Source organism: Enterobacter cloacae complex sp. HYC033_NIDB (assembly GCF_056673335.1).
The window spans coordinates 1,087,769-1,549,141 of record NZ_CP115123.1 but is presented as its reverse complement, the minus strand read 5'-3'; the positions used below and the strand labels follow the sequence as shown (position 1 = coordinate 1,549,141).

Below are 461,373 nucleotides of genomic sequence, written 5' to 3'. Positions count from 1 at the left end.
GGCCGGGCAAACGCAGTGCCGCCCGGCGTTTAACGGCTCACCACCTTCAACAGGATCTCACCGTACACCGGCATCAGCGGGTGGCGAATCAGCGCCACCAGCGCCACGACAGCCACTCCCAGCGTCAGCGGGGCCAGCCAGAGCAGGCGCGTGCGCGGAAGATAGCGCGTCAGGCGATCAACACTGGCTTTCGCGCTGCGCCACAGGCGCCAGCAGAGCCAGACCGCCAGCCACAGCAGGACCGCCGTTCCCAGCAGCAGCCACTTGAACTCGCCGCTTTGCATACCGTCAGGAATATCGATGGCCGCACCCGCCAGAATCCCCGGCAGAAAGTAGAACGGCGGCCAGAAGACGCAGCCGATGATGTTCGGCACCACAAACTTCGCGACGGGCAGATCCAGCATCCCGGCCACCATCGGCACCAGCGGGCGCGTTGGGCCAACGAAGCGCCCCACGAGGATGGTGAACATGCTGTGCTGGTGCAGCGCGTGCTCGGTTTTATCCAGCAGCGCTTTGTTTTTTTTCATGAACGACCAGCGGTGCAGCGGCTTCTTAAAGCGCCAGCCCAGCCAGAAGGAGATCCAGTCCCCCAGCAAACAACCGATGATACCGGCCATCCACGCCTGCCAGAAATTGACCTCGCCGCTGCCGATAAGCGCCCCAAGCCCCGCCATCATCACGGTGCCGGGCAGGATCAGCCCGACCAGCGCCAGCGACTCCAGAAACGCCACCAGCGCCACGGCGATGAGCGAATACATAACGGACTGGGTAATAAAATGTTCCAGCAATGCCTGCATAACTATTCCGGTCAGAAAACGAATCAGCGATTCTGCTTAGCGCCCTGCACCGCGTCAAGGCATCAATTGTCTGAATAGTTTACAAGATGCGCCTGAAGTTCACCTGAATGTTTACCGATTATTCACATCCCGCACGGAATTCGCTCGGGCTGGCACCGGTGCACTTCTTAAACACGCGAGAGAAATAGAGCTGATCTTCAAAGCCGACGTTACGCCCGACGGTGGCGATAGGCATTCGGGTGGTGCTGAGCAGCAGTTTCGCCTGGCTGATGCGCTGATCCTCACGCCAGCTGAGTACGCTCACGCCAAGCTGCTGGCGGAACAGATGAGAGAGCCGTGACGGCGACAGACACACATGCTGGGCGACGCTGGCAATATCAAACTGGCTGTCGGCAAGGTGGTCGCTGATGTACTGGCAGGCGTCGCGGACGCGGTTGTCCAGCGGCGGATTAAGCGACTCGTTGATGGCCTCCATGCGGCGCAGCAGCACCTGTTCAAGCAGGTTGATGGCCAGCAGTTCGGCGTAGCGCCCTCCCGCCTGCCCTGCCTCAATAATCTGTGCGAACAGCTCACGGAACTGCGCCAGATGCGCCTCATCCGGGCGATATAAACCGGTATGGGCGAAAATGGCCGGCCACGAGAGCCACTCCTGCCAGTAGGCACGCGGACGGAAATAGACCCACTGGTGATACCACTCTTTGGCATCCGGATGGCGCCCGTAGTGGTGGATCTCCCCCGGCGGGAACAGCAGCATATCACCGGGGCGGCAGATAAACTGCTGATCCCCGTTTTTGACGACCCCTTCTCCGCGTACGGTCAGGTTCAGGATATATCCCTTCATGCCAAGAGGGCGATCGACGTAAAAATCGAGATATCCCTCGGCCTCAATTGGCGTCAGCCCCGCCACCAGATGGGCGTTAAATGAGTAGCCCGGCAGTAAGGGATCGTTTTGCGGTTCGGCCATAGATTCAGTTCTCCCAAGGGTCCTGAAGGAAACCAATTGTCCATATCGATAAAAGCAGTATAAAAATGGCCCGCGAAAAGATCCAAAAAGCATCACGCCTCTTTTACGTCCGCCATGTTTCAGCCTTTCCCCCTGATTTCTCCGCCAGTACGGGCAGATAAGCAGTAACAAAAGTGTCTATAAGTGCGGCAGAAATGTCCACATAGAATATTTGCACGGCGTCACACTTTGCGTGGCTACAGCAATTTAGTCCATAAGATTAGCGGATCCTGCCTGACGATTTTTGTCCCCAGTCTCTAATGTTCTTCCATACCTGTTTTTTGGATGGAGCAACACCATGGCAATTGCAATTGGCCTCGATTTTGGCAGCGACTCAGTTCGCGCGCTGGCAGTGGACTGTACGACTGGCCTGGAGATAGCAACCAGCGTTGAGTGGTATCCGCGCTGGCAAGAGGGGCGCTACTGCGATGCGCCGAACAACCAGTTCCGCCACCACCCGCGTGATTACATTGAATCAATGGAAGCGGCGATCAAAACCGTGCTGGCGGAGTTGACGGACGCCCAGCGGGTCGATGTCGTGGGGATTGGCGTCGACAGCACCGGCTCAACGCCTGCCCCTGTCGATGCCGAAGGCCGCGTACTGGCGCTGCGACCGGAGTTTGCCGACAACCCGAACGCCATGTTTGTGCTGTGGAAAGACCATACCGCCGTGGAAGAGGCGGAAGCCATCACCCGCTTATGCCATCAGCCGGGCAAAACTGACTACTCCCGCTACATCGGCGGGATTTACTCCAGCGAGTGGTTCTGGGCCAAGATCCTGCACGTTACCCGCGCGGACGCGTCGGTCGCACAGGCAGCGGCGTCATGGATTGAGCTATGCGACTGGGTTCCCGCCCTGCTCTCCGGCACCACTCGCCCGCAGGATATCCGCCGCGGCCGTTGCAGCGCCGGGCATAAATCGCTGTGGCATGAAAGATGGGGGGGTCTGCCTCCGGCAGCGTTCTTCGATGAACTCGACCCGATCATCAACAAAAACCTGACATACCCGCTGTTTACCGACACCTTCACCGCCGATATTCCGGTCGGCACGCTCTGCGAAGAGTGGGCGAAACGCCTCGGTCTGCCGCAAAACGTGACCATTTCCGGCGGCGCGTTCGACTGCCATATGGGTGCGGTGGGCGCGGGTGCGCAGCCCAACACGCTGGTGAAAGTTATCGGCACCTCCACCTGTGACATTCTGACGGCAGATAAAGCCAGCGTCGGCGACCGCGCGGTGAAAGGCATCTGCGGTCAGGTTGACGGCAGCGTGGTACCCGATTTTATCGGCCTCGAAGCGGGTCAGTCCGCCTTCGGCGATATCTACGCCTGGTTTGGCCGCGTGCTCGGCTGGCCGCTGGATCAGCTGGCTGCCGCGCATCCTGAACTGAAAACGCAGATTACGGCGAGCAAAAAACAGCTCCTGCCGCAGCTCACCGAAGCCTGGGCAAAAAATCCGTCTCTCGACCACCTGCCGGTGGTGCTGGACTGGTTCAACGGCCGTCGTACGCCGTTTGCCAACCAGCGTCTGAAAGGAGTGATTACCGATCTCAACCTCGCGACCGACGCGCCCGCGCTGTTTGGCGGCCTGATCGCCGCCACCGCATTCGGCGCGCGCGCCATTATGGAGTGCTTCACCGGGCAGGGCATTGACGTAAACAACGTGATGGCGCTGGGGGGCATCGCCCGTAAAAACCCGGTGATTATGCAGGCCTGCTGCGACGTGCTGAACCGGCCGCTGCAAATTGTGGCCTCCGATCAGTGCTGTGCGCTGGGCGCCGCGATTTTCGCTGCCGTGGCCGCAGGCGTCCATGCGGATATCCCGACCGCGCAACAGCACATGGCGAGCGCCGTCGAAAGTACGCTCCAGCCGCAGACTCAGCAGGCACAACGCTTTGAACAGCTTTATCAGCGCTACCAGCAATGGGCAAAAAGCGCCGAACTTCACTATCTCCCTGTCGCCGCCCCGGCCAAAAGCACCGCGGATACTACGGCAACCCTGACACATTAAGGACACGATAATGACCATTTTTAATAATTATGAAGTGTGGTTTGTGATTGGCAGCCAGCATTTGTACGGACCGGAAGCGTTGCAGCAAGTGACGAAACACGCGGAGCACGTTGTGAACGCGCTGAACGCGGAAGCCAAACTGCCGTGCAAACTGGTGCTGAAGCCGCTGGGTACCACCCCGGACGAAATCACCAACATTTGCCGCGATGCCAATTACGATGACAAATGCGCTGGCCTGGTGGTGTGGCTGCACACCTTCTCGCCAGCCAAAATGTGGATCAACGGCCTGGCTATCCTCAACAAACCGCTGCTGCAATTCCACACGCAGTTCAACGCCTCCCTGCCGTGGGACAGCATCGACATGGACTTCATGAACCTGAACCAGACCGCGCACGGCGGCCGCGAGTTCGGCTTCATCGGCGCGCGCATGCGTCAACAGCATGCCGTGGTGACCGGGCACTGGCAGGACGGTCAGGCACAAAAACGTATTGGCTCCTGGATGCGTCAGGCGGTATCTAAGCAGGATACCCGCCACCTGAAAGTGGTGCGTTTCGGCGACAACATGCGCGAAGTGGCGGTCACCGACGGTGATAAAGTGGCCGCGCAGATTAAATTTGGCTTCTCCGTCAACACCTGGGCGGTGGGCGACCTGGTGCAGGTGGTGAATGACATCAGCGATGGCGACGTTAGCGCGCTGGTGGACGAGTACGAAAGCAGCTATCGCCTGACGCCTGCGGCACAGGTCAACGGTGACAAGCGCCAGAACGTGCTGGATGCCGCACGTATTGAGCTGGGTATGAAGCGTTTTCTGGAACAGGGCGGCTTCCATGCCTTCACCACCACCTTTGAAGATCTCCACGGCCTGAAACAGCTCCCGGGTCTGGCGGTACAACGTCTGATGCAGCAGGGCTACGGCTTTGCGGGCGAAGGCGACTGGAAAACTGCCGCTCTGCTTCGCATCATGAAGGTGATGTCGACCGGTCTACAGGGCGGCACCTCTTTTATGGAGGACTACACCTACCACTTCGAGAACGGCAACGATCTGGTGCTCGGCTCGCACATGCTGGAAGTGTGTCCATCCATCGCGGTTGAAGAGAAACCGATCCTCGACGTGCAGTACCTCGGCATTGGCGGCAAAGCGGATCCGGCCCGTCTGATCTTCGACACCCGTACCGGCCCGGCCATTAACGCCAGCCTGATTGACCTCGGCGATCGTTTCCGCCTGCTGGTGAACTGCGTCGATGCGGTTGAAACCCCGCATTCTCTGCCGAAGCTGCCGGTCGCCAACGCTTTGTGGAAAGCGCAGCCTGACCTGCCAACCGCCTCGGAAGCCTGGATCCTGGCCGGCGGCGCGCACCACACCGTATTCAGCCACGCGCTGGACCTGAACGATATGCGTCAGTTTGCCGAGCTGCACGACATCGAACTGACCGTAATTGATAACGACACCCGTCTGCCAGCCTTTAAAGACGCGCTGCGCTGGAACGAAGTCTATTACGGTTCAAAACGCTAAGTACGGAGTGCCCGGTGGCACTTCGTTTACCGGGCCTACGGTTCTGTAGGCCGGATAAGCGTAGCGCCATCCGGCAGGAGACGACAATGTTAGAAGATCTCAAACGTCAGGTACTCGAAGCCAACCTGGCGCTGCCAAAACATAACCTCGTAACCCTGACATGGGGCAACGTCAGCGCCGTTGACCGGGAAAAAGGGGTGTTCGTGATCAAGCCTTCCGGCGTGGATTACACGGTAATGACCGCAGAAGACATGGTGGTGGTCAGCATCGAAACGGGTGAAGTGGTTGAAGGCAATAAAAAGCCCTCCTCCGATACGCCCACTCATCGCCTGCTGTATCAGGCCTTCCCGACCATCGGCGGGATTGTGCATACCCATTCGCGTCACGCGACCATCTGGGCGCAGGCGGGCCAGCCTATTCCGGCCACCGGCACCACCCACGCGGACTACTTTTACGGCACCATTCCCTGCACGCGTCTGATGACCGATGCGGAGATCGGCGGTGAGTACGAATGGGAAACGGGGAACGTGATTGTCGAAACCTTCGAAAAACAGGGAATCGACGCGGCGCAAATGCCCGGCGTGCTGGTGCACTCCCACGGCCCGTTTGCCTGGGGTAAAAACGCGGAGGACGCAGTGCACAACGCGATCGTGCTGGAGGAAGTCGCCTATATGGGGATCTTCTGCCGCCAGTTGGCACCGCAGCTGCCGGATATGCAGCAAACCCTGCTGGATAAGCATTACCTGCGTAAGCACGGTGCGAAAGCCTACTACGGGCAGTAAACCCTTGCCCGGTGACGCTGCGCTTACCGGGCCTGCGGAACCTGTAGGCCAGATAAGCGCAGCGCCATCCGGCGGAACAGACACTGTATAAAACCCCAGAAAACACCCCTCAACCAGGCTATAATCAGGCCTGGTTTGTTTTATGGGATAACGCCGTGACGCAGGCGCAAGAAGGCTTTTTACTGACCAGACACTGGCGGGATACCCCTCAGGGTACTGAGGTTGAATTCTGGCTGGCAACGGACAACGGCCCACGAAACGTTACGCTCCCGCCGCAGGAGTCCGTGGCCTTTATTCCTGAAGCTCACGTCGAGAAAGTGAAACAACTGCTACGCGGCGAAAACAACTGGCGCCTTACGCCGCTTCAGCTGAAAGATTTCCACCGCCAGCCGGTTTACGGCCTCTACTGCCGCGCCCATCGCCAGTTGATGCGCTATGAAAAGCTGCTTCGTGAAGCAGGCGTGACGCTTTACGAGGCCGACATTCGCCCGCCTGAACGCTTTCTGATGGAGCGGTTTATCACCGCCCCCGTCTGGGTAGATGGCGCCGCGCAAAACGGCAGGATCGTTAACGCGCGCCTGAAGCCTAATCCGCACTATCGCCCGCCGCTAAAGTGGGTGTCGCTGGATATTGAAACCACCCGCCACGGCGAACTGTACTGCATTGGCCTGGAAGGCTGTGGGCAGCGGGTTGTCTATATGCTCGGGCCGCCGAACGGCGATGCGTCCGCGCTGGATTTTAATCTGGAGTACGTCAACAGCCGCCCGCAACTGCTGGAGAAGCTTAACCAGTGGTTTGCCGAGCACGATCCGGATGTTCTGATCGGCTGGAACGTAGTGCAGTTTGACCTGCGCGTGCTGCAAAAACATGCCGAGCGTTACCGTATCCCGCTGATTCTGGGGCGCGGCAACAGCGAGCTGGAGTGGCGTGAGCACGGTTTTAAGAACGGCGTATTCTTTGCACAGGCCAATGGTCGCCTGATTATCGACGGCATCGAGGCGCTGAAATCCGCCTTCTGGAACTTCTCTTCCTTCTCGCTGGAAGCGGTCGCCCAGGAACTGCTCGGCGAAGGTAAATCCATCGACAATCCCTGGGACCGAATGGACGAGATCGACCGGCGCTTTAACGAGGATAAACCGGCGCTCGCTACCTATAACCTGAAAGATTGCGAGCTGGTGACGCAGATCTTCCACAAAACCGAGATCATGCCGTTCCTGCTGGAACGCGCAACGGTGAACGGTCTCGCGGTCGACAGGCACGGCGGCTCGGTAGCGGCCTTCAGCCACCTCTATTTCCCGCGGATGCACCGGGCGGGCTATGTCGCCCCTAATCTCGGCGACGTGCCGCCGCAGGCCAGCCCCGGCGGTTACGTGATGGATTCACGGCCCGGACTGTATGACTCGGTGCTGGTGCTGGATTATAAAAGCCTGTACCCGTCAATTATCCGCACGTTTCTGATTGATCCGGTGGGGCTGGTGGAGGGGATGGCCCAGCCAGACGATGCGCACAGCACCGAAGGGTTTCTTGGAGCTCGCTTCTCGCGGAAAAAACACTGCCTGCCCGAAATTGTGGGAAACATCTGGCACGGCCGCGACGAGGCGAAACGCCACGGCAACAAGCCGCTCTCACAGGCGCTGAAAATCATTATGAACGCCTTTTACGGCGTGCTGGGTACCAGCGCCTGCCGCTTCTTTGATCCCCGGCTGGCGTCTTCCATCACCATGCGCGGGCACGACATTATGCGCCAGACCAAAGCGCTGATTGAATCCCGGGGCTATGACGTTATTTATGGCGATACCGACTCCACCTTTGTCTGGCTGAAAGCGGCCCATTCAGAAGACGACGCCGCGCGAATCGGCAAAGAACTGGTCGCCTGCGTGAACGACTGGTGGCGCGAAAATTTGCAAAAAGAGCGGTTAACCAGCGCGTTAGAGCTGGAGTTTGAAACCCATTTTGCCCGCTTTTTAATGCCGACCATTCGCGGAACCGACCAGGGCAGCAAGAAGCGCTACGCCGGGCTGATTCAGGAAGGTGACACGCAGCGGATGGTCTTTAAAGGGCTGGAGACGGTGCGCACCGACTGGACGCCACTGGCGCAGCAGTTCCAGCAGACGCTCTACCTGCGGGTGTTTCGCAACGAGCCCTATCAGGACTACGTGCGCGACACCATCGCCAGCCTGATGGCCGGTGAGCTGGATGACCAGCTGGTGTATCGCAAGCGCCTGCGCCGCCCGCTGGCCGAATATCAACGTAATGTTCCTCCCCACGTACGCGCCGCGAGGCTGGCGGACGAAGAGAACGTTCGCCGGGGCCGTGCGCCGCAGTATCAGAACCGGGGGACGATCAAATACGTCTGGACAACTAACGGCCCGGAACCCGTTGATTATCAGCAGTCTCCGCTTGATTACGATCACTACCTGACCCGCCAGCTTCAGCCGGTAGCGGAGGGAATTTTACCGTTCATCAATGACGACTTTGCTACACTAGTGACAGGACAACTTGGGCTATTTTGACGCGTGACGAAACCGTTGCCATCCAGTACCATAGCGCCCTTTCCATTCCCGGACCCATTTTTCGACGACCGTCTTTTTTGACGGGGTCGAACTATTGCCTGCAATTAAAGATTAGAGCCGAACAACTATGCCTTTTACACTTGGTCAACGCTGGATCAGCGATACAGAAAGCGAACTTGGATTAGGAACCGTCGTTGCCGTCGATGCGCGCATGGTTACCCTCCTTTTCCCTGCTACCGGTGAAAACCGCCTGTACGCTCGCAATGACTCCCCTGTTACCCGCGTAATGTTCAATCCGGGCGACACCGTGACCAGCCACGAAGGCTGGCAGCTGAAGGTTGAAGACGTAAAAGAAGAGAATGGACTGCTCGCCTACATCGGTACGCGTCTTGATACCGACGAGACGAATGTTATCCTGCGTGAAGTGCTGCTCGACAGCAAACTGGTTTTCAGCAAGCCGCAGGACCGTCTGTTTGCCGGGCAAATCGACCGAATGGATCGCTTCTCCCTGCGCTACCGCGCGCGTAAGTTCCAGAGTGAACAGTACCGCATGCCGTGGAGCGGCCTGCGCGGCCAGCGTACCAGCCTTATTCCCCATCAGCTGAATATCGCCCATGACGTGGGCCGTCGCCATGCGCCTCGCGTGCTGCTGGCTGACGAAGTGGGCCTGGGTAAAACCATCGAAGCAGGCATGATCCTGCACCAGCAGCTGCTCTCTGGCGCTGCCGAGCGCGTGCTGATTGTGGTGCCGGAAACGCTGCAACACCAGTGGCTGGTCGAGATGCTGCGCCGCTTTAACCTGCGCTTCTCCCTGTTCGACGACGAGCGCTATGCCGAAGCCCAGCACGACGCGGACAACCCGTTTGAAACCGAACAGCTGGTGATCTGCTCCCTGGACTTCGTACGCCGCAGCAAGCAGCGCCTGGAGCACCTGTGCGACGCAGAATGGGATCTGATGGTCGTCGACGAAGCGCACCACCTCGTCTGGAGCGAAGATGCGCCAAGCCGTGAATACATGGCGATTGAGCAGCTTGCCGAGCGCGTACCGGGCGTTCTGCTTCTGACCGCCACCCCGGAGCAGCTGGGTCTTGAGAGCCACTTCGCCCGTCTGCGCCTGCTCGATCCGAACCGATTCCACGATTTTGAGCAGTTTGTTGAAGAGCAGAAAAACTACCGTCCGGTGGCGGACGCCGTCGCGCTGCTGCTGGCCGGTAATCGTCTCTCTAATGATGAACTTAACACCCTCAGCGATCTGATCGGCGAGCAGGATATTGAGCCGCTGCTTCAGGCCGCGAACAGCGACAGCGATAATGCGGGATCTGCGCGTAAAGAGCTGATCGACATGCTGATGGACCGTCACGGCACCAGCCGCGTGCTGTTCCGCAACACCCGTAACGGCGTGAAAGGCTTCCCGAAACGCGAGCTGCACACCATCAAACTGCCGCTGCCGACCCAGTACCAGACGGCGATTAAAGTCTCCGGGATTATGGGCACCCGTAAATCAGCGGAAGATCGCGCGCGCGATATGCTCTACCCGGAGCAAATTTATCAGGAATTTGAAGGCGACACTGGCACTTGGTGGAACTTCGATCCGCGCGTGGAGTGGTTAATGGGTTATCTGACCGCGCACCGTTCCCGGAAGGTGCTGGTGATCTGCGCCAAGGCAGCCACCGCCCTGCAACTTGAACAAGTGCTGCGCGAGCGCGAAGGTATTCGCGCCGCCGTGTTCCATGAAGGCATGTCTATTATCGAGCGCGACCGCGCTGCGGCGTGGTTTAGTGAAGAGGACAGCGGCGCGCAGGTTCTGCTGTGCTCCGAAATCGGTTCTGAAGGACGTAACTTCCAGTTCGCCAGCAATCTGGTGATGTTCGATCTGCCGTTTAACCCGGATCTGCTGGAGCAGCGTATCGGCCGTCTGGATCGTATCGGTCAGGCGCACGATATTCAGATCCACGTTCCGTATCTGGAGAAAACCGCCCAGTCCGTTCTGGTTCGCTGGTACCACGAAGGCCTGGATGCGTTTGAACATACCTGCCCGACGGGCCGCACCATTTATGACCAGGTGCATAGCGATCTGATCGGTTACCTTGCGGCGCCGGAAAACACCGAGGGCTTTGATGAGCTGATCAAATCCTGTCGAGAGAAGCACGACGCGCTGAAAGCTCAGCTGGAGCAGGGGCGCGATCGCCTGCTGGAGATCCACTCCAACGGCGGTGAAAAAGCGCAGCAGCTGGCCGAAAGTATCGAAGAACAGGACGATGACACCAGCCTGATCAGCTTCTCCATGAACCTGTTCGACATCGTCGGCATTAACCAGGACGATCGCGGCGAGAACATGATCGTGCTGACCCCGTCCGATCATATGCTGGTGCCGGATTTCCCGGGCCTGCCGGAAGACGGCTGCACCATCACCTTTGAGCGTGATGTGGCGCTTTCCCGCGAAGATGCACAGTTCATCACCTGGGAGCACCCGCTGATCCGCAACGGTCTGGATCTGATCCTCTCCGGCGATACCGGCAGCAGCACCATCTCCCTGTTGAAGAACAAAGCCTTGCCTGTGGGCACGCTGCTGGTGGAGCTGATCTACGTTGTGGAAGCGCAGGCGCCGAAACAGCTTCAGCTTAACCGCTTCCTGCCGCCAACTCCGGTGCGTCTGCTGCTGGATAAAAACGGCACGAACCTGGCCGGCCAGGTGGAGTTTGAAAGCTTCAACCGTCAGCTGAGCGCGGTGAACCGCCATACCGGCAGTAAGCTGGTGAATGCGGTGCAGCAGGACGTGCATGCCATTCTGCAACTGGGTGAAGCCCAGGCCGAAAAAGCGGCCAGAGTGCTGATCGATGCGGCGCGTAGCGAAGCCGATGAGAAGCTTTCTGCCGAGCTGTCGCGTCTGGAAGCGTTGAAAGCAGTGAACCCTAACATTCGTGACGATGAGCTGGCCGCCATTGAGAGCAACCGCCAGCAGGTGCTGGAAAGCCTGAGTCAGGCGGGATGGCGTCTCGACGCCCTGCGTCTTATCGTTGTGACGCATCAGTAAGCGGAGCGCAAGATGGTAATGGAGCCCTACAATCCCCCGATGGATCCGTGGCTGGTCATTCTGTATCAGGACGAGCACATTATGGTGGTTAACAAGCCGAGCGGCTTGTTATCCGTGCCGGGGCGTCTGGAAGAGCATAAAGACAGCGTGATGACGCGTATCCAGCGTGATTATCCCCAGGCCGAGTCTGTCCATCGTCTGGATATGGCGACCAGCGGCGTGATTGTGGTGGCTCTGAATAAAGCGGCAGAACGCGAGCTGAAGCGTCAGTTCCGCGAGCGCGAGCCGAAGAAACAGTATGTCGCGCGCGTCTGGGGCCATCCGGCACAGGCGGAAGGGCTGGTGGATTTACCGCTGATTTGCGACTGGCCGAACCGGCCAAAGCAGAAGGTGTGTTACGAAACCGGCAAGGCCGCGCAAACCGAGTATGAAGTGCTGGAGTACGCGCCGGATAACACCGCGCGCGTCCTGCTGAAGCCGATTACCGGGCGCTCCCACCAGCTGCGTGTGCATATGCTTGCGATGGGTCACCCCATTCTGGGGGACAGATTCTATGCGCCGCCGGAAGCGCTGGCGTTAGCGCCGCGCCTGCAACTGCATGCGCAGACGCTCACCATCACCCACCCTGCTTTCGGCAACGCCATGACGTTCAAAGCCCCGGTGGACTTCTGAAAAAATGGCCCGGCACTGTCGGGCCATTTTTTTATTTAAAACCTTTCTGCTCTTTAATTAGCTCGTAGGCTTTCTGGATTTCCTGCGCTTTCTGTTTCGCCATCTCCATCATCTCTGGCGGCAGGCCTTTCGCCACCAGCTTATCCGGATGGTGCTCGCTCATCAGCTTACGATAGGCGCGTTTGATGGTCGTAACATCGTCAGACGGCTTCACGCCGAGGACGTTACAGGCATCTTCAAGCGTAGGGCCACGCTGCGCCTGCTGCCAGCCGCCGCCGGACGATTGCTGCTGATAACCGCCGCCAAAGTGCGCGCCGCCCTGCATCATGCGCAGGAACTGATCGAACTGCATGCGGGAAATGCCCAACTCTTCAGCAATCACATACAGGACGTCCCGTTCATTCGGATGCAGAGAGCCATCCGCGAAGGCGGCCTGGATTTGAATTTCCAGAAACATCCGAATTAAATCAAAACGCCCGAAACAGATGCTACGGAACTGCCGCATTTTTTCACGCAGCGGGTAGTGATCTGATTTACCAATCCGAAACGCATTCTGCGCCGCGATGCGGGATTCGCCGTGCAGATTCATGCGATCCATAAAGACGCTGGCCACCTGAATATCGGCTTCCGTTACGCGTCCTTTTGATTTGGTTAAGTGCCCCATCACCTCGAAGGTGGTGGAGAAAAAGAGTGACTGGCGCTCGCGCTGGTTGGCAAACCAGGCCATTTTGCGGCTGCGTGCTTTATCAAACATATGGCCGATAATGAGGCCAAGAACGACACCCCAGAATCCGGCACCCATAATAATTGCGAACGCAACGCCGATTATTTTACCCCAATACTGCATATACTCCCCGAATGGTCATGTTCCTGGCCGACGCAACGCCATCATTACAGTGGTCGCGCCACGGTCAATTGAGGGACATCGCCTATAATTTGCATTATCATACTCGTCATTCGATAGCGAGCCTAACACTCTGGCGCGCAAACGGGCAGGATTAACGCTGGTACTGCGCTGATGAGTAAGATAGTCTCTGAGCGTTTGTAAGCCGTAGCCACTGATGACGGAACAATAAAATACAACGTATGAAAAAACGTATCCCCACCCTTCTGGCCACAATGATTGGCACCGCCCTGTATAGCCAACAGGGGCTCGCAGCCGATCTCGCCTCGCAGTGTATGCTTGGCGTCCCAAGTTACAATCGCCCACTGGTGAAAGGCGATACGAATGACTTACCCGTCACCATTAATGCCGACAGCGCAAAAGGTAATTATCCTGACAATGCGACCTTTACGGGCAATGTCGATATTAACCAGGGAAACAGTCGCCTGCTTGCTGACGAAGTGCAATTGCACCAGAAGCAACCGGAAGGTGCTCAGGCGCCTGTCCGTACGGTGGATGCGCTGGGTAATGTGCACTATGACGACAATCAGGTCATCCTGAAAGGTCCGAAAGCCTGGTCGAATCTGAATACCAAAGACACCAACGTCTGGGAAGGTGATTACCAGATGGTCGGTCGTCAGGGGCGCGGTACCGCGGACCTGATGAAGCAGCGCGGCGAAAACCGCTACACCATTCTCGAAAACGGCACGTTTACCTCCTGTTTGCCAGGGTCAAATACCTGGAGCGTTGTGGGCAGTGAAGTGATCCACGACCGTGAAGAACAGGTTGCAGAGATCTGGAACGCCCGTTTTAAACTCGGCCCGGTGCCCATTTTCTATAGCCCTTACCTGCAACTGCCTGTGGGTGACAAACGTCGTTCAGGTTTCCTGATCCCGAACGCCAAGTACAGCACGTCGAACTACTTTGAGTTCTACCTGCCGTACTACTGGAACATTGCGCCCAACATGGACGCCACGATCACGCCGCACTATATCCATAAGCGCGGTAACATCATGTGGGAGAACGAATTCCGCTATCTGACCAAGGCGGGCGCGGGCCTGATGGAATTTGATTATCTGCCATCAGATAAGGTGTTCCAGGACGAGCATCCGAGCGAAGGTGATAAGCACCGCTGGATGTACTACTGGAAGCACGCCGGGGTATTGGATCAGGTGTGGCGCTTCAACATCGACTACACCAAAGTCAGCGATCCGTATTACTTCAACGACTTTGATTCTAAATACGGCTCCAGTACCGACGGTTACGCCACGCAGAAATTCAGCGTAGGCTACGCCATTGAGAACTTTGACGCGACGGTGTCGACCAAACAGTTCCAGGTATTTGATACACAATCGCGTAGTACCTATGGTGCCGAGCCGCAGCTGGACGTGAACTGGTACCAGAACGATGTGGGTCCTTTCGACACGCGCGTTTATGCTCAGGCGGTCCATTTCGTCAACACCAACTCGGATATGCCGGAATCAACGCGTCTGCATATCGAGCCGACGATCAATCTGCCGTGGTCAAACGACTGGGCGAGCCTGAATACCGAAGCTAAGCTGATGGCCACCCACTACCAGCAGAAAAATCTGGACTGGTATAACAAACGCTATGGCACCGATCTTGAAGAGTCGGTAAACCGTACGCTTCCGCAATTCAAAATGGACGGGAAGCTGATCTTCGAACGTGATATGGGCCTTCTCGCCGATGGATACACCCAGACGCTTGAGCCGCGTATGCAGTATCTGTATGTGCCTTATCGCGATCAGAGCAAAATTCAAAACTACGACTCTTCCTTCCTGCAATCAGACTACAGCGGCCTGTTCCGTGACCGTACCTACGGCGGGCTTGACCGTATTGCGTCTGCTAACCAGTTAACGACTGGCGTCACAACGCGCGTATATGATGATGCTGCCGTTGAACGTTTTAACGTTTCTGTTGGTCAAATCTACTATTTCACCGAGTCTCGTACCGGTGATGACGACATTAACTGGGAGAAAGACAACAAAACGGGCTCACTGGTATGGGCGGGCGACACCTACTGGCGCATGACGGATCGTTGGGGTCTGCGCGGTGGTGTTCAGTACGATACACGACTGGACAATATCGCGACGGGCAGCGCAGCCATCGAATACCGTCGTGATGAAGACCGCATGTTGCAGTTGACGTACCGTTACGCCAGCCCGGAGTATATCCAGGCGACGCTGCCAAACTATGCGAATACAGACCAATACAAAGACGGTATTTCACAGGTGGGTACCGCCGCGAGCTGGCCGATCGCCGATCGTTGGTCAGTCGTCGGGGCCTACTACTATGACACGAATGCCCAAAAACCTGCTGACCAGATGCTGGGTCTGCAATACAACTCCTGCTGTTACGCAATACGTGTCGGTTACGAACGCAAACTTAACGGCTGGGATACGCAAAACAGTCAGGGCAAATATGATAACGTGATCGGCTTTAATATCGAGTTGCGCGGCCTGAGTTCTAACTACGGTCTGGGCACGCAGCAGATGCTGCGCTCGAACATTCTGCCGTATCGTAGTTCATTGTAATGTGCTTGATTTACAACGTAATCCGCTTTGCGGTTAATTGAAATGGAAAAAGTATGAAGAACTGGAAAACGCTGCTACTCGGTGTCGCTATGGTTGCGAATACCAGCTTCGCGGCCCCACAGGTTGTCGATAAAGTCGCGGCTGTGGTTAACAACGGCGTCGTGCTTGAAAGTGACGTTGACGGTTTGATGAAATCTGTAAAGCTCAACTCGGGCGAAGCAGGTCAACAGCTTCCGGATGACGCTACGCTGCGCCACCAGATCCTGGAGCGTCTGATCATGGATCAGATTGTTCTTCAGATGGGCCAGAAAATGGGCGTGACGATCTCTGACGAGCAGCTCGATCAGGCGATCGCCAACATTGCAAAGCAGAACAACATTACCCCGGATCAGATGCGTAGCCGCCTGGCCTACGACGGCATCAGCTATGCCACCTACCGTAATCAGATCCGTAAAGAGATGCTGATTTCAGAAGTGCGTAACAATGAAGTCCGTCGCCGCGTCACCATCCTGCCTCAGGAAGTGGATGCCCTGGCAAAACAGGTAGGGAATCAGAATGATGCCAGCACTGAGCTTAACCTGAGCCACATCCTGATCCCACTGCCGGAAAACCCAACCTCCGATCAGGCGGCTGAGGCGGAAAGCCAGGCGCGCGCTATCGTTGAGCAGGCGCGTAATGGCGATGACTTCGGCAAGCTGGCGATCACCTATTCCGCTGACCAGCAGGCGCTGAAAGGCGGCCAGATGGGCTGGGGCCGTATTCAGGAGCTGCCATCCCTGTTTGCCCAGGCGCTGAGCACGGCGAAGAAAGGCGACATCGTCGGTCCAATCCGTTCCGGTGTGGGCTTCCACATTCTGAAAGTGAACGACCTGCGCGGCCAGAGCCAGAACATTTCGGTTACAGAAGTGCATGCGCGTCATATCCTGCTTAAGCCGTCTCCGATCATGACTGACGATCAGGCTCGTGCGAAGCTGGAACAGATCGCGGCAGACATCAAGAGCGGTAAAACCACCTTCGATAAAGCGGCAAAAGAGTTCTCTCAGGATCCTGGCTCTGCAAACCAGGGCGGTGACCTGGGTTGGGCGGCAGCGGATATTTACGATCCGGCTTTCCGCGATGCGTTAATGAAGCTGAATAAAGGCCAGATGAGCGCGCCGGTGCACTCCTCCTTCGGCTGGCATCTGATCCAGCTGATGGACACGCGCAACGTGGATAAAACCGACGCGGCGCAGAAAGACCGTGCGTATCGCATGCTGTTTAACCGTAAGTTCTCTGAAGAAGCCGCAACCTGGATGCAGGAACAACGCGCCAGCGCTTACGTGAAAGTGTTGAGCAACTGATGAAACCGCATCGTGTTGTGATCACCCCCGGCGAACCCGCCGGGATTGGGCCTGACCTTGTGGTTCAGCTCGCCCAGCGCAGCTGGCCGGTAGAGTTGGTTGTCTGCGCAGATGCAACACTGTTACAAGACCGGGCAGCTTTGCTCGGTCTGCCTTTAACGCTCCTCCCTTACGTTGAAGGCCAACAGCCCGCACCGCAGCAGGCGGGTACTCTCACCCTGCTTTCTGTTCCGCTCCGTGCGCCTGTTGTCCCCGGTGAGTTACACACCGAAAACGGCCACTACGTTGTCGAGACGCTGGCGCGCGCCTGTGACGGTTGCCTTCAGGGCGAATTTGCCGCCCTGATCACCGGTCCGGTGCATAAAGGCGTGATCAATGACGCGGGCATTCCTTTTACCGGGCATACCGAATTTTTCGAAGAGCGTTCGCACAGCCCGAAAGTGGTGATGATGCTGGCAACCGAAGCAATGCGCGTTGCGCTGGTAACAACGCACCTGCCGATCAAAGCCATTCCGGATGCCATTACGCCTGAACTCTTGCGTGAGATCATTGGCATTTTGCATCACGATCTGCAAACCAAATTCGGCATTCCGCAGCCGCATGTGCTGGTTTGCGGCCTGAATCCGCACGCGGGTGAGGGCGGACATATGGGCACCGAAGAGATCGACACCATCATTCCGGTGCTTGAGGAGATGCGGGCGAAGGGGATGAACCTCAGCGGGCCTCTGCCTGCCGACACCCTTTTCCAGCCCAAATACCTGGATAATGCCGACGCCGTACTCGCGATGTACCACGATCAGGGTCTGCCCGTGCTAAAATACCAGGGCTTTGGCCGCGGGGTGAATATCACCCTCGGTTTACCCTTTATTCGAACGTCCGTTGACCACGGTACTGCGCTGGATCTGGCAGGCCAGGGAAAAGCGGATGTCGGCAGTTTTATTACGGCGCTTAATCTCGCCATCAAAATGATTGTTAATACTCAATGACTAATCGAGTCCATCAGGGCCACTTAGCCCGTAAACGCTTCGGGCAAAACTTCCTCAACGATCAGTTTGTGATCGACAGTATCGTTTCTGCCATTAATCCGCAGAAAGGTCAGGCCATGGTCGAAATCGGCCCGGGTCTTGCCGCGCTGACCGAGCCGGTAGGCGAACGCCTCGACGAACTGACCGTTATCGAACTCGACCGCGATCTGGCCGCACGTCTGCAAACGCACCCGTTCCTCGGGCCGAAGCTGACGATTTATCAGCAGGATGCGATGACCATGAACTTCGGCGAACTGTCAGAAAAAATGGGACAGCCGCTGCGCGTGTTCGGTAACCTGCCGTACAACATCTCCACCCCGCTGATGTTCCATCTGTTTAGCTATACTGATGCCATTGCCGACATGCACTTCATGTTGCAAAAAGAGGTCGTTAACCGTCTGGTTGCAGGGCCGAACAGTAAAGCGTATGGTCGTTTAAGCGTGATGGCGCAATATTACTGCAACGTGATCCCGGTATTAGAAGTACCGCCTTCCGCGTTCACGCCACCGCCAAAAGTAGATTCTGCGGTTGTGCGCCTGGTGCCACATAAAACGATGCCGTACCCGGTCAAAGACCTGCGCGTGCTGAGCCGTATCACGACAGAAGCCTTTAACCAGCGCCGTAAAACGATTCGTAACAGCCTTGGCAATCTGTTTACCGTTGACGTATTAGCTGAGTTGGGTATCGACCCGGCAATGCGTGCGGAAAATATTTCCGTAGAGCAGTACTGCAAGCTGGCTAATTACATCAGCGACAATGCGCCGCCGAAGGAGAGCTAAGCCATGATTGATTCGCCCCGCGTCTGTGTTCAGGTTCAAAGCGTCTACATTGAGTCCCAATCCACACCGGATGAAGAACGTTTTGTCTTTGCTTATACCGTAACCATTCGCAATCTGGGGCGGATGCCTGTGCAACTGCTCGGGCGCTACTGGCTTATCACCAACGGCAATGGCCGTGAAATTGAAGTCCAGGGCGAAGGTGTGGTCGGTGAACAACCCCATATCGCCCCTGGCGAAGAGTATCAGTACACCAGCGGCGCGGTCATTGAAACGCCGCTGGGTACCATGCAGGGCCATTATGAAATGGTCGATGCCGACGGCAATGCTTTCCGCATTGCTATTCCCGTATTCCGTCTCGCCGTACCTACACTTATTCATTAATCTAATGTCTACATATCTGATTGGCGACGTTCACGGTTGCTACGATGAACTGATCGCATTATTAAAACAGGTCGACTTCACCCCCGGGCAGGACACGCTCTGGCTGACGGGCGACTTAGTGGCGCGCGGTCCCGGTTCCCTGGACGTCCTCCGCTATGTCAAATCGCTGGGTGACAACGTGCGTATGGTGCTGGGCAACCACGATCTGCATCTGCTGGCCGTATACGCCGGGATCAGCCGTAATAAGCCGAAAGATCGCATTACCCCCCTGCTGGAAGCACCGGATGCCGATGAGTTGCTCAACTGGCTGCGTCGCCAGCCGCTGCTCCAGATTGACGAAGAGAAAAAGCTGGTGATGGCGCATGCCGGCATCACGCCTCAGTGGGATCTTGAGACGGCAAAAACCTGCGCGCGCGACGCCGAAGCGGTGCTGGCGAGCGACTCCTACCCGTTCTTCCTTGATGCGATGTACGGCGACATGCCAAATAACTGGAGTGATGACCTCAGCGGCCTGGCACGACTGCGTTTTATCACCAATGCTTTTACGCGGATGCGCTACTGCTTCCCGAACGGGCAACTGGATATGTATTGCAAAGATACGCCGGAAAATGCGCCTGCGCCGCTTAAGCCATGGTTTGCCATTCCTGGGCCCGTGACTGACGAATACAGCGTGGTATTTGGGCACTGGGCATCGCTGGAAGGAAAAGGCACCCCGGAAAATATCTACGCGCTGGATACCGGATGCTGCTGGGGCGGGGATTTAACCTGCTTACGCTGGGAAGATAAGACCTACTTTGTGCAGCCATCCAACCGACAGCTGGACTTAGGCGAGGGTGAGGCGGTCGCCTCCTGAAGATGTTTATCCTCTCCTTTAAGGAGAGGATAAAACCGTTAACGACGTTCCAGAATTTCGAAGCAGTAGCTGTGCGAGTTCTGCGCATCCGCATCGTGAAACTCACTGAATACAGACTCCCACTCGTCCGGATCGTAATCCGGGAAATGGGTATCCCCTTCCACTTCCGCATCAATGTGCGTCAGATACAGTTTCTGCGCTTTTGGCAGGAACTGCTCATACACACGCCCGCCGCCGATCACCATGATCTCTTCGGCATCGCCGCAGGCGGCAATGGCTTCATCAACGGACTTAACCCACTGAACGCGATCGTCAGTGCCCGGCTGGCTACTGATCACAATATTCTTACGACCCGGCAATGGACGACCAATCGACTCCCAGGTCAGGCGGCCCATCACTACCGGCTTGTTTAACGTAGTACGTTTAAACCATGCGAGATCGGCAGGCAGGTTCCACGGCATGGCGTTTTCCATGCCGATAACGCGGTCTACCGCCAGCGCTGCAATCAGACTGATCATTGAAAATTTCCCGGATGCAAAAAATTGCCGCCACTATACGGAAAGCTTAATCTTTCGTCGACTGGCGGCAGGGTAAAGAATTAGAAATTTTTTAATATTGCTGGCAACTCCACTTCACGCAGAGGGTTTACTCTCCGGTTCATCCGCAGGATCACCGGTATGCTTGCCCTCTTCCGTCCCTTGCCAGCCGTGGCGCTGAACCAGCGACAGGTGATTTCGATCCTCGTTGATGATCTCCGTCAGCATGGTGCTGGTGCGTTTAAACACCGCAGCGCGTTCGGTTGCCGTACTGCTTGCCATCGCCACCATCTCTTCCACCATCTCATGATTAAAACGGCGGAACAGATCGGCACGCTCACGCGCTTCATACGCACCAAGTCCCAGGCTTTCCAGCGCCATGCGGCCAGATTTAAGCGCCCCTTCGAAGGTTTCACGTTCAGGGGCTGCCACACCCGCCTGACGCAGCTGGATGTAATGATCCACATCGCGCGCACGGGAGATAATGGTCAGATGCGGAAAATGCTCTTTAACCAGCTCAACCATCTGCATACTGGTCTCTGGATCGTCAATGGCATTAATCAACACCTCGGCTTTCGCCGCCCCGGCGGATTCCAACAGATCAACTCGGGTCGCATCACCGTAAAACACTTTCATATCGAATTTACGCAGCGTATCGACATGGTCAGGATCGTGATCGAGGATAACCATTTTGACTCCGCTGGAGAGCAGTAAACGGCCAGTAATCTGCCCGAATCGGCCAAATCCGGCGATGATCACCCGCGGCTGCTCCTCGTCGATCTCATCGGCTTCTCGCTCCTGTTCGCTTCCCGTTTTTTCCAGACGCGTCAGCAGCACCAGCAGGATCGGCGTTGCGGCCATCGACAGCGCAACCGCCAGCGTCAGCGCTTTTGCCCATTCCGGATCAAGTACATTTGCCATCTGCGCTGCGCCAAAGACAACGAAAGCAAACTCACTCCCCTGCCCCAGCAGCACGGCAAACCAGCGGCGTTGCGGTTTTGGCACATTTAACGGGCGGGCAATCAGCCACAGCATCGCCATTTTAATGACCAGGAAACCCACCAGCAGAATGATGATGCGCAGCGGATGGGTTACCAGCGTCCCGAAGTCGATAGACATCCCGACGCCGATGAAAAACAGCCCCAGCAGCAATCCTTTAAACGGCTCGATATCGCTTTCCAGCGCGTGACGGTATTCGGAGCTTGCCAGTAAGACCCCCGCGAGGAAGGCGCCCATTGCCATCGACAGCCCGGCCTCTTCCAGCAGCAATCCAAAACCAAACACCAGGAATAACGCAACGGCGCTGAATACTTCGCGCAGGCCAGAGCGAGCAACAAAGCGCAGCAGCGGACGCGTTACGTAGCGACCAAGCAGAACAACCAGCGCCAGCGCACCGGCAACCTTCAGCGCTGATAAGGCAAATGCTCCCAGCGTCGTTGATGCGCCGCTGGCTGCCAGCAGCGGGATCATCGCCACCAGCGGGATGGCGGCAATATCCTGGAACAACAGTACGGAGAAGGTGCTGCGCCCCATTTGCGACACCGTCAGGTTACGCTCGTTCATTGCCTGCATGGCAATCGCCGTCGAGGAGAGCGCCAGCGTCATGCCGATCAGCTCTGCGACTTTCCACTCCATCCCCAGCAGAATGCAGAACCCGCCCAACAGCAGACCGCAGGCCAGCATTTGCAGGGCGCCTCCGCCAAACACCGAGGCGCGCAGTTTCCACAGCCGCTGCGGATCCAGCTCCAGACCAATCACAAACAGCATCAGCACCACGCCGATCTCCGCAAAATGCAGGATCGACTCGGCATCCGTCACCAGCCGAAAGCCCCAGGGGCCAATCACACACCCGGCAATCAGATAGCCGAGCACCGAGCCCAGCCCCAGACGAACCGCCACGGGCACAATTAATGCCGCCGCGCCGAGGTAAATCAGCGCCTGTATCAGCGTATGGCTATCCATTGTGCGTCTCCTGCCACTCAAGTAAACGTTGTTTGTAGTGACGAGCCTGCGCCTGCAAGGTTTCATCGTCGCAGACAAAGGTACAGTGCATCGCAAAAGGCGGAAGCCAGTTCAGACCGCAGTAAAGGGCAGTAGCCTGGAGCGGCTGCGCCAGCACGTCAAATCCGGGGAAGGCGCCAATCTCAAAGTGGCTTTCCCCCCCGCCGGTGGTAACAGCCCACATCAGGCTTTTGCCCTGAAGCGCGTTGCCGTTGTGTCCATATGCCCAACCGTGGGAGAAAACTTTGTCGATCCACAATTTCAGCAGCGGAGGCGTGCTGTACCACTGCATCGGATGCTGCCAGACGATCAGATCGGCACGGGAGAGCGCCTCCTGTTCGGCGGCGACATCGATATTAAAATCTGGATAGAGTTGATAGAGGGAACGTATCTCTACGTTTTCAAGCGTCCTTGCCTGCTCAAGCATCCGCTTATTCGCATGCGAGTGCTGCGGATAGGGGTGCGCATAAATTATCAGAATCATGTATATGCTCGTCTTTTACTTTTCTTGTAGCAATGAGTGTAGACAGTTACCACCCCGACTTAAAGAGGCCATCTTACGCTTCAAAGTAAAACGCAAGTATTGGCAATCATCACCACCTTAACAGCGATTACGGCGCTAAAGAAAGAAAACGACGCGTACGACAAATTCATGCCGCAAAATAATAATAACAATTCATATTGCCAACACATATTTTTAGAGAACCTTAAGTCATTCTTTAATAAAACAGTCTGTACATAACCCATTGAAAAAATAATAATTTTACGCTCTTTGTTTTGAGCTCATTATTTAGGCGGTCGATATACGTTTCACACACGTGTCGAATATTCCTTCTCACTCAAATGGATGTGTACATGAGCAACAAACCCTCCCAATTAAATAATACAACCAAAACTCTGGGAAAGATATTTCCTGCCTTGTTGATATGCACCCCTGCGGTTGCGTTTTCTGCAACGATTGACCAATCAACTTCTGTTCCTCAAGATTTCTCAGCCGATGCTGAATATGTTATTAATAAAGACGTGACGATATCTTCCGCAGATAGTGAAGCGGCGGTATCTGTCACTGGGTTTACTACCACTAACGCCACTAATAATGGGAATATTTCTGGCACGGGAAATGGCCTGGATATTAATACTATTGAACAGCGTATAGTAATTAATAACAACTTCGGCGCAACCATTTCTTCCACCACCGCGAATGCTGTTAATATTCAGTCAATGCTCGGTGATTTCAATAACAGTGGAAATATTATCGGTGCGGAAAATGGCATGTTTGTCGGCGAAAATTCTTCCGCAGTAAACATTATTAATACCAGCACCGGAATGATAAAAGGAGAAACGGGTCTGAGGACTCAGTATGGTATTGGCATTAATAATAGTGGCGCAATTATCGGTACAAATGGTGATGCTATTACGGCAACTAATGGTAACACCAAACTTTTTAACAGTGCCTTTGTGCAGGGAACCGAGAACGGTATCAATGTAAAAGATACTGCAAAAATGGATATCAAGAATAGCGGAACGATTAGTGGTGAAACAAACGCTATTATGTTTGCCAGCAATAAAAATAACGCCCTGGTGCTTGATACGGGTTCCACTCTTATCGGTGACGTTATTTCCACCAATTCCACGGGAAACACTCTTACCCTGATCGGCACCGGTACGGAAGACAGTAACTTTGTGGGTCTGAACGAAGGCGACGGTTTTGCCAGTATAAAAATGATGGGCGAAAATTGGGCGCTGTCGGGCGATCTCGATATTATTGGCTCTGGCGATTCCTTGCTGATAGACACGGGCGCGTTAACCCTGTCAGGCGCGGTATCGAATACCGGTAATACTCGGGTGGCCAAAGATGCTTCGTTGCAACTGGGCGATGGCGAAAAAACCGCGACCCTCAGCGGTGGGCTCACCAACAACGGTACCGTCATTTTTAACCAGGGAAGCGATTTCACTTTCGCCACCGACATGACCGGTAGCGGTAACGTCGAAAAAGTTGATTCCAACACCCTGACCCTGACAGGCAAAAATAGCTATACAGGGGATACGGTTCTGCACGGCGGCACCACGCTGGTCTCCACCGGCGCAACGCTCGGCGTCAAGGGCAGTAACGCCACCGTTACCGTTGAAAATGGCGCGACCTTTGCCACCGCAGGCGAAGTGAACAACAACATCGCGGTTCTTAGCGGCGGTACGCTGGCGGCATGGAATGCAGTCCAGGGTAACTCCACGCTCAGCGCTTCCGGCGTCGATACCATCAACGGCAACGTGACTAATGGCGGCACGCTGTTACTCAGTGCGGCTAATAATAGCGTTGGCAATAATTTTACGATTAATGGCGACTACACCGGCTCTGACGGTAGCCAGATCGTGATGAACAGCACCCTGGGTGAAGATAATTCACCAACTGATCACCTCACTATTACGGGCAGCAGCTTCGGTCAGTCCGGCATCAGCATCACCAACATTGGCGGCGCAGGCGCGCAAACTATTAACGGTATGGAAATTGTCAGCATCGGCGGCAGTTCCGAAGCCCAACTGACGCTGGCAAAACCGGTCGTCGCAGGCGCCTGGGAATATAACCTCTACCAGCACAGTGACGGCAACTGGTATCTGGAATCAAAGGCGACGCCTTCTGATGAGCCTTCCGACGACACCGATGACGGTGGCAATACTGATGATGGCGATAACACCGACAACGGCGGCAACACCGACAACGGCGGCAACACCGATAACGGCGGCAACACCGACAATGGCGGCAACACCGATGATGGTGGCAACACCGACAACGGCGGCAACACTGACAACGGCGGTAACACCGATAACGGCGGCAACACTGACAACGGCGGTAATAATACGCCGGAAGTCATGGCACCTGAAGTGGGTGCTTACTTAGGTAACTACCTTGCCGCACAGGGCATGTTCCTGCATAAGCGTGACGATCGCGACCAGATCACCTTCCGCAATGAAGACGACCTGAACACCTGGATGTACGTTAAGGGTCGCTATCACGAGAACGATGCGGGTGGCGATAAAGTCAGCTACGACACCACCACCACCGTACTGCAAGTCGGCAGCGATTTCATGAGCAAGCCAATGGATAACGGTATCCTGCGTGCTGGCGGGATGTTCGGTGCAGGCCAGGCGAAGACCCACTCTGATGCGAAGCACAACGTACGTGACGCACAGGGTAAGGTTGATGGCTTCAATGTTGGGCTGTACGCCACCTGGCAGGAAGATCAGAAATTACGTCTGGGCAGCTACGTTGATACCTGGGCCGCTTACAGCTGGTACAACAACAACGTCACCAGCAATCGCAACGATGAAGACTACGATAGTGAAGGTTTCGCCGCGTCTGTTGAAGTCGGCCACGCGTGGATAATCCAGTCTGAAAATGAACGCACCTGGAAGATCGAGCCGCAGGCGCAGGTGATTTACAGCTATCTCGATCAGGAAAATCATACCGATCGCGACGGCGTACGCGTCACTACCCTGGACAATGACAGCGTCTTTGGTCGTCTCGGCGTTAAAGCAAGCTACTTCCAGCAGAAGGACGTCAAGGCCTGGCAGCCGTACGTTGCGGTTAACTGGTTGAAAGGTGCTGGTCAAAACGATCTGGCATTCAACGACGAGACCGTCAGCAACGATACGCCGGAAGATCGTGGTCAGTTAGAGTTGGGCTTAACCGGCAACCTGAACGAAACCACGACGATCTCCCTGCGTGCCAGCGGCGAGTGGGGTGAAAACAGCTATGCCGCCTACGGCGGTCATATTTTGTTAAACCATCGCTGGTAATCGATCATCCTGAAGCAAAAAAGCAGTGGCATGTGCCACTGCTTTTTTTTAGTTATCCAGCTCGCCCATTGATTTAACCTGGTCACGGTTAATCTGTTCAGTTTGACCGGTTTCGGCGTTTTTGTACGATACCAGACCGGTATCGTCATCCACCTGCGGTTTCCCGTCAGTAACAATCGTTTTGCCATCGGTGGTTTTTACGGCCTGATTGGACGAACAGCCCGCCACGGTGAACATTGCGGTGGCAGCCAGAACGGAAGCGATCAGTAGTTTATTTTGCATGGTGTATTCCCCTGCTCTCAGTTGAATTTTCGTTATCGACCTAACTATTTTAGGCTAACTGACTGAAAGCGGATGAAAAACCAGAAGGTTCTTAAGATGGGAAAATTGCCCGGTAACCGGATGGCACCGGGCAATGTGTGTTACTTGCTAATCTGAGCGTGCATTTCCTGCACCGAAATCACCTTCTCGGTGGCATCCGCATTCAGCGCCATGGCCGTCGCGAAACCGCCGTTCAGGGTGGTGTCGTAATGCACTTTGTACTGGAGCGCGCTGCGGCGAATCAGTTTGGAGTCTTCAATCGCCTGGCGACCTGCGGTGGTGTTAATGATGTAGGTGTACTCGCCATTCTTAATGCGGTCCTGAATGTGCGGACGACCTTCATGCACTTTGTTCACCAGACGCGGGTTGATACCCGCTTCACCCAACACAATCGCCGTACCGTGAGTGGCGTCCAGCTCGAAGCCCTGTTTCAGCAGCTTGGCAGCCAGGTCAACCACGCGCTCTTTATCGCCTTCGCGAACGGAGAGCAGCGCACGGCCAGATTTTCTCATGGTGGAGCTACTGCCCAGCTGCGCTTTCGCAAACGCTTCTGCGAAGGTACGGCCAACGCCCATCACTTCCCCGGTAGAGCGCATCTCTGGCCCTAACAGCGGGTCAACGCCCGGGAATTTGTTGAACGGCAGTACCACCTCTTTCACCGAGTAGTAAGGCGGGATAATTTCTTTCGTGACGCCCTGCTGAGCCAGCGTCTGGCCAGCCATCACGCGCGCCGCCACTTTCGCCAGCGGAATACCGGTCGCTTTGGAGACGAACGGTACGGTACGCGCCGCACGCGGGTTGACTTCAATCAGATAGACTTCGTTGTCTTTTACCGCGAACTGAACGTTCATCAGGCCGCGAACCTGAAGCTCGAAGGCCAGCTTCTGCACCTGCTGGCGCATTACGTCCTGAATCTCCTGGCTCAGGGTGTACGCTGGCAGAGAACAGGCGGAGTCACCGGAGTGCACGCCCGCCTGCTCGATGTGCTCCATGATGCCGCCAATCAGCACCCTTTCGCCGTCGCAGATGGCATCCACGTCGACTTCAACCGCGTCGTCGAGGAAGCGGTCGAGCAGCACTGGCGCATCGTTGGAAACGCTCACCGCCGTCTGGAAGTAGCGACGCAGGTCCGCTTCGTCGTAGACGATTTCCATCGCGCGGCCGCCCAGTACGTAGGATGGACGCACCACCAGCGGGTAGCCGATCTCTTTCGCTTTCTCAACGGCCATTTCAATTGCGGTCACGGTGGCGTTCGCCGGCTGTTTCAGTTTGAGACGGTCAACCGCCTGCTGGAAACGCTCGCGGTCTTCCGCACGGTCAATCGCATCCGGGCTGGTGCCGATAACCGGCACACCTGCTGCTTCCAGCGCGCGCGCCAGCTTCAGCGGAGTCTGGCCGCCGTACTGCACGATCACGCCTTTTGGCTTCTCGATGCGCACGATTTCCAGCACGTCTTCCAGGGTGACCGGCTCGAAGTAGAGGCGGTCGGAAGTGTCGTAGTCGGTCGAGACGGTTTCCGGGTTACAGTTGACCATAATGGTCTCGTAACCGTCTTCGCGCAGCGCCAGTGAGGCGTGTACGCAGCAGTAGTCAAACTCGATGCCCTGGCCGATACGGTTTGGACCGCCGCCCAGCACCATAATCTTGTCGCGGTCGACGGACGGGTTCGCTTCGCACTCCTCTTCATAGGTGGAGTACATGTATGCGGTATCGGTCGAGAATTCAGCCGCACAGGTGTCCACGCGCTTGTAGACCGGGTGCAGGTCGTACTGGTCGCGCAGCTTGCGGATTTCCGCTTCACGCACGCCCGCCAGCTTAGCCAGACGCGCATCGGCGAAGCCTTTACGCTTCAACATGCGCAGGAAGTCTGCGTCCAGGCCGTTGATGCCCAGCTCCGCCACTTTCTCTTCCAGGCGCACCAGCTCTTCAATTTGCACCAGGAACCAGCGGTCGATGTTAGTCAGGTTAAATACGCCGTCGACGGACAGGCCCGCGCGGAAGGCATCGGCGATGTACCAGATACGCTCTGCGCCCGCGTCTTTCAGCTCGCGGCGGATTTTGGTCAGCGCTTCCGGGTCGTCCAGGCTGACTTTCGGGTCAAAGCCGGTCGCGCCCACTTCCAGGCCGCGCAGTGCTTTTTGCAGGGATTCCTGCTGCGTGCGGCCAATCGCCATGACTTCACCAACGGATTTCATCTGGGTAGTCAGACGGTCGTTGGCACCGGCGAATTTCTCGAAGTTAAAGCGTGGAATTTTAGTCACAACGTAGTCGATGGACGGTTCGAAGGACGCTGGCGTGCGGCCACCGGTGATATCGTTCATCAGCTCGTCAAGGGTGTAACCCACCGCCAGTTTCGCCGCCACTTTCGCAATCGGGAAGCCGGTGGCTTTGGAGGCCAGTGCGGAGGAACGGGACACGCGCGGGTTCATTTCGATAACAATCAGACGGCCGGTTTTCGGGTTCACCGAGAACTGCACGTTAGAGCCGCCGGTTTCCACGCCGATTTCACGTAGTACCGCCATCGAGGCGTTACGCATGATTTGGTACTCTTTGTCGGTCAGCGTCTGAGCTGGCGCAACGGTGATGGAGTCGCCGGTGTGGATCCCCATCGCGTCGAAGTTTTCGATGGAGCAGACGATGATGCAGTTGTCGTTTTTATCACGCACCACTTCCATCTCGTACTCTTTCCAGCCAATCAGCGATTCATCAATCAGCAGCTCTTTGGTTGGGGAGAGATCCAGGCCGCGCTCGCAAATTTCTTCAAACTCTTCGCGGTTGTAGGCAATACCGCCGCCGGTGCCGCCCATGGTGAAGGAAGGACGGATGATGCACGGATAACCCACTTCAGCCGCAACGGCCAGCGCTTCTTCCATATTGTGCGCGATACCGGAACGTGCGGTATCAAGGCCAATTTTTTTCATTGCCACGTCGAAGCGGCGACGGTCTTCTGCTTTATCAATCGCGTCGGCGGTCGCACCGATCATGGTCACGCCGAACTCTTCCAGCACGCCCTGACGCTCCAGCTCCAGCGCACAGTTCAGCGCCGTCTGGCCGCCCATGGTCGGCAGCACCGCGTCCGGACGCTCTTTCTCGATAATTTTGCGTACCACTTCCCAGTGAATCGGCTCGATGTAGGTCGCATCCGCCATTTCCGGGTCGGTCATGATGGTGGCCGGGTTAGAGTTTACCAGGATGACACGGTAACCCTCTTCACGCAGGGCTTTACACGCCTGCGCACCGGAGTAGTCGAATTCGCAGGCCTGGCCGATGACAATCGGGCCAGCGCCAAGGATCAGGATGCTTTTTATGTCTGTACGTTTTGGCATGGTCTTCTCAGCTCCTGATTATTTAGCGGTCTTACGGTATTGCTCGATAAGTTCGATGAAGTGATCGAACAGCGGCGCGGCATCGTGAGGGCCCGGGCTGGCTTCAGGGTGGCCCTGGAAGCTGAACGCAGGCTTATCGGTGCGATGGATACCCTGCAAGGTACCATCGAACAGTGACTTATGCGTCACGCGCAGGTTAGACGGCATCGTCGCTTCATCCACAGCGAAGCCGTGGTTCTGCGCGGTGATCATCACCGTGTTGTTGTCGATATCTTTCACCGGGTGGTTACCACCGTGGTGGCCAAACTTCATCTTGACGGTGTTCGCTCCGCTCGCCAGCGCCAGCAGCTGATGGCCGAGACAGATGCCGAATACCGGGATGTCGGTTTCAAGGAAGGACTTGATGGCGTCGATAGCGTAGTCGCACGGCGCCGGGTCGCCAGGACCGTTTGAGAGGAAGATGCCGTCCGGGTTCATCTTCAGAACATCTTCCGCAGACGTTTGTGCCGGGACGACCGTTAGGCGGCAGCCACGGTCAACCAGCATACGCAGGATGTTGCGCTTGGCGCCAAAATCGTAGGCCACCACGTGGAACGGTAGCTCGCTTTCCGGTTTCGCTTCCGGCAGGTCGCCTTCCAGCGTCCAGCTTCCCTGCGTCCAGCTGTAGGCTTCAGCGGTGGTCACTTCTTTCGCCAGGTCCATACCGTTCAGTCCCGGGAAGGCTTTCGCTTTTTCCAGCGCCAGCGTCGCATCGAGGTTATCCCCTGCGATGATACAACCGTTTTGTGCACCCTTCTCGCGCAGCAGACGCGTCAGCTTACGGGTATCGATATCGGCAATCGCCACAATGTTGTGGCGCTTCAGGTAAGAAGAGAGGTCTTCGGTGTTGCGGAAGTTGCTGGCAATCAGCGGCAGGTCGCGAATGACTAGGCCTTGCGCATGTACCTGAGAGGATTCTTCGTCAGCCGCATTGGTGCCGACATTGCCGATATGAGGATAAGTAAGAGTAACGATTTGGCGAGAATAGGAAGGATCAGTGAGGATTTCTTGATAACCGGTCATTGAAGTATTGAAAACGACTTCCCCAACCGCCGAACCCGTTGCCCCTATGGCCCGACCGATAAACTGGGTTCCGTCTTCCAGAACCAATAGCGCTGACTTAATCAAAACACCCTCCAGAGAATATTCACTCACTTTATTTGCATATTAATTCATAACCATGTCATGAATCAATGCAAATGTGTTGCCAGCGGATTTTTGGCAAACGGCGGCATTCTGGGGATTTGCCATGTAAAAGTCAACTTAAAACGGGGGTTTTGTATATTCTTTTGCAAGCCTGGCGGTCTGAAATCAGATTAAGCGGCAAAAAGATCAACTAAATCACTGTGGAAACCGCTTGCGCATGCAGTTTAATAGAAAGGAACGTCTTGCAGGAATAAAAAGTGGACCAAATGGTCAAAATTTACAGTTCAGCAACAGAAATTATCGAGAAAACACTTACTTTAAATCAGTTAGACACAATAAATACCCCAAACAGACAAAATAAAAGGGCAATAAAATATTGCCCTATGCAATCAAGTAATTACGACTGCAATAACCACATCACGAAGGGTAATAATGCTTACAAATTGTTGAGTTCGAGGACATCTCGCATATCAAAAAGACCATTACGCTTACCTTTCAGCCACAATGCCGAACGTACCGCCCCGTTTGCAAATGTCATGCGGCTGGATGCTTTATGAGTGATTTCGATCCTTTCGCCAATATCGGCGAACATAGCGGTATGTTCACCGACGATATCACCCGCGCGAACGGTGGCAAACCCAATGGTGCCAGGCACGCGCTCGCCAGTGTGGCCTTCGCGAGAATAGACCGCGATGTCTTTCAAATCTTTATCCATTGCACACGCAATCGCTTCGCCCATCGCCAGCGCCGTGCCTGACGGAGCATCGACTTTGTGGCGATGGTGCGCTTCGACGATTTCAATGTCGGTGTAGTCGCCCATCACCTTCGCCGCCTTCTCCAGCAGTTTCAGCATGACGTTTACCCCCACGCTAAAGTTTGCCGCAAAGACAATCGCAATCTCAGTGGACGCATCCTGAATGGCTTGCTTACCGACCTCGTCAAAACCGGTGGTGCCAATCACCATCCCTTTACCGTGCTGACGGCAAAACGCCAGGTGAGCCAACGTGCCTTCAGGGCGGGTAAAATCGATAAACACGTCAAAGTCTTCTTTCACCGCCTCAAGGCTGCTCTGCACGGTAACGCCCGTCTGACCTGCGCCTGCCAGCTCGCCTGCATCGGCTCCCAAAAGCGATGAACCTTCACGCTCCAACGCCGCGCCAAGCGCCACGCCATCCATCTGTAGTGCCGCCTGAATCAGCTGACGGCCCATACGTCCACCCGCGCCCGCAATGGCGACGCGGATCTGTGCATCATGCATAGTTATTCTCTTACGTTAAAATGATGTAAATCGTTTTCAGATTAACCAGCCTTTGCACAGGCTGCCACAGAAAACGCCGATAATTAGAATTTAATGATAAACAGGGTGAGATATCAGTGAAAGACATGATCGTCAGCGAAAACCACATGATTCCCGCACCACCAGCGCAGGCGGCAGAATGATTCGTTTGGCGGGTTCGTCGTTGCCCTGTATGCGGCTGTAAAGTAACTCCCCTGCCTTACGACCAATCTCTTTCGCCGCCACCGATACGGTGGTCAATGCGGGCTGCACCAGAGCCGCTTCGGTAATATCATCGAAACCGACCAGCGCAAAATCACGTCCCGGCTCACGGCCCATCTTGCGTAAGCTTTGCATCACCCCCAGCGCCACAACATCCTGATAGCAAATCGCCGCACTGATGTGTGGATGCTCGAGAAGTAACGCCTCTGCCACGCGCGCGCCGTCGCTTTGGCTGGCGTGAGAGGTTCTGATCCAGGCAGGATTCGGCGTCACGCCGTACTCCAGCAGCTTGCTGGTAAAGCCCCCGATACGCTGCGCCCGAGAGCCCGAATTCTGGCTCCCTCCAATGAACGCAATGTGCCGATGGCCCATTCTGAGCAGATGCTCCGTCGCCATCTGCGTGCCTAAGAAGTTATCCGTTCCGACAAAATCAAAATCCGGATCGTTCAGCGGTCGCACAACCATGATAGCCGGAATATTGCGCCGCTTCAGACCCTCAAAAAAGGCCTGGGGCGTTTCCCGAGCCGCACACAGCACCATACCGCCGACGTTATTACGCATCAGTGAATCAACAAATTTTTGCTGTCGCTCTGCCGATTCCTCGCTATTCGCCAGAAAAAGCATCAGCTCGTGGCGCTCCATTTCATGACTTAGCCCTGCCGTCATCTCGCTGTAAAAAGGGTTGGTGATATCGTGCAAGAGCAGCCCGACCTGGTTACTGCTGCGGTTACGTAAATTGGCTGCCGTCTGGTTATAGACATAGCCGGATTCATCCAGCGCCTTAAGCACACGTTCGCGCGTGCTTTGCGAAATGCGGCCTTTGTTGCAGAGCACCATCGAGACCGTCGCCGTTGACACGCCGGCGCGTTTCGCGACATCGGCCAGTGTAATTCCCGTCATGTTGTCTCCTTCATCATCACTACAGGTTAATCGAATAACCTGTTTTTTGCATTTTTCCCTGTGAGACTCTTCACATTACCGCTGTTGTTCTGGATTCGATTCGCATTTATGGCGGGTTAATCGCGTTAACCACTCTTCTCAAATACGGTTAATCGAATAACCTTAAATAACGATTACGGAGGATACAATGACAACCTACGACAAATTCCCCACGGTGGCGATACAGGGTTTTGATGACAGCGCCTGGCAAGGCTGGGAAGCAATAACCCGCGTTCTTGAGTCACAAACCCAACAGCGCAGCCGCACGGTGCTGGTGATTGACTGCTATCCGGGCGTGCGCATGACCGAGCTTGAAGAGAACGTGCTGCCGCGTCTACGCCCGACGCTGGCGATCAATGCTGAACAGGCGCGACGGGATGAGTGTGCCATTCATGAGATGCTGACGCGCAACCTCACAGACGATCGCGTCTTTGGCGTTCTCTCCTGCCACCAGCTTGGAGAGTTTTTCGATCCCGCGCGTCTGGAGGCGTTGCAGGTTCAGGTGAACCAGTGTTCCGGGGGGCTGATTGTGATCTACGGACCCGGTGCGACGCTTGTCCATCCGGGTGATGTGCTGGTGTATGCCGATCTGCCGCGCTGGGAGATCCAGCAGCGTATGCGCCGGGGTGAGACTGGGAACTGGGGCGCAGATAATCAGCAGGAAGATATGCTTCGTCGCTACAAGCGCGCCTTTTTTGTCGAATGGCGCGTCTTCGATCGCCACAAAACGCCGCTGCTCAGGCGCACCGATTTTTTACTGGATACAACCCAGACGAACCAGCCCGCGATGGTCAGCGGCGAGGCCCTGCGAGCCGGGCTGAAGCAAACTACCACCCAGCCTTTCCGCGTGGCGCCCTTTTTCGATCCTGGCGTCTGGGGCGGCCAGTGGATGAAACAGCAATTCGATCTCGATCCCTCTGCACCCAATTACGCGTGGTGTTTTGACTGCGTGCCCGAGGAGAACAGCCTGTTACTGCGTTTTGGCGCAGTGCGGATCGAGATCCCCTCTCAGGATCTGGTTTTGCTTGAGCCCCGTGCTCTGCTGGGCGAGAAAGTTCACGCACGTTTCGGCGCGGAATTCCCGATCCGTTTTGACTTCCTCGACACCATGGGTGGCCAGAATCTGAGCTTCCAGGTCCACCCCATTACCGAGTACATCCAGCAGCAGTTTGGGATGCACTATACCCAGGATGAGAGTTATTACATTCTGGAAGCGGAGCCGGGTGCCGTCGTCTATCTGGGGACCAAAACCGGCACAGACCCTGAGGCCATGATGGACGATCTCAGGCGCGCGGGTCACGGTGAAAAACCGTTTGATGACGACCGCTTCGTTAATCAGATCCCGGCGAAAAAGCACGACCATTTCCTGATCCCGGCTGGGACGGTGCACTGCTCCGGCGCGGGAACCATGGTGCTGGAGATCAGCGCTACGCCGTATATTTTCACCTTCAAACTGTGGGACTGGGGCCGCCTGGGCCTGGACGGGCTGCCGCGCCCGGTACACCTGGAGCACGGTGAAAAGGTGATCGACTGGCAGCGCGACGCGCAGTGGGTTCATCAGCATCTGGTGAATCAGTTCGAACCTGTCGCGGAAGGAAACGGCTGGCGTGAAGAGCGTACTGGCCTGCACGAGCGTGAATTTATCGAAACCCGCCGCCACTGGTTTAGCGAACCCGTTTTGCACCACACCGGCGGCGGCGTGAACGTGCTGAATCTGGTAGAGGGCGACGAAGCAATTGTCGACAGCCCAACCGGTGCATTTGAGCCGTTTACCGTCCATTACGCCGAAACCTTCATCATTCCGGCAAGCGTAGGTGACTATCGCATTTCACCTTCAGCCCGTGCTTCCGGACACCCCCTCGCGACTATCAAAGCCTGGGTAAGGAGCTAACGATGATTCATTTTATTGTCGCCACTCATGGGCCGTTAGCCGCCGCGCTGCTGGAGAGCGGCCGGATGGTATACGGCGAGCTCCCCGGCATACACGCCATTTGTCTGACCGAACAGGCGGGAATAGAGGGCTTCCGGCAGGATTTCATCTCCACACTGGAAGCGGCAAGCGTCAACGCTGACGGCGTGCTGGTGCTGTGCGACATGCAAAGCGGCACGCCGTGGAACGTGGCCTGTGAGGCCGCGTTTAACCCATATACGCAGCCGCCGGTCGCCGTGGTGGCTGGAGTCAACTTCCCGATGCTGCTGCAAACCGATGAGGTGATGATGGCTCGCGATGTTCATCAGGCTGCCGGGCAGCTTATCGAAATTACTCTGCCGACGCTGGTACAGGCGAAACCGGCAGATACTGCACAGACAGACGATTTTTAAGGAGCCGCATATGAGTATTTCTTTTGTACGCATTGACGATCGCGTGATCCACGGGCAGCTCATTACACGCTGGGCCAGGGAGCTGCCCTGCGACGGCATCGTTGCCATTGACGATGCCGTTGCGGCCGATCCGCTGTTATCGTCGGTCATGAAAGGAGCCGTATCAGATACTAAAGTGTGGCTGTTCGATACGGCAACCGCGATCGAAAAACTGCCAAAAGTGATTGCCAGCGAAAAGCGCTATTTCGTGATTGGCAAATCTCCACTCACGCTACAGCGCATTGAGCAGGCGGGCATTAGCCTGAAAAACAGCAATGGAAAAATTAACGTGGGCCCGATGAGCGCCCGGGCTAACACGATCACCATCGGCCCGAATCAATCGGTAACCCAGGATGAAGCGGCGGCGTTCGAGTGGCTGACCGGGCAGGGACACGCGATTGAATTCCGCCTGGTTCCTGATGCCAGTTTTTATACCTGGCAGGATGCCAGACAAAAGCTGAAATAAGGAGCAGATCATGATTATCGAAGCGGCTTTAATTGGCCTGCTGTGTTATCTGGGCGCACTCAGTAGTCCGTGGCTTTTAGGGCTGACGGGCGGCTGGTATCTCATCTCCCGACCGCTCATTTCCGGGATGCTGGTTGGCCTGATCCTGGGCGATATCAAAACCGGGATTATGATTGGCGTAGCGGTGCAGGCGGTGTATATCGCAATGGTGACACCCGGCGGCTCGATGCCAGCAGATTTAAACTTTGTGGCTTATCCGGCCATTGCACTGGGAATACTTTCCGGCAAAGGACCTGAGGTTGCCGTCGCGCTGGCGGCGACTATTGGGATCGCCGGAACCATTCTCTTCAATGCGATGATGGTGCTGAACTCCTTCTGGAACCATCGTGCGGATGTGGCGCTGGAGAACGGCGACGAGCGCGGGATCTACCTCAACAGCGCCATCTGGCCGCAGGCGATGAATTTTGTGCTGCGCTTTGTGCCTACCTTTATCGCCGTCTTTTTTGGCGCACAGTACATTAGCGGGTTTATGGACAGCCTGCCGCACATCGTCCTCTCCACCATGAATGTGCTGGGCGGCATCTTGCCCGCCGTCGGTATTGCCATCCTGCTTAAGCAGATCATCAAAAGCTATACCATGCTCATCTACTTTCTGGTGGGCTTCGTTTGCATCGTTTTCCTGAAACTCAATATGGTCGCGCTGGTGATCGTGGGCGCCCTGCTGGCACTGATTCATTACAACTATAAACCCGAGGCACCGCAGGCCGTGGCTTCAGCACCTGTCCCTGACGACGAGGATGAATTCTGATGGAAGAACGTAAACTCAGCCGCAAGGATCTGCGCCGCTGCTGGCGAGCGTGGATGATGCACAACCTCTCCTCAATGAGCTTTGAACGCCTTGAATCCTTCGGCTTTTGCCTGAGCATGCTGCCGGTCGCAAAAAAGCTCTATCCCGACCCGGTACAACGTACCGAGATGCTGCGCCGTCACGCGTCGTTCTACAACACGGAGCCACAGATTGGCGCGATCGTTAACGGTATGGCGCTGGGGCTGGAGGAGAAAAAAGCCAACGGCGAGCCGATTGACGGTGAAACCATAAATACCCTGAAGGTAGGCCTGATGGGGCCAATTGCCGGGATCGGCGATTCGATGATCCCCGGCATGCTGATCCCGATCCTGCTTAGCATTGGGATGGCGCTGGCGGCAGGCGGAAATATCCTCGGTCCACTGTTTTATACCGTTGCCTGGCTGGCCATCATTATCCCTGGCTCCTGGTTCCTGTTTCTCAAAGGCTACCAGATGGGATCAGGCTCCGTGGAGATGCTGGTCAGCAGCAAATCTACCCGGCTACGGGAAGCGCTCTCGCTACTGGGCGTATTTGTCATGGGCGGCGTGGCGGCCAGCTACGTGAAGCTCGGCACCGGGCTGGAGTTCATCACCCGGGACGGGGTTAACATTCACGTTCAGCAGATGCTGGACGGTATTTTCCCGCAGCTGCTTCCGCTGGCGGTGGTGCTGGGGACCTGGTATCTGATGGCAAAACGCGGCGTGTCGCCGGTAAAAGCCATGATATTGCTGCTTATACTGGCAGCGCTTGGCGTGGCGTCCGGGTTGTTTGCAGGATAAGAAAACCGGGGCAATGCCCCGGCTTCTTTATGGATGGAAGTTATTCCACAGTTCTGCGACTTTATCCGGACGCGAAATAAACTGGAACCGTGCGGGGTCATCAATAAACTGCTGATAAACAGGCGCATCAGTAATGCCAAATTCCGGATAACTTCTCGGCGTAATCATCTGCAAGCGCCCTGGTCTGTAGTGACTGTTATGCTGCCAGACAATATGATTACCCTGAACTAAGGGATACCAGGCCAGACCTTTTCGTGCACGAACGGCCTCATACTCAAAGCCATATTCCCGATCGCACCACGCACCAAACGTCAGCGGCTCATTGGGCGAGGCCGAAATCGTCGCATGGCCCCATCCGGGAGGGACCAGTACCTTTTCACCCGGCCCCGCGAGTACCGCAAAACATCGTCCCGGATCGTCGTCCACATACTCCTGCATGTAGATAATCGCTTTACCCTGCCAGATTTCGTACAGCTCAGGGGGCGACCATCCGCTGTGCTGGCTAATACGGTGAACATGTCCCTGGCTGCGGACCGGCTCATCGCCAAGCGTGCCTGCCGCGTAGGTGACCACACCAAAAAGCAGCATGCGTTTTTCGAGCTCCGGCCTGTCCGCCAGACGCGCCACGTCCATCGCGATGGCATACACCTGTTCAGGCCCTTCGCAGTCCGGATTGCGCAGCGACGGGCGGATCTGATCCAGTGTTCTGATCTCCGGCATCGGCCCGGTAACATCCTCTCCGTAGCAAAAACCGAGCGGCTGACGAGTGATGGTCATATCAAGGCCATAGTTAGCCATGGCGCACCTCGTAACCTTCCCCGGAGGCAAAGATCCGCAGGGTGAAGCCCTCTGCCAGCGCCGCATAGTCGTGTCCCGCAATGCTCGGCCAGACGGCAAGGGAGGATAGCGTCTCGTTGCCAGTGTTAATCAAACGATGCGCTGTAAAAGGAGGAATAATATGCACGGAGCCAGCCGTCACCTGCTCAAGCCGCGCGTCGCCCGCCTCCGTTTGCAGCAGCAACAAGCCACATCCGCGCAGGCCAAAATAGACCTCGCCCTGTTCGCGGCGCTGATGAAAATGACCGCGAGTCATAAAGAACTCATCGCCCACGTTACCCGCACGCAGGTGAGTTACCCCAACGAAGAGTGCCCCTTCCCCTACGGGCGAGCCCAGTACGTCTACGTCATACACACTTTTTTGAGGATTGCCGCACTTCCACGCCTCGCCGTCTGCGAAGATCCCAGGAAGATCCGCAAGACGAGTCGTTTTGCGGATAAGCGGCCCGCCGGCTAGCGCGCCGGTAGCCCACGTCAACTGAGGTGGCAAAAAGATGTCTGAATTCATATCGCTCTCCGGCCCGAGGAGAACAGCAATATCATGATGGCAGATTAAACGATTAACCTAGTGATAAAAGCGTCAATATTGATGGTGAATCACAGTTAACCAGAAACAAAAATGCCGGAGGCTTTCGCCACCGGCATTTTGAAGATTGAGAGGACATTATTCCACTTCGCGGGCGTCGATTCGCAGCTCTTTCGGCACTTCGAAGACAATGTTCTCTTCACGGCCTTCCAGCGGCACCGCTTCGCCACCGCCCAGCTCTTGCAGGCGGGCAATGACGTTTTGAACCAGGATATCCGGCGCTGAAGCGCCTGCGGTAACACCGACGCAGGCCGCGTTTTTCACCCACGCTTCCTGAATGTCCGTTGCGTCGTCGATCAGGAACGCCGCTTTCCCCATACGCTGCGCCAGTTCGGCCAGACGGTTGGAGTTAGAGGAGTTTTTCGAGCCGACCACCAGCACCACGTCCGCCTGTTCAGCCAGCGCGCGCACGGCTTCCTGACGGTTGGTGGTTGCATAACAAATATCATCTTTGCGCGGCCCGACGATTTTCGGGAAGCGCTGGCGCAGGGCGTCAATCACGTCTGAGGTGTCGTCTACGGAAAGCGTCGTCTGGGTCATAAACGACAGACGGGCTTCGTTTTTCACGTCCAGGGTAAACACATCTTCCGGTGATTCGACCAGGTACATGCCCCCTTCCGGGTTGCTGTACTGGCCCATGGTGCCTTCAACTTCCGGGTGACCGGCGTGACCAATCAGAATTGACTCTTCACCACGACGGCTGGCGCGCGCCACTTCCATATGCACTTTTGTCACTAACGGACAGGTGGCATCGAATACGGTCAGATCGCGGCTTTTCGCCTCGTTGCGTACCGCCTGAGAGACGCCGTGCGCGGAGAAGATGAGGATTGCGCCGTCCGGCACTTCGCTGATCTGCTCGATAAAAATCGCACCGCGCTCGCGCAGGCTGTCGACCACGTAACGGTTGTGCACCACTTCGTGACGCACGTAAATCGGCGCGCCGTAAATCTCCAGCGCGTTTTCAACAATGCTGATAGCGCGGTCTACACCGGCGCAGAAGCCGCGCGGGTTAGCCAACAGGATCTGCATTTTACTCCTCCAGTGCCGGATCGATCTCCAGCACTTCGACATCAAAATGAACGGTACGCCCGGCAAGCGGATGGTTGAAATCGACGGTGATAGAATCGCCGTTGATTTCTCGGATCACGCCAGGCATTTCGCTGCCGTCCATAGCGGTAAAGAGCATAATCGCCCCGATTTCTGGTTCACCCGCATCCATAAACTCACGACGCGAGAAATACTGGATCAGGTCCGGGCTTGGCACGCCAAATGCCGCATCCGGCTCCAGCGAAAACGCTTTTTTCTCGCCCTCTTTCAGACCCAGAAGCTGCTGCTCAAGGCCTTCAGACAGGGAGGTGTCACCCAGACGAAACAGCGCCGGTTTGCCATTGTTGCGGGTGGATTCGGCCGTGGAGCCGTCATCCAGCTTCAGCGTGAAATGAACGAGAACCGCGCTGTTGCTCTGTACGGATTTAGACATGCAAATTGCTCGCTTGTTTTGGGTCACCTGTTGCCCGGTGGCGCTACGCTTACCGGGCCTACGGAGGCCACAAATTCTGTAGGCCGGGATCGCTACGCGTCACCCGGCTGGTTTTGTTACGCCTGCTCTTTCGCGGCCGATTTAGGCAAGAAGCCTTCCAGCACGATTAACGCCGCACCAACGCATATTGCGCTATCGGCGAGGTTAAAGGTCGCGAAGTGCCAGTCGCCGACGTAGAAATCGATCATATCGACCACAAAGCCGTGCCACAGGCGGTCAAACAGGTTACCCAGCGCGCCGCCAATGATCAGCGCGTAGGCGATGTTATTCAGCTTTTGCGTGGCCTTTGAGCGGTACATCAGCACCGCCAGCACGACGCAGATACCGATAGCGATACCCGCGAAGAACCAGCGCTGCCAGCCACCGCTGTCGGCAAGGAAACTAAACGCCGCACCATAGTTGCGGGCATAGTGCAGGTTAAGCGACGGAAACAGCGGGACCGTATCCCCCAGAGCGAAATTCTGGAGGATCAGGAACTTGCTGCCCAAATCAATAATCAGCACCACCACCACCAGCCACAGCCAGCGCAGTCCTGTTGAACAGAGAGTTTTACTCATCAGGCAAACTTACGTTTTTCGCCGTCACCGGCGACGTTGCTTACACAGCGTCCGCAGATGTCTGCGTGTTCCGCCACCTGACCGACATCAGTGGTGTAATGCCAGCAACGCGGGCATTTTTCACCGTCGGCTTTGCTCAGTGCGACCTTCAGTCCTTTGAGCAGTTCACTCTGCTGAGCATCAGCAGTAGCTTCGGCATAATCCGCAACTTTCGCACCGGAGGTCAACAGGACAAATCGTAATTCATCGCCCAGCGCGGTCAGCTTCGCGGCCAGCTCAGGCTCTGCGTACAGGGTCACCGTCGCTTCCAGAGAGCCACCGACTTTCTTGTCAGCGCGCGCCTGCTCGATAACCTTGTTCACTTCGCCACGCACTTTCAGCAGCTCGTCCCAGTAGGCATCGTTCATTGCTTCAGTGCTGGAGAGGTCGAACAGACCTTCGTACCACTCGCCGGTGAAGACATACTTCTCGCGGTCACCCGGCAGGTAACCCCAGATTTCATCCGCGGTGAAGGACATGATCGGCGCCATCCAGCGTACCAGCGCCTCTGCGATGTGGAACAGCGCAGTCTGGCAACTACGACGCGCCACGCTGTCCGCTTTCGCGGTGTACTGGCGGTCTTTGATGATGTCGAGGTAGAACGAGCCCATCTCGATGGAGCAGAAGCGCATCAGGCGCTGCACCACTTCGTGGAAGTCGTAAGACTCATAGGCTTTAAGAATATCTTCCTGCGCCGCTTTCGCGCAGCCTACCGCCCAGCGATCGAGCACAACCATCTCTTCCGGCTTCACCATGTCTTTCACCGGATCGAACCCGTTCAGGTTCGCCAGCAGGAAGCGCGCGGTGTTACGAATACGACGATAGCTGTCAGCAGCACGTTTCAGGATCTCATCAGAGACCGCCATTTCGCCGGTGTAGTCGGTAGAGGCCACCCACAGACGCAGAATGTCCGCGCCCAGTTTGTTCATCACGTCCTGCGGAGAAACGGTGTTACCGATAGATTTGGACATCTTACGGCCCTGACCATCCACGGTGAAGCCGTGGGTCAATACCTGGCGGTAAGGTGCTTTACCCTTCATGGCGGTGGAGATCATCAGCGATGACATGAACCAGCCGCGGTGTTGGTCAGACCCTTCCAGATACATATCGGCAGCGTGACCAGCAAACTCCGGACGCACGTCAACCACGGAGGAGTGGGTAGACCCGGAGTCGAACCACACGTCCAGGGTATCCGGCACTTTCTCGTAGCTGTCTGCGTCAGCGCCCAGGATGTCGTGGGCGTCGAGATCCCACCACGCCTGAATGCCGTCAACTTCGACGCGCTTCGCCACTTCTTCCATCAGTTCCAGAGTGTTCGGGTGCAGCTCCTGCGTCTCTTTATGTACGAACAGAGACATCGGCACGCCCCAGGTGCGCTGACGGGAGATACACCAGTCAGGACGGTTAGCCACCATGGATTCGATCCGCGCCTGGCCCCAGTCAGGGATCCACTGCACGCCTTTGATCTCTTTCAGAGACTGCGCACGCAGGCCTTTCTGGTCCATGCTGATAAACCACTGCGGGGTTGCACGGAAGATGATCGGGGTCTTGTGACGCCAGCAGCACGGATAGCTGTGCTGCATTTTCTCAACGTGCAGCAGCGCGCCGCTGGTGCGCAGCATGTCAACGATGATGTCGTTAGCTTTAAAGACGTTGATGCCGTCCAACGCCGGGTACGTGCCTGGCAGGTAAGAGCCGTCCGGACCAACCGGGTTAGCGATTTCCAGACCATATTTCAGGCTGATGTTGTAGTCGTCAGGACCGTGGCCACCGGCGGTATGCACCGCACCGGTACCCGCGTCCAGCGTGACGTGGTCGCCCAGGATCGCCGGAACGTCGAAGTCCAGGAACGGGTGTTTGAAGCGCATCAGTTCCAGCGCGTCACCTTTTACGGTGCCCAGCACGGTGTAATCGGTGATGTTCGCGCGTTTCAGCACGCTTTCGACCAGGTCTTTCGCCAGGATAACCGCACGGCCATCAATCTGCACCAGCGCATACTCAAACTCGCCAGAGAGGGAGATCGCGCGGTTAGCAGGCAGCGTCCACGGGGTGGTGGTCCAGATCACCAGAGAGATCGGGCCGCTTACGCCAGGCAGACCAAATTTAGCTTTGATCGCATCCTGATCGACCGCTTCGAAGGCCACGTCGATAGAAGGCGAGGTTTTGTCGTAATACTCCACTTCCGCTTCTGCCAGCGCAGAGCGGCAGTCGACGCACCAGTGCACCGGCTTCGCGCCTTTGTGCAGGTGACCGTTGCCGATGATTTTACCCAGCGCACGGATGATGTTGGCTTCGGTTTTGAAGTCCATGGTCAGGTACGGGTGCGACCAGTCGCCCAATACGCCCAGACGGATAAAGTCAGCGCGCTGACCGTCAACCTGGGTGGCAGCGTATTCGCGGCATTTCGCGCGGAATTCTGCGGCGGTGAACTTCTCACCCGGCTTACCGTACTCTTGCTCAACTTTCAGCTCGATTGGCAGACCATGGCAGTCCCAGCCCGGAACGTAAGGCGAGTCATACCCCGCGAGTCCTTTGGACTTCACGATAATGTCTTTAAGAATCTTGTTTACAGAGTGACCAATATGAATGCTGCCATTCGCATATGGAGGGCCATCATGCAGAATGAAGGTTTTTTTGCCTTTTTTGGCTGCACGAATGATGCCGTACAGGTCATCATCGGTCCAACGCGCCAGCATTCCCGGTTCACGCTTGGCGAGATCGCCGCGCATCGGGAACCCTGTTTCCGGCAAATTCAGGGTTGATTTATAGTCACTCATCAGATTCTCGGTTCCGTATTTATCACGTAGGCAGTTAAGCCGGTTCTAAAGCCCAAAAAACTCGCGGGCCGTTAATTCATCTCGCGCGATTTGCGCCTTAAGTTCATCCAGCGAAGCGAATCGCTGTTCATTGCGTATTTTTTTACGCAGTATCACATCTATATGGCGACCATACAGGTCCATTACAACGTCCAGCAGGTGTACTTCTAACTGTTGACGCACACCGGCAACCGTTGGACGTGTGCCAATGTTGGCGACGCCGTAGAAAGGCTTCTCGCCCAGTCCTGCCACTTCCACCGCATAGACCCCTTTAACCGGGGAGACCTGACGACGCAGCGGTATATTCGCCGTCGGGAAACCTATCGTGCGGCCCAGCGCATCGCCATGGACCACGCGACCTGAAATTGTGAACGGGTGACCCAGCAGCGTTTCTGCCGTGTCCAGTTCATCGTTCGCCAGCGCCTGACGTACCGCCGTGCTGCTGACGCGCACGCCGCCCTCACAGAAGGTCATCGTGCTGGTGACGTCAAACCCGTACTCCAGGCCAGCCTTCTGTAATAACAAGAAATCGCCCTGACGACCAGCGCCAAAGCGGAAATCATCGCCCACGGCGAGAAACTGCACGCCAAGCTGCCTGACCAACAGGTCGCTGACAAAATTTTGTGCGGTCAGCGCGGCAAAACGACGGTCGAACCGTACGCACAGGACGTAGTCCACCCCTGACTCCGCCAGGTAGCGTAACTTCTCACGCAGACGCGTCAGCCGCGCGGGGGATTTCTCGCCTGCAAACAGCTCCAGCGGCTGAGGCTCGAAAATCATCACCACGACGGGCAGGCCTCGCGCCTCGCCTTCTTTACGCAATCCCTGCAACAGCGCCTGATGCCCACGATGCACGCCGTCGAAATTACCAATGGTCAGCACGCACCCGTGCGGGGCTTGACTGAGATTATGTATGCCGCGTATCAGCTTCATGACTGGCTCAAAACAGTGAAAATCGCCAAAGTATACCTTGTACAGCGGTTAAGGTTAACCGGCGATTGTTCACGCTAAACAGAAAGCCGTATGATTTCATCACGCTGACCTTTCGCAGCAAAAAAATCTGTCCGCGAACTGCGATTTTTACGCCGAAAAGCTGTATTCACGAACGACAAGCTGGTAGAATCCTGCGCCATCACTACGTAACGTAGCGTCGCCACATTAACGGCGCTTATTTGCACAAATCCATTGACAAAAGAAGGTATAGAGGGCATATTCCTCGGCCTTTGAATTGTCCACATAGATCATATTTGGGAGTTGGACCTTGGCTAATATCAAATCAGCTAAGAAACGTGCCGTTCAGTCTGAAAAGGCTCGTAAGCACAATGCAAGCCGTCGCTCTATGATGCGTACTTTCATCAAGAAAGTATACGCAGCTATCGAAGCTGGCGACAAAGCTGCAGCGCAGAACGCATTTAACGAAATGCAACCAATCGTGGATCGTCAGGCTGCTAAAGGTCTGATCCACAAAAACAAAGCAGCGCGTCATAAAGCAAACCTGACCGCGCAGATCAACAAACTGGCTTAATCGCCACTTGTTGTTGCTTGTTTGAAAGAACCCGCTTAACGCGGGTTTTTTTATGTCTTCAGATTACCGGCGGCGTAAACAGCGCCGAATAGTCGCGATTGCAGATTCGCTGCACCGCCGGGTGCTGAATCATCCTTTCGGCGAATATGGCGTGATACTCTTCCATCACGTTATCCACCCTGCCGATCTCGGTTATTTTGTCGTCTGAATAGAGATCGTGCGCGTACAGCGTCGGAGCAACGAAGATAGCGTTATGCGCTTCGCCAAAGGCTTTCATCAGCGCCGCATCGTCGAACTCACCGAGAATTTCTACGTTCAGCCCCTGCGAGTTAAACCAGTTCAGCAGCTTCCGTCCGAGCATGGACCTCCGACCCGGCACCAGCAAGCGGCGCTCTTCCAGGCAGGCAGGAAACGGTTTTTCCGGTGGCGGATTGATGCACCAGAAACTGACGCCGCATTCGCCAATTTTCACCGAGAACAAGCCTTCCTGCTGCGTGGAATCGATAGGGCAATCCGAAATAATCATATCCAGCTTATGCTGGCTCAGCTGTTCCAGCAGCATCTCGTGAGTGGACTCAAAGCAGCGTAAATGGATCTGTTCATCTTCCACCACCGCCGCATCCAGCACGCCACTCACCAGCCGTTTGGACAGCGCATCCGCCACCCCCACGTCAAAAAGCAGGTTAGACTCTTTGCGGTAATTGACGATATCCAGCATCTCCTGGCTCAGGGTGAACATTTTATCCGCATAGCGGAACACCAGCTCGCCCAACTCACTGGGCTCAATCCCACGGCCCTTGCGCTTGAACAACTTGCCCTGTAACCGCTCTTCCAGGGCTTTGATTTGCCCGGTAATGGTTTGTGGCGTCAGGTAAAGCGCTTCTGCCGCCCCCACGACCGAGCCCTGTTTATAAACGTGCCAGAAGTAATAAAGATGGTTGTAATTCAAATGAGACATCGCGTGTTCTCTCCCTGAGTGTGTATCGGGAGAAGGAGCCCCCTCCTCCCGGTTTTCCGTTATGCCTGGACAGCCTGTCCGGACAATTTCACCTTCAACAAGGTATAACCAATGACTGCGGCCAGTAATGACCCGATGAGAATGCCGAGTTTTGCCCAGACGATAAGCTCAGGCGCGTTTGCGCCAAACGCCAGCGTCGAGATAAAGATCGACATGGTGAATCCAATACCGCACAGCACGCCGACGGCCATAATCTGGCTAAAGGTGGTTCCGTTTGGCAATGACGCCAGCTTCAGCTTCAGCGCCAGCCAGCAGAACAGGCTGATACCCAGCGGCTTACCGATAAACAGACCGGCGATGATACCCAGCGGCAGCACGGAGGTGAGTCCGTCCAGGGTAACCCCGGCCAGGGAAACACCCGCGTTGGCAAACGCAAACAGCGGCAGGATCATAAAGCCCACCCACGGATGAAGCACATGCTCCAGCTGTCTGGCAGGCGATTTGCCGTCCTGCTCCTTCAGCGGAACAAAGAAGCCAACGATGACGCCCGCCAGCGTGGCATGCACGCCAGACTTCAGCACCGCCGTCCACAGCACCATGCCCACCAGAATATAAATACCCGTACGTCGGACGTTGAAGACGTTCAGCAACGCCAGCACCGCAATAGCCACGGCCGCCACGCTCAGCGACAGAACCGACAGATCGCTGGTGTAGAACAGCGCGATAATCACGATAGCGCCCAGATCATCGATAATCGCCAGCGCCATCAGGAAAATTTTCAGTGCTACCGGGACGCGGCTACCGAGCAAGGCTAAGACCCCGAGCGCAAACGCGATATCCGTTGCGGCCGGGATCGCCCAGCCGTCACGCGCAACCGGATCCTGCCACGCAAACGCGAGAAAGAGCAACGCCGGAACGATCATCCCGCCAAACGCCGCGATCACCGGAAACGCCGCGCGCTGACGGCTGGCAAGCGAACCGATCACCAGCTCACGTTTAACCTCCAGACCCACCAGCAGGAAGAACACCGCCATCAGCGCATCGTTGATCCACAGCAGCATGTTCTTGTTAATTTCCAGCGCCCCGACTTTCAGCTCGACGGGCGTTTCCAGAAATGCGTGATAGAAATCGCGCGTCATGCCCATATTGGCGAGCAGCATAGCGGCCGCAGCAGCAATAATCAGGATGACGCCGCCGGATGCCTCACTGCTAAAGAAACGGTGTAGTAATTTCACGTTTAAACTCTCTTTTACAACAATACCTCGGTAAAACCATAATATCAGCGCAAACAGATCGGTAAAAACAGATTAATATTGGGTATATATTCAGTTTAACCGAGGAATAACGCTATAAACAAAAAGCCCGGAATTGCTTCCGGGCTTTAAAGGATAGTAACCAGCTGGCGGGTTAGCGGGTTAAATCGTCGAAGAATTTTTTGACGCCATCGAAGAAGCTTTTGGAGCGCGGGCTGTTTTTCTCACCCGTCGGGCCGCCAAAACTCTCCTGAAGCTCTTTCAGCAGCTGTTTCTGCTTATCGTTCAGGCCGACCGGCGTTTCCACGACCACGCGGCATAACAGGTCACCCTGCGCGCCACCGCGAACGGATTTAACGCCTTTGCCGCGCATGCGGAACAGCTTCCCGGTCTGGGTTTCGCCGGGGATTTTCAGGTTAACGCGACCGTCCAGCGTCGGCACTTCGATTTCGCCACCCAGCGCCGCCATCGCAAAGTTGATCGGCACTTCACAGTACAGGTTGTTACCTTCACGCTCGAAGATGGCGTGCTGCTTCACCTGAACCTGAACGTACAGATCGCCTGCCGGTGCGCCGTGCTCGCCGGCTTCACCCTCACCTGCCAGACGGATGCGGTCGCCCGTATCCACGCCTGCCGGGATCTTAACGGACAGCGTTTTGGTTTTCTCCACGCGACCGTGACCGTGGCATTTGGTGCACGGATCTTTAATCAGCGTACCGCGACCATGACAGTGCGGACAGGCCTGCTGCACCGCGAAGAAGCCCTGGCGCATCTGCACCTGACCGGAACCGTGACAGGTTGGGCAGGTCTGTGGCTGAGTCCCCGCTTTCGCGCCGCTGCCGTGGCAAACGTCACACTCTTCCAGCGTCGGAATACGGATCTCTTTGGTGACGCCGCGAACCGCTTCTTCAAGCGTCAGCTCCATGTTGTAGCGCAGGTCTGCGCCGCGCGCCGCGCGCTGACGACCACGTCCGCCGCCGAAGATATCGCCAAATACATCACCAAAGATATCGCTGAAATCAGCGCCGCCGCCGAAGCCGCCGCCACCAAATCCACCGCCGCCCATGCCGCCCTGTTCAAAGGCCGCGTGACCGTACTGATCATAGGCCGCACGTTTTTGTGCATCGGTCAGGACTTCGTAGGCTTCTTTAATCTCTTTAAATTTGGCTTCAGCCTCTTTGTCACCCTGATTACGGTCAGGGTGGAATTTCATGGCCAGGCGCTTATACGCCTTTTTGATTTCACGCTCTTCCGCAGTTTTCGGAACGCCTAAAATCTCGTAATAGTCTTGCTTTGCCATTGGTTTTTTTAAGCCCCTTAACATGCGAGCACGGGCGTGGAGAATTCTCCTACGCCCGTGCCGATTACTTACCCTGCATCAGGGCGATTATTTTTTGTCTTTCACTTCTTCGAACTCAGCGTCGACAACATCGTCGTCTTTCGCGTTGTTCTGGGAAGCATCAGCGCCCGCCTGCTGCTGTGCGTGCTGCTGCTGAGCGATTTCCATCAGCTTCTGAGAAACCTGTGCCAGCTCCTGCATCTTCGCTTCGATGTCCGCTTTGTCTTCGCCTTTCAGAGACGTTTCCAGCGCGCTCAGTGCAGTTTCGATCGCAGTTTTGTCTTCCGCTGGCAGTTTATCGCCCGCTTCTTCAACCTGCTTACGGGTGCTGTGCAGCAGATGGTCACCCTGGTTACGGGTCTGAACCAGCTCTTCGAACTTACGGTCGGATTCCGCGTTAGCTTCGGCATCACGAACCATTTTTTCGATTTCCGCTTCGTTCAGGCCAGAAGATGCCTTGATGGTAATCTTCTGCTCTTTACCGCTATTTTTGTCTTTCGCAGACACATGCAGGATACCGTCAGCATCGATGTCGAAGGTGACTTCGATCTGTGGCATGCCGCGTGGTGCCGGGTTAATACCGTCCAGGTTGAACTGACCCAGAGATTTGTTATCCGCCGCGCGCTTACGCTCACCCTGAATCACATGGATGGTTACCGCAGACTGGTTGTCTTCAGCGGTAGAGAACACCTGGCTGTGTTTCGTCGGGATAGTGGTGTTTTTGTTGATGAGCGGAGTCATCACGCCACCCATGGTTTCGATACCCAGAGACAGCGGGGTAACGTCCAGCAGCAGTACGTCTTTTACTTCACCCGTCAGAACACCACCCTGAACCGCAGCACCGATAGCAACCGCTTCGTCCGGGTTCACGTCTTTACGTGGCTCTTTACCAAAGAACTCAGCCACTTTCTTCTGAACCATTGGCATACGAGTCTGACCACCTACCAGGATAACGTCCTGAATGTCAGACACGGACAGGCCAGCGTCCTGCAATGCAACTTTCAGTGGCTCGATAGAACGGTTCACCAGGTCTTCTACCAGGCTTTCCAGTTTCGCACGGGTCACTTTGATGTTCATGTGTTTTGGACCGGTCGCGTCTGCGGTGATGTACGGCAGGTTCACGTCGGTCTGCTGAGCGGAAGACAGCTCGATCTTCGCTTTCTCAGCGGCTTCTTTCAGTCGCTGCATGGCCAGCGGGTCGTTACGCAGGTCAATGCCCTGATCTTTCTTGAACTCGTCAACGAGGTAGTTGATCAGACGGGTATCGAAGTCTTCACCACCCAGGTGGGTATCACCATTGGTTGCCAGAACTTCGAAGGTTTTTTCGCCGTCAACGTCGTCGATTTCGATAATAGAGATATCGAAGGTACCACCACCCAGGTCGTAAACCGCGATAGTACGGTTGCCAACTTCTTTATCCAGACCGTAAGCCAGTGCTGCTGCGGTTGGTTCGTTGATGATACGTTTTACTTCCAGACCTGCGATACGGCCAGCATCTTTGGTTGCCTGACGCTGAGCATCGTTGAAGTAAGCAGGTACGGTGATAACAGCTTCAGTTACCGGTTCACCCAGGTAATCTTCCGCGGTTTTCTTCATTTTCTTCAGCACTTCAGCAGAGATCTGCGGAGGTGCCGTTTTGGTGCCTTTCACATCAAGCCATGCATCGCCGTTATCGGCTGCGATGATTTTGTAAGGCATGATGGAAACGTCACGCTGAACTTCTTCGTCCTGGAAGCGGCGGCCAATCAGGCGTTTGATCGCAAACAGGGTGTTTTGCGGGTTTGTCACGGCCTGACGTTTAGCCGGCTGACCAACCAGAGTTTCACCATCCTGGGTATAAGCAATGATAGAAGGCGTGGTGCGATCGCCCTCGGCGTTCTCCAGCACACGTGCAGTAGTGCCATCCATAATCGCTACACAAGAGTTGGTAGTACCCAGGTCGATACCAATAATTTTACCCATCTAAACGTCTCCACTAAAAATTCAGTCAACATGTGGTTGTGTACCTGTAATAAGGGCAGAACGTGCTTTTTCAACTGCCCAGATTTGATTTTTTTCAGGTCCACACACTGCGGTTGCTTACAAGATGGGGTCACAACAGCATCCATCAAGGGGGAAGGATAAAAAATTTTTTAATTTCACCCCGGTGAGATCATAGACGGCGTCGATGCCGCCCATTATGATGCCGCGCCCCGTCAGGTAGAACTGGCGCGGGTTTAACCATTTCACCATATTAATGATGATTTTTTTGAGGACTTATGGGCAACACTAAGTTGGCTAATCCGGCTCCGCTGGGCCTGATGGGTTTTGGCATGACCACCATTCTGCTGAACCTGCACAATATCGGGATGTTCCCGATGGACGGCATTATCCTGGCGATGGGCATTTTTTACGGCGGTATCGCACAGATCTTTGCGGGCCTGCTGGAATATAAGAAAGGCAACACCTTCGGCTTAACCGCATTTACCTCTTACGGTTCCTTCTGGCTGACTCTGGTCGCAATTCTGTTGATGCCTAAAATGGGCCTGGCAGAGGCGGCAAACGCCCATTTCCTGGGCGTGTACCTGGGACTGTGGGGCGTGTTCACCCTGTTCATGTTCTTCGGTACCCTTAAGGCGAACCGCGCACTGCAATTCGTCTTCCTGAGCCTGACCGTACTGTTCGCTCTGCTGGCCATCGGTCACCTGGCGGATAACGAAGGCATCGTTCACGTTGCCGGCTGGGTAGGTCTGGTTTGCGGCGCAAGCGCAATCTACCTGGCCATGGGTGAAGTGCTGAACGAGCAGTTCGACCGCACCATTCTACCTATTGGTGAAAAACACTGATCCCTCTGTCGTGCCCGCGTCGCGGGCACGACGTCCCTCTGACTGGCGAAGCCACACCCCCAAAACCAGTCCCATCAGCGATAACGCCAGCACGTACCACGCAGGTGCAAGGGGTGACACCCCCATCAACACCGTCACCACAATCGGGGTCAGCCCACCGAAAATGGCATACGAGACATTATAAGAGAAAGAGATCCCAGTGAAGCGTACCTCCGGCGGGAAGGCGCGGACCATTACGTACGGTACGGCGCCAACGACGCCCACGCACAGCCCGACGACACCGTACAGCAGGAACAGCTGTTCAGGATGGGTGCCCGCAAGATGATAAAATGCCCAGCTCGACGCGGCGAGAAGCAAACTGCCGACAATAAAGGTCGCGCTTGCGCCGAAACGATCCGCCGCCAGCCCGGCGGCCAGACAACCAAAGCAGAGCATAATTGTCGCGATACTGTTCGCCTGTAACGTCACGGCAGGCGCAAAACCGTACTGTTTTTGCAGCCAGACCGGCGACATCAAAATGACCACCACGATCCCCGCAGACAGCAGCCAGGTCAGAAGCATCGACACCACTACCGCTTTTTTATGCCGCACTACTACGGTTTTCACCGGCAGTTCTTGCGCCAGCGCCTTCCGCTGCTGCATTTCCAGAAATATTGGCGTCTCCTGCAACCAGCGTCGCAGGTACATTGCCACCAGCCCAAACGCCCCGCCCAGCAGGAACGGTATACGCCAGCCCCAATCGTGAACGGCCTGTTGCGTCATGCTGGTATTGATGATGGTTGCAACCACGGAGCCAAGCAGGATCCCGATCGTCAGCCCTGCGGTCAGCGTTCCGCACGCAATGCCGATGCGGCGCACCGGGACGTGTTCAGCGACAAACACCCAGGCGCCCGGTACTTCCCCGCCGATGGCCGCGCCCTGGAGAATACGCATCAGCAGCAGCAATAACGGGGCGATAATGCCCATCGACTCATAGGTAGGCAAAAGCCCAATCGCCAGCGTCGGCACGGCCATAAGCAGGATGCTGAGGGTAAACATCTTCTTGCGCCCAACCAGATCGCCAAAGTGCGCCATGACAATGCCGCCCAGCGGGCGCGCCAGATAGCCGGCAGCGAAAATGCCGAAGGTTTGTACCTGACGCAGCCATTCCGGAATATCCGCCGGGAAAAACAGCGCCCCCACAACGGCGGCGAAGAAGACAAAGATGATGAAGTCGTAAAACTCCAGCGCTCCGCCCAGAGCAGCGAGCGTGAGGGTTTTGTAGTCCTGTCGATTCAGAGGTCGGGTGTTATGTGACATAGCGAACCATTGTGCATGTATTGTGGATTATTTTTTACAGTAATCGTAAAGAAAAAATTACTATATCGTAAATCCATTTACACGCTACAGCGGCTGGCGCTAATGTCACATTTTAAAGAATTTCAGGAGATTGTTTCGCGGCGAGCGCTTTTAGGGCGAAATGCTGCTACCACATTGCCGTCAGTTTCCACGTACGGACCGTCAAGCAGTTGTATACAATACGGTACACTTGCAAAGATACCGTGGACGATAACGCTGCCGTCCTCGGCTTTCACCCCTTCCAGCGTTTCTTTTATCGACTTCGGCTGCCCCGGCAGGTTCAGGATCAGCGCCTGTTTGCGGATCACCCCGACCTGACGGGAAAGAATGGCCGTCGGGACAAAGTGTAGACTGATCTGGCGCATCTGCTCACCGAAGCCCGGCATTTCACGATCGGCGATAGCCAGCGTCGCGTCCGGCGTTACATCGCGGCGCGCGGGGCCGGTTCCGCCCGTCGTCAGCACCAGGTGGCAGCTCATCTCATCCACCAGTTCACACAGGGTTTGCTCGATGATCGGCTGCTCGTCCGGGATCAGGCGAGTCTGGATCTCAAACGGGGTAGTGAGCGCGCTGCCCAGCCACTCTTCCAGAGCAGGGATGCCTTTATCCTGATAAACACCGCTGGAGGCGCGGTCAGAAATCGACACTAAGCCGATGCGTAAGGTATTCATATCCATTCCATTCAAAAAGTACTGATTAAAGGGAATGATACACGCAGAGAGAAAATTCAGACAGAGGCGGGGGAAAGAGGCGTGACCGGGAACCCGGTCACGCAGAATGATTACAGCAGGTCGCCGATCATTTTTTCCAGTTTTTCCTGGTCGATAGCAAACTTACGGATACCGTCCGCCAGTTTATCTACGGCCATTGGATCCTGGTTGTGCTGCCACAGGAACTCGGACTCGGTGATGCGCTCAGGGCGTGCTTTCACTTCGCCGGTGTAGGACAGTTTACGCTCGATAGCACCTTCGCTTTCTGCCAGCTCTTTAAGCAGCGCAGGAGCGATGGTCAGGCGGTCACAGCCAGCCAGCTCGATGATTTCGCCGACGTTACGGAAGCTTGCGCCCATAACAACGGTCTCATAGCCGTGCTGTTTGTAGTATTCGTAGATTTCAGTCACTGAAATCACGCCTGGATCTTCAGACGCCGCGTACTCTTTCTTGTCGGTGTTGGCTTTGTACCAGTCCAGAATACGGCCCACGAACGGAGAAATCAGGTATACGCCAGCTTCGGCACATGCACGCGCCTGCGCGAAGGAGAACAGCAGAGTCAGGTTACAGTTGATGCCTTCTTTTTCCAGCTGCTCAGCAGCGCGGATGCCCTGCCAGGTAGACGCCAGTTTGATCAGGATACGGTCATTGCTGATGCCCGCATCGTTGTACAGTTTGATCAGGCGTTTTGCTTTTGCGATAGACGCTTCGGTGTCGTAGGACAGGCGAGCATCAACTTCGGTAGAGATACGGCCAGGAACGAGCTTCAGGATTTCCAGACCGATGTTCACTGCCAGTTTGTCAGTAGCATCCACAACCTGCTGCGCGCGGTCATTGCTCTGTGCTTTTGCCCAGGTCACCGCCTCGTCGATCAGTTTGCGATACTCAGGGATCTGCGCGGCGTTAAGGATCAGAGAAGGGTTGGTTGTGGCATCCTGCGGCTGGTACAGCTTCATTGCCGCGATATCTCCGGTGTCAGCGACGACAGTGGTGAACTGACGAAGGGAGGTCAATTTATCCGTCATGATAGTGTTTCTCTTTTAACGTGCCCTGGATAATTCACACTACCGACAGCTTGCCAGCAGCGGAAAAATGACAGGTTTACTTGTTAGGGGGATGTAACCGGTCTGCCCTGATGATAACACGAGTGAGAGGCAGCGCAACCGCAGACAGTGCGCTTAGGCAGAGTATGATAAACTCAGAATATTAACAGGCTGCTAAGTAACAGCATGCACAATCAGTGGTAGCGCTTACATATTCACTTTGGCATCAACAAGAGGGACGTTAGTGCCTGATTTCTTTTTCTTTATCAACGAAGTCCTCTGGGGTTCGATCATGATATACCTGCTTTCAGGAGCAGGTATCTGGTTTACGTGGCGCAGCGGTCTGATTCAGTTTCGCTATATCCGCAAATTTGGCAGAAGTCTGAAAAACAGCGTCACCCCACAGCCGGGCGGCCTGACCTCGTTTCAGGCGCTCTGTACCAGCCTGGCCGCGCGCGTCGGCAGCGGTAACCTGGCCGGTGTCGCGCTGGCGATCGGCGCGGGCGGTCCGGGCGCGGTATTCTGGATGTGGGTGACGGCGATTATCGGTATGGCCACCTCCTTTGCTGAATGCTCGCTTGCGCAACTCTACAAAGAAAAAGACGGCAAAGGTCAGTTTCGCGGCGGTCCCGCCTGGTATATGGCTCGCGGGCTGGGAATGCGCTGGATGGGCGTTCTGTTCTCGATCTTTTTGCTGATTGCCTATGGCCTTATTTTCAATACCGTTCAGGCAAATTCCGTCGCCCACGCGCTGCGCTTTGCCTTCAATTGTCCGGAGTGGCTGACGGGCGGCGCGCTTGCCCTTCTCACCCTGCTGACCATTGTGACCGGGCTCAAAGGGGTTGCCCGCCTGATGCAGTGGCTGGTTCCGCTGATGGCGCTGCTGTGGGTGTCCACCAGCCTGATGGTATGCGCGATACATATCGACGAGGTGCCGAACGTCATCGTCACCATTTTCCAAAGCGCGTTCGGCTGGCGCGAAGCGGCTTCCGGCGCGCTGGGTTACACCCTTAGCCAGGCACTCACTGCGGGTTTTCAGCGGGGGATGTTCTCCAACGAAGCGGGAATGGGCTCCACGCCGAATGCCGCCGCAGCGGCCGCATCCTGGCCCCCACATCCCGCCGCGCAGGGCATTGTACAGATGATTGGCGTCTTCACAGACACCATTGTTATCTGCTCCGCCAGCGCGATGATAATGCTGCTGGCCGGTGCCGCTGAACAACCGTCCGGTAGTACGGCAGGCATTCATTGGGTACAACAGGCGCTGGTCTCCCTCGTCGGCAGCTGGGGCGCGGGCCTTGTCGCACTTGTCGTGGGACTTTTTGCCTTTAGTTCCATTGCGGTGAACTATATCTATGCCGAAAACAACCTTATCTTCCTGAAAGTTGACTCGCGTCTGGCCCGCAACATCCTTCGCGCGGGCGTGCTGGCGATGGTGTTTGTAGGTTGCCTGCTCAGCATGCCGATGATCTGGCAAATAGCGGACGTCATTATGGCGCTGATGGCCATCACGAACCTGACGGCCATTTTGCTGCTTTCACCGGTTGTGGCGCTGATCGCGCGCGATTATCTGCGTCAGCGCAAGCTCGGCGTACAGCCCGTCTTTGACGCTTCACGCTATCCCGAAATCGAGTCACAAATTGCCCCTGGCACCTGGGATGATTTGCCGCGGCAATAACAGCTATCGATCAATTCAGGGCGATTTTTTGTTAAAGTCGCTCTAAATTTCCTGCAAGGACTGGATATGCTGATTCTGATTTCACCTGCCAAAACGCTCGACTACCAGAGCCCGCTCGCCACTGAGCGTTATACCCAGCCGGAATTGCTGGACTACTCGCAACAGCTGATCCACGAGGCGCGTAAGCTTTCGGCTCCGCAAATCGCTTCGCTGATGAGCATCAGCGATAAACTCGCCGACCTGAACGCCACCCGGTTTCATGAGTGGCAGCCTGACTTCACGCCCGCCAACGCCCGCCAGGCGCTGTTGGCCTTCAAAGGTGACGTCTACACTGGCCTGCAAGCAGAAACGTTTAGCGAAGCCGATTTCGATTTTGCCCAGCAGCATCTGCGCATGTTATCCGGCCTGTACGGGGTGCTGCGACCGCTGGATCTGATGCAGCCGTATCGTCTGGAGATGGGTATCCGCCTGGAAAACACCAAAGGTAAAGATCTGTACCAGTTCTGGGGCGATGTCATTACCGACAAGCTTAACGCGGCGCTGCAAGCCCAGGGGGACAACGTGGTGATCAACCTGGCCTCCGATGAGTACTTCAAATCGGTGAAGCCGAAAAAGCTGGATGCGGACATTATCAAGCCGGTATTCCTCGACGAGAAAAACGGCAAATTTAAAGTGATCAGCTTCTACGCCAAAAAAGCGCGCGGTCTGATGAGCCGCTTCATCATTCAAAACCGTCTGACGAAGCCAGAGCAGCTCACTGGCTTTAACAGTGAAGGGTATTTTTTCGACGAGGCATCGTCAGGAAAAAACGAGCTGGTGTTTAAGCGTCACGAGCAATAAAAAGACAACCCCGCCAGCTGGCGGGGTTTGTGTTAATGGTGCTTCCGGTCCGGGCCCGGGCGACGATCGTCATGACGGTGGTGATCGTCACGATCGCGATGTTCATCGTGCGGACGCCAGTGGTTATCGCGCCAGTCATAGTGCGCTTTCCACCAGTCATGGTCGCGCCAGCGGCCGCCATCCCAGTAGTGCCCGTTATTATCCCGATCGCCAATTTGCAGTTTTACCGCTGGCACGAGGGTGATCTCAGCTGCCTGCACCGCCATGGGAGCGACCAGCATCAGTGAAAGCGCGATAAGTGCAGGTTTCAGTGTAGACATAGGTGACTCCTTATTCTTCTTGCCCAACGTGGGCCGATGTAAGGAGAGTACGTGATGGGGACGGGGGATGTTATTCTCTGCAATCCTAAACGCTAAGTGACCGCATTTATTGGGAATTTCTGCTTTTTTCCTGCTGTTTTTCTCCTTAATTTCTTCACAAAAAAGCCGGGTGGCGCTGCGCTTACCCGGCCTACGATGAGTTCGCCGTTGTAGGCCCGGTAAGGCGAAGCCGCCACCGGGCAGCACAATCACGCTCGGGTCATCATCAGCTTACGCAGCGCGGCAAAGTCTGCGGGCAGCTCATGAGACAGCAGCGGCAGGTCGGCGCGATCGGCCAGCTCTTTTGGCAGCGGCAGCGTTTCCCCCAGGATCGCTTCCACGCTCTCTTTGAACTTGGCCGGATGGGCGGTGCCGAGGAACAGGCCATACTCACCCGGTTGAAGCTGATCGCGCAGGGCACGATAGGCAATCGCCGCGTGCGGCTCAGAGGTATAGCCCACCGCTTTCAGCTCGCGCATGGTGGCTTTAGTGGTTTCGTCCGTCACCGCTGCGTAACCCAGATCGCCCAGACGCCAGACCTTACGGCGGAACAGCTCTTCCACACGCGGCCAGTTGTTAGGCTGTGACACATCCATCGCATTGGAGAGCGTGGCCTGAGTCGCGTTCGGCGCCCATTTTCCGTCCTTCAGGAAACGCGGCACGGTGTCGTTGGCGTTGGTGGCGGCGATAAAGCGCTTCACCGGCAGGCCGAGTGATTTCGCCAGCAGGCCTGCCGTCAGGTCGCCGAAGTTCCCACTTGGCACGGAAACCACCAGCTGATTGCGCGCGTCCTGCGGCAGCTGCGCCACCGCTTCGAAGTAGTAGCAGATCTGCGCCAGCAGACGGCTGATGTTGATGGAGTTGGCAGAGTTCAGCCCCAGCGCCGCCTTCAGCTCTTCGTCATCGAAGGCCTGCTTCACTAGCGCCTGACAGGCATCGAAATCGCCGTCGATCGCCACGGTTTCAATGTTGCCCCCAAGGGTGCAGAATAGTTTTTCCTGAAGCGGGCTGATTTTGCCTTTCGGATAGAGGATCACCACGCGGACGTTTTTCAGGCCGTAGAACGCATGGGCCACCGCCGCTCCGGTATCGCCTGAAGTCGCGGTAAGAATGGTCACCGGTTTGTCGCCGCTAATGTGGGTCAGCATCTGCGCCATAAAGCGACCGCCGAAATCTTTGAACGCCAGCGTCGGGCCGTGGAACAGCTCCAGACAACCAACGTCAGGCTCCACCTGCTTCACCGGCGCCGGGAAAGCAAACGCCGCACGCACGCGCTCTTCGAGCAGCTCCTGCGGGATTTCGTCGCCGATAAAGGCAGACAGAATTTTGGTGCTGCGGGTGACAAAGTCCTGCTTCAGCAGCTCATCGATTTCGGTCAGCTGAAATTCCGGCAGGTCGTGGGGGAAGAACAGCCCCTGATTTTTGCCAAGCCCCTGCGTTACCGCCTGCGCGAAGCTGACCTGCTCGTTATGATCTTTAAGGTTGTAGAGTTTCATTCGTTATCCCAGTACTCGTGCGCCAGCCGTGTCCAGACGGCAAATATGAACAAAGCCTTCCTGATTTTGCAGGTAGTGTTTAGAGAGCCAGTCCGCCACGCGCTGCGCGGTGTCTGGCTTGTCGCATAAGGCGAACAGCGTCGGGCCGGAGCCGGAGATGCCGCACGCCTGTGCGCCGATATCCATGGATGCCTGTCGCGCTTCGTTAAAGCCCGGCAGCAGCTTCGTGCGATACGGCTCGGCAATGACGTCTTTCATCAGTTTCGCCGCCAGCTGCGGCTGACGGGTGTAGCAGGCGTGAATAAAGCCCGCCAGATGACGCCCGTGGGCGATACAGTCCTGACGACGATACTGCGCCGGCAGGATCGCACGCGCTTCGGCGGTAGACACTTTAATGCCCGGATAGGCCAGCACCCACAGCCACTCATCAAACCCTGGCACCTGCTGGCTGATGATGCCATTTTCTTCAATCATCAGCTGCATGCCGCCAAGGAAGCACGGCGCCACGTTATCATAATGAATGCTGCCGGAGATGCGCCCTTCCAGCTCGCCCATCAGCGCCAGCAGACGGCTGTTGTTCAGCGGCTTGCCGCAATGCTCATTCATCGCCACCAGCGCGGCGACCACCGAGCAGGCGCTCGAGCCCAGCCCCGAACCAATCGGCATGCTCTTTTCCAGCGTCATGGCGACCGGCACGTTTTTGCCGATCTCCTGACAGAAGCGTTCCCAGCACTGATAAACGATATTCTCGCGCGGTTCAGACGGCAGCTTACTGGCGAAGCGGCCGATGTTATTCAGGCTGAAGCGCTCTGCCGCCTCAACCGTAACCGTATCGCCCAGCAGCGAACCGTCCACCGGCGTGACCGCCGCGCCCAGCACGTCAAATCCGACGCTCATATTGGCGCTGGAAGCCGGGGCATATACTTTAACCATCTTAAACTCCTAACTTCCATGACAGGGTACGCAGCAGATCGGCAAACACGCCCGCCGCCGTCACATCATTCCCTGCGCCATAGCCGCGAAGCACCAGCGGCAGTGGCTGATAATAATGGCTGTAGAACGCCAGGGCGTTCTCGCCGTTTTTCACCTTGTACAGCGGATCGTTGCCATCCACTTCGGCAATCTTCACCCGGCAGACGCCGTCTTCTTCAATGTTGCCAACATAGCGCAATACCTTACCTTCATCACGGGCTTTCGCAACGCGTGCGGCAAAGGCGTCGTCAAGCTGCGGCAACCTGGCCATAAAGGCGCTGACGTCACCGCTGTCATCAAATTCTGCTGGCAGCACCGGCTCAATCACGATATCCGAAAGCTCCAGCTCGCGGCCAGTTTCGCGCGCCAGGATCAGCAGCTTACGCGCCACGTCCATGCCGGAGAGGTCGTCGCGCGGATCCGGCTCGGTGTAGCCCAGCTCGCGCGCGGCGCGGGTGGCTTCCGACAAGCTCATCCCTTCGTCCAGCTTGCCGAAGATAAACGACAGGGAGCCGGAGAGGATGCCGGAGAAACGCTGTAGTTCGTCGCCCGCGTTGAGCAGGTTTTGCAGGTTCTCGATGACCGGCAGGCCCGCGCCCACGTTGGTGTCATACAGAAACTTACGGCGCGACTTACTCGCCGCCAGCCGCAGCTGGTGATAGTAATCCATCGACGAGGTGTTGGCCTTTTTGTTTGGCGTCACCACGTGGAACCCTTCGCGCAGGAAGTCGGCGTACTGATCGGCCACCGCCTGGCTGGAGGTACAGTCAACAATCACCGGGTTAAGCAGGTGATATTCTTTCACCAGGCGGATCAGGCGGCCCAGGTTAAATGGCTCTTTCGCCTCTTCCAGCTCCGCCTGCCAGTTTTCCAGATTCAGACCGTGGACGTTAGTCAGCAACGCTTTCGAGTTCGCAATGCCGCAAACGCGCAAATCGATATGTTTCTTCTTAAGCCACTCCTGCTGGCGCTTCACCTGCTCCAGCAGCGCGCCACCGACACCACCGACGCCCACCAGGAACAGCTCAATCACCTGGTCGGTGTTGAACAGCATCTGATGCACCACGCGCACGCCGGTAGTGGCGTCATCGTTATCCACGACAACGGAAATGGAACGCTCTGATGAGCCCTGGGCAATCGCCACGATATTGATATTAGCCCGCGCCAGCGCGGCAAAGAATTTGGCGGAGATACCGCGCAGGGTGCGCATGCCGTCGCCGACCACCGAGATAATCGCCAGACGCTCTTGAATCGAGAGCGGCTCCAGCAGCTCTTCTTTCAGCTCCAGATAGAACTCTTCTTCCAGCGCGCGACGGGCACGCAGGCAATCACCCTGCGGAACGCAGAAGCTGATGCTGTATTCGGAAGAAGACTGCGTGATCAGCACCACGGAGATCCCGTTGCGGGACATAGCGGCAAAGACGCGTGCCGCCATGCCGACCATGCCCTTCATCCCCGGGCCGGAGACGCTGAACATCGCCATGTTATTGAGGTTAGAAATGCCTTTCACCGGCAGTTCATCTTCATCCGCGCTGGCGCCAATCAGCGTGCCCGGCGCCTGAGGGTTACCGGTATTCTTAATCAGGCAAGGGATTTGGAACTGGGCAATCGGGGAGATGGTACGCGGGTGAAGAACTTTAGCGCCGAAGTAGGAAAGCTCCATCGCTTCCTGGTACGACATCGACTTCAGCAGCCTGGCGTCCGGTACCTGGCGCGGATCGCAGGTATAAACGCCGTCGACGTCAGTCCAGATCTCACAACAGTCTGCGCGTAAACAGGCGGCCAGCACGGCGGCGGAGTAGTCAGAGCCGTTACGCCCCAGCACCACCAGTTCGCCCTTCTCGTTACCGGCGGTAAAGCCTGCCATCAGGATCATATGGTCAGACGGGATTTTGCTCGCCGCAATACGACGTGTCGACTCGGCAATGTCGACGGTGGATTCAAGGTAGTGGCCCACAGCCAGCAGTTTTTCAACCGGATCGATGACCGTCACGTGGTGACCGCGCGCTTCCAGCACGCCTGCCATGATGGCGATAGAGAGTTTTTCACCCCGGCAAATCAGCGCCGCGTTGATGCTGTCCGGGCACTGACCAAGCAGGCTGATACCGTGAAGAACGTGTTTAATCTGGGCAAATTCAAGTTCAACGGTGCTTTTCAGCTGCGCCAGCGGGAAACCAGGCTGGGCGTCGGCCAGCCCCTGAAGCAGATCGGCAAAGATACGCTCGGCGTCGCTGATGTTCGGTAGTGCATCCTGACCACCGATGGTTTTTTCAATCATCGCCACCAGGTGGTTCGTGATTTTGGCCGGGGCAGAGAGCACGGTGGCAACCTGCCCCTGCCTGGCGTTGCTTTCCAGGATATCGGCAACACGCAGAAAACGTTCTGCATTTGCCACTGACGTACCGCCGAACTTCAACACTCGCATGGTTCTACCTCATTTCCTTTAGCCGAAAAAAAAGCCCGCACTGTTCAGGTGCGGGCTTTTTTCTGTTTTTCCTGTACGCGTCAGCCCGCATCGTTACCTGTGGTAATGATGATGGTTGTAGTAATGGTGGTGATGCTGATGCGTTTCATGGATGTTGTGTACTCTGTCATTATTATCTGTCTGTGCTCTATTCTTTTAGGGTTAAAGGATCGAGCCCCTTAAGTCAATGAATTTTTAATTCGATCACAATTCGGGACGTTCTCACGTCCCGCTGCGGGCAGATTTATTTTCATCGGAATAACCCAGATGCAACCCCAGACATCAGCAGGATCGGCCATAATAAAAACCTATGACACTATTTTACTCGGCTAATTTTTTTTCAATATCATGAAGCAATCGGTGCAGCATTGCCGTGTCGCGCTGCTCAAGACGCCCCAGGCGCTGCTGTAACCAGTCCACCATTTTTTGATCGTCAGCGACGCCCAACTGCTCAAGAAGCTTATCTGCACGAACACGCAGTGCCGCCAGCTGGTTTTCATCCGAAACTGTCACCGGTGGCTGAGAAATTTGTATTAAGGATGCTAATTGATAGCAATAGACCATCACCGCCTGCCCCAGATTGAGTGACGGATAATCCGCCACCATCGGCGCGCCCGTCAGCACGTCAGCCAGCTCCAGCTCTTCGTTAGTCAGCCCGGAATCTTCTCGCCCAAACACCAGCGCGGCTTTCTCCAGCCACTGGCTTTTCTCTTCCAGCATCGGCACCAGTTCAGCAGGCGTGGCGTAATAGTGAAACTTCGCCCGGCTGCGCGCGGTCGTCGCGACGGTAAACGAAATATCGTGGAGTGCGTCGGCGAGCGTAGCGTAAGTGGTTATATTATCGAGAATATCACCCGAACCGTGCGCCACCCAGCGCGCAGCAGGCTCCAGATGCGCCGTGCTGTCCACAATACGCAAATCGGTAAACCCCATAGTCTTCATGGCACGCGCCGCAGCGCCAATATTTTCAGCTCTTGCTGGTGACACCAGCACAATCGACAGATGCATTTACGCTCTCTTTTTAATCAGTTAGCAGGTAAAAATGTGATTCAGTTCAACATATTACGCAGCACGAATTTACAATTTTGCAACACAAATCACCGAAATAGCGTTTCATAACAATTAAAAAAAGCTAAACTATTTTGTGGCTGAACAATCAGTTAGAATGTTAACAGAAGTCCATTATCCTTATGTTTTGTAATGATAATGACCATATGAATACTCTTTTCTGATTGGATTCGTACCGTTTATCAATCAATGTCCGCAACTAGTTGGTTTATTGAAAAATTGTGACAAAGGCTAGCATTCAGCTACGATGATTTCATCAAACTGTTAACGTGCTACAATTGAACTTGATATATGTCAACGAAGCGTAGTTTTATTGGGTGTCCGGTGTCACTTAGCCTGTTATGTTGCTGTTAAAATGGTTAGGATGACAGCCGTTTTTGACACTGTCGGGTCCAAAGGGAAAGTACCCACGACCAAGCTAATGATGTTGTTGACGTTGATGGAAAGTGCATCAAGAACGCAATTACGTACTTTAGTCACGTTAAGCCGATCATGTTAATTTGCGACATGCATCAGGCAGGTCAGGGACTTTTGTACTTCCTGTTTCGATTTAGTTGGCAATTTAGGTAGCAAACATGCAGACCCCGCACATTCTTATCGTTGAAGACGAGTTGGTAACACGCAACACGTTAAAGAGCATTTTCGAAGCAGAAGGCTACGATGTCTTTGAAGCGACCGATGGCGCAGAGATGCATCAGATCCTTTCTGAAAATGATATCAACCTGGTGATTATGGATATCAACCTGCCGGGCAAAAACGGGCTTCTTCTGGCGCGCGAACTGCGTGAACAGGCGAACGTCGCGTTGATGTTCCTGACGGGCCGTGACAACGAGGTTGATAAAATTCTTGGTCTGGAAATCGGCGCGGATGACTACATCACCAAGCCGTTCAACCCTCGCGAGTTAACCATTCGTGCACGCAACCTGCTGTCCCGCACCATGAATCTGGGTACGGTAAGTGAAGAGCGTCGTAGCGTCGACAGCTACAAATTCAACGGCTGGGAACTTGATATCAATAGCCGTTCGCTGATTAGCCCGAACGGTGAGCAGTACAAACTGCCGCGCAGTGAATTCCGCGCGATGCTGCACTTCTGCGAGAACCCGGGCAAGATCCAGTCCCGTGCAGAACTGCTGAAGAAAATGACCGGTCGTGAGTTGAAGCCACACGATCGTACCGTTGACGTAACCATCCGTCGTATTCGTAAGCACTTCGAATCTACGCCGGATACGCCGGAAATCATCGCCACGATCCATGGTGAAGGCTATCGTTTCTGCGGTGACCTCCAGGAGTAATTCTCCCGTCACGCAGTAAAAAACGGCGCATTTGCGCCGTTTTTTTTATCAATGCCACGGCATAATCGGTACCGCGCTTATTGCGTTTTTCGGTGAGCCGTCCACGACTTTGTCGGAATAAGCCAGATAAGCCAGGGTGTTACGCTTCGCGTCATAAAAACGGACCACCTGTAGCTTTTTGAACACCAGCGAGGTCCGTTTCTGGAATACGACGTCGCCCTGCGCTTTGCCGTTTTTGATTTTGTCACTCAATTCCACCGGGCCAACCTGCTGGCAGGAGATGGCCGCGTCAGACGTGTCTTCAGCCAGCCCCAGGCCGCCTTTAATCCCGCCGGTCTTTGCCCGGCTGACATAGCAGGTGACGTTTTTAACGTCCGGATCGTCAAAGGCTTCCACCACAATTTTGTGGTCCGGCCCAAACATTTTAAACACAGTATCCACGGAGCCAATTTGCTCCGCCTGTGCCACGCGCCCTGCCATCAGCGCCAGTGCTGCAAAGACTAAAACCTTGTATTTCATATTGTTACCATTCATAAAAATTACGCTGAGCGATTATTCAACAGGTTAGATAAAAATGTAGCAAGATCACAGGATTAGAATATATCCGCACATAAATCACTACAAAAAGCATTTATGCGCAAAAAAAACACTGAATGCTAAAACGTCAAAAAATGCTATTATCCGCTAACCTGTAAACAGGCACCTGCGGCAGTTTTAAGGATGAGGATAGTATATGGATCAGGCTGGAATTATTCGCGACCTGCTCACCTGGCTGGAAGGTCATCTCGACCAGCCTTTGTCACTGGATAATGTGGCGGCAAAAGCAGGCTATTCCAAGTGGCATCTGCAAAGGATGTTCAAGGATGTCACCGGTCATGCTATCGGTGCCTATATTCGCGCACGTCGTTTATCAAAGTCTGCTGTCGCGTTGCGCCTGACCGCGCGACCAATCCTGGATATTGCCCTGCAATATCGCTTCGATTCACAGCAAACCTTCACCCGCGCCTTTAAAAAACAGTTCTCGTTAACGCCAGCGCTTTATCGCCGCTCGCCGGACTGGAGCTCCTTTGGTATGCGTCCGCCGCTGCGTCTGGGCGAGTTTGCGATGCCAAAATATGAAATCATCACCCTGCCGGAAACGCACCTGGTCGGCACCACGCAGAGCTACTCCTGTTCCCTGGAGCAGATCTCCGAGTTCCGCCATCAGATGCGCGTTCAGTTCTGGCGCGAATTTTTAAGCCATGCTCCGGCGCTCCCGCCGATTCTGTATGGCCTGAACGAAACGCATCCCAGCCAGGAAAAAGACGACGAGCAGGAGGTGTTCTATACCACGGCGCTGACGCCTGACATGGCGAACGGTTACATTCATGGCTCGAAGCCTGTCGTGCTGGAAGGCGGCGAGTATGTGATGTTCTCATACGAAGGTTTAGGAACGGGCGTTCAGGAGTTCATCCTGACCGTTTACGGGACCTGCATGCCGATGCTGAATCTGAATCGCCGTAAAGGTCAGGACATTGAGCGCTACTATCCGGCGCAAGATGCTAAACCGGAAGAAGGCCCTATCAATCTGCGTATGGAATTCCTGATTCCGGTACGTCGTTAACGCTGCAATTCGTCCAGAGCAGGGGCATCAAGATGCGAAATGTCCCCTGCCATCTCAACTACCCACCCCGATGCCAGCCAGGCACTTTCCTGATAGTCGATACGGGAAATGGAACAGTTGCGCAGCCGCAAACGGCGTTCGGCGTAAGCCGGCAGTCCCAGAATGGTGCTCACCAGGCAACCCAGCGCGATACCGTGGCTCACCAGCAGCGGTCGGCTACCTGCCGGGAGTTTCAGGCACTCGGCCAGCGCGGCATGCATGCGCACGCTCAGCTCCTGCATGGATTCCCCTTCAGGGATGCGACCATCTTCAGTGCCGTTCACCAGCGTGCGGCGCCAGCCTTCTTCGGTTTCCGTCAGCGTATCGATAGGACGTTTTTCCAGCACGCCCATATCCAGCTCGCGCAGACGCGGTTCGAGGGTCACGTCGCAGCCACAGGCATCGGCGATGATGCGTGCCGTCTGCTGCGTGCGGCCTAAATCACTGGAGATGACGTGAGTGATACCCAGCGTTCTGGCGCGCTCCGCCACCTGCCATGCTTGCTGCACACCTTTGTCGGTGAGAGGACTGTCTGACTGGCCTTGAATACGTCGCTCGGCGTTCCACTGCGTTTCACCGTGGCGAACAAGGTATACCTGTAACATGCTTTTTTTCCGTTATACTGCGATGAATTTTTTAAATCGAGCTTAATTATGCACCATGTTGTCTCTGCTACCACCAATCCTGCCAAAATTCAGGCAATTCTAAGGGCATTTGAAGAGATCTTCGGCGAAGGATCCTGCCATATTGACGCCGTCGGCGTCGAGAGCGGTGTGCCGGAACAGCCGTTTGGCAGCGAGGAAACACGCGCTGGCGCACGAAATCGCGTGGCGAATGCAAAAGCCGCCGCGCCAGACGCTGACTTCTGGGTCGCGATTGAAGCAGGCATCGACGAAGGGGCGACCTTCAGCTGGGTTGTCATCGAAAGCCGTGAGCAGCGCGGCGAAGCGCGTTCTGCCACGCTGCCGCTGCCGGAAGTCATACTGGAGAAAGTCCGCGCGGGTGAGGCGCTGGGGCCGGTAATGTCGCACTACACCGGCATTGATGAAATTGGTCGTAAAGAGGGGGCGATTGGCGTCTTTACGGGTGGCAAGCTTACGCGTTCAGGCGTTTACCACCAGGCCGTTATTCTGGCGTTAAGTCCGTTCCATAACGCGATTTATCGTTAAATTTGCAGGCCGGATAAGGCGAAGCCGTCATCCGGCGTTTTTCAGCAATACCGCTTCCAGCCACTGACGCAGTTCAACCGGCGCCGACTTCAGGCTGTTTGAACCACGGGTGATGGTCGCAATACCCGCGCCCAGCTCGTTTTTCAGCTCGCGCTGGCTCATTTCGCCGCGCAGCAGTTCCTCAATAATGCGTACCCGCGTGCCCAGCGCTTCGCGTTCATCGGGCGTCAGCATCAGCTGTAGCAACGGTAAATGCAGATCTTTGTCGTAAGACTGGCGGAGCAACTCCACAAAACGAAGCCACTCCTGATGACGCTGTTCGGCCATGGCCGAGGAATACGGGGAATGCTGGGTCATGTTATGCTGCCTCTTGTACTCATTAGCGAGTACAGCATAACACAACCCGCGCCGATCAGTAACGTCTCTGCCACTCGGCATCGCTCATCAGGGTATCTTTCTGCCCCATGAAGTAGCGATAGTAGGCGTCATAAGCCAGCACATTCTTCACATAGCCGCGCGTTTCCGAGAACGGAATGCTCTCGACAAACGCCACGGCGTCGATGCGCCCTGCGCTGTTGCCAAGCCATGTCCGCACGCGGCCAGGCCCGGCGTTGTACGCCGCTGACGCGAAGATACGGTTATTACCGAACTGCTGATAGACGTACTGCAAGTAGCTGGTACCGATGTTGATGTTAGTCTCCGGATCCAGCAGCTGGGACGGGCTGCTGTAGCCTGGAATATTAAACATCTTCACCGTGTGCGTCGCGGTACCCGGCATAATCTGCATCAGGCCGCTGGCACCCACCGGAGAACGCACTTTCGGGTTCCAGGCGCTCTCCTGACGGGCAATGGCCATCGCGTAGCTTTGCGGAATATCTTTGCCGCTGGTGTAGCGATCGAACAGATCCTTATAAGCCAGCGGGAAACGCTCTTCGAGATGATCCCACAGTTTGCCGGCGATCGTCGCCTGCACGCTCAGATCCCACCAGCGATTATCAAATGCATAGCGGGCAAGCTGCGCTTTCTCATCGGTGGTACGGCTGGTGACCAGATTCGCCCATTCGCTGCGCGCGGTATTATCCAGATTCCAGTACATCAGCTCGCGCACGCGCGCCATTTCCGGCCCCTGCGTCAGCGCCGGGTTCGCGTTGGCTGGCGCTTTGTCGATCTTCAGGGTGTACTCCTCGCCCAGACGCTGCGCCGCCGCCATCGGGTAGAATCCACGCTGCTGCATCAGGGAGTGGAGGATCTCTTTGGCTTCATCTTCACGACCACGTTCCAGCAGCATGTCCGCCTGCCAGTAACGCCATTCATCTTTCTCTTTGGCATCCATCGGCAGACGCGCCAGCCAGGTATTGAGGCCACGACGATCGCCCGTTCCCAGCGCCATGCGCACGCGACGCTCCACCAGCGAGACAGAGTTTGAACGCATCACCGCATCATCACGCCAGCGCGCCTGTTCGTCGGTGACATCTGTTCCCATCAGTCGCCATGCCACAATATCGCGCAGCTCCTGGGTTTGATCGTCATTAAGCTGCTGGGCCTGCACCAGCTGCGGGATCATCAGCCGGGCGTTTTCCACATCATCGCGCGCCACGCTGGCAAAGGCCACCGCCGCCATCTGGCGGGTAAAATCGGTCGCGCCGGTGGTACGCGCAAACGTCAGCACGGTATTGGGATCGTTTGCCAGACTGATAACGGCCGACGCAATAGTCTGATAATCTGCGGGCATCTGGCCCGCCAGCACAGTGACCAGCCGGGTGTTTCCGGCCTTCATCGCCAGGCGAATACGTTCCAGGTAAGAGAGCGGATCCTGCTTGCCCGAGGCGCGCCAGGCGCTGAACAGCGGGTCACAGGCGTTTGGCTGGCTTTTGCCCGTCAGCCACAGCTCTTTCGCGCCGGTCCAGGCTTCCTCCTGCTGACCGGTCGCCCATTTCGCATAATAGTAATTACACTGCGCTTCCGTCGCGCCCGGTTTATCCGGGCTGAAGGCCAGCAGGCCGCGCCAGTCTTCGCGACGGGCCAGCTCGTTCACAAACCGGGACTTCAGGGTGCGCGCAGGCGGCAGGGTCGGGTTCGCCTGAATGAAGTTATTCACGGTGACGGTCGGTTGATTCATGAGATCGTCCGTGATCTGACGATACTCAAGATACGGATACAGCGGATAATCCTTCAGCGTCGGCATCAGCGCCTGCACGGTATCCATCTGCTTGTTGTCCCATGCCTGTTTAATCTGGGCATAGCGGTTACGTTGTTCATCCAGTGAATCGGCATGCACCGCCTGGCTTACCGCCATTACGCATACGCTGGCAGCCAGCAGACGCCAGACCACCCGTTTGGCTTTTTCCACAAGCTCTTCCTCATTGTTTTTCGTCAGTTGCAGCGTCTTGCCACGTCAAAGTTACATCAACTTATGCTAACCAGGCATCCCACAACGCGCCACGTCATGGACACTTTTTTACCTTTCTTGCGCGTTTTAACACTCCCGACGTTCCTGGCTGGGATTAGGGCGTGAAAAAGGCTACACTTCGAGGCTGAAATTCATTCTCATCACGATAAAAGAGGCGAAGTCCAACGTGGCTCAATTCGTTTATACCATGCATCGTGTCGGCAAAGTTGTCCCGCCGAAACGTCATATTCTTAAAAATATCTCGCTGAGCTTCTTCCCGGGCGCAAAAATCGGTGTTCTGGGTCTCAACGGTGCCGGTAAGTCCACCCTGCTGCGCATCATGGCCGGCATCGATACAGACATCGAAGGTGAAGCCCGTCCGCAGCCTGGCATTAAGATCGGCTACCTGCCGCAGGAACCCCAGCTGAACCCGGAACACACCGTGCGTGAATCCGTTGAAGAAGCGGTATCCGAGGTGGTTAACGCCCTGAAAGGTCTGGATGAAGTGTATGCCAAATACGCCGAGCCGGATGCGGACTTCGACAAGCTTGCTGCACAACAGGGCAAGTATGAAGAGATTATCCAGGCGCACGACGGTCACAACCTGAACGTGCAGCTGGAGCGCGCGGCTGATGCCCTGCGTCTGCCAGACTGGGATGCGAAAATCGCTAACCTGTCCGGTGGTGAACGCCGCCGCGTGGCGCTGTGCCGCCTGCTGCTGGAAAAACCAGACATGCTGCTGCTCGACGAACCTACCAACCACCTGGATGCGGAATCCGTGGCGTGGCTGGAGCGCTTCCTGCACGACTTCGAAGGCACCGTGGTGGCGATTACCCACGACCGTTACTTCCTCGACAACGTTGCGGGCTGGATCCTGGAGCTGGACCGCGGCGAAGGTATTCCGTGGGAAGGCAACTACTCCTCCTGGCTGGAGCAGAAAGATCAGCGTCTGGCGCAGGAAGCATCTCAGGAAGCGGCGCGTCGTAAGTCTATCGAGAAAGAGCTGGAGTGGGTGCGTCAGGGCGCGAAAGGCCGTCAGTCCAAGGGCAAAGCCCGTCTGGCACGCTTCGAAGAGCTGAATAACACTGAATACCAGAAACGTAACGAAACCAACGAACTGTTTATTCCACCTGGCGCACGTCTGGGGGATAAAGTGGTTGAAGTGACCAACCTGCGTAAGTCCTACGGCGACCGTCTGCTGATCGACGACCTGACCTTCTCCGTGCCGAAAGGCGCTATCGTTGGCATCATCGGTCCGAACGGCGCAGGTAAATCGACCCTGTTCCGCATGATGTCCGGTCAGGAACAGCCTGACAGCGGCTCTATCACCCTGGGTGAAACCGTGAAGCTGGCTTCCGTGGACCAGTTCCGCGACGCAATGGATAACAGCAAAACCGTGTGGGAAGAGGTTTCCGGCGGTCTGGATATCATGCGTATCGGCAACACCGAGATGCCAAGCCGCGCTTACGTTGGCCGCTTTAACTTTAAGGGCACTGACCAGGGCAAACGCGTGGGCGAGCTGTCCGGCGGTGAGCGCGGTCGTCTGCACCTGGCAAAACTGCTCCAGGTTGGCGGCAACGTTCTGCTGCTTGATGAACCTACCAACGACCTGGACATCGAAACCCTGCGCGCGCTGGAAAACGCCCTGCTGGAGTTCCCGGGCTGCGCGATGGTTATCTCGCACGACCGCTGGTTCCTGGACCGCATCGCAACCCACATCCTGGACTACCAGGACGAAGGTAAAGTGGAGTTCTTCGAAGGTAACTTCACCGAATACGAAGAGTACAAGAAACGCACGCTGGGCGCAGACGCGCTGGAGCCGAAGCGTATTAAGTACAAGCGTATTGCGAAATAAAAGCAAAACGGCAACTTCGGTTGCCGTTTTTTATGTTTGTACCCTCTCCCCGTGGGAGAGGGCCAGGGTGAGGGCATCAGGCCGCACAGTGTGTAGGCCGGGTAAGGCGAAGCCGCCACCCGGCTTTTTTATTTGCCCACGTAATACCGCTTCACCTCATCAAACTGCATCGCAAAGTCGATATAGCTCATCAGCGCAGGCGAATTGAGCTTACGGCTCGGGTAGGCCAGCCAGAGATCGTTTCCCTCAACGCTCCACGCCGGCAGCACCTTCACCAGCGCGCCCTTTTCGATCTTATCTTCCAGCAGGAATGCGGGTAACAGCGTGATCCCCGCCCCGGCAATGGCGCATTCCCGGGCGTACACCAGGTTATCCGTCATGTGGGCGTTATCCGGCAGGTAGCGGTAATCCTCACTCTCGCTTCGCAGAAGCCACTCCGACCATGCCCGGTGCGTAATGCAGCGGTGCTCCACCAGCTGTCGGGGATGGATTAACGGCGCCCGACGCGCCAGGTAGTCGGGCGAGGCCAGCATGTAGCGAGGACAGTGCCCAATCATGCGGCCAATCAGGGAAGAATCCTGCGGTTTGCCGGTGCGCAGCGCCACGTCAAAGCCAGACTCGACCAGATCCACCACGTCGTCTGAGATCGACACATCCAGCGACACGTCCGGATAGCGAAGCTGGAACTCGGCATTCATATGCGCCAGCAGCGTCGCGCCAATTCCCGCCGGACAGGTGATCCGCAGCCGCCCGCTGGGGTTTTCGCGCAGCCGCTGAATGGCATACTCCGCGCGCTCGCTGGCCGCCAGCATTTCACGACAGTGCACCAGATAGTGTTCGCCCGCAAACGTCAGGCTTATTCTGCGCGTGGTGCGATTCAACAGACGGATCCCCACCTGTTGCTCCAGCTGGCTAATCCGCTGGCTGACGCTGGATTTCGGCAGTTCCGCCTTCTGCGCCGCCGCGGTAAAGCTGCCCATCTCGGCCACCAGCGCAAACAGCGCCATATCCTGAAGCTGTTTAAACATGATTGTTCACCCTGTACGAACGCTGAGTTCTGGATTGTCCATCTTATCATGCAGCTGACCACTTAATAGACTAGCCTCAACAAAACGCATGCCATTGAGGAGCACACCATGTCAGTGAAAGCCATTGCCGTTAACCCGGAAAATCCGTCCACCTTCGTTGAAATCACTCCGCCGATGCCGCAGCCCGGTGAACACGATCTGCTGGTGGAGGTAAAAGCCGTCTCCGTAAACCCGGTGGACACCAAGGTACATGCAGGCATTGCCAAAAGCGGACTGAAGGAGCCGCGCATTCTCGGGTGGGATGCCAGCGGTATCGTACAAGCCGTTGGGGCTGGCGTCACCGGATTCAAACCGGGTGACGAAGTGTGGTACGCGGGGGATATCACCCGTCCGGGCAGTAATACCACGCACCAGCTGATCGATGCGCGCATTGTCGGGCACAAGCCTGCAAGCCTTGACTGGGCCGCCGCGGCTGCATTGCCGCTGACGGCGCTCACCGCGTGGGAAGGCCTGTTTGAACGGCTGAAGATTCAGGATGCCGACGCAGATAAAACGCTGCTGATAATTGGCGGCGCGGGTGGAGTCGGATCGCTGGCGATCCCGTTTGCGAAGCACAACAGCAAGGTGAAGATCGTCGCAACCGCTTCACGAGAAGATTCCGCCCGGTGGTGTCGCGATCGCGGGGCTGACATTGTCGTAAATTACCGCGACCTGAAGGGTGAACTGGCGAAACAGGGGCTCACCTTTGTGGATTACATTTTTATCCTCAACGATACCGACGGGCACTGGGATGCGGTCAGCGATCTGATTGCCCCTCAGGGACACATTTGTTCCATCGTTGAAAACGCGCATCCGCTGAACCAGGACAAGCTGAAGTCCAAATCTGCCGCCCTGCACTGGGAATTTATGTACACCCGTAGCATGTACCAGACCACGGATATGGCGCGTCAGGGTGAGATTTTAGATGAGGTGGCGAAGCTGGTGGATAACGGCGTGGTGGAAAGCTCGCTCAGCGAAACGCTGCACGGGCTAAGCGTGGAAAGCATTACCGAAGCGCACCGCAGGGTGCTGGAGGGGCATATGCGTGGGAAGGTGGTGGTTGAGTATTGAGTGGACTGATTCCCTCACCCCGGCCCTCTCCCAAAGGGAGAGGGCGATTAAAGCCCCCTCTCCTGGTGGGAGAGGGGAAGTTATTAACCCTGCTCCCCCATCATCTCCTTCACCAGCTCGACGCAGCGCAGGAAGCGGGAGTCGTAGTCCGACTCTTCCACATGTACAAACGCAACGTTGTTCTCGTTAAGCATCTCTACCAGCATGGTCTGGAACTCCCGCCTGTCCACCGAGCTGCCCAGGCTGCGCATGCCGTCGGCCACCCACGGGGTGTTGTTTTCCAGCAGGATCACCAGGTCAAAGCGGTATTCGTCAATCAGCGCCTGCACAAACGGGTGCTCGCGCCCTTCGTACTTTTTGCAGAACGCCTGCGTGGTGACGAAATCGGTATCAATAAAGGCAACTTTATTGGCGTATTTCACCGCGAAATCAATGTACTGGGCATGACCGAGCGCGATTTTATCGTAGTCGGAATACTGCAACGCCATCTCGTCGCCGCCAAGGTGTGAGAAGACGTAATCGCGGCCATACTCCCACGCACTGGTGGTATTGAAGATGTTAGCCAGCTTATTTACCAGCGTCGATTTCCCGCTCGACTCGCCGCCGAGGATCGCCACCGTACGCACGAAGAACGGCTTCACCTCGGTCGGGATGTAGTCCCAGTAACGGAACGGGTTCTCGCGGATCTGCGCCCCACTGATGTTCATGAAGGTGCGTTTAGGATCGATCAGCACCGTCTCGATGCCCAGATGCTCGCGGAACTGCGGCGCGTCGGACTCTTCAGAGGTGTAGATCCAGTTAGGCGCAATGCCCTTCTCTTCCATAAACGCTTTGATGCCGTTGCTCCACACGTCCCAGCCGTGCGGATAGGGCTCCATGCCCTCTTCGTTAAAGGCATGAATACGAATATTTTTCTGATATTTAAAGGTCTGAAGTAGCCAGCGCAGGCGGTCCGGCACGGTGGGCTGCTGCGACATGGCGCTGTCTTCAAACAGCTGGCGATCGCGGGTTTCATCATAACCCATGATGATATGCAGCTCGTCGACCTGGCTACAGGCGCGCTGGATCAGATAGATATGCCCGGTATGCAGCGGGTAGAACTTACCGAACACCACGCCAATGTTCTTTTGCATCCGCGGAAATTCAAGCCCCAGAAAACGGTGCAGCGCTTCCAGCTTCTGCGCGCTGGGGCTTTTGATTTTGGCGTTCAGCAGTTGGCTCAGGTAGCCCTTGGTCATGCCGCTGGCGTCCGCCACCTGCTGCAACGTGCAGCCCTTCTGGCGGATAGCGGTCTTGATGTAGTCAAATGATGACATAAATTACGGTGCCTCCTGCAAAATCGAATACGTAATTATAAGTCGTCAAAGACATTTAACGCATCTGCAAGTTTTTTAACGCCAAAAACCTGCATCCCTTCCGGAATTTTTTTCGGCACGTTGGCGGCCGGAACAATCGCGCGGCGGAAGCCATGTTTTGCCGCTTCGGAGATACGCTCCTGACCGCTCGGCACCGGGCGGATCTCGCCGGCCAGCCCTACCTCACCAAATACCACCAGATCCTGCGGCAACGGTCTGTCGCGCAGGCTGGAGACCATTGCCAGCAGCAGCGCCAGGTCCGCGCTGGTTTCCGTAACCTTCACCCCACCAACCACGTTGACGAACACATCCTGATCCGCCATTTGCAGACCGCCGTGACGGTGCAGCACCGCCAGCAGGATCGCCAGGCGGTTCTGTTCCAGACCGACCGCCACGCGCCGCGGGTTGCCCATCATCGATTGATCCACCAGCGCCTGAATTTCAACCAGCAGCGGACGCGTCCCCTCCCACAGCACCATCACCGAACTACCGGACGTGATCTCGTCGCCACGGCTCAGGAAGATGGCCGACGGGTTGCTGACTTCGCGCAGCCCCTGCTCAGTCATGGCAAACACGCCCAGCTCATTCACCGCGCCGAAGCGGTTTTTGTGGCTGCGCAGGGTACGGAAGCGGGAGTCCGCATCGCCGTCGAGCATCACCGAGCAGTCGATACAGTGCTCAAGCACCTTCGGCCCCGCCAGCGAGCCGTCTTTGGTGACGTGGCCGACCATCACAATCGCCACGCCGCGCGTTTTGGCAAAGCGCGTTAAATACGCAGCCGTTTCACGCACCTGCGCCACGCTCCCCGGTGACGACTGAATGTCAGCCATATGCATCACCTGAATGGAGTCGATCACCATCAGCTTCGGCTGCTCTTCTTCGGCGATCATGCAGATCTGCTCGATGCTGGTTTCCGACAGCATATTCAGATTGCCGGTCGGCAGGCCGAGGCGGTGCGCGCGCATCGCCACCTGCTGGAGTGACTCTTCCCCCGTGACGTACAGGGTTTTCATCTGTTCGGCGAGCTTGCAGAGCGTTTGCAGCAGCAGGGTCGATTTACCCGCGCCCGGGTTACCGCCGATCAGAATGGCGCTGCCCGGCACTACGCCACCACCGAGCACGCGGTCAAATTCTTTGAATCCGGTTGAGAAGCGCGGCAGCGCCTCAAGGCTGATATCTGAAAGTTTTTGTACCTTCGACACGCCTGCATTGCCCGCATAGCCGCTCAGCCGTTCATTGCGGGCCACGCTCGGCGAAGCCGCCACACCACGCACTTCGGTGATGGTGTTCCAGGCATGACAGGCGCTGCATTGCCCCTGCCAGCGCGGATAATCCGCACCACATTCATTACAGACAAATGCGCGTTTTGGAGCTTTCGCCACGGTTTACCTCGTTATTTCTGTGCGGTCTGCGCGCCGGGTGGCGCTGACGCTTACCCGGCCAACAAAAGCAGGCCGCTATTTTTGATTAATGCTGCCGGAGAGAATGCAGAACACCCCCATCAGATCAGCATGACGGATAGTAACTTCCGTCTTTTCATTCACTTTCGGCTTGGCATGGTAGGCAATACCCAGCCCGGCAACTTTGATCATCGGCAGATCGTTCGCGCCATCGCCGATGGCGACGGTCTGCTCGACCGGAATGTCATATTTCTCCGCCAGACGCGTCAGCGTATTGGCTTTGTACTGCGCATCCACGATGTCGCCGATGACCTGTCCGGTGAGTTTGCCGTCCATGATCTCCAGCTCGTTTGCCACCACGGTGGTCAGACGCAGCTTGTCACGCAGGTAGTCGGCAAAGAAGGTGAACCCGCCGGAGGCAATCGCCACTTTCCAGCCGAGCGTCTCCAGCTTGAGCACCAGCTGCGTCAGCCCCGGCATCAGGGGCAGTTCATCGCGCACCTGACGCAAAATGTTAGCATCGGCCCCCTTCAGGGTCGCCACGCGCTGTCTCAGGCTGGCGGTGAAATCCAGCTCGCCGCGCATCGCGCGCTCGGTAACTTCCGCCACCAGCTCGCCGCTACCCGCCAGTTTAGCGATCTCGTCAATACATTCGATCTGAATGGCGGTGGAGTCCATGTCCATTACCAGCAGGCCGGGCGTTTTCAGGTGCGGAATTTTGCCGAGCGGGGCAACGTCCAGCCCGGCGTCGTGCGCCAGACGCGTGGCGCGCTGCGTCAGGGAACCCGCCAGGCGAATGACCTGATAATCTTCCACGCACCAGGCCGCAACGATGACCATCGCTGCGCCCAGTTTGGTTTGATACTGAGTGAGGCGTTGCTTATCCAGGCCGCGTCCGTACAGCAGCCAGCCGCTACGGCCAGCGTGGTAATCGAGAGGCATCACCTCATCGCCACTTAAAGAGAGCGGCAATCCTGGCCATAAAGAGACATCCGTTGGCAGGTCGCACCAGGTAATGTTCGGCATTGAAGCTCCTGTAATTTCGTTCGCGCCGGAAGGTTCCAGAGGGAAAATAACGCATGAGGCTACCCTGTAACCATCACTTCTGGCAACATTAAGCCGTAAATTTTAAGCAGGTGGAATATGGCTCGCGCAAAACTGAAATTCCGGCTTCATCGCGCCGTGATTGTCCTGATCTGTCTCGCACTATTAGTGGCGCTGATGCAGGGGGCATCCTGGTTTAGCCAGAATCACCAACGACAGCGTAACCCGCAGTTTGAGGAACTGGCCCGGACGCTGGCGCGCCAGGTGACGCTCAACGTTGCGCCGTCTATGCGCACCGAAACGCCGGATGATAAGCGAATAGCCCAGGTATTGCGCCAGCTTACGGAAAACAGCCGCATTCTGGATGCAGGCGTGTACGATGAACAGGGCGACCTGATTGCCCGCGCGGGTGAGCATGTCGACGTGCGCGACAGGCTGGCGCTGGATGGCAAAAAAGCCGGTGGTTATTTCAACCAACAAATCGTCGAACCCATTCAGGGCAAGAATGGTCCGCTCGGCTATTTACGTCTGACACTCGACACCCACACCCTGCCAACCGAAGCCAAACAGGTGGATAACACCACCAATATTTTGCGCCTGATGCTGCTGCTCTCGCTGGCGATTGGCGTGGTACTGGCACGTACGTTGCTCCAGGGCAAGCGCACCCGCTGGCAGCAGTCGCCGTTCCTGTTAACCGCCAGCAAGTCGGTTCCCGAAGAGGAAGAGAGCGAGAAGAAAGAATAGTGATAAAGTAGGCGGATGATTCGGAAAAGGAACTCTGCCATGTCGACGTTACGCCTGCTAATCTCTGACTCTTACGATCCCTGGTTTAACCTGGCGGTGGAAGAGTGCATCTTCCGCCAGATGCCTGCCACCCAGCGCGTCCTGTTTCTCTGGCGCAACGCCGATACGGTCGTTATTGGTCGCGCGCAAAATCCGTGGAAAGAGTGTAACACCCGCCGTATGGAAGAGGACAACGTCCGCCTGGCGCGCCGCAGCAGCGGCGGCGGTGCGGTGTTTCACGATCTGGGCAACACCTGCTTTACCTTTATGGCGGGCAAGCCGGAATACGACAAAACCATCTCGACCTCCATTGTGCTTAACGCGCTCAATTCACTCGGCGTGACGGCTGAAGCCTCGGGACGTAACGATCTGGTCGTGAAAACGCCTGAAGGCGACCGGAAAGTGTCAGGCTCAGCCTACCGCGAAACGATGGATCGCGGATTCCACCACGGCACACTATTGCTGAATGCCGATCTGAGCCGTCTGGCAAACTATCTGAACCCGGACAAGAAAAAGCTCCAGGCCAAAGGCATTACCTCCGTGCGCGGTCGCGTGGCGAATCTGGTGGAGCTCCTGCCGGGGATTACCCATGAGCGCATTTGCGATGCGATCCGCGAGGCCTTTTTCAGGCATTACGGTGAACGCGTAGAAGCCGAGGTGATTTCTCCGGATAAAACCCCGGATCTGCCAAACTTCGCGGAAACCTTCGCCCGCCAGAGCAGCTGGGAGTGGAATTTCGGTCAGGCACCGGCGTTTTCACACCTGCTGGATGAGCGATTTACCTGGGGCGGCGTTGAGCTGCACTTTGACGTCGAGAAAGGCCATATCTCTCGTACCCAGGTATTTACGGATAGTCTTAATCCGGCACCGTTAGAAGCGCTGGCTGCACGTTTGCAGGGCTGTCTCTATCGGGCAGATATGCTGCAACAGGAGTGTGACGCGTTACGTGTTGATTTTCCGGAACAGGAACAAGAGTTGCGGGAGTTATCGGCGTGGATTGCGCAGGCAGTACGCTAATAAAAAAGCCCGCTGGCGCTCTGCTTAGCGGGCCTGGAAAACCGCTGGCCGGGTCAGGCGAAGCCGCCACCCGGCACAACAGGTATTACTCTTTATCGCCGAGCAGAACGGATTCCAGCGCGATTTTGATCATGTCGTTGAAGGTGGTCTGACGCTCGGCAGCGGTAGTCTGCTCGTGGGTACGGATGTGGTCAGATACGGTGCAGATGGTCAGCGCTTTCGCACCGAATTCAGCCGCCACGCCGTAGATACCGGCCGCTTCCATTTCCACGCCCAGAATGCCGTATTTTTCCATCACGTCGAACATGTCGCCTTCTGGCGAGTAGAACAGATCGGCAGAGAACAGGTTGCCCACGCGCGCGTCAACGCCCAGCGCTTTTGCCGCGTCAACCGCGTTACGCACCATGTCAAAGTCAGCGATGGCCGCAAAGTCATGATCTTTAAAGCGAATGCGGTTGACTTTAGAGTCGGTGCACGCGCCCATGCCGATCACCACGTCACGCAGCTTAACGTCCATGCGCACTGCGCCGCAGGAGCCGACACGGATGATTTTCTTCACGCCGAAATCGGTGATCAGCTCTTTGGTGTAGATGGAGCAAGATGGGATACCCATGCCGTGACCCATCACGGAGATTTTGCGGCCTTTATAGGTGCCAGTGAAGCCCAGCATGCCGCGCACGTTGTTCACTTCACGCACGTCTTCGAGGAAGGTTTCTGCAATGTGCTTCGCGCGCAGCGGGTCGCCCGGCATCAATACGACGTCAGCGAAATCACCCATTTCTGCATTAATGTGAGGAGTTGCCATCTTCAGTTCCTTTTACATTGTTGTTTTTGCCGGGTGGCGGCTACGCCTTACCCGGCCTACATTCTGTTCTCCCTCTCCCTTTGGGAGAGGGCCGGGGTGAGGGCATCAGGCCGCACCCAATCCGTTTAGAACATAGCCTTGCCATATTCCATGTCAGACGTACCAAAGTATTTCGCAATCGTCTGGCCGATGTCCGCGAAGGTCTCACGGTGACCCAGCGAGCCCGGTTTGACTTTCGGGCCGTACACCAGCACCGGAATGTGCTCACGGGTGTGGTCGGTACCGGTCCAGGTCGGGTCACAGCCATGGTCAGCGGTCAGGATCAGAATGTCATCTTCCCCCACCAGCTCCATCAGCTCTGGCAGACGGCGGTCAAACAGCTCCAGACCCGCAGCATACCCGGCGACGTCGCGACGGTGGCCCCAGGAGGAGTCGAAGTCCACGAAGTTGGTGAAGACAATGGTCTTATCGCCCGCTTCTTTCATCTCTTTGATGGTGGCGTCGAACAGCGCATCCAGACCGGTCGCTTTGACCTTTTTGGTAATGCCGCAGTTGGCGTAAATGTCCGCGATTTTACCCACGGAAACCACGTGGCCGTCTTTCTCGTCGACGAGTTTTTGCAGCACGGTCGGCGCCGGTGGCTCCACGGCCAGATCGTGACGGTTGCCGGTACGCTGGAAGTTACCCGCTTTGTCGCCGATAAACGGACGCGCGATAACGCGGCCAATGTTGTAGCCGCCTTCGGTCAGCTCTTCACGGGCGATCTCGCACAGCTCGTACAGTTTATCCAGGCCAAACGTCTCTTCATGGCAGGCGATCTGGAACACGGAGTCAGCAGAGGTATAGAAAATCGGCTTGCCGGTTTTCATATGCTCTTCGCCGAGCTGATCCAGAATCACGGTACCGGAAGAGTGGCAGTTGCCGAGGTAGCCCGGCAGGTTGGCGCGCTTCACCAGCTTATCGAGCAGCTCCTGCGGGAAGCTGTTCTCGTGATCGGAGAAGTAGCCCCAGTCAAACAGCACCGGCACGCCGGCGATTTCCCAGTGGCCGGACGGAGTATCTTTCCCGGAAGAGAGCTCGTGCGCCCACGCGTAGGCGCCCACCACTTCCGCGTTACCGTCCATACCGGCTGCGATCTTACCGGTAGAGCCTTCATGCGCTTTTACCAGCCCCAGACGGGTCAGGTTTGGCAGGTTCAGAGGGCCTTTACGACCGTTGTCCGCTTCGCCTTTTGCACAGGCTTCCGCGATGTGACCCAGGGTATCGGAACCCACGTCACCAAATCGTTCTGCATCTTCGGTTGCGCCGATGCCGAATGAGTCCAGCACCATAATAAATGCACGTTTCATAATTGTTCTCCGTACTTAGTGCTTCATAAAAATGCGATCAGATCAGTATACCGCTATTCAGTGATACGACGATAGACCGTCGGTGTGGTTTCCGGTGCTTTATCGTCAAGAGATATTGCCGCCTTCACCGCTTTCGCCGCGTCCTGCCAGCTGGCTTCATCTTTAGCGTGGATCACCGCCAGCGGACGTTGGCCGTCAACGCTGTCGCCCAGACGGGCCATATCGGTAAAGCCGACGCTGTAATCAATGGTGTCCGATGCCTGACGACGACCGCCGCCCATAGACACAACAGCCATGCCGAGCGCGCGGGTATCCATAGCCGAGACAAAGCCTTCGCTGTCCGCATAGACCGCTTTGCTGAGCATCGCGGTGGGCAGGTATTTCGCGTAGTTTTCCACGAAGTCGGTCGGGCCTTTCTGCGCCGCCACCATCCGACCAAAGATCTCCGCCGCTTTGCCGTTGTCCAGCACCGCCTGAAGCTTCGCGCGGGCTTCCGCGTCGTCTTTGGCCAGCTTGCCGGAGATTAACATCTCAACGCACAGCGCCATGGTGACATCGAACAGGCGCGGGTTACGGTATTCGCCTGTGAGGAACTGCACGGCCTCACGGACTTCAACCGCGTTACCGGCGCTGGAGGCCAGCACCTGGTTCATGTCCGTCAGCAGTGCAGTGGTGCGCACGCCCGCGCCGTTGGAGACGCCAACGATCGCTTCGGCCAGCGCCTCAGAGAGTTCATAGGTTGGCATAAACGCGCCGCTGCCCACTTTCACATCCATCACCAGCGCATCCAGACCTTCCGCCAGTTTTTTGGCAAGGATAGAGGCGGTGATCAGCGGGATGGAGTCTACGGTCGCGGTAATGTCACGCGTCGCGTAGAAACGCTTGTCAGCCGGAGCAAGAGAGCTGGTCTGGCCGATAATCGCCACGCCAACGTCTTTAATAATGTCGCGGAAGCGGTTGTCATCCGGGAAGATATCGAAGCCCGGAATGGCTTCCAGTTTGTCGAGCGTACCGCCGGTATGACCCAGGCCGCGCCCGGAAATCATCGGGATGTAACCGCCACAGGCCGCCACCATTGGGCCGAGCATCAGAGACGTCACGTCGCCCACGCCGCCGGTGGAGTGTTTGTCCACAATCGGGCCGTTAAGGTTGAGGCTTTTCCAGTCCAGAACGGTTCCTGAATCTCGCATCGCCATGGTCAGCGACACGCGCTCAGGCATCGACATATCGTGGAAGAAAATGGTCATCGCCAGAGCCGCAATCTGCCCTTCAGAGATGGCGTTATCACGAATGCCATTGATAAAAAAGCGGATTTCTTCGTCGCTTAATGCATGACCATCACGTTTTTTACGAATAATTTCTTGTGCGAGAAACACGGTAACCTCCATGCGGAATCGGGTGAATGGCGGCGGATATGTTGACCCGCCCTACGATCCTGTAGGCCGGGTTAGCGTAGCGTCACCCGGCAATTCAACTTAGTAGCTGCTTGCGCTCTTACCGTCACCGTGACCCAGCGCTTTCAGCAAGCTGGCCAGCAGGCTGGACGCGCCGAAGCGGTAGTGGCGGGAATCAGCCCAGTCGGCGCCGAACAGCTCGTCGGCAATCGCCAGGAACTGCTGCGCGTCTTCCGCGGTACGCACGCCGCCCGCCGGTTTGAAGCCAACGGTTTTGGACACGCCCATATCACGGATGACTTCCATCATGATGCGTGCGCTTTCCGGAGTAGCGTTGACCGGCACTTTACCGGTAGAGGTTTTAATGAAATCCGCGCCCGCTTTGATGGAGATTTCAGACGCCTTACGAATCAGCGCCTCTTCTTTCAGCTCGCCGGTTTCGATGATCACTTTAAGCAGCACGTTTGCCGCCGCACACGCGTCTTTACAGGCTTTCACCAAGTCAAAACCGACCTGCTCGTTGCCGGCGATCAGCGCGCGGTACGGGAATACCACGTCAACTTCGTCTGCGCCGTACGCAATCGCCGCGCGGGTTTCTGCCAGCGCGATCTCGATATCGTCATTGCCGTGCGGGAAGTTAGTTACGGTGGCAATGCGCACGTCCGGCGTGCCCTGCTCTTTCAGCGTTTTACGGGCAATCGGGATGAAGCGCGGATAGATACAGACGGCGGCGGTGTTACCCACTGGCGTTTTCGCCTGATGGCACAGGGCGATGACTTTTTCATTGGTGTCGTCATCGTTCAGGGTGGTCAGGTCCATCAGTTTCAACGCGCGCAGGCTGCTTGCAGTTAAATCGGTCATAACATTCTCCAACGGCAGTGCCGTATAAATTTTACCTTGCGGGTCTGTGAGTATTCTAACATTCACCCGCATCCACACTTCGACATTCATCACAGTTAATGAAAACTGTGTGCAAATTTGCATTACTGTAATGAGATCTTCTTCAAATTTTAGTGCGTTAATTGCTGACTAAATCGGCGATATCCCCGTTCTGATCAAAAGCGCCACCAGGCTGGCTTCCTACAATTCGTTCACCATCCGCAGAACAACCAAGGAAGTGAACATGCCCGACGCCCTGCAACAACGTTGCCAGCACATTGTGACCAGCCCGGTGTTAACCCCGGAACAAAAACGTCATTTTCTGGCGCTGGAAGCGGAGAACAATCTGCCCTATCCCGCTCTGCCAGAGGCGGCCCGCGCCGCGCTGGACGAGGGATTCATCTGCGACATGTTCGAAGGCCATGCGCCTTACAAACCGCGCTACGTGCTGCCGGACTACGCTAAATTTCTGGCTAACGGATCAGAATGGCTGGAGCTGGAAGGGGCGAAAGATCTGGATGATGCCCTCTCGCTGCTCACTATCCTTTATCACCATGTTCCGTCCGTCACATCGATGCCGGTCTATCTGGGCCAGCTCGATGAAATACTCAGCCCCTATGTTAAAATTCTAACACAGGATGAAATCGATAGCCGAATAAAACGTTTCTGGCGTTACCTGGACAGAACCCTGCCCGATGCGTTTATGCATGCCAATATCGGCCCGGCGGATACGCCTGTCACCCGAGCCATCCTTCGCGCGGATGCCGAACTGAAGCAGGTTGCGCCGAACCTGACCTTTATCTACGACCCGGATGTAACCCCCAGCGATCTGCTGCTGAGCGTGGCGGAAAACATTTGTGAATGTAGTAAACCGCATATTTCTAATGGCCCGGTGAATGATAAAATTTTCACAAAAGGTCGCTATGGCGTGGTGAGCTGTTACAACTCCCTGCCGCTGGCGGGCGGCGGCAGCACGCTGGTGCGCCTTAACCTGAAAGCGATCGCGGAACACAGCCGCTCACCGGAAGACTTTTTCACCCGTACCCTTCCCCACTACTGCCAGCAACAAATCGCGATCATCAATGCGCGCTGCGATTTTCTATATGAACAATCCGGTTTCTTTGAGAATAGCTTCCTGGTGAAAGAGGGGCTGATTGATGCCGATCGCTTTGTGCCGATGTTTGGCATGTACGGTCTGGCCGAAGCGGTGAATGTGCTGTGCGAGAAAGCAGGCATTACGGGACGTTACGGTAAGAACGAACAGGCCAATGCGCTGGGCTACCGCATCAGTGAACAGCTTGCGGCGTTTGTTGAAAACACGCCGGTGAAACACGGCTGGCAGCACCGCGCGATGCTGCATGCCCAGTCTGGGATCAGTTCCGATTCTGGCACCACGCCGGGCGCACGTCTGCCGTACGGCGACGAACCGGACCCTGTCAGCCACCTGCTGGCCGTGGCGCCGCATCATAAACACTATCATTCGGGGATCAGCGATATTCTCACCCTGGAGGAAACGGTTAAACGCAATCCTCAGGCTGTGGTGCAGCTGTGCCTGGGGGCGTTCAACGCCGGTATGCGTGAGTTCACCGCGAATGTAGCCGGAAACGACCTGGTGCGCGTCACCGGGTATATGGTGCGGCTCTCCGATCTGGAGAAATACCGGGAGGCCGGCTCGCGCACCAACACCACCTGGCTCGGCGAGGAGGCCGCGCGCAATACCCGTATTCTGGAACGTCAGCCGCGCGTGATAAGCCATGAACAGCAGATGCGCTTTAGTTAGTCAGGTCATACCCTTCTCCTGCGTGGACGGGCCGGGCAGCCGCCTGGCGTTGTTCCTCCAGGGCTGTAACCTGCGCTGCAAAACCTGCCACAACCCGTGGACGATAGGGCGCTGCAACGACTGCGGCGACTGTGTTCCCCACTGTCCTCATGATGCGCTGGCAATTCAGGCCGGGCGCGTCTGGTGGCAGGAGAGTCACTGTCAGCAGTGCGACACCTGTCTGCACCTGTGTCAGCAGCAGGCGACGCCGATGGCGCAGCGCTATAGCGTCGAGGAGATCCTCTCCCGGGTTCGCACGTCCGCGCCGTTTATTGAGGGCGTGACCGTCAGCGGGGGTGAGGCCACCACGCAGCTGCCGTTTTTGGTTGCGCTGTTCACCGCGATCAAAGCCGATCCGTCCCTGCGCCATCTGACGTGCCTGGTGGACAGCAACGGCCTGTTAAGCGAAACCGGCTGGCAAAAGCTGTTACCGGTGTTTGACGGCGCGATGGTGGATCTGAAAGCCTGGGGCAATGAACATCACCGTTTTCTGACCGGGCGCGAAAACACGCAGATCAAGCAGAGCATCCGCTGGCTGGCCGATCGTCATCGCCTGACGGAGCTGCGCCTGCTGGTGATCCCCGCTCGGTGTGATTATCTGCACCATCTGCCATCGCTGACCGCTTTTATCCACGCGTTGGGGAACGTTCCTGTGCGGATCAACGCGTTTCATGCTCATGGGGTTTACGGGGAGGCGGCGCGATGGCGGAGCGCCACGCCGGAGGACATCGAGCCGCTGGCGCAGGCCCTGGAACGGCAGCAGATCACGGTGATCCGCCCGGCCCTTTATTTATAGCGTGATGCCGAAGACCGCGCGGGTGTTTTCCAGCAGCGCTCTGGCAATCACATCTTCAGGCTCCTGACGCAGCTCACACAGCACATCAAAAACGCGCGCCGCCTGCTCCGGGCGGTTGGGCTGGCCCTGAAAACCATTCAGCGGCATGTCAGGCGCATCCGTTTCCAGCAGGAGCGAGGTCAGCGGGAGCTGCGCCATCACATCACGGGTTTTGCTGGCACGCGGATAGGTAATGGTGCCACCGACGCCAATCTTATAGCCCAGCTCAATAAAACGCTGCGCCTGCTGAAGGCTTCCAGCGAAACCATGGACCACGCCCCTGCGCGGCACGTCGATACGCTTCAGGTGCATCGCCAGTTTGTCATGGGTACGTCTGGAGTGGAGGATCACCGGCAGATCGTGGCGCTTTGCCAGCCGGAGCTGCGCATCCAGGATCGTCTGCTGGCGCTCAAACTGCGGATCTTCACGATAGAGATCGAGGCCGATCTCACCGATGGCAACCAGCTTCGTATCCGCATTTTGCAGCGTGGCATCCAGCCTGTCGAGATGGTCATCAAAATGGTGCTCAATAACGATCGGATGCAGACCCAGCGCGGCATACAGCGCATCGTGCTCCCGGGCAAGCGCCAGAACTTTGTCGAATCTCGCCGCTTCAATAGCGGGCACAATAATGGCTCTCACACCGGCCTCAGCCGCGCGCGCAATACTTGATGTTTCCTCCCCGCTAAACGGCGGGAAATCAAAGTGGCAATGGGTATCGATAAAGCAGTGCGTCACGCCAGATCCTCGTTATCGAGTAAGCCATCGTTGGCCTGCGGCGCGTCCACCAGCGGCATCGCCACCGCGTCATTGGCCACAACGGCAGGCGGCAAAATGATGCTTTTATGCCGATGAAGAGGCGGTTGCTCCGCCAGCATTTTCCCGACGGTCGCCAGGAAGTAACGCCCGCACAGCCGCCCCGTTTTGTAATCCATACGCAACGCAGGCAGCCGACTGCCCAGCGCCATGCTCAACAGCGGCTTAGGCGGATAAATTTCAAAGATGCGCAGCTTGCCCGGTGGTTTTTCAATAAAACGCTGCATCGCGCCGTAGGTGGTTTCATGCTGCTTCGCGATATTCACCAGCGGTTGCAGGCTGCTGTCGCCCAGCCAGCGTTCCATCCGCTTAAACCACTGTGGGGTGTAATACATCTGCGAAGGCACCGTGCGGATCACCACAATGGTTTTTGCCCCGCGCCGCGCCGCCTCCTGTACCGGCACCGCGTCGCTGATACCGCCGTCAAGATAGCTTATCCCCTCCAGCAGGGCGCCGGTGCGGTAGAATCCCGGGATCGCGCTGGACGCGCGGATGATATCCAGCCAGTTCTCTTTCTGCGGCGAAAAGTAACCCGGCGAATAGTCATCGCCACGGCTGGCGCACATCCAGAACTCTTTGCCGGTATCGAACAGACGTGACGCGGTATCCATGGCCAGCGGCATCTGGCTGGAGGTAGCATCCAGTAACCAGTCGAGATCGATCAGGTTCCCGCCGCGTACGAAGCGTACCGGATTGAAGAATTCTTTGGAGGTGGTGTAGCGCATAATCACTTTGCGCGCATAGCCGGGCTGGTTGCAGACATAGGCGGAGAGGTTCTGCGCCCCGGCAGAGGTACCGAAATAGAGATCGAACGGGTTGAATTGTGCGCGCATAAATTCGTCAAGCACGCCAGCAGTGAAAATACCGCGCTGCCCTCCCCCTTCACAGACCAGCGCAAGCTGGCCTGCATGAAACGGTTTTAACGTCAGCGGCGCAATATTGCCGAGCGTAACGGGAATTCGTTGCCCCACCTCTGCCTTCCTGTTTTCATTATTTTGATGAGACACAGTAACGCACTTCCCCGGTGGTTCTCAAACGAGAAAAAGCCAGTCACGAGGACTGGCTTGAGTTTGTTTAATAAATATTGCGTTTGCTACGGGCGACGTCGACCCGTAAACAGGCTGACCAGGAACAGAATAATACCGACGACGAAGACAATTTTCGCTGCCCATGCCGCGGTACCCGCCAGTCCACCAAAGCCCAATGCGGCGGCAATTAACGCGATAACCAGAAATATAATGCCCCAACGAAACATAAGCCTCTCCTTTACCATAGTTAATGTCGGCCGCTAAACGTGAGCGCTCAGGTCACTCACCGGCTTTTCCAGAATCGTTTTTATTTCGCCCGCGGTTTTAAGCCTGACGGGCGAATGGTACTGCTTTACTTCGTTTTCAGATCGTTTTTGACGCTTTTCACACCATCAATAGCTTTCGCAATTGACTCGGCACGATCGCTTTGTGCCTGATTCTCAACCGTACCGGACAGCTGGACCACACCATCGGTGGTTTCAACTTTCACCATACGGGATGGCACGATGTCGTCAGCTAACAGTTTAGCTTTGATTTCGCTGGTAGTTGCTGCATCTCCGGCATAGCCCTTCACCGACGATTCTTTGCTGTCACGTACGTGCAGTTTGTCGCTGACGGAGCTTACGCCCTCAACGCCTTTCGCCACTTTAACGGCCTCTTCAGCCTGGGTCTGGCTTTCAACGAAACCGCTCAGGGTGACAACCTTGTTGTCGGTTTTAACAGAAATATCGGTGCTCTTGATGGATTCGTGATCCACCAGTGCGGCTTTCACTTTTGCTGTGATTGAGCTGTCATCCATGAAATTACCGACTTTATTCATAGAGCTATCGATTTTTTCCCCTGCGGTATTGGCGGAATTTTGCGCTTTATCCATGGTGCTGGTTTCCGCCAGAGCAGAACCGCTTACCAGGACACTACCCAACGTTACGGCCAGCAGAGTTTTAGAAATCTTCAGTCTTGTCATATTCATCGATTTATTCCTGTGTTTTGCCCATTATTTGGGCGACATACTTCCCTAATCTTGGTTTTATATATTGCGAATTAACACCGGGGCAAAATGGAGAACCAATGGACATGCATTGAACAGTTAATTCATCCACGCCCGGTGCTAAACACTGAGTTAAATATAGATCACAATCAGAGGGGTGCATTCAGAATTGGGGAAAAAACGAACGAATAGCGAAAAATTGCGGTGAATTAAGAACATTCCGCAAGGGTTTAATAACACAGGAATTAAAGAAGAGCACGGCGGCTGCCGTGCTCTGAAAGGAAATTAATGCTCGCGCGTTTTGCGGAACTGAACATCAGGATAACGTTCCTGCGTCAGGTTCAGGTTTACCATGGTTGGGGCGATATAGGTCAGGTTATCGCCACCGTCCAGCGCCAGCTGAACTTCGTTCTTACGTTTAAATTCTTCGAATTTCTTCACGTCAGAACACTCAACCCAGCGCGCCGTCGCCACGTTCACCGATTCGTAAATCGCTTCCACGTTGTACTCGCTCTTAAGACGGGCAACCACCACGTCGAACTGGAGCACACCCACCGCGCCCACGATCAGATCGTTGTTGGCGATTGGGCGGAACACCTGTACCGCGCCCTCTTCGGAAAGCTGGACCAGGCCTTTCAGCAGCTGCTTCTGCTTCAGCGGATCGCGCAGGCGAATGCGGCGGAACAGTTCTGGCGCGAAGTTAGGGATACCGGTGAACTTCATCATTTCGCCTTGCGTGAAGGTATCGCCAATCTGAATGGTACCGTGGTTGTGTAAACCAATGATGTCACCCGGATAGGCTTCTTCTACATGCGAACGGTCGCCCGCCATGAAGGTCAGCGCGTCGGAGATCACTACGTCTTTACCGATACGGACCTGACGCAGCTTCATGCCCTTTTCGTACTTACCGGAAACCACGCGCATAAAGGCGACGCGGTCGCGGTGTTTCGGGTCCATGTTGGCCTGAATTTTAAAGACGAAGCCGGAGAACTTCTCTTCCTTCGCTTCTACTTCGCGGGTGTCGGTTTTACGCGGCATCGGCTGCGGGGCCCACTCAACCAGACCGTCGAGCATATGGTCAACGCCGAAGTTGCCGAGTGCGGTACCGAAGAAGACCGGGGTAATTTCACCGCTCAGGAACAGCTCTCTGTCGAACTCATGCGACGCGCCTTTAACCAGCTCCAGCTCATCGCGCAGCTGGGCGGCCAGCTCTTCACCGACAGCGGCGTCCAGCTCCGGGTTGTCCAGACCTTTCACAATGCGGACTTCCTGAATGGTGTGGCCCTTACCGGTCTGGTACAGGTAGGTTTCGTCTTTATAGAGGTGGTAAACCCCTTTGAACAGCTTGCCGCAGCCAATCGGCCAGGTGATTGGCGCGCAGGCAATCTTCAGCTCGTTTTCCACTTCATCCATCAGTTCCATCGGATCACGGATGTCACGGTCGAGTTTGTTCATAAAGGTGAGGATCGGCGTATCGCGCAGACGGGTGACTTCCATCAGCTTGCGGGTACGATCTTCAACACCTTTCGCGGCGTCGATTACCATCAGGCAGCAGTCCACCGCCGTCAGCGTACGGTAGGTATCTTCGGAGAAGTCTTCGTGCCCCGGGGTGTCCAGCAGGTTCACCAGGCAGTCGTGATACGGGAACTGCATCACGGAGGTGGTAATCGAAATACCACGCTGCTTTTCCATCTCCATCCAGTCGGATTTAGCATGCTGGCTGGAGCCACGGCCTTTAACGGTACCCGCGGTCTGGATCGCCTGTCCGAACAGCAACACCTTCTCGGTGATGGTCGTTTTACCGGCATCCGGGTGCGAGATAATGGCAAAAGTGCGGCGTTTGGCCACCTCTTGCAGATAAGGAGACAACGTCATAATCAATTCTTCTTAGGTAAGCGCGGCAGCAGGCCGCGCATCATGGAATACGAAAAATGCGGCTATTTTACCCATCAACAGGGGGCAGGCAATCATTGTTTACACAGGAGCTGCTCCAGTTCGTTCAATGATGTAACGGTCCAGGTCGGTTCGATGCCTTCCGGCAGCGTGCGGCCATGCGCATTCAGCCAGACGGTCGACAGGCCCGATCTCATACCTCCCAGAATATCAGATTCTGCCGTATCCCCCACCATCAGCACGCGATCGCGGTCAGGATTGCCCGCTTGCGCCAGCGCATAATCGAAAATACGCGGATCCGGCTTCGGTACGCCCACCTCTTCGGAGATCACCAGCGCGTCGAAATGATCGCGCAGGCCGGTGCGTTCAAGGCGGATCTGCTGAAGCGCGGTAAAGCCGTTGGTAATGATCCCAAGCTTCACCTTCCCTTTCAGCGAATCCAGCAGAGAAACGGCGCCGGGCAGCGGCGCGCAGATATCCGCCATCGCATTCAGGAAGGCCTCGTTCAGCGCCCCAGGACTGACGTTTAACCGTTCAGCCCACACGTCAAAACGCTGATGCTGAAGCTGTAACGCGGTGATGGCTCCGTTCTGGTAATCCACCCACAGCGGTTTGTTCACCGCCTGATAGTCCTGAAAATCTTCCGCGGTGAACGTCACGCTATAGTCGAGAAACATCCGCTGTAGGCCGCCGAACGAGTCAAACGTAAACAGCGTTTCGTCGGCATCAAAGAAAATCCAGTCCCATTTCATCGTTACAACCTTATTTTCGTTATCCAATCGGCAGAGCCATGATAATGGCGTCTTCACGTCCCTCTGCGGTGGGGTAGTAGTTACGGCGGATAGTCGCCTCGTTGAAGCCTAAGCTTTCATAGAGCGCGATGGCGGCGACATTGGACGCGCGCACCTCCAGCCACAGGGTGAAAACGTCACGGGTTTCCAGCTCACGAATGAGGTGCTCAAGCAGTTCCCTGCCCAGCCCGCGGCGCTGGTAAGCGGGATCGACCGCAATATTAAACAGCGTCGCCTCGTCCAGAACGACCTGCGTGATGGCGAACGCAGCCATCGCACCGTCAACGTCCAGGCGGAGATTTAAATAGCGTTCGCCCTGATTGCTGGCAAACGTCTTTTCGCTCCACGGAAAGGCATGGGCGCGGGTTTCAATCGCGAACGCGGTGGTCAGGTCAGCCGTCGTGAGGGAAGAAATCGTGTTCATATTCGCAAATTTGTTGCCATAGCGCGCTACGCGCTTTTGGGTTGGCTTTCAGTTCGTCCAGCGCTGGCGAACTGATCTGGCTTCCTTCAAGAGGTAGCTCGTCCACCGCCCCGATTCGCCAGCTGTTACAGCGGCTGTCAGGGGGAAGCATCGCGACGCTTTCAGGCGCCAGCTGTAATACCTGATCGCGGGTCACCTTCAGGGTGCGAAGGACATCCTCAATCAGGGGCTCGTTCAGGGCAGGCGGCGCTTCTGCCACCATCACCAGGCGGACATGCGCAGGGATGGAGATGGCTATTTCGCCCCGCAACGCCGTCGGGCGACGCAAAGCCCACTGGGTAATGCCCAGCTGCTGCAACTGCCAGTCTCGTCGGGATGTCATAGCGAAAACTCCTGTCTCTCAGGCGCGCAAATATAGCAAATGTGTCGAAACTGCGCCATCTACCTACTATAATCCCCGCCTGAGTTTATTGAGGAACAATTCATGTCTGCATTTACCCCGGCAAGTGAAGTCTTGCTGCGTCACAGTGATGATTTCGAAGAAAGCCGTATTCTGTTTGCCGGAGATATGCAGGATGACCTGCCCGCACGTTTCGACTGTGCTGAAAGCCGTGCCCACACCCAGTACTATCACCACTGGCAGGTGCTGAGCCGCCAGATGGGCGAGCGCGCGCGCTTTAGCCTGGCGGCGGAGCAGAGCGATATTGCTGACTGCGATACGCTCATTTACTACTGGCCGAAAAACAAGCCGGAAGCCCAGTTCCAGCTGATGAACCTGCTTTCTCTGCTGCCGGTCGGCTGCGATATTTTTGTTGTCGGTGAGAACCGCAGCGGGGTGCGTAGCGCAGAGCAGATGCTCGAAGCCTGGGCGCCGCTGACGAAAATCGACAGCGCCCGTCGCTGCGGACTGTACCATGGTCGTCTGGAAAAACAGACCACCTTCGATGCCGACGCCTTCTGGGACGAGTACCAGCTTGACGGCCTGACCATTAAAACCCTGCCGGGCGTGTTCAGTCGTGATGCGCTCGATACGGGCAGCAAGCTGCTGCTGTCCACCCTGACGCCTCACACCAAGGGCAAGGTGCTGGACGTCGGCTGTGGCGCGGGCGTGCTGTCAACGGTTCTCGCCAGCCACTCACCAAAAGTGCGTTTAACCCTGTGTGACGTGAGCGCCCCGGCAGTAGAAGCCAGCCGCGCCACGCTTGCTGCGAATGGCATAGAAGGTGACGTGTTTGCCAGCAACGTCTTCTCCGACGTGACCGGTCGCTTTGACATGATCATCTCTAACCCGCCGTTCCACGACGGAATGGAGACCAGCCTTGAAGCGGCGCAAACGCTGATCCGTGGCGCAACCCGTCACCTCAACAGCGGCGGTGAGCTGCGTATCGTAGCGAACGCCTTCCTCGCGTACCCGAAAGTGCTGGATGAAACCTTTGGCTTCCACGAAGTGATCGCCCAGACGGGCCGCTTTAAGGTCTATCGCACCGTGATGACGCGCCAGGCGAAAAAGTAACCCCCCGGTCCGGCGATGGCTGACGCTGCCATCGCCCATTTTTGCAGCAATCAAAACAACGTGCGCAATTTTCTGTTGACGTAAAGCTGAAAACATCTAGAATGCGCCTCCGTGGTTACGATACTTTTACAGTGTCGATGGTATGCGAAGGTGGCGGAATTGGTAGACGCGCTAGCTTCAGGTGTTAGTGTCCTTACGGACGTGGGGGTTCAAGTCCCCCCCCTCGCACCATAAATCACGTTGATATTGCTCGCACTGGGCGAAGGTGGCGGAATTGGTAGACGCGCTAGCTTCAGGTGTTAGTGTCCTTAGGATGTGGGGGTTCGAGTCCCCCCCCTCGCACCAACGAGGCGATATCAAACCAGTAAGATGACTGTGCGAAGGTGGCGGAATTGGTAGACGCGCTAGCTTCAGGTGTTAGTGTCCTTACGGACGTGGGGGTTCAAGTCCCCCCCCTCGCACCAATTATCTTACATCCCCTCAGCAGTGCCTCCTGTTTTTCCCTTTTATTTCAAACTCATCAGAATCACCAGCAGTCCACTGATTAGCGCAACGCATGATGGCAGCAGCACGTAATGCCGTAACTGTTTGTGCCAGATCATTGCGGATGTCACCAGCAAGCCTGAAACAATCATCGCTTTCCAGACATCAATGGGGAGATCGGCAAACATTAGCCCACCGATAATGGAACCAGGCAGTAATATTCCCCACCCACTTCCCAGCGCTTTGCTCAACATGGTTTCACCTCTCGCACTGATAATGATAACCAGTATCATATGATAGTAATTATCACTTGTCAGCATGCGACGTAAGAAATTGCGCCAGCAATTGCTTTCCCATAATGACAGAGAATGTGTAAGGTGATAAATTGCCCACCTGTTAACTTCCGATAAAGTTTTTCTGATAATAAAAATTCAATTTTGTAGCGCCCAATATTACACAACAACACCTTGCTCATTGTTTTAATTGAGTTTTAATAAAAACGCACGCATATGACATCACAATCCTGGCTGTCTTTAGTCAACAAGAAATATCAGCTATCTTTACGTTTGTTTTTATTTCTGAACGCCGCATCAGCATTGTTCTCGGTAACAAACCCTCTCTATTCCGTGCGTGTGTTATCAGTCCCGCTCTTTGCCGTACTGACTATCAGCACAGGCTTACTTATCTGGCACTGGAAAAACAGCACGCGAAAAATAAATATCCCTGTTGTTTCAGCTATTTTTGGTCTTTTATGGGCCTGGCAGATCGTCTCTAAATTTCTGTTAATCACGCACGATCACGCGACCTATTTAATGATGGCGCTATTAACAGTGCTTTTTATAGGGTCTCTGGCGTTCGCAAGTAATATTAAAGCCTTTACGTTACATTCATTTCCCGCTTTTATATCCTGCCTGTGGCTTAGTCCGTCCGAAAACTGGCTGAGAATGGCCTATTTTTTCGCGCTGCCGGTGGTCGCCATTGGTATCCATCATGTTCTTCAGCGGCGCAATGACCGTTTCGCCCAGGAGCTGCTTTCCGAACTGCTGGAGGAGCGCGAAACCCTGACCGATCTCAGCATGATGGACCCGCTCACCGGCCTATATAACCGTCGCGGGCTGCAAAGCCGGCTGGAGAATCTTCCCAGGCCTGACGCTGGCGAGCACTTCGTGCTGCTGATGGATATCGACCACTTCAAAGCCTACAACGACCATTATGGCCATATGATGGGCGATCAGGCCTTGATCAGGGTCTCGGCTGCGATACGCGACGCCGTGCGCTCACGCGATGTTGTCGCCCGGTTTGGCGGGGAAGAATTTATGGTGCTGTTGAGTAACATCCCGCTGGAGCAAGCGCGACAGACTGCTGAACGCATACGTCAGAAGGTTTACGATCTTAAAATCCCCCATATGTTTAACGAAAGCGTCGCCACTAACGTGACCATCAGCATCGGCATCGCCATGTTCGAAGGTGACGACGTTGAGGGCGCGCTGGCGAAAGCCGATAAAGCCCTCTATGAAGCCAAGCATATGGGACGTAACAGCATTCTGCTGAGCGAAGAGCTTCATACCGCCTGAAACCGCCTTCACAGCGCCAGGATAAAACGCTTGCGCTCGGTTTTATCTATAGTTAGGATTGGCAATCATTATCATTTAGATTTGTAATCCACACTATGGCGACTCGTACCGCACACATCGTTGAGCCCCTGCTCTGGCGAGCTCCACTCTCCGCCGGGGAAACGACGCTTGCGGATGCCATTCGGGAAAAAATTGCCGTAACGCGCGCCCATCTGCTGGATTTCATCAAACTGGATGAAGCACCGCCGCATCATGCTCTGACGCTGACTGAGTGGCAACGTCCTGCGGAGCTGCGGTCACTGCTGGCAACCTATTCCGACCATATTTATCGTAACCAACCTACCCTGACGCGGGAAAACAAACCGCTGTTATCCCTCTGGGCACAGTGGTATATCGGGCTGATGGTGCCGCCTGTCATGCTGGCCCTGTTGACCCAGGAAACGATGCTCGATCTCTCGTCAGAACATTTCCATGTTGAGTTTCATGAAACCGGGCGTGCTGCCTGTTTCTGGATTGATGTACATGAAGATCCGAGCGCGAGACACCTGTCAGCGCAGGCGCGTATGGAACGGCTGATTACAAGAGCGCTGGTTCCGGTCATTGATGCGCTGGAAGCGACGGGAGAGATTAACGGCAAACTGATCTGGAGTAATACCGGGTATCTTATCCACTGGTATTTAACGGAGATGAAGCCGCTGCTCGGCGACGAGAAAGTGGATGCACTGCGTCAGAGCTGTTTCTTTGCCAGACAGCTGTCGGATGGACGGGACAACCCTCTTTACCGCACCGTGGTTCCGCGTGAGGGACTTCTGGTACGTCGTACCTGCTGTCAGCGCTACCGTCTGCCGGACGTGCAGCAGTGTGGCGATTGCACGCTTAAGTAGTCTGGCCCGGCCTGAAACCCGCAGAGAGAGGGAACAAACATTAAAAACGGCAACCTGCGTTGCCGTTTTGCTTTTACCTAAGCGACCTGCTGATTTTCCTCTTCTCCATTACGCTGTGCTTCTTCCGCTTCCTGCTGAAGCAACTGTTTCTCGTACACCTTGAAGAACGGGAAATAGATAATGGCGGAAACGCAGGCCAAAACCAGCACCAGAATGGCTGCACGGAAATCCCAGCCCAGCGCCCAGGCGGCACCAACCGGAGCCGGTGCCGTCCACGGCACAACGGAAATCACGCGGCCAATCAGATCAAACTTCATCGCTGCCCATGCCAGCACGGCATTAACCATCGGCGCCAGCAGGAAAGGAATAAAGAACACCGGGTTCATCACAATCGGCGTACCGAAAATCACCGGTTCATTGATATTGAAAATGCTTGGTACCACGCTCAGACGTCCAATGGAGCGCAGGTGCGCGGAGCGGCTACGCAGATAGCAGAACACCAGCCCCATCGTCGCCCCCGATCCGCCGATAACGATAAAGAACGTCCAGAAGGCTTCCATAAAGATATGTGGCAAAGGCTGGCTCGCCGCCAGCGCGGTCTGGTTCGCCCCCAGGTTTGTCAGCCAGAACATTTGCAGCATCCCGGAGACAATCGCCGCGCCGTGGATCCCGGCAAACCACAGCAGGTGGCCAATCAGCACCGCCAGCAGGATCGCAGGGAGCGAGTCAGCCGCAGAGACCAGCGGTTTGAATATCGACATGATGGCCTGTGGGATCAGCATACCGAACTGCGACTGGATCAGCAGGCTCAGCGGGTATAGCGTGAGCACCACCACCAGCACCGGGATCAGCAGGTCAAACGAGTTTTTGATCATCGGTGGAACCTGGTCTGGCAGGCGGATCCCGATATTGTGTGCTTTCAGGAAACGCATCATCTCAACGCAATAGATCGCCACCAGAATCGCGGTGAAAATACCGGTCCCTCCCAGGCTATCCACCGGTAAAGCGCCTTTGGTTTTAGGGGCGGCGACCAGCAGGAACGCCATCAGCGACAGCATCGCGCACATGAACGGATCCAGCTGATGCGTTTTAACGTAATGTTTGCCCAGGTTGTAGGCAATAGCCGCACAGATATAAAGGGACATCACCCCCATTGTCATATCAAACGGCGTCAGAATTTGACCTTCAAACTGCTTCGCCATATCCAGCCAGGCGCGAGCAAAACCCCAGGTGGTATCAGGCGAAAAAGGCGGGTAAGCGAACACTAATAAAAACGAGCCTACAATCATAAACGGCATCGCTGAGATAAACCCGTCACGAATAGCCATAACGTGACGCTGGGAAGAGATGCGCCCGGCAATAGGGCTGACATAATTTTCAACGAAGCGGAAAATCAGATTAAATGCAGCGTGGTTGGCAGACATAGCAGATCTCCTGTCAGACGTTCGTTTTGGACGCTCTCACGTCACACGTTGTTCCATACATCAGCGTCACAACCTTGCCGGATCGTGTACCTGCGGTACTGCTCAAACGGAATGGTTTCATAATTAGCTCTTATTATTAGATACAGGGGAAGTTACACACTTAGTATTAATCTCTGCATCACGCTCTGCAACCGGTTACTGTAACCGGTTTCCGTGAATGTGAAGGCGATCCAGAAATCGCCCCTGACGGATATTTGTTACTTAAGGGATATTTACAGCGACTAAATTCTTATGACAGATTACGCAGGATATTTGTCAGGAGGAATCAATGAGTTTGCAGTCTGTACAACAGTTTTTTGCCGAACACGCTCCGGATATAGAGATCATTGAGCTTAACCAAAGCACAGCGACTGTTGCCCTTGCTGCTGCCGCGCACAACGTTGAACCCGGCCAAATTGCCAAAACGCTGTCACTGAAAATTAAAAATGACGTGATTCTGGTGGTTGCAAAAGGCGATGCGCGTCTGGATAACAAAAAGCTTAAAGAGACATTCGGCGCAAAAGCCCGCATGCTCAGCAGCGATGAGGTAGTCACCCTGACGGGTCATCCTGTTGGCGGCGTCTGCCCTTTCGGACTGGAAAATCCGCTCTCTGTTTACTGTGACATCACATTAAAACAGTACGCGGAAGTGTTACCCGCAGCGGGTGCCATCCACAGTGCGGTGCGTATATCGCCCGACAGAATGGCGGAGCTGACCGCAGCAAAATGGGTCGATGTCTGCATTTAAACGTTGCGCCAGAAGAACTCTGGCGCACCACTTAACGCTGAGAGAATGAAGGAACGGTGAGAGCTGAACGACGCACTTCCCGGGCAGGGAGATGCGCCAGGATATCCGCCGCATCCAGTAATCCCACGTCAGAATTGACGCCCAGCTTTACCATTGCGTTAAACTTATGCGCCCGGATGGTTTTAATATTGCGTTCAAGCTGCGCCGCAATTTCAGGGATTGAAAATCCCGATGACATATAACGCAGTATTGCCCTTTCGGTTGGGCTTAACATACGATTCTGGCTAACACACCAGTGATTGTACATGTTGTCATTCACCTGATGCGTTTCGCTGAGTAATGTCTCCAGCCCCTCCATTAACTGCTTTAGCGGAACCGATTTACTGATTATCCCATGCAAGCGAGAAGGCGAAAGATGGCTGACCAGCCTCGCCTCCATTTCGTCAGAGGCCAGCACGATACGCTGGACGTCGCTGTGGGTGAAGGTGAGATCCCGTAAACAGGCCAGACAGTTTCTCCGCTCTTCACGCTCATCAGACAGTGAATAGATAGCCGCATAGAATGAGATATCCGAGAGCGCCGCTTTAAAGCTGGCGAATCTGCTAAACAGGTGCACCTGGTAATGGCTCAGGGCGGGCATCGCAAAGAGATGCTTCAGCCCTACAGCGCTCATTGAGCAGCTTTCGATGACGGCGATATGTCTTGTTGCAGTGGTCTTTTCCATTCCTCAAACTCTCCATAAGCCGACATTAAACTGAGTTCTCGCATTCCCTGGGTACTGCTTATCCACGCGTACATATCGGCATTACTGCGAAGTGATAAGCGGCGCATTGCACTGTTTTTCTGTGCACTGATCGTTTTATTACTTTTATTCAGCAGCGTGGCTATTTGGTTGATTCCCCAACCTTTACCTAATAAACGCAACACCTTGCGTTCAGAGTGGGTGAGCGCAATCATTTGCTCACTCTCTTCTTCAATATCGGACGTTTCCGGTATTAATAACGTCTGGCTTATTCGCTCGGCACGTTCACTGCCCGCGCGAATAGCGTTAATAACGCCTTCAAGCGGTTCCATATCCGAAAGCAGCGTGCTTTCCGGACGCATAAGAAGCTCTACTGCAAGTGGATAAAGGGGACGCGAGACAAGGAATATCCAGTGAATGTCCCGATACTGATTCATTAATCCATAATACTGCTCAAGCGTGCCGCGAGGATTACGATACTCACCTGAAATATCGGCAATAACGACCCCAGCGCGACGCAATTGTAGTAGCGTCAACTCCTGCATCGAACGGCAGTACGTTATTTCAAAATCAGGAAAATGACGCGTCATGACGCCACCTAGCCCATTTTGCATAACCGGCACTCTACTAATCACCACTCCGTGTTTACCATTCAATGGCAACATAGACCCTCCCTGTCATAAATTCATTATTTAAGAACGAACTAACCCTACGAGTTTAAACACGCTTGCATCCCTCAGTACAAAACGGCTTAATACTCGCAAATCAGAAGAAATGTCACATGGGTTAAGAAACGCCCAATACTGGCTTAATATCGCATAAAGACCACAAAACTTTAATTAAGATTGCGTGAAAAGATTGAAAATATGAAATTAGAAATACTTAATATATTGTCTTTATAAATCTCTATTTTTATATTCATTAAATAAATAGAAAGTGCGGTTTTCTCCCCCTACTCACGCGACTGATTGCACAAATGTTGATCTGGCCCAGCGCAAAGGGCCCGGCCCTTTGTGTTAAAAGTAAGCAATCTCTCTTCTCTTCAGGGCGTTTCATGCAGGCAGATCGGTCTACGCAACGTGCTACCACGCGGCTATGTATTCAGTGCGGGCTTTTTCTCTTACAACACGGGGCAGAAAGCGCCCTCGTGGAAGAACTTTCCACACGCCTTGGGCTGGCGCTGGGGATGGACAGCGTTGAGAGCTCCATCTCGTCAAATGCCATTGTGCTGACCACCATTAAAGACGGACAGTGCCTGACCTCCACCCGTAAAAATCATGACCGCGGCATTAACATGCACGTCGTGACGGAAGTGCAGCACATCGTGATCCTTGCTGAACACAAGCTGCTCGATCTGAGGGAGATAGAGAAACGCTTCAACCAGATCAAACCTCTCCGGTATCCACGCTGGCTGGTTGTGCTGATGGTGGGACTCTCCTGCGCCTGCTTCTGCAAGCTCAACGCGGGCGGCTGGGACGGCGCTGTCGTGACCTTCTTTGCCAGCAGCATCGCGATGTATGTCCGCCAGTTGTTGACGCACAGGCAACTGCATCCGCAAATTAACTTCTGCATCACGGCGTTCGTGGCGACAACCGTATCCGGCCTGCTTTTGCGCCAGCCTTACTTCGCCAGCACGCCTACTGTTGCGATGGCCGCCAGCGTATTGCTGCTGGTGCCGGGTTTTCCCTTAATCAACGCCGTCGCTGATATGTTCAAAGGCCACATCAACACCGGTCTGGCGCGCTGGGCGATAGCCAGCCTGCTGACGCTGGCGACCTGTATCGGGGTGGTAATGGCCATGACACTCTGGGGGTTACGCGGATGGGCGTGATGGATTTTCTACTCGCACTGGCGCAGGACATGCTCCTGGCAGCCCTTCCCGCCGTTGGCTTTGCGATGGTGTTTAACGTCCCACAGCGTGCATTACCCTGGTGTGCGCTGCTGGGTGCCATTGGCCACGGCTCACGTATGATCATGATGACCTCGGGCTTTAATATCGAATGGTCGACGTTTATCGCCTCCATGCTGGTCGGCAGCATCGGTATTCAGTGGTCCCGCTGGTATCTGGCGCACCCGAAAGTGTTCACCGTGGCGGCAGTCATTCCTATGTTCCCGGGCATTTCAGCCTATACGGCGATGATCTCCGCCGTCAAAATCAGCCACTTTGGCTACAGCGAACCGCAGATGATCCTGCTTCTGAGCAATTTCCTTAAAGCCTCGTCGATTGTGGGCGCGCTCTCCATCGGCCTGTCGATCCCCGGATTATGGCTTTACCGCAAACGTCCACGCGTATAATAAAATCGCTTGCAATTGTATCGTGCGCTATCTATATTCATTTCATGGACGCAAAAACGAACGACACTACCAACGCGCTTCTGCTGGATAACCAGCTCTGTTTTGCCCTCTATTCGGCAAATCTGGCGCTTAACAAGCTGTACCGGCAACTGCTGGCGCCGCTTAACCTGACCTACCCGCAATACCTTGTGATGCTGGTGCTGTGGGAGCAGGATGATATCACGGTGTCAGACATTGGCGAGCGGCTGTTCCTGGATTCCGCCACGCTGACTCCCCTGCTGAAACGCCTGGAAAGCGCAGGATTAATCTTCCGCCAGCGTTCCCGTCAGGATGAGCGTCAGGTCGCCGTCACCCTGAGCGACGCGGGTCGGGCGCTGCAACAGCAGGCCGTGACGATACCCCACGCCGTGGGCTGTGCAGCGCAGTGTGATACCGACACCATGCTGGCGCTCAAGCAACAGCTCGAACTTTTGCGCCAACAGCTTCATCGCGCGTAAGGCTATACTTTACGCGTCTGATTCTAACTTAATACATCGCGCGCTATTTAATAGTGCATATAAACGTAAGATGAGGAACCTGCCATGTCTTTAGAAAAAGTTGTCTACACTGCCAAAGCCAAAGCAACCGGAGGCCGTGATGGCCGCGCAACGTCTTCCGATGGCGTTCTGGATGTCAAACTGGGTGTGCCAAAAGAGATGGGCGGCATGGGGGGTGAAGTAACCAACCCTGAACAGCTGTTCGCTGCGGGCTACTCCGCCTGCTTCCTGGGCGCAATGAAGTTCGTTGCGGCACGCGACAAATTCGCTCTGCCAAAAGACGCCTTTATTGAAGGCGAAGTGGGGATTGGCCCGCTGCCAACCGGTTTTGGTATCGAAGCGAAGCTGAACATCCACGTTGAAGGGATGGACGCAGCGGAAGCCAAAAAACTGGTGGATGCAGCGCATATCGTCTGTCCGTACTCTAACGCGACGCGCGGCAATATCGACGTGACGCTGAACATCATCGCGTAAACTGCCGCCTGTGATTTTAGCCCCGGTAAGCGTAACGCCGCCGGGGAAATCCTCTCCTTTCCTCCCCCTCTCTCTGTGCTACCATAACCCTCAATCACGTCCGTAGTAATCAGTTGAGAAAGTGTTATGTCCTCCAGAATCCTGACTACCAGCATTGCTGGCATTGATGCCTTTATGCGCGATCCTCGCGGTGTGTTGACGCACGCCGAAGGCGGCACGCTCGCGGTATTTGCCGACAACGCCCCGGCGTTTTATGCGGTCACGCCGGAACGTCTGGCGCAGCTTCTGGAAATTGAAGCGAAGCTGTCGCGTCCGGCGAGCGATGTCATGCTGGATAATCAGTTTTTTGACGAACCCGCCAGCGCCCCGGTGGCCGTTCCAATGGGGAAATTTCCCATGTACGCCGGTTGGCAGCCGGACGCCGATTTTCAGCGGCAGGCGGCCTTATGGGGAATAGCCCTCGCGCAGCCCGCGACGCCAGAAGAGCTGGCGGCCTTTACCGCTTACTGGCAGGCTGAAGGAAAAGTCTTCCACCATGTTCAGTGGCAGCAAAAGTTCGCGCGCAGTCTGCAAATCAACCGCGCCAGCAACAATGGCCAGCCAAAACGTGATATCAATGCCTTTTCAGAACCGGACAAAAAAATCCCTGATGGATTCCGAGGTGCGAAATGAAAAACGTCGGCGACCTGATGAAACGTTTGCAGAAGATGATGCCCGCCAACGTGAAGCCCGCCTTCACCACCGGTGAAGAGCTGCTGGCATGGCAAAAAGAGCAAGGTAAAATTCGCGCGGCTGCCCTCGCCCGCGAAAACCGCGCGATGAAAATGCAGCGCACCTTTAACCGCTCGGGCATTCGCCCTCTGCACCAGAACTGTTCCTTCGAGAATTATAAGGTCGAGTCACAGGGGCAGATGAACGCCCTCAACCAGGCGCGCCAGTACGTGGATGAATTTGACGGCAACATTGCCAGCTTCATCTTTAGCGGAAAACCCGGCACGGGGAAAAATCACCTTGCGGCCGCTATCTGCAACGAGCTGCTGCTGCGCGGGAAGTCAGTGCTGATTATCACCGTGGCCGATATTATGTCCGCCATGAAGGACACCTTCAGTAACCGCGAAACCAGCGAAGAACAGCTGCTGAATGATTTGAGTAACGTGGATTTGCTGGTCATCGACGAGATCGGCGTCCAGACGGAGTCCCGCTACGAAAAAGTGATCATCAATCAGATTGTCGATCGCCGTTCGTCGTCAAAACGCCCGACCGGTATGCTGACGAACCACAATATCGACGAGATGACCCGACTTCTTGGCGAGCGGGTGATGGATCGCATGAAGCTGGGTAACAGCCTGTACGTCATCTTCGACTGGGACAGCTATCGCAGCCGCGTCACCGGCAAAGAGTATTAAGATATTTCCAGGGAGCACCGGAAGAGCAGAGGTATATACTGAACCCACTTTTGGCCCAAAACGGACCTTGTTGAGTAAATCATTATGAAAAAACAGTTTCTTATCAGCATCCTTACTGGCGCCCTGCTGGTGACTGGCGCAGCGCAGGCCGCATCATGGCAGGAGTCGCTCTCCAGCGCAGCAAGTGAGTTAACCAAAGAGAGCGGCACTTCCCAGGGCGGGCTGTCAGCCTCGTCCCTCACCGGCCTGCTGAGTAACAGCTCCCAAAGCCTGAGCGCCGGAACGATGAACAACGCGGCGGGCATTCTGGAATACTGCGCGAAGCAGAAACTGGCTTCCGTTACCGATACCGAAAACATCAAAAACCAGGTGCTTGGTAAACTGGGTCTGGACACCCAGGAGCAGAAAGCGGACACCAACTATATGGACGGTATTCAGGGTCTGCTGAACGCGCAAAATGGCCAGCAGCTGAACCTCAGCACCCTTGGAAATTCATCTCTGGCGAAACAGGTGAAAACGAAAGCCTGCGATCTGGTGCTGAAACAAGGCGTTAATTTCCTCTCCTGATCGCCTCCCATTTTCTGCCACAACACGCCGGGTTTATTACGTTAGTCTTACACCGCGGCGTGAAGTGCGTTTTTTTACCCCCTGCCACCACCTCAGCCTCCGTGTGCCACGATGCGACTGTATTCAAAAATCCGATTTTATAAACCAAATCCTAACAACAGCACACTTTCGTGACACTAAAATTGCAGCTAAGCGACATCGCAATTACATTGTATTACCCAAAAAATAAGCAATTAGCCGGCTAATCGTCCGGCATGATGAGGATCTGCTGTTGTCAGAGTTAATGTCCCTTGTCCTTTTCCTGGCTTCCATCGGCGTTTATGCCTGGAAAGCCGGTCGTCACACCTGGTGGTTTGTGGCCACCCTGGTGGTGCTCGGCATTTTTATTGTTTTAAACATTACGTTATATGCCAGCGATTACTTTACCGGCGACGGTATTAACGACGCGGTGCTCTACACGTTGACCAACAGCCTGACCGGCGCTGGTGTGGGTAAGTACATCCTTCCGGGTCTGGGGCTGGTGGTCGCCCTGGTGGGCATCTTCGCCGCGCTGGCCTGGGTTCTGCGCCGTCGCCGTCACCGTCCGCATCATCATGGCTACAGCCTGCTGGCGCTGTGCCTGGCGCTGGCCTCCGTGGATGCCAGCCCGGCATTCCATCAAATTACCGAGCTGGTAAAATCCCAGTCGCGCGATGGCGATCCGGACTTTGCGGCCTATTACAAAGAACCCTCGAAGAAGATCGACAATCCCAGACTCAACCTGGTCTATATCTACGGCGAAAGTCTGGAACGCACCTATTTTGATAACGATGCTTTCCCGAACCTGACGCCAGAGCTTGGCGCACTGAAAAACCAGGGCCTCGACTTCAGCCACACCATGCAGCTCCCTGGCACGGATTACACCATCGCAGGGATGGTGGCCTCCCAGTGCGGCATTCCGCTGTTTGCCCCGTTTGAAGGCAACGCCTCCGCCTCGATGTCGAGCTTCTTCCCGCAGAACATTTGCCTCGGCGATATCCTGAAAAACTCGGGCTATGAAAACTACTTTATGCAGGGCGCTAACCTGCGCTTTGCCGGGAAAGATGTGTTCCTGAAATCCCACGGTTTCGATCACTTGTATGGTTCCGAAGAGCTGAAAACCACGGTGGCCGATCCGGCCTACCGCAACGACTGGGGCTTTTACGACGATACCGTTCTTGATGAAACCTGGAAGAAATTCGAGGAGCTTTCCCGCGCCGGTAAACGCTTCTCGCTGTTTGCGTTGACCGTTGACACGCATCATCCGGATGGTTTCGTCTCACGCACCTGTAAACGTCAGGGCTATGACATTGACGGTAAAAACAACAAGTCGTTCAGCGCCGTGACCTGTAGCCAGGAGCATATCGCGGCGTTAATCGAGAAAATCAAAGCGTCGCCGTATTTCAAAAATACGGTCATCGTCGTCTCATCTGACCATCTGGCGATGAAAAACAGCGCCTGGGATGAACTGAATAAGCTGGATCGCAGCAACCTGTTCTTTGTGCTGCGCGGCGATAAACCGCAGCCGGAGATCATTGCCGCTAAACGTAACTCGATGGATAACGGCGCTACCGTGCTGGATATTCTGGGTGGCGATAACTTCATTGGCCTGGGCCGCAGTACGCTGTCGGGCCAGTCCCTGTCGGAAATCTTCCTCAACATGAAGGAAAAAATCCTCGCCTGGAAGCCGGATATCATTCGTCTGTGGAACTTCCCGAAAGAGATGAAAGACTTCACCATCGATCAGGATAAAAAAATGATCGCGTTCTCCGGCAGCCATTTCCGCCTGCCGCTGCTGCTGCGCGTGTCGGATAACCGCGTCGAGCCGCTGCCGGAAAGCGAATACTCCGCGCCACTGCGCTTCCAGCTGGCGGAATTTGCCCCGCGCGATAATTTCGTCTGGGTCGACAAATGCTACAAAATGGGCCAGCTCTGGTCGCAACAGCTGTCGCTGTCCACCGACTGGTGCGTCTCTCAGGGGCAACTCGGCGGCGAGCAGACCGTGCAACACGTTGACAAACCGCAGTGGCAGGGAAAAACCGCGTTTAAAGATACGGTTATTGATACCGCACGCTATCAGCGCAACGTAGACCTGCTGAAAATCGTCGACAACGACATTCGTTATAAAGCAGACAGCTTCATCTTTAATGTTGCCGGCGCGCCGGAAGAGGTGAAGCAGTTCAGCGGTATTTCACGGCCGGAATCCTGGGGGCGCTGGTCTAACGCGCAGTTGGGCGATGAGGTGAAAATTGAGTATACCCATCCTCTACCGGAGAAATTCGATCTGGTGATCACCGCCAGGGCATTTGGTCCCAACGCAAACCGTCCTATACCGGTGCGCGTCGGTGATGAAGAACAGACGCTGACGCTGAGCAATGACGTCACCACCAGCACGCTGCACTTCGATAACCCAACGCGCAGCAATACGCTGGTCATTGTGCCACCCGATCCGCAGTCCACTAACGAAGGGAATATTCTCGGTCACGCTCCGCGCAAGCTGGGGATCGGCATGGTGGAGATTAAAATTGTGAGCAGCGCTGGCTGATGACGGCGTTCACTCTTCGCCCGACGCGCCTCGACAACGTCGCTGCCCTGCCCGCCATTGAACGCGCGGCGGGGCAGCGGTTTCGCGACGTTCCTGAGCTGGCCTGGCTGGCAGACAATGAGGTTATTTCTGTTGAAGATCACCTCGGTTACGCCGGACGCGGATTAAGCTGGCTGGCGCTGGCTGACGACAGGCCCGTGGGTTTTATTCTCGCCGAAGCTCATCCATCGTCGCTGTTTATTGTGGAACTGTCGGTTCACCTGGACTGGCAGGGACGAGGTCTTGGACGCCAGTTAATCGCCCGTGCCGCCGCGCATGCCCGCAGTCTGGGGCTGAACTCGCTGACGTTAACGACGTTTCGTGATGTCCCGTGGAATGCGCCCTTCTACAGGCGATTAGGGTTTGAAATGATGACGACGCTGACGCCAGAACTGCGCCAGAAACGCGAGGAAGAGACGGCGCACGGTTTAGCGTATGGTTCCCGCTGCGCCATGCGCCTGCCTCTGTAAGATCGCCCGGTGGCGCTGCGCTTACCGGGCCTACAAAACCCAATTCCGCAGCCGCCACCCGGCGAAACGCACAATCCGTAGGCCGGGTCAGGCGTAGCCGCCACCCGGCGAAACGCACATCCCGCAGGCCGGGTCAGACGCAGCCGCCACCCGGCAAAACGCACATCCCGCAGGCCGGGTCAGACGCAGCCGCCACCCGGCGAAACGCACAACCCGTAGGCCGGGTCAGGCGCAGTCGCCACCCGGCAAAACGCACAGCGTCAGAACGTTTCCCAGTTATCGCCCGCGTCTGCGGTCGCCGGTTTACGCGCCACTACCGGTGCGGCAACGCTTTTCGCCGAGGCGAACTCGCGCGCCTTCATCTGTTCCTGCTGAATACGGAACACCGCAACGGCCTGCGTCAGACGGCTCGCCTGCTCTTCCAGTGCCGCGGCCGCCGCCGCAGACTCTTCCACCAGCGAGGCGTTCTGCTGGGTCACGCGATCCATCTCAGCCACCGCCAGCCCAACCTGGTCAATACCGCGGCTCTGCTCGTCAGACGCAGACGCGATTTCGCCCATGATATCCGTCACGCGCGTTACCGCATTCACGATCTCACCCATGGTTTCACCCGCGCTTTCAACAAGCGTTGAACCAATTTCCACGCGCCCCACGGAGTCTTCAATCAGGCTCTTGATCTCGCGAGCCGCCTGGGCGCTGCGCTGCGCCAGGTTTCGGACTTCACCTGCAACCACCGCAAAACCACGCCCCTGCTCGCCCGCACGCGCCGCTTCTACCGCCGCGTTCAGCGCCAGAATATTGGTCTGGAAGGCAATCCCGTCGATCACGCTGATGATATCGGCGATTTTCTGCGAACTGCCGGCGATGTCACGCATGGTCTGCACCACGTTATCCACCACCTTGCCGCCTTTCTGCGCGGTTTCAGACGCGCTCAGCGCCAGGTTGCTCGCCTGACGGGCGTTCTCGGCGTTCTGCTTCACGGTGGCAGTCAGCTGTTCCATGCTGGCGGCGGTCTCTTCCAGAGAGGCAGCCTGCTGTTCGGTACGGGATGAGAGATCGTTATTGCCCATCGAGATTTCGCTCGCACCGCTGTAAATGGCGTTGGCGCCGTTACGCACGTCACCCACGGTACGCACCAGCTCGCCCTGCATATGGCGCAGGGAGTCAGCCAGTACCCCCATCTCGTTGGAGCCTTCCACGTCGATGCGCTTCACCAGGTCGCCGCTGGCGATATGACGAATGCTGTCAATCAGACGGTTCAGCGGCGAAATTAGCGCCTGACGAATACCCAGCCAGACGGCAACAATCACCACCAGCACCGCAGCCAGCACGCTAATCAGCACCCAGATAGCCTGGCGGTAAGAGCTGTTGCTGTCTTCAACCGCGGTCTGATACAGCGCGTCGTTCTGTTGCAGGTAGTTGACGTACTGCTTCTCAAAGCCATCCTGATAGCTCTGGGTCGGCTGGTCGAAGAACTCATTGATTTTGCCCGCCCCCAGCAGCTGGATCAGCTCAGCCAGCGCGCCATGGTAAATATCGTAATTACGTTTGATTTCCAGTGCCGCAGCGTCGCTCTGACGCGGGTCGCGCGGCAGCGCTTCGTAATCCGCCCAGTTTTTTTCCGCCTGTTTCAGAGACGCAGAGGCAATCTGCATCAGCTCGGCGACGGTTGAGCCGCTGCCGATATTGTTCTGATCCATCATATAGCGGATACCCGCGCGGTTCAGGGTGTTACGGGTTTGCAGCAGCGCCACCCAGCTACCGTTCAGGGTGGATTGTTGCTGGCGAATGGTTTGCAGGATGGTGAAATTCTCTTTGTCATGCTTCAGGGCATTGAAGAAAAGACCACCAGACGTGAGTTGTAAAAGGCCAAATATCGCTAAAACCAGCAGTAAGCTGGTGACAATCTTGATTCGGTTTAACATGTTTTCTCTTTCCTCAGGCAGATACAGAATATTCGGCCTGGCATGAGAAAACTTTACGAAAATCATCCTGGAATTTAGGGTTTTTACGCTTCGTCCCTCGCGGCGATATGTCGGTTTCCAAGTTCAATAAACTCTTCCAGCAGCGCCGTGAGCTGCTTCATCTTCTCAGGCGTATATTCCGCCTCAATCTGCTGGTACGCCTCTTCCACCTGAGCCTGAGCACGCTGGTACAGCGCGTTGCCTTCCTTCGTCAGCGACACGTACAGCTTGCGCTGGTCAGTTACCGGTTTTAAGCGCAGCACCAGACCGTCGCGCTCCATCCGCGTCAGAATGCCGGTCAGGCTGGGGCGCAAAATGCAGGTGCGGAACGCCAGATCGTGAAAATCCATGGAGGGATGCTCGGCCAGCACGCGGACGATACGCCACTGCTGCTCGGTCAGATTATGCCGCTTCACTATCGGGCGGAAGTAGCCCATCGCCGCTTCACGCGCCTGCAACAGCGCGATGGTTAATGAGTCATGCATCATCTACCCCTTACATCATTAACAAATAAACAATTAAAAACAGATGCTTTTATAGACAACACGTTTTAACCCAAAAAGTCTAACAGAAACAAAGCTATTTTTTTAACTTATTGATTTAAATATCAATTAACCCTTTTATGTAAATTTATTGTTATTTGCATCACAAATTATTCACTTCTGATTGCGAAACGAACAGCAAAAGCATAAAACCAGATCATTAACATATTAATGAAATCAAAACCGGACAGCCGGTTTGAGGAGTATGGGAATGAAAGGTACTGTTTTTGCCGTAGCGCTAAACCACCAAAGCCAGCGTGTGGCCTGGGCTGAGGCGTTTGAAAAAGCCCCCTATAACGCGCCGCCAAAAACGGCGGTGTGGTTTATCAAGCCACATAACACTGTTATCCGCGCAGGCGAACCGATCCCCTTCCCGCAGGGAGAAACCGTGTTAAGCGGCGCGACGGTGGCGCTGGTGGTGGGCAAAACCGCCAGCAAAGTACGCGTTGAAGAGGCGGCGGCGTACATCGCCGGCTACGCGCTGGCTAACGAAATCAGCCTGCCGGAAGAGAGCTTCTACCGTCCGGCGATCAAGGCCAAATGCCGGGATGGATTTTGCCCGCTCGGCGAACCTGTCGCCGTTGATAACGTGGATAATCTGACCATCATCACCGAGATCAACGGCCGCGAAGCGGACCACTGGAACACGGCCGATCTGCACCGCAACGCCGCCGAACTGCTGAGCGCCCTGAGCGAATTTGCCACCCTGAACCCCGGCGATGCGATATTGCTCGGCACTCCGCAAAGCCGCGTCGAAGTTCGCCCGGGCGATCGGGTACGTATTCTGGCAGAAGGATTTCCGCCGCTGGAAAACCCGGTGGTGGAGGAACGCGACGTTGCCATCGCTTCGCGCACGCCGCCGCACGCCACGCTGTTTGCCCTCGGTCTGAACTATGCCGACCACGCCAGCGAGCTGGACTTCAAGCCACCCACCGAGCCGCTGGTGTTTATCAAAGCGCCAAACACCTTTAACGGCGACAACCAGACGTCGGTGCGCCCGAACAATATCGAGTACATGCATTACGAAGCGGAGCTGGTGGTGGTCATCGGCAAAACCGCGCGCAAGGTCAGCGAAGCCGAGGCGATGGACTACGTGGCGGGCTATACGGTGTGCAACGATTACGCCATCCGCGATTATCTCGAAAACTACTATCGCCCGAACCTGCGGGTGAAAAGCCGCGACGGGCTGACCCCCATCAGCCCGAACGTAGTGCCAAAAGAAGCCATTCCTGACCCGCACAACCTTCGTCTTCGCACCTACGTCAACGGTGAACTGCGTCAAGAAGGCACCACAGCAGACCTGATCTTCAGCATCCCCTACTTAATTGCGTATCTGAGCGATTTTATGACCCTGCAACCGGGCGACATGATTGCCACCGGCACGCCGAAGGGGCTGTCCGACGTGGTGCCGGGCGATGAGGTGGTGGTGGAAGTGGAAGGCGTAGGCCGTCTGGTAAACCGAATTGTCAGTGAGGAGACTGCAAAATGAAAAAGATTAACCACTGGATCAACGGTAAAAACGTCGCCGGAAGTGAGTACTTCCACACCACCAACCCGGCCTCCGGCGAGGTGCTGGCAGAAGTGGCCTCCGGCGGCGAAGCCGAAATCCATCAGGCCGTTGCCGCCGCCAAAGAGGCGTTTCCGAAATGGGCCAACCTGCCGATGAAGGAGCGCGCGCGCCTGATGCGTCGCCTGGGGGATCTGATTGACCAGAACGTGCCGGACATTGCCGCGATGGAAACCGCCGACACCGGCCTGCCGATCCACCAGACCAAAAACGTGCTCATTCCGCGCGCCTCGCACAACTTCGAGTTCTTCGCCGAGGTGTGCCAGCAGATGAACGGCAAAACCTACCCGGTCGACGACAAGATGCTCAACTACACCCTGGTGCAGCCGGTGGGTGTCTGCGCGCTGGTGTCGCCGTGGAACGTGCCGTTTATGACCGCCACCTGGAAGGTCGCGCCGTGCCTGGCCTTAGGGAATACCGCGGTGCTGAAGATGTCTGAACTCTCCCCGCTGACCGCCGACCGTCTGGGCGAGCTGGCCCTCGAAGCGGGCATTCCGGCGGGCGTGCTCAACGTGGTGCAGGGCTATGGCGCCACGGCGGGCGACGCGCTGGTGCGTCATCATGACGTGCGCGCCGTCTCCTTCACCGGCGGTACCGCCACCGGGCGCAACATCATGAAAAACGCCGGGCTGAAGAAGTATTCCATGGAGCTGGGCGGCAAATCGCCGGTGCTGATTTTTGAAGACGCGGACATTGAGCGCGCGCTGGACGCCGCCCTGTTTACCATCTTCTCCATCAACGGCGAACGCTGCACCGCCGGCTCGCGCATCTTCATCCAGCAGAGCATCTACCCGGAGTTCGTCAAACGCTTTGCCGAGCGCGCCAACCGCCTGCGCGTGGGCGACCCGACCGATCCGAACACCCAGATTGGCGCGCTCATCAGCCAGCAGCACTGGGAAAAAGTCTCCGGCTACATCCGCCTCGGCATTGAAGAGGGGGCAACCCTGCTGGCGGGCGGCCCGGACAAACCGACCGATCTGCCTGCGCACCTGAAAGGCGGCAACTTCCTGCGCCCGACCGTGCTGGCGGATGTCGATAACCGCATGCGCGTGGCGCAGGAAGAGATCTTCGGGCCAGTGGCCTGCCTGCTGCCGTTTAAGGATGAAGCGGAAGGCCTGCGCCTGGCGAACGACGTGGAGTACGGCCTGGCATCTTACATCTGGACCCAGGACGTCAGCAAAGTGCTGCGTCTGGCGCGCAGCATCGAAGCGGGCATGGTGTTCGTCAACACCCAGAACGTGCGCGACCTGCGCCAGCCGTTTGGCGGCGTGAAGGCCTCCGGCACCGGGCGTGAGGGCGGCGAGTACAGCTTCGAGGTCTTCGCGGAGATGAAAAACGTCTGCATCTCCATGGGCGACCATCCGATTCCAAAGTGGGGGATCTGATCATGGGAAAATTAGCGTTAGCGGCAAAAATCACACACGTTCCGTCAATGTATCTCTCTGAACTGCCGGGCAAAAACCACGGCTGCCGCCAGTCGGCCATCGACGGGCATAAAGAGATCAGCAAGCGCTGCCGCGAGCTGGGCGTGGACACCATTATCGTCTTCGACACCCACTGGCTGGTGAACAGCGCGTATCACATCAACTGCGCGGACCATTTTTCGGGCGTCTACACCAGCAACGAGCTGCCGCATTTTATTCGCGATATGACCTACGACTACAACGGCAACCCGGAACTCGGCCAGCTGATTGCCGACGAAGCGGTGAAGCTTGGCGTGCGCGCCAAGGCGCACAACATCCCGAGCCTGAAGCTGGAGTACGGCACGCTGGTGCCGATGCGCTACATGAACGCGGATAAGCACTTCAAAGTGGTCTCCATCTCGGCGTTCTGCACGGTTCACGACTTCGCCGACAGCCGCAGGCTGGGCGAGGCCATCGTCAGCGCCATCGAAAAATATGACGGCACCGTGGCAGTGCTCGCCAGCGGCTCGCTGTCGCACCGCTTTATCGACGACCAGCGCGCGGAGGAAGGGATGAACAGCTACACCCGCGAGTTTGACCGTCAGATGGACGAGCGCGTGGTGAAGCTGTGGCGCGAGGGTCAGTTCAAGGAGTTTTGCAGCATGCTGCCGGAGTACGCCGACTACTGCTACGGCGAGGGCAATATGCACGACACGGTGATGCTGCTGGGGATGCTCGGCTGGGACAAATACGACGGTAAGGTGGAGTTTCTCACCGAGCTGTTCGCCAGCTCCGGCACCGGCCAGGTCAACGCCGTTTTCCCGCTGCCCGCGTAAGGAGCCACCATGCCGCATTTTATTGCTGAATGTACCGACAACATCCGCGAGCAAGCCGACCTGCCAGGGCTGTTCGCCAAAGTGAACGAGGCGCTCGCCGCCACGGGCATCTTCCCCATCGGCGGCATCCGCAGCCGCGCCCACTGGCTGGACACCTGGCAGATGGCAGACGGTAAGCACGATTACGCCTTTGTGCATATGACGCTGAAGATCGGCGCGGGGCGCAGCCTGGAAAGCCGGGAAGAGGTCGGTGAAATGCTGTTTGCGCTGATTAAAGATCATTTCGCAGCGCTGATGAACAGCCGGTATCTGGCGCTGTCGTTCGAGCTCGACGAGCTGCACCCGACGCTTAATTACAAGCAGAACAACGTGCACGCGTTGTTTAAGTAGCCGTTTGCTCGCCCGGTGGCGCTGCGCTTACCGGGCCTACAACGGCCCCAAACCGTAGGCCGGGTAAGCGCAGCGCCACCCGGCAACAGCAGCACCGAACCGTAGGCCGGGTAAGCGAAGCGCCACCCGGCAACAGCCGCACAAAGGATACGCCATGCTCGACAAACACACCCATACCCTGATCGCCCACCGCCTGCATCAGGCGGAACAATCCCGGGAGCAGATCCGCGCGATCTCGCTGGAGTACCCGGAGATCACCATTGAAGACGCCTACGCCGTCCAGCGCGAATGGGTGAGCCTGAAAATCGCCGAAGGCCGCGTGCTGAAAGGCCACAAGATCGGCCTCACCTCCAAAGCGATGCAGGCCAGCTCGCAGATCAGCGAGCCGGACTACGGCGCGCTGCTGGACGATATGTTCTTCCACGACGGCAGCGACATCCCCGTGGATCGCTTTATCGTCCCGCGCATCGAAGTGGAGCTGGCCTTCGTGCTGGCAAAACCGCTGCGCGGCCCGAACTGCACGATCTTCGACGTCTACAACGCCACGGATTACGTCATCCCCGCCCTGGAGCTGATCGACGCCCGCTGCCATAACGTTGACCCGGAAACCCAGCGCCCGCGCAAGGTGTTCGACACCATCTCCGATAACGCCGCCAACGCGGGCGTGATCCTCGGCGGCCGCCCGATTAAACCCGACGAGCTGGATCTGCGCTGGATCTCCGCCCTGCTCTACCGCAACGGTGTGATCGAAGAGACCGGGGTCGCCGCAGGCGTGCTTAACCACCCGGCAAACGGCGTGGCGTGGCTGGCGAACAAACTCGCGCCATACGACGTGCAGCTTGAGCCAGGCCAGATCATCCTCGGCGGCTCGTTTACCCGCCCGGTTGCCGCCAGCAGAGGCGACACCTTCCACGTCGACTACGGCAACATGGGCTCCATCAGTTGCCGCTTTGTGTAGGAGTGCACCATGGAAAACGCATTTAAGACCGCGCTGAAAGCCGGAAAGCCGCAAATCGGCCTGTGGCTGGGGCTGACCAGCAGCTACAGCGCTGAGCTACTGGCCGGGGCCGGTTTTGACTGGCTGCTGATCGACGGGGAGCACGCGCCGAACAGCGTGCAGACCGTCCTGACTCAGCTCCAGGCCATCGCCCCTTATCCCAGCCAGCCGGTGGTGCGCCCATCGTGGAACGATCCGGTGCAGATCAAGCAGCTGCTGGACGTGGGGGCGCAAACCCTGCTGGTGCCGATGGTGCAAAACGCCGACGAAGCCCGTCTGGCGGTCAGCGCCACCCGCTATCCGCCTGCCGGCATTCGCGGCGTCGGCAGCGCGCTGGCGCGGGCGTCGCGCTGGAACCGCATCCCGGAGTATCTGCATCAGGCTAACGACGCCATGTGCGTGCTGGTGCAAATCGAAACTCGCGAGGCGCTGAAAAACCTGCCGCAGATCCTGGACGTGGAAGGGGTGGACGGCGTGTTTATCGGCCCGGCGGATCTGAGCGCCGACATGGGCTTCGCCGGTAATCCGCAGCACCCGGAGGTGCAGGCCGCCATTGAACAGGCGATCGCGCAGATCCTCAGCGCGGGCAAAGCGCCCGGCATCCTGATGGCGAATGAACAGCTGGCAAAACGCTATCTCAGCCTCGGCGCGTTGTTTGTCGCGGTCGGCGTGGATACCACCCTGCTCGCCCGCAGCGCCGAAGCGCTGGCGGCCCGCTTTACCGACGTCACCACAGCAGTTGATAACAATAAATCCGTCTACTAAACGTACGATGTGGAGCGCAACATGACGACCTCAACCCTGCATAATAAAGCTGTTGAACATCGCGTTATTAATAAGCTGTTCCGTCGTTTGATCGTGTTTCTTTTTATCCTGTTTGTTTTCTCGTTTCTCGATCGCATCAACATCGGCTTTGCCGGGCTGACGATGGGCAAAGATCTGGGCCTCACGTCAACCATGTTTGGCCTGGCCGCGACGCTGTTTTACGTGACCTACGTGCTGTGCGGTATCCCCAGCAACATCATGCTGGCGAAGGTCGGCGCCCGCCGCTGGATCGCCGGGATCATGGTGGTGTGGGGCATCGCCTCTACCTGCACCATGTTCGCCACCAGCCCCGAAACGCTTTATGTCCTGCGCATGCTGGTGGGCATTGCCGAAGCCGGTTTCCTGCCAGGCATTCTGGTCTATCTCACCTGGTGGTTCCCGGCGTATCACCGCGCCCGCGCCAACGCGCTGTTTATGATCGCCATGCCGGTGACCATGATGCTCGGCTCGATCCTCTCCGGGTACATTCTGGCGATGGACGGGCTGTGGAACCTGAAGGGCTGGCAGTGGCTGTTCCTGCTGGAGGGGCTGCCATCGGTGGTGCTCGGCGTGGTGACCTGGTTCTACCTTAACGACACCCCGGATCAGGCCACCTGGCTGGATGATGACGAAAAGCAGGCACTCAAAACGATGATCGCCCGCGAACAGGAGCTGGCCATTGCGCACGCCGCCACGCCGCGCTCGACGCTGCGCGAGGTGCTGACGCCCGCCGTGCTGCTCTACACGCTGGCCTACTTCTGCCTGACGAATACGCTGAGCGCGATCAACATCTGGACGCCGCAGATCCTGCAAAGCTTCAACACCGGCAGCAGCAATATCGTGATTGGCCTGCTGGCGGCGATTCCGCAGTTTTGCACCATCCTCGGGATGATCTGGTGGAGCCGCCGCTCCGACAGGCTGAAAGAGCGAAAAAAGCACACCATCCTGCCGTATCTGTTTGCAGCGGCGGGATGGATGCTGGCCTCGGCGACCGATCACAGCCTGATCCAGCTGCTTGGCATCATCATGGCCTCAACCGGATCGTTTACCGCCATGGCGATATTCTGGACCACGCCGGATCAGGTTATTAGCCTGCAATCCCGCGCGGTGGCGCTGGCGGTGATCAACGCCATCGGCAACGTCGGGTCTGCCGTCAGCCCATTGCTGATAGGTATTCTGCGCGACGCGACCGGCAGCTTCAGCTCGGGACTGTGGTTCGTGGCGGGTCTGCTGGTGGTGGGCGCGCTGGTGCTGACGCGCATTCCGATGACGCAGCGGGATCAACAGAGGAAAGATCATGTGCCAGAGCCCCATCGCCAACATTGATATCAGCAAGGATTACGACGAAAGTCTGGGCACCGACGATGTGCACTACCAGTCGTTCGCCCGCATGGCGGCCTTTTTTGGCCGCGACATGCAGGCGCACCGCCACGACCAGTATTTTCAGATGCATTTTCTCGACACCGGGCAGATTGAGCTCCAGCTCGACGACCACCGTTACTCGGTGCAGGCGCCGCTGTTCGTGCTAACGCCACCGTCGGTGCCGCACGCGTTTATTACCGAATCCGACAGCGACGGCCACGTGCTGACGGTGCGCGAGGATCTCATCTGGCCGCTGTTAGAAGTGCTCTACCCCGGTACGCGGGAAGCGTTCGGCCTGCCGGGGATCTGCCTGTCGCTTGCCGACAGGCCTGACGAGCTGGCGGCGCTGAAGCACTACTGGCAGCTGATTGCCCGGGAATCCACGGAACAACTGCCCGGTCGCGAGCATACGCTGGTCCTGCTGGCCCAGGCCGTTTTTACCCTGCTGCTGCGCAACGCGAAGCTCGACGACCACGCGTCAGGCGGCATGCGCGGTGAGCTGAAGCTTTTTCAGCGCTTTAACCAGCTGACAGATGCTCATTACCACGAGCACTGGACGGTTCCGGAGTATGCCAGCGAATTGCATCTCACCGAATCTCGCCTGACCGATATCTGTCGCCGCTTCGCCAACCGCTCGCCGAAACGGCTGATCTTCGACCGCCAGCTGCGGGAAGCCAGGCGTTTGCTGCTGTTTTCCGACAGCACAGTGAGCGAAATTGCCTGGCAGCTGGGGTTTAAAGATCCGGCCTATTTCGCCCGTTTTTTTAACCGACTGACGGGGTGTTCACCCAGTGCATACCGGGCGCAGAAAGTACCGGTTTCCTGAACGCATAACGGTTCGTAGGGCGGGTAAGCGCAGCGCCACCCGCCGAAAAGCCGCACAGATCACAAAACCACCTCTCACCCGAAAAGTACCTGCCGTTGTCCCAATCGTCCCTTCACGTTCCGCCCCTCTCACGCTTCAATTAAACAACAAAAACAAAACATAAATTTAACAACCATCTTCCGATACGAGGTCCCTATGAAGCCTGAAGATTTCCGCGCTGATGCCAAACGTCCGTTAACCGGTGAAGAGTATTTAAAAAGCCTGCAAGATGGCCGTGAGATTTATATCTACGGCGAGCGCGTTAAGGACGTCACTACCCACCCGGCATTTCGCAATGCGGCGGCGTCCATCGCCCAGATGTACGATGCCCTGCACAAGCCAGACATGCAGGATACCCTCTGCTGGGGTACCGATACCGGCAGCGGCGGCTATACCCATAAATTCTTCCGCGTGGCGAAAAGTGCCGACGATCTGCGCCAGCAGCGTGACGCCATCGCCGAGTGGTCGCGCCTGAGCTACGGCTGGATGGGGCGTACGCCGGACTACAAAGCCGCGTTCGGCTGCGCGCTCGGCGCTAACCCTGCCTTCTACGGTCAGTTCGAGCAGAACGCCCGCAACTGGTACACCCGTATTCAGGAAACCGGCCTGTACTTTAACCACGCCATCGTCAACCCGCCGATCGATCGCCATAAACCGGCGGACGAGGTGAAAGACGTTTACATCAAGCTGGAGAAAGAGACCGACGCCGGGATCATCGTCAGCGGCGCGAAAGTGGTGGCCACCAACTCGGCATTGACCCACTACAACATGATCGGCTTCGGCTCCGCGCAGGTGATGGGGGAAAATCCGGACTTCGCGCTGATGTTCGTCGCGCCGATGGATGCCGAAGGGGTGAAGCTGATCTCCCGCGCCTCATACGAGATGGTGGCAGGGGCGACAGGCTCTCCGTACGACTACCCGCTCTCCAGCCGCTTTGACGAGAACGACGCCATTCTGGTAATGGATCATGTGCTGATCCCGTGGGAAAACGTGCTGATCTACCGTGATTTCGACCGCTGCCGTCGCTGGACGATGGAAGGTGGCTTCGCCCGCATGTACCCGCTTCAGGCCTGCGTGCGTCTGGCAGTGAAGCTCGACTTCATCACCGCTCTGCTGAAGAAGTCGCTGGAGTGTACCGGCACCCTCGAGTTCCGCGGCGTGCAGGCGGATCTCGGCGAAGTGGTGGCGTGGCGCAACATGTTCTGGGCGCTGAGCGACTCCATGTGCTCCGAAGCCACTCCGTGGGTAAACGGCGCGTATCTGCCTGACCACGCGGCGTTACAGACTTACCGCGTGATGGCACCCATGGCCTATGCGAAGATCAAGAACATCATCGAACGTAACGTGACCTCCGGGCTGATCTACCTGCCGTCCAGCGCGCGGGACCTGAACAACCCGCAGATCGACCAGTACCTGGCGAAGTACGTGCGCGGCTCCAACGGGATGGATCATGTCGAACGCATCAAGATTCTGAAACTGATGTGGGATGCCATCGGCAGCGAGTTTGGTGGACGTCACGAGCTGTACGAAATCAACTACTCCGGTAGCCAGGATGAGATCCGCCTGCAATGCCTGCGTCAGGCGCAAAGCTCCGGCAACATGGACAAGATGATGGCGATGGTTGACCGCTGCATGTCCGAGTACGACCAGCACGGCTGGACCGTACCGCACCTGCACAACAACACTGATATCAACATGCTGGATAAGCTGCTGAAATAACGCAGCGGGAGGTTTCAATGCAATCTGAAGAACGCCTGCGTTTTCGAGACGCGATGGCCAGCCTGTCGGCGGCGGTGAATGTGGTCACTACCGAGGGCGATGCGGGTCGCTGCGGCATTACCGCCACCGCCGTCTGTTCGGTCACGGACACCCCGCCCTCGGTCATGGTCTGCATCAACGCCAACAGCGCCATGAACCCGGTCTTCCAGGGCAACGGCAGACTGTGCGTCAACGTGCTGAACCACGAGCAGGAGATCATGGCCCGCCACTTTGCCGGGATGACCGGCATGGCAATGGAGGAGCGCTTTGCTCTCTCCTGCTGGCAGAAAGGACCGCTGGCGCAGCCGGTGCTGAAAGGCGCTCTGGCAAGCCTGGAAGGTGAGATATCCCAGGTGCAAACCATCGGCACCCATCTGGTCTACCTTGTAGAGATTAAGAACATCATCCTCAGCAGCGAGGGGCACGGCCTGATCTACTTCAAACGCCGTTTCCACCCGGTGATGATGGAGATGGAAGCCGCGATTTGATCCCGTTGCACAAAAAAACGCTAAGGTTTCCGCAAAGGTGCGCCGTTAACTATCCATAAGATAAATTTTCCGGGGCGGCTGGCAACGTCGTCAGCCGCCCCCTTAACGCTGGAAAGTCTTATGGCCCCTTCACCCCGAAGCCGCTCGGCTGAACGTCTGGTTGAAATCATTATTGCCCTGCACCGCAACGGAAGCGTTAATCGCCGCGATCTGATGCAAAAATTTGGCATTACCGAACGCACGGTGTACCGCGATTTACAGGCGCTTTCCCCGATTATTGAACACGACGGCAAAGGGCGCTATCAGCTGCTGCCCGCGTATCAGCCCTGCCGCTGCGTACACTACCCTGAAGCGAACGACAAAAGTCCACAGGGCTAGATTATTCTCAGTGATCTCAATCACATATTTTCTCCCACCGGGGGTGAGCCTTAACCACTCACCCTCGCTTTTGACCGCTCACGCATCGCTTTCAACCACTCACCCATTTACCGTGCTTTACACGCGCGAGGATCTGGCACGATCGCTCCAGCATTAATCAATACCTCCTCACAACGAACCCTGACCCTTTTTTCTTTACATAAAAAACCAGGTCTTATTATGGATACTAAAAAACTACTTAAGCACGTGCCCTGGGCCATCCTCGGGATCATCGGTGCTTTCTGTCTGGCGGTTGTCGCATTACGCCGGGGCGAGCACGTCAGCGCCCTGTGGATCGTGGTCGCGTCGGTTTCCGTCTACCTTGTGGCTTATCGCTACTACAGCTTGTACATCGCGCAGAAGGTTATGAAGCTCGACCCGACGCGCGCCACGCCGGCGGTTATTAACAACGACGGCCTGAACTACGTGCCAACCAACCGTTACGTGCTGTTTGGTCACCACTTCGCCGCCATTGCAGGCGCGGGTCCGCTGGTCGGTCCGGTGCTGGCTGCGCAGATGGGCTACCTGCCGGGTACGCTCTGGCTGCTGGCGGGCGTGGTGCTGGCGGGAGCGGTGCAGGACTTTATGGTGCTGTTTATCTCCTCGCGCCGTAACGGTTCGTCGCTGGGCGAAATGATCAAAGAGGAGATGGGCCGCGTGCCAGGCACGATCGCCCTGTTCGGCTGCTTCCTGATCATGATCATCATCCTGGCGGTGCTGGCCCTGATCGTGGTGAAAGCGCTGGCCGAAAGTCCGTGGGGCGTCTTCACCGTCTGCTCTACCGTACCGATTGCGCTGTTCATGGGCATCTACATGCGCTTCCTGCGCCCTGGCCGCGTTGGCGAGGTGTCGATCATCGGTATCGTGCTGCTGGTCGCCTCCATCTACTTCGGCGGCGTGATTGCGCACGACCCGTACTGGGGTCCGGCGCTGACCTTTAAAGACACCACCATCACCTTCGCGCTGATCGGCTACGCATTCATCTCAGCGCTGCTGCCGGTGTGGCTGATTCTGGCTCCGCGTGACTACCTGGCAACCTTCCTGAAAATCGGCGTTATCGTCGGGCTGGCCATTGGTATTGTGATCATCAACCCGGAGCTGAAAATGCCGGCGGTGACGCAGTACATTGACGGTACCGGTCCGCTGTGGAAAGGCGCCCTGTTCCCGTTCCTGTTTATCACCATTGCCTGCGGTGCCGTGTCTGGCTTCCACGCGCTGATCGCCTCCGGCACCACGCCGAAGCTGATGGCCAACGAAACCGACGCGCGCTTCATCGGTTACGGCGCGATGCTGATGGAATCCTTCGTGGCGATCATGGCGCTGGTTGCGGCGTCGATTATCGAGCCTGGCCTGTACTTTGCGATGAACACCCCGCCGGCGGGTCTCGGCATTACCATGCCAAACCTGCATGAGATGGGCGGCGAAAATACCGCGCTGATCCTGGCACAGCTGAAAGACGCCAGCGCGCACGCGGCGGCGACCGTCAGCTCCTGGGGCTTCGTGATTTCGCCCGAGCAGATCATGCAGACAGCGAAAGACATCGGCGAACCGTCCGTGCTGAACCGCGCAGGTGGCGCGCCAACGCTGGCGGTGGGTATCGCACACGTGTTCCACAAAGTGCTGCCGTGGGCGGACATGGGCTTCTGGTACCACTTCGGCATTCTGTTTGAAGCGCTGTTCATCCTCACCGCGCTGGATGCCGGTACGCGTGCAGGCCGCTTCATGTTGCAGGATCTGCTGGGTAACTTCGTGCCATTCCTGAAGAAAACCGACTCTCTGGTGGCCGGCGTTCTGGGCACTGCGGGCTGCGTAGGCCTGTGGGGTTATCTGCTGTATCAGGGCGTTGTTGACCCGCTGGGCGGCGTGAAGAGCCTGTGGCCGCTGTTCGGTATCTCTAACCAGATGCTGGCGGCTGTGGCCCTAGTGCTGGGTACCGTTGTCCTCGTGAAGATGAAACGCACCAAATACATCTGGGTCACCGTGGTGCCTGCGCTGTGGCTGCTGCTCTGCACTACCTGGGCGCTGGGTCTGAAACTGTTCAGCACCAACCCGCAGCTGGAAGGCTTCTTCTTCATGGCTAACCAGTACAAAGAGAAGATTGCCGCAGGCGGCGCGGATCTGACCGCGCAGCAGATTGCCAACATGAACCATATCGTGGTGAACAACTACACCAACGCGGGTCTGAGCATTCTGTTCCTGGTGGTGGTGTACAGCATTATCTTCTACGGCATCAAAACCTGGATGAAAGTGCGTAACGTTGAGGGCCGTACGGACAAAGAGACCCCGTACGTACCGGTGCCGGAAGGCGGCGTGAAGACCTCCTCACACCATTAATTAAGCATGTTACTGTAGGCCCGGTAAGCGTAGCGTCACCGGGCTTCTTCTATCTGGAACCCTCAATGTTTGGTAACTTAGGCGAAGCAAAAAAATACCTCGGTCAGGCGGCGAAAATGCTGATTGGCATTCCGGACTATGACAACTACGTTGAGCATATGAAGACCAACCATCCGGATAAGCCGTACATGACCTACACTGAATTCTTCCGCGAGCGTCAGGAAGCGCGCTACGGCGGAAGTGGAGAAGGCGGCGTCCGCTGCTGCTAAAGGAGAAACCATGACCCCGATTGCCGTTACCCTGCTGACCGGTTTCCTCGGCGCCGGTAAAACCACCCTGCTGCGCCACATTCTGAACGAGCAGCACGGCTTCAAAATCGCCGTCATCGAAAACGAATTTGGCGAAGTCTCCGTTGACGATCAGCTGATTGGCGACCGCGCCACCCAGATCAAAACCCTGACCAACGGCTGCATCTGCTGCACCCGCTCTAACGAATTAGAAGACGCCCTGCTGGACCTGCTCGACAGCCGCGATCGCGGTGACATCGACTTCGACCGACTGGTGATCGAGTGCACCGGCATGGCCGACCCCGGCCCGATTATTCAGACTTTTTTCTCTCATGAGATCATTTGCCAGCGCTATCTGCTGGACGGCGTCATCGCTCTGGTGGATGCGGTCCATGCCGACGAGCAGATGAACCAGTTCACCATCGCCCAGTCCCAGGTTGGCTACGCCGACCGCATCCTGCTGACCAAAACCGACGTGGCGGGTGAAAGCAAAAAACTGCGCGAGCGCCTGACGCGCATCAACTCGCGTGCGCCCATTTACACGGTGACGCATGGCGATATCGATCTCGCTCAGCTGTTCAACACCAACGGCTTTATGCTGGAAGAGAACGTCACCGCGAAACCGCGCTTCCACTTTATGTCCGACAAGCAAAACGACGTGACGTCGATTGTGGTGGAGCTGGACTACCCGGTGGACATCAGCGAGGTCTCCCGCGTGATGGAGAACCTGCTGCTGTCATTTGCCGACAAGCTGCTGCGCTATAAAGGGATGCTGTGGATCGACGGCGAGCCGAACCGCCTGCTGTTCCAGGGCGTGCAGCGCCTGTACAGCGCCGACTGGGATCGCCCGTGGGACGATGAAGCGCCGCACAGCGTGATGGTGTTTATTGGAATACAGCTGCCGGAAGAAGAAATTCGGGCAGCGTTTGCGGGGCTGAAGAAATAACCTCACCGATCATCCCCTCCCCCTCGCGGGGAGGGGGTTAGGGTGAGGGGGAAACTTATTTCAACGCCTCCGTCAGCGTCACAATCCACAGCTCGCTGTCGGACTCCGGTTTCTTCAACGGCTTCACGCTGAGGGTGGTTTCAACCGGTTTGTCATCCAGCGTCAGCGCCCCCTGCGCGTTCACCCGATAATCCTTGAGCTTCTTGCCTTCGACTGGCTTCTGCATCGCCACCTTCACGCCAAAGTCATTATCGTTCGCCACTGCCAGCGTTTTGCTGTCAATCAGCGCCAGCCCTTCGGCCTTTTCCTGCTGCCAGCCCAGCGCACGCAGATCGACCACCTGCGTTTTTTCCGCAAGCGTGATGCCGCGCTGCGCCAGCGTTTTCTCATCATCAAACTCCGGGTATTCGCCCGGCTTGTCGAAGGCCGCCAGATCGCTCGCCTTGCTCAGATCAACCCTGTAGATGAGGTTACGCATTGCGTCATTTTTATCCTCGCCCTGTTCAATCAGCAGGATGGTGTGGTTATCCAGCGCCACTATGTCGCCGATTTTGGCGTCGCTGTTTTTGCTGTAGGCCGCGCTGTCGACAGGGTAGCCATACATCGCGGTTTTCCCGGTCGCCGGATCGAAGCTCACCAGACGCGTAAACAGCGCCTGTTTTTTGCTCTTCCCGTCGATATCCAGCGTGCTTTGCACGGCGGCGATAATGCGTCCGTCCGGCATGCGGGTCAGCCCTTCAAAGCCCCGGTTTGCCTGACGCCATTTGATAACGTTTGGCAGACCGCCCGCGATGGATTTCTCCCCTTCCGTCGCCTGCGGACCGTGGATCGCGAGGATTTTACCTTTACTGTCGACGTTAATCAGGAACGGGCCATACTCATCGCACAGCCAGTAACCGCCCTTCCCGTCCGGCGTGATGCCTTCCGTATCCAGCCCGCGGTTATCGCCTTTCAGCACTTTTAAGGTGTCGCTTAGCGCGACTTCATTGGTAGATCCAATCACGCCGCTTTGCAGCGGCAGGCCGTTGATCTCGCCTTTATCATCATGCAGCGGTCGCGCGTCCACGGCCTCCGCTTTGCCGTTTAGCACACGGATCGTCATCAGCAGCGGGGCGAAATCCGGGGTAACAAAGATTTTGGCATCGTTTTTCCCCATTTTTGGCGAATCCGCGTTAGGACCACGATCGGTCACGGTCGCAAACGTCAGCGCATCGCCCTGCTTGCCCGTGAATAACAAACCCGAACCCATCCCCACCGGGAGCCCGTTCGGGAATGCGCTGGCAAACGCACCGCTGTATTTGACATGCGCGCCTTCGGGAAAGCTGACGACGTAGCGCTCCGCGGTTGGCTGTGCCGCCAGGCCAGAGAAAGAGAGCGCACAACCGATTAGCACAGGAATAATTTTTCTTTTCATATTGTTAGCATCCAGTAAGTGAAGCCAACAACGTAATGAAGAAACGTGTCAGAAAAATGACATGTAATGGCAACGAAGCGGCGCGTACGGACGTATATCAATCACCAGAAATGTAAACCTCTGTCTTTATCTGTGTCAGCTGAAATACTTTTGGAAATTATTAGAAACCCAATTAATTCATGGCGAAGGACTATTTTCGCCTCGTTCATTTTACGTTTAGCCAGGAATGTAAACTGTCCCTAAACGCGAATGTATTGGACATTGACGATTTGCCATATAAACAATTCATCAACATTTACCATTCAAAAACCCAACACGAACAGCATATAAATGCGAGACCTATCACATTTGCAGTCATAAGCATCGCTTGTTAAGGTGCCCTCAGATTAATTTAATGACGAGGAAACACTCATGAAAAAACTTAACATCCTGATCCTTTCTGCTCTGACCGCCGTATCGGGCTCCGCACTGGCCATGGGTGGCAGCATTGAGCAGGGTAAAAACTTTACTAACCTCAATCTGGAAATGGGGAAATCCTCATCCGGCCTGTATGCGGAGAGCAACTGGCTGAAAAACACCGATGACGGCACCCAGACCGGCGGCGTTGGGGCAGGCTACAACCTGGAAGTGGGTCCGGTGATGCTGAACGCTGGCGCGAAAGCCATCTACATCGGCCCGAAAAAAGGCGATAACGGCGTAGCATTCCCGATTGGCGGCGGCGTTAACGTTGCGCTTACGGACAGCATTCACGTGTTTGGTGAAGGTTATGTAGCGCCAGACGGCCTGAACAACAGCGTGAAGAACTATGTTGAAGCTAACGGCGGCGTAAGCTGGACGCCAGTCAAACCTGTCACGCTGAAAGTGGGCTATCGCCACGTGAGCGTAGACGGTAAAGACGGTCGTCCAAACCACACGCTGATCGACGGTGCATATGTAGGCGGTGGAGTGTCCTTCTAAGCCTGTTTGCGCGTTTCGCCCGGCGGCGCTACGCTTGCACGGGCCTACAATGAAGGGTGCAATGTATTAAAATTATTGCACATTGTAGGCCGGGTAAGCGCAGCGCCACCCTGCAAGAAAGGCGATGCGACCGTTAATAAAAAACCTGCCGGATGGCAGGTTTTTTTTATTACCGCATTACTTGCGAACGACCACCAGCTTCTGGTTCACAAACTCTTTGATCCCCAGGTCCGACAGCTCGCGTCCGTAACCCGAACGTTTTACGCCGCCGAACGGCAGCTCTGCCGCAGTGTCGGTGAGCCAGTTGATGTACACCATCCCGGTCTCAATGCGCGACGCCATTTTCTTCGCGCGCTCGATGTTCTGGCTGAACACCGCGCCGCCCAGACCGTAGTGGGAATCGTTAGCCAGTGCGACCGCTTCGTCGTCGCTTTTCACCACGTAAACCTGCGCTACCGGACCGAAGAACTCCTCGAAGTACGCCGGGTTATCACGCGAGATATGCGTCAGGATGGTCGGCTCAAAGAAGCTTCCGTCACGCTGAACCGGCTTGCCGCCATGGTGCAGCTTCGCGCCATTTTTCACCGCCTCGTTAACCTGTTTAGTTAGCGTCTCCAGCGCGTCTTTGGATGACAAAGGCCCCAGCGTGGTGCTTTCGTCCAGCGGATCGCCAATTTTCACCTGCTTAAACGCCTCGGTGAATTTGCTCAGGAAGGCGTCTGCAATCTTTTCATGCAGGATAAAGCGCTTCGCCGCGGTACAGACCTGCCCGGCATTGTTCAGCCGCGCGTTAACGCCGATCTTCACGGCTTTATCCAGGTCGGCATCGTCCAGCACCACGAACACGTCGTTCCCGCCCAGTTCCAGGGTCGATTTTTTGATGTGCTTCGCAGCCTGTGCCGCAACCACGCTACCCGCTTTTTCTGAACCGGTCAGCGCCGCCCCCTGTACGCGATCGTCGGCGATGATGTTCGCCACCTGTTCGGACGAGATAAACAGGTTGGTCCACGCCCCTTCCGGCGCGCCCGCTTCACGTACCAGCTGTGCAAAGGTCTCTGCACAGTGCGGCACGATGCTGGCGTGCTTGGCGATCACCGGGTTGCCCGCTGCCAGGTTTGGCGCCAGAACGCGCATCAGCTGATAGTACGGGAAGTTCCATGGCTCGACGGCCATCAGCACGCCGATGGGGTGATGTTCAACCCATGCTTCCCCGAGTTCAGAGTCATACTTCACCGGGGCCAGGAACTGCTTCGCGTTGTCCGCATAGTAGCGGGCGATTTGCGCGCACAGCTTCACTTCGCCACGGCTTTGTTCGATGAGCTTACCCATCTCCTGACTGGCGATTTTCGCCAGATCCTCCACGCGTTCGTCGATCAGGTCCGCCAGCTTATGCAGCACCGGCAGGCGCTGGCTTATGTCGCCTTTCGCCCAGTCGGAGTGATAGAGCGCATCGGCTGCCTTCAGCGCCGCTTCAACGTCTGCGTCAGTGTGAGAGGGATATTCTTTGATGAGCTGGTTCGTGGCAGGATTTACTGTCTGGTAAGCCATATCGAATCTCCTTGTTTTACCGCTTAGGGTATTAAGGGTAGTCAATCTGACTGGCTTTGAAGGTAAAGTTGGGTATATACGGAGGGTTCTTAACAAGACGCTGCCAGGCGATGCGCAGACATGGTATAAAAAATGCTCATCAATGGAGTTCCTATGACCGATACCCGCCACATCCGCCAGACCTTTAACCGCGCAGCAGGCCTTGAGCTGCGCAGTACGTGGCAAAGCACCCGGGCATATAAACGTCATTGCCATCCACAGCTCTCCATCGGCGCGATTGTGGAAGGCCAGACCTGCTGCGTAAGTCATGGCAATGCGTACGTTCTTGATCCCGGTGATCTTATCGTGATCCCGGCTTATGCCCCGCACAGCTGCAACCCCGTTGTCGGGAAGCCGCGCAGTTACCATATGCTCTATATCGACACCGATCTTCCCCTGGCGCTACAGGTTATTCGCGATCCCACGCTCTTTAAGCACTTTCTTGCCGTTGTCGGGACGATGTCCTCCGCATCCGTGGAGACCCTGCTTTCTGCCCTTCCCCGTTGCGCGGGTGAGATGAATGCACCTCGCTCAACCAGCCAGCAGGTTCAGCAGGCGTTACTCTCCGACCTTGCCGCACCGCCTTCCCTTGACGAACTCGCCCAACGATTCTCACTGCGCAAGGAGACGCTGATCCGCACTTTCAGGCAGGATACCGGCCTGACGCCGGGCAGTTTCCTCAACATTTCGCGCGTGGAGTACGCCAAAGCGCGGCTGCGCGCGGGGGATGATATCGCCGACGTGGGCTACCAGAGCGGGTTTGCCGACCAGAGTCATTTTCATAAGACCTTCGTGAATTATACCGCTGCCACGCCGCGCCAGTACGCCACGGGCCGATCAATATCAGACAATAATCAGGATACGTAACGTCGTAAGGTGACCTCAGATTTGTCACTGAGGTCGCTATGGAACTGTTATTTCCCTCCGCCTTTCTTGCCCTGGCGCTGGCGCATTTTGTTGCCCTGTTAAGCCCGGGCCCGGATTTCTTCCTGCTGGTAGGCTACGCCGCCCGCTACCGGCTGCGCGGCAGCGCCGGATTGTGTCTCGGCATCGCAGCAGGTAACGGGTTGTATATCTTACTGGTGATTATCGGCTGGAGCGCGCTGCGCCAGTTTGGGTGGCTGTTTACGCTTATCGAACTGTCCGGCGCGCTGTACCTGCTGTGGATTGGCTCGCATCTTGTGCGCAGCCGCCCGCAGCCGCTGGCGCTGGAAGAACCCCGCCAGCGCTGCCCTTCTCTGCGTAAGCAGATCCTGCTGGGGCTGGGTTCGGCGCTGTTAAATCCCAAAAACGCGTTGTTCTACCTGGCGCTAATGACAGCGTTACTCGGGCCGGACGTCACACTGCTTCAGCAGGCGACCTGCGGCGTCTGGATGGTGATGGTGGTGCTGGTATGGGATCTGGCGCTGATATCGCTGATGGGGTTACCGGCGGTTCAGCGAAAGCTCAGCCGTTCGCTCTGGCTGATAGAGCGCACGGCAGGGGTGGTGTTGATGGGGTTTGGTGGGTGGGTGCTGTGGCGGGTAGTGGCAAATATCCTCTGAGAGAAAAGGCAGCCTGACGCTGCCTGTGTTATTTTTTGTTCTGATCGCGCAGCATCGCCTCGCGCAAAATGGCATTAAGCCGCGTCTGGTAACCTTTCCCTGGCCGTTTAAGCCACTCCATCACGTCGGCGTCAATGCGTACTGATGCCTGAGTTTTGAGCGGTCGATAGAATTTTCCCCGCACGGCACCGGCCCAGCGATCATCCTCCGTGGCCGGTATATCGCTGTAATCAATTTCCCTGTCGGGTTTATCCGCCAGCGCTTTGAGTTCAGCCTCCCGGCGGGCACTCACTTCCGGTGCACTACCGCGTTTATGTTTAACGATGCTCATAACGCCTCCTCTCTTTACGATCCGCTTTACGCGCACTGATGATACGTATGATTTCATCCCCGCTTTCAAAACGTACCGTGTGCGCGACCAGAATGACAATAACACCCTGTACAAGACCAATGGTTTGCCAGCGAAACTCCCCGTTTTCATAACGATCCTGAACAGACAAATGGCAGGGATCGTCAAAAACCAGAACTGCATCTTCAAAACGAATGGCGTGTTTTTGCAGATTGCTTTTCGCCTTATTGCTATCCCATTCATACTCTATAGGCATAGTGTACCCTTCCCTGATTGTATATACAAAAAAGCATATACAAACAGAGCAGTATTTGAACGAAAAAGACAATGTTTGATTTGATTTCTGAAGGAGCATTCCAGAAAGTGAGATGACTGGCCTCGTGCAGCTTTGCACTTTTCCCCCGTATCCCTCTATCCTTAACCCATGGAAAAACATACCGAACTCAAACGCGCCAAGCTTCTCGCGCTGTCGCTGCTGCTGATTGCCATCGCAGCGTTTATCACCACTCTGTTCCTGCCGCAAACCTTCTGGGTGCGCGGCGTAAAGGCCATTGCCGAAGCGGCGATGGTCGGCGCGCTGGCGGACTGGTTTGCCGTTGTCGCGCTGTTCCGCCGGGTGCCCATTCCGTTTATCTCGCGCCATACGGCGATTATCCCGCGCAATAAAGACCGCATCGGCGACAATCTCGGCCAGTTCGTGCAGGAAAAGTTTCTCGATACGCAATCCCTTGTCGATCTTATCCGTCGCTACGAGCCCGCACAGATGATTGGGACCTGGTTCAGCCAGCCCGATAACGCCCGGCGCGTGGGGCAGCATCTGGTGCAGGTGATGAGCGGTTTTCTGGAACTTACCGACGATGGACGCATTCAGCGCCTGCTCAAACGCGCCGTCCACAAGGCTATCGACAAGGTCGATCTAACCGAGACCAGCGCCGTCATGCTGGAAAGCATGACCAAAAACAACCGTCACCAGGTGCTGCTGGACGCCATCATCAACCGCCTGATTACCCTGATTCAGCGGGAAAGCACGCGGGAATTTATTGCCGACCAGATCGTCCACTGGCTTAAGACCGAGCATCCGCGCAAGGCGATGGTGCTGCCCACCGAGTGGCTGGGCGATCAAAGCGCGGAGATGGTGTCGAACGCGGTGAACACGCTGCTGGACGATATCAGCCACGACCGCACGCACCAGATCCGTCAGGCGTTTGACCGCGCCACGATCAAGTTCATCGACAATCTGAAAAACGATCCGGAGATGACGGCGAAAGCCGAGAATATCAAACACTACCTGAAGAATGACGAAGCCTTTAACCGCTATCTGGGGGAAATGTGGGCTGACCTGCGCCAGTGGCTGAAAAATGACATGCAGAGCGATGATTCCCGCGTGAAGCAGCGTATCGCCAACGCCGGGCTGTGGTTTGGCGAAACGCTGACCAACGACGCCAGCCTGCGGGCGTCGCTGAATGAGCATCTGGAGCAGGCCGCGCACCGCGTGGCGCCGGATTTCGCCGCGTTCCTGACGCGCCATATCAGCGACACGGTGAAAAGCTGGGATGCCAAAGACATGTCACGCCAGATAGAACTCAATATCGGTAAAGATCTTCAGTTCATTCGCGTTAACGGTACCCTGGTGGGCGGAACAATTGGCCTGATCCTGTTTCTGCTCTCGCAGTTGCCCGCCGTGCTGGGGCATTAATCTGCTTTTGGCGGCGCGATAACGTAGCGCGTCGCCTCGAAGCGGTTCAGGATCAGGTGCACCAGAAAGACCATCGTCAGCGTGACCACCAGCGCGAAGGTGACGGAGGTGATGCGGTACAGATCGCTGAACACCAGGTCGCTGTCCGGATGCATGTTCTGCCCGAACATAATGCCGATGGTGGTGATACTGGCGAAGCCTACCCCGGCGCCGACCTTCTCCATTACGTGCAGACGCGCGCCAAACGCCAGCCCAAGGCCAATCAGCGGCATCATCAGCAGCATATGGCTGCTGTGATCGTAGAGGATAAGCTGGACGACAAGGATATAGAGACACCCCAGCACCACGCCGACTACGCGCCAGATGGAGCTGATAACCGAGCCGCGATAGTGCATCGGGAACAGGATCAGAATGCCCGCCATCAGCGCCGAAAGAGAATCGCTTAAGTCGCTCATCTGGAACACCACGAAAATCAGCGTCGCCACGGTGCCCGAGAGCAGAGACTCGTGGCGCACGCGGGCGTCATCTTTCTCGATCAGCGGCGGCGGCTTACGCGGCTCCACGTCCGGCAGCAGGTAGTTCATCAGCGCGCTCAGGCACACCGCCATCACGCTCGCTTCGATGTTAGAGAATAAAAGCGTGTGCCAGTTGGTGGTGGGGTAGCTCATAAAGTTGAGCATCACGCTCTGGCAAACCACGCCCATCGAGCCGAACAGGAACAGCGGCCCCTTACTCATAAAGCGAAAACGCATCACGTACAGGGCAAACACCACCAGCGTCATAATGACCGGCCACTGGGACAGATAGCCGATGATAAACACCATTTCGATGCAGTTCAGCGAGGCGCTGAAGATAAACTGCTTCGCCACGTGGCGGTTAAACACCGGCACCAGCGAGAGCAGCATGATCGGATAGACCACAAAAAACACGCCGTAGCTGGTGTTGTAGAAACTCGAAATACTGAGCGCAATCATCCCGGCAAAGACGATACGCAGGGTCTGGCGAAAGTCGTTTGCCGTATAGACGATGTTGCCGTGCGGGGTAAATACCCGCGCCAGGGTGCTAATAGACATAGTGAAGCAGGCTCACCAGATGGATTTGCATCCCGGAGAAGAATCGCGCAAACGGCCCTTCGCTATTGTAGAGCTGCACGGTGGCGCGCGCGCCGGTCGGCAGCGACTTCGGTAAGGCTTCGTCCAGCGCCACGTGAATGCGCATACGCTGGGCATCACGCACCCAGCGGTTGGAGGTTTCCGGTTCAGAAAGTTGACCGTTTACGGCCTCCTGTCCGGCGAGGATCCCCGCGTCGCTGCTGGTGACGTGGGCACGGAAAACTTGCCCCGGGAAGGCGTCGAACACCACGGCGGCGTCGGTCCCCTGGTGAGTATGCCGCAGGCTCTTCTCGCGGAAATCCGCCACGATATCGATCCGGGTGTTCACCAGCGCCAGCGCAGCCGAACCGGACGAGGCGTAAAAACCGGGGCTTAATTGCAGGTTACTGACCGTGCCGTCCGCCTCGGCGTAGACCTTCGTCCAGCCAAGATTCAACTCCGCTTCGTCCAGCGCGTTACGGTATTTTTGCAGCGTCACGTTGCGGTGCTCATCCCGCTCGCCGCGCTGAATGCGCAGGTTATGAATATTCGCCTGAATCGAGCTGACGGACTGCTCGCTGCTCTGCCAGGTGGTACGGACCTTATCCAGATCCGCCTGCGACACGTTCTGCAAGGTACTCAGTTTCTGGTAGCGGTCGAAGGTAACTTTGTCATTACGCGCCGTCAGCACCGCGGTTTTCAGGCTGGCCTGCGCCGCGGCAATCTGCGCGTCCAGCTGATCGTTAGACAGACGCGCCTGTTCCAGCGCAATCTGCGCCGCTTCGACCTTATTGCGAAACGGCGTGGCGTCGAGCTCAAACAGCAGATCGCCTCTCTTAACCTGGCTATTGTTGTGGACATGTACCGCCGCCACATACCCGGAGACGCGGGCAGACACCGGGGTCACCACGCGCATCACGGTGGAGTCCGGCGTCAGCGGGATCCAGATATCCGCGACGATAAAGTAGACAAACATCAGCAGGAAAGAGGCAATACTCACCCTTACCCAGCGGGCAAACTTTTGTTCAGGAGTCATTATTTTTCGGTCTTATTATCTTCTTCGCGGATTGTCCGCAAATTGCAGGCGATTTGATTGAGTGTGGCGCTGAAAATATCGAGATGTTCCGGCGCGATGTTTTGCGATACGCGCGCCTGATACGTCTCAATCACCTGAGAGAGCCTTTCAAGAATGGCTTTTCCCTCAGGCGTCAGCGTCAGCAGCCGGATACGCTTGTCATACGGCGAGACGGTGCGCAGCAGGTAGCCCTGCTTTTCCAGCTGTGTCAGCGTACGCATTAGCGGAGGCAGTTCAATCCCCTGCACTTCCGCCAGCTCGCTGACCGAGACGTTATCCCCGAGTTGATGAAGCTGCATCATCACCGTCCAGCTCGACTGGGTTAACCCGGTGTCGAGAATGGCGTCGTCGATGACTGCGCGCCACTGACGCACGATCATCGCCATCCGCATGCCCATCGGCCTGCGGTTAAACAGATCTTCTTCACTCATGGGGAATCCTCTCGTAGTACGCCATTACGATAATAGTTATCATGGTAAGTATCAAGAAACGAGAAGTTAAAGCGCAGGAATTGCGAAACGATGTTCTCCCTCTCCCTGTGGGAGAGGGTCGGGGTGAGGGCATCAGCCCGCAACGGCGTTTAGCGGCTAAAATGCTTCCTGACGGCACTTTTCCCCGAAGCCGTCACCACCACCTCCCTGTACCCCGCCACCCGCTGGATCCAGCCTTTGCTTTCCAGATAAATCAACAGCGCAGCGCCCGCCTCACCGCCAAGATGAAACCGCCGCTCGCTCCAGTCCAGGCAGGCGCAGCACGCCTTGCGACGGGTATTGGGATTTAACGGAATACCAAGCTTCAGAAACTGCTCGCGGCCATGTAGCGTGAGCGCTGAACCGTCTGCCTCAAGCCAGCCTTCCGCCTGCATGAATTCATAGATATGCACCGCCACCGTTCCGGCAAGATGGTCGTAGCAGGTTCGTGCTTCGCGCAGGGCTTTTGGCGCGGAGGTTTCCGGCGGCGTGATGCGGCTCCAGGAGAGTCCCATCATCTGCTCGACAAGCGCCGCCACGTCGTGTCCCGCCAGGCGATAGTAGCGATGCCGCCCCTGAGACAGGCAGGTAATCAGCTTTCCCTCCACCAGCCGCGCGAGATGCCCACTGGCGGTCGACGGCGCAACGTCTGCCGCCACGCTCAGCTCTGTAGCCGTCCACGCCCGCCCGTCCATCAGAGCACAGAGCATCTTCACGCGCGACGGATCGGCCATTGCAGCCGCTACAGCGGCAATGGCCTGTTCCAGCATCGCGCTGTTATCAGAGGGTAAGCTCGTCTTTAACATTCGTCGCCCAGGATTCGGTGATCTCTGCGGCCAGCTTATCATCATCCGTCAGCAGAATAAGGTGATTCGCATGGTCGCTGTACTGAGTCAGGATAGACACGCCGCGTGCCGCCAGCGCCGCCGCAATTTCACCCAGCTCGCCAGGACGCTCCTGCTTAAGCTTTCTGATCACCGGCTTTCGCAGCGCCTGCACGTCGAACCCGCCATCGGTCAGCACACGACGGGCTTTTTCCCCGTCCTCCACCAGGAAATGGGCATCCGTACCGAAAACGCCGCCCCCCTCCAGCCCCACGCCGTTGCGGCCTAACAGTTGTCCAAAGCTCGCCAGCTCGCCGGGCCTGTCGCTAAAAATCACATGAACGTCATACATCCGCGTGCCCTCCGGTTTCGGAACTGTATTCCCGCATCAGCTGCGCCACGCGAATACGGTAGAAAGAAAAAATCGACGCCCGTCCTTCGGCCTGCGCCGCCTGATGAAAGACGTTCTGCTTCCAGCAGCGGACGGCCTCTTCATCCCGCCACCAGGAAAGGGACAGGATTTTGCCCTCGGTCGTCAGGCTCTGGAACCGTTCGATATCAATAAATCCGTCGATGTCGGCCAGTAAAGGCTTAAGCTCTGCGGCCAGTTGCAGATAGCGCGCCTGATAAGCGGGTTCGGCTTTGGCTTCGAAAAGGACTGCGATCATGAAGGTCTCTCCGTTGTGATGATATGGAGAGAATGCGGGACTAATGGTATGGATGCTTCGGTATGGAGCGAAGTGTTTGCCGGATGGCGCTGCGCTTATCCGGCCTACGGTGTTTTGTAGGCCCGGTAAGCGCAGCGCCACCGGGCTGGTTTTAGCCCACCATCGACCTCGGCTCCATAAACGCCTGAATCCCCTACTCGCCATCGTCACGTCCCGCCAGGCTTACGGGCGCTGGTGGCGATAATCCGCGAGCGCGGGATTACTCCAGGTTAGCCTTGTTCAGCCCATATGCCGCATCCAGCGAGCCCGGCTCCATGCGGGAGGTAATGCCCAGGCGGTTCCAGGCGTTGATCGCTACGATGGCGAAGTTCAGCTCTGAAATTTCCACGTCCGAGAAATGCTCCGCCACGCTGCGGTACAGCGCGTCGCTCACGCCGTGAACGCCAATCTGGGTCAGCGCTTCGGTGAAGGCCAGCGCGGCTTTCTCGCGGGCGCTGAACAGCGGGGACTCGCGCCATGCCGCCAGATGGTACAGGCGCAGCTCGCGCTCGCCGGCAATTTTGGCCTCTTTCGAATGCATATCCAGGCAGAAGGTACAGCCGTTCAGCTGCGAGACGCGAATGTCGATCAGGTGCTTTAGCGCCGGATCAATGGAGGTTTTCGCCACTTCCATGCTCAGGGCGGAAAGCGCGTTGGCGAGTGCAGGTGTGGCTTTGTGGTGGTTTACGCGGGTGCTCATTGTCTTTCCTCTTTTTTGTGCGGTTTTTATCATGCGATGAGGCAAATCTACGTCGTTAATGACATAGTAAAAAGACACAAAAAACCTGAAATGAGGTAGGACATGAAGCCGGGCTATCACGACATTTATACCCGCTATCGCGATAACATCACGCGCGGCGTACTGAAGCCCGGCGACAAAGTGCCTGCCATCCGCGTGCTGGCTGAAGAGCTTAAGGTCGCGCGAAAAACCGTTGAAACAGCCTATGCCATTCTGACGGGGGAAGGATATCTGGTAAGCCAGGGCGCGCGCGGCACGCGGGTGAATCCGGATCTTCTGCTGCCCGCGCAAAACGCTCCGGCAGAACAAGCGACCGGCACGCTGCCGGCGTCGTTGATTAGCCAGCGCGAACGGGCCGGTTTTCTGCGCCCCGGCATTCCTGCGCTCGACAGCTTCCCCTATAAAAAATGGCTGCTGCTGGCAGGCCAGGCGACGCGCGCCATGCGTCAGGATGAAATGCTCAACCCGCCGGTGCTGGGCTGGTATCCGCTGCGCGAGGCAATTGCCCGCTATCTCAATATCTCGCGCGGGTTGTCCTGCACCGCAGAACAGGTGCTGATCACCAGCGGCTACAGCGGCAGCCTGCGCCTGATCCTCGACACGCTCGCCAGCCGCAGCGATAAGGTGGTATTTGAGGATCCGGGCTACTTTATGGGCCAGCAGTTGCTCAAGCGCATTGTGCCCCGCCTGCACACCGTGCCGGTCGATCGCGCAGGGATGGATACGGACTACCTGCTGCGTAATCACCACGATGCCCGCTTCGCCATCGTTACCCCGTCGCACCAGAGCCCGCTGGCGGTGACGCTCTCCCTGCCGCGCAAGCAGCAGCTGCTCGACTGGGCGTCACAAAACGAGGCGTGGATTATCGAAGATGACTATGACGGCGAATTTCACTACACCCGCAAAGTGCTGCCGTCGTTGAAAAGCCTCGACCAGCATGACAGGGTGATCTTTATGGGCACCTTCAGCAAAACCATCATGCCTTCACTGCGCATGGGCTACGTGGTGATGCCCGCCAGCACCGTCGGCGCGTTTACCGACAGCGCGGACATCCTCACCAGCGGCCAGCCGGTGCTGACGCAAAAGATCCTCACAGCCTTTCTCAACGAGGGGCATTTTTTCCGTCATCTGAAAAAGATGCGCGCGCTCTATCAAACCCGCCGCGACTGGATGATTGCCGCCCTGCGTGAGGTCTATGGTGATCTGTTCTTCACCGAGCAAAACGACGGTGGAATGCATATTGTCGCGTTCCTCGCAAAGGGAAGCGCTGACCGGGAGATCGCCCGCTGCTGGCAGGAACAGCAATTGCAGGTCAATGCGCTTTCGGCGTGGTATCGCGGGTCGGGCAAACGCTACGGGCTGGTGATGGGCTATAACAACGTGCGGTCATATCAGGAGGCGGTTGAGCTGCTGGAAAGGCCGAAACGGCAGACGCTTGCGCTGTTGAGCTGAAAACCGCCGGGTGGCGGCTGCGCCTTACCCGGCCAACGGTCTCCTGCAGGCCCGGTAAGCGTAGCGCCACCGGGCAACCCTATGCTCACACATCATATCGCGATAACCCGACGTCCTTGAGCTGCTCGTCGCTCATCTGGCTCAGAATACGGCGGGTACGGTTGATGCGATACCAGTTACGCAGCGTTTTCGCTACCCAGACAAACGCGATAAACGGACGTTTTGAACGATTCTCGTAGAATTCCATGATGCTCTCCTCGCTGTGCCAGTGGAGTTATCATCATGGAAAACGGCCAGTACAATACAGATTCAAAAACTGCTTTTGTTTACCATACAGATCCGCTAAAACGGTATCTGCATGGTGGTTTACCCATCAATCTGTACTGGTTTAATGCTCTGTATGGTGAAAAAAAAGGATACAGCATGACGCGCTATCAACATCTGGCCAACCTCCTGGCGGAACGTATCGAACAAGGGCTGTATCGCAGCGGTGAACGTCTGCCGTCGGTACGCACGCTGAGCCAGGAGCACGGCGTGAGCATCAGCACCATACAGCAGGCCTACCAGATCCTCGAAAACCGCCAGCTGATTACGCCTCAGCCGCGCTCCGGCTATTTTGTCTCGAAACGCAAAGCCCAGCCGCCCGTCCCGGCGATGACGCGCCCGGTACAGCGCCCCGTGGACGTCACCCAGTGGGACGAAGTGATGATGCTGCTGGACGCCCGCGCCGACAAAGAGATGATCTCCTTTGGCGGCGGCTCACCGGACATTAACCAACCGAGCCTGAAGCCGCTGTGGCGTGAGATGAGCCGCATTGCGCAGCATAATCCGGGCGAAATGCTGAGCTATGACGTGCTCGACGGGCGCCTGGAGCTACGCGAGCAAATCGCCCGTCTGATGCTGGATGGCGGCTCCACCGTGGCGGCAAACGAGATTGTCATCACCAACGGCTGCCACGGCGCGCTGTCGATCGCTCTGCTCTCGGTGTGCAAGCCGGGTGACATCGTGGCAGTCGAGTCACCATCGTTTCACGGCACCATGCAGATGCTGCGCGGCTTTGACATCAAGGCCATTGAAATTCCCACCGATCCCGAGACCGGGATCAGCATCGAGGCGTTAGAGCTGGCGCTGGAGCAATGGCCGATCAAGGCGGTGATCCTGGTGCCGAACTGCAATAACCCGCTCGGGTTTATCATGCCGGAGTCTCGCAAGAAGCAGGTCTTAGCCCTGGCACAGCGGCACGATATCGTGATTGTTGAGGATGACATTTACGGCGAGCTGGCGGCGGAGTACCCGCGTCCGCGCACCATTCATTCTATGGACATAGATGGCCGCGTACTCTTATGCAGCTCGTTTACCAAAACCGTGGCGCCGGGCCTGCGCGTCGGCTGGATCGTGCCGGGGCGCTATTACGACCGGGTGATGCACATGAAGTACGCCGCGGGCGGGTTTAACGTGCCGGGCACGCAGATGGCGGTGGCGGCGTTTATTCGCGACGGCCATTACCATCGCCACGTGCGCCGTATGCGTCAGATTTATCAGCAGAATATGGAAACCTATACCTGCTGGGTGCGGCAGTATTTTCCGGCAGAGATATGCGTCACCCGCCCGCAAGGAAGCTTCCTGCTGTGGGTTGAGCTGCCGGAGACGGTCGATATGGTGTGCGTCAGCAAGCAGCTGTGCCGTCTGAAGATCCAGGCTGCGGCCGGGTCGCTGTTTTCTGCCTCCGGGAAGTACCGCAACTGCCTGCGGATCAACGTGGCGTTGCCGCCGACGGAGAAGAACCGCGAAGCGCTGAGGAAGATGGGCGAGGCAATTGTGATTGCGATGGAGGAGTAGTGCGGCCTGTTGCCCTCACCCCAACCCTCTCCCAAAGGGAGAGGGTGGAAACCGCCACCGGGCAATGGTCAACGACTCAGAACTTCCACGAAACGCTGCCAACAATGCTGCGTTCTGCACCGAAGTAGCAGTAAGAGAGCGAGTTACACGCCGCGACGTAGCTTCTGTCCGTCAGGTTATTGACGTTCAACTGCGCGCTCACGCCCGTGAGCCCCACTTTCGACAGGTCATACCCCACGGTCATATCCACCAGCGTGTACGACGGAAGCGTATGGGTGTTCTGGCGATCGCTGGCGATCCCGTTGACATAGCGCACGCCGGAGCCGACGGTCAGGCCGTCCAGAGGGCCGGTTTTGACGTCGTAGCTCAGCCAGGCGCTGGCCATGTTACGCGGGGCATAAACGGCGCGCTTGCCCTCCTCTTCCGGGCTGCTCTTCTTGTAGCGAATATCCGTGTAGGTGTACGCCGCCTGCATACGCAGGCTGTCGGTCAGCTGACCAATCGCCTCCAGCTCAACACCCTCGGATTCGATTTCACCGATGGAACGGTACGGATCGGTCGGCTCCTCTTTAGTGGCAATGTTCTTCTGGTTAATGCGGAACACCGAGGCGCTGAACTGGCTGTTCATCCCCTCCGGCTCATACTTCACACCCGCTTCCCACTGCTTGCCCTTCATCGGATCCAAAATGTTGCCCTGCTCGTCGGCAAAGCTGGTCGGCGTAAAGGCGGTAGAGTAACTGACGTACGGCGCGACGCCGTTATCAAACAGATACAGCAGCGCCGCACGGCTGCTGAAGTTGTTTTTATCCAGATCGCTGCGGGTGTGGTTGAAGTTGTCGACGTTCGACACGCTCACCTGGTCGTAACGCCCGCCCAGCGTGAGGCGCCAGCGGTCAATGGACATCTGATCCTGTAGGTAGTAGCCGGTCTGGCGCAGCTTGTGTTTTTCCCTGCTGTACTGGGTGATGTAGTCCGGCTTCGCGCCGTAAACAGGATGGAAAGCGTCAATCGGCGGGAAGCCGCCGTAGTAGCCAGTGACGTTGTTGGTGCGGTCCTGGTAGTCCATGCCGATCAGCACGCGGTGGTTTACCGCCCCGGTATCGAAGCTGCCGTCGACCTGGTTATCCAGGGTGATGGCGTTCATCTTCTCGTCGGAGCCGGAATAGCCGCGGTTCAGCTCGGTGTCATTCAGCCAGCCTGCGGCATACACCTGGTTCAGCTCGACTTTGGTGTGCAGGTAGCGCAGCTTCTGGCGCACGGACCAGCCGCTGTCAAACAGGTGCTCGATGTTATAGCCGACCATGTTTTCCCGACGATCGTACTTGTCGTAATCGTCCTCGCCCTCGAAGAAGGTGTTGGAGATTTTCTTACCGCTGTGCGGTACAACGGTGCCCTCATATGGCAGGCCGGAGTGGCTGCCGCCTTCCGGATCGCGGTGCAGGTAGGCCATTAGATCCAGACGGGTGTTGTCGGTGATACGCCAGGTCAGGCTCGGCATCAGGGCGTAACGCTCTTCCTTCAGCGGATCGAACTGGGAATCGGCATAGCGGGTCATCCCGCTGAGGCGCACCGCCACGCGGTCGTTATCATCAACCGGGCCAGTGACGTCGAACATCGCCCCACGCTGGTTATTGTTACCGGCGAAGAGCTTGATCTCCCCGCCAGGATCGAACGATGGCTTACGGGAGGTGAGCGCCACAATCCCGCCCGGCGATGAGCGGCCATAGAGCACGGAGGCCGGACCGCGCACGACTTCGATACTGTCCAGGAACCACGGGTCAACCACCAGCGAGCTGTGGGAGTTGGTGTCGCCCATCATCTTCAGGCCGTCGAGGTAGACGTTGTCCAGGCTGCCGTCCGAGAAACCGCGCAGCACCATGTAGTCAAAGCGGTTTGACGCCCCGATCTGGTTGCTGTAGACCCCCGGCGTGTAGCTCACGGCCTGACGCACGCTGGTTGCGCCCTGCTCTTCGAACTGCTCGCGAGTGACGATAGAGACCGACTGCGGGGTTTCAATATCCGGTGTTTCAAGCTTGGTGGCCGCAGACTGCATCTGCGAGGTCACCACCACGGTGTCAGTTTTTTGGGCATCCTGCGCCAGTAAAGGAAAAGCAACGCTACCGGTAACCCATCCCACCAGCAGTGCCAGACGCGATTTAACAAACATAACCCTCTCCAGAGATATTTCTTATTGTTAATAAGAATTATTACCTTTTTGAGAGTGCAAACGGCTATGCGTGCCGCCAGGTTACGTATGCGCGATGCTAAACCACACGAAATGCATTCGCGCGACAGGAGAAATTACGTTAGCGGAGTTTGCGCACGTCCCCCGGTGAAATCCCGTAATGACGACGAAACGCGGTGGCAAAGTTGGTGGCATGCTGATACCCGCACATCCACGCCGCCTGCTGCACGCTGTGGCCTTCCAGCAGATAGCGGCGCGCCAGCGCAAGGCGACAGTCGCGAAGGTAATCGAAGAGCGTGCAGCCGTAGCGCTGACGGAACTTGCTGCGCAGGCTGCTTGGGCTCATTGCGGCAAGGGCCGCCAGCTGCGCGAGAGTATGATCCCGTTCAGGAGACTGTTCCAGCAGGCTCCGCACGCGTTCAAGACGCGCATGCTCAGGCCGGCGCGGGCAAGGCTGCTGGCGCTGGTTGAGGCCATGGCCGAGCAGCTGATACATCAGCCCCTCCAGCAACAGCTTGCGTGAGAGCACGCTTCCCCCCTGCCGCTGCGCATGCAGAATACCTGACATCACAAACTCGGGAACCTGCCAGACAAACGCGGGTGCATTCAGGCTTTGCCATTCCAGAAGCAATGATTCAAGCAGGGCTTCACGTCCGGCATCGTGCGGGTAGACGCCAAACGAGAGCGTTTTCAGCGTGCTGTCGGCATCGTGACGCGCGCTCATCACCTGATCTTCACTCAGACGTGAGCTGAACGCCATGCCCGGGCGGACGGGATAATTGATACCATTGAGCGTGAGCGTCACGCACCCTTCCAGCACCACCAGCATATAGAGCGGGCTGCTGTGGCGAGAGGTGGTTTCATAGGGCTGTAATACACGTACGTCGGAGTGGGTCAGCGAAATGCCGGACGAGAGCATCATCTCTTCAACATTCCCCTGCAACACGGGGCTACCGCTGACCTGCGCCTCTTTTAACTGGGGGAAACGGTAGTCGATGCCGTAGCGCTCGCCGAATACCTGAAAATCTTCAACAAAAAATATGCGTTTCGCTGATCTATTTTCACTCTGGAGCATCATTTGGGGCCTGCATCGGGGAAAGGACAGGCAAAACAGTACCATCCATTTGTAATGGCAGCAATCACCGGGCGCAGACACTATTACGCTCCGGACGAAGCCGGAGCGAAGGCATATATTTCCTTGCGAGAAATATATTTATGCTTCCTGCCACTCAGCAAAAACCTCTTTATGGTTTTTGGTCAGGACAACTTTATTATCTTCGACCTTATCAACCCAGCCGAGAGGAATAAAGTGGTGCTTGCCGCCCGATTCCGGATCGCTCTTCGCAAGCTTGATACGCTCACCATCAAGATGGTCCACAACCCCGACGTGCGTTCCGCAGCTGGCGACAACCTGAGTGTGATCCTTAATTGCGCTTTTATCTACCATAATTATTCTCCTGTTTCGGTTATTTGCCTGTTGCACAAAATTAACTGTAGCGCATAAATTCAGGCTTAAACGTCTTATTAGCATTTTGAAACATCATTGACAGAACCGAATATTAAGTCTACTTAACGCCGAAATGAAAAAATAAGAATGAGATGAATTATTACCGACTGATTATTTCCCGTTCATAATTAAATTATCGCAACCAACGAGGAGGTATTTATGACGATTCGCAATAATCGGGCAGAAATTTCACTGGCTCTTGGTGAAGCGGTTTTAGACATCGTGCAAAAAGGCCATGAAGTATCGCGAGAAAATCTCGCCCAGGCGATGAAAATCAAAGCGGAGAAAGAGCGCGACGATGAGCGGCTTCTTAACTACTGGAAGGCCTGTAATATGCTGGTTTGAACCTGGCGGCGTTTAGCCTGACTAAACGCCGCCTGCTGTTACTCGTCGAAGAACCAGTAGCCCTGGTTAATCAAACCGGTCAGCTCTTCCACAAACGCCGGATTATTCAGCGCATCGCCCAGCTCAGCCTGGCCGAGCTCGGTGAAGCGGCACAGCGCGTCCGCCCCGTTCACATCCGCCGTTTCCAGCTGTTCGCTGTTGATAAAGACGCTGCCGTTGACGTTCAGCACGCGCAGCCCGCTCAGGCGGGAGAGCGTTTCGCCCCCTTGCAGCGCGTCGAGCACCTCTTCTACGGAATACGGCGGCTCGGCGGCGGCAATATCCAGCTCGTGACGCGGCGTGGAGACGAAGCTGCCAAACCATTTCGTAAAATCATCTGGCTTGCTAATCATGTCGATCATCATCTGGCGAATGCGATCGAGCTCGTACTGCTCCACGCGGCCAGGGTGTTCGCGGCAGGTCAGATCCGGATCGCTGTAATGTTCGCCGCCCAGATCGTTCTCCAGCGCGTAGTCGGCAAAGCTGCTGATCAGATCGCGACCGTTCGGCCCGCGGAAACCGACAGAGTAGTTGAGCGCGGTTTCATGGGTGAAGCCGTCATGCGGGAATCCAGGCGGAATGTAAAGGATATCGCCCGGCGCCAGATCTTCGTCGATGATCGGCTCAAACGGATCGACATGCAGCAGGGCCGGATGCGGACAGAACTGACGCATCGGCAGCTTGTCCCCCACGCGCCAGCGGCGGCTGCCCATCCCCTGGATAATAAACACATCGTACTGATCGATATGCGGCCCAACGCCGCCACCCGGGACGGAGAAGGAGATCATCAGGTCATCGAGACGCCAGTCCGGCAGGACGCGGAACGGACGCACCAGCTCTGCCGCGGGCATATGCCAGTGGTTCACCGCCTGCGCCAGCAGGGACCAGCCGGTTTCACCGAGGTTATCGAAATGCTCAAACGGGCCATTGCTCGCCTGCCACTTGCCGTTAGCATGGCTTACCAGGCGGCTATCAACTTCCGGCTCCATCGCCAGACCCGCCAGTTCATCAGGGGTAATGGGGTCGACAAAATTCGGGAAGGCATTTTTCAGCACAACGGGTTGTTTTTGCCAGTATTTTTCAAGAAATTCCGGCCAGTTCAGGTTCAGTTGATACGCCATGGATAGCACCAGTGAGAGGGGAGACAGGCGCGATTATAGAAGAGACAGCGAGGGGGGAACTTGTCATGGGTCAATCGAGCGCGCGTAGGTCGGGTAAGGCGAAGCCGTCACCCGACGCACACGCGGGCTTAAACTTAATCCAGGTTCAGCTCGTCATAATGGGTGATCAGTTTACCCACGATGCCGTAGTCCAGCGCTTCCGCCGGGGACATCCAGAAGTTACGGTCGGTGTCTTTCTTCACTTTCTCCAGCGGCTGGCCGGTGGCGTCAGCAATCAGCTTGTTCACGCGCTCCAGCATGCGGATGATCTCGCGCGCTTCGATTTCGATATCCGTTGCCTGACCGCGCACGCCGCCCAGCGGCTGGTGGATCATAAAGCGGGTATTCGGCAGAGCGTAGCGGTGCTCTTTTTTCGCCGCCAGGAAGATGGTGATCCCGGCGCTCGCCACCCAGCCGGTGCCGATCACATGCACTTCCGGACGGATAAACTTAATGAAGTCGTGGATGGTGTCGCCCGCTTCTACGTGGCCGCCCTGACTGTTGATGTACAGCTTGATCGGATCGTTGCTGACGCTTTGCAGCAGGATCATCTGAGTGATGACCTTCTGGGCCAGCTCCTGGTTAATCTCTCCGGAGATGACAATCGAACGGGATTCCAGCAGTTTTTGCTGTAGAGCGCCCGCGCCGTTTGTTCCTTCCGCTTTTTCCTTGTCGCTTTCTTTCAGTGTGTAGTGCATTGTTGTTTCCTCAGCTTGTCGCGCTCAAAACCAGAGTGTAGCCTGTTTTACCGGTGAAAGTCCTCACAGACAAATAACGAGGGATCTTATGAATATTGCACATGTCGCACTCTGGACCCGCAGCCTGGACGCGCAGGTTCAGTTCTGGGAAACGGTGTTTGGCGGCCGCAGTAATGACCGCTACGTCAGCAAAAATCGTCCGGGGTTTAAATCTCACTTTATTACCCTGGATGACGGGCCGACCATCGAGCTGATGACGCTGCCGGGCCTGCCCAGTGCACCTTCGCACCCGGAATTTGTCGGCTGGGCGCATATCGCCATCAACACCTGCAGCAAAGCGCAGGTGGACAGTATGGCAGCGCAGGCGCAGGCAAGCGGCTCCCTGCTCAGCGCCCCGCGTATGACCGGGGACGGTTTCTATGAAGCGGTGATTGCGGACCCGGACGGCAACCGTATTGAGCTTGTCGGTGCATAAAAACAGCGTTTCGTTCCTTCATCGCCTCCGCTCCAGCTCGCTATACTTCATATGGTTATCATATTGCTAAATGATAATGATATTTAATGTGTTAAGATGAAAGTCAGCATAAACAGTCTCTTACGTAGCCATAGTGACTGTTTACATCCTCGACATTTAAATCAACACCGGGGCGGTGAATGGAACACATTGTTTATGTGGTTGATGACGATGACACAGTCAGGCAGTCCGTTGTCAGGCTGTTGGAATCTGCGGATATACATGCCCTTGGCTTTTCCTCAGCAGAGGCCTTTCTCAGCCATCCCTTTGAAGATCTGCCCTCCTGCGTGATCCTCGATATGCAAATGCCCACGATAACCGGGTTTGATGTCGCAGATGCGCTGAAAGACAGCGGGCGGGAAATACCGATCATCTTTCTCACCGGCCACGGCACCATCCCTATGTCCGTCCGGGCGATCAAAGGCGGGGCCTACGAATTTCTCACTAAGCCCGTTGAATCCAGCGCGCTCATCGGCTCTATCGAATCCGCGCTCAGGCTGGCACAGCACAACGCCGCCCGCGTCAAAGAGCACTACGCCCTGAAACAGCGCCATCTGTCCCTCACGCCGCGCGAGCATGAGGTGCTTGAGCTGGCCGTCAGCGGCAAGCTCAACAAGCAGATCGCCGCCGAGCTGGGCGTCAGTGAGATTACGGTGAAAGTGCACCGCCGCCGGGTGATGGAGAAAATGCAGGTCCGCTCCGTGGCTGAACTGGTCAGGGCCGTCGAGCGCCTGACCAAACATCAGCCAGCGGAATAACCGTTACATCTCCTGTCCGGCAAGCGGCAACGCGAAGGTAAACACCGTGCCGTACGGCTCTCTGCGGCGCGCGCTCAGTTTCCCCCGGTGCCGTTCAATAATGCTGGCGCTGATGGTCAGCCCCATGCCCATTCCCTGCGCTTTGGTCGAATAGAACGAGTCAAAGATCCGCTCGGTGAGCTCCGGCTCAATGCCGCTGCCGGTATCGGCGATCTCAAAGATCACCTTCCCTTCAGCGCAGTTCGCGGTGGCGATCGTGATGCTGCACGGGCGATCCGTCACTTCCGCCATCGCTTCCATCGCATTCATCACCAGGTTAAGCAACACCTGCTGGATCTGCACGCTGTCGCCGATGATAAAGCTGTCGTCAGCGTTCAGAAGATAATCAACGCTTATGTGTCGCAGCTCAAGTTCGCTGCGGGAAAGCATAATGATGTGGTGGATCAGGAAGTGCAGATCGATTCGCGTAAACGTGGGGTCCTGTTTGCGCGTCAGAGACTGAATGCTGCGGATGATCTCCCCTGCCCGCTCGCCCTCGGCGGCGATCTCCTCCAGCCCCTCGCGCACTTTTTCCAGCCGCGCCGGATCGCGGTTGAGCCAGCGCAGGCTCGCGCCGGCGTTCGAGACAATCGACATCAGCGGCTGGTTGATCTCGTGCGCGATCGAGGAGGTCAGTTGCCCGACGGTAGTGGCTCGTGAGACCCGCGCCAGATCCGCCTGCGCCACCCGCATCGCATCCTCCGCCGCCCGCTGGCTGGTGATGTCGGTAATGATGCCGTAATACTCATTCACCTCGCTGCCCACCCCCACCGGATCGCCAATCCCGAGGATGTAACGAACGGAGCCGTCGGTGCGGATGATGCGAAACTCCGCGCGCATCGACAGCCCGTCACGCACGCTCTGATTAACGAGGGTGCTGATCCGGCCATAATCATCCTCATGCACGAAGGTCAAAAACTCCGCCATTGAGATCATCTTTTGCTGCTCCGGCAGGCCAAGGATACGGGCATATTCTTCGGACATAAACATCAGATCCTGCACCAGTTCCCAGCGCCAGCTGCCGGTATGGCTGATCTGCTCGCCCAGCATCAGTGAGGTCTGGCTGGCGCGCAGCTCTTTCTCCACCCGTCGGCGCTGGATGTTTTCCGCCAGCAGCTCGGCGTAGAGCCGCGCCGTCTCCAGCGAAACCGCCGCCTGCGCACCCAGCAGGCTGACCACGCGCGAATGTTCGGCGGTAAACACCTCCGGCATCAGGCGGTTTTCCAGATACAGCATCCCCACCAGCCGCGCCTGTTTGAACATCGGCACGCACATCACGGCGGCGCCGGACGTCACCAGATACGGATCCTGGCTGAACGGGTGGAACTCCTCCGGTTTGCCGGTGCGGATCTCCTGCCCGGTGCGGATCACCGCGGCCAGCACCGACAGCGGCATGTCCGTCGCCATCGGTGACGCTTTCAGGATGCGCACCCGCACGCCGTCGGTACTGGTCCAGGCGCTGGCTTCAATCTCCGGGATGTGATTATCGCTGACACGCAGCAGCAGGCCACGCTGCGCCCCGGCCCGTTCAAGCAGCAGCGTCATCAGGTTTTCGATTAAACGTTCAAGGTTGATCTCTTCGGATAAGGCGCGTGAGGCTTTGATGACGCTCTGTAAATCGCGGATCACCTCGTTCTGGGCAAACGCCGCCGTGTCATACGCGCGGCTCTGCCCGGAGGCCAGCAGATGGGGGAAATCCTGCTCCAGCTGGCGCACCTTGGCCTGCGCCCCGACGCGCCCCCAGGCGGCAATCGCGCCGCGGAAATGGGCGTCGGAGGCGGTCGGGTAGCCGCAGGCCAGCGAGAAACGCCCGGCCAGCTCGTGCGCCAGGGCATTGATCGGGTTAAACCCGCCCTCCCGCGAGAGTCGCACCGCTTTTTCATACTGCTCCAGCGCGATGCTGTTCATGCCGTCCAGACGGACGATTTCGGCATAAATCAGCGCCTCTTTATCGGCAAATGTGCCCGGATTGATCCGCGCCCAGAGGGCAATTTTGTCGTAATGGTGATGAATACTGCGGCGATAATCCGCCGAAAAGGTTTCCGGCGTGAGCTGGCGGGAGAGCGCCAGCGCGCTGTAAAAATGGTAATCCAGCAGATGAATATGACCCGGCGCGGACCACGCATACCAGCCCGCCATTTCTAAATCCGCCTGTGCGTCGGCGTATTCGCCGCAGGAAAAGTGCGCCATCCCGCGATAGAGCCAGTACCAGAAGAGCATGGTCGAGGTCTGCTCGGGCGCCTGCTCCGGCGGCGCGGGCAGCAGATCGTCAGGCAGCGCCTGGGCGGCGCTCCATGGGCCCGTCACCGGCGTGCGTAAAAACTCCACGTAGCGGCGCTGAATGTGCAGAACGGTTTCAATGTCCTGGTAATCCGTTTTGCGCACAAAGGCCAGACCGCGATCGATGCTGGTCAGCACGCCATCCAGATGATCGCCCCGGGAGAGGAAGTTAATGATCTGATGACAGGCCGCGAAGCAGGCCATCGTCATGTCGCCGTGGGTCACCGCTGAGGTAAAGCAGGCCTTGGCGCACTCGATAGTGTACGACAGCGGCTGGGTCCAGACGCTGAGCTGGTCGAGCGGCAGCAGAGTTTTGGCTTCATAGGCATCATAGCCGTGGCGGTTCACCAGCTCACGAGCCAGCGTGCCGTACTCAAACCCGAGACGGTATTCGGCGTAGCGGTGGCCAATCAGCACGCCAAACCAGGCCATCGCCGTGGTGGAAGCACCGGTTATGCCGTGATCGAGCGTGAGGTGCATCATCCGGCACAGGAGTAAAAAGTGCAGGCGCGGGCAGGTAAAGCTGGCGAAAATACTGGCGCTGTAAAGCAGGTTCATCACCGCTTCGGTCTCTGCGTTCTCCATCAGCTTAAGCTGAGAAAACGGATTCTGCGGCGCGTCGGCGGTGCGTTGACAGAACTGCTGCCAGGCCTCGTCACATTCGGCATTTTCCGGGTAGCGGCTGATCTGGATCCCGAACACGCCCAGCCAGCATAACGACGCCTCCAGCGCCAGGCGGATCTCCGACTGGCGCATATAAACTTCCGCCAGCAGGTTGGCGGCCAGCGCTTTCTCCGTCAGCCCGCCCGGTGAACCGAGGATCGCATCGCACAGCGCACGCGTGCGCTCCAGGTGTCCGAGCGCAAACTCACAGCCCGCCTCTTCGATATCCAGCATAAAGTCCGAGACCGGGCCCGCATTCCCCAGCGCTCTGGCGGTCTGGATATAGCTTAAGGCGGAAAGATAATCGCCGGTACGCTTCGCACGCCGCGCGGCCTGAAGGCTCAGCTCCCGGAATCGCTGCCGCTGGGGTGCAGGCTGGATGCAGTCCAGCGCGGCGCTGACGTGGTGAACCGCGCGGAACAGCAGTTCGTTGCCCGCCGTCTGCCGCGCGGCATCCGCCAGCAGGCTGGCGGTGGTCAGGTGCAGATGGCTTTTCTCGCCCTCATCCAGCAGGGCAAAGGCGGCTTCCTGCACCCGATCGTGGGTAAAAGCGTACTCTTTCTCCGTCAGCACAATCAGCTGAGCGGTCACCGCCGGATGAAGCGCGTAGCGGATTTCCGCCGCCGACCGCCCCACCACGCGGCACAGCATCTCCAGCTCGCCCGTGCAGCCGAGGCAGGCGATGCTGCCCAGCAGGCGGCGCGTCTCGTCGGGCATCTCCTTGAGCTGTTCAAGCACCAGCGTCACCACGTTCTCGGTGTAGTGCCGGGCGCGGATGGCCTGGAGATCGTAATGCCATTTCCCCTGATATTTGTTGTGCACCACCAGTCCGTCATCGACGATGCGACGGAAAAATTCCTGCACGAACAGCGGGTTGCCGCCGGTTTTTTCATGGATCAGCGTGGCAAGATCGGCGGTACCGGTACTGCGGGCATGAAAAATCCCCCCGAGCCAGCGCGCCACGGCCTTCACCGACAGCGGCTGCGGCACGATCGTCGTGGCGTGCTGCGCCGCCTCCGGCAGGCTCGCCAGCGCGGTCTGCAAGGTGGGCTCAGAAAGCGAACTGAGATCGCGGTGCGCCACCACCACCAGCAGCGGGATGGCGCCGCAGGCGCGCAGCAGGTGATCGAGCGTTTGCAGGCTGGCGGCGTCGATCCACTGCACATTATCCAGCAGCAGCACCAGCGGCGCGCCCTGGGTGGCGAAGGTTTTCACCAGCGCCAGCACCATATGGCTGAAGCGCGCCCGCGCGTCAGGTATCCGCAGAGAAACGCGGTTTGTTCTCAAGGAGTAAATTCAGCTCCGGCACCAGGCTAACGGCCAGCTCCTCGAAGCCTTCCAGCGCGCGCGACAGACGGATTTTCCACGTCGCTACCTCCCCGGCTGGCAGCCCGAGCAGGTGCAGCGTGAGCGTCCGAAACGCCGAACTCAGCACGCCGTAGGGCAGCGTGGGAGAATATTGATCGACCTTGCCCACCGCCAGCAGCACCTTGCGCTGTTGCAGCGATTTCAGCGTGGTGGCGATCACGGAAGATTTGCCGATCCCCGACGGACCGCCAATCGTCACCAGTTCCGGCGCACCGCTCTGGCTGACCCGCTCAAACGCGGCGATGACGTCGCTGGCCTGCGGATGCGCAGAGAAAAGCGAATCGGCAAGATGGATCGCCGGAGAGCGATCCTGCTGGCCGGGAATAAAGTCGACGATCTCACCTTCGGCGGTCAGCGTCGCCTGGCAGCGCCTGAGGTCGGCAATCAGCCCGTCGACGGTCTGATAGCGATTCTCCGGATTCTTCTCCAGCAGCTTAAGGATAATGGTCGACAGCATGCCGGGTACGTCCGGGCGCACCCGCCCCGGCGCAAGCGGCTCAGAGGCAATGTGGTAATGCGCCCAGTTGGTCTGGTCATCAGCGCTCAGTTCAAACGGCAATCGCCCGGTCAGAAGTTCATAAAGCACGATACCCAGACTGTAGAGATCGCTCCGGCTGTCGACGGCGCGCCGGGTACGCGTGGTGTGTTCCGGTGACATGTAGGCGGGCGTGCCGCCAGACGCGGCAAGCCGGGACTGGGAGAACGCGTCGGAGGTGCCGCAGGAAAGACCGAAGCTGCACAGACGGCAGGTGGCGTCGTGATGAACGAAGAACGCCCCGGGTTTGATATCGCCGTGGATCAGGTTGTGCAGATGCATCTGGCGCAGGGGACCGCAGATGCGGATCGCCATTTCGATAAAGCGGGCGATCCCGGAAATCGCCTTACCTGCCCGGCACGCCAGCAGTTCAAAGCAGAACGGCGCGTAGACCAGCGCAAAACGTCCGCGGTACTGGGTTGAAGCGACGGGCCGGATAGCCCAGCCGTCATGAAGCCGGTCGCGCAGGGCAAACTCGTTTTTCAGCAGCCGCGTTGCCCGCTCCTCTTCTTCATCGCTGACCGCGGTGGCAATAATAAACGAACCGCCGGACTGGGGATGTCGCCCGTTCATCCAGGAGATGCCGCCCTCCTGCGCCAGCACGGTAAAAATGACATCCTCTTTCAGAACAAAAGCCCGCCCTTCATGGAGACTTCCCCGGGCGGGCCAAAATGCAGGCGACGTATGTTCGTTCATCCGCGATCCTTATTGTCGGCGGGTCAACTCCCGCTGAATATGATCCAGCAGAATATCGATGTTAATCGGCTTACGCAAAAATGCAGCGGCGCCCAGACTGAGTGCATACCGCTGCATATTTTCATCAGCATGACCGGAGATAAACAGTATTGGCGGTGGCGGCGTGGTCAGCAACCGCAGCTTCTCAAACAGCTCGATGCCGTTCATGCCGCGTAGCTTGATGTCGGTGATCACCAGCGACGCGCCGGACAGGGCGAGAGGGTGGCTCAAAAACACCTCTGCCGAATCGAAGGTATCGGTAGCATACCCTTCCGATTGCAGCAGGTTACTGAGCCCGCTGCGAACAGAGCGTTCGTCATCAATGATGGCAATGCGCCACGGCAGCGTCATGCTGTCTTTCCTCAAACAAATCTTTACGCGTCGCGGCTTTCCTTCGCGGGCGCTGGGGGCGCGGTACCGCTGATCTTCGGTACGCATTCATGACGAAACCAGGCCAGGGTCAACGGTTCGCGGCTCACCAGACGCCGTCCGATGGGGATCAGCTGTTCACCCACCAGCATGCCGAACAGGCCAAGCAGCGCGACGACCGGCGGCGCCGGGGAATGCACGTCGAGCAGGGCGTAAAGTACCCCAGCCGCGACCCCGCACACCAGCGAAATAATCCAGGCCTTCATGATGACGCTCCGGACAGGTGCTGAACGTGGGGAACCGTCACCTGCACGCCCGCGGGATTGTCGCGGGATAAAAGATGACGCATCGCCTGTTCCCCCGCCAGCATCCCCAGCAGGCCAATCAGCGCCAGCGCGGGCGGCGCGGGGGAACGCACCTTCAGCACGGCATACATCAGGCCAATCAACACGCCTGCCGCGAGGGATATCAACCCTGTACTCATTGTGAACTCCAGAGAAAAAGGCAGCGGCGAGCCGGATGAGGGACCAGCCCGCCAGCGGGACTTAGCGTGCCGGAACCGGCGCTAAGGTGCGGTGCTCGCTCTTCTGACGAGACGGCGCTTTGTGCACCATGGTGTAGGCGTAATCCACACCCATTCCGTAGGCGCCGGAGTGCTCGCGCACGATATCCATCACCGCGGTGTAGGTCTCTTTGCGCGCCCAGTCACGCTGCCACTCCAGCATCACCTGCTGCCAGGTCACCGGGATCACGCCCGCCTGGATCATGCGCTGCATCGCGAAGTCGTGGGCTTCTTTGGAGGTGCCGCCGGAGGCGTCTGCCACCATATAAATTTCGTAGTCGCCTTCCAGCATCGCGCACAGGGCAAAGCTGTTATTGCACACTTCGGTCCACAGGCCAGCGACAACCACCTTCTTCTTGCCGTTGGCCTTCAGCGCGTCGCGCACCTTCTGGTCGTCCCAGGAGTTCATGGAGGTACGCTCCAGGATATCCTGGCCCGGGAACACGTCCAGCAGCTCCGGATAGGTATTGCCGGAGAAGCTTTCGGTCTCAACGGTGGTGATGATGGTTGGGATGTTGAACACCTTAGCCGCTTTCGCCAGCGCCACGGTGTTGTTTTTCAGCACCTGGCGGTCAATAGACTGCACGCCGAACGCCATCTGTGGCTGGTGATCGATGAAGATGATCTGACAGTTGGCAGGGGTTAAGACTTCGAGCTTAGAAGTGGTCATAAGATTATCCAGTGAGGTTAAAGGTTAAAATCGCCGCGAACAGCACGCCGATAAAATCGCGTTCATCCTATGACCCACAGCGCTGTGGTGTAATTATCTCTTCGTATAGTTAACCTTAGGTATAGTTATACTTTGGTATACCTATCCTATTGTATAACTGGATCTTTGCCGAAACCGGTTCCCATAATCCTGACCATTCCCCTCTGAGTCTGGAGCTATTATGGTTACCCTCGGTAAAGCCGATCTCATTCTGGTTAACGGCCAGTTTCACACCGTCGATCGCGAGAATCCTGTCGCGGAAGCCGTTGCCGTGCGTGACGGAAAATTTCTGGAAGTGGGTACCGTCGCCGAGGTGATGCAACACCACTGCGACGGCACTAAGGTGGTCGACTTAAAAGGCCACACCGCCATCCCCGGTCTGAACGACTCGCACCTGCACCTGATCCGCGGCGGCCTGAACTACAACCTCGAGCTGCGCTGGGAAGGCGTGCCGTCCCTGGCCGACGCCCTGCGGATGCTAAAAGAGCAGGCCCTGCGCACGCCGTCGCCCCAGTGGGTGCGCGTGGTGGGCGGCTGGAGCGAGTTCCAGTTCGCCGAGCGCCGCATGCCGACCCTCGACGAAATTAACGACGCCGCGCCTGACACCCCGGTGTTTATCCTCCACCTGTACGACCGCGCCCTGCTCAACCGCGCCGCGCTTAAGGTGGTCGGCTACACCAAAGACACGCCGAACCCGCCGGGCGGGGAGATCCAGCGCGACGCCAACGGCAACCCGACCGGGATGCTGATCGCCCGTCCGAACGCCATGATTTTGTACGCCACGCTGGCGAAAGGGCCGAAGCTGCCGCTGGAGCAGCAGGTCAACTCCACGCGCCAGTTCATGCGCGAGCTGAACCGTCTGGGGCTGACCAGCGCCATCGACGCGGGCGGCGGCTTCCAGAACTACCCGGAAGATTACGAGGTGATTGCCGAGCTGCACGAGAAAAAGCAGATGACCATCCGCATCGCCTACAACCTGTTTACCCAGCGTCCGGGCCACGAGCTGGAAGACTTTGAAAAATGGACCGATATGCTTACGCCGGGCCAGGGCAGCGATTTCTTCCGCCACAACGGCGCGGGCGAGATGCTGGTCTTCTCCGCCGCCGATTTTGAAGACTTCCTCGAGCCGCGCCCGGATCTCGCACCGGGCATGGAGGACGAGCTGGAGCGCGTGGTGCGCCATCTGGTGGAGCACCGCTGGCCGTTCCGCCTGCACGCCACCTATAACGAATCCATCAGCCGCATGCTGGACGTCTTCGAGAAGGTGAACCGCGACATTCCGTTTAACGGCCTGCACTGGTTCTTCGACCACGCCGAAACCGTGTCGCAGGCCAACATCGACCGCATCAAAGCACTCGGCGGCGGCATTGCCGTCCAGCACCGCATGGCCTTCCAGGGCGAGTACTTTGCCGAGCGCTACGGCATCGAAGCCACCCGCCACACGCCGCCGGTGGCAAAAATGCTCGAGACCGGCGTGCCGGTGGGCCTGGGAACGGACGCCACCCGCGTGGCGAGCTATAACCCATGGACCGCGCTCTACTGGCTGGTCTCCGGCCGCACCGTTGGCGGGATGCAGATGTACGATCACAGCGCCCGTCTGGATCGCGATACCGCCCTGATGCTCTGGACCCAGGGCAGCGCGTGGTTCTCCAGCGAGCAGAACCAGAAGGGGCAGATCAAAGCTGGCCAGCTCGCGGATCTGGCGGTGCTCAGCAAAGATTACTTCCGCGTGCCGGAGGAGGAGATCAAGGGCATCGAGTCCGTCCTCACCGTGGTGAACGGCGATATCGTCTATGCCGCAGGCGCTTTTGGCCCGCTCGCGCCGCCCGCCATTCCGGTCCTGCCCGAGTGGTCCCCGGTGGTGAAGGTGCCGGGCCACTACCGCAGCGCGCCGCCGCAGGCCGCACGCGTGGGTATGCGTGTGGCTCACCACTGTAGCGGCCCATGCGGGGTTCACAGCCACCAGCATGACTTTGCCCGCACGTCAGCGATGCCGGTATCCGACGATAACGCTTTCTGGGGGGCGCTGGGTTGCAGCTGCTTTGCATTCTGATGAAACAAAATGACGTTTCGCCCCGGATCGATCCGGGGCTGTTCTTTCTGCGCCTGACCGGCAGTCTGCTGCTGCTTTACGTGCACGGCCTGCCGAAGGTGCTGCACTTCAGCGAAGAGCTGACGCGCATCGAAGATCCGTTCGGCTTCGGGCCTTACGCCAGCCTGATCCCGGCGATCGTCGCCGAGGTGATCTGCCCGCTGTTTATCATTGTGGGGATTTACACCCGCCTGGCGTGCCTGCCGATTATCGCCGTGCTGCTGGTGGCGATGCTGGCGGTCCACCCGAACTGGTCGATTGCCGAGGGGCAGTTTGGCTGGCTGCTGCTGATTATCTTCACCACCCTCGCCCTTACCGGGCCGGGCCAGTGGCGAATGCAGCGTAAAACAACGGAGAGGTTCGCATGACCCAGGTAAACGACGTTCGCGACGCACACGTCGAGACGACGCCCGCGGTTTCACCCTGGCAGCCGCTGAGCCAACCGGTGTTCCGCATGCTGTGGATCGCCACGGTGGTCTCTAACGTCGGCTCATGGATGAGCGACGTCGGTATCAACTGGAGCATGCTGACGCTCAGCGCCGATCCTTTAGATATCGCGCTGGTGCAGGCGGCGAGCAGCCTGCCGATGTTCCTTTTCGCCCTGCCGTCCGGGGTGATGGCGGACATCGTTGATCGACGTAAATACCTGCTCTTCTCCCAGCTGTGGGTGTTCATTGCCGCCGCCGGGCTGACGCTGCTCTCTTTTACCGGACACGTCACCCCCACCGTTCTGCTGGCGGCGACGTTTCTGCTGAGCGTGGGTGCGGCCATGAGTTCGCCGCCGTTTCAGGCGATTGTCCCTGACCTGGTGAGCAAGCCCGAGCTGGGTTCCGCCGTGGCGCTTAACTCGCTCGGGGTCAATATCAGCCGGGCAATTGGCCCTGCGCTGGGCGGTTTTCTACTGTCGCTTGCCGGGCCGTGGATGGTGTTTGCCCTGAACGCGCTGTCCGTGATGGGCGTGGCGTGGGTGCTGTGGCGCTGGCGTCCGGCACCGTCCGTGCAGCGTTTGCCACCGGAGCACTTCTTCTCTGCGGTGCGCTCCGGGATTCGCTACGTGCACGCCGCGCCGGTGCTGCGCAACGTGCTGGTGCGCACCGTGGCCTTTTTTGTTTTCGGCAGCGCGGGCTGGGCATTGCTGCCGCTGGTGGCGCGCCGCGAGCTGGGCTTAGGCCCGGCGGGCTACGGCGTGATGCTGGCGTGTATCGGCCTTGGCGCCATTGCCGGGGCCATCCTGCTGCCGCGTCTGCGCCAGCGGCTGAACGCCGATCGGCTGATGGTGGCCGCCAGCCTGACGTTTGCGATCACCATGCTGGCGCTGGCATTTGTACGTCACTTTTGGCTGCTAAACTTGTTTGAGTTCTTTACCGGCTTCGCGTGGATTGCGGTGCTCTCCACCCTCAACCTTGGCGCGCAGCGCAGCGCCGCACGCTGGGTAAAAGCCCGGGCGCTGGCGGTGTATCTGACGGTCTTTTTCGGTTCGATGACCGCAGGCAGCGCCGTCTGGGGCCAGATCGCCTCGCAGTTCGGCACTCCGGCTTCGCTGGTTGTCGCCACGCTGGGGATGGTGCTGGCGAGCATGACGGTGTTCCGCTGGAAGCTGGAGAAAGATCCGGATTTAAATCTCGACCTGAGCGGGCAGCCGCTGGACGGGGTGGAGATTGAACTCCCGAACGAGCGTGGCCCGGTGCTGGTCTCGCATGAGTACATCATCGACCCGCAGAACGCGAAAGCGTTTTTGCAGGCCGTGCACGAGCTACGCCGGGTGCGCCGCCGCGCCGGGGCGATGAGCTGGGCGGTGTACGAAGATATTGAACGTCCGGGTCTGTTTATCGAAACCTTCCTGATGGGTTCCTGGATTGAGCATCTGCGCCAGCAGGAGCGCCACACCATGAATGACCTCCTGTTGCAGAGCCGCGTTCTGGCTTTTCATCAGGGCACAACATCACCGGCAATTCGTTATCTGGTCGCGCCGGTCTGAACATAACAATCACCTGTAGAGGAACACACTATGGCAACGTTTAAGGCAAAAGATGGTACGCAGATTTATTACAAAGACTGCGGCGCGGGAAAACCGGTTCTTTTCAGCCACGGCTGGCCGCTGGACGGGGACATGTGGGACAGCCAGCTGAACTTCCTGGCCGAGCGCGGCTACCGCACCATCGCCTTTGACCGTCGCGGGTTTGGGCGTTCGGATCAGCCGTGGAACGGCTATGACTACGATACCTTTGCGTCCGACATTAACGACCTGATCACCACGCTGGATCTGCGCGACGTGACGCTGGTGGGCTTCTCCATGGGCGGCGGCGACGTGACGCGTTACATCAACAACTACGGCAGCGAACGCGTGGCCGGTCTTGCCCTGCTGGGCGCGGTAACGCCCATTTTCGGCAAATCCGATAGCTACCCGGAAGGGGTCGATCAGAGCGTTTTCAGCGGGATTCGCGACGGATTGCGTAAAGATCGCGCCCAGTTCATCAGCGACTTCGCTACCCCGTTCTACGGCACCAACGCCGGGCAGACCGTTTCTGCCGGTGCCCTGACGCAGACGCTGAACATCGCCCTGCTGGCGTCCCTGAAGGGCACCATCGACTGCGTAACCGCCTTCGCCGAAACCGACTTCCGCCCGGATATGGCGAAAATCGACGTGCCGACGCTGGTGATCCACGGCAGCAACGACCAGGTCGTGCCGTTTGAAACGACCGGCAAGCTGGCGGCAGAGATGATCCAAAACGCCACGCTGAAAGTGTACGACAACGCGCCGCACGGCTTCGCGCTGACCCACCAGGACCAGCTCAACGAAGATCTGCTGGCGTTTGTGCAGTCGCTGTAAGTCATTACGCGAAGCCTGATGGCGCTTCGCTTATCAGGCCTACAAGGGCTGGTCCTGTAGGCCGGGTAAGGCGCAGCCGCCACCCGGCGCTTTCGCAGACGCATTCCGCTCCGCCAGCAGCCGACAAATCTCCGCATGCTTCTCTTCGGTAAAGGTAAAGCGCGACATAAACCCCATTCGGATCAGCGAGCCTATCGCCGGTAACAAACAAATCCCGAAGAACAGCCCCGCCAGCACGCTGTCGCTCTGGCTTTGCGCCTGCGGCACATAGTCGATCATCGTCAGAAACACGCCGATGAGCCCGCCGCCCACCGCCACCGACATCTTGCCGGTGAAGGTCTGCCCGGAGAAGGTGATCGCCGCGCAGCGCTTGTGGGTGTGGTATTCCGCGTACTCGATGGTGTCGGCAATCATCGACGAGGTGAGGATGTTGGTCATCATCACGAACAGGGTGCTCAGGCCGAGCAGGACAAACAGCAACGCCGTGTGCTGATAGCCCGTGAACCACATCACCACGCGCACCGCCACGTCCAGCCCGCAGAGGATCATAAACAGCTTCCGCTTCTGCATCCGGCGGGTCAGCAGCGGGGCGACCAGGCACAGCACCGCCGCCACTATCCCCATCACGCCAATTGCCATTTGCAGGCTGCCGTCGCCCATATTGTTGATAAAGAAGTAGATATAGAGACCGCCCGCCACGTTATGGAACACGCAGAAAAAGAACGACAGCAGGACAATAAACAGCGGCTTGTTCTGGCGCAGGTTGTGGAAGGTGTCGCGCATCGTCACCTTTTCCGGGCTCGGCGGCACGCGCTCTTTGATCTGCATAAAGCCGTTGAGCATCAGCGGCAGGCCCACCAGCATCATCACCAGCGCCGCCATAAAGTAGCCTTTATCGTTGCTGTACTGGGCAAAGAACGCCGCCAGCTTCGGGAAGAAGATGTTGGCGCAGGCGATCCCGGCGTTCACTCCAAGCATCGCCGCCGTCACCGCGCGGGTGCGCTGGCCGGAGTCGTTGGTCATCACCGATGACATCGACCAGAACGGGATATCGGAGATGGCGTACAGCGTCCCCCACAGGATATACGTCACCCCGGCGTAGAGGATTTTGGTGGTCATGTCCGCTTCGATTTTATAGAACGCCAGCAGGGTGACCCCGGTGATCAGCAGCGGGGCGATCAGTAAAAAGTGGCGAAACTTTCCGAACCGGCTGTTAATGGTGTCCATAATGCTGGCAAACAGCGGATCGTGAACCGCATCCCACGCACGGGCAATCAGGAAGATGGTGCTTGCCGCCAGCGCCGAGATCCCCAGCACGTCGGTGTAAAAATAGTTAATAAACGAACCCACTAAACCAAAGCTAAAACACTGACCTAAACCATAGCCAAAGTAAGACCACAACTCGCGAGACGGTATTTTCATTGTCATTGCCATAGTGCGTACCTGGTTGCCCGGCGACAGCGCGCCGGGTCATTATTATTAGCCCTGCGGATTCGGGGCGATTTTGCGCAGCTTCTTCATCAGCGCGATTTCAGCGCGTGAGAACGGGATACCGTTCTCCTCAAACACGTCGTGGAACCACAGGCGGCAGTAGTCCGTGGACTCCTTCATCACTACCGGCCACGGCAGCCAGGTCTGGGTTTTACCGCGCACCAGCCCCCACTGATACGGCGCGACCTTCGCCATGTACATCAGCGGGAGCTGCTCTTCGATGGTGCCGCCCACGTGACGCGCCAGCCATTCGGTGCAGAAGATTGGGCGGCCCAGCGCCTGAAGCTGCTGGATAATCGCCGTCATGCGCCCGGTATTGGTATAGGCGTGGTAGCTCACCACATCTGACAGCGCCAGCGCGGTCTGGTCCAGCGGGTGCTGGTAAAACGTCTCGCCCTCTTCTTCCGCCGGCAGACGCCACGCGCAGATGGTGAGCGGCTGGGTCGGGTCTTCCTCACGCACCCAGCGGAACGCCTGCTTCATCAACTCGTGCGCGCAGGTTTCCAGCTTCTCGTCGTACAACACCTCCTCCGTGCCGGTCGCGAAAATGCCGCGGTTGCCCGGCTCGTTATACAGATCCCAGAGCAATACGCGCTTATCCTCGCGGAACTGGCGCACAACGTCGCGGATATAGCACTCAATCTGTGGCCAGCAGTCGCGATCGCACACCTTATCGCGTCCCGGGCTCGCCGCCGCCTGGCTGTTGTGCTTGCCCGGTACGGGCGGCTTTTGCGGGCCGAGGTACGGCTCGTCGCCGGAGAACCCGCAGTCGTCCATCAGGGTCAGCATGGTGCTGAACCCATGACCGTCGGCAATCGTCAAAAAGCGGTCGATGCGCGCCATCAGCCCGTCGCGGTCGTGCTCCCAGACGATGAACGGCAGGTTGATGCGCAGGGTGTTATAGCCCGCGTCCGCCGCCCAGCCCAGCTCGCGGTCGATGGTGTCGGCATCGAAGGTCTCTTCCTGCCAGATATCGGTCCAGTTCACCGCCGTCGACGGCAGATAGTTAAACCCGCACAGCCAGCCTTTCTGCTGATACCACGCCTGTGCCTGCTCCCTGCTCCACTGCTCTTTCATTACGCATCCTCTTGCTGATAATATTTAGCTAATAAATATTAGTTGCAGAATAAATGCGCAAATCGTGGCGCTCAGAAAAGCGACGCCTCTCACAAAGTTCACGCTTCGATGGATGAGAAACGTGATCGACGGCGCTAAAGCGTGCGGTTAGGGTATGATGCGAAATCGCGAAAGGGAGAGGACGGATGAAGCGAAAAACAAAAGTGACGATGAACGATATTGCGCGGGCGGCAGGGGTGTCGCAGGCGACGGTATCGCTGGTGCTTAACCAGTCCCGCAACATCAAGCTCAGCGACGACACCCGTCAGCGGGTGATCAACGTCGCCACCGAACTCGGCTATGACCGCCTCCCCGCCGTTCACGCTCCGCGCAACCAGGAGGAGATCGCCCTGCTGGTCAGCTCGTTGCAGAGCTTCGACCCGTTTATCGACGCCATCAGCCAGGCGCGGGAAGCAGCGTGGCGCAACGAGACCCTGCTCACCGTCTACGACTACGGCGACGACGTGAAGCTGGCCCTGAACATCATCTGCCAGCTGGACAAGCGCAACTGCATCGGGATTATCCTTGCCTCTCCGGTCACGAACGTCGTCGATATGACGGCATTCCAGGACTGCACCCGCATCCCGCTGGTGCTGCTCAACCAGCGCGACCCCGGCTCGCCGCTGCTGCCGTCGTTTATTCCAGACGACTACGCCAACGCTTTCCAGGTTACCAGACACCTCATCGCCTGCGGCGCCACGCGCATCGCCCACATCACCGGCGAGAGCTGGATGGAGGCCTCGCGCCAGCGTCTGGCGGGCTACCAGGCAGCATTACAGCAGGCCGGGCTGGCGTGCGACGACGGTCTGGTGCGCCAGACCAACTGGCAGTTCAGCGAGTCCTTTACCGCGACAGCTTCGCTGCTGGAACTGGCCGAGCGCCCGGACGCCATCTTCTGCGCCAGCGACTGGCTGGCGATCGGCTGCTACCAGGCGCTGGCGGTGAACGGCGTGCGCATCCCGCAGGACATGCTGCTGGCGGGCTACGACGACCAGAAGATTTCCGAGCAGCTCACCCCGCCGCTGACCAGCATCCAGTTGCCTTACAGCGAGCTGGGACGGCTGGCGGTGGAGTACCTGTGCAATCAGGAAGATGCCGCCACGCACGTGACGCTGGCGGGCAGGCTGAAGGTGCGCGCCTCAAGCCTCGTCTGAGGTAAACACCATGCCCGCGTAGGGCTTCTCGCGACACGCCGCCAGCCGCGCGGCGAGGCTGCCCACTTGAAGTTCAAGCTTATGCCCGTCAGGGTCGAGAAAATAGAACGATGCTCCCTCGCTTTTGTTCTGCTTCCAGACGGTGACGCCCGCCTGCTCCAGTCTTTGCGAGAACGGTTCAAAATCCTCCTCCGCCACGGTAAACGCGTAGTGGGTGTAGTCGCTCTCCTGCGGCGGCACGTACTGGCGCGCCTCGTCGTACGACAGGCAGACCCACAGGTCGCCGCAGGTGAGATAGGCCCCGGTATTCCAGCGGGCGTGCAGCGCAAGCCCCAGCAGCTCGTGCCAGAAGGTGACGCTTTTTTGCAGGTCGCTGACCGCGAGGGTCAGGTGGTTGAGTGATTGCAGCATGACGTGCCCTTTTGTTTTTCGCGCCGGACATGGTACGGTAAAGAGATGAACATAAACCACGCCGTGCTCACCGTAAACCGCTGGTGGCTGCCTTCTTAAAGGCGGCACGGAGTAGTTTTCCCCATTTTCAGATAGCCGCCGAAAGGCGGCTTTCTCACATCTAAGACCCCTTTCGGCATTACAACGTTAAGGAGTCTTTATGAACCCGCAAACCATCCTCACCGGCGACCGCCCAACCGGCCCGCTGCACCTTGGCCACTTCGTCGGATCGCTGCGCCAGCGCGTGGCGCTTCAGCAGACGCACAACCAGTTTGTGCTGATTGCTGACCTTCAGGGGCTAACCGACAACGGCAGCAACCCGCAAAAAATTTCGCGACAACATCCCCGAAGTGCTGGCCGACTACCTCGCCGCGGGCATCGACCCGAACCAGACCACGATCTGCCTGCAATCCGCCCTGCCCGCCCTTGCAGAGCTGACGATGCTGTATATGAACATCGTCACCGTCGCCCGCGTGGAGCGTAACCCGACGGTGAAAAACGAGATTGTGCAGAAAGGCTTCGCCCGCTCGCTGCCGGTCGGGTTTATGGCCTACCCCATCAGCCAGGCGGCGGACATCACCGCGTTCAAGGCCGAGTGCGTGCCCGTCGGCGACGACCAGCTGCCGATGATTGAGCAGACCAACGAGATTGTGCACAAGATGAATAGCCTGCTGCCCGCCCCGGTACTGCGCCACTGCAAGGCGATGCTGAGCGACACCAGCCGCCTGCCCGGCATCGACGGCGGTGCCAAGATGTCGAAATCGCTGGGCAACACGCTGCACCTTTCGGCCAGTGAAGAGACCATTCACCGTGCGGTCAGCGCCATGTACACCGACCCGAACCATCTGAAGGTGAGCGACCCGGGGCAGATTGAGGGGAATGTGGTGTTTACGTACCTCGACGCGTTTCATCCGGACAAGGAGAAAGTGGCGGCGATGAAGGCGCACTATCAGGCAGGCGGGCTGGGTGACCGGGTATGTAAGAACGAGCTGGAGGCGTGTTTGCAGGAGCTGATTGCGCCAATGCGGGAGCGGCGGGCGATGTATATGCAGGACAAGGGGGAGATGATGGCGATGCTGAAGCGCGGGACCGAACGGGCGCAGGGGGTGACGCAGGCGACGTTGAGGGAGGTGAAGGTTGGGCTGGGGGTGCCGGTGTTTTGAATAGGTGAGTTGATTGAGGTTGGGCGGTGGAGTGCGTGCTGTTAGCACAAAGCCGCTTATTATCTCATTTAATATAATATTAATTCCTCCAATAATTCTTAATTCGTCGTTTAGATATAATTAATTGCTTTATCTACATTAATATCACATTGATATTACCCTTTATAATACATTTGAAGGGATACTATGGCTGATGTAGAAGATATAGCCCGGAGATTATGCAACATAATCGCTTCTCCTGATACAGTTACTGGGCTTATAAATGGAGGACTATCTGTACCGTTAGATTATGGATATCTGGTTTACGGAATCTTTGACACAGATACCAGGTATGCTCGTGAAACTCAACGCATAAGAATGATGACTGCCATAAAAAACGACATTTTGAATTACGAGAACATTGTCAACGCAGTTAAAATTATTTTTAAAGTGTTCAATAGATATTTAACCGAGGATGAGCAGGATAAAATATACAGATCTGTAATGACTTCAATTGCAGGTAGAATATCAACCAATATTATTGCATCAACTATCGCAAAGCATGTTATTGAAAGGACGTCCTTCACGTTTGTTGTTTTCAAAGGGAAAAGTAACCCAATCACGGCACTGAGCACACTCCTTTTGTTTGGGGGAATGGCTGAGCGATCAATTAGAACATCTGACAGACTCGAAGCAGAAGCCCCAGAAGTATATCAACTTCTGAGACCAAGAGACTATGACTTACTTTATTTTCTGTTCGCTGATGCCGTCCAGCCTTTCGTAGATGCTATCCATGCAGGTTATTCAGAAGGAAAACCTGTATTTAATCAAATCATAAAGAAAGTTAATGAAAAACTAACTGCACACACTACGGCAGGCGCGTATGAGTAAGTTTATCACCCCAATTATAAACCTGCTTCTTTGCTCATATTTAGTTTTAGCCTATATCCTTAGCTGGGTTGAATTCGAAACCTGGCATGATAAAACAATCGCCTTTTGCATCATTACCCTAAGTGCCTACCTTATTTCATTAGTAATGAATAAATTCCTGCCAGGAAAGATACGTATTTTTAGCGGGATCCTGGATGTGTTATCAGGCCCCTTACTGATCATCGGTGCATTTGCTTGTATAGCTGTCCTTGAACCATGGCCGCTGAAAATTATTGGCTTATTCATATGGGTCGTGGCGATGTTACACCTACCTTCTTTTGTAAATATAGATGAGGAATAATCATGTCAAATCCAGCATATCTTTGGTTAACCGATGCTAATGGCTCACCAGTCGTAGGAGGTTCCATGGTATCCGGTCGGCTAGGCGCTATTGAATTAAAAGCAGTTGCTCATCACCTCACCATACCTGTGAGTGGAAATACAGGCCGACTAACAGGTACTCGTGTACATACACCAATTGCCGTTCAGAAGGAGTTTGATAAAACAACACCCGTTCTCTTCAGGGCACTGTGTGAAACTCAAACACTAAAATCGGCTACGATAAAAATGTATCAAATTGATGATGCAGGAATCGAGAGAGAATATTTCAACATTATCCTGGAGAATGTAAAAATCACGGGTATCACGCCAAATCTGTTCCCGGGTTCTGGAACAGGAACGCATACAGAGACGATCGAGTTAAGATATGAGGCAATAACCTGGAAACACTGTGACGGGAATATAGTTTACAGAGATGCCTGGAATCATATGGCGATAGCTTAAATCGACTCATAATTTCGTGGGCCGATATAACTTTGTTCTTGTTGGTCCGCACAAGCGGAGCGCTGCCGGAAAGAGCTAGCGATTATTTCCATCGCTTTAAAGGAGAACATCTTTATGGAACCCACTCTCTCACAAGTCATTGAGGTTGTTCGAAACTCCTCAGGTGAGCATCGTAAACCTATTGATAGCAATACGTTGATTGAGGCCGATTTGCATATTTGCGGTATCGACGGCGAAGAACTACTGGAAGACTGCGAAGAAGCGTTTGGCGTTCAGCTTGCCACGGAAGAAGATGGTTATATGAAAACGTTCGCTCTTGCTGAGAACGAGTATCTGTTTACGGATGAAGGCATAGATTTTTTTGGCATCTGTCGGTTTATACGCTGGGTACGTGGCATACCCGAACCTGTGATACGCGATTTAACCGTCGGTGAACTTCACGCTGTGCTGGTTACGGCTGTAAAAGAGCAGGTAAAGCACGAGTGATTTCATAAGATTACGGGCATGGGATAACATGCCCGTATCGTTTTATTGCTTCAAGAATTACATGAGATGGGAAACACGGTTACTCCGACATCGCCTGCCCTGTTCCACGCTTAACAGCCGGTATATCGCCTGTATCATTCAGCGCTCCCGGAAACGTCTTCAACCAATGTGCGACTTTCTGTTTATTTATATTCACCACACTCATCCCTTCCAGGCATCCCCATAATTCTCTTGTATGCTGTGGCGTAATCACAATGCAGTCTTTCATGGCGCGGATTTTTACGGGCATACCGTTGATAAAGCCTGCGCGGGTTAACCACTCGCCGCCCAGGAGAAGATATTTCATGTCTATGCGTGCATACAGTTCGCAGCAGGCGGCGCTGTCCTGCGGTGTTTCCGCGCGGGGATGAACGGGTGCCGCGTTGGGCTGGTTGCCGTGCAGACGGCGGGCGCTGTTTTTGCGTACCAGCTCGCGGTTTTCAATCATGCCGGTGAAAGCGTCTGATTCTGTTTTGCAAACAGTAAACTCTGGCTTAAAATTCGTCGCAGCCATTTTCAACTCCGTTATAGTTGGTTGTGGTTAGCGGTATGGGGGTGTTGCAGCACCTTCATATCGCGTATTCTCTCATTAAATATTCTTCGATACTTCCTTTCGCCGTTTGGCGTAATTTCTGGTGACCATTATACAGGGCTGAATATAAACACAGCGGTTTGGTGTGGGGGAAATTTGGTATTTGCGAGGGGGATTCAGGAAATTACGGTAGGTATTTTTTAATTCGCGAAACAACAACACTTTTGCCTGAAAATCACTTCAACTCGCCTCCTCCCGATATCTGTTCATTTGCAAACCTGGCGCTAATGCCGCATCGGTTGCCTCAACACCTTTCTCTCTGACCTCTCAAAAATTCATCAAACCTATAGATTAACGATTTACATCACCCTGATTTTGTTATGTGATCCTGTTACAGGCTTTAGTAACGCCCTGCCCAGCCAACCGTAACAGGACTTCATCGATGGAATTTTATCAGGCCGATCCGACGCTTGAGAACTACTGGCGTGGTGTGATCCTCTTTGGAAGGAACGTCGCATCTTACAAGTTCGCGCTGGCGTCTGCGTTGTATGAAGTGGATAAGACGGGCAGCGATTTGATTACGCTCGACCAGCTTGCCGTGCCGTTCAGCCGCTATCTTTGCGAGCACCTGAAGCATGCGCCAAAACAGATCACCTCCCGCAGCAGTCAGTTTTTGGAAACCTGTCTGAAGTTCAACCGAGGTGAAATCACCCACGCCCAGCTCATTGAAGCGACGGTGCGCCTTGGCTTTAACAACGTGATCGATGCCTTTCATTACGTGAACCAGGGCGAGATCGATAAACGTTTTTTCCTTGATGAGCGCAAAACCAACAACGGGATCCGCCTGACGGATAACTTCTATTTACTGGGCGAACGCCGGCAGTATAAAAACCTCGCCTTTGAAACCAATGCTCGCTGGAACCTGGTGGAACAGGCCTGGTCTATGGGGATTTCACGTAACCTTGTAGGCGTGGAGTTCGACGAAGATAATCAGCTGTTGTTCACGAGGGTGAACGCGCGTCGCGTAGACATCACCAGCTGTCGCGACAGCCTGAATGGATACCAGAAAGGACGATGTTTTTACTGCTTTAAACCCATCAGTCTGGTACCGGGAGATGCAGAACTGGCGGACGTCGACCACTTTATTCCCTGGGCTGCCCGCCATGAAGTGAGCAATATTAACGGCGTATGGAACTTAGTGCTGGCCTGCCGGTGTTGTAACCGTGGCGTTGAAGGCAAATCTGCACGCATTCCCGACCTCAGGCTCCTGCAGCGGTTACACACACGCAATGAGTATTTTATTCAGAGCAAACTGCCGTTACATGAGACGATTGTTCTACAGACAGGGCAGCGTCCTGAAGCACGGAGAAGCTTTCTTCAGCGTAACTGGCAGGCCGCGCTGGACAAACTTATCCATACCTGGAAACCCAATGCGGAAGGCGAGGCAACGTTTTAATGACACTTCACTACTATCAGAACCACGCACAGGATTTCTTTGATGGCACGGTCAATGTCGATATGACTCCGCTATATGAGGCCTTCACCCAACATCTGCCTCACGGAGCCCGGGTTCTGGATGCGGGCTGCGGTTCAGGCCGGGACGCAAAAGCCTTTCATGAGATGGGTTATCAGGTGGATGCTTTTGATGCCTCTTCCGCGATGGTGGAGCTGGCAAGGCAACATACCGGGTTACCCGTGCAGCTAATGACCTTTTCAGAGATCGACGGTAAAGCGCAGTACGATGGGATCTGGTGCTGTGCATCTTTGCTGCATGTCCCCTCTTCTGAGTTACCTGCCGTGATGCAGAAGCTTGCGGATGCGCTTAAGCCTGGCGGCGTCTGGTATGTGTCCTTTAAGTATGGCAACGGTGAACGCGTGCAGGGGGAAAGACGGTTTACGGATCTGGATGAAGAGGGGTTGCGGGAGTTGTTGAGGGTGGTTCCGGGGATGGAGATAGCTTCGCTGTGGGCGACTCAGGATAACCGCCCGGACAGGGATGAGACATGGCTGAATGGGATATTACGAAAAAACGGCTCTGTATGATGATGACATTCTTTATATTAGGTTGTACTAATCGCGGAATGTCAGGAGAGGTTATCAGCGCCCATCACATGGCAACATTCAGAAGCTCGACAGAACTGCCGTGAACAGAATGGATTTCGACAGTAGTACGAGTAGTGCATGGCAAATTACCAGCCAAATATCTGGCGTGAGCCCCCGTCAACGTATCCGGGTGCTCACGCAATTAACAAGCGTTTTATAACTGCCGTTGCTCAAGACTGGAATAAATCGTTTTGATCTCAGCTTTTAAGCTATCGCCGCGGTAGACCATCGATGTGTCATATCGCTGGTACCTTTCCTCTCGTGTGGCGCTAAACCAGTTAAAGGAACCAATACACAGCAGACCCTCATCACCAATCACAATTTTACTGTGGACACGATTAACCAGTTTCGTCGTGATGCCCATCTCAGCTAATTTTTCTACAGCTTCATTTAAGCGCTGATGTTTCTCTTTACGCTTTTCATAATCTGCATGGTCGATATTCGACTTTTTGTCCGTTACTACAGTGATATCTATACCCCGAGCGCGTGCCTGCGCCATTGACGCAAGAAAACCGGTCTGCTCCAGCTTTTGCCAGGTGAGCCACGGGGAAACGATCGTAATGCTCTGATTAATAGCGTCAAAAGTTTGGTTCAGAAACGCATCATGTTGCTCCACTCCGTGTAGAGTTGAAATCTGCGTTTGCGAGGTACCTAAATCCTGGCGCTCCTGAAACTCAAACTGCAATGCATTTTCAGTGGACGCAAACAGATATTTTGCCAGCAGTCCCCGTGGTGACGATCCGGGTTGGATCTCAAACAGGTCCATATCGCCAAAGACCAGGAAGCTATCTTTCGCACGCGAAACGGCAACGTTCAGCATGCTGCTGTCGCTGTCGATAAATCCGCCATCTTCATGTTTCGAATATACAGGAGAGAACAGCACAATTGCCCGTTCCGCTCCCTGCAATGAGTGGACCGTACCTACTGTCAGTGAGCTTTCATCACCGTTGCAATTGATATCCAGCTTACGCAATGACGATTTAATCGCGCTGACCTGCGCCGAAAATGGAGTCACAACGCCGACTAATTCATGTAACGGTTTTTTGTAGTGCCGCTCAATCTCTTCTTTATGCGCTGCAAGCCATGCCGCTATCGTCTTCGCTTCAAAGTCGTTATAGCGACTTCCACCGCTTGCCTGCATACCTTTACCATCTATATGCAGATAGCCCATTGCAGGGAATAGGGCCCCTTTTTCTTCCCCTCGTTTGGGCTGCAACTTGCCGTGATAGCAGAGGGTGTTACAGTAGCCAATGATGTTATCGAAGCAACGACGGTGTTCATAAAGGTACATCCCCCTCGCCAAATCCGGATCGTACTGGTAGCGCGAGTTAAATTGTGCAACCTTCATAACGCTGCCAGAGGCAGCACTTTTTCCAGAGTCACACACCAGGGCATACGCTTCAGTAAGTTCTTCCTGCGTACCTCCCGGAAGAATGTTCTCCTCGACCATGTTGCCGATATCAATACCAGGCAGACTATTCCAGATAGGCGCAATCTGTTCTGTGTCACCAATTACCAGGGCTTTCTTCGCCAGTGCAAAGGACGCTGCGGCAACCTCAGGGAGTACCTGCCCCGCTTCATCGACAATTAGCAAATCGGCGAAGTTATATAAGTAGCCATCATCAAACTTCTTGCCGCCAACATGTTCCCTGATGAGCATATGGTGAGGAAGCATAAAGCAGGTCATCACGACACAAGGGGTAAGCTTCATTCTACACAGCCAGCGGGCTTTAATGGCCTTCGCCCCTTTGAGACCTTTTTCTTTTTGAAGGTTATCGATAGCAGCCATATCCATCAGCCACCGACCTTCCCAGTAATGCGTCGCCAGCAAAAACGCCGGGAAACGGAGCCGTGTATCGGCAAGCTCATCGGCTTCGTGCAGACTTAACTCTGTTTCGCCCGGATTCCCCAGTGAGTGAGTAATCTCGCGCCAGCGCATAGCTGCTTCGCTTTCACGTCGGGAAATGTCCTCAGCAAGATCCATTTGCTGCTGATACCCGGCCTGCTCTTTATGAGCTTGTTCAATCAATCCATCGATAAAGGCATCAATTCCATCAGGCTGAGCTCCCTGGAATGCTGTCATTCTTTCGCCAAACGTAGCCTCCAAAAACAGCTTCATTTGATAGTGACGCTTAGTACGAACGGCGGGAAGCCAGGAGAAGAGAGCGAACATGATCGACTCACCGGCTCGATATTGTTCCCACTGTTTTTTGCCCTGCGTTAATAGCGAGATTTCATTTGTGCTATTAAGCAGTGACGTTCTTTTATCCTCAATATACTGTTCGAGATCGTCGCTGACGGCGCTCCGCTCCTCGCGGATGGCGTTCAGGGCGTCCCACGCAGGCTCGATTTGCTCAAGCTCTGCAGAGAGTTCAACTAAACGCTGATGCAAGAGATCCACAACCTGTTCAGGTGAATGGCATTCCACAGTCGGAAATGCTGCACTTGCCTTTTCAAGGAAAAAGAACCGGGCATCTTCTAAATATTCAAGGGATTCAACGCGGTTAAAAAAGTCTTCCGTCTGGTATTTTTTTGCTGCCTCGGCTTTTCGGCTTGAAGAAGGGAAGTAAGCGCCAAAGCTTTTTACATCAGGTAACCAACGCCCGGCCATAGGCCCAGTGCCGGTAGCAAAATCTTTTCCGAACGCCTCAATAATGTTTGTAACAGCCTGATTGTTGGTTGAAGTCGCAATCACCACTGGTGGTTCAGTTTTGTTAAGCGCCGCCCTCGCCCACTCCGTGGCAATAATAGAGAGCACCAGGGTGGTTTTTCCGGTTCCCGGAGGACCGTTGACGGCAAGAATATCGCCCGGCTGCTGAGTGAGATAATGGCTAAGCGCATCGCGCTGTGCGACAGCCAGCGGAAATTGATCGCCGGAATGCCCCAGACGCTCACTGAACATGGCATTACTGGCAAGAAGCGGCTCAACAGAAGATTTATCTTTTGAAGCAAAGCGCGCCAGTAATGGCACCTCTTTTTTGCACGACAGCAAATGATCGTACATGGGCAGAATATGAATGCTGGCGCCGCCAGACTGGTTGGCTTTAATCACATAGCCATATCCAGCCAGCTCATATTGCTCTGGTGAATCGAGCCATTTCCCGGCCACACTTTTTAAAAGTTCATTTGTCTCTTTAAGGTACGTTTGCCACAACTGCTTATAGCGAGCATATCGTTCCGCCCGCTGTTCGTCTGTTTCCTCGCGCTGTTCATCCTCATCCCCGGGACCAAAAGTGACCGAATCATGTGTGGTTTTGTATCTGTCATATTCCCTCATCTCACCAATAGAAAAGGTACCTTTAGGGAGAGGTTCAAGCAGATCGCGGGGAATGGTTGCAGGAGATGCGGGGAACAAAAAACCCTCTCGGTTCAATAGTGCGGAAGTCACCAGAGGCGTAACTATACCGGGTGCACCTGCCGTACGTTCCTTGCCATGCTTTAACAGGCGGATCCATACCTGCGGCCGTAACATTACCTCGACGGTCTTAACCTGCTCGTCTTCGCCCTCGAAGAACGACTGCACGATCTCTTCATCCAACCTGCCCCGATCGACGTTCATCCACTGAGTAAATGACTCTTCATCTTTACGCTCAAATGCCCCTTTTCCAGACTCGGCATCAGCTAAGGTATTACGCCAGTATGAAGTGAATCCCTGAGTGTTACTGTCCATTCCCCATCCCGTGACTTAAATGAAATTATTGATTTAGTTGATATAAATTCTTCATATGATTAAGTATTGTCCACGTTGCGAGCGGGATCGCAATAATTATTTGGCATGCACGAAGGAACTGATTTCAAAGACAGAATATATTCACTGAAGAGTTCGAACTGTTACGATTAACAGTAGCGATTCGTCCTGGTGGGCGTCATAATGCACGACAGGCTTCGCGTCAGGAGTAGAAATGCTATCAGTTCAATCATGGCTTGAAAAATTTGTTGAACAGGCCGATCAGAAAATTTCACAATCAACTAAAGACTACCCAGATACACTTCATGGACTTAAGGTGAAGGTTAGTTTCGGCTTTGGTAATTACAGTTCTGTTCCCTGGATTGCATTTCTTGCTGAGGGTCAGGAAGTGTCTCATGGTATCTATCCTGTCATACTTTATTATAAAGATTATGACGAACTTATACTTGCTTATGGGATAAGTGATACAACGATACCTCAACTTCAATGGCACTTTAACTCTGATATACCAGTGACAATTAGAGAGTATTTACATACTAACCTTGGGATATACCCAAAGAAATATGGTCAGTCTTACTATGCGTTCTCACAAAAAGTTTCCAATGGAATTGATTACGCAAAATTTGATGAAGAGATTGAAAAAACAATCAATGTCTATAAAAAAATATTTTCCAACTCCAAAATATTGCCCCACCCAGATACTCACTCCATTACTATGGTTAAAAAACCTTACGATATAAACGATGCATTGAACGATCTCTTTATTCCTCAATCAACAATAGAAACGATTATTAAACGTTTGATGGTAAAGAAAAATGTCATTCTGCAAGGTCCACCCGGAGTAGGCAAGACCTTCGTAGCACGCCGCCTGGCTTATCTGCTTATGGAAGAAAGGGACTCACAAAGAGTTGGCATGGTCCAATTTCACCCATCTTATAGTTACGAAGATTTCGTACAAGGTTTTCGCCCAAATGGTGATGGCTTCCAACGGAAAGATGGGATTTTTTATAGCTTCTGTCAGCAGGCTCTGAAAGAGCCAGATAAAAAACATATTTTTATCATTGATGAAATTAATCGGGCGAATTTAAGCAAGGTTTTTGGCGAAGTCATGATGCTTATTGAACATGATAAGCGTGGTGCTAACTGGGCAGTACCTCTTACCTACTCAGAAAATTACAGTGAACGGTTTTATATACCTGCTAATGTCTATATCATTGGTTTAATGAATACAGCAGACCGTTCTCTGGCAGTCGTCGACTACGCTCTCCGCAGACGCTTTTCATTTATTGATATTGAACCCGGATTTGAAACAGAGCAATTTCGTACTTTCTTACTGGATAACAAAGCCGAGCCTGAATTCGTCGAATCATTATGTTTTAAAATGATGCAATTGAATAATGAAATCAGTAAAGATCCTGAAATACTCGGAAAGGGTTATAGGATCGGGCACAGCTATTTTTGCAATGGTTTAGATGATGGCAACCAACCAGATGTGGAATGGTTCAGAACAATCGTTTTTTCAGATATAGCGCCGTTGCTTGAAGAGTATTGGTTTGATAATCCTGGTAAAAAACAAAACTGGCTCGACCTGTTACTTGAGGACATATAATGAATCAGCCAGCGATCCCAATACGTAACATCTATTATATGCTGACTTATGCATGGAATCATTTACAGGATGCTAAAATAGTAAATCTTGATGCGATACCGGCCAATAACTTACTAGATATACTCGGACATGCTTTAAATAAATATGTTCTTTATCTTTTTCGTCGGGGGTTTGAGCTGGATTACCAGCCAAATACGGAACTAATCTCAGGAGTAAAAGGAAGGGTGAATCTCACTCAAACACTCCGCGGTTTACATATGACACAAGGAAAAACAGTCAGTACTTTTGATGATCTAAATCCGGATACGCTTGCAAACGAAATTATTAAAAGTTCTCTGACTGTATTAATCAAAAATGAAAATTTAAATAAAACCATCCGAGAAGAATCTCGCTCTATTAGAGCAAGAATGCCAGAAGTGAAAGAAATTAATCTATCTCCCCTTCACTTCAATAAAGTGAAAGTTAGGGCTAGTAATCGTCACTATAGATTCGCAATTAGTTTATGCAAGTTTATTGCAGAAAATTCTATAAGCAATCAAAAAAATGGTAGTTATCGTTTTTATGATTTTGAACGTGATGAACGTAGAATGTCGCTTCTTTATCAGGAATTTTTATATCATTTTTGCATGCGAGAATTAAAAAATGCTGAAGTTAAACGCTCATATTTGAAATGGGATGCATATAGCGATACTGATAAAAATTTAACTTTCTTACCACGAATGGAAACAGACATAACAATAACCAGCAATAACAGAACCTTAATCGTTGATGCAAAATATTATAAGAATATCTTTTCTAGCCGTAACGAAACGCAAAAGTTTCACTCATCTAATCTCTATCAGCTGATAAATTATTTATTGGCCTATAAACCTACGCAAGGTCATAAAATTAGCGGGTTGCTAATTTATCCTCATGTTAAGGGAGCAGTAAAACATCGATATAATGTTAGCGGTTTCGATGTGGGGCTATGTACTATAAATCTTGATCAAGAATGGACGCAGATTCATAAAGATCTATTATCTATCTTTACCGAAAATTTAGAATAATTAATTAGATAATGGACTATAAGATCAAGGGGTAACCGAAGATTTTTTATAATTCAGCCACTCGTCACTCCGGCGCCCCTTGAATCGAATAATTGCTAAGCCCCTTTCAACATATCAAACACCACGCGGGCAAAGCCCTTCGCCAGTTCAGGATTAGAGAGATATTGCACCATCATCTCCTGCTGGGCTTCATTGCTGTCCATAACAGCGTCATCAATCGCCTTCGGGAAATCCCCCAACATCGCCTGTTCGCGCGTATTGTTCGCGATCTGGGTCATCACCGCCTGGTTTTCTGACAGCTTGTCGCGCACCGCAAAGGCATAATTGATCATGTCTTTATCGGTCAGATTATCGGTGACAAAAAGCTCGTTCAGACGAGCCAGGATATTTGAAAGAAACTCCTCTTTCTTGTCCTTTGGTTTCTCCGTTCCGACATCATTACCCGGTTTGATTTTGTATTCTTCAGCATCCTCTTGCAGCTTCAGGTGCTGTTCGTGGAGTTTGGACAGGCGGTAATGGCTCATCTCCACGTTGCTTAAATCAATTTCATCTTCTTCAATACGCTGTTCATGCAGTAACGGACGCAAATGGCGAGCAAAGAGACTCAGCTTTTCAAGGTTCTTGTCGTCATAATCGACGATTTGCGACATAAACTCGTAAAAGCGGACAAAGCTGCCGAGATCTTTCTTGAAGATATCCAGCTTACTTTTTTCTTTCTCGCAGTCCTTAAAGGTGTTTTCCGCATTGGTGATCAGCACAACATCGCCGGTTTTCTTAGTGCGTTCAAACATCTCTTTGGCCAGCACATAGGCATCAATCGCTGAGGTGTAACGATGCTTCCAGCGCTCTACCGCAGGTTTGCAGATATTGCTAATGGCCGCGTTGGATTTGTTTTTACTGAAGAACGCCTCACAGAACTGCTCCACTTCGTTCCACAGGAAAATACCGCTGGTACGCAGCTTTTCATAAAGCTCAAAGACTAACTGCGGATCGCTGACATCCATCAGCTCTGCTGTCTGGTAGTACGGCTGGAAAGCCCCCAAAATCTCGTCAGGTTCGTTGTAGAAATCGAGCACAAACGTGCCGGACTGTGCCTTCCCAGGATAGGTACGGTTCAGGCGCGAAAGCGTCTGTACGCATTCCACGCCGCCCAGCTTTTTATCCACATACATGGCACAGAGCTTAGGCTGATCAAAACCGGTCTGGAATTTGTTGGCCACCAGCATCACCTGGTAGTCGTCAGTATCAAACGCTTTACGCATATCCCGGCCTTTCAGCCCTGGGTTCATATTGATCTCAGTGAATTTCTGGTTAAGCAGCGCAAGGCTGTTGTGGTCATCTTCATGGAATTCCACTTCCCCGGAGAACGCCACCATCGCGCTGATCTTGTCGTACTTTTGCTCGGCGATGTATTTATCGAACGCCAGCTTGTAGCGCACCGCCGCTTTACGCGAACTGGTCACTACCATCGCTTTTGCCTGGCCGGCCAGTAAGTGCATAACATGCTTGCGGAAGTGCTCAACAATCACCTTCACTTTCTGCGACACATTATGATCGTGTAGCGAAACCCACTGGTTGAGTTTGATCTTCGCTTTATTGCTGTCCACTTCCCGATCAGGATCGTCCAGCTTTTGCAGCAGCTTGTACGCCACCTTGTAGTTGGTGTAGTTCTTCAGCACATCAAGAATAAAGCCCTCTTCGATGGCCTGGCGCATAGAGTAAACGTGGAACGCTTCCGGTTTGTTCGTTTTCGATGCCGGTTCCTGCGGGTTAGGACGACGGCCAAACAGCTCCAGCGTTTTGGCTTTTGGCGTGGCGGTGAAGGCGTAATAGTTGAGGTTGTTACTGCCTTTACGCGCCGCGACGGTGGCATCCAGAATATCTTCAGAAGACATTTCCACATCGTCATCCACTTCTTCGGTCATCAGCACTTCTTTCAGCTGACGCGCCGTAGAACCGCTCTGCGAGGAGTGCGCTTCATCGGCAATCACCGCGTATCTTCGCTGCTTCAGGCTGACGCTATTTTCAATCGCCTTCAGGACAAACGGGAAGGTCTGGATGGTGACGATAATGATCGGCTGCGAGTTTTCCAGCGCGCTGGCCAGCTTTTCTGATTTAGAACCGTCGCCTTCTTTGTTATTGATACGCCCGACCACGCCGTCCTGATGTTCAAACTGATAGATGGTGTCCTGCAGCTGATCGTCAAGCACGGTGCGGTCCGTCACCACAATCACCGAGTGGAACTGCTTCTCGCCATTTTCATCGTACAGGCGGGAAAGCTGATGGGCCGTCCAGGCGATAGAGTTGGATTTGCCCGACCCCGCGCTGTGCTGAATCAGGTATTTATTGCCGGTGCCTTCCACCGTGGCGGCGGTGATCAGCTTGTTCACCACATCCCACTGATGATAGCGCGGGAAAATCAGGCTCTCACTTTTGTACTTCAGGCCAATGGCATTTTCTTTTTCGACGATTTGCAGATGCACAAAACTGGCGAGAATTTTCAGCAGATTATCCGGCAGCAGCACCTCGTTCCACAGATAGCTGGTGGCGTAGTCGTTGGCATCTTCCGGGATATCATTCCCCGCACCGCCATCATGGGTGCCTTTGTTAAACGGCAGGAAGAAGGTTTTATCGCCATCGAGTTTGGTCGCCATAGACACTTCGTACTGGCTGACGGCAAAGTGCACCAGCGCGCCGCGCTTAAAGGTCAGCAGCGGCTCGGGTTTGTTGGTGCCTGGGTCCTTTGGCAAACGCGTTTTCTTATATTGCGTAATGGCGTTTTGCACCGTCTGCTTAAATTCAGACTTTAGTTCTAGGGTAGCTATCGGCAGGCCATTGACGAATAGCACCAGGTCGATACGCCATTTCTTCGCCTTAACACCCGTTTCTTCAAATGCGGCCTTCGACGCATGCGGGCTGTAAACCAGTTCCGGTACAATGCGGCAGATATTCTGTTTGTAGCGCGTCAGAGTTTCCGGATTGAGATTATGTTCCGGCTTAAACTGACACAGGGAAAAACGCGCATTATGGCTTTTGATACCATGACGCAGCACGCCTAGGGTGCCGTAAGTGCGCGAAAGCATATCGGTGGCGTTGATATCCGCTTTTTTCAGCTGCGCCACCAGCACATCAAGAAAATGACGTTCGGTATCCGAAGGATAAATTTTGGCAAACTTCTCCCATTCCTGCGGCTGTGTGATCTGCACAAAGGCCAGTGCATCCTGCGAGTACAGTGCACGTTCGCGATCGTAGCCGTCGGTTTTTCCACGAATCCAACCTCGATCTTCCATCTGAGCGATCATTTCATCCTGGAAAATCAGCTCTTTGGTGCTGTCCATGCTCATGCGGTGGCCTCCTGTGGCTCCTCAACATTCTGTGTGTCTGGGGCAACCCAATCACGGACGTCGATTTTTCCGGTGACGGCGGCGGAGATCAGGGCGGTGCGGCGCTCTTGTAGCAACTCTATCTGTTTGAAAGCTTTCTGAGTTAAATCATCAAATTTGTTCAACGTTTTTTGGACGAAATCAGCTATATCATTCTGCTCATTTATCGGAGGTACAGGAAATACAAATTCAATAGCGTCCGATACGTTAAACTGCTTTTGTGCTGCACCATAAGAAGCAAGATCAACTTGTTGTCTTCCAACCCAGACATTCATTGCAGCACATAGCCAGTCAGAGTTGTAACTGCCTCTTCTGATGATGATAATTGACGCGCAATTAGAGCCCTCTAAATCATCGGTAACCACTGACGTGATTCCAGGATATCCAACACGTACTGAGACTAAATCTCTACTATTTAATCTTGAAGGAAGTAGTTTATTGCTATCTTGACGTGAAATTCGTCTTGTTTTAGTTAAGTCAAATCCAAACTCTTTAACATCACCACCAAATATAAAATAGACACCTTCATCTTTAGTATATGTAGAAGGATTAATAACGAGCCCAACACCAACTTTAGGAGAGATATGTTTTAACCGTTTTAAAATCCAATGCTCCGGCATTTTCCCCAACCACTCAACACCAGAATCTTTCATCGGCACATCAGGGTTTAGCCCTTTGGTGACGGCATGGCTGATAACTGCCTGACGTTTTTCTTTCAGCAGTTCAATCAGTTGCTGTTGCTTCGCGATCAGATTATCAATTTTTGCGGTTTCGTGATCGAGGAAAGCAGCAATTTTCGCTTGCTCATCTTTTGATGGAAGCCATATTGAAATATTTCGTAATATTGCTTGAGTGATACTAAATACTTTGACCCCTTTGACTGCATGCCGCACTTGCGATCTTAACTCTTTGCAATCCAAGAGATAAGCATAAAATCTACTATTCTCTCTTTCAAAAGGTCGCGCAATAATTGTGTGGTACCCAGCAAACGTCACTGTATCACTCACTAATTGCGTAAAATTCCCGGATCCATTTATATCTTCTGACGTATCAGCAAAAACAATATCACCTTTGGTCAATAACGAGTTGGAGTTATCTTTGAGATATTTATCACTCACACACTTTAAAGTGTGAATTTCTGGGTCAACTTCGAAACCATATTTCGAGTGTACTTCGCCATAATTCACACACGGAATACCTTCATCCTGAAGATGCTCTTTCGTGATGGTAAGCCCTTTACCAAAAACAAATTGGTAACGAAGTTTACTAAGTTTCCAGTGCTCAGGAATCGCCCCCAACCACTCAACCCCAGAATCCTTATACTCCGGATACGCCTTATACTTAGCCATCAGGAATGTACCTCCTGCAGCAGTTTCATAATCTCGGCGCTGACCGCGTCCAGGTCGGCATCAATCTCTTCCAGCGGGCGCGGCGGCTGATAGACGTAGAAATGGCGGTTAAACGGAATTTCATAACCGACAATCCCCACTTCACCATCTTTAGCATCGCGCTTATCGGCGTTGATCCACGCGTCATTCACATGCGGCAGAACTTCTGCTTTGAAGTAGTTTTCAATCAGGTCACTAGTGGACACTGCCGGATTTAGCGGCACGTTTTCGTTATCGCGCAGCTCACCGTCTTGTTCAAACTCGACCACTTTTCCCTTGTATTCAAACGCACCGTACAGCGGCTGAGCGGCTTCTTTCAGCGCCTTCTTCACCACTGGCTCGGCATCCGGGTTTTTGGTGGTGATGGCATCGATAAACTGCTTGTTCTCTTTCGCATCCAGCTTCACGCCAGCCGCTTTGATGGCCCCTTTCAGGGTTAGCTGGAACTGGTTGAAGTCATTGCTCACCAGCATTTTTCCACCCGCCTGCGTACCCAGAGCCGTCTGAGTCTGCTGCGCTTTTTCCATCAAGGTGCGCTGCGCCAGCCACAGCTTGTTGTCGAGCAGGTCTTTGATCTGCTTTTCTTTAAGCTCGGAAAATTCAGCTTTGATGATGGCACGCGCTTCGGCTTCCAGCTCGGAGAAATCACCGTAGGTGTCATCCTGCCACTGGGATGCGAACTCTTCATACAGGCGTTCCATCGGTACGTTAAACGGCTTCGGCGCAAAGCGCAGAGTCGCAATCGCCTCGTCCGTGACCTGAGCGGATAACCGCAGCGGGCGTTCAATGGTGAGGCGGCGATAGCCAAAGTCGGTGCTGTTAAAGATTTTGCTGGCGAAGGTTTTCGGCGCTTCGGTTTTGGCAGTGGCAGGCTGACGGCCACGACTGGATTTTTGCTCGGCGGCTTTCTCCAGACCCAGTTCGTCCAGTGTGGTGGCATCCACCACCTTAAAATCACCGAAGGTCTGGGTGATCAGTTTGATATCGTCCTCGCCCATCAGGTTACGCTTGGAACCCAGCGATTTGCGCATCTTGACGCACAGGTTGGTGCCATCAATCAGCTGCACTTTGCCTTTACGCTCAGGCGCTTTTTTGTTGGAGAGGATCCAGACGTAGGTGGCAATGCCGGTGTTATAGAACATGTCCGTTGGCAACGCGACGATGCCTTCCAGCAAATCGGCTTCCAGAATGTAGCGACGGATTTCACTTTCACCGCTGCCCGCACCGCCGGTAAACAGTGGCGAACCATTAAGGATAATCCCGATACGCCCGCCGTTGCTCACGGTGCCATCCACATTGTGGTTGTCGCGCATTTTGCTGATCAGGTGCATCAGGAACAGCAGCGAGCCGTCGGAAACACGCGGCAGGCCCGGTCCAAATCGACCGTTAAAGCCTTTCTGCGTATGTTCGTCGTTAATCTCTCCCTCAATCTTCTTCCAGTCCACGCCAAACGGTGGGTTAGAGAGCATATAGTCGAACTGGTCCTGTGGCAGCTGGTCGTTAGAGAGGGTGTTACCCAGCTTAATACGGCTGACGTCCTGACCTTTGATCAGCATGTCGGCTTTACAGATAGCGTAGGATTCCGGGTTCAGCTCCTGGCCAAAAGCACGCATCACCGCGTTAGGGTTCAGTTCGTGCACATACTCCATGCCTGAAGAGAGGAAACCGCCGGTTCCGGCCGTCGGGTCGTAAATGGTGCGGATGATACCGGGCTGCGTCAGGGCTTCATCATCTTCCATAAACACCAGCGAGGTGGTCAGACGCACGATATCGCGCGGGGTGAAGTGCTCACCAGCGGTCTCGTTAGAACTCTCCGCGAAACGCCGAATAAGCTCTTCAAACACCAGACCCATCTCATAGTTGGAAATCGCTTTCGGGCTCAAATCGGTGGTGGCGAATTTCTTCACCACCTTGAACAGCAGATTGGCGTCTTCCAGCAGTCCGACAAACTCACTGAATTTGAAGTGTTCGAAGATCTCACGCGCGTCCGGGGAGAACGCCTGTACGTAGCTTTCCAGGTTGGCTTTGATGTCGTTCTGCCCCATCTTGCCCAGATCCATCTTCGAGGTATTGAAGAAGGAAAACCCGCTGGCGCGCAGCAGAAACTTCTCTTTGGCATCTTCCGGCAGCGGGCTCATTTTTAATTCATCATATTTCGCCACCACCGCGTCTTTGGTCTCCGCTAACACACACTCAAGGCGGCGCAGCAGCGTAAAGGGAAGGATCACGCGCCCGTACTGGGACTGTTTAAAATCACCGCGCAGCAGATCAGCCACCGACCAGATAAACGCAGCCGTTTGAGAAAAGTTAGTGTTAGTCATGAAGCCCTCGGAAGAGATCGCAGCCCTGGAGCAAAATGCTCAGGCAAAAATTCAGTTTTGGAATGCAGTGCGCAAAATAATACCTGCTACAGGGACTATCGCAACCGATATGGGACAAAGAAATGAATACTGCTATTGAGAAACAGTTGAGGAGAGCGGTAGCTGTGCTAGGTTAATGTCCTTCTACATTCAATGAGACTCATAAACGCCAAATGCCAGACAAAAAAGCCGCCCTGAAGCGACTTAATTGCCGTAGAAGCTAATTTTTGGCAGGAATATAGGTTTTCTTGAGAGGCACCAGCAGCTTAGTATCAATATCGACCTGCTCATAGTTTTCGATAAGCGCTCTGACAAGGTCATCCAGCGTCCAGAGCGTCAGCGGTATCGTCGAACGATCGGCTTCATATCGAGCATCCTTTGTAAAGCCGCCAGTACTAACATAAAGCCCACGATCGTCTTTATGACGGCCGCCAATAAAACTGCGGATTTGCTGACTTCCCATCTGTTCTCTGCGGTGCTTTACCTCAACGATAATACGCGGATTTTCAAAACCAAATCCATCAGGTGAAGCGATGATGTCTTTACCACGATCAGCTCCTGCGGGTGACACCTGAGTTTTATACCCCATACTGCGTAAGACTCCGGCGACAAGGTCCTGCATCTCATCCCAGTCGAGTGAGTTGATTCGATCTTTAATCCCCTCAAATGCAAGCATTTCCATATCACGAAGCGGGTCTGAAACAACTTCATCCTCATCCATTGGAACTGAATTCTGAGTAATAACGTCAACTGTGGGTTTCTTATCCTGTAACAGCTCTACTAACGCATACTCTGGTAGCTGGAAAACCGTCAGCGTAGAGCCCAGTGTATTTTTAGTAGCGACAGACAATCGATCGCGGTCGATTTCTTCATTATTCCATTTAACCTGGCGAACGATTCCCATACCTTCTTCCACCCATTCAGGATGGTATTGAAAGTCGGAAGTAACTTTGCCTAACAGATAAGTACGATTGGCTGGCGAATAGGTAATAACCCAATCACCCTTTTGAATTTCATTCACAAAACGCCAGACCTGCGATGCGCCAGAACGGGCGGTACCCAGTTTCGTTAGTGGATCAGCTTTCTGGTATAAAGCGAGCAACTGGACGCGTGTTAGGCCAGGTTTGACTAAAGGAGCCAGTTGGGACCAACCAATACCTACAATTTTTTTATCGCGAAAATCATCATAGAGTTTGCCGCCGTCGCCACGAATCATCCACATTCTGTTGCCCATATCAGTCCCTTCAATGATGAAAATTAATTAGTGGATAATAAACTTGTTAACCACAAACGTCAAAATTATCAATAACAACTGCCTAATATCCTTGCTAGTATTTCACAATCATGTCTTTCATTCAAATGACTAAGAAAGATGCTTGAAGGTAATATGTAATGCCCCTTCAGAAAATATTCCATGCTATTTTATCTGCTAGCTACATTCGTAGTACTCATAGGAATGGACCTTTAGAATCAACTAGTAAACGGCAACTCTTTCCCATTCATGAACCAAATCCATGTTATGTAATCAAACTAAAGGATTGGCTCTTCATTTTTATGCGTGTCTTGAATATGTTCGAAATTCAACAGCAATTTGTGTTATTTCATAAAGGAATATCGCTACCTAGAAGGCTAGAGCATACTCAAAGAGTTAGTAAGATAGTAAATTCATAGTTTGAAAAAGGAAGGTTATTGACAACTTTTGAAAGTCGACGATTAATATGTTGTCGCGTTGGGATGCGAAGTACCTGAGTTCATCCTGTTCTCTGCAAGGTGGATCAGCAATGCAATGAATATTTTGTATCTATAGGATGTTGGCTACTATCTATCGGCCTGATATTATGTCAGTCCTCGATTGTATTAGTATAAGACCAGGTACAGGGAGAAAAGTAAGGTGAAGATCAGCGATTTTATATTTCAGTTTACGCCAACTAACTTGTCACGAACGGATAGCCTATGCAGAGTACGTATTTTCTTGAAAGACAACATTATGCATGCACTACTTACAAACATTGATGGAAAATACAGTCCCGCAAGTGTTACAAATTCCGTTGAACATATTAGAAAGCAGCTTATAGAAAAAGGATTTATCTCAGATAACACTCTTATTATAGAACATTACGAAGACCGGTTATCTGGCTATGGTTCATTTGATAGGGTAACATTTGGTCCTGGTGGCTCGCCCAGATGGGAGAGCATTTCTATTAATAAAATTAGCGAACGGTTTGGTTGCAATCATCAGGAACTAGTCGATAAGACACTAGAAAACAAAAGGTTATTCAATGAACTTGAACGACTGCATGAGACAATTCGTCCGTTTACCACTAACACCTGGATTGAGGACTATGCTGTTCTGTCCCGACGGTACAAAATAATGGATAAAGCTATTACTAAGAGTGAATTAGCAGAATTTTTATCTGATAACCCGATAGAAAGAGAGCTGGCCAAATTTTTTAAACGTGATCTCGCTTTTTTTGCCGATATGTATGCTTTTCCTTCAGAAGAATATATCGTAGTTCCAGAACTTAAAATTGAAGAAGGTTTTGTGGATTACGCCATATTTTCTGGCCGTTCACGAATGGACGTTACTCTTATTGAAATCAAAGGTGCCAATTTCGATTTAATGGGTTCAACGGGTTACCATAATTTCTCTTATAAAACTAATGAAGCGCTACAACAAGTCAGAGGAAGACAAGGCACCATTATCAGGAATTACCAAAAATTTCGGGAAAATTTTCATGGTATTCGAGAAATGATAGAAACGGACAAGCATAAATTTGAGGCTTTTTGCGGACCAAAAGGAAAATTACTGGTTGATCCCAATAAAGATGTAAATATCAGAACGGTGGTTATCGCAGGCCGATCTAAAAACGATCTGGAGGAAAGCATTGAGCGGCACAACCTTGAAAGAAATTCCTCGCTTCCCCTAAGGTTAGAGAGCTGGGACAGCTTGCTCAATAAGCTGTCCGGGCAGAGAGCAGCGTAGTGTTAGAACTATTATCCATATCCGCGTACAGGAGACTGAAGTTAATCGCACCGGAGCGTACCAGCCATCCTGAGAAGAGTATGTCTGGGGAATAAAGACGTCTGGCTCACCGCCGTAAAGAACTCACGCAGGTCGAACAGGCATACCGCGAACAGCTTGCAGGCAGCGGGCACAGCGGCCGAAGCCTGCAAACGCTGCGCGAAATTATCGACGTGAAAAAATGGGAAATTAATCAGGCTGCCGGGCGTTTTATCCGCTCGCATGAGGAGGTGCAGCGAATCAGCATCCGTAACCGTCTGAATGATTTTATGCAGGCGCACGGCGCGGAGCTGGCCGCCGCCCTCTCCCCGGAGCTGATGAATTATCCCAGGCAACATCCCGCCGTTCAGCGCTGCGCCATGCAGCACTCACTCGACTGTCTGCGTGAGGCGCTACAGGTCTGGCTGGCCGCCGGTGAGAAAATTAATTATTCGGCACAGGATAATGACATTTTAACGGCCATCGGATTCAGACCTGACGCGGCTTCGCGCGATGATAATCGTGAAAAATTCACGCCTGCACAGAACCTGAATTGCACCCGCCGCCGTACAGAACTGGCCGTGCAGTAGCCCGCTAAAAAAAATCCCCGAAAATCCCTCCATTTTTACGTACAAAAGCCATGCATGCATAGGTGCATGGTTTTGCATGCGTTTTAACGACACTGAATACCCCGCCAGCGCCAGCACTGGTGCACCCTGAGGCCGATCATGCACCTGCATTAAAAGCGCCCCCTTAAGCGGGCAGGCGTGGCGGGGAGAGCATTGCGCGCCAAACATTCAAGTGATTTATTTAGTAATAAAAACAAACATATGTTATAAGCTCGAAAAGCCAACAAAAAAGCACAAATGGCGAATCCATCTCTTCTCATCGAAAACAACCAAATAGAAATTATTTAGCATTAGAAAGGAACCAATATGATAAATTCTTTTGAAAAATCCAACCTTTGGCAATTAACTTTGGGCTTGGCCGACAATGAAGATATTGAAAGATTGAGGAATAGTTATTTTGACTTTAGAAGAAAAATTGAACCTTTAGTAAAAAACATTGAATTTGAAATTCCTGGGCTGACCATCCATGATATATCTCACATAGATTCACTTTGGGAAGTAGCCGATCAAATAATTGGTGAAAATTATTATTTAAACCCCATTGAAGCATATGTTTTAGGAGGCTCGTTTCTGTTACACGATGCAGCTCATGTAAGTGCAGCATACAATGGTGGTTTCACTGCTTTAAAAGAGAGAGATGAATGGAAAGATCTTATCTCACTAAAATACAACAATATTGAGCCAGAAAAAAACTCTGAATTAGAAAAAAGAGCTTTATTTGAAATTGTTAGGCAATTACATGCAAAACAAGCAAGAAATTTAATTCAACAATCTTGGAAGTCTGAAACAAATCAGAACTATTACTTTCTTATAGCTGATGAAGAGATTAGAGACTATTACTCAGAAATAATTGGGGAAATAGCTGAAAGTCACCATTGGTCAGCAAAAAAAGTTAATGATAGTTTCTCAAATAGAGTAATTAATCCCCCTGCATTTTTCAAAAGTACAAATTGGGAAGTCGACCCTCTCAAAATTGCATTTATTTTGCGTACAACTGATGCATCGCATATAGATTCGAGAAGAGCGCCTACTTATGCTTTCAATATTCTTACCCCGCAAGGTCTTTCCAAGGACCATTGGCATTTCCAAAATAAACTTGGTAGAGCTAAACTGGTTGATGGAGAAAACCTGAGAGTATCATCGGGATCCTCATTTAACGAGAATGAACGTAATGCATGGTGGTTAGCATTCGATACAGCACGAATGATAAATAGAGAACTTAAAGATGCTAATAGTTTTTTAATCGAATCAGGCCGCCCTCCTTTAGCAGCTAAATCAGTATTAGGTGCAGAATCACCAAAGTCTTTTTCAAAATATGTACTAGCAAATAATTGGGAACCTGAAGATATTTCAGTTCATGTGAGCAATCTTCCAAGACTAATTTCAACATTAGGAGGAAAAGCACTATATGGGGAAAATAAATACGTAGCTCTCAGAGAATTAATCCAGAATGGATTTGACGCTATCATTGCAGCTCGAAATCTCGGCTATCTTGAAAGCTTTGAAGGTCACATAACCATCCAACTAAATAAAATTGATAACGAAAGTTGGATGTTAAATATATCTGATAATGGTTTGGGAATGAGTAGATATGTGTTATCTGATGTCCTCCTCGATTTTGGTAAATCATTATGGAACCATGATACTGTCAGGTATGAACACCCAAAACTTGCGCAGACTGGTTTTAGTTCAATTGGTCAATTTGGAATTGGTTTTTACTCAGCTTTCATGATATCTAACCATGTGAAAATCATAACACATCGATATAAGCTGAAATCTGATGAATCCAATTCCCATTGGAAATTAACTTTCCCTAACGGCCTTGAAGAAAGACCATTTATTTCAAAACCAAATGAACAAGAAGAATTAAAAAAACATGGCACTACCATATCACTTCGTATTGAAAATGAAACTCTAAATGATTTATTGATACCAGAGGAAGAGGAAGAGGAAAAGGAAATAATTAGTGAAGAGAAAATGCAGGGTAAACTTAAAAAAATCATCAAATGGATATTTCCTGCATGTGAAATAGACATTTATTTGATCACAAAAGAAAAAACTGAAAAAATAATAAGCGCAAACGATTGGTTGGAAATATCTGACATAGATCTACTTAGAAGAATACACAATAAAAGTAAAGAAAAAAAACTTTATCCATTAAAAGTTAATGGGCGTACTGTTGGACGTTTAAGAATCACTAGCCACTATTATTTTCTAATTAATGAGTACCCACCTTTAATTGTATCCTACAAAGGGGCTCGTGCAGGGCAAATTTATGGCCTTGATGGTTTATGCTTATCATTCGAAAATAATGAAAAAGCAGAGAGAAATGATGCTTTACCAAACTATCCTCTTGAAAGCTGGATTGATTGGGCTAGGGAAATTGTCAGTTCAGAATCAATGCTCTCGATTGATCTTTTACTTAAACTTCACATTCTCTTGCCAAATGACGATCTAAATGTTTGGTTTATAAGCAATAAAAGATGTTCATTATCCGATATTAAAAATCTTCTGATTTCCTCAGATGAAATTCTCTTTCATATCGGCGATCTGGAATACGATGACGATGATAGTGTAAGAAAAACAGATTTCGAACGTGATTTAATGCTCGAGAATAATGTCATAGTTAGCCATTCAAATAGTGTTTATCATTTCCACGAAGCATTCACATTTGATAAGGTAATTGAAAAATACAATCTCCCTAGAGTCAGTTATGCAGAAAAACTTGAAGATCTAATTAAAGAGATTTGGGGAGATTTTGAAGAGAAAGAGGAATACGAAGTCATTGGGTTAGTAAACAACACCGAAATAATGAGAAGGGTGACAAAATACTCTAAAGTTACTTTTAAGTAAAAAAACGCATTGCAGCGATAAGTTAGGAAATCGTTGCAATGCTTTTGGCTATCATAATTTAGCAAAATCAAAGGGCGTTACTGGCATAAGTTTATTTATATCAAGGTAATCAGCCCACCATTGAACCATTAATCGACGTTCATCCAAATGCTCAGACGTATGAATATAAGCCGCACGCACATTATTACGCTCTGAATGGCTCAACTGTCGTTCTATCGCGTCGTCACTCCATAACCCTGACTCACCCAACGCACCACGCGCCATCGTTCTAAATCCATGTCCGCACACTTCAGTTTTAGTGTCATATCCCATTGCACGTAATGCGCTGTTTACTGTGTTTTCACTCATAACCTTTGTTGCGTCATGATCTCCCGGAAAAAGCAGCTCTCTTTCACCACTAATCTGCTTTAACTGGTGTAATAAATTCATCGCCTGACGACTAAGCGGAACGATATGCTCCTCTTTCATTTTCATTCCACGATACGAGTAACGAACGCCTTTAATTTCTTCCCGTTTTGAAGGAACGCGCCACAAAGATTTATCAAAATCAAACTCATTCCAACGCGCGAAACGTAACTCACTAGAACGCACAAAAGTTAGTAAGGAGAGCTCGACCGCGATCCGAGTCATTACACGGCCACGATATGCAGCAAGACGAGTAAGAAACTCAGGGAACCGGCTTGAGGGTAAAGCGGGGTAATGTCGCGATTTGGTTGTCGATAGCGCACCGGCCATATCACTGGCTGGATTTGAGTCGATGTAATCGTTCTGAACTGCATAACGCATAATAGCCGTGACACGCTGCTGAAGACGCTGCGCGACGTCATGCTTACCACTGGCATCAACTTTTTTAATCGGGGCTAACAGGTGGCTAGTTTTAAGCTGGCGAATGTCGGACGAACCGATGTGAGGGAAGATATAAAGCTCAAGATAGCGAAGAACGCGTGATCGACGGTCTTCACTCCAGCGCTTGTTACTGGCATGCCATTCACGGGCAATGGTTTCGAAAGTATATGCCCCCGCATTCTCGGCCTGAGCTTCTTTCTGTTCGGCTTTTGGGTCAATCCCCTGCACTAACAGCTTTTTAGCTTCGTCGCGCTTTGCTCTTGCTTGAGCTAGCGTCACCGTAGGCCAAACACCAAAAGCGAGGCGATCCTCTTTTTTGTCAGAGGGGCGTCGGTATTTCATGCGCCAGTATTTAGAACCCTTGGCCGAAACCTCGAGATACAAACCGCCGCCATCGGCCATTTTGTAGGTTTTGTTTTTTGGCTTTGCGGTCTCGACCTGTCTGGCGTTGAGCTTCATTTGGGGGCACATTTCTAATCGAAGTTAAGATGCCCCCAATTATGCCCCCAATGACATCCGGATTTCAACGGACAACCTCGGACGACTCAGGACGTAAAAATCGCTGAAAGCATTGATTTTTAAGGGATAATTGGACTTTCTCGGATGGTCTTGGAAGTACTAATGGTGCCGAAGGCCGGACTCGAACCGGCACGTATTTCTACGGTTGATTTTGAATCAACTGCGTCTACCGATTTCGCCACTTCGGCACTGAAGGGGATGCGGAAACGTTGTGGATTATACCTGTCGCGCGCCGCCATGCAAGCGACGACGCGCGAAACCCACTCTAAGTGCCCAAAAAACCAGCGCCCTTCGTCACTCCAGCTCAGACACCGCCAGACGAATCACCCCCGCCGCCTTCTGCTCCGGCAGCGCCAGCACCTTCGCCCACATCGCCTGCACCATATCGCAGGAGAGCTTTTCCTTGCCTTCTGCCTTCTCTGGCATCTGCAACAGCTGGATGTCCTCGCCGTACTTATCGGCAAGTGCCTTCATAATCGGTCGGACATCCTCGACAGCCGCCTCGCGCTCGGCCTGGGTCACGGTGTGGCGGTTTTTGCCGTAGGCGGCGCGCATCATGTCGGCATCGGCCTGCATGCGCCGGGTCATCAGGTCTTTATCCAGCATGCGCATCGGATTCACGCCGCCCTTCACCATCGGGTAGAGGAAGCGGAAGCAGGCGTCGTCGCTCACCTTCTGGATGGCGGCGGTCTGCTCCATGTTGATGGTCATGTAGTTCACCACGTTGGCGTCCGGGGCGTTTTGCAGGCGCGACATCTGCAAATGCAGGATCTGCGGCTGGATGGTGTCGATAATCTGCTGCTCCGGCTCGCCCGCTTTTTGCAGGGCTGCCATCTGGTCGAGGATGCGCTGATGCAGCGCGGGCTCCTGCTCCTTAATCACCTGCCAGGCAGGCATCGCGTTGAGGGTGGTATCAATCTGCGCTTCCGGAGCGCGTTGCCTGTCAAAGAACACCCAGAACGCCACGGCGGCGGCCGCGACAATAACAACGACCGTACTGATCCACGTTTTTTTCATCTCGCATCCTTATCCTTGAGTTGTGCCGGTTTACACCGGCACGCCGCTGTGGAAGCGAAACTCGTGGTCCGGTGTCGAGATAAGTGTGGCTTCAATTTCGCCAAAAAGCTGTATGCGCGGTGAGATATCGTCGTCGCTCACCTGCTGGGCCAGCGTCAGGTAGTCCTGATAATGGCGCGCTTCCGAGCGCAGCAGCGAGAGATAGAACTTCTGTAAGTCATCGTCGAGGAACGGGGCCAGCGCGGCGAAGCGTTCGCAGGAGCGGGCTTCGATGTAGGCGCCGCAGATGAGCTTGTCGATTAGCGTCAGCGGTTCGTGGGTGCGCACTTCCTTCAGCATCCCTTTGGCGTAGCGGCTGGCGGTGATTTTGACGTACGGAATGTCGCGGGCTAGCATCGCCTCGCGCACCTGCCAGAAGTGGTGCAGCTCCTCTTTAATCAGCAGCACCATGCTGTCGATGAGCGCCTGGCCCCACGGGTCGTCGGTTTTGGGCATCACGCTTTTGCCAATCTGCTTGTGCAGGGCGATGAAGTCCGGCTCCGGGCCGTCGCGAAAGGTGAACTGTTCGTAAGGTTTGAGCCAGTCGAGCAGCGCGTCGGCACCGCTTTCGTCGGCGACGTATTTACGCACCAGCAGCAGCGCGGTCTGGGCGGCCTTGAGCTCGCACACCATGTGGTCGGTGAGCAGCAGCGGCAGGTTCGCCGGGTCGCGGGCTTTATCAATCCATGCTTGCGGGGTCGGGCACTGGAGGAAGTTGAGTACGGGGGCGAGTATCTGCGGGTAATCCATGGTTCTGCCTTGAAAAAGCGGTGGCGCGGGCCACCGCCTGGAACGCTTAGTGACGCACGCCGTCGTCGTCTTCGTCGACGTAATCTTCGTCGTCGCCTTCTTCGCCGTCTTCACCGTTCGGATCTTCGAAGTAGGTTCCCCAGCCGTCGTATTCCACGTCAAACTTCTCGGCCAGGTTCATCAGCTGTTCTACCTGCGCGTCGATCAGCTCCGCCTTCAGCGCGCCTTCGCTCAGGATGTCGCAGCAGATGACGGTGTCGCCCTCTTCCACTTCCAGCTCTTCCGGCTCGGTCACTTCGTAACCCAGCTTGAAGGCTTCCACGGCCATTTTTTCCAGCGCGTCGAAATCATCCGCAGAGAAATGGTGTTCGATGGTGTACAGCGCGTCCGGATCGCTACCGTCTTCCAGCAGTTCTTCAATAATCAGACGCGTCTCTTCGCGTTGCTCTTCCAGTAATTCCGGGTTTGCCATGGCTCAATCCTCTTTAAAGTGCGGCAGATACTTCTATTTTCACACACGGACGGGTTTGCCTCCACCTTTGTTGGAAAGATTTGTGAAACGGGGTTGCAAATGAATAATTACACATATAAAGTGAATTTTAATTCAATAAGTGGCGTTCGCCATGCGAGGATAAAATGTCTGATCTGTACAAGAAACACTTTCTGAAATTGCTCGACTTTACCCCTGCACAGTTCACTTCTCTGCTGACCCTTGCCGCACAGCTCAAAGCCGATAAAAAAAATGGCAAGGAAGTACAAAAGCTTACTGGCAAAAACATCGCGCTCATCTTCGAAAAAGACTCGACCCGTACACGTTGCTCTTTCGAAGTTGCCGCATTTGACCAGGGCGCGCGCGTTACCTATTTAGGGCCGAGCGGCAGCCAGATTGGGCATAAAGAGTCAATTAAGGATACCGCACGGGTGCTCGGGCGGATGTACGACGGCATTCAGTATCGCGGGCACGGCCAGGAAGTCGTCGAAACGCTGGCGCAGTATGCGGGCGTGCCAGTATGGAACGGGCTGACTAACGAGTTCCACCCGACGCAGCTGCTGGCGGACCTGCTGACCATGCAGGAGCACCTGCCGGGCAAGGCGTTTAACAAGATGACGCTGGTCTACGCGGGCGACGCACGCAACAACATGGGCAACTCGATGCTGGAAGCGGCGGCGCTGACCGGGCTGGATCTGCGCCTGGTGGCCCCGAAAGCCTGCTGGCCGGAAGAGAGCCTGGTGGCGGAGTGCAGCGCGCTAGCGGAAAAGCACGGCGGGAAAATCACCCTGACGGAAGACGTGGCGGCGGGCGTGAAGGGCGCGGACTTTATCTATACCGACGTGTGGGTGTCGATGGGCGAAGCCAAAGAGAAGTGGGCGGAGCGGATTGCGCTGCTGCGCGGGTATCAGGTGAACGCGCAGATGATGGCGCTCACCGGCAACCCGAACGTGAAGTTCCTGCACTGTCTGCCGGCGTTCCATGACGACCAGACCACGCTCGGCAAGCAAATGGCGAAAGAGTTCGATCTGCACGGCGGGATGGAAGTGACGGACGAGGTGTTTGAGTCGCCGGCGAGCATCGTGTTCGACCAGGCGGAAAACCGGATGCATACGATTAAGGCGGTGATGGTGGCGACGCTTGGGGAGTGATTGGGTCCTCTGAGCGCTGGTGCCCTCACCCCGGCCCTCTCCCACAGGGAGAGGGAGAAAAACCTAAAAACGACAACAGCGTTATCGTCAGGCAGAAAAATTCATTTTACTGACGCTTTCTCAGATACGCATTAACCATAATAGGTATTTATTTTTTTATTAACCATTATTTACTGAGTAGATAATGGTTAATATCAGGTCATTATCAATTACAAAACACCGTATATTATCGGCGTAATATTTCCTTATTGCTGCATTTCATTAATAAGGATTTTTTATGTCATGGAATAAACATGAAGCTGTGTCATACGCCCGTAGCCACGCACTAACCCATACTGGACACTATTGCGCTCGAGCAATCGCCGCCGCCATTCGAGCCGGAGGGCTTAAAATCGAAGGGGCCAACCTATCGCCAACTCCAGCCAGCAATAACCTTATACAGGCATTATTAATATGAATAAGCTCATCTTAATTGCGTTATTCAGCACAGCCGCATTGGGGGCCGAAGATTTTCAGATACCGATGCAGCGCGCCCTTGAATTCAATCGCTGGTACGTCAAACAAGTGAACAACGATCGTTATCCCATCCAACAGGGAAATGAAATCGATAAGTTCGTTACGGCCAGCACCATGAAAAAATTACGTCATGCAGACGATCCCCGTTATGCCGACGCTGAATTTTACGAGGCGGATTTTTTTATGAAATCGCAGTATATCGGCGAGGACTGGGCTGAGAATGTGGCTATTGATTCGTATGATTCAGACCCGGTCTGTGTAAACGTGAATATCACGTTTGGCAAAAAGACCCAGCACACCGTCATTGATTGCATGGTGAAAGAAGATGGGATCTGGAAAATCCAGTCTGTCGCCGCTCGGGATAATAATTGATGTCCCCCGCTAACAATAATGTAGCCGCCTTTGTTGCCGGGTGGCGCTGCGCTTACCCGGCCTACAAGTCCCGTAGGCCCGTGCAAGCGAAGCGCCGCCGGGCAAACCGGCTCCATTTCATTGATTTTTCACCCCGAAAAAGGTACGTTTTCGCCTTAATTCCAGCGTGGACATACCAGCATTATGCCGATTATTCAGTCTGTTGAACGTGCGTTGCAGATCCTCGACCTGTTCAACGAGCAGGCCACCGAGCTTAAGATCACCGACATCAGCAAACTGATGGGGCTGAGCAAGAGTACCCTCCACTCGCTGCTGAAAACCCTCCAGCTTCACGGCTATATCGATCAGAACCCGGAGAATGGTAAGTATCGCCTCGGCATGAAGCTGGTCGAGCGCGGCCATTTCGTCGTGGGCTCGATGGATATTCGGCAGAAGGCGAAAGGCTGGCTGACGGAGCTGTCCCGGCGAACCGGGCAGACCACCCATCTGGGGATCCTGGACGGGCGTGAAGGGGTCTATATCGAGAAGATTGAAGGCAAGCTGGCCGCCATCGCCTATTCGCGCATCGGCCGCCGCCTGCCGGTTCACGCCACCGCCATCGGCAAGGTGTTGATTGCCTGGCTGGGCGAGCCCGAGCTGAACGCCCTGCTGGAGGGCTATCAGTACACTACCTTTACGCCTTCCACCCTCGCCTCTCGTGAAGCACTAATGAGTGCCCTGGCGCAGACCCGCGAGCAGGGCTATGCCCTGGATAGCGAAGAGAACGAGCAGGGCGTGCGCTGCGTGGCGGTGCCGGTGTGGAATCACGAATCCCGCGTGATTGCCGCCCTGAGCCTGTCGACCTTGACCTCGCGCGTGGACGACGCCGAGCTGGCTGATTTCCGCGAGCAGCTTCAGCAGGCCGGGCTCCAGCTCTCACGCGCGCTGGGCTACCCGGCCTGAGCCGTCAGACCGGCTCGTAGGTGAAGTAGTCGAAGTCAGCGTGGCAGCCGTCGCCGCTGATGTCCTCGCAGTGCAGTCCCACAAACGCGCCGGTGAAGAAGCCGCGCCCGCCGATATAGTCGTCCGACAGCTTCCACGCCTCATACGTCACCGGCACGGTGTGCCACGTCTCGCCGTCGAACGAGTAGCTGTAGCGGTAGACCAGCGCATCCACATCCACCCTTAGCCAGACGCTCTCCGCACTCTCCGGCACGGGAATGGGCTGCTCGTGCAGCGGCCACGACGGCACGTTGTGGTCGAGCTGAATAACCTTAATCGTTCTCCCCTGCCCCTCCTCGTAATCCACAAAGCAGTAGCTCCAGTTTTTGCTGTTGTAGTAGCAGGTCAGCCCCGCGCTCTGCTGGAAGTGAACCGGCGAGAACTGCATCCGCGTCTCCGCCCGGAAGGTGAAGTGCTGCCAGCGGCGCGCCACGGTCGACTGGGTAAAGGTCGAGTTGAGCGAGTCGTTGCCGTACAACCGTAAATAGCCGGGGCGCGCGGTGAGCGAGCCGAGGGTGTCGTCGAACGGAATGCGCAGAGTCTGCAATTCAGGGTCAAGCGTGCTGCCGTCGAAATCATCCCGCCAGCTACCCTGAACGGCGGCGGGCTGCTCCGCCACCTGCGGGCCTTTCACGGTCAGCTGCGCGTGCTTACCGCCCTCCACGTACGGCCAGCCATCGCGCCATTCAATGCGGGCGATGCCGGTCTCGCGCCCCAGCGGACAGTAACCGCGTCCGCCTGAGGCCAGCAGCGGCACGCCGGGCAGGCGCAGCGGGCGGCTGGTAAGGTAGGCCATATACCACTCCCCGGTGTGGGTTTGCAGCAGCGAGCCGTGGCCGCTCTTTTGCAGCGGGTTCTCCGGCAGGTGCCAGCTGGTCATCATCGTCACGTCCGGGTGAAGCTCGTACGGCCCGTCGATGGTTTTTGCACGCAGCACCACGACGGCGTGCTCGTAGCTGGTGCCGCCTTCGGCAACCATCAGGTAGTACCATCCCGCGTGCCGATAAAGATGCGCCCCTTCGGTGTAGCAGAGCGGCGTGCCGGTAAACAGCGTTTTGCGCTCGGGCGAGAGGGTGCCGGTCTGCGGGTCAAACTCCTGCATCACGATGGTGTTGTGCGGGTTGCTGTGATGGCGCGGCCCCCACGGGCGGTAGAGGTAGTATTTGCGGCCATCGTCGTCGTGGAACAGGGACGGATCGAACCCGCCGTTGCCCATCGGGATCGGCTCGCTCCATGGCCCCTCAATGGACGGCGCGGTGACAAGGAAGTTGCGGCCATTTTTCCACGGCGAATCGACAATCTTCACGTCGGTATAGAGCAGCCAGAATTTGCCGTCAGCGTAGCTCAGGCACGGCGCCCAGATACCACCGGAGTCCGGGTTGCCCTTCATGTCCAGCATCGACACGCGGTCCAGCGGCGTGCTAACCAGCGTCCAGTTTTTCAGGTCGCGGGAGTGATAGATGCGCACGCCCGGGAACCACTCGAAGGTCGAGGTGGCGATGTAGTAGTCCTCGCCCTGGCGGCACAGGGACGGGTCCGGGTTGAAGCCGGTGAGTATTGGGTTAGTGATTTCCATGTTGCCTCCGGTTAATGGGATGCGGCTGTCGCGGCGTCGGGAACGGCCTCGCCCTGCGCCGCGCGGTGCTTGATCAACTGCTGGCTGATGGCCTCCACGCGGGCGTCGGTGAGCTTGTAGAACGACAGCATGATGAACATGCCCGCGTAGAGCACCACCGGCACCACGCAGAACAGAATTTTGATGGTGGTCAGCACCTCGACCGGCTGCACGCTGCTGCTGGCGGAGTAGTTCACCCAGGCCAGGATCCAGCCCACCACCGCCCCGCCAATCGCCAGGCCAATCTTCAGGCTGAACAGGTAGGTGGAGAACACCAGCCCGTCGAGGCGACGTCCGCTGCGGCTCTCCTCGTAATCCACCACGTCAGAGGCCATCAGCCATTGCAGCGGCGTGGTGGTGTTAAAGACGAACAGGAACAGGATGTTGAGGGCGAAAATCAGGGCAATATGCTCCGCCGGCGTGAAGAAGATCAGCAGGCTAATCAGAGAGTAAGCGACAATGATCCACTTAAAGGCGGTAACGCGGTCGAAGCGGCCCAGCAGACGAGACGAGCAGAGCGAGCCGAACATGGTGGCGAGGCTGCCGTAAAGTAAAAACTGGGTCGCCATCTCCGGGTGATCCATCACGTATTTCACGAAGTAGAGCGTCGCCCCGCCGCGCACCACGTTAGAGCAGGTCGCCATCATCTTGAAGGCGCACATGATCCGCCACTGGCCGTTGCCCAGCAGCAGCTTAAGATCTTTCGCCACCGACGAACCCGGCTGCACCTCAAAGGTGTAGCGCTCTTTGGTGGTGAAGAAGCAGACATAAAGCAGGACTACGCCGCTCAGCCCCAGCACGCACATGGCGCCGAAATAGCCCACCTGCTCGTTCCCTTTGCCGATGATGCTGACCAGCGGCAACGCGATGCCGCTGATGGCGAGCGACCCCGCGGCGGCGAGGAAGAAACGCCAGGACTGAAGGGCATGACGCTCTTTCGGGTCGGCGGTGATCACCCCCGGCATGGCACAGTACGGGACGTTAACGAAGGTGTAGACCAGAGTCAGCAGAATGTAGGTCACGCAGGCGTAGATGATTTTGCCCTGCGCGGAGAAGTCCGGCGTGTAGAAGGTCAGCATGCAGACGATGCCAAACGGGATGGCGCCCCACAGCAGGAACGGGCGGAACTGGCCGTAGCGGGTGCGGGTGCGGTCTACCAGCAGTCCCATCAGCGGATCGGTCACGGCGTCGAGCACGCGGGAAACTAAAAACAGCGTCCCCATTATGCCCGCGGAGAGACCGAACACGTCGGTGTAGAAATAGGCCAGCAGGAACATCGTGGCCTGCCAGACGAAGCCGCAGGCGGTATCACCCAGCCCGTAGCCAATTTTGTCTTTCATGGTTAATTGCGTCATCAGAATTACACCCTTATGTAGTGTGCTGAATTACAACATCGTGTTAATGGAGTGTAATGAGATGCTCAATTAACCAGCAATGGTCATATCTTATTTCTGAATTACGTTATTTCGCTTTTGTGACGCCAACGATATATCACAAGTCATTGTTTAAATTAGAAAATTAAAGACAAGCAAAAACCGTCCGCGGAATATTTTCCGCAGACGACTTTCTCTCAAAAAATAATTAAAGGCCGAGTGCTTTTTTACCGGCGTTAATTACCTCAATGATTTTATCGGTGTCATAAATACAGCCTTTCCAGGCGCCGCCGCTCACGGACTGTAATGCCGCCCACAGCCGGGTATCGTCCGGCAAAAAGTCGTGAGCGTGCAGGTCCGGGTGCGTCTGCCGCCGCGCCAGCTCGCGCGCCCCCTCTTCCGGCGTCAGCGGGTTGTCCGCGGTACCGATGAAGTTCACGCTACCGGTCAGAGTCAGGCGGTCCACGGCAATCTCAATGATGTCGTTATCGCGCAGCTTACCAATCGGCCCTCCCGCCAGCGCCTCCGGCGATACGTGGCCGAAGCAGGCCCCCGTCGACACGCCCGAGAAGCGCGCATCGGTGATGAGCGACACCGTTTTGCCCCACGAGATATGCTTCAGCGCGGAGGTAAGCTGGTAGGTCTCTTCCATGCCGGTGCCGGACGGGCCACCGCCGATCACCACCATGATATCGCCCTGCGCAATCTCTTCTCGCTTGATGGCCTTAATCGCCTGCGCCTCCGAGACAAACACCCGTACCCGGCCAGTGTGGCGGTAAACGCCATCTTCACCCACCACCGACGGGTCGATCGCCGTGGCCTTGATCACCGATCCTTCCGGCGCGATGTTGCCCGTCGGGAAGCAGACCGTCGAGGTCAGCCCTTTCGCTTTTGCCTTCTCCGGCGGCAGGATCACGTCATCCGGCTCCACGCCGTCCTGCTCGCGCAGGCACTGGCGGAAGCGCTTACGGCGCTCGGACGTCTGCCACCAGTCGAGGTTCTCGCCCACCGTCTGGCCGGTGACGGTCATGGCGTCCAGATGCAGCAGGCCGAGATCGCGCAGGTGGAGCATCACCTCCGGCACGCCGCCCGCGAGGAAGGCGCGCACGGTCGGGTGATAGTCCGGGCCGTTGGGCAGCACGCTTACCAGGCGAGGCACCCTGCGGTTGACGCGCGTCCAGTGTTCAACGTCCGGGATCGTGCAGCCCGCCGCGTGGGCGATGGCTGGAATGTGCAGCAGTAAATTAGTGGAGCCGCCGAACGCCGCGTGGATCACCATCGCGTTTTCGATGGCTTTGTCGGTGAGGATATCGCGCGTGGTGATGCCACGGTTATCCAGTTCACTGACCGCGCGTGCCGACTGGCGGGCGATCTCCAGCCACACCGCCTGCCCGGACGGCGCCAGTGCAGAGTGCGGCAGCGCCAGACCCAGCGCCTCCGCCACTACCTGCGAGGTGCCCGCCGTACCGAGGAACTGACACCCGCCGCCCGGCGACGCGCAGGCGCGACAGCCCAGCTCGGCGGCCTCCTGCAAGGAGAGCTCATGGTTGGCGAAGCGCGCGCCGATGGTCTGCACTTTGCCCGCATCTTCCCCCACGGTGGGCGGCAGCGTCGCCCCGCCCGGCACCAGAATGGTCGGCAGATCGTGCATGGAAGCCAGCGCAATCATGGTGGCGGGCAGCCCTTTATCGCAGGTTGCCACGCCGATCACCGCCCGGCGCGTCGGCAGGGAGCGGATCAGGCGGCGAAACACGATCGCCGCGTCGTTGCGGTACGGCAGGGAATCGAACATGCCGTGCGTGCCCTGCGAGCGACCGTCGCACGGATCGCTGACGAAGGCGGCGAACGGGATCCCGCCGTTGCGGGTGATCTCCTTCGCCGCCGCCTGCATCTGCATGCCGATCTCCCAGTGCCCGGTGTGGTAGCCCAGCGCGACCGGGCGTCCGTCTCCGGCGCGGATGCCGCCCTGGGTGCCGATGATCAGCACCTCTTTGCCGGTGAGCTTGTTGGCATCCCAGCCCATCCCGGCGTTCTGCGTCATACCGAACAGGTTGCCGCTGGGGGATTCCATCAGCATCTGCGGGGTCAGCGGCAGCGTGCCCTGCGGCCCCGCCGCGTGGGTGATCACCGCATAAAACGCATCGTCCTGTGGGGTGAAAATTTTCTCAATGGTCATCGTTATCGTCCGGCTCAGCAGAGTTTGAGCTGTTGTAACAGGGTTTTCAGCTGCGCCTTGCGCGGCTCGTCCAGCGGCGAGGCTGGCGGCAGGACGTGCGTAGAAATCGGACGACCGCAGAGCACGATCGCCTCTTTAATGACGTTCACAAACGGCGTATCCAGCTGATACATCTGCGGGATTTGCAGCAGGGTCTGATGATACTCAGCCGCTTTCGCCACGTCGTTATCCCGCCAGGCTTTCAGAAGATTTACCGACACCTGTGGGGCAAAGTTGCCGCTGGCCGAGATCGCCCCGTCGCCGCCGAGCAGCAGGGTATTAAACAGATGATCGTCGTAGCCGCACAGCACCGTGAAATGAGGATGGGCGCCTTTAACGGTGTGGATCATGCTGCGCAGGTGAGCGACGGAGTCGATGGTGTCTTTAATGCCGACGATGTTACTGCGCGAGTCGGCGAGGGTTTTCACCAGCGCCGGGGTCAGATCCTGCCCGGTCAGCGCCGGGAAGTTATAGAGCATCACCGGCAGCGTGACGCTGTCGGCCACCTGCTCGAAATAGCGGATCAGGTTCGCTTCCGATACTTTCCAGTAGTAGGGGTTGATCACCACGATGCCGTCCGCGCCCGCCTGCTGCGCGTGCTGGCTCAGCTCAATGGTTTCCCGGGCGTTGGTGCCGCCGGTGCCGATCAGAACCGGCACGCGACGATCGACATGATCGATCGCAAACCGGGCAATGGTTTTACGCTCTTCGGCGCTGAGCTGGGAGAACTCGCCGCCGCTGCCCAGGAAAAACAGGCCGTCGACGCCTGCTTTAATCAGATCGTCGATCAGCGCGGCGGTACCCGGTTTATCGAGCTGGCCATCGGCGGTAAAAATGGTGGAGACAGGGGGAATGATACCCGTGAACAACGCGGACTGCGGCATGAGATCTCCTTGTTGAAACATTTTGTTCTACATTATAGAACGGCGTTCATTAATTTAACGATCATACTATGACGCAGAAAAAGCGCAGGTAAATGGGAAGGGGTGAGGGAGTGCGGGAAGTTTAAGCTGGATCACATTATGCGTGGGTGCGGTCTGGTGCCCTCACCCTAACCCTCTCCCAAGGGGAGAGGGAACTTTTACACCCTCTCCCCTTGGGAGAGGGCCGGGGTGAGGGGTTACTCTACCAGCATCTTCACCACAACCTTACGCACCTGCGCCGGTGCTCCCACCGCGCACAGCGGCTTATGCACTTCGCCCGGCCAGAACACCACAAAATCCCCTTCGCTCAGCACCACGGTTTTCTCCTGCTCGCCTTCCGGCAGGAACGCGATGTCTTTGTCCGCCAGCCAGTCGGTGTCCGGGGTGCCGTGAGGCAGGGTGCTGAAGGTCATCCCTTCCTGACCCTTCAGCACAATCTGAATATCCAGATAGCGTGCATGGTATTCAGCGCGCCGCTCGGCGAACGGCTGGGTCATGTCCTCCGAAACCAGATAAAACAGGCTGTTGCCATTGATGTCGTGCTTACCGGTCGGCGTTGCGTCGGTGACGTGGGCCTTAACGTGCTCAATGGCCTGGCGCAGCTCTTCTGGCAACCAGGACTGGAGATGATGAATATTGCCAATAATCATGATACAACCCTCAGATTAAAACATTGTTTCATTTTTATGTTTTATACGAGAATTGCCTCTTCCATACCAGCCCTTTTTTGACAAGATTTGCGTCAGCGCATGTTTATCGGGAAATGTGTTAATCCACTGTTAATTGCACACAGGCATTTATGCAGTGGTTATGCATAACCTCATTTCATGCACTTTGCACACAGGATCTAACTCACTGAATTTAAAACATAACTCACAAAACCTGTTGGTGTATCACACTTTATCACTTTGGTTATTTCCTTTAAAAATCCATAATTATTTATTGATTTCTCTTAAGTGAAAAATAGTTAACTGTCATTATTGCATAGCTATTCCCGTGACAACATTTTATCCATTAAAATCAACAACATAACCAAATATTTCAAAGCGTGTGATTCTACAAAATAATAACAACTTCAAATATTGCCACCCGTTCCTGCTTAGCTATTCATCCCTTAATAATATGAAATTAATCATTATCTGATACGAATCATGCAATTGAAAATAAACTGTTCAATATCGGTTTTCGCGTGAGCAATGTCACAATAACCATTATTTAAGCGCCTACTATAAATCACGAAATCAATTGAGCTTAGCCGCCATGAAATTAAACACATCACATGGCGCATGCCCTTTTTATTCTGAAAAAAAGTTAAAGGAATAATTATGGAAAAGCATTACGTCGGTTCTGAAATTGGTCAATTGCGTAGCGTTATGCTGCACCGTCCTAATTTAAGTCTGAAACGGTTAACCCCCTCAAACTGTCAGGAGCTGCTATTTGATGACGTGCTCTCGGTTGAACGGGCGGGTGAAGAGCATGACATCTTCGCAAACACGCTGCGCGAGCAGGGTGTGGAAGTCCTGCTGTTGACCGACCTTCTTACGCAAACGCTTGATATTGCTGAAGCAAAAGCCTGGCTTCTTGAAACACAAATCTCCGACTATCGCCTGGGACCAACCTTTGCCGCCGACGTGCGCGGCTGGCTGGCGGATATGCCGCACCGGGAACTGGCGCGCAGATTAAGCGGCGGATTAACCTACGGTGAAATTCCGGCAGCCATTAAAAATATGGTGGTCGATACCCACACGGCGAATGATTTTATTATGAAGCCGCTGCCGAACCACTTATTTACCCGCGATACCTCCTGCTGGATTTATAACGGCGTCTCCATTAATCCGATGGCGAAACCCGCCCGCCAGCGTGAAACCAATAACCTGCGGGCAATATATCGCTGGCACCCCGCATTTGCCGACGGCGAGTTTATTAAGTATTTCGGCGACGAGAATATTAATTACGACCACGCCACCTTAGAAGGCGGCGACGTATTAGTGATTGGTCGCGGGGCGGTACTGATCGGCATGTCCGAGCGCACGACGCCGCAGGGCGTGGAGTTCCTCGCCAACAGCCTGTTTAAACATCGCCAGGCCGAGCGCGTGATTGCCGTTGAGCTGCCGAAACACCGCTCCTGCATGCACCTCGACACCGTGATGACCCACATCGACGTGGACACCTTCTCCGTTTACCCGGAAGTGGTGCGCAAGGACGCCCAGTGCTGGACGCTCACCCCGGACGGACGCGGCGGCCTGCTGCGCACCCAGGAAACCGACCTGCTGCACGCCATCGAGAAAGCCCTCGGCATTAACCACGTCCGCCTGATCACCACCGGCGGCGACGCCTTTGAAGCCGAACGCGAGCAGTGGAACGACGCTAACAACGTCCTGACCCTCCGCCCGGGCGTGGTGATCGGCTACGAGCGCAACGTCTGGACCAACGAGAAGTACGACAAAGCAGGCATCACCGTGCTGCCGATCCCGGGCGACGAGCTGGGACGTGGTCGCGGCGGCGCGCGCTGCATGAGCTGCCCACTGGAACGCGACGGAATTTAAAGGAGCCATCATGGAACGAAAACCCACTCTGGTTGTGGCCCTTGGCGGCAACGCGCTGCTCAAGCGCGGCGAGCCGCTGGAAGCGGAGATCCAGCGCCAGAACATCGAGCAGGCCGCCCGCACCATCGCCGGCTTAACGGAACAGTGGCGCGTGGTGCTGGTGCACGGCAACGGCCCGCAGGTCGGACTGCTGGCGCTGCAAAACAGCGCCTACGACAAAGTCACTCCCTACCCGCTGGACGTTCTTGGCGCCGAAAGCCAGGGAATGATCGGCTACATGCTCCAGCAGGCGCTGAAAAACAATCTGCCCCAGCGCGAGGTCAGCGTCCTGCTCACGCAGGTGGAAGTGGACGCCGCCGACCCGGCGTTCAGCAACCCGACCAAGTACATCGGCCCGGTCTACAGCGAAGCCCAGGCTAAAGCGCTGGCCGCAGAGAAAGGCTGGGTGTTTAAGGCCGACGGCAGCTACTTCCGCCGCGTGGTGCCGTCGCCGCAGCCGAAGCGCATCGTTGAGAGCGACGCCATCACGGCGCTGATCCAGCGCGACCACCTGGTGATCTGCAACGGCGGCGGTGGCGTGCCGGTGGTGGAAAACGCCAACGGCTATCGCGGGATTGAGGCGGTGATTGACAAAGACCTCTCCGCCGCCCTGCTGGCGCGCCAGATCGAAGCCGACGCCCTGCTGATTTTGACCGATGCCGACGCGGTGTACCTCGACTGGGGCAAGCCGACCCAGCGCCCGCTGGCGCAGGTGACGCCGGAACTGCTCAGGGGCATGCAGTTTGACGCCGGATCGATGGGGCCGAAAGTGGCCGCCTGCCGCGAGTTTGTTGAAGCCTGCAACGGCATTGCCGGGATCGGCGCGCTGAATGATGGCGCGGAGATCCTGGCGGGCGAGAAAGGCACGTTGATTCGTAACTGAGTCGTTTTCCCCTCACCCTAACCCTCTCCCAAAGGGAGAGGGAATGTACGCCCCCTCTCCCTGTGGGAGAGGGCCGGGGTGAGGGCATCAGACAGCTAAATTTTAAAAAGGATTTCCCCATGACCATCAACCTGAAAAACCGCAACTTCCTCAAACTGCTCGACTACACCCCGGCGGAGATCCAGTACCTGATCGACCTCGCCATTGAACTGAAGGCCGCTAAAAAAGCCGGACGCGAAAAACAAACGCTGGTCGGGAAAAACATCGCCCTGATCTTTGAAAAAACCTCCACCCGCACCCGCTGCGCCTTTGAAGTGGGCGCGTTCGACCAGGGCGCGCAGGTCACCTATCTCGGCCCAAGCGGCTCACAGATCGGCCATAAAGAGTCGATGAAGGACACCGCCCGCGTGCTGGGCCGCATGTATGACGGCATCGAATACCGCGGCTACGGCCAGGCCATCGTCGAGGAGCTGGGCGAGTATGCGGGCGTGCCGGTGTGGAACGGCCTGACCGACGAGTTCCACCCGACCCAAATCCTTGCCGACCTGATGACCATGCTGGAGCACGCGCCGGGCAAAACCCTGCCGGAGCTGAGCTTTGCCTACCTGGGCGATGCGCGCAACAACATGGGCAACTCCCTGATGGTCGGCGCGGCCAAAATGGGGATGGATATCCGCCTTGTGGCGCCGAAATCCTTCTGGCCGGAGGCGGGCCTGGTTGAGCAGTGCCGTGCCATCGCCAAAGAGACCGGCGCGCGCATCACCCTCACCGACGACGTGGAGGAAGGCGTGCAGGGCACCGATTTCCTCTACACCGACGTGTGGGTTTCCATGGGCGAGCCGAAGGAAGCCTGGGCCGAGCGCGTCAGCCTGATGAAGCCATATCAGATTAACGCGGACGTGATGAAGGCCACCGGTAACCCGAACGTCAAGTTCATGCACTGCCTGCCAGCGTTCCACAACGAGCACACCAAAGTGGGCCGCGAAATCGAAATGGCGTACGGCCTGAAGGGGCTGGAAGTGACGGAAGAGGTCTTCGAATCACCGAACTCCATTGTCTTCGACGAAGCAGAGAACCGCATGCACACCATTAAAGCGGTCATGGTGGCGACACTCGGCGACTAATCACCGCCCGGCGCGCCGCGGGGTGCGCCGGGTTCAGGAGAACATCATGGGCAAGTTCAAGTTTCCCTCCGCTTACACCATTCTCTTTTTTCTGATTGCCGTGGTTGCCGTGCTGACGTGGATTGTTCCGGCCGGGCAGTACCATATGGCGATGAACGAGGCGCTCGGCAAAGAAGTGCCGGTTGCTGGCACCTACGCGCACGTGGCAGCGCACCCGCAGGGGCTGGTTTCGGTGCTGATGGCGCCGATTGCCGGGCTGTACGATCCGGAGTCCGGCCAGGCCGGGGCCATCGACGTGGCGCTGTTTATTCTGATCATCGGGGGATTCCTCGGGATCGTCACTAAAACCGGGGCGATAGACGCCGGGATCGAGCGCGTCACCACCCGGCTGCGCGGACGCGAAGAGTGGATGATCCCGATCCTGATGGCGCTGTTTGCCGCAGGCGGCACGATTTACGGCATGGCAGAAGAGTCGCTGCCCTTCTATACCTTACTGGTGCCGGTGATGCTGGCGGCGCGGTTCGATCCGGTGGTTGCTGCGTCCACCGTGCTGCTCGGCGCGGGGATCGGCACCCTCGGCTCCACCATCAACCCGTTCGCCACGGTGATCGCCGCCAACGCCGCCGGGATCCCCTTCACCAACGGCATCATGTTGCGCATCGCGCTGCTGGTGATCGGCTGGATCATCTGCGTGGCGTGGGTAATGCGCTATGCCCGCAAGGTGCGCAAGGATCCGTCGCTGTCGATCGTGGCGGATAAGCAGGAAGAGAATCTCGCCCACTTCCTCGGCAATAAGGGCGAGCAGTCGCTGGAGTTTACCCCGGTGCGCAAACTCATCCTGGTGATCTTCGCCCTCGCCTTCGCGGTGATGATCTACGGCGTGGCGGTGCTGGGCTGGTGGATGGCGGAGATCTCGGCGGTGTTCCTCGCCAGCGCGATTATCGTCGGGCTGATCGCCCGCATGAGCGAAGAGGAGCTGACCTCAACCTTTATCAACGGCGCGCGAGATTTGCTGGGCGTCGCGCTGATTATCGGCATCGCGCGCGGTATCGTAGTGATCATGGATAAGGGCATGATTACCCACACCATTTTGCACAGCGCCGAGGGAATGGTCACCGGATTGTCGACGGTGGCGTTCATCAACGTGATGTACTGGCTGGAAGTGGTGCTGTCGTTTCTTGTGCCTTCTTCGTCCGGCCTGGCCGTTCTGACGATGCCGATCATGGCGCCCCTTGCCGATTTCGCTAACGTCAACCGCGACCTGGTGGTTACGGCTTACCAGTCGGCGTCCGGCATCGTTAACCTGATCACTCCCACCTCTGCCGTCGTGATGGGCGGGCTGGCTATCGCCCGCGTGCCCTACGTGCGCTATCTGAAATGGGTCGCGCCGCTGCTGGGGATTTTAACGGTGGTGATTATGGTGGCGTTAAGCCTGGGCGCCCTGTTGTAATTTGCCGGATGGCGCTGCGCTTATCCGGCCTACGGATCGGTGCGGTGCCACCGGTTATTTCGGGAACTGATATGGGAACTATGATGGATTACGAAGAGTACTCTCCCAAAGAGCAACTACAGCTAACGGTCTGCCAGCGTCTGATCGCGGAAAAGAGCTATCTCTCCCAGGAGGAGATCCGCCGCGACTTACAGGAGCGGGGTTTTGAGACCATCAGCCAGTCCACCGTTTCACGTCTGCTCAAGTTGCTCGGTGTCATAAAAATTCGCAATGCCAAAGGGCTAAAGATTTATTCGCTGAATCCCCAACTGCGCCCGGCCCCCGACGCGGCGCGTACCGTCTCTGAAATGGTGGTGAGCGTGGAGCACAACAGCGAATTTATCCTTATCCATACCGTCGCCGGATATGGCCGAGCGGTGGCGCGTATTCTGGATTATCACCAGTTACCGGAAATTTTAGGCGTGGTGGCCGGAAGCAGTATTGTCTGGGTCGCGCCCCGCGTGGTGAAGCGCACCGCGCTGGTGCATAAGCAAATTAATTATTTACTCAGAACGCATTAATATTCATAAAGAACCGTTTGCATTGAGTAAAGCGTGCATTAAATCGCTTGATCCCAAAAGCGAGCTGCGTATAATGCCCGACAATTTGCCGGGAGGAAGCATGGTCAAGCGTGTACGACATATCGTCTTACCGCGTCTGAAATCAGACGCTGGCCTGCCGTTTTTCTTCCCGTTGCTAAACCTATTCCCAGAGCCCCTCATTTGAGGGGCTTTTTTTTGCCCGGCGTCAGGAGATAAACATGAATCCGCTTTATCAAAAACACATCATTTCCATAAACGACCTCAGCCGCGAAGAGCTGGAACTGGTTCTGGAAACCGCGGCAAAACTGAAGGCCAATCCGCAACCGGAGCTGCTGAAGCACAAGGTGATTGCGAGCTGCTTCTTCGAGGCCTCCACCCGCACCCGCCTCTCCTTTGAAACCTCCATGCACCGCCTCGGGGCGAGCGTGGTGGGCTTCTCGGACAGCAGCAACACGTCGCTGGGTAAAAAAGGCGAGACCCTGGCGGATACCATTTCGGTTATCAGTACCTACGTGGACGCGATTGTGATGCGCCACCCGCAGGAGGGCGCAGCGCGTCTGGCGACCGAGTTTTCCGGCGGCATTCCGGTGCTGAACGCCGGTGACGGTGCCAACCAGCACCCGACGCAGACCCTGCTGGATCTGTTCACCATTCAGGAGACGCAGGGCACGCTTGAGAACCTGAACATCGCCATGGTCGGCGACCTGAAATATGGCCGCACCGTCCATTCCCTGACCCAGGCGCTGGCGAAATTTAACGGCAACCGCTTCTTCTTCATCGCGCCGGACGCGCTGGCGATGCCGCAGTACATTCTCGATATGCTGGACGAAAAAGGCATCGCGTGGAGCCTGCACGCCAGCATAGAAGAAGTGATGGGCAACGTGGATATTCTCTACATGACCCGCGTGCAGAAAGAGCGTCTTGACCCATCCGAGTACGCCAACGTGAAGGCGCAGTTCGTACTGCGCGCCAGCGACCTCGAGGGCGCGCGCGACAACATGAAGGTGCTGCACCCGTTGCCGCGCATCGATGAGATCACCACAGACGTGGATAAAACGCCGCACGCCTGGTACTTCCAGCAGGCCGGAAACGGCATCTTCGCCCGCCAGGCGTTACTGGCACTGGTTCTGAATCGCGAATTAGCTCTGTAAGGGGAGACGACCATGACACACGATAACAAACTCCAGGTTGAAGCCATCAAGCGTGGCACCGTGATTGACCACATCCCTGCGCAGGTGGGCTTTAAGCTGCTGACGCTGTTCAAACTGACTGAAACCGACCAGCGCATCACCATCGGCCTGAACCTGCCGTCGGGCGAAATGGGCCGTAAAGACCTGATCAAGATCGAGAACACTTTCCTGACCGACGAGCAGGTCAACCAGCTGTCTCTGTACGCGCCGGACGCCACGGTTAACCGCATCGACGATTACGACGTGGTGGGCAAATCCCGCCCAAGCCTGCCAGATCGCATCGAAAGCGTGCTGGTCTGCCCGAACAGCAACTGCATCAGTCATGCTGAGCCGGTTTCCTCCAGTTTCGCAGTGAAAAAGCGCGCCAATGACATCGCACTCAAATGCAAATACTGCGAAAAAGAGTTTTCTCATTATGTGGTGCTGGCCAACTAATTGAGGTTGGTAATGAAATCCCGGCTGTTATAATGGCCGGGAACATTCTTAACGCTGTAATTCTGGAGAAAAAATGAGCAAAGTACTCGCGACGGAAAATGCACCAGCGGCTATCGGCCCATACGTTCAGGGCGTTGATCTGGGCAGCATGATCATCACTTCTGGTCAGATCCCGGTGAACCCAAAAACCGGTGAAGTGCCAGCCGACGTAGCGGCGCAGGCGCGTCAGTCGCTGGAAAACGTGCAGGCGATCGTCGAATCTGCCGGTCTGAAAGTGGGCGATATCGTCAAAACCACCGTGTTCGTGAAAGATCTGAACGATTTCGCCACCGTTAACGCCACTTATGAAGCGTTCTTCACCGAGCACAACGCCACCTTCCCGGCGCGCTCCTGTGTGGAAGTGGCGCGTCTGCCAAAAGACGTAAAAATTGAAATTGAAGCGATTGCCGTACGTCGCTAATTTATTTCAATAAAGAGAAGGCAGCTCAGGCTGCCTTCTCTTTATTGCGACCATTTTTACTCTCTCCAGGCAATGACGCATCCCCCACTCCATTAATAGACTGACGCTGCCTTGTTATATTCTAATTAATGGATGAAGAATGAAACTCTCTAAGATCGCGCTGGCCGTTGCCACATTAGCGGTTGCGTCTTCCGCACTTGCACACGGATATATAGAATCCCCCGCCAGCCGTGCTTATATGTGTAAGCTCGGCCAGAATATTGACTGTGGCTCTGTACAATATGAACCGCAGAGCGTAGAAAGGACCTCCGGCTTCCCGACGGGCGCAATGCCGCCTGACGGCCAGCTTGCCAGCGCCGGTATTGCCAGCTACTCCCAGCTTGATAAGCAGAGCCTGAACGCCTGGACCAAAAGCCCCATGACGGCAGGCCCGCATGAATTTGTCTGGCACCATACCGCGCCGCATAAAACCACCAACTGGCGTTATTACATTACCAAACAAAACTGGGACCCCAATAAACCGCTGACCCGTGACCAGTTCGAATTAACGCCGTTCTGTACTATTAACGGGAATGGTCAGGCACCGTCCATGACAAAATCCATGACCTGTAATGTCCCGGAACGTACGGGCTACCAGGTTATTTATGGCGTGTGGGAAATTGCGGATACCACAAACAGTTTCTATCAGGCCATTGACGTTGATTTCGGTAACGGCGGCAACGTCACGCCGGACGATACCCCAGCGGTAATATCCCAGTGGAGTAAAACCCTGAGCGGACAGATTGCCGGGAATAACCTGAACGTGGGCGATAAAGTGATTGCACGCTTCTTCGACGCCAACGGGGAAGTTGCCGCCCTGCGTACTGAAATGACCATCGGCTCTTCAGAACAAGGCGACGCTAACCAGTGGTCCTACGATCTGGCGCAGAAGATCAACACCGCTCATAGCGATGTCCGCGTCGGTGTGAAAGATGAAGCCGGTGAAATTAGTCCGGTTCACGGCGCCAACAGCGTATTCGTGAAAGACGGCAGCACGCTGAAATCCGTTGCCATCTCTTATGAAGAGCAAAAAGCGCAGGTGAGCGAGACCATCGCCGTTTCCGATCTGCAATACAGCAAAATCGAACATGGCAATGTGATTGTAACCTTCCATGTGAACACGCAGGGTGACGTTAATTTTGAAGCGCACGTGATGAACCACCACGGTGCCGAAAAAGGTTACCTGAAGCAGGATATGAATAACGTCAATCAAAACGTGACCATGACGCTGACTGACGTCACGGCGGGCCACCATATGCTGAAATACTACGCCACCAACAAAGACGGCACCCTGTTCGCGCAGGACGTGCTAAACCTGATGCTGGAAAGCGACGCGGCGGACAGCAGCGGCCCGCATGACTTTATCTTCCCGGACAGCATTGCCTCTTACAAAGCGGGCACCGTGGTGTTACAACCTAAAGACGGTAAGACCTACGAGTGTAAACCGTTCCCGTATAGCGGCTACTGCGTGCAGTACAGCCCAACCGCAAACCAGTTTGAGCCAGGCGTGGGCGCGCACTGGAGAGAGGCGTGGGTGCTGAAGAACTGAGTGGTCTGATTCCCTCACCCTAACCCTCTCCCACAGGGAGAGGGAACCGATCGAGCCCCTCGCCCCTATGGGGAGAGGGGTTGGGGTGAGGGGATATTTGTTACTGATTCCGCGTCGCCCTAAGCAGCGTCTCCAGCGGATATACCGCCGCAATCACCACCTCGTCCTGAACCTTCGCCGCGTTATCCAGTTCGCTCTGGATCGACGCGATCTCGTTGTCGTCCAGCGTGCCCTGACGCGCCACCAGATCCGTCAGCCTCAGGCCAATCGAGGCCAGTTTATCCACCTCCTGGATCACCGGCTTAATGGCCTTCAGCTGATAGCTGTTTTCACTCAAGGCCAGCGCATCGCTGGTGTTGTTCTGCCAGCGGTTAAAGACGTGGCGCAGCGCGTCGGCGCTTTCCGTGTCTTCCGCGTCGCTCACCAGACGGTCCGCCCATTTATTCATCTGACGCACGGTCGCACTTTCCGCGTTTAGCGCGTCAGCGAGCCGGTTGAGCGGCTCAAACTGATGATAGTTTCCGGCCTGGAACTTAAGATGCTGGCGGGTGTAATACTGCGCCGGTTCAAGCGCCTGGGCGAGAATTTGCAGCGGCAGGGTATCCGCATTGTTGGCGAGGCGCGTGAACTGCACCTGCTGCTGGGTATGCTGCTGTAGTCCAGCCGACACCGTGGACCAACTGTCCATCGCCTGGAGCCGGGTATACATGTTGTCGATGTCGTTGACGTCCTTTGCCGACCATAGCCGCTCCGCCACCGCAAAGGCGCGCGGCCACAGACGGATATCCAGCACCGGCGCGACCACGTTTTCCGCCCACAGCGCGGCTTCACCGCCGAGCAGATTGGCCTCGTCCGCCGGGTCCGGCACCACCGGCGGTATGCCTTTTGGCACCGCGTCCAGACGCGTGCCGTCGATCGGGTAGCGGGCGTTACCCACCAGGAAATAGCCGCTGAGCTTATCGTTCTCAACAGAAACGACCGGACGCGTTTCACCCATCCAGGTATCAACGGTAAACGTTACCTGGTTGTCGTCCCGCCACTGAATGTTATCCACCGCCCGACGCGATTTTCCAGCAAAATCAATAAATCCACGCCACCCGGCATCGCCTTTCACCAGCGTAAAGCTGCCTTCCACCGGCTTGCCTTTCAGACGCGGCATGGAGAAAGCCCAGCTCTGGACGCTGTCGGTGTCCGCTATCACATCCACGCCGTTCAGCCCCTGCGGCACAATTTCATTGCGGTAGTGGTAGGCGGTGGATTGCGGCTGATCGAGGTAGAAACCGGTTGAGAGAATGCCCTTATAGCCGTTCTGCGCCACCTGCCCCAGCGCGTCCTGTCCCTGCCAGGACTGGATCAGAATGCTTTTCGGCAGATCGGGATGGTAGATCTCATCCCAGCCAACCATCTGCCGGTGGTGCTTCTCAAGGATCGTCTCCAGCTTGCGGTTGAAATACGCCTGCAACGCGTGGCTGTCCGCCAGTTTGTTGTCGCGCATAAACGTCTGGATCGTAGCGTTCGCTTTCCACTGGCTGTCGTCAACCTCATCGCCGCCAATATGCAGATACGGATCCGGGAAGATCGCCGCCAGTTCGCTGACCATCGCGTCGGCAAAGGTATAAGTTGCCGCTTTGGTTGGATCCAGCACCGGCTTCAGCACGCCCCAGTGGCGCTCCATGGCGTACGGCCCCGGCGCGCTCATCAGCTCCGGGTAGGCGACGGCAATCGCCGAGGCGTGGCCCGGCATATCAATTTCCGGCACCACGCGTATGCCGCGCTCGGCAGCGTAACGCACAATCTCGCGCATCTGCTCCGGGGTGTAGAACAGCCCATCGCTGGCAAGCTGGGTTAATTTTGGATAACGTTTCGAGGTAAAGCGCCAGCCCTGATCGTCCGTCAAATGCCAGTGCAGGACGTTGAGTTTGGCCGCGGCCATGCCGTCGATCTGGCGTTTAATATCCGGAATCGGGAGGAAGTGGCGCGCCGAATCGAGCAGCAGCCCGCGCCACGGGAAGCGCGGCGAATCTTCAATGGTCACCCACGGGATCGAGGTGTTTTCGGCGCCGTTCTGCATCAGCTGAAGCAAGGTTTCCATGGCGCGCAGCGCGCCAAAGCGGGTGTTGGCAGAGATATTTACGCCGTTGGCGTCCACCGTGAGTTTATAGCTCTCATCGCTGTCCGGCAGCGGCTGCGGCTTCACCTTTTTGGCGATGGCGATGCGGATGGTCGGCTTGTCAGGTTTTTCGGCCTGCGGCTGTAGCGTCCAGCCGGTTTGCAGCGCAATACGCTGGCGCAGGCGGTTGACCGCATCCCCCAGATCGTCGCCGCTGACGCTCACAGAGAGTTGATTGTTAAGCACCAGCGCGCCCTGAGTGGTCGGACGTTCAACCTTCGCAGGCCAGGGCATTAAGGGAAGGTCACCTGCCGGGGCGGCAAAGGCGGAGGCGCCGAGCATGAGCCCGGCGGTTAAGAGGCTGTACCGTAACATGAATGTTCCTTATCTGACGGGCCAAATACAGGCAAAACATTCTGTTAACATGCGCTCAAATTGTCGTCAAGCGAATGCGCCGACGGAGATCACAGGTTGTTGAATTTGGGAGGAAAGCTATTGCCCGGTGGCGCTGCGCTTACCGGGCCTACGTTTCGGGAGTAGGCCGGGTAAGGCGAAGCCGCCACCCGGCAAACATAATTTACTGCCACCCATACCGACGGCTATAGAACCCTTTCACCATCTGCGTCAGCACCATGTAGCCCGCGAGGATCGCCACCAGCCACGGGAAGTAGCTCAGCGGCAGCGCCTGAAGTTGCAGGTAGCTTGCCAGCGGCGAGAACGGCAGCGCGATCCCGAGCGCCATCACAATCCCCGTCATCACAATCAGCGGCCACGCGGCACGGCTCTGGATGAACGGAATACGACGGGTGCGGATCATGTGCACAATCAGCGTCTGAGACAGCAGTCCCACCACGAACCAGCCGGACTGGAACAGCGTCTGGTGTTCTGGCGTATTCGCATGGAACACAAACCACATCAGGCAGAAGGTCAGAATGTCGAAGATAGAGCTGATCGGCCCAAAGAACAGCATAAAGCGCCCCAGATCGGTGGGGTTCCAGTGCTGCGGCTTCTGGATCTGCTCGTCGTCCACGTTATCAAACGGGATCGCCACCTGAGAGACATCGTACATCAGGTTCTGGATCAGCAGATGCAGCGGCAGCATCGGCAGGAACGGCAGAAACGCGCTCGCCACCAGCACGCTGAAGACGTTGCCGAAGTTGGAGCTGGCGGTCATTTTGATGTATTTGAGCATATTGGCGAAGGTGCGACGCCCTTCGATGACGCCCTCTTCCAGCACCATCAGGCTCTTTTCCAGCAGAATGATATCCGCCGCTTCGCGGGCAATATCCACCGCGCCGTCCACGGAGATACCGATATCCGCCGCACGCAGGGCTGGCGCATCATTGATGCCGTCGCCCATAAAGCCCACTACGTGCCCTTCGCGACGCAGCAGAGTGACGATGCGCTCTTTATGCATCGGCGTCAGGCGGGCAAACAGCGTGGTGCGTTGGGCAAGCTCGGCCAGCTCATCGTCGGACAGGTGCTCAATGTCGCTCCCCACGACGACGTCGCCCGCGTCCAGGCCGACTTCGTGGCACACTTTGGCCGCCACCAGCTCGCTGTCGCCGGTGAGGATTTTGACGGTGATACCGCTCGCTTTCAGCGCTTTTAGCGCCGGCGCGGTGGTCTCTTTCGGCGGATCGAGGAATGCGATGTAACCTTCGAGGATCAAATCGGATTCATCGATACGCTGGTAGTCACCTTCCCGCGCAGGCAGGAACTTGCTGGCTACTGCCACCACGCGCAGCCCCTGACGGTTCAGGTTATCGGTGACGCGTTTGATGCGGCGCAGCATGGTCTCATCCAGCGGCACGATCTCGCCGTTATGGCGCACCTGCGTGGAAACATTCAGGATCTCCTGCAATGCCCCTTTGCAGATCAGCTGATGTACGTCCGCCTGCTCGCTGACCACCACCGACATGCGGCGGCGCTCGAAGTCGAACGGGATTTCATCCACCTTCTGCCAGCGACCGGAGAGCGTGCGGGCAGACTCCTCGTCCACCCCTTCCAGCACCGCCACGTCGAGCAGATTTTTCAGCCCGGTCTGATAGTGGCTGTTCAGCCAGGCGCTGTGAAGCACGCGCTCGCTGGTTTTTCCGGCGATGTCGGTATGGTTCTCCAGCACGATTTTGTCCTGCGTCAGGGTGCCGGTTTTATCGGTGCAAAGGATGTCCATCGCGCCAAAGTTCTGGATGGCGTCGAGGTGTTTAACGATCACCTTTTGTTTAGAGAGTTTGACCGCCCCGCGCGCCAGCGTGGACGTGACAATCATCGGCAGCATTTCCGGCGTTAAGCCAACGGCCACGGAGAGCGCGAACAGCGCCGCTTCCCACCAGTCGCCTTTGGTGTAGCCGTTGATCAGCAGGACAATCGGCGTCATGACCATCATAAAGCGGATCAGCAGCATGCTGACGCGGCCAATGCCTTTCTGGAACGCATTCGGCTCGCTCTCCTGCTCGCTGACGCGTCCCGCAAGCTGTCCAAACCAGGTATTGCCGCCGGTGGCGGTGACAATCGCCTGCGCCGTGCCGCTGACCACCGTGGTGCCCATAAAGCACAGGGTGTCGCACTCCAGCGGATTCATCTGCTGCGAATCGCGGGTCCGCGCTACCTTCTCTACGGGAAGGGATTCACCGGTGAGTGACGCCTGCGCGACGAACAGATCCCGCGCCTGGATGATACGTAAATCCGCCGGGATCATGTCCCCCGCCGCCAGCTTCACCAGATCGCCCGGCACCAGCTGGTCAATGGGAAGCTCAATCCAGGCGTTTTCGCCGAGGTCGTTAATCACGCGCGACACGGTGGCGGTGTTGCTGACCATCGCTTTCAGGGCGTCCGCCGCTTTGGTGGAGCGCGATTCCTGAATAAAGTTCAGCAGCGTGGAGATCCCCACCATCAGGGCAATCACGCCTGCGGCAAACAGATCTTCAGTGGCGTAAGAGATGATCCCGAGCACCGTCAGCAGCAGGTTGAACGGGTTGCGGTAGCAGAGCCACAGGTGGACCCACCAGGGAGAGGGTTTCTGCGCCGGGATCTGGTTATCGCCATGTTCCGCGCGGATTTTTGACACTTCTTGCGCGTTCAGCCCTTCCGGGTGGCCGCCAAAGGCGCGCCAGACTTCGTTTTCATCCATCGCCGCCACGTTCAGGCAGCGCTCGGTCAGGGAAGCGGGGATTGCCGCTCCCGCCATGGTGTTGGCATTTGGCAGCGGATCGCGCGCAATCAGGCGATGTGGCAGGTGACGGCTCAGCAGCGCTTGCAGCTGCCGGGTGATATTCTTCAGCATAGTCATTCCCCCGCATCCGCAAAGGCGGACGCAGTTTTCCCGCAGGCGTGGCAAAGCCGTACCTGTCAGGCACTTAATTTATCAAGCAGGAACGTATGAACGTTGCTGCCTCACGCCGGTGAGACAGCAAAAGGCTGGCTTACCGGAAAGAAGGTTTTCTCCTGGTCAGGAGAGGTGTGGGATCGGGATCCATGTGGCCTCCGGTAAGTAAAAAGTTGGGTATCGGCACGCAGTATAGTGATTTATCCATACCGTTTGTGACTAATCGGGCGGTATTATAACGCCCTGCAAATAAACCGAACGTAAACCAGACTTTGCCCATAGCGAATTCGCAGGATAGCATTAGGCTCAATTGATTATTTTATCGTTGTTACAGGGAATACAGCATGCAGAACCGCCTTACGATTAAAGATATCGCGCGTTTAAGCGGCGTGGGGAAATCGACTGTCTCACGCGTGCTGAACAACGAAAGCGGTGTCAGCGAGCGCACACGCGAGCGCGTCGAGGCGGTGATGAATCAGCACGGTTTTTCCCCTTCCCGCTCCGCGCGCGCCATGCGCGGGCAGAGCGATAAAGTGGTCGCCATTATTGTCTCGCGTCTGGATTCCCTCTCCGAAAACCTCGCCGTACAGACGATGCTGCCCGCGTTCTACGAGCAGGGCTACGATCCGATCATGATGGAGAGCAAGTTCTCCGCGCAAATGGTGGAGGAGCATCTCGGCATGCTTCAGCGCCGTAATATTGATGGGGTGGTGCTGTTCGGATTTACCGGCCTAAAAGAGGACGTGCTTAAACCCTGGCAGCCGTCACTGGTGCTGCTGGCGCGCGACGCCAGCGGGTTTGCCTCTGTCTGTTACGATGACGAAGGGGCGATCGTGATCCTGATGCAGCGCCTGTATGAACAGGGCCATCGGCATATTAGCTATCTCGGCGTGCCGCATGCCGACATCACCACCGGCAAGCGTCGCCACGAAGCGTACCTGGCGTTTTGTAAAAAACACAATCTTCCCGCCGTGGCCGCGCTGCCCGGTCTGGGTATGAAACAGGGATATGAACAGGTCGCCAGCGTGCTGACGTCACAAACCACCGCCCTGGTATGCGCCACGGATACCCTTGCATTGGGTGCGAGCAAATATTTGCAGGAGCAGCGCATCGGGGAACTGCAATTAGCGAGCGTGGGAAGCACGCCACTGATGAAGTTCTTACACCCGGAGATTATAAGCGTTGATCCGGGTTACGCCGAGTCTGGCCGGCAGGCTGCCGCGCAGCTGATCGAGCAGATTACCGGGCGAACCGAGCCCCGTCAGATCGTTATTCCAGCCCATCTCTCATAATTCTTTTGAATAGATTATTGTGATCTTCGCCCGATTTCGGGAACGTTCCCATTTTCGCCGTCACGTTGAAGGAGTAGGCTTGCGCACAGGTCATAACCCCTATCACCATCTGTCATGAGGTTTCATGATGAGTAAAGTCAAACAAACAGATATCGATCAGCTGATCGTCCTGGTCGGCGGACGCGATAACATCGCCACCGTCAGCCATTGCATTACCCGCCTGCGCTTCGTGCTGAACGATCCGGCCAAAGCCAACCCGAAGGCCATTGAAGAGCTTTCTATGGTTAAAGGCTGCTTCACCAACGCCGGGCAGTTTCAGGTGGTGATTGGTACCGAAGTGGGCGATTACTATCAGGCTCTGCTGGCGACTACCGGGCACTCTTCCGCCGATAAAGAGCAGGCGAAGAAGGCCGCGCGCCAGAATATGAAATGGCATGAGCAGCTTATTTCCCATTTTGCGGAGATCTTCTTCCCGCTGCTGCCAGCGCTGATCAGCGGGGGCTTAATTCTGGGCTTCCGTAACGTCATCGGCGATGTGCCAATGAGCGACGGCAAAACCCTGGCGCAGATGTACCCGGCGCTGCAAAGCATCTATGACTTTCTGTGGCTGATTGGCGAAGCGATCTTCTTCTATCTGCCAGTCGGGATCTGCTGGTCCGCGGTGCGTAAGATGGGCGGAACGCCAATTCTCGGTATCGTGCTCGGCGTGACGCTGGTCTCTCCGCAGTTAATGAACGCTTACTTACTTGGTCAGCAAACGCCAGAGGTGTGGAACTTCGGCCTGTTTACCATCGCCAAAGTCGGCTATCAGGCGCAGGTGATCCCGGCATTGCTGGCGGGCCTGGCGCTGGGCTTTATTGAGACGCGCCTGAAGCGCATCGTGCCGGATTACCTCTATCTGGTGGTGGTCCCGGTCTGCTCGCTGATCCTGGCGGTGTTCCTGGCGCACGCCTTTATCGGTCCGTTTGGCCGCATGATTGGCGACGGCGTGGCCTTCGCGGTCCGTCACCTGATGACCGGCAGCTTCGCGCCAATCGGTGCCGCGCTGTTTGGCTTCCTCTACGCTCCGCTGGTGATCACCGGCGTGCACCAGACCACGCTGGCGATTGATATGCAGATGATCCAGAGCCTCGGCGGTACGCCTGTCTGGCCGATCATCGCCCTGTCTAACATTGCGCAGGCCTCGGCGGTAACCGGCATCATCATCGTCAGCCGTAAGCACAACGAGCGAGAGATCTCCGTTCCGGCTGCCATCTCCGCTTACCTCGGCGTCACTGAACCGGCGATGTACGGTATCAACCTGAAATACCGCTTCCCGATGCTCTGCGCGATGATCGGCTCCGGTCTGGCGGGCTTGCTGTGCGGCCTGAACAGCGTGATGGCGAACGGGATTGGCGTCGGCGGCCTGCCGGGTATCCTCTCCATTCAGCCCGCGTTCTGGCAGGTATTTGCGCTGGCGATGGCGGTGGCGATTATCATCCCAATGGCGCTGACTACTGTGGTTTACCAGCGTAAGTTCCGTCAGGGCACGTTGCAGATTGTTTAATTCTCTCTTTCGGGGCGCAGTTGCGCCCCTTCGCATTTGCAGGAACGTACTATGAATACCCTTCCTCACTGGTGGCAGAACGGCGTCATCTATCAGATTTACCCAAAGAGTTTCCAGGACACCACCGGCAGCGGCACGGGCGATCTGCGCGGCGTGACGCAGCGCCTGGACTACCTGAAAACCCTCGGCATTGACGCCATCTGGCTGACGCCGTTTTATATCTCCCCGCAGGTGGATAACGGTTACGACGTGGCGAACTACACTGCCATCGATCCGACCTACGGCACGCTGGACGACTTTGACGAGCTGGTTGCCCGGGCGCATGAACGCGGCATCCGCATCGTGCTGGATATGGTCTTTAACCACACGTCCACGCAGCACGCCTGGTTCCGTGAGTCGCTGGATAAAGCGAGTCCGTACCGCCAGTTCTATATCTGGCGCGACGGTACGCCGGATACGCTTCCCAACAACTGGCGCTCCAAATTTGGCGGCAACGCCTGGCGCTGGCACGCCGAAAGCGAGCAGTATTATCTGCACCTGTTCGCACCGGAGCAGGCGGATCTCAACTGGGAAAACCCGGCGGTGCGCGCCGAGCTGAAAAAAGTGTGCGAGTTCTGGGCCGATCGCGGCGTGGACGGCTTGCGTCTGGACGTGATTAACCTGATTTCAAAAGATCAGGATTTCCCGGACGATACCCTCGGCGACGGTCGCCGCTTCTACACTGACGGGCCGCGCATCCACGAATATCTCCAGGAGATGAGCCGCGACGTCTTTACGCCGCGTAATCTGATGACGGTGGGCGAGATGTCCTCCACCTCGCTGGAGAACTGCCAACAGTACGCGTCTCTTGACGGCCGCGAGCTGTCGATGACCTTCAACTTCCACCACCTCAAGGTAGACTACCCCGGGGGCGAAAAATGGACGAAGGCGAAGCCGGACTTCGTGGCGCTAAAAACCCTTTTCCGCCACTGGCAGCAAGGGATGCACAACAAAGCCTGGAACGCGCTGTTCTGGTGTAACCATGACCAGCCGCGCATCGTGTCGCGCTTTGGTGACGAAGGGGAACACCGCGTGGCGGCGGCGAAAATGCTCGGCATGGTGCTGCACGGGATGCAGGGCACGCCGTATATCTACCAGGGTGAAGAACTGGGTATGACCAACCCGCATTTCAGCCGTATCACCGACTACCGCGACGTGGAAAGCCTGAACATGTTCGCCGAACAGCGGGCTAACGGTCGCGATACGGATGAACTACTGGCGATTCTGGCGAGTAAGTCACGCGATAATGGCCGCACGCCGATGCAGTGGGACGCCTCGCATAATGCGGGCTTTACCGAGGCCGAGCCGTGGATTGGCGTCTGCAACAACTACGAAACCGTGAACACCCGCGCGGCGCTGGACGACCCCGATTCGGTGTTTTACACCTATCAGTCGCTGATTCGCCTGCGCAAAACCTTGTCGGTACTGACGTGGGGAGACTATGAAGATTTGCTTCCGGATCACCCTTCCCTGTGGTGCTACCGCCGCCAGTGGCAGGGACAAACGCTGATGGTGGTGGCGAACCTGAGCCACGCGCGCCAGCAGTGGCAGCCCGTCCCCGTAGAGGGAGCATGGCGGGTGGCACTCAGTAACTATGACGAGGTTCCCTCCCGACCCGATACGTTGCTATTGCGCCCGTTTGAAGCTATCTGGTGGGTGCAGGAATAAACCTCAGGAGATACAGCATGCTGTATCTCTTTTTTTATGTTTAGCGATACGCTAAATGTACGACGATAACTTTTACAATATGGCGCACTCAAAATAAAAATAGCCTGCCAATTAAATAACCTCGGCAGGATATTATGAAAAAGATAATTATTAAAGCAACGTGTATTAGCGCATTATTATTGAGCACACAGGGATGGTGCGGGAATACGTCCGTCGACCTTCGCTTTGGTCATAATACGCGCTCAGACGTAAATGATTCACGCATTAAGGTCATGCATCAGGCGAATAACGGTTTTTACTTCTCCGTTGAAGCCGCACAGAACCATAATAATACGTTTTTTGGTGATACCGACAGATATAATCCCGACGACAAGGGGTTAACGGAAGCGGCACAGGAAATCGAAACGCGCTGGCGTTTTGATCTGGGAAATGGTTTCGCCGTTGCGCCTGGCATGGTGACGGTTTTCACCGCCAGCAATACGCATTACCGCCCCTTCATTCAGGGCTGGAAAGCCTTCGATAACGGTCTGAATCTCTCCGCCCGTTACCGCTATAACACCGTCAATGACGCGCACAGCGATAAAGAACTCGACGGCAGCGGTTATACTCGCCGCCAGTCACACCAGTTCGACATTTGGTTCGCGTATAACATCGGCAAATTCGGTATGTCCTATAACCCGCGCTTCCGCTGGCAGGATAACGTCGATCAGGGAACCGGGGATGACACCTACTGGGAGCATACCGTCGCGTTCAACTACAAGCTCGACGATGGCTGGACGCCATACGTCGAACTGGTTTCACTGGATAAAACGTACATCAATAATGACGGCAACCATGAAAATGATTATGCCGTACGTCTGGGAATAGTGAAGCAGCTCTGACGGCCTGACTACACCGTATCGTGCTGTAGCAGCCTACAGCCGATACGGTCCACGGCGCTCAACAGTTCAAGCTGCCCTTCCCGCTGATACAGCGAAACCGCGTTAATGTCGATTGGTAACGGCCAGCATAGCGTTGAGATCGACGCCAGTGTCGACCCCTGACGGGTAATCGCAATAATCTTCAACCCTTTGCGCAGCGCGTTACGCGCCATTTCAATCAGCGACTGCGTCTCCCCGGATTTACTGATCAACACCAGCGTCCCCTTCGATACGCGTGTCAACTGGTGCATGTCATTCAAAATAAGGTGCGGCAGGCTCGCCAGCGACAAAAAGCGCGACAGGTAGTTGAGGCTGGTGAGCGAGGCTCCCCGTGCGTAAAGATAGATATGGCTGGAATGCGTAAGCAACCTGGACACGTCTGTCACAATATCATCCGGCTGCGGCCCCACGTCGGGTGTAGCAGGTGCAGGTGTAAAATGGTCGCGTAAAAAACGGTACCGAAGCTCGGTATAGCTTTTATAGCCCATTTTTTTACATACACGATTAACGGATGTTGTCGTGGTAAAGGTATCACGGGCAATCTCTTTTGCCGATATATTAGAAATATTACACGCATGATGCTGAATGTATTCAAATATCAAACGTTCACTTCCCTGGAATGAATTCATCTATTACGCCCCGTTTAATCCCGAGATGATATTAACACAACAGAGAAATAGTCTCTGGAAGGCGCTTCACACATTGCATTTACGCGTATCACGATACGTAATTAGTATTAGCAAACATTAAAAACTGTTTTAGGTTCTCTTTATACTTCCCCTGTTTTCACATCCAGGGAATTATGACAATGACGAAACAAAAAGTTGTCGCGGTAACGGCCTGCCCGACAGGTATCGCACACACCTTTATGGCGGCGAATAAAATTATTGCATGGGCTAACGAGCACAATATCGAGGTAAAGGTCGAAACGCAGGGCAGCGACGGCGTTAAAAACCGCTTAACAAAACAGGATATCGCCTCCGCCACGGCCATTATTCTGGCAACCGACGTTCCCATTCAGGATGCCGAGCGTTTTGAAAACATTCCTCACCTTCAAACCCGCACACAAGAGCTGATCAAACATACCGATCGCTATCTGCGTCAGGCGCTGGCAAAGGAAAAAAACGTCACCACTGTCGCACAAGAAGACGATCTTCAGCGTTCGGCTTACCAGATTTTTATTGGCCATATTATGGCGGCCATCAGCTATATGCTGCCGGTGGTGGTGATGGGCGGGCTGATGATGGCGACGGCCAAAATAACCGGGCAGTTTATTAACATCGAACATTCGCCGTTCAGCGTGCTGGATAAAGTGGGCTTTATGACCATTAAGTTCATGTATCCCGTTTTTGCGATGTATCTGGCGTTTTCCATTGCCGGTAAACCGGCACTCATCCCCGGTCTTATTGGCGGCATCATGTCAGACGAAGTCTATAAGCGCTTCTTTGATATCGAAGGCTTTATGCCATCCGGCTTTTTCGGCGCCATTGGTATCGGCTTTTTTGTGGGCTATCTGGTGCGCTGGCTCAATGATTCGATTCACGTCCGCCAGCAGCTCACCACCATTAAAACCATGCTGCTCGTCCCGCTGATCACCGGCATTACGCTGGTGATGGTCATGGAATATTTGATTAACCCGATTTTTGGCTCGCTTAACCAGCTGATGGTGGTCTTTTTTACCTCGGCAGGTGACACCGGGCGCGGGTTCTATTCCGCGATGATCGCCGCGGGCACCGCGTTCGACCTGGGCGGTCCGGTCAACAAGGCGGCAGGCTCGGTCGCGCTCGGCCTGAACGGCATGAGCGAGACGTTTGATTTAACCGCCCGCGAACTCTCCATCGTGATCCCCTCCATTGGCGTCGGCTTTGCTGCGTTCCTCAACGGCCGCTTTGGATTACCGGATGTCTTTAGCCAGGAAGAGAAAACCGTTGGTAGCACCTCGTTGTTGCTGGGCGTGATTGGGATCTCCGAAGGCGCGATCCCGTTCATCCTGAAAAACCCACGTCTGATCCCGGTATTCATGACCGGTGCCGTCGCCGGCGCGCTGGTCGCCATTACCCTTGGCGTGAAGCAGACGCTGCCTCTGCCAGCCGTCTGGGGCTGGCCGCTGGCGACTAATGTAGCGGGCTACCTGGCGAGCGTCTTTATTGGCGCACTGATTTGCGCCCTGGGCGTGCTCTATGTCAGCCCAAAGAACGCCAGATAAGGGGAACGTCATGAATCAGATCCACGTCATTGCCCATACGCACTGGGATCAGGAGTGGTATTTCACCCGTCAGGACAGCATGGTGCTGGCGTCATATAATTTTGCGGACGTCATCAACACGCTGGAGCAGGACTCCGCTTACACCTGCTATCACCTTGACGGACAGATGGCGGTAGTGGAGGACTTTCTCGCCATCAATCCTGATTATCGCGCCAGGCTGGAAAAGCTGGTCAGAGAAAAAAGGATCTTCGTAGGGCCATGGTATACCCAGACGGACACCTACAACGTGCATGGCGAATCGATTATCCGCAACCTGAAGTACGGCATTTTTTCTGCCCGGACGCTGGGGCATGCGATGCAGGTTGGGTATCTTCCGGATACCTTTGGCCACAATGCGCAAATGCCCACGATCTTGCAGGGCTGCAATATCGACAATATCGTCTTCTGGCGCGGTATCGATCACGACAGGCACGCCAAAAGCAGCCAGTTCCTCTGGCGCGCACCCTCAGGTGCGACCGTCATCGCCTGTGCGATGGCGCTCGGTTATGGCGCGGCTAAAAACATGCGTTCGGAAGCCTCCCATCTCCGGGGAAAAATCTACCCGATGACCACACTTTTGCGTTCACGGGCCGGTCTAAACGACCTGCTCCTGCCCTGCGGCGGCGATCAGGTCAGCATCGACCCGGCGCTGCCGAAAATCCTGGAGGTCGCCAGCGCACAGTCCCCGGATCAGGACCGTTACTTCATCAGCTCTCTGGAGCGTTATGTAGAAACCCTTCGCGCGCAGCGTGAACAGTTTGAGCTCCTGGAAGGAGAGCTGAAATCGCCGCGCTACACCCGCATCCATAAAACGATCGGCTCCGTGCGCTACGACATCAAAAAGAAAAACGATGAGGTTGAACAGTTCATCCTGCGACAGCTGGAGCCGACAATCGCAATGGCGCGTCACCAGGGGGTTCCGGTCAACCTCGCGGTAGTCGACACCCTCTGGAAAAAGCTGTTGCGAAACCATGCCCACGATTCCATTGGCGGCTGTAATAGCGATGCCACCAACCGCGACATTCTGCATCGACTGGAACAAACCGAACAGCTGTGCCATAGCCTGTGGAATCTGGTGGTGAAAACCCTGGCCGCCGCCTGCGTTCAGGATGGCGACCTGCTGATCTTTAACCCGCTAGCTACCCCAACGCAGCGCGTGGTGATAACCACCCTGTATAGCCGGGCGGATAATATCGCCATGACGCATCAGGGGCAGCCCATCCCTTTCGGCGTCCTGGAAAGAGACATTCTGCCCGGCGGAACGGCGATCTCCCTTACCGCCGAGGGCGAGTGCGAGACGCCCCTTCTCCCTTATTACCGCTGGCACGTTGCGGTAAAGACACCGGTTCTGCCGCCGATCGGCTATCTCACCGTTAACGTTGAAGAAGACCCTGCACCTTTCCTGGCGTCTGAAAAGATAAAGGGCAGCGAGATTGAGAATGCGCATTATCGACTGTCGCTGGATGCCGGAACGCTTACCCTGCATGACAAACGCAGCGGCAGACGTATCCCCTCTTTCTTTACCTTTGAAGACTGCGCGGACGCGGGCGACAGCTACGATTTCTCACCGCTTGCGGGCGACGCGCCGACGCGCTGTTCGCATTTTACGCTCGTCGACGGCGTAAAAACGCCGCTTGTCGAAAAGCTGACCGTCGAGGCCACAATGCGTCTTCCGCAGGATCTCGCCAGCCGTCAGGATACGGCCCGAACGCCGTTATCCATTCGTCTGGTCTGCGAATTACGCCACGACGATCCGAATCTGTATGTCGAGGCTTCGCTGGAAAACAGCCACTGCGATCACCGGCTACGTTTACTGATCGGCAGCGATGTTCACACCCGTCACGCTATCGCCTCACAGCCCTTCGCAATCATCCAGCGCGAAACGGGATATGACGGTGAACACTGGCAAGAACGCTATCGCGAGAAGCCCGTGGATATCGAAACCAGCGAGGGCATTATCGCTGTCACGGAACCGGGTAAAGCGCTGGTTGTGACTAGCCGTGGCATGAAAGAATTTCAGATTATCGGCAGCGAACCCGCTGCTATTGCCCTGACGATGTTTAAATCGACGGGCGTGCTCGGACGCAGCGATCTCGAATGGCGACCGGGTCGGGCCTCCGGCATCAATAATACGGTGGTTGAGACTCCTGATGCCCAGTTGCTGAAACCGTTGCGCTTTTCATTCACCGTCGCGCTGGCCGACAACGCCGACCACCTCACGCTGCGCCAGCTGGAAAATCAGGCGGCTGGACAGCCCTTCACCTACCAACGGCAAACGCTACACACGCTCGATCACCGTCTTGAGCGCTTTTCGTTGCGTCTGCCCGAGCGCAGGCTTCCGGCAGAGTTCTCGCTACTGACCGTGCCGGAGCCGCTCATCCTTTCCGCTCTGCCCCATGCGCAGCTGCTGCATGGCACCGTCTTACGCGTATTTAACGCCGGGACACAACCGGCTCCCGTCCCGGAAAGTCTGGCAGTGTTACGGCAGATCAACTATCTGGAAGAGCCGATGCAACCGGTAACGGCGATCCTCCCCTCCGCAACCTGCGATTTTTTGATTGAGGCTTAATATGAACTTGCTGGCATTGACGCATCCCGATCTGGTGTTTATCAACCCGCCCCAACGTACGCCGGAAGCAGTGATCCGTTGGCTCACCGAGCCGCTCGCCAGGCGGAATGTCATCAACGATCGAGAGGCATTTATCGAAAGCGTTTTACAACGCGAAAGTGAAGGCCCTACCGCGCTGGGTGAAGCGCTCGCCGTCCCGCACGGTAAAACCGAGGCGGTGCAACAGGCGGCATTTTGTCTGGCGCTCTTTGACGATCCGATATGCTGGCCGGGGCTGGAGGGTGATGAAGAGGTGAGGATGGTTTTCCTGCTCGCCATTCCGCCAGCGGAAGCAGGCAGTACGCATATGCACCTGCTGACGACGCTGACCAGCAGACTCACGGATGAGCGGGTGCGTGAGCAATTGCTGGCGGCGCGTACGCGGGAAGAGGCGATGTCTGCCCTGAGTAATGAAGGTTCTCAAAAACAGGACGATGCCCCCGAAAGCTCTCTTCTCATCCCGTTGGTACTGGGCAGCATCGTTACCGTAGCCTTTTTGCAGGCAGGGTTGAGCTGGGTCTGCGGGGTGAGTTAATCGAGCAGCGCTCAGCACAGGCTCTGCTGAGCGCTTGTTTTTGTTGAATAATTAATCAGATTTTTCCTTCGAGTCTTTACAATTGCCCCAGCGCCCGCCGTTTGTACTCTCGTCTTTTTACTTTGTTCTGCATCAAAAAAATCGCAAACTTGTTTGATGCAAATCACTATATGTAGCACTTAAAATGCACGCCGACCCAACATCTTGTATTTATCGTCTACTATTCCAACAACAAGACGGCGCGAACGCTGGCCGGAATTGTGGATAACACGAGCTGGGCACGCGGGAAGTCTTTGCCGCGGCGAGGAATACGTCCGGTGAATACTTCTCCACCTTTGTGGATAACCTGTTTTTAAAATGGAGTGATCATGACACCGCATGTGATGAAACGTGATGGCTGTAAAGTGCCGTTTAAATCAGAGCGCATCAAAGAAGCCATTCTGCGTGCAGCTAAAGCAGCGGGAGTCGATGACGCAGATTACTGCGCCACCGTCGCAGAAGTCGTTAGCAGCCAGATGCATGAACGCAGCCAGGTGGATATCAACGAGATCCAGACCGCGGTTGAAAACCAGCTGATGTCTGGTCCGTACAAGCAGCTGGCGCGCGCCTACATTGAGTATCGTCACGACCGTGACGTCCAGCGTGAGAAACGCGGTCGCCTGAACCAGGAGATCCGCGGCCTGGTAGAGCAAACCAACTCGTCGCTGCTCAATGAAAATGCCAACAAAGACAGCAAAGTGATCCCAACCCAGCGCGACCTGCTGGCCGGTATCGTCGCCAAGCACTATGCCCGCCAGCACCTGCTGCCGCGCGACGTGGTGTCTGCGCACGAGCGCGGTGAGATCCACTATCACGATCTCGACTACTCGCCGTTCTTCCCGATGTTTAACTGCATGCTGATCGACCTGAAAGGCATGCTGACCCACGGTTTTAAAATGGGTAACGCCGAGATTGAGCCGCCGAAATCCATCTCCACCGCGACGGCGGTCACGGCGCAGATCATCGCCCAGGTGGCGAGCCACATCTATGGCGGCACCACCATTAACCGCATCGATGAAGTACTGGCCCCGTTCGTGGCCGAGAGCTTCAACAAACACCGTAAAACGGCGGAAGAGTGGCAGATCCCGGATGCCGACGGTTACGCCCGTTCCCGCACCGAGAAAGAGTGCTACGACGCGTTCCAGTCGCTGGAATATGAGGTAAACACGCTGCACACCGCCAACGGCCAGACGCCGTTTGTGACCTTCGGGTTTGGCCTCGGCACCAGCTGGGAATCACGCCTGATCCAGCAGTCTATTCTGCGCAACCGCATCTCCGGCCTCGGTAAAAACCGTAAAACGGCGGTGTTCCCGAAACTGGTGTTCGCCATTCGCGACGGCCTGAACCACAAGTTTGGCGATCCGAACTATGACATCAAGCAGCTGGCGCTGGAGTGCGCGAGCAAGCGTATGTACCCGGACATCCTCAACTACGACCAGGTGGTGAAAGTCACCGGTTCGTTTAAAACGCCAATGGGCTGCCGCAGCTTCCTCGGCGTGTACGAAGATGAGAACGGCGAGCAGATCCACGACGGGCGCAACAACCTGGGCGTCATCAGCCTGAACCTGCCGCGCATCGCGCTGGAAGCTAAAGGGAATGAAGCGGCCTTCTGGACGCTGCTGGATGAACGTTTACAGCTGGCACGTAAGGCGCTGATGACCCGCATCGCCCGTCTTGAAGGGGTGAAAGCCCGCGTCGCGCCAATTCTCTATATGGAAGGAGCCTGCGGCGTGCGCCTGAAGGCGGACGATGATGTGTCGGAGATCTTCAAAAACGGTCGCGCATCGATCTCTCTTGGCTATATCGGCATTCACGAAACGATTAACGCGCTGTTTGGCGACAAGCACATCTATGACAACGACGCCCTGCGTGAGAAAGGTATCGCGATTGTGCAGCGCCTGCGCGATGCGGTAGACCAGTGGAAAGAGGAAACTGGCTACGGTTTCAGCCTGTACAGCACGCCGAGCGAAAACCTCTGCGATCGCTTCTGCCGTCTGGACACCGCCGAGTTCGGCATCGTGGAAGGCGTGACCGACAAAGGTTACTACACCAACAGCTTCCACCTCGATGTGGAGAAGAAGGTGAACCCGTACGACAAGATCGACTTTGAAGCGGCCTATCCGCCCATTGCGAACGGCGGTTTTATCTGCTACGGCGAGTACCCGAACATTCAGCACAACCTGAAGGCGCTGGAAGACGTGTGGGATTACAGCTATCAGCACGTGCCGTACTACGGAACCAACACGCCAATTGACGAGTGCTACGAGTGCGGCTTTACCGGTGAGTTCGAATGCACCAGCAAAGGCTTCACCTGCCCGAAATGCGGTAACCACGACGCAGCCCGCGTCTCCGTGACCCGCCGCGTGTGCGGCTACCTCGGCAGCCCGGATGCCCGTCCGTTTAACGCCGGTAAGCAGGAAGAGGTGAAGCGCAGGGTGAAACATCTGGGGAATGGGCAGATCGGGTAAGTTCTGCGCAGGGTTTCCCCCTCACCCTACCCCTCTCCCTCAAGGGAGAGGGAACTCTTCCCCCTCTCCCTGTGGGAGAGGGCCGGGGTGAGGGCATCAGCGCGCACACATTCTCTGGACATTTTCTATGCGATACCATCAATACTACCCCGTTGACATCGTCAACGGCCCCGGCACCCGCTGCACCCTGTTTGTTTCAGGCTGCGTCCACGAATGCCCCGGCTGCTACAACAAAAGCACCTGGCGACTCAATTCCGGCATGCCGTTCACCGCGGAGATGGAAGATAAAATCATCAACGACCTGAACGACACGCGCATCAAACGCCAGGGGATCTCGCTCTCCGGCGGCGACCCGCTCCATCCGCAAAACGTGCCGGCGATCCTGAAGCTGGTAAAACGCATCCGCCGCGAGTGCGCGGGAAAAGACGTCTGGGTCTGGACGGGCTATAAGCTGGATGAACTGAATGCGCAGCAGATGGAAGTGGTGGATCTGATTAACGTCCTGGTCGACGGCAAGTTCGTGCAGGATCTAAAAGATCCTATGCTTATCTGGCGCGGCAGCAGCAACCAGGTTGTGCATCATCTGCGTTGAATGAAGGCGGATATCCTCTGTCCGCCTGAACGTCAAAACCGACTCAAACTCTCCATCGCCTCAGCCTTAAACGCCGCAAAATTCTCGCACTGGCACAGGCGCGCCATCGCGCGTTCACGCAGGAAGGTGACAAAGATGTCGTAAATCGCCATTGCCTCTTCGTACTCGCTTTTGCTGATGGCGAGCAGGAAGATGACATGGGCGGTTTCATCTCCCCACTGAATGCCCTGCGGCGCCAGCACGGTGTAGACCACCGTTTTTTGCGCCAGCAGCCCGAGGGAGTGCGGCAGCGCGATGCCGTCGCCGAGCATGGTGCTGACGATGGCTTCACGCTCGATAACCGATTCCAGAAACTCCGCGCCGACAAAACCTTCCCCTTCAAGCTGCCCGCACAGTTCGCGGAACAGCGTTTGCTGGTCGACAGGCTTGTCGAGAATGCGGAAATGGGCCGCGTCGAAGTATTTTTCCAGCATCCACGGGCGGGTGCGATCCACCAGCACCAGCTTGCCGATCTGCTCCAACTGATAATCGGTCGGGAACGGGGCGATCATCACCACCGGTTTGGATTTTTCGCTCACGCGGGCGGTGGAGATCACGAAGTCTTCGCCAATGGCATCGGCAAGCTCGTACTCACGAAGGGTGAGCGTGCGCGTCACCTCAATCTGCGGATATTTACGCTGAAGTACCGCCTCGATCATGCGCACCATCGCGTTACCGGCGTCGCACACCAGCAGCACCCGCGGCTGGCGCTGGTAGCCGATATTGTAATGGCGCTCCAGCCCGACGCCGATATGCAGCACCAGAAAACCAATTTCGTTTTCGCTGATCACATACGGGGTGTATTTGCCCCAGCTCGACACCGCCGCGAGGGTCATATCCCACGCCATCGGGTAGTGCTGCTTGATGTTATCCAGCAGCGGATTGGGGATCATGATTTGATACCGCACGCGGGTAATCATGGTTTTGATGTGCGTGAGCAGATCTGCATGCAGTTGCTCATCGCTCAGCAGGTTGTAGTTATAGTGGGTGTTGATGTAGCGCAGAATGTAGTTGACCAGGGCTTCGTCGTCGTCGGCGTTAATGGCACTGGGGGCGATCTCCTGGATCTGCCGCGCCGCAATGTGCACGCACAGCCAGCTCTCTTCTGACGGCGACAGCGCTTTGCCCGCCAGTTGCTGAATGGTGACGGCGATATCTTTCGCCGCCTCACGCACGTTCTCTTCCACGTCTTCCGCGTGGAATTCCGGCAGCGGATACCCCTCGCTGATGCGCCGCACCGACACCGCGCAGTACAGGCGCAGGAACAGCTCGCCTTCATCGGTCAGGCGAATGTGATGGCGCGTCAGCGCATCGTGCAGCACCGGCACCATCTTTTCCGCCACCCCCGCATTCAGCGCCACGTCGGTCACCAGCGGGTTCAGGCTGTCCTGCTGCGCCAGCTCCCACAGGAGGTCGGTCAGGCAGGCGCGGATCGCCATCTCGCTGCCAAACAGCTTCATCCCGTGGCGCGGGCGGGTTTCCAGCGTCAGGTTGTAACGGTGAAACCACTCACGCACTTCCACCATGTCGCTCTGCAACGTGGCCCGGCTGACGAACCACTCATCGGCCAGATCCTCCAGCTTGAGGGAAAAGGCTGACGTCAGAAAACGCACCACCAGATAGTGTACGCGCTCCGGTCCGGTTCGCGGAATACGCAGCGCGCGCGGGTGGGACGCCTGCAATTGTTGATAGCGCACCACATCATTAATTTTGAGCTGATAGCCGTTGCCCCGGCTCAAAATGAACTGCGCGCCGTGGCTGGCCAGCAGCGCGTTCAGGGCGGTGATATCCGCCCGGACGGTTCGCGTGGAGACCGACAGCCGCTGCGCCAGCTCGTCCTGCGGCAGCGTCTCGTTTTGCAACAGATCGAAAAGTTGCGCTAAACGTTGGTTCGGAAATCGCACGTCGTTGTCCTCTTACTGCTCAGGGTGAAATGACCATCTGGGATGGGCTGCCGACCGGGGTATAGTCTGGCTCGGCGCTCAGCTTGCCGTCCGGCGCCACGCGGAAACGGGTAATGTTGTCGCTGCGCTGGTTCATGACGTACAGCCAGCGACCCTGCTTATCGAGCGTCAGGGTGCGCGGATAGTCGCCGCGCGTCCAGACATCATCCTGATGCGTCAGCGTACCCTCTGCCGTTACGGTAAAGTGCCCGATGCTATTATGCAAACGGTTAGCGACATACAGCTGTTTCCCGTCGGCGCTTAGCGCCAGCCCGGCAGCAAAACTGGTGCCTTTATAACCGTCCGGCAAGGCTGAAACCGTTTTACCCTCTTTCAGCCTGCCATTACTGTCCAGCGCATAATGGGTGAGCGTAGACGCCTCTTCGTTAATCAGCCACAGGGCATCGCCTTTCGGCGTAAAAACGAAGTGGCGCGGCCCGGCCCCTTTTGAGGAGGCGCTGATAAATGGCGGATCGTTCGGAGTCAGCTTCCCGGTTTGATCGTCAAAACGGTACTGATAGATGCGATCCAGCCCCAGATCGGTGGAAAAAACGTATTTCCCGCCCGGATCGGCGGCGATCATGTGCGCATGTGGGCCGTTATGATCGCTGATGGCGAAACTGCCTTCGACGGCAGCTTCCGGCTTCGCCGCACCCGGTTCGCCTTTGTCCTGATGGGTGTCCGTAGCATCGCCCAGGCTGCCGTCTGCGTTAACGGGCAGCACCGCGACAGTTCCGCTGACGTAGTTTGCCACCAGCAGATGTTTGCCGTTCGGCGTCAGGGAAAGATACACCGGCCCCGCGCCGCCGGAGGACACCTGATTCAGCTCGCTCAGCGCGCCGTTATCACCGATGCGCAGCGCCTGCACCACGCCCTGCTCCACTTCGCTTGCCAGATACAGCGTTTTGCCGTCGTGTGAGACGGTTAACTGCGCGGCGTTCGGCAGTTTGCTCACCAGTGTTTTATCGTTCAGCGCACCGGTTTGCGGATCGACGGTAAAGCGGTACAGCCCTTCACCGTTCGGATTATAGGTACCCACCCAGGCGTACTGGGTTTGAGCGATTGCAGAGGTAGCAAGTAAAGAGAGTGAAGCGACAAGCAGGGTACGGGTGTGCATGGTGGCTCCTTCGGGTGTGTGCGGTTTGTTTCCCCTCACCCCAGCCCTCTCCCAAAGGGAGAGGGGGTAAAGGTTCCCTCTCCCGGTGGGAGAGGGTTAGGGTGAGGGGCAGGTTCTACTTAACCAGCTTCTTCGTCATCGCCAGCAGCGTACGCACATCTTCCGGACGCGTATCACCGCTGGCTTTATCGATAATCGAGCTGTAGATATGCGGGATGATTTTGCTCACGCCCGCGTCCAGGGCGATCTGCAAGATCGCCTCGAAGTTCTCCAGATCGATTCCCCCGGTCGGCTCCAGCCAGAAGTCGTGACGGGCGCAGGCTTCCGCCACCGCCTGGTATTCGTCACGGCATTTCAGGCCGCCCATCGGGAAGTACTTGATGGAGCTGCCGCCGAAATCTTTCAGCAGGGCGATAGCGGTTTCAACCGGCACTATGCCGTCCATAGCTGCGCTGCTCAGCGGGCCGGTGGAGATTTTCACCATGCCGACGGTGCCGGTCGGGGAGACCAGACCGTTGACCACGGACTCATTCTGCCCCAGCAGCGCGCGGCTGGTGGCCACGCCGGTAAAGACCTGGTTAACATGCTGCGGCTGCACCTGGCGGGAGATTTCACTCACCATCGCTGACTGGTTCGGGTCGCCCGCGCCCAGCCCCACGGAGAGCGCATTATCAATCAGGGCTGCGTATTCGCGCATGTCCGCAACCGCGCTCGCCACGTCCGGGTAATTTTTGGACAGCACGCCCACCAGCACATGACCTTCCGCCGCCTCGTAAATGGCGCTGGCGTTGGCCTTTGAGCCTGCCAGCACGTTCAGGCAGACGCGGTCACGGTAAAAGTTGGGGGTCAGTTTCATGCTTTTTTCTCCTGTCCTAATACTTCGCTAATGCGGCGGTACACGATGTTCAGCTGGTCAGCATTCACGCTGCGCACGTCCGCCTCGATAATCCCTTCGTTGGCCTTATAGCCACGGAAGTAAATGGCGTATTCGCCCTGTTTCAGCTTCGCCACCAGATCGCCCGTGCCGACGCCCGTAGCGGCTTCGTCGAACTTAATCTCGGTACGGGCGATATCGCGACCGGCGCTGTCCCAGACCACGCGCGCGGTCACGCCGTTCAGGGTGTTCAACGCGTCGATAAACGGCGTCATCTTCGCCACCATCTCGGCCCCGCTCTCTTTGGTCGCCGTCAGGTAGTGTTCGATGGCGCAGGTCAGGCCCAGGATACCCTCTTTGCCCACTTTCATCGCGCGACCAATGCCCGCCGTCTGGCGCTTCACCCACTCAACGTACTGGGTTTTGCCGATCACCAGCCCGCTGGTTGGCCCTTCGATCGCCTTCGCGCCGCTGTAGATCACCAGATCGGCACCGGAGCGGTAGTAGGCGTGCAGATCTTCTTCCGCCGCCGCATCGACGATCAGCGGGAGATCGTGCTTGCGCGCCACGACCGCCGCCTGCTCGACGCTGAGCATGCTTTTCTGCACGCAGTGGTGCGATTTGATGTAGAGGATCGCCGCCGTGCGCGGAGTGATCGCCGCCGCCAGCTGATCGGCAGAGCATTCGTTGGCGTAGCCCGCCTCCACCAGCTTGCCGCCGCCCAGCGCCACCATGGTGCCCACCGGCGCGCCAAAGTTCACGTTGTGGCCTTTCGGCAGGACGATTTCGTTGTTTTCAATCGGTGTGACGTGCAGGTTTTCCAGCAGCCAGTCGCTGTCTTTCACCAGCACCGCCGCCACGGACTGGGCAATGCCCGCCGACGCGCAGGAGACCACCGTCGCCCCTTCCACCTCCAGCAGCTTCGCGATGTATTCCCCGGTTTTATTGACCAGATCCTTCATCTCGAAATAGTGATTCATGCCGTCCATCGCCGCCTGCACCACTTCCGGGCGCGGCGTGGAGACACCCAGCGCCGTCATGCGGCCAGAGGTGTTGATAACCTGCTTTAAGTTGTACTTCTCATAAATCGAAGGCATGTTCCGTGCTCCCTTGTTCGGTCATGTAGCCCTTGCCCGCGCGGATCGCGGCAAGCGGCATCAGAATGTGTTCAGCCTGTAGGCTGTCGTTTTCGGCATCCGTCAGCACCGTCGGCTGGCGCTTGAGCGTAAACAGCGTCAGATCGGCGTCGAGGCCAGGCTGAATGCGGCCTTTGCGCGTCAGGCGCAGGCCGTCGGCGGCGTTGGCCGTGACACAGTCAATCACCTGCGGCAATGACATGCCGATGGCGAGGAATTTCGACATCACGCTCGCCAGCGAGCCGACCGGGCCGTTGATGCGGTTGCGGCAGTAAATATCCGAGCTGATGGTATGCGGCAGAATGCCCATCGCAATGGCGCGCTTCGCCACTTCAAAGCTGAAGCTCGCCGTGCCGTGGCCGACGTCCAGGCGCACGCCGCACTTCAGCGCAGACGTAATGGAGGCGCGTAGCTCGCCGGAGGGCGTCAGAATGCGGTTAGGCTTGCCGTTGTAGCAGTGGGTGATGATGTCGCCGGAGCTCAGCAGTTCGGCAATCTCATCGAGGTTCGGCGGGTTGTTGCCGATGTGCACCATCAGCGGCAGGTCGCCGTTCTCTTTCTGAATCGCTTTCGCGCGCTCCAGCGGGGTGATGCCGTTTTCACCGACCACGCTGCTGCTCATGCGCGCCTTCAGGCCAACGATAAAATCCGGGTGGCGCGTCACCGCCTGCTTCACCGCATCGGCGTCAATATTCGCCATATTGGCCAGCTCATTCTGGGCGATCAGCCCCACGCGGGAGATGTTCAGCAGGGCAAACACCTCGGTGGAGGCTTTGCGGGTGATGGCGTAAAAATCGTCCACGTCGTCGGCGCCGGTGCTGCCCGCGTCCACCACGGTGGTGACGCCGGTGGCAATGCCCACGCTGTCCGGCTCGTCGTGGTAAATCGGGGAGTTCGGGTAGCAGTGGACGTGGGAGTCAATCCAGCCCGCGCTGACGAACACGTCGCCGTTCAGCTCAACCGTTTTGCGGGCGGGAGCGTCAATGTCGCCTGTCGCGGCAATCTTCCCGTCCTGGATGGCGATATCGGTCAGGGTATCGTCGGCGAGGCGCGCACGGCGCAGGAGTAAATCAAACATGAGGATCTCCTGATAAAGCGGGCACCGAAGCGCCCGCGGGTATTAAAGGGCGACCGGGAACAGCCAGCCCAAAATCATTGCGCCGAGGATGGCGCCACCGGTAATCGGCTTCTGCCAGATGTAGAACAGCAGCGCGCCTACCAGGGAACCGACGCCGATTGGAATGGAGGCGGTCATGGCGCTGAGGATAATCAACGGCCCGAGGAAGCGGCCGGAGGCGTTACCCGCGCCCATCATCACGTCTGCGCCGTAGGTGGAGTTGCTCTGATTGATGGTGAACTTACGCGCCAGGATGATGACGTAGCCAATCGCCAGGCCAATCACCAGGCCGGTAATCAGCGCGGCAATGAAGTTGGTCACCGGGAACATGATCCCCGCGCCCAGCAGCAGCGCCGGAACGCCGAGGCCCACGCCGGTCTGGATCGCACCGCCGATATCGAGAATACCCACCAGCGAGCCTTCGATAATACGGGCGAACAGGAAGCTAGCACCGAACGCCGCCACCGCGCCGTAGACGCCGGTATCGATTCCCGCTTTCAGCATCGCCACGAAGGCAACTTCGTTAAACGCGCCGATGCCGTAGAGGTAGTACATGTGCGTCCCGGCGAAGACGCCGGAGGAGAGCAGGCCAACGAAGATCGGGAACGACCAGTCGGCATACCAAAAACCTTTATTCTGTTCCATTTAGAGGCTCCTGTTATTTACCGCTGAGCGAGTTGTGGATCATGTCGAGCCAGTTCGGCACGGTCAGATGGAAGGATTCGATCATCTTCATGTCGAAGCCGCGGAAGAAGCCGCTCAGCACGAAGAGCAGAACGATCGCCGCCATCATCACTTTGGTGACGTGGTTCCAGCCACTCTCTTCAACACCTTTACCAATCAGAATACCCAGTACCAGACCCGGTACGGCGTTACCCATGATCAGCTGTGCCGCGCCGCCAAAGATGGTGGCCCAGAAGCCCGATTTTTTACCCGCGTCGATGGCCGCCAGCCAGAAGATCACCGGCATCACGGTGTTGACCAGCAGGTTCGCCGCCGGTACCAGCACCTTCACGGCGGTCACCTGAAGCGCTGCCGGAACGGAGGAGGCGGTCAGGTTAAGGAAGGTCACAACAATCATGCCGATGATGCCGCAGGCAATCGCCATTTTGCGCGGGTCATGCAGCGTTTCACCGACGTTACGGTTTTTAATCATCAGTGCAGCAGCACCCCAGTTCGGGATGATGCGGTGGTCAACGTCCTGTGTGAAGGCACCTGCGGCCACGGAAGAGGCCCAGGCGTTAAAGAAGAAACCTAACCCAAAGGAGAAGTGGGACGCCGGATCCCCTTCGCAGGAGTTCAGTTCCCCCAACGTACGAAACGCGCCCATACCCTGAGTGGTAGGCGCATGAAACATGCGTGCAGCCCCGGCGCCAACACCGACGCCAACCAGGCCGCCAATGATGAGCGATTTTATTAATATAATTAAGAACATCAGTCTGCCCTTTTATGAATAATCAGCGTTGCGTGACGAAATCCACCTGGTCGAGATTGATGGCGGTCACGTTGACGGTCACATCCAGCTCCACGCTGTAGGTGCGTCTTTCCCGGCGCAAAAAGAAGAACAGAAACGCTTCTTTTCGCACCGCTTCTTGCGCCTGAACAACCTGCACATCCTGTGGCTCAATACGCAGTAAGATATGCGGTGAGGCTTTCATCACCGCAGCCTGAACGTGGTTGAGGGCGTCGGCAAAGGCGCGCGCTTTGGCGTCGCCTTTCCCCTTCACTCTCACCGTGGTTGTGAACTGTTCTTTCATGCTTACGCGCCGTATTTCTTCTGCCACGCCTGTACCAGACGCTCGCCCAGCTCTTCTTTATCCATAAAGCCAAAGCCCAGCACGTTGCAGCCTTCGTTGATGGCGGTCACCCCCTCATCCACGGAGCGCATGCCGTATTTGGCCTTGTAGCCATATTTGGTCTGAGCGGTGATGGCGCCCGCGCCGCCGCTGCCGCAGAAGGAGATCCCGAAGGTGGCGTTTTCTGCTTTCATCACGTCACCGAGCTTCATATCCGCTGCCATGCCCGGTACGACAACCGCGCGTCCGCCGGCTTTTTCCACACCCGCAGCCACTTTCTGACCTTTACCCAGGCGATCGCCAATCACGACTGTAATCTGTTCCATGTGTTGCTCCTTAAAGGTTGTCTTTCGCGACTTCGAAGTGAACGGAGAGCAGCCAGGCCTCTTCATCAGGAAGGTTGCCGAACTGCGCTACCACTTCACGGGCGAGTTGCATTGAATCTGGTGAAATTTCGTCAAACAGCTCTGCTTCAACCTCTGGCAGCGGCTCGCCGGTCACGGACCGGTGCGCCATTGCGCGAACGTGGGAGGTCAGCATCTGCTCCTGTACCGCGTTGGGAATGATGTTGTGCCGGGCCAGCAGGGCGTAGACCTGCTGAAGCATGGTGTTCGCGAGCTGTTCTGTTTGCACCGCCTGTTCCCCAACGTCGTTCATTACCGCTCCGTTAATCACTCGTCTTACCCCGTTAATGGCTCTGGAATAAAACTAACGTCGAGGGGGAATTGTTTGTAGCGAGTTGTTTTCCACTTCGAAGTGGAAAGGCGAGCAGCGGCAGTGATCTGTGCCACATAAATGCGGTGAATCTGTATAAATCGCTGGATTTACGTGATGAATATCACGCTATTACGCGGCATTAGACTGGTAAGCGGAGTGGAAAAGATTACGAGCAGGCTCGTAGAAATGTGACGTGGATAAGGTTTTCTTATGGGGATCCGCTAGAGTGGCGGCGGGTGCTTGAGACTGACCGTCTCAGGCATGGGACGGAAAGTGGAAAGCCCCGCCTGATAAAAAATCAGGGCGGGGGCTCGAAACGACACGTCACACCGTGGAGTTCGCTACCTCGCCCGCTTAAAAGCAAGGAGGCATCCATGAAACGCAGAAACCCAAGTATCGGGGTTTTGATGATTATTTCTTTGACAATAATCATCTTAACGCTGGTGACGAGGAAAACACTGTGCGAGATCCGTTTTCGTAACGGCTCGCTTGAAGTGACAGCGCGGATGGATTGTCGCTCCGGCAAGTAGGGAGCAACGATGCGGGGGCGCATCATGCGCCTCCGCATACGGGGAGAGGACGTACAGCTCAGGCACCCAATTAACGATACTTTTTGTGGTACGTGTTGCGGGTCGCGACAAACTGATCGGCTGCCGCCTGGGCTTCTTTCACTTTGCCTTCGTTCGCCAGCTTCAGCGCGCCGTCAATCTGGCCGACCAGCACGTCAAAACCGTGGCGGTAGTCTTTCATCTCGGCGCTGTCTGCCGCTTTGCTTTCCAGCTTCGGCGGCGTCGCTTTTTGCGCATCCAGCGCGGCTTCACGCATTTTAGTCAATGCGTCTTTCATGTCCGCCGCATTGTCCGTTTTCTGCACCACCTTCAGGTTTTCACTGAGGATGTCCATGTTGTCTTCGAGATCGGCAGCAAACGCAGACGAGCCAAGAACCAGCGTTGAAGCCGCGACGATCGCTAACAGGTGTTTACGCATTGCTCACTTCCTTTTTTTATTATTAATCAGCTTTTACGGGGATTATTGCCCGGCGATTTTCATCTCCGGCAGTAATACAGAACCACACTGAATATTGCTGCGTGTTTCAATATCGTTACCGACCGTAACAATATTGCGCCACATGTCCTTCAGGTTGCCGGCGATGGTGATTTCGCTCACCGGATACTGAATTTCACCGTTTTCGACCCAGAAGCCCGCTGCACCGCGAGAGTAGTCGCCGGTGATACCGCTCACGCCCTGCCCCATCAGCTCGGTGACCACCAGGCCGGTGCCCATCTCTTTCAGCATCTGTTCAAAATTCAGGCCCTGTCCGGCAATGCGCCAGTTATGAATGCCGCCCGCGTGCCCGGTGCTTTTCAGCCCCAGCTTACGCGCGGAGTAGTTGGTCAGCAGCCACTGGGTCAGAATGCCGTCTTTCACGATATCACGACGTTCCGTGCGCACGCCTTCGCTGTCGAACGGCGAAGAGGCCAGCCCTTTCAGCAGGTGTGGGTGCTCTTCGATGGTCAGCCATTCCGGCAGGATCTGCTTGCCCAGCGAGTCGAGCAGGAAGGTCGATTTACGGTACACCGAACCGCCCGCAATCGCTCCCACCAGATGACCAAACAGGCCGGTTGCCACTTCGTTGGCAAAAATGACCGGCGCTTTCATGGTGGAGAGTTTACGCGGCGAAAGGCGTGACAGCGTGCGTTCGGCGCACGCTTTTCCCACCCACTCCGGAGACTGCAAATCTCCCAGCGCGCGGCCAATGGTATACGCGTAATCACGCTCCATATCGCCGTTTTCTTCGGCGATGACGCAGCTGGAAAGCGAGTGGCGGGTTGAGCAGTACCCCTGCAACATGCCATGGGAGTTACCAAACACTTTAATGCCGTAGTGGCTGTTAAAGCTGCCGCCTTCGGTATTGGTGATGCGTTTGTCAGCCTGCAAAGAGGCCTGCTCGGCTCGCGCGGCCAGCTCAATGGCTTCATCCGGCGTCACTTCCGCGGGATGGAACAGATCGAGATCCGGCGCGTCAAACGCCAGCAGCTCTTTATCGGCCACGCCAGCGTAAGGGTCCGGGGAGGTGTAACGCGCGATATCCAGCGCCGCCTGCACCGTACGGGCGATGGCATCCGGGCTCAGATCGGTAGACGACGCGCTGCCTTTACGATTCTGGTGATACACCGTGATCCCCAGCGCGCCATCGCTGTTAAATTCTACATTCTCCACTTCGCCATAGCGGGTGCTCACGCTAATGCCGGTGGTTTTGCTGACCGCCACTTCGGCGCCATCTGATTTACCTGAAGCGAGCGTCAGCGCGGTGGAGACGGCTTCTTCCAGGATCTTACGCTGCGCTTCAACTTGTGAGGTTACTTTCATCGCAAATGCCATACTGTAAGAGAGAGTTAAGTGAAGTCTAACAGAGAACCGTTTTTCAGTGCGCGTCTTAACTGGTAACATTAGCCTCTTTTTTTAAGGAGCCTGACATGACTAAGCAGCCCGAAGACTGGCTCGACGACGTTCCCGGTGATGACATCGAAGACGAAGATGATGAGATCATCTGGGTCAGTAAAAGTGAAATTAAACGTGACGCCGAAGAGTTAAAACAGCTTGGCGCAGAAATGGTAGAACTGGGTAAAAACGCGCTGGATAAGATCCCGCTCGACCAGGATCTGCGTGATGCCATTGAACTGGCACAGAAAATCAAGAAAGAAGGGCGTCGCCGCCAGCTTCAGCTTATCGGTAAACTGCTGCGTCAGCGCGACGTGGAGCCGATCCGTCAGGCGCTGGACAAACTGAAAAACCGCCACAATCAGCAGGTTGCGCTGTTCCATAAGCTGGAGCAGATCCGCGATCGTTTGATCGACCAAGGTGATGACGCAGTACCTGAAGTGCTGAATCTGTGGCCGAATGCCGACCGCCAGCAGCTGCGATCGCTTATCCGCAACGCGAAGAAAGAGAAAGAAGGGAATAAGCCGCCGAAGTCTGCGCGCCTGATTTTCCAGTATCTGCGCGAGCTGTCTGAGAACGAAGAGTAATCTGTGCGGGTTTGCGCCGGATGGCGGCGTAAACGCCTTATCCGGCCTACAAGGTCGTGCGAAAAAATGTAGGCCCGGTAAGCGCTAGCGCCACCGGGCTTTTTTTTACTCTGCGGCCGCGGCTTTCTTCGCCAGACCGTCCAGCAGCTTCTGATGGATACCACCAAACCCACCGTTGCTCATCACCAGAATGTGATCGCCAGGCTGTGCGGCTTTCACCACCATATCCGCTAAGACATCCACGTCCGCACTCCAGTGCGCCGGCTGAATGCAGGCGTCTGCCACTTCCGCCACCTGCCACGGAATATGCTGCGGTTGCAGCAGGAAGACTTCGTCGGCACGTCCTAAGGACGGCGCAAGATCGTCTTTGCAGATGCCCATTTTCATGGTGTTCGAACGCGGTTCCAGCACGGCCAGAATGCGCGCGGTGCCGCCAACTTTGCCACGCAATGCGGCAAGCGTCGCCAGAATGGCCGTTGGGTGGTGCGCGAAATCGTCATACACGGTCACGCCGTGGGCTTCACCGCGCAGCTCCAGACGGCGACGGGCGTTGATAAACGAGCCCAGCGCATTGGCGGCATCCGCAGGCAGTACGCCCACGTGACGCGCCGCGGCGATCGCCATCAGGCCGTTGTGCATGTTGTGCTCGCCCACCAGGCCCCACTTCACCTCGCCCACTTTCTCACCGTCGAGCAGCACTTCCCATTCGGAGGCATCCGCGTTGAGCTTTTTCGCCTGCCAGTGCCCCTGCTCGCCAACCAGCTCCTGCTCGCTCCAGCACCCCATCGCCATAGTCTGCTTCAGGTTGATGTCGTTCTCCGGCAGGATAATGCGGCCCTGACCCGGAACAATGCGCACCAGATGGTGGAACTGTTTCTGAATCGCTTTCAGGTCGTCAAAGATATCCGCGTGATCGAACTCAAGGTTGTTGAGGATCAGCGTGCGTGGGCAGTAATGCACGAACTTGGAGCGCTTGTCGAAGAACGCGCAGTCGTATTCATCCGCTTCAATCACAAAGAACGGGCTGTCGCCCAGACGCGCGGAGACGTCGAAATTCCCCGGTACGCCGCCGATCACGAAGCCCGGCTTGTAGTCGCAGGCTTCGAGGATCCAGGTCGCCATACCGGCGGTGGTGGTTTTGCCGTGCGTCCCGGCAACGGCGACAACCCAGCGGTCGCGCAGGACAAAATCATGCAGCCACTGCGGGCCAGACATGTACGGGATATTGCGTTCCAGCACCGCTTCAACGCATGGATTCCCACGGGTCATGGCGTTACCCACGATCACCAGATCCGGCTGCGGCTCCAGCTGGCTGGCGTCATATCCCTGAATCAGAGAAATTCCCTGCTTCTCGAGCAGCGTGCTCATCGGCGGATACACATTGGCGTCCGAACCTGTCACTTCATGGCCCAGCGAGCGCGCCAGCATTGCCAGTCCGCCCATGAAAGTGCCACAAATCCCCAATATATGAATGCGCATACGTCACTATCCTTCTTCAATGTGGCGCACATTTTACTCACATGTCAGCGGCTGTGAAACGCATTTCAGGTAAATCCGTATTTTGCTGGCGCGATTCACCTCTGCGCTAATATTTGAATGTTTGTTAAGATTGTTGGACATCAACCGCTTTACTCAACATAAGATGCAGGGAAAGTGTTATGAAAACGTTAGGTGAATTTATTGTCGAGAAGCAGCACGAGTTCTCTCATGCTACGGGTGAGCTCACTGCTTTGCTGTCGGCAATAAAGCTGGGCGCTAAGATCATCCACCGCGATATCAACAAGGCCGGTCTGGTCGATATCCTGGGTGCCAGCGGTGCCGAGAACGTTCAGGGTGAGGTTCAGCAGAAACTCGACCTGTTCGCCAATGAAAAACTGAAAGCTGCACTGCGCGCGCGCGACATCGTTGCGGGTATCGCCTCTGAAGAAGAAGATGAGATCGTCGTATTCGAAGGGTGTGAACACGCGAAATACGTTGTTCTGATGGATCCGCTGGACGGCTCCTCCAACATCGACGTTAACGTTTCTGTCGGTACCATTTTCTCCATCTACCGTCGCGTCACGCCGGTTGGCACACCGGTGACGGAAGAAGACTTCCTGCAACCGGGCAGTAAACAGGTTGCTGCCGGTTATGTGGTGTATGGCTCGTCCACCATGCTGGTGTACACCACCGGCTGCGGCGTACACGCCTTTACCTACGATCCGTCCCTGGGCGTGTTCTGCCTGTGCCAGGAGCGTATGCGCTTCCCGGAGAAGGGCAACACCTACTCCATCAACGAAGGCAACTACATCAAATTCCCGAACGGCGTGAAGAAGTACATCAAATTTTGCCAGGAAGAGGATAAAGCCACCCAGCGCCCATACACCTCGCGCTACATCGGCTCGCTGGTGGCGGATTTCCACCGTAACCTGCTGAAGGGCGGTATTTACCTCTATCCAAGCACCGCCAGCCACCCGGACGGAAAACTGCGTCTGCTGTACGAGTGCAACCCGATGGCATTCCTGGCCGAACAGGCAGGCGGCAAGGCGAGCGACGGTAAAGAGCGTATTCTGGATATCGTGCCGGAAAGCCTGCACCAGCGCCGTTCATTCTTTGTCGGCAACCGCCATATGGTGGATGACGTTGAACGCATGATCCGCGAATTCCCGGACGCGTAACGCACGAAAAGGGGAGCCAGGCAGGCTCCCTTTTTTTCAGGCCGTTTGCATCGTCAGCTTGAAGGAGGCCATCGCTTCCATCAGCTCGCGCGACTGTTCCTCCAGGGAACGAGTTGCCGCAGATGATTGCTGGACCAGCGCCGCATTTTGCTGCGCCGTTTCATCCATCTGATTGACGGCGATATTCACCTGCTCAATACCGCGGCTCTGCTCCTGGGAAGCCGTCGCAATTTCACGCATCAGTTTGGTCATACGCAGTACTTCGGTGGCGATCTCGTCCATCGTCTCACCGGCCTGCTGCGCCAGCTCGCTGCCCTCGTTCACGTGGGTTTGCGAATCGCTGATAAGCGAGCGGATCTCTTTCGCCGCATCAGCACTGCGGCTGGCGAGATTACGCACCTCACCCGCCACGACCGCAAAACCTCGCCCCTGCTCACCCGCACGCGCCGCTTCAACGGAGGCGTTCAGCGCCAGAATATTGGTCTGGAAGGCAATGCCGTCGATGACGCTCAGGATATCGGCGATGCGCGCCGAACTGCCGGAGATGTCGCGCATCTTCTCAATGACATAGCAGACCATTTCACTGCCGTGATCGGCGGTATCGGAGACCGACTTCGCCAGCTGGTGCGCCTGCTCGGCGTTATCGGCGTTAAGTTTCACCGTGGCGGTGATCTCTTCCATGCTGGCGGCCGTCTGCTCCAGCGAGGTGGCGGTGGATTCCGTGCGCTGGGCCAGGTTCATATTCCCGGCCGTCAGCTCGCGGCTGCCGGTATCAATCTGCGAGCTGGCGTCACGCACCCGCAGAACCGAGTCCATCAGCGACTGGCGCATCCCTTCGATCGCCGCGTTAAGGCGATTAAATTCCTGGCTCGCCGGCGCGTTCAGGGTATGGGTTAAATCCCCGGCCGCCACATGTTCCAGCTGGGCAATCGAGGCTGAAAGCGGCTTGAGCAGCATATGGCGCAGCACCAGCCAGGCCAGCACGATAATGCCAGCCGTCAGCAGCGCCGCGACGATAATCAGGATCAGCACGCGGGTTTTACTCGCCTGCACAGCGCTCACCTCCGCTTTACCGCGCGCCTCGCTCCATGCCTGGAACGCCTGCATATCGTTATCAAACTGCTTCGCCACCGGGACCAGCTTGTTTTCCAGCAGATCGTAATAGCTGTCCGCGCTTTGCTCGTTCAGGGCTTTCAGCATCGGGCTGATACCCTGCTGGTTGTACACCGCCAGACTCGCGGCAACGTTATCCAGCAGCTTTTGCCCCTGCTCATCCGCCACGCCGCTGCCGATCACGTCCTTCAGCGTTTTCTGTGCCAGCGCCACTTCCTGGTTAATGGTTTTGACCGCCCTGGCCGCATCGTCCAGCAGGCCGACCTCCATCATGCGAACGGCCTGCCCCGCTTCGTTACGCGCGCGCAGGATCAGCGTATAGCCGGCATTCAGCTGCACCATCTGTTCACCCTGAAGATGATTGATGCGCTGGAGAGAAGCGGAACTTTGTGTAAGGGCATAAATGCCGATGCCGCTGACAATCAGCAGCAGAAGGGTCATAACGGCCAGTAAAGAGAGCAAGCCGGTACGAATCGATAGCGTTTTAAGCATGATGTTATTTCCGGTAGCGAGATATTTCTGGGCATAAAAAAAGAATATCGGCCGCTACCGGAAAATGTTTAGAGTTTAAGCAATTTCAGCATGTTATCGCTCTGTTAAAGATGTATTCACCCGGGTAACAGGCGAGCTCTGGCGGTTCTCCCACAGCACCGTCAGGCCGCGCTGGAGCGCGATAAAAATAAACAGCAGAATGCCGATAGCGATTTTGGTCCACCAGGAGCTGAGCGTGCCGTCGAAGTTGATATAGGTCTGAATCAGCCCCTGGATCGCCACGCCAAACAGCGTGCCGAGGACTGTCCCCACTCCGCCGCTGAGCAGCGTACCGCCAATCACTACCGAGGCAATGGCGTCCAGCTCAACGCCCACCCCCGCCAGGGCATAGCCTGCCTGGGTATAAACCGAGAATACAATCCCCGCGAGGGTGGCCAGCCCGGTCGAAAGCATGTAGATGCGAATAGTCGTGCTGCGCGTGGAAATTCCCATCAGGTTCGCGGACGTGGCGCTGCCACCAATGGCATAAACCTGGTTACCAAATCGGGTACGGTGGGCGAGGAAGATCCCGATCACCACCACGCCCAGCATCAGCAGCCCCATTGCGCTCAGGCGCCCCCCGCCGGGAATTTTCCACGCCAGACTGGAGAGCGTGTCGTAGATCGGATGGTTAATTGGAATTGACTCCTCCGACACCAGATAGCTCACGCCGCGCAGGAAGAACATCCCGGCGAGGGTGATGATAAAGGCCGGGATTTTCAGCGCATCGATCAAAAGCCCCATAAAGGCGCCGAACGCGCAGCCCATGACCAGCACCAGCGGAAAAGCCAGCAGCGGCGAAATCCCCCAAAAGCCAATCGCCTTGGCAAGGAACACGCCGGTAAAGGCGATCACCGACCCAACGGAGAGGTCGATCCCGCCGGAGAGGATCACAAACGTCATGCCGACGGCGATAATGCCTAAAAAGGCATTGTCGGTCAGGATGTTGCAAATCACCCGCGTGGAGGCGAAGCCCGGGAACTGGGTCAGGCAATAGAGGTACCCCAGCACGAACACGCCCAGCGTGATCATTAACGGCAAATTACGTTTTATCATGACCGCGGTTCCCCTTAATGAGAGTGATAAAGCGCGGCGACTGCACGATAAGTACGATAAGCACCACGACCGCTTTGACGACCTGATTCAGCTCCGGCTGGAACCCGGAGAGCAAAATACCGGTATTCATACCCTGAATAATCAACGCCCCCACCACCGAGAGCAGCAGATTAAAACGTCCGCCCATCAGCGATCCACCGCCGATAACCACCGCGAGGATCGCATCCAGCTCGAGCCAGAGTCCGGCGTTATTGGCATCCGCTCCGCGAATATCGGCGGCCACGATCACCCCGGCAATCGCAGCACAGACGCCGCTCAGCACGTAAGTCAGCATCACCATCAGCCGCGTATTTACCCCGGCGTTTTTCGCGGCCCGAATGTTAATCCCCACCGCTTCGATGAACATCCCGAGCGCCGTTTTGCGGGTGAAAAGCCAGAACACCACCAGCGTCACCAGCGCGACGATCACCGGCGTCGGGAAGAACAGAAAATTACCGCTGCCGATCCACGCCAGGCTCGGGGAGTTAAAGGTGACGATTTGACCGGAGGTGATAAGCTGCGCCACACCGCGCCCGGCCACCATCAAAATCAACGTCGCGACAAACGGCTGGATCTTGAGCACTGCGACCAGAATGCCGTTCCATAGCCCGGCTAATACACCGGAGCCCAGCGCGGCCAGCAGAACCACCGGCAGGCTGTGCCCGGCGACGGTCATCGAGGCGGCGGTGGCGCCCGCAATCGCCATTACCGCACCGACGGAGAGGTCGATCCCGCCGGTGGCAATGACCAGCGTCATACCAATCGCCAGCAGCGCCACGGGCGCGGCACGGTTTAAGATGTCGATTGGGCTACCAAACAGGCGGCCATCCTGCACGACAATCTGAAAGAAATGCGGAGCCACCAGGCTATCCACCAGCAGCACCAGCAGCAGCGCCACGATTTGCGGCGTGCCGGTCGGCCAGGTGAAGCGGCGCTTCGCTTCGCCAGTTTGCGAAAGAGAACGGGACATCACATTTGACTCCTTACGCCGCGATGGCATTCATGATCGCCGGAACCGACAGTTTATCCAGCGGGATCTCTGCCACCTGCCTGCGATCGCGCATGATGATGACGCGATCGGCATAGCCGACCAGCTCCTCCAGCTCAGACGAGATCACCAGCAGCGCCAGACCGTCGGCGCAAAGCGTTTCGATAAGCCGGATGATTTCGGCGTGCGCGCCCACGTCGATACCGCGCGTGGGCTCGTCGAGGATCAGGAACTGCGGTTTGGTGAGCAGCCAGCGAGAGAGGAGAACCTTCTGCTGATTACCGCCCGAGAGGAACTCGATGGGCTGTTCCGCGCTCGGGGTACGGATACCGAGCTGGCGGATGAAGCGCTCGGCAATCGCGTTCTGCTCGCGCTTAGGGATCGGACGCAGCCAGCCGCGCTGGGCCTGTAGCGCCAGAATGATGTTTTCCCGCACCGAGGCGGCGGCAATAATCCCGTCCGTTTTCCTGTCCTCCGGACAGAAGCCCACGCCGAGGCACGACGCCTGATGCGGTGAACGTAGCGTTTGCGGTTTGCCTTTGATCAGCGCCGTTCCGCTGTCGGCAGGTTTGATCCCGAAGATGACTTCGGCGGTTTCGGTGCGCCCGGAGCCTAACAGCCCCGCCAGACCCACAATTTCACCGGGGCGTACCTCGAGGTTAAACGGCGCGATGGTCCCTTTTCTGCCGTAATCGTGAAACGCGGCGATCGGTTTTTCGCTCAGCAGCGTACGGCCCGCGCGCTGAAGCGCGTTGGTCTCCAGCTCGCGGCCCAGCATCATTTTGACCAGCTCTATCTGCGGCAGCTCGCGGGTTTCCCGGCAGCCGACAAAGCTGCCGTTGCGCAGCACCGTTATACGGTCGCTCACCTCGTAAACCTGATCGAGGAAATGCGTCACGAAAATCAGGCTGACGCCCTGATTACGCAGCTGGCGCATCAGGGTAAAAAGCATCTCCACTTCCTGGGTATCGAGGCTGGCGGTGGGTTCATCGAGGATCAGCACTTTCGCCGAGAGATCGATAGCGCGACAGATCGCGACGATTTGCTGCATCGCTACGGAAAAACGGTTCAGCGGTTCGCGCACGTCGAGAGAGAAGCCATACGATTCCATCAGCTTCGCGGCGCGCGCTTCCATCTCTTTGCGGCGCAGCAGGCCAAAACGTCTGGGTTCGCGGCCAATAAACAGGTTATCCGCTACCGACATGTTTGGCAGCAGGTTCACTTCCTGGTAGACCGTGCCGATCCCCAGTTGCTGGGCATGCGCGGTGTTTTTGGGCGAAATGGCGTTACCTTCCAGCCAGATAGCGCCGCGATCGGCGTGATAGACCCCGGTCAGGGTTTTAATCAGCGTCGACTTCCCCGCCCCGTTTTCGCCGAGCAACGCCATGATCTCCCCACGCCGCAGGCTGAAATCAACGTTATCCAGCGCCTTAACGCCAGGGAAAAATTTACTCAGGCCCTCTGTGCGGAGGATTTCCTGGTGTTGTTCGGTGGTCATGGTTTCCCCCTGCATCAGGCCGGATGACGCTACGCTTATCCGGCCTACAAAAGAGCGTATCGTAGGCCGGGTAAGCGCAGCGCCACCCGGCAATTTCACTGGATCAGTAGCCCATATTTTTCTTCTTCTCTAACTCTTCTTTCGCCGTGTCCGGCAGGTAGAGCGTGGATTTGGTGATGGTCAACTTCTCAGGCTGGGTGCCGTCTTTCTTGAATTTCTCCAGCGCATCGAATGCCGGGCCCGCCATATTTGGCGTCAGCTCCACGCTGGCGTTCGCTTCGCCGTCAAGCATCGCTTTGTAGATGTCCGGTACGCCGTCGATCGAGCCGGTGAGGATATCTTTGCCCGGCTTCAGGCCCGCTTCTTTGATGGCCTGGATGGCGCCGATCACCATGTCGTCGTTGTGGGCGTAAACCATGCAGATATTTTTGCCGTTATTTTCTGCCTTGATGAAGCTTTCCATGACCTCTTTACCCTTGCTGCGGGTGAAGTCGCCGGACTGAGAACGGATGATCTTAATGTTTGGTGCTTTGGCGATGGCCTCCGCGAAACCTTTCTTACGGTCGATAGCCACGCTCGCCCCGACGGTGCCCTGCAACTCAACCACGTTACACGGCTTGCCATCCACCTGCTTCACCAGCCAGTCACCAATCAGTTTGCCTTCCAGCACGTTATCGGCGGTGACGGTGGTCATATAGAGAGATTTGTCTTTTACGTCGATGGAACGGTCGAGCAGAAAGACCGGAATTTCAGCATCTTTGGCTTCCTTCAGCACCGGCTCCCAGCCCGTGGCGACAACCGGGGCAATAAAGATGGCATCCACGCCCTGAGCGATAAACGAGCGCACCGCTTTAATCTGGTTCTCTTGCTTTTGCTGACCATCGGCGATTTTCAGCGTAATACCGCGCTTTTCGGCCTCACTTTTCGCCACATTCGTTTCAGCGGCGCGCCAGCCAGATTCAGATCCGACCTGCGAAAATCCAACGGTTAAGGGTGCGGCCATCGCCATAGACGACATGGCTGCCGAAACTGCTGTAACAAGAAGTAAGCGCTTCCACATATGAACGTCCTCGTAGGGTAGGTTATTGTTGGTTAAAAGATGTTCCGCGGATGAACTATAGCCAATGGAATATGTTACGGATTGCGTTACATCACACTTCAGAAAAGTGAATAAAACGTTAATCACAAGTTTGTAATCGCTTTCATTTCAACATTTAAAATGCGGCTGAGTTTATGGATTATCCTGTCATGGAAACGGTCTGAAAAGTGAAGGCGCGAGGGAGAGAAGACGAAAACAGGCGGAGACTTTCAGCGCCAGTTGGCTATAATACCTGCCACTTGTTTACCATCCATTTTAAAGGACACCGACATGAGCTTACTCAACGTCCCTGCGGGTAAAGAACTGCCAGAAGACATCTACGTTGTGATCGAAATCCCGGCCAACGCAGATCCAATCAAATACGAAATCGACAAAGACACCGGTGCGCTGTTCGTTGACCGTTTCATGTCTACCGCCATGTTCTATCCGTGCAACTACGGCTACATCAACCACACTCTGTCTCTGGACGGTGACCCGGTTGACGTCCTGGTCCCAACGCCATATCCATTGCAGCCAGGCTCCGTCATTCGCTGCCGTCCTGTTGGCGTGCTGAAAATGACTGACGAAGCGGGTGAAGATGCGAAACTGGTTGCCGTACCGCACACCAAGCTGAGCAAAGAGTACGATCACATTAAAGATGTGAACGACCTGCCAGAGCTGCTGAAAGCGCAGATCGCCCACTTCTTCGAGCACTACAAAGATCTCGAAAAAGGCAAATGGGTTAAAGTTGAAGGCTGGGATAACGCAGAAGCGGCGAAAGCAGAAATCATCGCCTCTTTCGAACGTGCTGCTAAGAAGTAATTCTTACTGCTGAGACTAAGCCCCGCGCGTCGGGGCTTTTTTGTGCCTGTCGCTCCTGGTAACCCGTGCGATTGAGGAGTATCGCCCGGCGGCGCTACGCTTGCACGGGCCTACGGCGCAAAACGACAACGCCACCTTACGGTGGCGTTGTCGTTTTTCAGAACTGGTCTCTGTCTAACCAGTTACCGCTTTCAATCAACGTTAACCCGTCGACCGAACGTTGGTACACGTACATCCATGCACTGCCGTAAGGCGTCTGGATCAACTGGCGAGCGTATTCACCGCCCCTGGTGCGCAAGGCATCAAGTTCGGCCAGCGTGGCATTATCAATACGATAAACCTCACCCTGTACCGTTCCGTTCCCCGGAACCGCGCCTGGATAGTGGCCCAGACTGTACAACTGGTAGTTTTCGATTGTGTAATTTCCCAGCAACTGGGCGTTGGTCATCCAGTGGCTGTTGCCTTGCCTGGTTCGTAAACTGCCGTAAACAAATATTCGCATTGCTAAAACTCAAACTGATAGAGCAGATCAAGTGCCTGGTCTACGCCGGACACTGCTTCCAGATATAGCTTAGGCATCAGGCGATAACGTAACGTGAGTGTAGCCAGTGAGTCAAAGATCCCCACGCCATATTTTACCTGTAGACCCGGCAGTACATAGCCGCTGACCACTACCTGCGAAGAGTCACCCACGCCCTGAGTGTCCAGCGCCAGATTGCTTACGCCAAACGTCTCGCCGATTTTACCCACAACCTGACCACTTTGTGCAACCCCCAGACCGACTAACATTGATGTCATTGCCGCACCATCGCCCTGTTGGCTATCCAGACCCTGGCCGCGAAGGAGGTAAGAGAGCGCTTCCTGTTGCGACATGGCCGGGTCAGAGAAGATCTCTGCCTTAGGTTCATCGGCGGAGCCCGTCACGCGCACGCCTGCAATCACATCATCTTCGGTGGCTTCCGGGTTACGGATCGCTTCGATATTGAGTACCGGCTGATCCGGTGGACCGGAGAACAGCAGCTCGCCTTTACGCACAATCAAATCCTGCCCGTAGGCATGGAAGCGCCCTTCAGGAATATTGATTTGTCCATTGAGGCCAAGTCCCTGTTGATCCTGCGCCACTTTCAGGTCACCCGTGAGTCTCGCCTTCAGCCCAAACGCGTCCAAACGCACGTTATTCCCCACGTGCACGATAAGATTACTATTGATCGGTATGCCAGCGCTCTTCTGTTCAACAGGTTTCAGATTTTCATTGAGCATAACTTCGTCACTGGAGACGCCAACCGCGCTTTCCGGCACCTCGTGAACTACGATGCGCGCCCACGGTACGTCAACACGGCCGTCCAGGGTGAAGAGACTCGGCGTTGCCTCAAAGACCACGTCTGGCGACACGTCCAGGCGCACCATCGGCGGTACCGTGATACGCACCCTGCTGCCCTTGGCCGCAATACGGGCGCGCCAGTTGTCGAGCTGGCTCCAGTCTGCGTCACCGCTCAGGTTGATTTGTCCCTGCTGCGTCAACACTGAGCCACTGAGGGTTGAGCTTTGGCCGTTAAAGTTCATCGTCAGCTGGCTTGGCTGCATATCGAACGGCATAAAGTTACCGTCAATGTCCACACCGTTTAACCGCATCTGGCCAAACAGCTGTGGGCTTTGCGCATCCCCCGCCAGACGCAGGTTGGCGCTGAGCATCCCCGCCGCCTTTTCTCCCCGCGAGAAGATCGGATTCACCATCGCCAGGTTGAAGTTACGAATATTGACGTTGCCGCCGAGATTGCGCCGCCCTTGCGGATCGGTAATTTGCACCTGTCCGTCAAACTGACCGTTGTTGGTCAGGCGGATCAGCCATCCCAGTTCCGCACGATTGTTACGCAGGTCAGCGTTCACATTCAGGGTGTCGAACGCCACCGGCAGTGGCGCGTCATTGACCTCCTGCGTCACCTTCACGTTACGTCCGGAGAGGGTAACGCTGCCCTGCGGCAGTCCCTCTTTGGTGGTGTCCCACGCGACGTCCGCTTTGCCGCTGAAGACCCCGCTGGCCTGGGTGGTTTCCGGCATAAACGGTTTCAGCATCGCCAGGTCGAAACGGTTGAGGTTGATCTGCGCGCGTCCTTCCGCGCCCGCATCAATGGTCTGCGGCACGCACAGCTCAGCATTCGGGTTGGTCCAGCAGTGTGGCCCAATGCTGATCTTTTGCTCCGCGTTGCGGTAATCCAGCGCGACAGACCGCGACAGCACCAGCGGGCCGACCGGCGTGCTGAAGCGGGTGTTATCCAGCACGCCTTTCCAGCGCGTCGCCTGGCGGTCAAAACTGCCCGTCAGGTGCAGCTGCCCGGAGACCGGCTCGCCCTGCACGCGTAGCTGGAGATCGTGCTGCTTTTCGTTACCTTTTGCCGCCAGCGTGACCAGACTGATGTTCACGTCCGGCTGAGAGATACGCTCCACGCGCAGATCCAGGTTTCCGCCGATCTGATCGGTGGATTTCACGTCCCCCTCGACGCGTACGCGGGCAATAGAAAGTTCCTGCCAGCGCAGGTTATTGGCGGTGATGTCCGCCAGCAGCTGCGGCGCCTCCACCGTACCGCGAACCTTCACTAACCCCTTCGCCGTGCCGCCAAGACCCGGCAGGGCGTTATCGAGATTTGGCGCGTCGATGGTGGCATCCAGATTGAGGTCTTTCACGCCCAGCTCGCCTTTGATATCCGCCGTGTTGCGACCCAGCGCCACGTGCAGGCCCGGGATCACCCACTGGAGATAGCTGTTGCCCTTAAGCGAGCCCTCTACGTTGACTTTGTTCTGCTTCACGTTGCCGGTGAGCTTGAGTTCCGGCACGTCCATCTGCCAGGTGCCACCGTACAGGCTACCGCGGGTTTTGATCAGGCCATCCAGTTTTGACGGCCAGTCCGGGACCTCTTTAGCGGTGTTGATCCCGGTCAGCTTCAGCTCGCCGCGCCAGCTGATCGCCTGCTGCCAGTCGAGCAGCGCGGTCAGCTCGGTTTTTCCTTCCAGCGCCGCCACGGTCAGCTTGTCGAGGTTAACCTGCAACTCGTTACCCTTCGCATCCAGGGTGATATCGGCGGGCGGTACCCCCTGCCCCTTCACTGCCGTGCGGAACGACAGCGTGTAGTCGGTCATTTTGCCACTTAGCTTCAGCTTCAGATCGTCAGCCTGGAACTGTTTTTCGCCGGTGAACGGCCAGTAAAGCTGCTTGCTGACCACCTCAAGGTTGAGCGGTAAACCGGCCTCTGCCAGCTGGGTTTGTCCGCGCAGCACCATATCCACCGGGCCGGAAAGGTTCACGCCGAACTCCAGCTTCTCGCGCAGCGCGCCGCCGACTTTCACCTTCACCTTTTCGCCTTTCAGCGGATCGATGTTCAGGGCGCTATTCAACGTAATATCTACCGGCCAGTTGTCGCGCAGCAGCGCATTGCCTGAGGCGTTGACCGACCCCTGGTTAGTATCAATATCCAGCGCGTCGAGCTTCATGTTGCCGTCGATACTGCTGACTTTAAGCAGCATGTTGAAGACCGTCAGATCGGTATCGCCGGTCAGACGCAACTGCTCGCCCTTAAACTCTTCGATATTGAGGTTCAGCGGCAGATGCACGTCGGTCATCTCCGGCAGAACCGGTTTCGAGAAGAGATCTTTCAGCGTTTCGCCCAGCGGTTTTTCTTCCGGCTGCGGGTTCTGGATCTTCGGCTCGACGATCTCTTCCTGCGCCACGTCGGCCACCTTCGGTAGCGCAATCAGCAGCCCTTGCAGGGAGGTTGGGGTCAGGGTGAGGTTTTTCTCCTGCCAGCGCAGACCGGAAGTGAAATCCATCACGGATACCGTCGTGTCGTCGATTTTGATATTCACGTTATCCAGTGCGACCCGGTAAAGCGCAATCGGGTACGGCGTGGAGAGGTTCAGCGGGCCGCTGTCCTCTTCTTCGACAGGCTCGGACTTCGGCATTTTTTTGGAATCTATCGCCACGTTAACGTCTTTTAGCGACAGATCGTTTACGCACAGCTGGCTGTCCCGCAGGCAGCCGAGCTTGACCGCCAGATGAAACTCGCCCGCATTCACCGCCACACCGGGCTGTTCATAACGGATATTTTTCAGGCGCAGATCGCGCCAGCCGCCCGTTACCTGGCCGATTTCCAGCCCTGGCACCCAGCGGTTCGCGGCATTAAACAGCAGATGCAGGCCCGTGGTGGTGCCCACCAGAAACGCCACCGTACCGAGCAGTAATACGATAAAAATCAGCACCCCGAGGCTTATCTTCTTCCATAAACTCATAATTCAGGCCCCAGACCGATGTAAAACTGTAAACCGTGTTCGTCTTTGTCGCCCACCGGAACGGCGAAATCGAGCTTGATGGGCCCGACCGGTGACTGCCAGCGCACGCCTACGCCCGCGCCGGTTTTGAAATCGCTGCGGCGGATATCGTTCACCGCTTCACCGCCGTCAACGAACATCGCTCCCCACCACTTGCCGCTGACGTTGTACTGGTACTCCAGCGAGCCAGTCGCCAGTTTTGACGCCCCGGTCAACTGGCCTTTGTCGTTTTCAGGTGAGATCGATTTGTACTTATACCCGCGAATGCTGCGGTCGCCCCCGGCGAAGAAGCGCAGATCCGGCGGGACGCGTTCGAAATCACCGGTTTCGATCCAGCCGAGATTACCGCGCATCACAAAGCGGTGTTTGTCGTACAGCGTGCGGATCCAGACGTTTTGCGCCTGAAAGACGGAGAAGTCTACGTCGGAGCCCCAGGCGGTGTTGGAGTAATCGATGGAGTAGCGCTGAGAATCGCCCCAGGTCGGCATCAGGCCACCGCGCGAGCGGGTACGGCTGATCATCACGCCCGGATAAAGCAGCATGGTGGTGTTGGTGACGTTTGCCTGGGTAAAGTGGTCGAGGCTCCAGCGCAGGTTAATGGCGCGCTGCCAGCCGCTGGAGAGATCCCAGAAGCGTGATACCGCAAGCGTCGTCGAGTCCTGCTCGGTATCGTTCAAATCGGTACGCTTAAAGCCGCCCTGCACGAGGTAGTATTGCTCAAGCGGATTTTTCAGCAGCGGCATTTTATAGCTGAAGTCCAGCTGCTGTTCAGGCGCAGACAGGCTGACGCTGGTGGTCAGGCTGTGGCCGTAGGAGTTCATCCACGGTTTTTTCCATGAGGCTTTCACGCGCGGGCCGACGTCCGTGGAGTAGCCGACACCGGTCTCAATGGTGTTCTCGGTGCGCGGAGAGACCACGCCATGCAGCGGTAACACTTTCGTTTTACGGGATTTATCAAATTCCGGCGCTACCACCACGGAGTTAAACCAGCCCGTCGCGGACAAACGACGGTTCAGCTCGCCCAGGTCGCTGGACTGGTAGTAGTCGCCCTTTTTAAACGGCACCAGATTTTGCAGATACTCGTCACGGATTTGCGATCCTTCGAAGGTCACATCGCCAAACCGGTAGCGCTCGCCGCTGTCGTAATCGATATCCCAGAATGCCTGACGTCGCTCAAGCGCAACGCCCAGCTGGCTTTTGTTGAACCGGCTGTCGAAGTAGCCTTTGCGCAGCGAAACGCTGGTTAAGGATTTTTTAAAACGATCGTAATCCCCGTGATTGAGCACGGTGCCCACTTTCGGACGGGTGCTGAGCAGATCCAGGTAGTCCCGATCGGTGCGCGCACCGCCGCGCAGCACCACGTTCGTGCCGCCAATCAGGACGGGTTCGCCCGGCGAGACGCGGGCAATCAACACCTGGCGTCCTTTCGCCGGCGGCGGGCGTAAATCGAAATCGATGGTGGGTTCGTAGTACCCCAACGCCTTTAAGCCTTCGCGGATGGCGTCATCCACGCGCGCGCGAAAACGCCGATCCGGCGTGACCTCATCGCTCTGGATAGTAGAAAGCTGCGCACGCACGTTTTTTTCCAGCGCCCCGGATAACCCCTCAACCTGCAAACGGACATTCGCCGCGCTGGCAATCCCGCTGGTCAGCAGTAAGCTGACTAAACATAACTGGCGGATCTTTGTCACGTTTTCTCCTGAATATCCCTGTTTCCACCCTGGAAGCAAATGCAGTGCCGCTCCGCGGCAAAATACGGCCTGAAAGCCAAAAACCCAAATTACGGGTTGAAAAAGGGTGTAACACCCAAATATTTCTTATGATTAAATCTAGACTCATTCATCGCATTTATTGTGTTCAATTAAACGCTTCGTGACAACCTTAACCGAAACAACGCTACCCGGGAGGCCCCACCGTGAGTTTATTCGATAAAAAGCATCTGGTATCACAAGCCGATGCGTTACCGGGACGCAACACCCCTATGCCAGTGGCAACATTACACGCCGTAAACAACCATTCAATGACAAACGTTCCTGATGGAATGGAGATCGCCCTGTTTGCCATGGGCTGCTTCTGGGGCGTAGAACGCCTGTTCTGGCAACTGCCGGGCGTGTACAGCACCGCTGCGGGCTACACCGGAGGATATACGCCTAACCCAACCTACCGCGAAGTCTGTTCCGGTGAGACCGGTCATGCTGAAGCGGTGCGTGTGGTGTATGACCCGAGCGTCATTAGCTATGAACAGCTGCTCCAGGTGTTCTGGGAAAACCATGACCCGGCACAGGGCATGCGTCAGGGTAACGATCACGGCACCCAATACCGTTCGGCCATCTACCCGCTCACCCCAGAGCAGGAGGCCGCCGCCCACGCCAGCCTGACGCGTTTCCAGGAAGCGATGCAGGCGGCCGGTGATAAACGTCAGGTCACGACGGAAATCGCTACCGCGAAACCGTTCTACTATGCCGAAGACGACCACCAGCAGTACCTGCATAAAAATCCGTACGGCTACTGCGGTATCGGCGGCATTGGCGTTTGCCTGCCTCCCCAGCAGGCCTGATTACTGCATCAGCGCCACGCGAGCCGCGTGGCGCGTGGCATTACTCACCGAACCGTAATCAATGACTTTCCCCTGCAACAACAGGTTAAACACTGGCGCCTGTGGTCGGTTGAGCCGCGTTTGCAGCAAATGCACCGCTTCTATACCCAAATCCCGACAGGGCACCGTGATCCCCGTAATGGGCTTTTCAAGCCGGTTTGCTAAATTCCACGCAAAATCGGTGGTGATGATGGAGATGTCTTCCGGCACGCGCAGCCCATGCCGCTGTAACGCCTTCAGCACACCCTCGGTCATGCTGGTGCTGTTGGGAAAAATGACCTCAGGCCACTGCGCTCTGTCGTGACGTAACAGCCACGCATCCAGCTCGCGCTCAGCCTCTTCAGCGGTAAACCACTCCGTGACCAGTAAATCCCGCTGCGGCTCAAACGCCACATGAAAATGCCGGTACGCTTCTTTAATTCCATCCAGCCGGGCATAGAGCGTGTCCCGGCGTAAACAGGTGATGGTCAGCACCCGGCGATGCCCCTGCTCGAAAAGATATTGCATCGTGGTAAAGCCGATTGCGCGATGATCGGGCGAAACCGAATCCAGCACCCGGTCCCGGTCGACGGAATTAATTAATACACAGGGTTTATTCAGCGTGCTGGCCAGCTTAAATATGGTGGAATCATCCGTACCAATGATAATTATTGCGTTAATATTTTTATGGCTTGCCTTTTCCATAAATAATTTCACGTCCGCATTCTGTTCCTCTAATCCGCAATAACTGATCCAGACATTATGTGGCGCGCTGGCTTCCGCAATGCCTTTGGTCACTTCCAGATAAAAAATATCCCCACGACCCTGAAACGTTCTTTCAGGCGCAAATACAGCGATTCCGTTAATTAAAAGCCGTCCGCTCGCCATCGACTCCAGCACGCCAAGCTCCCGTGCGATGCGGACAATGGCTTCCCGGGCCTTATCGCTGGTATAAGACTTGCCGCTCAACACCCTGGAAACCGTGCTCACGGAATATCCCGTCAGGGATGCGATCTCCTCCATTTTTAACTTGCCCGGCATAGTGTGACCTCGCTCTCAATCAGTTTTTGCAAATATTTGCAGAAACAGCGCTTTGATTTTAAAACCAAATTTCAAAATGGTTGGAGTTTACTTATTCACCTTGCGAGTATTCTCACAAAAACACATTGTCGCTACGTCTCGCCTTTCCTATTTTTCGGTCATCACGCTTTTTGGCTGAAATTAAGGTGAGACATGGAGAAGGTACGTTTTGGCATTATTGGTATAGGTAATATCGGTACGGTCCACGCACGCTATTTACTGGCCGGAACCGTCAGCGACGCCTGCCTTACGGCGGTGTGCGATAACGCGCCGGAAAAGCATCCGGCCATTCGGCAGCTGGTTGGTGGCATTCCGCTGTTCAGTGATGCGCAGGAGATGCTCCAGAGCGGGCTTATCGATGCGGTCATTGTCGCCACGCCGCATTACGATCACCCGCACCTGTCGATGCTGGCGATGCGCCACGGCATTCATACCCTGTGTGAGAAGCCAGCAGGCGTCTACACCGCGCAGGTCCAGGAGATGAACGCCTGCGCCCGGGAGTGCGACGTGGTGTTCGGCATCATGTATAACCAGCGGCCCAACCCGCTGTATCAGAAAGTGAAAGATCTGATCGACAGCGGCGAGCTGGGCGAGATCCGCCGCTCCAACTGGATCATCACCAACTGGTATCGCTCGCAGAGTTACTACAACTCCGGCGGCTGGCGCGCCACCTGGAAAGGGGAAGGCGGCGGCGTGCTGCTCAACCAGGACCCGCACCAGCTCGATCTCTGGCAGTGGCTGGTGGGCATGCCGGTTCGTCTGCGCGCGTTTTGCCAGTTCGGTAAGCATCGCGATATCGAAGTGGAAGACGAGGTGACAGCCTACGCCGAATATGCCAGTGGCGCGACCGGCGTGTTCATCACCACCGTCGCGGAAACACCAGGTACCAACCGCCTGGAGATTGTCGGCGATCGCGGCAAAGTGGTCGTCGACGAGGGCAAACTGCGCTACTGGCGGCTGCGCGAATCGGAAACCGAGTTTAACGCTCGCTGGCAAAATGGCTTCGGTGAGCCGGAATGCTGGGAGGTTTCTGTCCCTGTTGCCCCGGAATACAGCGAGCACCACGTCATCACCGCCAACTTCTGCGCCGCCGTGCTGCGCGGCGAGCCGTTGATTGCACCGGGTCTGGACGGCATTCGCGGTTTAACCCTCTCTAACGCCATGCACCTCTCCACCTGGACGGACGACTGGGTTGAGCTACCGCTGAACGAAAAGCAATACCTGCGCCTGCTTCAGCAGCGCATCAGCACCTCTGTAGATAAAGGGGCCACCAGCATCACGCTGGATGCCGCGGGTACCTGGTAACACCGGAGAAAATCGATGTTAAATGTCGCCATTGTGGGAACAGGAAATATCTCCCATAACCATATTCAGGGTTATTTGCAGTTTGGACAGCGCTGCCGGATCGTTGCGCTGGTTGATATCTATCCGGAGAAAGCGGAAGAGAAAAAAGCGCGTTACGGCCTGACGGACGCCCGCGTGTACGCCAGCCACCGGCAGCTGCTGGAGGATGCGCTTCCCATCGATATCGTTGACGTCTGCACCCCGCCCTATGTCCATGCGGAGATCAGCATTGATGCGCTTCATGCCGGCTGCCATGTGCTGTGTGAAAAACCGATGGCCGCCTCGCTGGAGGAGTGTGATGCGATGATCGCCGCCCAGCAGGCCAGCGGAAAAACGCTCTCCATTATTGCCCAGAACCGCTTTACCGATGCCTTCTGGCGCTTAAAAGCGGCGCTGGATTCCGGCCTCGCCGGAAAAATATGCCATGCGCAGGTGGATTCCTTCTGGTGGCGCGGACATTGCTACTACGACCTGTGGTGGCGCGGCACGTGGGAAAAGGAAGGGGGCGGCTGCACGCTGAACCACGCGGTGCACCATATTGACGCCATTCAGTGGATGCTCGGCTTCCCGTCTGAGGTGGTGGCGATGATGACCAACGTGGCCCATGACAACGCCGAAGTGGAAGACCTTAGCGCCGCGATATTCAAATACCCCAGCGGCGCACTCACCCAGCTTACCGCCTCGGTAGTACACCACGGGGAAGATCAGAAGATCATTATCCAGGGTGATAAAGCGCGCATCTCCGCCCCATGGCAGGCTTATGCCAGCGTGAGTGCTGACAACGGCTTCCCGCAGGAGACCAACGATATTGAGCGAGAAGCCCTGCTTGATGCCGTTTTCCAGGCGACGCCCAGGCTCGAATGGACTCTGCACACCGGGCAGATTAACGACCTGCTTCAGAGCATTGAGCGCGGTACGGCCCCGCTGGTGGACGGCGTGCAGGGTAAGCGCTCGCTGGAGCTGATTACTGCGATGTATAAATCAGCCATTACCCGCAGTGTCGTTTCCCTGCCTGTTGGTCGCGATGATCCGTTTTACCGTACCGGCGGGACGAACGCTCTCGCCCCCCGTTTTTATGAAAAATCCGCAAGCGTCGCCAACTTCAACGAAGTGGGCGCTATCCCTCTGGGTAAAGATCTGGATCGAGGACTGTAACCATGAACAAGAATGACGGAATGAACTACGCGCCAGTGGGCAAACCGCAGCCGGTGGTGCAGGCGAGTGAATTTGTATTTGCCGCCGCCGCGCTCGACCACGGCCATATCTACGGAATGTGTAATGGCCTGATTGAAGCAGGTGCCACGCTGAAGTGGGTTTACGATCCCGATCCGGCGAAAGTGGACACGTTTGTTCAGCAGTACCCGCAGGTGAAGGTGGCTGATTCCCTGGACGTTATTCTCGCCGATGGCGACGTGCGCCTGGTGGCCGGGGCGGCCATCCCCTCCGAACGCTGTGCGCTGGGGCTGAAGGCGATGACGGCTGGCAAAGACTACTTCACGGACAAAGCGCCGCTCACCACCCTTGAACAGCTGGCAGACGCCAAAGCGATGGTGGAGAAAACCGGGAAAAAATACGCGGTCTACTACAGCGAGCGTCTGCACGTGGAAAGCGCGGTCTTTGCCGGGCAGTTGGTACAGCAAGGCGCCATTGGTCGCGTGGTGCAAACCCTGGGCATGGGGCCGCACCGGGAAGGGACTGGCCGCCCGGACTGGTTCTACGATCGTCGCTATTTCGGCGGCATCCTGTGCGACATCGGCAGCCACCAGATCGAGCAGTTCCTGTTTTATACCGGCAACCGCGACGCCACCGTGGTCGCCAGCCAGGTGCGCAATGTTAACCACCCGCAGTATCCCGCATTCGAAGATTTTGGCGACGCCATGCTCAAAGGAGAAAACGGCGCCAGCGGCTATTTCCGTTGTGACTGGTTCACTCCTGACGGGCTCTCCACCTGGGGCGATGGTCGCCTGACGCTGCTCGGTACCGACGGGTATATCGAGATCCGTAAATATGTCGATCTCACCCGGGGTGAGCAGGATGTCGTCTACCTCGTCAATAACGAGGGCGAGTTCCGCTATCCTGTGGCCGGGCAGGTTGGGTTCCCGTACTTTGGCGAACTGATCCTCGACTGCCTGCACCGCACCGAAAATGCCATGACTCAGGCGCATGCTTTCAAAGCTGCCGAACTGTGCGTGAAAGCACAAATGCTCGCAAACGCAGCTGACTAAGGGGACGACATGAACATCCTGAACACGGCGATTATCGGTGCCGGGGCTATTCACAGTTGCCATGTGAATGCCCTGAGGCAAATCCCCAATGTCGCGCTGCGCGCGCTGGTCGATATCGACAGCGTCAAAGGACTGAAGCTGGCGATGAACTATCAGTGCCGCTTTTATCAGGATTACCGGGAAATGCTGCTGGATGACAGCATCGACGTGGTGCATATCTGCACGCCCCACTTCGAGCACAAAAACATGATTCTGGCGGCGCTGGCCGCCGGGAAACATGTCTTTTGCGAAAAACCGGTGGGCATGAACAGCAGCGAGCTTGCCGACATTGCCTCTGCCGCCGCGCAGGCACCCGGCAGGCTCGGCGTCTGCTACCAGAACCGGCTCAATCCGACCAGCCTGCGCATTCGCAAGGAGCTGGCGGAAGGCGTACTGGGAAAGATGTTAAGTATCAAAGCTGTGCTGACCTGGTCCCGCTCGGGGGCGTATTACACGGAAAGCCCGTGGCGCGGGCAGCTGGCAACGGAAGGCGGAAGCCTGCTAATCAACCAGGCGATCCATACCCTCGATCTGATGCAGTGGTTCGCGGGTGGCGTCACGCGGCTGAAGGGGGTAGTCGACAGCGGGGAACTGGCTGACGTCACGCAAGGGGAAGACAGCGCGATGGCCACGCTTCACTTTACCAACGGTGCGCGCGGTCTGTTTTATGCCAGCAACTGCCACACCACGGATTCCCCCCTCTGTCTGGAGATCCACTGCGAGCGCGGCTCACTGCTGCTCAACGACAACACGCTCTGGCGCATAACGCCCGGCGAACGATTTCGCCTGGAAAGCGATGCCTCTCCTGATGGCACCGCAAAAAGTTACTGGGGATTAGGACACCAGCAGGCGATCCGCCGTTTTTATCACGCTATTCATCACCCGGAGAGTACGGATTTTACCAATATTTGTACCGCCGGAAAATCACTCAAGATTGTGGAGGCTTTTTATCGGTCATCTCAGTTAAGACAATGGATAGATATTAATAATTAGAACGTCACGTGTAGTCCAGCAGTGCAATAAAAATACAACCTCTACATCTACCCTACACTGGATATTATTATGGTTAAACCAACTGAACGCAGAGTGGGTTATGGCGTGGCGCTTGGCTACGGCATAACCGACCTCTTTGGCGGAGGCGCTTTCGCCATTATCGGCACCTGGCTGTTATTTTTTTACACCACCTATTGCGGATTATCCGTCGTGGAAGCCGGCTCTATATTTGCTATTGCCCGCGTCATTGACGCGGTATTAAGCCCGATAATGGGTTACATCACCGACAATTTCGGCGACACCTGGCTTGGGCGTAAATTTGGCCGTCGTCGTTTCTTCTTATTACTCAGCTCTCCCTTAATGTTCCTCTATGCTCTGCTGTGGCTGACGGACATGGGTTACTGGTATTACCTGGGCACCTATCTTTCCATCGAACTGCTTTCAGCGATGGTGCTGGTGCCGTGGGAAACCCTCGCCGCGGAGATGACCAACCGCTATGAAGAGCGCAGCCGCCTGTCGGGCGTACGGATGATCTGCTCGCAATTGGGCGGTTTTCTTGCGGTGTCGGTTCCGGGCGTGATTATGCAATTTACCGGCAAAGATAATTCCTTTACCTACACGCTAACCGGACTGATATTTTCCTGCGTCTTTTGCATCGCGGTATTTATTACCTGGTACAGCACCTGGGAAGCAAAAGATGTGCATCAGGAGTATGACTTCAAAGTTGATACCCAGCGCAGCAGCGGAGTAATTAATCACCTCAAATATCTGGTGCTGGATCTCTTCTCTTCTTTTCGTATTCGCGCTTTCCGCCTGCATATTCTTATTTATATTTTCTCCTTCACCGCGATGGAGGTATTTGGTTCAGTCTTTACCTATTACGTGGTGTATTGCCTGAGTCAGGATGCGGCAGCAGTGTCCGGCTGGCTAAGTATTGCGGCTTTTGCCTCCGTGCCCGGCACGTACGGATTTATGCTGTTACTCAACAGGCTGAACATGACCCCTTCCGCCGCACTGCGCCTTTCGTATAGCTGCATTTTCCTGGTGCTGGCATTCCTGTTTACGGTTTATCTCACCAAAACAGAGGTGCCAACGCTGCTGTTCTCCGCCGTCTTCATCCTGCTGGGTGCAGCCCGTTCCGGCCTCTATTACATTCCGTGGAATATTTATAGCTTTATTCCGGATATCGACGAGATCGTCACGCAGCAGCGCCGGGAAGGCATTTTCGCTGGCGTAATGGTGTTGACCCGCAAAAGTACCGTCGCCATTGCGATTATGATTATCGGCCTGGTGTTGCAGGAGTCCGGTTTTGTGAAAGGCAGTGGCGCACAGCCTGAAAGCGCGCTGGGAGCAATAATTGGCCTGATGATTTTTGCCACCGCCGCGCTGCTGGCAGTGAGCTTCTTCGCGACCTACAAATTTAAGCTGACCCGCGAGACGCATAAGGTGCTGCTCAAGGAGATCGCGCGTCGGAAGCTCGGTGGCGACTATCGCGACTGCGACGCCAGCACCCGCGTGGTCATCAAACAGCTGACAGGCTATGAGTACGATCAGGTCTGGGGCGGCGATGCCACACGCCTGGCTGTAGGCGAAAACTTATCCACCGTGAAATAGCCCCTCTCGCCGGATCGGCCCCATGCCGGCCCGGCTTTTTTTGCCGAAAACGTGACCTCTGGCAGGTTTACACGTCTTTACGCTATACTACCGCTGAAATAATCGGCTCAACGCTACGAGCTGAGTTCAATGTGTCTTCACACGAATGGTATCAACTCCCCTTCTGAGGATCTGGCGAGAAGCCGGATAAACTATGTTAAACAGTATTTTAGTAATACTTTGTCTTATTGCCGTCAGTGCATTTTTCTCGATATCGGAGATCTCGCTGGCTGCCTCCCGTAAAATCAAACTGAAGCTGCTTGCCGACGAGGGCAACATCAACGCATCACGCATTCTGAAAATGCAGGAAAACCCCGGCATGTTCTTTACCGTGGTGCAGATTGGCCTGAACGCGGTCGCCATTCTTGGCGGTATCGTGGGCGATGCAGCGTTTTCTCCGGCGTTTTATAGCCTCTTTGTTAAGTACATGTCCGTAGAGCTGGCCGAGCAGCTGAGCTTCATCCTTTCCTTCTCCCTGGTCACCGGCTTGTTCATTTTATTCGCGGACCTGACCCCGAAACGCATCGGTATGATTGCGCCAGAAGCTGTGGCTTTGCGTATCATCAACCCGATGCGCTTCTGCCTGTACGTCTTCCGTCCGCTGGTGTGGTTCTTTAACGGCCTGGCGAACGTCATTTTCCGCATCTTCAAGCTGCCGATGGTGCGTAAAGACGACATCACCTCCGATGACATTTATGCCGTGGTGGAAGCCGGGGCGCTGGCAGGCGTGCTGCGCAAGCAGGAGCACGAGCTGATTGAGAACGTTTTCGAACTGGAATCCCGTACCGTGCCGTCCTCCATGACCGGCCGTGAAAACATCATCTGGTTCGATCTGCATGAAGACGAGCAGAGCCTGAAGACCAAAGTGGCGCAGCATCCGCACTCCAAGTTCCTGGTCTGTAACGAAGATATCGACCATATCATCGGCTATGTGGACTCCAAAGACCTGCTGAACCGCGTGCTGGCAAACCAGAGCCTGGCGCTGAACAGCGGCGTGCAGATCCGCAACACCCTGATAGTGCCGGACACCCTGACGCTCTCCGAAGCGCTGGAAAGTTTCAAAACCGCCGGGGAAGACTTCGCGGTGATCATGAACGAATACGCGCTGGTGGTGGGCATTATCACCCTCAACGACGTTATGACGACCCTGATGGGCGACCTGGTCGGCCAGGGGCTGGAAGAGCAGATTGTTCAGCGTGACGAAAATTCATGGCTCATCGATGGCGGTACGCCGATTGAAGACGTCATGCGCGTACTCGACATTGACGAGTTCCCGCAGTCCGGCAACTACGAGACCATCGGCGGCTTTATGATGTTTATGCTGCGTAAAATCCCGAAACGTACCGACTCGGTGAAGTTCTCCGGCTTCAAGTTTGAAGTGGTGGATATTGATAACTACCGCATCGACCAGCTGCTGGTAACGCGTATTGATAGCAAACCGACCGTGCTGGTGCCGAAACTGCCGGATGCCGAAGAGAAGGTGTCGGCGTAATCCTTTGTGTGCCCCACAAACATCAACGGCTCCCATCGGGAGCCGTCTTTTTAACTACTACTGCATAGCACGTTGGTTAAGCCATCTCAGTTTGCAGACGCATAACCTGACGGTTGACTTCGGACATCACAGACAAGTGCTGTTTGTCCTTCACTTTTGGGATAAGGATTTTGCCCTTATCGAACTCAAAAGCGCCAACATCCTTGATGTACAACCGTCCACGGAACAGGATCTTCACGTACTTCGCCACCTGAAGCGGGTTGTAGCGTTGGAAAATTTTCATTCTTGTATCTCCTGCGAATCATACGCTCTTGCGGTGCCACAATCGGCCCGACTGTCCTGAGCGCAAATTTTGATGCCCAATGACTATAGACCAGAACCTCGTACTTACCCAGTGTGCATAAGTTTATTTACCGTTTGATTACAATTATTCAGAATAATCTTTGCAAAGCGTGATACAGCGCAGTATATGCCGTCGTTTTTGCATGGATATGTGCGTTCGCCCGCAAACTGGCATCGGGATTGCGGGAAAAGCCTATTGATCGCACTTATGATTAAAAGCGCATGACCAAGTGGTCGGATCACCTGCTAACAATAAGGAAACACCATGACCCTACGTAACCTCCTGGCAGCAGCTTGCCTGTTGCTGCCGCTGATGGCTTCCGCACACAACATTGAAAAAGGACAACGTGTCCCGCCGGTCGGCATTGCTGACCGGGGAGAATTGATTCTCGACAATGATAAGTTTAGCTATAAAGCCTGGAATAGCGCGCAGCTTGCGGGCAAAGTGAGAGTTGTACAACATATTGCCGGACGTACATCCGCTAAAGAGAAAAATGCCACCCTCGTGGAAGCGATCAAAGCCGCAAAACTCCCGCACGATCGCTACCAGACCACCACCATCGTGAACACCGACGACGCGATTCCCGGCTCCGGGATGTTTGTGCGCTCAAGCCTTGAGAGCAATAAGAAGCTCTATCCCTGGTCGCAGTTTATTGTCGACAGCAACGGCGTGACGCGTAAGGCGTGGCAGCTGGAAGAAGAGAGTTCAGCGATTGTCGTGCTGGACAAAAACGGTCGCGTACAGTGGGTTAAAGACGGCGCGCTGACGCAGGATGAGGTGCAGCAGGTGGTTGCCCTGCTGCATAAGCTACTGACTCAGTAAAGTGATACCCGGAAGCCCGGATTCAGGAATGACTCGCGCGGGGTGTAGTCCAGTGGCTTACCCTGCCAGTCATGCACATGCGCGCCAGCGGCCGCCGCCACCGCATGCCCTGCCGCCGTATCCCAGACGTTCGTCGGCCCGAAACGGGGGTACAGCTGCGCCTGCCCTTCCGCCACCAGACAGAACTTCAGCGACGAGCCAATCGACGTCGTCTGGTGTTCACCCAGCTGTTGCAGATACTCCTCCAGCTCGCTGTCACTGTGCGAGCGGCTGATCACCACCAGCGGAGGACGGGCATCACGCACCTGGATCTGCTTACGCACGCCGCACTCTTCCTTCCAGGCTTTACCTTCCGCCGCGCTGTACATTACTTTCATCACCGGGGCGTAAACCACGCCAAGCACCGCTTTTCCTTTTTCAATCAGGGCGATGTTGACGGTGAATTCACCGTTACGCTTGATAAACTCTTTCGTGCCATCCAGCGGGTCGACAAGCCAGTAACGCTGCCAGTGCTGACGTTCATCCCAGCTCTGGGGCGCTTCTTCAGAAAGGACCGGAATATCCGGCGTCAGGGCCTGCAAACCTTTCAGGATCACCGCATGCGCCGCGATATCCGCCGCCGTCACCGGGGAGTCATCCGCTTTGCTGACAACATCCATCGGTTTCGCACCGTCGTACACCTGCATAATGGCATCACCCGCATCCCGTGCGAGCTGACAAATTTTATCTAACATTCTCCACCTCTTCGTTAACGCAGTGGGCATAACTTATTGTTTTAGTTATATCGTAATGTGAACAATTCCGCTATCTGTGAAGCAATTCTGGTTTCAGCGCCCTTTTTTCTGGCAGCATTCACACTTCTGTAAGCAACAAATACTACATACATATTCTTTTGTGGCTTGGATCGAAAAAAGGACTCCTCAGATGATTAAGTTTAGCGCAACGCTCCTGGCAACGCTGATTGCGGCAAGCGTTCAGGCAGCGACGGTGGATCTCCGTATTCTGGAAACCACCGATCTGCACAGCAATATGATGGACTTCGATTACTACAAAGATACCCCTACGGAAAAATTCGGACTGGTACGCACGGCAAGTTTGATCAACGCCGCCCGCGGTGAAGTGAAAAACAGCGTGCTGGTCGATAACGGGGACTTAATTCAGGGCAGCCCGCTCGGAGACTACATGGCGGCGAAGGGGCTGAAAAAAGGCGAGATCCATCCTGTTTATAAGGCAATGAATACGCTGGACTATACCGTCGGCAACCTGGGCAACCACGAATTTAACTACGGCCTGAAATACCTGCACGACGCGCTGGCAGGTGCAAAATTCCCGTACGTTAACGCCAATATCATCGACGTTAAGACGAAGAAGCCGCTCTTCACCCCTTATCTGATTAAAGAGACCGAGGTTGTCGACCAGGACGGTAAAAAACAGACGCTGAAAATCGGCTATATCGGTTTTGTGCCGCCGCAGATCATGACGTGGGATAAAGCCAACCTCGACGGGAAAGTGACCGTCAACGACATTACCGAAACCGCGCGCAAATACGTGCCGGAGATGCGGGCGAAAGGCGCGGATGTGGTCGTCGTCGTGGCGCACTCTGGCCTCTCGGCCGACCCGTATCAGGTGATGGCTGAGAACTCCGTGTACTATCTCAGCCAGGTGCCGGGCGTGGATGCGATCCTGTTCGGCCACGCCCACGCCGTCTTCCCGGGCAAAGATTTCGCTGATATCAAAGGCGCGGACATCGAAAAAGGGACGCTCAACGGTGTGCCATCGGTGATGCCGGGCATGTGGGGCGACCACCTTGGCGTGGTGGATCTGGTGCTGAATAACGACAGCGGAAGCTGGAAAGTCACGCAGTCGAAAGCGGAAGCGCGTCCGATCTACGACGCAGCGGCCAAAAAATCTCTGGCAGGGGAAGATAAAAAGCTGGTCGACATCCTGAAGCATGACCACGACGCGACGCGTGAATTTGTCAGCAAGCCGATCGGTAAATCGGCTGATAACATGTACAGCTTCCTCGCGCTGGTACAGGATGACCCGACCGTGCAGGTAGTCAACATGGCGCAGAAAGCCTATGCGGAGCACTATATTCAGGGCGATCCGGATCTGGCAAATCTGCCGGTACTGTCTGCCGCGGCGCCATTCAAAGTGGGCGGGCGGAAGAACGATCCGGCCAGCTACGTTGAGGTGGAGAAAGGCCAGCTGACCTTCCGTAATGCCGCCGATCTCTACCTCTATCCCAACACCCTCGTAGTGGTGAAAGCTACCGGGAAAGAGGTGAAGGAGTGGCTGGAGTGCTCTGCCGGGCAGTTCAACCAGATCGATCCGCACAGCAGCAAACCGCAGTCGCTGATTAACTGGGACGGTTTCCGCACCTACAACTTCGACGTGATCGACGGCGTGGAATATCAGATTGACGTTACCCAGCCCGCGAAATATGACGGCGAATGTCAGGCCATTAATCCGCAGGCAGAACGTATCAAAAACCTGACCTTCAACGGCAAAGCGATTGATCCGAATTCCACTTTCCTGGTGGTGACCAACAACTACCGCGCCTATGGCGGCAAGTTTGCCGGTACGGGTGACAGCCACATCGCCTTTGCCTCGCCGGATGAGAACCGTTCGGTGCTGGCGGCGTGGATCAGCGCGGAGTCGAAAAAGACGGGTGAAATTCATCCGGCGGTGGATAACAACTGGCGACTTGCGCCGATCCACAGCGACACTAAGCTGGATATTCGCTTTGAGACATCTCCGTCCGATAAAGCAGCCGCGTTTATCAAGGATAAGGCGCAGTATTCGATGCAAAAGGTCGCGACGGATGATATTGGGTTCGCGATTTATCAGGTGGATTTGAGCAGGTAAAAGCAAAACGGCAACGCTCGTTGCCGTTTTTGGTGTTTGTTCCCTCTCCCCGTGGGCTGAAGGTTCCCCAGTAATTTGAAAGCAAAAGCGATAACGTTGCCTCAGAATAACTGAGGGCTTTCAGCGATGCCTCGGTCCGGCTGTAAATCGCTGAGGCGTTTCCTGTAGGCCGGGGCGAGGCGCAGGGATGCGCCGAGAGGGCGGGCTTTACAGGGATGTTACCTCCGCCCGTCCCCGATAAGCCGGAAGGAATGAGCCGAAGGCACCGCGAAGCGGCGATTTACCGCCGGAAGCCCGGGTCGCCAGGGTGGTGGCGACTGAGCCACCCTGGCACGTTCACCGGTCATGTCGTGACAGAGTAGCAAGGAACATAAAGTGAACGGAATGACCACCAGAGCCGTATGTTCCCCCTCACCCCAGCCCTCTCCCTCAAGGGAGAGGGGGCCGTCTGTGCAGGCATTATTTTGTGGGGAACCCTCAGCCCCGTGGGAGAGGGTCAGGGTGAGGGCATCAGGCCGCACATACCCGGCGTTTACGCCGCACGCTCGTCCCTATTCGCCATCACCTGCGGCGTATTGACCTCAATCCAGTCGGCCAGCGCGGCCACCTTCTCGCTTACCTCCTGCCCCAGCGGCGTCAGGCTATACTCCACATGCGGCGGCACGACCGGATACGACACGCGATCGACAAACCCGTCATGCTCCAGCGCCTGTAAAGACTGAGCCAGCATCTTCTCGCTGACGCCGCCCATCTTGCGGCGCAGATCGCTGAAGCGATGCGTCCCCTGACGTAACGCCACCAGGATCAGCACGCCCCAGCGGCTGGTTACGTGTTTGAGCACCTCCCGTGACGGGCACTGTTCCGCAAAGAGGTTGCCATCGCGCATTTGCTCGCTGAGCGTTGGTATTGTTGTTTTCATACTTACCTTTTTGTACGTACTTACTAAAAGTTAGTTATGGTGATAGTGTGCCACAACACCAGACAAACACGAAGGAGATTCATCATGATCGCGATTACCGGCGCAACCGGCCAGCTTGGCCAACACGTTATTGAAGAACTGCTGAAAACCGTTCCGGCCAGCCAGATCGTGGCTATTGTGCGTAACCCGGCGAAAGCCGAAGCGTTGCGTCAGCAAGGGGTCGTTGTGCGTCAGGCGGATTACACCGATGAAGCCGCATTTACCACCGCGCTGAACGGCGTGGATAAACTGCTGCTCATCTCCTCCAGCGAAGTGGGCCAGCGCGCCGTACAGCACCAGAACGTGATAAACGCCGCCAAAGCCGCCGGGGTGAAATTCATCGCCTATACCAGCCTGCTGCATGCTGACAAATCTCCGCTGGGTCTGCACGTTGAGCACGTCGAAACCGAAAATGCCCTGGCGGCCTCCGGCGTGCCTTACGCCCTGCTGCGCAACGGCTGGTACACCGAAAACTACCTGGCAAGCGCGCCGCCAGCGCTGGAACACGGCGTATTTATGGGTGCCGCAGGCGAAGGCAAAATTGCCTCTGCGATGCGTGCGGATTACGCGGCGGCGGCAGCGAAAGTGATTTCTGAAGAGGGTCATGCCGGCAAGGTGTATGAACTGGCGGGTGATAATGCCTGGACGCTGAGCGAACTGGCTGCGGAACTGAGCAAGCAGAGCGGTAAGCCGGTCACGTATCAGAACCTCAGCGAAGCCGATTTCGCCGCTGCGCTGAAGGGCGTTGGTCTGCCTGCCGGGCTGGCGGAGATGCTGGCGGACTCCGACACCGGCGCGTCCAAAGGCGGCCTGTTCGACGACAGCCGTACCCTGAGCAAGCTCATTGGCCGCCCGACGACGCCGCTGGCGGAAAGCGTCAAAGCCATCCTGTAGTTGTTAAAAATTGGTTATTTTTTGTGGCATCCCCTCGGGTCATCTCTGATAATGAAGCGATGACCCACAAGGAGGCTCACCGTGCAAGGCGTACCGGAACAGTTCACTGATGAGAGAGACAGCGCGCGCTTTCGCCATCTGGCGCAGCTGCCGGGCCTGGAGCTTTATCACGCCCATATCTCTGACTACGCCTTTGAGCCTCACACTCATGAAGCCTTCGGTATCGGCACCATCGAAACCGGTGCCGAACGCTTCCGCTATCGCGGTACCCAGCATCTTGCCGCGGAAAAATCCGTCGTGACCATGAACCCGGACGAGATCCACACCGGGGAATCCGCCACCGAAGGCGGCTGGCGCTACCGGATGGTCTACATCGAACCCGACCTGCTGGAAGAGGTCACCGGCCTGCGTCACTGGTGGTTTAATGACGTCACGCGCCACGACCCTTTGCGCTCGCAGCAGATTGGCCGGTTAATTTACGGCCTGTGGCACACCAACGATCCGCTGGCGCAGAAGGGGCTGCTACTGGATTTGATTCAGACTTTTCAGCCGCTGGCCCACCATGTGCCGGTGGTGCAGGAGGCCGCGCACCGCTTCGAACGCGTTCGCGACTATCTGCACGACAACTATATGCGCTCGCTGACCCTGGACGAGCTGGCTAACGTTGTCTCGCTCAGCCCGTACCATTTTCAGCGCCAGTTCAAAGCCCATTTCCACGTTACGCCCCACCAGATGCTGATGGCCATCCGCCTGTGGCGCGCAAAAGCATTCCTCACCCACGGCATGCCTGCCGCCGAGGTGGCCGCCGCGACCGGGCTGACCGATCAGTCGCATTTAACCCGCGCCTTCACCCGTCGCTACGGCATCACGCCCGTGCGCTACCAGAAACAGGTTATGCCGCGCTAATGCGCAACCTCATACAATACGCGCGCGTTTTGCCCTCCTACACTGATCGCAAAGTGAATCAAGATGGATGGAAAAATGATTAGCGGCGTGTTGTATGCCCTGCTTGCGGGTTTGATGTGGGGGCTGATTTTTGTCGGCCCGCTGATTGTGCCGGAGTACCCGGCAATTTTGCAGTCGACCGGACGTTACCTGGCGCTGGGGCTGATTGCCGTGCCGCTGGCGTGGCTGGGGCGCGCGCGTCTGCGTCAGCTGGGCCGCAAGGACTGGCTCACCGCGCTGGCGCTGACCATGATGGGTAATCTGATCTACTACGTCTGTCTGGCGAGCGCCATTCAGCGCACCGGTGCGCCGGTGTCCACCATGATTATCGGCACGCTGCCGGTGGTCATCCCGGTTTTCGCGAACCTGCTTTACAGCCAGCGTGACGGCAAACTGGCGTGGTCAAAAATGGCGCCCGCTCTGGTCTGCATCGCCGTGGGGCTGGTGTGCGTGAATATTGCCGAGCTTCGCCACGGCCTCGAAAACTTCAGCTTGTGGCGTTACGGTTCAGGGATCTTTCTGGCGTTTATCTCGGTTGTCTGTTGGGCCTGGTATGCCCTGCGCAACGCACGCTGGCTGCGGGAAAACCCGGATAAACATCCGATGATGTGGGCGACGGCGCAGGCGCTGGTCACCCTCCCTGTCTCGTTGCTGGGCTATGTGGGCGCGTGTGTCTGGCTGGGTAGCCAGCAACCGGCATTTACCCTGCCCTTCGGACCGCGCCCGTGGGTATTCGTTGGGCTAATGGTCGCCATTGCCGTGCTCTGTTCGTGGGTGGGCGCGCTGTGCTGGAACATTGCCAGCCAGAAGCTGCCGACGGTGATACTGGGGCCGCTGATTGTCTTTGAGACACTGGCCGGGCTGCTCTATACCTTCCTGATGCGTCAGAGCGTGCCGCCGCTGCTAACGGCCTGCGGGATCGCGCTGCTGGTCGTTGGGGTGGTGATTGCGGTGAGAGCGAAGCCGGAAAAACCGATGGTCGTTCCGGCGTCGGAGGGGTGAGCTTTTCGCCCAGCGGCGCTTCGCTTGCAGGGCCTACAAACCGTAGGCCGGGTAAGCGTCAGCGCCACCCGGCACAGTATCAGAACGTTTCCCAGTTCGCTTCAGACGCCGCCGCGACGGGCTGCGCTTTAGGTGCATAGGTCTTAACCGGCGCGGCTTTCACCGCCTGGTTGCGGGTGATCTTAAACACCGCCACCGCGTCGTTCAGGCGTGCAGCCTGATCCTCCAGCGCCGCCGCTGCCGCCGCAGACTCTTCCACCAGCGAGGCGTTCTGCTGGGTGACGCGATCCATCTCCGCCACCGCCTGACCCACCTGGTCGATACCGCGGCTCTGTTCGTCGGAGGCCGACGCAATCTCACCCATGATGTCCGTCACGCGCGTAACCGCATCGACGATCTCCGCCATCGTCGCGCCCGCTTCATTTACCAGCTGAGAACCCGCGTTGACGCGTTCGCCGGAATCATCGATCAGCGCTTTGATCTCTTTCGCCGCCTGTGCGCTGCGCTGGGCAAGGGTACGCACCTCGCCCGCGACAACCGCGAAGCCACGTCCCTGCTCGCCCGCGCGCGCCGCTTCTACCGCCGCGTTCAGCGCCAGAATATTGGTCTGGAAAGCAATGCCGTCGATCACGTTAGTAATTTGCGCGATTTTGCTGGAACTGGTGGCGATTTCGTCCATGGTGCGCACAACGCCCTCGACCACGTTACCGCCCTTCTTCGCGGTGGAGGAGGCGTCCAGCGCCAGACGCGACGCCTGACGCGCGTTATCGGCGTTTTGCTTCACGGTGGCGGTTAACTGTTCCATGCTGGCTGCCGTCTCTTCCAGAGAAGCGGCCTGTTGCTCGGTACGAGAGGAGAGATCGTTGCTGCCCGCCGAGATTTCACCCGCGCCGGTGTAGATGGTATCTGCGCCTTCACGCACCACGCCCACCGTGTTGGCCAGCGCAGTCTGCATCTCCTGAACGTTGCGCGCCAGGATCGCCATTTCATTTTTACCCTCAGCCTGAATCGGCTGGGTTAAATCCCCTGCGGCAATGGCGCGGATATGGTTGATCACCTCTTCCAGCGGCAGCAGCAGCACGCGGCGCATCGCAATCCAGCTGGAAATAATCACCGCGATCACCAGCAGCATCACCGCAGAAAGGATCCACAGAATGCGTTTGTAGTCGCTTTCATTGTCCTGGATACCTTTGACGGTCAGCGCGGCCTGCGCCTCACGCCACTCGCGATAAACCTTTTGCATCGCGGTCTGCTTCTGTTCGGCATTTTGTTTGAACATATCTTCCAGATTGCCCTGCCCCAGCAGAACGTTCATTTGCGTCAGCGTGGCGGAGTAGACGCGGTACTGCTCTTCCAGGCGATCGGCCAGGTGCTCGTCCATACCCGGCGTTTCCGGCAGCGCGTAGTATTTATCGTAATGGGTCTGGGCATCGGCCAGCAGGTTTTTCGCGGTATTGACCAGCTCGTTCAGCTGCCCGCCGTTAATCTGCGACGCCATGCTGCTTTGCAGGCGCAACATGCCGCGGTTGAGAGTGACGCGCGCCTGGTTCAGGCTGATCCAGGCGTCGGTAAACTCCGCGACGTTCTGGCTGGAAAGCTGAGAAACGGTGAAGTTCTCTTTATCGTTATTGAGTGCGTTAATGAAAATGCCAGCGGAGATCAGCTGCATGATGCCGAGCACAAGCAGCACCGAAATCAAAAGAGTAATGACTTTTATACGTTTAAACATGCGTTGCCTTTTTTATATACAGGTATTGTCTGACCTGTATCTATCGGCACGTTCGGCAGGTTGTTTACTGTTTCTCCACCTTTAAAAACTTTCGAAAGCCCTTTTCTGCATTCAATCAGCAAGTTAAAAGCACGCTTTTTTTGTGATCCCCTTCTCATTTTCACCCTTGCCTCTAAAGGGTTATAGTATCCACCTAAAGATGTATTTAAAATGCATCTTATATTCCTGATGATGAGGTAACTGTTATGGCCTTCCGCGACCAACCCTTAGGCGAGCTGGCGCTCTCCATCCCTCGCGCTTCTGCGCTGTTCCGTAAATACGATATGGATTACTGCTGCGGTGGTAAGCAAACGCTGGCGCGTGCAGCGTCGCGTAAAGAGCTGGATGTGGAGGCTATCGAAGCGGAGCTGGCTCAGCTGGCTGAACAGCCTGTCGACAAAGACTGGCGCACCGCGCCGCTGGCTGAAATCATCGACCATATCATTGTGCGTTACCACGATCGTCACCGCGAGCAGCTGCCGGAGCTGATTTTACAGGCGACCAAAGTTGAACGCGTTCATGCCGATAAACCTTCCGTACCGCGCGGCCTGGCGAAATATCTGACCATGCTGCACGAAGAACTTTCCAGCCACATGATGAAAGAGGAGCAGATCCTCTTCCCGATGATCAAACAGGGCATGGGCAGCCAGGCCATGGGGCCCATCAGCGTGATGGAAAGCGAACATGATGACGCCGGCGAACTGCTGGAAGTGATCAAACACACCACCAACAACGTCACACCGCCGCCAGAAGCGTGCACCACCTGGAAAGCCATGTACAACGGCATTAACGAGATGATCGACGATCTGATGGAACACATTAGTCTTGAGAATAACGTTCTGTTCCCGCGTGCATTATCGGGTAAATAAAAAAGCCCGGTGGCGCTAGCGCTTACCGGGCCTACAACATCCGCGAACCTAGGCCGGGTAAGCGTCAGCGCCACCCGGCAACATGCTTAGCGCATGCCCGCCATACGTTTCTTACCGATAAATAGCCAGCCCAGCCCCAGCGCGATAAACCACAGCGGCGTGACCATCAGCGCCTGTCGGGTATCTTCTTCCAGCGTCAGCAGCACCAGCACGAAGACGAAGAACGCCATGCACACCCAGCACATCAGCTTGCCCAGCGGCATCTTGTAGATCGACTTCTCGTGCAGGTGTGGACGCTGCTTGCGGTACACCAGGTACGAGCAGAGGATGATGGTCCAGACGAACATAAACAGGATCGCCGACACCGTGGTGATCATGGTGAACGCGCCGATTACGCTCGGGTTGACGTAGAGCATCACCACACCGCCCAGCAGACAGATGCAGGAGAAGGTCAGCCCTTTCGCCGGTACCGCGCGTTTAGACAGTTTGGCAAACGCGCTCGGAGCAACGCCCTCCTGCGCCAGGCCGAACAGCATACGGCTGGTGGAGAAGACGCCGCTGTTCGCGGAAGAGGCCGCAGAGGTCAGCACCACAAAGTTAATCAGGCTCGCGGCAGCAGGCAGCCCCACCAGCACGAACAGCTCGACGAACGGGCTCTTGGTTGGCACCACCGAGCTCCATGGCGTCACGGACATAATGACGATCAGCGCGAACACGTAGAACATGATGATACGCAGCGGAATGGAATTGATCGCACGCGGCAGGGATTTCTCCGGATCTTTGGTTTCCGCCGCCGTGGTACCGACCAGCTCAATCCCGACAAACGCAAACACCGCAATCTGGAAGCCGGCAAAGAAGCCGCTGATACCTTTCGGGAACCAGCCGCCGTCATTCCACAGATGGGCAAACGAGGCCTGTACGCCGGTTGGCGACTGGAAGTGCGTCAGCACCATCACCAGCCCGACGACAATCAGCGCGATGATGGCGACGATTTTGATCATCGCGAACCAGAACTCCATCTCACCGAACATTTTAACGGTGGCGAGGTTCAGGCTCAGCAGCAGAACAATCACCGCCAGCGAAGCCACCCAGTCCGACAGGCCGGGGAACCAGAATTGGGCGTAGGCCGTAATAGCGACAACATCCGCCATGCCGGTAACCACCCAGCAGAACCAGTAGGTCCAGCCGGTAAAATAGCCCGCCCACGGGCCGAGCAGGTCTGACGCGAAGTCGCTGAAGGATTTGTATTCGAGATTCGACAGCAGCAATTCACCCATTGCACGCATCACGAAAAAGAGCATAAAACCGATGATCATATAAACGAAGATGATCGACGGGCCGGCAAGACTGATGGTTTTGCCCGAGCCCATAAACAGCCCGGTGCCGATGGCTCCACCAATGGCAATAAGCTGAATGTGACGGTTCGTGAGATTTCGCCGTAGCGACTGTTCAGACGTCGCCTCTTCTGCGGCGGCGACTTTGACCTGATCTACCATGTGATATTTTCCTGTTTATGCCTGTCTGTGTTGTTAAGGCTCTTCTGGCCTTTATATACGCCAAATAAATGACGGACCCTGTGTAAGGACTAATCGATAGTAGGTAAGAATCGGCGGGATGAATACTATGATTTGAATATTATGTTAATAATATGTTGAAAGTGAGTGTCATATCACTCATACAGCGCGAAACAGCTCACAAAAATACACGTAACAGTTTCGTTTGCAATACAAAATGTTGATTTCGTCGTAACTCCGGGTTTTATCGCTATTTTCCTCTCCCCGATCGGAGAGAGGAAAATAAGAAAAACCGATTACAGGATTTCCAGCAGCTCGACTTCAAACACCAGGGTGCTGAATGGCGGAATGGACGCGCCAGCGCCACGCTCGCCGTAAGCCAGGTTGTGCGGGATAGTGAGTTCCCATTTGGAACCTACTGGCATCAGGGTCAGGGCTTCGATCCAGCCTGCGATAACGCCGTTGACCGGGAATTCAGCCGGTTCGCCACGCGCGACGGAGCTGTCGAACACGGTACCGTCGATCAGCTTACCGGTGTAGTGTACGCGAACGTGGTCGGTACGCGCCGGGATTGCGCCATCACCCTGATTGATTACGCGGAACTGCAAGCCGGACTCGGTGCTGTTCACGCCTTCACGCTCACGGTTCTCTTCCAGATATTTCACGCCTTCTGCCGCCATCTCTTCGAAACGCGCGCGACGTACGGCGTCAGCACGTTCGTGGATTTCACGCAGCGCACGGTGCACAACGTCAACCGGCACAGCGGGCTGCTTGCCTTCCAGCGCGTCAGCGATACCCGCCACCAGCGCTTCCGGTAACAGACCTTCCAGGCCGGATTCGCTCAGCTGCTGTCCTACCTGCAAGCCGATGCCGTAGCTTGCCTGCGCTTCGATAGTGTCAAAAGTCGGGGTGGTCATGGGTTTTCCTTCCATCACATTTAAAGTAGCGGGCAGCATATCAGCCATGCCCTTATGGGTAAAACTTTGTCTTAAGTAAAGGTGACAAACTGCGACGAAACGGAAACAATAGTAGCCGTCAGGATTTTCCCTAATATATGTCACGAAAGCTGGCTTTGTTACGCCCATCAGGCAGTTAGCAAACTACACTTCTCAGGACAGGATAAAAAGACGCGGAGCAGGAGGAGAGCCATGCCCGGGCGATTTGAACTGAAACCTACCCTGGCGAAAATCTGGCATGCGCCGGATAACTTTCGCATCATGGACCCGCTGCCGCCTTTGCACCGCAGAGGCATTATTATCGGCGCGTTGCTGATCGTCATCGGCTTCCTGCTTCCTTCCGGCAGTGACAACGTTGATACCGCGCCGGTCAGCCGGAATGCTGAGCTGGATATCCAGTCGCAAAGCCAGCCGCAGCCTGATTCACAGCCGATGCAGACGCAGCTGGTCACACCGTCTAACGATCCGGGCCAGGTTGCGCCGGTTGAACCTGAACCGGTTCAGGAAGATCAGGAGCAGGCCGCCGCCCCTTCAGAGCCACAGGCGCAACAGCCCACCGGCATTGAGCAGCAGTGGCGTTCGTATCGCGTAGAGCCTGGGAAAACTCTTGCCCAGCTGTTCCGCGACCACAATCTGCCAGCAACGGATGTGTATGCCATGGCGCAAGTCGAGGGGGCAGGCAAACCGCTCAGCAACCTGCAAAATGGTCAGATGGTGCAGATCCGCCAGAATGCCAGCGGGGTGGTGACCGGGTTAACGATCGATACCGGAAACGGGCAGCAGGTACTGTTTACCCGCCAGCCGGACGGCAGTTTCATCAGAGCACGTTAATGGCCCAGGCCGGGTAAGGCGATGCCGCCACCCGGCACTTTTGTTCTCAGGCACGCCGTTTATTCACCCACCAGATCCCCGAGCAGACCAGCACCAGCGCAATCGCGTATTTGATGTCCAGAATGTTTTCGCCGAGGAAGATGGCGGAGAGCACCGTCCCTGCTACAGGTATGACAAAGTTGAACGGGGCAATCATACTCACGCGGTTTACTTTCAGCAGCGCGCTCCACAGGGCGAACGCCACGGATGAGAGCAGCGTCAGATACCCCAGTACGGCGACGGCTTTCATGCTGTGCACCTCCAGCGTCCCGCCCGTGGCATAGCCTCCCGCAACCAGTGCCGCCCCGCCTATCCCCAGCTGCCAGCCAGTCATCACCGTCGGGTCAACGGTCTGGGAAATGCGTTTCCCGTAAAGCGTGGCCGCAGAGAGAATAAAGGCGGCCAGCACCACAAATCCGTCACCTTTCCAGACAAACTGGAACTCACTTAACCCGCTGTGGAAGTTCACCAGCATAACCCCGGCAAAGCCCAGAACACATCCCAGCGTTTTGTTATAGCTGAGTTTGTCGTTGTGGTAGATAAAGTGCGCCAGCAGCACGCTGAAGAAGGTCCCGGTGGCATTCATGATGGAGCCGTTCACCCCGGTCGTGTAGGCCAGGCCGATATAAAAGAAGGTGTACTGGAGGGAGGTCTGCGTCAGTCCGAGGATCGTGAGCTGGCCAAACTGCGTGGGCGTGAGCCTGCCAATCGGCTTTCGCTGGGCCATGGCAAAAAGCAGCAGCAACGCACCGGCAAACAGAAAACGGTATCCGGCAAAGACGACTTTGGAGGGGATATCATCGGTCGCGATCTGAAAGAGTTCGTAGCCACTTTTAATGGCCGGGTACGAGCTTCCCCAAAGCAGACAGCAGAGCGTGGCGCAGGCATAGGCCACATTGCGACGGGCAAAGACGGGCGTGGGCAGAGCAGTATCCATGACAAATCTCATAAATAAAATTGCGTTTCAATTTATTATCAGAGAATGCGTCAGGAATAGCGACCTTACAAGAGCAAAAGATGACGCAGGGTCACGCTAAAAAGCAAAACGCCGGCACAAGGCCGGCGCTTCGACGCGAGCAGAGTAAAAAATTACTCAGCTACTACGTTAACAACCAGTTTAGCGAACACTTCGCTGTGAACCTGGAAGTCAACTTCGTGCTCACCAGTGGTACGCAGAACGCCGTTCGGCATACGAACTTCGCTCTTAGCCACTTTAACGCCTGCCGCAGTTACTGCATCAGCGATATCGCGGGTACCGATGGAACCGAACAGTTTACCTTCGTCGCCAGCTTTAGACGCGATAGTAACGGTGCCCAGTGCGTTGATTGCTTCAGCGCGAGCGTTAGCAGCCGCCAGAACGTCAGCCAGTTTGGCTTCCAGTTCAGCACGACGTGCTTCGAAAAACTCTACGTTTTTCTTAGTAGCTGGAACAGCTTTACCCTGTGGAACCAGGAAGTTACGAGCGTAACCCGCTTTAACGTTTACCTGATCACCCAGGCTGCCCAGGTTTGCTACTTTATCAAGCAGAATAACTTGCATTACCTTATCCTCTTAAAGTCGTATTAATGGACCGTGCCCGATTACTGATGACGATCAGTGTACGGCAGCAGAGACAGGTAGCGAGCGCGTTTGATAGCGCGAGCCAGCTGACGCTGATATTTTGCACGAGTACCGGTGATACGGCTTGGGACAATCTTACCGCTTTCGGTGATGTAGTTTTTCAGCGTTGCGATATCTTTATAGTCGATCTCTTGAACGCCTTCCGCGGTGAAACGGCAGAACTTGCGACGACGGAAATAACGTGCCATATGGCTAGTCTCCAGAATCTATCAAATCAATCTGCTCGGCATGCAGAACCATTTTGCTCAGGCCGTTCTTTGCCTTGTGGCAAGAAATGAACCCCTGAACGATTACTGCGCTACCGACCGTTAAACTGTGAGTAATGGCCTGGTTTTCGTGTCCGCTAATTATTACGGGCATTTGGCACCACGCCTGCCGGTGAAACCCGGCTTCCTCTTGCACAGAACGATGCTCAAGCACGAACTGGCAATGCGGAATTCCTGATGGGCTGACCTTTCGAAGGGGGGTCCTGCACACGGTGCCGGACAACACCAGACGGTTGGTCATCAGAAATTACTCTTCAGAATCCCCAGCATCAGAATCATCTGCGGTTTCGTTTGCGAAATCATCGCGACGCTCACGGCGCTCGTCTTTCGCTTTAACCATCGGAGATGCTTCGGTCACTGCGTGTTTGGTACGCATAACCATGCTGCGGATAACGGCATCGTTGAAGCGGAAGGTAGTTTCCAGCTCATCGATCACTTCCTGCGGAGCTTCAACGTTCATCAGAACGTAGTGTGCTTTGTGCAGTTTGTTGATCGGGTAAGCCAGCTGACGGCGGCCCCAGTCTTCCAGACGGTGGATCGTGCCTTCTGCACCAGTGATGGCAGCAGAGTAACGCTCGATCATGCCCGGAACCTGTTCGCTCTGGTCAGGGTGGACCATAAAAACGATTTCGTAATGACGCATCGAATTGCTCCTTACGGATTATTCAGCCTCCTGTCTGGGTCAGCCGAGGCCCGGGGAGGCAAGGAACGTGTTAAAGGTCGGCTGAAAAATTGACGCGTCATAATACTTGCGCCCCCCAGGAAACTCAAGCTGATTGCACAAATAATTCGCACAAAGGGTAAAGCTGTTCTAAGTGGGTGATTTAAAATCGCACTCATCAGAAGCGCTGTTTTTTTGAACAACACCATCAGAAATGGTCACCCATCGCAATCCGGGTAGCGATTACACTTTAATCAGAGACACGGAACAGAGAAGGAGAACATTACCCCGTATCACAGCACGCAGTCGTGGAGCGCATATCATGAAAAGAATCGCAATCGCCATTTTGGCTGCGCTTTTGCTCAGTGCAAACGCGATGGCAGCCATCAGAATAGACAGCCAACAGGCCAGAAACATGGATGATGTGCAGAGCTTAGGCGTTATTTACATCAATCATAACTTCGCCACTGAAAGTGAAGCAGATCAGGCGCTTAATGAAGAAACCGATGCGCAGGGCGCAAAATACTATCACGTCATGCTGACACGTGAGCCCGGCAGCAACGGTAATATGCACGCCAGTGCAGATATTTACCAGTAACGCTTTATCGCTAGCACCAGGAAAGCCAACGAAAATCAAAGCCATATATAATTTGCCCCCTGCCCGGGGGCTTTTTTATGAATGGCTCCGGAATACCACCGGTTACAACTGTTTCGGTATTCCAGAGCACTTATTCACTTCTGCCCGTAATAAGCATTCGGGCCATGCTTACGCATGAAATGCTTGTTCATCAGGTAATCATCAATGCCCTGAAGCTGTGGGTTAATGCCGCGCGCAATCCACGCCATTCTGGCCACCTCTTCCATCACCACCGCGTTATGCACGGCGTCATGCGCATCTTTACCCCAGGAGAACGGACCATGCTGGTACACCACAATACCCGGCGTATGCAGTGGTTCCGTCTCACCCAGCGTTTCGATAATGACCCTGCCGGTGTTAAGTTCGTACTCGCCTTCGACCTCAGCCTGCGTTAACGCTCGCGTGCAGGGAATATCGCCGAAGAAGTAATCTGCGTGCGTCGTACCCAAAGCAGGGATCGCCAGCCCGGCCTGTGCCCAGGCGGTGGCGTGCGTGGAATGGGTATGCACAACGCCCCCCAGAGACGGGTAACGCTGATACAGCGCCAGGTGGGTTGCCGTATCAGAAGAAGGGCGCCATTTGCCTTCAACGACGTGTCCTTCCAGGTCAACCACCACCATATCGTCCGCTTTCATGGCGTCATAGGCCACGCCGCTCGGCTTAATCACCACTAGCCCCTGCTCGCGATCGATGGCGCTTACGTTGCCCCAGGTAAACGTCACCAGTCCATAGCGCGGGAGATCCATATTGGCTTCAAAGACCTGCTGTTTCAGCTTAAGCATGTTCCGCCTCCATCAGCCCTGCCCGCGCCATGCGCTCGCGCACCCAGTCCCGGGCTTTCGCCACTTCTGCCGCCGGGTCGTCCGCGGTTTCGCTCCACATCTCAATCAGGTAAGGCCCGCAATAACCTGTCTGTTTGAGCGTCTGGAAGCACCGTTCGAAATCCACCACCCCGGTGCCGAACGGTACGTTTTTAAACACGCCAGGACGGGTATCTTTAACGTGCACCGCCACGATATGCCCGATGCCCGCCTGAAGCTCCATCTGTACATCGTTATCCCATGCCGACAGGTTTCCGATATCCGGATAAAGCTGGAACCATGGGTTGTTCAGATAGTGCGCATAGCCCAGCGCCTTGCTGATGGAGTTCATCAACGGATAATCCATGATCTCCATCGCCAGCGTCACCTGCGCACGGCTTGCCATCTCAACGCTCTCTTTCAGGCCCTCCCGGAAACGACGGCGCGTTTCATCGTTGGCTTCCTGATAGTAAACATCGTAACCCGCCAGTTGGATCACGCGGATGCCGACATCCTGTGCAAAGCGAATGGCTTTACGCATGATCTCCAGCCCTTCGGCGCGTACAGCATCATCTTCGCTGCCAAGCGGAAAACGACGATGAGCGCTCAGGCACATGGATGGCACGCGCACGCCGGTTTCGGCAATGGCGCTCACCAGCGCCAGACGCTGGTCGCGGCGCCAGTCCAGGCGAGAAAGACGCTCGTCCGTCTCATCCACAGACATTTCGACAAAATCGAAACCCAGCTGCTTCGCCAGCTGTAACCGCTCCAGCCAGCACTCCCCCGCAGGGAGTGCCTTTTCATAGATGCCAAGCGGGACCTGTTTTGACAACATACCCGCTCCTTAACCCCAAAGCTGAGCGATTGAGCGTTTGAACTGACGCGCCGCTTCCACCGGAGACGCAGCATCACGAATGCTACGACCGGCAATAAAGACGTGAATCGGGATACCCTGGAACAGCGGCAGATCCTCCAGCGCCAGGCCACCGGTGACGGTCACTTTGAAGCCCATATCGGCCAGACGTTTGATCGCGCTAATATCGGCTTCGCCCCACGCCACGCCTGCGGCCTGCGCATCACGGCTACGGTGATAAACCACCTGCTGGATACCCGCTTCGCGCCACTCCTGCGCCTGCTCCCAGGTCCAGAAACCAGTCAGTTCAATCTGCACGTCGCCGTTGAACTCTTTCGCCACGTCCAGCGCGCCTTTCGCGGTGTTGATATCCGCACAGCAGATCACGGTGACCCAGTCGGCGTTGGCTTCAAAGCACATGCGAGAGAGGATTTTGCCCGCGTCGGCGATTTTGGCATCCGCCAGCACGATTTTATGCGGATAGAGCGCCTTCAGGTCACGAACCGCACGAACGCCTTCGCCCACGCACAGAATGGTGCCGACTTCGATGATGTCCACTTCTTCCGCAATCAGACGGGTGGTTTCGTAAGCGTGAGACAGAGTCTGGTTATCCAGCGCGACCTGCAACATTGGTAATGACATTTTCAATTCCTCTTAAACGGCCGCCGCAGTGGCGTTATCAATTAAATCCAGCACGTCCTGCGCGGTACGACAGGCGCGTAAACGGTCAAAATTAGCTTCATCATCAAACAGATTGACGATCTGCATGATCCCCACCTCCTGGTGAGTGTTGGCATCGACAGCCGCCATGGTGATCAGAATGTCGACCGGGTCGTTATCTTCGTGGTTGAACACCAGTGGTTTTTTCAACGTCACCAGCGCAAAACCGGTTTTCTTGACGCCCTCTTCGGGACGGCCATGCGGCATTGCCAGCCCCGGGGCAATCACAAAATAGGGTCCAAACTGCGCCACGCCATCCAGAATGGCCTGGTAATAATGCGGCTCGACAACGTCCGCCTTAACCAGCAGGTCCACGCCCAGCTTCACCGCTTCCTGCCAGGTGCTGGCTTCGGCCTGTAAAAGGATGGAGTTATTCTCTGCCAGCGAATCACGTAGTTTCATGTGGCATCCTTACTTCACGTCTTGTGGGAAGTGTTCTTTGATCACTTCCAGCAGCTTTGGCCCGAAATCCGCAGGCGACAGCATGTTGCGTACGCCTACCACGTATTTGTTGCCCGACACGCTAATCTCGCCGGCAATGTGCGTTGAGGCGATGATGATGTCCGCGCCGTTCAGTTCACTTTTGTATTCACCCACTGCGCAGCTGTTCACCGTGTGGTCAATGTTTGATTGGGTTAAAAACTGGTCCACTTTCATCTTCATGATCATGGAGCTACCTTGCCCATTGCCACACACAGCCAGGATACGTACGGTCATAATCGAAACTCCTTAATGAGCAGACACTTCTGCTGTTTGTTTTTCTGCATCTTCTTCAGCCCGCAGCGAACGGCCAGCGAAGAACATATAAGCCAGGGCAATCAGGATGATGACGGCCATAAAGACCAGCCCGACGGACGCAAAGCCCTGCATCATCGGCGGCGCCAGAATTGACCAGTCCGCCATGCCCATCCAGGCGCTCATGCCGGTGAGCTTGACCGCCCACACGCACCCGAAGATTTCAATCATGCCCATCACCAGGCAAATCTTGAGCGCTGCGCGCCATCCGCCGAAGTGGTTAGCAAATACGCCAATAGTGGCGTTGGAGAAGAACATCGGGATAAAGCCAGGAATAATCAGGATTGAGGAGCCACAGCCCACCAGGATGCCGACCGCAATCAGCTGGCCGATGGTGCCCCACATAAAGCCCCAGACGACGGCGTTTGGCGCAAAGCTATAGATAGCCGCACAGTCAATCGCCAGCACCGCGCCAGGGATCAGGCGCTGGGAGATGCCGTTAAACGCTTCCGACAGTTCGGCGACGAACATACGCACGCCCTGGGTGATGATGAAAATGGCCACCGCGAAGGAGAAACCGGTTTGCAGGATATAGACCGTCCAGTGGGTTTTACCCGCCATCGCCTGCACCACGTCAATGCCAAAGGAGAGCAGGATGGCACCGAAGAAGATGGTCATCACAATTGCCGTGGAGACGATGTTGTCGTGGAAGATATTCAGCCAGCCAGGCAATTTGAGGTCTTCAACACTCTCCTCTTTTTTGCCCAGGTACGGCGCAACTTTGTAAGCAATCCAGGAAGCGAACTGCTGCTGGTGACCGATGGAGAAGCCGCAGCCGTCCGTAACGTCCTGCGTTGGCTTATACATCATGTTGGAGGTGATGCCCCAATAAAGCGAGACCAGTATTGCCGTGCAGATGACGGTGGTCCACATTGGGTAGCCGAAGATATAGAGAGAAACGGCAATCAGCCCCGCCTGCTGGAACATAATGTGCCCGGTGAGCATGATGGTGCGAATACCGGTGATGCGGCGCAGGAGCACGTAAATGATGTTCAGCGCCAGCGCGAGCAGTACCGCATACCCAACCCAGCTGTACGCATCCCCCATACGATCGATGGTGGCCATCATGGACGCGTAAGTGTCAGAGATGGCGCCGTTAATGCCGTACACCTCTGACATTTTGGCAACAACCGGCTTAAACGTGCTGGTCAGAATGCCAGACCCCGCCTGCAACAGCATAAAACCAATGATGGTTTTGATGGTGCCTTTGATGATCACGCTGACGCTTTTGCGCAGCAGGATGTACCCCAGGCACGTCACGATACCCAGCAACAGCGGGGCGTTGGTCATTACCTGATTAAAGAAAACGGTAAAGACGTTGTAGAGGATCTCCATAACTCTCTCCAGAAAATGAGAACACGAGGGGCAATCCCTGTGTGGTTGGTGTCATCACTCTATTAATCACAAATAATCATCACAAGATTGCATTTGATTATTTGTGACGGATCACGCAATTTATTTCCATGGTATTAGTAATGATTTTCACTACCAATCCAACCAAATAAATAAATTCTTAAATTTCAATACATTAATCATTTATAATGGTTATCTTAACAACGTCATGAAGTTTTTTCTGTGAGGTGGCGAGGGGAGTTTTCCGCAAATCAGCCATTGCAAATCGATTAAAACAGTGCCAGCATTAATCACAACAAGTCACATAGTGATTACTTTTGATTAAAACCAGGAGTCAAACGATGAGTAAAGTGAAAACCATCACCCGTGAATCATGGATTCTGAGTACCTTTCCGGAGTGGGGTAGCTGGCTGAACGAAGAGATCGAGCAGGAACAGGTTGCTCCTGGCACATTTGCGATGTGGTGGCTGGGCTGCACCGGGATCTGGCTGAAATCAGAAGGCGGCGCCAACATTTGTGTTGATTTCTGGTGCGGCACCGGCAAACAGAGCCACGGCAATCCACTGATGAAAAAAGGCCACCAGATGCAGCGTATGGCCGGCGTTGAAAAGCTCCAGCCGAACCTGCGCACCACGCCTTTCGTGCTGGATCCTTTTGCCATTCGTCAGATCGACGCCGTACTCTCTACCCACGATCACAACGATCATATCGACGTGAACGTGGCGGCAGCGGTAATGCAAAACTGCGCGGACGACGTACCGTTTATTGGGCCGCAGACCTGCGTGGATTTGTGGATTGGCTGGGGCGTGCCAAAAGAGCGCTGCATCGTGATGAAGCCGGGCGACGTAGTGAAAATCAAAGACATTGAAATTCACGCGCTGGATGCCTTTGACCGTACCGCGCTGATCACCCTGCCTGCCGACCAGAAAGCCGCAGGCGTACTGCCAGACGGGATGGATGAGCGCGCGGTGAACTACCTGTTCAAAACGCCTGGCGGTTCCCTGTATCACAGCGGTGACTCCCACTACTCCAACTATTACGCGAAGCACGGTAACGAGCATCAGATTGACGTGGCGCTTGGCTCTTACGGTGAAAACCCGCGCGGGATCACCGACAAAATGACCAGCGCAGACATGCTGCGTATGGCCGAAGCGCTGAACACCAAAGTGGTGATCCCGTTCCACCACGATATCTGGTCAAACTTCCAGGCCGATCCGCAAGAGATCCGCGTCCTGTGGGAGATGAAAAAAGACCGCCTCAAGTATGGCTTCAAGCCGTTCATCTGGCAGGTTGGCGGCAAGTTCACCTGGCCGCTGGATAAAGACAATCTTGAGTACCACTACCCGCGTGGTTTCGATGATTGCTTTACGATTGAACCCGATCTGCCGTTCAAATCCTTCCTCTGATTCTGAGGCCCAATCGCCAGACCTTGCGTCTGGCGATGTCATATTTATCTTAGTAATTTCACGCTATTTCAAATATCATCTTTTCAAATCAATTCTTATCGGAATAGCTCATGACGGAAGCGCAACGGCATCAAATTTTACTGGAACTCCTGGCGCAAACAGGGTTTATCACCGTCGAGAAAGTGATCGAACGTTTAGGGATCTCCCCCGCTACCGCGCGGCGGGACATTAACAAGCTGGATGAGAGCGGCAAGCTGAAAAAAGTCCGCAACGGCGCAGAGGCCATCAGCCAGCAGCGTCCACGCTGGACGCCGATGAACATCCACCAGGCGCAGAATCACGATGAAAAGGTGCGGATTGCCAGAGCGGCATCACAGCTGGTAAATCCTGGAGAAAGCGTGGTGATCAACTGCGGTTCGACGGCGTTTCTGCTGGGCCGTGAGATGTGCGGCAAGCCGGTGCAAATCATCACCAACTATTTGCCGCTGGCCAACTATCTCATTGACCAGGAACATGAAAGCGTGGTGATCATGGGCGGCCAGTATAACAAGAGCCAGTCCATCACCCTTAGCCCGCAGGACAGTGAAAACAGCCTCTACGCCGGGCACTGGATGTTTACCAGCGGCAAAGGTCTGACGGCGGATGGCCTGTATAAAACCGATATGCTCACCGCAATGGCAGAACAGAACATGCTTAACGTAGTGGGCAAACTGGTGGTGCTGGTCGACAGCAGCAAGGTCGGTGAACGCGCCGGCATGCTTTTCAGCCGCGCCGAGCAAATCAGCATGGTGATCACCGGCAAAAACGCCAACCCCGAGATCCTCAGCAAGCTGGAGGATCAGGGTGTCACAGTGCTGCGCGTTTAAAGGTGCTGACGGAAGAATTCCACGGTTGACTCCAGCGCGGCCGGGGTAATACGGTGCCGAACACCCGCTCCCCACAGGCAGGTCAGATTGCTGTCCAGCCCTTCACGCTGTAGCGCCTGTTGCAGGCGGAACGTTTCACCGGGCGGTACGACGTCATCGGCGTCCCCATGCCACAGAAGCAGCGGACGATCGGCCAGCTGCGAAAGCGCATGGCTGACGTCCCATTCTGACAACAGGGCCTCAATCTCCTGAGGGGCCTGCGGCGGGAACAGCGTCTTTGCCAGTGACGTAAAGTAGCCCGATCCCATCAGGCAAGCCACGGACGTCACCTCCGGATGCCTGGCCATGATCCCCAGCGCCGTCATTCCGCCCATTGATGCGCCTGCGACCGCCAGCCGTTTCCCCTCCACCAGCCCGGCCTGCAAGAGCGCGTCACGCAGCCCGGCGAACTCGGTCAGATTGCCGTGCAGCGTTTGCCAGAACAGCCCCAGCCGCGCCTGCTCATCGCCCGTAAAGCGTGCCCCATGATTCGGCGCATCAGGCATGACCACCCGGAAACCGGCCTGCGCCAGCGCGACGGCAAAATAGCTGTAGACCAGCTTCGAGGAGAGAAAGCCATGATAGAAAACTACCGTCGGCAGCGGCTGTTCACCTTTACCAGCCGAAAAAGCATGGATGATTTCATGCCCACTCAGCTGGCGAGTTTCAATTTCAATCATTGTCGATCCTGTGCTGATGAATGATTCATAATGTTGAGAGCTGGATTACGGTTTCACGATATTTTCATTCGAAATCTACGTCCCAGATAACACTTCGGGAACATTCCCCCAAAACTAAATTCGCAGACAACTACACTATGGCTATCAGGAAAAGAGACAGGTTTATGCGCAGGCTTACGGCTTTATTGCTGGTCTCACTGCTCAGCGGATGTTCCATATTGCAGGGTACGCCAGAACCGGCGCCGCCGGTTACCGATCATCCTCAGGAAATTCGTCGTAATCAGACGGAAGGATTACAACGCCTGGGTACCGTATCCGCGATGGTTCGTGGTTCCCCGGATGATGCAGAAGACGCAATTGAAGCACAGGCAGTTGCCGCAAAAGCAGATTATTACGTCATCACGATGATTGATGAAACCATTATTACGGGACAGTGGTACGCCCAGGGAATTTTGTACCGTAAGTAAGCATCATCATTTGAACGACTTTTACACTGCTTTGCGTCCGTAGACATTTTCCTGTCCACAATAAACTCCATGCCAGCAACAATGGAAATGAGTTTATTCGCGAAGGATTGCCCGGCGGATACCGGAGACACGTGAAAAGGAGCTGACGATGAAACGAACCCTTGCTTTAACGACGCTATTGCTTTCAGCGGGCCTGCTGAGCACCACGGCGCAGTCGGCCGAATTTGCCAGCGCGGATTGCGTCACGGGCCTGAACGAGATTGGTCAGATCTCCGTCAATAATATCACGGGAAGTCCGCAAGACGTTGAACGTGTCGTCGCCCTGAAGGCCGATGAACAGGGCGCATCCTGGTATCGCATCGTCCAGATGCAGGAAGATAACCATGTTAATCACTGGCGCGTGCAGGCCATTCTTTATGCATAATCCCTTCCGATAAAAGCCACTTAATTTTAGTGGCTTTTCAATTTTGCAAATTTTTTACCTCTCCCGAAACTTAATAAAAACAAAAATGTAACATTCAGTTACATTAAACAGATAAACGTTCTCTTCGCTCTGCCGTTGAACAGCCATCACTTTTCAATAATGAGCAATTTATGATCACCTTTTTCCGCCGGGCAGGTCTGGGCACGAAGCTATCGCTGCTAACAGGTGCAAGTGTCGCCACGCTTTTTTTGCTGTTCACTTTTCTGTTGAGCCACAACGCCAGCCAGCAGCTTGAAGATCTTGCGGTTGAAGACCTGCATAACCAGTCCACCGGCATGGTGGATATGGTAGAGATGTTCAACACCAGCCTGAGCGAAGAGGTTGAAAGCTATACCCGTCTGTTCACCACCTTTTTGCCACAGCCGCTGAACAGCGACAGCAGCCAGAGCCGGACCATAAACGGGCTTACCGTTCCTCTGCTGAAAGGCGGCGAAACGGAGTTGCATGAAAACAATACGCTTTCTGATGACTTCCTGAGCCGAACGGGCGCCATCTCGACGCTGTTTGTCCGCAGCGGTAACGATTTTATCCGCGTGGCCACGTCGCTGCGCAAAGAGAATGGCGACCGCGCCATCGGAACCGTTCTTGATACCACCAGCCCGGCATTTGCGGCTGTCACCAAAGGGGAGGTCTATCGTGGCCTCGCGCTTCTGTTCGGCAAGCGCTATATCACGCAGTACCAGCCTGTTAAAAATGCGGAAGGCCAGGTTATCGGGATTATCTTTGTCGGCGTGGACATCACCCATTCGTGGAACGTCATGCGCGAGAAAATCCTTAACCGTCGTCTGGGCGAGAGCGGCCACTTCTTTGTACTGGATCGCAGCAGCGGCAAAACGCGCGGACAGTATCTGTTCCATGCCAGCGATGAGGGCAAACTGCCCAACTGGGACACGGCGACACAGCAGCAGCTTCTGAGTGATAAAGCCGGCACGCTGGAGCGCGTGAGCGCAGATGGCCGTACGCTCAAAGTTGCCTACACGCCGCTGCCGGGCTGGAACTGGACCATCGTGGGTGAAGTGGATAAAGCCGTACTGCTTTCAAGCGTCACCACGCTGCGCGATCGCTTCCTGATGGCGGGCGTGGTGCTATCCGCGCTCTTCGCGGGCCTGTTCGTTATCCTCATTCGCCGGATGCTAACCCGCCCACTACGCGCAGTGATCGCGCTTGCCCGGCAGTATGCCGCAGGCGATCTGCGCGCCAGCCTGCCGGTTACCCGCCAGGATGAGGTCGGCCAGCTGATTGATGCCATCAACGGGATCGGGGGCGGCCTGCAAAAAATTGTGTTGCAGGTCCGCGAGGCCGCAAGCGAAATCCATCTGGGGACTAACGCGCTGGCTTCAGACACCGGCGAGATCTCTGAACAGATCAACAAACAGGCCAGCAGCGTTGAGGAGACCTCCGCCAGCATGGAGCAATTAGCCGCCACCGTGCAGCAAAATGCCGCCAACATGGAGCAAACTCAGCAGCTGGTGGGGGAAACCTCACGCGCGGTGCATCAGGGTGGAGAGACGGTGACCCACGCAGTTTCCACCATGGATGATATTCGTGATGCATCGAAACGCATTGAAGACATTACCCGCGTGATTGAGTCCATCGCTTTCCAGACCAATATCCTGGCGCTCAATGCGGCGGTTGAGGCGGCGCGGGCGGGCGAACACGGGAAAGGTTTCGCAGTGGTGGCGCAAGAGGTGCGCGCCCTGGCCGCACGCAGCGCCAACGCGGTAAAAGAGATTGAACAGCTGATTGGCGACACGCTGAACAAGGTGAGCGAAGGCCATGCGCTGTCTGAGCAGACGCGTCTGGCGATGGATGCCATCATTGTTCATATCGATAACATCAGCCAGCTTGTCACCGAGATCAACCACGCCTCCCGCGAGCAGTCTGCGGGGATTGGTCAGGTGAATCTGGCGATGACGCACATCGGTGAGGCATCGCACATCAATGCCGATCGCATCTCACGCAGCGAGCAGACGGCGCAGACGCTGCGCGAGAAGGGTTCACATCTCACCCGGCTGGTGAGCCTGTTCCAGCTAAAGGCTTAACCGACCCGGCCCGTGGCGCGCAGCAGCAGGTCGGTTTGCACCTGTTCGCTCATCAGCGTGCCGCCTCGGGTATCCAGCATCATGCGGCACCACGCCTGCGCCACGGGCGGCGATGCGTGCCGCAGCATCTGGCTTCCGGCCCCGAGTAAAAAGAGCTGCCGCGCGATCTCCCTGCCCTGCGCTTCCTGCGGTTTACGCAGCTTCTGCTGTAGCTGCCGCCAGCTGCGATCGAAGTGCCTGTCTTGACCTTTGACCTGCGCGAAATCATCGGCGAGCAGGTCGAGAATGCCCGACTGCTTCGCCAGCACGCGCAGTACATCCAGGCACATAATATTGCCAGAGCCTTCCCAGATGCTGTTGACGGGCATTTCACGGTACAACCGCGGAAGTTCACTCTCTTCGCAATAGCCTGCACCGCCCAGCACCTCCATTGCCTCTGCCACAAACGGTATGCCCGCTTTGCAGACGCTGTATTTTGCCGCCGGAGTGAAAAGCCGCGCCCATGCGGCCTCCTGCGGGTCGGTGCGGTTGTCCCACGCCCGGGCGAGTCGGAACAGCAGTGCCGTGTGTCCCTCCAGCACCAGCGCCATATGGCTTAGCACGTCGCGCATTAACGGCTGGTCGATCAGATTTTTGCCGAAGGTCTGCCGCTGATGGGCATGATAAAGCGCCACCGAGAGCGCACGGCGCATCAATCCGTGGCTGCCAAGCGCACAGTCAAAGCGCGTCAGCCCGCCCATCTTCAGAATTTGCCGGACACCTTCACCCTCTTCGCCCAGCAGCCAGCCGTAAGCATCAAGGAACTCAGCCTCACTGCTGGCATTTGAACGGTTACCGAGCTTGTCCTTCAGACGCTCAAGGCGCACGGCATTACGTTGCCCGTCGGGTAAAAAACGCGGAACAAAAAAGCAGGAAAGCCCGCCCTTCGCCTGCGCCAGCACCAGATGCGCATCGCTCTGCGGCACGGAGAAAAACCATTTGTGCCCCACCAGCCGGTAACTGCCATCACTGAATTTCTCTGCTTTGGTGGTATTACTGAGTACGTCCGAACCGCCCTGCTTTTCCGTCATCCCCATGCCGATCAGCAGGCCGCGCTTTTGCGCCCCCGGTGCGAGATGGGGATCGTAGCGATCGCTCATCAGCGGCGTTAACCAGTCGTGAAACGGTTTGGGCAGCGACTGTAGCAACAGCGGCGTGGCGGCGAAGGTCATGGTCACCGGGCATAGCGTTCCCGCCTCCACCTGTGCATGAAGCACAAAACGCGCGGCCCGGGCGACGAACGATCCTTTCCGCGCCTCCTCCTCCCACGCCAGGTTGTGCACCCGGTTGGCGCAAAGCCCCTGCATCAGAAGATGCCATGCCGGATGAAAGCGGACGTCATCCAGCCTCGCTCCCGTGGCGTCATAACGCAGCAGTTCCGGCGGATTAACGTTCGCCAGCCTGCCCAGCTCCAGCGACTCCGCCGTACCCAACTGCTGTCCGATGCTGGCAAGAAGATCCACATCCCACTCAGCCCCTTCGCGCGCTACCGCATCGCGCAGGGCGCAATCAGAGAGAAAAAGGTTGCTGTTCGATAGCGGTGCAGGTTGATTAAAAACGGTATGTGTCTGCCAGTGCATGCTGTCTCCCTCCTTTCATTGGCAATAAAGGTAAGTATGGACAGAGGGCATGCACGCTGCATGGGAGGGGGGTCACACGATGACGATCGTGTTGATATCATTCGTGAAATAGCTCACAGAACATAAGAATAAACTATTTCATTACTTCACTAATGCTGAATAATTTATTCTTACCCCGTTTTTGTGAGGATCGTTATGCAACAGGATGCGCACAAGCGTGCATTAATTGCAGGCTCCATCGGTAATTTCATCGAGTGGTATGAATTTGCGGTCTACGGTTTTCTGGCAACGGTGATTGCCAGAAACTTCTTCCAGCTTGAGGGGGAAGCGGAGCTCACCAGCCTGATCCTCACCTGGGCCTCGTTCGCCATCGCTTTCTTCTTCCGTCCGCTGGGTGCGGTGGTCTTTGGCCGCATTGGCGACAGGATTGGCCGCAAACCGACGCTGATTATAGTGCTGGTATTGATGACGCTCGCCACCGCTGCCATCGGTATTGTGCCGGTCTACGCCAGTATCGGGATTGCCGCGCCGCTGATCGTTACGCTCCTGCGTATTCTGCAAGGACTGTTCGCGGGCGGTGAGTATGGCGGTGCGGTCTCATTGATGACGGAGTTCGCCCCGCGCGGCAAGCGCGGTCTTTACGGGGCATGGCAGTCCTTTACCGTGGCGCTCGGGCTGTTAGCGGGCGCAGGCATTGTCGCGTTGCTCTCTGCCCTGCTCTCCCCTGAAGCCTTGCACGACTGGGGCTGGCGCATTCCGTTCTTCCTGGCGCTGCCGATGGGTGCGGTCGCGCTATGGCTGCGGGTGAGCATGGAAGAGACGCCGAGCTTTGTGCAGCAACGGGAAAAACCGGTTGTTACTCAGGCCAGCACCGCCGCCACGTTCAAAACCATCCTGATGGGCATTGGCCGCGTGATGGTCTGGTCTGCGGCGGGTTATACCTATCTGGTGATTATGCCGACCTATCTGCAATCTGCGCTGCACACCGGTTTTAACCAGGCGTTACTGATTGCGGTGATTTCTAACATTGGGTTTGCGCTCACGATCATTCCGTCGGGCATGCTGAGCGACAGGATCGGGCGGCGCACGGTGATGATTATCGCCACCGTGCTCCTGCTGATCCTCGCCCTGCCGCTGCTGAAAATTTTGCAGGCGGAATCCAGCACGCTGGCGGTCAAAGCGATTGTGGTGCTGATTGCGGGAGGTCTGGTTGGGATGCTGGCAGGGCCGGGGCCGGCAATGCTGTCTGAGATGTTCCCGACGCGCGTGCGTTATACCGGGCTGGGGCTGGCCTATTCTCTGTCGAATGCGATCTTCTCGGGCTGTGCGGGGCTGATCATTACCGGGCTGATTAAAGAGACGGGCAATCTGGATATTCCGGCGTACTACGTGATGGCAACGGCGGTGGTGAGTATTTTCGCGCTGATGACGCTGAGAAAGGATGACCATTTACGGTCGTTAGAGGAGTGAGATTGTTGCCCGGTGGCGCTGCGCTTACCGGGCCTACGGTACCATGCTTTTGTAGGCCGGGTAAGGCGAAGCCGCCACCCGGCACAACAGGCTACCCGCGCTGACGCACCGCTTCAAACAGGCAGATACCCGTCGCAACAGAAACGTTCAGGGACGATACGCTGCCCGCCATTGGGATGCTGATCAGCTCATCGCAGTGCTCGCGCGTCAGACGACGCATACCTTCGCCTTCCGCTCCCATCACCAGCGCCATACGGCCGGTCATTTTGCTCTGGTACAGGGTGTGATCCGCTTCACCGGCTGTTCCTACGATCCAGATATTTTCTTCCTGCAACAGACGCATGGTGCGCGCCAGGTTAGTCACGCGGATTAACGGGACATTTTCCGCCGCGCCGCAGGCGACTTTTTTAGCGGTAGCGTTAAGCTGCGCGGAGCGATCTTTTGGCACAATCACCGCATGCACGCCTGCTGCATCGGCGCTACGCAGGCACGCGCCCAGGTTATGTGGGTCGGTTACGCCATCGAGGATCAGGAAGAACGGGTTCTCCAGCCCGGCGATCAGATCCGGCAGATCGTTCTCCTGATACTGACGGCCTGGCTTCACGCGCGCGATAATGCCCTGGTGTACAGCACCTTCGCTTTTTTCATCCAGATACTGGCGGTTCGCCAGCTGGATCACTACGCCCTGCGCTTCCAGCGCGTGGATCAGCGGCATCAGACGTTTGTCTTCACGCCCTTTCAGAATAAAAACTTCCTGAAAACGCTCCGGCGCGCGCTCCAGCAGGGCCTGCACCGCGTGGATGCCGTAAATCATTTCACTCATTGATGGTTCTCGTAATAAATATTTTCCCTCTCCCGTTGGGGAGAGGGTCAGGGTGAGGGGAAATTACTCCGCCTGCTGTTTCTTCGCCGCGCGCTTCGCTTTGGTCGCGGCCGCTATTTTTTGGGTCTTGGTCGACGGTTTTTTCGCTTTACGAGCGTCTTTTTTCGCCGCCTTGGGCTTCTGTTTCTTCTCGCCACGGAAAGCACTGTCTGGCTCAAAGTTTACTCTTTTACCTGCCTGACGTCGCTTACCGCCCGCTTTACCGTTACCGCCTTTTTTCGCTTTCTCACGCTCGGTTTTGCCGACGTTACGCGGAGCACGCTCGCTGGAGATGAGGCTGAAGTCGATTTTACGGTCGTCCATATTCACGGCTTCAACCTTCACTTCCACCCGATCGCCCAGACGGTAGGTCTGACCACCGGATTCGCCGATCAGACGTTGTCCGACCTGGTCGAAGCGGTAGTAATCGTTATCGAGGCTGGAAACGTGCACCAGACCGTCGATAAACAGCTCATCCAGACGCACGAAGAAGCCAAAGCCGGTGACGCTGGCAATCACGCCTTTAAAGACGTTACCCACCTGATCCAGCATAAAGTCACACTTCAGCCAGTCCGCCACGTCGCGCGTCGCTTCATCCGCACGACGCTCAGTCATGGAACAATGCTGGCCCAGTTGCAGCATCTCTTCCATGGAGTAGTGATACCCTCCGGTTTCGGTCGTGTTGCCTTTATGACCCTGCTCGTGCGCCAGCAGATACTTGATCGCACGGTGCAGGGACAGATCCGGATAACGGCGGATCGGCGAGGTAAAGTGCGCGTAAGACTGTAACGCCAGACCAAAGTGGCCCCGGTTTTCAGGATCGTAAATCGCCTGCTTCATGGAGCGCAGCAGCATGGTTTGCAGCATTTCCGCGTCAGGACGATCGCTGATGGATTCCAGCAGCTCGGCGTAATCGCGTGGCTCAGGCTTATTACCGCCAGGCAGCTCCAGACCGAGTTCAGCCAGCACGGAGCGGAACGAGGTTACGGCCTCCGTGGTTGGCTTGTCGTGAATACGGAACAACGCAGGCTCTTTGGCTTTCTCAACGAAACGTGCCGCCGAGATGTTCGCCAGGATCATACACTCTTCAATCAGCTTGTGCGCATCGTTACGCTGAGTCTGTTCGATACGCTCGATACGACGCTCAGCGTTAAAGATAAACTTCGCCTCTTCACTCTCAAACGAGATCCCACCGCGCTCTTCGCGCGCCTGATCCAGCGTTTTGTAGAGGTTGTGCAGCTCTTCGATGTGTTTGACCAGCGGCGCGTACTGTTCGCGAAGATCCTGATCGCCCTGCAACATATGCCAGACCTTGGTATAGGTCAGGCGCGCATGAGAACTCATCACCGCTTCGTAGAACTTATAGCCCGTCAGACGTCCCTTGCTGGAGATGGTCATTTCGCAGACCATACACAGGCGGTCCACCTGCGGGTTGAGGGAACACAGGCCGTTGGAGAGCACTTCTGGCAGCATCGGTACAACCTGCGACGGGAAGTAGACCGACGTACCGCGGCTGCGCGCTTCGTTATCCAGCGGCGTGTGCGGACGCACGTAATAGCTCACATCCGCGATAGCCACCCACAGACGCCAGCCGCCACCGCGTTTTTTCTCGCAATATACGGCATCATCGAAGTCACGGGCGTCTTCACCATCAATGGTGACCAGCGGCAGATCGCGCAGATCCACGCGGCCTGCTTTGGACTCTTCCGGCACTTCTTCACGCAGGTTTTCAATCTGATCTTCAACCGCTTTCGGCCAGACATACGGAATTTCATGGGTACGCAGCGCCATATCGACGGCCATGCCGGTGCCCATGTTATCGCCCAGCACTTCGACGATTTTACCCACCGCTTTGGTGCGACGGGTTGGGCGCTGGGTGAGTTCCACCACCACCACAAAGCCCATGCGTGCGCCCATCACCTCTTCAGGCGGGATGAGAATGTCGAAGCTCAGACGGCTGTCGTCCGGCACCACAAAGCCTACGCCCGCATCGGTAAAGTAACGGCCTACAATCTGGCTGGTTTTCGGCACCAGCACGCGGACCACGCGCGCTTCGCGGCGGCCTTTACGGTCTGCACCCAGCGGCTGCGCCAGGATCTGGTCGCCGTGAATACACATCTTCATCTGTTCGGATGAGAGGTACAGGTCGTCTTTACGGCCTTCCACGCGCAGGAAGCCGAAGCCATCGCGATGACCAATAACGGTGCCTTTCAGCAGGTCGAGGCGTTCTGGCAGCGCGTAGCACTGGCGACGAGTAAAGACAAGTTGCCCGTCACGTTCCATGGCGCGCAGGCGGCGGCGAAGGGCTTCAATTTGCTCTTCACCTTCAATGTTCAGTTCAACGGCAAGTTCTTCACGATTGGCGGGTTTTTCGCGTTTTGTTAAGTGTTCAATGATGAACTCGCGGCTGGGGATAGGATTCGCGTATTTTTCGGCTTCGCGTTCCTGGAAAGGATCTTGTGACATGTCGGTTCCTCCGTTGTCAGCTCCGGTGGAAATTTTCTTCATTCCACCAGCAATAATTTATAAAGCGGTTGATTCTCTTCAACCAAATCGGCCAGCGTGTAGTTATCCAGTTCCTTGAGAAAACTTTGCACGGCCTTTGAAAGCGCCTGTTTCAGGCGGCAAGCGGGCGTAATGTGGCAGAACGCGCTGCTACAGTTCACCAGAGAGAGCGGCTCCAGTTCACGTACCACATCGCCAATACGGATACTCTGCGCCGGTTTACCGAGACGGATCCCTCCATTCTTCCCGCGGACGGCAGCAACGTATCCGGCACGACTAAGTTGATTGATTATTTTGACCATATGATTACGGGACACACCATACACCTCTGTGACTTCAGAGATGCTGGTCATCTTCCCATCGGGTAACGACGCCATGTAAATCAGCGCGCGTAAGCCGTAATCGGTGAAACTTGTTAACTGCACATCAACCTCAGGAAAAAGGGAAAACGCGGTCAAACCGCAGAGATATTCATTAATGATGATAAACCAGCCAGATAGTTAGCGGCTAATTTATTTGACAGACGGGGCGAAAAAGCGGAGATCCAGGAGCGGTCGCCGGATGGCGCTGCGCTTATCCGGCCTACGGGTTTCCCCGCAGGCCAGCAGTCACGAAGATTATGCGTCGAACGGGTCGCGCAGGATCATCGTTTCAGTACGATCCGGGCCGGTAGAAATAATATCGATCGGCACTTCGGTCAGTTCTTCAATGCGCTTGATGTAGTCCAGCGCGGCTTTTGGCAGGCCACTACGCTCTTTCACACCAAATGTGGTCTCAGACCAGCCCGGCATGGTTTCGTAGATTGGCTCAATGCCTTCCCAGTCGTCAGCAGCCAGCGGAGTGGTGGTCACTTCGCGGCCATCAGGCATACGGTAGCCTACGCAGATTTTCACTTCTTTCAGGCCGTCCAGTACGTCCAGCTTGGTCAGGCAGAAGCCAGACAGGGAGTTGATCTGCACTGCGCGACGTACGGCAACGGCGTCCAGCCAGCCGGTACGACGACGACGACCGGTGGTCGCGCCAAACTCGTTACCCTGCTTGCAGAGGAACTCGCCGGTCTCATCAAACAGTTCGGTCGGGAATGGACCTGCACCCACGCGAGTGGAGTACGCTTTGATGATGCCCAGAACGTAATCGACATAACGCGGGCCCAGACCGGAGCCGGTTGCCACGCCACCCGCGGTGGTGTTAGAGGACGTTACGTACGGATAGGTACCGTGGTCGATGTCCAGCAGCGTACCCTGCGCACCTTCAAACATGACGAAATCGCCACGCTTGCGCGCCTGGTCCAGCAGATCGGACACATCAACAACCATACCGGTCAGAATATCAGCAATCGCCATGACGTCATCCAGCACTTTCTGGTAGTCAACGGCTTCGGCTTTGTAGAAGTTCACCAGCTGGAAGTTGTGATATTCCATCACTTCTTTCAGTTTTTCAGCGAAGGTCGCTTTGTCAAAGAGGTCGCCCACGCGCAGACCGCGACGAGCCACTTTATCTTCGTAAGCCGGGCCGATACCACGACCGGTGGTGCCGATCGCTTTCGCGCCACGCGCTTTTTCACGCGCCACGTCCAGCGCCACATGATAATCCAGGATCAGCGGGCAGGCTTCGGAGAGCAGCAGACGCTCACGAACAGGGATACCACGGTCTTCCAGACCTTTCATCTCTTTCATCAGCGCAGCGGGAGACAGCACAACGCCGTTACCGATGATGCTGGTGACGTTTTCGCGAAGAATGCCTGATGGAATAAGATGGAGGACGGTTTTTTCACCGTTGATTACGAGAGTATGGCCTGCGTTGTGACCGCCCTGGTAGCGTACAACATATTTAGCCCGTTCAGTCAGAAGATCAACAATCTTCCCTTTACCTTCGTCACCCCATTGGGTGCCCAGTACGACGACGTTGTTACCCATTTTTTCAAAATCACCGTTTGCTTAAAAATGGATTCTACCATCGCTTTTTCAGATATACAGCACTTTTTGACCCTAAAATATGCCAATTGCGGTTAGTTTTTGATCAGCCAATCGTTTTCCTCAACATGTAGTAGATAACGATACCGGCAACCACAAGACCACCGCCAAAACGACGCAAAATATTGTCCGGGAGTTGGCTCATTGTCGCGATCATCCGGCGCCATGCGCGCGGATAGAGCATCGGGCCGAGGCCTTCCAGCACCAAAACCAGGGCCAGTGCGAGCCAGATCGTGGAGTTCATTTTTCATCCTTATAAAAGAAAACCACCGCTCCGTGAAGAGCGGTGGTTTGAATACTCAAACGAGCCTGAGTTTATCGCGTTGCGTTGGTCGGCGTCTTCATATAACGGAAGAAATCGCTGTCCGGGCTGAGCACCATCACATCCTGGTTGCTCTTGAAGCTATTCTCGTAAGCGCGAAGGCTACGGATGAAGGCGTAGAAGTCTGGATCCTGGCTGAATGCATCAGCAAACAGTTTAGCCGCTTCGGCATCACCTTCACCGCGCAGGATACGACCCTGGCGCTCAGATTCCGCCAGCGTCTTGGTGACTTCATAGTCCGCTGCCGCGCGCAGTTTTTCCGCTTCTTCCTGACCCTGTGAACGGTGACGACGGGCTACCGCTTCACGCTCGGCGCGCATACGGTTGTAGATCGCCTCGGACACTTCCGCTGGCAGGTTGATCTGCTTGATGCGCACATCAACCACTTCGATGCCCAGCGCCGCCATACTGTTCGGGTTGATCACCGGCACTTTACCGTTGGTTTCAGCCTGAACACGTTCAGCCGCTTTGGCAATCGCATCGTCTGCCGCCGGGGTTTCAACTTCATCCTCGGTGCCCGCAGAGCCGGAGTTCAGCGCATCACGCACTTCCAGCGTCAGACGACCACGGGAGTCGGTCACAATGTCTTTCACATCCAGACGACCAATTTCAGAACGCAGACGGTCAGAGAACTTACGTTTCAGCAGCACTTCTGCCTGAGAAACGTCGCCACCCCCGGTTGCCAGGAAGTAGCGGCTGAAATCGCTGATGCGCCATTTGATATAGGAATCAACGATCAGGTCTTTCTTCTCTTTGGTCACGAAACGATCGGCCTGGTTATCCATGGTCTGGATACGCGCATCAAGCGTTTTCACAGACTGAATGAACGGGATCTTGAAGTGCAGACCCGGCTCATAAATCACCGGACGCTTGTCGCCATCACGCACGACGCTGCTGAACTGGAACTTGATCCCACGCTCGCCCTCTTTCACCACAAAGATGGAGGTGTAGAGCACGACCAGTACGATGATGATGATCGCAATAACTGACTTACGCATCCTTATTCCCCCTGACGCTGGTAGTCGTTACGCTGCGCGTTAGCACGGCGTTGGTCCATAATGTCACCATCGTTCGAAGAAGGCGTTGTGTTCGCGCTGGCGCTGCCAGACGAGGCCGGTGGCAGACGCAGCAGGTTGTTCGCACCGCTGTTGTCTTTTGCTGCCGGTGCAGAACCGCCTTTCAGCATCTGATCCAGCGGCAGGACCATCAGGTTTCCGCCTTTGTTGTCGTTAACCAGCACTTTACGCGTATGGCTCAGCACTTTTTCCATGGTCTCGATATAGAGACGCTCACGGGTAATTTCCGGCGCGGCTTTATATTCCGGCAGGATCTTCGCGAAGCGAGCCACTTCACCCTGTGCTTCCAGGATGGTCTGGGTCTTATACGCACGCGCTTCTTCCAGAATACGCTGCGCCTGACCGTTTGCACGCGGCTGAACTTCGTTGGTGTACGCTTCCGCTTCACGGATGTACTGCTGTTCGTTTTCACGCGCGGCAATCGCATCGTCAAACGCGGCTTTCACCTCTTCCGGCGGACGTGCAGCCTGGAAGTTGACGTCCAGCAGGGTGATACCCATGTTGTACGGACGGATGGTCTCTTCCAGCTCACGCTGGGTATCGCTACGAATAACGGTACGACCTTCGGTCAGGATACGGTCCATGGTGTATTTACCGATCACGCCACGCAGGGCGCTGTCGGTCGCCTGACGCAGGCTGTCATCGGCGCTGGTCACGCTAAACAGATAACGTTCAGGATCGGTCACGCGGTACTGCACGTTCATCTCAACGCGCACCACGTTCTCGTCAGAGGTCAGCATCACGCCAGAGGCGGCCAGTTCACGGACGGACTCTACGTTAACCGCGGTCACATCATCGATGAAGGTTGGCTTCCAGTTCAGGCCCGGTTCAACCAGATGGCTGAACTTACCGAAACGGGTGACCACGCCGCGTTCTGCTTCTTTAATGGTGTAGAACCCGCTGGCTGCCCAGATGATTACCACCGCAGCGGCGACAATGCCCACCACGCGGCCACCCATTGGCGGGCGCGGACTCTGAGTGGAATTGCCACCCGAGCCAGAACCTTTTCCTCCGCCAAGGCCACCAAGCTTTTTGCTCAGTTTGCGGAAGATATCATCCAGATCCGGCGGCCCCTGCTCGCGACCACCTTTGTTGCCATTTCCCCCAGAGTTGCCGCCTTGATTATTGCTGCTTCCCCACGGGTCGCGGTCTTGTCCGTTATTACCGGGCTGATTCCACGCCATGTATATGCTCCATATTTGTTATGCAAGGGCGAATTTTTCAGGCTTCCCCTTTCTGATCAGACGATATAGTCCGCCAGCGCAGGTTCTTGTTTACAGAGGCGACGCCAGTCAACGATCGGCATACGCACCTGCATCCCCACGCTGCCGTCATCCTCCATCCACTCTTTTTCTATCGCCTGAAGCTGATAAAACCGGCTGCGCAGCCTGCCTTCCTGTGGCGGCAGTCGCAGCGTGTGCTGAGCTACCTCACCGGAAAGACGTTCTGTCAAAGCCTGGAAAAGCAGTGGCACACCAATCCCGGCCTGAGCAGACAGCCAGACCCGAATCGGTTTGTTCTCTTCGTCTCGGTCAATACGCGGTTCGAAATCGTCCAGCATATCGATCTTGTTCATCACCAACAGGGTGGGAATTTCGTGAGCGTCGATCTCTTCGAGCACCACGTTCACCGCGTCGATGTTCTCCTGCACGCGTACGTCCGCCGCATCAATGACGTGCAGCAGCAGGGTCGCCTGACGCGTCTCCTGCAACGTCGCTTTAAACGCCGCGACCAGATCGTGCGGCAGATGGCGGATAAACCCTACGGTATCCGCCAGCACCGTTTCACCCACGTCTGCGACGTCAATACGGCGCAGGGTTGGGTCCAGGGTCGCAAACAGCTGGTCTGCGGCATACACCTGGGCCTCGGTTATCTGGTTAAACAGGGTGGATTTACCGGCGTTGGTATAGCCCACCAGCGACACCGTTGGGATATCGGCTTTCGTTCGCGCCCGACGCCCCTGTTCGCGCTGTTTCTCTACACGTTCCAGACGTGAAAGGATCTGGGTTATACGCCCACGCAGCAAACGGCGGTCGGTTTCGAGCTGGGTTTCACCCGGGCCGCGCAAACCAATCCCGCCTTTTTGTCTTTCAAGGTGTGTCCAGCCACGCACCAGACGCGTCGCCAGATGGCGCAACTGCGCCAGCTCAACCTGCAACTTACCCTCGTGGGTACGCGCACGCTGAGCAAAAATATCTAAGATCAACCCCGTGCGATCGATAACACGGCATTCGCAGAGAGCTTCCAGGTTACGTTCCTGAGCCGGAGACAGCGCATGATCAAACAGCACAACGGATGCGCCGGTTGCTTTTACGGCATCCGCAATTTCAACTGCTTTACCTTCACCAACAAAGTACTTCGGGTGCGGCGCTTTACGGCTACCGGTAATCACCTGCATTGCTTCGACACCGGCGGAAGAGACCAGAGATTCAAACTCCTGGAGGTCTTCCATATCTTTGTCTTGCGAAAAATAGATGTGTACCAGCACCGCCTGCTCACCGGCGTCATAACGGTCAAACAAGCGTAAACCTCTCTAAAAAGATCAGCGGGGAACGCAGGATCCCTGGCTCCCCGTGTGGATAACAGCCCAAAACCTTATTCGGTTTCTTCGCTGTCCTGCGCTGGTGTTGAAGAACCCTGCGCGTTGCTGCCGTGATGGTAGTTACTGCCAGTGCCGCCGCCAGCGTTATTGCTGTGATGAGATACCGGACGGGACGGAACAACAGTAGAAATCGCGTGCTTATAGACCATCTGGCTGACCGTGTTTTTCAACAGGATCACGAACTGATCAAAAGACTCAATCTGACCTTGCAGCTTAATACCATTCACCAAATAAATAGAAACTGGAACACGCTCCCGACGCAATGCGTTCAGGAACGGATCTTGTAAAGATTGCCCCTTAGCCATTCTATCTTTTCCTTATATGCTTGTTTTGTACTTAGAACCTTGCGATTCTGAAAAATTGCGCACGATACGGCTTAATTGTACACATTCAGTCAGCGATATCACCAATAACCTCAATCACTTCGTTTAACGCCTGTTGTGGTTTTTCACTGTCTAACCAGTGAACCCCCTCCCAACCGCGTAACCAGGTGATCTGGCGCTTCGCTAACTGTCTCGTGGCGCAAACACCTCGATAAACCATTTCATCGTATGAAATCTCACCTTCAAGATACGACCACATCTGGCGGTATCCCACACAACGAATGGAAGGCATGTCCGTATGCAAATCTCCACGGGCAAAAAGCGCCCGCACTTCTGCTTCAAAATCTGAAGCCAACATCTGATGAAAACGCTGCTCAATTCGTTGATGGAGCAGTTCACGGCTCGCCGGGGCGATGGCGAACTGATGCACCTGATACGGCAGAGCGTCTCCTGACGTTTGCGTCAGTTCCGTTAAAGTTTTACCCGAAATGAAAAAAACTTCCAGTGCCCGGGAAAGCCTTTGCGGATCGTTTGGGTGGATCCGCGCTGCCGCAACCGGGTCAATCTCTTCCAGTTGCCTGTGCAAAGCGTCCCACCCCTGCTCTGCCGCCTGCCGCTCAATCTTCGCTCTCACTTCCGGATCGGCCGATGGCAGAGGCGATAACCCCTCCAGCAGCGCCTTAAAGTAGAGCATCGTGCCGCCAACTAACAGCGGTATGCGTCCCGCGGCGTTAATCTCGGCCATCTCGGCTAAGGCGTCGCGGCGAAAATCTGCCGCGGAGTAAGCCTGTGCCGGGTCGAGAATATCCAGTAAACGGTGCGGTGCCGCACGCAGTTCGTCTGCGTTGGGCTTCGCCGTGCCGATGTCCATCCCTCGGTAGATGAGGGCTGAATCAACGCTAATCAACTCTACTGGCAAAACTTTACGTAACTCAATGGCTAACGCCGTTTTACCGGAGGCCGTTGGTCCCATTAAAAAAATCGCCTTTGGCAGGCTCGCCTTACTTACATCAGTCATGTTTCAGGGCGGTCATCGCCGTTTGTAAATCAACAGGTTGTAACAAACCACCTGGAGGCGCTTTCACCAGCTGTGGACAGAGGCGCTCCACCTCCGCCAGAACGGTAATCGCCTGCGCCATACTCCACGGTGCATGCTCGCTGGCCAGATGGCGGGCGATCCACTGCGCGGTATCGGCGGCATCAAACGTCGTTTGCTGCGCCAGGTAGCCTATCAGTTCAGGAATCAAGTTTTGTAAATTTTGTTGGCGTAAGGGTAAAGGCACTGCGCGAATTGTCACATGCTGCGCGTCAAGTACGATTTCAATCCCCATTTCGGCCAGTTGCGTCTGCACGCGCCGCAAAACCCCTGTTTCTTCAGGGGATATTTTCAGGCGAACGGGGATCAACAGCGGCTGCGCGCAGGCGGCATTCACCCCCGGGGTTAACTGCGCCTGTTTGAGCCAGCGCTCCGCCACGGAAAGCGCCAGCAACAGCAGTTTACCTTCGCGTTCAAGCAACGCCATGTCGGGAGCAATAATGGTCAATACCCGACCAAAACTCTGGCTATGCCCATCCAGAGAGGGGGTTGAAACCGTGATGTGCTCTTTATGCTCCACCGCCGGCGTATCCAGCAGTTTGCGGTACAGCGCCCCCTGCTGTTTGTGGTAGCCCGGCTGAGCGTTGGGATAGTTGGCACCGGTTGGTCGCGGCGCGTTGCCCGCCGGGGATAAACGTGGAGCAGCCGGCTCGCGCGCGACCGCCGGTTCGGCAAAATGGTTACGCCCGGCCGCCACGCGGTTTTCCGGCAGTGGGCGCGGCGCGGGCTCTTCTTTTGCCAGCGGCAACTCTGGCTCTGCCTGCTGCTGCAATACAGCGGCAACGCCCTGGTAGATGAAATCATGCACCAGGCGCGACTGGTGGAAACGCACCTCGTGCTTGGCGGGGTGCACGTTAACGTCAACCTGGTGCGGGTCGATCTCCAGATAAAGCACAAAGGCGGGCTGTTGATCGGCGCCGAGCTTATCTTCGCAGGCCTGTCGAATAGCGTGGTTAATCAGGCGGTCGCGCATCATGCGGCCGTTGACGTAGCAATACTGGATTTCTGCGAACGCGGCGCTGCTGGCGTTCGGATCGGCAACCCAGCCGCGCAGGGCCAGATCGCCATGCTGCCACTCAATGGCCAGCGCTTTTTCCAGAAACGGTGTGCCGCAGATGGCGCCCAACCGACGCTCCTTTTGTCCACCCTCCGCCACTGCGCGGTACTGGCGCATCACCTTACCGTTATGGCTGAGGTTGAGGGTGACATCAAAGCGCGCCAGCGCGATGCGGCGGATGATCTCGTCGATATGTCCGAATTCGGTCTTCTCGGTTCGCATAAACTTGCGCCGGGCGGGCGTGTTATAGAAGAGATCCAGCACTTCAAGCGTGGTGCCTACCGGGTGCGCCGCAGGTTTAACCGTGACGTCCATATCACGCCCTTCGGCGTAGGCCTGCCAGGCTTCCTGCTGGTCGGCCGTGCGGGAGGTCAACGTTAAGCGGGAAACGGAGCTGATACTGGCCAGCGCTTCGCCGCGAAAACCCAGGCTGATAATCGCTTCCAGATCGTCAAGTGAGGCAATTTTACTGGTGGCATGACGCGCCAGCGCCAGCGCCAGCTCGTCCTTTTTGATGCCACAGCCGTTATCACGAATGCGGATAAGCTTTGCGCCCCCGCGTTCGATATCAATATCAATGCGGGTCGCCCCTGCATCGAGGCTGTTTTCCACCAGTTCCTTCACCACCGACGCAGGGCGTTCCACCACCTCACCGGCGGCGATTTGGTTCGCGAGCTGCGGCGGTAGAACCTGAATCGGCATGAACTCTCCTTAATTAGTCGCGGTCATCTCACCCGGCAGCGCGGCGCTTGCCGTCTGGGCGGCCCCGCCCTGCGGCGCAGACTGAAGCGGATGCGCGTCAAAGTATTTACGCAGACCGTTATAAATCGCTTCGGCAATTTGCTGCTGGTAGCTGTCGCTGCCCAACAGGCGCTCTTCGCCGTTGTTACTGATAAAGCCCGTCTCTACCAGAATCGACGGAATATCCGGCGAACGCAGGACACCGAGGCTTGCATGCTCAGGGCGACGCTTATGCAGCGATCCAATGCTTTGCAGCTGGCTCAGTACGTTAGTGGCGACATCATACCCGACGCGCTGAGAATGACCGAACTGTAAATCCAGCACCGCCTGGCTGAGATACGGATCGGCCTGGCTGTTTGCCAGCACATCGCCTGCCCCGCCTAACAGTTCAGACTGCTTCTCGTGCTCTTCAAGCCAGTTCGCCATTTCACTGTTGGCGCGACGGTTCGACAGCACCCATACCGACGCGCCGGTGGCGTTACGGTTCGGCGCAGCATCCGCGTGAATCGACACCAGGAAGTTGGCGTTTTGCTTACGCGCCACATCCGAGCGTCCCATCACTGAAATAAAGTAATCTCCGTCGCGGGTCATGACCCCTTTAAACATCGGATCGTCATTCAGAAGCGCACGCAGCTTACGGGCAATGGCGATAGTGACGTTTTTCTCCCGCGTGCCGCCCGGGCCAATCGCGCCAGGATCTTGCCCGCCGTGTCCGGCGTCGATGGCGATAATCACTTTGTCGCCACTGACCGGCGTACGCCGCGCGCTGACCGCCGGACGCGTCACCGTGTTGCTGCTGGTCACGGCGGTAAGTCGGTCATTTTGTGATTTAAACGGATTACGGGCTGGCTCAGACGGCCTTGGGGTATAAACCGGCGCCTCCACGCGTTTTGCTACAACAGGTGCAGGCGGTGGCGGGGGCGGAACATCAGCATTAATGGTAAAGACCACCGTATAATTGGCGCCGTTTTGCTGCTTAACCGCCTTCGTCTTGCCCTTTTCGGTGAGATCGACCACCAGACGCAGAGACTGCGCATCCTTCGGCGTCCCCGAACGGATGCTTTTCACCAGATTGTTGCCGCTGAACTGGAGCGGCAGCCCCTGGATCACCCCGGTCTGTTTAATATCGAGCGCCACGCTGCGGCTGTCGATTTGTGAGAAAGCATATTCAGGATCGCCCATAAAGCTGAACGTAATACGGGCCTGGCTATCGCCATTCGACACCTGAATATCCGAGAGGCTGGCCGCCCCGGCCTGCGCGCACAGCAGGACCGTGGCAGCCAGCACCCAACCTTTAACGCGATTAATCATCCCGTTATCCCTACGCTCAACTGGCTAAACGCGCCAGTAAGGAACAGCCTGATGAGGAAACCGCACTGATGCGCGCCTCACGCCCTTGTGCCTGGTAATCTAAGTGAATTTCGACATCCGGGTCAGGCAGCACACCCGCACCTTGTTGCGGCCACTCCACCAGGCAGATGGCGTCGTTGGCAAAGTAATCGCGGATCCCCATAAATTCCAGCTCCTCAGGATCCGCAAGACGATATAAATCAAAGTGGTACACCATGATATTTTCAAGCGTGTACGGTTCTACCAGCGTATAGGTCGGGCTTTTTACGTTCCCGTTATGGCCTAACGCCTGCAAAAAGCCACGGCTGAAGGTTGTTTTACCCGCGCCTAAATCACCATACAGATAAATGACGGTCGCCCCCTGACAGGCCTGCGCCACGCGCTTGCCGAGATCTAAAGTGGCTTGTTCATCAGGTAAAGGAATCGCTCGATTAGTCATTTTCTACGTCAATCACATCCGGGTTAACAACACGCCGCAGCGTGCAAAAAAGATCGGTGGCCAGCATACCGCGCGTTCCGTAACAAGCAGCCAGCCTGTCAGCCGCCACACCGTGGGCCACGCAGCCCGCACAGGCTGCATCATAAAGGGGAAGTTTCTGTCCGAGCAATGCGCCAATGATGCCAGAGAGCACATCGCCCATGCCGCCGCTCGCCATGCCTGCATTACCGGCATCAACGATGCCCATCGCACCATCGCTGGCGATAACGGTCCCCGCCCCTTTCAAAACGGCAACACCTCCGTAACGTTTTACCAGACGTTGGGCTGAAAGTAAGCGATCGCTTTCAATTTCTGCCACGCTACAGTTAAGCAGCCGTGCGGCTTCGCCGGGGTGCGGCGTTAGAATGCGATTGTGACGCTTATCCGGGTTTATTGCCAGAAGGTTAAGCGCGTCGGCATCCCAGAGCATCGGTTTACGAAAATTCTCGGCCTTTTGCAGGGCCTGTTTACCCCACTCCTGCTGACCCAGGCCCGGACCAATGACCACCACGTCCGCCCACTCAAGACCCTCTTCAATCGCCTGCGGGGTAAGCTCGTGGACCATCAGCTCCGGCCGCGCGGTAATAATGGGCGGGATGTTTTCGCTGCGGGTCAGCACGCGTATTAATCCGGCGCCGCTGCGCAACGCGGCCTCTCCGGTCATACGAATCGCACCTGCCGTGCCGCGATCGCCGCCGATAATCAGCAGTCGGCCATGGTCGCCCTTATGGGACGTGGGACGGCGCGGCGGCAGCCACTGTGCAAGCAGGGAGGCATCAAAGCGGGTGATGTGGGTATCCTGTCCGGCCAGCCAGTTTTCCAGCCCCAGGGCGTTGTGGTGTAACGTGCCCACGACATCCCGCGCTTTACCGGTAAGCAAACCCGGCTTCAGGGCGATAAAGGTCACGGTGCGCGCCGCCTCAATCGACACGCCCGGCGTCACGCCGGTTTGCGCCATCAGGCCGGAGGGAATATCCAGCGCTACCACCGGGGCGGGGTGCGCATTAGCGCGCGTAATCAGCGCGGCGACGTCATCGCGAGGCGCGCGCATCAGTCCCGTCCCCAGCAGACCGTCAACAATCACGTCGACATCCTCGGGCCAGACGATATCAGGCGCATGAATAATGCCCCCCGCATTCAGCCAGGCCTCTCTCGCCATGCCCGCTTCTTCCGGTAACGGCTTGTCGCTCTCCAGCGCCAGCAGGGTGACGCGCAGCCCCGCCGCCACCGCAAGACGAGCCACCACATAACCATCGCCACCGTTATTGCCGTGCCCGCACAGGATCAGATAGTGCGAAGCCTCCGGATAAGCCGTACGCGCCACGTTAAACGCCGCCTCGCCCGCGCGCTGCATCAGTTCGTAAAGGGTAATGCCCAGGCTATCTGCGGCCTCTTTCTCGGCCCGACGGAGGTCATCCGCATGCCAGATGGAATGTGGTATACTTGCGGGGTTTTTCTTCACAGTATGGTCCGTCATGTCACAGCCCCTCGATCTCAATGAATTAGCGCAAAAAATAAAACAGTGGGGTGCTGAACTGGGCTTCCAGAAGGTCGGTATTACTGACACCGACCTCTCTGCCAGCGAGCCTAAGCTCCAGGCATGGCTGGATAAACAATACCACGGCGAGATGGAGTGGATGGCGCGTCACGGTATGATGCGTGCCCGCCCCCACGAGCTGTTGCCGGGTACGCTGCGCGTTATTAGCGTACGCATGAACTATCTGCCTGCTAACGCGGCCTTTGCGCGCACGCTAAAAAATCCTTCGCTGGGTTACGTCAGCCGATACGCTCTGGGACGTGACTACCATAAACTTCTGCGCAACCGTCTAAAAAAGCTCGGGGAAACCATTCAGCAGCACTGTGTTTCGCTGAATTTTAGACCCTTTGTCGATTCTGCGCCTATTCTTGAGCGCCCGATCGCCGAAAAAGCCGGGCTCGGCTGGACAGGTAAGCACTCACTTATCTTAAGCCGCGACGCGGGCTCATTCTTTTTCCTGGGTGAACTGCTGATTGATTTACCCCTGCCGGTAGACGGTCCGGTGGAAGAAGGCTGTGGTCGCTGTGTGGCCTGTATGACCATCTGCCCAACGGGCGCTATTGTCGAACCGTATACCGTTGATGCGCGCCGCTGTATCTCTTATCTCACTATCGAGCTGGAAGGCGCCATTCCAGAGGAATTTCGTCCGCTTATCGGCAACCGCATCTACGGCTGTGATGACTGTCAGCTGATTTGTCCGTGGAACCGTTATTCACAGTTGACGGACGAAGAAGACTTCAGTCCGCGCAAGGCGTTACATGCCCCGCAGTTGATCGAACTGTTCGCCTGGAGCGAAGCCTGGTTCCTGAAGGTGACGGAGGGTTCCGCCATACGTCGTATCGGCCACCTGCGCTGGCTGCGTAATGTGGCCGTTGCGCTGGGGAATGCCCCGTGGGATGAGGCAAATCTTCAGGCGCTCGAAAGCCGTAGAGGTGAGCACCCACTTCTTGATGAGCACATAGAATGGGCGATTGCGCAGCAAATTGAGAAGCGAAATGCCGGCGTGGTTGAAGTGCAGTTACCGAAGAAACAGCGCCTGGTCAGGGTGATTGAAAAAGGGCTGCCGCGGGATGTGTGATATATTCACAGGCTGTGAATAAAAATAAGAATTCAGGCGCCATCAGCTCTGGCAAACAGGTCAAGTGATCTCAATAACATTTTGAAATCAAATTTTCTTCATAAATTACAATGAATTACGAAGATATTATTCACCCTGCTAACATTTCGTACAGACTGGTTTTATCACGGTTTCTGTGGATAACTCTGTTCACAAGAGTATTTCAGACATAATAGAAAACGTCCCCAACGAAGCACTTCGCTGTGGATAATATGGAGATGAAGAAGAATTTGGAGCGGGAAACGAGACTCGAACTCGCGACCCCGACCTTGGCAAGGTCGTGCTCTACCAACTGAGCTATTCCCGCTTGGGTGTTCTGGTGCTATGCGTATCTTGCGATACTTTCAAATTTTGGAGCGGGAAACGAGACTCGAACTCGCGACCCCGACCTTGGCAAGGTCGTGCTCTACCAACTGAGCTATTCCCGCTTGGGTGTTCTGGTGCTGGCGTATCTTGCGATACTTTTCAAATTTTGGAGCGGGAAACGAGACTCGAACTCGCGACCCCGACCTTGGCAAGGTCGTGCTCTACCAACTGAGCTATTCCCGCAAATCTGTACTGCTTTTGTTGCTGTCGTAACGTGTAATTCTCTGTCGTTACGGGAGGCGCATTATACGAGAAATCCGTTTAGCTGCAACCCCCCTCAAAGCGATTTTTTTGAAATTCAGTTCAAGTGCTTATTTAATCGGCAAGCTGAACAATTTAGCGACAAAAACCCGGCCACGCAAGGCGCCGGATCGCAAAATCAGAGCTTAATAAAGTTTTCGCGATAGTACGCCAGCTCCGCAACAGACTCACGGATGTCGTCCATCGCCTGGTGCGTCCCCTGCTTTGTAAAGCCGTCGAGAATTTCCGGTTTCCAGCGGCGGGCCAGCTCTTTCAGGGTGCTCACATCCAGATAGCGGTAGTGGAAGTAGGACTCCAGCTCCGGCATGTACTTAAACAGGAAACGACGATCCTGACCAATGCTGTTGCCACAGATAGGCGATTTTCCTGCCGGCACCCACTGCTTCAGAAATTCAAGCGTCGCCAGCTCCGCTTCGCGGTCGCCCAGGGTGCTGGCCTTCACGCGTTCCACCAGCCCGCTGCCGGTATGGGTACGCACGTTCCACTCATCCATCAGCGCAAGCTGGTCATCGGACTGGTGCACGGCAATCGTTGGGCCTTCCGCCAGAATATTGAGATTGGCATCGGTGACCAGTGTGGCGATCTCAATAATGCGATCGCGCTCGGGATCCAGGCCGGTCATCTCCAGATCGATCCAAATCAGGTTGTTTTCGTCCGCGCTCATGTTATTTTCCACCCTTCTCGCATAACCGGCAGTAGCAGGTTAACTAGTATTAATTAGAGTGTATCATAGAGGTTTTGCCCGCTACGGGCGACCAGGAGCCAGCGCGATTGAGTAAAAATAAACTCTCCAAAGGGCAGCAGCGCCGCGTGAATGCAAATCACCAGCGCCGTCTTAAAACCACTACGGAGAAGCCCGATTACGACGACAACCTGTTTGGCGAAGCGACAGAAGGCGTTGTGATTAGCCGCTTCGGCATGCACGCCGATGTCGAATCCGCCGACGGGGATATCCACCGTTGCAATATCCGTCGCACCATCCGTTCCCTGGTGACCGGTGACCGCGTGGTCTGGCGTCCAGGCAAAGAGGCGGCGGAAGGGGTAACGGTTAAAGGTATCGTTGAAGCCGTGCATGAACGCACGTCGGTTTTGACCCGTCCAGATTTCTACGACGGCGTGAAGCCCATTGCCGCCAACATCAACCAGATAGTGATCGTTTCAGCGATTTTGCCTGAGCTTTCGCTCAATATTATTGACCGTTATCTGGTGGCCTGCGAAACGCTACAGGTTGAGCCGCTCATCGTGCTGAATAAAATCGATCTGCTGGATGACGAGGCCATGGCCTTTGTAAATGAGCAGATGGATATTTACCGCAACATTGGCTATCGCGTGTTGATGGTTTCCAGCCGCACCAAAGATGGCCTGAAGCCGTTAGAAGATGCGCTGACCGACCGCATCAGCATCTTTGCGGGGCAGTCCGGCGTAGGTAAATCGAGCCTGCTTAACAACCTGCTCGGCCTTCAGCAGGAGATCCTGACCAACGATGTGTCTGACGTCTCGGGCCTGGGCCAGCACACCACCACTGCCTCACGTCTCTATCACTTCCCGCACGGTGGCGATGTGATTGACTCCCCGGGCGTGCGTGAGTTTGGTCTCTGGCACCTCGAGCCGGAACAAATCTTTAACGGATTTGTCGAATTCCATGACTATTTAGGCGCTTGCAAATACCGCGACTGTAAACATGACAACGATCCGGGCTGCGCTATCCGCGAAGCGGTAGAGAACGGAGAAATTGCGGAAACCCGTTTCGAAAATTACCACCGTATTCTCGAAAGCATGGACCAGGTAAAAACGCGTAAAAACTTTTCTGATTCTGATAACTGACAACTAAGCTAAGCGTCGCTAAAATCGTCCCCTTTTTTCAGGTTCCGGCAGCGTAATGCCGGATCAGGAACGACAAAACAATGGCCTGGAGGCTACCTTGTTAAACTCATTTAAACTTTCGCTTCAATACATTCTGCCGAAACTGTGGCTCACTCGCCTGGCGGGCTGGGGCGCGAGCAAACGAGCGGGCTGGCTGACCAAACTGGTCATCGACCTGTTCGTGAAATACTACAAGGTCGACATGAAAGAAGCGCAGAAGCCGGATACGGCAAGCTACCGCACCTTCAACGAATTTTTTGTGCGTCCGCTGCGCGACGAAGTGCGCCCGCTGAATACCGACCCGAACGTGCTGGTGATGCCAGCGGACGGCGTGATCAGCCAGCTGGGTAAAATTGAAGACGACAAAATTTTGCAGGCGAAAGGCCATAACTACAGCCTGGAAGCGCTGCTGGCCGGTAACTACATAATGGCCGATCTGTTCCGTAACGGGACTTTCGCGACCACCTATCTCTCCCCACGCGACTACCACCGCGTGCATATGCCGTGTAACGGTATTCTGCGCGAGATGATCTACGTGCCGGGGGATCTGTTCTCCGTAAACCACCTGACGGCGCAAAACGTTCCTAACCTGTTTGCCCGTAACGAGCGCGTCATCTGCCTGTTTGATACTGAATTTGGCCCAATGGCGCAGATTCTGGTGGGTGCTACCATTGTAGGCAGCATCGAAACCGTCTGGGCGGGCACCATTACGCCGCCGCGCGAAGGCGTGATCAAGCGCTGGACCTGGCCTGCCGGCGAAGAAGAAGGTTCTGTGGCCCTGCTGAAAGGTCAGGAAATGGGTCGCTTCAAGCTGGGCTCAACGGTCATCAACCTGTTCGCACCGGGCAAAGTTAACCTGGTCGACGAGCTGGAAAGCCTGTCCGTGACCAAACTCGGCCAGCCTCTGGCAGTATCGACGGAGGTCTTTGTGACGCCAGAGGTTGCGCCTGCCCCGTTGCCGGAAGAAGAGATCAAAGCCGAGCACGACGCCAGCCCGCTGGTTGACGACAAAAAAGACGAAGGCTAACAACAGAAGGATCGCTGACGTGCGCCCGATTATCGTATTACTGATGGCCTGGTGCCTCAGCATGGGGGCGTACGCAGCGACGGCCCCCGACGCCAAACAGATAACCCAGGAGCTGGAGCAGGCAAAAGCGGCGAAACCCGCTCAGCCGGAGACCGTTGAGTCACTCCAGTCTGCACTGAACGCGCTTGAGGAACGAAAGGGTTCCCTTGAGCGCGCGCAGCAGTATCAGCAGGTTATCGACAACTTCCCCAAACTCTCTCAGACCCTGCGCTCGCAGCTAAACAACCTGCGCGATGAACCACGCCAGGTCCCCGCGGGGATGACGTCCGAGGCGCTTAATCAGGAGATCCTGCAAGTCAGCAGCCAGCTGCTGGAAAAAAGCCGTCTGGCGCAGCAGGAGCAGGAACGGGCGCGTGAAATTGCCGATTCCCTCAGCCAGCTTCCACAGCAGCAAACCGATGCCCGCCGTCAGTTAAATGAGGTGGAACGTCGCATCGGGACGCAGACAGGCAGCACACCGCAGAATCAGGCGCAAAATCTTGGGTTACAGGCGGAATCCGCCAGACTAAAAGCGCTGGTTGATGAACTGGAGCTGGCGCAGCTTTCCGCTAACAACCGCCAGGAACTGTCGCGGATGCGTTCCGAGCTGGCGCAGAAGCAGAGCCAGCAGCTGGATGCATATCTCCAGGCGCTGAGAAATCAACTCAACAGCCAGCGTCAGCGTGAAGCTGAACGTGCGCTGGAAAGCACCGAGTTACTGGCCGAAAACAGTGCTAACCTGCCCGACAGCATCGTCGCCCAGTTTAAGGTTAACCGCGAGCTTTCTGCCGCGCTGAATCAGCAGGCGCAGCGCATGGATTTGGTGGCCTCGCAGCAGCGTCAGGCCACCAATCAAACCCTCCAGGTTCGTCAGGCGCTCAACACGCTGCGTGAACAGTCCCAGTGGCTTGGCTCGTCTAACCTGTTGGGCGAAGCGTTACGCGCCCAGGTGGCTCGTCTGCCAGAGATGCCAAAACCGCAGCAGCTTGATACGGAGATGGCGCAGTTGCGCGTTCAGCGTCTTCATTATGAAGATCTCCTCAACAAGCAGCCGCAAATCCGCCAGATCCGTCAGGCTGACGGACAGCCGCTCACCGGCGAGCAAAGTCGTATTCTGGAAGCGCAACTGCGCACCCAACGCGAACTGCTCAATTCCCTGTTGCAGGGAGGCGATACGCTGATCCTTGAGCTGACCAAGCTGAAAGTCTCGAATAGCCAGCTGGAGGATGCGCTGAAAGAGGTCAACGAAGCCACGCACCGTTACCTTTTCTGGACGTCCGACGTGCGGCCGATGACCTTCGCCTGGCCGATTGAGATTGTGCAGGATCTGCGCCGCCTCATTTCATTGGACACCTTCAGCCAGCTGGGCCTCGCCAGCGTAATGATGATAACCAGCAAGGAGACCATCTTCCCGCTGCTGGGGGCGCTGATTCTGGTGGGCTTCAGTATTTATTCCCGTCGTCACTTTACCCGTTTCCTTGAGCGCTCCAGCGCCCGAGTGGGAAAAGTAACCCAGGATCACTTCTGGCTGACGTTGCGTACTGTGTTCTGGTCAATTCTGGTCGCGTCTCCGCTGCCGGTGCTGTGGATGACGCTCGGATACGGCCTGCGTGAAGCCTGGCCCTACCCGCTTGCCGTCGCGATTGGCGATGGCGTGACCGCCACCGTTCCGCTGCTGTGGGTGGTGATGATTTGCGCCACGTTTGCGCGGCCAAATGGTCTGTTCATCGCTCACTTTGGCTGGCCGCGTAATCGCGTTGCGCGGGCGATGCGTTACTACCTGATGAGTATCGGGCTGATTGTGCCGCTGATTATGGCGTTGATCATGTTCGATAATCTCAATGACCGGGAGTTCTCCGGCTCGCTGGGACGGCTGTGCTTTATGCTGATCTGCGGGGCGTTAGCGGTAGTGACGCTCAGCCTGAAACGCGCCGGAATCCCGCTCTATCTCGACAAGACCGGCAGCGGCGATAACATGTTTAACCGTCTGCTGTGGAACCTGCTGCTCAGCGCGCCGCTGGCGGCGATGCTGGCGGCAGCGGTCGGTTATCTCGCCACGGCGCAGGCGCTGCTCGCCCGACTGGAAACGTCGGTGGCTATCTGGTTTCTGCTGCTGGTGGTCTACCATGTTATTCGCCGCGGCATGCTGATCCAGCGTCGTCGTCTGGCGTTTGACCGTGCCAAACACCGTCGCGCAGAAATTCTGGCCCAGCGCGCGCGGGGTGAAGAAGAGCCGAACCACGTCAACAGCACCGAAGGGACCACAGACGCCGATGACGTCGAACTGGATCTGGATGCGATCAGTACCCAGTCCCTGCGGCTGGTACGCTCAATTCTGATGCTGGTTGCCCTGCTGTCGGTGATCTTCCTGTGGTCGGAAATCCACTCCGCGTTTGGCTTCCTGGAGAACATCTCTTTATGGGATGTGACGTCCACGGTGCAGGGGGTCGAAAGTCTGGAGCCCATAACCTTAGGGGCCGTGCTGATTGCAATTCTGGTGCTGATCATCACCACGCAGCTGATCCGTAACTTCCCTGCCCTGCTGGAGCTGGCGCTGTTGCAGCATCTGGATTTAACCCCCGGCACAGGCTATGCGATCACCACCATCACCAAGTATTTAATCATGCTGTTTGGTGGGCTGGTTGGCTTCTCGATGATTGGTATCGAATGGTCAAAACTGCAATGGCTGGTTGCCGCCCTGACCGTAGGCCTGGGTTTTGGTTTACAGGAGATTTTTGCCAACTTCGTCTCTGGTCTGATCATTCTGTTTGAAAAGCCGATTCGAATTGGCGATACGGTGACCATCCGCGATCTCACCGGCAGCGTCACCAGGATCAACACCCGCGCCACCACCATCAGCGACTGGGACCGTAAAGAGATCATCGTCCCGAACAAGGCGTTTATCACCGAGCAGTTTATCAACTGGTCGCTGTCCGACTCCGTCACGCGTGTGGTGCTGACCGTACCCGCTCCGTCGGATGCCAACAGCGAAGAGGTGACGCAGATCCTCTATACGGCTGCTGAACGCTGTTCGCTGGTAATCGACAACCCGCCGCCGGAAGTGTTCCTGGTTGATTTGCAGCAGGGGATCCAGATTTTCGAGCTGCGTATCTACGCCGCCGAGATGGGACACCGTATGCCGCTGCGCCATGAGATCCACCAGTTGATTCTGGCTGGCTTCCGCGAGCACGGAATTGATATGCCGTTCCCACCGTTCCAGATGCGTCTGGAAACGCTGGACGGACGTAAGACGGGAAGAACGTTGACGTCAGCGGCGCGTACGCGCCCGGCGGGAAGTTTGTAATCCTTTTCCCCTCCCCGTCGGGAGGGGGTCAATCCTTTACGCCACTTCTGCTACACAGGCCGTCGAGCGACGACGGTAATGCTCATAAATCCCCATTGCCAGCAGCGAGAAGAAGATCGGTCCGCCAACCATCCACAGCGTGCTGTTCCAGTCATTTGCCTCAACCACGGGCTGAATGACGGTAAAGATGTTGGCGAACGCGACGACCAGCACCACAACAGTGGTCGCCAGCAGCGTCGCCGCGCGGGTTTTGAAGATCACAAACGGCCGCTCCAGATCCCGCTTCGCCTTAAAGAACGGGAACGCCAGGGTCAGGAACAGATACGGAAGCGTCATCGATACGTTCGCCATCAGGGTCAGCTTGTTATAGAACGCCGACGCGGTATCACCGCCGAAGGACACCAGCAGAATGAACACGCACACCAGCAGGCACTGCATCCACATCGCGTTGGCAGGCATACCGGCAGCGTTCAGCTGCGTCATACGTGCGGGCCACAGCGCCTTTGGCGTCCCCTGAATAATCGCTTTCAGCGGCGAGTAGATCAGCGTGAAGAATGCGCCAGTATAGGCGAGGAACATCGACAAGCCAGTAATCCGCGCAAACCAGATCCCCAGGGTGGCCGACGTTTCCGGCGCGAGATCCATGGCGTTGCCCAGCGTCACCCCCAGGCTTTTCATCAGCACGTAGGTAATGTTGCCGAGGTTGGTGGTGTTATTGCTCAACACCTGCTGCCAGTTGGTGCTGACGCCCCAGAGGAAAATCGCCAGTGAGTAGCCAATAGAAATGACGATGGCGGCAAAGATAATACCTTTGGCGAAGTTCTTTTCCGGATTTTCGGTTTTGTCGACCAGCCCGCCCACGGCTTCAATTCCACCGTAAGCAAAGATGGCAAACACCACAAAGGAGAGCATGGCCAGCCCGGACTGGTAACCCGGATTAGGCGATGAAACGAAGTTGACTTCCTGTGCGAAATGCCCGCCGTTAAGGCACAGAATGGCGATGCTGACCAGCAGCAGCACCAGGTTCAGGCACATCACGGAAATGCCGCCAACGGCAGTGATACGGGCAATTTTGTTGATGCCTTTCGAGGCCACCAGCGTGACCACCACCATCCAGCACACCGCCAGAATACCGACCACCTGCGTGGAGCTCAGCCCCGCCAGAGACCAGACCTGCGTTTTATCCGCACCGAAGAGAAACGTTGAGAACGGCACCCAGACCTTGGCCGCCGTGCTGACCATCCAGACGACGTAGGATGAAAACCACATGAACGTACCGATAAACGCGTAACGCGGACCGACGCTGTTGTTCATCCACGAATAGATGCCGCCCTCTTCTTTCCTGTACGCCGAGCCCATCTCCGCCATCATCAGCGCAAACGGGATAAAGAAGAACAGAGCGGAAACGATATAAAACGGCGTCGCGCTGTAGCCCATCAGATAAAACGCGGACGGGCTATTGGCAAAGCCAAAGACTGACGTAAAAATCATCAGAATGAGCCCGGTAAGGGTCATTTTTTTGAGTGAGTGAGACATATAACCATCCGAAACGGAATTAAACTGCGCGGATGGTAGCAGATGACCAGACAAACAATGTGGCTATCCGAGTCAAATTAAGGAAAAGACCCGTATAGAGAGAAATGAGCAGTTTTTAATGTGGCAGAGTTAAATGACCGAGCAGGCCGGGTAAGCGCAGCGCCACCCGGCATTTTTTCAGGCGCGATCGACCGTAAAGGCAATCACATCGCCCAGGTGCTCGGCACCCAGCGCCAGCATGACCAGGCGATCCACACCCAGCGCCACGCCGGAGCAGTCCGGCAGACCGGCTTTAAGCGCTTCCAGCAGATGAGTATCAATCGGCTGCTGCGGCAGACCGCGCGCGTTGCGCTTGCGGTTATCCTGCTCGAAACGCTGCTGCTGTTCGCGCGCGTCGGTCAGCTCGTGGAAACCGTTCGCCAGCTCGATGCCTTTGAAATACACCTCAAAACGCTCCGCCACGCGGTGATCTTCGGTGCTGATCTGCGCCAGTGAGGCCTGGCTGGCCGGGAAGTGATAGACAAACGTCGGACGATCTTTGCCAATCTGCGGTTCAACACCAAAGGTGAACAGCAGTTGCAGCAGCGTGTCGCGATCCTCTTCGTTATCCGCCACGTTACTCAGATCCAGTTTTGCCGCCACTTCACGCAGCTGTGTTTTATCAGCCGACAGTGGATCGATTTCCAGATGGCGCTGGAAGGCCTGCTGATAGGAGAGCGTTTCAGCTTCCGCGCAATCCAGCACCTGTTGCAGCAGATCGTCAACTTCGTTCATCAGACGATACATGTCGTAGTGCGGGCGGTACCACTCCAGCATGGTGAATTCCGGATTATGGTGTCGGCCCATCTCTTCATTACGGAAGCTACGGCACAGCTGATAGACCGGACCACACCCGGCCGCCAGCAGACGCTTCATATGGTATTCCGGGCTGGTCATCAGATACAGATTCATGCCCTGAGAGTGACCTGGGCCAACAAAACGGGTTTCAAACGGGACCAGATGAATATCCGTGACCGTCGCCTGACTCATGCACGGCGTTTCCACCTCCAGGACGCCGCGGTCGGCAAAGAAACGGCGGATCTCCGCCATAATTGCTGCGCGCTTTAGCAGGTTTGGAATGGATGCGCTCGGCTGCCAGGTGGCCGTTTCGCTCATGAGTTATTTCTCCGTTTTCAGACAAGGGCACGAAGTCTACTCGTAAGCCGGGGCAGAGACAAATTTTGCACAGTAAAAGTCCCTTTTCATTGCACAGAGAAATACTGTGACGCCATTCATTAATCACGATGATAAATCACCGCACAGAACAGCAAAAAAATCGAACACGTCAAATTTCCCTCACTTCTACGCGGTTATACTGTTTTACCCATAAAGGAGCAGTGGAATCGCTTCCGCAATCGCCCGTTCGGGCAGGTGAACGTCCTTTAGTTCATCCCGTTGCGGGAAAACAAAAATCTGGAGGAATGTCGTGCAAACTTTTCAAGCCGATCTTGCCGTAATAGGCGCTGGCGGGGCTGGATTACGCGCTGCAATTGCTGCGGCACAAGCCAATCCGAACGCTAAAATCGCATTGATTTCAAAAGTCTATCCGATGCGCAGCCACACGGTAGCCGCAGAAGGAGGATCCGCCGCCGTCGCGCAGGATCATGACAGCTTCGAATACCATTTCCACGACACGGTTGCAGGGGGCGACTGGCTTTGCGAACAGGATGTCGTTGATTACTTCGTGCACCATTGCCCAACGGAAATGACCCAGCTGGAACAGTGGGGATGCCCGTGGAGCCGCCGTCCGGACGGGAGCGTCAACGTCCGCCGCTTCGGTGGCATGAAGATCGAACGCACCTGGTTTGCCGCCGATAAGACCGGCTTCCACATGCTGCACACCCTGTTCCAGACCTCCCTCCAGTTCCCACAAATCCAGCGCTTTGACGAACATTTCGTTCTCGACATTCTGGTCGACGACGGTCATGCGCGCGGACTGGTGGCAATGAACATGATGGAAGGCACGCTTGTCCAGATCCGCGCGAATGCGGTGGTGATGGCAACGGGCGGTGCGGGTCGCGTATACCGCTACAACACCAACGGCGGCATCGTCACCGGTGACGGTATGGGCATGGCACTCAGCCACGGCGTCCCGCTGCGTGATATGGAGTTCGTCCAGTATCACCCAACCGGCCTGCCGGGCTCCGGTATACTGATGACGGAAGGCTGCCGCGGTGAAGGCGGTATTCTGGTCAACAAAAACGGCTATCGCTATTTGCAGGATTACGGCATGGGTCCGGAAACCCCGCTTGGCGAGCCGAAAAACAAATACATGGAACTCGGCCCACGCGACAAAGTTTCTCAGGCTTTCTGGCACGAGTGGCGCAAAGGCAACACCATCTCAACGCCGCGCGGCGACGTGGTGCATCTCGACCTGCGTCATCTCGGCGAGAAGAAACTGCTGGAGCGTCTACCGTTTATCTGCGAGCTGGCGAAAGCCTATGTGGGCGTCGATCCGGTGAAAGAGCCGATCCCGGTGCGTCCAACCGCGCACTACACCATGGGCGGTATCGAAACCGACCAGCAGTGCGAAACCCGCATCGAAGGGCTGTTTGCGGTGGGCGAGTGTTCCTCCGTCGGTCTGCACGGCGCAAACCGTCTGGGCTCGAACTCGCTGGCTGAGCTGGTGGTCTTTGGTCGCATGGCGGGCGAACGTGCGATGGAGCGTGCCGCAACGGCAGGTGAAGCTAACAGCGCGGCGCTGGATGCGCAGGTTGCAGACGTCGAAAAACGCCTGAAAGACCTGGTGAACCAGGAAGGTAACGAAAACTGGTCGAAGATCCGCGACGAAATGGGGCTGTCGATGGAAGAAGGCTGCGGGATCTACCGTACGCCAGAGCTGATGCAGAAAACCGTCGACAAGCTGGCGGAGTTGCAGGAGCGCTTCAAGCGTGTGCGCATCACCGACACTTCCAGCGTCTTCAATACCGATCTGCTTTATACCATTGAACTGGGCCATGGCCTGAACGTCGCAGAATGTATGGCCCATTCCGCCCTGGCGCGTAAAGAGTCCCGCGGCGCGCACCAGCGCCTGGATGAGGGCTGCACCGAACGTGACGACGTCAATTTCCTTAAACACACTCTCGCCTGGCGCGATGCGGATGGCACTACGCGACTGGACTACAGCGACGTGAAAATCACCAAGCTGCCACCGGCGAAACGCGTGTACGGTGCAGAAGCAGAAGCCGCCGATAAGAAGGAGAAGGCGAATGGCTGAGATGCAAAAACTGAAAATTGAAGTGGTGCGCTACAATCCGGAAGTGGACGCCGCGCCGCACAGCGCTTTCTATGAAGTCCCTTACGACGAGCAAACCTCCCTGCTGGATGCGCTCGGCTATATCAAAGATAACCTGGCCCCAGACCTGAGCTACCGCTGGTCCTGCCGCATGGCAATTTGCGGCTCCTGCGGCATGATGGTCAACAAGGTGCCAAAGCTGGCGTGTAAAACCTTCCTGCGTGATTACACCAAAGGTATCAAGGTTGAAGCGCTGGGCAACTTCCCGATTGAGCGCGATCTGGTGGTCGACATGACCCACTTTATCGAAAGCCTCGAAGCGATTAAGCCGTACATCATCGGCAACCCGCGCACGCCGGATCAGGGGCCAAACACCCAGACGCCCGCGCAGATGGCGAAATACCATCAGTTCTCCGGCTGCATCAACTGCGGCCTGTGCTATGCCGCCTGTCCACAGTTTGGCCTGAACCCTGAGTTTATCGGCCCGGCCGCCATTACCCTGGCGCACCGCTATAACGAAGACAGCCGCGACCACGGCAAAAAAGAACGTATGGCCCAGCTGAACAGCCAGAACGGGGTCTGGACCTGCACGTTTGTCGGTTACTGCTCCGAAGTCTGTCCGAAGCATGTCGACCCGGCTGCCGCCATTCAGCAGGGTAAGGTGGAAAGCTCGAAAGACTTTCTTATCGCTACCCTGAAACCACGCTAAGGAGTGCATGATGACGACTAAACGCAAAGCCTACGTGCGACCAATGCCGTCCACCTGGTGGAAAAAACTGCCGTTTTATCGCTTCTATATGCTGCGTGAAGGCACGGCTGTTCCCGCGGTCTGGTTCAGCCTCGAACTGCTGTACGGGGTTTATGCCCTCAAGCACGGCCCGGAAGCCTGGTCCAGTTTTGTGGGCTTCCTGCAAAACCCAATCATCGTTGTGCTGAACCTGATTGTGCTCGCCGCCGCGCTGCTTCATACCAAAACCTGGTTTGAACTGGCGCCAAAAGCAGCGAACATCATTGTAAAAGGCGAAAAAATGGGGCCAGAGCCGGTCATTAAAGGGCTCTGGGCAGTGACGGCAGTTGTCTCTGTGGTCATTCTGTTTGTCGCACTGTTCTGGTAAGGAGACTACTGTGATCAATCCAAATCCAAAACGTTCAGACGAGCCGGTCTTCTGGGGGCTGTTTGGCGCAGGCGGCATGTGGAGCGCCATTATTGCCCCGGTCATTATCCTGCTGGTCGGGATCATGCTGCCGCTGGGGCTGTTCCCGGGCGATGCGCTGAGCTATGAGCGCGTACTGGCCTTTGCGAGCAGCTTTATTGGCCGCGTGTTCATCTTCCTGATGATCGTCCTGCCGCTGTGGTGTGGTCTGCATCGTATCCACCATGCGATGCACGATCTGAAAATCCATGTGCCAAGCGGTAAATGGGTCTTCTACGGTCTGGCGACCATTCTGACGGTCGTCACGTTGATTGCCGTGGTCACCATCTGACTGAACAGGCCCGCCATCCGGCGGGCTTTTTACTTTTTCATCTTCTCCACCAGCCACCGGGAAAATTCGCGCATGGCTGGCGTTTCTGCCCGGGACTGCAATCGGGTCAGCCAGTAACTGCCGAGCTCAATCTGCGTCGCAAAGGGCTGCACAATGCGCTCGCTGGCTAACAGATGGGTAAACATATCGACAGGCGCAATAGCAATGCCCACCCCTGCCTGAGCGGCCTCCAGCATGGTCACGGACGAATCAAATACCATCACGCGGTGCGTTGGCGAAGGGGGATGCTCGCCGGCCGCCTGCATCCACGCGGTCCACTCGTCGCGTCGGTAGGAGCGCAGCAGCGTAAACCTGAGGATGTCGGCCGGACTGTGCAGACTGGCGGCGATATCAGGTGTACATAGCGGCGCGAGCGGCGCATGACAAAGAAATTCAGCCTCGGTACCGTGCCACGCCCCGCTACCGTAGCGGATCGTATAGTCAAGCCCTTCGGCAGCCGGATCAACGCGGTTGTTATGGGTGGAAAGCTGAAGATCGATGTGCGGATAGCCACGGCGAAAATCCTCCAGCTGCGAGAATAAGACCCCGGTGGCAAACGTACCCACCACGCCGATTTTCAGCTTCTCCTGCGCACGATGGTTAGCGAAGCGATCCAGCATTCCGGCTATACGATCGAACGAATCATTCAGCACCGGCAGTAAATTTTCGCCCTCGGTAGTCAACATCAGCCCGCGCGACACGCGAACGAACAGCTGACAGTTCAGGTGCTGCTCCAGCGTTTTCACATGCTGGCTAATAGCCGAATGCGTCACGTTCAGTTCAATGGCCGCATGCGTAAAGCTGAGATGTCTTGCGGCGGCCTCAAAAGCCCGAAGCGAATTGAGGGGTAGATAGCTTCGCGTCATGGTCGCTTCCGTTAGAAAAATTAACAGCTAATGCTAAATTTAACCGTTTGTCAGGCACTGTCAAATCCAACAGACTACGCCTGTCTGACGGGCCCGGACATCCCCTTGACTCGCTATTACGGAAGATTACTGATGATGAAAAAATCCCTTTGCTGCGCCCTGCTGCTCGGCATCTCTTGCTCTGCTCTCGCCACGCCAGTGTCAGAAAAACAGCTGGCGGAGGTGGTCGCGAATACGGTTACCCCGCTGATGAAAGCCCAGTCTGTTCCAGGCATGGCGGTGGCCGTTATTTATCAGGGAAAACCGCACTATTACACGTTTGGCAAGGCCGATATCGCGGCGAATAAACCCGTTACGCCTCAGACCCTGTTCGAGCTGGGTTCTATAAGTAAAACCTTCACCGGCGTTTTAGGTGGGGATGCCATTGCTCGCGGTGAAATTTCGCTGGACGATCCGGTGACCAGATACTGGCCACAGCTGACGGGCAAGCAGTGGCAGGGTATTCGTATGCTGGATCTCGCCACCTACACCGCTGGCGGCCTGCCGCTACAGGTACCGGATGAGGTCACGGATAACGCCTCCCTGCTGCGCTTTTATCAAAACTGGCAGCCGCAGTGGAAGCCTGGCACAACGCGTCTTTACGCCAACGCCAGCATCGGTCTTTTTGGTGCGCTGGCGGTCAAACCTTCTGGCATGCCCTATGAGCAGGCCATGACGACGCGGGTCCTTAAGCCGCTCAAGCTGGACCATACCTGGATTAACGTGCCGAAAGCGGAAGAGGCGCATTACGCCTGGGGCTATCGTGATGGTAAAGCGGTGCGTGTTTCGCCGGGTATGCTGGATGCACAAGCCTATGGCGTGAAAACCAACGTGCAGGATATGGCGAACTGGGTCATGGCAAACATGGCGCCGGAGAACGTTGCTGATGCCTCACTTAAGCAGGGCATCGCGCTGGCGCAGTCGCGCTACTGGCGTATCGGGTCAATGTATCAGGGTCTGGGCTGGGAGATGCTCAACTGGCCCGTGGAGGCCAACACGGTGGTCGAGGGCAGCGACAGTAAGGTAGCGCTGGCGCCGTTGCCCGTGGCAGAAGTGAATCCACCGGCTCCCCCGGTCAAAGCGTCCTGGGTCCATAAAACGGGCTCTACTGGCGGGTTTGGCAGCTACGTGGCCTTTATTCCTGAAAAGCAGATCGGTATTGTGATGCTCGCGAATACAAGCTATCCGAACCCGGCACGCGTTGAGGCGGCATACCATATCCTCGAGGCGCTACAGTAAAACATTGCCGGGTGGCGCTGCGCTTACCCGGCCTACACAATGCGTGAACTTTGTAGGCCGGGTAAGGCGAAGCCGTCACCCGGCAAAACACCCTGCACAATCTCCCGCATTTTCCTTGCTGTCATCTACACTTAACAAAAAACAGTAAGGAAACTCCTATGCGCATTCTGCCTGTTATTGCCGCAGTAACAGCCGCGTTTTTAGTGGTTGCTTGCAGTTCCCCTACTCCTCCGCCTGGCGTCACGGTAGTCAGTAATTTCGACGCACAGCGCTTCCTCGGCACCTGGTATGAAATCGCCCGAATGGACCATCAGTTCGAACGGGGCTTAGAAAAAGTCACGGTCAGCTACAGCGCGATGGATGACGGCGGGATCCGGGTCATTAACCGCGGCTATAACCCGGATCGCCAGATGTGGCAGCAGTCAGTTGGTCAGGCCTATTTCACCGGCGCGTCTAACCGCGCGGCCATGAAAGTCTCTTTCATCGGCCCATTCTATGGCGGGTATAACGTCATTGCGCTGGACAGAGAGTACCGCCATGCGCTGGTGTGTGGGCCGGATCGCAACTATCTATGGCTCCTCTCCCGCACGCCAACGATCTCGACGGAAATGAAACAGCAGATGCTGGACATAGCGACCCGGCAAGGGTTTGACGTGACGAAATTAATCTGGGTAAAACAGCTGCATTAGTGCGTACTGAGTTTTAACCCGATGATACCCGCGACGATTAACGCGAGGCTGGCGATGCGCGCCAGACTCGCAGACTCCCCCAGCAGCAGAATGCCGGTAATGGCAGCTCCTACCGCGCCAATTCCAGTCCAGACAGCGTAAGCCGTTCCGACTGGCAAGGTTCGCATCGCCCATGACAGCATGACGATACTGACAATCATTGCGGCGATAGTGATGACGCTGGGCGTCAGGCGGGTAAAACCGTGGGTATATTTCAGGCCAATTGCCCATACCACTTCGAGCAAACCGGCAATAACAAGAACGATCCAGGACATATCAGGCTCCTTAACTTAACGACAAGTTGGGGCCGTCCCCGATGAATGAAGCGCTTACGGGTCGTCCCGCAAGGCTGAGGTTGCGCCTTATATTTTGGTTAGCATGGAATTTTTTTTCAAACTTTTTCTGCTGAACACGTTAAGGCAAGAAATAGCCTCAGTAAGGCACGGAGTTCAGGCATTTATGACTCATCCGACTTCTCTATGATGATAGGCTTTCTGATGGCAGGAAGCCAAACCACTAGCCGACTGCGAAAATTATATGTTCAAAATTCTTTTGATTGACCGTTGTCACTTCACCCGCACGGGATTTGAAGCCTGGCTCAATCATTCAGACCTGTTTTCGGGTCATTTCGTCGTAACCGGGGTAAATAATCTTTTCCTCGCCAGAGAGCATATTCTGCAATGGAAACCTGCGCTGGTCATCGCTGATTTATCGGGCTTCCGGCAGGATTTACACCATTTTCAGCAGCTATCTTCCCTGCTTATTGCCAGCGAAACATTGCCTTTTATTATGCTGCAATCGGGGCAGGAGCAGGAGATGACAGATTATCTGGCGCAGTTCCCGATATGGTCTTCACTTTCCAAAAATACCGATCTGGAAAAACTGGCGGCGGTGATAAACGACGCGCTAACGACATGCGTAAGCGCGGAGCTTCCGGAAATGGCGGCACCGTTACTGACGCGTCAGGAAGAGAGAGTATTGACCCTGTGGATGGATGGTGCGAGCAACCAGAAAATTGCCAGCAATCTGCGCATTAACGGAAAAACGGTGTATACGTACAAACGCAATATCCGCATGAAGCTGCATATGGATACGCGTTACTCCCCGTTTTTATCGCTACAGGAAGTGGAAAATTGACGGTACGGTGAAGTTTGCTGCCGTACCGTCGCTTTCATTAGTTCTGAGCTTTAGTTGCTGCGCCAGAAATCGCGTTACCACCGTCGGAGATATCTTCCCCTACGCCACGGGTGGTGTTACATGCAGTCAGTACCGAAGAAAGCACCAGAACAGAAAAGATCGCTGCAATTGTTTTCTTAACCATAATATCTTCCTTTTATAGCCAAAGTTATTTTGTGTATAGCAACTTAAGAATAGACAAGATCTTGTCGTTTGACGGAAAAGGAAGAATTTTTAGGAAAATTAGACGGAATTAGCTGGCCGCATGGGAAATGATATGGCCGAGATCCTGAATATCTTCGCCCACGCCACGCGCGGTGTTGCAACCGGAGAGAATTGCGCTGGAGAACGCTAACAGAAGCAGAATTTTAACGGTACGTTTCATCTTCCCTGCCTGCAAAATCAGGCGCAGCGGGCGCTGCGCCTTTAATCATGACGTAAATTACTTCACGCGGGATACATATTCGCCGGAGCGGGTATCCACTTTGATCACTTCACCGATCTGTACGAACAGTGGCACTTTAACCACCGCGCCGGTAGACAGGGTGGCAGGCTTGCCGCCAGTACCTGCGGTATCACCTTTCAGACCTGGATCGGTTTCAACGATTTCCAGCTCAACGAAGTTCGGAGGCGTAACCGCGATAGGCTGACCGTTCCACAGGGTAACGATGCACTCAGCCTGATCCAGCAGCCACTTGGCGTTGTCGCCAATCGCTTTCGCGTCCGCAGACAGCTGCTCGAAGGTTTCGTTGTTCATGAAGTGCCAGAACTCACCGTCGTTGTACAGGTAAGTCAGGTTCATATCGACAACATCAGCGCCTTCAGCGGAGTCAGTAGATTTGAAGGTTTTCTCAACACGGGTACCGGTCAGCAGGCGGCGCAGCTTAACGCGTGCGAATGCCTGGCCTTTACCTGGTTTAACGAATTCGCTGGCTTCAACCGCGTACGGTTCGCCGTCCATCATGATTTTAAGACCAGCACGAAAATCGTTGCTATAGTACGTTGCCATAAGGCCCTCTAAATTTGTTAACTGGTAGCTAAGCCACAAAATGGCGCATATTGTAACCCTAAACACCCCGTCCAGAGAAGATTGGTTATCGCAACTTGCCGATGTAATCACCAGTCCTGATGAATTGCTGCGTCTTTTAGACCTCGAACAGCACGAAGCGTTGCGTGCAGGTCGTGAGGCGAAGCGCCTTTTCGCCCTGCGCGTTCCCCGCGCGTTTGTTGCCCGAATGGAAAAGGGTAACCCTGATGATCCATTATTAAAACAGACGCTTACCTCTCAGGATGAGTTTATTACCGCCCCCGGATACAGCACCGATCCGCTGGAAGAGCAAAACAGTGTCGTACCGGGTTTGCTGCATAAATACCGTAATCGCGCCCTGCTGCTGGTTAAGGGTGGTTGCGCGGTAAATTGCCGCTATTGCTTCCGTCGCCACTTCCCGTACGCCGAAAATCAGGGCAATAAACGCAACTGGCAGGTGGCACTGGACTACATCGCGGCGCACCCGGAGCTGGATGAAATCATCTTTTCCGGCGGCGACCCGCTGATGGCAAAAGATCATGAGCTGGACTGGCTGCTGACTCAGCTTGAGACCATCCCGCACATCAAGCGTCTGCGCATTCACAGCCGTTTACCGATCGTCATCCCGGCGCGTATCACCGACGCCCTGGTCACGCGCCTGGAGCAGTCCCGTTTGCAGGTGCTGCTGGTGAACCATATCAACCACGCGAATGAAATTGACGCGGACTTTCGTGCGGCGATGGCGCGTATGCGAAAGGCAGGCGTGACGCTGCTCAACCAGAGCGTATTACTGCGCGGCGTGAACGACAGCGCCCGCGTGCTGGCCGATCTCAGCAATGCCTTATTTGATGCGGGCGTAATGCCCTATTACCTGCATGTTCTGGATCGCGTCCAGGGCGCGGCGCACTTCATGGTGACAGATGAAGAGGCCCGGAAGATTATGCGCGAGCTGTTAACGCTGGTTTCGGGTTATATGGTGCCGAAGCTGGCACGTGAGATTGGCGGAGAGCCGAGTAAGACGCCGCTGGATTTGCAGCTGCGGCAGCAGTAAAAAGTCAGGTGGCGCTACGCTTACCTGCCCTGGAGATAAAGCGGCAGCGCCATCAAAAAGTTATATCAGTTCGGGCACTTATAGACCTGGCCGTTCATCTGGCTGGCGGTTGGCACAAAGCTGGACAGCATCCCCTGCGTCGGGCTGCTCACCCCGTAAATCACATTGCCGCCCATTGCCGCAGCCTGATTACGCAGGGCATTGGCCGCACCGCGCATAGAGCCGCCCTCTTCGCCGTGCTGCCCCGACATCCAGTTGCTTTGCTCGCCAGTGGCGGTGCCTAACAGCTGGCATTCGCTGCCCGGCTTATCTTCCACAAAGCGAACGCTCTGGCCCGCTGCCGTCAGCTCATTGCTGGTGCTACAACCCGCCAGCAGCAATGCTGCACCTACAATCCCTGCACAGACTTTTATGCGCATGTTATTCCTCGTTTTCAATAAGCTGGACAGTAGTTGTCCGCGTGTAAACCTTATACTAAAAAGATGACCAAAAGAAAAATGCTGAGCATTTCTGCGAGCCAGATTCCGCTCGCACTCCTCCGACATCTTAAATGAATTCTGATAATAACCTTTGGGATATCGTGTTTTAGCCCCCGATCGTTTTTAGTGATGCGACGTACAACTTTTGTACGAGACTCAAAAAAGGGGGTTTCATGAGTGCATCATCCTCAGGAGAGGAAAAAGTAACCTGGGTGGGCTATCTGGCGTTCGTGCTCACCATCGTATTTTTCTCAGGTTTTTTCGCCAAAAGTACTGAATGGTGGCGCGTGCTGGATTTTACCGTGCTGAACGGCAGCTTTGGAGCGGTGAACGGCGCGCTGACGTTTCGCGGTGAGGGCGGCACAGGAGCGAAAGACGGTTTTTTATTTGCCCTTGAACTGGCGCCCTCGGTCATTTTATCGCTCGGGATCATTGCCGTTACCGAGGGGCTGGGCGGGCTGCGCGCCGCACAACAGCTCATGACGCCCATTCTGCGCCCGCTGCTCGGCGTGCCGGGCATCTGCTCTCTGGCGCTTATCGCCAACCTGCAAAATACCGATGCAGCCGCAGGGATGACCAAAGAGTTGACTGACGAAGGGGCGATTACTGACCATGAACGCGCCATTTTCGCCACCTTCCAGACCAGCGGTAGCGCCATTATTACCAACTATTTTTCTTCTGGTGCCGCACTCTTTACCTTTATTACCGTCCCGGTGATCACGCCGCTTGCCGTCATTCTGGTGTTCAAATTTGTTGGAGCGAACTTCCTGCGACTGTGGATCGCCCACATGGAAGTTCGCCGCGTTCAGGAGGAAAGATGATCGCCCAGCCGCGTAAAAATATCATGGACCTGTTTATCGATGGCGCCCGCCGCGGCTTTACCATCGCCACCACCAGCCTGCTGCCGAACGTGGTCATGGCGTTTGTCATCATTCAGGCGCTCAAGGTAACCGGCCTGCTGGATATTGTCGGCAGGGTATGCGAGCCCATCATGGCCCTGTGGGGGCTGCCGGGTGCGGCGGCAACGGTTCTTCTGGCCTCGGTAATGAGCATGGGCGGCGGTGTGGGGGTCTGCGCCAGTCTGGTCGCTGCCGGCACGCTCAACGGTCACGATGCTACCATCCTGCTGCCCGCCATCTATCTGATGGGTAATCCGGTGCAAAACACGGGCCGTTGCCTTGGCACCGCAGGCGTCAACCCGAAGTATTATCCGCACATTATCACTATCTGCGTCATTAACGCCCTGCTCTCAATGTGGGTGATGCAGCTACTCTTCTGAGGAGATAAAAATGGATTTTTCAGTGCTGGAACCGCACCTTTTCCGCAATGCGCAGCTTTACGCTCCCGAGGATCTTGGGCATTGCGATCTGCTGATTGCCGGAGGAAAAATCGTCGCAGTCGAAAAAGCGGGCCACGCCACAACGAGGCCAGACTGTCCTGAAAGCGATCTCGCCGGAGCGGTGGTTTGTCCGGGGTTTATCGATCAGCATGTACACCTGATTGGCGGCGGCGGTGAAGCCGGTCCCCACACCCGGACGCCAGAGGTGCGATTGTCTGCGCTGGTGGCGGCTGGCATCACCTCCGTTGTTGGCCTGCTGGGCACCGACGGCGTGACCCGCCATCCCGAGCCGCTGCTGGCGAAAACGCGGGCGCTTGAGCATGAAGGGATCAGCACGTGGATGCTGACAGGCGCGTATGGCCTGCCTTCTCCGACGATTACCGGCAGTATCGAAAAGGATGTGGCGCTGATTGATAAAATCATTGGCGTGAAATGCGCGATTTCCGACCATCGCTCTTCCGCGCCGGCAGATGACCAGCTCGCGAATATAGCCGCCCAGTCGCGAGTCGGCGGGCTGCTGGGCGCCAAAGCGGGGATATCCGTGTTTCACCTCGGCAACAGCCCGAAACTGCTGGAGCCGCTGCTTAACATCCTGAATAACGCCGACGTGCCCCGCACGAAGCTGCTGCCAACTCACGTCAACCGCGCCCAGGCACTGTTCCACGCCGCACTGGACTATGCCCGCGAAGGGGGGTACATCGACATCACCACCAGCATCAGCGAGCCTGTTGATGCCGCCACCGCTATTGCGACGGCCCGTGAAGCGCAGGTGCCGTTTAACCGCCTCACGCTCAGCTCGGATGGCAACGGCAGCCAGCCGAATTTTGATGCAAACGGTAATCTTGTTGGCATTGGGGTGGCGGGATTTGAGTCCCTGCTTGAGACGCTACAGCAGCTGGTCGGCCGGTATCACCTGCCGCTGGAGGAGGCGCTTCTGCCGTTTACGCGTAACGTGGCGGAGTTTCTCGGCCTGGAGCATAAAGGGTGGATCGCGCCCGGATGCGATGCCGACGTCCTTGTGCTGACCGATGATCTTAAGATCCGTGAGGTCTGGGCGAAAGGCCGCCAGATGGTGCGTGGAGGCGTTGTGTGCGTGAAAGGCACCTTCGAGTAGAAGACAATAAAAAACCCCGGGCATTGCTGCCCGGGGTTCGTTCTGAGAGGTTCAGAACAACATGATTACATCATGCCGCCCATGCCACCCATGCCGCCCATACCACCAGCAGCACCTAAGTCAGGCGCGTCGCCTTTAGGCAGGTCGGTCACCATGCACTCGGTCGTGATCATCAGACCCGCTACAGATGCCGCGTATTGCAGAGCAGAACGGGTCACTTTAGTTGGATCCAGGATACCGAAGTCGATCATGTTGCCGTATTCTTCAGTTGCCGCGTTGTAACCGTAGTTACCTTCACCCGCTTTCACGTTGTTCGCAACCACAGACGGCTCTTCACCGGCGTTGGACACGATCTGACGCAGAGGAGCTTCCATCGCGCGCAGCGCAACTTTGATACCCACGTTCTGGTCTTCGTTCTGAGCAGTCAGGCCAGCCAGTTTAGCGGCTACACGCACCAGCGCGACACCACCACCAGCAACCACGCCTTCTTCTACCGCAGCACGGGTCGCGTGCAGGGCGTCGTCAACGCGTGCTTTCTTCTCTTTCATTTCAACTTCGGTAGCCGCACCGACTTTGATTACCGCTACGCCGCCTGCCAGTTTCGCTACGCGCTCCTGGAGTTTTTCACGGTCATAATCGGAAGTTGCTTCTTCGATCTGCTTACGGATCTGACCAACACGGCCCTGAATAGCAGCTTCTTCACCCACACCGTCGATGATGGTGGTGGTGTCTTTGTTGATTACAACGCGTTTCGCCTGGCCCAGGTCTTCCAGGGTCGCTTTTTCCAGCTCCATACCGATCTCTTCGGAGATCACGGTACCGCCAGTCAGGGTAGCGATATCCTGAAGCATCGCTTTACGACGATCGCCGAAGCCAGGTGCTTTAACCGCAGCCACTTTCACGATGCCGCGCATGGTGTTAACCACCAGAGTCGCCAGCGCTTCGCCTTCAACGTCTTCAGCAATGATTACCAGCGGCTTGCCTGCTTTCGCAACGGCTTCCAGCACTGGCAGCATTTCGCGGATGTTGGAGATTTTCTTGTCAGCCAGCAGGATGAACGGGCTTTCCAGCTCAACAGCGCCAGTTTCTGGCTTGTTGATGAAGTATGGAGACAGGTAACCGCGATCGAACTGCATACCTTCAACCACGTCCAGTTCATCTTCCAGACCAGTACCGTCTTCAACGGTGATCACGCCTTCTTTACCGACTTTATCCATCGCTTCGGCGATCAGTTTACCTACGGTTTCGTCGGAGTTAGCGGAGATAGTACCAACCTGAGCAATGGCTTTAGAGTCAGAGCACGGTACGGACAGCGCTTTCAGTTCTTCAACAGCGGAAGCGACAGCTTTGTCGATACCACGTTTCAGATCCATTGGGTTCATGCCCGCAGCAACGGCTTTCAGGCCTTCGGTGATGATCGCCTGCGCCAGTACGGTCGCGGTGGTGGTACCGTCACCGGCAGCGTCGTTCGCTTTAGAGGCAACTTCTTTCACCATCTGTGCGCCCATGTTTTCGAACTTGTCTTCCAGCTCGATTTCACGTGCAACAGAAACACCATCTTTGGTGATGGTTGGCGCGCCGAAGGATTTGTCCAGTACTACGTTACGGCCTTTCGGGCCCAGAGTGACTTTCACTGCGTCTGCCAGTACGTTTACGCCGCGGAGCATTTTTACACGAGCGTCGTTACCGAATTTTACGTCTTTAGCTGCCATGTTCTTATTTCCTCAAATTCGTACAGTTTTCGTGCGTTAATTACGCTTCAACAATTGCCAGAATGTCGCTCTCGGACATGATCAACACTTCTTCATTGTCGATCTTCTCGGATTTCACGCCGTAGCCATCGTTGAAAATGACGATGTCACCAACTTTAACGTCCAGTGGCTGCACAGTTCCGTTTTCCAGGATGCGGCCCTTACCGACAGCGATGATTTCGCCACGCGTTGATTTTGCTGCTGCTGAACCGGTCAGAACGATGCCGCCCGCAGACTTGGTTTCAACTTCTTTACGTTTGACGATCACACGATCATGTAACGGACGAATACTCATTGATAGCTCTCCTTTGAGAAAGTCATTATCAGTTATGGATGACGCCGGTCCGCATGCGGTTTTCCGGCTAGTGCCCTGAGAGATGGGGATAGCTTTTTACCCCTTCAAGGGGTAATCGAAAAAAAATTTGCGAAAGTGTTACCATCCACTCTCTTTTGATGGTGGCGGGACGAGGTAAATGAGTGGACTCAGGCAGGAGTTGGGGCTGGCGCAGGGCATTGGCTTACTCTCAACGTCTTTATTAGGCACGGGAGTATTTGCGGTTCCCGCGCTGGCGGCGCTGGTTGCCGGCAATAACAGTCTTTGGGCATGGCCGGTGCTGATCGTGCTGGTGTTTCCGGTGGCGATTGTCTTTGCCATACTCGGGCGGCACTTCCCGAGCGCGGGCGGCGTAGCGCATTTTGTCGGCATGGCGTTTGGGCCGCGGATGGAGCGCGTCACCGGCTGGCTATTTTTGTCGGTAATACCCGTTGGCCTTCCGGCAGCCCTGCATATCGCAACCGGCTTCGGACAGGCGCTGTTTGGCTGGCACGATGAACAGCTGCTGCTGGCTGAACTCGGTACGCTGGCGATTGTCTGGTGGGTAGGCTCGCGCGGGGCCAGTTCCAGCGCCAATCTGCAAACGCTGGTCGCCGTGTTAATTGTCGCGCTGATCGTCGCCATCTGGTTTGCGGGTGACATTACCGTGGCGGATATTCCTTTCCCCGCGATTAACGACATCGACCACGCACAGCTTTTCGCTGCACTATCCGTCATGTTCTGGTGTTTCGTCGGTCTGGAGGCGTTCGCTCATCTGGCATCCGAGTTTAAACAGCCCGAGCGTGATTTTCCCCGCGCCCTGATGATTGGCCTGCTGCTGGCGGGTACCGTGTACTGGGCCTGTACCGTACTGGTGCTGCACTTTAACGCATTCGGTGAAGAGAAAGCCGCCGCCGCGTCACTGCCGGGCATCGTGGTGCAGCTGTTTGGCGTTAAAGCCCTGTGGGTAGCCTGCGTGATTGGCTATCTCGCCTGCTTTGCCAGCCTCAACATCTATATTCAGAGCTTCGCCCGGCTGGTGTGGTCTCAGGCACTTTATAAACCGGATAGCCCCCTCTCACGCCTGTCAAAGCGTCAGCTTCCGGTGAATGCGCTGAATACCGTACTGGGCTGCTGCGTGGTGAGTTCCCTGGCCATTTATCTCCTCGACATCAACCTTGACGCGCTGATTGTCTACGCCAACGGTATTTTCATCATGATCTACCTGCTGTGCATGCTGGCGGGCTGTCGGCTGCTGAAAGGTCGCTTTAAGGCGCTGGCGGCTGTCGGGTGTGTCCTGTGCCTGATGCTGCTGGCGATGGTGGGATGGAAGAGTGTGTACGCCATCGTCATGCTGGCGGGGCTGTGGGTGTTTTTACCGAAGCGGCAAGATCCGCAGGCCCGGTGAGCGAGCGCCACCGGGCCACAAACTCACCGATCGTCTTTATGATCTAACCTGTCGCGCTGCTCATCCTTACGCTGGTATTCCCCTTCAAAGGTATCCCCCGGGCCGGTGCTGAAACCACCGCCTGGCATACGGCTAAAACGTAGATGCGGCAGCAGCTTCATGGTCAGGTGCTTCTGCACCGGCGGCAACAGCAACAGCAGGCCGAGGAAGTCGGTAAAGAAGCCCGGCAGGATCAGCAGCAAACCAGCGATAATCAGCGACACGCTTTTGATCATCTCGGCGGCCGGGCTTTCGCCTGCGGCCATCTTCTGCTGCATTAACAGGAAATTTTTGAAACCCTGATTGCGCACCAGCGACATGCCGATGACGGAGGTGAAGATCACCAGAATCAGCGTCAGCAGGACGCCCAGCACATGGGCAACCTGGATGAAAATCGAAATTTCAATGTAAACATAAAGAAAGAAAGCAATAAATGGTATCCAGCGCACTGGCATCTCCTGTATGGCAGGTGCCTTCTGGCCCCTGACTGAATGTGTTCGCGAAGCGCGTAGATAAGAGATGGTGACGGTTAGCCAAATTTCAATCGGTTTGCACGGATATTTTTTCTGGAAATATTAAAGCGGTGACATATTTCACAGATTAATAATTATCATGAAATCGGGTCGATAATAAGTGATCCAGCTTACGGCAATTCGCTATCATCAGCATATGATCTCGAACATCTGGCCGATTGAGGGAATAATCGTCGGTCATAAAATATTCAAAACCACATATATACTGTGTGTTTAGTACAATCCATCGGCAGCTTGAAAAGAAGGTTCACATGTTAAACAACATTCGTATCGAAGAAGATTTGTTGGGTACCAGGGAAGTTCCAGCGGATGCCTACTATGGTGTTCACACTCTGAGAGCGATTGAAAACTTCTACATCAGCAACAGCAAAATCAGCGACATCCCTGAATTTGTGCGTGGTATGGTGATGGTAAAAAAAGCCGCGGCTCTGGCGAACAAAGAGCTGCAAACCATTCCTAAAAGCGCTGCAAATGCGATTATCGCCGCGTGCGATGAGGTGCTGAACAACGGCAAATGCATGGATCAGTTCCCGGTTGACGTCTATCAGGGCGGCGCGGGCACCTCCGTCAACATGAACACCAACGAAGTGCTGGCAAACATCGGCCTGGAGCTGATGGGTCATCAGAAAGGTGAATACCAGTACCTGAACCCGAACGACCACGTTAACAAATGTCAGTCCACCAACGACGCCTACCCAACCGGCTTCCGCATCGCGGTGTATGCCTCTATCGTCAAACTGGTCGACGCGATTAATCAGCTGGGCGATGGCTTCCAGCGTAAAGCCGTTGAGTTCCAGGACATCCTGAAAATGGGCCGTACCCAGTTGCAGGACGCGGTGCCAATGACCCTCGGACAGGAATTCCACGCGTTTAACGTGCTGCTGAATGAAGAGACCAAAAACCTGCTGCGCACGTCCGAACTGCTGCTGGAAGTGAACCTGGGCGCAACCGCCATCGGTACACGCCTGAACACGCCAGATGGCTATCAGCAGCTGGCGGTACAGAAGCTGGCTGAAGTGTCCAACTTGCCGGTTGTGCCTGCGGAAGACCTGATTGAAGCTACCTCAGACTGCGGCGCCTACGTGATGGTGCACAGCGCACTGAAACGTCTGGCGGTGAAACTGTCCAAAATCTGTAACGACCTGCGCCTGCTCTCCTCCGGTCCGCGCGCTGGCCTGAATGAAATCAACCTGCCAGAGTTGCAGGCGGGTTCATCCATCATGCCAGCTAAAGTGAACCCGGTGGTGCCAGAGGTGGTGAACCAGGTTTGCTTCAAGGTTATTGGTAACGATACGACCGTCACCATGGCATCCGAAGCCGGTCAGCTCCAGTTGAACGTGATGGAGCCGGTGATTGGCCAGGCGATGTTTGAATCTATCCATATTCTGACCAACGCCTGCTACAACCTGCTGGAAAAATGCATCAACGGCATCACCGCGAATAAAGAAGTGTGTGAAGGCTACGTCTATAACTCCATCGGCATCGTCACCTACCTCAACCCGTTCATCGGCCACCACAACGGCGATATCGTCGGGAAGATTTGTGCCGAAACCGGTAAGAGCGTGCGTGAGGTGGTTCTCGAGCGAGGATTGTTGACCGAAGCCGAACTGGACGATATCTTCTCCGCCCAGAACCTGATGCACCCGGCATATAAAGCGAAACGATATACCGATGAAAGCGAACAGTAACCGTTCAGGCTAAGCTTCCGAAAGGCACGTCACTTGTGACGTGCCTTTTTTCTTTATGGGCGTTACCAAAACACAACAATTCAATATCAACTTGTTAATGAGCAAGGCAGGTCTTTATGTTTGGAGCAGAACTCGTCATCGTCCTGTTGGCGATTTATTTGGGCGCACGACTCGGGGGTATCGGCATCGGTTTTGCCGGCGGTCTCGGGGTGCTTGTACTTACCCTGATCTTTCAGATTAAACCCGGCGCAATCCCTTTTGACGTTATCGAAATCATCATGGCGGTTATTGCTGCTATCGCGGCTATGCAGGTCGCAGGCGGTATGGACTACCTGGTGAGCCTGGCGGAGCGAATGCTGCGTCGCCATCCGAAATACATCACCTTCCTTGCCCCACTGGTGACCTGGTTTATGACCATTCTCGCCGGTACCGGCCATACCGCTTTCTCCACGCTGCCGGTAATCACCGAAGTGGCGAAAGAGCAGGGTATTCGCCCGTCTCGCCCTCTTTCTATTGCCGTGGTCGCCTCCCAGATTGCGATTACCGCCTCGCCTATTTCCGCGGCGGTGGTCTTCTTCGCGGGTATCCTTGAGCCGATGGGCGTAAGTTACCTGACGCTGCTGGCAATCTGTATTCCGGTCACGCTGATCGCGGTAATGATCACTGCCGTACTGTGTAACTTCCTCGGTGCCGAGCTGAAAGACGATCCGGTTTACCAGGAGCGTCTGGCAAAAGGTGAAGTGAGCCTGCGCGGTAGCCAGGTCTTCGAGCTGAAGCCGCATGCAAAACGCTCCGTGCTGCTGTTCCTGATTGGTATCGTCGCCGTGATGTTCTACGCGACCGCCATCAGCGATACGGTAGGTCTGATCCAGAACCCGGTTCTGCCGCGTAACGAAGCCATTGTGGTATTTATGCTGACCATCGCGACGCTGATCAGCATCACCTGTAAAATCGACACCAGCGAAGTGCTGAACGCCAGCACCTTCAAATCCGGCATGAGCGCCTGCGTGTGCGTGCTGGGCGTGGCGTGGCTCGGTGATACCTTTGTGAAAGCGCACATCAGCGATATCCAGACCGTTGCAGGCGACCTGCTGCACAACTATCCGTGGCTGCTGGCGGTAGTGCTGTTCTTTGCCGCGACGTTGCTGTACTCCCAGGCTGCGACCACCAAAGCGCTGATGCCTGCGGCACTAATGCTGGGCGTGACGCCGCTGACGGCGATTGCCTCTTTTGCAGCGGTTTCCGCCCTGTTCGTTCTGCCCACCTACCCAACCCTGCTGGCCGCGGTTGAGATGGATGACACCGGCTCAACCCGTATTGGTAAATACGTGTTTAACCACGCGTTCCTGATCCCGGGCGTGGTGGCGATTACGCTCTGCGTGATCCTCGGCTTTATCATCGGCGGCATTGTGCTGTAAACGATTAGCCGTTGTAAAAATAGTTAAAATCGGGCCGCTCTGCGGCCCGTTTCATTAATGACCAACCGCCTTGCGTGATATAGTGAAGACTTTCGTGATGAGGAGGTCGACTTGTGAACACGCCTGATGCTGTTGTTGTACTGTGCACCGCCCCTGATGAAGCTTCTGCCCAGGATCTGGCCGCCAAAGTGTTGGCCGAAAAACTGGCTGCCTGTGTCACACTTCTTCCCGGCGCCACCTCCCTTTATTACTGGGAAGGTAAGCTGGAGCAAGAGTACGAAGTCCAGATGTTGCTCAAAACCAACCTGACAAACCAGCAGGCGCTCCTCGACTGCCTCAAGTCTCATCATCCATACCAAACCCCGGAGCTGCTGGTTCTGCCAGTGGTCCACGGCGATAACGATTATCTCTCATGGCTCAACGCTTCATTACGCTGATCCTGCTGCTGTGCAGCACGTCAGCTTTTGCCGGATTGTTTGACGCACCCGGCCGTTCGAACTTTATTCCTGCCGACCAGGCGTTCGTTTTCGACTTTCAGCAAAACCAGCACGATCTCAGTCTCACCTGGCAGGTGAAAGAGGGTTACTACCTCTATCGCAAGCAGGTCAGCATCACGCCGGCAAAGGCGAACGTCGGCGCATTGCAGATGCCCGCTGGCGAGTGGCACGAGGACGAGTTCTACGGTAAGAGTGAAATTTATCGTCAGCGCTTAAGCGTGCCCGTCACGGTGAATCAGGCGGATAAAGGCGCTACCCTGACGGTGACGTATCAGGGCTGCGCCGATGCGGGCTTCTGCTATCCCCCTGAAACAAAGGTCGTTCCGCTTAGCGAAGTGAAAGCGGCGGCCTCCCCTCTCCCCTCAGGGGAGAGGGGTGAAGGCAAAGCCGCTTCAGACCTTCCGTTCTCAGCGCTTTGGGCGTTATTGATTGGTATCGGCATCGCCTTTACGCCCTGCGTACTGCCCATGTACCCGCTTATCTCTGGCATCGTGCTGGGCGGTAAACAACGCCTTTCCACTACCCGCGCGCTGTTGCTGGCCTTTATCTATGTGCAGGGCATGGCGTTAACCTATACGGCGCTCGGCCTCGTGGTCGCTGCTGCCGGATTGCAGTTCCAGGCCGCCCTTCAGCACCCTTATGTGCTTATCGGTCTGTCAGCGGTGTTTATTCTGCTGGCGCTGTCGATGTTTGGCCTGTTCACCCTGCAACTGCCCTCTTCCCTGCAAACCCGTCTGACGCTAATGAGCAACCGTCAGCAGGGTGGCTCTGCGGGCGGCGTGTTCGCCATGGGTGCCATCGCCGGGCTGATTTGCTCCCCCTGCACCACCGCGCCGTTGAGCGCCATCCTGTTATACATTGCTCAGAGCGGCAACCTGTGGCTCGGCGGCGGCACGCTGTACCTCTACGCGCTCGGCATGGGCCTGCCGCTGATCCTGGTGACGGTGTTTGGCAATCGTCTGCTGCCGAAGAGCGGACCGTGGATGGAGACGGTGAAAACCGCGTTTGGTTTTGTCATTCTGGCGCTACCGGTATTCCTGCTGGAGCGCATCATTGGTGATGTGTGGGGTACACGTCTGTGGGCGATGCTCGGCGTGGCCTTCTTCAGTTGGGCGTTTATCGTGAGTCTGGGGGCGAAGAAACCGTGGATGCGCCTGCTACAGATCCTTCTGCTGGCGGCCGCGCTGGTGAGCGTCCGTCCACTACAGGACTGGGCGTTTGGCACCCCGGCAGGTCAAACGCAGGCTCATCTGAATTTTATACAGATTAAGAACGTGGATGACCTTAACCGCGCCCTGGCGCAGGCGAAAGGCAAACCGGTCATGCTCGATCTCTACGCCGACTGGTGCGTGGCCTGCAAAGAGTTTGAAAAATACACCTTCAGCGATCCGCTGGTACAACATGCGCTGAGCGATACCGTTCTGCTCCAGGCGAACGTTACCGCCAACAGCGCGCAGGATAAGGCTCTACTGAAGCAACTTAATGTGCTCGGGCTGCCTACCATCCTGTTCTTCAATGAACAGGGGGAAGAACAGCCGACGCAGCGTGTAACCGGGTTTATGGACGCGACGACATTCAACGCGCATTTGCGCAATCGCCAACCGTAAACAACACTTTAGACGGGACAAACCGTTGGGAATAGCGGAGGAGATAACCGTGCAACGCGAAGACGTACTGGGACAAGCCCTGCAATTGCTTGAGATTCAAGGGATCGCCAGCACCACGCTTGAGATGGTCGCCGACCGTATCGATTACCCTCTGGATGAACTTAAGCGCTTCTGGCCGGATAAAGAGGCGCTGCTGTACGATGCCCTGCGCTATCTCAGCCAGCAGGTGGATATCTGGCGCAGGCAGCTGATGCTGAATGAAGAGCTGACCACCGAGCAAAAGCTGCTGGCGCGCTATACCGCACTGACGGAGTGTGTAACCAACAACCGTTACCCAGGCTGTCTGTTTATCGCCGCCTGCACCTACTATCCGGATCCCGGACACCCCATCCATCAACTGGCAGATCAGCAAAAACGTGCCGCGCACGAGTTCACACACGAGCTGCTGACCACACTTGAAGTGGATGATCCGGCAATGGTCGCGAAGCAGATGGAGCTGGTGCTGGAAGGTTGCCTGAGCCGCATGTTGGTGAACCGTAGCCAGGCGGATGTGGATACGGCGCACCGTCTGGCGGAAGATATTTTGCGGTTCGCGCAGTGTCGTATGGGTGGTGCTCTGACCTAAGCCAGCATTCCCGTCCAGGCGGAAATAAACAAACACAGCGCCATCGCGCGCTGAAATCGCACCATCGCCACGGTGGTGCGGAAAATCCGGTTCACCGCCTTCCCCAGCCACGCCCAGCACAACAAACAGACCACGGAGATCGCCAGAAACCATAGCGCCATCAGCGCAATATCCCGAAATGCATGGTCGCTTGCCGGAGCAAACAGGCTGACAACTGCCAGCGCCATCATCCACGTTTTTGGGTTTACAACCTGTAATAACGCCGCCGCCCGCGCGGTAAAGCGGACATGGAGTCTGGAGGAGAGATTCGCGGCCGGGGCGCTAAACAGCTGCCAGCTCATCCAGGAAAGCCACAGCACGCCCGCCCAGCTCATTAACTGACGTATCAGCGGATATTGACGTAACACTTCTCCTGCCCCTGCGCCTGAAACCAGAACAATAGCGCTGGCGGCAATACACCCGCCCAGGATCGCAGGAACCGTATTTTTTACGCCAAAGTGCTGACTGTTAGCCAGTACCAGAATATTGGTTGGCCCCGGTGTAATCGAGGCGACAAATGCAAACAGCAGGAAGGGTAATAAATTCACAGGTGACTCCTTTTTTATTAGAGCCACGAATGTGCCGTTATTTTCTGGAAACGTCTGGAAGGTTTGTGCACAACCGACGGTAGTGTGCCGGAGAAATACGGTATGCCCGCTGGAACCAGCGACCAAGATGGCTTTGATCGGCAAAACCCACTGCCGCCGCAACATCAACAGGCAGTTCCCCACACGCCAGCATCTGTCGGGCCTTTGCCAGGCGCAGCTGGATAAGCCAGGCGTGCGGTGCCAGGTGAAATTCGCGCTTAAAACAGCGGGTGAGCGTAAAGCGATCTGTACCCGTCTCACGGGCAAGGTCTGACAGCCCCACGTTCTCGCCGATATGCGCATAGAGATAGTCGCGGGCACGATGCGCCACGGCGGAGCTTTGTAACTGCAACGGGAGTTTCTTACGCCAGTGGCAGTGGGCAGTGATCTGAGAGAGCAGGTTATCCATTGTGCTCTGTTGGACGATCTTCATCTCATCGTTATGCAACGAGGCAAATGTATCACCGATAGCGCGCACCAACTGAGGCTCTCGCGTCAGCGTTTGGGCAAAGTGGAGGGTGTAGCTCCCGGGAGTAGAGTCGTACAGCCCTTGAAGCGTACGGGTGAGCCAGTGTTCATCCAGATAAAAGGTCAGATAAGTAAAGCCCCCCTCTATCGGCGCATCACCGTCATGGATCTCCCCGGGCTCAAGTAAAAAAGCATCGCCCGGCTGGCTACGGTGGCGTTCACGGCGACAGTGGAACTGCTGGGTGCCGGAAAGGGTTATTCCGACCAGATAGCTATCATGCCAGTGGGGATCAAAGGCATGTCCTTCGAAATGCGCCTTAATTGTCTCAATACCTGTTTCTGCATGCTGACGCAGCTCAAGCCAGTCGTTTGCCATACTGCCCTCCTCTTACCGTCAGCATTGTCACATCTTGCCTGAACTGTCTGGAAGATTTGTGCAATTCCAGGGCACAAACGGACAGATTGCCGCAAACTTAAGCAGTTGAACAGCTTTTCCCGAAATAATGTTGACGATCGCGCGCGATTGCGGTTTAATGCGCTCCGTTGCCCGGATAGCTCAGTCGGTAGAGCAGGGGATTGAAAATCCCCGTGTCCTTGGTTCGATTCCGAGTCCGGGCACCACTATTTAAAGAACCCAGCCTACGGCTGGGTTTTTGCTTTTCTGTATCCGCTACGCATTGAATTTTCCCTTCTGTCAGGTAATAGTGATTTTTTCCCCTGACAATGAAAATGATATGACCTTATCTGCTTTAAAAGTCGGGTCACTGCTCCTGCTGTTGATCCTGTTTTATACCGGCCTGTTCACGAGCGATCGCATCACCTGGCTGATGGAGGTGACGCCCGTCATTATCATCATCCCACTTCTGCTTGCCACGCACCGGCGATACCCCCTGACTCCCCTTCTCTATACCTTGATTTTCTTCCACGCCATCATTCTGATGGTTGGTGGTATGTACACCTATGCAAAGGTTCCGGTTGGTTTTGAGGTTCAGGAGATGCTCGGGCTTAGCCGAAATCCGTATGACAAGCTCGGTCACTTCTTCCAGGGGCTGGTTCCCGCACTGGCAGCGCGAGAAATTCTGCTGCGCGGTGGGTATGTTCGTGGACATAAGATGACGGGATTTCTGGTGTGCTGTGTTGCTCTGGCCATTAGCGCCACCTATGAACTCATTGAGTGGTGGGCAGCTTTGGCAATGGGACAGGGTGCGGATGATTTTCTGGGGACGCAGGGCGATCCATGGGATACCCAGTCAGATATGTTTTGCGCGCTGCTTGGTGCGTTAACGACGGTGCTGATCCTTGGGCGTTTCCATCAGCGGCAATTGCTTCGTTTGAATGTTTGTCAGGGATAGTACGCTCTGAGTTGCCGGGTGACGGCTTCGCCTTACCCGGCCTGCCGTTTTTCAACAAACAAACGCAAAAAGGCCATCCTTCCGGATGGCCTCTTCACTTGTTTGATGCCTGGCAGTTCCCTACTCTCACATGGGGAGACCCCACACTACCATCGGCGCTACGGCGTTTCACTTCTGAGTTCGGCATGGGGTCAGGTGGGACCACCGCGCTAAAGCCGCCAGGCAAATTCTGTTAATCTGTATCAGGCTGAAAATCTTCTGTCTCTTCGCCAAAACAGCTTCGGCGTTGTAAGGTTAAGCCTCACGGTTCATTAGTATCGGTTAGCTCAACGCATCGCTGCGCTTACACACCCGACCTATCAACGTCGTCGTCTTCAACGTTCCTTCAGGAGACTTAAAGTCTCAGGGAGAACTCATCTCGGGGCAAGTTTCGTGCTTAGATGCTTTCAGCACTTATCTCTTCCGCATTTAGCTACCGGGCAGTGCCATTGGCATGACAACCCGAACACCAGTGATGCGTCCACTCCGGTCCTCTCGTACTAGGAGCAGCCCCCCTCAATTCTCCAGCGCCCACGGCAGATAGGGACCGAACTGTCTCACGACGTTCTAAACCCAGCTCGCGTACCACTTTAAATGGCGAACAGCCATACCCTTGGGACCTACTTCAGCCCCAGGATGTGATGAGCCGACATCGAGGTGCCAAACACCGCCGTCGATATGAACTCTTGGGCGGTATCAGCCTGTTATCCCCGGAGTACCTTTTATCCGTTGAGCGATGGCCCTTCCATTCAGAACCACCGGATCACTATGACCTGCTTTCGCACCTGCTCGCGCCGTCACGCTCGCAGTCAAGCTGGCTTATGCCATTGCACTAACCTCCTGATGTCCGACCAGGATTAGCCAACCTTCGTGCTCCTCCGTTACTCTTTGGGAGGAGACCGCCCCAGTCAAACTACCCACCAGACACTGTCCGCAACCCGGATTACGGGTCCACGTTAGAACACCAGCCATTAAAGGGTGGTATTTCAAGGTTGGCTCCACGCAGACTGGCGTCCACGCTTCAAAGCCTCCCACCTATCCTACACATCAAGGACCAGTGTTCAGTGTCAAGCTATAGTAAAGGTTCACGGGGTCTTTCCGTCTTGCCGCGGGTACACTGCATCTTCACAGCGAGTTCAATTTCACTGAGTCTCGGGTGGAGACAGCCTGGCCATCATTACGCCATTCGTGCAGGTCGGAACTTACCCGACAAGGAATTTCGCTACCTTAGGACCGTTATAGTTACGGCCGCCGTTTACCGGGGCTTCGATCAAGAGCTTCGCGTTGCCGCTAACCCCATCAATTAACCTTCCGGCACCGGGCAGGCGTCACACCGTATACGTCCACTTTCGTGTTTGCACAGTGCTGTGTTTTTAATAAACAGTTGCAGCCAGCTGGTATCTTCGACTGATTTCAGCTCCGTCCGCAGGGACTTCACCTACACATCAGCGTGCCTTCTCCCGAAGTTACGGCACCATTTTGCCTAGTTCCTTCACCCGAGTTCTCTCAAGCGCCTTGGTATTCTCTACCTGACCACCTGTGTCGGTTTGGGGTACGATTTCGTGTTACCTGATGCTTAGAGGCTTTTCCTGGAAGCAGGGCATTTATCACTTCAGCACCGTAGTGCCTCGTCATCACACCTCAGCGTTAATAAGGTACCGGATTTACCTGGAACCTCCGCCTACATGCTTAAACCGGGACAACCGTCGCCCGGCTGACATAGCCTTCTCCGTCCCCCCTTCGCAGTAACACCAAGTACAGGAATATTAACCTGTTTCCCATCGACTACGCCTTTCGGCCTCGCCTTAGGGGTCGACTCACCCTGCCCCGATTAACGTTGGACAGGAACCCTTGGTCTTCCGGCGAGCGGGCTTTTCACCCGCTTTATCGTTACTTATGTCAGCATTCGCACTTCTGATACCTCCAGCATGCCTCACAGCACACCTTCAACGGCTTACAGAACGCTCCCCTACCCAACAACGCATAAGCGTCGCTGCCGCAGCTTCGGTGCATGGTTTAGCCCCGTTACATCTTCCGCGCAGGCCGACTCGACCAGTGAGCTATTACGCTTTCTTTAAATGATGGCTGCTTCTAAGCCAACATCCTGGCTGTCTGTGCCTTCCCACATCGTTTCCCACTTAACCATGACTTTGGGACCTTAGCTGGCGGTCTGGGTTGTTTCCCTCTTCACGACGGACGTTAGCACCCGCCGTGTGTCTCCCGTGATAACATTCTTCGGTATTCGTAGTTTGCATCGGGTTGGTAAGCCGGGATGGCCCCCTAGCCGAAACAGTGCTCTACCCCCGAAGATGAGTTCACGAGGCGCTACCTAAATAGCTTTCGGGGAGAACCAGCTATCTCCCGGTTTGATTGGCCTTTCACCCCCAGCCACAGGTCATCCGCTAATTTTTCAACATTAGTCGGTTCGGTCCTCCAGTTAGTGTTACCCAACCTTCAACCTGCCCATGGCTAGATCACCGGGTTTCGGGTCTATACCCTGCAACTTAACGCCCAGTTAAGACTCGGTTTCCCTTCGGCTCCCCTATACGGTTAACCTTGCTACAGAATATAAGTCGCTGACCCATTATACAAAAGGTACGCAGTCACCCCATAAAGAGGCTCCCACTGCTTGTACGTACACGGTTTCAGGTTCTTTTTCACTCCCCTCGCCGGGGTTCTTTTCGCCTTTCCCTCACGGTACTGGTTCACTATCGGTCAGTCAGGAGTATTTAGCCTTGGAGGATGGTCCCCCCATATTCAGACAGGATACCACGTGTCCCGCCCTACTCTTCGAGTTCACAGCAAGTGTGCTTTCGTGTACGGGACTATCACCCTGTACCGTCGGACTTTCCAGACCGTTCCACTAACACACAAGCTGATTCAGACTCCGGGCTGCTCCCCGTTCGCTCGCCGCTACTGGGGGAATCTCGGTTGATTTCTTTTCCTCGGGGTACTTAGATGTTTCAGTTCCCCCGGTTCGCCTCGTTAACCTATGTATTCAGTTAACGATAGTGCAACGGATTGCACTGGGTTTCCCCATTCGGACATCGCCGGGTCAAGGGTTCATATCACCTCGCCGGCGCTTTTCGCAGATTAGCACGTCCTTCATCGCCTCTGACTGCCAGGGCATCCACCGTGTACGCTTAGTCGCTTAACCTCACAACCCGAAGATGTTTCTTTCGATTCACCATCGACTTGCGAAAATTTGAGAGACTCGAACACACATGAGCTGTGTGTCGTTTCAATTTTCAGCTTGATCCAGATTTTTAAAGAGCAAATATCTCAAACATGACTCGCAAGTCAGTTTTGAGATATGACGGCAGGTGACTTTCACTCACGAACCAGCAAGTGGCGTCCCCTAGGGGATTCGAACCCCTGTTACCGCCGTGAAAGGGCGGTGTCCTGGGCCTCTAGACGAAGGGGACGTACAGTCTCAATCGCAAGACGCCTTGCTATTTACTTTTCATCAGACAATCTGTGTGGACACTACAAAGGCAGGTTCTTTAAGGTAAGGAGGTGATCCAACCGCAGGTTCCCCTACGGTTACCTTGTTACGACTTCACCCCAGTCATGAATCACAAAGTGGTAAGCGCCCTCCCGAAGGTTAAGCTACCTACTTCTTTTGCAACCCACTCCCATGGTGTGACGGGCGGTGTGTACAAGGCCCGGGAACGTATTCACCGTGGCATTCTGATCCACGATTACTAGCGATTCCGACTTCATGGAGTCGAGTTGCAGACTCCAATCCGGACTACGACGCACTTTATGAGGTCCGCTTGCTCTCGCGAGGTCGCTTCTCTTTGTATGCGCCATTGTAGCACGTGTGTAGCCCTACTCGTAAGGGCCATGATGACTTGACGTCATCCCCACCTTCCTCCAGTTTATCACTGGCAGTCTCCTTTGAGTTCCCGGCCGGACCGCTGGCAACAAAGGATAAGGGTTGCGCTCGTTGCGGGACTTAACCCAACATTTCACAACACGAGCTGACGACAGCCATGCAGCACCTGTCTCAGAGTTCCCGAAGGCACCAATCCATCTCTGGAAAGTTCTCTGGATGTCAAGAGTAGGTAAGGTTCTTCGCGTTGCATCGAATTAAACCACATGCTCCACCGCTTGTGCGGGCCCCCGTCAATTCATTTGAGTTTTAACCTTGCGGCCGTACTCCCCAGGCGGTCGACTTAACGCGTTAGCTCCGGAAGCCACGCCTCAAGGGCACAACCTCCAAGTCGACATCGTTTACGGCGTGGACTACCAGGGTATCTAATCCTGTTTGCTCCCCACGCTTTCGCACCTGAGCGTCAGTCTTTGTCCAGGGGGCCGCCTTCGCCACCGGTATTCCTCCAGATCTCTACGCATTTCACCGCTACACCTGGAATTCTACCCCCCTCTACAAGACTCTAGCCTGCCAGTTTCGAATGCAGTTCCCAGGTTGAGCCCGGGGATTTCACATCCGACTTGACAGACCGCCTGCGTGCGCTTTACGCCCAGTAATTCCGATTAACGCTTGCACCCTCCGTATTACCGCGGCTGCTGGCACGGAGTTAGCCGGTGCTTCTTCTGCGGGTAACGTCAATCGACAAGGTTATTAACCTTATCGCCTTCCTCCCCGCTGAAAGTACTTTACAACCCGAAGGCCTTCTTCATACACGCGGCATGGCTGCATCAGGCTTGCGCCCATTGTGCAATATTCCCCACTGCTGCCTCCCGTAGGAGTCTGGACCGTGTCTCAGTTCCAGTGTGGCTGGTCATCCTCTCAGACCAGCTAGGGATCGTCGCCTAGGTGAGCCGTTACCCCACCTACTAGCTAATCCCATCTGGGCACATCCGATGGCAAGAGGCCCGAAGGTCCCCCTCTTTGGTCTTGCGACGTTATGCGGTATTAGCTACCGTTTCCAGTAGTTATCCCCCTCCATCAGGCAGTTTCCCAGACATTACTCACCCGTCCGCCACTCGTCAGCGAAGCAGCAAGCTGCTTCCTGTTACCGTTCGACTTGCATGTGTTAGGCCTGCCGCCAGCGTTCAATCTGAGCCATGATCAAACTCTTCAATTTAAAAGTTTGATGCTCAATGAATTAAACTTCGTAATGAATTACGTGTTCACTCGTTGAGACTTGGTATTCATTTAGTGTCCGAGGACATTAAGAATCCATGTCACTTTGAGTGCCCACACAGATTGTCTGATAAATTGTTAAAGAGCAGTTGCGACGCGCTTCAGCGCTCTGTCGCGAGGTGGCGTATATTACGCTTTCCTCTTTCAGAGTCAACCCGTTATTTCAGGATTTTTTCTCTTCAGCCGACCGGGTTATCTGTGAAGTGATTCACATCCGCCGTGTCGATGGAGGCGCATTATAGGGAGTTCCCGAGCGACCGCAACAGAAAAGTTGCAAAAAAATGACTGACTGCTGTATTCCCCAGCAAAACCCCGCCTTATACCTTTTTACACACAGACTTATCCACAATCCATTGACGATCCCGGTGTGATCCAGCGATTTGAACACTATACTAGCGGCAAATATTTCTCTCGCGGGCCAACCTCATGACGACACAACGACTTCAACGTGACTGGCGTATCCCAACCGCCGGGCTCGCCGTGCTGGTGTTACTTATGGCAGGTTTTGCACTGCATACGCACTGGAATGCTTTTATTCAGTGGTGCCTCGCCACCCAGATCACCCTGCACCGATATCTGGTGATGTATCTGCTGCAACTTAATAATCATCAGTACAGCGGTGGGCTATGGTTGTTAACCGGTGCGTTTCTTTATGGTGTACTCCATGCCGTTGGACCTGGGCACGGCAAATTTATCGTCACCACGTATCTCACCACCAATAAAGAGAGCCAGCTCGCGGCGCGCGTCGTACCGTTTATCGGTAGCATGATGCAGGGCGTCAGCGCGATCGTCTTTGTCTTTATCCTGGCGGTTGGATTGAACCTCGCGTCAGGAGATATCAGCACCAGCCGTTGGTACGTCGAGAAAATCAGCGCCGTGCTGATTGCCGTCTTCGGTGCGTTTATCATTTATCAGGCGCTCAGCAGCCTGCGTCCGCGCAAAATGGCGATTAGCGCCATCAAGCCGCTTCAACAGCATAATGAACGCTGTGGCTGCTGCCATCACGGCGTAGGGGTGGATCTGACTAAAAGCGACTGGAAAACCCGTCTGGGCGTGGTGCTGGCCATTGGCGCACGCCCGTGCAGCGGGGCAATTATGATCCTGATGTTCTCGAATGCGCTCGGTATTATTAGCTGGGGGATTGCTGCTGTGATGACAATGTCGCTGGGCACGGCGCTGTCGATTATGGGGCTGTCGCTGGCAGTACGTTACGCGCGTGAACGCACAGTAACCTGGTTTGGCGGCGGCACGTCCCTGAACTGGGTAATGCCGATGGTCAAAATTGCCGGAGGGGTTGTTCTGATACTGTTCGCGACGATCCTGTTCCTTACGGTGATCCCCGTCAGCGCCGGCGGCGACTATATTGCCGCAGGATGCTAATAAAAGAAAACCCGCCAGCGGCGGGTTTTTTTATCACTCGTTAATTCGCGGATGCTGATCGACAAGGCGAGAGCGTTTTGTCTGGAGCGCCTCAATCTCTGCGTCAATATCTTCAATCTTCTGCTCTACATTATCGTAGTGCTCACGCAGGATCTCTTTCGCTTCCTGAATATCAGACGCCGCAGGCGTTGCCCCTTTCAACGGACGATTCGCCGTCTCCTTCATGGTAATACCGGTAATCAGGCCGATCACCGCAATGACCATCAGATAGTAAGCAGGCATCATCAGGTTCTGCGTGCTCTCCACCAGTGAAGCAGCAAGCGTCGGCGTCAGGCCCGCAATCAGAACGGAGATATTAAAGGCTGCCGCCAGCGCACTGTAGCGAATATGCGTCGGGAACATTGCCGGCAGCGTAGAAGCCATCACCCCGATGAAGCAGTTGAGGATCACCGCCAGCATCAGCAGACCGGCGAAAATCAGCCCCAGCACATTGCTGTTAATCAGAATAAAGGCCGGGATTGCCAGTGCGAACAGGGCGACGCTGCCGAGAATAATGAATGGCTTACGGCCAAAGCGGTCGCTCAGCAGACCCATAATCGGCTGCACAAACAGCATACCCACCATGATGGCGATAATAATCAGCACACCGTGGTCTTCCGAGTAGTGCAGGTTATGCGACAGGTAGCTCGGCATGTAGGTCAACAGCATGTAATAGGTGACGTTGGTGGAAATCACCAGACCAATACAGGTCAGCAGGCTGCGCCAGTGTTTGGTCGCAATCTCCTTGAACGACACTTTCGGGCCATCCTGTAACCCTTCACGGTCACCCTGCTCCAGCTTTTCAACGTGCTGCTGGAACGCAGGCGTCTCTTCCAGGGCGTGACGCAGATAAAGCCCAATGATGCCCAGCGGCAGCGCCAGGAAGAACGGAATACGCCAGCCCCAGTCAAGGAAGTTCTCTTCACCCACTACGGTTGAGATCAGAACCACAACCCCCGCGCCCATGACAAAACCGGCAATCGAACCAAAGTCCAGCCAGCTGCCCATAAAGCCACGTTTACGGTCCGGAGAATATTCAGCGACAAAAATCGATGCGCCGGTATATTCGCCACCAACGGAGAAGCCCTGCGCCATCTTACAGATCAACAGCAGAATCGGCGCCCATATACCAATAGTTGCATACGACGGAATAAGGCCGATACAGAATGTACTTATCGACATGATGACAATGGTAATAGCCAGGATCTTCTGGCGACCATATTTATCACCCAGCATGCCGAAGAAAAGGCCACCGAGAGGACGAATCAGGAAGGGAACGGAGAACGTACCCAGCGCAGCAATCATCTGCAAGCTGGGATCGGCACCAGGGAAGAACACTTTACCAAGTGCATAGGCCACAAAGCCGTAAACACCAAAATCGAACCACTCCATCGCATTACCGAGCGAGGCCGCTGTAATCGCTTTGCGCAGTTTCGCGTCATCAATAATGGTGACATCGCGCAGCGTGATGGGTTTTACTTTTTTCCTTCTAAGCATAGCTTTCCTCGTAGACTCAGCCCCGTCCGTTTCACAGCGCATTTTGCAAGCTGTGAACCAGAGATCCGCTCCATGCGAATCTCCTTATTCAAGCGTAGCAGGTTTACTTACATTGACGTTTTACCTCAATACAACCGAACCTGTTGACGCCTGTCTGGGCAGTTAAAGACCTTTTTACCCTACCAGCGTTTATATATGTGATCAACTTCACACTTATTTTTCCTGTTCGTAAGTTGCCTTCAGCTTTTGTCAATTCACGATAAATAAGGTCATTCTAAACCCCCTTATCAAACAGATCTTAACGCCCGTTATTATTCCTCCCCAAACAAAATGCAAGCACATTTTTTCACAGCGAATTTACACAAAATTCAATTATTAACAGTGGGCAATCCTGTTTACATTCAATATGTGACGAAGATAACTAAAACAGCGTTTTATTTTCGTTGAATCACAATTCCAAAGATCGCATGATAAATCCGAACACGATATCCCAGCGGCTTTCAAATGAAGGAATGCTGAACACCTGAATTTCGCTCTACAGCATAAATAACGAATCGATTGGCCCTAAAAAAGGCAATCTTTTGAATTTGTTGATCTATTTTTTGAGCTTTCCGCCAGCCATGCGGACGAGATGTGAGGGTTAATGATGAAGATTAAAGCAACAATAGAACGCATCCCGGGCGGGATGATGCTGGTCCCGCTGGTACTTGGCGCGATATTAAATACGCTGGCCCCGAATACCGGTGCTTATTTTGGCGGTTTTACAAAAGGTATGATTACCGGAACGGTACCGATTCTGGCAGTCTGGTTCTTTTGCATCGGCGCATCTATTAACTTGCGTGCAACAGGTACGGTATTACGTAAATCAGGGACGCTGGTCATTACTAAAATTGCGGTCGCCTGGGTTGTTGCCATGATCTGTGCAATGTTCATTCCGGAGAATGGAATTCAGACCGGCTTCTTCGCCGGATTATCTGTTCTGGCCATAGTCTCAGCAATGGATATGACCAACGGCGGTCTCTATGCCAGCCTGATGAATCAATATGGCACCAAAGAAGAATCGGGCGCGTTCGTGCTGATGTCCCTGGAGTCGGGTCCGCTGATGACGATGTTGATTCTGGGTTCTGCCGGCCTTGCCTCTTTTGAACCACACCATTTTGTCGGGGCGATCCTGCCGTTCCTGATTGGTTTTGCGCTGGGCAACCTCGATCACGATCTGCGTGATTTCTTCAGCAAAGCCACCCCGGTACTGATCCCGTTCTTCGGCTTCGCGTTGGGCAATACCATCAACCTGAACGTGATTCTGGAAACCGGCCTGCTGGGCATTGTGCTGGGTGTTGCCGTCATCGTCATCACGGGTATTCCACTGATTATTGCAGACCGCGTCATCGGAGGCGGCAACGGAACCGCGGGCGTGGCCGCCTCTTCGGCCGCAGGCGCTGCGGTAGCCAACCCGGTGATTATCGCCCAGATTAACCCGGCCTTTGAACCCGTGGCCGCTTCCGCCACGGCTCTGGTTGCCGCCAGCGTGATTGTGACGGCAATTCTGGTCCCTGTCATCACGGCACTGTATGCCAGACGCTTTGGGCATGTGCCTGAGTCCCGGACAGAACCTGAAGCGGTAGAAATGCACCACTAACCCTTTCGCCCCCTCCTTAAAAAGAGGGGCAATCACGTACCAAATATCTCTTCCACCATGCCATCCACCAGCCGTTTTGCCGAACAGAGTCTCGGCATTCCCAGCGCGACCGTTTGCCAGCTCTGCGTCACTGACCAGCTCACCGGATGTTTATCCGCCTGACACCAGTCCCCCAGCCAGCCCAGCATATCTTTATAATCAATCAGACCGGGAGAAGCGGGCGTCGTCAGCCACTGATGGTAAAAATGCCGGGTGGTGGGAGAAGCATTAATTCCCTGTGCCAGATAGTTTGCGGCCATGCTGCGCAGATTATCTTTCAGCATGGCCGCCACATCGCTATTCGCCAGACGACAGGCATCGCCAAACGCCCCCCAGCGCAACTCTTCCAGCACGATAAAGCAGCGGCCAGCCAGCGACCAGCCGTCATACTGCCCGGCTCGCCAGCGGGTAAAAATTTGCTCACTGTGCTCACCCGCCTGAACCGTAAGGCCGCGCTGCGCGAGCGCTTTCTCTTTATAGGCGGCACGCTGGTTGAAATGTGAGGAGAGCTCTTCGTACTGTTGCAACAATCCGGGCGGTTGAGGGAGGCGTGGATTCACCTGCTGGCGCAGGGCTACCAGCCTGTCGGACATACGGGTCAGCGCAAGGTGTCCGGGGTCGAGCATACCGGCCAGTTTCTCCGCCAGACCCAGCCGCAGCGCTGCATTTTCGTTGAGCATTCCCGCCATTGCCCACGGCCGCAGCCGGGTCTGCGTAATGATCTCCTGCGTCAAACGCTCACGAAATTGCAGTTGCTGTGGCCCCAGGAGGGAGTGACGTGCAGCGTCCGCCCCCTGGACCAAATCGACCATAAATTTTGGGTGAATACACTCCAGCGTCCGCCCGGGACCGTCCAGTAGCTGTGTTGTCATGGTTGCTCTGCCGCGAATAAGGTTTGAATATCATCGCGTAACAGTCGGGTATCTTCCTGAATCCACGCCGCAGTAGTCATACTTTGCTTCAACAACTGGCTAAGCGCCCGGGTTGAATGTTCATTCTGCTGCCGCACGGCAAGGCTATCACGCAAGCTTTCCTGTAACCCGGTCAGGCACAACGAAAACTCTGCAAAGAACGTTGCCATACCTGCCGTAACAGAGACATCGACCTGCGCGGCCAAAGCTTTACGTATTTGATCGCAAAACTGATCGATATGTTGCGTAAATTTGCCATGAAGCTGAACGATGTCGATGACATAGCGTGTGCGCGTCACGACATACTCTTCCCAGCCCCAGCCGGGATTATTGAGCCAGCGCGAGACGGTATTACGTACGCTGCCTGCCCCGGCTGGCTGACTGGCGGGAGGGGTGTCCTGCACAATGGCATCATTAAATAAGCCGCGCGTATTGAAATTAAGCTGGTTTGCCTGAAACGCCGGGAAGCTAATCCGCGCCCGAAATCCGGCATGACTGAGCTGTTCCTTGATTCGCGTCTCGATAGGGCGCATCGCCTCATTCAACGATCGGGCAAGCGTAGACTCCAGCTGATCGAAGCGTAACGCCAGCTCCCGGCCAATTCTGCTCTGCGCATTCAGCATAATCTGCTCGCATGACGATCGAATCTTGCTCAGGACAATCTGCGCCTGCCCTTCATCGTCAAGCACCAGCTGCTGGATTGCATCCGCGTCGTCTGCACGCAAACTGGATGGCTCGCGCCCTGCTAAATCAAGAATAGACGGGCGGCTAAAAATGTCGCCCAGCGCCTGGTGAAGTTCACCTTTCTGGCGAAGCAGGAATGCATCCGTTGTGTTGAGCGCCTCTTCAACTTCATGCTGGACCTCATCGCTCACCACGCTCTGCCGCTGACGCAGCAACGTCATATCCTCTTCCAGACGCGCAATATTCAGCTCCAGCTCATCAAAAGCGACCGTCAGTCCCTGATGGCGAAAATCCAGGTATTCTCTGGCATTTTGCGCATAGTTCAGCAGCTTATGCGATGCCGACCGCAAAGCGAACAGCGAGGCGTTGGCGTAAGCCGCGTAAATCAGTTTGCGGATGGGCTGTTCGAACAGCGAATCCTCCCACAGCAGATCCGCCGCATGGCGAATATGGTCAATATCGTCCAGGTCGGCCGTTCGCCAGCGGCGGCCCAGCGCGGCCTCGGCAAAATCCTGTACCCAACGCTGATCCTGATGATTGGGAAGGCGCCCATGAACGTTCATCTCATAGCGGGCGCGGTTTGCCAGATAGGCCCACATGGAAGAGACCGGATAAATTTGCCCCGGAGAAATATTTCCTTTCATCAGCGTGCCGGAAATCATCGCCCGCACCTGCTCTTCATCGTCGCTGTTACGATCTTTCTGATCGAATTTGTTGACCAGGGCGTAAAGCGGCACGGATTTGCCGGCAGCCGAAATTGCCTGACGAACCTCCGCATCAGAAATAGATTTAAGCTGTGTATAGTCCATCACCGCCAGCACGGCGGAGGCGCGCGCCAGCTGCTCGCTGAGCATTTTTTGCAGGTGCGGCTGACCGGCCTCGTTCGGCCCCGGCGTGTCGAGCAGCGTCAGTTGCCCCAGGTGCGCATCCAGACCGGCGAGATGCACAAACTCCACCTCAATCACCGGAATATGTTCTATCGCGGCATACTCAGAGAACGGAAACTCCACGCCCAGCGCCTGAGACAGCCGCACCAGATCGTTCAGGCTTTTCAGACAATGAAAGATGGGCTCCGCGCCCAGGTGATGTTTTTCAAACGCCTCACCTCTTTCTATGCGCTCCAGCAGCGTATTCATGTCCTTGTCGATTTCCAGACGCCGCGCCAGCTTGCCGCGATCTTTATCGCACAGTTTTTTCTGCAACTGGGTAATCAGGGTATCGATGGGCGATACGTGCAAAAAATGCAGCACCGGCTCCTTCTGGCCCGGCGTATGGCGGATCAGCGTGGGAAGCGCCGTCATCGGACGATTGCGGTTCGGCAGCACCTCCGTGCCCACAATCGCATTAATGGTGGTCGATTTTCCCGCTTTCATGGTACCCACAATCGCCAGCACCATTTCGAGGCGGGTTATTTTGCGTAATTCGTTATTCAGCATCGCCTGCTGAGCGTCGACACCCCGTGCGCTAAAATGTAATGGCAAAACGTTGTTATTAACGCCGCTCATGGCAGCGGTTGTGCTATCCAGCTTTGCAATCGGCATAGATTTTAATGAATCAAGATTGTTCAGCGCGAGCTGTAACAAACGTTCAGCTTCCTGGCTTAATTCAAATATGGTCTGTGTGTGCATGATAAAAGCCTTCCCTTAACGCAAATTTATTACTTTTATTAAGCCACATGTTTTAATTATACTTTTCAGGCTTATATGATCACGTATGGAAAACATGTTCATTTAATACAACTAACTGAAGATAATGAGAATTTAAAAACCACCCTCGTAATACGTGTAAAACATCCCCTGGCCAGAAAGCCAAAAGTGAATAGACAAAACGCATTTTCAGGAAACATCAGGATATATCATCGTTATTTACCCACCAAAAAAGAGAGGTATTCCCTGGCGCCAAAAGATGTATGGCGTCAGAAGAGGATAGATAAATAACGGCTTGTTCCTTCACCTTATCCGAAATGGCACAGCGTAGCAATTTGCTGTAATAAAATATTCGATACATTTAGCATGATTACGATCTCTGCCGTTCAGGGCTTAAGATTCCCTTAATTCACTGACAGTTCGTGTCATCGCTTGCGCATTTATGCGCTATTTTTATAAAACAATATCACCGACAAAAGTGGGGATTTGCGTTATACTCGCTGCCTTTTTCGGCACACTGCCGTCATTTAGCTGGCGTTTTCCAGCGTGTTAACACTTTTGAGGATACCAACATGCAACTTCCACACTGCCCGAAATGCAATTCTGAATACACCTATGAAGACAATGGCATGTTCGTTTGCCCGGAATGCGCCCATGAATGGAACGATGCGGAGCCTGCACAGGACAGCGATGCGCTGATCGTGAAAGACGCAAACGGCAACCTGCTGGCAGACGGCGACAGCGTTACCGTTGTGAAAGATCTGAAGGTAAAAGGCAGCTCCTCTATGCTGAAGATCGGCACTAAAGTCAAAAATATCCGTCTGGTTGAAGGCGATCATAATATCGACTGCAAAATTGACGGCTTCGGTCCGATGAAACTGAAATCTGAGTTCGTGAAAAAGAACTGATTGTCCCGCCCGGTGACGCTTCGCTTACCGGGCGTTCGGGAACTACACTTAACGGGCTTTTCTTACGTGAGGTAAAGATTATGCCGTTAAGTCCCTACATCTCTTTCGCCGGCAACTGTGCGGAGGCGACCGCCTTCTATCAGCAGGCCGTCGGCGCAGAGCTCCTCTACAAAATCACCTTCGGCGAAATGCCCAAAGACGAAAACAGTGAAGAAGGCTGTCCGTCAGGCATGAACTTCCCGGATACCGCCATCGCCCACTCTAACGTCCGCATTGCCGGCAGCGATATCATGATGAGCGATGGTCTGCCACCCGGCAGCAGCGCGCAGTACGCCGGATTTACGCTGGTGCTCGACACGCAGGACGTGGATGAAGGCAAACGCTGGTTCGACAACCTCTCTGATGGCGGCAATGTGGAAATGGCCTGGCAGGAGACTTTCTGGGCGCACGGATTCGGGAAAGTCACCGACAAATACGGCGTGCCGTGGATGATTAACGTCGTTAAGCAGCAGCACTAATTTTCGGGCGGTGGGCAGTCTGCCTCCGCCTGTCATCAAACTCCCCTCAACTCTTCAAATTCCCGCAACCGAGACTTAACCCAAATGTCATATTGATGCGCCAGCATGAGGCCACATTTATCGTGAGGCCCGGCACATGCAAACTGTCATTCGCGTCGAGAAACTGAGCAAAACCTTCCATCACAACAAGGCGCTGCATGCCGTTGATCTGACCGTCCAGCAGGGCGAAATGGTGGCGCTGTTGGGGCCGTCTGGTTCAGGTAAATCCACCCTTCTTCGTCACTTGAGCGGCCTGATTACCTGTGACAAAACGCCGGAAAGCCGCGTCGAACTGCTGGGTAACACCGTGCAACATGCGGGGCGTCTGGCGAGCGATATTCGCAAAAGCCGCGCTCAGACGGGCTATATCTTTCAGCAGTTCAACCTGGTGAACCGCCTGACCGTGCTCGAGAACGTGCTGATAGGCGCGCTCGGCAGCACCCCGTTCTGGCGCACCTGCCTGCGCTGGTTCTCCCCATCCCAGAAGCAAGAAGCCCTACAGGCGCTGACCCGCGTCGGCATGGCGCATTTCGCCCACCAGCGCGTCTCCACGCTCTCCGGCGGACAGCAGCAGCGCGTCGCCATTGCCCGCGCCCTGATGCAGAAAGCCAAAATCATTCTGGCCGATGAACCTATCGCCTCGCTGGACCCGGAATCGGCCCGCATCGTGATGGAAACCCTGCGCGACATCAATCAGAACGACGGCATCACCGTGGTGGTGACGCTGCATCAGGTGGATTACGCCCTGCGCTACTGCGAGCGCATCGTCGCCCTGCGTCAGGGCCATGTGTTCTTCGATGGCGCAAGCCACCAGTTTGATAACGAACGTTTCGATCATCTCTACCGCAGCGTAAACCGCGTCGAAGAGCGCGCGCAGGCTGCTTAACGTCCCCATAACGAGGAATGGACATGAACTACAAAGCCGTTGCCGCGCTGGCCTTCACCAGCATGTTCAGCATCAGCACCCTGCTAAGCCCTGCTTACGCAGAGGAACAGGAAAAAGCGCTGAACTTTGGCATCATTTCAACGGAATCACAGCAAAACCTGAAGCCGCAGTGGGAACCGTTCCTGAAAGATATGGAAACCAAACTGGGGATCAAAGTGAACGCCTTCTTCGCCCCGGACTACGCGGGCATCATTCAGGGAATGCGCTTCAACAAAGTCGACATCGCCTGGTATGGCAACCTCTCTGCTATGGAAGCGGTAGATCGCGCGAACGGCCAGGTCTTCGCCCAGACCGTTGCGGCAGACGGCTCCCCGGGCTACTGGAGCGTGCTGATCGTGAACAAAGACAGCCCGATCAACAACCTCAACGACATGCTCGCCAAACGCAAAGAGCTGACCTTTGGTAACGGCGACCCGAACTCCACCTCCGGCTTCCTCGTCCCTGGCTACTACGTCTTCGCGAAAAACAACGTCTCCGCCAGCGACTTTAAGCGCACGGTCAACGCCAGCCACGAAACCAACGCCCTGGCCGTGGCGAATAAGCAGGTTGACGTCGCCACCAACAACACTGAAAACCTCGACAAGCTGAAGACCTCCGCGCCGGACAAGCTGAAGGAAATCAAGGTCATCTGGAAATCACCGCTGATCCCGGGCGACCCGATCGTGTGGCGCAAAAACCTCTCTGAGAACACCAAGGACAAGGTCTACGACTTCTTTATGAACTACGGCAAAACGCCGGAAGAGAAAGCGGTTCTGGCACGTCTGGGCTGGGCGCCGTTCCGCGCGTCCAGCGATTTGCAGCTGGTGCCGATTCGCCAGCTGGCGCTGTTCAAGCAGATGCAGGGCGTGAAGGACAACAAAGGTCTGAAGGAAGAAGAGAAGACCAGCAAAGTGTCGGAAATTCAGGCGCAACTGGACGATCTCGACCGCCTGACCGCCGCGCTCGGCGCCATGACCAGCGTGAATAAAGCGGTGCAGTAACGCTTTTCTCCCTCTCCCTGTGGGAGAGGGCCGGGGTGAGGGCATCAGCACGCACATTTCCCCCTCACCCTAACCCTCTCCCTCAAGGGAGAGGGGACTAAACCCAAAGGAGCCAACATGCAAACCATCACCCTCCCGCCGCCAAAGCGCAGCTGGTTCTCGCTCATAAGCTGGGCCATTCTGCTGGCGGTGCTCGTTATCTCCTGGAAGGGCGCGGAGATGGATCCGCTGCTGCTCTTCAAAGATTCCGGCAACATGGCGACCTTCGCCGCCGACTTCTTCCCGCCGGACTTCAGCCAGTGGCAGGACTACCTCGGTGAAATGGCGATCACCCTGCAAATTGCCGTCTGGGGCACCGCCCTCGCCGTGATCCTCTCCATTCCGTTTGGCCTGATGAGCGCCGAAAACATCGTGCCGTGGTGGGTTTACCAGCCGATGCGTCGCCTGATGGACGCCTGTCGCGCCATCAACGAAATGGTCTTTGCGATGCTGTTCGTGGTCGCCGTCGGCCTGGGTCCGTTCGCGGGCGTGATGGCGCTGTTCATCCACACCACCGGCGTGCTCTCCAAGCTGCTCTCCGAAGCGGTTGAAGCCATCGAGCCCGGCCCGGTGGAAGGCATCCGCGCAACCGGAGCGAACAAAATCGAAGAGATCCTGTACGGCGTCCTGCCGCAGGTGATGCCGCTGCTCATCTCCTACTCCCTGTACCGCTTCGAGTCCAACGTTCGCTCCGCCACCGTGGTCGGCATGGTGGGCGCAGGCGGCATTGGCGTCACCCTGTGGGAAGCCATTCGTGGTTTCCAGTTCCAGCAAACCTGCGCCCTGATGGTGCTCATCATCGTCACCGTCAGCCTGCTGGATTTCCTCTCTCAACGTTTGCGTAAGCACTTCATCTGAGAAGCGAGGCTTTGATTTGTATGCACTTATCCAGACATCCGACCAGTTACCCCACCCGCTGGCAAGAGATTGCGGCAAAGCTCGAAGTGGAGCTGCGCACGCACTACCGCTGCGGAGACTACCTGCCCGCCGAGCAGCAGCTTGCCGACCGCTACGAAGTGAATCGCCACACCCTGCGTCGCGCCATCGATCAACTGGTGGAGCGCGGCTGGGTCCAGCGCCGTCAGGGCGTCGGCGTGCTGGTGCTGATGCGCCCGTTCGACTACCCGCTCAATGCCCAGGCGCGTTTTAGCCAGAACCTGCTCGATCAGGGCAGCCACCCCACCAGCGAAAAGCTGCTGTCAGTCCTGCGCCCGGCCTCCCGCCACGTGGCGGACGCGCTGGGGATTCAGGAGGGCGACAACGTCGTTCACCTGCGCACGTTGCGCCGGGTGAACGGCGTGGCGGTCTGTCAGATCGACCACTACTTCGCGGACCTCACCCTCTGGCTCGTGCTGCAACATTTCGCCAGCGGTTCCCTGCATGATTTTCTTCAGGACGCGACGGGTATCGCGCTCAAACGCACCCAGACGCGCATCAGCGCCCGCCGCGCGCAGGCGAAAGAGAGCAAGGTGCTGGAGATCCCCAACATGGCCCCGCTGCTCTGCGTGCGCACCCTCAACCACCGTGACGGCGACGTCAACGCAACGGAATACTCCGTCAGCCTGACCCGCGCCGACATGATTGAATTTACCATGGAGCACTGAATGCACTTCGACACCTCCACTCGTCAGCGCTGGATGCGCGTGCTGACCCACAGCCAGCCTAATGCGCTGGCTGCCCGCATGAGCACGCTCGGCCTGACGCCGGACTACGACACGATCCGCGCGCCGGAGATCGGCCTGGTGCAGATCCAGGCACGCATGGGCGGCACCGGCGAGCGCTTCTTCGCCGGCGATGCCACCCTCACCCGCGCGGTGATCCGCCTGAAAAGCGGCACGCTGGGCTACGGCTACGTACTTGGGCGCGACAAAACGCACGCCGAGCGCTGCGCAGCGATCGACGCGCTTTTACAGGAACAGCCGCATTTTCAGACGTTAATGGAAACCCTTATTGCCCCGCTGGAAGCCGACCGCGCCGCACGCCTTGCCGCGCGTCAGGCCGAAGTGAATACCAGCCGGGTCGACTTCTTTACGCTCGTTCGCGGAGACAACGCATGACGCTTCAACCTGCTTTTACCCTGGCCGTCCAGGATGCCCAACAGAGTTTCCGTCGCCTGCTGAAAGCCATGAGCGAGCCGGGCGTCATTGTCTCGCTGCACCAGCTCTCCCAGGGCTGGCTGCCGCTGAACCTCGCCTCGACCAGCGTGCTGCTGACCCTGGCGGACAACGACACCCCGGTATGGCTGTCAGGCGCATTGCTGAACGATATCGCCAGCCAGAACCTGCGCTTTCACACCAACGCGCCGCTGGTCGAGCAGCCCCAGCAGGCGGTCTTCGCCGTGGCCGACGAGCAAATCAGCCACGAACAGCTTAACGCCCTGAGCGAAGGCAGCGCCGTCGCACCAGAAACCAGCGCTACGCTGATTTTGCAGGTCTCCAGCCTGAGCGGTGGCCGCATGCTGCGCCTGACGGGTGCAGGGATTGCCGACGAGCGGATGGTCGCCCCCCAGCTGCCGGAGTGCATCATTCATGAGCTGACCGAGCGCCCGCATCCGTTCCCGCTCGGTATCGACCTGATCCTGACCTGCGGCGAGCGCCTGCTGGCGATCCCGCGAACCACTCACGTGGAGGTGTGCTGATGTACGTTGCCGTCAAAGGGGGCGAGAAGGCGATCGCTGCCGCCCATGCCTTGCAGGCGCACAGACGCCGGGGGGATGACGCCCTTCCCGAGCTGAGCGTCGCCCAGATTGAACAGCAGTTAAACCTGGCCGTCGACCGCGTGATGACCGAAGGCGGCATCGCGGACCGCGAACTGGCGGCGCTGGCGCTGAAACAGGCCAGCGGCGATAACGTGGAAGCCATCTTCCTGCTGCGCGCTTACCGCACTACGCTTGCGAAGCTGGCGGTTAGCGAGCCGGTGAATACGGCGGAAATGCGATTAGAGCGCCGTATTTCTGCGGTGTACAAAGATATTCCTGGCGGCCAGCTGCTTGGTCCGACCTACGACTACACCCATCGCCTGCTGGACTTCACTCTGCTGGCGAACGGTGAAACACCGCAGCTCAGCGTCTCTGACGCTGAACAAGACGCCTCCCCGCACGTCTTTAGCCTGCTGGCAAACCAGGGGCTGGCGAAGGCGGAAGAGGACACCGGCAGCACACCGGATGACATCACCCGCACGCCGCCGGTCTATCCCTGTTCGCGCTCGTCCCGCCTGCAACAGCTGATGCGCGGTGACGAAGGGTATCTGCTGGCGCTAGCCTACTCCACGCAGCGCGGCTACGGGCGCAACCACCCGTTCGCGGCAGAGATCCGCAGCGGTTATATCGACATTGAAATCGTGCCGGAAGAGCTGGGTTTTGCGGTGAACATCGGCGAACTGCTGATGACCGAGTGCGAAATGGTCAACGGTTTTGTCGCGCCAGAGAATGAAGATCCGCACTTTACCCGCGGCTACGGGCTGGTGTATGGCCTGAGCGAGCGCAAGGCGATGGCGATGGCGCTGGTTGACCGTGCGCTCCAGGCGCCGGACTACGGCGAGCATATTGCAGGCCCGGCACAGGACGAAGAGTTCGTGCTGGCCCACGCGGATAACGTTGAGGCCGCCGGCTTTGTCTCGCACCTCAAGCTGCCGCACTACGTCGATTTCCAGGCCGAACTGGAACTGCTGAAACGCCTGCAACGGGAGCGCGCCAATGTCTAACTTAAGCGGCTACAACTTTGCCTATCTGGACGAACAAACTAAACGCATGATCCGCCGCGCCATCCTGAAGGCAGTGGCGATCCCCGGCTACCAGGTGCCATTCGGCGGCCGCGAAATGCCAATGCCCTACGGCTGGGGCACCGGCGGTATTCAGATCACCGCCAGCGTGATCGGCGAAGCGGACGTGCTTAAGGTCATCGACCAGGGGGCAGACGACACCACCAACGCCGTGTCGATCCGCAACTTCTTTAAGCGCGTAACGGGCGTTAATACTACCGAAAAAACCGAAGACGCGACGCTGATCCAGACCCGTCACCGCATTCCGGAGACCCCGCTGACTGAAGATCAGATTTTGATTTTCCAGGTGCCGATCCCGGAGCCGCTGCGTTTTATTGAGCCGCGGGAAACCGAAACCCGCACCATGCACGCCCTGGAAGAGTACGGGATCATGCAGGTCAAACTGTATGAGGACATCGCCCGCTTCGGCCATATCGCCACCACCTACGCCTACCCGGTGAAGGTGAACGGCCGCTACGTGATGGACCCGTCGCCGATCCCGAAATTCGATAACCCGAAGATGGACATGATGCCCGCCCTGCAACTTTTTGGCGCCGGACGTGAAAAACGCATCTACGCCGTACCGCCGTACACCCGTGTGGAGAGCCTGGATTTTGACGATCACCCGTTTACGGTGCAGGAGTGGGACGAGCCGTGCGCCATCTGCGGTTCGAAGCATAGCTATCTGGATGAAGTGGTGCTGGACGACACGGGCAAACGGATGTTTGTCTGCTCCGACACCGATTACTGCCGCCAACAGAGCGAGGCGAACAGCCAATGAAACCGCTGCTTTCGGTTAATAACCTGACTCACCTTTATGCGCCGGGCAAAGGCTTTAGCGACGTGTCGTTTGAGCTGTGGCCGGGCGAAGTGCTGGGCATTGTCGGCGAGTCCGGCTCCGGTAAAACCACCCTGCTGAAGTCCATCTCCGCGCGCCTGACGCCGCAGAATGGCGACATTTTGTATGAGGGCGTGTCGCTGTATGGCATGAGTGAAGCCGATCGCCGCCGCCTGCTGCGCACCGAGTGGGGCGTGGTGCACCAGCACCCGATGGATGGCCTGCGCCGCCAGGTGTCGGCGGGGGGCAACATCGGCGAACGGCTGATGGCCACCGGCGCGCGCCACTACGGCAACATCCGCGCCACGGCGCAGCACTGGCTGGAAGAGGTTGAAATTCCCGCCTCGCGCATCGACGACCTGCCGACCACCTTCTCCGGCGGCATGCAGCAGCGTTTACAGATTGCCCGCAATCTCGTCACCCATCCGAAGCTGGTGTTTATGGATGAACCGACCGGCGGGCTGGACGTCTCCGTGCAGGCTCGCCTGCTCGACCTGCTGCGCGGCCTGGTGGTGGAGCTAAACCTGGCGGTGGTGATTGTCACCCACGATTTAGGCGTCGCGCGCCTGCTGGCGGACCGCTTGCTGGTGATGAAGCAGGGTCAGGTGGTGGAAAGTGGGTTAACCGACCGCGTGCTCGACGATCCCCATCATCCGTATACCCAGCTGCTGGTGTCGTCCGTATTGCAGAACTGAGGGCGCGGTTGCCGGGTGGCGCTGCGCTTACCCGGCCTACGAACACCGCACCTTGTAGGCCGGGTAAGGCGAAGCCGCCACCCGGCAAAACGAATCGCGAGGCCAAAATGATCCACGTACAAAACGTAAGTAAAACCTTTGTGCTCCACCAGCAAAACGGCGTGCGCCTGCCGGTACTGCAAAATGCCTCGTTAGAGGTCAGCAACGGCGAATGCGTGGTGCTGCATGGCCATTCCGGCAGCGGAAAATCCACCCTGCTGCGCTCCCTGTATGCCAACTACCTGCCGGACGAAGGCCATATTCATATTCGCCATAACAATGAATGGGTCGATCTGGTTCAGGCTCCCGCGCGCAAAGTGCTGGAAGTGCGCCGCTCGACGATCGGCTGGGTCAGCCAGTTCCTGCGAGTGATCCCGCGGATCTCCGCCCTGGACGTGGTCATGCAACCCCTGCTGGATCTCGGCGTGCCGCGCGAAACCTGCGCCGCTAAAGCCGCCAGCCTGCTGACGCGCCTCAACGTACCGGAGCGTCTGTGGCACCTCGCCCCGTCGACCTTTTCCGGCGGCGAGCAGCAGCGCGTCAACATCGCCCGCGGCTTTATCGTCGATTACCCGATTTTACTCCTGGATGAACCCACCGCCTCGCTCGACAGTAAGAACAGCGCAGCGGTGATGGAACTGATCGAACAGGCCAAAGCGCGCGGCGCGGCGATCGTCGGGATCTTCCACGACGACGCCGTACGCCAACGCGTGGCGGACAGACTGCACCCGATGGGGACAAACGTATGATTATCAATAATGTCAGGCTGGTGCTGGAAAATGAGGTCGTGAACGGCTCGGTTGAGGTGCGGGACGGTGTCATCCGCGCCTTTGCCGAAACCCGGAGCCGCACTCCTGAAGCGATGGACGGCGAAGGCGGCTGGCTGCTGCCGGGGCTGATTGAGCTGCATACCGATAATCTCGATAAATTCTTCACCCCGCGCCCAAAGGTGGACTGGCCTGCTCATTCAGCGATGAGCAGCCACGACGCGCTGATGGTCGCCAGCGGCATCACCACGGTGCTGGACGCGGTGGCGATTGGCGACGTGCGCGACGGCGGCGATCGCCTGGAGAATCTGGAGAAGATGATCAACGCCGTGGAGGAGACGCAAAAGCGCGGCCTCAACCGCGCCGAGCACCGCCTGCACCTGCGTTGCGAGTTGCCGCACCACACCACCCTGCCGCTGTTTGAGAAGCTGGTGGGCCGCGAGCCGGTCTCGCTGGTTTCCCTGATGGATCACTCGCCGGGGCAGCGCCAGTTCGCCAACATTGAAAAGTATCGCGAATACTATCAGGGCAAATATTCGCTCAACGACGCGGAGATGGCGCGCTACGAAGAAGAGCAGCTCCAGCTGGCGGCCCAGTGGTCGCAGCCGAATCGCCTCTCCATTGCCGCGATGTGCCGGGACCGTAATATTGCCCTGGCCAGCCATGACGACGCCACGCACGATCACGTGCGCGAATCCCACCAGCTTGGCAGCGTGATAGCTGAATTTCCCACCACGTTTGAAGCGGCAGAGGCATCGCGTAAGCACGGCATGAACGTCCTGATGGGCGCGCCAAATATCGTGCGCGGCGGATCGCACTCCGGCAACGTGGCGGCAAGCAGGCTCGCCTCGCTCGGCCTGCTGGATATCCTCTCCTCTGACTATTACCCCGCCAGCCTGCTGGACGCGGCCTTCCGCGTCGCGGACGACGAGAACAACAGCTTCACGCTGCCACAGGCGATTCGCCTGGTGACGAAAAACCCGGCCAGCGCGCTTAATCTTCACGATCGCGGTGAAATTGCCGAGGGGAAACGGGCCGATCTGGTGCTCGCCCACCGTAAGGGCGAGCACATTCATATCGACCACGTCTGGCGTCAGGGAAAAAGGGTGTTCTGATGGGAAGACTCATCTGGTTAATGGGCCCGTCCGGCTCCGGGAAGGACAGCCTGCTGTCGGCGTTACGGCAGCGGGAACATTCACAGCTGCTGGTCGCGCACCGCTATATCACGCGCGATGCCAACGCCGGAAGCGAGAACCATATCGCCCTGAGCGAGCAGGAGTTTTTTACCCGTGCCGGACAAAACCTGCTGGCGCTGAGCTGGCATGCCAACGGTTACTACTATGGCGTCGGTATTGAGATTGACCTCTGGCTGCATGCGGGGTTCGACGTACTGGTTAACGGCTCGCGGGCGCATCTCCCGCAGGCTCGCGCCCGGTACGAAGCGGCGCTGCTCCCGGTCTGTTTGCAGGTTTCCCCGGACGTTCTGCGTAGCCGGCTGCAAAAGCGGGGACGCGAAAACGCGCGCGAGATCGACCAGCGGCTGGAACGGGCGGCGCGCTACACCCCGTCGGGTTGCCATCTCCTCAATAACGACGGAAGTTTGCTACAGTCAGTCGAGACCTTGCTATCGCTTATTCGCCAGAAGGAGAAACAGCATGCCTGACTGCCAGCTTCGCCCCGCCACCGCCGACGATGCGCCGATCGTTTACGCGCTGATCTGCGAACTTAAGCAGGCCGAGTTCGATCATCAGGCGTTTCACGCCGGGTATCTGGCCAACTTGCAGGATCACAATATGCGTTACCAGCTGGCCGAGCTGGACGGGCAGATCATCGGTATGATCGGCCTGCATATGCAGTTTCACCTGCATCACGCCCGCTGGATCGGCGAGATCCAGGAGCTGGTGGTGATGCCGCAGGCGCGCGGATTAAAAGTGGGCAGCCAGCTGCTGGCCTGGGCAGAGGACGTCGCGCGACAGGCAGGCGCCGAGCTGACCGAGCTTTCCACCAGCGTGAAGCGCGTGGACGCGCACCGTTTTTATGTTCGTGAAGGATATACGCAAAGCCATTTCCGCTTCACCAAACCGCTGTAGAGGTGCGTTATGAGTCTGACGATCACGCTGACAGGAACCGGAGGGGCTCAGCTGGTGCCGGTGTTTGGCTGCGACTGCGCGGCGTGCCGACGGGCGCGTTTACAGGAAAATTATCGCCGTCGCCCCTGTAGCGCGGCGGTGAAATTCAACGATTCGGTCACCTTGCTGGACGCGGGTATTCCACACCTGATGGACGACTGGCCCGCGGGGAGTTTCAGGCAGATTTTGCTTACCCATTATCATATGGATCACGTTCAGGGGCTTTTTCCTCTGCGCTGGGGCGTGGGAGCGACCATTCCGGTTTACGGTCCGCCGGACGACGCAGGCTGTGACGACCTGTTCAAGCATCCGGGCCTTCTCGATTTCAGCCACAAGGTGGAGCCGTTTGTGATGTTTGAACTTCAGGGCTTGCGGGTCACGCCGCTGCCGCTCAACCATTCAAAACTCACGTTTGGCTATCTGCTGGAGTCCGCCCACAGCCGTGTGGCGTGGCTTTCTGATACCGCCGGGCTACCGGATAAAACGGTGACGTTTCTGCTAAACAATCAGCCGCAGGCGATGATTATCGACTGTAGCCATGAACCGCGCCCGGAGACGCCGCGCAACCATTGTGATTTGAATACGGTGATTGCGCTGAACGGGGTGATTGGCTGTCCGCAGGTGATCCTGACGCATATCAGCCATCAGTTTGACGTGTGGATGATGAATAACCCGCTGCCGTCCGGCATTGAAGCGGGGTATGACGGGATGGTGCTGGTGTTGGATTAAATTTTGCCGGGTGGCGGCTGCGCCTTACCCGGCCTACGCGTTGCAATACCAGGGTTACCACCGATCGTAATCATCCTCTAACCGGCGCTCATCCTCTTCTAACCGACGCCGATCGTCATCCAGCTGCCGCTGACGCTCGTCTAAACGCTGGCGTCGATCTTCTAACTGTCGACGACGATCGTCGTACTGGCGGCTGTCGGTTTGACGGCTGCGATCGTAACGATCGTCGTCGTCATCATTACGGCTGCTGCCGGGGTTATAGGCGTCGTTGATCGCCTGCTGAATATTGCCAATGGCATCATCAATCACATCGGCATGCGCCAGTTGGCTGGTTAAAGTCAGCAGACCCAATAACAGAGCGGTAGAGTAACGTTTCATAAGGCCAGACTCGCAGGTGAACTGGCCTTACGGTAATGAATGGCAGGGAACCGGGGTAGCGGAGGAATCTCAATTCCTGGCCTGTTCAATCGCCCCTATCGCATCGACTCGCGCCTGATGTCGTCCCCCTTCAAACGGTGCATTTAGCCAGGCATCGACGATCATTTTTGCCAGCTCCAGTCCGACCACGCGCGAACCAAATGCCAGCACATTCGTGTTGTTATGCTGCCTTGAAAGCTGAGCTGAATAAGGTTCGCTACAGACCACTGCGCGGATGCCCGGGAACTTATTGGCCGTAATGGAGATCCCTACCCCCGTTCCGCAGATCAGGATGCCGCCATCCACCTCCTTATCGATAATAGCCTGTGCAACCGCGCTGGCATAATACGGGTAGTCAGTACGCTCCGGGGAACAGGTGCCCTTATCCACCACGTCGATGCCACGCGCGCGCAGATGGGCCAGAATATCCTCTTTCAGCATAAAACCTACGTGATCGCAGCCAAATGCAATCTTTTTCATAATAAACCTCATCGTGGGTTAACTTTACGAACTCGATGGAGTTGTGATTTAAGACCGGTCAGTTGTGCAATAAAACCTCAAAACCATCGAGTTCTGCGCGTGTTCTACACCCCTGACTTTGACATTTCAACTCTCTCATGACGGTATATTTCTTACGGCATGCATTAAAATCCGTTAACGTGTCATAATTATATTATTGATTTTTAAGGGCATCCTAAAGCAACCACCCCTCAAAACTTCACAGACAATAAAACTTTATGAATTTCTAAGCATTGTGAAGTTACCAGCATATTTTCATGCCAGAGTGTGGTGATATAGTGTCGTCTTCATTTTTAAGGACAAAAGAGAGCGATGAGTCAGTCAGAATTTAAAAAAGAGCTGCCTAACGGCATTGGCCTTGCACCGTACCTGCGCATGAAGCAGGAAGGCATGACCGACAACGAAAGCCGTATCGTCGACTGGCTGCTCCAGCCGGGTAACCTGAGCGGCGCGCCTGCGATTAAAGACGTTGCCGAAACGCTGATGGTGTCGGAAGCGATGATCGTGAAAGTGGCCAAACTGCTCGGCTTTAGCGGTTTCCGTAACCTGCGTGCGGCGCTGGTCGACTACTTCTCGCAATCCGAACAAGTATTACCTGCGGAACTCGCTTTTGATGAAGCACCACAGGATGTGGTTAACAAAGTGTTCAATATTACGCTGCGCACCATTATGGAAGGCCAGTCGATAGTGAACGTGGATGAAATTCACCGCGCGGCACGTTTCTTCGCCCAGGCCAACCAGCGCGATCTGTACGGTGTGGGGGGTTCTAACGCTATTTGCGCCGACATCCAGCATAAGTTTCTACGCATCGGCGTGCGCTGCCAGTCGTATCAGGACGCGCACATTATGATGATGTCGGCATCGCTGCTGAAGGAAGGGGATGTGGTACTGGTGGTCTCCCATTCCGGCCGCACCAGTGATGTGAAAGCAGCAGTTGAGTTAGCAAAAAAGAACGGCGCCAAAATTATCTGTATTACTCATAGCTACCATTCGCCGATTGCTAAACTTGCTGATTATATTATTTGTTCGCCAGCACCAGAGACCCCGTTATTAGGGCGCAACGCCTCCGCGCGTATATTACAGCTTACATTATTAGATGCGTTATTTGTTTCCGTTGCACAACAAAACATCGAACAGGCCACACTTAATATGCAAAAAACCGGCGCTATTGTGGATTTCTTCTCTCCTGGCGCACTGAAGTAAATTAAAAGGTTAATCCTGCTCAGGCGGGATTAACAACAACATACCCTACATTGAGAACACTGCTATGAATAAATATCTGAAATATTTCAGCGGCGCCGCTATGGGCTTAATGTTATCCACCAGCGCGTTTGCTGCTGCGGAATATGCGGTGGTATTAAAAACGCTCTCCAATCCATTCTGGGTGGATATGAAGAAAGGGATTGAAGATGAAGCCAAAACCCTGGGAGTAAGCGTTGATATTTTTGCCTCGCCGTCAGAAGGGGATTTTCAGTCCCAGCTACAGCTGTTCGAAGATCTGAGTAATAAAAAATACAAGGGTATCGCTTTTGCCCCACTCTCCTCCGTGAATCTGGTCATGCCCGTCGCGCGCGCCTGGCAGAAAGGTCTCTATCTGGTGAATCTCGATGAAAAAATCGATATGGATAACCTGAAAAAAGCAGGTGGCAATGTAGAGGGGTTTGTCACAACGGACAACGTGGCCGTCGGCGCAAAAGGGGCCGATTTTATTATCAATAAACTTGGTGCGGAGGGGGGCGAAGTCGCAATCATTGAGGGTAAAGCCGGTAACGCATCGGGCGAGGCGCGCCGCAATGGCGCAACAGAAGCCTTCAAAAAAGCAAACCAAATTAAGCTGGTTGCCAGCCAGCCCGCTGACTGGGATCGCATTAAAGCTCTGGATGTGGCAACCAACGTGCTGCAACGAAACCCGAATCTGAAAGCCTTCTACTGCGCGAACGATACCATGGCGATGGGCGTGGCACAGGCGGTGGCAAACGCCGGTAAAATCGGCAAAGTGCTGGTGGTCGGCACCGATGGTATTCCAGAGGCGCGTAAGATGGTCGAAGCCGGTCAGATGACGGCAACCGTCGCACAAAACCCGGCGGACATCGGGGCGACCGGCCTGAAATTAATGGTGGATGCCGCGAAAACCGGGAAAGTCATCCCGCTGGAAAAAACGCCTGAATTCAAGTTGGTGGATTCGATTCTGGTGACGAAATAACGCAGAACTGTGCGGCTTGATGCCCTCACTCCGGCCCTCTCCCACAGGGAGAGGGTGAACAGAGAAGGAAATAAACATGGTCACGCCATATATCTCGATGGCGGGGATCGGCAAATCCTTTGGTCCGGTTCACGCATTAAAATCGGTTGATTTAACTATATACCCTCATGAGATCCACGCGTTATTAGGGGAGAATGGTGCCGGTAAATCAACCTTAATGAAAGTATTGTCGGGAATTCATGAACCGACCAAAGGCTCCATTATTATTAATGAAAAGAATTACGACAAATTGGATCATAAACTGGCAGCACGACTGGGCATCGGCATTATATATCAGGAACTCAGCGTTATTGATGAATTAACCGTGCTGGAAAATCTATATATAGGCCGTCACCTGACCAAAAAGGTTTGTGGCATCAGGATTATTGACTGGAAAGAGATGCGCATTCGCGGTGCGATGATGCTCTTACGCGTCGGATTAAAAGTCGATTTAGATGAAAAAGTAGCGAATTTATCCATCAGCCATAAACAGATGCTGGAAATTGCGAAAACCTTAATGCTCGATGCCAAAGTGATCATTATGGATGAACCCACATCTTCATTAACCAATAAAGAGGTGGATTATCTTTTCTTGATCATGAATCAGCTGCGTAAAGAAGGCACCGCCATTGTCTATATCTCGCATAAGCTCGCGGAAATCCGCCGCATCTGCGACCGCTACACGGTAATGAAAGACGGTTCCAGCGTATGCAGTGGCCTGGTGAGTGACGTTTCAAACGACGACATTGTGCGCCTGATGGTCGGCCGCGAACTGCAAAACCGCTTTAACGCCATGAAAGAGAGCACCGGCAACATCGAACGCGACACGGTGTTTGAGGTGAACAACGTCACCAGCCGGGACAAGAAAAAAGTGCGAGATATTTCGTTCAGCGTGAACCGCGGCGAAATACTGGGTTTTGCGGGTCTGGTCGGCTCGGGACGTACCGAACTGATGGACTGTCTCTTCGGCGTGGATAAACGCGCGAGCGGTGAAATTCGCCTCAACGGCAAAACCATCTCCCCGCGTTCGCCTCTGGATGCGTTGAAAAAAGGGATGGCCTACATCACCGAAAGCCGCCGCGAAAATGGCTTTTTCCCCAATTTCTCTATCGCCCAAAACATGGCCGTCAGCCAGAGCCTGAAAAACGGTGGCTATAAAGGGGCCATGGGGCTCTTTCGCGAGCATGAAGAACGCAAGACCGCCGAAGCACAGCGCCAGTTGCTGGCGTTGAAGTGCCATAGCGTAGAGCAAAACATCACCGAACTCTCCGGCGGCAATCAGCAAAAGGTGCTGATTTCTAAATGGCTGTGTTGCAACCCGGACGTCATCATTTTTGATGAACCCACGCGAGGCATCGACGTCGGCGCAAAGGCCGAAATCTACAAGGTGATGCGCCAGCTGGCTGACGAAGGCAAGGTCATCCTGATGGTGTCATCTGAATTACCTGAAATTATCGCCGTCTGCGACCGCATCGCCGTGTTCTGCGAAGGGCGGCTGACGCAAATCCTGACCAATCGCGACGACATGAGCGAAGAGGAGATCATGGCATGGGCATTACCACAAGAGTGAAAGGCGATATGGCGGAGAAAAAGCCATTTAACTTCGCGCTGTTCTGGGACAAGTACGGTACCTTTTTTATCCTCGCGATTATAGTCGCCATCTTTGGCACGCTGTCATCGGAGTACTTCCTCACCACCAACAACATCACGCAGATTTTTGTCCAGAGCTCGGTAACGGTGCTGATCGGGATGGGCGAATTCTTTGCCATCCTTGTCGCGGGTATTGATCTGTCCGTCGGAGCCATTCTGGCACTCTCCGGCATGGTGACTGCCAAACTGATGCTGGCTGGTGTCGACCCGTTTTTTGCAGCACTGATTGGCGGCGTACTGGTCGGCGGCGCGCTGGGGGCGATCAATGGCTGTCTGGTCAACTGGACCGGGCTACATCCGTTCATTATCACTCTCGGTACTAACGCCATTTTTCGCGGCATCACGCTGGTGATTTCCGACGCTAATTCCGTCTATGGCTTCTCGTTCGACTTTGTAAACTTCTTCGCTGCCAGCGTCCTCGGGATACCCGTACCGGTCATCTTCTCGCTGATCGTCGCGGTGATCCTCTGGTTCCTCACCACCCGTATGCGGCTAGGGCGCAATATCTACGCCCTGGGCGGTAACAAAAACTCGGCGTTCTACTCCGGCATCGACGTGAAGTTTCATATTCTGGTGGTGTTCATTATTTCTGGCGTATGCGCCGGGCTGGCGGGCGTGGTGTCGACTGCGCGTCTGGGCGCAGCGGAGCCGCTGGCCGGGATGGGATTTGAAACATACGCCATCGCCAGCGCCATCATCGGCGGAACCAGCTTCTTCGGCGGTAAAGGCCGCATCTTCTCGGTCGTGATTGGTGGTCTCATCATCGGCACCATCAATAACGGACTCAATATCTTACAGGTACAAACCTACTACCAGCTGGTGGTAATGGGCGGGTTGATTATCGCCGCTGTTGCCCTCGACAGATTGATCAGTAAGTAAGGAAATCACTATGAAAATTTCACCCTCCCTGATGTGTATGGATCTGCTGAAATTCAAAGAACAGATCGAATTTATTGACCAGCACGCGGACTACTTCCATATCGACATCATGGACGGCCACTTTGTGCCTAATCTGACGCTGTCTCCGTTCTTTGTCGGCCAGGTGAAGAAGCTCGCCACCAAACCACTGGACTGTCACCTGATGGTGACTCGCCCGCAGGACTACATAAGCCAGCTGGCGCAGGCCGGAGCAGACTTCATCACACTGCACCCGGAGACCATCAACGGTCAGGCTTTCCGCCTGATTGAAGAGATCCGTCGTCACGGTATGAAGGTGGGACTCATCCTCAACCCGGAAACCCCGGTTGAGGCAATGAAATACTATATTCATAAGGCGGACAAAATCACCGTGATGACCGTCGATCCAGGCTTTGCCGGGCAGCCGTTCATTCCGGAAATGCTGGAGAAAATTGCCGAGCTGAAAGCCTGGCGCGAACGCGAAGGGCTGAGCTATGAGATTGAGATCGATGGCTCATGCAATCAGGCCACCTATAAAAAACTGATGGCCGCCGGCGCAGATGTCTTTATCGTCGGAACGTCTGGTCTGTTCAACCATGCAGAGAATATCGGGGATGCATGGCAGCTTATGGCCGGGCAGATCCTGTCGGCACGAAACGAGGTTGTTCCTCATGCAAAAACAGCCTGATGTCGTCGCCGGAGTGGATATGGGGGCCACTCATATCCGTTTTTGCCTGCAAACGGCCGACGGTGCGGTGTTGCATTGTGAAAAACAGCGCACCGCGGAGGTTATCCGCTCTGGTGTGGTGTGCGGCGTGACGGAAATGATCACGGCTCAGCTGCGTCATTTACAGGTTCACTGTCGCGGTCTGGTCATGGGCTTTCCGGCACTGGTCGGCAAAGACAAACGCACCATTATTTCGACGCCAAATCTGCCTTTGCAGGCGAATGAGCTCCGCGATCTGGCGGGAAAACTTGAAGATGCGCTAGGCTGCCCGGTCGAATTTTCCCGCGACGTTAACCTTCAGCTTTCGTTTGACGTGGCGCAACACAATCTCCAGCAGCAAGAGGTTCTGGCGGCCTATCTTGGCACCGGCATGGGATTTGCCATCTGGCTAAACGGTGCTCCATGGACGGGCGCGCACGGCGTAGCGGGCGAGCTCGGGCATATTCCACAGGGGGATATGACACGGCACTGTGGTTGTGGCAACCCGGGATGTCTGGAAACGGTTTGTTCCGGTATCGCATTGAAACAGTGGTACGAACAGCAGCCCCGCGAGTATGCGATGGGAGATATCTTTTCAGCCGTACCCGATGACCCCTTCGTACAGCAACTCCTGAATCATGCAGCCCGCGCCATTGCCACCAGTGTAAATCTGTTCGATCCGGATGCGGTGATCCTCGGTGGCGGCGTAATGGATATGCCTGGCTTTCCGCGCGAAGCGCTGATTGTCGGGATAAAGCAGCATTTGCGCCGCCCGCTGCCGCATGAGTCCGTGAAATTTATCCCTGCCTCGTCGTCGTCTTTTAACGGCGCTCAGGGGGCCGCTACCCTGGCTCGCTGCCGGTTCCTGCCATCACCTTGCGCAGCGCCTGCGCCAGCTGTGCGCGGGTGAACGGTTTTCGCAGTAACTGAACGTCCGGCAGCTGCGGGTTATGCGCCGGGCGCAAATCCTGTCCGCTGATCAGCAGCACCGGCAACTGCGGATAGTGGCTGCGTACATGGCCGATCACCTCTGCACCGCTCAGGCCGCCCGGCAACATCAGGTCGCTGATAAACATGCCGATATCCGGCGACGCGTCCAGCATGTTCAGCGCCTGCTCGCCGTTTTCGGCTTCAAGCGTCAGGTAGCCAAGCTGGTGCAGTTGCTCGCACAGGGTCTGCCGCACGCCCGCCTCATCTTCCAGGACCAGCACAAGCAGCTCACTTTCTGCCGGGGCCGTGGTCGCCAGCGCGGCATCATCGGAGAACGCAGGCAGCGTCGAGCGCGGCAGCTGGAGCCGCACGGTGGTTCCCTGCCCCGGCGCGCTTTCGATCTCAACGCGCCCCCCGGACTGACGCACAAAGCCGTACACCATCGACAGCCCTAACCCGCTGCCGCTGCCGGTCTGTTTGGTGGTGAAGAACGGTTCAAAGACCTGCGATTTCACCTCCTGCGACATCCCGCAGCCGTGGTCAATCACCTCCAGCGCGACCATATCCTGCCTGCGCCCGTCGCTGCGGGTCACACGCTGGTTCCAGGTGCGGATTTTGATCACACCATTTTGCCCCTCCATTGCATCACGGGCGTTCATTACCAGGTTGATAATGGCGTTTTCCAGCTGGCTGACGTCAATCCATGCGGGCCAGGCCGGGGTTTGCGCTTCAATATCCAGCGTCAGCGTGGCGGGAAGCGAGTGCCGCATCAGCTCGCTCAGGTTCTCCAGCAGCGGCTTCATCTCTACCGCATGAGGTTGCAGGGATTGCTTGCGCGAGAAGGCCAGCAGACGCTGGGTGAGCATGGCCCCGCGTTCCGCGGCTTTGAGCGCACGAGTGATGCGCGGCGCGTCCAGTGACGCTGAATCGGTCAGCTCCAGACTGCCGATAATCACCGCCAGCAGGTTATTAAAATCATGCGCCAGCCCGCCCGTCAGTTGCCCAACCGCCTTCATTTTCTGGCTGTGCAGCAGCGCCTCCTCCAGCCCCTGACGTTCGATGCGGTCGACCTCCATCTGCGAGGTCTTCTCCTTCAGTAGCCGCGTGGTGTGCTCCAGCGAAGCGGTATTGCGGGCAAAAACGTTAAACGCGCGCGCCAGTTCCCCCAGCTCATCACGCCGCTGTAGCGCGGGCACCGACACATCCTGCTCGCCGTGAGCGAGGCGCGACATTGCCCTTGAGATAGCCGTCAGGTTGGAGCCCAGATTGCGGTAAATATACCAGCAGGCGCAGCCGGTGATGATCAGCGCCAGCACCGCGAAGACGCTGATAAACACGCTGATGGAGCGCAGCTCCTGGTGGCTTTGGGCGGTACGCAGCCGGGAGGCCTGCGCCACCTGTTCAACGTACTGATTAATGTCGCGGTTTAATATCGCCACCAGCGCCTTGATGTGGAACATGTACCAGCTGATGGACAGATCGCTCTCTTCCAGCTGCTTCGACAGTGGCGCGAGCTTGCGCAGCTCATCATTAAAATCCGGGAGCACCAGGTTGACCACCGGTTGCAGGGCGCTCGCGGGTAACATCGCGGTTACTGCATCCAGCTGCTGCACCGTGGCGCGCGGTGAAGGGGTATCAATGGCGGCAACGATCAGCCTGTCCATCTCTGCAAGCTGCCGGGCGTCTGGCACATTGCTCGCGTAACGGCGGTTGATATCCTGCAAATGACGCAGGTAGCTTTGGCTTTGATACAGCGCGCTGAGCAGCGCGTTACGCTCCAGATGCCGTTTTTGCCCGCGCTCCAGCATTCCCGTCACGCTCTGCTGTAACTCATTGCTCCTGCGAATAATACGCGCCACCAGCGCGGGCTCCTGCTGCGCCAGCGGCGCATCGGCAAGCTGCTCCAGCGAGTGGCGCAGCGCCATCTGCGTCTGTTTCAGCCGTTCAGCTTCGCCTTTGTACTCCAGCGCACCGACTACCTGCGACAGCCGCACCGCCGCCGTCGCCACATTCGCGGTATCACGCGCGAGGTTCATGCTGCCAGTCATATCATCCAGCGTTTGCTGCTGCACCTGCTCCTGGATCTGGCTGGCATGACGAAAGCCGAGCACCGCCACGCCGCTTACCATCAGCGTTACCGCCACCACCAGCAGGTTAAATATCAGCAGGCGACCGCGGGCGCTGGTGAAGAACGGGGGGCGTGAAGACATGGGTTTGGGCTCCTCTGCGGTTTGGTGCCCTCACCCTGGCCCTCTCCCACAGGGAGAGGGAAAAGGAAAATGTGATGGCGATTAGCTATTCATAACTATGACAAATATGAACAGCTTCTGACATTTTGCATTTACGCACCTGTGATGAAGTGCAGATATCGACATTCACAGGAGATCCGCCATGAGCAGAACCCCGGTTTTAGAGATGCGCAATATTGCCAAGACGTTTGGCAATTTCCACGCGCTCAAGGGTGTGGATTTGACGGTTTTCCCCGGTGAGATCCACGCGCTGATGGGGGAAAACGGCGCCGGAAAAAGCACGCTGATGAAGATCCTCGCAGGCGCCTATACCGCCAGCAGCGGCGACATCCTCATCGACGGTCAGCCGTTTCACATCAAAGGGCCGAAGGATGCGCTGGCCGCAGGCATTACCCTGATTTATCAGGAGATGCAGCTTGCTCCTAACCTGACCGTGGCGGAAAACATTTTTCTCGGCAGCGAGCTGTCGCGCGGCGGGCTGGTCCAGCGCAAAGAGATGGCTGCCCAGGCGCAGGCGGTCATTGACCGTCTGGGCGCGCAGTTCAGCGCCACCGACCTGGTCATGAAGCTGACCATCGCCGAGCAGCAGCAGGTGGAGATCGCCCGCGCGCTGCACCGCAACAGCCGTATTCTGGTGATGGATGAACCCACCGCCGCCCTCTCCTCGCGCGAAACCCACCGTCTGTTCGAACTGATTTTGCGCCTGCGCGATGAAGGGATGGCGATTATCTACATCAGCCACCGCATGGCGGAAGTGTATGAGCTTTCCGATCGCGTCAGCGTCCTGCGCGACGGGCAGTACGTCGGCAGCCTGACGCGCGACAAGCTGAATGCCTCTGAGTTGGTGCGCATGATGGTGGGCCGCCCGCTCAGCGATCTGTTTAACAAAGAGCGCGATATTCCGCTCGGCAGCCCGCGTCTGAACGTACACCACCTGACAGATGGCAAAAAAGTGCTGCCGTGCAGTTTGCAGGTTCGCTCCGGTGAAATCGTCGGGCTGGCGGGGCTGGTCGGGGCCGGTCGCTCCGAGCTGGCGCAGCTGATCTTCGGCGTGCGCAAAGCCACCGGCGGCATGATCGAGGTCGACGGCGAACCGGTGGTGATCCACTCCCCGCGCGCGGCCATTGAAAACGGCATCGGTTTTCTTACCGAGAACCGCAAGGAGCAGGGGCTGTTTCTGGAGCTGGCGGCGCAGGAGAACATCACCATGGCGACGCTGGAGCGCGACGCCACCTTCGGCTGGCTGAACCGCAAAAAAGCGCAGTCTATTTCCGATGACGCCATCGCCCTGCTCAATATCCGCGTGCCGCATTCTCAGGTGCGCGCGGGCGGGCTCTCCGGCGGCAACCAGCAAAAGCTGCTGATCTCCCGCTGGGTGGCGATAGGCCCGCGCATTCTGATTCTGGACGAGCCCACGCGTGGGGTGGACGTCGGCGCGAAAAGCGAGATCTACCGCATCATGAACCAGATGGCGCGCAAAGGCGTGGCGATTCTGATGATCTCCAGCGAGCTGCCGGAAGTGGTGGGCATGAGCGACCGGGTGTACGTGATGCGGGAAGGCAGCATCGCGGGTGAACTCCACGGACGCGACATCTCTCAGGAAAACATCATGACGCTGGCAACCGGCGTGAACGACACACATCATCAGGCGGTGTAATTATGACAACTCCAACCCATCCGCAGCAGGTGGCGAAATCCGCCTCCGCCAAAAAAATGCTGATGAGCGATCTGATGCAAACGATCGGCATTTTGCCAATTTTAATCCTGATTGTGGCGGTATTTGGCTTTATCGCCCCGAACTTTTTCACCGAGAGCAACCTGCTGAATATTACCCGGCAGGCGTCGATCAACATCGTGCTGGCGGCGGGGATGACCTTCATCATCCTGACCGGCGGGATTGACCTCTCTGTGGGCTCGATTCTGGGTACTACGGCGGTAGCGGCGATGGTGGTCTCGCTTATCCCGGAATTTGCGATGCTCTCCATTCCGGCGGCGCTGATGCTCGGTATGGTGCTGGGGCTGTTCAACGGCGCGCTGGTGGCCTTCGCCGGACTTCCGCCGTTTATCGTCACGCTCGGCACCTATACGGCACTGCGCGGCGCGGCGTATCTGCTGGCGGACGGCACGACGGTCATTAACTCCAACATTAACTTCGAGTGGATCGGCAACAACTACCTCGGCCCGATTCCGTGGCTGGTGGTGATCGCCCTGGCGGTGATTGTGGTGTGCTGGTTTATTCTGCGTCGCACAACCCTCGGCGTTCACATCTATGCGGTCGGCGGCAATATGCAGGCGGCACGCTTAACCGGCATCAAGGTCTGGCTGGTGCTGCTGTTTGTCTACGGCATGAGCGGCCTGCTCTCGGGATTAGGCGGCGTGATGAGCGCCTCGCGCCTCTACAGCGCCAACGGCAACCTCGGCACGGGGTACGAGCTGGATGCGATTGCGGCGGTGATCCTCGGCGGCACCAGCTTCGTCGGCGGGATCGGCACGATCACCGGCACGCTGGTCGGCGCGTTGATCATCGCCACCCTCAACAACGGCATGACGCTGATGGGCGTCTCCTACTTCTGGCAGCTGGTGATCAAAGGGGCGGTGATCATCATAGCGGTGCTGATCGACAAATACCGTACCCGACACCATCAAAGTGCATAACAACAATACCCTACGTGAGGAATACAGCATGAGATTGAAGCCCTTAGTGACCGCGCTCTGTGCTGGCGCGCTGCTGGCCGCAACCCCGTTTGCGCAGGCAAAAGATCTGAAGTCCATCGGCGTGACGGTGGGCGACCTGGCTAACCCGTTCTTCGTGCAGATCACCAAAGGCGCCGAGCTGGAAGCGCGCAAGCTGGCGGGGGATAACGTCAAGGTGACGCTGGTCTCCAGCGGGTACGATCTGGGCCAGCAGGTGTCGCAGATCGATAACTTCATTGCGGCGAAAGTGGACATGATCATCCTCAACGCTGCGGATTCTAAAGGGATCGGCCCGGCGGTAAAACGCGCCAAAGAGGCGGGGATCGTGGTCGTGGCGGTTGACGTGGCGGCGGAAGGGGCCGATGCCACCATCACCTCTGATAACACCCAGGCGGGGGAGATGGCCTGTAAGTATATAACCGACCGCCTGAAAGGTAAAGGCAACGTGGTGATCATCAACGGGCCGCCGGTTTCTGCGGTACAAAACCGCGTGGAGGGCTGCCAGACCGAGTTCAGGCGCCACCCGGATATCAAAGTGCTCTCGGATAATCAGAACGCCAAAGGCAGCCGCGAAGGCGGACTGGAGGTCATGACCTCCCTGCTGGCGGCCAATCCGAAGATCGACGGCGTATTCGCAATTAACGATCCGACGGCGATCGGCGCCGATCTGGCGGCGAAACAGGCGCAGCGCAACGAGTTCTTTATCGTCGGCGTGGATGGTTCCCCGGACGGTGAGGAAGCGCTGAAGCGCGAAAACTCCCTGTTTGTGGCGACGCCGGCGCAGGATCCGCAGGTGATGGCGGCGAAGGCGGTGGAGATCGGCTATGACATTCTACAGGGCAAACCGGCGCCGAAAGAGCCTGTGCTGATCCCGGTGACGATGATCGATAAAAAGAACGTCGGCACGTATAAGGGGTGGACGGTTAAGTAAACCCGGTGCGGCCTGATGCCCTCACCCTAACCCTCTCCCCCTCTCCCTTGAGGGAGAGGGCCGGGGTGAGGGGGTGGCATAAAACTCAAGGAGTCCCCATGAAACGCTCCGACATCAATGAAATCCTCGGCCACACGCGGCAGTTCTTCTCCATGCACGACGTGCATCTCCCGCCGTTTGCCAGCTTTCCGCCAACAAAATGGCAGCAGCTTGACCAGGCCGCCTGGCAGGAGGTGTTCGACCTCAGGCTCGGCTGGGACGTGACGGCGTTTGGCGGCAACCACTTTGCCGCACAGGGGCTGACGCTGTTCACCCTGCGCAACGGCTCCCCCAACGGCGTGCCTTATGAGAAGTGCTATGCCGAAAAAATCATGCACGTCCGCGACGGCCAGGTGACGCCGATGCATTTCCACTGGCGCAAGCGGGAGGACATCATCAACCGCGGCGGCGGGAATCTGATTATTGAGTTATGGAATGCGGGCGCGCATGAGGAGACCGAAAACACCGACGTGATCGTCACGATAGACGGTTGTCGGCAGACGCACACGCCCGGCAGCCAGCTGCGCCTCACGCCTGGGGAGAGCATCTGCCTGACGCCCGGCCTGTACCACAGTTTCTGGGGTGAACGCGGCTTTGGCGACGTTCTGGTGGGCGAAGTGTCGTCGGTCAATGACGATGAACACGACAACCACTTTTTACAGCCCATCGATCGCTACAACACCATCGAAGAAGACGAACCGGCGGTGCTGGTGCTGTGCAACGAGTACAACCTGTTTCGGATATAAGGAGTGAATGATGCCATTGATTTCTCTTGCCGACGGTCTGGCACACGCCAGAGAACACCGCTACGCCCTGGGCGCGTTCAACGTTCTCGACTCCCATTTTCTGCGCGCGCTGTTTGCCGCCGCGAAGCAGGAACGCTCGCCGTTTATCATCAACATCGCGGAAGTGCATTTTAAGTACGTGTCGCTGGATTCGCTTGTCGAAGCGGTAAAGTTCGAAGCCGCCCGCCACGACATTCCCGTGGTGCTTAACCTCGACCACGGCCTGCATTTTGAGGCCGTCGTGCGCGCCCTGCGCTTAGGGTTCAGCTCGGTGATGTTCGACGGCTCGACGCTGAGCTATGAGGAAAATATCCGCCAGACCCGGGAAGTGGTGAAGATGTGCCACGCGGTGGGCGTCTCGGTGGAGGCGGAGCTGGGCGCAGTCGGCGGAGATGAAGGCGGCGCGCTGTATGGGCATGCGGATGAAGCGTTCTTTACCGACCCGCAGCTGGCGCGCGAATTTGTCGATTTAACCGGTATCGACGCGCTGGCGGTCGCCATTGGCAACGCGCACGGGAAATACAAGGGCGAGCCGAAACTCGATTTCTCGCGCCTGGACGCCATTCGCCAGCAGACGGGCCTGCCGCTGGTTTTACACGGCGGCTCGGGAATTAGCGATGCCGACTTCCGCCGCGCTATCGAGCTGGGCATTCATAAAATCAATTTTTATACCGGCATGTCGCAGGCCGCGCTCGCCGCCGTTGAGCAGCGCATGGCGAACCGCCAGCCGCTGTACGATGAGTTTGCCGAACTGCTGCTGGGCATTGAAGAGGCCATTACCGATACGGTCGCGGAGCAGATGCGCATCTTCGGCAGCGCGGGGCAGGCATAATGGAACGCAAAGGGATTATCGCCGCAGGCAACATGCTGGTGGATCACGTCCACCAGATCGTACAGTGGCCGGAGCGCGGCTGGCTGGCGGAAATAACCCACAGTGAGCGCTCAACCGGCGGTGCGCCGCTCAACGTTCTGCTGACGCTGGCGAAAATGCACGTCGGCCTGCCGTTACAGGCGGTGGGGCTGATTGGGGAAGACAGCGACGGAGACTATATTCTGGCGATGCTCGACCAGTATCACGTCAATCGCCAGCGCGTGCAGCGCACGACGTTCGCCCCAACGTCGATGTCGCAGGTAATGACCGACCCCAGCGGACAGCGCACCTTTTTTCACTCGCCGGGCGCCAACCGCCTGCTGGATCTTCCCGCCTTCGATCGCCTCGACGGATCGCTGAAGATCTTCCATCTCGGCTATCTGCTGCTGCTCGACAGCCTGGACATGCCGGACGAGGAGTTTGGCACCCGCAGCGCGCGGTTACTGGCACAGATGCGCGATCAGGGGTATGAAACCTCGCTCGATCTGGTCTCCCGCAAGGGCGATCCGCGCTATCAGCCGCTGGTGCTCCCTGCCCTGCGTCATCTTGATTATCTGGTGATTAACGAGCTGGAAGCCGGTGAGTTTAGCGGGCTTGAGATCCGCGACAGTCATGGTGCGCTGAACATGGTCCATATCGCCGACGCTGCCGCACAGCTGCTGGCGGCAGGCGTGCGGCAGCGGGTGGTGATCCACTGTCCGGAAGGGGCATGGGGGGAAGCGCCGGGTGAAAAAGGGCAATGGGTTCCGTCGTGGAAGCTGACGCAGGACGAGATTATCGGCAGCGTCGGTGCGGGCGACGCGTTTTGCGCAGGCTTTTTATACGGTTGCCATGAATCGCTGTCGCTTACCGAGAGTATTTATCTGGCGCACGCCTGCGCGCGGGCCAGCCTGCTGGCGGCCAATGCGATTGACGGCGCGAAAACGCTGGCCGAGCTTCAGGCGTTTATTCAGGAGAACGGTCAGGCGGCTTTCTCATGATGGGAAACGTCCGTGGCAAAAACATAGCCCAGACCGCGAATGGTTTTGATCAGCAAAGGCTGGTGCGGATTGACCTCAATTTTTCGCCGTAGCCGCATGATCAACACGTCGATAGTGCGGTCAAAGACCTCGGCGCTTTCGCTGTGGGTCAGCTCCAGCAGCTGTTCACGGCTCAGTACCCGGCGGGCGTTTTGCGTTAATGCCAGCAGCAGGCCGTATTCGCCCTGGGTTAACGGCACGGTATTACGCTGCGGATCGCTCAGCTCGCAGCGGGTGGTGTCCAGCGTCCAGCCGTTAAAGGCAATACCTTCAACGCGCGGCGCGGCAGGCTCCGCGTCCAGCGCGCCGGTACGACGCAGCACCGCCTTAACGCGGGCGACCACCACGCGCGGATTGAACGGTTTTCCGATGTAATCATCGGCGCCCATTTCCAGCCCGACGACCACATCTGATTCACTTCCCAGCCCCGTCAGCATCACCACCGGTAGCGCTGGTCGCTGCTTTTGCAGTTGCAGCAAAACCTGTAATCCGTTGATATCCGGCAGCATCATGTCCAGCAGAACCAGCGCAATGCCGGGGTCCTGCTGGACACGGTTCACCGCGTCCTGACCGGTGTGACACGTCAGCACGGTAAAGACGTGCTCGCTGAGCACATCCTGTAGCAGTTCGCAGACTGCGACATCATCATCAACCACCAGAATCGCCGGTTTCATCGCATGCTTCCGTCAGGGAATTATGTTAAGTCTGAACCATTCTGCCGCTGGCTCCAGCCGAATTGTTTTTTACGTGACGGAAATTCAATCCATGTCACATCCCCTGCCCTTTCGACACGTCAATTTTGACGATTGGCTGTTTTTCGTCAGGGTTTTGCCCCGCAAAGGGTCGTAAAGTCAGGAAATACCCATAGTAAAAACATGGCATAGAAGCTGCATATTGGGCAGGTAAGAACTGTTTAACTGGAGCAAAGTGATGAAAAAAGTCGTCACGGTTTGCCCTTATTGTGCCTCAGGTTGCAAGATCCACCTGGTGGTCGATAACGGCAAAATCGTCCGGGCGGAAGCGGCGCAGGGGAAAACCAATCAGGGCACGCTGTGCCTGAAAGGGTACTACGGCTGGGATTTTATTAACGATACCCAAATCCTCACCCCGCGCCTGAAAACCCCTATGATCCGTCGCGAGCGCGGCGGCAAGCTGGAAGCCGTCTCCTGGAATGAAGCGCTGGATTACGTCGCCACGCGCCTCAGCGCCATCAAGGCCAAGTATGGCCCGGATGCGATTCAGACCACCGGCTCCTCACGCGGAACCGGGAATGAAACCAACTATGTGATGCAAAAATTCGCGCGCGCCGTTATTGGTACCAATAACGTCGACTGCTGCGCTCGCGTCTGACACGGCCCATCGGTTGCAGGTCTGCACCAGTCGGTCGGTAACGGCGCAATGAGTAATGCCATCAATGAGATAGATAACACCGATCTGGTGTTCATCTTCGGCTATAACCCGGCGGATTCTCACCCTATCGTCGCGAATCACGTCATTCGCGCCAAACAGAACGGGGCGAAAATCATCGTCTGCGATCCGCGCAAAATTGAAACCGCGCGCATTGCGGATATGCACATCGCACTGAAAAACGGCTCGAACATCGCGCTGTTGAATGCGATGGGGCACGTCATTATTGAGGAGAACCTCTACGACCAGGCGTTTGTCGCGAGCCGTACGGAAGGGTTTGAAGAGTATCGCAAGATTGTCGAAGGCTATACGCCGGAGTCAGTAGAGGCGATAACCGGCGTCAGCGCACAGGAGATCCGCCAGGCGGCGCGTATGTACGCCGGGGCGAAAACCGCCGCCATTCTGTGGGGCATGGGCGTGACCCAGTTCTACCAGGGCGTGGAAACCGTGCGCTCGCTCACCAGCCTCGCCATGCTGACCGGCAATCTGGGTAAAGCGCATGTGGGCGTGAACCCGGTGCGTGGTCAGAATAACGTGCAGGGTGCGTGTGATATGGGCGCGCTGCCGGACACCTATCCGGGCTACCAGTACGTCAAATTCCCGGAAAACCGCGAGAAGTTTGCGAAGGCCTGGGGCGTGGAGAGTCTGCCGGCACACACCGGATACCGCATCAGCGAGCTGCCGCACCGCGCGGCGCACGGTGAAGTACGTGCGGCCTACATCATGGGTGAAGATCCGCTCCAGACCGACGCCGAACTGTCCGCGGTGCGCAAAGGCTTTGAGGATCTGGAGCTGGTGATTGTTCAGGATATCTTTATGACCAAAACCGCGGCGGCGGCGGATGTGATTCTCCCGTCGACCTCCTGGGGCGAGCATGAAGGTGTCTATACGGCGGCAGACCGCGGCTTCCAGCGCTTCTTCAAGGCCGTCGAGCCGAAGTGGGATCTGAAAACAGACTGGCAAATCATCAGCGAAATCGCCACCCGCATGGGCTACCCGATGCACTACAACAACACCCAGGAGATCTGGGACGAGTTGCGGCATCTGTGTCCGGACTTTTATGGGGCAACCTATGAAAAAATGGGTGAGCTGGGCTACATCCAGTGGCCGTGCCGGGATGAGTCAGAATCCGATCAGGGGACGTCATACCTCTTTAAAGAGAAGTTCGACACCCCGAACGGGCTGGCGCAGTTCTTCACCTGCGACTGGGTCGCGCCGATCGATAAGCTCACCGACGAGTATCCGATGGTGCTCTCCACCGTGCGTGAAGTGGGCCACTACTCCTGCCGCTCCATGACCGGCAACTGCGCCGCGCTGGCGGCGCTGGCGGATGAACCGGGCTACGCGCAGATCAACACCGCCGATGCCGAACGGCTCGGTATTGAAGATGAAGCGCTGGTGTGGGTGAACTCGCGTAAGGGCCGCATCATTACCCGCGCGCAGGTCAGCGACCGTCCGAACAAAGGGGCAGTCTATATGACCTACCAGTGGTGGATTGGCGCCTGTAACGAGCTGGTGACGGAGAACTTAAGCCCGATAACCAAAACGCCGGAGTATAAATACTGCGCCGTAAACGTGGAGCCCATTGCGGATCAACACGCTGCGGAACAGTATGTGATCGACGAATATAACAAGCTGAAAGCCCGCCTGCGAGAAAGCGCAATGGGATGAAGCCGTTAATTAATCGCTGACTAAATGGGGTGAGATATTCACCCCATTATTATTTCTGGCATCGCTATTAATTATATCTATATATATTTCTGAAGGCGTCTCGCAGAAAAATGTAATTTGCGCGAAAATTAATTACATCTTTGCATTTTAATTCAGAGGGATAAGATATGCGGCGGGTGCTTAAGACTTTCTGTCTTGAGCATTGTTGAGGGACAGAAAGTGGAAAGCCCCGGGAAATTTGCATTTACCTGTACTGCACCCATTTTGTTGGACGATGAAATGGAATAGTCCCTGATATGTCAAAGCCAAAATACCCCTTCGAAAAGCGCCTTGAAGTCGTGAATCACTACTTCACAACTGATGATGGTTACAGGATCATCTCTGCACGTTTTGGTGTGCCTCGAACCCAGGTCAGGACGTGGGTTGCCCTCTATGAAAAACATGGAGAAAAAGGTTTAATTCCCAAACCTAAAGGCGTTAGTGCTGATCCAGAGTTGCGCATTAAGGTCGTGAAAGCCGTGACCGAGCAGCAGATGTCCCTCAATCAGGCTGCTGCTCACTTTATGCTTGCTGGTAGTGGTTCTGTAGCCAAGTGGCTGAAAGTCTATGAGGAGCACGGAGAAGCTGGTTTACGCGCACTCAAGATCGGCACCAAAAGAAACATTACAATGTCAGTTGATCCAGAAAAAGCGGCGTTAGCATTGGAGCTGTCGAAAGACCGACGTATTGAGGATCTTGAAAGACAAGTTCGATTCCTTGAAATGCGGCTTACGTATCTAAAAAAGCTGAAAGCCTTAGCTCATCCCGCGAAAAAGTGAAAGTACTCAACGAGCTAAGGCAGTTTTACCCTCTTGATGAGCTTCTCAAGGCAGCGGAGATACCGCGCAGTACGTTTTATTACCATCTAAAGGCTCTCAGCAAGCCTGATAAGTATGCGGATGTTAAAAAGCGTATTGGTGAGATTTATCACGAGAATAAAGGTCGTTACGGATACCGTAGGGTAACGTTGTCTCTCCATCGAGACGGGGAACGGATTAACCATAAAGCCGTTCAGCGCCTGATGGGAACCCTCTCGCTTAAGGCAGCGATTAAGGTCAAGCGATACAGCTCCTACAGAGGAGAGGTAGGGCAAACCGCCCCCAATGTTCTCCAAAGGGATTTCAAGGCTACACGGCCAAACGAGAAGTGGGTTACCGACGTTACTGAATTTGCAGTCAATGGGCGAAAGCTGTATTTGTCTCCAGTAATAGATCTCTTCAACAACGAAGTTATTTCTTACAGCCTGTCGGAAAGACCTGTGATGAACATGGTCGAGAATATGCTCGATCAGGCATTCAAAAAGCTTAAGCCTCACGAGCATCCTATTCTGCACTCTGACCAGGGATGGCAGTATCGTATGAGAAGGTATCAAAACATCCTTAAAGAACAAGGCATTACACAGAGCATGTCCAGAAAAGGCAATTGTCTGGATAATGCAGTCGTGGAATGTTTCTTTGGAACCTTAAAGTCGGAGTGTTTTTATCTTGACGAGTTCAGTAATATAAGCGAACTGAAGGATGCTGTTACGGAATATATTGACTACTACAACAGCAGAAGAATTAGCCTGAAATTAAAAGGTCTGAGTCCAATTGAATATCGAACCCAGACCTATGTGCCTCGTGTTTAACTGTCCAACTTTTTGGGGTCAGTACAACCCGAGGCTACCCCTCAACTACCAACAGGTTGAGAGTAGCCTCTTATTCTATTTTTCACAAGGAGTAAAAGGCATGACGCCATTAAAAACTACGTTAGGCATCGTCTTTATTATTTGCCTGACGATAGTGATCTTTACCTTTATTACTCGCGATAAGCTCTGCGAGTTTTCAATAAAGAGTGAACATCAGGAGGTGGCGGCGAAATTAGCCTGTAACGCAGGCTAACCTCTTCGGGCGGAACGCGTGTTCCGCCCGACTTGTGGGATGCTGAGGTCTTAACGCATCCGTTTTTTTCTTCTGTCACCGCGATTATACTGCGCGGCGTGTACCCAGATGATAAGAATCCATGAAAACCCTTTTTCTGATGTTGTTATTTTTAACCGCGTTTGCCCATGCCGATGAGATAGGCAGCCAGTATAAAAAGCAGGCTGAAGCGGGCGATGCGCGCGCGCAGTATTATCTTGCCGATACCTGGTTCAGTTCCGGCGACAGCGCGCAGGCGGCGCTGTGGGCGGAAAAAGCGGCAAAAGGCGGTGATGTCGACGCCATGGCGCTGCTGTCGCAAATCCACTTTTCGCAGGGTGACTATGCGCAGGCTAAAGCCCTGGCCCAGCAGGCAAACATTGCGGGCAGCAAACGCGGCGCGATCATGCTGGCGCGGGTGCTGGTGAACACGCAGGCGGGCAAAACCGACTACCCGCAGGCCATCGCACTGCTGCAATCGGCGACCGAAGACATCGATAGCGACTCGGCGGTAGACGCGCAACAGCTGCTGGGGCTGATCTATGCCAACGGCGTTGAAGTCCCTCAGGATGACGTGCAGGCCGCATCGTGGTTCAAGCGGAGTTCGGCTCTGTCCCGGACGGGCTATGCGGAGTACTGGGCAGGAATGCTGTTCAGGCAGGGTGAGAAAGGCTTTATCACACCGAATAAACAGAAAGCGCTTTACTGGTTAAACCTGAGCTGTACCGAAGGGTTTGATACCGGGTGTGAAGAGTTTGATGCGTTGAGCGGGGAATAAATTGTTGCCCGGTGGCGCTGCGCTTACCGGGCCTACGGCTTATGTAGGCCGGGTAAGGCGAAGCCGCCACCCGGCATTTTTACATCACTGGTCAGCCGTTTTATCAAAACGACCCAGCACCTCGCGTTCATACGCCAGCGCTTTTTTACGGTCGAACTTGTGTTCCCACTTGGAGATTACCAGCACCGCCAGCGCATTACCCACCACGTTCAGCGCAGTACGCGCCATGTCGAGGATACGGTCCACACCGGCAATAAACGCCAGGCCTTCCAGCGGAATACCGACGCTGCCCAGCGTCGCCAGCAGCACCACGAAGGAGACGCCCGGCACGCCTGCGATGCCTTTTGAAGTCACCATCAGCGTCAGAACCAGCACGATCTCCTGCCACAGCGACAGGTCAATGCCGTACAGCTGAGCGATAAAGATCGCCGCAATACTCTGATACAGCGTCGAACCATCCAGGTTAAAGGAGTAGCCCGTTGGCACCACGAAGCTGGTAATGGACGCCGGCGCACCGTAGGCCTCCATCTTCTCAATGATACGCGGCAGCACGCTCTCGGAGCTTGCCGTGGAGTAGGCCAGAATCAGCTCATCCTTCAGGATGCGGATCAGGATCCAGATGCTGAGCCCGCACAGGCGCGCCACAATGCCCAGCACTACCAGCGCGAAGAACAGAATCGCGAAGTGCACCAGAATCACCAGCTTCGCCAGCGGCCACAGGGAGGCAAAGCCGAAGTTCGCTACGGTCACCGCAATCAGCGCGAATACCCCGACCGGCGCATAGCGCATCACCATGTGGGTGACTTTGAACATGGTTTCGGAGACAGATCGGAACACGGTGACCAGCGGTTCACGGTGCGTCGCGGGCAGGGAAGAAAGCCCCAGACCAAAGAGTACCGAGAAGAAGATGATCGGCAGCATCTCGCCCTTCGCCATGGACGCGATAATGTTGGTCGGCACCAGCGAGAGAATAGTCCCCATCAGTCCATGCGAATGGCTCTGCACATCGGCGGTTGTGCTTTGGTATTTCGAAATATCCACCGTCGCCAGCTGTGACATATCGATCCCGGCACCAGGCTGGAACACATTCGCCAGGGTGATGCCAAGAACGATGGCAACCGTGGTGATCACTTCGAAATAGAGAATAGTTTTAACGCCGATGCGGCCTAACTGTTTCGCATCACCGACACCCGCGATACCGACCACCAGCGTCGAGATCACAATCGGCACAACAATCATCTTGATCAGATGAATAAAGATATCGCCCGCAGGGGAGAGAAGGTTCGCAATCAGCCACTCGCGGCTGTCGCTATGATAATGGAGGTAACTGCCCAGCAAGATGCCCAGCACAAGGGCCAGCAGGATCTGCCAGGCCAGGCTGACTTTCAAATTTTTCATAGAAACTGACTTCCTCAATGAAATCTCCGTACCATCAAAACTGCATGAATATGGAGACATACTGAAAGGGTATGAATTGTGTTGCGTTGGTTTATGGGATTTTTTAACGCGCCGTATGAGTATCATTTGCACGGCATGCTGCGCAAGCCTTAAAGAACAAGGCATTTCACTGCAAAAAGTGTCATTGACGGCAATTTATAGCAATTCGCATAAATAACCATTTGTTATACAAAATATTTTCACTTCAAAAAAGTGAATAATTCTTCAGGTGAATTATTTCCCTTCAAAGTTTCATTCGCTCAATTTTCATACTCTTCAGACATTGCGTGATCTGTCGCCCAAATACTAAACAAAGCTTGTAAAGCCCCTACTATTAACGTTTTTGCGACATATTATTAACATCTTACAAGGAGAAAAAAAGCCATGAGCCAAATACACAAACACGACATTCCCGCAAACATTGCGGACCGTTGCCTGATAAGCCCGGAGCAATACCAGGAGAAATACCAGCAGTCCGTTTCCAGCCCTGACGCGTTCTGGGGTGAGCAGGGCCACATCCTCGACTGGATCAAACCTTATCAGAAGGTAAAGAACACCTCTTTCGCGCCGGGCAACGTCTCCATTAAATGGTATGAAGACGGCACGCTGAACCTGGCGGCGAACTGCCTGGACCGCCATCTTGCTGAACGCGGCAACGAAACGGCCATCATCTGGGAAGGCGACGATGCCTCTCAGAGTAAACATATCACCTATAACGAACTTCATCGCGACGTGTGCCGCTTTGCCAACGTGCTGCTGGCCCAGGGCATTAAAAAAGGCGATGTGGTGGCGATCTATATGCCAATGGTGCCGGAAGCCGCCGTGGCTATGCTGGCCTGCGCGCGCATCGGTGCGATCCACTCCGTTATCTTCGGCGGTTTCTCGCCGGAGGCGGTTGCCGGGCGTATTGTCGACTCGAATTCGAAGCTGGTGATCACCGCTGACGAGGGCGTGCGCGCCGGGCGCGGTATTCCGCTGAAGAAAAACGTTGATGAAGCGCTGAAAAACCCGAACGTAAAATCCATCAACAACGTCATTGTCCTCAAGCGCACGGGCGGCAAAATCGACTGGCACGAGGGGCGCGACCTGTGGTGGAGCGATCTGATTGAAAACGCGAGCGACCAGCATCAGCCGGAAGAGATGAACGCGGAAGATCCGCTGTTTATCCTGTATACCTCCGGCTCCACCGGTAAGCCGAAAGGCGTGCTGCATACCACCGGCGGTTATCTGGTCTATGCGGCCACCACCTTTAAATACGTTTTCGACTATCATCCGGGCGACATCTACTGGTGTACCGCCGACGTGGGCTGGGTCACCGGTCACAGCTACCTGCTGTACGGCCCGCTGGCCTGCGGCGCAACGACGCTGATGTTTGAAGGCGTACCGAACTGGCCGACCCCGGCGCGTATGTGCCAGGTGGTTGATAAGCATCAGGTCAACATTCTCTATACCGCGCCAACGGCGATCCGTGCGCTAATGGCGGAAGGCGATAAAGCCATCGAAGGGACCGACCGCTCTTCCCTGCGTATCCTCGGCTCCGTGGGCGAGCCGATCAACCCCGAAGCCTGGGAGTGGTACTGGAAGAAGATCGGCAACGAGAAGTGCCCGGTGATGGACACCTGGTGGCAGACCGAAACCGGCGGCTTCATGATCACCCCGATGCCGGGCGCCACGCAGCTGAAAGCCGGTTCGGCCACCCGTCCGTTCTTCGGCGTGCAGCCTGCGCTGGTGGACAACGAAGGCAATCCGCAGGAAGGGGCCACCGAGGGCAACCTGGTGATCGTCGATTCCTGGCCTGGCCAGGCGCGTACCCTGTTCGGCGACCATGAGCGCTTCGAGCAGACCTACTTCTCGACCTTCAAAAACATGTACTTCAGCGGCGACGGCGCGCGCCGGGATGAAGACGGTTATTACTGGATCACCGGACGCGTGGACGATGTGTTGAACGTTTCCGGCCATCGTCTGGGTACGGCGGAAATTGAGTCTGCGCTGGTGTCGCATCCGAAAATTGCCGAAGCGGCGGTTGTCGGCATTCCTCACAACATCAAAGGCCAGGCGATCTACGCCTACGTCACTCTGAACCACGGCGAAGAGCCGTCGCCAGAGCTGTATACCGAGGTGCGCAACTGGGTGCGTAAAGAGATCGGCCCGCTTGCCACGCCGGACGTGCTGCACTGGACCGACTCGCTGCCGAAAACCCGTTCCGGCAAGATTATGCGCCGTATCCTGCGCAAAATCGCGGCGGGCGACACCAGTAACCTCGGTGATACCTCAACGCTGGCCGATCCTGGCGTGGTGGACAAACTGCTCGAAGAGAAGCAGGCCATCACAATGCCTTCCTAGTGTTTTCTCCCTCTCCCCGTGGGAGAGGGCCGGGGTGAGGGCATAAGACCGCACCTTCCTCCCCTCACCCTCTCCCCACAGGGGAGAGGGGATAAAAACAAACCAACCTTACTTCTGGAGACTCTGTGATGAATAACGATATTTGTCAGCAGATAGAGAATAGTGCGCACTACAGGGAGCTCGTCGAAAAACGGCAACGGTTTGCCTTCATCCTTTCCATCATCATGCTGATTATCTACGTCGGCTTTATTCTGCTGATCGCCTTTGCGCCGCACTGGCTGGGCACCCCGCTGCATGAGGGTACCAGCGTCACGCGCGGTATTCCGATTGGGATTGGCGTGATCATCATTTCGTTTGTGCTCACGGGTGTGTACGTCTGGCGTGCGAACGGTGAATTCGATCGTCTTAACAGAGAAGTTCTGCGCGAGGTAAAAGCATCATGAAGCGAGTCCTGACGGCGCTAGCCGCCACACTTCCCTTTGCTGCCCATGCAGCAGATGCCCTTACCGGCGAGGTTCAGCGCCAGCCAACCAACTGGCAGGCGATTATCATGTTCCTGATTTTCGTGGTGCTGACGCTGTACATCACCTACTGGGCGTCGAAACGCGTACGCTCCCGTAACGATTACTACACCGCGGGCGGCAATATTACCGGCTTCCAGAACGGGCTGGCGATCGCGGGGGACTTTATGTCCGCCGCCTCGTTCCTTGGGATCTCCGCGCTGGTGTATACCTCAGGGTATGACGGCCTGATCTACTCCCTCGGGTTCCTGGTGGGCTGGCCAATCATTCTGTTCCTGATTGCCGAGCGCCTGCGTAACCTGGGGCGCTATACCTTTGCTGACGTCGCCTCCTATCGCCTGAAGCAGGGGCCGATTCGTACCCTCTCCGCCTGCGGTTCGCTGGTGGTGGTGGCACTCTATCTGATCGCCCAGATGGTCGGCGCGGGCAAACTGATCGAGCTGCTGTTCGGCCTGAACTACCACGTCGCGGTGGTGCTGGTCGGCGTGCTGATGGTGATGTACGTCCTGTTCGGCGGCATGCTGGCCACCACCTGGGTACAGATCATCAAAGCGGTACTGCTGCTGTTCGGCGCCAGCTTTATGGCCTTTATGGTGATGAAGCACGTCGGGTTCAGCTTCAATAATCTGTTTACCGAAGCGATGGCGGTCCACCCGAAAGGGGAAGCGATCATGAGTCCGGGCGGGCTGGTGAAAGATCCGATATCCGCGCTCTCGCTCGGTCTCGGCCTGATGTTCGGTACCGCTGGCCTGCCGCATATCCTGATGCGTTTCTTCACGGTGTCAGATGCGCGTGAAGCGCGTAAAAGCGTGTTCTACGCCACCGGGTTTATGGGCTACTTCTACATTCTGACCTTTATCATCGGCTTCGGCGCAATCATGCTGGTGGGGGCAAACCCGGCGTTTAAAGACGCGGCGGGCGCGCTTATCGGCGGTAACAACATGGCGGCGGTGCATCTGGCCGACGCGGTGGGCGGCAACCTGTTCCTCGGCTTTATCTCTGCCGTGGCCTTTGCCACCATCCTCGCGGTGGTTGCAGGGCTGACGCTGGCCGGTGCGTCTGCGGTATCGCATGACCTCTACGCCAACGTCTTTCGCAAAGGCGCAAGCGAGCGCGATGAGCTGAAAGTCTCCAAAATCACCGTGCTGGTGCTGGGCGTCGTCGCCATCCTGCTGGGGATTTTGTTCGAGAAACAGAACATCGCCTTTATGGTCGGGCTGGCCTTCTCGATTGCGGCAAGCTGTAACTTCCCGATCATTCTGCTCTCCATGTACTGGTCAAAACTGACCACCCGTGGGGCGATGATCGGCGGCTGGCTGGGCCTGCTGACGGCGGTGATTCTGATGATCCTCGGCCCGACCATCTGGGTGCAGATCCTCGGTCACGAAAGCGCTATCTTCCCGTATGAATACCCGGCGCTGTTCTCCATTGCCGTGGCGTTTATCGGGATCTGGATTTTCTCTGCCACCGATAATTCACCGGAGGGTAACCTGGAGCGTGAAAAATTCCGCGCCCAGTTTATCCGCTCGCAAACCGGCCTGGGCGTTGAGCAGGGCCGCGCGCACTAAGCCTTTTCTCCCCGGTCGCTCTGGCCGGGGAGCTTAAAACATCACCCACGCCACCAGCGGCGCAATCAGCACCATCGTGACGCCCGAAAGCATCATCACCAGGCTCGCGACCACGCCCTCCTGCTGTCCCAGCTCATACGAACGTGCCGTCCCCGCCCCGTGCGACGCCGCGCCAAACCCCGCGCCTTTCGCCATCCCTTCGCGAATGGAAAGCCGCAGAAACAGCACATCCCCTACTGCCATGCCGAAGACGCCCGTCACCACCACAAACAGCGCCACCAGATCCGGCTGGCCACCGAGCGGTTTGGCGGCTGCCAGCGCAAACGGCGTGGTCACCGAACGCACCGCCAGGCTGCGCTGGATTTCATCCGACAGGGTAAACAACCGCGCCAGCCAGACCGAACTGCACACCGCCACCACCGTCGCGGTGACGACACCCGCGCTGAGCGACATCCAGTGGCGTCTGATAATGGCGAGGTTGTCATAAACGGGTACGGCGAAGGCGATGGTCGCCGGGCCGAGCAGCCACAGCAGCCAGTGGGATTCGCCAATGTAGTTCTGCCAGGAGATATGGCCGAAGACCAGCATCAGCACCAGCAGGATCGGCGTAAAGACCAGCGGCATCAGCGGCAGCGCGCGAAAGCGGCGATACAGGCGCTTGTTGGCAAAGTAGATGACGACTGTCGCAATCAGGCACAGCACGCTTATCTGAAAGTTAGTCATGCTTCTGCCTGCTGATTTCAAAGCGATACACTTTATCCACCACCCAGGCGGTGGCGCCCAGCACCATCATCGTGCTCAGGGCGATAACCGCAAAGATGCGCCAGCCGTCGACCATCAGCAACTGGGCATAATTCACCACCGCCACCACAGCCGGCACAAAGAACAACAGCATCTCCGCCAGCAGCCAGCGTGCGCCGGCCCGCACCCAGCTAAGGGGCAACGCGCGACAGAGGATCAGCGTCAGCATCAGCACCATCCCCACCAGGTTGGCGGGTAAAGGCAGATGCAGCCAGTCGACAAGATATTCCGCGAAAACAAACAGTCCCGCGTAGAGCAGTACCTGAACCGGTACCTGGAGTCGTTGCACAACGGCAGGCGTAACACGGCTTAACGCCACGGCCATGGGGGTTTTCCTCAGAAATGAGACGAGGCGCCAGTATAGTGAGCGTACGGTATCGACTGAAATGAATTAAAATCATCGAAGGTATAGTTTCGAGGAATAATCATGGACATAAGAACGCTGCGCTATTTTGTCGAGGTGGTTCGCCAGCAAAGTTTTACCCGCGCAGCGGAGAAGTTATTCGTAACCCAGCCGACCATCAGCAAGATGCTGAAAAATCTCGAAGATGAGCTGAACTGTACCCTGCTGATCCGCGACGGGCGCAAGCTACTGCTGACCGATACCGGACGCGTGGTGTTCGAGCGCGGGCTGGCAATTCTGGCGGAGTTCCGCCAGCTGGAGGCCGAGCTTGGGGACATCAACCATCTGACAAAAGGGCTGCTGCGGCTCGGTATTCCGCCGATGGTCGGCATGATGATGGCCGGGCCGATAAGCCTGTTTCGCCAGCGCTATCCCGGCGTTGAGCTAAAAATTTCTGAATTTGGCGGCCTGACCGTGCAGCAGGCGGTGATGAACGGTGAACTGGACGTGGCCATGACGGCCCTTCCCGTGGAGGAGGAAAGCGGCCTGGCGACGCTGCCTCTGTTCAGCCACCCGCTGTGCGTGCTGGTGCCGCGCTCCGGCGACTGGCTGAAGATTGAATCAGTAAAACCCGAGCTGCTCGGCGAACACCCGCTGCTGATTTACAACGAAGATTTTGCCTTAAGCCGCCAGCTGATGGCGCTGTTTAACCAGCACAACGTGAAGCCGCGCATTGCGGTGCGCAGCGGCCAGTGGGATTTTCTGGCGGCGATGGTACAGGCGGGCGTGGGGATTGCCATTCTGCCGCAGCCGATCTGCGAGCGGCTGGATAAAAATACGCTGCGCTGGATCCCGCTGGAGAGCGACCTGCACTGGCAGCTGGGGATGATCTGGCGTGAAGGGGTCTATCTGTCGCACAGCGCACAGGCGTGGTTGCAATGTTGTGAGGGGTTTTGGGTACCCTCTCCCACAGGGAGAGGGTACCGATCGAGCACGTAGGCCCGGTAAGCGCAGCGCCACCGGGCAATTACAGCGCTACTGATTCTCTATCAACAACGCTTCCAGCAGATCCAGATCGTGCAGCAGCTTTTGCAGCGTCTCGTTGCTGATCTGCCGCGTGGCGCGCAGGTGATACAGCTCGGCACGCTCGGAGCGCAGCGCCGCCAGGCGGAAACGGCGTTCGAGGTTCTCTTCCTGCAACGAACTTTCCACGTCGTTACGTCCGTCAGCACGGCGACGCAAATTACCGATCACGCGTGAACTGACTTCCTTCAGCAGCTGGTTATCAATGTTCTCTTCGGCATCGGCGGCCAGACGCTCCTCCATCTTCTCGATGGCGACAATCGCCACTTCCGCCGTCGCCGCACGGGCAATCCGCTCTTCTTTGTGCTGTTGCGAGGAGTCCCCTGCGTCAATATGTTGCAGCAGAATCGGCAGCATAATCACGCCGACAAACAGCGAGAAAAGGATCACGCCCGCCGCCAGGAACACCAGCTCGTAGCGCGCCGGGAAGACGTCACCCGTCGGCAGCAGCAGAGGAATGGAGAGCACACCAGCAAGGGTGATCGCCCCGCGCACGCCCGCGAAAGAGGCAATCAGCAGCTCGCGGGTGGTCCACGAGCCAAACTCCATCGGCTTTTTGGTCAGGAAGCGAACACTGAATTTCTTCATCGTCCACAGCCAGCCGAAACGCACCAGCATCAGCGCAAGGTAGATGAGCACGATATCGGTAAACAGCATCCAGACTTCAACGTTTGGATCCGCTTCGGCCGCAATCAGCGAGGATTCCATAATGCCCGGCAGTTGCAGACCCAACAGCAGGAACACCATGCCGTTAAACACAAACTCGAGCATGGCCCAGGTACTGTTCGCGCGCAGGCGCATCGCCAGCGGCGCGCGCCGCATAACGCCGGAGCGGGTGATGGTCATCCCCGCGGCTACCGCCGCCAGAATGCCCGACACGCCGATGTGTTCGGCAATCAGGTAAGAGGCGAACGGCAGCAGGAACAGCAGGACGATCTGCGTCGCCGGTTCATCACCACCCCAGCGGCTAAGGAAGCGCAGCGAGCGTCCGTACAGCCAGCTCACTACGAAGCCCGCGAGGATACCGCCAATCGCCACCTTGAAGAATTCCAGGGTCGCGCCGCCGACGGTAAAGACCATGGTGCCCATGGCAACCGCCACGGCAAACTTCAGGGCGACCAGGCCAGAGGCGTCGTTCATCAGCGCCTCGCCCTGCAAAATGCCCATGATTTTCTTTGGAATGCGCCCTTCGCCCACAATGCCGGACAGCGCCACGGCGTCGGTAGGCGACAGCACGGCGGCCAGCGCAAAGGCGGGTATGAGCGGGATCCCCGGTACGGCCCAGTAGATCAGAAAACCAATCCCGACCACGGTGACCACCACCAGCGCCAGCGCCAGGCCGAAGATCTCTCGCCCGTGCTCCAGAAATTCGCGCGTCGGCGTTTTCCAGCCATCGGCAAACAGCAGCGGCGGGATAAACAGCACGAGGAACAGTTCCGGATCGAACTCCACGTGCAGACCGAACGTCGGCCACGCCAGCAGCGCACCGATAGCTATTTGCATTAAAGGCAGGGGGACCTGGAAGGGCAGTACGCGTGTAACCACCCCGGATAATGAGACCACAAGGGTCATGATGAGTATTGTGAAGAAAATTTCCATGCGTTCCCTGTTTGCTGTGTTTCTTATATGCCAAACCTGAGGCGTCGTGCCTCTTATTCTATCCTCTCCAGAGTAACGTAAAAGGCAACAGGATGAGTCCTGAAAATAAAAACGGGCGGCCTGAGCCACCCGTTTTCGCATAAAAAGTCAATTCAGATGGCCCAGCCGCCCGCGTAGAACGCCACCAGCGCAACGGCGATGACCACGGTACCGATGTTCAGCTTACGCCACTCACCGGAGACCAGACGCCCAATCACCAGCGAGGCGAAGCCGATCATAATGCCGGTCACGATGTTACAGGTCAGCACGATGAATACCGCAGTGATCAGGCCGGACATAGCATCAACAAAATCCGCGAAGTCGATTTTCGCCACGTTGCTCAGCATCAGCAGGCCGACGTACATCAGCGCAGGTGCGGTCGCGTAAGCCGGCACCAGATAAGAGAGCGGAGAGAGGAACAGGATCAGCAGGAACAGCACGCCAACGGTGATGGCCGTCAGGCCGGTTTTACCGCCTGCCGCCGTACCCGCTGCGGACTCAATGTACACCGCCGCAGGCGCCGCACCCACCAGGCCAGAGAAAACGCTGCTCAGGGAGTCGGTGGTCAGCGCTTTGCCGCCGTCAATAATCTGTCCGTCTTTATCCAGCAGGTTAGCCTGACCGGCCACCGCGCGGATGGTGCCCGTGGCATCAAACACCGCGGTCATTACCAGCGCCAGCACGCTTGGCAGGATCACCGGGTTCAGCGCGCCCACAATATCCAGGCTGCCAATCAGGGAGTTGCCTTTGTCATCACTCAGCGACGGCATGGCGAAAATCCCGGAGAAATGAACGGTCGGGTCGAAGATCAGGCCGACGATGGACACGCCGATAATGGTCAGCAGAATGCCGCCCGGCACTTTCAGTTTTTCCAGGCCAATGATCACCGCCAGACCCACCAGCGACATGATCACCGGGAAGCTCGCGAAGTTACCCAGCGCAACCGGCAGGCCGTCCAGCGGGTTCTTGATGACCAGACCCACGCCGTTGGCAGCGATCAGCAGCAGGAACAGGCCAATACCGATGCCGGTGCCGTGCGCCACGCCCTGCGGCAGGTTGCGCAAAATCCAGCTACGAATGCCGGTTGCTGAAATTACGGTGAACAGCACGCCCATCAGGAACACGGCGCCGAGCGCTACCGGGACGCTGATATGCTGGCCCAGCACCAGGCTGAAGGCGGTAAACGCGGTCAGGGAGATGGCGCACCCGATCGCCAGCGGCAGGTTCGCCCACAGGCCCATCACAATCGAACCCACACCCGCAACCAGGCAGGTGGCAACGAAGACCGCCGCTGGCGGGAAGCCCGCTTTGCCGAGCATGCCTGGCACCACGATGACGGAGTACACCATCGCCAGAAACGTGGTCAGACCGGCAACAACTTCCTGGCGCACGGTGCTGCCGCGAGCAGAAATTTTAAACATGGCGTCAAGTGAACCGCCGGTACGCGCAGATGGCGTAGACATAGAAAACATCCCCTGAAAATTTTTATTGAAAGTCCGTAAGCGTGGTGGAGACTCCACTGCCAGCGAAACGTCAAATCCTTGTGCTGCGTTTGCGACGAAAGGGGCGTCACAAAAAAAGCAAACGTTTAGCTCCGCGCTTACAAAACGGGTGGTCAAATGTAGGCAAACGATTATCTAGCCTAATACCCGCCCTTTTCAACTGAACTTTCTCGTTTTTCGCTAAAATTGCCTCATGACGATGAAGAATTAAGCAGAGGATGCGCAAACGTTATCGTCCATGCGCAATTTCGTTACATTTCATCCCTCGCCGGGGATTGTCAGCGGGCCGCCTTTCGCAAGCGTTGTCTGCCAGCCCGGACGTGCCTCCACTCTCTGTTTCCACGCCTCTGTGTGGTCGAGATTGTCGATGCCGCCTCTCGCCAGCAGGGCGAAGAGGGGAAAACTCATCTGGATATCAGCCATGGTCAGCGTGTCGCCGGCAAACCAGCTGTTTTCGGCAAGATGATCGTTAATAAAGCGCGCATGCGTTTCCAGCTGGCGGTTGAGATACGCTTTTTGCACCCCCTGCCCCAGCGCCTTACCCAGCGTGCGCAGGCCAAACGGGACGGGTGGTTTGCCGAGGCTGTTAAACACCAGCTTCATTAACAGTAGCGGCATCAAAGACCCTTCGGCGTAATGCAGCCAGAAGCGATACTGCACTTTATGGGCGGGATCTAACGGTTTGAATCGTGACGCCGAATCGTACGTTTCCTGAAGATATTCCAGAATCGCGCCTGATTCGGCCAGCACCAGCCCGTTATCTTCCAGTACCGGGGATTTCCCCAGCGGATGCACTTTTTTGAGCGAATCAGGTGCAAGCATGGATTTTTCGCGCTGGTAGCGCACAATCTCATACGTCAGACCCAGCTCTTCCAGCGCCCAGAGGACGCGATGTGAACGAGACTGATTAAGGTGGTGGACCGTTAGCATGATGTTCTCCGGTGATTCATACTTTTTAACTATAGAAAACTGAACAACTTCACGAAAAAAATTTGGCTAAAATCTCACCGTCTCCGGTGGCAAAAACGGCGGCCGGGCATAGAATTAAAGTGTCAGTACAAACCGGAACCTCCTCCACAAGCTCGACACGAGGGGTACTGATGTCGGGGGAAACCCTCCCGTGAGCCAGCGGGATAGAGAGAAAGACAAAGACCGGAAAAAACTAAAGCGCCCTTAGTGGCGCTTTAGTTCTTTATGCTTGTTGCCGGGTGGCGGCTGCGCCTTACCCGACCTGCAAAACCGAGAGCGTAGGCCGGGTAAGCGAAGCGCCATCCGGCAAACACCTCTCAATCCTCCTCCAGCAACCGCGCCCCTGTTCCCTGCTCGCCCAGCCTGTCACCCGGGTTACGTAGCGGACAATCGCTGCGTGATAAACACCCGCAACCAATGCAGCCGTCCAGCTCATCGCGCAGGGCCACCAGCGTGTGAATACGACGATCCAGCTCTTCTCGCCACTGGGACGACAGCTGCTTCCACTCCTTCGCGCTCAGCGAGTGCCCTTCCGGCAATACGCCGAACGCGTCACCGATGGTGGCCAGAGGAATGCCGATACGTTGCGCAATTTTGATGATCGCCACGTAGCGGAGCACATCGCGGGTGTAGCGCCGTTGGTTTCCGGCGTTACGGATACTTTTTATTAACCCTTTGCTTTCATAGAAGTGGAGTGCCGACACCGCCACACCGCTTCGCTTAGCCACTTCACCGGGGGTTAACAGCGCTTTGATGCGCGGTAATCTCTTTTCCATAAAACCTCTTTACCTCAAGTTAACTTGAGGAATTATACTCCCCCGCAGAGAAAACGACGAATCAACCAGGACAGATGTCTCCACAGAGGGGTAACCTTATGTCGCATCAGCAAATTATTCAGACACTTATTGAATGGATTGATGAACATATCGACCAGCCGTTGAACATTGATGTGGTCGCTAAGAAGTCGGGCTATTCGAAATGGTATTTACAGAGAATGTTCCGCACCGTAATGCATCAAACGCTGGGTGATTACATTCGCCAGCGCAGGCTCCTGCTGGCGGCGCAGGCGTTACGCTCCACGCAGCGGCCCATTTTTGATATCGCAATGGATCTGGGCTATGTGTCGCAGCAGACCTTTTCCCGCGTCTTCCGCCGCGAGTTTGACCGTACGCCGAGCGACTACCGTCATCAGCTCAATTAATGCGTGTTAACGCAAGGGTTGCTGCTGCCAGGCCATAAATGCCTGGGGCGGCATCGCTTTCGCGAAGTGCCATCCCTGACAATACTGCACGCCACGCTTCAGCAACCAGCTCACCTGCTCCCCCGTCTCGACCCCTTCCGCAATGGTTTTCAGCCGCAGGCTTTGCGCCATCTCAATGATGTGCTCGGCAATCAGGTGGCTGGTGCTGTTGGTGGTTAAGGTATCGATAAAGGATTTGTCGATTTTCAGGATATCGACGTTCAGCGAATAGAGGTTATGCAGGTTAGAGTAGCCGGTTCCGAAATCATCAATCGCCACTTCATACCCCGCCTGGCGAAACGCCTGAATGACCGGCGTGGTTTTCGGCACGTCAATAAACCCCCGCTCCGTCACCTCAATTTTGATTTGCTGCGCGCGAACCGAGTAAAAGCGGGCTTTGTCGGAGATCAGGGCGATAAGACGCGAAGAGTGAAAATCCGACGCCGACAGGTTAATCGAGACATACAGATCGGGATGAGCGGCAAGAAAATGGCCCAGATCGCTGAACACCTCCTCCACGACGTAATCCGTAATGCGCTCAATCATCCCCTCTTTTTCTGCCAGGGGAATAAATTCCGCCGGGCTCATAACCTGACCGTTGAATCCAGGCCAGCGCAACAACGCCTCTGCCCCCACGCACTGGTTATTTTTAATATCAATAATGGGCTGATAATGGACGCACAGCTGGCGTTTATTCAGCGCCCGGTGCAGAAGTCGGCCAGGCGAATTGAATTCACGGTGTGTACGCGACCACACCAGCAGAATAATAATGCTGCAAATTATCCCCAGCGGTAGCGTCAGGGTAGCCTGATGATAAAGCGTTTTATAAAAACGGGCGCTGGAGGTTGAAACGATGGCCGCAATCGGCCGCTGCCCGGATTTCACGATCGTATAAAAACGGTCACCTTTCTGAAAAGTCGTTTCCTGATGTCGAAGCATCGAATGCAATAAAGAAATATTGGCTTTCTGGCTTACAGAAAAGAATGCATTGCTGACGGTGTCATACACCCCCCACGACAGGGAACGATCGTCTGACATCACCTCACTGTACGAAAGCGGGTTGACCACTGCGACATAATTTCCGCGCTGCATATATATCATTTTATAACCATCAAAAAATGGCGTATCGCGAAAATAATAGATAGCAACGTCGGGTTTACGTGTGTAATTGGCAGCGGGAATGGTGTAAGGATGATCCGGCGTAAAAAGGGTCGAGCAGAGAAACGCCTGGCCTTCAGCATAAATTAAATCGGCAACAAAAAGACGACCGCGGGAAACGTTCAACATATATTGACGATGCTCCGGCGTACACACTTTTCCCTGATATTTTTCCGCGTCTTCCCGGGCCAGATCAACCTGTTGAATAACCCGTTCAGTTTTGTTTAAAGCAAGTTCAGCAAACGTGCGCAGCTGGGCGCTGATTTCCGACACGGCTCTAAGCTGGGCAAACCATAGCGCAAGCATCACCGGCAGCATAACTACCATGATAATCCCGACCACTTTGAGCATGTTGCGCAGCGCGCTACGATTCATTTCCCGCTCTGTATCCCTGCATGTTGTACGCCTGTAGCAATGAAGACCGGCTGCTTTGATAAACAGGTGATTACGTTGCATGAATCATGGGAAGTTAGCAACTGACTTTTGGTATTAAAAATCCTAAAATTCGTGATGCCGATAATATTTTCCCGTAAGCCAAACTAAAAGTATTCATTTCGTTTCTGATAAGGAAAATAATTACCCGCGACAGGTGTGGAAAATTCGCTGGCTGAAATAGCCTGCTCTTTGTTCTTATGCTGATTTATAAATAATCAGACGCCAGGACCGTTTTTCCTCTTCCCGTACGCTTGGCGTCATATAATGCCTTATCGGCACGCATCAGTATGGCAGAAGTATCCCGTTGCCCCTGACAGACTTCAACCACCCCGGCGCTGAAAGAGAGTACCAGCGTTTTATCGCCCACACGCAGCGGTTTTGAGATCAGCGCGGCACGCAGCCGGGAAGAGAGCAACGTAGCGGCCATACCATCCGTGTGCGCCAGCAGAAGAACAAACTCTTCGCCCCCCACCCGTCCCAGCGCCGACCCGGCCGGGCTCACCTCGCGAATACGGTCGCAAAAGTGGATCAATGCCGCATCGCCAACCTGATGTCCCCACCGATCGTTGATCTGCTTGAAATAATCGAGATCGAACATCAGGAGACAGAAGTGGCTACTGACATCCTGCGGCGAACTGGCTGCCAGCGCTATTTTGAGACGCTGTAAGATTGTCGAGCGATTCAGACAGCCCGTCAGATCGTCCGTGGTGGCTTTGACGGTCAGCTGCTGTTCTGCTTTTTTACGTTCGGTGATATCTAGGCCAATGTTGAGAATGGAGTTATCCGGCAAAAGGATGTTTGACCAGAGAATGGTTAACTGCGTCCCGTCTTTACGCACCGGGTGCCATTCGTACATATCCTTAAGTGGTGCGAAACGAACCGACTCCTGCACGCGCTGTCGCTCCTCAGGATCCGGGTAAAACAGGGCCAGCGGATCGGGATGCTCGCCGATTTCAGTCATACTCCAGCCAAAGACTTTTTCGCATTCGGCATTCCACAATACACACCGGTTATGCCTGTCAAAGGCGTTCATTAATACCGGAGCACGCTCAAATAAGGTTTTATATTGCGTGACGACGCGCTGCATTTCCTGCGCCGTTTTTTCCCGCACGATGATGTCATCAAAATAATCTTTTAGCTTCTCAACCAATACCACCACGATATTTTTCAATATCGGCAACGAGGTCAGTTTTTCATTAAAAGCCAAAAAGAAATAACCACTGCACTGTCTGCCATGCGCTGAGAATTTACACAGCACGCCGCTTTGCAGCCGCGCATAGCCTGGGTGCTGAGGGGAAAATACCGCCCGGCCAATATGCTCTTTCCAGTAGATCACCCGCCAGGCGCGGTGATGCCGCTGCAACAGGGTGCTGGCAAGAAAATCCGCCACGTTAAAGGCGTGACACGTCACGTCGCCGGCACAAACCACGCGCGGCCCGTCTGCGGATTCGACACTGACCCATGAGAGATTTGCCCCCAGTGCGCTGTTGATAATTTCCAGCATTTCAACCGGCGAACACTGCGCGTTGAGTTGCGGCATCAGCTTCGCCAGGGCGTGCAGCGCCTGCATGCTGTCGTTAATAATCTCGCGTCTTTTTTCTTTCATTTGGATTGGCCCCTATATTTCCATACACTTTTTATCACTTAACCCATTACTGGTTCGCCGCCGCAGATATTCCCGTGGCGAACGATACCCCAGTGCACTATGCGGATGCCATTCGTTGTAATGTTCGAAGGCCTCCGCAAGGTTCTTTACCGCTGTTAACCCGTCGGGTTTCGGCATGATGCTGATGTAATCGCGCTTCATCGTTTTCACGAAGCTCTCTGCCATCCCGTTGCTTTCCGGGCTACGTACCGCCGTATGTTTAGGCTCCAGTCCTACCATTCTGGCGAACTGACGCGTCTGATAAGAACGGTAGGCTGAACCGTTGTCTGTCAGCCACTCAACTGGGGATGTCGGCAGGCTGTTACCGAAACGACGCTCCACGGCACCCAGCATGACGTCCTGCACGGTTTCACTGTCATATCCACCGTTACTGGCCGCCCAGTAAAGTGCCTCGCGATCGCAACAGTCCAGAGCGAACGTGACCCGCAGTTTTTCACCGTTATCACAGCTGAACTCGAAGCCGTCAGAGCACCACCGCTGGTTACTTTCTCCAACGGCCACTTTCCCTGTATGCGCCCGCTTCGATGGCGGTATTTCCGGTTTACGCTCAAGCAGCAGCGCATTCTGACGCATGATGCGGTATACGCGTTTGGCATTGATCACCGCCATGTCGTCAGTTTCTGATTGTCTGCGCAGCAGTGCCCATACCCGACGATAACCATAGGTGGGCAGATCGCCGATAACGGTATGGATACGGGCCAGCGCGTCAGTATCATCAGGCTTGCGCTTGCACCGACGATCCTGCCAGTCCTTCGACCGACGGGCCATGGCATGCAGTTGCGCACGTGAGACCCGGAGGCAACGACTGACAAGGCTTATTCGCCATCCTCCGGCAACAAGGGCACGTGCGCTATCCACTTTTTTTGTCGGCCATATTCAACGGCTTCTTTTAGCAGCTCGTTTTCCATGGTTTTCTTGCCCAACAGGCGTTGCAGCTCTTTAATTTGCTTCATCGCAGATGCCAGCTCCGACGCGGGCACAACCTGTTCTCCTGCGGCAACGGCTGTAAGGCTGCCTTCCTGATACTGCTTACGCCACAGGAACAGCTGACTGGCAGCAACGCCATGCTGACGGGCGACCAGCGACACGGTCATTCCGGGCTCAAAACTCTGCTGAACAATGGCGATTTTTTCCTGAACACTTCGCCGTCTGCGCTTCTCTGGACCTAAAACATCAATCATTCGGACTCCAACGACTAGTCTAAAAACTAGTATTAAGACTATCACTAACTTAAGTGATACCAACTGTCTGGAGATTCAGGGGGCCAGTCTAAAACGCTATACAGCCGATGGCGTTTTGCAAAGGTTTTACTATCTGGATGAAATAAAAATAAAAATTCCGACCAGACGTCGTTCTGAGCGACGACGATATATTTTCCCCGGCAATAATCCCACTTTTACCTCACGCGGATACTGGCGAATAAAACAGCAAATGTGATATAGTTCACACATCTTATGTAACGAGAAACATTGTTTCATTCCAGTTCGTCTGTTTTGTCGAGGATGGGTTTTATGGCAACCATTACCACCAGCATGGTGCTCCTGCGCTGGCCGTTGTTGAGCGCGGTTTTGATGTTCCTGGCCAGCACGTTAAACATTCAGTTTCGAAAGTCCGACTACGCAGGTCTTGCTGTGATTAGCACCCTGTTAGGGTTGGGCGCCGCATGCTGGTTCGCGACAGGTTTGCTTGGCATTACGCTGGTAGACATTGCCGCCGTCTGGGAAAACATTAAAGTGGTGATGGTTGAAGCCATGAGCCACACTCCGCCAGACTGGCCGATGGTGATTACCTGATAGCCTGTTATAAAAAAACCCAGACATTGTCTGGGTTTTTTGTTTTTCACGCATCTGGATATCAGAACGGTTAGGTTTACCTGATATACCATTAATAATTTCATGGAAACGATAAATGCTTATATAGTAGAGAAAATTATCAAAATCTTTTCGACAAAACCTACAAAGCGTAATGTTATATGTAAAGTTTTTTATAACATACTCTGTGAAACATTACATTGTTATCAGCGACTACTAAGTGGATAGGTTAGGCTGTGTCCCTTAATCATCTGAGTTATAGTAACTATCTGTTTCCAGAATATGTTGAACTATGGCTCGCTACGTTCTACCCGATGATGCATGGACTCCCATTCAGCCCTTATTGCCTGCGCAACCGGATTCACCACGTGCAGGACGGCCATGGGCAGAACATCGCATGATCATCAACGGCATGTTCTGGATACTGTACTCAGGAGCGCCATGCCGCGATTTGCCTGAACGATACGGCCCATGGGAAACCGTTTACAACCGCTTTAATCGATGGTCAAAATCGGGAGTGATTAGCATTATTTTCAATAAGTTACTCTCATCTATTGACGCTCATGGACTCGTTGACTGGTCAGCAACGGCTCTAGAGCGCAAAAAACATCCCGATATCACCGGAGATAATAGCCGGGGTCGCTCTCGCGGCGGTTTGGCACCAAAATCCATCTGGTTACAGACGGAAGTGGCCTCCCGTTAACATCGTGCTGAGCCCCGGACAAGCCCACGAGAGTCAGTTCGCACAACGTCTTCTGGATAACATTGGCATTCAGCGCCAGACCGGTACTATGAAGCGCCGTGGTCATGCGGTACTGGCTGACAAGGCATATTCAGGGCATGCATTACGTTATGAACTGAAAAATAAAGGTATAAAGGCAGTTATTCCTCGAAAATCAAATGAAAAATGGCGTCGGATGGTCGTTCACAGCTCGATCGTGTTATTTACCGCAAGCGCAATGCTGTTGAACGATGTTTTGGCCGCCTGAAAGAATACCACCGCGTAGTAACACGTTATGACAAAACGGCGAGAAATTATCTGGCGATGGTGACACTGGGCTGTATCCGGCTCTTTTATCAACAGGTATGAAATTAAGGGACACAGCCTAGTCTGATGGACTGTGAAGTGCCTGTTAACCCCGAGCCTAGTCATTCGAAGATTGCGTTGAAACCTCTTGGAAACCGCACGCTGAATACTTTTTCACTTATTGAAACCATCTAAAGAACTGCTCAAAAAAACATCCTCCCCCTGCGAAATAAAGAAATCCGCGCCAGTGACTAACTTTTCATTTCTTATGCGTTCAACTCTGAGTTATAGTCAGTAACAGCGACATACTCAATCACTTAGGCAACACCAATAAGTGAGGGCGGTAGCATACCCTAGTCTTAAATTGATTAACCTATCGATAGTAAAATCAAAAAAAGTCTTAAAATTTTGCACTAAAACAATACGCTGCTGATCATCCTAACAGTTATATATTTCATAAAATCACTAAATTTCCGGCTAGACTAAATGAAAATATATTCCTTATGATTTATCTCCAAATTAGTAGATCCTATTACAAAAGGAATCATAATGAAAACGAACAAAAGATTTACCTCTGTGAGAAGCAAGATGGAAAGCCAAAAAAGAAAATTTGAAAAAATAATGAAGCAAAATAAAACAAATGAAGAAAAAACATCAATTATATTTAATGAATTATCACTACTAAGACAGACTTCTACTACAGCAGCAATACATGCCTACAAAAACTTCTTAAGCATTGAAGATGCCGATAAGTTAATGCGCGCAAGATATATATCCAATGACGAAAATATATTTAAAATCAGTCAGATACACACCATTGAAAAAGAAACAAGCACGGATGTTATAAATTGGGTAACAACCACATTATCATATTTCTCAAATGAAATTAATGAATTTCTAGTAATGAGAAATAAATTCGTTAAATCACTGATGAATTCATCATTTAGTGAAGCAGCAAAACTATTAGATGAAATAGAACATAAGTTTGGAAAAACTTTTTGGAGTTTAACAAACAAAATGATACTAGTCTATTTCAAAAAAGATTTGGCAGAATTCAATCGTATTTCTAAAGAAATGCAATTACTCGAACATTCATATTCTAAATCTCGCATAGGATATGAGGTGGTAAGATGCAACAGGAATATCTCGGCTGAAAGGTACGTTTTTTCAATTGGAAAAATGATTGAGGAAGTGAGGTTGGATGGCGTTTTTCATGCAATCGATACAATTTGCTACAGGCATTTATTCGACCCTTCAGCCAACTATGAATCAATAATTAACATATATAAAAATGATTATGACATAAGAATAATAGACCAATATATTTCTTATCTGAGATTTGTTCTATATTTGAAAAATTGTAATTTACTGTCCGATGAATCAGAATCTACCTTAGAACAATTAAATTTAATCATCGATGATAAAGAGCTAAAAAACTTAGTAAGTAACATGCGTAACTTTAATGGTAACAGAATAAATGAGGGTCAGGTTTTATACCAAAAAATCATAATGCTTTACCTTGAGGAGTCATATGAAGAAGTAGTAAATTTATGTGAGCGTACACTGGTTGAAGAACCTAACTTATCTGTTATTTATATTCCTTACGCGAAATCATTAATACAACTTGGGAAATACTGTTCCTTTAATAATGTCTTGGGTGAGGTTATCAATTTAATAATTAATATTACATTAGATAATGACACTGAGAACTCCTTAGCCCAGTTGATGAAAATAAGTCAAGTACTCAATGATTATAACTGGTCATTTATCCTGAACTGTGTTCTGGCAAGTTATAACGGTGAAGGTGATAGTAACACTCATAAAAAATACAGCTTTGTAGACTTATGTTCACTTAACAATAACATAATGGACCTTGATGAACTCAGCAAAGATATCATCAATAACGAGTCAATACCGGAGTGGCGAAAAAACAAATATACGGCTGATCACCTATATCACTTAACAGAATATGAGCAAGCACTAAAATACTATAAAATGCTAAATTCGCGTGATGAATCATATGCACGCTCTAAAATAATACAGTGCTATTACAAACTAGGCAATACTGATAAGGCTAATGAAATTATGGCCACGGAATTATTAAAGGAGACAAACCCTAAAACTTTACCAATAAAAATTATAGTTAACGACATTATAAAAAATCTTACCTTCACTACTGACAATAATAAACTATTGAACTCCGCTATAATCTTACACTATTACAACCAATATATTTCTAACGATTACACCCAACCCTTATCAGATATTTGCGAGAATTACTTTAATAATCTTGGCATTTTTGAACATCATGAAATTAAATTTGAAAATCCAAATATAAACACTTTTTTATTAGAGAGAATATTAAATTTAGAAGTGCTTGATGGCATGAGTACATTTTTCAACACTGATAGTGAAGTACTCTTATTTAGAGTATCCATAAATAGAATTTTGTTGTCTAATTTAGCCTCTTATAATATTGAAAAACGCAACTTCATTTTTGAGGAAGCACGATCTCTTCTGAATAAAATTGTTATTAACTTATGTTCCCATGAGGCTGGCGCCGGCAGAATATACATAGACAAAACCAGTATAAGAAACAAAATTAATGACGAAGTGAAAAATGATTTAGATATATTGAAAAAATATGAAGAACGTGATTTATCATATCAAATACAGGATGCAGATGAAGAATCTGATGCATTATTTTATAGTTCTGATAACGAATTTTTCAATGGCGTAATGGCATTATTATATAAAATTACAAATGCTTATACTTTGGATAAGCTATATGGCCTCGATCAGTCATTGAACATGGGAATAAGACATGGCGGATTTGTTAATTTACTTTGGGCGCCTCTCAAACGTAACAATATCTCAGCTAAAAAACATGATGAAAATAAATTCTCACCCAACCCAGTTTGGCGTACAGACTTTGGATATTTTAAGGATTCAATCCTTGATGGCATAGATAATGCTTTGGTAGAGTTTAATAAAAAGGCAAACGCAATAATCAACCAAGCAAAAAATAAAGTTCATATAGATACAGGTGAGTTTGGTTACAACTCTAAACTATTCGAGTTTTCGCTTGAACCTGACTATCAAGCATCTGTAGCAAGTAGAATCGACTCTCTATCTGCAGAAACGTTAATTGATGATGTATTCCTTTATCTTGACAAGCAGACGAATGAGAAAATGGCTATTGCAAGAGGAGAGTTCGTTGATTCAATTGAAAAGGACATGTTTGAAGAAATAAAAAATCTCAAGGATAAACTTGAGAGTGATGGATTAGATGTCATTGCAATTCAGCGCGCGGTCTCAAAATCAAAAGATGAGTTGAAAGAATCATTTATCCAATTAAGAACGTGGTTTGACTGGGCTAAACAAACTAAAACAAATTTCGATTTAAACGTTGCACTTAAAAAAGCAGAATCTGCTGCCAGTCAATACTACCCCTGGTTGAAATTCAATTTAAGTGGATATAACAACTCTACATCTAATTTTCTCGGTCAATATTTTACCGACACAGTTATGATTTTAACCTTAATTATAGATAATGCACTAAAACATTCAAATCCTCGTGATAATTATCACATCACTTACAATATTAATGAACATAATAATTCATTACAACTGAGTTTTACAAACACCTTAGATTTTGATTTACAAGAAGAACAATGCAAGAAAATCGTACAAATAAATGAAGATCTTGCTGAAAATCGGATTGATAATTCAACTAAAGATAATGGCAGTGGTATCTATAAAGTAAAAAAAATAATTACACATCATCTAAAAGTTGAAAATAAAGTTACCGTTGTATATTCGAATAAGAAATTTGAAGTTTTAATTATTATCGAAGACATTGAACCAATTAAGGAAAAATAATTGAAAATTCTTATTGCTGATGATAATATTTATAAACAAGACATCCTTAGTGCATATATAAAAAATAAATTCCCTGATGCGGATATAAGCCAGAGCTATTCATTTAATTCAACTAGAAAGCAAATATTTGAGAATGTCTTCTCATTAATCCTCTTAGATATGACCATGCCTACTTTTGATTCAAATGACAAGTCCGCTACAGTTAGTGAAAGCAGAAACAGGCCTTTAGCTGGTAAGGAAATAATTTCTTCTATGGCCTATAGAAAACTTTACTCGCCCGTCATACTAGTTACTCAATTTGAAGTTTTTGGAAGGCACAATCAACTAACTTCAATCGATGATATATTTGATGAAATAAATGGACTTTATCCAGATATTATAAAGGGCTCGGTTTTATTTGATTTCCAATCAGACTCCTGGAAGTCAAAATTAGATAACTTTATTTTAAACATGGAACTGAAATGAATATTCTCATTGTTGAAGATGATGATAATAAAGCACAGGACATAATAACCTTCTTAATCAAAGAAGGTGTCATGTCATTAAGTATTAAAACTGTTGATAATGTTAATGATGCACTTACTCTCTTAAGGGAAACAAAATATGACATTCTCTTACTTGATTTGAGTTTGCCGTTACGAAAATCAGGCCATCCAATCCCAGATGGTGGCTCCAAGATTTTATACAACTTGACGAGTCCATATTTTTTAACGCCCAGCCATGTCATTGGATTAACACAATTTTCAGATTTGTCAGACAATGAAAGACCTAAGTTCCAAAAATTTGATTTTAACATTTATGATTATAATATCGACATCTGGAAGGATGTCCTATCGCAAAAACTAAAATGGATACTTAAACACACTACAAGTGTAGCAGAGAGAGCTGGTCATGATAAAATCATCATATTGACTCATGGGATTATGACTAGTGGGAAATGGCAATCACAAGTAACCGAAATATTTAAAGATACAGCCAAAGATATTATTCCTTTCAGATATCCTCACTATTCAGCTTTTAAAATACTTCTGCCGCAGACTCGAAAAAAAATATTGGATGCCTATGTGGATTTTGTAATAAAAACATGCCAAGAACACCCGACTGCTGAACTTAATTTCATTTCACATAGTTTTGGAACATACATGACGATAACAGCTTTGAACAATGCTAATTTCTTGTTCCCTCCAGCAATTAACAATATAATTCTATGTGGCAGCGTTTTAAAACAAGATTACGACATTTCTGCTTTTATAGATAAAACGCAAACTCTGAAACTGATTAATGATTGTGCCTATGACGATAAAGCCCTTATATTTAGCAATATGTTTTGTTTTGGACTCGGTAATGCAGGTAGAATAGGATTCAATGGCTATCACGAGAAGTTAGTAAATCGTTTTTTTAAAGGTGGGCATAGTACTTTCTTTTCTGAAAAGAATAATATATTGCGCAGCTGGTTTAATGCAATAGAGAACTCAGAAGTTGATCTATTTGACATGAGGAGCACTAATATCTTCGCTGAGAGCATTGACTCCGTGATGAATTTAATTGCTCCATTAGTCAAGATTATATATATTCCTGTAATAATTCTAATATTCATTCTTTATTTGCAATGACAAAAATTAATGTTAGATGTATAATGTAAGCATAATCAATTTTGTTTGATAGTGATTAATATCATTGAAAAATTTAGAGGCATTAGTAAATAATCAGTTTGATATCACTCTCCAAAGACTGATAAGGGCGCGGTATGACGCCGCGCTAGAAAATTGGAGTAAATCTAAATGGTTAGAAGTCGGGCCTGGCGTCGCCATCACCTATTTCGTTTAAAATCCCAGCGAAATAGATATAGAAGTACGATAGCTAAGGCACCTAAAATTGTAGGGAAAATTTACCGTACACCTTGTGCTTGTTCTTGTTTTATGTGCGGAAATCAAAGAAAACACCATGATATAAACATTCAAGAGCACAGAGCATCATTGCTTTTCACTGATTAACTTGTTATAGTTTAAGCTAATAGATTATTAAAAGGCTCCAACGTTAGGGGCCTATGTTTAAATAAAATATTCATTCTAACTTTGTTATTTAAGCAAGCTATCCCTTGTAGCGTATAGCCCTAGCCAAGAACAAATCCTTCCCTATTAAAAGCCCAATTTTACCATTTTGTTTCTTATCTCTTTATTGTCTTAATTATCTCATCCTCTACTTAAGCTAAAAAAATTAACCTATACAAAACACAAAACTCGTCACCGGACTTAACAGTTATCTTTTTTCTCCATCAGAACGCTCACGGTCAATCTTTGTCAGCTGCGCATTAAGTTGATGTTCTGTCATTCCATGTTTGTATGCATTGTATTGCCAGATCACAAACTGTTGTTTGTACCTCCGGTTCTCTTCCTTAAGCTTTTCGATTTCGCTTTCAAGATTCACAATCCTAGCGGCTGCAATGTTCAAACTAGCTGGACGCGGATTTTTGGGGCCACGGCCTTTAAGCGCCTCTTTCTTTGTTTGATAGGCAGTCACTATTGCCTCATGTGCATTAAGGGACTGTCTTGACGGCAACTTTCCGACCAATGGTTCTGCCGCCTCACAAATTGCTGACCAGGACAGTTTTGGTTCCTGCCATCCTCGAATTAGATTCACGATGGCGTTAATGTCTCTATTATCCAGATGCTTAGCCAAGGCCACCTCCTAACAAAGTTGTCAAATCATCTAACATCACAGCTTCTTCACTTTCTTTGCCTTTTTGCTCGATGGTCACAATAGACGTCTTTGCGACAACACGGCGAAGCGGGCTGAAATCATTGCCCCGGAGCTTAATCTGGGCACCATTTTCAATGTCTGGATTCTCTAAAATAGCGACTAACTCACGAAGCCGGGTGACAGTTTTCTTGTGGTATTGATACCAGCGATCAGCCCCCATCTCGCCGCTTTCTACCGCTGCATCTGCAATAAAAAACATTCGTTCCGACTTCACCAAACGTTTCTTAATTCGATCCAATATTTCTGTATCCTCGCCTTTGATACAAACCTGCTCAGTACAATTGACGCAATCTCGGAACTTCTCGCAAGGACCCATGGTGTAATCATGCACGCAGTAGCCATACTCCGTCACATGGACTGCGGCATGATCTAACGTATTGAACTCTTGAATAGTCACAGGAAGGTGCTTAGCCACATCTCCAGCAGGCCCAAATAGACCTTTTGACGGTTCGAGGCGTTCAGACATGCCAACCAACTCATATTCAGTCATGTGGTTGTAAGCTCGATTCTGTTTCATATCTGCCCGACCAGACCACTTGGCAATTTCCAAGTTTGAGAGCCCACCACGCTGAGCTATGGTGTTAAGTAGGTGTCGAGCCTGGTGCGAGGTTAATTTCACCGGCTCTCCGTTTACAGCATGGTAACCATGGCGATCAAAGATACAGGCATGTTTTCCTTTCAAGGACAGACGAGGCGTCAGATCACTGTTGAAGAAATTATTGGTTGGCTTATGTAATTCAACTGGTATGCATCCTCTGTTCCCGTGGAACTGATTTGCGTTCAGTACAAACAAGGCATTGCTGTACCTAATTCCCTTGTCTTTATCAAACCACGGAAAGCCATCCGGTAAACGCGCCATTGTGTGCTGCCACAGGCTATTTAGCGTATGTACACCATCCTCTTTAGCTAGACCTCGATTACCAAGACACGACCTGCACGTCTTTTTAGAGTGATGTGCAAAACCGAGCGCCATACAAGCCTGCTTCATCGTCAATGGCTCATCATCAGCTACGCTGGGACAGTTAGCATGGCGGTAAAACTTATTCGGGTGTTTCTCGATCCACTTGGCCAGTTGTCGTGCATTTTCAGAGAGCACTCTAGCTCTAGCTACGGCTGTCTTAGCTATACCGACCATCACGGTGGGTATCCATTTGATATCACCCTCATAGCCTTTCCCCGCAAAAAAACGCCAACCATATCGTTCTATCCCTTCACGATCCGTTTCAAATACCTCGCAATCCACAGGCAGTGCTAACACCTCAGTAATACGTGAAGGTGCCGACATCAACATGGCAAAAACCGATGTTGTAAATATGTCTCGCTCATGAATTGGGTCGTTGGCAAAAATTTCCGCCAACGCATTAAGAGCAATATCACTCGGAAGTTTATCTTCCCTATTTTTCTTCGCCTCTCTGGTCGTTTTGTTCTTATCCTCTGCACGTTTAATTGGATTAACCCAATTTTGTACAGCACTTGATACAAGCTGGTTTTCAGCTACAAACTTAGCCAGCCGCTCAATCTCACGGCCACAATGATATGCGGAGCCATCGGAGTAGTAATGCTTCGCCAATTCAGCTGCTTCATCCAGCACAGAAATCGACAGGCCATCAATATTTGCGTTTCCGTTTACTTGAAGCAAAGCCGCCTCAACCGCACGGAGGGCTTTACTTTCATTCTTTGCCCTAGAGAGGCTATGCCCATGCTGGTAACGGAAATAGGCTTTGGCAAAATCAATGAAAGCAGGGTCTTGCGTCTCTTCCAGTATGGGTTTTCTCGTAATAATGCCCAACTTGGCAAATACAGTTATGTTTGGCCAAACAGGATCTTCCCAATTGAGATCAGAGCCGAATACAGTCAATTGATCTCGGCACTGGGATATGAATGCTTCAAGGTTTTCTGCTGCTGTCAGCGTAGCCTTTGGCTTAAACAGGAAAATCTCAGCCATTGGTTATTGCTCCTTGTTAACTAAGCTCTTCACGACGTTTTGCACAACGCATGATCACATCTGCCAGCGCGATAATACTGCGATCAAGTACGGCAGCAATCTGGATGTCGCCAGTTATCTCTTTCACCCGTTCACGTTCGTTGAGCAGTCGTTGATAGACATCTTCATGTGGGCCGTCCAGCCAAGGCTGAAAATGCATGCAGGTGTAGCAAGGAATAGGAACATTGGCACCACAAAAGCCATGTTCTCCACAAGTACCAACACCCTGACCCATCTCGGTCCGAATACGACTGGTAGGGTCATTACCTCGATGCGCGTCTCTCTCTGAATCGACAAGTACCCCGACAAAAGCCTGAGCGTATGGTGCTAATTGGAAGCCAACCGCCTCATCAAGCTTTTTCACATGCTCGGGGATATTCTTGATGTAAACGCCTGCGTTTTGGGTGTCCGCGTGGTCAAGCAGTTCCGCAATCACCAGCTCGCCAAAGCCTTCCCGGGCAGCTCGTGTGCCTGTGGTATAACGAAAACGACGAGCATTGATATGTAATAGCTCACCGGTACGTTCCGACCGGATGTCGGACTTTTCTACGATGTATTGGAGTGTGTCGGTTATCTCTGCGGCGGGAATGTGGAGTTTGTCGGTAGCAAGCAGTTGGCGGAATTCATAAGGAGATTGGAGGGCATCTAACACATCAAGATCAGGAAAAAGAGGGATTTGCTGCCGGTCATCGTCCTGCAATTCAAACCCCAAACGATTTTCAACCTGCGCAATCGCATTTCTTGCCTGAGCACTCAGGATTGCCCATAGTTCCAGTGATATTGCAAATGGCTTGAAGTTTATTCGGAAAGAGCTGCTGCGCAGCTTGGCTTGCGGCACATTCAACACATAGAAGGGCTCTCCCTTTTCATTTTTACCACAAAGGACATCGACCACACGAAGCAGCGAGATCTGAATGGGACGACGTCCTGTATGACTGGTGCCAAGTGCCATAGCCAGCTCAGCTATAGTAATTAAGCTCTTTTCATAAGCCCGAACAGCCCCCTCGTTAAACGCTGTCAGCTCATTATCCGTCAGTGGCCCCTCTTGAGGATCCATGCGTTTAACCGCATCCCCCTTACGATTACCCTTTAGCGTCCAGCCATCTAGCAAGCGGATCACCTCCTTACTGATGCCGGGATAGCCCAGTTCGTGCCAGGATCGAAGAAAGCCACGGATGGTTGCTAGATACCATTCTGTTGCAGGCGACAGCATCGACCGATAATTAATCAATACCGTATCAGTAATTTCTCTCGCGTCAGTCTCACGCAGCATGTGCTGAAATCGTTCAAGAATATTTTTTGTATGAGAAGAAGAACGATTGGATGCATAAAACGCCAGTGTGCGCAGGCAGCCATCTAGCGTCCCATCTGACAAATAATGGTGAATATCAGCAAGATTAATAGTGATATTTCTATCCAATGTCCACGATGTGTCATACAACAGAAAAGAGTAGCTATTGGCCCTGGCACGGATTCGTTCTGGTACTAACCCAAGTAAGAGGTTATTCATGGTCATCCTTGAAGTCCTCTGGCAAGCTAGTGCCGTTACCTGCTTGTAATGCCAAAGCGGCCTCAAAACCTTTTTGCCGAATGAAACGCTTGTTGTAAGTCGCTGCGGTTCCCGAGCCATCTCTCCAGCCCATTAAGTACGAACGAAGTTGCTCTTGGCGTTCCTCGCTGACTTGCTCATTCATGGCATCCATTCTTTCTGAAAACTTGCGATTCCAAGTGTGGCGGAGCGAATGTCCTGTCGCTGCATACAATTGCGGTGATATAGACCTGACTACGGAAAAAATTTTGTGATATCCCCCTTTGGAGATAGGATTTCCCAGAGTTGGTCCACTCTTGTAAGTTACAAACAGATAGTCATTTTTCTTCGCATTTCTGACTTTCCGGCGATCTTGAATGATATAACTATGCAGTTCTTGAGCTAAGGATTCAGCCAACGGTAAGAGCCGTTCTCTAGTTTTAGCATTAGGCTCATTGGTTCTAGAGTCAGCTTGTTCATCTGCTCTCCTAACGATACGGATCCTGTTAGCGCTAAAATCTATGTCCTGTATTCTTATATTTAATAATTCACCACCTCGGATGCCAAGATAAAACAGAAGCAAGATCATCAGCCGATTGCGGCGCTGCACATCTATTGAGAAAGGGTTTAACTCTGATCTAGGCTGGATGACTTCAAATAGCGCGTCCAATTGAACATCACTCAATGACCTGTCTTGTAAGTCGTGGTTTCTGCGCTTTTTAGATGGTCGGCGCGTCTTTATCTGCGCCGCCATAGCATTGATCTTTTCAACAACTTCCAGTTCTGTCGTCTTTAAGATATGCATCGCATACCAGTGTAAATAGTTGGCAAACGTTGTTAGCCGGGAATGCTGTGTCCCGTTATCAACGATATCGGTCATCGCATCTGCCAACCAAGAGGTAGAGGACACAGTTAATGGCCCCTTTCTTTGTTTGCACTGAGCAAAATCTCGCAGATCATCCAGCTCATGTGGCTTGAAGAAGTCTTTAGTCAAAAACCGCTGCTGAAGGTCAATGTCGCGACTCTCTACAAAGCGTAACAACATAACCAGGTTGCTAGCCGCCGCCAACATCGTTGAAAAAGCATCCTCTCTATTGCGGATTTGAGTTGTTAGAAACAGAGTGGGGTAATACATGGGAAGCCCAGAAGCATGATCCACTACCATGCAATAGCGCTCGCCACTATCCATGACAAATGTTGTAACTCTGTAGTTCTTTTCCATGCACTCACATCCCATAAACATTACACAATTACAAGGTACACTTTATGTGAAAAATCACCAATTTATACAAGACACTTTTTCCGACAATAGAAACAAAAAACCCCTGAATTAACAGGGGCCTGTGTATGAATTCTTTACAAATAACTCACAAGTTAACTCTAGAACGGGATATCGTCGTCGAAATCCATTGGCGGTTCGTTAGACGGTGCCGGAGCAGACTGCTGCTGCGGACGGGACTGCGCGCCGCCGCTGAACTGGTTGCCGCCCTGAGGCTGCTGAGGCTGACCCCAACCACCCTGCTGCTGATTCTGACCGCCACCTGCCGGTGCGCCACCGCCCTGACGGCCACCCAGCATTTGCATGGTGCCGCCCACATTCACCACCACTTCCGTGGTGTACTTCTCAGCGCCGGATTGGTCGGTCCATTTGCGGGTACGCAGCTGGCCTTCGATATAGACCTGAGAACCTTTACGCAGATACTCACCGGCCACTTCGGCCAGTTTGCCAAACAGCACAACGCGGTGCCATTCGGTCTGCTCTTTCATTTCTCCGGTCGCTTTATCACGCCAGGATTCGGAAGTAGCCAGCGTAATGTTGGCAACTGCGCCACCACTCGGCATGTAGCGTACTTCCGGGTCCTGGCCCAGATTACCGACGAGAATCACCTTGTTTACGCCTCTGCTGGCCATGTTCGTGTCTCCTGAATACGTTTCTTAATAGTGTAAACGCGCGAGTGTACCATTTCCATGCTGCACTTTGATAGTTGCGTAGCACGTTCCAGAGTTCTCCCGCGAACTCGACATTGTTACACAGTGAATCAGAAAATGCATTCCAATACTGTATATTCAAACAGGTCATTTTGTGTCATAATTAGCCGTTTCTGACAGCCGTTTGTCCTTCAAACAAATCAGGCAATCCGTGTTCCAACCGGGAAAGGTGAATGGATAAGATCGAAGTTCGGGGCGCCCGCACCCATAATCTCAAGAATATCAACCTCATAATCCCTCGCGACAAACTCATCGTCGTGACCGGGCTTTCGGGGTCTGGCAAATCCTCACTGGCTTTCGACACTTTGTATGCCGAAGGACAGCGTCGTTACGTTGAATCGCTCTCGGCGTACGCGCGTCAGTTCCTGTCGCTGATGGAAAAACCGGATGTCGACCACATTGAAGGGTTGTCCCCTGCTATCTCCATTGAGCAGAAATCCACATCGCATAACCCGCGCTCCACGGTCGGTACCATTACCGAAATCCATGACTACCTGCGTCTGCTGTATGCGCGCGTGGGCGAGCCGCGCTGCCCGGATCACGATGTCCCGCTGGCGGCACAAACCGTGAGCCAGATGGTGGATAACGTGCTGTCGCAGCCGGAAGGCAAACGCCTGATGCTGCTGGCGCCGATCATTAAAGAGCGTAAGGGCGAGCACACCAAAACGCTGGAGAACCTGGCAAGCCAGGGCTATATCCGCGCCCGTATCGACGGTGAAGTGTGTGACCTGTCCGATCCGCCAAAGCTGGAGCTGCAAAAGAAACACACCATCGAAGTGGTGATTGACCGCTTTAAGGTACGTGAAGATCTGGCGACGCGTCTGGCGGAATCCTTTGAAACGGCGCTGGAACTCTCTGGCGGCACGGCGGTGGTGTCAGACATGGACGATGCAAAAGCGGAAGAGCTGCTCTTCTCCGCCAACTTCGCCTGCCCGATTTGCGGCTACAGCATGCGCGAGCTGGAACCGCGTCTGTTCTCGTTCAACAACCCGGCGGGCGCGTGCCCGACCTGTGACGGCCTGGGCGTTCAGCAGTATTTCGACCCGGACCGCGTGATTCAGAACCCGGAACTGTCGCTGGCGGGTGGCGCTATTCGCGGCTGGGATAAGCGTAATTTTTACTACTTCCAGATGCTGAAATCGCTGGCTGAGCACTATAAGTTCGACGTTGAAGCCCCGTGGGCCAGCCTGAGCGCGAACGTACATAAAGTGATCCTGTTCGGTTCCGGCAAAGAGAATATTGAGTTCAAGTACATGAACGATCGCGGTGACACTTCCGTGCGTCGCCACCCGTTCGAAGGGGTGTTGCACAACATGGAGCGCCGCTACAAAGAGACCGAATCCAGCGCGGTGCGTGAGGAGCTGGCGAAGTTCATCAGCAACCGCTCCTGCGCCACCTGCGAGGGTACACGTCTGCGTCGCGAAGCGCGTCACGTGTTTGTCGAAAACACGGCACTGCCGACCATCTCAGACATGAGCATCGGCCACGCGATGGACTTCTTCAACAACCTGAAGCTCTCCGGACAGCGCGCGAAAATCGCTGAAAAAGTGCTGAAAGAGATCGGCGATCGCCTCAAGTTCCTCGTGAACGTCGGTCTGAACTACCTGACGCTTTCCCGCTCGGCTGAAACGCTGTCCGGCGGTGAAGCCCAGCGTATCCGTCTGGCGAGCCAGATTGGCGCGGGCTTAGTCGGCGTGATGTACGTGCTGGATGAGCCGTCTATCGGCCTGCACCAGCGCGACAACGAACGCCTGCTCGGCACGCTGGTTCACCTGCGTAACCTCGGCAACACGGTAATCGTGGTCGAGCACGACGAAGATGCGATCCGCGCCGCGGACCACGTGATCGATATCGGCCCGGGCGCAGGCGTACACGGCGGCCAGGTGGTCGCGGAAGGGACGCTGAAAGACATCATGGCGGTGCCTGAATCGCTGACCGGCCAGTACATGAGCGGCAAGCGCAAAATTGAAGTGCCGAAACAGCGCGTGGCGGCGAACCCGGAAAAAGTGCTGAAGCTGACCGGGGCGCGCGGCAACAACCTGAAGGACGTGACCCTGACGCTGCCTGTCGGGCTGTTTACCTGCATCACCGGCGTGTCCGGTTCCGGTAAATCGACGCTGATCAACGATACGCTGTTCCCAATTGCGCAGACGGCGCTGAACGGAGCGACGCTGGCCGAGCCTGCGCCGTACCGCGACATTCAGGGGCTGGAGCATTTCGACAAGGTTATCGACATCGATCAGAGCCCGATTGGCCGTACGCCGCGTTCCAACCCTGCGACCTATACCGGCGTCTTTACGCCCGTACGTGAACTCTTTGCCGGCGTGCCGGAAGCGCGTTCACGCGGCTATACGCCAGGCCGTTTCAGCTTTAACGTGCGCGGCGGCCGCTGTGAAGCGTGCCAGGGCGACGGCGTAATCAAGGTTGAGATGCACTTCCTGCCGGATATCTACGTGCCGTGCGACCAGTGCAAAGGTAAGCGTTATAACCGCGAAACGCTGGAGATTAAGTACAAAGGCAAGACCATCCACGAAGTGCTGGATATGACCATCGAAGAGGCGCGCGAGTTCTTTGACGCCGTCCCTGCGCTGGCGCGTAAGCTGCAAACCCTCATGGATGTGGGTCTGACCTATATTCGTCTGGGGCAGTCAGCGACAACGCTGTCCGGCGGTGAAGCGCAGCGCGTGAAGCTGGCGCGTGAGCTGTCCAAACGCGGTACCGGTCAGACGCTGTATATTCTGGATGAGCCGACCACCGGCCTGCACTTTGCGGATATCCAGCAGCTGCTGGACGTGCTGCACCAGCTGCGCGATCAGGGCAACACCATCGTGGTGATTGAGCACAACCTGGACGTGATTAAAACCGCGGACTGGATTGTCGATCTCGGCCCGGAAGGCGGCAGCGGCGGTGGTGAAATCCTCGTCTCCGGTACGCCAGAGACCGTTGCAGAGTGCGAAGCCTCGCACACCGCGCGCTTCCTCAAACCGTTGCTGTAATCGTCACACAGAGAGCTGCTGTCGGATCGTTTCCGGCAGCAGTTCAACCGCCTGTAGATACGACGCATCCACCAGGTAGTAAATTTGCGAATCTGGCAGCGAGCCGTCGAGAAACACCGTACTCCAGTGCGCTTTATTCAGATGCTTACTTGGCCTGACATCATCGTGCTGCTGGCGCAGTAAGTCGGCCAGTTCCGGACTGGTTTTCAGTGATGCCGCAGGCCGCGCATCCACCTCTTTCACCATCGCGAACAGCACATCCCCCACTTTGAGCTGCGTGGCTTTCCAGTCGCTGTGAACGCTTTGTTCCGCACCCGGCTTGCTCATGCAGTACTGAAGTATCTCCGAAATTGTCATCTTTATTCCCCTTGTAGCGTTGCGATAATTTTACGCGAACCACCGTGAATGCGATGTTCTCCCAGCCAGATCCCCTGCCACGTTCCCAGCTGTAGCCGTCCGTTGTGGACCGGCAGCATCAGCGAGACGCCCAGCAAAGAGGATTTGATGTGCGAAGGCATATCGTCCGCCCCCTCATAGTCATGCTCATAAGGCGCGTTGTCCGGGACGCTCTTCAGAAAATGGTGCTCCATGTCGGACCGGACGGTGGGATCGCAATTTTCATTGAGCGTGAGAGAAGCAGACGTGTGCTGAAGCAGCAGATGCAGCAAACCCGTTTTGACGCGCGACAGGTCGCGGATTTGCCCGATGACTTCGTCCGTCACAAGGTGAAATCCGCGTGGTTTTGCGCTTAAGGTCAGGGTCTGTTGATACCACATGTGCTGCTCCATTATGAAAGGTGAATCTTTCTAAGTGTGCAGCAAGAAAGCGAAAGGTAAAACCCGCGCAGCGAGATTTGCTTAAAAAAGCATTCACCCCGCCGTTAATGCGTCAGTATTCAGAGTTAACGATCACCTCTTCACCAAATTTTCCGGCCATCGGCAGCGGTCGGTAGGTGGAGTTCGAGGCGCGTAACACCCTGATGCCTCTGGCTCCCACGTCTTGCGCCGCGGTGATGTCGTTATCTGAATCCCCGTAGAACACTTTGATATTTTTCTTTTCCAGCCACTGGGTTTTGGTGTTTTGCCCTTCCTGGTCCCCGGCAAAAATGACCGGGTTCATGCTGGCCGCCGGGATCAGGAAATCATCCTGTAGCGTTTTCGAGACGGTTTCGGTTTTGGTCTGGCTACGTCCGGTCACGAAGTAAATGCTGTCGCCGCGCTTTACGTGCATGGCGATCAGCGCGCGGGCAACCTCTTTCGGGATACTGAACTCATCCCAGCCGTTGTTCATCTTTTCCCAGAATTCCGGGTTTTTCAGATAGGCTTCGCTGTCCGGGGAGTACGTTTTTTTGCCGCGCCAGAAACCGGGGCTGGAGAAAAGAACGGTATCGTCAATATCGAAGCCCACGGCTATCGGCGGGCGACCCGTCAGGCTATTTTCGATTTGTGCCACTGAAACCCAGTGAATGGGGGCCTGTTCGGCAAGAATGGCGGCGGTAGTGCCGGTGTAAAGCGGCGTGGGTGCAGAAGCCCGTGCAACAACGGCGCTATTAAGCGAGAACAATAAGCAGGCGGCGCTGAGCGCCAGTGTGATCTTGCGCATATTTTCCCCTGAATATTCAGTTTGTTATCTTTTTATTTTGAGCGGATGGTCAAAAAACTATCCGACCATAACCCCAGCGGTAGGGGAAGGAAAGGAGTTTTTACTTATGGGGCTGAATAAAAAGAAGACGATCACAAAGCGCAGAAGAAACGTGTAGGTCCGGTAAGCGAAGCGCCACCGGGCAATGACTGGCACCGACGCGAACAAAAAAGCCGGGTGGCGGCTACGCCTTACCCGGCCTACATACAGTATGCAAGTAAGTGAATGCTTACATTACGGATGCAAACGCCTGCGCCACGCGCTGGACGTTGCTGGCATTCAGACCCGCCACGCACATACGGCCGCTGGCGATCAGGTAGACACCGAACTCTTCGCGCAGGCGATCGACCTGCGCTGCGCTCAGTCCGGTGTAGCTGAACATCCCGCGTTGCTTGAGAAGATAATCAAAGTTATGCCCAGGCACGGCCTCTTTCAGGACGTTAACCAGCTCCTGACGCATCGACAGGATGCGCTTACGCATCGCTTCCACTTCCGCAAGCCAGGACGCTTTCAGCGTTTCGTCACCGAGAACTGTCGCCACCACCTGCGCACCAAAGTTCGGCGGGCTGGAGTAGATACGGCGGACCGTCGCTTTCAGCTGACCGAGTACGCGTCCCGCGGCTTCGGCGTCTTCACACACCACGGACAGGCCGCCAACGCGCTCGCCGTACAGGGAGAAGATTTTTGAGAACGAGTTGCTGACCAGAGCGGGAAGCCCCGCGCTGGCAATCGCGCGAATGGCGTAGGCGTCTTCCTCCATGCCCGCGCCAAAGCCCTGATAGGCGATGTCGAGGAACGGGATCAGGTTACGCGCCTTCAGTATCTCGATCACCGCATCCCACTGGGCATTGGTGAGGTCCGCACCGGTCGGATTATGGCAGCACGGATGCAGCAATACGATACTGCGCTCCGGCAGGGTGTTCAGTTTTTCCAGCAGCGCATCAACGCGCACGCCGTTGGTTTCGCTGTCGAACCACGGATAGGTCGCCACCTTAAAGCCCGCGCCCTCGAAGATCGCAACGTGGTTTTCCCACGTCGGGTCGCTGACCCACACGCCGGAATCCGGGAAGTATTTTTTCAGGAAATCTGCGCCTACCTTCAGCGCACCCGAGCCACCCAGCGTCTGGATAGTCGCCACGCGCTTTTGCGCGAGCACCGCGTGGTCCGCACCAAACAGCAGCGGCGCGATAGTGTTGCGGTAGGTGTTTAATCCTTCCATCGGCAGATAAAGCGAAGCACCGTGCGGGGTTGCGTTTAGACGCGCTTCAGCTTCGGCAACGGCTTTCAACTGAGGAATGATACCGTCTTCGTTGTAGTAAAGACCAATGCTGAGGTTCACCTTGTCGCTGCGAGGATCTTCTTTGAAACGCTCCATCAAGGAGAGGATAGGGTCGCCGGCGTAGGCGTCTACTTTCTGAAACACGCGATGTTCTCCGGATTATTATGAGGCAGGGAATTCAACAATAAACCGGAAGCGGAAGAAGATCGAGGGGATGTTAACAGAAGCGGGATGCATCGCATCCCGCCCATGCTTAGTCGACGTATTTCATCGCGACCCTTGAGGTAAGGCGCGTGATAAGTTCGTAAGCACTCACTTTTGTTATTTCAGCAATACGTTCTACCGGCAGGCCTTCGCCCCACATCACCGCATCGTCCCCCGCTTTATCCTGCGCGTCGGGCCCCAGATCAACACAAATCATGTCCATCGCCACGCGGCCGACAATCTTTACTTCGCGACCGTTGACCAGCACCGGCGTGCCCGTTGGTGCGGCGCGGGGATAGCCGTCACCGTAGCCCATCGCCACCACGCCAAGACGCGTATCGCGCTCGCTGATCCAGGTGCCGCCGTAACCTACCGGCTCTCCCGCTTTGTGCTCACGCACGGCAATCAGCTTTGAAACCAGCGACATCACCGGCTTAAAGCCAAAGTCCGGCCCCCAGGGTTTGTTCTCCAGCGGCGAAACGCCATAAAGAATGATGCCCGGACGCGCCCAGTCGAAGTGCGACTGCGGCCATAGCAGGATCCCGCCGGACGCCGCAATGGAGCGCATCCCCGGTTTGCCTTCGCAGAAGGTGTTGAAGATATCAAGCTGCTGTTCCGTTGCGCCGCATTCAGGCTCATCGGCGCGGGCAAAGTGGCTGACGATATTCACTGGCTGACGCACATTTTTGCACTGACTCAGACGCTGATAAAACGCCTCCGCGCTTTCCGGCCGCACGCCCAGACGGTGCATGCCCGTGTCGAGCTTCATCCAGACGGTGACCGGCTCGCTCAGTTCAGCCGTTTCCAGCGCGGCCAGCTGTTCTTCGTTATGCACCGCCGTGTGCAGGTGCTGATCGGCAATGGTCGGCAGGTCCGAGGCTTCAAAAAAGCCTTCCAGGAGCAGTATCGGTTGCGTAATTCCACCTGCGCGCAGGCGGAGAGCTTCTTCGAGACGGGCGACGCCAAAAGCGTCGGCATCGGGGAGCGTTCGCGCGGTCTCAAGAAGACCGTGTCCGTAAGCGTTCGCTTTCACGACTGCAACGAGCTGACTGGCGGGCGCCAGTTCTCGCAGACGTTGCAGGTTGTGTCGCAGAGCGCGGCGGTTAATAACAACAGTTGCCGCTTGCATTTGAATTCCTTAGAAATTACTCATCATCATATTGAGGACCGGCATAGTTGTCGAAACGCGACCACTGGCCGTTAAAGGTCAGACGTACCGTACCGATGGGGCCGTTACGTTGCTTACCAATAATAATTTCGGCGATCCCTTTCAGATCGCTGTTCTCGTGATAAACCTCATCACGGTAGATGAACATGATTAAGTCGGCATCCTGCTCGATGGAGCCGGATTCACGCAGGTCGGAGTTGACCGGGCGCTTGTCTGCACGTTGTTCCAGAGAGCGGTTAAGCTGCGATAGCGCCACCACCGGCACGTGCAGCTCTTTTGCTAACGCCTTGAGCGAGCGGGAAATCTCGGCAATCTCCAGCGTACGGTTGTCGGAAAGCGACGGAACGCGCATCAGCTGAAGGTAGTCGATCATGATAAGGCCGATGCCACCGTGTTCACGGGCGATACGGCGCGCGCGGGAACGCACTTCCGTCGGCGTCAGGCCGGAGGAGTCATCGATATAGATGTTCCGTTTTTCCAGCAAAATCCCCATGGTGCCCGAGATGCGCGCCCAGTCCTCATCGTCCAGCTGGCCGGTACGGATGCGGGTCTGATCCACGCGCGACAGGGACGCCAGAGAACGCATCATGATCTGTTCAGAGGGCATCTCAAGACTGAAGATAAGCACCGGCTTATCCTGCAACATCGCCGCGTTTTCGACGAGGTTCATCGCAAATGTCGTTTTACCCATCGACGGACGCGCCGCGACGATAATCAAATCCGATGGCTGAAGACCTGCCGTTTTCTTGTTGAGATCGTCATAACCGGTGTTCACCCCCGTCACGCCATCGTGCGGCTGCTGGAAAAGCTGCTCAATACGCGCAACCGTGGCGTCGAGCACATCGGCGATATTTTTCGGGCCTTCGTCTTTGTTCGCACGGCTTTCGGCGATTTTAAAGACGCGGGATTCCGCCAGGTCGAGCAGATCTTCGCTGGTGCGCCCCTGGGGATCGAAACCGGCCTCGGCGATCTCATTCGCCACCGAGATCATCTCGCGGACAACGGCACGTTCACGAACGATATCAGCGTAAGCGCTGATGTTCGCGGCACTTGGCGTGTTTTTTGACAGTTCTGCCAGATAGGCAAATCCGCCGACGCTGTCGAGCTGTCCCAGACGCTCCAGCGATTCTGCGAGCGTAATCAGGTCGATAGGGCTGCCCGACTCCTGCAAACGCGCCATTTCCGTAAAGATATGGCGGTGCGGGCGGGTATAGAAGTCTTCCGCGACAACACGCTCGGCGACGTCGTCCCAGCGTTCGTTATCCAGCATTAAACCGCCCAACACCGACTGTTCCGCTTCAATCGAGTGCGGCGGGACTTTTAACCCGGCGACCTGATAATCACGCTCACGAGGTTCAGTCTGTTTGTTGAAGGGTTTGTTTCCTGCCATAGTGAATGGAGTTACCGAGATAAAGAGTGGGTCGAAAGATTACCACATTCTGGAGGAAGCATGGCAACACGTATTGAATTTCACAAGCATGGTGGCCCTGACGTACTCAAAGCGGTGGAATTTACCCCCGCTGCGCCTGGCGAGAACGAAATCCAGGTGGAAAACAAAGCGATCGGCATTAACTACATCGATACCTATATTCGCGGCGGCCTCTATCCGCCTCCGTCGATGCCGAGCGGACTGGGCACCGAGGCGGCCGGTATCGTCAGCAAAGTGGGCAGCGCGGTTAAGCACATTAAGGAAGGCGATCGCGTGGTGTACGCGCAGTCGGCGCTGGGCGCTTACAGCTCCATCCATAACGTTCCGGCCGAGAAAGCGGCGCTTCTGCCAAATGCGATCGGCTTCGAGCAGGCTGCTGCCTCATTCCTGAAAGGGCTGACGGTCTATTATCTGCTGCGCAAAACCTACGAAATTAAGCCTGACGAGCAATTCCTGTTTCACGCAGCCGCAGGTGGCGTGGGGCTGATTGCCTGCCAGTGGGCGAAAGCCCTGGGCGCGAAGCTGATCGGCACCACAGGCAGCGCGCAAAAAGCGCAGCGCGCGCTGGACGCGGGCGCATGGCAGGTGATCAACTACCGGGAAGAGAGCATCGTTGAGCGGCTGAAAGAGATCACTGGCGGCAAAAAGGTCCGCGTGGTGTATGACTCGGTGGGGAAAGACACCTGGGAATCTTCGCTGGACTGCCTGCAACGTCGCGGGCTGATGGTGAGCTTCGGTAACGCCTCCGGGGCAGTCACCGGCGTCAACCTGGGCATTCTGAATCAGAAAGGGTCGCTATACGTCACTCGCCCTTCCCTGCAAGGTTACATCACCAACCGGGAAGAACTTGAGGAAGCCAGCAACGAGCTGTTCTCGCTGATCGCCAGTGGGGTAATTAAAGTGGATGTGGCAGAGGCGCAGAAATATCCGCTGACCGATGCGCAGCGCGCGCATGAGGTGCTGGAAAGCCGGGCAACGCAGGGATCAAGTCTGTTAATTCCCTGAGCCATAAAAAGAAATTGGGCTTCCCGTGGGAAGCCCTTTCTTTTTTTAGTTCGGCTGTATGTAGGGTACAGCTCGATGAATTCTTTAGCGGCAGCCATAGTGACAGATTCGATAAGTAAATCCTATTCTGTTCTAAGGATTGCTGCCGGAAAAGTTGCAGGTATGTGACGTACACCTCAATACCTTAGTAACGGAAGCGGTTATTACGCTGATAAGTGGGCAGTTTTGGTGATTTAATCGCCCGTATCGCCCATACCACCGCAATCGCCAGAAGTAACCACGGCAAGAGTTTAATCGTCAGGGCAAATAAACCGCCAACAAACATCACCACCGTGGCCACGACGAGCGCGGCCAGGATACCGAGCAGCGATACGCCCGTGACCATCAGCATGATAAAGAAGCCAATCACAAAAAGTAGTTCCAGCATGGTGCTCTCCCACGAGTTCCCGAATGATGCTGCGATCGTTACAAGAAACATGCCAAAAATAAGTCTTTGTTCTGAAAGCAAAACGCCCCGCAATGTGTTGCAGGGCGTGGCGTATTTGACCATCTTTTAGCGAAATTTAACGTTTATCCGCAACCAGACGCAGCGCGTGTTCCAGGACCTCAATATCCGCACCGGCCTTATGCGCGTTCTCGCTGAGATAACGACGCCACTGGCGCGCGCCAGGAATGCCCTGGAACAGGCCAAGCATATGGCGGGTAATGTGGCCCAGATACGTACCATGACTCAGCTCGCGCTCAATGTACGGATACATGGCGCGCACTACTGCCACGGGATCGGTGTCAGCACCGTCAACGCCAAAGATTTCCCGGTCAACCGTCGCCAGAATGCCCGGATTCTGATACGCCTCGCGTCCGACCATCACGCCATCCATATGTTCGAGATGCGCTTTGGCCTCGTCCAGCGACGTAATACCGCCGTTGATCGACATGGTCAGGTGCGGGAAGTCGCGTTTTAGCTGGTACACGCGCGGGTAGTCCAGCGGCGGGATCTCGCGGTTTTCTTTCGGGCTGAGGCCAGAGAGCCAGGCTTTACGGGCGTGGATGATAAACATCTCGCATTCACCCTTCCCTGATACGGTGTTGATGAAATCACACAGGAACTCGTAGCTGTCCTGGTCGTCTATGCCGATACGAGTTTTGACCGTGACCGGGATAGAGACGACGTCGCGCATCGCTTTGATACAGTCCGCCACCAGATGTGCATTACCCATCAGACACGCGCCGAACATACCGTTTTGCACACGGTCGGACGGGCAACCGACGTTGAGGTTAATCTCGTCATAGCCGCGTTCTTCAGCCAGCTTCGCGCACTGCGCCAGCGCAGCCGGATCGCTGCCACCCAGTTGCAGCGCAACCGGATGCTCCTCTTCGCTGTACGCCAGATAATCGCCCTTGCCGTGAATAATTGCGCCGGTAGTGACCATTTCGGTATACAGCAGCGTATGGCGGGAGAGCTGACGCAGGAAATAGCGGCAGTGTCTGTCCGTCCAGTCGAGCATTGGCGCAATGGAGAAACGGTGTGCAGGGAAAGCGGTCTGGAATTCTGACGACATGGCGAAGTTTTAAGCATCTGGTGGAAAAGGGGCGCTACTATAGCACAAAGAAAAGCCGGAGGCGCAGCGCCTCCGGTGTACTTTAGAACGTCATGCTCAACTGTGCCCCTGCGCCCCAGGTCTCGTCTTCGCCATAAAGCCCCATCAGGTCAACGTGGACGGAGTTGAACGGCGCGAAACCGACACCGCCGGTAAAGACGTTGCTGTCGTTCCCTTTCATATCCGCACGATAACCGGCGCGTACTGCCAGCCAGCTCAGCGGCGTGACTTCGGCACCAACGCCAACGTACTGGGAGGTGTCTTCGCTTTTAAAGCCCTTGGTTTCGGTCAGATCGCCATCTGCGGTCAGCGTGACCAGATCGTTGTGCCAGGCGGCCCCGGCAGTGACCAGCGGACGGATCTGATAGGTGTCTTTATAACTCACCACCTCTCCCGTGCGCCCATTGCGAATGCGGATATCTTTGGTATCGATATCGCGCGACATCAGGTTTTGCCCGCTCACGCCGACCGTCCAGTTTTCACCAAAATCAGCAGCAATACCGGCATCGACGTTGAAGCCAGTGTCGTCGGTACGGTAGCGGCTGTCGTTCCACTTATTACTGTCGTAATCGTAGATTGAGGTGGTGTAGTTATAGAGCCAGGTTTTTTGCAACTTCGGCGTGACGCCAACGGAAACCGGAACGCCGCCAAGATCGAACTGACGGGCCACCGCAATACCGTAGTCGGACACAATCGCCCCCCGACCAGACGCCGTAGAGTTAAGGTTTTTGGTGATCTGATCGGTACCGTTTAGCGCGGCATCCAGCGCCACACCGGCAGCCACCGCATCGCTTCGTTGTATACCGCGCAGATAATCAATGTCCTGCTGATCGATTGAAGAGCTGACCCGGCCATGGGCATAGCCTTTTGCCATAAAGGCCACGGAAAGAATATCGTTAGGGATACTGACGGCAATCCCCGCCCCTGCGGTGGCGTGTGCGGTCTTGCCTTTCAGGTAGTCCAGTTCATCAGCGAGATCTTTCGCTGCGCCCTGGAACTGATTGATCGAACCTAATGGATTGGTGATAACTTCAATGGGGGTCAGACTATCAACCACATCCTTGTAATGATTGATTTTGTCGTTAATGGTATCAATCTCGTCCTGAAGATTGTCTTCATCGGTCACCTGCACGCCAACGGACGGCAAAATGACCGTCACATCATCCTCTGGCTTAGATTTTGCCAGTAACGCGGGGTTGATTAACGCCCCGCTGCCATAGCTCCCTGCCGCGACACCCGTTCCGCCCATTGCGTCGCTACGCGCTTCCGTCCAGGTATTGGCTGCTCCCGCCTGATTTGCCATAAAAAAGGAGACAGCGATGCTAACCATCGAAAATTTAAAATGTTTTTTCACAGTGTGCTCGTAAATAGTTTGTTATTAGTTAACCCTGTCTGTTATCACCCAAACAGGAACGAACTTTTGCTGTGAATAAGTGCAAAAAGACCCGCTATTTCCTTAAGTTAAATTCCATCCCGGCCTGTTGTAATATGTGACGACCATCAATATTTATAGAAGAGGAAATTATTTTCGCCCAGGTTTTCCATCGTGCGGCCCAAAAAACTGAGGCGGATGGTCGACCCAGCGGTCTTCGCGCGTCGCGGCATACACCGGATTGAGCGGATAGTAGATGCGGTTATGTTTTTTATTGGCCTCACCCACCACCAGTAAGCGCACCTCTTCATCGGTATTGTTGATAAAGGTATGACACACGCCCGTCCCGGCTGGAAATCCCACGCTGTCTCCGGGTTCGAGCTTCCATAAATAGCCATTGATCCAGGCCTCAGGGTAACCCTCCAGAACGTAAACAAACTCCTCTTCGTCGCTTTCCGCATGCGGATAAGACGTACGGCGTCCGGGTGGCAGCCGTTCATGGTGAATACCAATGCGGCCGAGACCCAGCCTGCGGGCCAGCGGCGCGCCAACAGAAAAACGTTCGTTGCTGTCAGGATACGTTGCGTCATCAGCGCCTTCCACGTCCCGCCAGTGCCGAATACAGTCAGGTCTTTTCATTTTGCGATCTCCTGATTTGCGATGCGTCAGGTATAGCACAGCCTGGCGGATCTCGGTGTTTTTAGCAGAACATGGTAAAGTGAGTGTTTTCACCCCTTACCATATCCGAGGTGCCCGATGGACAAGTCCACAAAAGAGCTGTTAGCGCAAGCTGAAAAGCTGTGCGCGCAACGCAATGTGCGCCTGACCCCGCAGCGCCTTGAGGTACTGCGTCTGATGAGCCTGCAACAGGGTGCCATCAGCGCCTACGATCTGCTCGATCTGCTGCGTGAAAGCGAGCCGCAGGCAAAACCGCCGACCGTTTATCGGGCGCTGGATTTTCTGCTGGAGCAAGGGTTTGTGCATAAAGTGGAATCAACAAACAGCTATGTGCTGTGCCATCTTTTTGACCAGCCAACTCACACGTCCGCCATGTTTATCTGCGATCGCTGTGGTGTGGTGAAGGAAGAGTGTGCGGAAGGTGTGGAAGATATTATGCATACGCTGGCAGCCAGAATGGGCTTTGCGCTGCGCCATAACGTGATTGAAGCCCACGGCTTATGTTCTGCCTGCGTGGAGGTGGAGTCATGCCGCCATCAGGATGCCTGTCAGCACGATCACTCTATCCTGGTCAAGAAAAAGCCGCGTTAAAGCCAAAGAAAAAGGCGGCTCAGGGCCGCCCTTGGGGATAGTGCCGGTTACCAGCGGTAGTCGTTACGGGTTTCCCAGTCTTTGACTTCATTTTCCGCCTGATCTTTTTCGTAACCGTAGCGCTCCTGGATTTTACCTACCAGCTGATCGCGCTTACCTTCAATGACGGTCATATCGTCATCTGTCAGCTTACCCCACTGTTCTTTCGCTTTACCTTTGAATTGCTTCCAGTTGCCGCCGATTTCGTCTTTATTCATAATCGTGTCCTCGTGTTAAGCGTCTATGAGTATCGTCCGCTTCGTTCTTTTCTGCTGGACGTGATTATTATTGTAGTTAAGGATTCGGCAGTTGTTTTTATATTCGGAATCTTTAACCGTTACGATATATCGTGCGGGGCTGGAAACCAGGTATTGTTTCGCCAGTGACGATGCCAGATAACGGCCAGCGAAAGGCCACGCAGTGAGAGAAACACCGCCAGCGCCAGCCACAGACCATGATTGCCGAGATACGGCAGGGTTAGCAGCGTCAGGCCGAACCCCGCCGCCGCGACGGCCATGCTGTTGCGCATCTCCGCCCCTCGCGTCGCACCAATAAACATGCCGTCCAGCAAATAGCACCACACGCCCACCACCGGTAATACTACCTGCCAGAGGATGTAGCGATCGGCCAGCTCACGTAGCGCGGGCAACGAGGTGAGTAGCGCGACAATATGCCCACCAAAACAGGCGTACACCAGAGCAAAGACCAGCGCCACCAGGCCCGCCTGACGACAGGCAGCACGCCAGACCTCACGTAACTGGCCGCTTTCACGCGCGCCATAGGCCTGCCCTGAATGCGCCTCGACGGCGTAAGCAAAACCATCCAGCGCATAAGCGGTAAAGGTCAGTAACGTCATGAGCACTGCGTTGACTGCGACGATTTCAGGCCCAAGACGCGCACCAAAAACGGTTAATGCACCAAAGCAGAGTTGCAGCAGAAGCGAACGGAGCATGATGTCGCGATTAAGCGCCAGCAGCTTACGAATGTTGCCGCGCCAGGCCGATTTCAGCAGATCCAGGGTGATACCGCGCATCGCCAGCACGCGCCAGACCATCCCCAAACCGATCAGCAGCGTACCGTACTCGGCAATCGCCGTGGCCAGCGCCGCGCCCCGGACGTTCATGTGCAGCCCCATCACCAGCCAGAGATCGAGCACAATGTTAAGCAGGTTGCCCACCACCAGTAGGATCACCGGTGCGCGGGCGTACTGCACGCCCAGCAGCCAGCCCAGCAAGACCAGGTTTGCCAGTGAAGCGGGCGCGCTGAGCCAGCGAATTTCGAGGAACCGCCGGGCCTGTTCCAGTACGGCATCGCTGCCGCCTACAATATGGAGCGCAAGATCAATCAGCGGCGTACGCAACAGAACGATTAACGCGCCAGCACCGAATGCCAGAATGAGCGGCTGAACCAGCGCACGCGCCAGACGCAGAGGATCTTTTGCACCATACGCCTGGGCCGTCAGGCCTGTCGTACTCATGCGCAGAAAAAGCAGCAGCATAAAGAGGAAGCTGGTCGCCGTTGCGCCGATCGCGACGCCGCCAAGATAAATCGGCGAATCGAGATGCCCGATAACCGCCGTATCCACCAGCCCCAGCAGAGGAACGGTAATATTGGAAAAAATCATCGGTAGCGCAAGACGCCACAACGCCTTATCGGCAGAAGTTAGCAGTGCCATGGAAATTACCGGAATCAGAAAACAGGCCAGGCTGTAGAGGAACTACAGCCTGTCAGGAAGAGATTACAGCCATTCACCGTTGCGGATAACGCCGACCGCCAGCCCTTCAATAGAGAAGCTCTGCTCGCGGAGATCCACCACAATCGGGGAGAATTCATTGTTTTCAGGCAGAAGCTGCACGGTATTGCCTTGTTTTTTCAGGCGCTTAACCGTCACTTCATCATCAATGCGCGCCACCACGACTTGCCCGTTACGCACGTCCTGCGTTTTGTGTACCGCCAGCAGATCGCCATCCAGAATACCGATATCTTTCATGGACATTCCGCTAACGCGCAGCAGGAAATCGGCGCTCGGCTTGAACATGCCTGGGTCAACCTGATAGTGCCCTTCGATGTGCTGCTGCGCCAGCAGAGGTTCACCTGCGGCAACGCGGCCCACCAGCGGAATACCGCTCTCTTCTTCCACAAGCAGACGAATGCCGCGTGAGGCGCCGGAAACAATCTCAATCACGCCCTTACGCGCCAGCGCTTTAAGGTGCTCTTCGGCAGCATTAGGAGAACGGAAGCCCAGACGCTGCGCAATTTCTGCACGCGTGGGTGGCATACCCGTCTGGCCGATATGATCCCGAATGAGATCAAACACCTCTTGCTGCCTGGTCGTTAACGCTTTCATACCGCCCCCTGGGTGTATATACAGTTATGCTGTGAGTATATACAGTCAAAGGCGATTTTGGAACCAAAAACTGCACAAAAAACCAGGGACTTAATTATTCCTCGAGGCTCATCGGAAATGCGACCAAAGCAGCGTGACCCAGGTGATCGCCGCAGTGATAATCGCCAGCAGTACGGCAGCGGAACCCATGTCTTTCGCCCGGCCAGACAGTTCATGGAATTCCGACCCGATTCGGTCAACAACGGCCTCAATAGCGCTATTCAGAATTTCCACTATCATCACCAGAAGGACAGATCCGATGAGCAGTACGCGGGTGATAGCATCAACATCAAGGAAGCAGGCGATGACAACGGCAACGATTGCGGCAACCGCTTCCTGGCGGAAAGCGGCTTCATTAACCCATGCCGCGCGGAAACCTTTCCATGAATAACCGGCAGCTTTAATGATTCGAGTTAACCCAGTGGTATTATTGGCCATTAAAAGAACCTTTTATGATAAATAGCGTCTGTAACTAAAGCCGCAGCGCGTTTTGCTGCAACCTGAAGTATGACGGGTAACAACAGAAATTTTGCGCGCTTTCTGTTATCCTTGCGCCGCAATTGCATTATTAACCAGAGGCTTTACATCGTTTATGTCCGGCTGGCCACGAATTTACTACAAATTACTTAATTTACCATTAAGCGTACTGGTAAAAAGTAAGTCTATCCCAGCAGAACCTGCGCTGGAATTAGGGCTCGATACGTCGCGCCCTATTATGTACGTTTTGCCTTATAACTCGAAGGCAGACCTGCTGACGCTTCGCGCTCAATGTCTGGCGCACGATTTACCTGACCCGCTCGAACCGCTGGAAGTCGACGGTACGCTGCTGCCGCGCTACGTGTTCATCCATGGCGGACCGCGCGTGTTCACCTATTACACGCCGAAAGAAGAGTCCATTAAGCTGTTCCATGATTACCTTGATCTGCACCGCAGCAACCCCGATCTGGACGTGCAGATGGTGCCGGTGTCGGTGATGTTTGGCCGCCGTCCGGGGCGTGAAAAAGGGGAAGAGAACCCGCCGCTGCGTATGCTCAACGGCATTCAGAAGTTCTTCGCCGTCTCCTGGCTAGGACGCGACAGCTTTGTCCGCTTCTCACCTTCCGTTTCACTGCGCCGCATGGCGGATGAACACGGCACTGACAAAATCATTGCGCAAAAGCTGGCGCGCGTTGCGCGTATGCACTTTGCACGTCAGCGTCTGGCGGCCGTTGGGCCACGTCTCCCGGCGCGTCAGGATCTGTTCAACAAGCTGCTGGCTTCCAAAGCGATTGCCCGTGCCGTAGAAGATGAAGCGCGCAGCAAGAAAATTTCGCACGAGAAAGCGCAGCAGAACGCAATCGCGCTGATGGAAGAGATCGCCGCGAACTTCTCCTACGAGATGATTCGCCTCTCTGACCGTATCCTCGGCTTTACGTGGAACCGCCTCTATCAGGGGATTAACGTCCACAACGCCGAGCGCGTGCGTCAGTTAGCGCACGACGGCCACGAAATTGTCTATGTGCCCTGCCACCGCAGCCACATGGACTACCTGTTGCTCTCTTACGTGCTCTATCACCAGGGGCTGGTGCCGCCGCATATTGCTGCCGGTATCAACCTGAACTTCTGGCCAGCAGGCCCGATATTCCGCCGTCTGGGTGCGTTCTTCATTCGTCGTACCTTCAAAGGTAACAAGCTCTACTCCACCGTCTTCAGGGAGTATCTGGGCGAGCTGTTCAGCCGCGGTTATTCCGTGGAGTACTTTGTTGAAGGTGGTCGCTCGCGTACCGGTCGTCTGCTCGATCCGAAGACCGGCACGCTGTCGATGACCATTCAGGCCATGCTGCGTGGCGGTACGCGTCCTATCACGCTGGTGCCTATTTACATCGGTTATGAACACGTGATGGAAGTGGGCACCTACGCGAAAGAGCTGCGCGGTGCGACCAAAGAGAAAGAGAGTCTGCCGCAGATGCTGCGTGGGCTGAGTAAACTGCGCAACCTCGGCCAGGGCTACGTGAACTTTGGTGAGCCCCTGCCGTTGATGACATATCTGAACCATCATGTTCCGGAGTGGCGCGAGTCTATCGATCCTATCGAAGCGGTACGTCCGGCCTGGCTGACGCCAACGGTCAACGGCATTGCATCCGAGCTGATGGTACGCATCAACAATGCTGGTGCGGCAAACGCCATGAACCTGTGTTGTACTGCGCTTCTGGCCTCCCGCCAGCGTTCACTGACCCGCGAACAGCTGACCGAGCAGATTGACTGCTACCTGGATATCATGCGCAACGTGCCGTATTCCGTTGATTCGACCGTGCCGTCTGCCACCGCCAGCGAGCTGATCGATCACGCGTTGCAGATGAACAAGTTCGAAGTCGAGAAAGATACGATTGGTGACATCATCATTCTGCCGCGCGAGCAGGCCGTGCTGATGACCTACTACCGCAATAACATCACGCACATGCTGATGCTGCCGTCGCTGATGGCGGCCATTATTACCCAGCACCGCCGGATTTCGCGTCAGGAGCTGCTGCGCCATATTCAGGCCATCTACCCAATGCTGAAAGCGGAGCTGTTCCTGCGCTGGAGTAAGGATGAACTGGCGGCAGAGCTCGATAAAATGACGGCAGAGATGCATCGTCAGGGGCTGATTACCATCAGTGATGATGAACTGCATATCAATCCGTCACGTTCCCGTACCTTGCAGCTTCTGGCTTCCGGTGCGCGTGAGACGTTGCAGCGCTACGCCATTACCTTCTGGTTGCTGAGTGCAAATCCGTCCATCAACCGCGGTACGCTGGAAAAAGAGAGCCGGACGCTGGCCCAGCGCCTTTCCGTTCTGCATGGCATTAACGCCCCGGAATTCTTCGACAAAGCGGTATTCAGCTCCCTGGTGCTGACGCTGCGCGACGAAGGGTACATTAGCGATACGGGCGATGCCGAGCCGGAAGAGACGATGAAGGTTTACCAGATGCTGGCAGAGCTGATTACCGCGGATGTGCGTTTGACGATTGAGAGTTCGACGCAGGGCGAGTGATGCTAAAGCCGGGTGGCGCTAACGCTTACCCGGCCTACATGTTCCGCTAAATCGTAGGCCGGGTAAGGCGAAGCCGCCACCCGGCTTTTTTATCACCAGTAACTCATCGCCAGGCCCAGAAACAGCACCAGCCCGACGTAGTTATTATTCAGAAACGCTTTAAAGCAGGCTTCACGCTCGCGTTTCGCGATCAGCTTCTGCTGATACGCAAACAGCAGCCCCGCCACCAGTACGGACCAGTAATACTCCCAGTTCAGGCCGTTCAGGCGACCAATCGCCACCATCAGCGCCAGCACCGCCACCTGCAATATGCCGATGATAAGTTTGTCGTGACGACCAAACAGGATCGCCGTCGATTTGATGCCAATCTTGAGATCGTCATCGCGATCGACCATCGCGTATTGGGTATCGTATGCAACGGCCCAGAGAATATTCGCCAGGAACATCAGCCAGCAGCTGAGCGGAACGGACTCGCTGACCGCGGCAAACGCCATGGGAATCGACCAGCCAAATGCCGCACCCAATACCACCTGCGGCAGATGGGTGTATCGCTTCATGAACGGGTAAACCCAGGCCAGCGCCAGAGCAGCAACGGACAGCAGAATGGTCATGGTGTTAAGGGTTAACACCAGCATAAAAGAGAGAAGCACCAGCACCACAAACAGAATGCGCGCCTCTTTCCCGGTCACCTGACCGCTCGGCAGAGGACGATTCGCGGTGCGCTTAACATGTCCATCAAATTTCCGGTCAGCATAGTCGTTGACCACACAGCCCGCAGCGCGCATCAGCCAGACGCCCGCCACAAACACCGCCAGGATCCACAGCGGCGGCACGCCCGGCGTGGCAACCCACAGCGCCCATAAGGTCGGCCACAGCAGCAGCAGCGCGCCAATGGGTTTATCAGTACGCATCAGGCGGTGATAGGCCAGCAGCTTATTCTGCGTCAGACTCCACTCCATTTTTTCTCCCTCTTAGTACAACGGCGATGCAGGCAAAAAGAGTTCCGTCAGTATTAACGGCTTGCCACTCAAACGAAGGCGGGAACGGCGCCCCCACAAATCGGCATCGCAACCAATTTCAATAAAATCACGGGTCAGTTCAGACGAGGTGAACAGATAGCGCCCCAGGGGCGTTTTGCCGAGGCGTTGCAATGCCAGCTCCGGCCCGGAAAGTGTAGACTCAGGAACCACCGTCCGCCCGGCAAGCCACGGCTCGCCATCTGCACACAGTAAAATTTCACGCAGCCAGTAGCGTTCTTCTTGCGGCAGCAGCGGCAGCTCGCTGGCAATCTCCGCAGGCGAGACAAACCCTTCCTGAATCATCGTCACCGTGACCGTTTTACCCTGTTGCTCAAAACGTTTTGTCATGGAATCTTCCAGCAGCAGCCAGTCCAGTTGCTCCGGGTCAAGCGCGGGTATTTGGTCGAAATAGCGTAGCGCACGCAGCTGCGTTAGCGCGGGGTGTGACATGCCAGACTCTCCGATACATAACGTAAAGGCATTGTATCGCAGATTGGCAAAATGAGGACGGACAAACCAAATTTAGCGATCACTATCGCAACAATGGCGCAACTTAGCCAAAAAAAGTGCGCCCGTGAAGGCGCACTAAACGACTAACAAAATCAGCACTGTGGGGAGACGGTTACCCCTTGCCTTTTACACTGCTGATAAAGGTGGAACGGGCAGTGGTTGAACCTAAACGCTCGGCTTCATCAAGCAGTTTCAGCGCTTTATCGACATCGCCGTTTTTAACCGCCTGCTTGATGGCGTTGTTAAAGTAAGTTTCAGTATCGTTAAGCACGGGCTCGGCTTTTTTCGCCGGGGCCGGGGCTGCGGCCGGTGCTGCGGCTGGCGCGGCGTACACAGGCGCGGCAGTATTACCCACCGTTACCGGACCCGGGCCAGATGAGCCAAACAGCGGGCCTACGAGTACGCTGGAGGCGCTGTTGGTGGAGACTTTCAGCTTGATCAGACCATCGGTGGTATGACGGGCAAGCGGGTCCGGAATATCCGGGACAGAGTTCCCCGTGCCTTTCGCATAGGCTTTTGCCGGGTCAACAAGCTTCGTTGTCTGTTGCAGATCTTTTTCAGTCGTGAACACCAGGACATAAATCTTCTGCTGACCCAGGGCTGGCGTCAGGCGCATAACGCCTTCCAGCCGATCGGCGCTCATGACGCCAGGCTCCTGATAGCTGAAATAATCGCTTGGGAAGAATGCGGATGGCGTCATGTTCTGATCGAGGATCAGCACGTTAGGCGCGAAGACGCTGGTCTGTTTATTGACTTCACTGGTCAACGTCAGGGTCAGCTCGCCGATATTCGCCGGCACGCTGAAAGCCGCAACCGGACCGCTGATACCCGGCACGTTCAGTGACTGGCCCCCCGCTGAAAGCTGGGTAGTTTGTGTTTTCGATTGATCAACTGGCGTCCACACCAGTTGCTGAAGTGCGGCAGCCGGAATAGCTGGCGCAGCGCTGGTATTTTGAGGAACAAAATTCACATCTGCATAGGTGACCGCAGGCGCACAGGCCAACAGCCCCGCAGAGAGGCACAGCGCGACGAGACTTTTCTTCATTTTCATTGTTATTACCTCTGATAGCGTGAGCACTGCGGTGGCCAGGCAATAGCGCGCAGCACCCTAAGGAGAGAGGGGCTTGCGCCCCTCTTTTCAGGTCATTACGTCAGGCTTGACGAATTACCACCAGATTTCCATCTGGGCGCCGAAGGTCCACTCATCGTTGTCGCCACGGCTGAAGGTTTTCGCGGAGGTGTCGCTATACGCTACGCCAGAGGTGTAACCTGCACCTGAGTCGTTGTTTGCATAGCCCCATTTCTCATCCCACTTCGCGTAGGTTGCGAAGACGCGGATAGCCGGACGGGACCAGATGCTGTCGCCTGCCTGCCATTGCTGTGCCAGGGTGATTTTGTACTGGCTGTTTTTGTCGTCAGTTTTCTGAGATTTGACGTTGTCGTAGCCCACTTCCAGCAAGGTGCTCATGATCGGCGTCCATTTGAACATTGGACGAACACCCACGGTCCACCACTCGGTACCGTTGTTGTTGTCACGATCGATGTTCTGGTACATACCGACGTACATCAGGTCCCAACGGTCTGCCAGGGTGATTGCACCGTGATCCAGCACGCGCCACATAGAGCCGTCGTTATCGATGCTGCCGCCCTGTGGAATACCTTTACCGTTAGAGGTCATGGAATCCGTACCGTATTGCAGTACGAACTTGTTGAAGCCTTTCATCATGCTCTGGGTGTGTTCAGCGGTGAACAGCCAGCCATCTTTAGAGGCGCCAGGTTGCAGGTAGTAGTCGTCAGGAATGTTGGTATGACCGTAGTCAACGCCCAGCTCCAGCGTACCGCCCGGGTTGGTTTCCAGACCGGCTAAACGCACATCGAAGACATCGTTTGGTACCACGTTGTCATAAATACGGTCGCCGTTCGCATCACGATCGGCGAAGGTTGCAGAACCGCCGGACTCAGAAGAACGGGTCGCTGCCAGAGAGAGTTTACCAAAGCCCAGATCGATGTTTTCAATACCGGCACCAGGACCAGAGATATCCCAGTAGTAGAAGTCGATCATGTGTACGTCATGACGCTGATAGAAGCGTTTACCGGCCCAGATGGTAGAGCCTGGCAGCCATTCAATCAGGTTTTTACCCTGCACGTTAGCTTCACGGAAGGCCGGGCTGGTGGATTCCCAGTCATTCTGTTGAGAAACGGAGTACGCTACGTTGGTGTCGAAATAGAAGCTCTTGTCGCCTTCTTTCCACACTTCCTGGCCCAGTTTCAGTTCGGCGTAGGTTTCACATTCGTTACCGAGACGGTATTTACTTTGTGCGCCTGTTGCCTGGAAACATTGTTGTTCACCGCCACTTCCGGTCCAGCCAATGCCGGAACGAGCATAACCTTTAAAGTCTACGGCGCCCGCCTGGGCAGACAGGATGCCTGCCGCAATGGCGACAGCCAGAGGGACTTTGCGCAGAGTAATCATTATTCTATCTCCTGAGATCATTGCTTTTCTTTGTAATTGGAATGCTTAAACGCCTGGCTCTTTGTGCAACCGACGACATGCAGTGCCATCCTCACGGAATAGATGGCAACGCTCTGGCGGCAAACCGATAGCGAATGTGGCACCCTCTTCTACCAACACCACGTCATTCTGGCGGTAGACCAGGTTCTGACGGATGGCGGGGATCTGGATATGAATCTGTGTTTCGTGACCAAGCTGTTCGACGACCTGAACTTCACCTTCCAGCGTCACATCAGCGATGTGGCTCGGCAGTAAATGCTCAGGGCGGATACCGAGGGACATGTTGGCCCCCACCTGTACGTTAGCGCTGTCGACCGGCAGCCAGACTTGCTGACGGTTTGGCAGCTCCACCTGTACCTGTTCGATTGCCGTCGCGGTCACTTTTACGGGCAGGAAGTTCATCTTTGGCGAGCCAATGAAGCCCGCAACAAAGCGGTCTGCCGGGTAGTGATACAGCTCCAGCGGTTTGCCCACCTGCGCCACGCGACCGGCGTCCAGCACCACGATTTTGTCGGCCAGCGTCATCGCTTCGACCTGATCGTGGGTGACGTAAATCATCGTGCGTCCAAGGCGTTTGTGCAGACGGGAGATTTCGATACGCATCTGGACGCGCAGGGCGGCATCCAGGTTAGAAAGCGGTTCATCGAGCAGGAACACGCGCGGCTCGGCCACCAGCGTACGGCCGATCGCCACACGCTGACGCTGACCACCGGAGAGCGCCTTCGGTTTACGCTCCAGCAGATGTGCCAGCTGGAGCACTTCCGCCACCTGGGTGACGCGCTGGTTAATGGTCTCTTTTTTCGCGCCGGCCAGCTTCAGGCCAAAGGACATGTTCTCGGCAACGGAAAGATGCGGATAAAGGGCATAAGACTGGAACACCATGCCCACGCCGCGTTCGGCTGGCGGGATGTCGTTCATTCGGGTATCACCAATAAATAAATCGCCACTGGTGATGGTTTCAAGACCGGCAATCATACGCAGCAGAGTCGATTTACCACAGCCTGATGGACCCACGAACACCACAAACTCACCTTCGTGGATGTCCAGATTGATGTCTTTTGACACCACTACGTCGCCCCAGGCTTTCGTTACATTACGCAGCTGTACGCTCGCCATGCCCTTCTCCCTTCGTTACAACCTGTCACCGACAGAAACATTCAAGATAAGTTCACTATGCGTGTTCCATTACTTTCGTGAATCCTCCACCCCCCGGCTTTTTTATGGGGGAGGAGGCGGGAGGATGAGAGAGCAGGCTCTGCGACCGCAGCGGAGGGGCTGAGGCGAAAATCGTGAAGCGGCCTGCAAAATTCAGTGGGTTTTTATGTGCGCCAGCACTCATAACTTAAATTTATGTTACAGGGATCACACAAACAGGGGGTGGGGCGTAGGGACTGGGAGGATGGAAAGAGGATGTCAAATAAGGAGACTGAGTCACGTTGAACCACCTTATGTATCCACGAGCACATCACCAATAAAGGATGGCAGATATGAAGATCAAGACTGGCGCACGCGTTTTCGCATTGTCCGCCCTCGCAGCAATGATGATTTCCGCACCGGCTCTCGCCAAAATTGAAGAAGGTAAGCTGGTTATCTGGATTAACGGCGACAAGGGCTATAACGGTCTGGCCGAAGTGGGCAAAAAATTCGAGAAAGACACCGGTATCAAAGTCACCGTAGAACACCCGGACAAACTGGAAGAGAAGTTCCCGCAGGTTGCGGCAACTGGCGATGGTCCGGACATTATCTTCTGGGCGCATGACCGTTTCGGGGGCTACGCGCAGTCTGGCCTGCTGGCAGAAGTTACGCCAGACAAAGCCTTCCAGGACAAACTGTTCCCGTTCACCTGGGACGCCGTTCGCTATAACGGCAAGCTGATCGCTTACCCAATCGCGGTTGAAGCGCTGTCTCTGATTTACAACAAAGACCTGGTGCCAAACCCGCCGAAGACCTGGGAAGAGATCCCTGCTCTGGATAAAGAGCTGAAGGCGAAAGGTAAATCCGCCCTGATGTTCAACCTGCAAGAGCCGTACTTCACCTGGCCGCTGATTGCTGCCGACGGCGGTTACGCGTTCAAGTTTGAAAACGGCAAATATGACGTGAAAGACGTGGGCGTGGACAACGCAGGCGCGAAAGCGGGTCTGACCTTCCTGGTTGACCTCATCAAGAACAAACACATGAATGCGGATACCGACTACTCCATCGCGGAAGCGGCGTTCAACAAAGGCGAAACCGCGATGACCATCAATGGTCCGTGGGCCTGGACCAACATCGACAAGAGCAAAATCAACTACGGCGTGACCCTGCTGCCAACCTTCAACGGCAAGCCGTCTAAACCGTTCGTGGGCGTGCTGAGCGCAGGCATCAACGCCGCCAGCCCGAACAAAGAGCTGGCGAAAGAGTTCCTCGAAAACTACCTGCTGACCGATCAGGGTCTGGATGAAGTGAACAAGGACAAGCCGCTGGGCGCCGTTGCGCTGAAATCCTTCCAGGATCAGCTGGCGAAAGATCCGCGTATTGCGGCCACCATGGATAACGCCCAGAAAGGCGAAATCATGCCGAACATCCCACAGATGGCTGCGTTCTGGTACGCCACCCGTACCGCGGTCATCAACGCTGCAAGCGGTCGCCAGAGTGTCGATGCCGCACTGAAAGATGCTCAGGGCCGTATTACTAAGTAAGTCTGAAAAACGGCGGGTGGCGCGTGCGCTTACCCGCCCTACGACTACGGCACGATCCGTAGGTCAGGTAAGCGCAGCGCCACCTGACGATAAGTTTCCACCGTTGTAGAGGAAGAACCCCATGGATGTCATTAAAAAGAAACACTGGTGGCAAAGCGACGCACTGAAGTGGTCAGTGATAGGTCTGCTGTGTCTGCTGGTGGGTTACCTTGTTGTTTTAATGTACGTGCAAGGGGAATACCTGTTTGCCATCATGACGCTGATTTTAAGCTCGGTTGGCCTGTATATTTTCGCCAACCGTAAAGCGTACGCCTGGCGCTATGTCTACCCGGGCGTTGCCGGGATGGGGCTGTTTGTCCTCTTTCCGCTGATCTGCACCATCGCGATTGCCTTTACCAACTACAGCAGCACCAACCAGCTCGCGCAGGAGCGTGCCACCCAGGTGCTTCTGGATCGTTCTTACCAGGCGGGTAAAACCTTTAACTTCGGCCTGTATCCCACGGGTGACGAGTGGAAGTTAGCGCTCACTGACGGTGAGAGCGGCAAAACCTATCTTTCCGACGCGTTCAAATTTGGCGGCGAGCAGAAGCTGGCCTTAAAAGAGGCTGCGGCCCTGCCGGAAGGTGAACGTGCGAACCTGCGTATCATTACCCAGAATCGTCAGGCGCTGACCCAGCTCACCGCCGTGCTGCCAGACGAAAGCAAAGTGACCATGAGCTCGCTGCGCCAGTTCTCCGGCACGCAGCCGCTTTATACTCTGGCGGATGACGGCACGCTGACCAACAACCAGAGCGGCGTGAAGTACCGTCCGAACAACGATATCGGTTTCTATCAGTCGGTGAATGCCGACGGCAGCTGGGGCGACGACAAACTCAGCCCGGGCTATACCGTCACCATCGGCTGGGACAACTTCACCCGCGTATTTACCGACGAAGGCATCCAGAAACCGTTCTTCGCCATCTTCGTCTGGACGGTGGTCTTCTCGGTGCTGACCGTGATCCTGACCGTGGCCGTGGGCATGGTGCTGGCCTGCCTCGTGCAGTGGGAGTCCCTGAAAGGCAAAGCGATTTACCGCGTGCTGCTGATTCTGCCCTACGCCGTGCCGTCGTTTATCTCGATTCTGATTTTCAAAGGGCTATTTAACCAGAGCTTCGGTGAAATCAACATGATGCTGAGCGCGCTGTTCGGTATCAAACCGGCCTGGTTCAGCGACCCAACCACCGCCCGCTCGATGATTATCATCGTGAACACCTGGCTCGGTTATCCGTACATGATGATCCTGTGCATGGGGCTGCTGAAGGCTATCCCGGACGACCTGTACGAAGCCTCGGCGATGGACGGCGCGGGTCCGTTCCAGAACTTCTTCAAAATTACCCTGCCGCTGCTCATTAAGCCGCTGACGCCGCTGATGATCGCCAGCTTCGCCTTTAACTTTAACAACTTTGTGCTGATTCAGCTGTTGACCAACGGTGGCCCGGACCGTCTCGGCACCACCACGCCGGCAGGCTATACCGACCTGCTCGTGAGCTACACCTACCGCATCGCCTTCGAGGGCGGCGGCGGTCAGGACTTCGGCCTGGCGGCGGCGATTGCCACCCTGATCTTCCTGCTGGTGGGCGCCCTGGCGATTGTGAACCTGAAAGCCACACGTATGAAATTTGACTAAGGAGGGCACTGAACATGGCAATGGTACAACCCAAATCTCAGAAACTGCGCCTCCTCGCGACGCACTTAGGCCTGCTGATTTTCATCGCGGCGATCATGTTCCCGCTGCTGATGGTTATCGCCATCTCCCTGCGCTCGGGGAACTTCGCCACCGGGAGCCTGATCCCGGACGAAATCTCCTGGGAGCACTGGAAGCTCGCGCTGGGCTTCAGCGTGGAACATGCGGATGGCCGCGTCACGCCGCCGCCGTTCCCGGTGCTGCTGTGGCTATGGAACTCGGTGAAGGTGGCGACCATCACTGCGATCGGCATCGTAACGCTCTCCACCACCTGCGCTTACGCCTTCGCCCGTATGCGTTTCCCGGGCAAAGCGACGCTGCTGAAAGGGATGCTGATTTTCCAGATGTTCCCGGCCGTGCTGTCGCTGGTGGCGTTGTATGCCCTGTTTGACCGTCTTGGGCAGTATGTGCCGTTCATCGGCCTGAACACTCACGGCGGCGTGATCTTCGCCTATCTTGGCGGCATCGCCCTTCATGTGTGGACTATCAAGGGCTATTTCGAAACCATCGACGGCTCGCTGGAAGAAGCGGCGGCGCTGGATGGGGCGACACCGTGGCAGGCGTTCCGTCTGGTGCTGCTGCCGCTGTCGGTGCCGATTCTGGCGGTGGTGTTTATCCTGTCGTTTATCGCCGCCATCACCGAAGTCCCGGTCGCCTCACTGCTACTGCGCGATGTGAACAGCTACACCCTTGCCGTCGGTATGCAGCAGTACCTCAACCCGCAAAACTACCTGTGGGGCGACTTTGCCGCGGCGGCCGTCCTCTCTGCCATCCCGATTACCGTGGTGTTCCTGCTGGCCCAGCGCTGGCTGGTCAACGGCCTGACGGCGGGCGGTGTGAAAGGTTAAGTTTCATTTGTTATGCCACTGCAACCCTCAACTTTAGACGTATTGTATTGAACCAACTTGTGACTGTTATTCGGCGGCCTCCGGGCCGCCATTTTTTTTATTCGCGTTTCAGCCGCTTCGAGTTGCACAGCCAGAGGGTGATCACCAGCAGCAGGATCGCCGCCGAGTAGATCAGCACGTCGAGCGGGGATTTATGATCGACGATGATCAGCCGCACAATGGCGGTGATGCCAATGTAGACAAAATAGCGCAGCGGGAAGTGAAAGCCGGACTGAAAGTACTTCACAATCAGGGCGATAAATTCAAAGTAGAGAAAGTAGACCACCAGGCCTTCCACCAGCGCGTATT

The 461,373-nt window shown here is 55.4% G+C and carries 413 protein-coding genes, 9 tRNA genes, 3 rRNA genes, 7 pseudogenes and 1 other annotated feature (2 of these 433 only partly in view); of the genes and pseudogenes, 210 read left to right on the top strand and 222 right to left on the bottom strand.

Annotated features, from left to right (window positions below):
• Window position 1 carries a 1-nt sliver of a thiamine ABC transporter ATP-binding protein ThiQ gene (gene thiQ / locus O1721_RS07325; RefSeq protein WP_017694525.1) on the top strand. The gene continues 698 nt to the left of window position 1, outside the view, so only 1 of the gene's 699 nt is visible here; the start codon falls outside the window, past its left edge; only part of the stop codon is in view: it crosses the left edge, with 1 base visible at window position 1.
• A gap of 28 nt (window positions 2-29) precedes the next feature.
• On the opposite strand, the gene O1721_RS07320 is transcribed toward thiQ, so the two are convergent.
• On the bottom strand, window positions 30-797 hold the full coding sequence (locus tag O1721_RS07320; protein ID WP_017383796.1) for a DedA family protein: 768 nt from the start codon (window positions 795-797) through the stop codon (window positions 30-32).
• A gap of 118 nt (window positions 798-915) precedes the next feature.
• Window positions 916-1,761, bottom strand: a complete 846-nt coding sequence (gene araC, locus O1721_RS07315) for an arabinose operon transcriptional regulator AraC (RefSeq protein WP_003856402.1) — start codon at window positions 1,759-1,761, stop codon at window positions 916-918.
• A gap of 337 nt (window positions 1,762-2,098) precedes the next feature.
• Between araC and araB the strand changes: the two genes are divergently transcribed.
• The 6 genes from araB (at window position 2,099) to rluA (ending at window position 12,322) form a co-directional block, all read left to right on the top strand.
• Window positions 2,099-3,808, top strand: coding sequence for a ribulokinase (araB, locus tag O1721_RS07310; protein WP_032647219.1), 1,710 nt, complete (start codon window positions 2,099-2,101; stop codon window positions 3,806-3,808).
• 10 nt (window positions 3,809-3,818) lie between these two features.
• Window positions 3,819-5,321, top strand: coding sequence for an L-arabinose isomerase (araA, locus tag O1721_RS07305; RefSeq protein ID WP_032647217.1), 1,503 nt, complete (start codon window positions 3,819-3,821; stop codon window positions 5,319-5,321).
• A gap of 86 nt (window positions 5,322-5,407) precedes the next feature.
• On the top strand, window positions 5,408-6,103 hold the full coding sequence (gene araD, locus O1721_RS07300; RefSeq protein WP_023295910.1) for an L-ribulose-5-phosphate 4-epimerase: 696 nt from the start codon (window positions 5,408-5,410) through the stop codon (window positions 6,101-6,103).
• A gap of 155 nt (window positions 6,104-6,258) precedes the next feature.
• The gene (gene polB / locus O1721_RS07295; protein ID WP_032647215.1) at window positions 6,259-8,616 is read left to right on the top strand and encodes a DNA polymerase II; all 2,358 of its coding nucleotides are present in this window, start codon (window positions 6,259-6,261) and stop codon (window positions 8,614-8,616) included.
• 127 nt (window positions 8,617-8,743) lie between these two features.
• The gene (rapA, locus tag O1721_RS07290) at window positions 8,744-11,650 is read left to right on the top strand and encodes an RNA polymerase-associated protein RapA (RefSeq protein WP_045324549.1); all 2,907 of its coding nucleotides are present in this window, start codon (window positions 8,744-8,746) and stop codon (window positions 11,648-11,650) included.
• Between the two features lie 12 nt (window positions 11,651-11,662).
• A complete protein-coding gene (gene rluA, locus O1721_RS07285) occupies window positions 11,663-12,322 on the top strand; it encodes a bifunctional tRNA pseudouridine(32) synthase/23S rRNA pseudouridine(746) synthase RluA (protein WP_003856412.1) in 660 nt (219 codons plus the stop codon).
• Between the two features lie 31 nt (window positions 12,323-12,353).
• On the opposite strand, the gene djlA is transcribed toward rluA, so the two are convergent.
• Entirely contained in the window at window positions 12,354-13,169 is an 816-nt protein-coding gene (gene djlA, locus O1721_RS07280; RefSeq protein ID WP_015572652.1) for a co-chaperone DjlA, read from the bottom strand.
• A 239-nt stretch (window positions 13,170-13,408) separates the two neighbouring features.
• Between djlA and lptD the strand changes: the two genes are divergently transcribed.
• The 6 genes from lptD to apaH are packed head-to-tail and all read left to right on the top strand — an operon-like array spanning window position 13,409 to window position 20,138.
• Window positions 13,409-15,760, top strand: coding sequence for an LPS assembly protein LptD (gene lptD / locus O1721_RS07275; protein ID WP_017383802.1), 2,352 nt, complete (start codon window positions 13,409-13,411; stop codon window positions 15,758-15,760).
• Between the two features lie 53 nt (window positions 15,761-15,813).
• Window positions 15,814-17,100, top strand: coding sequence for a peptidylprolyl isomerase SurA (surA, locus tag O1721_RS07270; protein ID WP_017383803.1), 1,287 nt, complete (start codon window positions 15,814-15,816; stop codon window positions 17,098-17,100).
• Window positions 17,100-18,086: a 4-hydroxythreonine-4-phosphate dehydrogenase PdxA gene (gene pdxA / locus O1721_RS07265; RefSeq protein WP_015572650.1), complete on the top strand. Its 987-nt coding sequence runs from the start codon at window positions 17,100-17,102 to the stop codon at window positions 18,084-18,086. Before surA ends, pdxA begins: the two co-directional genes overlap by 1 nt.
• Window positions 18,083-18,904 carry a 16S rRNA (adenine(1518)-N(6)/adenine(1519)-N(6))-dimethyltransferase RsmA gene (gene rsmA / locus O1721_RS07260; RefSeq protein ID WP_003856423.1) on the top strand — a complete coding sequence of 274 codons (822 nt, stop codon included), beginning with the start codon at window positions 18,083-18,085 and terminating at the stop codon, window positions 18,902-18,904. Before pdxA ends, rsmA begins: the two co-directional genes overlap by 4 nt.
• A gap of 3 nt (window positions 18,905-18,907) precedes the next feature.
• On the top strand, window positions 18,908-19,285 hold the full coding sequence (gene apaG / locus O1721_RS07255) for a Co2+/Mg2+ efflux protein ApaG (protein ID WP_003856425.1): 378 nt from the start codon (window positions 18,908-18,910) through the stop codon (window positions 19,283-19,285).
• Window positions 19,286-19,289: 4 nt separating this feature from the next.
• Complete coding sequence (gene apaH / locus O1721_RS07250) at window positions 19,290-20,138, top strand: bis(5'-nucleosyl)-tetraphosphatase (symmetrical) ApaH (RefSeq protein WP_032647209.1); 849 nt, start codon at window positions 19,290-19,292, stop codon at window positions 20,136-20,138.
• A 38-nt stretch (window positions 20,139-20,176) separates the two neighbouring features.
• Here apaH and folA read toward each other — a convergent pair whose 3' ends face one another.
• From folA to kefF, 3 genes are all read right to left on the bottom strand, one after another.
• Entirely contained in the window at window positions 20,177-20,656 is a 480-nt protein-coding gene (gene folA / locus O1721_RS07245; protein WP_003856431.1) for a type 3 dihydrofolate reductase, read from the bottom strand.
• Window positions 20,657-20,770: 114 nt separating this feature from the next.
• Window positions 20,771-22,636: a glutathione-regulated potassium-efflux system protein KefC gene (gene kefC / locus O1721_RS07240; protein WP_023295908.1), complete on the bottom strand. Its 1,866-nt coding sequence runs from the start codon at window positions 22,634-22,636 to the stop codon at window positions 20,771-20,773.
• Complete coding sequence (gene kefF / locus O1721_RS07235) at window positions 22,629-23,159, bottom strand: glutathione-regulated potassium-efflux system oxidoreductase KefF (RefSeq protein WP_017383806.1); 531 nt, start codon at window positions 23,157-23,159, stop codon at window positions 22,629-22,631. Before kefF ends, kefC begins: the two co-directional genes overlap by 8 nt.
• Window positions 23,160-23,530: 371 nt before the next feature.
• Here kefF and O1721_RS07230 point away from each other — a divergent pair, with 371 nt between their 5' ends.
• The gene (locus O1721_RS07230; protein ID WP_080337291.1) at window positions 23,531-26,470 is read left to right on the top strand and encodes an autotransporter family protein; all 2,940 of its coding nucleotides are present in this window, start codon (window positions 23,531-23,533) and stop codon (window positions 26,468-26,470) included.
• Between the two features lie 48 nt (window positions 26,471-26,518).
• Here O1721_RS07230 and O1721_RS07225 read toward each other — a convergent pair whose 3' ends face one another.
• The 5 genes from O1721_RS07225 to O1721_RS07205 all read right to left on the bottom strand — a co-directional run bounded on the left by O1721_RS07225 (window position 26,519) and on the right by O1721_RS07205 (window position 33,700).
• Window positions 26,519-26,752 carry a YgdI/YgdR family lipoprotein gene (locus O1721_RS07225; RefSeq protein WP_003856439.1) on the bottom strand — a complete coding sequence of 78 codons (234 nt, stop codon included), beginning with the start codon at window positions 26,750-26,752 and terminating at the stop codon, window positions 26,519-26,521.
• Between the two features lie 140 nt (window positions 26,753-26,892).
• Complete coding sequence (gene carB / locus O1721_RS07220; protein ID WP_017694535.1) at window positions 26,893-30,117, bottom strand: carbamoyl-phosphate synthase large subunit; 3,225 nt, start codon at window positions 30,115-30,117, stop codon at window positions 26,893-26,895.
• Between the two features lie 18 nt (window positions 30,118-30,135).
• Window positions 30,136-31,284: a glutamine-hydrolyzing carbamoyl-phosphate synthase small subunit gene (carA, locus tag O1721_RS07215; protein WP_017383809.1), complete on the bottom strand. Its 1,149-nt coding sequence runs from the start codon at window positions 31,282-31,284 to the stop codon at window positions 30,136-30,138.
• Between the two features lie 454 nt (window positions 31,285-31,738).
• Window positions 31,739-32,560, bottom strand: a complete 822-nt coding sequence (dapB, locus tag O1721_RS07210; RefSeq protein ID WP_032647206.1) for a 4-hydroxy-tetrahydrodipicolinate reductase — start codon at window positions 32,558-32,560, stop codon at window positions 31,739-31,741.
• A gap of 132 nt (window positions 32,561-32,692) precedes the next feature.
• Complete coding sequence (locus O1721_RS07205; protein ID WP_015572642.1) at window positions 32,693-33,700, bottom strand: LacI family DNA-binding transcriptional regulator; 1,008 nt, start codon at window positions 33,698-33,700, stop codon at window positions 32,693-32,695.
• Window positions 33,701-33,887: 187 nt separating this feature from the next.
• Here O1721_RS07205 and O1721_RS07200 point away from each other — a divergent pair, with 187 nt between their 5' ends.
• From O1721_RS07200 to O1721_RS07180, 5 genes are read left to right on the top strand one after another with little or no spacing between them, the layout of a single operon-like run.
• Window positions 33,888-35,630 carry a class I mannose-6-phosphate isomerase gene (locus O1721_RS07200; RefSeq protein ID WP_032647204.1) on the top strand — a complete coding sequence of 581 codons (1,743 nt, stop codon included), beginning with the start codon at window positions 33,888-33,890 and terminating at the stop codon, window positions 35,628-35,630.
• 2 nt (window positions 35,631-35,632) lie between these two features.
• Window positions 35,633-36,061 carry a PTS sugar transporter subunit IIA gene (locus tag O1721_RS07195; RefSeq protein ID WP_015572640.1) on the top strand — a complete coding sequence of 143 codons (429 nt, stop codon included), beginning with the start codon at window positions 35,633-35,635 and terminating at the stop codon, window positions 36,059-36,061.
• Between the two features lie 10 nt (window positions 36,062-36,071).
• On the top strand, window positions 36,072-36,566 hold the full coding sequence (locus O1721_RS07190; protein WP_015572639.1) for a PTS sugar transporter subunit IIB: 495 nt from the start codon (window positions 36,072-36,074) through the stop codon (window positions 36,564-36,566).
• A 10-nt stretch (window positions 36,567-36,576) separates the two neighbouring features.
• Window positions 36,577-37,374: a PTS mannose/fructose/sorbose/N-acetylgalactosamine transporter subunit IIC gene (locus O1721_RS07185; RefSeq protein WP_015572638.1), complete on the top strand. Its 798-nt coding sequence runs from the start codon at window positions 36,577-36,579 to the stop codon at window positions 37,372-37,374.
• On the top strand, window positions 37,374-38,192 hold the full coding sequence (locus O1721_RS07180) for a PTS system mannose/fructose/sorbose family transporter subunit IID (RefSeq protein WP_032647200.1): 819 nt from the start codon (window positions 37,374-37,376) through the stop codon (window positions 38,190-38,192). Before O1721_RS07185 ends, O1721_RS07180 begins: the two co-directional genes overlap by 1 nt.
• Before the next feature lie 27 nt (window positions 38,193-38,219).
• On the opposite strand, the gene O1721_RS07175 is transcribed toward O1721_RS07180, so the two are convergent.
• The 8 genes and pseudogenes from O1721_RS07175 to O1721_RS07140 form a co-directional block, all read right to left on the bottom strand.
• Window positions 38,220-38,990: a glucose-6-phosphate isomerase family protein gene (locus O1721_RS07175; protein WP_015572636.1), complete on the bottom strand. Its 771-nt coding sequence runs from the start codon at window positions 38,988-38,990 to the stop codon at window positions 38,220-38,222.
• Window positions 38,983-39,537 carry a glucose-6-phosphate isomerase family protein gene (locus tag O1721_RS07170; protein ID WP_017383813.1) on the bottom strand — a complete coding sequence of 185 codons (555 nt, stop codon included), beginning with the start codon at window positions 39,535-39,537 and terminating at the stop codon, window positions 38,983-38,985. Before O1721_RS07170 ends, O1721_RS07175 begins: the two co-directional genes overlap by 8 nt.
• Before the next feature lie 156 nt (window positions 39,538-39,693).
• The gene (ispH, locus tag O1721_RS07165) at window positions 39,694-40,644 is read right to left on the bottom strand and encodes a 4-hydroxy-3-methylbut-2-enyl diphosphate reductase (protein WP_017383814.1); all 951 of its coding nucleotides are present in this window, start codon (window positions 40,642-40,644) and stop codon (window positions 39,694-39,696) included.
• Between the two features lies 1 nt (window position 40,645).
• The gene (gene fkpB / locus O1721_RS07160) at window positions 40,646-41,095 is read right to left on the bottom strand and encodes an FKBP-type peptidyl-prolyl cis-trans isomerase (protein WP_015572634.1); all 450 of its coding nucleotides are present in this window, start codon (window positions 41,093-41,095) and stop codon (window positions 40,646-40,648) included.
• 116 nt (window positions 41,096-41,211) lie between these two features.
• Window positions 41,212-41,712 carry a signal peptidase II gene (gene lspA, locus O1721_RS07155; RefSeq protein ID WP_017694540.1) on the bottom strand — a complete coding sequence of 167 codons (501 nt, stop codon included), beginning with the start codon at window positions 41,710-41,712 and terminating at the stop codon, window positions 41,212-41,214.
• Window positions 41,712-44,528 (bottom strand): isoleucine--tRNA ligase, encoded by a 2,817-nt coding sequence (ileS, locus tag O1721_RS07150; RefSeq protein WP_032647194.1) that lies wholly within the window; start codon window positions 44,526-44,528, stop codon window positions 41,712-41,714. The genes lspA and ileS overlap by 1 nt, the downstream gene beginning before the upstream one ends.
• A gap of 45 nt (window positions 44,529-44,573) precedes the next feature.
• The gene (ribF, locus tag O1721_RS07145; protein WP_003856456.1) at window positions 44,574-45,500 is read right to left on the bottom strand and encodes a bifunctional riboflavin kinase/FAD synthetase; all 927 of its coding nucleotides are present in this window, start codon (window positions 45,498-45,500) and stop codon (window positions 44,574-44,576) included.
• A 7-nt stretch (window positions 45,501-45,507) separates the two neighbouring features.
• Window positions 45,508-45,713 (bottom strand): annotated as a pseudogene (locus O1721_RS07140) (DUF2575 domain-containing protein); the annotation flags it as partial.
• Between the two features lie 115 nt (window positions 45,714-45,828).
• On the opposite strand from O1721_RS07140, the gene rpsT reads away from it, so the two are divergent.
• A complete protein-coding gene (gene rpsT, locus O1721_RS07135) occupies window positions 45,829-46,092 on the top strand; it encodes a 30S ribosomal protein S20 (protein WP_003856458.1) in 264 nt (87 codons plus the stop codon).
• 58 nt (window positions 46,093-46,150) lie between these two features.
• Here rpsT and nhaR read toward each other — a convergent pair whose 3' ends face one another.
• From nhaR to dnaK, 4 genes are all read right to left on the bottom strand, one after another.
• Entirely contained in the window at window positions 46,151-47,050 is a 900-nt protein-coding gene (nhaR, locus tag O1721_RS07130; protein WP_017694543.1) for a transcriptional activator NhaR, read from the bottom strand.
• 59 nt (window positions 47,051-47,109) lie between these two features.
• The gene (gene nhaA / locus O1721_RS07125; RefSeq protein WP_032647192.1) at window positions 47,110-48,285 is read right to left on the bottom strand and encodes a Na+/H+ antiporter NhaA; all 1,176 of its coding nucleotides are present in this window, start codon (window positions 48,283-48,285) and stop codon (window positions 47,110-47,112) included.
• A 172-nt stretch (window positions 48,286-48,457) separates the two neighbouring features.
• Window positions 48,458-49,603, bottom strand: a complete 1,146-nt coding sequence (gene dnaJ, locus O1721_RS07120) for a molecular chaperone DnaJ (RefSeq protein ID WP_014830600.1) — start codon at window positions 49,601-49,603, stop codon at window positions 48,458-48,460.
• Window positions 49,604-49,690: 87 nt separating this feature from the next.
• The gene (gene dnaK / locus O1721_RS07115) at window positions 49,691-51,604 is read right to left on the bottom strand and encodes a molecular chaperone DnaK (protein WP_006810169.1); all 1,914 of its coding nucleotides are present in this window, start codon (window positions 51,602-51,604) and stop codon (window positions 49,691-49,693) included.
• A gap of 296 nt (window positions 51,605-51,900) precedes the next feature.
• Here dnaK and satP point away from each other — a divergent pair, with 296 nt between their 5' ends.
• A complete protein-coding gene (gene satP / locus O1721_RS07110) occupies window positions 51,901-52,467 on the top strand; it encodes an acetate uptake transporter (RefSeq protein ID WP_003856474.1) in 567 nt (188 codons plus the stop codon).
• On the opposite strand, the gene O1721_RS07105 is transcribed toward satP, so the two are convergent.
• From O1721_RS07105 to tal, 3 genes are all read right to left on the bottom strand, one after another.
• Window positions 52,444-53,766 (bottom strand): MFS transporter, encoded by a 1,323-nt coding sequence (locus O1721_RS07105; protein WP_023295901.1) that lies wholly within the window; start codon window positions 53,764-53,766, stop codon window positions 52,444-52,446. The two genes, satP and O1721_RS07105, sit on opposite strands and share 24 nt — an antisense overlap.
• A 122-nt stretch (window positions 53,767-53,888) precedes the next feature.
• Window positions 53,889-54,476, bottom strand: coding sequence for a molybdopterin adenylyltransferase (mog, locus tag O1721_RS07100; RefSeq protein WP_017383820.1), 588 nt, complete (start codon window positions 54,474-54,476; stop codon window positions 53,889-53,891).
• A 110-nt stretch (window positions 54,477-54,586) separates the two neighbouring features.
• Window positions 54,587-55,540: a transaldolase gene (tal, locus tag O1721_RS07095; protein WP_003856481.1), complete on the bottom strand. Its 954-nt coding sequence runs from the start codon at window positions 55,538-55,540 to the stop codon at window positions 54,587-54,589.
• 262 nt (window positions 55,541-55,802) lie between these two features.
• Here tal and O1721_RS07090 point away from each other — a divergent pair, with 262 nt between their 5' ends.
• Entirely contained in the window at window positions 55,803-57,236 is a 1,434-nt protein-coding gene (locus tag O1721_RS07090; RefSeq protein ID WP_023303057.1) for an alanine/glycine:cation symporter family protein, read from the top strand.
• Between the two features lie 66 nt (window positions 57,237-57,302).
• Entirely contained in the window at window positions 57,303-58,076 is a 774-nt protein-coding gene (yaaA, locus tag O1721_RS07085) for a peroxide stress protein YaaA (protein ID WP_032647189.1), read from the top strand.
• 32 nt (window positions 58,077-58,108) lie between these two features.
• Here the strand turns inward: yaaA and O1721_RS07080 are convergent, their stop codons facing one another.
• The 7 genes from O1721_RS07080 to yjjY all read right to left on the bottom strand — a co-directional run bounded on the left by O1721_RS07080 (window position 58,109) and on the right by yjjY (window position 64,915).
• Window positions 58,109-58,396 (bottom strand): DUF2502 domain-containing protein, encoded by a 288-nt coding sequence (locus tag O1721_RS07080; protein ID WP_015572627.1) that lies wholly within the window; start codon window positions 58,394-58,396, stop codon window positions 58,109-58,111.
• A 248-nt stretch (window positions 58,397-58,644) separates the two neighbouring features.
• Window positions 58,645-59,931 (bottom strand): threonine synthase, encoded by a 1,287-nt coding sequence (gene thrC, locus O1721_RS07075; RefSeq protein WP_015572626.1) that lies wholly within the window; start codon window positions 59,929-59,931, stop codon window positions 58,645-58,647.
• Window positions 59,932-59,934: 3 nt separating this feature from the next.
• Window positions 59,935-60,864, bottom strand: coding sequence for a homoserine kinase (gene thrB / locus O1721_RS07070; RefSeq protein WP_022650380.1), 930 nt, complete (start codon window positions 60,862-60,864; stop codon window positions 59,935-59,937).
• Between the two features lies 1 nt (window position 60,865).
• A complete protein-coding gene (thrA, locus tag O1721_RS07065; RefSeq protein ID WP_032647186.1) occupies window positions 60,866-63,328 on the bottom strand; it encodes a bifunctional aspartate kinase/homoserine dehydrogenase I in 2,463 nt (820 codons plus the stop codon).
• Window positions 63,329-63,352: 24 nt separating this feature from the next.
• Window positions 63,353-63,470 (bottom strand) — a sequence feature (Thr leader region).
• Window positions 63,409-63,477 carry a thr operon leader peptide gene (thrL, locus tag O1721_RS07060; RefSeq protein ID WP_015572623.1) on the bottom strand — a complete coding sequence of 23 codons (69 nt, stop codon included), beginning with the start codon at window positions 63,475-63,477 and terminating at the stop codon, window positions 63,409-63,411. (Overlaps the previous feature by 62 nt.)
• Window positions 63,478-63,688: 211 nt before the next feature.
• Complete coding sequence (locus O1721_RS07055) at window positions 63,689-64,375, bottom strand: tRNA/rRNA methyltransferase (RefSeq protein WP_032647184.1); 687 nt, start codon at window positions 64,373-64,375, stop codon at window positions 63,689-63,691.
• A gap of 399 nt (window positions 64,376-64,774) precedes the next feature.
• Window positions 64,775-64,915 carry a YjjY family protein gene (yjjY, locus tag O1721_RS07050; RefSeq protein ID WP_001541509.1) on the bottom strand — a complete coding sequence of 47 codons (141 nt, stop codon included), beginning with the start codon at window positions 64,913-64,915 and terminating at the stop codon, window positions 64,775-64,777.
• 95 nt (window positions 64,916-65,010) lie between these two features.
• Between yjjY and arcA (O1721_RS07045) the strand changes: the two genes are divergently transcribed.
• Window positions 65,011-65,727: a two-component system response regulator ArcA gene (gene arcA, locus O1721_RS07045; RefSeq protein WP_003856501.1), complete on the top strand. Its 717-nt coding sequence runs from the start codon at window positions 65,011-65,013 to the stop codon at window positions 65,725-65,727.
• Between the two features lie 48 nt (window positions 65,728-65,775).
• Here arcA (O1721_RS07045) and creA read toward each other — a convergent pair whose 3' ends face one another.
• Window positions 65,776-66,246, bottom strand: coding sequence for a protein CreA (gene creA / locus O1721_RS07040; RefSeq protein WP_017383825.1), 471 nt, complete (start codon window positions 66,244-66,246; stop codon window positions 65,776-65,778).
• 214 nt (window positions 66,247-66,460) lie between these two features.
• On the opposite strand from creA, the gene robA reads away from it, so the two are divergent.
• Entirely contained in the window at window positions 66,461-67,330 is an 870-nt protein-coding gene (gene robA / locus O1721_RS07035) for an MDR efflux pump AcrAB transcriptional activator RobA (protein WP_015572620.1), read from the top strand.
• Here robA and gpmB read toward each other — a convergent pair.
• Window positions 67,327-67,974 carry a 2,3-diphosphoglycerate-dependent phosphoglycerate mutase GpmB gene (gene gpmB / locus O1721_RS07030; RefSeq protein ID WP_006810187.1) on the bottom strand — a complete coding sequence of 216 codons (648 nt, stop codon included), beginning with the start codon at window positions 67,972-67,974 and terminating at the stop codon, window positions 67,327-67,329. The genes robA and gpmB overlap by 4 nt on opposite strands.
• A 48-nt stretch (window positions 67,975-68,022) precedes the next feature.
• On the opposite strand from gpmB, the gene yjjX reads away from it, so the two are divergent.
• The gene (gene yjjX / locus O1721_RS07025; protein WP_015572619.1) at window positions 68,023-68,538 is read left to right on the top strand and encodes an inosine/xanthosine triphosphatase; all 516 of its coding nucleotides are present in this window, start codon (window positions 68,023-68,025) and stop codon (window positions 68,536-68,538) included.
• A gap of 27 nt (window positions 68,539-68,565) precedes the next feature.
• Here the strand turns inward: yjjX and trpR are convergent, their stop codons facing one another.
• Window positions 68,566-68,895, bottom strand: a complete 330-nt coding sequence (gene trpR / locus O1721_RS07020; RefSeq protein ID WP_003856511.1) for a trp operon repressor — start codon at window positions 68,893-68,895, stop codon at window positions 68,566-68,568.
• A gap of 55 nt (window positions 68,896-68,950) precedes the next feature.
• Complete coding sequence (gene sltY / locus O1721_RS07015) at window positions 68,951-70,888, bottom strand: murein transglycosylase (protein ID WP_017694548.1); 1,938 nt, start codon at window positions 70,886-70,888, stop codon at window positions 68,951-68,953.
• A gap of 226 nt (window positions 70,889-71,114) precedes the next feature.
• Between sltY and ettA the strand changes: the two genes are divergently transcribed.
• Window positions 71,115-72,782 carry an energy-dependent translational throttle protein EttA gene (ettA, locus tag O1721_RS07010; RefSeq protein ID WP_006810191.1) on the top strand — a complete coding sequence of 556 codons (1,668 nt, stop codon included), beginning with the start codon at window positions 71,115-71,117 and terminating at the stop codon, window positions 72,780-72,782.
• A 128-nt stretch (window positions 72,783-72,910) separates the two neighbouring features.
• On the opposite strand, the gene O1721_RS07005 is transcribed toward ettA, so the two are convergent.
• Window positions 72,911-73,810, bottom strand: a complete 900-nt coding sequence (locus tag O1721_RS07005; protein WP_032647182.1) for a LysR family transcriptional regulator — start codon at window positions 73,808-73,810, stop codon at window positions 72,911-72,913.
• Window positions 73,811-73,918: 108 nt separating this feature from the next.
• Between O1721_RS07005 and O1721_RS07000 the strand changes: the two genes are divergently transcribed.
• Entirely contained in the window at window positions 73,919-74,920 is a 1,002-nt protein-coding gene (locus O1721_RS07000) for a zinc-binding alcohol dehydrogenase family protein (RefSeq protein ID WP_032647180.1), read from the top strand.
• Between the two features lie 83 nt (window positions 74,921-75,003).
• On the opposite strand, the gene nadR is transcribed toward O1721_RS07000, so the two are convergent.
• From nadR to serB, 3 genes are all read right to left on the bottom strand, one after another.
• Window positions 75,004-76,236 carry a multifunctional transcriptional regulator/nicotinamide-nucleotide adenylyltransferase/ribosylnicotinamide kinase NadR gene (gene nadR, locus O1721_RS06995; RefSeq protein WP_032647177.1) on the bottom strand — a complete coding sequence of 411 codons (1,233 nt, stop codon included), beginning with the start codon at window positions 76,234-76,236 and terminating at the stop codon, window positions 75,004-75,006.
• A 35-nt stretch (window positions 76,237-76,271) separates the two neighbouring features.
• Entirely contained in the window at window positions 76,272-77,657 is a 1,386-nt protein-coding gene (gene radA, locus O1721_RS06990; RefSeq protein ID WP_017383829.1) for a DNA repair protein RadA, read from the bottom strand.
• A gap of 75 nt (window positions 77,658-77,732) precedes the next feature.
• Complete coding sequence (gene serB / locus O1721_RS06985) at window positions 77,733-78,701, bottom strand: phosphoserine phosphatase (RefSeq protein WP_032647175.1); 969 nt, start codon at window positions 78,699-78,701, stop codon at window positions 77,733-77,735.
• Window positions 78,702-78,818: 117 nt separating this feature from the next.
• Between serB and O1721_RS06980 the strand changes: the two genes are divergently transcribed.
• Both O1721_RS06980 and lplA read left to right on the top strand, forming a co-directional pair.
• Window positions 78,819-79,463, top strand: a complete 645-nt coding sequence (locus O1721_RS06980) for a YtjB family periplasmic protein (RefSeq protein WP_015572615.1) — start codon at window positions 78,819-78,821, stop codon at window positions 79,461-79,463.
• 39 nt (window positions 79,464-79,502) lie between these two features.
• Entirely contained in the window at window positions 79,503-80,519 is a 1,017-nt protein-coding gene (gene lplA / locus O1721_RS06975) for a lipoate--protein ligase (protein ID WP_015572614.1), read from the top strand.
• A gap of 85 nt (window positions 80,520-80,604) precedes the next feature.
• Here lplA and deoD read toward each other — a convergent pair whose 3' ends face one another.
• The 4 genes from deoD to deoC all read right to left on the bottom strand — a co-directional run bounded on the left by deoD (window position 80,605) and on the right by deoC (window position 84,928).
• Window positions 80,605-81,324 carry a purine-nucleoside phosphorylase gene (gene deoD, locus O1721_RS06970; protein ID WP_003856538.1) on the bottom strand — a complete coding sequence of 240 codons (720 nt, stop codon included), beginning with the start codon at window positions 81,322-81,324 and terminating at the stop codon, window positions 80,605-80,607.
• 125 nt (window positions 81,325-81,449) lie between these two features.
• Window positions 81,450-82,673: a phosphopentomutase gene (gene deoB, locus O1721_RS06965; RefSeq protein WP_003856540.1), complete on the bottom strand. Its 1,224-nt coding sequence runs from the start codon at window positions 82,671-82,673 to the stop codon at window positions 81,450-81,452.
• A gap of 53 nt (window positions 82,674-82,726) precedes the next feature.
• Window positions 82,727-84,049 carry a thymidine phosphorylase gene (deoA, locus tag O1721_RS06960; protein ID WP_032647172.1) on the bottom strand — a complete coding sequence of 441 codons (1,323 nt, stop codon included), beginning with the start codon at window positions 84,047-84,049 and terminating at the stop codon, window positions 82,727-82,729.
• A gap of 99 nt (window positions 84,050-84,148) precedes the next feature.
• A complete protein-coding gene (gene deoC / locus O1721_RS06955) occupies window positions 84,149-84,928 on the bottom strand; it encodes a deoxyribose-phosphate aldolase (protein ID WP_003856543.1) in 780 nt (259 codons plus the stop codon).
• A 262-nt stretch (window positions 84,929-85,190) separates the two neighbouring features.
• Here deoC and O1721_RS06950 point away from each other — a divergent pair, with 262 nt between their 5' ends.
• Together O1721_RS06950 and O1721_RS06945 are read left to right on the top strand one after the other, a co-directional pair.
• A complete protein-coding gene (locus O1721_RS06950) occupies window positions 85,191-86,726 on the top strand; it encodes a YjjI family glycine radical enzyme (RefSeq protein ID WP_023303053.1) in 1,536 nt (511 codons plus the stop codon).
• Window positions 86,701-87,561, top strand: a complete 861-nt coding sequence (locus O1721_RS06945; protein ID WP_017694551.1) for a YjjW family glycine radical enzyme activase — start codon at window positions 86,701-86,703, stop codon at window positions 87,559-87,561. Before O1721_RS06950 ends, O1721_RS06945 begins: the two co-directional genes overlap by 26 nt.
• Here O1721_RS06945 and O1721_RS06940 read toward each other — a convergent pair.
• The 8 genes from O1721_RS06940 to O1721_RS06905 all read right to left on the bottom strand — a co-directional run bounded on the left by O1721_RS06940 (window position 87,556) and on the right by O1721_RS06905 (window position 93,922).
• The gene (locus tag O1721_RS06940; protein ID WP_032103052.1) at window positions 87,556-88,338 is read right to left on the bottom strand and encodes a TatD family hydrolase; all 783 of its coding nucleotides are present in this window, start codon (window positions 88,336-88,338) and stop codon (window positions 87,556-87,558) included. The two genes, O1721_RS06945 and O1721_RS06940, sit on opposite strands and share 6 nt — an antisense overlap.
• Entirely contained in the window at window positions 88,335-89,387 is a 1,053-nt protein-coding gene (locus O1721_RS06935; RefSeq protein WP_003856550.1) for a patatin-like phospholipase family protein, read from the bottom strand. The genes O1721_RS06940 and O1721_RS06935 overlap by 4 nt, the downstream gene beginning before the upstream one ends.
• Before the next feature lie 122 nt (window positions 89,388-89,509).
• Window positions 89,510-89,671, bottom strand: a complete 162-nt coding sequence (locus O1721_RS06930) for a DUF1328 domain-containing protein (protein WP_003856556.1) — start codon at window positions 89,669-89,671, stop codon at window positions 89,510-89,512.
• Window positions 89,672-89,796: 125 nt separating this feature from the next.
• Entirely contained in the window at window positions 89,797-90,414 is a 618-nt protein-coding gene (gene osmY / locus O1721_RS06925; protein WP_015572610.1) for a molecular chaperone OsmY, read from the bottom strand.
• Between the two features lie 303 nt (window positions 90,415-90,717).
• Window positions 90,718-92,307 carry a peptide chain release factor 3 gene (gene prfC / locus O1721_RS06920; protein ID WP_006810210.1) on the bottom strand — a complete coding sequence of 530 codons (1,590 nt, stop codon included), beginning with the start codon at window positions 92,305-92,307 and terminating at the stop codon, window positions 90,718-90,720.
• A 92-nt stretch (window positions 92,308-92,399) separates the two neighbouring features.
• Window positions 92,400-93,077, bottom strand: a complete 678-nt coding sequence (yjjG, locus tag O1721_RS06915; protein ID WP_017383835.1) for a pyrimidine 5'-nucleotidase — start codon at window positions 93,075-93,077, stop codon at window positions 92,400-92,402.
• A gap of 19 nt (window positions 93,078-93,096) precedes the next feature.
• Window positions 93,097-93,540: a ribosomal protein S18-alanine N-acetyltransferase gene (gene rimI, locus O1721_RS06910; RefSeq protein ID WP_003856565.1), complete on the bottom strand. Its 444-nt coding sequence runs from the start codon at window positions 93,538-93,540 to the stop codon at window positions 93,097-93,099.
• Entirely contained in the window at window positions 93,509-93,922 is a 414-nt protein-coding gene (locus O1721_RS06905; protein WP_023295888.1) for a DNA polymerase III subunit psi, read from the bottom strand. The genes rimI and O1721_RS06905 overlap by 32 nt, the downstream gene beginning before the upstream one ends.
• Before the next feature lie 102 nt (window positions 93,923-94,024).
• Here O1721_RS06905 and rsmC point away from each other — a divergent pair, with 102 nt between their 5' ends.
• The 4 genes from rsmC (at window position 94,025) to O1721_RS06885 (ending at window position 95,517) form a co-directional block, all read left to right on the top strand.
• Entirely contained in the window at window positions 94,025-95,053 is a 1,029-nt protein-coding gene (gene rsmC / locus O1721_RS06900; protein ID WP_015572609.1) for a 16S rRNA (guanine(1207)-N(2))-methyltransferase RsmC, read from the top strand.
• Window positions 95,054-95,197: 144 nt separating this feature from the next.
• Window positions 95,198-95,284, top strand: a tRNA-Leu gene (locus O1721_RS06895).
• A gap of 28 nt (window positions 95,285-95,312) precedes the next feature.
• Window positions 95,313-95,398, top strand: a tRNA-Leu gene (locus O1721_RS06890).
• A gap of 32 nt (window positions 95,399-95,430) precedes the next feature.
• A tRNA-Leu gene (locus tag O1721_RS06885) sits at window positions 95,431-95,517 on the top strand.
• A 42-nt stretch (window positions 95,518-95,559) separates the two neighbouring features.
• Here O1721_RS06885 and O1721_RS06880 read toward each other — a convergent pair.
• The gene (locus O1721_RS06880; protein WP_026080652.1) at window positions 95,560-95,829 is read right to left on the bottom strand and encodes a DUF1435 domain-containing protein; all 270 of its coding nucleotides are present in this window, start codon (window positions 95,827-95,829) and stop codon (window positions 95,560-95,562) included.
• A 216-nt stretch (window positions 95,830-96,045) separates the two neighbouring features.
• Between O1721_RS06880 and O1721_RS06875 the strand changes: the two genes are divergently transcribed.
• Window positions 96,046-97,110, top strand: coding sequence for a GGDEF domain-containing protein (locus tag O1721_RS06875; RefSeq protein ID WP_032103055.1), 1,065 nt, complete (start codon window positions 96,046-96,048; stop codon window positions 97,108-97,110).
• Window positions 97,111-97,205: 95 nt separating this feature from the next.
• Window positions 97,206-97,994 (top strand): siderophore-iron reductase FhuF, encoded by a 789-nt coding sequence (fhuF, locus tag O1721_RS06870; protein WP_003856570.1) that lies wholly within the window; start codon window positions 97,206-97,208, stop codon window positions 97,992-97,994.
• 77 nt (window positions 97,995-98,071) lie between these two features.
• Here the strand turns inward: fhuF and O1721_RS06865 are convergent, their stop codons facing one another.
• Window positions 98,072-99,418 carry a PTS cellobiose transporter subunit IIC gene (locus O1721_RS06865; RefSeq protein ID WP_003856571.1) on the bottom strand — a complete coding sequence of 449 codons (1,347 nt, stop codon included), beginning with the start codon at window positions 99,416-99,418 and terminating at the stop codon, window positions 98,072-98,074.
• Window positions 99,419-99,746: 328 nt separating this feature from the next.
• On the opposite strand from O1721_RS06865, the gene O1721_RS06860 reads away from it, so the two are divergent.
• A complete protein-coding gene (locus tag O1721_RS06860; protein WP_003856572.1) occupies window positions 99,747-100,205 on the top strand; it encodes a YbaK/EbsC family protein in 459 nt (152 codons plus the stop codon).
• A 31-nt stretch (window positions 100,206-100,236) separates the two neighbouring features.
• Here the strand turns inward: O1721_RS06860 and bglJ are convergent, their stop codons facing one another.
• Both bglJ and O1721_RS06850 read right to left on the bottom strand, forming a co-directional pair.
• Window positions 100,237-100,878, bottom strand: a complete 642-nt coding sequence (gene bglJ / locus O1721_RS06855) for a DNA-binding transcriptional activator BglJ (protein ID WP_032647169.1) — start codon at window positions 100,876-100,878, stop codon at window positions 100,237-100,239.
• Complete coding sequence (locus O1721_RS06850) at window positions 100,875-101,612, bottom strand: helix-turn-helix transcriptional regulator (protein ID WP_032647167.1); 738 nt, start codon at window positions 101,610-101,612, stop codon at window positions 100,875-100,877. The genes bglJ and O1721_RS06850 overlap by 4 nt, the downstream gene beginning before the upstream one ends.
• A gap of 389 nt (window positions 101,613-102,001) precedes the next feature.
• Here O1721_RS06850 and O1721_RS06845 point away from each other — a divergent pair, with 389 nt between their 5' ends.
• The 9 genes from O1721_RS06845 (at window position 102,002) to O1721_RS06805 (ending at window position 109,297) form a co-directional block, all read left to right on the top strand.
• Window positions 102,002-102,778: a threonine/serine exporter family protein gene (locus O1721_RS06845; RefSeq protein WP_017383842.1), complete on the top strand. Its 777-nt coding sequence runs from the start codon at window positions 102,002-102,004 to the stop codon at window positions 102,776-102,778.
• Window positions 102,769-103,242: a threonine/serine exporter gene (locus tag O1721_RS06840; RefSeq protein ID WP_015572605.1), complete on the top strand. Its 474-nt coding sequence runs from the start codon at window positions 102,769-102,771 to the stop codon at window positions 103,240-103,242. Before O1721_RS06845 ends, O1721_RS06840 begins: the two co-directional genes overlap by 10 nt.
• 44 nt (window positions 103,243-103,286) lie before the next feature.
• Window positions 103,287-103,739, top strand: a complete 453-nt coding sequence (locus tag O1721_RS06835) for a MarR family winged helix-turn-helix transcriptional regulator (protein WP_015572604.1) — start codon at window positions 103,287-103,289, stop codon at window positions 103,737-103,739.
• 84 nt (window positions 103,740-103,823) lie between these two features.
• A complete protein-coding gene (locus O1721_RS06830; RefSeq protein WP_003856578.1) occupies window positions 103,824-104,252 on the top strand; it encodes an organic hydroperoxide resistance protein in 429 nt (142 codons plus the stop codon).
• A gap of 126 nt (window positions 104,253-104,378) precedes the next feature.
• Window positions 104,379-104,924 carry a primosomal protein DnaT gene (gene dnaT / locus O1721_RS06825; RefSeq protein WP_003856579.1) on the top strand — a complete coding sequence of 182 codons (546 nt, stop codon included), beginning with the start codon at window positions 104,379-104,381 and terminating at the stop codon, window positions 104,922-104,924.
• Window positions 104,921-105,658 carry a replicative helicase loader DnaC gene (gene dnaC, locus O1721_RS06820; RefSeq protein WP_003856580.1) on the top strand — a complete coding sequence of 246 codons (738 nt, stop codon included), beginning with the start codon at window positions 104,921-104,923 and terminating at the stop codon, window positions 105,656-105,658. Before dnaT ends, dnaC begins: the two co-directional genes overlap by 4 nt.
• Before the next feature lie 84 nt (window positions 105,659-105,742).
• Window positions 105,743-106,225: a YjjA family protein gene (locus tag O1721_RS06815; protein ID WP_015572603.1), complete on the top strand. Its 483-nt coding sequence runs from the start codon at window positions 105,743-105,745 to the stop codon at window positions 106,223-106,225.
• Window positions 106,226-106,496: 271 nt separating this feature from the next.
• Entirely contained in the window at window positions 106,497-108,788 is a 2,292-nt protein-coding gene (opgB, locus tag O1721_RS06810) for a phosphatidylglycerol--membrane-oligosaccharide glycerophosphotransferase (RefSeq protein ID WP_032647163.1), read from the top strand.
• Window positions 108,788-109,297, top strand: coding sequence for a GNAT family N-acetyltransferase (locus tag O1721_RS06805; protein ID WP_015572601.1), 510 nt, complete (start codon window positions 108,788-108,790; stop codon window positions 109,295-109,297). Before opgB ends, O1721_RS06805 begins: the two co-directional genes overlap by 1 nt.
• 260 nt (window positions 109,298-109,557) lie before the next feature.
• Here O1721_RS06805 and tsr read toward each other — a convergent pair whose 3' ends face one another.
• Complete coding sequence (gene tsr, locus O1721_RS06800; RefSeq protein ID WP_017383845.1) at window positions 109,558-111,222, bottom strand: methyl-accepting chemotaxis protein; 1,665 nt, start codon at window positions 111,220-111,222, stop codon at window positions 109,558-109,560.
• Between the two features lie 83 nt (window positions 111,223-111,305).
• Window positions 111,306-111,746 carry a homoprotocatechuate degradation operon regulator HpaR gene (gene hpaR / locus O1721_RS06795; protein WP_017383846.1) on the bottom strand — a complete coding sequence of 147 codons (441 nt, stop codon included), beginning with the start codon at window positions 111,744-111,746 and terminating at the stop codon, window positions 111,306-111,308.
• 268 nt (window positions 111,747-112,014) lie between these two features.
• On the opposite strand from hpaR, the gene hpaG reads away from it, so the two are divergent.
• The 14 genes from hpaG (at window position 112,015) to yjiA (ending at window position 126,257) form a co-directional block, all read left to right on the top strand.
• Window positions 112,015-113,292, top strand: coding sequence for a 4-hydroxyphenylacetate degradation bifunctional isomerase/decarboxylase (gene hpaG / locus O1721_RS06790; RefSeq protein ID WP_032670602.1), 1,278 nt, complete (start codon window positions 112,015-112,017; stop codon window positions 113,290-113,292).
• On the top strand, window positions 113,289-114,755 hold the full coding sequence (gene hpaE, locus O1721_RS06785) for a 5-carboxymethyl-2-hydroxymuconate semialdehyde dehydrogenase (RefSeq protein ID WP_023303046.1): 1,467 nt from the start codon (window positions 113,289-113,291) through the stop codon (window positions 114,753-114,755). The genes hpaG and hpaE overlap by 4 nt, the downstream gene beginning before the upstream one ends.
• A gap of 2 nt (window positions 114,756-114,757) precedes the next feature.
• The gene (gene hpaD, locus O1721_RS06780) at window positions 114,758-115,609 is read left to right on the top strand and encodes a 3,4-dihydroxyphenylacetate 2,3-dioxygenase (RefSeq protein WP_023295877.1); all 852 of its coding nucleotides are present in this window, start codon (window positions 114,758-114,760) and stop codon (window positions 115,607-115,609) included.
• A 9-nt stretch (window positions 115,610-115,618) separates the two neighbouring features.
• Complete coding sequence (locus tag O1721_RS06775; RefSeq protein WP_032647157.1) at window positions 115,619-115,999, top strand: 5-carboxymethyl-2-hydroxymuconate Delta-isomerase; 381 nt, start codon at window positions 115,619-115,621, stop codon at window positions 115,997-115,999.
• Between the two features lie 154 nt (window positions 116,000-116,153).
• Complete coding sequence (gene hpaH / locus O1721_RS06770) at window positions 116,154-116,957, top strand: 2-oxo-hept-4-ene-1,7-dioate hydratase (RefSeq protein WP_015572593.1); 804 nt, start codon at window positions 116,154-116,156, stop codon at window positions 116,955-116,957.
• A gap of 9 nt (window positions 116,958-116,966) precedes the next feature.
• Entirely contained in the window at window positions 116,967-117,761 is a 795-nt protein-coding gene (gene hpaI / locus O1721_RS06765) for a 4-hydroxy-2-oxoheptanedioate aldolase (RefSeq protein WP_015572592.1), read from the top strand.
• A gap of 21 nt (window positions 117,762-117,782) precedes the next feature.
• Window positions 117,783-119,126 carry a 4-hydroxyphenylacetate permease gene (hpaX, locus tag O1721_RS06760; protein ID WP_032647153.1) on the top strand — a complete coding sequence of 448 codons (1,344 nt, stop codon included), beginning with the start codon at window positions 117,783-117,785 and terminating at the stop codon, window positions 119,124-119,126.
• Complete coding sequence (hpaA, locus tag O1721_RS06755) at window positions 119,098-119,988, top strand: 4-hydroxyphenylacetate catabolism regulatory protein HpaA (RefSeq protein WP_017383853.1); 891 nt, start codon at window positions 119,098-119,100, stop codon at window positions 119,986-119,988. Before hpaX ends, hpaA begins: the two co-directional genes overlap by 29 nt.
• 195 nt (window positions 119,989-120,183) lie before the next feature.
• On the top strand, window positions 120,184-121,746 hold the full coding sequence (gene hpaB, locus O1721_RS06750; protein ID WP_010427196.1) for a 4-hydroxyphenylacetate 3-monooxygenase, oxygenase component: 1,563 nt from the start codon (window positions 120,184-120,186) through the stop codon (window positions 121,744-121,746).
• Window positions 121,747-121,763: 17 nt separating this feature from the next.
• Complete coding sequence (locus tag O1721_RS06745; protein WP_015572588.1) at window positions 121,764-122,273, top strand: 4-hydroxyphenylacetate 3-monooxygenase reductase subunit; 510 nt, start codon at window positions 121,764-121,766, stop codon at window positions 122,271-122,273.
• A 120-nt stretch (window positions 122,274-122,393) separates the two neighbouring features.
• Window positions 122,394-122,651 (top strand): HTH domain-containing protein, encoded by a 258-nt coding sequence (locus tag O1721_RS06740; protein WP_015572587.1) that lies wholly within the window; start codon window positions 122,394-122,396, stop codon window positions 122,649-122,651.
• Between the two features lie 219 nt (window positions 122,652-122,870).
• A complete protein-coding gene (locus O1721_RS06735; RefSeq protein ID WP_017694565.1) occupies window positions 122,871-125,024 on the top strand; it encodes a carbon starvation CstA family protein in 2,154 nt (717 codons plus the stop codon).
• A 65-nt stretch (window positions 125,025-125,089) separates the two neighbouring features.
• Entirely contained in the window at window positions 125,090-125,293 is a 204-nt protein-coding gene (locus O1721_RS06730) for a YbdD/YjiX family protein (protein WP_003856610.1), read from the top strand.
• A 10-nt stretch (window positions 125,294-125,303) separates the two neighbouring features.
• Window positions 125,304-126,257, top strand: a complete 954-nt coding sequence (gene yjiA / locus O1721_RS06725) for a GTPase (protein ID WP_015572586.1) — start codon at window positions 125,304-125,306, stop codon at window positions 126,255-126,257.
• Between the two features lie 55 nt (window positions 126,258-126,312).
• On the opposite strand, the gene O1721_RS06720 is transcribed toward yjiA, so the two are convergent.
• On the bottom strand, window positions 126,313-127,671 hold the full coding sequence (locus O1721_RS06720) for an esterase-like activity of phytase family protein (protein ID WP_032647151.1): 1,359 nt from the start codon (window positions 127,669-127,671) through the stop codon (window positions 126,313-126,315).
• 411 nt (window positions 127,672-128,082) lie between these two features.
• Here O1721_RS06720 and O1721_RS06715 point away from each other — a divergent pair, with 411 nt between their 5' ends.
• The gene (locus O1721_RS06715) at window positions 128,083-128,628 is read left to right on the top strand and encodes a YfaZ family outer membrane protein (RefSeq protein WP_006810254.1); all 546 of its coding nucleotides are present in this window, start codon (window positions 128,083-128,085) and stop codon (window positions 128,626-128,628) included.
• 177 nt (window positions 128,629-128,805) lie between these two features.
• On the opposite strand, the gene O1721_RS06710 is transcribed toward O1721_RS06715, so the two are convergent.
• Complete coding sequence (locus O1721_RS06710) at window positions 128,806-130,176, bottom strand: NAD-dependent succinate-semialdehyde dehydrogenase (protein ID WP_032647147.1); 1,371 nt, start codon at window positions 130,174-130,176, stop codon at window positions 128,806-128,808.
• Window positions 130,177-130,329: 153 nt separating this feature from the next.
• On the opposite strand from O1721_RS06710, the gene O1721_RS06705 reads away from it, so the two are divergent.
• Window positions 130,330-131,082 carry an AraC family transcriptional regulator gene (locus O1721_RS06705; RefSeq protein WP_015572582.1) on the top strand — a complete coding sequence of 251 codons (753 nt, stop codon included), beginning with the start codon at window positions 130,330-130,332 and terminating at the stop codon, window positions 131,080-131,082.
• A 38-nt stretch (window positions 131,083-131,120) separates the two neighbouring features.
• On the top strand, window positions 131,121-131,759 hold the full coding sequence (locus O1721_RS06700; RefSeq protein WP_032647144.1) for a LysE family translocator: 639 nt from the start codon (window positions 131,121-131,123) through the stop codon (window positions 131,757-131,759).
• A gap of 28 nt (window positions 131,760-131,787) precedes the next feature.
• Here O1721_RS06700 and O1721_RS06695 read toward each other — a convergent pair whose 3' ends face one another.
• Window positions 131,788-132,090, bottom strand: a complete 303-nt coding sequence (locus O1721_RS06695; RefSeq protein ID WP_017694570.1) for a BrnA antitoxin family protein — start codon at window positions 132,088-132,090, stop codon at window positions 131,788-131,790.
• The gene (locus tag O1721_RS06690) at window positions 132,077-132,364 is read right to left on the bottom strand and encodes a BrnT family toxin (RefSeq protein WP_015572580.1); all 288 of its coding nucleotides are present in this window, start codon (window positions 132,362-132,364) and stop codon (window positions 132,077-132,079) included. The genes O1721_RS06695 and O1721_RS06690 overlap by 14 nt, the downstream gene beginning before the upstream one ends.
• 168 nt (window positions 132,365-132,532) lie before the next feature.
• On the opposite strand from O1721_RS06690, the gene O1721_RS06685 reads away from it, so the two are divergent.
• A complete protein-coding gene (locus tag O1721_RS06685; protein WP_032647142.1) occupies window positions 132,533-133,804 on the top strand; it encodes a DUF445 domain-containing protein in 1,272 nt (423 codons plus the stop codon).
• Here O1721_RS06685 and O1721_RS06680 read toward each other — a convergent pair.
• From O1721_RS06680 to O1721_RS06650, 7 genes are all read right to left on the bottom strand, one after another.
• Window positions 133,801-134,877 carry a DUF2955 domain-containing protein gene (locus O1721_RS06680; protein ID WP_015572578.1) on the bottom strand — a complete coding sequence of 359 codons (1,077 nt, stop codon included), beginning with the start codon at window positions 134,875-134,877 and terminating at the stop codon, window positions 133,801-133,803. The two genes, O1721_RS06685 and O1721_RS06680, sit on opposite strands and share 4 nt — an antisense overlap.
• The gene (locus tag O1721_RS06675) at window positions 134,867-135,934 is read right to left on the bottom strand and encodes an HlyD family secretion protein (protein WP_026094404.1); all 1,068 of its coding nucleotides are present in this window, start codon (window positions 135,932-135,934) and stop codon (window positions 134,867-134,869) included. Before O1721_RS06675 ends, O1721_RS06680 begins: the two co-directional genes overlap by 11 nt.
• Window positions 135,931-136,401, bottom strand: a complete 471-nt coding sequence (locus tag O1721_RS06670) for a MarR family winged helix-turn-helix transcriptional regulator (protein WP_032647140.1) — start codon at window positions 136,399-136,401, stop codon at window positions 135,931-135,933. Before O1721_RS06670 ends, O1721_RS06675 begins: the two co-directional genes overlap by 4 nt.
• 149 nt (window positions 136,402-136,550) lie before the next feature.
• The gene (locus O1721_RS06665; RefSeq protein ID WP_032647138.1) at window positions 136,551-137,246 is read right to left on the bottom strand and encodes an ArsR/SmtB family transcription factor; all 696 of its coding nucleotides are present in this window, start codon (window positions 137,244-137,246) and stop codon (window positions 136,551-136,553) included.
• A complete protein-coding gene (locus O1721_RS06660) occupies window positions 137,221-137,616 on the bottom strand; it encodes an amino acid-binding protein (RefSeq protein WP_032647136.1) in 396 nt (131 codons plus the stop codon). The genes O1721_RS06665 and O1721_RS06660 overlap by 26 nt, the downstream gene beginning before the upstream one ends.
• Window positions 137,609-137,932, bottom strand: a complete 324-nt coding sequence (locus tag O1721_RS06655; protein ID WP_032647134.1) for an antibiotic biosynthesis monooxygenase family protein — start codon at window positions 137,930-137,932, stop codon at window positions 137,609-137,611. The genes O1721_RS06660 and O1721_RS06655 overlap by 8 nt, the downstream gene beginning before the upstream one ends.
• A gap of 259 nt (window positions 137,933-138,191) precedes the next feature.
• The gene (locus O1721_RS06650) at window positions 138,192-138,671 is read right to left on the bottom strand and encodes a carboxymuconolactone decarboxylase family protein (protein WP_010427243.1); all 480 of its coding nucleotides are present in this window, start codon (window positions 138,669-138,671) and stop codon (window positions 138,192-138,194) included.
• Window positions 138,672-138,773: 102 nt separating this feature from the next.
• Between O1721_RS06650 and pdxR the strand changes: the two genes are divergently transcribed.
• Window positions 138,774-140,162, top strand: coding sequence for a MocR-like pyridoxine biosynthesis transcription factor PdxR (pdxR, locus tag O1721_RS06645; protein ID WP_017694575.1), 1,389 nt, complete (start codon window positions 138,774-138,776; stop codon window positions 140,160-140,162).
• Between the two features lie 85 nt (window positions 140,163-140,247).
• Here the strand turns inward: pdxR and O1721_RS06640 are convergent, their stop codons facing one another.
• Window positions 140,248-140,409 (bottom strand): DUF1127 domain-containing protein, encoded by a 162-nt coding sequence (locus tag O1721_RS06640; RefSeq protein WP_003863073.1) that lies wholly within the window; start codon window positions 140,407-140,409, stop codon window positions 140,248-140,250.
• A gap of 176 nt (window positions 140,410-140,585) precedes the next feature.
• On the opposite strand from O1721_RS06640, the gene O1721_RS06635 reads away from it, so the two are divergent.
• Complete coding sequence (locus O1721_RS06635) at window positions 140,586-142,001, top strand: aminotransferase-like domain-containing protein (RefSeq protein WP_026080655.1); 1,416 nt, start codon at window positions 140,586-140,588, stop codon at window positions 141,999-142,001.
• 76 nt (window positions 142,002-142,077) lie between these two features.
• On the opposite strand, the gene foxA is transcribed toward O1721_RS06635, so the two are convergent.
• The 3 genes from foxA to O1721_RS06620 form a co-directional block, all read right to left on the bottom strand.
• Window positions 142,078-144,186 (bottom strand): ferrioxamine B receptor FoxA, encoded by a 2,109-nt coding sequence (gene foxA / locus O1721_RS06630; protein ID WP_103557149.1) that lies wholly within the window; start codon window positions 144,184-144,186, stop codon window positions 142,078-142,080.
• A 121-nt stretch (window positions 144,187-144,307) separates the two neighbouring features.
• Window positions 144,308-145,264, bottom strand: a complete 957-nt coding sequence (locus O1721_RS06625; RefSeq protein WP_017694577.1) for a helix-turn-helix domain-containing protein — start codon at window positions 145,262-145,264, stop codon at window positions 144,308-144,310.
• Window positions 145,265-145,399: 135 nt separating this feature from the next.
• The gene (locus O1721_RS06620; protein ID WP_003863067.1) at window positions 145,400-145,633 is read right to left on the bottom strand and encodes a DUF2171 domain-containing protein; all 234 of its coding nucleotides are present in this window, start codon (window positions 145,631-145,633) and stop codon (window positions 145,400-145,402) included.
• 219 nt (window positions 145,634-145,852) lie between these two features.
• On the opposite strand from O1721_RS06620, the gene O1721_RS06615 reads away from it, so the two are divergent.
• The gene (locus O1721_RS06615; RefSeq protein ID WP_023295865.1) at window positions 145,853-146,038 is read left to right on the top strand and encodes a hypothetical protein; all 186 of its coding nucleotides are present in this window, start codon (window positions 145,853-145,855) and stop codon (window positions 146,036-146,038) included.
• 38 nt (window positions 146,039-146,076) lie between these two features.
• Here the strand turns inward: O1721_RS06615 and O1721_RS06610 are convergent, their stop codons facing one another.
• Together O1721_RS06610 and O1721_RS06605 are read right to left on the bottom strand one after the other, a co-directional pair.
• Entirely contained in the window at window positions 146,077-147,198 is a 1,122-nt protein-coding gene (locus tag O1721_RS06610; protein ID WP_032668663.1) for a ribosomal protein uL16 3-hydroxylase, read from the bottom strand.
• A gap of 134 nt (window positions 147,199-147,332) precedes the next feature.
• Window positions 147,333-147,938: pseudogene (locus O1721_RS06605) on the bottom strand (ATP-dependent Clp protease proteolytic subunit); the annotation flags it as partial.
• Between the two features lie 85 nt (window positions 147,939-148,023).
• Here O1721_RS06605 and O1721_RS06600 point away from each other — a divergent pair.
• Together O1721_RS06600 and O1721_RS06595 are read left to right on the top strand one after the other, a co-directional pair.
• Window positions 148,024-148,410, top strand: coding sequence for a VOC family protein (locus O1721_RS06600; RefSeq protein WP_032647130.1), 387 nt, complete (start codon window positions 148,024-148,026; stop codon window positions 148,408-148,410).
• Between the two features lie 179 nt (window positions 148,411-148,589).
• Window positions 148,590-149,207, top strand: coding sequence for a response regulator transcription factor (locus tag O1721_RS06595; protein ID WP_017383872.1), 618 nt, complete (start codon window positions 148,590-148,592; stop codon window positions 149,205-149,207).
• Window positions 149,208-149,210: 3 nt separating this feature from the next.
• Here the strand turns inward: O1721_RS06595 and O1721_RS06590 are convergent.
• From O1721_RS06590 to O1721_RS06570, 5 genes and pseudogenes are all read right to left on the bottom strand, one after another.
• Window positions 149,211-154,788, bottom strand: a pseudogene (locus tag O1721_RS06590) (trifunctional serine/threonine-protein kinase/ATP-binding protein/sensor histidine kinase).
• A gap of 9 nt (window positions 154,789-154,797) precedes the next feature.
• Window positions 154,798-155,178: a response regulator transcription factor gene (locus O1721_RS06585; protein WP_032647125.1), complete on the bottom strand. Its 381-nt coding sequence runs from the start codon at window positions 155,176-155,178 to the stop codon at window positions 154,798-154,800.
• Window positions 155,179-155,201: 23 nt separating this feature from the next.
• Window positions 155,202-155,462, bottom strand: coding sequence for a XapX domain-containing protein (locus O1721_RS06580; RefSeq protein WP_003863056.1), 261 nt, complete (start codon window positions 155,460-155,462; stop codon window positions 155,202-155,204).
• Window positions 155,459-155,680 (bottom strand): DUF1427 family protein, encoded by a 222-nt coding sequence (locus O1721_RS06575; RefSeq protein WP_017383875.1) that lies wholly within the window; start codon window positions 155,678-155,680, stop codon window positions 155,459-155,461. The genes O1721_RS06580 and O1721_RS06575 overlap by 4 nt, the downstream gene beginning before the upstream one ends.
• A gap of 61 nt (window positions 155,681-155,741) precedes the next feature.
• Window positions 155,742-156,428, bottom strand: a complete 687-nt coding sequence (locus O1721_RS06570; RefSeq protein WP_003863053.1) for a hydrolase — start codon at window positions 156,426-156,428, stop codon at window positions 155,742-155,744.
• A gap of 220 nt (window positions 156,429-156,648) precedes the next feature.
• Between O1721_RS06570 and O1721_RS06565 the strand changes: the two genes are divergently transcribed.
• The 4 genes from O1721_RS06565 to O1721_RS06550 are packed head-to-tail and all read left to right on the top strand — an operon-like array spanning window position 156,649 to window position 161,389.
• Complete coding sequence (locus tag O1721_RS06565) at window positions 156,649-158,520, top strand: amidohydrolase (RefSeq protein ID WP_032647123.1); 1,872 nt, start codon at window positions 156,649-156,651, stop codon at window positions 158,518-158,520.
• Window positions 158,520-158,927 (top strand): DoxX family protein, encoded by a 408-nt coding sequence (locus tag O1721_RS06560; protein ID WP_032647121.1) that lies wholly within the window; start codon window positions 158,520-158,522, stop codon window positions 158,925-158,927. The genes O1721_RS06565 and O1721_RS06560 overlap by 1 nt, the downstream gene beginning before the upstream one ends.
• On the top strand, window positions 158,924-160,537 hold the full coding sequence (locus O1721_RS06555) for an MFS transporter (RefSeq protein WP_032647119.1): 1,614 nt from the start codon (window positions 158,924-158,926) through the stop codon (window positions 160,535-160,537). The genes O1721_RS06560 and O1721_RS06555 overlap by 4 nt, the downstream gene beginning before the upstream one ends.
• Before the next feature lie 30 nt (window positions 160,538-160,567).
• The gene (locus tag O1721_RS06550; RefSeq protein WP_032647116.1) at window positions 160,568-161,389 is read left to right on the top strand and encodes an alpha/beta fold hydrolase; all 822 of its coding nucleotides are present in this window, start codon (window positions 160,568-160,570) and stop codon (window positions 161,387-161,389) included.
• Window positions 161,390-161,428: 39 nt separating this feature from the next.
• Here the strand turns inward: O1721_RS06550 and O1721_RS06545 are convergent, their stop codons facing one another.
• Together O1721_RS06545 and O1721_RS06540 are read right to left on the bottom strand one after the other, a co-directional pair.
• The gene (locus O1721_RS06545) at window positions 161,429-162,823 is read right to left on the bottom strand and encodes an MFS transporter (protein ID WP_032647113.1); all 1,395 of its coding nucleotides are present in this window, start codon (window positions 162,821-162,823) and stop codon (window positions 161,429-161,431) included.
• A gap of 45 nt (window positions 162,824-162,868) precedes the next feature.
• On the bottom strand, window positions 162,869-163,957 hold the full coding sequence (locus tag O1721_RS06540; RefSeq protein ID WP_032647110.1) for a cellulase family glycosylhydrolase: 1,089 nt from the start codon (window positions 163,955-163,957) through the stop codon (window positions 162,869-162,871).
• Between the two features lie 185 nt (window positions 163,958-164,142).
• Here O1721_RS06540 and O1721_RS06535 point away from each other — a divergent pair, with 185 nt between their 5' ends.
• The gene (locus tag O1721_RS06535) at window positions 164,143-165,150 is read left to right on the top strand and encodes a LacI family DNA-binding transcriptional regulator (RefSeq protein WP_032647108.1); all 1,008 of its coding nucleotides are present in this window, start codon (window positions 164,143-164,145) and stop codon (window positions 165,148-165,150) included.
• On the opposite strand, the gene fosA is transcribed toward O1721_RS06535, so the two are convergent.
• A complete protein-coding gene (gene fosA, locus O1721_RS06530) occupies window positions 165,136-165,561 on the bottom strand; it encodes a FosA/FosA2 family fosfomycin resistance glutathione transferase (RefSeq protein ID WP_032647105.1) in 426 nt (141 codons plus the stop codon). The two genes, O1721_RS06535 and fosA, sit on opposite strands and share 15 nt — an antisense overlap.
• Window positions 165,562-165,760: 199 nt before the next feature.
• Between fosA and trpS the strand changes: the two are divergent.
• The 5 genes and pseudogenes from trpS (at window position 165,761) to O1721_RS06505 (ending at window position 168,941) form a co-directional block, all read left to right on the top strand.
• A pseudogene (gene trpS, locus O1721_RS06525) lies at window positions 165,761-166,763 on the top strand (tryptophan--tRNA ligase).
• A gap of 186 nt (window positions 166,764-166,949) precedes the next feature.
• Entirely contained in the window at window positions 166,950-167,633 is a 684-nt protein-coding gene (locus O1721_RS06520; protein WP_032647101.1) for a hypothetical protein, read from the top strand.
• Window positions 167,626-167,973 (top strand): hypothetical protein, encoded by a 348-nt coding sequence (locus O1721_RS06515; RefSeq protein WP_032647098.1) that lies wholly within the window; start codon window positions 167,626-167,628, stop codon window positions 167,971-167,973. Before O1721_RS06520 ends, O1721_RS06515 begins: the two co-directional genes overlap by 8 nt.
• Before the next feature lie 2 nt (window positions 167,974-167,975).
• Window positions 167,976-168,455, top strand: coding sequence for an Hcp family type VI secretion system effector (locus tag O1721_RS06510; RefSeq protein WP_032647095.1), 480 nt, complete (start codon window positions 167,976-167,978; stop codon window positions 168,453-168,455).
• A 114-nt stretch (window positions 168,456-168,569) separates the two neighbouring features.
• Window positions 168,570-168,941: a hypothetical protein gene (locus tag O1721_RS06505; protein ID WP_032647093.1), complete on the top strand. Its 372-nt coding sequence runs from the start codon at window positions 168,570-168,572 to the stop codon at window positions 168,939-168,941.
• Window positions 168,942-169,020: 79 nt separating this feature from the next.
• Here O1721_RS06505 and O1721_RS06500 read toward each other — a convergent pair whose 3' ends face one another.
• Window positions 169,021-169,494, bottom strand: coding sequence for a SymE family type I addiction module toxin (locus O1721_RS06500; RefSeq protein ID WP_072258119.1), 474 nt, complete (start codon window positions 169,492-169,494; stop codon window positions 169,021-169,023).
• Window positions 169,495-169,954: 460 nt separating this feature from the next.
• Here O1721_RS06500 and O1721_RS06495 point away from each other — a divergent pair, with 460 nt between their 5' ends.
• Window positions 169,955-170,968, top strand: coding sequence for an HNH endonuclease family protein (locus tag O1721_RS06495; RefSeq protein WP_032647091.1), 1,014 nt, complete (start codon window positions 169,955-169,957; stop codon window positions 170,966-170,968).
• The gene (locus O1721_RS06490) at window positions 170,968-171,555 is read left to right on the top strand and encodes a class I SAM-dependent methyltransferase (RefSeq protein WP_032647089.1); all 588 of its coding nucleotides are present in this window, start codon (window positions 170,968-170,970) and stop codon (window positions 171,553-171,555) included. Before O1721_RS06495 ends, O1721_RS06490 begins: the two co-directional genes overlap by 1 nt.
• Window positions 171,556-171,769: 214 nt before the next feature.
• On the opposite strand, the gene O1721_RS06485 is transcribed toward O1721_RS06490, so the two are convergent.
• Window positions 171,770-175,285, bottom strand: coding sequence for an AAA domain-containing protein (locus tag O1721_RS06485; RefSeq protein ID WP_032647086.1), 3,516 nt, complete (start codon window positions 175,283-175,285; stop codon window positions 171,770-171,772).
• A gap of 232 nt (window positions 175,286-175,517) precedes the next feature.
• On the opposite strand from O1721_RS06485, the gene O1721_RS06480 reads away from it, so the two are divergent.
• Together O1721_RS06480 and mcrC are read left to right on the top strand one after the other, a co-directional pair.
• Entirely contained in the window at window positions 175,518-176,912 is a 1,395-nt protein-coding gene (locus O1721_RS06480) for an MrcB family domain-containing protein (protein ID WP_032647084.1), read from the top strand.
• The gene (gene mcrC, locus O1721_RS06475) at window positions 176,912-177,958 is read left to right on the top strand and encodes a 5-methylcytosine-specific restriction endonuclease system specificity protein McrC (RefSeq protein WP_032647082.1); all 1,047 of its coding nucleotides are present in this window, start codon (window positions 176,912-176,914) and stop codon (window positions 177,956-177,958) included. The genes O1721_RS06480 and mcrC overlap by 1 nt, the downstream gene beginning before the upstream one ends.
• A gap of 95 nt (window positions 177,959-178,053) precedes the next feature.
• Here mcrC and O1721_RS06470 read toward each other — a convergent pair whose 3' ends face one another.
• From O1721_RS06470 to O1721_RS06455, 4 genes are all read right to left on the bottom strand, one after another.
• Complete coding sequence (locus O1721_RS06470) at window positions 178,054-181,302, bottom strand: type I restriction endonuclease subunit R (protein ID WP_032647079.1); 3,249 nt, start codon at window positions 181,300-181,302, stop codon at window positions 178,054-178,056.
• Complete coding sequence (locus tag O1721_RS06465; RefSeq protein WP_032647077.1) at window positions 181,299-182,690, bottom strand: restriction endonuclease subunit S; 1,392 nt, start codon at window positions 182,688-182,690, stop codon at window positions 181,299-181,301. Before O1721_RS06465 ends, O1721_RS06470 begins: the two co-directional genes overlap by 4 nt.
• Window positions 182,690-185,050, bottom strand: coding sequence for a type I restriction-modification system subunit M (locus O1721_RS06460; RefSeq protein ID WP_032647075.1), 2,361 nt, complete (start codon window positions 185,048-185,050; stop codon window positions 182,690-182,692). Before O1721_RS06460 ends, O1721_RS06465 begins: the two co-directional genes overlap by 1 nt.
• Window positions 185,051-185,309: 259 nt before the next feature.
• Window positions 185,310-186,323, bottom strand: a complete 1,014-nt coding sequence (locus O1721_RS06455) for a restriction endonuclease (RefSeq protein WP_032647073.1) — start codon at window positions 186,321-186,323, stop codon at window positions 185,310-185,312.
• A gap of 657 nt (window positions 186,324-186,980) precedes the next feature.
• Between O1721_RS06455 and O1721_RS06450 the strand changes: the two genes are divergently transcribed.
• The 3 genes and pseudogenes from O1721_RS06450 to O1721_RS06440 all read left to right on the top strand — a co-directional run bounded on the left by O1721_RS06450 (window position 186,981) and on the right by O1721_RS06440 (window position 191,572).
• Window positions 186,981-188,072 carry a Shedu anti-phage system protein SduA domain-containing protein gene (locus O1721_RS06450; protein WP_032647072.1) on the top strand — a complete coding sequence of 364 codons (1,092 nt, stop codon included), beginning with the start codon at window positions 186,981-186,983 and terminating at the stop codon, window positions 188,070-188,072.
• Window positions 188,073-188,138: 66 nt separating this feature from the next.
• Window positions 188,139-188,680, top strand: a pseudogene (locus tag O1721_RS06445) (phage polarity suppression protein).
• A 345-nt stretch (window positions 188,681-189,025) separates the two neighbouring features.
• The gene (locus O1721_RS06440) at window positions 189,026-191,572 is read left to right on the top strand and encodes an HD domain-containing protein (RefSeq protein WP_050489256.1); all 2,547 of its coding nucleotides are present in this window, start codon (window positions 189,026-189,028) and stop codon (window positions 191,570-191,572) included.
• 51 nt (window positions 191,573-191,623) lie between these two features.
• On the opposite strand, the gene O1721_RS06435 is transcribed toward O1721_RS06440, so the two are convergent.
• The 5 genes from O1721_RS06435 to rraB all read right to left on the bottom strand — a co-directional run bounded on the left by O1721_RS06435 (window position 191,624) and on the right by rraB (window position 195,215).
• On the bottom strand, window positions 191,624-192,877 hold the full coding sequence (locus O1721_RS06435) for a tyrosine-type recombinase/integrase (RefSeq protein WP_032647070.1): 1,254 nt from the start codon (window positions 192,875-192,877) through the stop codon (window positions 191,624-191,626).
• Window positions 192,878-193,040: 163 nt separating this feature from the next.
• Window positions 193,041-193,125, bottom strand: a tRNA-Leu gene (locus tag O1721_RS06430).
• A gap of 106 nt (window positions 193,126-193,231) precedes the next feature.
• On the bottom strand, window positions 193,232-193,954 hold the full coding sequence (locus tag O1721_RS06425; protein WP_032647068.1) for a hypothetical protein: 723 nt from the start codon (window positions 193,952-193,954) through the stop codon (window positions 193,232-193,234).
• Between the two features lie 30 nt (window positions 193,955-193,984).
• A complete protein-coding gene (gene miaE / locus O1721_RS06420) occupies window positions 193,985-194,743 on the bottom strand; it encodes a tRNA isopentenyl-2-thiomethyl-A-37 hydroxylase MiaE (protein WP_023295833.1) in 759 nt (252 codons plus the stop codon).
• A gap of 46 nt (window positions 194,744-194,789) precedes the next feature.
• Window positions 194,790-195,215 (bottom strand): ribonuclease E inhibitor RraB, encoded by a 426-nt coding sequence (rraB, locus tag O1721_RS06415; protein ID WP_008501374.1) that lies wholly within the window; start codon window positions 195,213-195,215, stop codon window positions 194,790-194,792.
• Between the two features lie 99 nt (window positions 195,216-195,314).
• On the opposite strand from rraB, the gene argL reads away from it, so the two are divergent.
• From argL to xynR, 4 genes are all read left to right on the top strand, one after another.
• Complete coding sequence (argL, locus tag O1721_RS06410; protein WP_213083700.1) at window positions 195,315-195,410, top strand: putative translational regulatory protein ArgL; 96 nt, start codon at window positions 195,315-195,317, stop codon at window positions 195,408-195,410.
• Window positions 195,380-196,384: an ornithine carbamoyltransferase gene (gene argF, locus O1721_RS06405; protein ID WP_017383895.1), complete on the top strand. Its 1,005-nt coding sequence runs from the start codon at window positions 195,380-195,382 to the stop codon at window positions 196,382-196,384. Before argL ends, argF (O1721_RS06405) begins: the two co-directional genes overlap by 31 nt.
• A gap of 453 nt (window positions 196,385-196,837) precedes the next feature.
• Window positions 196,838-197,272: a DUF3828 domain-containing protein gene (locus tag O1721_RS06400; RefSeq protein ID WP_032647063.1), complete on the top strand. Its 435-nt coding sequence runs from the start codon at window positions 196,838-196,840 to the stop codon at window positions 197,270-197,272.
• A gap of 183 nt (window positions 197,273-197,455) precedes the next feature.
• Window positions 197,456-198,214, top strand: coding sequence for a DNA-binding transcriptional repressor XynR (gene xynR, locus O1721_RS06395; RefSeq protein ID WP_023295830.1), 759 nt, complete (start codon window positions 197,456-197,458; stop codon window positions 198,212-198,214).
• Between the two features lie 4 nt (window positions 198,215-198,218).
• On the opposite strand, the gene O1721_RS06390 is transcribed toward xynR, so the two are convergent.
• From O1721_RS06390 to O1721_RS06370, 5 genes are all read right to left on the bottom strand, one after another.
• Complete coding sequence (locus O1721_RS06390) at window positions 198,219-199,829, bottom strand: glycoside hydrolase family 43 protein (RefSeq protein ID WP_032647060.1); 1,611 nt, start codon at window positions 199,827-199,829, stop codon at window positions 198,219-198,221.
• Window positions 199,830-199,840: 11 nt separating this feature from the next.
• A complete protein-coding gene (locus tag O1721_RS06385) occupies window positions 199,841-201,223 on the bottom strand; it encodes an MFS transporter (protein WP_032668658.1) in 1,383 nt (460 codons plus the stop codon).
• 226 nt (window positions 201,224-201,449) lie between these two features.
• On the bottom strand, window positions 201,450-203,417 hold the full coding sequence (gene yagF / locus O1721_RS06380; RefSeq protein WP_032103158.1) for a xylonate dehydratase YagF: 1,968 nt from the start codon (window positions 203,415-203,417) through the stop codon (window positions 201,450-201,452).
• A 14-nt stretch (window positions 203,418-203,431) separates the two neighbouring features.
• A complete protein-coding gene (yagE, locus tag O1721_RS06375; protein WP_032647056.1) occupies window positions 203,432-204,340 on the bottom strand; it encodes a 2-keto-3-deoxygluconate aldolase in 909 nt (302 codons plus the stop codon).
• Window positions 204,341-204,576: 236 nt separating this feature from the next.
• The gene (locus O1721_RS06370) at window positions 204,577-205,029 is read right to left on the bottom strand and encodes a YhcH/YjgK/YiaL family protein (protein WP_032647053.1); all 453 of its coding nucleotides are present in this window, start codon (window positions 205,027-205,029) and stop codon (window positions 204,577-204,579) included.
• A gap of 675 nt (window positions 205,030-205,704) precedes the next feature.
• Between O1721_RS06370 and arcA (O1721_RS06365) the strand changes: the two genes are divergently transcribed.
• From arcA (O1721_RS06365) to O1721_RS06345, 5 genes are all read left to right on the top strand, one after another.
• Entirely contained in the window at window positions 205,705-206,925 is a 1,221-nt protein-coding gene (arcA, locus tag O1721_RS06365) for an arginine deiminase (RefSeq protein ID WP_017383903.1), read from the top strand.
• Window positions 206,926-206,935: 10 nt separating this feature from the next.
• A complete protein-coding gene (gene arcC / locus O1721_RS06360) occupies window positions 206,936-207,847 on the top strand; it encodes a carbamate kinase (RefSeq protein WP_017383904.1) in 912 nt (303 codons plus the stop codon).
• A gap of 119 nt (window positions 207,848-207,966) precedes the next feature.
• Window positions 207,967-208,971 (top strand): ornithine carbamoyltransferase, encoded by a 1,005-nt coding sequence (gene argF, locus O1721_RS06355; RefSeq protein WP_032647051.1) that lies wholly within the window; start codon window positions 207,967-207,969, stop codon window positions 208,969-208,971.
• Between the two features lie 46 nt (window positions 208,972-209,017).
• Window positions 209,018-210,421: a YfcC family protein gene (locus O1721_RS06350; RefSeq protein WP_022646882.1), complete on the top strand. Its 1,404-nt coding sequence runs from the start codon at window positions 209,018-209,020 to the stop codon at window positions 210,419-210,421.
• Between the two features lie 80 nt (window positions 210,422-210,501).
• Window positions 210,502-210,981 carry an arginine repressor gene (locus O1721_RS06345; protein WP_003863366.1) on the top strand — a complete coding sequence of 160 codons (480 nt, stop codon included), beginning with the start codon at window positions 210,502-210,504 and terminating at the stop codon, window positions 210,979-210,981.
• Between the two features lie 3 nt (window positions 210,982-210,984).
• Here the strand turns inward: O1721_RS06345 and O1721_RS06340 are convergent.
• Window positions 210,985-211,102, bottom strand: a pseudogene (locus tag O1721_RS06340) (hypothetical protein).
• On the opposite strand from O1721_RS06340, the gene O1721_RS06335 reads away from it, so the two are divergent.
• The 5 genes from O1721_RS06335 (at window position 211,082) to gbpA (ending at window position 214,675) form a co-directional block, all read left to right on the top strand.
• The gene (locus tag O1721_RS06335; protein ID WP_071524139.1) at window positions 211,082-211,186 is read left to right on the top strand and encodes a pyrBI operon leader peptide; all 105 of its coding nucleotides are present in this window, start codon (window positions 211,082-211,084) and stop codon (window positions 211,184-211,186) included. The pseudogene O1721_RS06340 and the gene O1721_RS06335 sit on opposite strands and share 21 nt — an antisense overlap.
• 34 nt (window positions 211,187-211,220) lie before the next feature.
• Window positions 211,221-212,153: an aspartate carbamoyltransferase gene (gene pyrB / locus O1721_RS06330; protein WP_003863368.1), complete on the top strand. Its 933-nt coding sequence runs from the start codon at window positions 211,221-211,223 to the stop codon at window positions 212,151-212,153.
• A 12-nt stretch (window positions 212,154-212,165) separates the two neighbouring features.
• Window positions 212,166-212,627 (top strand): aspartate carbamoyltransferase regulatory subunit, encoded by a 462-nt coding sequence (gene pyrI, locus O1721_RS06325; protein WP_003863370.1) that lies wholly within the window; start codon window positions 212,166-212,168, stop codon window positions 212,625-212,627.
• Between the two features lie 73 nt (window positions 212,628-212,700).
• Window positions 212,701-213,087: a 2-iminobutanoate/2-iminopropanoate deaminase gene (gene ridA / locus O1721_RS06320; RefSeq protein WP_003863373.1), complete on the top strand. Its 387-nt coding sequence runs from the start codon at window positions 212,701-212,703 to the stop codon at window positions 213,085-213,087.
• Between the two features lie 139 nt (window positions 213,088-213,226).
• Window positions 213,227-214,675 carry an N-acetylglucosamine-binding protein GbpA gene (gene gbpA, locus O1721_RS06315; RefSeq protein ID WP_032647046.1) on the top strand — a complete coding sequence of 483 codons (1,449 nt, stop codon included), beginning with the start codon at window positions 213,227-213,229 and terminating at the stop codon, window positions 214,673-214,675.
• Between the two features lie 100 nt (window positions 214,676-214,775).
• On the opposite strand, the gene O1721_RS06310 is transcribed toward gbpA, so the two are convergent.
• Entirely contained in the window at window positions 214,776-217,160 is a 2,385-nt protein-coding gene (locus O1721_RS06310; RefSeq protein ID WP_032647043.1) for a beta-N-acetylhexosaminidase, read from the bottom strand.
• A 202-nt stretch (window positions 217,161-217,362) separates the two neighbouring features.
• Window positions 217,363-220,071, bottom strand: coding sequence for a magnesium-translocating P-type ATPase (mgtA, locus tag O1721_RS06305; RefSeq protein WP_032647041.1), 2,709 nt, complete (start codon window positions 220,069-220,071; stop codon window positions 217,363-217,365).
• 386 nt (window positions 220,072-220,457) lie between these two features.
• On the opposite strand from mgtA, the gene treR reads away from it, so the two are divergent.
• The 4 genes from treR (at window position 220,458) to O1721_RS06285 (ending at window position 225,539) form a co-directional block, all read left to right on the top strand.
• Window positions 220,458-221,405, top strand: coding sequence for a trehalose operon repressor TreR (treR, locus tag O1721_RS06300; protein WP_017383908.1), 948 nt, complete (start codon window positions 220,458-220,460; stop codon window positions 221,403-221,405).
• Window positions 221,406-221,532: 127 nt separating this feature from the next.
• Window positions 221,533-222,951: a PTS trehalose transporter subunit IIBC gene (treB, locus tag O1721_RS06295; RefSeq protein ID WP_020480548.1), complete on the top strand. Its 1,419-nt coding sequence runs from the start codon at window positions 221,533-221,535 to the stop codon at window positions 222,949-222,951.
• A gap of 51 nt (window positions 222,952-223,002) precedes the next feature.
• On the top strand, window positions 223,003-224,658 hold the full coding sequence (gene treC / locus O1721_RS06290; protein WP_479953684.1) for an alpha,alpha-phosphotrehalase: 1,656 nt from the start codon (window positions 223,003-223,005) through the stop codon (window positions 224,656-224,658).
• Window positions 224,659-224,792: 134 nt separating this feature from the next.
• Complete coding sequence (locus tag O1721_RS06285) at window positions 224,793-225,539, top strand: oligogalacturonate-specific porin KdgM family protein (protein ID WP_032668656.1); 747 nt, start codon at window positions 224,793-224,795, stop codon at window positions 225,537-225,539.
• Window positions 225,540-225,547: 8 nt separating this feature from the next.
• Here O1721_RS06285 and O1721_RS06280 read toward each other — a convergent pair whose 3' ends face one another.
• Window positions 225,548-226,207, bottom strand: coding sequence for a MurR/RpiR family transcriptional regulator (locus tag O1721_RS06280; RefSeq protein ID WP_015572516.1), 660 nt, complete (start codon window positions 226,205-226,207; stop codon window positions 225,548-225,550).
• A 179-nt stretch (window positions 226,208-226,386) separates the two neighbouring features.
• On the opposite strand from O1721_RS06280, the gene O1721_RS06275 reads away from it, so the two are divergent.
• The 5 genes from O1721_RS06275 to nrdG all read left to right on the top strand — a co-directional run bounded on the left by O1721_RS06275 (window position 226,387) and on the right by nrdG (window position 234,065).
• A complete protein-coding gene (locus tag O1721_RS06275; RefSeq protein ID WP_071842881.1) occupies window positions 226,387-227,784 on the top strand; it encodes a PTS fructose transporter subunit IIC in 1,398 nt (465 codons plus the stop codon).
• A 10-nt stretch (window positions 227,785-227,794) separates the two neighbouring features.
• Complete coding sequence (locus tag O1721_RS06270) at window positions 227,795-230,392, top strand: glycoside hydrolase family 38 N-terminal domain-containing protein (protein ID WP_479953682.1); 2,598 nt, start codon at window positions 227,795-227,797, stop codon at window positions 230,390-230,392.
• A 1-nt stretch (window position 230,393) separates the two neighbouring features.
• Entirely contained in the window at window positions 230,394-230,966 is a 573-nt protein-coding gene (locus tag O1721_RS06265; RefSeq protein WP_032647030.1) for a PTS sugar transporter subunit IIA, read from the top strand.
• Between the two features lie 368 nt (window positions 230,967-231,334).
• Window positions 231,335-233,473 (top strand): anaerobic ribonucleoside-triphosphate reductase, encoded by a 2,139-nt coding sequence (gene nrdD / locus O1721_RS06260; protein WP_015572514.1) that lies wholly within the window; start codon window positions 231,335-231,337, stop codon window positions 233,471-233,473.
• Between the two features lie 127 nt (window positions 233,474-233,600).
• On the top strand, window positions 233,601-234,065 hold the full coding sequence (gene nrdG / locus O1721_RS06255; RefSeq protein WP_032647029.1) for an anaerobic ribonucleoside-triphosphate reductase-activating protein: 465 nt from the start codon (window positions 233,601-233,603) through the stop codon (window positions 234,063-234,065).
• Between the two features lie 32 nt (window positions 234,066-234,097).
• Here the strand turns inward: nrdG and O1721_RS06250 are convergent, their stop codons facing one another.
• From O1721_RS06250 to O1721_RS06205, 10 genes are all read right to left on the bottom strand, one after another.
• On the bottom strand, window positions 234,098-236,008 hold the full coding sequence (locus O1721_RS06250) for a BglG family transcription antiterminator (RefSeq protein ID WP_023295816.1): 1,911 nt from the start codon (window positions 236,006-236,008) through the stop codon (window positions 234,098-234,100).
• A 19-nt stretch (window positions 236,009-236,027) separates the two neighbouring features.
• Window positions 236,028-237,164: a lactonase family protein gene (locus O1721_RS06245; RefSeq protein ID WP_023295815.1), complete on the bottom strand. Its 1,137-nt coding sequence runs from the start codon at window positions 237,162-237,164 to the stop codon at window positions 236,028-236,030.
• Window positions 237,165-237,279: 115 nt separating this feature from the next.
• Window positions 237,280-238,020, bottom strand: a complete 741-nt coding sequence (gene dagF, locus O1721_RS06240) for a 2-dehydro-3-deoxy-phosphogluconate aldolase (protein ID WP_015572511.1) — start codon at window positions 238,018-238,020, stop codon at window positions 237,280-237,282.
• The gene (locus O1721_RS06235; RefSeq protein WP_017383914.1) at window positions 238,017-239,135 is read right to left on the bottom strand and encodes a DgaE family pyridoxal phosphate-dependent ammonia lyase; all 1,119 of its coding nucleotides are present in this window, start codon (window positions 239,133-239,135) and stop codon (window positions 238,017-238,019) included. The genes dagF and O1721_RS06235 overlap by 4 nt, the downstream gene beginning before the upstream one ends.
• Window positions 239,119-240,252, bottom strand: a complete 1,134-nt coding sequence (locus O1721_RS06230; RefSeq protein ID WP_032647026.1) for an amidohydrolase/deacetylase family metallohydrolase — start codon at window positions 240,250-240,252, stop codon at window positions 239,119-239,121. Before O1721_RS06230 ends, O1721_RS06235 begins: the two co-directional genes overlap by 17 nt.
• A gap of 42 nt (window positions 240,253-240,294) precedes the next feature.
• Window positions 240,295-240,936, bottom strand: a complete 642-nt coding sequence (locus O1721_RS06225) for a DUF4310 family protein (RefSeq protein ID WP_015572508.1) — start codon at window positions 240,934-240,936, stop codon at window positions 240,295-240,297.
• Between the two features lie 13 nt (window positions 240,937-240,949).
• Window positions 240,950-241,726 (bottom strand): DUF4311 domain-containing protein, encoded by a 777-nt coding sequence (locus O1721_RS06220; RefSeq protein ID WP_006810337.1) that lies wholly within the window; start codon window positions 241,724-241,726, stop codon window positions 240,950-240,952.
• 22 nt (window positions 241,727-241,748) lie between these two features.
• Entirely contained in the window at window positions 241,749-242,048 is a 300-nt protein-coding gene (locus tag O1721_RS06215) for a DUF4312 family protein (protein WP_006810338.1), read from the bottom strand.
• 2 nt (window positions 242,049-242,050) lie between these two features.
• Window positions 242,051-242,413 carry an SFCGS family glycine-rich protein gene (locus tag O1721_RS06210; protein ID WP_006810339.1) on the bottom strand — a complete coding sequence of 121 codons (363 nt, stop codon included), beginning with the start codon at window positions 242,411-242,413 and terminating at the stop codon, window positions 242,051-242,053.
• A gap of 10 nt (window positions 242,414-242,423) precedes the next feature.
• Window positions 242,424-242,762, bottom strand: coding sequence for a PRD domain-containing protein (locus O1721_RS06205; protein WP_026080657.1), 339 nt, complete (start codon window positions 242,760-242,762; stop codon window positions 242,424-242,426).
• Between the two features lie 416 nt (window positions 242,763-243,178).
• Between O1721_RS06205 and O1721_RS06200 the strand changes: the two genes are divergently transcribed.
• Window positions 243,179-243,334 carry a Hok/Gef family protein gene (locus O1721_RS06200; protein WP_017383916.1) on the top strand — a complete coding sequence of 52 codons (156 nt, stop codon included), beginning with the start codon at window positions 243,179-243,181 and terminating at the stop codon, window positions 243,332-243,334.
• A 70-nt stretch (window positions 243,335-243,404) separates the two neighbouring features.
• Here O1721_RS06200 and cybC read toward each other — a convergent pair whose 3' ends face one another.
• Both cybC and pmbA read right to left on the bottom strand, forming a co-directional pair.
• Complete coding sequence (gene cybC, locus O1721_RS06195; protein ID WP_010427378.1) at window positions 243,405-243,791, bottom strand: cytochrome b562; 387 nt, start codon at window positions 243,789-243,791, stop codon at window positions 243,405-243,407.
• A gap of 42 nt (window positions 243,792-243,833) precedes the next feature.
• Window positions 243,834-245,186: a metalloprotease PmbA gene (pmbA, locus tag O1721_RS06190; protein WP_032647023.1), complete on the bottom strand. Its 1,353-nt coding sequence runs from the start codon at window positions 245,184-245,186 to the stop codon at window positions 243,834-243,836.
• A 95-nt stretch (window positions 245,187-245,281) separates the two neighbouring features.
• On the opposite strand from pmbA, the gene yjgA reads away from it, so the two are divergent.
• A complete protein-coding gene (gene yjgA / locus O1721_RS06185; protein ID WP_017383918.1) occupies window positions 245,282-245,833 on the top strand; it encodes a ribosome biogenesis factor YjgA in 552 nt (183 codons plus the stop codon).
• A gap of 105 nt (window positions 245,834-245,938) precedes the next feature.
• Here the strand turns inward: yjgA and mpl are convergent, their stop codons facing one another.
• Window positions 245,939-247,312 carry a UDP-N-acetylmuramate:L-alanyl-gamma-D-glutamyl-meso-diaminopimelate ligase gene (mpl, locus tag O1721_RS06180; protein ID WP_032647021.1) on the bottom strand — a complete coding sequence of 458 codons (1,374 nt, stop codon included), beginning with the start codon at window positions 247,310-247,312 and terminating at the stop codon, window positions 245,939-245,941.
• 179 nt (window positions 247,313-247,491) lie between these two features.
• On the opposite strand from mpl, the gene fbp reads away from it, so the two are divergent.
• Window positions 247,492-248,490, top strand: a complete 999-nt coding sequence (fbp, locus tag O1721_RS06175; RefSeq protein WP_003856070.1) for a class 1 fructose-bisphosphatase — start codon at window positions 247,492-247,494, stop codon at window positions 248,488-248,490.
• A gap of 36 nt (window positions 248,491-248,526) precedes the next feature.
• On the opposite strand, the gene O1721_RS06170 is transcribed toward fbp, so the two are convergent.
• The 5 genes from O1721_RS06170 to ytfQ form a co-directional block, all read right to left on the bottom strand.
• Window positions 248,527-250,095: a methyl-accepting chemotaxis protein gene (locus O1721_RS06170; protein WP_015572503.1), complete on the bottom strand. Its 1,569-nt coding sequence runs from the start codon at window positions 250,093-250,095 to the stop codon at window positions 248,527-248,529.
• Window positions 250,096-250,188: 93 nt separating this feature from the next.
• A complete protein-coding gene (gene yjfF, locus O1721_RS06165) occupies window positions 250,189-251,190 on the bottom strand; it encodes a galactofuranose ABC transporter, permease protein YjfF (RefSeq protein WP_017383921.1) in 1,002 nt (333 codons plus the stop codon).
• Window positions 251,177-252,202 carry a galactofuranose ABC transporter, ATP-binding protein YtfT gene (gene ytfT / locus O1721_RS06160; protein ID WP_017383922.1) on the bottom strand — a complete coding sequence of 342 codons (1,026 nt, stop codon included), beginning with the start codon at window positions 252,200-252,202 and terminating at the stop codon, window positions 251,177-251,179. Before ytfT ends, yjfF begins: the two co-directional genes overlap by 14 nt.
• Window positions 252,203-252,212: 10 nt before the next feature.
• Window positions 252,213-253,715 (bottom strand): galactofuranose ABC transporter, ATP-binding protein YtfR, encoded by a 1,503-nt coding sequence (ytfR, locus tag O1721_RS06155; RefSeq protein ID WP_017383923.1) that lies wholly within the window; start codon window positions 253,713-253,715, stop codon window positions 252,213-252,215.
• Between the two features lie 103 nt (window positions 253,716-253,818).
• A complete protein-coding gene (gene ytfQ, locus O1721_RS06150) occupies window positions 253,819-254,775 on the bottom strand; it encodes a galactofuranose ABC transporter substrate-binding protein YtfQ (RefSeq protein ID WP_032647019.1) in 957 nt (318 codons plus the stop codon).
• A 309-nt stretch (window positions 254,776-255,084) separates the two neighbouring features.
• On the opposite strand from ytfQ, the gene ppa reads away from it, so the two are divergent.
• On the top strand, window positions 255,085-255,615 hold the full coding sequence (ppa, locus tag O1721_RS06145) for an inorganic diphosphatase (RefSeq protein WP_006810347.1): 531 nt from the start codon (window positions 255,085-255,087) through the stop codon (window positions 255,613-255,615).
• Between the two features lie 157 nt (window positions 255,616-255,772).
• Here ppa and O1721_RS06140 read toward each other — a convergent pair whose 3' ends face one another.
• The 3 genes from O1721_RS06140 to tamA are packed head-to-tail and all read right to left on the bottom strand — an operon-like array spanning window position 255,773 to window position 261,626.
• The gene (locus O1721_RS06140) at window positions 255,773-256,117 is read right to left on the bottom strand and encodes a gamma-glutamylcyclotransferase family protein (protein ID WP_017383925.1); all 345 of its coding nucleotides are present in this window, start codon (window positions 256,115-256,117) and stop codon (window positions 255,773-255,775) included.
• A 2-nt stretch (window positions 256,118-256,119) separates the two neighbouring features.
• Window positions 256,120-259,896, bottom strand: coding sequence for an autotransporter assembly complex protein TamB (gene tamB, locus O1721_RS06135; RefSeq protein WP_032608368.1), 3,777 nt, complete (start codon window positions 259,894-259,896; stop codon window positions 256,120-256,122).
• Window positions 259,893-261,626: an autotransporter assembly complex protein TamA gene (gene tamA / locus O1721_RS06130; protein WP_032647013.1), complete on the bottom strand. Its 1,734-nt coding sequence runs from the start codon at window positions 261,624-261,626 to the stop codon at window positions 259,893-259,895. The genes tamB and tamA overlap by 4 nt, the downstream gene beginning before the upstream one ends.
• Before the next feature lie 224 nt (window positions 261,627-261,850).
• Between tamA and msrA the strand changes: the two genes are divergently transcribed.
• Window positions 261,851-262,492, top strand: coding sequence for a peptide-methionine (S)-S-oxide reductase MsrA (msrA, locus tag O1721_RS06125; RefSeq protein ID WP_006810351.1), 642 nt, complete (start codon window positions 261,851-261,853; stop codon window positions 262,490-262,492).
• Here the strand turns inward: msrA and O1721_RS06120 are convergent, their stop codons facing one another.
• On the bottom strand, window positions 262,493-263,551 hold the full coding sequence (locus O1721_RS06120) for a LacI family DNA-binding transcriptional regulator (RefSeq protein ID WP_023302973.1): 1,059 nt from the start codon (window positions 263,549-263,551) through the stop codon (window positions 262,493-262,495).
• 192 nt (window positions 263,552-263,743) lie between these two features.
• On the opposite strand from O1721_RS06120, the gene O1721_RS06115 reads away from it, so the two are divergent.
• From O1721_RS06115 to paeA, 6 genes are all read left to right on the top strand, one after another.
• Window positions 263,744-264,895 carry a Gfo/Idh/MocA family protein gene (locus O1721_RS06115; RefSeq protein ID WP_015572494.1) on the top strand — a complete coding sequence of 384 codons (1,152 nt, stop codon included), beginning with the start codon at window positions 263,744-263,746 and terminating at the stop codon, window positions 264,893-264,895.
• A gap of 15 nt (window positions 264,896-264,910) precedes the next feature.
• Window positions 264,911-266,089: a Gfo/Idh/MocA family protein gene (locus tag O1721_RS06110; RefSeq protein ID WP_032647008.1), complete on the top strand. Its 1,179-nt coding sequence runs from the start codon at window positions 264,911-264,913 to the stop codon at window positions 266,087-266,089.
• Window positions 266,090-266,091: 2 nt separating this feature from the next.
• Window positions 266,092-267,159 (top strand): Gfo/Idh/MocA family protein, encoded by a 1,068-nt coding sequence (locus O1721_RS06105; protein ID WP_032647006.1) that lies wholly within the window; start codon window positions 266,092-266,094, stop codon window positions 267,157-267,159.
• A gap of 9 nt (window positions 267,160-267,168) precedes the next feature.
• The gene (locus O1721_RS06100) at window positions 267,169-268,191 is read left to right on the top strand and encodes a Gfo/Idh/MocA family protein (protein ID WP_017383931.1); all 1,023 of its coding nucleotides are present in this window, start codon (window positions 267,169-267,171) and stop codon (window positions 268,189-268,191) included.
• Between the two features lie 69 nt (window positions 268,192-268,260).
• Window positions 268,261-269,805: an MFS transporter gene (locus O1721_RS06095; protein ID WP_032647003.1), complete on the top strand. Its 1,545-nt coding sequence runs from the start codon at window positions 268,261-268,263 to the stop codon at window positions 269,803-269,805.
• A 193-nt stretch (window positions 269,806-269,998) separates the two neighbouring features.
• Window positions 269,999-271,336, top strand: a complete 1,338-nt coding sequence (paeA, locus tag O1721_RS06090) for a polyamine export protein PaeA (protein ID WP_006810357.1) — start codon at window positions 269,999-270,001, stop codon at window positions 271,334-271,336.
• A gap of 76 nt (window positions 271,337-271,412) precedes the next feature.
• Here paeA and O1721_RS06085 read toward each other — a convergent pair whose 3' ends face one another.
• Complete coding sequence (locus O1721_RS06085) at window positions 271,413-271,619, bottom strand: DUF1107 domain-containing protein (RefSeq protein WP_003856054.1); 207 nt, start codon at window positions 271,617-271,619, stop codon at window positions 271,413-271,415.
• 324 nt (window positions 271,620-271,943) lie between these two features.
• Between O1721_RS06085 and O1721_RS06080 the strand changes: the two genes are divergently transcribed.
• A complete protein-coding gene (locus O1721_RS06080; protein ID WP_017383934.1) occupies window positions 271,944-272,501 on the top strand; it encodes a YtfJ family protein in 558 nt (185 codons plus the stop codon).
• On the opposite strand, the gene cysQ is transcribed toward O1721_RS06080, so the two are convergent.
• Window positions 272,495-273,235 (bottom strand): 3'(2'),5'-bisphosphate nucleotidase CysQ, encoded by a 741-nt coding sequence (cysQ, locus tag O1721_RS06075; RefSeq protein ID WP_015572488.1) that lies wholly within the window; start codon window positions 273,233-273,235, stop codon window positions 272,495-272,497. The two genes, O1721_RS06080 and cysQ, sit on opposite strands and share 7 nt — an antisense overlap.
• A gap of 190 nt (window positions 273,236-273,425) precedes the next feature.
• Between cysQ and O1721_RS06070 the strand changes: the two genes are divergently transcribed.
• On the top strand, window positions 273,426-275,369 hold the full coding sequence (locus tag O1721_RS06070) for a bifunctional 2',3'-cyclic-nucleotide 2'-phosphodiesterase/3'-nucleotidase (RefSeq protein WP_032647000.1): 1,944 nt from the start codon (window positions 273,426-273,428) through the stop codon (window positions 275,367-275,369).
• A gap of 532 nt (window positions 275,370-275,901) precedes the next feature.
• Here the strand turns inward: O1721_RS06070 and O1721_RS06065 are convergent.
• Complete coding sequence (locus O1721_RS06065) at window positions 275,902-276,288, bottom strand: winged helix-turn-helix transcriptional regulator (protein ID WP_017383936.1); 387 nt, start codon at window positions 276,286-276,288, stop codon at window positions 275,902-275,904.
• A gap of 84 nt (window positions 276,289-276,372) precedes the next feature.
• Here O1721_RS06065 and O1721_RS06060 point away from each other — a divergent pair, with 84 nt between their 5' ends.
• The 3 genes from O1721_RS06060 (at window position 276,373) to O1721_RS06050 (ending at window position 279,168) form a co-directional block, all read left to right on the top strand.
• On the top strand, window positions 276,373-277,221 hold the full coding sequence (locus O1721_RS06060) for an SDR family oxidoreductase (RefSeq protein ID WP_032646997.1): 849 nt from the start codon (window positions 276,373-276,375) through the stop codon (window positions 277,219-277,221).
• Between the two features lie 81 nt (window positions 277,222-277,302).
• Entirely contained in the window at window positions 277,303-278,127 is an 825-nt protein-coding gene (locus tag O1721_RS06055; RefSeq protein ID WP_032646995.1) for an AraC family transcriptional regulator, read from the top strand.
• 75 nt (window positions 278,128-278,202) lie between these two features.
• Window positions 278,203-279,168 carry a DMT family transporter gene (locus tag O1721_RS06050; protein WP_032646992.1) on the top strand — a complete coding sequence of 322 codons (966 nt, stop codon included), beginning with the start codon at window positions 278,203-278,205 and terminating at the stop codon, window positions 279,166-279,168.
• A gap of 79 nt (window positions 279,169-279,247) precedes the next feature.
• Here O1721_RS06050 and O1721_RS06045 read toward each other — a convergent pair whose 3' ends face one another.
• The gene (locus O1721_RS06045; protein WP_032646991.1) at window positions 279,248-280,897 is read right to left on the bottom strand and encodes a methyl-accepting chemotaxis protein; all 1,650 of its coding nucleotides are present in this window, start codon (window positions 280,895-280,897) and stop codon (window positions 279,248-279,250) included.
• A 245-nt stretch (window positions 280,898-281,142) separates the two neighbouring features.
• Between O1721_RS06045 and ytfE the strand changes: the two genes are divergently transcribed.
• Window positions 281,143-281,805 carry an iron-sulfur cluster repair protein YtfE gene (ytfE, locus tag O1721_RS06040; protein ID WP_015572484.1) on the top strand — a complete coding sequence of 221 codons (663 nt, stop codon included), beginning with the start codon at window positions 281,143-281,145 and terminating at the stop codon, window positions 281,803-281,805.
• Between the two features lie 86 nt (window positions 281,806-281,891).
• Here ytfE and cycA read toward each other — a convergent pair whose 3' ends face one another.
• Together cycA and bamJ are read right to left on the bottom strand one after the other, a co-directional pair.
• A complete protein-coding gene (gene cycA / locus O1721_RS06035; protein WP_015572483.1) occupies window positions 281,892-283,301 on the bottom strand; it encodes a D-serine/D-alanine/glycine transporter in 1,410 nt (469 codons plus the stop codon).
• A 314-nt stretch (window positions 283,302-283,615) separates the two neighbouring features.
• Window positions 283,616-284,236 carry a BamJ family beta-barrel-assembly machinery protein gene (gene bamJ, locus O1721_RS06030; protein WP_008502892.1) on the bottom strand — a complete coding sequence of 207 codons (621 nt, stop codon included), beginning with the start codon at window positions 284,234-284,236 and terminating at the stop codon, window positions 283,616-283,618.
• Window positions 284,237-284,467: 231 nt separating this feature from the next.
• Between bamJ and O1721_RS06025 the strand changes: the two genes are divergently transcribed.
• Window positions 284,468-285,106, top strand: a complete 639-nt coding sequence (locus O1721_RS06025) for an OapA family protein (protein WP_015572481.1) — start codon at window positions 284,468-284,470, stop codon at window positions 285,104-285,106.
• A gap of 46 nt (window positions 285,107-285,152) precedes the next feature.
• Here O1721_RS06025 and O1721_RS06020 read toward each other — a convergent pair whose 3' ends face one another.
• The 5 genes from O1721_RS06020 to rpsF all read right to left on the bottom strand — a co-directional run bounded on the left by O1721_RS06020 (window position 285,153) and on the right by rpsF (window position 287,674).
• On the bottom strand, window positions 285,153-286,082 hold the full coding sequence (locus tag O1721_RS06020) for a DMT family transporter (RefSeq protein WP_032646988.1): 930 nt from the start codon (window positions 286,080-286,082) through the stop codon (window positions 285,153-285,155).
• Window positions 286,083-286,234: 152 nt separating this feature from the next.
• A complete protein-coding gene (gene rplI, locus O1721_RS06015; protein ID WP_006810372.1) occupies window positions 286,235-286,684 on the bottom strand; it encodes a 50S ribosomal protein L9 in 450 nt (149 codons plus the stop codon).
• Between the two features lie 41 nt (window positions 286,685-286,725).
• Window positions 286,726-286,953 carry a 30S ribosomal protein S18 gene (gene rpsR, locus O1721_RS06010; protein WP_000135199.1) on the bottom strand — a complete coding sequence of 76 codons (228 nt, stop codon included), beginning with the start codon at window positions 286,951-286,953 and terminating at the stop codon, window positions 286,726-286,728.
• A gap of 4 nt (window positions 286,954-286,957) precedes the next feature.
• A complete protein-coding gene (gene priB / locus O1721_RS06005) occupies window positions 286,958-287,272 on the bottom strand; it encodes a primosomal replication protein N (protein ID WP_003856035.1) in 315 nt (104 codons plus the stop codon).
• A gap of 6 nt (window positions 287,273-287,278) precedes the next feature.
• Entirely contained in the window at window positions 287,279-287,674 is a 396-nt protein-coding gene (gene rpsF, locus O1721_RS06000) for a 30S ribosomal protein S6 (RefSeq protein ID WP_003856034.1), read from the bottom strand.
• A 340-nt stretch (window positions 287,675-288,014) separates the two neighbouring features.
• On the opposite strand from rpsF, the gene yjfY reads away from it, so the two are divergent.
• Complete coding sequence (yjfY, locus tag O1721_RS05995; protein ID WP_017383944.1) at window positions 288,015-288,290, top strand: DUF1471 family protein YjfY; 276 nt, start codon at window positions 288,015-288,017, stop codon at window positions 288,288-288,290.
• 134 nt (window positions 288,291-288,424) lie between these two features.
• On the opposite strand, the gene O1721_RS05990 is transcribed toward yjfY, so the two are convergent.
• The 6 genes from O1721_RS05990 to ulaA are packed head-to-tail and all read right to left on the bottom strand — an operon-like array spanning window position 288,425 to window position 292,832.
• Window positions 288,425-289,111 carry an L-ribulose-5-phosphate 4-epimerase gene (locus tag O1721_RS05990; RefSeq protein WP_017383945.1) on the bottom strand — a complete coding sequence of 229 codons (687 nt, stop codon included), beginning with the start codon at window positions 289,109-289,111 and terminating at the stop codon, window positions 288,425-288,427.
• The gene (locus tag O1721_RS05985) at window positions 289,104-289,964 is read right to left on the bottom strand and encodes an L-ribulose-5-phosphate 3-epimerase (RefSeq protein ID WP_015572478.1); all 861 of its coding nucleotides are present in this window, start codon (window positions 289,962-289,964) and stop codon (window positions 289,104-289,106) included. The genes O1721_RS05990 and O1721_RS05985 overlap by 8 nt, the downstream gene beginning before the upstream one ends.
• Window positions 289,965-289,973: 9 nt before the next feature.
• Window positions 289,974-290,624 carry a 3-keto-L-gulonate-6-phosphate decarboxylase UlaD gene (gene ulaD / locus O1721_RS05980; protein WP_017694667.1) on the bottom strand — a complete coding sequence of 217 codons (651 nt, stop codon included), beginning with the start codon at window positions 290,622-290,624 and terminating at the stop codon, window positions 289,974-289,976.
• A gap of 12 nt (window positions 290,625-290,636) precedes the next feature.
• Entirely contained in the window at window positions 290,637-291,104 is a 468-nt protein-coding gene (gene ulaC / locus O1721_RS05975) for a PTS ascorbate transporter subunit IIA (protein WP_017694668.1), read from the bottom strand.
• Between the two features lie 9 nt (window positions 291,105-291,113).
• The gene (gene ulaB, locus O1721_RS05970; RefSeq protein WP_003856022.1) at window positions 291,114-291,419 is read right to left on the bottom strand and encodes a PTS ascorbate transporter subunit IIB; all 306 of its coding nucleotides are present in this window, start codon (window positions 291,417-291,419) and stop codon (window positions 291,114-291,116) included.
• Window positions 291,420-291,431: 12 nt separating this feature from the next.
• Window positions 291,432-292,832, bottom strand: a complete 1,401-nt coding sequence (gene ulaA / locus O1721_RS05965) for a PTS ascorbate transporter subunit IIC (RefSeq protein ID WP_017694669.1) — start codon at window positions 292,830-292,832, stop codon at window positions 291,432-291,434.
• Between the two features lie 359 nt (window positions 292,833-293,191).
• Here ulaA and ulaG point away from each other — a divergent pair, with 359 nt between their 5' ends.
• Window positions 293,192-294,256: an L-ascorbate 6-phosphate lactonase gene (gene ulaG / locus O1721_RS05960; RefSeq protein ID WP_006810379.1), complete on the top strand. Its 1,065-nt coding sequence runs from the start codon at window positions 293,192-293,194 to the stop codon at window positions 294,254-294,256.
• A gap of 110 nt (window positions 294,257-294,366) precedes the next feature.
• Window positions 294,367-295,122, top strand: coding sequence for an HTH-type transcriptional regulator UlaR (gene ulaR, locus O1721_RS05955; protein ID WP_003856014.1), 756 nt, complete (start codon window positions 294,367-294,369; stop codon window positions 295,120-295,122).
• On the opposite strand, the gene yjfP is transcribed toward ulaR, so the two are convergent.
• The gene (gene yjfP, locus O1721_RS05950; RefSeq protein ID WP_023302960.1) at window positions 295,119-295,841 is read right to left on the bottom strand and encodes an esterase; all 723 of its coding nucleotides are present in this window, start codon (window positions 295,839-295,841) and stop codon (window positions 295,119-295,121) included. The two genes, ulaR and yjfP, sit on opposite strands and share 4 nt — an antisense overlap.
• 137 nt (window positions 295,842-295,978) lie before the next feature.
• Between yjfP and bsmA the strand changes: the two genes are divergently transcribed.
• From bsmA to O1721_RS05935, 3 genes are all read left to right on the top strand, one after another.
• Entirely contained in the window at window positions 295,979-296,308 is a 330-nt protein-coding gene (gene bsmA, locus O1721_RS05945; protein ID WP_017383949.1) for a biofilm peroxide resistance protein BsmA, read from the top strand.
• 148 nt (window positions 296,309-296,456) lie between these two features.
• A complete protein-coding gene (gene yjfN, locus O1721_RS05940; protein ID WP_017694671.1) occupies window positions 296,457-296,732 on the top strand; it encodes a DUF1471 family protease activator YjfN in 276 nt (91 codons plus the stop codon).
• 170 nt (window positions 296,733-296,902) lie between these two features.
• Window positions 296,903-298,834: a methyl-accepting chemotaxis protein gene (locus tag O1721_RS05935; RefSeq protein WP_032646986.1), complete on the top strand. Its 1,932-nt coding sequence runs from the start codon at window positions 296,903-296,905 to the stop codon at window positions 298,832-298,834.
• On the opposite strand, the gene O1721_RS05930 is transcribed toward O1721_RS05935, so the two are convergent.
• Window positions 298,831-300,453, bottom strand: a complete 1,623-nt coding sequence (locus O1721_RS05930) for an isovaleryl-CoA dehydrogenase (protein WP_032646984.1) — start codon at window positions 300,451-300,453, stop codon at window positions 298,831-298,833. The two genes, O1721_RS05935 and O1721_RS05930, sit on opposite strands and share 4 nt — an antisense overlap.
• A 195-nt stretch (window positions 300,454-300,648) precedes the next feature.
• On the opposite strand from O1721_RS05930, the gene O1721_RS05925 reads away from it, so the two are divergent.
• Window positions 300,649-301,923, top strand: a complete 1,275-nt coding sequence (locus tag O1721_RS05925; RefSeq protein WP_015572471.1) for an MFS transporter — start codon at window positions 300,649-300,651, stop codon at window positions 301,921-301,923.
• A gap of 91 nt (window positions 301,924-302,014) precedes the next feature.
• Here the strand turns inward: O1721_RS05925 and rlmB are convergent, their stop codons facing one another.
• The 14 genes from rlmB to nnr form a co-directional block, all read right to left on the bottom strand.
• The gene (rlmB, locus tag O1721_RS05920) at window positions 302,015-302,746 is read right to left on the bottom strand and encodes a 23S rRNA (guanosine(2251)-2'-O)-methyltransferase RlmB (RefSeq protein ID WP_015572470.1); all 732 of its coding nucleotides are present in this window, start codon (window positions 302,744-302,746) and stop codon (window positions 302,015-302,017) included.
• Window positions 302,747-302,809: 63 nt separating this feature from the next.
• The gene (rnr, locus tag O1721_RS05915) at window positions 302,810-305,251 is read right to left on the bottom strand and encodes a ribonuclease R (RefSeq protein WP_032104769.1); all 2,442 of its coding nucleotides are present in this window, start codon (window positions 305,249-305,251) and stop codon (window positions 302,810-302,812) included.
• Between the two features lie 38 nt (window positions 305,252-305,289).
• A complete protein-coding gene (gene nsrR, locus O1721_RS05910) occupies window positions 305,290-305,715 on the bottom strand; it encodes a nitric oxide-sensing transcriptional repressor NsrR (protein ID WP_003855998.1) in 426 nt (141 codons plus the stop codon).
• 192 nt (window positions 305,716-305,907) lie between these two features.
• Window positions 305,908-307,206 (bottom strand): adenylosuccinate synthase, encoded by a 1,299-nt coding sequence (locus O1721_RS05905; RefSeq protein ID WP_003855997.1) that lies wholly within the window; start codon window positions 307,204-307,206, stop codon window positions 305,908-305,910.
• Between the two features lie 103 nt (window positions 307,207-307,309).
• Complete coding sequence (locus tag O1721_RS05900; protein ID WP_003855996.1) at window positions 307,310-307,507, bottom strand: DUF2065 domain-containing protein; 198 nt, start codon at window positions 307,505-307,507, stop codon at window positions 307,310-307,312.
• 71 nt (window positions 307,508-307,578) lie between these two features.
• The gene (hflC, locus tag O1721_RS05895) at window positions 307,579-308,583 is read right to left on the bottom strand and encodes a protease modulator HflC (RefSeq protein WP_003855994.1); all 1,005 of its coding nucleotides are present in this window, start codon (window positions 308,581-308,583) and stop codon (window positions 307,579-307,581) included.
• Between the two features lie 2 nt (window positions 308,584-308,585).
• A complete protein-coding gene (gene hflK / locus O1721_RS05890) occupies window positions 308,586-309,845 on the bottom strand; it encodes an FtsH protease activity modulator HflK (RefSeq protein WP_003855992.1) in 1,260 nt (419 codons plus the stop codon).
• A gap of 56 nt (window positions 309,846-309,901) precedes the next feature.
• On the bottom strand, window positions 309,902-311,182 hold the full coding sequence (gene hflX, locus O1721_RS05885) for a ribosome rescue GTPase HflX (RefSeq protein WP_003855991.1): 1,281 nt from the start codon (window positions 311,180-311,182) through the stop codon (window positions 309,902-309,904).
• A 74-nt stretch (window positions 311,183-311,256) separates the two neighbouring features.
• Complete coding sequence (hfq, locus tag O1721_RS05880) at window positions 311,257-311,568, bottom strand: RNA chaperone Hfq (protein ID WP_003855990.1); 312 nt, start codon at window positions 311,566-311,568, stop codon at window positions 311,257-311,259.
• 85 nt (window positions 311,569-311,653) lie between these two features.
• Window positions 311,654-312,604 carry a tRNA (adenosine(37)-N6)-dimethylallyltransferase MiaA gene (miaA, locus tag O1721_RS05875; RefSeq protein ID WP_032646980.1) on the bottom strand — a complete coding sequence of 317 codons (951 nt, stop codon included), beginning with the start codon at window positions 312,602-312,604 and terminating at the stop codon, window positions 311,654-311,656.
• On the bottom strand, window positions 312,597-314,441 hold the full coding sequence (gene mutL, locus O1721_RS05870; protein ID WP_022650252.1) for a DNA mismatch repair endonuclease MutL: 1,845 nt from the start codon (window positions 314,439-314,441) through the stop codon (window positions 312,597-312,599). The genes miaA and mutL overlap by 8 nt, the downstream gene beginning before the upstream one ends.
• A 9-nt stretch (window positions 314,442-314,450) precedes the next feature.
• Window positions 314,451-315,791: an N-acetylmuramoyl-L-alanine amidase AmiB gene (gene amiB / locus O1721_RS05865; protein WP_023295800.1), complete on the bottom strand. Its 1,341-nt coding sequence runs from the start codon at window positions 315,789-315,791 to the stop codon at window positions 314,451-314,453.
• A gap of 16 nt (window positions 315,792-315,807) precedes the next feature.
• On the bottom strand, window positions 315,808-316,269 hold the full coding sequence (gene tsaE / locus O1721_RS05860; RefSeq protein WP_032104772.1) for a tRNA (adenosine(37)-N6)-threonylcarbamoyltransferase complex ATPase subunit type 1 TsaE: 462 nt from the start codon (window positions 316,267-316,269) through the stop codon (window positions 315,808-315,810).
• On the bottom strand, window positions 316,262-317,785 hold the full coding sequence (gene nnr, locus O1721_RS05855; RefSeq protein ID WP_032646977.1) for a bifunctional ADP-dependent NAD(P)H-hydrate dehydratase/NAD(P)H-hydrate epimerase: 1,524 nt from the start codon (window positions 317,783-317,785) through the stop codon (window positions 316,262-316,264). Before nnr ends, tsaE begins: the two co-directional genes overlap by 8 nt.
• On the opposite strand from nnr, the gene queG reads away from it, so the two are divergent.
• A complete protein-coding gene (gene queG / locus O1721_RS05850) occupies window positions 317,784-318,923 on the top strand; it encodes a tRNA epoxyqueuosine(34) reductase QueG (protein ID WP_015572463.1) in 1,140 nt (379 codons plus the stop codon). The genes nnr and queG overlap by 2 nt on opposite strands.
• A 270-nt stretch (window positions 318,924-319,193) precedes the next feature.
• Here queG and O1721_RS05845 read toward each other — a convergent pair.
• The 4 genes from O1721_RS05845 to orn all read right to left on the bottom strand — a co-directional run bounded on the left by O1721_RS05845 (window position 319,194) and on the right by orn (window position 320,253).
• A tRNA-Gly gene (locus O1721_RS05845) sits at window positions 319,194-319,269 on the bottom strand.
• Window positions 319,270-319,314: 45 nt separating this feature from the next.
• Window positions 319,315-319,390, bottom strand: a tRNA-Gly gene (locus tag O1721_RS05840).
• A 45-nt stretch (window positions 319,391-319,435) separates the two neighbouring features.
• Window positions 319,436-319,511 (bottom strand) — tRNA-Gly (locus O1721_RS05835).
• A gap of 196 nt (window positions 319,512-319,707) precedes the next feature.
• Entirely contained in the window at window positions 319,708-320,253 is a 546-nt protein-coding gene (orn, locus tag O1721_RS05830) for an oligoribonuclease (RefSeq protein WP_003855965.1), read from the bottom strand.
• A 107-nt stretch (window positions 320,254-320,360) separates the two neighbouring features.
• Here orn and rsgA point away from each other — a divergent pair, with 107 nt between their 5' ends.
• The 3 genes from rsgA (at window position 320,361) to mscM (ending at window position 325,822) form a co-directional block, all read left to right on the top strand.
• The gene (gene rsgA / locus O1721_RS05825; protein ID WP_003855964.1) at window positions 320,361-321,413 is read left to right on the top strand and encodes a small ribosomal subunit biogenesis GTPase RsgA; all 1,053 of its coding nucleotides are present in this window, start codon (window positions 320,361-320,363) and stop codon (window positions 321,411-321,413) included.
• 97 nt (window positions 321,414-321,510) lie between these two features.
• Entirely contained in the window at window positions 321,511-322,479 is a 969-nt protein-coding gene (gene asd / locus O1721_RS05820; protein WP_026080660.1) for an archaetidylserine decarboxylase, read from the top strand.
• A gap of 19 nt (window positions 322,480-322,498) precedes the next feature.
• Entirely contained in the window at window positions 322,499-325,822 is a 3,324-nt protein-coding gene (gene mscM, locus O1721_RS05815) for a miniconductance mechanosensitive channel MscM (RefSeq protein ID WP_017694680.1), read from the top strand.
• 36 nt (window positions 325,823-325,858) lie between these two features.
• Here the strand turns inward: mscM and yjeM are convergent, their stop codons facing one another.
• Together yjeM and epmA are read right to left on the bottom strand one after the other, a co-directional pair.
• Window positions 325,859-327,358, bottom strand: a complete 1,500-nt coding sequence (yjeM, locus tag O1721_RS05810) for a glutamate/gamma-aminobutyrate family transporter YjeM (protein ID WP_032646974.1) — start codon at window positions 327,356-327,358, stop codon at window positions 325,859-325,861.
• A gap of 177 nt (window positions 327,359-327,535) precedes the next feature.
• Complete coding sequence (epmA, locus tag O1721_RS05805; RefSeq protein WP_015572459.1) at window positions 327,536-328,513, bottom strand: elongation factor P--(R)-beta-lysine ligase; 978 nt, start codon at window positions 328,511-328,513, stop codon at window positions 327,536-327,538.
• Window positions 328,514-328,823: 310 nt separating this feature from the next.
• On the opposite strand from epmA, the gene frdA reads away from it, so the two are divergent.
• Genes frdA through frdD form a run of 4 tightly spaced genes read left to right on the top strand, consistent with a single transcriptional unit; the run spans window position 328,824 to window position 332,117 of the window.
• Window positions 328,824-330,614, top strand: a complete 1,791-nt coding sequence (frdA, locus tag O1721_RS05800) for a fumarate reductase (quinol) flavoprotein subunit (protein WP_032646970.1) — start codon at window positions 328,824-328,826, stop codon at window positions 330,612-330,614.
• Window positions 330,607-331,341: a fumarate reductase iron-sulfur protein gene (gene frdB / locus O1721_RS05795; RefSeq protein ID WP_006810403.1), complete on the top strand. Its 735-nt coding sequence runs from the start codon at window positions 330,607-330,609 to the stop codon at window positions 331,339-331,341. The genes frdA and frdB overlap by 8 nt, the downstream gene beginning before the upstream one ends.
• A gap of 10 nt (window positions 331,342-331,351) precedes the next feature.
• Entirely contained in the window at window positions 331,352-331,747 is a 396-nt protein-coding gene (gene frdC, locus O1721_RS05790; protein WP_032646967.1) for a fumarate reductase subunit FrdC, read from the top strand.
• A 10-nt stretch (window positions 331,748-331,757) separates the two neighbouring features.
• On the top strand, window positions 331,758-332,117 hold the full coding sequence (frdD, locus tag O1721_RS05785; RefSeq protein WP_000609653.1) for a fumarate reductase subunit FrdD: 360 nt from the start codon (window positions 331,758-331,760) through the stop codon (window positions 332,115-332,117).
• Between the two features lie 29 nt (window positions 332,118-332,146).
• Here the strand turns inward: frdD and ampR are convergent, their stop codons facing one another.
• Entirely contained in the window at window positions 332,147-333,022 is an 876-nt protein-coding gene (gene ampR / locus O1721_RS05780) for a LysR family transcriptional regulator AmpR (RefSeq protein WP_032646964.1), read from the bottom strand.
• Between the two features lie 132 nt (window positions 333,023-333,154).
• Here ampR and O1721_RS05775 point away from each other — a divergent pair, with 132 nt between their 5' ends.
• Window positions 333,155-334,300 (top strand): cephalosporin-hydrolyzing class C beta-lactamase ACT-17, encoded by a 1,146-nt coding sequence (locus tag O1721_RS05775; RefSeq protein ID WP_017694683.1) that lies wholly within the window; start codon window positions 333,155-333,157, stop codon window positions 334,298-334,300.
• 158 nt (window positions 334,301-334,458) lie between these two features.
• Window positions 334,459-334,989 (top strand): lipocalin family protein, encoded by a 531-nt coding sequence (locus O1721_RS05770; protein WP_023295791.1) that lies wholly within the window; start codon window positions 334,459-334,461, stop codon window positions 334,987-334,989.
• Here the strand turns inward: O1721_RS05770 and sugE are convergent.
• The gene (sugE, locus tag O1721_RS05765) at window positions 334,986-335,303 is read right to left on the bottom strand and encodes a quaternary ammonium compound efflux SMR transporter SugE (RefSeq protein WP_015572453.1); all 318 of its coding nucleotides are present in this window, start codon (window positions 335,301-335,303) and stop codon (window positions 334,986-334,988) included. The genes O1721_RS05770 and sugE overlap by 4 nt on opposite strands.
• 262 nt (window positions 335,304-335,565) lie before the next feature.
• Here sugE and O1721_RS05760 point away from each other — a divergent pair, with 262 nt between their 5' ends.
• Entirely contained in the window at window positions 335,566-336,165 is a 600-nt protein-coding gene (locus tag O1721_RS05760; RefSeq protein ID WP_032104122.1) for a helix-turn-helix transcriptional regulator, read from the top strand.
• 37 nt (window positions 336,166-336,202) lie between these two features.
• Here the strand turns inward: O1721_RS05760 and ecnB are convergent, their stop codons facing one another.
• From ecnB to efp, 3 genes are all read right to left on the bottom strand, one after another.
• Window positions 336,203-336,349: a lipoprotein toxin entericidin B gene (gene ecnB, locus O1721_RS05755; protein WP_003855942.1), complete on the bottom strand. Its 147-nt coding sequence runs from the start codon at window positions 336,347-336,349 to the stop codon at window positions 336,203-336,205.
• A 108-nt stretch (window positions 336,350-336,457) separates the two neighbouring features.
• Window positions 336,458-336,589: an entericidin A/B family lipoprotein gene (locus tag O1721_RS05750; protein WP_015572451.1), complete on the bottom strand. Its 132-nt coding sequence runs from the start codon at window positions 336,587-336,589 to the stop codon at window positions 336,458-336,460.
• Between the two features lie 57 nt (window positions 336,590-336,646).
• On the bottom strand, window positions 336,647-337,213 hold the full coding sequence (efp, locus tag O1721_RS05745; RefSeq protein ID WP_003855940.1) for an elongation factor P: 567 nt from the start codon (window positions 337,211-337,213) through the stop codon (window positions 336,647-336,649).
• 40 nt (window positions 337,214-337,253) lie between these two features.
• On the opposite strand from efp, the gene epmB reads away from it, so the two are divergent.
• Window positions 337,254-338,282: an EF-P beta-lysylation protein EpmB gene (gene epmB / locus O1721_RS05740; RefSeq protein WP_023295789.1), complete on the top strand. Its 1,029-nt coding sequence runs from the start codon at window positions 337,254-337,256 to the stop codon at window positions 338,280-338,282.
• Between the two features lie 65 nt (window positions 338,283-338,347).
• Here epmB and O1721_RS05735 read toward each other — a convergent pair whose 3' ends face one another.
• Complete coding sequence (locus O1721_RS05735; protein WP_003855938.1) at window positions 338,348-338,701, bottom strand: DUF4156 domain-containing protein; 354 nt, start codon at window positions 338,699-338,701, stop codon at window positions 338,348-338,350.
• 233 nt (window positions 338,702-338,934) lie between these two features.
• Between O1721_RS05735 and O1721_RS05730 the strand changes: the two genes are divergently transcribed.
• The 3 genes from O1721_RS05730 to iadA are packed head-to-tail and all read left to right on the top strand — an operon-like array spanning window position 338,935 to window position 341,214.
• Complete coding sequence (locus O1721_RS05730; protein ID WP_032646960.1) at window positions 338,935-339,582, top strand: nucleoside recognition domain-containing protein; 648 nt, start codon at window positions 338,935-338,937, stop codon at window positions 339,580-339,582.
• Window positions 339,579-340,040, top strand: coding sequence for a YjiG family protein (locus O1721_RS05725; RefSeq protein ID WP_015572448.1), 462 nt, complete (start codon window positions 339,579-339,581; stop codon window positions 340,038-340,040). Before O1721_RS05730 ends, O1721_RS05725 begins: the two co-directional genes overlap by 4 nt.
• 10 nt (window positions 340,041-340,050) lie before the next feature.
• Complete coding sequence (iadA, locus tag O1721_RS05720) at window positions 340,051-341,214, top strand: beta-aspartyl-peptidase (RefSeq protein WP_032646958.1); 1,164 nt, start codon at window positions 340,051-340,053, stop codon at window positions 341,212-341,214.
• 65 nt (window positions 341,215-341,279) lie between these two features.
• Here iadA and groL read toward each other — a convergent pair whose 3' ends face one another.
• Both groL and O1721_RS05710 read right to left on the bottom strand, forming a co-directional pair.
• Window positions 341,280-342,926: a chaperonin GroEL gene (gene groL / locus O1721_RS05715; RefSeq protein WP_015572446.1), complete on the bottom strand. Its 1,647-nt coding sequence runs from the start codon at window positions 342,924-342,926 to the stop codon at window positions 341,280-341,282.
• Window positions 342,927-342,966: 40 nt separating this feature from the next.
• Window positions 342,967-343,260, bottom strand: a complete 294-nt coding sequence (locus O1721_RS05710) for a co-chaperone GroES (protein WP_003855929.1) — start codon at window positions 343,258-343,260, stop codon at window positions 342,967-342,969.
• A gap of 178 nt (window positions 343,261-343,438) precedes the next feature.
• Between O1721_RS05710 and yjeH the strand changes: the two genes are divergently transcribed.
• Window positions 343,439-344,686: an L-methionine/branched-chain amino acid transporter gene (yjeH, locus tag O1721_RS05705; RefSeq protein WP_032646955.1), complete on the top strand. Its 1,248-nt coding sequence runs from the start codon at window positions 343,439-343,441 to the stop codon at window positions 344,684-344,686.
• Between the two features lie 23 nt (window positions 344,687-344,709).
• Here yjeH and O1721_RS05700 read toward each other — a convergent pair whose 3' ends face one another.
• Window positions 344,710-345,174, bottom strand: coding sequence for an FxsA family protein (locus tag O1721_RS05700; protein WP_003855925.1), 465 nt, complete (start codon window positions 345,172-345,174; stop codon window positions 344,710-344,712).
• 335 nt (window positions 345,175-345,509) lie between these two features.
• Here O1721_RS05700 and aspA point away from each other — a divergent pair, with 335 nt between their 5' ends.
• The 5 genes from aspA to O1721_RS05675 all read left to right on the top strand — a co-directional run bounded on the left by aspA (window position 345,510) and on the right by O1721_RS05675 (window position 351,093).
• Window positions 345,510-346,946, top strand: coding sequence for an aspartate ammonia-lyase (aspA, locus tag O1721_RS05695; RefSeq protein WP_015572444.1), 1,437 nt, complete (start codon window positions 345,510-345,512; stop codon window positions 346,944-346,946).
• A 116-nt stretch (window positions 346,947-347,062) separates the two neighbouring features.
• Window positions 347,063-348,364: an anaerobic C4-dicarboxylate transporter gene (locus O1721_RS05690; RefSeq protein ID WP_003855921.1), complete on the top strand. Its 1,302-nt coding sequence runs from the start codon at window positions 347,063-347,065 to the stop codon at window positions 348,362-348,364.
• Between the two features lie 113 nt (window positions 348,365-348,477).
• Complete coding sequence (cutA, locus tag O1721_RS05685) at window positions 348,478-348,801, top strand: divalent cation tolerance protein CutA (RefSeq protein ID WP_003855908.1); 324 nt, start codon at window positions 348,478-348,480, stop codon at window positions 348,799-348,801.
• Window positions 348,777-350,468 carry a protein-disulfide reductase DsbD gene (locus tag O1721_RS05680; protein WP_017694687.1) on the top strand — a complete coding sequence of 564 codons (1,692 nt, stop codon included), beginning with the start codon at window positions 348,777-348,779 and terminating at the stop codon, window positions 350,466-350,468. The genes cutA and O1721_RS05680 overlap by 25 nt, the downstream gene beginning before the upstream one ends.
• 49 nt (window positions 350,469-350,517) lie before the next feature.
• Entirely contained in the window at window positions 350,518-351,093 is a 576-nt protein-coding gene (locus O1721_RS05675; RefSeq protein WP_017383972.1) for a transcriptional regulator, read from the top strand.
• Here O1721_RS05675 and O1721_RS05670 read toward each other — a convergent pair.
• Complete coding sequence (locus O1721_RS05670) at window positions 351,090-351,680, bottom strand: LysE family translocator (RefSeq protein WP_032646951.1); 591 nt, start codon at window positions 351,678-351,680, stop codon at window positions 351,090-351,092. The genes O1721_RS05675 and O1721_RS05670 overlap by 4 nt on opposite strands.
• A gap of 37 nt (window positions 351,681-351,717) precedes the next feature.
• Window positions 351,718-352,563 (bottom strand): AraC family transcriptional regulator, encoded by an 846-nt coding sequence (locus O1721_RS05665; RefSeq protein ID WP_017383974.1) that lies wholly within the window; start codon window positions 352,561-352,563, stop codon window positions 351,718-351,720.
• A gap of 169 nt (window positions 352,564-352,732) precedes the next feature.
• On the opposite strand from O1721_RS05665, the gene O1721_RS05660 reads away from it, so the two are divergent.
• Window positions 352,733-352,808: transfer RNA gene (locus tag O1721_RS05660), tRNA-Phe, on the top strand.
• Window positions 352,809-352,921: 113 nt separating this feature from the next.
• Entirely contained in the window at window positions 352,922-353,539 is a 618-nt protein-coding gene (locus O1721_RS05655) for a DUF2238 domain-containing protein (RefSeq protein ID WP_015572442.1), read from the top strand.
• Between the two features lie 107 nt (window positions 353,540-353,646).
• On the opposite strand, the gene rrf is transcribed toward O1721_RS05655, so the two are convergent.
• From rrf to O1721_RS05635, 4 genes are all read right to left on the bottom strand, one after another.
• Window positions 353,647-353,762 (bottom strand): 5S ribosomal RNA (rrf, locus tag O1721_RS05650).
• A gap of 67 nt (window positions 353,763-353,829) precedes the next feature.
• Window positions 353,830-356,735, bottom strand: a 23S ribosomal RNA gene (locus tag O1721_RS05645).
• 192 nt (window positions 356,736-356,927) lie between these two features.
• A tRNA-Glu gene (locus tag O1721_RS05640) sits at window positions 356,928-357,003 on the bottom strand.
• 84 nt (window positions 357,004-357,087) lie between these two features.
• Window positions 357,088-358,629 (bottom strand): 16S ribosomal RNA (locus O1721_RS05635).
• Together the 16S, 23S and 5S rRNA genes with 1 tRNA gene alongside form the textbook arrangement of a ribosomal RNA operon.
• A gap of 485 nt (window positions 358,630-359,114) precedes the next feature.
• Here O1721_RS05635 and O1721_RS05630 point away from each other — a divergent pair.
• A complete protein-coding gene (locus O1721_RS05630; RefSeq protein WP_032620763.1) occupies window positions 359,115-360,068 on the top strand; it encodes a nickel/cobalt transporter in 954 nt (317 codons plus the stop codon).
• Between the two features lie 33 nt (window positions 360,069-360,101).
• Here the strand turns inward: O1721_RS05630 and proP are convergent, their stop codons facing one another.
• Window positions 360,102-361,604, bottom strand: coding sequence for a glycine betaine/L-proline transporter ProP (gene proP / locus O1721_RS05625; protein ID WP_015570231.1), 1,503 nt, complete (start codon window positions 361,602-361,604; stop codon window positions 360,102-360,104).
• Window positions 361,605-362,250: 646 nt separating this feature from the next.
• Between proP and kdgT the strand changes: the two genes are divergently transcribed.
• Window positions 362,251-363,243, top strand: a complete 993-nt coding sequence (gene kdgT, locus O1721_RS05620) for a 2-keto-3-deoxygluconate transporter (protein ID WP_017382657.1) — start codon at window positions 362,251-362,253, stop codon at window positions 363,241-363,243.
• Between the two features lie 32 nt (window positions 363,244-363,275).
• Here the strand turns inward: kdgT and O1721_RS05615 are convergent, their stop codons facing one another.
• Together O1721_RS05615 and crfC are read right to left on the bottom strand one after the other, a co-directional pair.
• A complete protein-coding gene (locus O1721_RS05615) occupies window positions 363,276-364,154 on the bottom strand; it encodes a diguanylate cyclase regulator RdcB family protein (RefSeq protein ID WP_015570229.1) in 879 nt (292 codons plus the stop codon).
• Window positions 364,151-366,505 (bottom strand): clamp-binding protein CrfC, encoded by a 2,355-nt coding sequence (gene crfC, locus O1721_RS05610; protein ID WP_032646914.1) that lies wholly within the window; start codon window positions 366,503-366,505, stop codon window positions 364,151-364,153. The genes O1721_RS05615 and crfC overlap by 4 nt, the downstream gene beginning before the upstream one ends.
• Window positions 366,506-367,095: 590 nt before the next feature.
• On the opposite strand from crfC, the gene O1721_RS05605 reads away from it, so the two are divergent.
• The 16 genes from O1721_RS05605 to phnP all read left to right on the top strand — a co-directional run bounded on the left by O1721_RS05605 (window position 367,096) and on the right by phnP (window position 378,909).
• Window positions 367,096-367,431, top strand: a complete 336-nt coding sequence (locus O1721_RS05605) for a zinc ribbon domain-containing protein YjdM (protein WP_003860206.1) — start codon at window positions 367,096-367,098, stop codon at window positions 367,429-367,431.
• Window positions 367,432-367,511: 80 nt separating this feature from the next.
• Window positions 367,512-367,949, top strand: coding sequence for a VOC family metalloprotein YjdN (yjdN, locus tag O1721_RS05600; protein ID WP_032104775.1), 438 nt, complete (start codon window positions 367,512-367,514; stop codon window positions 367,947-367,949).
• Between the two features lie 136 nt (window positions 367,950-368,085).
• On the top strand, window positions 368,086-368,874 hold the full coding sequence (gene phnC / locus O1721_RS05595; protein WP_003860210.1) for a phosphonate ABC transporter ATP-binding protein: 789 nt from the start codon (window positions 368,086-368,088) through the stop codon (window positions 368,872-368,874).
• Between the two features lie 23 nt (window positions 368,875-368,897).
• Window positions 368,898-369,914 carry a phosphonate ABC transporter substrate-binding protein gene (gene phnD / locus O1721_RS05590; protein ID WP_032104778.1) on the top strand — a complete coding sequence of 339 codons (1,017 nt, stop codon included), beginning with the start codon at window positions 368,898-368,900 and terminating at the stop codon, window positions 369,912-369,914.
• A 117-nt stretch (window positions 369,915-370,031) separates the two neighbouring features.
• A complete protein-coding gene (gene phnE / locus O1721_RS05585; RefSeq protein WP_032646912.1) occupies window positions 370,032-370,811 on the top strand; it encodes a phosphonate ABC transporter, permease protein PhnE in 780 nt (259 codons plus the stop codon).
• A gap of 20 nt (window positions 370,812-370,831) precedes the next feature.
• The gene (gene phnF, locus O1721_RS05580) at window positions 370,832-371,557 is read left to right on the top strand and encodes a phosphonate metabolism transcriptional regulator PhnF (protein WP_032646910.1); all 726 of its coding nucleotides are present in this window, start codon (window positions 370,832-370,834) and stop codon (window positions 371,555-371,557) included.
• Complete coding sequence (phnG, locus tag O1721_RS05575; RefSeq protein WP_032646907.1) at window positions 371,558-372,010, top strand: phosphonate C-P lyase system protein PhnG; 453 nt, start codon at window positions 371,558-371,560, stop codon at window positions 372,008-372,010. It abuts the gene before it with no gap.
• Window positions 372,007-372,591, top strand: a complete 585-nt coding sequence (gene phnH, locus O1721_RS05570; protein WP_003860219.1) for a phosphonate C-P lyase system protein PhnH — start codon at window positions 372,007-372,009, stop codon at window positions 372,589-372,591. Before phnG ends, phnH begins: the two co-directional genes overlap by 4 nt.
• Window positions 372,591-373,655, top strand: coding sequence for a carbon-phosphorus lyase complex subunit (locus O1721_RS05565; protein ID WP_032646905.1), 1,065 nt, complete (start codon window positions 372,591-372,593; stop codon window positions 373,653-373,655). Before phnH ends, O1721_RS05565 begins: the two co-directional genes overlap by 1 nt.
• Window positions 373,648-374,493, top strand: a complete 846-nt coding sequence (phnJ, locus tag O1721_RS05560) for an alpha-D-ribose 1-methylphosphonate 5-phosphate C-P-lyase PhnJ (RefSeq protein ID WP_023302939.1) — start codon at window positions 373,648-373,650, stop codon at window positions 374,491-374,493. The genes O1721_RS05565 and phnJ overlap by 8 nt, the downstream gene beginning before the upstream one ends.
• A complete protein-coding gene (phnK, locus tag O1721_RS05555) occupies window positions 374,490-375,245 on the top strand; it encodes a phosphonate C-P lyase system protein PhnK (RefSeq protein WP_015570221.1) in 756 nt (251 codons plus the stop codon). Before phnJ ends, phnK begins: the two co-directional genes overlap by 4 nt.
• Before the next feature lie 107 nt (window positions 375,246-375,352).
• A complete protein-coding gene (phnL, locus tag O1721_RS05550) occupies window positions 375,353-376,033 on the top strand; it encodes a phosphonate C-P lyase system protein PhnL (RefSeq protein ID WP_017382651.1) in 681 nt (226 codons plus the stop codon).
• Window positions 376,030-377,166 carry an alpha-D-ribose 1-methylphosphonate 5-triphosphate diphosphatase gene (gene phnM / locus O1721_RS05545; protein WP_015570219.1) on the top strand — a complete coding sequence of 379 codons (1,137 nt, stop codon included), beginning with the start codon at window positions 376,030-376,032 and terminating at the stop codon, window positions 377,164-377,166. The genes phnL and phnM overlap by 4 nt, the downstream gene beginning before the upstream one ends.
• On the top strand, window positions 377,163-377,714 hold the full coding sequence (gene phnN, locus O1721_RS05540) for a ribose 1,5-bisphosphokinase (RefSeq protein ID WP_032104477.1): 552 nt from the start codon (window positions 377,163-377,165) through the stop codon (window positions 377,712-377,714). Before phnM ends, phnN begins: the two co-directional genes overlap by 4 nt.
• Window positions 377,707-378,141 carry an aminoalkylphosphonate N-acetyltransferase gene (phnO, locus tag O1721_RS05535; RefSeq protein ID WP_015570217.1) on the top strand — a complete coding sequence of 145 codons (435 nt, stop codon included), beginning with the start codon at window positions 377,707-377,709 and terminating at the stop codon, window positions 378,139-378,141. The genes phnN and phnO overlap by 8 nt, the downstream gene beginning before the upstream one ends.
• Before the next feature lie 9 nt (window positions 378,142-378,150).
• Entirely contained in the window at window positions 378,151-378,909 is a 759-nt protein-coding gene (gene phnP / locus O1721_RS05530) for a phosphonate metabolism protein PhnP (protein WP_045324478.1), read from the top strand.
• A gap of 54 nt (window positions 378,910-378,963) precedes the next feature.
• Here phnP and yjdP read toward each other — a convergent pair whose 3' ends face one another.
• Window positions 378,964-379,287 (bottom strand): DDRRRQL repeat protein YjdP, encoded by a 324-nt coding sequence (gene yjdP, locus O1721_RS05525; RefSeq protein WP_017382647.1) that lies wholly within the window; start codon window positions 379,285-379,287, stop codon window positions 378,964-378,966.
• A gap of 69 nt (window positions 379,288-379,356) precedes the next feature.
• Entirely contained in the window at window positions 379,357-379,806 is a 450-nt protein-coding gene (rpiB, locus tag O1721_RS05520) for a bifunctional allose-6-phosphate isomerase/ribose-5-phosphate isomerase RpiB (RefSeq protein WP_023295775.1), read from the bottom strand.
• A 351-nt stretch (window positions 379,807-380,157) separates the two neighbouring features.
• Here rpiB and O1721_RS05515 point away from each other — a divergent pair, with 351 nt between their 5' ends.
• The 6 genes from O1721_RS05515 to alsK all read left to right on the top strand — a co-directional run bounded on the left by O1721_RS05515 (window position 380,158) and on the right by alsK (window position 386,250).
• Window positions 380,158-381,048 (top strand): MurR/RpiR family transcriptional regulator, encoded by an 891-nt coding sequence (locus O1721_RS05515; RefSeq protein ID WP_015570213.1) that lies wholly within the window; start codon window positions 380,158-380,160, stop codon window positions 381,046-381,048.
• 64 nt (window positions 381,049-381,112) lie between these two features.
• On the top strand, window positions 381,113-382,048 hold the full coding sequence (gene alsB, locus O1721_RS05510; RefSeq protein WP_015570212.1) for a D-allose transporter substrate-binding protein: 936 nt from the start codon (window positions 381,113-381,115) through the stop codon (window positions 382,046-382,048).
• Window positions 382,049-382,124: 76 nt separating this feature from the next.
• A complete protein-coding gene (alsA, locus tag O1721_RS05505; protein ID WP_017382645.1) occupies window positions 382,125-383,657 on the top strand; it encodes a D-allose ABC transporter ATP-binding protein AlsA in 1,533 nt (510 codons plus the stop codon).
• Complete coding sequence (gene alsC / locus O1721_RS05500) at window positions 383,636-384,616, top strand: D-allose ABC transporter permease (RefSeq protein ID WP_017382644.1); 981 nt, start codon at window positions 383,636-383,638, stop codon at window positions 384,614-384,616. The genes alsA and alsC overlap by 22 nt, the downstream gene beginning before the upstream one ends.
• 10 nt (window positions 384,617-384,626) lie before the next feature.
• Window positions 384,627-385,322: a D-allulose 6-phosphate 3-epimerase gene (alsE, locus tag O1721_RS05495; protein ID WP_015570210.1), complete on the top strand. Its 696-nt coding sequence runs from the start codon at window positions 384,627-384,629 to the stop codon at window positions 385,320-385,322.
• A complete protein-coding gene (alsK, locus tag O1721_RS05490; protein WP_015570209.1) occupies window positions 385,306-386,250 on the top strand; it encodes an allose kinase in 945 nt (314 codons plus the stop codon). The genes alsE and alsK overlap by 17 nt, the downstream gene beginning before the upstream one ends.
• Here the strand turns inward: alsK and O1721_RS05485 are convergent.
• Window positions 386,183-388,480 (bottom strand): hybrid sensor histidine kinase/response regulator, encoded by a 2,298-nt coding sequence (locus O1721_RS05485; RefSeq protein WP_032646899.1) that lies wholly within the window; start codon window positions 388,478-388,480, stop codon window positions 386,183-386,185. The genes alsK and O1721_RS05485 overlap by 68 nt on opposite strands.
• Before the next feature lie 181 nt (window positions 388,481-388,661).
• On the opposite strand from O1721_RS05485, the gene O1721_RS05480 reads away from it, so the two are divergent.
• The 6 genes from O1721_RS05480 (at window position 388,662) to O1721_RS05455 (ending at window position 394,819) form a co-directional block, all read left to right on the top strand.
• Window positions 388,662-390,176: a sugar ABC transporter ATP-binding protein gene (locus tag O1721_RS05480; RefSeq protein ID WP_017382641.1), complete on the top strand. Its 1,515-nt coding sequence runs from the start codon at window positions 388,662-388,664 to the stop codon at window positions 390,174-390,176.
• A gap of 2 nt (window positions 390,177-390,178) precedes the next feature.
• Window positions 390,179-391,174, top strand: a complete 996-nt coding sequence (locus O1721_RS05475; RefSeq protein ID WP_003860239.1) for an ABC transporter permease subunit — start codon at window positions 390,179-390,181, stop codon at window positions 391,172-391,174.
• 28 nt (window positions 391,175-391,202) lie between these two features.
• Complete coding sequence (locus tag O1721_RS05470) at window positions 391,203-392,144, top strand: ABC transporter substrate-binding protein (RefSeq protein WP_003860240.1); 942 nt, start codon at window positions 391,203-391,205, stop codon at window positions 392,142-392,144.
• 98 nt (window positions 392,145-392,242) lie between these two features.
• The gene (locus O1721_RS05465) at window positions 392,243-392,929 is read left to right on the top strand and encodes a D-lyxose/D-mannose isomerase (RefSeq protein WP_017694710.1); all 687 of its coding nucleotides are present in this window, start codon (window positions 392,243-392,245) and stop codon (window positions 392,927-392,929) included.
• A 10-nt stretch (window positions 392,930-392,939) separates the two neighbouring features.
• Entirely contained in the window at window positions 392,940-393,800 is an 861-nt protein-coding gene (locus O1721_RS05460; RefSeq protein ID WP_032646894.1) for a ketose 1,6-bisphosphate aldolase, read from the top strand.
• Window positions 393,800-394,819 (top strand): carbohydrate kinase family protein, encoded by a 1,020-nt coding sequence (locus tag O1721_RS05455; RefSeq protein WP_032104459.1) that lies wholly within the window; start codon window positions 393,800-393,802, stop codon window positions 394,817-394,819. The genes O1721_RS05460 and O1721_RS05455 overlap by 1 nt, the downstream gene beginning before the upstream one ends.
• Here the strand turns inward: O1721_RS05455 and O1721_RS05450 are convergent.
• A complete protein-coding gene (locus O1721_RS05450; protein ID WP_032646891.1) occupies window positions 394,801-395,532 on the bottom strand; it encodes a response regulator in 732 nt (243 codons plus the stop codon). The two genes, O1721_RS05455 and O1721_RS05450, sit on opposite strands and share 19 nt — an antisense overlap.
• Window positions 395,533-395,788: 256 nt before the next feature.
• Here O1721_RS05450 and fdhF point away from each other — a divergent pair, with 256 nt between their 5' ends.
• The 4 genes from fdhF (at window position 395,789) to O1721_RS05430 (ending at window position 400,651) form a co-directional block, all read left to right on the top strand.
• A complete protein-coding gene (gene fdhF, locus O1721_RS05445) occupies window positions 395,789-397,936 on the top strand; it encodes a formate dehydrogenase subunit alpha (RefSeq protein WP_080024796.1) in 2,148 nt (715 codons plus the stop codon).
• A gap of 296 nt (window positions 397,937-398,232) precedes the next feature.
• Window positions 398,233-399,602, top strand: a protein-coding gene (locus O1721_RS05440) for an IS3-like element ISKpn8 family transposase (RefSeq protein ID WP_085949440.1) whose coding sequence is annotated in 2 segments (ribosomal slippage) — window positions 398,233-398,713 and window positions 398,713-399,602 — 1,371 coding nt in all. Because the reading frame shifts where the segments join, the coding sequence is not laid out codon by codon here.
• Window positions 399,603-399,702: 100 nt separating this feature from the next.
• Window positions 399,703-399,855 (top strand): Hok/Gef family protein, encoded by a 153-nt coding sequence (locus tag O1721_RS05435; RefSeq protein WP_023295770.1) that lies wholly within the window; start codon window positions 399,703-399,705, stop codon window positions 399,853-399,855.
• A gap of 121 nt (window positions 399,856-399,976) precedes the next feature.
• Window positions 399,977-400,651, top strand: coding sequence for a tetratricopeptide repeat protein (locus O1721_RS05430; protein WP_015570200.1), 675 nt, complete (start codon window positions 399,977-399,979; stop codon window positions 400,649-400,651).
• 84 nt (window positions 400,652-400,735) lie between these two features.
• Here O1721_RS05430 and gltP read toward each other — a convergent pair whose 3' ends face one another.
• Window positions 400,736-402,049 (bottom strand): glutamate/aspartate:proton symporter GltP, encoded by a 1,314-nt coding sequence (gltP, locus tag O1721_RS05425; RefSeq protein WP_015570199.1) that lies wholly within the window; start codon window positions 402,047-402,049, stop codon window positions 400,736-400,738.
• A gap of 423 nt (window positions 402,050-402,472) precedes the next feature.
• On the opposite strand from gltP, the gene acs reads away from it, so the two are divergent.
• From acs to actP, 3 genes are all read left to right on the top strand, one after another.
• Window positions 402,473-404,431 carry an acetate--CoA ligase gene (gene acs / locus O1721_RS05420; protein ID WP_032646888.1) on the top strand — a complete coding sequence of 653 codons (1,959 nt, stop codon included), beginning with the start codon at window positions 402,473-402,475 and terminating at the stop codon, window positions 404,429-404,431.
• A gap of 128 nt (window positions 404,432-404,559) precedes the next feature.
• Window positions 404,560-404,874 carry a DUF485 domain-containing protein gene (locus O1721_RS05415; RefSeq protein WP_017382635.1) on the top strand — a complete coding sequence of 105 codons (315 nt, stop codon included), beginning with the start codon at window positions 404,560-404,562 and terminating at the stop codon, window positions 404,872-404,874.
• Window positions 404,871-406,520, top strand: coding sequence for a cation/acetate symporter ActP (actP, locus tag O1721_RS05410; RefSeq protein WP_017382634.1), 1,650 nt, complete (start codon window positions 404,871-404,873; stop codon window positions 406,518-406,520). The genes O1721_RS05415 and actP overlap by 4 nt, the downstream gene beginning before the upstream one ends.
• A 33-nt stretch (window positions 406,521-406,553) precedes the next feature.
• Here actP and O1721_RS05405 read toward each other — a convergent pair whose 3' ends face one another.
• Window positions 406,554-407,243: an LrgB family protein gene (locus tag O1721_RS05405; RefSeq protein WP_015570195.1), complete on the bottom strand. Its 690-nt coding sequence runs from the start codon at window positions 407,241-407,243 to the stop codon at window positions 406,554-406,556.
• Window positions 407,236-407,646 (bottom strand): CidA/LrgA family protein, encoded by a 411-nt coding sequence (locus O1721_RS05400; RefSeq protein ID WP_023302931.1) that lies wholly within the window; start codon window positions 407,644-407,646, stop codon window positions 407,236-407,238. Before O1721_RS05400 ends, O1721_RS05405 begins: the two co-directional genes overlap by 8 nt.
• A gap of 102 nt (window positions 407,647-407,748) precedes the next feature.
• Here O1721_RS05400 and O1721_RS05395 point away from each other — a divergent pair, with 102 nt between their 5' ends.
• Entirely contained in the window at window positions 407,749-408,663 is a 915-nt protein-coding gene (locus tag O1721_RS05395; protein ID WP_032103692.1) for a LysR family transcriptional regulator, read from the top strand.
• A gap of 36 nt (window positions 408,664-408,699) precedes the next feature.
• On the opposite strand, the gene O1721_RS05390 is transcribed toward O1721_RS05395, so the two are convergent.
• The 4 genes from O1721_RS05390 to soxR form a co-directional block, all read right to left on the bottom strand.
• Window positions 408,700-410,346 (bottom strand): Na+/H+ antiporter, encoded by a 1,647-nt coding sequence (locus tag O1721_RS05390; RefSeq protein WP_003860270.1) that lies wholly within the window; start codon window positions 410,344-410,346, stop codon window positions 408,700-408,702.
• Window positions 410,347-410,498: 152 nt separating this feature from the next.
• The gene (gene ghxP, locus O1721_RS05385) at window positions 410,499-411,848 is read right to left on the bottom strand and encodes a guanine/hypoxanthine transporter GhxP (protein ID WP_006810466.1); all 1,350 of its coding nucleotides are present in this window, start codon (window positions 411,846-411,848) and stop codon (window positions 410,499-410,501) included.
• 297 nt (window positions 411,849-412,145) lie between these two features.
• Window positions 412,146-412,817 (bottom strand): glutathione S-transferase family protein, encoded by a 672-nt coding sequence (locus O1721_RS05380; protein ID WP_032103690.1) that lies wholly within the window; start codon window positions 412,815-412,817, stop codon window positions 412,146-412,148.
• A 356-nt stretch (window positions 412,818-413,173) separates the two neighbouring features.
• Window positions 413,174-413,632 carry a redox-sensitive transcriptional activator SoxR gene (gene soxR, locus O1721_RS05375; protein WP_003860275.1) on the bottom strand — a complete coding sequence of 153 codons (459 nt, stop codon included), beginning with the start codon at window positions 413,630-413,632 and terminating at the stop codon, window positions 413,174-413,176.
• Window positions 413,633-413,730: 98 nt separating this feature from the next.
• Between soxR and soxS the strand changes: the two genes are divergently transcribed.
• Window positions 413,731-414,057, top strand: coding sequence for a superoxide response transcriptional regulator SoxS (soxS, locus tag O1721_RS05370; RefSeq protein WP_003860277.1), 327 nt, complete (start codon window positions 413,731-413,733; stop codon window positions 414,055-414,057).
• A 6-nt stretch (window positions 414,058-414,063) separates the two neighbouring features.
• Here soxS and O1721_RS05365 read toward each other — a convergent pair whose 3' ends face one another.
• From O1721_RS05365 to O1721_RS05355, 3 genes are all read right to left on the bottom strand, one after another.
• Window positions 414,064-415,629, bottom strand: coding sequence for an EAL domain-containing protein (locus O1721_RS05365; RefSeq protein WP_032103689.1), 1,566 nt, complete (start codon window positions 415,627-415,629; stop codon window positions 414,064-414,066).
• Window positions 415,630-415,894: 265 nt separating this feature from the next.
• Window positions 415,895-417,295: a sensor domain-containing diguanylate cyclase gene (locus O1721_RS05360; RefSeq protein ID WP_032103688.1), complete on the bottom strand. Its 1,401-nt coding sequence runs from the start codon at window positions 417,293-417,295 to the stop codon at window positions 415,895-415,897.
• A gap of 12 nt (window positions 417,296-417,307) precedes the next feature.
• Window positions 417,308-418,536 (bottom strand): IS3-like element ISEc27 family transposase gene (locus O1721_RS05355; protein ID WP_148116659.1). Its coding sequence is split into 2 segments (ribosomal slippage): window positions 417,308-418,221 and window positions 418,221-418,536, totalling 1,230 coding nucleotides; the frame shifts between segments, so codons are not numbered across the junction.
• A 330-nt stretch (window positions 418,537-418,866) separates the two neighbouring features.
• Between O1721_RS05355 and O1721_RS05350 the strand changes: the two genes are divergently transcribed.
• From O1721_RS05350 to O1721_RS05330, 5 genes and pseudogenes are all read left to right on the top strand, one after another.
• The gene (locus O1721_RS05350) at window positions 418,867-419,148 is read left to right on the top strand and encodes a YjcB family protein (protein ID WP_003860282.1); all 282 of its coding nucleotides are present in this window, start codon (window positions 418,867-418,869) and stop codon (window positions 419,146-419,148) included.
• A 310-nt stretch (window positions 419,149-419,458) separates the two neighbouring features.
• A pseudogene (locus tag O1721_RS05345) lies at window positions 419,459-420,256 on the top strand (IS5 family transposase).
• A 486-nt stretch (window positions 420,257-420,742) separates the two neighbouring features.
• Window positions 420,743-424,075: a hypothetical protein gene (locus O1721_RS05340; protein ID WP_032646886.1), complete on the top strand. Its 3,333-nt coding sequence runs from the start codon at window positions 420,743-420,745 to the stop codon at window positions 424,073-424,075.
• Window positions 424,076-424,540, top strand: a complete 465-nt coding sequence (locus tag O1721_RS05335; protein ID WP_032646885.1) for a response regulator — start codon at window positions 424,076-424,078, stop codon at window positions 424,538-424,540.
• Window positions 424,537-425,688: a response regulator gene (locus O1721_RS05330; protein ID WP_032646884.1), complete on the top strand. Its 1,152-nt coding sequence runs from the start codon at window positions 424,537-424,539 to the stop codon at window positions 425,686-425,688. Before O1721_RS05335 ends, O1721_RS05330 begins: the two co-directional genes overlap by 4 nt.
• 646 nt (window positions 425,689-426,334) lie before the next feature.
• Here the strand turns inward: O1721_RS05330 and O1721_RS05325 are convergent.
• The 5 genes from O1721_RS05325 to ssb1 form a co-directional block, all read right to left on the bottom strand.
• Window positions 426,335-426,754: a hypothetical protein gene (locus O1721_RS05325; protein WP_032646882.1), complete on the bottom strand. Its 420-nt coding sequence runs from the start codon at window positions 426,752-426,754 to the stop codon at window positions 426,335-426,337.
• Window positions 426,747-428,780 carry an integrase gene (locus O1721_RS05320; protein ID WP_032646881.1) on the bottom strand — a complete coding sequence of 678 codons (2,034 nt, stop codon included), beginning with the start codon at window positions 428,778-428,780 and terminating at the stop codon, window positions 426,747-426,749. Before O1721_RS05320 ends, O1721_RS05325 begins: the two co-directional genes overlap by 8 nt.
• Window positions 428,781-428,796: 16 nt before the next feature.
• Window positions 428,797-430,335 (bottom strand): site-specific integrase, encoded by a 1,539-nt coding sequence (locus O1721_RS05315; RefSeq protein WP_048984036.1) that lies wholly within the window; start codon window positions 430,333-430,335, stop codon window positions 428,797-428,799.
• A complete protein-coding gene (locus tag O1721_RS05310) occupies window positions 430,322-431,569 on the bottom strand; it encodes a tyrosine-type recombinase/integrase (RefSeq protein WP_047058417.1) in 1,248 nt (415 codons plus the stop codon). The genes O1721_RS05315 and O1721_RS05310 overlap by 14 nt, the downstream gene beginning before the upstream one ends.
• A 158-nt stretch (window positions 431,570-431,727) precedes the next feature.
• Window positions 431,728-432,258 (bottom strand): single-stranded DNA-binding protein SSB1, encoded by a 531-nt coding sequence (gene ssb1, locus O1721_RS05305; RefSeq protein ID WP_006177466.1) that lies wholly within the window; start codon window positions 432,256-432,258, stop codon window positions 431,728-431,730.
• 251 nt (window positions 432,259-432,509) lie between these two features.
• Here ssb1 and uvrA point away from each other — a divergent pair, with 251 nt between their 5' ends.
• Window positions 432,510-435,332: an excinuclease ABC subunit UvrA gene (gene uvrA / locus O1721_RS05300; protein ID WP_003860287.1), complete on the top strand. Its 2,823-nt coding sequence runs from the start codon at window positions 432,510-432,512 to the stop codon at window positions 435,330-435,332.
• 3 nt (window positions 435,333-435,335) lie between these two features.
• Here uvrA and O1721_RS05295 read toward each other — a convergent pair whose 3' ends face one another.
• From O1721_RS05295 to dnaB, 6 genes are all read right to left on the bottom strand, one after another.
• A complete protein-coding gene (locus O1721_RS05295) occupies window positions 435,336-435,689 on the bottom strand; it encodes an MmcQ/YjbR family DNA-binding protein (protein ID WP_032646878.1) in 354 nt (117 codons plus the stop codon).
• Window positions 435,690-435,691: 2 nt separating this feature from the next.
• Window positions 435,692-436,108, bottom strand: coding sequence for a secondary thiamine-phosphate synthase enzyme YjbQ (locus tag O1721_RS05290; protein WP_017382627.1), 417 nt, complete (start codon window positions 436,106-436,108; stop codon window positions 435,692-435,694).
• Between the two features lie 112 nt (window positions 436,109-436,220).
• The gene (gene aphA / locus O1721_RS05285) at window positions 436,221-436,934 is read right to left on the bottom strand and encodes an acid phosphatase AphA (RefSeq protein WP_017382626.1); all 714 of its coding nucleotides are present in this window, start codon (window positions 436,932-436,934) and stop codon (window positions 436,221-436,223) included.
• A 268-nt stretch (window positions 436,935-437,202) separates the two neighbouring features.
• Window positions 437,203-438,396 carry an aromatic amino acid transaminase gene (gene tyrB, locus O1721_RS05280; protein ID WP_017382625.1) on the bottom strand — a complete coding sequence of 398 codons (1,194 nt, stop codon included), beginning with the start codon at window positions 438,394-438,396 and terminating at the stop codon, window positions 437,203-437,205.
• 109 nt (window positions 438,397-438,505) lie between these two features.
• On the bottom strand, window positions 438,506-439,585 hold the full coding sequence (gene alr, locus O1721_RS05275) for an alanine racemase (RefSeq protein WP_032646875.1): 1,080 nt from the start codon (window positions 439,583-439,585) through the stop codon (window positions 438,506-438,508).
• A gap of 16 nt (window positions 439,586-439,601) precedes the next feature.
• Window positions 439,602-441,014, bottom strand: a complete 1,413-nt coding sequence (dnaB, locus tag O1721_RS05270; RefSeq protein WP_003860298.1) for a replicative DNA helicase — start codon at window positions 441,012-441,014, stop codon at window positions 439,602-439,604.
• 60 nt (window positions 441,015-441,074) lie between these two features.
• On the opposite strand from dnaB, the gene O1721_RS05265 reads away from it, so the two are divergent.
• Window positions 441,075-442,058 (top strand): quinone oxidoreductase, encoded by a 984-nt coding sequence (locus tag O1721_RS05265; RefSeq protein WP_003860300.1) that lies wholly within the window; start codon window positions 441,075-441,077, stop codon window positions 442,056-442,058.
• A 184-nt stretch (window positions 442,059-442,242) separates the two neighbouring features.
• Here the strand turns inward: O1721_RS05265 and pspG are convergent, their stop codons facing one another.
• The 4 genes from pspG to O1721_RS05245 all read right to left on the bottom strand — a co-directional run bounded on the left by pspG (window position 442,243) and on the right by O1721_RS05245 (window position 445,667).
• Window positions 442,243-442,485: an envelope stress response protein PspG gene (gene pspG / locus O1721_RS05260; RefSeq protein ID WP_017382623.1), complete on the bottom strand. Its 243-nt coding sequence runs from the start codon at window positions 442,483-442,485 to the stop codon at window positions 442,243-442,245.
• Between the two features lie 136 nt (window positions 442,486-442,621).
• Window positions 442,622-443,617, bottom strand: coding sequence for a tRNA dihydrouridine(20/20a) synthase DusA (dusA, locus tag O1721_RS05255; protein WP_015570180.1), 996 nt, complete (start codon window positions 443,615-443,617; stop codon window positions 442,622-442,624).
• A gap of 82 nt (window positions 443,618-443,699) precedes the next feature.
• The gene (locus O1721_RS05250; RefSeq protein ID WP_152819237.1) at window positions 443,700-444,986 is read right to left on the bottom strand and encodes a conjugal transfer protein TraF; all 1,287 of its coding nucleotides are present in this window, start codon (window positions 444,984-444,986) and stop codon (window positions 443,700-443,702) included.
• A 192-nt stretch (window positions 444,987-445,178) separates the two neighbouring features.
• Window positions 445,179-445,667, bottom strand: coding sequence for a cupin domain-containing protein (locus O1721_RS05245; protein WP_017382621.1), 489 nt, complete (start codon window positions 445,665-445,667; stop codon window positions 445,179-445,181).
• 117 nt (window positions 445,668-445,784) lie between these two features.
• On the opposite strand from O1721_RS05245, the gene zur reads away from it, so the two are divergent.
• Window positions 445,785-446,297 carry a zinc uptake transcriptional repressor Zur gene (gene zur, locus O1721_RS05240; RefSeq protein ID WP_006810484.1) on the top strand — a complete coding sequence of 171 codons (513 nt, stop codon included), beginning with the start codon at window positions 445,785-445,787 and terminating at the stop codon, window positions 446,295-446,297.
• 47 nt (window positions 446,298-446,344) lie between these two features.
• On the opposite strand, the gene O1721_RS05235 is transcribed toward zur, so the two are convergent.
• The 4 genes from O1721_RS05235 to O1721_RS05220 all read right to left on the bottom strand — a co-directional run bounded on the left by O1721_RS05235 (window position 446,345) and on the right by O1721_RS05220 (window position 449,160).
• Window positions 446,345-446,554 (bottom strand): CsbD family protein, encoded by a 210-nt coding sequence (locus O1721_RS05235; protein ID WP_003860314.1) that lies wholly within the window; start codon window positions 446,552-446,554, stop codon window positions 446,345-446,347.
• 119 nt (window positions 446,555-446,673) lie between these two features.
• On the bottom strand, window positions 446,674-448,011 hold the full coding sequence (dinF, locus tag O1721_RS05230; protein WP_023302925.1) for an MATE family efflux transporter DinF: 1,338 nt from the start codon (window positions 448,009-448,011) through the stop codon (window positions 446,674-446,676).
• Window positions 448,012-448,074: 63 nt separating this feature from the next.
• Window positions 448,075-448,683, bottom strand: a complete 609-nt coding sequence (gene lexA, locus O1721_RS05225; RefSeq protein WP_003860318.1) for a transcriptional repressor LexA — start codon at window positions 448,681-448,683, stop codon at window positions 448,075-448,077.
• Between the two features lie 108 nt (window positions 448,684-448,791).
• Window positions 448,792-449,160, bottom strand: coding sequence for a diacylglycerol kinase (locus O1721_RS05220; RefSeq protein WP_017382619.1), 369 nt, complete (start codon window positions 449,158-449,160; stop codon window positions 448,792-448,794).
• A 154-nt stretch (window positions 449,161-449,314) separates the two neighbouring features.
• Here O1721_RS05220 and plsB point away from each other — a divergent pair, with 154 nt between their 5' ends.
• Window positions 449,315-451,735 carry a glycerol-3-phosphate 1-O-acyltransferase PlsB gene (gene plsB / locus O1721_RS05215; protein WP_003860322.1) on the top strand — a complete coding sequence of 807 codons (2,421 nt, stop codon included), beginning with the start codon at window positions 449,315-449,317 and terminating at the stop codon, window positions 451,733-451,735.
• Window positions 451,736-451,827: 92 nt separating this feature from the next.
• Here the strand turns inward: plsB and ubiA are convergent, their stop codons facing one another.
• From ubiA to malK, 5 genes are all read right to left on the bottom strand, one after another.
• The gene (gene ubiA, locus O1721_RS05210; protein WP_032646871.1) at window positions 451,828-452,694 is read right to left on the bottom strand and encodes a 4-hydroxybenzoate octaprenyltransferase; all 867 of its coding nucleotides are present in this window, start codon (window positions 452,692-452,694) and stop codon (window positions 451,828-451,830) included.
• 12 nt (window positions 452,695-452,706) lie between these two features.
• Entirely contained in the window at window positions 452,707-453,204 is a 498-nt protein-coding gene (ubiC, locus tag O1721_RS05205) for a chorismate lyase (protein ID WP_015570175.1), read from the bottom strand.
• 172 nt (window positions 453,205-453,376) lie between these two features.
• Complete coding sequence (malM, locus tag O1721_RS05200) at window positions 453,377-454,315, bottom strand: maltose operon protein MalM (protein WP_032646870.1); 939 nt, start codon at window positions 454,313-454,315, stop codon at window positions 453,377-453,379.
• Window positions 454,316-454,429: 114 nt separating this feature from the next.
• Complete coding sequence (locus O1721_RS05195; protein ID WP_026080558.1) at window positions 454,430-455,740, bottom strand: maltoporin; 1,311 nt, start codon at window positions 455,738-455,740, stop codon at window positions 454,430-454,432.
• Between the two features lie 42 nt (window positions 455,741-455,782).
• Window positions 455,783-456,892, bottom strand: coding sequence for a maltose/maltodextrin ABC transporter ATP-binding protein MalK (gene malK / locus O1721_RS05190; protein WP_003860329.1), 1,110 nt, complete (start codon window positions 456,890-456,892; stop codon window positions 455,783-455,785).
• Between the two features lie 371 nt (window positions 456,893-457,263).
• Here malK and malE point away from each other — a divergent pair, with 371 nt between their 5' ends.
• From malE to malG, 3 genes are all read left to right on the top strand, one after another.
• Window positions 457,264-458,454: a maltose/maltodextrin ABC transporter substrate-binding protein MalE gene (gene malE / locus O1721_RS05185; RefSeq protein ID WP_032646869.1), complete on the top strand. Its 1,191-nt coding sequence runs from the start codon at window positions 457,264-457,266 to the stop codon at window positions 458,452-458,454.
• A gap of 121 nt (window positions 458,455-458,575) precedes the next feature.
• On the top strand, window positions 458,576-460,120 hold the full coding sequence (gene malF, locus O1721_RS05180) for a maltose ABC transporter permease MalF (protein WP_017694723.1): 1,545 nt from the start codon (window positions 458,576-458,578) through the stop codon (window positions 460,118-460,120).
• A 14-nt stretch (window positions 460,121-460,134) separates the two neighbouring features.
• Window positions 460,135-461,025 (top strand): maltose ABC transporter permease MalG, encoded by an 891-nt coding sequence (gene malG, locus O1721_RS05175; protein ID WP_003860332.1) that lies wholly within the window; start codon window positions 460,135-460,137, stop codon window positions 461,023-461,025.
• Window positions 461,026-461,122: 97 nt separating this feature from the next.
• Here the strand turns inward: malG and psiE are convergent, their stop codons facing one another.
• Window positions 461,123-461,373 carry the 3' portion of a phosphate-starvation-inducible protein PsiE gene (gene psiE / locus O1721_RS05170; RefSeq protein ID WP_000202963.1) on the bottom strand. It continues 160 nt past the right edge of the window, so the window shows 251 of its 411 coding nt (coding positions 161-411); its start codon lies beyond the right edge, outside the window; its stop codon occupies window positions 461,123-461,125.

Coding starts and splice junctions, on each gene's coding strand:
- O1721_RS07320 (WP_017383796.1), bottom strand. CDS start 797: ATGCAGGCATTGCTGGAACATTTTATTACCCAGTCCGTTATGTATTCG.
- araC (WP_003856402.1), bottom strand. CDS start 1,761: ATGGCCGAACCGCAAAACGATCCCTTACTGCCGGGCTACTCATTTAAC.
- araB (WP_032647219.1), top strand. CDS start 2,099: ATGGCAATTGCAATTGGCCTCGATTTTGGCAGCGACTCAGTTCGCGCG.
- araA (WP_032647217.1), top strand. CDS start 3,819: ATGACCATTTTTAATAATTATGAAGTGTGGTTTGTGATTGGCAGCCAG.
- araD (WP_023295910.1), top strand. CDS start 5,408: ATGTTAGAAGATCTCAAACGTCAGGTACTCGAAGCCAACCTGGCGCTG.
- rapA (WP_045324549.1), top strand. CDS start 8,744: ATGCCTTTTACACTTGGTCAACGCTGGATCAGCGATACAGAAAGCGAA.
- rluA (WP_003856412.1), top strand. CDS start 11,663: ATGGTAATGGAGCCCTACAATCCCCCGATGGATCCGTGGCTGGTCATT.
- djlA (WP_015572652.1), bottom strand. CDS start 13,169: ATGCAGTATTGGGGTAAAATAATCGGCGTTGCGTTCGCAATTATTATG.
- lptD (WP_017383802.1), top strand. CDS start 13,409: ATGAAAAAACGTATCCCCACCCTTCTGGCCACAATGATTGGCACCGCC.
- surA (WP_017383803.1), top strand. CDS start 15,814: ATGAAGAACTGGAAAACGCTGCTACTCGGTGTCGCTATGGTTGCGAAT.
- pdxA (WP_015572650.1), top strand. CDS start 17,100: ATGAAACCGCATCGTGTTGTGATCACCCCCGGCGAACCCGCCGGGATT.
- rsmA (WP_003856423.1), top strand. CDS start 18,083: ATGACTAATCGAGTCCATCAGGGCCACTTAGCCCGTAAACGCTTCGGG.
- apaG (WP_003856425.1), top strand. CDS start 18,908: ATGATTGATTCGCCCCGCGTCTGTGTTCAGGTTCAAAGCGTCTACATT.
- apaH (WP_032647209.1), top strand. CDS start 19,290: ATGTCTACATATCTGATTGGCGACGTTCACGGTTGCTACGATGAACTG.
- folA (WP_003856431.1), bottom strand. CDS start 20,656: ATGATCAGTCTGATTGCAGCGCTGGCGGTAGACCGCGTTATCGGCATG.
- kefC (WP_023295908.1), bottom strand. CDS start 22,636: ATGGATAGCCATACGCTGATACAGGCGCTGATTTACCTCGGCGCGGCG.
- kefF (WP_017383806.1), bottom strand. CDS start 23,159: ATGATTCTGATAATTTATGCGCACCCCTATCCGCAGCACTCGCATGCG.
- O1721_RS07230 (WP_080337291.1), top strand. CDS start 23,531: ATGAGCAACAAACCCTCCCAATTAAATAATACAACCAAAACTCTGGGA.
- O1721_RS07225 (WP_003856439.1), bottom strand. CDS start 26,752: ATGCAAAATAAACTACTGATCGCTTCCGTTCTGGCTGCCACCGCAATG.
- carB (WP_017694535.1), bottom strand. CDS start 30,117: ATGCCAAAACGTACAGACATAAAAAGCATCCTGATCCTTGGCGCTGGC.
- dapB (WP_032647206.1), bottom strand. CDS start 32,560: ATGCATGATGCACAGATCCGCGTCGCCATTGCGGGCGCGGGTGGACGT.
- O1721_RS07205 (WP_015572642.1), bottom strand. CDS start 33,700: ATGACGGGAATTACACTGGCCGATGTCGCGAAACGCGCCGGCGTGTCA.
- O1721_RS07200 (WP_032647204.1), top strand. CDS start 33,888: ATGACAACCTACGACAAATTCCCCACGGTGGCGATACAGGGTTTTGAT.
- O1721_RS07195 (WP_015572640.1), top strand. CDS start 35,633: ATGATTCATTTTATTGTCGCCACTCATGGGCCGTTAGCCGCCGCGCTG.
- O1721_RS07190 (WP_015572639.1), top strand. CDS start 36,072: ATGAGTATTTCTTTTGTACGCATTGACGATCGCGTGATCCACGGGCAG.
- O1721_RS07185 (WP_015572638.1), top strand. CDS start 36,577: ATGATTATCGAAGCGGCTTTAATTGGCCTGCTGTGTTATCTGGGCGCA.
- O1721_RS07180 (WP_032647200.1), top strand. CDS start 37,374: ATGGAAGAACGTAAACTCAGCCGCAAGGATCTGCGCCGCTGCTGGCGA.
- O1721_RS07175 (WP_015572636.1), bottom strand. CDS start 38,990: ATGGCTAACTATGGCCTTGATATGACCATCACTCGTCAGCCGCTCGGT.
- O1721_RS07170 (WP_017383813.1), bottom strand. CDS start 39,537: ATGAATTCAGACATCTTTTTGCCACCTCAGTTGACGTGGGCTACCGGC.
- ispH (WP_017383814.1), bottom strand. CDS start 40,644: ATGCAGATCCTGTTGGCTAACCCGCGCGGCTTCTGCGCCGGTGTAGAC.
- fkpB (WP_015572634.1), bottom strand. CDS start 41,095: ATGTCTAAATCCGTACAGAGCAACAGCGCGGTTCTCGTTCATTTCACG.
- lspA (WP_017694540.1), bottom strand. CDS start 41,712: ATGAGTAAAACTCTCTGTTCAACAGGACTGCGCTGGCTGTGGCTGGTG.
- ileS (WP_032647194.1), bottom strand. CDS start 44,528: ATGAGTGACTATAAATCAACCCTGAATTTGCCGGAAACAGGGTTCCCG.
- ribF (WP_003856456.1), bottom strand. CDS start 45,500: ATGAAGCTGATACGCGGCATACATAATCTCAGTCAAGCCCCGCACGGG.
- nhaR (WP_017694543.1), bottom strand. CDS start 47,050: ATGTCTCATTTGAATTACAACCATCTTTATTACTTCTGGCACGTTTAT.
- dnaJ (WP_014830600.1), bottom strand. CDS start 49,603: ATGGCAAAGCAAGACTATTACGAGATTTTAGGCGTTCCGAAAACTGCG.
- dnaK (WP_006810169.1), bottom strand. CDS start 51,604: ATGGGTAAAATTATTGGTATCGACCTGGGTACTACCAACTCTTGTGTA.
- satP (WP_003856474.1), top strand. CDS start 51,901: ATGGGCAACACTAAGTTGGCTAATCCGGCTCCGCTGGGCCTGATGGGT.
- O1721_RS07105 (WP_023295901.1), bottom strand. CDS start 53,766: ATGTCACATAACACCCGACCTCTGAATCGACAGGACTACAAAACCCTC.
- mog (WP_017383820.1), bottom strand. CDS start 54,476: ATGAATACCTTACGCATCGGCTTAGTGTCGATTTCTGACCGCGCCTCC.
- tal (WP_003856481.1), bottom strand. CDS start 55,540: ATGACGGATAAATTGACCTCCCTTCGTCAGTTCACCACTGTCGTCGCT.
- yaaA (WP_032647189.1), top strand. CDS start 57,303: ATGCTGATTCTGATTTCACCTGCCAAAACGCTCGACTACCAGAGCCCG.
- O1721_RS07080 (WP_015572627.1), bottom strand. CDS start 58,396: ATGTCTACACTGAAACCTGCACTTATCGCGCTTTCACTGATGCTGGTC.
- thrC (WP_015572626.1), bottom strand. CDS start 59,931: ATGAAACTCTACAACCTTAAAGATCATAACGAGCAGGTCAGCTTCGCG.
- thrB (WP_022650380.1), bottom strand. CDS start 60,864: ATGGTTAAAGTATATGCCCCGGCTTCCAGCGCCAATATGAGCGTCGGA.
- thrA (WP_032647186.1), bottom strand. CDS start 63,328: ATGCGAGTGTTGAAGTTCGGCGGTACGTCAGTGGCAAATGCAGAACGT.
- O1721_RS07055 (WP_032647184.1), bottom strand. CDS start 64,375: ATGCATCTGTCGATTGTGCTGGTGTCACCAGCAAGAGCTGAAAATATT.
- arcA (WP_003856501.1), top strand. CDS start 65,011: ATGCAGACCCCGCACATTCTTATCGTTGAAGACGAGTTGGTAACACGC.
- creA (WP_017383825.1), bottom strand. CDS start 66,246: ATGAAATACAAGGTTTTAGTCTTTGCAGCACTGGCGCTGATGGCAGGG.
- robA (WP_015572620.1), top strand. CDS start 66,461: ATGGATCAGGCTGGAATTATTCGCGACCTGCTCACCTGGCTGGAAGGT.
- gpmB (WP_006810187.1), bottom strand. CDS start 67,974: ATGTTACAGGTATACCTTGTTCGCCACGGTGAAACGCAGTGGAACGCC.
- yjjX (WP_015572619.1), top strand. CDS start 68,023: ATGCACCATGTTGTCTCTGCTACCACCAATCCTGCCAAAATTCAGGCA.
- trpR (WP_003856511.1), bottom strand. CDS start 68,895: ATGACCCAGCATTCCCCGTATTCCTCGGCCATGGCCGAACAGCGTCAT.
- O1721_RS07005 (WP_032647182.1), bottom strand. CDS start 73,810: ATGTTTAAACAGCTTCAGGATATGGCGCTGTTTGCGCTGGTGGCCGAG.
- O1721_RS07000 (WP_032647180.1), top strand. CDS start 73,919: ATGTCAGTGAAAGCCATTGCCGTTAACCCGGAAAATCCGTCCACCTTC.
- nadR (WP_032647177.1), bottom strand. CDS start 76,236: ATGTCATCATTTGACTACATCAAGACCGCTATCCGCCAGAAGGGCTGC.
- serB (WP_032647175.1), bottom strand. CDS start 78,701: ATGCCGAACATTACCTGGTGCGACCTGCCAACGGATGTCTCTTTATGG.
- O1721_RS06980 (WP_015572615.1), top strand. CDS start 78,819: ATGGCTCGCGCAAAACTGAAATTCCGGCTTCATCGCGCCGTGATTGTC.
- lplA (WP_015572614.1), top strand. CDS start 79,503: ATGTCGACGTTACGCCTGCTAATCTCTGACTCTTACGATCCCTGGTTT.
- deoD (WP_003856538.1), bottom strand. CDS start 81,324: ATGGCAACTCCTCACATTAATGCAGAAATGGGTGATTTCGCTGACGTC.
- deoB (WP_003856540.1), bottom strand. CDS start 82,673: ATGAAACGTGCATTTATTATGGTGCTGGACTCATTCGGCATCGGCGCA.
- deoC (WP_003856543.1), bottom strand. CDS start 84,928: ATGACCGATTTAACTGCAAGCAGCCTGCGCGCGTTGAAACTGATGGAC.
- O1721_RS06950 (WP_023303053.1), top strand. CDS start 85,191: ATGCCCGACGCCCTGCAACAACGTTGCCAGCACATTGTGACCAGCCCG.
- O1721_RS06945 (WP_017694551.1), top strand. CDS start 86,701: ATGAACAGCAGATGCGCTTTAGTTAGTCAGGTCATACCCTTCTCCTGC.
- O1721_RS06930 (WP_003856556.1), bottom strand. CDS start 89,671: ATGTTTCGTTGGGGCATTATATTTCTGGTTATCGCGTTAATTGCCGCC.
- osmY (WP_015572610.1), bottom strand. CDS start 90,414: ATGAATATGACAAGACTGAAGATTTCTAAAACTCTGCTGGCCGTAACG.
- prfC (WP_006810210.1), bottom strand. CDS start 92,307: ATGACGTTGTCTCCTTATCTGCAAGAGGTGGCCAAACGCCGCACTTTT.
- yjjG (WP_017383835.1), bottom strand. CDS start 93,077: ATGAAATGGGACTGGATTTTCTTTGATGCCGACGAAACGCTGTTTACG.
- rimI (WP_003856565.1), bottom strand. CDS start 93,540: ATGAACACGATTTCTTCCCTCACGACGGCTGACCTGACCACCGCGTTC.
- O1721_RS06905 (WP_023295888.1), bottom strand. CDS start 93,922: ATGACATCCCGACGAGACTGGCAGTTGCAGCAGCTGGGCATTACCCAG.
- rsmC (WP_015572609.1), top strand. CDS start 94,025: ATGTCTGCATTTACCCCGGCAAGTGAAGTCTTGCTGCGTCACAGTGAT.
- O1721_RS06880 (WP_026080652.1), bottom strand. CDS start 95,829: ATGATACTGGTTATCATTATCAGTGCGAGAGGTGAAACCATGTTGAGC.
- O1721_RS06875 (WP_032103055.1), top strand. CDS start 96,046: ATGACATCACAATCCTGGCTGTCTTTAGTCAACAAGAAATATCAGCTA.
- fhuF (WP_003856570.1), top strand. CDS start 97,206: ATGGCGACTCGTACCGCACACATCGTTGAGCCCCTGCTCTGGCGAGCT.
- O1721_RS06865 (WP_003856571.1), bottom strand. CDS start 99,418: ATGTCTGCCAACCACGCTGCATTTAATCTGATTTTCCGCTTCGTTGAA.
- O1721_RS06860 (WP_003856572.1), top strand. CDS start 99,747: ATGAGTTTGCAGTCTGTACAACAGTTTTTTGCCGAACACGCTCCGGAT.
- bglJ (WP_032647169.1), bottom strand. CDS start 100,878: ATGAGCGCTGTAGGGCTGAAGCATCTCTTTGCGATGCCCGCCCTGAGC.
- O1721_RS06850 (WP_032647167.1), bottom strand. CDS start 101,612: ATGTTGCCATTGAATGGTAAACACGGAGTGGTGATTAGTAGAGTGCCG.
- O1721_RS06845 (WP_017383842.1), top strand. CDS start 102,002: ATGCAGGCAGATCGGTCTACGCAACGTGCTACCACGCGGCTATGTATT.
- O1721_RS06840 (WP_015572605.1), top strand. CDS start 102,769: ATGGGCGTGATGGATTTTCTACTCGCACTGGCGCAGGACATGCTCCTG.
- O1721_RS06835 (WP_015572604.1), top strand. CDS start 103,287: ATGGACGCAAAAACGAACGACACTACCAACGCGCTTCTGCTGGATAAC.
- O1721_RS06830 (WP_003856578.1), top strand. CDS start 103,824: ATGTCTTTAGAAAAAGTTGTCTACACTGCCAAAGCCAAAGCAACCGGA.
- dnaT (WP_003856579.1), top strand. CDS start 104,379: ATGTCCTCCAGAATCCTGACTACCAGCATTGCTGGCATTGATGCCTTT.
- dnaC (WP_003856580.1), top strand. CDS start 104,921: ATGAAAAACGTCGGCGACCTGATGAAACGTTTGCAGAAGATGATGCCC.
- O1721_RS06815 (WP_015572603.1), top strand. CDS start 105,743: ATGAAAAAACAGTTTCTTATCAGCATCCTTACTGGCGCCCTGCTGGTG.
- O1721_RS06805 (WP_015572601.1), top strand. CDS start 108,788: ATGACGGCGTTCACTCTTCGCCCGACGCGCCTCGACAACGTCGCTGCC.
- tsr (WP_017383845.1), bottom strand. CDS start 111,222: ATGTTAAACCGAATCAAGATTGTCACCAGCTTACTGCTGGTTTTAGCG.
- hpaR (WP_017383846.1), bottom strand. CDS start 111,746: ATGCATGACTCATTAACCATCGCGCTGTTGCAGGCGCGTGAAGCGGCG.
- hpaG (WP_032670602.1), top strand. CDS start 112,015: ATGAAAGGTACTGTTTTTGCCGTAGCGCTAAACCACCAAAGCCAGCGT.
- hpaE (WP_023303046.1), top strand. CDS start 113,289: ATGAAAAAGATTAACCACTGGATCAACGGTAAAAACGTCGCCGGAAGT.
- hpaD (WP_023295877.1), top strand. CDS start 114,758: ATGGGAAAATTAGCGTTAGCGGCAAAAATCACACACGTTCCGTCAATG.
- O1721_RS06775 (WP_032647157.1), top strand. CDS start 115,619: ATGCCGCATTTTATTGCTGAATGTACCGACAACATCCGCGAGCAAGCC.
- hpaH (WP_015572593.1), top strand. CDS start 116,154: ATGCTCGACAAACACACCCATACCCTGATCGCCCACCGCCTGCATCAG.
- hpaI (WP_015572592.1), top strand. CDS start 116,967: ATGGAAAACGCATTTAAGACCGCGCTGAAAGCCGGAAAGCCGCAAATC.
- hpaX (WP_032647153.1), top strand. CDS start 117,783: ATGACGACCTCAACCCTGCATAATAAAGCTGTTGAACATCGCGTTATT.
- hpaA (WP_017383853.1), top strand. CDS start 119,098: ATGTGCCAGAGCCCCATCGCCAACATTGATATCAGCAAGGATTACGAC.
- hpaB (WP_010427196.1), top strand. CDS start 120,184: ATGAAGCCTGAAGATTTCCGCGCTGATGCCAAACGTCCGTTAACCGGT.
- O1721_RS06745 (WP_015572588.1), top strand. CDS start 121,764: ATGCAATCTGAAGAACGCCTGCGTTTTCGAGACGCGATGGCCAGCCTG.
- O1721_RS06740 (WP_015572587.1), top strand. CDS start 122,394: ATGGCCCCTTCACCCCGAAGCCGCTCGGCTGAACGTCTGGTTGAAATC.
- O1721_RS06735 (WP_017694565.1), top strand. CDS start 122,871: ATGGATACTAAAAAACTACTTAAGCACGTGCCCTGGGCCATCCTCGGG.
- O1721_RS06730 (WP_003856610.1), top strand. CDS start 125,090: ATGTTTGGTAACTTAGGCGAAGCAAAAAAATACCTCGGTCAGGCGGCG.
- yjiA (WP_015572586.1), top strand. CDS start 125,304: ATGACCCCGATTGCCGTTACCCTGCTGACCGGTTTCCTCGGCGCCGGT.
- O1721_RS06720 (WP_032647151.1), bottom strand. CDS start 127,671: ATGAAAAGAAAAATTATTCCTGTGCTAATCGGTTGTGCGCTCTCTTTC.
- O1721_RS06715 (WP_006810254.1), top strand. CDS start 128,083: ATGAAAAAACTTAACATCCTGATCCTTTCTGCTCTGACCGCCGTATCG.
- O1721_RS06710 (WP_032647147.1), bottom strand. CDS start 130,176: ATGGCTTACCAGACAGTAAATCCTGCCACGAACCAGCTCATCAAAGAA.
- O1721_RS06705 (WP_015572582.1), top strand. CDS start 130,330: ATGACCGATACCCGCCACATCCGCCAGACCTTTAACCGCGCAGCAGGC.
- O1721_RS06700 (WP_032647144.1), top strand. CDS start 131,121: ATGGAACTGTTATTTCCCTCCGCCTTTCTTGCCCTGGCGCTGGCGCAT.
- O1721_RS06695 (WP_017694570.1), bottom strand. CDS start 132,090: ATGAGCATCGTTAAACATAAACGCGGTAGTGCACCGGAAGTGAGTGCC.
- O1721_RS06690 (WP_015572580.1), bottom strand. CDS start 132,364: ATGCCTATAGAGTATGAATGGGATAGCAATAAGGCGAAAAGCAATCTG.
- O1721_RS06685 (WP_032647142.1), top strand. CDS start 132,533: ATGGAAAAACATACCGAACTCAAACGCGCCAAGCTTCTCGCGCTGTCG.
- O1721_RS06680 (WP_015572578.1), bottom strand. CDS start 134,877: ATGTCTATTAGCACCCTGGCGCGGGTATTTACCCCGCACGGCAACATC.
- O1721_RS06670 (WP_032647140.1), bottom strand. CDS start 136,401: ATGAGTGAAGAAGATCTGTTTAACCGCAGGCCGATGGGCATGCGGATG.
- O1721_RS06665 (WP_032647138.1), bottom strand. CDS start 137,246: ATGTTAAAGACGAGCTTACCCTCTGATAACAGCGCGATGCTGGAACAG.
- O1721_RS06660 (WP_032647136.1), bottom strand. CDS start 137,616: ATGTATGACGTTCATGTGATTTTTAGCGACAGGCCCGGCGAGCTGGCG.
- O1721_RS06655 (WP_032647134.1), bottom strand. CDS start 137,932: ATGATCGCAGTCCTTTTCGAAGCCAAAGCCGAACCCGCTTATCAGGCG.
- O1721_RS06650 (WP_010427243.1), bottom strand. CDS start 138,671: ATGAGCACCCGCGTAAACCACCACAAAGCCACACCTGCACTCGCCAAC.
- pdxR (WP_017694575.1), top strand. CDS start 138,774: ATGAAGCCGGGCTATCACGACATTTATACCCGCTATCGCGATAACATC.
- O1721_RS06640 (WP_003863073.1), bottom strand. CDS start 140,409: ATGGAATTCTACGAGAATCGTTCAAAACGTCCGTTTATCGCGTTTGTC.
- O1721_RS06635 (WP_026080655.1), top strand. CDS start 140,586: ATGACGCGCTATCAACATCTGGCCAACCTCCTGGCGGAACGTATCGAA.
- O1721_RS06625 (WP_017694577.1), bottom strand. CDS start 145,264: ATGATGCTCCAGAGTGAAAATAGATCAGCGAAACGCATATTTTTTGTT.
- O1721_RS06620 (WP_003863067.1), bottom strand. CDS start 145,633: ATGGTAGATAAAAGCGCAATTAAGGATCACACTCAGGTTGTCGCCAGC.
- O1721_RS06615 (WP_023295865.1), top strand. CDS start 145,853: ATGACGATTCGCAATAATCGGGCAGAAATTTCACTGGCTCTTGGTGAA.
- O1721_RS06610 (WP_032668663.1), bottom strand. CDS start 147,198: ATGGCGTATCAACTGAACCTGAACTGGCCGGAATTTCTTGAAAAATAC.
- O1721_RS06600 (WP_032647130.1), top strand. CDS start 148,024: ATGAATATTGCACATGTCGCACTCTGGACCCGCAGCCTGGACGCGCAG.
- O1721_RS06595 (WP_017383872.1), top strand. CDS start 148,590: ATGGAACACATTGTTTATGTGGTTGATGACGATGACACAGTCAGGCAG.
- O1721_RS06585 (WP_032647125.1), bottom strand. CDS start 155,178: ATGACGCTGCCGTGGCGCATTGCCATCATTGATGACGAACGCTCTGTT.
- O1721_RS06580 (WP_003863056.1), bottom strand. CDS start 155,462: ATGAAGGCCTGGATTATTTCGCTGGTGTGCGGGGTCGCGGCTGGGGTA.
- O1721_RS06575 (WP_017383875.1), bottom strand. CDS start 155,680: ATGAGTACAGGGTTGATATCCCTCGCGGCAGGCGTGTTGATTGGCCTG.
- O1721_RS06570 (WP_003863053.1), bottom strand. CDS start 156,428: ATGACCACTTCTAAGCTCGAAGTCTTAACCCCTGCCAACTGTCAGATC.
- O1721_RS06565 (WP_032647123.1), top strand. CDS start 156,649: ATGGTTACCCTCGGTAAAGCCGATCTCATTCTGGTTAACGGCCAGTTT.
- O1721_RS06560 (WP_032647121.1), top strand. CDS start 158,520: ATGAAACAAAATGACGTTTCGCCCCGGATCGATCCGGGGCTGTTCTTT.
- O1721_RS06555 (WP_032647119.1), top strand. CDS start 158,924: ATGACCCAGGTAAACGACGTTCGCGACGCACACGTCGAGACGACGCCC.
- O1721_RS06550 (WP_032647116.1), top strand. CDS start 160,568: ATGGCAACGTTTAAGGCAAAAGATGGTACGCAGATTTATTACAAAGAC.
- O1721_RS06545 (WP_032647113.1), bottom strand. CDS start 162,823: ATGGCAATGACAATGAAAATACCGTCTCGCGAGTTGTGGTCTTACTTT.
- O1721_RS06540 (WP_032647110.1), bottom strand. CDS start 163,957: ATGAAAGAGCAGTGGAGCAGGGAGCAGGCACAGGCGTGGTATCAGCAG.
- O1721_RS06535 (WP_032647108.1), top strand. CDS start 164,143: ATGAAGCGAAAAACAAAAGTGACGATGAACGATATTGCGCGGGCGGCA.
- fosA (WP_032647105.1), bottom strand. CDS start 165,561: ATGCTGCAATCACTCAACCACCTGACCCTCGCGGTCAGCGACCTGCAA.
- O1721_RS06520 (WP_032647101.1), top strand. CDS start 166,950: ATGGCTGATGTAGAAGATATAGCCCGGAGATTATGCAACATAATCGCT.
- O1721_RS06515 (WP_032647098.1), top strand. CDS start 167,626: ATGAGTAAGTTTATCACCCCAATTATAAACCTGCTTCTTTGCTCATAT.
- O1721_RS06510 (WP_032647095.1), top strand. CDS start 167,976: ATGTCAAATCCAGCATATCTTTGGTTAACCGATGCTAATGGCTCACCA.
- O1721_RS06505 (WP_032647093.1), top strand. CDS start 168,570: ATGGAACCCACTCTCTCACAAGTCATTGAGGTTGTTCGAAACTCCTCA.
- O1721_RS06500 (WP_072258119.1), bottom strand. CDS start 169,494: ATGGCTGCGACGAATTTTAAGCCAGAGTTTACTGTTTGCAAAACAGAA.
- O1721_RS06495 (WP_032647091.1), top strand. CDS start 169,955: ATGGAATTTTATCAGGCCGATCCGACGCTTGAGAACTACTGGCGTGGT.
- O1721_RS06490 (WP_032647089.1), top strand. CDS start 170,968: ATGACACTTCACTACTATCAGAACCACGCACAGGATTTCTTTGATGGC.
- O1721_RS06485 (WP_032647086.1), bottom strand. CDS start 175,285: ATGGACAGTAACACTCAGGGATTCACTTCATACTGGCGTAATACCTTA.
- O1721_RS06480 (WP_032647084.1), top strand. CDS start 175,518: ATGCTATCAGTTCAATCATGGCTTGAAAAATTTGTTGAACAGGCCGAT.
- mcrC (WP_032647082.1), top strand. CDS start 176,912: ATGAATCAGCCAGCGATCCCAATACGTAACATCTATTATATGCTGACT.
- O1721_RS06470 (WP_032647079.1), bottom strand. CDS start 181,302: ATGAGCATGGACAGCACCAAAGAGCTGATTTTCCAGGATGAAATGATC.
- O1721_RS06465 (WP_032647077.1), bottom strand. CDS start 182,690: ATGGCTAAGTATAAGGCGTATCCGGAGTATAAGGATTCTGGGGTTGAG.
- O1721_RS06460 (WP_032647075.1), bottom strand. CDS start 185,050: ATGACTAACACTAACTTTTCTCAAACGGCTGCGTTTATCTGGTCGGTG.
- O1721_RS06455 (WP_032647073.1), bottom strand. CDS start 186,323: ATGGGCAACAGAATGTGGATGATTCGTGGCGACGGCGGCAAACTCTAT.
- O1721_RS06440 (WP_050489256.1), top strand. CDS start 189,026: ATGATAAATTCTTTTGAAAAATCCAACCTTTGGCAATTAACTTTGGGC.
- O1721_RS06435 (WP_032647070.1), bottom strand. CDS start 192,877: ATGAAGCTCAACGCCAGACAGGTCGAGACCGCAAAGCCAAAAAACAAA.
- O1721_RS06425 (WP_032647068.1), bottom strand. CDS start 193,954: ATGAAAAAAACGTGGATCAGTACGGTCGTTGTTATTGTCGCGGCCGCC.
- miaE (WP_023295833.1), bottom strand. CDS start 194,743: ATGGATTACCCGCAGATACTCGCCCCCGTACTCAACTTCCTCCAGTGC.
- rraB (WP_008501374.1), bottom strand. CDS start 195,215: ATGGCAAACCCGGAATTACTGGAAGAGCAACGCGAAGAGACGCGTCTG.
- argL (WP_213083700.1), top strand. CDS start 195,315: ATGAATAATTACACATATAAAGTGAATTTTAATTCAATAAGTGGCGTT.
- argF (WP_017383895.1), top strand. CDS start 195,380: ATGTCTGATCTGTACAAGAAACACTTTCTGAAATTGCTCGACTTTACC.
- O1721_RS06400 (WP_032647063.1), top strand. CDS start 196,838: ATGAATAAGCTCATCTTAATTGCGTTATTCAGCACAGCCGCATTGGGG.
- xynR (WP_023295830.1), top strand. CDS start 197,456: ATGCCGATTATTCAGTCTGTTGAACGTGCGTTGCAGATCCTCGACCTG.
- O1721_RS06390 (WP_032647060.1), bottom strand. CDS start 199,829: ATGGAAATCACTAACCCAATACTCACCGGCTTCAACCCGGACCCGTCC.
- O1721_RS06385 (WP_032668658.1), bottom strand. CDS start 201,223: ATGACGCAATTAACCATGAAAGACAAAATTGGCTACGGGCTGGGTGAT.
- yagF (WP_032103158.1), bottom strand. CDS start 203,417: ATGACCATTGAGAAAATTTTCACCCCACAGGACGATGCGTTTTATGCG.
- yagE (WP_032647056.1), bottom strand. CDS start 204,340: ATGCCGCAGTCCGCGTTGTTCACGGGTATCATTCCCCCTGTCTCCACC.
- O1721_RS06370 (WP_032647053.1), bottom strand. CDS start 205,029: ATGATTATTGGCAATATTCATCATCTCCAGTCCTGGTTGCCAGAAGAG.
- arcA (WP_017383903.1), top strand. CDS start 205,705: ATGGAAAAGCATTACGTCGGTTCTGAAATTGGTCAATTGCGTAGCGTT.
- arcC (WP_017383904.1), top strand. CDS start 206,936: ATGGAACGAAAACCCACTCTGGTTGTGGCCCTTGGCGGCAACGCGCTG.
- argF (WP_032647051.1), top strand. CDS start 207,967: ATGACCATCAACCTGAAAAACCGCAACTTCCTCAAACTGCTCGACTAC.
- O1721_RS06350 (WP_022646882.1), top strand. CDS start 209,018: ATGGGCAAGTTCAAGTTTCCCTCCGCTTACACCATTCTCTTTTTTCTG.
- O1721_RS06345 (WP_003863366.1), top strand. CDS start 210,502: ATGATGGATTACGAAGAGTACTCTCCCAAAGAGCAACTACAGCTAACG.
- O1721_RS06335 (WP_071524139.1), top strand. CDS start 211,082: ATGGTCAAGCGTGTACGACATATCGTCTTACCGCGTCTGAAATCAGAC.
- pyrB (WP_003863368.1), top strand. CDS start 211,221: ATGAATCCGCTTTATCAAAAACACATCATTTCCATAAACGACCTCAGC.
- pyrI (WP_003863370.1), top strand. CDS start 212,166: ATGACACACGATAACAAACTCCAGGTTGAAGCCATCAAGCGTGGCACC.
- ridA (WP_003863373.1), top strand. CDS start 212,701: ATGAGCAAAGTACTCGCGACGGAAAATGCACCAGCGGCTATCGGCCCA.
- gbpA (WP_032647046.1), top strand. CDS start 213,227: ATGAAACTCTCTAAGATCGCGCTGGCCGTTGCCACATTAGCGGTTGCG.
- O1721_RS06310 (WP_032647043.1), bottom strand. CDS start 217,160: ATGTTACGGTACAGCCTCTTAACCGCCGGGCTCATGCTCGGCGCCTCC.
- mgtA (WP_032647041.1), bottom strand. CDS start 220,071: ATGCTGAAGAATATCACCCGGCAGCTGCAAGCGCTGCTGAGCCGTCAC.
- treR (WP_017383908.1), top strand. CDS start 220,458: ATGCAGAACCGCCTTACGATTAAAGATATCGCGCGTTTAAGCGGCGTG.
- treB (WP_020480548.1), top strand. CDS start 221,533: ATGAGTAAAGTCAAACAAACAGATATCGATCAGCTGATCGTCCTGGTC.
- treC (WP_479953684.1), top strand. CDS start 223,003: ATGAATACCCTTCCTCACTGGTGGCAGAACGGCGTCATCTATCAGATT.
- O1721_RS06285 (WP_032668656.1), top strand. CDS start 224,793: ATGAAAAAGATAATTATTAAAGCAACGTGTATTAGCGCATTATTATTG.
- O1721_RS06280 (WP_015572516.1), bottom strand. CDS start 226,207: ATGAATTCATTCCAGGGAAGTGAACGTTTGATATTTGAATACATTCAG.
- O1721_RS06275 (WP_071842881.1), top strand. CDS start 226,387: ATGACGAAACAAAAAGTTGTCGCGGTAACGGCCTGCCCGACAGGTATC.
- O1721_RS06270 (WP_479953682.1), top strand. CDS start 227,795: ATGAATCAGATCCACGTCATTGCCCATACGCACTGGGATCAGGAGTGG.
- O1721_RS06265 (WP_032647030.1), top strand. CDS start 230,394: ATGAACTTGCTGGCATTGACGCATCCCGATCTGGTGTTTATCAACCCG.
- nrdD (WP_015572514.1), top strand. CDS start 231,335: ATGACACCGCATGTGATGAAACGTGATGGCTGTAAAGTGCCGTTTAAA.
- nrdG (WP_032647029.1), top strand. CDS start 233,601: ATGCGATACCATCAATACTACCCCGTTGACATCGTCAACGGCCCCGGC.
- O1721_RS06245 (WP_023295815.1), bottom strand. CDS start 237,164: ATGCACACCCGTACCCTGCTTGTCGCTTCACTCTCTTTACTTGCTACC.
- dagF (WP_015572511.1), bottom strand. CDS start 238,020: ATGAAACTGACCCCCAACTTTTACCGTGACCGCGTCTGCCTGAACGTG.
- O1721_RS06235 (WP_017383914.1), bottom strand. CDS start 239,135: ATGCCTTCGATTTATGAGAAGTACAACTTAAAGCAGGTTATCAACACC.
- O1721_RS06230 (WP_032647026.1), bottom strand. CDS start 240,252: ATGTTTGATTTACTCCTGCGCCGTGCGCGCCTCGCCGACGATACCCTG.
- O1721_RS06225 (WP_015572508.1), bottom strand. CDS start 240,936: ATGGAACAGAATAAAGGTTTTTGGTATGCCGACTGGTCGTTCCCGATC.
- O1721_RS06220 (WP_006810337.1), bottom strand. CDS start 241,726: ATGTTCTTAATTATATTAATAAAATCGCTCATCATTGGCGGCCTGGTT.
- O1721_RS06215 (WP_006810338.1), bottom strand. CDS start 242,048: ATGAAAGAACAGTTCACAACCACGGTGAGAGTGAAGGGGAAAGGCGAC.
- O1721_RS06210 (WP_006810339.1), bottom strand. CDS start 242,413: ATGGAACAGATTACAGTCGTGATTGGCGATCGCCTGGGTAAAGGTCAG.
- O1721_RS06200 (WP_017383916.1), top strand. CDS start 243,179: ATGAAACGCAGAAACCCAAGTATCGGGGTTTTGATGATTATTTCTTTG.
- cybC (WP_010427378.1), bottom strand. CDS start 243,791: ATGCGTAAACACCTGTTAGCGATCGTCGCGGCTTCAACGCTGGTTCTT.
- pmbA (WP_032647023.1), bottom strand. CDS start 245,186: ATGGCATTTGCGATGAAAGTAACCTCACAAGTTGAAGCGCAGCGTAAG.
- yjgA (WP_017383918.1), top strand. CDS start 245,282: ATGACTAAGCAGCCCGAAGACTGGCTCGACGACGTTCCCGGTGATGAC.
- mpl (WP_032647021.1), bottom strand. CDS start 247,312: ATGCGCATTCATATATTGGGGATTTGTGGCACTTTCATGGGCGGACTG.
- fbp (WP_003856070.1), top strand. CDS start 247,492: ATGAAAACGTTAGGTGAATTTATTGTCGAGAAGCAGCACGAGTTCTCT.
- O1721_RS06170 (WP_015572503.1), bottom strand. CDS start 250,095: ATGCTTAAAACGCTATCGATTCGTACCGGCTTGCTCTCTTTACTGGCC.
- yjfF (WP_017383921.1), bottom strand. CDS start 251,190: ATGATAAAACGTAATTTGCCGTTAATGATCACGCTGGGCGTGTTCGTG.
- ytfR (WP_017383923.1), bottom strand. CDS start 253,715: ATGACCACCGAACAACACCAGGAAATCCTCCGCACAGAGGGCCTGAGT.
- ytfQ (WP_032647019.1), bottom strand. CDS start 254,775: ATGTGGAAGCGCTTACTTCTTGTTACAGCAGTTTCGGCAGCCATGTCG.
- ppa (WP_006810347.1), top strand. CDS start 255,085: ATGAGCTTACTCAACGTCCCTGCGGGTAAAGAACTGCCAGAAGACATC.
- O1721_RS06140 (WP_017383925.1), bottom strand. CDS start 256,117: ATGCGAATATTTGTTTACGGCAGTTTACGAACCAGGCAAGGCAACAGC.
- tamB (WP_032608368.1), bottom strand. CDS start 259,896: ATGAGTTTATGGAAGAAGATAAGCCTCGGGGTGCTGATTTTTATCGTA.
- O1721_RS06120 (WP_023302973.1), bottom strand. CDS start 263,551: ATGCCGGGCAAGTTAAAAATGGAGGAGATCGCATCCCTGACGGGATAT.
- O1721_RS06115 (WP_015572494.1), top strand. CDS start 263,744: ATGGAGAAGGTACGTTTTGGCATTATTGGTATAGGTAATATCGGTACG.
- O1721_RS06110 (WP_032647008.1), top strand. CDS start 264,911: ATGTTAAATGTCGCCATTGTGGGAACAGGAAATATCTCCCATAACCAT.
- O1721_RS06105 (WP_032647006.1), top strand. CDS start 266,092: ATGAACAAGAATGACGGAATGAACTACGCGCCAGTGGGCAAACCGCAG.
- O1721_RS06100 (WP_017383931.1), top strand. CDS start 267,169: ATGAACATCCTGAACACGGCGATTATCGGTGCCGGGGCTATTCACAGT.
- O1721_RS06095 (WP_032647003.1), top strand. CDS start 268,261: ATGGTTAAACCAACTGAACGCAGAGTGGGTTATGGCGTGGCGCTTGGC.
- paeA (WP_006810357.1), top strand. CDS start 269,999: ATGTTAAACAGTATTTTAGTAATACTTTGTCTTATTGCCGTCAGTGCA.
- O1721_RS06085 (WP_003856054.1), bottom strand. CDS start 271,619: ATGAAAATTTTCCAACGCTACAACCCGCTTCAGGTGGCGAAGTACGTG.
- O1721_RS06080 (WP_017383934.1), top strand. CDS start 271,944: ATGACCCTACGTAACCTCCTGGCAGCAGCTTGCCTGTTGCTGCCGCTG.
- cysQ (WP_015572488.1), bottom strand. CDS start 273,235: ATGTTAGATAAAATTTGTCAGCTCGCACGGGATGCGGGTGATGCCATT.
- O1721_RS06070 (WP_032647000.1), top strand. CDS start 273,426: ATGATTAAGTTTAGCGCAACGCTCCTGGCAACGCTGATTGCGGCAAGC.
- O1721_RS06065 (WP_017383936.1), bottom strand. CDS start 276,288: ATGAAAACAACAATACCAACGCTCAGCGAGCAAATGCGCGATGGCAAC.
- O1721_RS06060 (WP_032646997.1), top strand. CDS start 276,373: ATGATCGCGATTACCGGCGCAACCGGCCAGCTTGGCCAACACGTTATT.
- O1721_RS06050 (WP_032646992.1), top strand. CDS start 278,203: ATGATTAGCGGCGTGTTGTATGCCCTGCTTGCGGGTTTGATGTGGGGG.
- O1721_RS06045 (WP_032646991.1), bottom strand. CDS start 280,897: ATGTTTAAACGTATAAAAGTCATTACTCTTTTGATTTCGGTGCTGCTT.
- ytfE (WP_015572484.1), top strand. CDS start 281,143: ATGGCCTTCCGCGACCAACCCTTAGGCGAGCTGGCGCTCTCCATCCCT.
- cycA (WP_015572483.1), bottom strand. CDS start 283,301: ATGGTAGATCAGGTCAAAGTCGCCGCCGCAGAAGAGGCGACGTCTGAA.
- bamJ (WP_008502892.1), bottom strand. CDS start 284,236: ATGACCACCCCGACTTTTGACACTATCGAAGCGCAGGCAAGCTACGGC.
- O1721_RS06025 (WP_015572481.1), top strand. CDS start 284,468: ATGCCCGGGCGATTTGAACTGAAACCTACCCTGGCGAAAATCTGGCAT.
- O1721_RS06020 (WP_032646988.1), bottom strand. CDS start 286,082: ATGGATACTGCTCTGCCCACGCCCGTCTTTGCCCGTCGCAATGTGGCC.
- rplI (WP_006810372.1), bottom strand. CDS start 286,684: ATGCAAGTTATTCTGCTTGATAAAGTAGCAAACCTGGGCAGCCTGGGT.
- rpsR (WP_000135199.1), bottom strand. CDS start 286,953: ATGGCACGTTATTTCCGTCGTCGCAAGTTCTGCCGTTTCACCGCGGAA.
- priB (WP_003856035.1), bottom strand. CDS start 287,272: ATGACCAACCGTCTGGTGTTGTCCGGCACCGTGTGCAGGACCCCCCTT.
- rpsF (WP_003856034.1), bottom strand. CDS start 287,674: ATGCGTCATTACGAAATCGTTTTTATGGTCCACCCTGACCAGAGCGAA.
- yjfY (WP_017383944.1), top strand. CDS start 288,015: ATGAAAAGAATCGCAATCGCCATTTTGGCTGCGCTTTTGCTCAGTGCA.
- O1721_RS05990 (WP_017383945.1), bottom strand. CDS start 289,111: ATGCTTAAGCTGAAACAGCAGGTCTTTGAAGCCAATATGGATCTCCCG.
- O1721_RS05985 (WP_015572478.1), bottom strand. CDS start 289,964: ATGTTGTCAAAACAGGTCCCGCTTGGCATCTATGAAAAGGCACTCCCT.
- ulaD (WP_017694667.1), bottom strand. CDS start 290,624: ATGTCATTACCAATGTTGCAGGTCGCGCTGGATAACCAGACTCTGTCT.
- ulaC (WP_017694668.1), bottom strand. CDS start 291,104: ATGAAACTACGTGATTCGCTGGCAGAGAATAACTCCATCCTTTTACAG.
- ulaB (WP_003856022.1), bottom strand. CDS start 291,419: ATGACCGTACGTATCCTGGCTGTGTGTGGCAATGGGCAAGGTAGCTCC.
- ulaA (WP_017694669.1), bottom strand. CDS start 292,832: ATGGAGATCCTCTACAACGTCTTTACCGTTTTCTTTAATCAGGTAATG.
- ulaG (WP_006810379.1), top strand. CDS start 293,192: ATGAGTAAAGTGAAAACCATCACCCGTGAATCATGGATTCTGAGTACC.
- ulaR (WP_003856014.1), top strand. CDS start 294,367: ATGACGGAAGCGCAACGGCATCAAATTTTACTGGAACTCCTGGCGCAA.
- yjfP (WP_023302960.1), bottom strand. CDS start 295,841: ATGATTGAAATTGAAACTCGCCAGCTGAGTGGGCATGAAATCATCCAT.
- bsmA (WP_017383949.1), top strand. CDS start 295,979: ATGGCTATCAGGAAAAGAGACAGGTTTATGCGCAGGCTTACGGCTTTA.
- yjfN (WP_017694671.1), top strand. CDS start 296,457: ATGAAACGAACCCTTGCTTTAACGACGCTATTGCTTTCAGCGGGCCTG.
- O1721_RS05935 (WP_032646986.1), top strand. CDS start 296,903: ATGATCACCTTTTTCCGCCGGGCAGGTCTGGGCACGAAGCTATCGCTG.
- O1721_RS05930 (WP_032646984.1), bottom strand. CDS start 300,453: ATGCACTGGCAGACACATACCGTTTTTAATCAACCTGCACCGCTATCG.
- O1721_RS05925 (WP_015572471.1), top strand. CDS start 300,649: ATGCAACAGGATGCGCACAAGCGTGCATTAATTGCAGGCTCCATCGGT.
- rlmB (WP_015572470.1), bottom strand. CDS start 302,746: ATGAGTGAAATGATTTACGGCATCCACGCGGTGCAGGCCCTGCTGGAG.
- rnr (WP_032104769.1), bottom strand. CDS start 305,251: ATGTCACAAGATCCTTTCCAGGAACGCGAAGCCGAAAAATACGCGAAT.
- O1721_RS05905 (WP_003855997.1), bottom strand. CDS start 307,206: ATGGGTAACAACGTCGTCGTACTGGGCACCCAATGGGGTGACGAAGGT.
- O1721_RS05900 (WP_003855996.1), bottom strand. CDS start 307,507: ATGAACTCCACGATCTGGCTCGCACTGGCCCTGGTTTTGGTGCTGGAA.
- hflC (WP_003855994.1), bottom strand. CDS start 308,583: ATGCGTAAGTCAGTTATTGCGATCATCATCATCGTACTGGTCGTGCTC.
- hflK (WP_003855992.1), bottom strand. CDS start 309,845: ATGGCGTGGAATCAGCCCGGTAATAACGGACAAGACCGCGACCCGTGG.
- hfq (WP_003855990.1), bottom strand. CDS start 311,568: ATGGCTAAGGGGCAATCTTTACAAGATCCGTTCCTGAACGCATTGCGT.
- miaA (WP_032646980.1), bottom strand. CDS start 312,604: ATGACTGATGTAAGTAAGGCGAGCCTGCCAAAGGCGATTTTTTTAATG.
- mutL (WP_022650252.1), bottom strand. CDS start 314,441: ATGCCGATTCAGGTTCTACCGCCGCAGCTCGCGAACCAAATCGCCGCC.
- amiB (WP_023295800.1), bottom strand. CDS start 315,791: ATGATTAATCGCGTTAAAGGTTGGGTGCTGGCTGCCACGGTCCTGCTG.
- tsaE (WP_032104772.1), bottom strand. CDS start 316,269: ATGACTAATCGAGCGATTCCTTTACCTGATGAACAAGCCACTTTAGAT.
- queG (WP_015572463.1), top strand. CDS start 317,784: ATGTCACAGCCCCTCGATCTCAATGAATTAGCGCAAAAAATAAAACAG.
- nnr (WP_032646977.1), bottom strand. CDS start 317,785: ATGACGGACCATACTGTGAAGAAAAACCCCGCAAGTATACCACATTCC.
- orn (WP_003855965.1), bottom strand. CDS start 320,253: ATGAGCGCGGACGAAAACAACCTGATTTGGATCGATCTGGAGATGACC.
- yjeM (WP_032646974.1), bottom strand. CDS start 327,358: ATGTCTCACTCACTCAAAAAAATGACCCTTACCGGGCTCATTCTGATG.
- epmA (WP_015572459.1), bottom strand. CDS start 328,513: ATGAGCGAAACGGCCACCTGGCAGCCGAGCGCATCCATTCCAAACCTG.
- frdB (WP_006810403.1), top strand. CDS start 330,607: ATGGCTGAGATGCAAAAACTGAAAATTGAAGTGGTGCGCTACAATCCG.
- frdC (WP_032646967.1), top strand. CDS start 331,352: ATGACGACTAAACGCAAAGCCTACGTGCGACCAATGCCGTCCACCTGG.
- ampR (WP_032646964.1), bottom strand. CDS start 333,022: ATGACGCGAAGCTATCTACCCCTCAATTCGCTTCGGGCTTTTGAGGCC.
- O1721_RS05775 (WP_017694683.1), top strand. CDS start 333,155: ATGATGAAAAAATCCCTTTGCTGCGCCCTGCTGCTCGGCATCTCTTGC.
- O1721_RS05770 (WP_023295791.1), top strand. CDS start 334,459: ATGCGCATTCTGCCTGTTATTGCCGCAGTAACAGCCGCGTTTTTAGTG.
- sugE (WP_015572453.1), bottom strand. CDS start 335,303: ATGTCCTGGATCGTTCTTGTTATTGCCGGTTTGCTCGAAGTGGTATGG.
- O1721_RS05760 (WP_032104122.1), top strand. CDS start 335,566: ATGTTCAAAATTCTTTTGATTGACCGTTGTCACTTCACCCGCACGGGA.
- ecnB (WP_003855942.1), bottom strand. CDS start 336,349: ATGGTTAAGAAAACAATTGCAGCGATCTTTTCTGTTCTGGTGCTTTCT.
- O1721_RS05750 (WP_015572451.1), bottom strand. CDS start 336,589: ATGAAACGTACCGTTAAAATTCTGCTTCTGTTAGCGTTCTCCAGCGCA.
- efp (WP_003855940.1), bottom strand. CDS start 337,213: ATGGCAACGTACTATAGCAACGATTTTCGTGCTGGTCTTAAAATCATG.
- epmB (WP_023295789.1), top strand. CDS start 337,254: ATGGCGCATATTGTAACCCTAAACACCCCGTCCAGAGAAGATTGGTTA.
- O1721_RS05735 (WP_003855938.1), bottom strand. CDS start 338,701: ATGCGCATAAAAGTCTGTGCAGGGATTGTAGGTGCAGCATTGCTGCTG.
- O1721_RS05730 (WP_032646960.1), top strand. CDS start 338,935: ATGAGTGCATCATCCTCAGGAGAGGAAAAAGTAACCTGGGTGGGCTAT.
- O1721_RS05725 (WP_015572448.1), top strand. CDS start 339,579: ATGATCGCCCAGCCGCGTAAAAATATCATGGACCTGTTTATCGATGGC.
- iadA (WP_032646958.1), top strand. CDS start 340,051: ATGGATTTTTCAGTGCTGGAACCGCACCTTTTCCGCAATGCGCAGCTT.
- groL (WP_015572446.1), bottom strand. CDS start 342,926: ATGGCAGCTAAAGACGTAAAATTCGGTAACGACGCTCGTGTAAAAATG.
- O1721_RS05710 (WP_003855929.1), bottom strand. CDS start 343,260: ATGAGTATTCGTCCGTTACATGATCGTGTGATCGTCAAACGTAAAGAA.
- yjeH (WP_032646955.1), top strand. CDS start 343,439: ATGAGTGGACTCAGGCAGGAGTTGGGGCTGGCGCAGGGCATTGGCTTA.
- aspA (WP_015572444.1), top strand. CDS start 345,510: ATGTTAAACAACATTCGTATCGAAGAAGATTTGTTGGGTACCAGGGAA.
- O1721_RS05690 (WP_003855921.1), top strand. CDS start 347,063: ATGTTTGGAGCAGAACTCGTCATCGTCCTGTTGGCGATTTATTTGGGC.
- O1721_RS05680 (WP_017694687.1), top strand. CDS start 348,777: ATGGCTCAACGCTTCATTACGCTGATCCTGCTGCTGTGCAGCACGTCA.
- O1721_RS05665 (WP_017383974.1), bottom strand. CDS start 352,563: ATGGCAAACGACTGGCTTGAGCTGCGTCAGCATGCAGAAACAGGTATT.
- O1721_RS05655 (WP_015572442.1), top strand. CDS start 352,922: ATGACCTTATCTGCTTTAAAAGTCGGGTCACTGCTCCTGCTGTTGATC.
- O1721_RS05630 (WP_032620763.1), top strand. CDS start 359,115: ATGACGACACAACGACTTCAACGTGACTGGCGTATCCCAACCGCCGGG.
- proP (WP_015570231.1), bottom strand. CDS start 361,604: ATGCTTAGAAGGAAAAAAGTAAAACCCATCACGCTGCGCGATGTCACC.
- kdgT (WP_017382657.1), top strand. CDS start 362,251: ATGAAGATTAAAGCAACAATAGAACGCATCCCGGGCGGGATGATGCTG.
- O1721_RS05615 (WP_015570229.1), bottom strand. CDS start 364,154: ATGACAACACAGCTACTGGACGGTCCCGGGCGGACGCTGGAGTGTATT.
- crfC (WP_032646914.1), bottom strand. CDS start 366,505: ATGCACACACAGACCATATTTGAATTAAGCCAGGAAGCTGAACGTTTG.
- O1721_RS05605 (WP_003860206.1), top strand. CDS start 367,096: ATGCAACTTCCACACTGCCCGAAATGCAATTCTGAATACACCTATGAA.
- yjdN (WP_032104775.1), top strand. CDS start 367,512: ATGCCGTTAAGTCCCTACATCTCTTTCGCCGGCAACTGTGCGGAGGCG.
- phnC (WP_003860210.1), top strand. CDS start 368,086: ATGCAAACTGTCATTCGCGTCGAGAAACTGAGCAAAACCTTCCATCAC.
- phnD (WP_032104778.1), top strand. CDS start 368,898: ATGAACTACAAAGCCGTTGCCGCGCTGGCCTTCACCAGCATGTTCAGC.
- phnE (WP_032646912.1), top strand. CDS start 370,032: ATGCAAACCATCACCCTCCCGCCGCCAAAGCGCAGCTGGTTCTCGCTC.
- phnF (WP_032646910.1), top strand. CDS start 370,832: ATGCACTTATCCAGACATCCGACCAGTTACCCCACCCGCTGGCAAGAG.
- phnG (WP_032646907.1), top strand. CDS start 371,558: ATGCACTTCGACACCTCCACTCGTCAGCGCTGGATGCGCGTGCTGACC.
- phnH (WP_003860219.1), top strand. CDS start 372,007: ATGACGCTTCAACCTGCTTTTACCCTGGCCGTCCAGGATGCCCAACAG.
- O1721_RS05565 (WP_032646905.1), top strand. CDS start 372,591: ATGTACGTTGCCGTCAAAGGGGGCGAGAAGGCGATCGCTGCCGCCCAT.
- phnJ (WP_023302939.1), top strand. CDS start 373,648: ATGTCTAACTTAAGCGGCTACAACTTTGCCTATCTGGACGAACAAACT.
- phnK (WP_015570221.1), top strand. CDS start 374,490: ATGAAACCGCTGCTTTCGGTTAATAACCTGACTCACCTTTATGCGCCG.
- phnL (WP_017382651.1), top strand. CDS start 375,353: ATGATCCACGTACAAAACGTAAGTAAAACCTTTGTGCTCCACCAGCAA.
- phnM (WP_015570219.1), top strand. CDS start 376,030: ATGATTATCAATAATGTCAGGCTGGTGCTGGAAAATGAGGTCGTGAAC.
- phnO (WP_015570217.1), top strand. CDS start 377,707: ATGCCTGACTGCCAGCTTCGCCCCGCCACCGCCGACGATGCGCCGATC.
- phnP (WP_045324478.1), top strand. CDS start 378,151: ATGAGTCTGACGATCACGCTGACAGGAACCGGAGGGGCTCAGCTGGTG.
- yjdP (WP_017382647.1), bottom strand. CDS start 379,287: ATGAAACGTTACTCTACCGCTCTGTTATTGGGTCTGCTGACTTTAACC.
- rpiB (WP_023295775.1), bottom strand. CDS start 379,806: ATGAAAAAGATTGCATTTGGCTGCGATCACGTAGGTTTTATGCTGAAA.
- O1721_RS05515 (WP_015570213.1), top strand. CDS start 380,158: ATGAGTCAGTCAGAATTTAAAAAAGAGCTGCCTAACGGCATTGGCCTT.
- alsB (WP_015570212.1), top strand. CDS start 381,113: ATGAATAAATATCTGAAATATTTCAGCGGCGCCGCTATGGGCTTAATG.
- alsA (WP_017382645.1), top strand. CDS start 382,125: ATGGTCACGCCATATATCTCGATGGCGGGGATCGGCAAATCCTTTGGT.
- alsC (WP_017382644.1), top strand. CDS start 383,636: ATGGGCATTACCACAAGAGTGAAAGGCGATATGGCGGAGAAAAAGCCA.
- alsE (WP_015570210.1), top strand. CDS start 384,627: ATGAAAATTTCACCCTCCCTGATGTGTATGGATCTGCTGAAATTCAAA.
- alsK (WP_015570209.1), top strand. CDS start 385,306: ATGCAAAAACAGCCTGATGTCGTCGCCGGAGTGGATATGGGGGCCACT.
- O1721_RS05485 (WP_032646899.1), bottom strand. CDS start 388,480: ATGTCTTCACGCCCCCCGTTCTTCACCAGCGCCCGCGGTCGCCTGCTG.
- O1721_RS05480 (WP_017382641.1), top strand. CDS start 388,662: ATGAGCAGAACCCCGGTTTTAGAGATGCGCAATATTGCCAAGACGTTT.
- O1721_RS05475 (WP_003860239.1), top strand. CDS start 390,179: ATGACAACTCCAACCCATCCGCAGCAGGTGGCGAAATCCGCCTCCGCC.
- O1721_RS05470 (WP_003860240.1), top strand. CDS start 391,203: ATGAGATTGAAGCCCTTAGTGACCGCGCTCTGTGCTGGCGCGCTGCTG.
- O1721_RS05465 (WP_017694710.1), top strand. CDS start 392,243: ATGAAACGCTCCGACATCAATGAAATCCTCGGCCACACGCGGCAGTTC.
- O1721_RS05460 (WP_032646894.1), top strand. CDS start 392,940: ATGCCATTGATTTCTCTTGCCGACGGTCTGGCACACGCCAGAGAACAC.
- O1721_RS05455 (WP_032104459.1), top strand. CDS start 393,800: ATGGAACGCAAAGGGATTATCGCCGCAGGCAACATGCTGGTGGATCAC.
- O1721_RS05450 (WP_032646891.1), bottom strand. CDS start 395,532: ATGAAACCGGCGATTCTGGTGGTTGATGATGATGTCGCAGTCTGCGAA.
- O1721_RS05435 (WP_023295770.1), top strand. CDS start 399,703: ATGACGCCATTAAAAACTACGTTAGGCATCGTCTTTATTATTTGCCTG.
- O1721_RS05430 (WP_015570200.1), top strand. CDS start 399,977: ATGAAAACCCTTTTTCTGATGTTGTTATTTTTAACCGCGTTTGCCCAT.
- gltP (WP_015570199.1), bottom strand. CDS start 402,049: ATGAAAAATTTGAAAGTCAGCCTGGCCTGGCAGATCCTGCTGGCCCTT.
- acs (WP_032646888.1), top strand. CDS start 402,473: ATGAGCCAAATACACAAACACGACATTCCCGCAAACATTGCGGACCGT.
- O1721_RS05415 (WP_017382635.1), top strand. CDS start 404,560: ATGAATAACGATATTTGTCAGCAGATAGAGAATAGTGCGCACTACAGG.
- actP (WP_017382634.1), top strand. CDS start 404,871: ATGAAGCGAGTCCTGACGGCGCTAGCCGCCACACTTCCCTTTGCTGCC.
- O1721_RS05405 (WP_015570195.1), bottom strand. CDS start 407,243: ATGACTAACTTTCAGATAAGCGTGCTGTGCCTGATTGCGACAGTCGTC.
- O1721_RS05400 (WP_023302931.1), bottom strand. CDS start 407,646: ATGGCCGTGGCGTTAAGCCGTGTTACGCCTGCCGTTGTGCAACGACTC.
- O1721_RS05395 (WP_032103692.1), top strand. CDS start 407,749: ATGGACATAAGAACGCTGCGCTATTTTGTCGAGGTGGTTCGCCAGCAA.
- O1721_RS05390 (WP_003860270.1), bottom strand. CDS start 410,346: ATGGAAATTTTCTTCACAATACTCATCATGACCCTTGTGGTCTCATTA.
- ghxP (WP_006810466.1), bottom strand. CDS start 411,848: ATGTCTACGCCATCTGCGCGTACCGGCGGTTCACTTGACGCCATGTTT.
- O1721_RS05380 (WP_032103690.1), bottom strand. CDS start 412,817: ATGCTAACGGTCCACCACCTTAATCAGTCTCGTTCACATCGCGTCCTC.
- soxR (WP_003860275.1), bottom strand. CDS start 413,632: ATGGAAAAGAGATTACCGCGCATCAAAGCGCTGTTAACCCCCGGTGAA.
- soxS (WP_003860277.1), top strand. CDS start 413,731: ATGTCGCATCAGCAAATTATTCAGACACTTATTGAATGGATTGATGAA.
- O1721_RS05365 (WP_032103689.1), bottom strand. CDS start 415,629: ATGAATCGTAGCGCGCTGCGCAACATGCTCAAAGTGGTCGGGATTATC.
- O1721_RS05360 (WP_032103688.1), bottom strand. CDS start 417,295: ATGAAAGAAAAAAGACGCGAGATTATTAACGACAGCATGCAGGCGCTG.
- O1721_RS05350 (WP_003860282.1), top strand. CDS start 418,867: ATGGCAACCATTACCACCAGCATGGTGCTCCTGCGCTGGCCGTTGTTG.
- O1721_RS05340 (WP_032646886.1), top strand. CDS start 420,743: ATGAAAACGAACAAAAGATTTACCTCTGTGAGAAGCAAGATGGAAAGC.
- O1721_RS05330 (WP_032646884.1), top strand. CDS start 424,537: ATGAATATTCTCATTGTTGAAGATGATGATAATAAAGCACAGGACATA.
- O1721_RS05320 (WP_032646881.1), bottom strand. CDS start 428,780: ATGGCTGAGATTTTCCTGTTTAAGCCAAAGGCTACGCTGACAGCAGCA.
- O1721_RS05315 (WP_048984036.1), bottom strand. CDS start 430,335: ATGACCATGAATAACCTCTTACTTGGGTTAGTACCAGAACGAATCCGT.
- O1721_RS05310 (WP_047058417.1), bottom strand. CDS start 431,569: ATGGAAAAGAACTACAGAGTTACAACATTTGTCATGGATAGTGGCGAG.
- ssb1 (WP_006177466.1), bottom strand. CDS start 432,258: ATGGCCAGCAGAGGCGTAAACAAGGTGATTCTCGTCGGTAATCTGGGC.
- uvrA (WP_003860287.1), top strand. CDS start 432,510: ATGGATAAGATCGAAGTTCGGGGCGCCCGCACCCATAATCTCAAGAAT.
- O1721_RS05295 (WP_032646878.1), bottom strand. CDS start 435,689: ATGACAATTTCGGAGATACTTCAGTACTGCATGAGCAAGCCGGGTGCG.
- O1721_RS05290 (WP_017382627.1), bottom strand. CDS start 436,108: ATGTGGTATCAACAGACCCTGACCTTAAGCGCAAAACCACGCGGATTT.
- aphA (WP_017382626.1), bottom strand. CDS start 436,934: ATGCGCAAGATCACACTGGCGCTCAGCGCCGCCTGCTTATTGTTCTCG.
- alr (WP_032646875.1), bottom strand. CDS start 439,585: ATGCAAGCGGCAACTGTTGTTATTAACCGCCGCGCTCTGCGACACAAC.
- dnaB (WP_003860298.1), bottom strand. CDS start 441,014: ATGGCAGGAAACAAACCCTTCAACAAACAGACTGAACCTCGTGAGCGT.
- O1721_RS05265 (WP_003860300.1), top strand. CDS start 441,075: ATGGCAACACGTATTGAATTTCACAAGCATGGTGGCCCTGACGTACTC.
- pspG (WP_017382623.1), bottom strand. CDS start 442,485: ATGCTGGAACTACTTTTTGTGATTGGCTTCTTTATCATGCTGATGGTC.
- dusA (WP_015570180.1), bottom strand. CDS start 443,617: ATGTCGTCAGAATTCCAGACCGCTTTCCCTGCACACCGTTTCTCCATT.
- O1721_RS05250 (WP_152819237.1), bottom strand. CDS start 444,986: ATGGTTAGCATCGCTGTCTCCTTTTTTATGGCAAATCAGGCGGGAGCA.
- O1721_RS05245 (WP_017382621.1), bottom strand. CDS start 445,667: ATGAAAAGACCTGACTGTATTCGGCACTGGCGGGACGTGGAAGGCGCT.
- zur (WP_006810484.1), top strand. CDS start 445,785: ATGGACAAGTCCACAAAAGAGCTGTTAGCGCAAGCTGAAAAGCTGTGC.
- O1721_RS05235 (WP_003860314.1), bottom strand. CDS start 446,554: ATGAATAAAGACGAAATCGGCGGCAACTGGAAGCAATTCAAAGGTAAA.
- dinF (WP_023302925.1), bottom strand. CDS start 448,011: ATGGCACTGCTAACTTCTGCCGATAAGGCGTTGTGGCGTCTTGCGCTA.
- lexA (WP_003860318.1), bottom strand. CDS start 448,683: ATGAAAGCGTTAACGACCAGGCAGCAAGAGGTGTTTGATCTCATTCGG.
- O1721_RS05220 (WP_017382619.1), bottom strand. CDS start 449,160: ATGGCCAATAATACCACTGGGTTAACTCGAATCATTAAAGCTGCCGGT.
- plsB (WP_003860322.1), top strand. CDS start 449,315: ATGTCCGGCTGGCCACGAATTTACTACAAATTACTTAATTTACCATTA.
- ubiA (WP_032646871.1), bottom strand. CDS start 452,694: ATGGAGTGGAGTCTGACGCAGAATAAGCTGCTGGCCTATCACCGCCTG.
- ubiC (WP_015570175.1), bottom strand. CDS start 453,204: ATGTCACACCCCGCGCTAACGCAGCTGCGTGCGCTACGCTATTTCGAC.
- malM (WP_032646870.1), bottom strand. CDS start 454,315: ATGAAAATGAAGAAAAGTCTCGTCGCGCTGTGCCTCTCTGCGGGGCTG.
- malK (WP_003860329.1), bottom strand. CDS start 456,892: ATGGCGAGCGTACAGCTGCGTAATGTAACGAAAGCCTGGGGCGACGTA.
- malE (WP_032646869.1), top strand. CDS start 457,264: ATGAAGATCAAGACTGGCGCACGCGTTTTCGCATTGTCCGCCCTCGCA.
- malF (WP_017694723.1), top strand. CDS start 458,576: ATGGATGTCATTAAAAAGAAACACTGGTGGCAAAGCGACGCACTGAAG.
- malG (WP_003860332.1), top strand. CDS start 460,135: ATGGCAATGGTACAACCCAAATCTCAGAAACTGCGCCTCCTCGCGACG.